We start from the raw sequence: 386,523 nt of genomic DNA on the forward strand, positions 1-386,523 counted from the left end.
TGGCTCCCCTGACTGGACTCGAACCAGTGACATACGGATTAACAGTCCGCCGTTCTACCGACTGAACTACAGGGGAATAACTTAGCTAGGATTAACCTATTGTTTTCATAAGACTTGCTTGAAGTGGCTCCCCTGACTGGACTTGAACCAGTGACATACGGATTAACAGTCCGCCGTTCTACCGACTGAACTACAGGGGAATCGCAATTTCTCGCTTGTCTCGCTGAGAACGGAGCGCATAGTAAATCGCTCTGTGGGAGGAGTCAACTCGCATCCCCAAAAAAAGTGTCATTAAGCTGTTAACTGCTTATCTAATGTTCATACTGATGGATAAAACTGCTTTATGGATATTTTTTGCTTAAAAAATAACGGTTAAACACGAATGTGTCGGAGGTTTTATGGAAAACTCGCGTTAATTGACAGCAAGACTAAGGGTTCATCTATTGAATGAGCCGAAAATGGTGTAACGAGCCATCTAGAATGAGTATGCAAGGGTATCCTGAGTCAGTATCACATTAGCTAACCTGCCGAGTCATGATCAAAAACGGAGCAACAGAAGCTCAGAGTGTTCATTTTGGTGCAGCTTGAGCTTCTCAATAAGTGCCGCACTTTCATATGTTCTTTTATTACAAAACACCTGTGCTCTAAGCGACATGAAGCCAGATGCCTCAAGCCCCCATGGCTACAGGGTTACACTGACTTATCCACTAAATCTGTGGATAAACCTGTGAGCTTCCCGACTTTTTGGGCTGCAAACCCTTGTGGCATCAGCATTGAACTTAAAATGGTCAGTTTGAATGGTTAAAAAATAAGTCAAGTAAAAACAATTAGATGTGAAAGTCAAGCCGCTTTGGTTTGCTTGTTGATTTTTGTAACAAAGCTGTAAGGAAGTATCTGCCAATCCTTGTGCATTAAATCCACCTCAGTGACTCATTTTGATTGAATTGGCACCTTTGGCCGCCACATCTGCCGTTTCGTTGCTGAGTTTCAGCACAAGCTGCTGCTGACACCAGGCTGGCAGGAGTCTCGCGGCTTTTGGCTTGGCGTTATTCGGCTCAATGAGTAGAATGAAAGGCTTAATCGAAGGAGCATTAAAGTGTCAGCTACGCCGTTTCGTTTGGAGTCTCAGTATTCCCCTGCCGGAGATCAGCCCACCGCCATTGCCAAACTGATTGATGGCCTGGAGTCCGGGCTCGCTAATCAGACCTTGTTGGGGGTTACCGGCTCAGGAAAAACTTTCACTATTGCCAATGTGATTGCCAATCAGGGGCGGCCAACTATCATTATGGCGCCCAATAAGACGTTGGCGGCGCAACTCTACGGCGAGATGAAAGAGTTTTTCCCCCATAATGCGGTGGAATACTTTGTTTCCTACTATGACTACTACCAACCGGAAGCCTATGTGCCTTCGACCAACACCTTTATTGAGAAGGACGCTTCGGTCAACGCTCATATTGAGCAGATGCGACTCTCTGCCACCAAAGCTTTGCTGGAGCGGCGTGATGTGGTGTTGGTGGCCTCGGTCTCAGCCATTTATGGTCTTGGCGATCCCGACTCTTACATGAAGATGCTGTTGCATCTGCGCCAGGGCGACATCATTGGCCAGCGGGATATACTGCAGCGGCTCAGCGAGTTGCAATACAGCCGCAACGATATTGAACTGCAGCGCGGTACCTTCAGGGTGCGCGGCGAGGTGATAGATATCTTCCCGGCCGAATCGGACCGGGACGCCATTCGGGTCGAGTTGTTTGATGATGAGATAGAGCAGCTGTCGCTGTTTGACCCTTTGACCGGCCAGGTACGTAAACGCATTGCTCGCGCCACGGTTTACCCCAAGACTCACTACGTGACCCCGAGAGAAAAAATATTGGCGGCCACAGAGCAGATAAAGGCTGAGCTCAGAGAACGGCGCCAGCAGTTGCTGGATGCCAATAAGCTGATTGAGGCACAAAGGATCAGCGAGCGGGTGCAGTACGATGTGGAGATGATGACAGAGCTGGGTTATTGCTCCGGTATCGAAAACTACTCCCGTTATCTCTCCGGGCGCGCACCGGGAGAAGGGCCGCCGACTTTGCTGGATTATCTGCCGCCGGATGGTCTGCTGATCATCGACGAGTCCCATGTGACTGTGCCGCAGATAGGTGCCATGTACAAGGGTGACCGTTCGAGGAAAACCACCCTGGTGGAGTACGGTTTCCGCCTGCCATCGGCACTGGATAACAGACCGCTCAAGTTTGAAGAGTTCGAGTCCTTGATGCCGCAGACGATTTATGTGTCGGCCACACCGGGCAGTTATGAACTCGAACGCAGCGGCGGCGATGTGGCCGAACAAGTGGTCAGGCCTACAGGTTTGTTGGATCCCGAGCTGGAAGTGCGGCCGGTGGCGATTCAGGTGGATGATCTGCTCTCCGAGGCCAATAAGCGCATTGCCGTCAATGAACGTGTGCTGGTGACCACGCTGACCAAGCGGATGGCGGAAGATCTTACCGAATATCTGGATGAACACGGGGTTAAGGTGCGTTACTTACACTCGGATGTGGATACCGTGGAGCGGGTGGAGATCATTCGCGATTTACGTAAGGGGGTCTTCGACGTGTTGGTCGGCATCAACTTGCTCAGGGAAGGGCTGGATATGCCGGAAGTGTCTCTGGTGTGTATTCTCGATGCCGATAAAGAGGGTTTCCTGCGTTCCGAGCGCTCACTTATCCAGACCATAGGCCGCGCCGCCCGTAACATTAATGGCAAGGTGATCCTCTACGCCGATAAGGTGACCCCTTCGATGGCCAAGGCCATGGATGAAACCAATCGTCGCCGCGAGAAACAGCACGCCTTCAACCTGGCCAATGGCATAGTGCCCAAAGGCTTGGTGAAGAAGATCACAGATGTTATGGATGTGGGAGATTCCCCTTCATCGGCAGCGCCGCAGCCGGGTGCCCGTAAGGTGGCAGAGCGCAAGTCGGCTTATCAGGTGGACGCTGCCAATCTGGCGCATGAAATCGACAGGCTGGAAAAACAGATGCACCAGCATGCCAGGGATCTGGAGTTTGAGCAGGCCGCTGCACTGCGTGATGAAGTGGCAAGGCTCAGAGAGGAGCTTATCAAGGCCTAAAGCATACATGGGGCTTGTTCGCACCTTCCCTAAAATTGACCCATTGACAAAGAACCCGGCAAAAGCCGGGTTCTTTGTGCTGTTCATCTATCAACGACTTTAAAGAGCTTGATTTAACAGCCTAATTTCAAAAACCTATTTAAATGCTTAGGCTTGGTATCAAAGTTTCGGTGCTTTATAGGTACTCAGTCGCCATAAGCCAAACAGTGCGATACCGCCAATCAGGCCAACAAGATGCGCTTCAACCGCGACTCTGGCACCAATCAAGGCGCTGACTTCAGCGGCCGCCCCTTGCCATTGCTCCCAGCCGACCTTGGCGATAACGCCAGCAAGCAGCAGGTAACCCGAGTTTCGACCGCTGCGAATATCGGCCAGGGCGCCGAAGGCGAACAGGCCGTGCAGTATGCCACTTAGTCCCACATAACCCATCAGCTCAGGGTAGCAAAGATAAAGCCCTACGCCTTCAAACAGACAGAGAGCCAGGGTCAATAGCAATACGCTCAGGGCGTTATAGTGTTCCTTATGCAGATAAAGGATCACCCAAAACCCGGCGAGGTTCATCAGCAGATGCCAGAAGTTGGTGTGCAGCAGATTGCCGCTGACAAGCCGCCACAGCTCACCTTGTTCTATGGCACTGCGGCGAAAGGCCAACAGCTCAGTGAGCGGCAGAGAATACAGCAGCAGCGCCAGGGCTGTTAACACAACACCTGAAAAATAAGCGGAACTCGGCTTCACGCTGTCTTGGCCGCCAGTATTGCCTGGATGCTGTCCGGTGTCGCCAGATACTCATCCAGCCCTTTTTGACGCAGTAAACAGGCGGGGCAGGTGCCACAGCCTTTGCCCAGAATGCCGTTATAGCAGGTAAGGGTTTCATCTCTTACCAGCTGCAGTTGCTGGTATTTATCTGCAAGAGCCCAGGTTTCGGCCTTGTTGAGCCACATGAGTGGCGTAACCAAACGCAGCTGTCTGTCCATGCCTTGTACCAGTGCTGACTCCATCGCTTTGATAAAGTCATTACGGCAGTCCGGGTAGCCGGAGAAGTCGGTCTCGCAGACGCCTGTGATCACGGCCTCCGCGCCTATTTGATAGGCATAGATCCCAGCCAGGGTCAGAAACAGAATATTGCGTCCGGGAACAAATGTATTGGGCAGACCATTGTCCATCAAGTCGTTTGATACCGGGATATTGTCACGGGTCAGGGCCGAGATGGCCAACTCATTGAGCAGAGTGACATCCAGCACCTTGTGACTGGCGGCGCCGAGCTTTTGTGCCAGTTGCTTGGCAACTTCAATCTCCTGGCTGTGGCGCTGGCCATAGTCGAAGGTGATGGCATGTACTTCATCATACTGGGCCAAGGCCTGAATAAGGCAGGTGGTGGAGTCCTGACCGCCGCTGAAAACGACTATCGCCTTGGAAATAGCCGGCTTAGTGCTGTGGGTCGGCTCTGCGGTTTGGGTTTGCGGTGCGTTTGATTCTGATGACATAAGCGATTGATTGGATGAAGACATAAGCGTCTATTCAAAGGGATGACTCAATCGTCACAGTTTACCCTAATTTGGCCGACTGTCAGCGCCGACTGGATAAAAAACGGAAAATTCGCTCATCCTTGCGCTTGGGGCTAAATTCCTCTATAAATGCCGCCCTGGCAAATATGAGGAACCCCGATGTACTACCCCGTCAACGAAGTCTTTGAAACCCTGCAGGGGGAAGGTGTATTTACCGGCGTTCCGGCCATTTTTGTGCGTTTGCAGGGTTGCCCTGTGGGGTGTCCTTGGTGTGATACCCGCCAGACCTGGGACAAGCTTGAGCACAATCAGGTGAAAGCTGCCGATGTGATCCGCACCGATGGCAGTATCGGTCGCTGGGCCGAGCATGATGCCAAGTCGTTACTGGAGGCGTTTAAACTGCAGGGATTCAATGCCAGGCATATAGTGATCACAGGGGGTGAGCCTTGCCTCTATCCGCTCACTGAAATGACAGAGGCATTTAATGCCGCAGGCTTTGGTACTCAAATCGAAACCAGTGGCACCTTTGAGGTGAATTGCAGCGCAGATACCTGGGTCACAGTCTCGCCCAAGGTCGGTATGAAGGGGGGGATGCCGGTACTGCGTCAGGCGCTGGAGCGGGCAAATGAGATTAAGCATCCGGTGGCGACCGAGGCTCATATTGAGGAACTGGATCAACTGCTGCAGGGATTGGATCTCAAAGACAAGACTATCTGCCTGCAGCCCATCAGCCAGAAGAGCCGGGCGACGGCGCTGGCGATGAAAGTCTGTATCGAACGCAACTGGCGTTTGTCTATCCAGACTCACAAGTATCTGGATATCGATTAATCTGTGGTGGTAATCGACAAAAAGCCGCATTGATGCGGCTTTTTGTTATCTGAAGCGCGCTCTTAGCAGCAGAGCTCCCCCGAGGTTTCAAACAGTTTCAGTTTGTTTTGATACTGGCTGATATCCCCTATGTTGGCGGCTATCCACTCGGGATTGTAATAAGTGTCCAGATAGCGCTCACCGGGATCGCAGATCAGGGTCACTATTGAGCCCTGGCGATTGTCGCGTTTCATTTCGGCCGCCAGCATCAGGGCACCATAGAGGTTGGTGCCGGTCGAGGCCCCGGTCTTGCGGCCGATGATCTGTTCCAGCCAATGGATTGTCGCCACAGAGGCGGCATCGGGGATCTTCAACATGGAGTCGACTACCCCCGGGATAAAGGAGGGTTCGACTCTGGGCCGGCCTATACCTTCAATCTTGCTGCCTTGCTCGCAGGTGATGGCCGCATCTCTTTGTTGAAAATAGTCATAGAACACTGAGTTATCCGGGTCGACCACACACAGCTTGGTGCAAAGCCGTTGATAGCGGATATAACGGCCAATGGTGGCCGAAGTGCCGCCGGTACCCGGGCTCATCACAATCCACTCGGGAATAGGGAAGGGCTCGCGCTGCATCTGATCGAAAATGGCATTGGCTATATTATTGTTGCCGCGCCAGTCGGTGGCCCGCTCGGCATAGGTGAACTGATCCATATAATGGCCATTCAGCTCCCGCGCCAGCCGCTCAGACTCGGCGTAGATTTCGCTGGAGTGATTGACAAAGTGACAACGGCCGCCATAAAACTCTATCTGCTGTATCTTCTTGCGGGCGGTGGACGCCGGCATAACGGCAATAAAAGGGAGTCCCAGCAGGCGGGCAAAGTAGGCCTCGGAGACAGCGGTACTGCCGGATGAGGATTCAATGACAGGAGTATCCTGTTTGATCCAGCCGTTACACAGGGCGTAGAGAAACAGTGATCTTGCCAAACGGTGTTTGAGGCTTCCGGTTGGATGGGTGCTTTCGTCTTTAAGATAGATATCCACTCCGGCTACCGCCGGCAGTTCCAGTTTAATCAAATGCGTGTCGGCACTGCGCTGAAAATCGGCTTCGATTTTGGCAATTGCTTCGTTTACCCAGAGATCGGCCATTGTTGTTGTTCTTTCTTATAACAGGATGGTCTTAATCATAACCAAAGGTAATGACAATGGATAGCGAAAACTCAGGCGTATTCGGATACAGCCACAGGCTAGATGATTGATTATTATGGAATTAAACGCATTGGGTGTAGATAAAACGCTTTGAAGATTGAATAAAGATAAAAAAGAAATGGTGGAGGGAGAAGGATTCGAACCTTCGAAGGCGGAGCCGTCAGATTTACAGTCTGATCCCTTTGGCCACTCGGGAACCCCTCCACATATTTGGAGCCAGACATTAGAGTGAAAGATGGTGGAGGGAGAAGGATTCGAACCTTCGAAGGCGGAGCCGTCAGATTTACAGTCTGATCCCTTTGGCCACTCGGGAACCCCTCCACATATTTGGAGCCAGACATTAGAGTGAAAGATGGTGGAGGGAGAAGGATTCGAACCTTCGAAGGCGGAGCCGTCAGATTTACAGTCTGATCCCTTTGGCCACTCGGGAACCCCTCCACATATTTGGAGCCAGACATTAGAGTGAAAGATGGTGGAGGGAGAAGGATTCGAACCTTCGAAGGCGGAGCCGTCAGATTTACAGTCTGATCCCTTTGGCCACTCGGGAACCCCTCCACATATTTGGAGCCAGACATTAGAGTGAAAGATGGTGGAGGGAGAAGGATTCGAACCTTCGAAGGCGGAGCCGTCAGATTTACAGTCTGATCCCTTTGGCCACTCGGGAACCCCTCCACATATTTGGAGCCAGACATTAGAGTGAAAGATGGTGGAGGGAGAAGGATTCGAACCTTCGAAGGCGGAGCCGTCAGATTTACAGTCTGATCCCTTTGGCCACTCGGGAACCCCTCCACATATTTGGAGCCAGACATTAGAGTGAAAGATGGTGGAGGGAGAAGGATTCGAACCTTCGAAGGCGGAGCCGTCAGATTTACAGTCTGATCCCTTTGGCCACTCGGGAACCCCTCCACGATTTCACTTTCGTGTCTTTTTAAATTGTAGGCAAATGGTGGAGGGAGAAGGATTCGAACCTTCGAAGGCGGAGCCGTCAGATTTACAGTCTGATCCCTTTGGCCACTCGGGAACCCCTCCGATAAAATTGGTGCCGGCACCAAGAGTCGAACTCGGGACCNATATTTGGAGCCAGACATTAGAGTGAAAGATGGTGGAGGGAGAAGGATTCGAACCTTCGAAGGCGGAGCCGTCAGATTTACAGTCTGATCCCTTTGGCCACTCGGGAACCCCTCCACATATTTGGAGCCAGACATTAGAGTGAAAGATGGTGGAGGGAGAAGGATTCGAACCTTCGAAGGCGGAGCCGTCAGATTTACAGTCTGATCCCTTTGGCCACTCGGGAACCCCTCCTCAATTGCGGCCGCCATAGTAGTCAGAAACCTTTTTCATGTAAAGCCTGTTTTTAAAAAAAAGCCTAAAGTTCCTGGTTATTTGGTCGATTAACTAACAACGAGTTGTTTTGCTGATGTTTTTTTATGCGCACCGATGTTTCCTTAATCAATGAACTGCAATTGGGTGGACGGTTAAATCAAGCCGTAGAGTCCCATCGCCGGGGTGAGTTTGCCCTGCTTTTGGCATTGATGTCTCAAGATGTGCGCGATTGGCCTCAGTTTCACCTGCACGACAATGTTGCAAAGGACGCTGTCCTGCGGCAGCAATTTGATCTGCCTGCGCCCCAGCCTTTAGTTGGAGACTTGAGTCAGGAGCCCCTTCCGGTCGATAACAGTTATCATTTTATCAGTGAGGGGGAGCGCAGTTTTCAGTTGGCTCAGGCCTTGGTGCCCGAACCTTTGGTTATCAGAGGAAAGAGAGATAGCGGGATGCAGGATGCGCTGGATAATTGCGACTGGCATACCAGATTGCGCACGGAAGGCGCCCTAAACCAACCCAAGGTGGCGCTAATGGAGTTTGTGGACCAACTGTCTGAGCAACGTAGGCTTGCCGGGATTTATCAAACCGCGTGAGTCCAGACTCTGCTATGGTGCCGGGCATGCGTTATAATGTCAGGAGTTTATTAGCTTTGGAGACAACAAATGAAAAGTATTCAACAGGCTCAGGCGGCCAATGTACATGACACTTGTGCTGAATGTGGCAGCTACGTGGATATAGGGACTGTAGTTGAAGAAGGGGACACCTTGCTTTCGTTGACTTTTCAAGGTGAGTCGGCAACGGTTGATGCTGAGACATTGAAAAAACTGGCTGAAGGTCGTTTCGCCGATGTTAAGGCTGAGCTCCGCCGCGTTGAGCAGACGGTTACCCTAGCGCTGACTTTTTCCTGTAGCGCCGAGAAGATGATCTTCCAGTTGGAAAACGCTTTGGCATAAGTCCTGTTTTTGGGGAAAATCGCTGAAGATAGTAACTTCTTAGGAACAAAAGACAACATAGCAGTGTAAATGTAAGAAAGTATGAGTTATCTTGCTGTATATTATGTAAAAGTGTAATCTTGCCCAGAGCCATAATAACAGGCCCACGCGTTCGGTGTGGGCTTCTTTAAGCCCGAAAGGGAGCCTGAGGACTTGAGTGAAACAACATAGGTATCAGCGATTGCTGGAGTTGTTGACCAACTCGGTTGCCAAGCAGCAAGGTGATCTTATTAAAACTGCCGAATTGGCTACTGAACTTTTGTGTCAGTATCTCAATGTGCAGCATGCCAGCGTTTGGTCCTGGTCCAAGGATCAACATGTGCAGTTCGAGGTTGCCCGCTTCGGTTCGGGGCGACCTATTCATAGTCCAAAGCCGCAACACTTGGGACAATTTCCCACTTATACTCAACAGCTTAAGCAAAAACGCTATATAGATGCCAATGATGCGGGGGCAGATTGGCGTATGAGCGAGCTTGCCGAGATCTATTACAGTGCCAACGGTATTGTCGGGGCTCTGGATATCGCTATCAGGATCAATGGTCATATTGAAGGGGTCTTGAGCCTGGAGCGAACAGTGTCCGGCGTTCTCTGGAGCGAACTGGAGATCCATCTGGCATCACAAGTTGCCGATCAGCTGGCGCTGACACTGGCAACCCATGATGCTTACCGTAAAGACGAACTACTGACTTTGTTTCAGTCTGCGATAGAACAGTCGGCTCAGGTCACTCTGTTGATCAATCTGCACACAGAAGCGATTGAATACATCAACAGCGCCCATGAACAGATCACTGGCATCCCGAAAGAAAAGATGCTCGGCGCCAGCCTGAAACAGCTGGTTTTTTTCCATCAGCAGCCCAAGTTGGCCGAGATGACCTTGGCCAAAGTGCTACGCGGTGAAGTGGCGACGGGTGAAGTCATGCTCAATCGCGAGCAAGGTCAGGAATACTGGCTCAGTTACCATGCCAGTCAATTTATTACCCAGCGCGGTAATCACTATGTGTTGGTATCTTGCGAAGATTGTACCGAGCAGCACCATCATCAGGCTGAGTTGGAACGCTTGGCTTGGCGTTGCAGTCTGACCGGGCTTTATAACCGCACCCATTTCAATCGTTTACTCGACAGAACCTATAACGGACGGCTTTTACTGATCGATTTGATAGGTTTTAAGCGCTTCAATGATACCTATGGGCATGAGCAGGGGGATGCCTTGCTGATTGAAGTGGCACGGCGGCTGAAGCATTTCGCCTCACTTTATCCAGGTTGCAATATTGCCAGAGTGGGCAGCGATGAGTTTGCCCTGTTGCTGGATGATAGAGGCGATCTCGATATCGATGCCTGCTGTCATCGCCTCTATCAACAACTGCGAAACCCCATCAATATTGGCCGTGAACAGGTGGAGCCCAAACCGGCTCTGGCCGCGGTTAATATTGCCGAAGTCGCCGAATTGGTCGCGCCGCTGACCTGCGCCGATATTGCACTGCAATACGCCAAGAAGAAGCAGGGCACGGCAATTCAGTTCTTCAACAGTGCGCTACTAAAAGCGTTCAAGGATGATGCTCAGATAGAAAGAGATCTGCATGCTGCCATTCGGGGTAGGCAGTTTGAACTTTATTATCAGCCACTCAAAGACTTACAAAACTGCAGTTATATTGGGGCGGAAGCGCTGATCCGCTGGCATCATCCCAAGCGCGGGGTTCTGTATCCCGGGGCCTTTATCGATATTGCCGAGCAGTCGGGGCTGATTAATGCCATAGGCACCTGGGTGCTGGAAGCGGCCTGCCGGCAACTGAATTTGTGGCAACATCACAATATCAATATCGCTATGCATGTGAACGTGTCTGCAAGGCAGTTTTTTGGTAGCAATCTCTATGAACAGGTGTGGCAACTGCTCAATCGTTACTATTTGAAGCCCGGCACGCTGATTTTGGAGATCACTGAAACCGAGCTGATGGAAGATATACGCTATGCCACCAATCTATGTCAGGAATTGGCGGATCTGGGAGTAGGGCTTGCCATCGATGATTTCGGTACGGGCTACAGTTCGATGCGCTACTTGAAACAGTTTCCCATCAGTAAGCTCAAGATAGACAGGTCGTTTATCTCTGATCTCAGTATCAGCCGTGAGAGTCGCGAAATTGTCAGCGCCATTATTGCGATGGCCAAGGCGCTGAATATTTCGCTGACAGCCGAAGGTGTGGAAACCGCCGAGCAGGAGCGCTTCCTCACGTCCTGTATGTGTCATCAGGCTCAGGGATTTTTATATAGCCCGGCGCTCAGAGAAGCCGAGTTCAGTGCTTTCTTGCAGCAGAGTCAATCTCTGTGTTGCACAGATTAGCCAAACCGGCCTCAAAATGTTTCCCTTAAGCCAAGGTTAAATCCGTTTCAGGCAGCAGTGCTTGAACTTGTTACCGCTGTTGCAAATACAGGGTTCATTGCGCTTGGGATAGCTAACAGCAAACTGCTTGCCCTCGGTGTAAAACCAGCATTCATCCTCAAGTAGAAATTCCGACTGTTCAAAAATGGCATCCAACTGGCCATCGGCCAGATACCATGCCTTGAAAGTAACTCTGGCCTGGGTTTGCCCGGGAGTCAAAGGTTCCCGCTCGACAATCTGCAATCCCAGCCAATGCGTCTTTGGCATCTGGGCCAGGGTTTGTGCACTCAGCCCCCGACGATAATCCGGGTGATGGGTATCGATAAGATAGTCAAACTCCTGTTTGACAAAGGCGGCATAGCGGGAGCGCATCAACTGCTCTGGAGTAGCAGCTGTGTGCTGCTTAGTGTGCAGTGGCTGACAGCATTCACTGTAGGGACGGTTAGAGCTGCAAGGGCAAAGAGTATCGGTTGGCATCGGGATTTTCTGTTTCAATCGTGAATGGTAAATAAGGTGCCGGTATCCCGGCTTGAATAGCGCCTATAATAACGCTTTGACGGCAGCCTTGCATTGAAAAGCGGCTATATTGTCAGGTCTTGGAAGGTTTGGTTAGTGGATGATGAAAATCATTACCAGATTGAGCATCAAAACACTGAACGCAAGCCCTATGGCAAATTGGATAAGGCGTTCTTTGGCCGGTAAAGCTTCTATCAGCTCCCGCGGGTAGTCAAAGAAAGTGGCCAGATAAAGCAGACTTCTTAGCGGATAGGCAGAACCTGAGAGCCGATACTCCCGGCCATTTTTCAGCTTAACTGTTAAGGCGTGAGCTCGTTTGCGCTCAAGCTGGTGGCTGTCATGATAGCCCACCCAGTGGAACACCATGCTCACGATATCCTCTTTGCCGACAGCGGTCGCTGTTCCCGTGAGATATTGAGGCAGGAAAATATGGGTTTGATTTATCCTTATCTGCCGCTCTTCTTTGGCACTTCGTTTCACGCCTAGTTGGGCCAGTATCTGGCTTTTGCGCACTTGAATGTATATCAAAAACCAGATGACACTGCAGGCCGGGAGCAGTAACAACTGAGTGGTTCCCAGCACTGGTGCCAGCAGTGTGGTTAGCACAATAACCGGGATAACGCTTAAAAGCAGCGGCAGCTCTTTTCTCCAGGGCAGAGTGAAAAAGCTCCAAGTGATAGGCAAAGTGATTTCGCTCCCCAAATCCAGATTAGCGTATTTGCCGCTAAAGGCGAGATCGAACCATTTTCTATCGTTTAATAAGCTTTTGAATGGCGTCACTTGACTCATAATTCCTTTTATTTGTGTTGGCAGCAATCATCATTGTGCTGCAGCTAAGGCGCCCGCTAGCGTCCTTTTATTCAAGGAAGCTAGCTTTCAATACGGCTACTACTCGGCGTGGCGGGTTTCGATTTCAACACTGATTGGGGCTTCTGGCGCAAATTGCTCTCCATAATAAAGGTTGGTTTGAGGTTTGGCGTTGAAGTAATGTTCAGGCTCGGCGCGGTTACTGGTGTCTAAATCCACCAACCAATTTCCCTTTTGGTCTTTATGGCTGACAATCACAATTTTACCGGCAAATTCACTCATGGGTTCTTCCGTGTCTTTCGGGGGATAAAAGCGCACCAAATAATAGCCTATGTCGGTAGCACTTTTGCCGTGGACTTGTCGCTTTTGCAGGCGAAAATCCACTTCAATTCTGGCTTGCTTATGGCGAATACGGTCAAAGAACTTTTGATATAGTTTGAGTACGTTTTCACGTCCCTGAACTATGGCAAGGCTTTGCTGTTCGGGAATATAAGTGGCATCCTCGGCGTATATATTTTCAAGGGGGCTAGTGTCGAGTTCATTAAATGCCCGGTTGAACATGACATAGACTCGATTAAGGGCTGCTTGGTCTTTATCCGGCAATTCGGCACCATTGAGTGGCTGGAGCACAGAAATCAGGCAAACGAGCAATAGGGTCGGGAATTTCATTAAAATCATCTAAGCAGGCTCATCTGACCTCACTATAATAGATGCCCCTTGGTAACAGAAGATTGATTTCTTTACAAAGTGTGTAAACCTCGTCATAAGTTGGAGGAGTCGCATCATGAAAGCAGATGATCTGACACTTTTTATGCAAGAAATGGCCGATGTGGTGCCACTCAAGCAGCAAACACAGGCCCAGACCAGAGCGAAACCTCTTTCCAGCGAGTCAAAACAGGCACGCAAAGCCGCCGCCGAGGCCCATGAGTATCTGCAGCGCCTGACCTTGGATTTAGCGTTGATCCCTAAAGTGAAACCCGATGATATGCTCAGCTACAAGCAGCAGGGGATCCAGGAGGCGGTATTCAAGAATTTACGTCTCGGCAAATACAAGATAGCCGCCGAGCTGGATATTCATGCCATGTCGGTGCGCCAAGCCAGAGATTATTTGCTCGGTTTCATTCAATCTCAGGTGGCTTTGGGCCATCGCTGCGTGCTGGTGATCCATGGCAAGGGACAGAATCGCAAGCCGTTTCCTGGGCTTATTAAATCTTGTGTCAACTTCTGGTTGTCGCAGATGGATGAAGTGCAGGCCTTTCACAGCGCCCAGCGCGAACATGGCGGCTATGGCGCCCTCTATGTGATGTTGCCTAAATCAGATGCCAAGCGGATTGAATCCCGCGAGACCAATCATAAAGGAGCGGGCTTTCGCTGAGCTGTTTGGGACGGCAGATTATCTGCCTTGACCGTAGCCGAGATTTCGTTTGACATAAGTGTAACCAGTGTTTAATTTAAACGAGTGTTTTAAATTAACTAAGGTCACGGAATGGCAAGTCGATCTGATACCAAGACAAGAATTCTCGATGCCGCGGAGAAGCTGTTTGCCGAGCGGGGGTTTTCGGAAACCTCCCTCAGGCTTATCACCAGCAAAGCAGAAGTGAATCTTGCATCTGTAAACTACCATTTTGGTTCCAAAAAAGAGCTCATTCGGGCGGTTTTGGCACGTTATCTGGACGTGTTTATGCCATCGGCGTCAAACGCCATCAATGAGCTTATCGGCCGGGATAAACAGGCGTCGTTGGATGCCATTTTCTCCTCTCTGGTGGGGCCGCTGCTTGAACTTAACAAAGTTCGCAACGAAGGAACCAGTATCTTCCTGCAGCTGCTCGGTCGCGGTTATATCGAAAGCCAGGGGCACTTGCGCTGGTTTATTACCACCCACTATGGCGAGCATCTGGATCAGTTTGTTCAGGCTGTGTCCGGCAGTGCGCCTCACATTCCGCCGGCAGAGATGTTCTGGCGCTTGCACTTCACCCTGGGAACCATAGTCTTCACCATGGCCTCGGCCGATGCGCTCAATGAGATAGCCGAAGCCGACTTTGGTGAACATAATGATATTGAAGCAGTCATCCGCAAGGTGATCCCCTACATGGCCGCCGGTGTGGCTGTGCCGCTGGTTTCTCAAGCAGAATAAAGGTCTGGTTATGAGCATTATCCTCTTAATAATAGTTGCCCTGATAGCGCTGTTCTTTGTGCGTAACATACGTCTGCAGTTTGTGACTCGGCCGGTATTGGCCTTCTTTCGTAAAGTGTTGCCGCCGCTTTCGGATACAGAGCGCGAAGCGATGGAGGCCGGTGATGTGTGGTGGGAAGCCGAGCTGTTTCGCGGGAAACCCAACTGGGAAAGCTTGCATGCTTATGGTAAACCGGCGCTGAGTGCCGATGAGAAAGACTTTATCGACCATCAGGTGATGACGGCGCTAAAAATGATTGATGACTATGACATAGTCAACAATCGCAAGGACTTACCGCCGGAGCTGTGGGAGTACTTCAAGAAAGAAGGCTTCTTCGCGCTGATCATTCCCAAAAAATACGGTGGTCGTGAGTTTTCTGCCTATGCCAACTCCACCATAGTCAGTAAGTTGGCGAGCCGCAGTGTCAGCGCCGCCGTGACTGTGATGGTACCCAACTCACTCGGCCCGGGTGAGTTGCTGACTCATTATGGTACCAAGGAGCAGAAAGAGCATTGGTTGCCGGCCTTGGCCAAAGGTGAAGAGATCCCTTGTTTTGCCCTGACCGGCCCCGAAGCCGGCTCAGATGCCGGAGCCATTCCCGATGAAGGGATAGTCTGCCGCGGTGAGTTCGAAGGCGAGGAAACTCTGGGGCTTAAGCTTAGCTGGAACAAGCGTTACATCACTCTGGCTCCAGTGGCCACTGTGCTGGGGCTGGCATTTCAGATGCGTGACCCAGACGGGCTGTTGGGGGACAAGGTTAACTTGGGGATCACCTGCGCCCTGATCCCAACCGATCATCCCGGCGTGAAAATTGGTCGCCGTCACAATCCGCTCAATATGGCCTTTATGAATGGTACCACTCAAGGGGAAGAGGTGTTTATTCCGCTGGATTGGATCATAGGTGGCCCGCAATACGCCGGTCGCGGCTGGCGTATGCTGGTGGAGTGTCTTTCTGCCGGGCGTGGTATTTCACTGCCGGCGCTGGCGACGGCGTCAGGGCATATGGCGACCAAGACGACAACCGCTTACAGCTATGTGCGTAAACAGTTCGGCATGGCCATAGGTCAGTTTGAAGGGGTTCAGGAAGCGCTGGCAAGGATCATCGCCAACACCTATCAACTGGAAGCGGCCCGCCGTCTGACAACCACAGGCATAGATCTCAAGGTTAAGCCATCTGTGGTTACCGCGATTGCCAAATATCACATGACAGAGCTTGGCCGTCAGGTAATGAACGATGCCATGGATATTCAGTCCGGCAAGGGTATTCAGATGGGGCCCAAAAACTATCTGGCTCATGGCTATATGGCCAACCCTATATCCATCACAGTGGAAGGGGCCAACATCCTGACCCGTAGTTTGATGATCTTCGGTCAGGGCGCGACCCGCTGTCATCCTTATGTGCTGGCCGAGATGGAAGCTGCCGGCATGGAAGACAACAGTGAAGCGCTGGAGCGTTTCGACTCTTTGCTAATGGGCCACATAGGTTATGCGCTGCGTAACGCCTTCGGCTCTTTGGGCAACGCCCTCAGCCGTAGCTATTTTGAGCGCTCACCGGTGAGTGGCGATACCCGCGACTATTACAAGCAGATGGCCCGTCTGTCCAAGGCGCTGGCGCTGGTGACTGACTTGTCGATGCTTATTTTGGGCGGCGATCTCAAGCGCAAGGAGATGATTTCGGCCAGACTCGGTGATGTGCTCAGTCAGCTGTATCTGGGCTCGGCCACATTGAAACTGTTTGAAGACAATGGCCGCCAGTTTGACGATCTACCGATAGTCAAACATGTGATGGATACCCGATTGCAACTGGCGGCCAAGGCGCTTGAGCAGGCGATAGCTAACTTCCCCAATCGTCCGGTTGCTTGGGTCATGCGTGTGCTGGTATTCCCGCTGGGGAACCACTTCAACGGCCCGAAAGACAGCCAGTCCATTGAACTGGTCAAGAGTATGCTTAAACCGGGTCCGGCCCGCGACAGGCTGACCTTCCTCTGTCCTGAATTTGACGGCGACACCAGTGGTATTGCCGAGGTGGAAGCGGCATTCAAGGCTCAATATCAGTGCCGTGAATTGCATAGCAAACTGAGAAAGGCACAAAAAGATGGCCGTTTGCCTGCCAAACTGGCACCGCTATCTCTGTATCAGGTGGCATTGGATGCTGAGGTTATCAGTAAAGCCGAGTATGAGCAGTTGCTTGAGGCCGATAAGCTGCGCTTGGCGGCAATCAATGTCGATGACTTTGAAACTCTGTAATTGAGGTTGATTGGTATCTGAATTTCAGTTTGGTAAGCCTGTCCCGGGCAGGCTTAGCTCTGATGTAAACAAAATCACCAAGCCTGAAACAGCAACGAAAGCAGCAGAAATTAAAAAGGTACGCCTCGGCGTACCTTTTCTGTTTTGTTACCAGCTTAGCGTTATTGGCAAGCCATTAGGCAACGATCAGCACCTTGCAGGTGTTTGTGCCGCCTACGGTTTCCATGGCATCACCCTTGGTCATGAGTACCATGTCACCACTCTCCAGGTATCCCTTGGCCTTGAGGCTTTCAAGGGCTTTTTTCGCCAGTTCATCGGCGGCATAAACGGTGGAGTCAAACTCTACCGGATAGACACCCCGATACAGTGCCATCTTGGCCAAAGTGGGTTGATGACGGGCAAGGGCGAAGATAGGCAGCGCTGAGCTTATCCGTGACATCAACTTGGGCGTTGCGCCGGATTCGGTCAGGGCGATAATCGCCTTAACACCCTGCAAATGGTTGGCGGCATACATGGTAGACAGTGCTATGGTTTCTTCTATGGAGCTGAAGCTTTCATCGAGACGGTGCTTGGATACCCGTACACTGGGATGCGCTTCGGCGCCAAGACAAACTCTGGCCATGGCCTGAACCGTTTCTTCCGGATAATCCCCGGCAGCGGTCTCGGCCGAGAGCATCACTGCGTCTGTACCGTCGAGTACGGCGTTAGCCACGTCCATGACTTCGGCGCGGGTCGGCATAGGGCTGCTGATCATAGACTCCATCATCTGGGTCGCGGTGATCACCACCTTATTGAGTTGACGCGAGCGGCTGATCAGCTTTTTCTGTACGGCAACCAGAGCCGGATCGCCGATTTCTACTCCCAGGTCACCGCGGGCTACCATGACGGCATCGGAGGCGAGGATTACATCGTCCATCGCTTCATCGGAAGCTACGGCTTCGGCGCGCTCTACCTTGGATACTATCAGGGCATTGCTGCCGGCCTTTTGCGCCAGTTCGCGGGCATAGTTAAGATCGGCGCCGCAGCGGGGGAAGGATACCGCAAGGTAGTCCACCTGGATTTGCGCTGCAGTGACAATATCTTGCTTGTCTTTATCTGTCAGCGCTGCGGCAGACAGACCACCACCTTTCTTGTTAATCCCCTTGTTGTTGGACAGTGGACCGGCAACTGTTACGCTGGTATGTACCTTACGGCCTTCAACCTTTTCGACTTTCAGTTGTACCCGGCCATCGTCCAGCATCAGTATATCGCCGACAACTACATCGTCCGGCAGTTCCTTGTAATCGATACCTACTTGAGTTTCGTCGCCTTCGCCTTTACCCAGCTCGGCATCCAGAATGAATGGTTGGCCGAGCTTAAGTTGGACTTTCTTATTGTCCTTGAAGGTGGAAACACGGATTTTCGGACCCTGGAGATCGCCGAGGATGGCAACGTGTACACCAAGCTCTTTCGCAATGCTGCGGGCTTGGCTGGCGCGTTTGAGATGATCTTCGGGGGAACCGTGGGAGAAGTTGAGGCGAACAACGTTGGCACCTGCTGCTATGATACGACGCAGGTTATCATCACGATCTGTGGCAGGGCCCAGCGTGGTAACGATCTTGGTTCTGCGGAACATAATATACTCCGTTTAAGTTTTAAAAAATCTTACGCTATATTAACAGACATCGGCTCGATATGTAGGAAACTTACAGACAAAATGATCTAACTCAAAGTTTTATTTTTGTGAGTTACGGCTAATTTTAGGCGGGGCATTGGCAGTTGCCAAGGTGACAACTGCCCGAGAGTCTCTAGGAAAATAATTAAAGTGGTTCGTTCTTTTCGATGCGGGATTCTTTCAAAACTTCCTTGACCCGCTTGAGACTTTCTCTGAAGCGAGGGCCACGGCGTAGGGTAAACCCGGTCGCCAGTACATCAATAATCACCAACTGAGCTAAACGAGAGGCCATTGGCAGGTACATATCAGTGTCCTCTGGCACTTCCATGGTCACCGGTAGGGTACATTCCTGCGACAGCGGTGAGTGACGCGCAGTAATACCAATTACGGCTGCGCCGTTTTCTCTGGCCAATCTTGCTATATCGATCAACGATTTGGTTCTGCCTGTGTGGGAAATTAGTACTACTACATCGCCTTCATCGCTGTTGATACAGCTCATGCGTTGCATCAATACATCATCGAAACACAGCACCGGAACATTGAAACGGAAGAACTTATTTTGGGCATCGTGTGCCACAGAGGCCGAGGCGCCCAGACCAAAGAAAGAGATTTTCTTCGCTTGGGTCAGTATGTCTACCGCCTTGTTGATGGCCGCGGTATCTATGCTCTGGCGCGCGGTGTCCAAAGATGCCATGGAAGATTCGAAGATCTTGGTAGTGTATGACTCGGGAGTATCATCTTCCTCAACGTGACGACTTACGTAAGGGGTACCATTAGCAAGACTTTGGGCCAGATGTAATTTAAAATCCGGGAACCCTTTGGTATCCAAACGACGACAGAAACGGTTGACTGTAGGCTCGCTGACATCCGCCATTTTGGCCAGAGTTGCTATGCTTGAATGGATAGCGGTTTGGGGGGATGCCAGGATAACTTCGGCTACTTTGCGTTCCGACTTGCTGAAGTGGGGTAGGTTTTTTTGAACCTTTTCGAGGGTGTTCATACACGTACGTCCGCTGGGTTGAAATTATGTAATTTTATTATTTCTTTGAGGCCTGAGCACTACAAAGTAGGGTGCAAACCAATCTTGACATAAGTCCTGTATATACCGGAATGAAAACAGGTTAACTTCCGAGATAAGAAGGTTTTAAGCATGAGAAGCATATCAGATTATTGCCAAACCTGCCTAGCGTTGGCTTGTGGCTTTATTTGCAAATTATAGATGCATTTAACAAACACTGTTGTTATATTACAACAAAAGTGTGGGATTCTTCATCGCATAATGGAACCACCACCGACAAAAGGAGAACATTAAGCAATGGGCAAAACAACATCAGAGGCCAAAGCTTGTGATTTTGTACTCTTTGGTACCAAGGGCGACCTGGCAAGGCGTAAATTGTTACCTTCGCTCTACCAACTAGATAAAGCCGGCCTACTCAACCAGGACACCAAGGTCATAGGTGTTGCCAAAGACGAATTCTCTGCCGAAGATTTTCGCGAACTGGTTAAAACGGCCCTGAGCACCTTTGTTAAAGAACCCCTGTGCGACACCACGCTTTCCCGCTTCCTCGAACGTTGCCATTATGTCGGCACCAATTTTACCGAATCTGAAGGCTACAAAGCCTTCCACCGACTGCTCGAGCCTGCCAAGCGGGTGATGGTCAACTATTTTGCTACGCCTCCGGCCATCTTCGGTGACATCTGTCGTTGCCTGCATGAACAGCAACTGATCCATCCCGATACCCGAGTGGTGCTGGAAAAGCCCATAGGCTCAGATCTGCAGTCTTCCAGAGTCATCAACGACCAGGTTTCTGCTTATTTTGATGAAAGTCAGGTCTATCGTATCGACCATTATCTGGGTAAAGAAACAGTACAGAACCTGATTGCGTTGCGTTTTGCCAATTCACTGTTTGCCTCCAAGTGGGATAACCGCACCATAGATCATGTACAGATCACTGTGGCCGAAGAGGTGGGCATTGAAGGGCGTTGGGGCTATTTCGATAAAGCCGGCCAGATGCGCGACATGATCCAGAACCACTTGCTACAGGTACTGACTCTGATTGCCATGGATCCGCCGGTGAATCTGGATGCTGATAGTATTCGTGATGAAAAGGTGAAGGTGCTCAAGTCGCTGCGGCCGATAAACCAAGATAATGTGTTTGAAAATACAGTGCGTGGCCAGTATTCGGCCGGGTTCCTCAAGGGATCACCGGTTCCCGGTTATCTGGAGGAAGAGGGCGCCAACGTGGACTCCAACACAGAGACCTTTGTAGCCTTGCGGGTCGATATCGACAACTGGCGCTGGGCCGGGGTGCCTTTCTATCTGCGCAGCGGTAAACGTATGCCGTTCAAGAGTTCCGAAATTGTCATCTATTTCAAGAATCCACCCCATAACCTGTATCGCTCCAGCCATCGCAATCTGCCGCCCAATAAGCTGACCATTCGTCTGCAACCTCATGAAGGGGTGGAGATCCAGATGATGAATAAGGTGCCCGGGCTTGAGCAGAAACAGCGCTTGCAAACCACCAAGCTGGATTTGAGCTTCTCCGACACCTTCAAGAACGAACGTATCGCCGACGCTTATGAACGTTTGTTGCTCGAAGCCATGCTGGGTAATCAGGCATTATTTGTGCGCCGCGACGAAGTGGAGCAGGCTTGGACTTGGGTCGATGGCATTATTCAATCCTGGGAGATGAGCAACGAAAAACCCAAACCTTATCCTGCCGGTACCTGGGGGCCAGTGGCCTCAGTGGCCTTGATCACTAAAGACGGCCGCTCCTGGGATGAATAAGGAGACAGCATGATTAGAGAAACTGTATTCAAATCGTTCGACAACCCAACTGCGCTAGAGAGCCAGTTGGCCGAGCGTATTGCCAGCGCGCTGCAAAACGCGATAGATAGCCGCGGCAAGGCCAGCCTGGTGGTTTCCGGTGGTTCGACGCCGCTGAAACTGTTTGCTGAGCTCAGTCATAAAATGATCGACTGGAGCGATGTTTATATCACGCTCGCCGATGAGCGCTGGGTGGATGCCGAAGACCAGGACTCCAACGAGCGCCTAGTGCGCGGGCATTTACTGCAAAATCGCGCCGCCAGCGCCAAGTTCCGTGGCCTGAAGAATATGTTTGCCACTCCGGAAGCGGGCTTGAGTATGGCCACAGAACAGTTGGCCAACTTCCCGCGGCCTTTCGATGTGGTCGTGTTGGGCATGGGTAATGATGGCCACACCTGTTCCTGGTTCCCCTGCGCCCCCGAAGAACAACTGACCGAGGCGCTGGAAACCGATGCGCTGCTGTGCGCCGTGCATCCGGGCAATGCGCCTCACGCTAGGATCAGCCTGAGCCGCCAAGCCGTGCTCGGCAGCCGCCAGATCTATCTGCATCTGGTTGGCGAAACCAAACTTTCCGTATATCACCAAGCTCTCGAGAGTGACGATCCCAGGGAAATGCCGATCCGCGCCGTATTGGCGCAGCATAAGACCCCGGTCGATGTGTTCTGGAGCGCTTAAGGAGGCAAGATGCACCCAAGAGTTCAAGCCGTAACAGACAGGATTATTGCCCGTAGCCAAGATCACAGGGGCAAGTACCTGGCGGCATTGGCCGAAGCCAGGGCCAAGGGCGTGCACCGCAGCAGTTTGAGCTGCGGCAATCTGGCCCATGGGTTTGCCGCTTGTCAGCCGGCCGATAAAGACAGCCTGCGCCAGCTGACCAAGGCCAACATAGGCATAGTGACTGCATTCAATGACATGCTGTCGGCGCACCAACCTTACGAACACTATCCTGAATTATTGAAGCAGGCCTGCAATGAGGTGGGCAGCGTTGCCCAAGTGGCAGCTGGCGTGCCGGCCATGTGTGACGGCGTCACCCAGGGCCAACCCGGGATGGAGCTCAGCCTGCTGAGTCGTGAAGTGATTGCCATGGCTACCGCCGTTGGCCTGTCCCACAATATGTTTGATGGTGCCTTGTTGCTGGGGATTTGTGACAAGATAGTCCCCGGGTTACTGATCGGCGCCCTGAGCTTTGGTCATCTGCCTATGCTGTTTGTGCCGGCGGGACCGATGAAGTCCGGGATCCCCAACAAGGAAAAGGCTCATATTCGCCAGCAGTTTGCCGAAGGTAAGGTCGATAGAGCCGCCTTGCTCGAAGCCGAATCCAAGTCTTACCACAGCGCGGGTACCTGTACCTTTTACGGTACGGCCAACAGCAACCAGCTGATGCTGGAAGTCATGGGGCTGCAGCTACCCGGCTCCTCATTTGTTAATCCAGACGATCCTTTGCGTGAGGCGCTCAATAAGGCGGCAGCCAAACAGGTGTGCCGTCTGACCGAACTTGGCAACCAATATAGCCCCATAGGCGAGCTGGTTTGTGAAAAGTCGATAGTCAACGGCATAGTGGCTCTGCTGGCCACCGGTGGCTCGACCAATCTCACCATGCACATAGTGGCGGCCGCTCGTGCGGCCGGCATCATAGTCAACTGGGACGATTTCTCCGAGCTGTCAGATGTGGTTCCGCTGCTAGCCAGGGTTTATCCCAACGGTCATGCCGACATTAACCATTTCCATGCCGCCGGTGGGATGGCTTATCTGGTGCGGCAGTTGCTGGATGCCGGTTTACTGCATCAAGACGTCAACACAGTAGCCGGCTTTGGTCTTGAGCGTTACACCAAAGAGCCCAAGCTGCTCAATGGTGAGCTCAACTGGGTGGATGGCCCGACAGAAAGTCTGGACAGCGAAGTGCTGACTTCAGTGGCCAAACCTTTCCAGAGTAATGGCGGCCTTAAACTGCTCAAGGGCAACCTGGGCCGGGCGGTTATTAAGGTTTCTGCGGTGCAGGAGCAACACCGAGTGGTGGAAGCACCTGCTGTGGTTATTGATGATCAGAATCAGCTCAATGAGCTCTTTACCAGTGGTCAACTGGATAAGGACTGCGTGGTGGTGGTCAAGGGGCAGGGGCCCAAAGCCAACGGCATGCCCGAACTGCATAAGCTGACCCCTATTCTCGGAACCTTGCAGGATAGAGGTTTTAAAGTTGCTCTGGTGACCGATGGCCGTATGTCAGGAGCCTCAGGTAAGGTGCCTGCAGCTATCCATCTGACGCCGGAAGCGCTCGATGGTGGTCTGATCGCCAAGGTACGTAATGGCGATATAGTGCGGGTCGATGCCGAAAAAGGTGAACTCAGCCTGCTAGTAGATGAACCGCAACTGGCCGCAAGAAGTGCCGATAAAGTGGAATTGAGAAGTGTGCGTTACGGCATGGGCCGTGAGCTGTTCAGTGCGCTGCGGGCTAATCTCAGCAGTCCTGAAACCGGTGCTCGTAGTACCAGTGCCATAGATGACTATTACTAATCATTAAGGAATAAAGTACATGCTTGAGAGTAACTGGTCCTTGCAACCCCAGGACGTATTTAAACTGAGCCCGATCATTCCGGTAATGGTTATCAACAAGATTGAACATGCGGTGCCCCTGGCCAAGGCCTTGGTTGCCGGTGGCATTCGGGTACTGGAAGTGACACTGCGTACCGATTGTGCCCTTGAGGCCATAGGGCGGATTGCGGCCGAAGTGCCGGAAGCCCTGGTCGGTGCCGGTACCATACTGAATGAAGCGCAATTGGCGCAGGCGGCAGAGGCCGGTGCTCAATTTGCCATCACTCCGGGGGCGACGGTGGAACTGCTCAAGGCGGGTAAAGCCGGTAAGATCCCACTTATTCCGGGGGTGGCCAGTATCTCCGAAGTCATGGTGGGACTGGGACTGGGCTATACCCACTTCAAGTTCTTCCCGGCTGAGGCTTCTGGTGGGGTCAATGCGCTCAAAGCCTTCGGCGGCCCGCTGGCCGATGTCCGTTTCTGCCCAACTGGCGGGATCACTCCGAGCAGCTATAAAGACTACCTGGCGCTGGGGAATGTCGATTGTATCGGTGGTAGTTGGATAGCTCCGGTAGAAGCGATGGAGCAGGGTGACTGGGACAGGATCACCCGCTTGTGTCAAGAAGCCATTGCGGCGTTGTGAGCATTTAACCAGAATGAATAAGGCTACTTAAGGTAGCCTTTTTTTTAGCTTAATGGTATTTATAAGCAGTAAAACCAATGATTTTTTAGTCCTTTAGGCTGGCTTGCACGCCTCTGTACTTTAGGGTAGCTTGAATTTGAGGTGAACGTGATTGATTGGCCTTGGCCTGTCATATAACTGCCACTAGCAAGTTTGAACAAACGGTATGACTCAGGGAGGAGCCTTTGTGAGATTCGAGCGTATCATCAGGCATTACAACGCCTGTCAATGTCCGGCATGTTCGTATCAGAGCGCAAATGGTCATATCGCTGAGGCCAGGATCGATTTTGGTTTTATTGCCAACTGGCTAACAATACCACTCGGGCTTGGTACCATGGTTTTGTTTGGATTGCAGCCCCTGCCTATAAAAATGTCTTGTCCTGCCTGTGGAAATACATTTTTCGCCAGCGGTTTTCGTCACTAATTTTTCAGGAACCGATAAAAGGAGTTTTGTCATGTGTGGCTCAGCAGTAATTCCTTCCTCTGCTCTTCCAATAAAAAACAGCAAGTTAAGAGAGTTATCTTCCAAGTTCAAATATCTGCTGGTTTTAGTTTGTGCCTGGCTCCTTGGCGGTTGTGGCCAGCCCTTGCCGCTAGATAAGGCCGAGTATGCCGGTGAGTGGCAGAGTGCTGACATGTATCTGCTTATTCAACATGATGGCACAGTAGAGTATCAGCGCTATGATGGCAACAGCCGCACCTCTATCAGTGGTGGGATCCAGAAGTTTGACGGTAACGACTTCGAAGTGGGAATAGGTTTTATCTCCAGTCGTTTCGAGGTCTCGGTTCCCCCTCATCAAGTCGGAAATGAATGGCAGATGGTGGTCGATGGAGTTAGATTGACTCGTATATCCGATATGCAGTTTTATTGAGGCCATCTCTATAAGAGATGAAAAAGGCGCCTAGGGCGCCTTTTTCATGTCAGTCTTTGTCTTGATGTTTTTCATCAGCTGGGGAGTTTGGGGTTTTATCCCTGTCACCCTGTGGCTTTATCTGTTTGTCTTTACTGTGCTGGCCAAATTGCGGCATTTTGAACTTGGCACTGTACTTGAGTATCGCCAGGTTACTGGCAATAACACCTATCACCAAAATGATGATCAACCAGACTTCCAAAGATGACATTTCCATCTATTGCTACCTGCTTCAGTCTACGGCTAAGCGCTGTTCACAGCGGCGGATATCTTCAGGTGTATCTACCTCTGGCGAGTCAAATGCGCTGATGGCGACCTTGATCTTGTGACCATATTCCAGGGCCCGCAGTTGCTCTAGTTTTTCCAGATCTTCCAGTCTGCCCAAAGGCAGCTTGGCAAAGGTCTCGACGAAACGGCGGGTGTAAGCATAAACTCCTAAATGTTTATAGACAGGGTAGTCGTTGACATCACGGCCGAATGGGATCCGGGCGCGAGAGAAGTAGAGGGCGTAGAAGTCGTTGTCAAACACCATCTTCACATGCTTGGGATCGTCCAGCTCTTCCTCTTCGGTGATTTGGTAGCCGAGAGTGGCCATTTCAAACTCACCGGGATGACGCTGGAACAGACTGATGATCTGCTCTAAGGAGATGGGATCGATCAGGGGTTGATCCCCTTGCAGATTGATCACCAGATCGTCATCCGCCAATCCCAATTGGGTGATGGCATCGTTAATCCTGTCAGTGCCGGAGGCCGCTTCGGCACCGGTCATCACAACATTGCCGCCAAAGGCTTCTACGGCATCCTTGATGCGAACATCATCGGTTGCCACATAGATGTTATCTAACCCCTTGGCCAGTCCGGCGCGCTCATAAACGTGCTGGATCATGGGTTTACCGTTAATCGGTGCCAGAGGTTTGCCGGGAAAACGGCTGGAACCATAGCGTGCAGGGATCAACAGGGTGACTTTCATTCAATTTTCCTAGTATTCAAGAAGAAAGGGCTCATAAAGAGCCCTAATCATAGCAGTCCTGTGCCGGCTTAGATACGGCGGAACAGCTTGGTCAGCATTTCATCGGTGACTTTTTCCTGCCAGCAGTCACCATAGACGTTGGCCCACAGAGGCCCCATGCTCTTGGTGACTTTAACCATGGCGGCAATGGTTTCGTCCGGCAAGTCTTTACAGATGTTCTTCGGCAACTGGATGTTGTGTTTCTTCATCATGGCACGGAACTCTTCAACCCCTTCAGGGTAGTACTCTTCCAACACGTCGAAGGCGATACAGTTACCAATACCGTGGTGATAACCCAGGATATAAGACAGACCGTAAGAAACCGCGTGACAGGCACCTACCTGGCTATAGGCGATGCTCATACCGCCCATGAAGGAGGCCATCATCAGCTTGTCGTCTTTCTCTGGGTGATCGCCCAGGAAGACTTCACGGCACATATCCAAAGATTTCTCGGCATAGGCACGGGAGAACTCATTCAGGAAGGTACCTTGCAGAGACTCTACACAGTGGATGTAGCAGTCCATACCTGTGTAGAACCACTGATCTGTAGGTACACCGGCAATCAGCTCAGAGTCCATGATGATCTGATCGAATACTGTATAGTCAGAGTTCAGACCCAGTTTACGCTCAGGGCCACACAGCACCGCAGTGCGTGACGCTTCGGCACCTGTACCGGAAATGGTAGGGATACCGATATGGTGAATGGCAGGATTCTGGATCAGATCCCAGCCCTGATACTTGGCAGAACCGCCTGGGTTGGTCAGCATCAGAGAAACGGCCTTGGCCAGATCCATGGTGGCGCCGCCACCGAGACCGACTACGCTCACAGGCAGCTTACTGTTGAATGCCTGAACCTGCTCGGTAAGGCTGTCAACCTGCTCTGTGGTTGGCTCTTCATCGACATTGACCCATAGCACCAGATCTTGTTCTTTCAACGGCAGACGGCCTTCAAGTGGCTTACCCTTGTGAACGTCATCCACGACGAAAACCACGAAGTCGTTGGCTTCTTTGCGCTCGGCGGCCAGAACTTCGTCCAGTTGGACGAAAGAACCGCGACCAAAGATCATTTTGGGGACGACTTTAAAATTCTTGAAACTCATAGCAACCAGCTCCCTTTAGGTTATTGGGCAAATGCTTTCTTGATGTTGGCAATGCGCTCGGCAATCTGTTCTTCAGTCCAGGACAGCTTGATCAGCATGGAAATGGTCCGGCTCATGATAGCGTCAGATTTGGGCACAGAAACCGCAGTATAGTCCGGGCGATCTTCGATTAATGTGATCGGCAGGGCAGCAGGGCTCTTGAGCTGCTGAATGTGATGCCAGTTCTTCAGGTAGTGCCAGTTGTTGACATACCAGTAGAAGCAACCATCGACACCGTTGGCGGCCAGCGCCTTGCTGACTTCCTGAGTACGTTGCTCGGTTGGCAGCATAAAGCTGAGGAAACCGGCGCTGTCGCCTTCAGGATCGGGAATTTCGCGGAAAGTAACTTCTTCAATATCCGCCATGGCGTCTTTGATAAGCTTTTTGTTGCGACGCTGGATCTCCACTATGGTGTCCAGTTTGCGCAGCTGAGCCAGGCCTAGGGCGGCGTTCATTTCGCTGATACGGAAGTTGAGACCCATGATAGGGTGAGACTCGGCGCCGCGGTCATTACCTATATGATCATGGCCGTGGTCAGAGAACATGTGGGCGTGGTTGTAGATGGTTTCATTATTGGTGATTACAGCGCCACCTTCACCACAAGTGATGGTTTTAACCGAGTCGAAAGAGAAACAACCTACATCGCCTATGGTACCCAGTGCCTGACCTTTGTAGCTGCCGCCAATAGCCTGACAGGCATCTTCCAGCAGTACCAGATTGTGCTTTTCACAGATGGCTTTGATTTCATCCATCTTGGCCATGGAACCGCACATGTGTACCAGGTTTACCGCCTTGGTACGTGGGGTAATGGCGGCCTCAATTCCTTCAGGGGACAGACACAGCGTCTCATCGATTTCGGCAAATACCGGAATGGCACCGGCCATGAATACTGCCTCAACAGAAGCGACAAAGGTGAAAGGAGGAACAATCACTTCATCCCCGGCACCGATACCGGCGGCGGCCAGTGCGGTTTGCAGGGCGGCAGTGCCGCTGGAGAGCAGGTGAGCATGCTTGACATTCATCTTGTCACATAAGAGCTGCTCCATATCGCGGGTTTTCCAGCGATCATTACGCATGGCATCAAAGTTGTAACGGAAGGTGAATCCGTTCTCCATGACGTCTGCTACTTCCTGTTTTTCTTCAGGACCAAACAATTCAAAACCGGGCATGGAAGGTGTCTCCTTAGATAGTATTGTGCTCTGGGAGGGTCACGCCAGAAAAGGCCTTATGCCATAAGGCTGTTACGCGAAGTGCGCCGGGTGACCGGATGACTGAGCACCCGTGTTAACTGCAGAATTATAACGGGGTGGCCAACATACTGCGATGCTTTCTTTCGGAAAAAATCCAACTGGGTAAAATTTCACCGATAAAGCAAGGGGCGCAGCTGCGCCCCTTATCCGCTTGGATCACTCCATCCTTTGATGGCCGCCATCCACTGTGACATCAAGATCGGTCAAAAGCCCATTGTCGATTCCGTAGATCCAGCCGTGTATCGACAGGTTTTGCCCCTTGGCCCAGGCTTCCTGGACTATGTTGCTGCTGGTGACATTGGCGACCTGTTCAATTACATTGAGCTCACAAAGGCGATCAAACCGTTGTTTTTCATTGAGGGCTTCCAGTTCTTGGTGGTGCAGGCGGTAGATATCCCTGAGATGCCCCAGCCAGTTGTCGATAAGCCCGAGTCTGTCGGTACCCATGGCGGCCTTGACGCCGCCGCAGCCGTAATGGCCCACTACCATGATGTGTTTCACCTTGAGGACATCGACCGCGTATTGCAAGACTGACAAACAGTTGAGATCTGTGTGGATCACCATGTTGGCGATATTGCGATGTACAAATACTTCTCCTGGCATCAGATCTATGATCTGGTTGGAGGGAACCCGGCTGTCGGAACAACCTATCCAGAGATATTCGGGGTTTTGCTGTTTGGCCAACTGCTCAAAAAACTCTGGGTTTTCAGTGCTTATTCTGGCTGCCCAGCGGCGGTTGTTTTCAAAAAGCGGTTTCAGTATTTTCATTCAGGCTCACAAAATAGCTTATGGGAACACAGTGGTCCGATTTATTTTCGGCAGTGTATCAGAAAATAAAGCCGCGCTGGTCTATCCATCGCGGCCGGATTTTAGTGATGTTTTTCAAGAAAAGTCAGCAGGGCTTGGTTGATAAAATCGCCCTGTTCCAACACAGAAATATGGCCGGCTGCCGGTATCTGCACCATCTCGGCGCCGTCTATGGCATCGACCATCAAAAAGGATTCCAGCACAGTGCGTGCCGTATCTTCTACACCTGACATGATTAAACAGGGCAGAGTCAAGTTATCGGCATCTTCCATGGCGTCGCGGCGATTAAAAATCAGTTTGCCCATGGCGACGGTATCAGGGATCCGCTCTGGTGAAATACTTTGCAGGGCGCTGGCGAAATCACTCAGCAGTTGCGGCCGTAAACTTGCTGTGGTCACGGCAAAAAACATCGGCGCTATCTGCTCGGCCATGGGCGCAGGAATTTGCCCCAATTGGCTGATGCCATCCAACATGGCCATATATTTGTTGCGGGTAACTTCGGGCTCAAAGCCGAGGAAGCTGCCCATCATCACCAACGCCTTGACTCTAGAAGGCGCCTTCAGAACCAGCTCGGCCCCCCACATGGCACCGACCGACAAGCCGATGACAGTGAATTCATCGATACTGAGTTTATCCATCAAGGTCAACATATCGGCGGCGATATCCGCCAGGCTCTCGGTATGCGCGGGAATCGCGCCTGACTGCCCATGGCCCCAGAGATCCGGCACTATGCAGCGGTAGTGTTTCGCCAGTACAGGCAGTTGCTGTTGCCACATGGTGGCGTCCCAAAGGTAGCTGTGGCCGAGCAGCAGCACAGGGCCCTGGCCCATATCCAGATAGCTGAGGGTTTCGCCCCTGAGTTCGATTTGCTGTCGATATTGATTGAAGTCAGTCATTGTTGAAAGGTATCCCGGATTTATTGTTTGGGACACAGGATACCTCAAGTTTGCCGACTTAGGATCTGAGCGCGAAATCGCATGATGTTTATTTAAACTTGCTTTTTCAAACGTACTTCAAAGGTACTCATTTGAAACCATCCGGATAGGGGGCAATGCGCCTGACATAAGTCTCGACGAGGTCCGGTAAACGCCTAAGCAAACTTTGCTTGAGTGTTATATCACTGTGGTCGAGTATTTGCCGCAGACGCTCGCTATCAAACTGCTCGAGAAACCCTTTGGCCTTTGGCAGGAAACTCAAGTGCCAGCGCTCCGGGCTGACGCCACTGAGGCCAGCCTGAAAAGGGCGGTAGAAGCCAAAATCCGGGGCGCGCTCGTCAAGCCACAGGTCCAATTTATAGCAAGGGCCCAGGGGTTGATACTCGGCGTTAACCAACTTGAGTTCATGCTTGCTGATTTGGGCGCTGTCGAAGAGATCCACGTCCGTCCCCCAGTGGTGGCGAGAGGCGCCAGGCAGCGCCGACCAAAGCAAAATAAGCGCCACTAACTCATCATCACTGAGCGCGCCGATGTCACTGACGGAACGTGAGTCTTTATCCAGTAGAGGGCGCTTCCCTGAGGCTTTGGCATTCCAAATCGTGAGTTGACGCTCAAAGCTGCGATAACCAGAGCAGATGGCCAGGGCGATGCCATCTTGCTTGGCGGCGGCCTGCATCTCAAGAAAGGCCGCCGCCGTCTCGGCTTCCAGCCAAACTTCAGCGCCTGACCCGCTTTCACTGCCGCTTAGACTAACCAGTGTCCTTCCCGGCTCTGCTTCAGTCTCCAGGCCGTAGAGAAAATCGCCCCTTGCCATCACTTACTCCAACAACAGTTTTTCCAGGATACGCTGATAACACTGGGCCAACAGCTCGAGATCTGCGACTTTCACGCACTCATTAACCTTGTGAATGGTGGCATTCACCGGGCCCAGCTCTATTACCTGAGCACCGGTAGGGGCAATAAAGCGCCCATCTGAAGTGCCACCCGAGGTTTGCGGGTCGGTATCTGAGCCTGTTACCTCTTTAATCGCTTGGCGGGTCGCTTCAAGCAGTGGGCCATCGCCGGTCAAAAATGGCAGGCCGTTGAAGATCCAGCCAAGCTCGTAATTCAGTCCATGGGCATCGAGGATATTCTCGACCCGCTTAATCAGCTCTTCGGCGGTGACTTCGGTGGAGTAACGGAAGTTGAACATCACCTTGAGCTCACCCGGGATCACGTTGGACGCCCCTGTGCCGCCGTTGATATTGGCTATCTGAAAACTGGTCGGCGGGAAAAACGCATTGCCTTTGTCCCACTGCATGGCGGCAAGTTCGGCCAACGCCGGCGCAGCCTTGTGCACTGGGTTATCCGCCAGGTGAGGGTAGGCCACATGTCCTTGAATACCCTTGACGACGAGATTGCCGGTGAGGCTGCCGCGGCGGCCATTTTTGACCACATCGCCCAGTTTGAGGGTACTGGATGGCTCACCGACCAAGGCCCAGGTGATCTTTTCATTGCGCGCTTCCAGGGTGTCTATCACCCGGGTGGTGCCATTGATAAAGGGGCCCTCTTCATCGCTGGTGATCAGAAAAGCGATAGAGCCTTGATGGTGCGGATGAGCGGTCACAAAACGCTCGGTGGCCACCACCATGGCCGCCAGCGAGCCTTTCATATCTGCGGCGCCGCGGCCGTGAAGATAGTCATCGATAACCACTGGCTCGAAGGGCGGAGTATGCCAATTGGCCAAGTCCCCCGGCGGTACCACATCGGTATGGCCGGCAAAACAAAATACCGGTCCTTCAGTACCACGGCGAGACCAGAGATTGGTGGTATCTTCAAATACCATGGACTCGTTGGCAAAGCCCAGTTTGGCGAGTCGCTCGGCCATCAATGCCTGACAGCCTTCATCCAGAGGGGTAACAGATGCCCGGGAGATTAACTCCTTGGCAAGTTCAAGCACCTGCAAACTCATAGGCCGAACCACGCTTGGTAGTCGGTTTCTTTAAAACCGGTCATCACATCTTGGCCCCGGGTCAATACAGGGCGTTTGATAAGGGTTGGATTGGCCAGCATCAGGGATATCGCCTTGGCACTATCGATATCCTGCTTATCGGCGTCATCCAGCGCACGGAAACTGGTGGAGCGTTTGTTCAGCACCGCCTCCCAGCCGATGCGCTCGACCCAGCCCTTGAGTGTGTCTTGTGAAAGTTCCTGCTCACGAAAATCCACAAATGTCACTTGCAGGCCCTTGGCCTCCAACCATTTTCGTGCTTTTTTTACCGTGTCGCAGTTTTTAATCCCATAGAGTCTATCTGTCATGACGAGTCCGTTTCTCTGTATTGCTTATAGTTCGTGATTGTCAGCGAGTATAACAAAGGCAAAACTGATTAAAAGGGCTATCTTTTCGAGGGTTGAGCGCTGTTAGTCTACCTAAAAAATAGGTCGAGTTTTGGCACAAAAACTGATGGGGAAGCGGTTAATTTTGTGAAACACGGATATTGAGGGCGCTGGAAAAAGCTTATTAAGAAGCAGTGGCGACCTATATCTTGTTACTCTCTGGCGTGCTGGCATAAGACCATCGGCGCGTATTGCGCGGTATTGAAACTAGGTAGCTTGATTTCGGAGGCATAGAAGTGAAATTGATGAGCCATTTGCTGTTTGAACGGCTAACATCTCTTGGGAGAAGCTCGGATATTTTTAGATGATTTCATTCCTATCTCAAACAGACACAAGCATTGACGCCGGCACGAGTCATGTTTTAATGCTGTTTTCGGGCGCAGGAACGCGATAAAAGGATTCTACTTATGGTTGAAAAAATCACCGCCATGCTGGCGTTGATAGGCGTCTTGTCTCTGGCGTGTCAGTGGATTGGCTGGCGGATGCGTCTACCGGCGATATTGCCGCTGTTGCTGTGTGGTTTGTTGTTGGGTCCCGGGCTGGGTTTACTGGATCCCGACGCGATTTTCGGCGACTTGCTGTTTCCCATCATCTCCTTAGGGGTTGCTGTCATTCTGTTTGAAGGGGCGTTGACGCTCAACTTCAAGGAGATCAAGGACCATGGCCGGATGGTAACGCATTTGGTGTCTGTTGGCGCGCTGATCACCTGGGGCTGCATCGCCTCGGCGGCGCATTTCCTGTTGAGTTTTGATTGGCCGCTGGCGCTGTTGTTTGGTGCCTTGGTAGTGGTTACCGGGCCGACAGTGATAGTGCCCATGCTCAGAACCGTTAAGCCTAAGTCTCAACTGGCGAGCATTCTGCGCTGGGAGGGGATAGTGATAGATCCCATAGGCGCCATGCTGGCGGTGTTGGTGTTTGAGTACATCACTGTTAGCGCCGGGCAGACGGCGCATGTACTGCTGGCACTCGGCTCTATGCTGGGTATTGGCTTGGGGCTTGGCGCGCTGGCCGGTTACCTTGTCGGGCGAGTGCTGAGAAGTAATCTCTTACCACACTATCTGACCAACACGGCGGTACTGACCATAATGCTTGGGGTCTTTGTAGGCTCAAACCTGTTGCAGGAAGAGTCCGGCCTGTTGACTGTGACCGTAATGGGGATTTGGCTCGCCAATATGCGCGGCGTGGATATTGCCGATATTCTCGAGTTTAAAGAGACGCTGACGGTACTGCTTATCTCGGCGCTGTTTATTTTGTTGGCGGCCAGGCTGGATTCGTCGGCCATGCTGGATCTTGGTCTGGGCGGCCTTGGGGTGCTGGCGGTGGTGCTTTTGGTGGCCAGGCCGCTGAGCATTTGGCTCTCGGGTATAGGTACTTCGCTCAGCAGCGCTGAAAAGTGGTTTTTGAGTTGGGTAGCACCGCGGGGGATAGTGGCGGCGGCCGTGTCATCACTTTTTGCCATCAAGCTGGAAAAGATGGAAGTGCCCGGCGCCGAGACCATAGTGCCGCTGGTGTTTTTGATCATCATAGGTACAGTCGTAATCCAGTCGCTTACCGCCAGACGCTGGGCCAATATTCTTGGGGTGCAGGCAGGCTCTGCTCGCGGCCTGCTGATCTTTGGCGCTTCCAAGTTCTCCCGAGAGCTGGCCAAGGTGCTCAAGAGCAAGGATATCAAGGTGATCCTCGCCGACAGTAACTGGGATAACATTCGTTTGGCGCGGATGGATAATATTCCGGTTTACTTTGGTAACCCGGCCTCCGAGCATGCCGACACCTATCTAGACTTGACCGGTATCGGCAAGGTGCTGATCCTCTCTCCCTATCGCCAGCTTAATCCCGTGGTCTACTTCCATTTCCAGGATATTCTCGGTCAGAATAAGGTCTATGGCCTCAGTAGTACGGAAAGCAGCAGTGCCAGTGCCCGTCATCAGTTATCTGAATCCTATTTGAAGCGTATGTGCCTGTTTGGAGAGACGGTCTCCTACGCCAAACTGGCCAGCTTGATCTCCAAGGGCGGAGTACTGAAGAGCACTAACCTGACGGAGAGCTTTGGCTACAAAGACTTTTGCCGCCGCTATGGTGAAACTGTGGTGCCCTTGATGTACTTGAAAAGCGGTAAAGTTACTATGTTGACCGGCAACACAACCGATTTGCCAAGCGGGATTGAGCTTATCAGCCTGATCCCCAAAGAGGCACTGGCGGAGGCATCGGCGCTCAAGGAAGCGGAGGAAACTCTTAGGCAGATGAGGGCTGAAGCCGAGCAAAAGGCCAAGGAGCAAGAGGCAATGGCTCAAGAAGCAGTGGCTCAAGAAACAATGGATCAGCAAGCTGAGTCCGAAGCGCAAGACAGATTGAACGCTGATGAAAAGGCTGAGGCCCGCGGCGGACAAAGCGATGGTAAAGACGTAGAGAAAGACGGCGGAAAAGCTACTGCCTGAGTAAATGGTGTGCTTTCAGGCTGAAATTCGCGGCAGAAAATACCGGGTCAATCAAACGGCCCGGTATTTTTATTTCTCAAGGTGTGGTTTTCGAGATGGCCCGCTACAGCGGGGATTGGCACTGTCACTGACATGCCTGCTATAGTCCGGGTACAGCAGGCATTAACGATCAGCCATCAAAGAATCGTCATAAAAGATTAGTCATCAAAAGAGGTGAACCATGTCCGAATTCGCTGTTTCCTCCGAAGCCGAAGCGTTTTCTTTACAGGAGAGAGAAGCCCTGTATAAGGCGATATTTGCCCGCCGCGATGTACGCAGTCAATTTTTGTCAAAGCCGGTGCCAGAAGAGAGCCTGCAAAGGATCCTCAATGCGGCGCACCATGCGCCCAGCGTCGGCTTTATGCAGCCTTGGGACTTTATTGTGGTGCGTAGCGAAGCCAAACGCCGTGCCATTAAACAAGGATTTGATGCCGCCAATGCCCGCTCGGCCGAACAGTTCAGCGGTGAGCGCCGTCGTCAATATCAAAGGTTGAAACTCGAAGGTATCCTGGAGGCGCCTTTGGGGATCTGTGTGACCTGCGATCCCCGCCGCAGCGGGCCTGTGGTACTTGGCCGCACCATCAAGCCGGAAATGGACAACTATAGCGCGGTTTGTGCGGTGCAAAATCTGTGGCTTGCCGCCAGGGCCGAAGGTTTGGGCGTTGGCTGGGTCAGTATTCTCGATGATAAGGTGTTGCGAGAGACTCTGGGGATCCCAGAGGAGATAAGAATTATCGCTTATTTGTGTCTGGGGCGGGTGAGTGCTTTCAACGATACCCCTGAGCTTGAGCGCAAAGGCTGGCTGCCGAGGCGACCACTTGCGTTAGCGGTCCATGAAGATGGCTGGCAAGCGGTGCAACAGCAACAAACCGATGAAATGCTGGCGGAGTTTATTCATCAAAGGATGCAACAGACCGACAAGTAAAATGCCGTAAGTGCTTAGCCCCAAGAGATCCGTTAGCGTGTTGGATACTCGCTCTTAAGGAAAAGGCCTCCGAAGGAGGCCTTGATTTGGACGGACACTAACTGAGCTGATGCTTAATCGCGATAGGCATCGCCGTAGAAGCTTGCCAGCAATAAAGCTTTCAGTTCACTGATCAGGGGATACCTGGGGTTGGCGCCTGTACACTGATCATCAAAAGCATCTTCAGCCAGTTCATCGAGCTTATCCAAGAAGTCGGCTTCTGTGACACCGGCTTCCTGAATCGACCCCGGGATCCCCAAAGCCAGCTTCAACTGCTCGATTTTGGCTATCAAACGCTCGACTTTTTCAGCGTCACTCAGCGAAGCGTCTGTCAGTTTGAGGTGATCGGCAATGGCGGCATAACGGCAGAGCGCCTTGGGCCTGTCATACTGACTGAAGGCGGCTTGCTTGGTCGGCAGGTCGGTGGCGTTGAAACGGATGACATTGCTTATGAGTAGTGCATTGGCCAAACCGTGGGGCAGATGGAATTCGGCGCCCAGTTTGTGGGCCATAGAGTGACATATGCCCAGGAAAGCGTTGGCAAAGGCGATACCGGCAATAGTGGCGCCGTTGTGCACTTTTTCCCGGGCAATCGGCGCCGCGGCGCCTTCTTCATAGGCTTTGGGCAGGTGCTCAACCAGAAGACTCAAGGCTTGCAATGCCTGGCCGTCACTGTACTCATTGGCCATCACGCTGACATAGGCTTCCAAGGCATGGGTAATGGCATCTATCCCGCCAAAGGCGGTTAAGGACTTGGGCATGTTCATCACCAGGTTGGGATCCACAATCGCCATGTTGGGGGTCAGTTCATAATCTGCGATGGGATACTTGGCACCTGTCTGCTCATCAGTCACCACGGCAAATGGTGTGACTTCAGAGCCTGTGCCCGACGTGGTGGGGATAGCGACCATCTTGGCCTTGCGCCCAAGTTTGGGGAACTTGTAAATACGTTTACGAATATCCATGAAACGCAGCGCCAGATCGGCAAAGTCCACCTGAGGATGTTCATACATCACCCAGATGATCTTGGCAGCGTCCATAGGGGAGCCGCCGCCAAGGGCGATGATCACATCCGGTTGGAAACTCTCGGCCACCTTGGTGCCGGCGCGAACCACAGCCAGGGTAGGATCGGCCTCCACTTCATAAAACACTTCGGTATCCAGCCCCAAGCCTTTGAGGATTTTGATGGTTTCATCGCAGTAGCCGTTATTGAACAGAAACTTGTCTGTCACTATCAAGGCGCGGCGTTTGTCGGCCAACTCTTCCAGTGCTATGGGAAGACTGCCGCGGCGGAAATAGATGGAGGATGGAAGCTTGTGCCACAGCATATTCTCGGCCCTCTTGGCGACGGTTTTCTTGTTGATAAGATGACTCGGGCCCACATTCTCCGAAATCGAGTTCCCCCCCCAGGAGCCACAGCCCAAGGTGAGGGAGGGCGCCAGTTTGAAGTTATAGAGATCGCCAATCCCGCCTTGAGATGCCGGGGTATTGATCAGAATTCGAGCGGTTTTCATCCGCTCACCGAAACGCTTGACCCGCTGCACCTGGGTATCTTGATCGGTATAGAGTCCAGAGGTATGACCGATACCACCGAGTTTCACCAAGGCATCGGCCTTATCCAGCGCCTCATCAAAGTCTTTGGCGCGGTACATACCAAGCAGCGGTGAAAGTTTTTCATGGGCAAAGGCTTCGGCTTCGGTGATTTCATCCACCTCACCGATCAGTACCTTGGTCCAGCTCGGCACGCTGAAGCCAGCCATTTCGGCAATGCGCGCCGCACTCTGGCCAACAATGGCGGCATTGAGAGCGCCATCTTTGAGGATAACCTGTTTCACCGCAAGGCATTCTTCGTCATTGAGCAGGTAACCGCCATGATGAGCAAAACGCTCCCGCACGGCTTGATAGACGCTGTCGAGCACCACCACCGCTTGTTCAGAGGCGCATACCACACCGTTATCAAAGGTTTTTGACATCAATATGGAAGCCACCGCCCGTTTGATATCCGCGGTTTCATCGATAACCACAGGAGTGTTACCTGCGCCGACACCGATAGCCGGTTTCCCGGAAGAGTAGGCGGCTTTCACCATACCCGGGCCGCCGGTGGCCAGTATGAGATTTATCTTTTCGTGGGTCATCAGATGATTGGAGAGTGCGACACTGGGTTCATCTATCCAGCCTATGATGTCCTCGGGGGCCCCAGCCTTGATGGCGGCATCCAGTACTATTCGGGCGGCCGCGACTGTGGATGCCTTGGCTCTGGGATGCGGGGAGAAGACGATGGCATTACGGGTTTTCAGGCTGATAAGCGCCTTGAAGATAGCGGTGGAGGTTGGGTTGGTTGTCGGTACTATGCCGCAGATAATCCCCACGGGTTCGGCAATGGTGATGGTGCCGAAGGTGTCGTCTTCTTCCAGAATGCCGCAGGTCTTTTCATCCTTGTATTTGTTGTAGATATACTCAGAAGCAAAGTGGTTTTTAATCACTTTGTCCTCCAGCACTCCCATGGAGGTTTCGGCGGCGGCCTGTTTCGCCAGCACTATTCTGGCATCGGCGGCTGCCAGCGCGGCGGCGCGAAATATCTTATCGACTTGCTGCTGACTGAAACCTGCGAATTTCGCCTGAGCCTGGCTGACTCTTTCCAGTAGCAGATCCAGTTCCTGAGTATTGGTGACTTTCATAATCAGTTTCCCGTAAAAAAATTTAACAAAGGCTCATCTTGGTTAAATTCTCTTACATGAAATAAAATTACAACCAAATAGGGCCGTCAACTGTGATCTTGGCCACGAACAGCGGGATTTTCTGTAATCAAAGTACGCTTGAACTGCATGATATGGCGTTTTGGGGCGTGGCTAGAGTGAATTATGGCGGCGAATTGGCTTTATTGGTATTACGAAAATTTATTCGAAGATGTGACCAGTAATAGAAAATCTCATTTCTGGGGTTTGTTAACTTAGAGTAGAGTATGCACCGTCTCAAGCTACTGTTTCCCAGTGAATTCCCAACACTGGAAGGATACTAAATTGGATTTGACCCTATACGTTAAATTTTTCCTCGGATTGGTGGCTATCATCAACCCGGTGGGCCTGTTACCGGTATTTGTCAGCCTAACCAGTCACCAGACTGAGGTTGAACGCAATCATACTGCCAAGGTGTCCAACTTTGCTGTAGTGATTATTCTGTTAGTCACCACAGTGGCGGGACAGTACATATTGAATATGTTCAGTATTTCGCTGTCGGCGTTCAGAATTGCCGGTGGTACGCTAATTGCGATTATTGCCATGTCCATGTTGCAGGGAAAGCTTGGCGAGGTGAAACGCAACCAGGAAGAAGACAGGGAAGCCTCGGCGATGGAATCTGTTGCCGTTGTTCCTTTGGCCTTGCCTTTGATGGCTGGTCCAGGTGCCATCAGTTCAGTTATTGTGTTTGCTGCCGAGCATAAAGGCTTGGCCAATTTACTAGGAATGTCGATAACCGTTGTCATTTTTGGGCTTGTGAGTTTCGCCTTGTTCAGAATGGCATCGGTGATCAATAAGCTCCTGGGTAAGACAGGGATCAACGTGATCACTCGTTTGATGGGGCTGTTAATGCTCTCTATTGGTATTGAAGTGATTGCCGATGGTTTTAAAGGTTTATTTCCGAGCTTAATCGGATAGGCTCTTGAACTTCATCCAGCCTTGAAAGTAAGCCCTGCCTTGAAAGCGGGGCTTTTTGTTAAGGTCACTTTTGGTCTTGATGGTTTGAACTCAGCTTCTCTATAGTTCAATGGTTATTGGTCAGAAAGGTTTGCGGTATTGTGAATGGGTTAGCCGTGTCTTAAGACGACGCACTGTTTCTGGTTTAAATTCACAATGACAGGATCAAAAAAAGGCCCAACGATAAGTTGGGCCTCATTGGGGCTACTCCATTACGAATCACGCGCTATTAAGCGGCTTGCTCTTCGCGATTTTCCGGCTCCAGGCTCTGGGCCTTGAGTTCGGCGGGGTCAAAGTCATCCACGTTGATGGACTTCATTCGGCCGATTTCAGCGCGCTCCAGCAGGGCCACTTCAGCATCGCTCAGAACACCCAGCGCCTTGCCTTCTGCGGCCACTTTATCCAGCCACATGAAGGGTAGACGTTTGCCGGCAGCCTTACAGACTTTGTCATACAAGGGCTCTACCGCCAGTATGTCTTTGAAGGTCTGTTCCTGAATACCTACGGCATTGTTGTCGCAGGCTTCCCAGAATTGTCCCTTACCCAGACGGTCACGGCTGGCACAAGGGGTCTGCATTATCTTGGCTACCTTGTGGTCCAACACATCACTTGGGCGCTTCAGTGGTCGACCGAAGGGGAACAACACCAGGCGCAGCACGCCGCCTAGGCCAGCAGGGAAGTTATCCAGCAGCTCATCCAGAGAAGACTGCAGCTTGTAGAGCGCGTCTTCAACCGCCCACTGTACCAGTGGCAGATCTTCACTCTGACGGCCTTCATCCTGATAACGCTTGAGGGTTGCCGATGCCAGATACAGCTGGCTGAGCAAGTCACCCAGGCGGGCAGAGATCCGCTCCTTACGTTTGAGGTTACCCCCTAAGGTCGCCATCGCCAGATCCGACAGCAAGGCCAGGTTGGCACTGAAGCGGTTCATATGCTGATAGTAACGCTTGGTCTTGTCGGCAAAAGGCGCATTGGAGAAGCGACTGCCGGTGAGGCCCATCCACAGACTGCGGATAAAATTACTTGTGGTAAAGCCGATATGGCCAAACAGCGCCGCATCAAAGTTATTCAAGCCGCGGTTTACGTCGCTATCAAAGGCCGACTCCATCTCTGCCAGCACATATGGATGGCAGCGAATGGCACCTTGACCATAGATGATCATGGAGCGGGTCAGAATGTTGGCCCCTTCAACCGTGATGGCGATAGGTGCCGCTTGATATCCGCGTCCCAGATAGTTGTTGGGGCCAAGACATACCCCTTTACCACCGTGAATATCCATGGCGTCGATAACGCATTTCTGCATTCTGTCGGTCAGGTGATATTTGACTATCGCCGAGATGACGGAAGGCTTTTCACCCAGATCAATACCTGTGGTGGTCAAGGAGGTTACAGCGTCCATCAGGTAGGCGTTACCGCCGATACGCGCCATTGGCTCTTCAATGCCTTCCAGCTTACCGATAGGCAGCTTGAACTGACGACGAATGCGGGCATAGGCACCGGTTGCCAAAGCCGCGGTTTTAACGCCACCGGCTGAGTTGGAGGGCAGGGTGATGCCGCGGCCAACCGACAGGCATTCCACCAGCATGCGCCAGCCTTGTCCCGCCATTTTCGGGCCACCTATGATAAAGCTCAGAGGGACAAACACCTCCTTGCCTCGGGTAGGACCATTTTGGAACATACAGTTGAGCGGGAAGTGGCGACGGCCGGTTTCCACACCTTCAACATCGGTCGGGATCAAGGCGCAGGTAATGCCCAGCTCTTCCTTATCGCCAAGCAGATGCTCGGGATCTTTAAGCTTGAATGCCAACCCCAAAACTGTGGCAACAGGTGCCAGGGTGATATAGCGCTTGTTCCAGGTTAGTTTCATCCCCAGTACTTCTTCACCTTGCCATTGGCCTTTGCAGACCACACCGAAATCCGGAATGGCACCGGCATCTGAACCGGCCTCAGGACTGGTCAGGGCAAAGCAGGGAACTTCCAAACCTTTGGCCAGGCGGGGCAGGTAGTGATCCTGCTGCTCCGGGGTACCATAGTGCTGCAGCAGTTCGCCCGGGCCCAGTGAGTTGGGCACACCTACGGTCGAGGCCAGTTCACTGCTGACACCGGCCAGCTTTTGCAGTACCCGGGATTGGGCGTAGGCAGAGAATTCCAGACCACCGTACTTCTTCTTGATGATCATCGCAAAGAAGCCTTTGTCTTTGAGGAACTGCCATACTTCGGCAGGCAAGTCCGCCAATTGATGGGAAACCATATGCTGGTTAACCATGCGGCAGACTTCCTCCACAGGTCCTTCCAGGAAGGCATGTTCTTCGGCGCTCAGACGGGCAACCGGATAGTTGTGCAGCTTCTTCCAGTTGGGATTACCGGCGAAGAGATCGGCTTCCCACCAGGTAGTACCGGCTTCAATCGCCTCTTTTTCGGTGGAAGACATCTCCGGCATGATGCCGCGATAGAGTTTAAGTAATGGCCGGGTTATCACACTCTGCCTGAAGGCACTCAGGTTCAGCGGCAGGGCAATAACCAGGAAAATTATCCAGCTAATCAGTCCAGTTACATCCAGCAGGCTGCCTGCTGCCATGACCACTGCGGCGGCTATGGTTGCGGTCAGCAGGGATACTCTGAGGTACGCTGCTGCTCCTAAAACCAAGAGCAATGCCAGGATCCATAGTAGGGTAGTCACTGTTTGTTCTCCTTAATAAAACGACCACTTTATTCAGTGTAGAACGCCTCACTTGAGAGCGATCAAGATCACAATTATAGTGTGTGGTCAGACCTGTGTCGCAATAAAATTAAACCTAAGCGAAATCGAATACAAGCATTTTTCAAACAATTGTTTAAATTTTTTATTGCAAGCAATAATTCCCCTGCCGACACGGCTTGGCTACAATGCCGCAGATAATGAAATAACAGATTCAGTGACAGGAAAAACAAGATGTGTGAGCTGCTGGCGATGAGTGCCAATGTGCCAACGGATATTGTCTTCAGCTTTACCGGGCTGGCGGAGCGAGGCGGGGTGACCGGCCCCCATGTGGATGGTTGGGGGATCACCTTTTATGAAGGCAAGGGCAGCCGCACCTTCAAAGATGCCAGCCCCAGCAGCCAGTCCCATGTGGCAAGCCTTATCAAGTCATACCCGATCAAGAGTGAAGTGGTGGTCAGCCATATTCGGCAGGCCAACCGCGGTGAAGTCTCGTTGGAAAATACCCACCCCTTTACCCGCGAGCTTTGGGGCCGCTACTGGACCTATGCCCACAACGGCCAGTTGTCTGACTATGAACAGAAGTTTCAAAGCGGCCGCTTTCAGGCCGTGGGTGACACAGACAGTGAGCAGGCCTTTTGCTGGATAATGAGCCGCCTGGTCGAGCGTTTCGGCGAATCCGAGCCGGACGATATTTTGCCCGTGTTTGAATATGTGGCCCAGCTTGCCGAGGAGATCCGCACTCTAGGGGTGTTTAATATGATCCTCAGCGATGGCCGTTATCTGATGAGTTATTGCAGCAATAACCTCTGTTATATCACCCGCCGGGCGCCCTTTGGCCGGGCGCAGCTGATAGACACGGATGTGGTGATTGATTTCGACACCCAGACCACCCCCAAGGATGTGGTCACTGTCATAGCCACCCGGCCGCTGACCGGCAATGAAAACTGGCAGCTATTGGCGCCGGGGGACTGGAAATTATTCCGTCTTGGCGAGCTGGTTATTGACTTCCGAGCCCAGGCTCAGCTTGGCTAACTTGATATCGAGCTGCTTGCTGCCTGACTCAAAGTGGGTCAGGCGCACCGGCAGCCAGCCGAGATCCGGTGCCACCCAAACAAAGGTCTGCCGCTTGGTGCTGTCGCGGACCACTTCCAGTTTCACCGTGTTATAAACGCCACTGTCCAGTGTCATCCGCTCCTTGCCGACTATCTTGAAACGATAGTCATCTATCTCGTTGTCCTTGACCAGCTCATAGGCCAGTGGCTCCTTGCCGGCGGCGAGATCCAGCCGAAACTGCAGTTGTACCATCAGGGCATCGTAGAGGGCGCCTGAGTAGTCCAGCTTGCTCTTTTCATCCTTGTAGCGACTGAAAATTTTGCCCTGCTCCTTGGCAAAGGCTATCTGCTCATTGAAGTTGGGGCCAGTGCCGGTTCGCTGATGGCTGAAGCGCAGCGGCGTCAACTGACCATCCTGATAGGTAAATTCACTGCGGATATGGCGTTTATCGCTCAGCACCAACAGGCTGAGATCGCTGTCCAACTTGTATTGATAGAAGTCGCCCTCTGGCGGCAACAGCATAAAACGGGCGCCACCGAGATTGATTTCGCCATAATTGACCTGATATTCGGCGGTATGGGGTGCCAGGGGGCTGGTCTGCGCCCATAGCGACAAGGGCAGTAACAGCATCAAGAGTAGAAGTGAACGGATCAAAGGCAGTCTCCTGTGGTTAAAACGGCATGGACAAGACCAGAGTGGCCATATCCGGCCGCCACTCATATTCAGACAGGGCAATTCTGCCTTGGTTCACTTGTACGCCTTCGCTGCGCAGCAGGCTCATCTGTAGCTGAAACGGATGGGTATCCTTGGCAAAGGAGATTTTCCCCTGACTGTTGATAACCCTGTGCCAGGGCAGCGCCAGGCTGTCCGGCGCCTGTTTCAGTGCCCGGGAAACATAGCGTGCCCGTCCTGGCAAGCCGGCATAGTCGGCAATCTTGCCATAGCTTGCCACCCGACCTTCGGGGATCAGTGCAACTATGTGCCAAATCTTCTGCATTGGACTCAGTGGCGGGGCGCTCGTTTCCGGGGTCATCTTGGCTCCTGATGCTATTGGCGCAAATTATAATACCATTCCATAGCGGAGGTTACTCACTTGGCAAAAGTGCCATGGCGGCTCTGTGCTGCACACGCAAGGTTTGCCTTTTGATGCTTTTTCGCCATAATGGCGCCCATTGAACGCCAAGTCGAGTAAATTGAGAATATAACCCTATGGCAATTATGGATATTTTGACGGTTCCTGATCCCAGGCTCAAGCGTAAAGCCAAGCCTGTCACCGAAATAGAAGCCGTGCAGCCTTTCATCGATGATCTGTTGCAAACCATGTATCACACAGACGATGGTATCGGCTTGGCCGCGACCCAGGTGGGCAGCGAACACGCAATAGTCGTCATTGATATCTCAGAAGAGCGCAATCAACCTTTGGTGCTGATCAATCCGCAGATCACTGAGTCCAGCGGCGAATTTATCGGTGAAGAGGGCTGTTTGTCCATTCCCGGTTATCGCTCCAAGGTAAAACGCTTCGAGTCGGTCACAGTCAATTATCTGGATCGCCAGGGCCAAGCCCAGACGCTCCACAGTGATGATTTCCTGGCCATAGTGCTGCAACATGAAATCGATCATCTGCACGGCAAGGTATTTATCGAGCATCTCTCCCGCCTTAAACAGGAGATGGCACTGAAGAAGGTGCGTAAGTTTACCGCTTAAGCGATAGACTTAAGTTGGGCTTCGCTGCAGCTTGGCAGTTGCAGCGGCAGCTCAAGCAATATGCTCAAACCGCCCTGAGGCCGGTTGACCGCTTGGGCCGAGCCGCCCAGGAGCTGCATACACTGGCGCACAATCGCCAACCCCAGCCCATAACCTCCCTGAGAGCTGTGACGCGCTTCATCCAAACGGGTGAAAGGGTTGAACAAGGCTTCCAGTTGCTCCTTGGGGATCCCGGGTCCATTATCGCTGACACTCAATTGCAGCCTGCTATCACCCAATTTGCCGTCACCCAACTGAGATACCTGGATTTCCACTCGGCAAGTTTCACCGGCATATTTGAGGGCATTGCGACAGACATTTTCCAGCGCCCGCTTCAAGTAGGCCATATCGGTATGCAAAGTTTGCTCATCAATGGGGGCCTGTGCCCAGACTATGCTTTGCTTGGGGCCAGACTCAAACTCCAGATCCTGCAGCAGTGAGCGGCGTAATTCTGTCAGGGTAAAAGGCGCTGCCGTCAGCTTCATGAAGCCGTTGCTCAGACGGCTGAAGTCTAAAATAGTGTTAATCAATTGCGCCATCTCTTCGCCCTGGCGTCTTAGCCTGGCAAGCGGTTGTTGATGTTCCTCCCCCAAGCGATTTTCCAACAGATGTAAGGCCAGCTCCTGCCGGGCAAGGGGAGTGCGCAGTTCGTGGGAGACATCCCTCAGTAACCGCTGCTGGGTCTGAATGCTCTTCTGTAGCTGCTCGGCCATATGGTCAAAGTCGGTCGCCAACTGGAAAAACTCCGGCTGCTTTATTGAAAAATGGCCGGCAATCCGGGTATCGAGTTGGCCCTGTGCCAGCTGACGGGTGGCGCTGCGCAGTAAACTCAGCGGCTGGATCAGATAGCGGCTCAGCAGACGACTGAACAATAAGAGCACCAGTAGTCCTACCAGGATACGGATAAGCCAGAGGCTTTTATCCAGTTGCTGCGCCGGGTGTAAAGAGGCGTTGAGCTGCACCACCAAGAGCAGGGGATTGTCCGGCTCCAGGCTATTGCGTAATGGCAGACCTATCAAAGGTTTTTGCACCCTGTCCCCCATAGGCTGCTGCAACTGCTTGAGGAAATTGAGTTTGTAAACAAAGTGCGGGTGCATTTCCCGCTGACTCACCGCCTGCTGCTTGCTATCCAGTACATAGAGTACAAATGCCTGACGCCCCTCCCAATCCGCCAGTCCGGCTAGATCGCCCCTGACGATATAGTCGTTGGCCTCATCGGCCAGTTGCTGTAACTGGCTTTGGGTTTGCTGGGGCAGCAGTAACAAGCGGTTTAGCAACATGGCTTCAATACCACTGGCGAGCAGCAGGATAAGCAGTAGTGACACACCAAAATAGCCAAACAGTCGCCATTGGAGTTGGGAAAACAGGCCGGAAAAGGGCAGCAAGGCAAGCTCCTGAATTATTCGCTGAAGTCGAGAATATGTTTCGATAATCATTCTCATTTATTCTATCTCGGGTTAAGGCTTTGGCGCCAGCACGACTTGTCAGTTGGCTAAAGTTCGCTATACTGTATAAAAATACAGTATTGGTGTTTTTCATGTCTCTTTCAGCCAAAACTCACTCTGTAAAATCTGATCCAGCAAAATCTCAGGCCTTGAACGGTCTGCTGGAGCGCCGGGATCTCTGGTTGGGGCCGGGCAGTCAGGGCAAAACATTGGGGTATCCCAGTGGTTTTGAAGCATTGGATGCGCAGCTCAGTGATGCAGGGTGGCCAAGGCAGGGTATTTGTGAACTCTTCAGCCAATCTCCTGGGCACGGGGAACTCAGCCTGTTGTTGCCTTTGATGCGTTATTTACTGCCGGCTCAGTGTGGCTCTCATTTCGAAAGAAATCATTCGGCAACAAGTCAGTCCGAAAAAAATCAGTCCAAAAGAAATCAATTTAGAGGGGATGAGTCCAAAGATGCCATGATAATGCTGATAGCGCCGCCATTGCAGCCGCTGGCACAGAGCTTTGCCCAGCACGGTATTGCCGCCGAGCGTATTTTGTTGCTGGAGTTAACCCAGCGTAAAGAGGTGCTCTGGGCCATGGAGCAAGGGCTGAGCAGCGGCGCCTGTCCCCTGGTGCTGAGTTGGCTGGACAAGCTGACACTGAGTGAGGCCAGAAGGTTGCAACTTGCCGCAGAGCAGGGCAAGGCGCTGGGAATTTGCCAGTTGCCTATGGCTCAGGTAGACAGTAATCATCCTGTTACCCTAAAGCTGGCTATCAGCACGGCTGGCGTTAATACCGCCAGGCTGCAAATTTTAAAGCGTCGCGGTGGTTGGCCCGTCCCTGAATTGCATCTGCGTGGCTTGCCGGCACTGGCGCTTGAACTGCCCCATGTCGAGCCGGGTGTGGTAACCCTGAGAAACGGCAAGGCGGGTCTCAATCATAGATTCAGTAACTCGACTTGCTCAAATCATTCAAACCATTCCGGCAACAAGGCCACTGTGCTTCACAACTCTGGTTTACATGGCACTGGTTTTCATAGCACTGGTCTTCACAACTCTGGTTTTCATAGCACTGTGCTTCATGGTCCTTGGGGGATGGCGCAGTCAAGGATTGCTGCATCCAATGAATGCGCGGCTAATCCCTGGACGGCACGGCAAGAGTCAAATAAACCCGCGGGGCTTTTCCCAAGCGCTAATCCGCAACCGGCCAATTCTCAAACGGCCCAGAGCCAAGCCGCTCAAAGCCATACTGCTCAGAGTCAAGAGGCTATCTGAGATGCCCCAGGTATGGATGGGAGTCTGGTTTCCACAGCTATTGCTGCAATATCAGCGTTATCGCCTGGCTATGCTGGGCAATATGGCGGGCACTATTACCGGTACTATGACCGACACTGTGACAGGTACTATGACTGGAAGTATGACAGGCAGAGGTGCGGCTCAGGTTCAAACACGCGTTCAAACTCAGCCCCAAACCCAAAATCAACCAAAAGCAGTGCCAACCGCTGCGGCGTCAGAGCCTTTTGATCCCCAAGTCCCCATGGCCTTGTATGACAGCCGGAAGCTGGTTATACATTCGGCCTGTCCCGCCGCTCAAGCAAAAGGCGTTACAGCTGGGATGAGTATCGGCAGCGCTCAGTCGCTGCTCGGAGAGTTGCAACTCTGGCCACTGCAGGAGGTGGACAGCGAGGCGTTGCGGGATTGGTTATGTCAGTGGAGCTATGATTTCAGCGCCAGAGTCTGGCCGCCGTTGTTATCCGGACTTACTGAACAAGCGGCTCAAAGTGCGGCCGATGCGCGCTGGCCTACAGATACCCTGCTGCTGGAAGTGGGGTCCATGGTTAAACTGTTTGGCAGTTTGAGCGCCATTGTCGAGGCTTATCTCAACAAAGTCGCCGCCTATGGTCTGGAATGTTCATTGGTGCTGGCACACAGACCGCTGGATGCGGCGATATTGGCGCGGCATACTCACGCCAGCATCAGCGCGGTATCAGCTGCCTTCATGAGCACGCCCACAGATGAAAAAGCCGGGCGCCTCAAGGTGCATCACGACTTACCGCCAGATTTACCACTGGATTTGCTGCCATTAACCCAAGAGGAGCGGCAACGGCTCGGCGCGCTTGGGCTGACGACTCTAGCCATGCTTGATGCCTTACCCCTTGCCGAGTTGGGGCGACGCTTTGGTCAAGGTTTGCTGCAGCTGCTGGCACAAATCCAGGGGCGTTTGCCCTGTTGCCGCAAGGGATATGAGTTACCCGAACAGTTTCAGGCCAGGTTGACCTTGCTGCATGATGTTGAGTGGGTTCAGGGATTGCTGTTTCCATTGCAAAAGCTGCTGGGGGAATTGGCAACCTATTTGCGGATCAGGCAGTTGGCGGTGCAACAGTTGGAGCTGTGGCTGAAGTTTCGCGAGCCAGAGACCCCGGCGCTGCAACTGACACTCAACTATCCCTTCGGAGAATATCAACTGCAGGGACTATCTCAGCTCTGCCGCTTACAGCTGGAAGGATTGCAACTGCCGAGCCCGGTCGTCGATATTGAGCTGCGAGCCAAGCAGTTTGGGTCGCAGCAGCAGGGCAGTCGAGAGTTGACCGAGTCCAGAGAAGGGCAGCAGCAGGATGCCAATCAATTACTCGCCAGATTACAGGCCAGGTTAGGTAACCATAAGGTGCGCTCTTTGGTGTTGGCGGCCGATCCCATGCCTGAACTGGCCAGTACGGCGGCTCCCCTGACTCGCTGGCCGCCACCGGCAAGGCCGCCCGTTCAGCCGTCGCTGGCGCTGCGGCCTCTTTGGCTGCTGCAAGAGCCGCAAGCCATTGCTCCTGAAGCCGTGGAGCTGCTTAGGGGGCCGGAAAGGTTACAGAGCCCCTGGCATTCAGGGTCTTTTCCCTGCCGGGATTATTTTCTTGCCCATCATAAGGAGAGCGGCGGTCTGTGTTGGCTGTTCCGCACCGCTAATGGGCTCTTTCTCCATGCTTGGTTCAGCTGATGTACGCCGAATTGCATGCTATTTCCAATTACAGTTTTTTGCGCGGGGCTTCCCACCCGGATGAGTTGGTGCAGCAGGCTGCCAAACTGGGCTATGAGGCCATCGCCATTACCGATGAGTGCTCTCTGGCGGGTGTGGTCAAGGCGCATGAGGCCGCCAAAAAAAGCGGTATCAAGCTGATTGTCGGCGCCGAATTCCACCTGCCGGAAGGTTGCCTGGTGCTGCTGGCAAAAAATCGCCGGGGCTATGGTCTTATCAGCACTCTGATAACTAAAGGGCGGCGCCGGGCCGATAAGGGCAAGTATCGGTTAACCCTGGATGATTTTGCGGCCATTGACCGCGGCTGCTTTTGCCTGTGGCGGCCACCATCTGTGAGCGAGTTGTTGGCGCAAGCCGACTTGCAAAGCACTGAGCACCAGAGTCTTGGTCAGCAGAATGTCGATCATCAGAACTCTACAAACCAGGGAATAGGCAACCAAAGCCCAAGTCAGCAAACCCCTTGGCTGACGCAGCTGCAGCAGCGCAGTCTGACACAGTTGAATACCCTGACGGCACGGGTTAAAGCCGCGTTTTCACTGCCGCTTTATCTCTTGATGGAGCGGCAACTGCAACCCGGAGAGGCCTGGTATCTCGAGGCCTGTGAGGCGCTGTCGAGTTGTTTTTCCCTCCCCTGTGTCGCCGCCGGTAATGTGCAGATGCATCTTGCCGAGCGGCAAAGGTTGCACGATGTGCTCAGCTGTATCCGTCATGGCTGCGCCGTGCCCATGGCCGGCGAGCTGTTATCGGGTAATGCCGAGATGGCGCTTAAGCCGATAACAGCTATGGCCAGGCGTCACCCTCAAGCCTGGTTGGCAAGGAGTTGTGAGCTGGCGTCCCGGTGTCATTTCAGTCTGGATGAACTCAAGTATGAGTACCCGGCCGAGTTGGTGCCAAGCGGCCTAAGTGCCAGTGAATATCTGGCACAAGAGGTGGAAAAGGGCGCCCGCAGGCGTTTTGGCGAGGCGGTTCCACCTGAAGTACAGACTCAGTATCGGCGCGAGCTCAAGCTGATTGCCGAGCTTAATTACGAATACTTTTTCCTGACTATTTATGATCTGGTCTGTTTTGCCGCCAGGCAAGGGATACTGCATCAGGGACGAGGTTCGGCCGCCAACTCTGTGGTCTGTTATTGCCTCGGGATCACCGAGGTGGATCCCACCAAGGTCAACATGCTGTTTGAGCGTTTTATTTCCAAGGAGCGCCATGAGCCGCCGGATATCGATGTCGATTTTGAACATGAACGCCGCGAAGAGGTGATCCAGTATATCTACCAAAAATATGGTCGTGAGCGTGCAGCCCTGGCCGCCAGTGTGATCACTTATCGTTTCAAGAGTGCCATGAAAGATGTTGGTAAGGCTCTGGGGCTCAGCGAGCAACGGCTCGATGAGCTGATAGGCGCTGTCGATCGCCGCGATCCGCAAGTGCCTTGGCAGCAGCAGTTGCAACAAGGCAAGCTGTTGCCACAACAAGGTTTGGGGCAGTGGCTGCTGCCGCTGGTGGAGACCCTGATGGGTTTTCCAAGGCACTTGTCGCAACATGTCGGCGGCTTTGTGATTTCGGCCGGGCCATTGGCCGAGCTGGTGCCGGTAGAGAATGCCGCCATGGCCAAGCGCACAGTGATCCAATGGGACAAGGATGATCTCGAGAGCCTGGGGCTGTTAAAGGTTGATGTGTTGGCGTTGGGAATGCTGACGGCGATCCGCAAATGTTTCGAGTTGATCTCCCGCCACATTCATCCCTTTGCTATGTCGGATATTCGTTGGGAAGATCCGGCTGTCTATCGTATGTTGCAGCAGGGCGACAGTATGGGGGTGTTTCAGGTGGAGTCGCGAGCCCAGACCAGCATGCTGCCCAGGCTCAAACCCGCCTGTTATTACGATCTGGTAATACAGATAGCCATAGTGCGCCCGGGTCCAATTCAAGGAGACATGGTGCATCCCTTTCTGCGTCGCCGCGATAAAATCGAGTCGGTCACTTTTCCTTCGGCCGAAGTGGAAAATGTATTGTCACGCACTCTGGGGGTGCCCATTTTTCAGGAGCAGGTGATCCAATTGGCCATGGTCGCCGCCGGTTTCAGTGGCGGGGAAGCCGATCAGCTCCGCCGCGCCATGGCTAGTTGGAAACGCAGTGGCGAGCTGGAACAATTTGAACACAAGCTGCTTCAGGGGATGACGGCCCGAGGCTACAGTGACACCTTTGCCAGGCAGATATTCAGCCAGATCCGCGGCTTCGGCGAATATGGGTTTCCCGAGTCTCATTCGGCCAGCTTTGCGCTCCTGGCCTATGTTTCGGCCTTTCTCAAACACTATTACCCGGTGGCGTTTTGCTGCGCCTTGCTCAACAGTCAACCCATGGGCTTTTACAGCCCGTCACAGCTTATTCAGGATCTTCGTCATCATGGCGGCCAGGTGTTGCCGGTTTGCATCAACCTCAGCCAGTGGCACAGCACACTGGAGCGACAAACCGATGGCTCCTTGGTACTGCGCCTCGGGTTCAGGTTGGTCAAGGGATTATCCGAGCACAGCGCCGCCAAGATAGTCGCGGGTCGGGGCGAGGGCTTTACTCACTTGTCGCAGTTGGCGGCTCTGGCACTGCCAAGGCGTGAGCAGGAGGCGCTGGCCAGCGCCAATGCCTTTGCTACCCTGGGGGGCGATCGCCATCAGATCAGGTGGCAGTTGGCCGCCCGTCAGCAGAGTTTGCCCTTGTTTGAGCTGCCGGACGAGGCCGATTTTCGCCTTGAAAGTGCCTTGCCAGAGGTCACCGAAGTTGATGCCTTGCTGGCTGACTACGCCTGTACCGGGCTAACTCTGGGGCGCCATCCTCTGGCACTGCTCAGAGAGCAGGGGTTACTCGGCAAGTGTCACAGCGCCGCCTCTTTGTGGCAGTGCCGTCATGGCCAGAATGTGACTGTGGCGGGGCTGGTGGTCGGCAGGCAAAGGCCTGGCACCGCCAGTGGAATCACCTTCATCACCCTCGAAGATGAAACCGGCAATGTTAATCTGGTGGTGTGGAGTGATACGGCCAGAGCCCAGAGACAGGCTTATTTGAGCGCCAGGATCCTCAAGGTGAGTGGGGTCGTGGAATTTTCGTCCGGCGTATTACATCTGCTGGCCGGTCGGCTGGAGGATATCTCGGGCAGTATGCACGCGCTGGTGGTACACTCGCGGGATTTCCATTAGCCGATAACCCATTTTAAGCTGCTGTTGCCTGTGAAAATAATACTGCTGACCCATGAAAGAGAGCTGAATCGAGCCAGTAATACAGCCACCCTGGCGCTTAATGCTTATCCGACTCTGTGTAAGCGGGTACTGTGGGCGCGTAAAGCCCCGGATGCTTGGTTAATGGAACATTTGTCTTTGGGGCAAACCGCCTTACTCTATCCGCAAACCGAAGAAAGTACTTCCGAAGAAAGTATTTCGCGAACTCGAGCTGCAAATGAAAGCCCAAACTTAAGCCAAAACCAAGACCCAAACCCAACTCCAGACCCAAGTTCAAAGCTAAACCCAAGCCCCGCTCAGGGCGCAACATTGCCTCAGGAAGCCGTTCAGAAAACTGCTCTGAAAGCTGCTCTGAAATTAGGGAAGCCGCTAAATTCGCTGGTCATACTCGATGCAACCTGGCAGGAGGCCGGCAAGATGTATCGCCAAAGCCCCTATCTGCAGTCGCTTGCCAGAGTTGAACTGCAAGCAGAGCAGGGCTCGGCGTTTCGCTTACGGCGCAATCAGCGCCAGGGCGGGTTATGTACCTTGGAATGTATTGCGGCTGTTTGGCAAGACTTGGGTGGAGACTATAGTATCGCCGCCAGGCGGTTACTCAGTGAATTTAATCAATGGCAGGCTGAGATAAGAGGGCCGGCCTAGCTGCGCTAGAGTTGGCACAGCAAGCCGGAAGCCGTCTCTCTAGGGCGGCGCTGAGTTAAGCCTATTCGCCTGCGTTAGATCACCGTCAGATAAACACACAGGAAATGGCAAACGGCGCCGCCCAATACAAACAGATGCCAGATGGCATGATTGAAAGGGATCGCCTTGGTGGCGTAGAAGATCACCCCCAAGCTGTAGCTCAGCCCCCCGGCCAACAGCAAGTTGAACCCGGCAGTTGACAGGTTATCGATAAGCTCAGGCAACACGGCGACGCAGAGCCAGCCCATGGCCAAATACAGCATCAGGCTCAGCGCCTTGAATCTGTGAATAAAGCAGCTCTTGAACACTATTCCCCCCAGTGCCAATAACCAGATGGCTATCAGCACCCATTCTTCCTGGGCATCGGCCAAAGTAATTAACATCAGCGGGGTATAGGTTCCGGCGATTAACAGATAGATGGCGCAGTGATCCAGCATCTTGAGGCGCCGTTTCCACACTGGCTGAGGAATGCTGTGATACAGCGTCGAGCAGAGAAACAGCAGGATAATACTGCTGCCATAGATGGTTACACCTGTTAACTGAATGGCGTCCAGCGAATGCCAGCCCTTGAGCAACATCAGCACTAATCCCAGAATGCCGGCAATCACCCCCAAACCATGGCTGACGGTATTGGCTATCTCTTCATTCAGACTGTATCCAGCGGAAAACTGGCCATTGAACTGGGCTTCGGCTGCTGGGGTTTTGCTGTTGGGCATGATTGACTCTCTGGTTCGACCTCATTGAAAGTGAGTCTAACAGCGCCGTAGCGCCATGGCCAGATAAAAGTGTACAGCTGTTCGCTGAGATTGATTTGTTCTTTAAACCGTATCGTCTGCATTTTTGCAAACGTCTAATGCTGCACCTTAACAACTCGTTGCTCGGCTTCCAAGTCGCTTTTTACAGTTATTGTGTTCAGAGGATCCCGTCAGCCTTATTCGACAAAGGTTTTACCTGTTTTGTTTGAAGCCGTCGATTTGAGTTTGTAGCGTAAATTGCTTTTCAAACAAGGGAATGAACTTTTTACCGAGGGTTTTCTCTAACACTGAGTTTACATTTGGTGAAGGATAAATCAGCGGCTTATGCCTCCACATTCAGATAAATTGATTGCCAGCCGAGACGAAAGCCCGGCGACAATGGCAAGCTTGAGCTTCAGCATTCCGGGTAGGGATGCTGCCTTTGAGCTTGATCTGGATGAAATCCTTAACACTTGCTCCTGCCAACCAAGCCATTTTCACACACATTCGATTGCCCCTCTCTTTGCCCAATCGCCTTTTAGTCAACAGCTTGGGGTTCAACCCCAATGCCTGGCGCGAGTTGGCATGACTAAAAAAGCAGAGCAGGGGGATGCTGAGGCAAAGGGCAACGCCTTCAGTAGTTGGACCGTGGCGGGAGCCGCGCACTTAGTGCTATTGCTGGGGTTATCCTGGTTTTGGCAGCAGGCCGAATGGCGAAGAGTGGTGACTGAGCCTGCCAAACCCAAGGCGTTGCAATCCTATCTTTATTTCAGTCAGCCCAGCCCCAAACCGTTAACGCCAGTGCCGGAAGCCTTGGCCGAAGAAGCAATAATCCAGTCCAAGGAAGCGATAGAGGTTAAAAAAGCTGACTCAAGCAAGCGTTCTGAGCCACAAAAAACCGAGCAACAAAACACTGAGCCACAAAAGCAGGCTGCCAAAGAGCCGCTGCAAGAGACTGAACAAGTGGCTGTGCAAGAAACTGTTCAAGAAGCTGGGCAAAACACTTGGCAAGACAGGGTTCAAGACCAGAATGAGCAAAGCATCCCCAAGACTCGGGCTCAAAGCGTTAAGTCTATTGGTAGAGTCATTGAAGAAACGAAAAATGCAGCCGTATCTGCGCCAGAGCGAACAAATGACTTTAAACCGCAGCCGGCAGAGCAAGCTCAGCTTGACTTCAGTTCAAGCGCATTAAAGTCTGCCCGAAAAGTATTGCAACACTCTCAACAGCAGGCGCTGCAGCAGCTATCACAGCAATATGCGGATAAGGCCACGGGACGCAAGAGCCTCAGTGAAATGGATGGGGAGATGGAGGAGCTTTGGGTCAATGACGCCGATGATTTCAATAAAGTGGCCAGTCTTGATCTGCCGCTCGACCCCAACCGTATCGTCAAGGATGGTGATACCTGCTATCGGGTCGTCAAGGTGCCGACTCCGCTCAATCCCTACGCCGAAAATTTGGGGTTTCCATTTAAGTGCGGTCAGACAGAGATGGAAAAAGCACTCAAGGAGGCGGTAGCCAGCCGTCTAAAGCGGCTTGGTAAGTGAGTTTTGCAATCAATTTATTTGATTGGAAATAGGTTGATTTCCAAATTGCTGTAAATATTTTTATTAACTTCAAACAATTAACTTGTGATTTTAATGGGTTTAATCCTGCGGCAAGTTTTGCCATTGGGCTTGTTTCCCGCTTCGGCTTGTGCTTATACTCGGCAGCAATCTTGTCGGAGTGCCCTCTGGGCTGAGACCGTTTATTCGGGATCCGTTGAACCTGATCAGGCTAGCACCTGCGAAGGAAACAAGCATTCAGCTGCAGCATTACCGCAGCCACTGCGAGCAAAAATCTATGCCAAAGGCTTTAAAGAGCCGAGGCGATATCTGGCTTCTCAAGCGGACATTGAACTGACCTGAAACCACGAGGTCAGTCTGCCAACACCGCCGGATGAGGACTCCAAATCAAGGAGTTTAACCAGTCAGCTCGCGCCGCTTATTATTCAACTCTCCTGACAAGCAATTTCATTTTCCAAAAGAGTGAGCTTGCTTATGTCAAATCGTCAATCCAATCGTCGTCAAACCCGTGAGGCCGCCCAGGCTTTTATCGATAACCTTAAACCCTTGTTGCATCCCAATTCACAGAAGCTGTTTGTTCAGGGTTCCCGGGCCGATATTCAGGTTGCCATGCGCCAAATCAGGCAGACAGACACCCGAATACCAACCCAAGATGGCAGCGCGCAATTTGAACCCAATCCCGCTGTACGTGTTTATGATTGTGCCGGCCCTTACTCAGATCCCAACGCGGCTATCAATGTGCGCCAGGGCCTGGATAAACTGCGCCAGGGCTGGATCTTAGAGCGTGATGATACGCAAGAGCTGACTTCGGTCAGCTCCAGTTTTACCCAGCAGCGGCTGGCGGATGAAGGGCTGGATCATTTGAGATTCGACGCTTTGCCCAAACCGCGCCGGGCCAAGCCGGGTAAGCGGGTGACCCAATTGCATTACGCCCGCGCCGGCATTATCACTCCTGAAATGGAATATATCGCCATTCGTGAAAATATGGCCCGGGCCAACGAAGCGCTTGCCAAAGATCCGCAGCTGGCCCGCAAGGCCAAAGGAGAAGCCTTTGGCGCTATAGTTGCCACGCCGATAACCCCTGAGTTTGTCCGCAGCGAAGTGGCCCGTGGCCGCGCCATCATTCCCGCCAACATCAACCACCCGGAAGCTGAGCCTATGATCATCGGCCGCAACTTTTTGGTGAAGGTTAACGCCAATATCGGTAATTCGGCGGTGACCTCTTCCATCGAGGAAGAGGTGGAAAAACTGGTGTGGGCCACCCGTTGGGGCGCCGATACGGTAATGGATCTGTCCACCGGCCGTTATATCCACGAAACCCGCGAATGGATAGTGCGCAACTCGCCGGTGCCCATAGGTACCGTGCCCATCTATCAGGCGCTGGAAAAGGTCAACGGCATTGCCGAAGATCTCAGCTGGGAAGTGTTTCGCGACACCCTGATAGAGCAGGCCGAACAAGGGGTGGATTACTTCACCATTCATGCCGGGGTCTTGCTACGCTATGTGCCCATGACGGCCAATCGGGTGACCGGCATGGTATCCCGCGGCGGCTCCATTATGGCCAAGTGGTGCCTGAGCCATCATAAGGAAAACTTCCTCTACAGCCATTTCCGCGACATCTGTGAGCTTTGCGCCGCCTATGATGTGTCACTGTCGCTCGGTGACGGCATGCGCCCCGGCTCGATTGCCGATGCCAACGACGAGGCTCAGTTTGCCGAGCTGGAAACCTTGGGTGAGCTGGTGAAAATCGCCTGGGAATACGATGTGCAGACCATAATCGAAGGGCCGGGCCATATTCCTATGCAGCTGATCAAGGAGAATATGGACAAGCAGCTTGAGTACTGTGATGAGGCGCCTTTCTACACCTTGGGGCCCCAGACCACGGATATTGCGCCCGGCTATGATCATTTCACCTCTGGCATAGGCGCGGCGATGATTGCCTGGTACGGCTGTGCCATGCTCTGTTATGTGACCCCCAAGGAGCATCTGGGGTTGCCTAACAAGGAAGACGTTAAACAAGGGCTTATTGCATACAAAATTGCGGCGCATGCCGCCGATGTCGCCAAAGGACATCCAGGTGCCCAGTTGCGCGACAATGCGTTGTCAAAGGCCAGATTCGAGTTTCGCTGGGAAGATCAATACAACCTGGGGTTGGATCCCGATACCGCCCGGGCGTTCCACGATGAATCCCTGCCTCAGGAGTTTGCCAAGGTGGCGCATTTTTGCTCCATGTGCGGCCCCAAGTTCTGCTCGATGAAAATCACCCAGGATGTACGCGACTATGCAGCGTCTCTGGCTGCGTCCTTATCTGCATCTCAGCTAGCTTCGGGGGATTCGTCAGGGCCAGACGCGGCAGAGCGCCAAACCGAGCCTGTGCAGGCAGAAGAATTGACGGCACAGCCGCTGGAAGTACTGGATGCCGAGGCAGGGATGGCGCGGATGTCGGCGCAGTTCAAGGCCGCTGGCAGCGCCCTGTATCAACCGGCAACAGTAGGCGAAAAGTCCGAGTCCAATCCCAACCCAAAGCCTAAGTCCAAGCCAGAGGCTACACGCTATGAAGAGGAAGCCTGAAATGGCGGCTGATAAAAGGCCGATAGTCTGGAGCATAGCCGGCTCAGACAGTGGCGGCGGCGCCGGTATCCAGGCCGATCTGGCCACCTTCAGTAATCTTGGCTGCCATGGCTGCTCTGTTATCACCACTTTGACCGCCCAAAGCAGTGTGGCAGTGACGCTAACCGAGGCGGTGAGCGAGGAGATGTTGCTGGCGCAGCTCAATGCTCTGCTCGGTGACTTGCCGCCCAAGGCGATAAAAATCGGCTTGCTCGCCAATCAAGCACAGTTGCAGCTGCTTTGTGACTGGTTGGCTCGGCACCTACCTGATGTTCCTTTGGTAGTCGACCCTGTCATGGTGGCCAGTTGCGGCGATGCACTCTCAAAGAGTACTGCAACGGGCGCAGCGCGGCTGGATTACCGGCCGCTGGCGGCGCTCGCCACTGTGCTGACCCCCAATATTCACGAGCTGGCGTTGCTGAGTCGCAGCGATATTCATGACTTTCCGTCCTGGCAAGATGCGGCAACTTGCCTGGCAAACGAACTGCCTTGCCATCTCTTGGCCAAGGGCGGGGATTTCGAGGCGGGGATCGCGCGCGGCCTGGCAGAAGACTTATTGCTTGTTAAAGACTTGCCTCACAGCTCCGGGTTACATCAACGGCAGGGGTTTGTGTTGGCGAGCCCAAGACAAGCATCCAGCAACAACCATGGCAGCGGTTGCACGCTATCCAGTGCCATAGCGGCATTTTTGGCCCACGACTGGATCTTGCCCGATGCCCTAATTCTGGCCAAGGCCTATATCAATGGCGCTTTGGCGCAGAGTTATCGGGTAGGCAGTGGTCCCGGGCCCTTAGGTCGCCCCGGGGCTTGTCTGGCCGCCGAGCTAATGCCTGTCATCTGGCCGCTGGAGGATTATCCCTGGGCCAACCCAACCCAGGTGCTTGGCGCCCCTTGGCTTGCAGCGCCAATCAATGCTGATGGTGTTAGTGCTAAAGGCGTTAGTGCTGAAGGCTTCAAAACACTGCCCCATAATTTGGGTATCTACCCGGTCGTGGCTGATGTCGAATTGCTGGAAGCCTTACTCAAGGCAGGTTGCCGCACTATTCAATTGCGTCTCAAGGAGGAAGTGCTGCCCGGCTCGAGCGCCGAGCAGGCGATTATTCGCGCCATCGCGCTCGGGCGCCAATACCAGGCGCGGGTCTTTATCAATGATCACTGGCAACAGGCCATTGCCCACGGTGCCTTTGGTGTGCACTTGGGCCAGGAGGATCTCAGCCAGGCATCCCTTGAGGCCATCCAAGGGGCCGGTCTGGCGCTGGGGTTATCCAGTCATGGTTATTTCGAGGCGCTGCTTGCATTGCGCCACAGGCCCAGTTATCTGGCCCTCGGGCATATCTTTGCCACCAAGACCAAAGTGATGCCATCTCAGCCCCAGGGACTGACGCGTCTTGCTGCCTACAGCGAAACTTTCGGCTCCTTGCTGCCGACAGTCGCCATTGGCGGCATTGACGAGCATAACCTCGATGCCGTCAAACATACCGGAGTGGCCAATGTCGCCGTGGTGCGGGCCATTACCGAGGCCGCCGAGCCGGTAACGGCCTTCAGGCGCCTGACACAAAGCTGGATAGGGCAAGCAGCCGCTATTGCAAGTGGGATTAGCCATGCTCAACAAAATGCCGGTCTGAGCGACCGCGACTTTATCCGTTACGGTAGCCAGTTGCTGCTGCCCAGAGTCTCAGAAGCGGGGCAGCTCGCCTTACGGGCCAAGACGGTCGCCATAGTGGGGCTCGGAGGCCTTGGCCATCATCTGGCGCGCTCTTTGGCCGCCGCCGGAGTAGGGCGTCTCATTCTTATCGATCCCGATATTGTCGAGTTGGGTAATCTGCCGAGGCAACTGCTCTACAACGAGCAGGATATCGGCCGTTTGAAGGTCGACGTGGCCAAGGAAAAGCTGGGGCGCGATTATCCAAACTGCCTGATTGAGATTGAGCCCAAGCTGTTTGGCCCCAAGAGCGCGGAGCTTATTCGTGAGGCGTCACTGGTATTGGATGCCAGCGATAATTTCCTTTGCCGTCATAACCTTAATCAAGCCTGTGTGAAGCTGGGCAAAGAGCTGATTGCGGCGGCGATCAGCGCCGATTCCGGCCTATTGTGTCATACCGCCCCTTGGCTTAACCCTGAGGCGGGCTGTTACGAATGCCTGTTCCCGCGAGACAGCACAGGCTCGGGGCGCTGCCGCGACATGGGGGTTCTGGGTCCTGCGGTGCAAACCCTGGCGGCGATGCAGTCGCTGGCCGCCATCAATACCCTGCTTGGAGAGCGCAGCACCCTGGGGCGGCTCATCAGCTTGGATTGCCGAACGTTAAGCGTACGTGAGGCTGCGCTTTGCGCCGACCCAGCTTGTCTTTGCTGTCAAACCCACACTAAGGCTGAACTTCAAACCGAAGCCAAATTTATGAAAGGGCACTCTGAGCTTAGCCGTGAGGAGAATTGCGATGCAAATTAAGATAAACAATCAAGTCAAAGAGTTGCCTGAAGCTATGACGCTGTTACAGCTGCTCGAGTGGTGTGAGATAGCGCCTGGCAGCGTGGCGCTGGTGCGCAATGGCGCCGTAGTGCCCAGATCTCAGTGGCCAGAGCTTGAATGTCAAAGCGGAGACAGCCTCGAGCTGTTTTCCGCCGTTGCCGGAGGTTGATATGTTGCAAATTGGCGAGTTTGAATTTCAATCCAGGCTGTTTGGCGGTACCGGCAAGTTTGCTTCGGCAGAGCTGATGCAACGCTCGCTCGTGGCCAGCGGCGCCGAGTTGGTTACTGTGGCGATGAAGCGGCTCGATTTTAACCAGGGCAGTGATGAATTGCTGGCACCGCTCAAAGAGCGCGGCGTGCAGCTGCTGCCCAATACTGCCGGGGCCCGCAATGCCAGGGAGGCGATTTTTGCCGCCGAGCTGGCGCGGGAGATGCTGGGCACTCAACTATTGAAGCTGGAGATCCACCCGGATCCCCGTTATCTATTGCCGGATCCGGTAGAAACACTGGAAGCGGCCCGGGTCTTGTGCAGCGATGGCTTTACCGTACTGCCTTATGTGCATGCCGATCCCGTGTTGTGCTTGCGCCTCGAAGAGGTAGGCTGCGCTGCCGTGATGCCGCTTGGTAGTCCCATAGGTTCCAATCAGGGGCTGGCCACAGAACCCTTTTTGAAGATCATCATAGAGCAGGCTAATGTGCCTGTGGTGGTGGATGCCGGGATCGGCGCGCCGTCACAGGCGATGCGGGCGATGGAGTTGGGCGCCGATGCCGTGCTGGTCAATACTGCCATCGCCTCCAGTTCGGATCCCGTGACCATGGCGGGCTGCTTCAAGGATGCGGTGCGCGCCGGGCGAGCGGCCTATCTTGCCGGACTCGGGGCCATCAGTAATCGGGCTCAAAACACCAGTCCGCTGACCGGGTTTCTCAATCTGGGAGACAACCATGGCTGATTTTCTTGAGCGTTTTACCGCTATCGACAGAGATCTACTGCGCCTTGCTATTGCCAGTGTCAGCGCCGCCGAGGTTGAGCGCTGTCTGGCGCGGCCCGAGACGATAGCGCACAATCCCTCGGCCTTGCCCATTCTCTTGTCACCGGCGGCCCGGGAGTTTCTCGAGCCTATGGCGCAGCTCTCTGCTGCACTCACCCGCAAGAAGTTCGGCGCCAACATAGGTCTCTATGCGCCGCTCTATGTTTCCAATCTGTGCGCCAATGATTGCGACTACTGCGGTTTCAGCATGAGCAATAAAATTCGCCGCAAGACCCTAAGCCAGGCTGAACTGGATGTTGAAATTGCCATTCTCAAGCAGCGCGGCTTTGATTCTGTATTGCTGGTTTCCGGCGAACATGAAACCAAGGTAGGGCTGGATTATTTTGCCAAGGCGCTTTTGAGGCTCAAGCAGGACTTCAGCTATCTGGCGATTGAAGTGCAGCCCCTCGCCGAAGCGGGCTATCGGCGCCTGGTTGATGAGGGACTGGATGCCGTGATGGTATATCAGGAAACCTATCAGCCCGCCACCTATGACCGCCATCATCTCAGAGGCAATAAAAAGGACTTTGGTTTCAGGCTTAATACACCGGACAGGGCCGCCAGGGCCGGGGTCGACAAGATAGGCCTGGGGGTTTTGCTCGGGCTGGATGATTGGCGCCTGGACTCGGCACTGATGGGATTACATCTGGACCATCTGCAGCAAAAGTACTGGCGTAGCCGCTTCAGCGTGTCGCTGCCAAGGCTCAGGCCGTGCGTTGGTGGGGTAACGCCGGCTGTGACTCTGGATGATGCCGGATTGGTGCAGCTAATCTGCGCCATGCGCTTGTTCAGCCCGGCGCTGGAGTTGAGTCTCTCTACCCGGGAGAGCGCCTCACTCAGGGACAATCTATTGCCTCTTGGGATCACCCATGTGAGTGCTGCCAGCTCAACAGAGCCAGGTGGTTACAGCAATCCCAAGTTGCAGCTGGATCAGTTCCAGATAAGTGATGAGCGCACAGTCCCTGAGGTGGTCAGCGCCATTCGAGCACAAGGCATGCAACCTGTGTGGAAAGATTGGGACGCGGGTTGGCTCGCAGGCGCCTCCTTTGCGGTAACCCATCAAGGGACATAAACCTTTCGGGCTGTACATTTGCACTGAATTGGCCAATAATTGTTCAGGGTTGTGGCTAAAGTGGTAGCAACTGATTTTAGCCACAGAACGACAATCCACAGTCCAATACAGACAAGGGGCAATCATGCAAATTCCATCGGCTTTTTCGGCGGGAGTTCAAGGGCTGCAAAGCGCCCAGTCCGGCCTGACTCAGGCAACAGTGGATATCGCTCGTCCGGCACCTGCGCAGCAGGCCGATTCGGCCCGCCCGGTTGATGAAGCAGACAAAACCTCGGCACTGGTATCGGTATTGGAATCCAAGGCCCAGGGGCAAGCTTCAGTAGAGGTGATTGAACGCGCATCTGACACCTTGGGCAGTATCATAGATATCGAGGTGTAATATATGGTTGGCGCGCTGGTCGGCGCGGGGCTGACGGCAACAGCCGTGTCCCGGCGGCCAAGCTCGTCAATTGCCAACTTAAGCAGTGGCAGCTCCATAAACCAATCGCCTATCAGCGCCCACCCTGTCGGTAAAATCTCCGCCAGTCAAAATCCCTCTCAGGTCAATGGTGTAAAGCCAAGCCCATTAAACCCGAGCTCGGGAAATCAAAGCCCAGTCAATACAAGTTCAGTTAATCCAAGCCAGGTCAATTCAAGTTTGCACCAAGGTTCAGCTGCGCAACATTCAGAGCCACAAACTGTAAAGCCGCCGCGGGAAGCACTAGTCAGTTTGACTAAAGGAGCCCTTGGGGCAGCAGCCTTGTCCAGCTCAGGCCATTGGCATGGAGAGGTTCAAGCATCGATGCCGCTCGCGGGGATATCGGCTCAAGCATCTGCCTTTTCCGGGCAAGGGGCTGACATTGCCGGCGGCCCTGCTATACCAGTAGCTTTAGCGGGAGAAGCACCTGAGGTTCCCGCTTTTAATGGCACAAATACTTCCGTCAACTCTATGGGTGGGGCAGAGCAGGCTTTTGGCAACACTTCCGGCAGCTCTTCGAGTCGCTCATCGAGCCAGGCTGGCAGCGAAGTAAAAGAAGGGGACGATGGTGCGGCTCGCCAGTCAGCCGGGGAGCCGAATAAGACAAGCGCCGCCGAACCCAAGTCGGATGAGGCGCAACAGAAACAGCAGCAGAACCGTGAGAGTCGTGAGCAACAGGCGCTTGAGCGGGAAATTGACTCCCTGATGAAGCGCGATACCCAGGTGCGCTCCCATGAACAGGCTCATGCCGCGGTAGGCGGGATCCATGCCGGACAACCGGCATTTGAATTCGAGAAAGGACCCGATGGCAAACGTTACGCGGTGGAAGGTGAAGTTCAGATTGATGTCTCTGTAGTGAACGGCGATCCGCTGGCGACCATGGCGAAAATGAAACAGGTCTATGCGGCGGCGATGGCACCTGTCGATCCCTCCATGGCCGATATCCGGGTCGCCGCCGAGGCGATGCGTAAATATAACCAGGCAAGAGAAGAGGCCGGAACCCAGAGACTTGCCGCCGCACCAAAGCCTGAGCTGAGTCAAAACCTGTTGGGAGCCGCAGAACCGGCCGCTGAAAAGTCCGCGCCTTCCTTTGATCCCAAGGCTGGCGACTCTGCAAACTTCCCCATAGGCCTGTCTCGTTTGATGGGCGCCATAGCGCAGCAGTCAACTGCCTTGAATACAAAACCGTGGCCAGTTTAACTTGACCACTACAAGCAATTGTCGATCCCATATCCTGGCTGCCCGTTTACGGGCGGTAAGTAATCGTCATATGCAAATGTCAAACGCGATGTGCCTGTTAGGGCGCTGCTAGTAAGAAAGCCTTATAGGCGCATATGAAAAACCTCCGGCTGTGCCGGAGGACATTTCTTATGGCTTTATTGCCGTTTTATGGAGGTAAGAGTTTTGAAGGTGCTTCACTAACGGGCGCTGACATTAACTTCTGTCTGCGTTTTTTCCTGCTGTGTTGGTTTGGGCTTATCTTGCTCTTTTGCCGCCAGTTGGCCTTCTGCGTGGCTGTTTGCACGGTAATCTGTCAGCCCCTGCAGCAAAAGCGTGGCAAAGGGTGCGGCTTCAAGTTCCTTACTCTGGGGGCTCAAACCATTTTCCAGTATCACAAACAGGTATCTGGGCACTTGCTTGTCACCGTCATCGGTAACATAACCGGCCAGATTCACCACACCCTGCATGCTGCCTGTTTTGGCCCAGACTCTGCCCTTAAGCGGTTTGTTTGCATAATGCTTACGGTACTTCAAGGTGCCGCTGTGGCCGGAAACCGGCAGTTTGTGCATCAACCATTGGTAATCTGGGGTATCGGCAATCAGACGCAGCAACTGCGCCAACTGCCTGGCATTGAGTAGGTTGTAACGTGATAGGCCTGAACCGTCTATCAGTTGAGCTCTTTCCAGCACTATGCCTTTTTCCGCCAGCACTTCCCTGATGGCCTTGGCACCGGCACTGAAACTGGCGCCATCACCATAATAGTGTTTACCCAGTTGTTTAAGCAGGCTGTCGGCAATCAGGTTGTCAGATTCCAGCAGCATGGTTTCCAACAGCTCGGGCAGGGTATCCGAGGCATGACTGGCCACCACCCTTGAGCTGGCCGGTAGCTGATTGGAGGTGAGTATCTTGCCTTTGATACTGAGTTTGCCCTTGATGATGCCGGCGACAGTGTCGATAGCATATTGGCCGGGGTCATTGACCGCCAGCGCCAGCGGTAATACCTGAGCGCCTGGGAAACAGCCACTGAAATGAAAGTGGTTACCGGGTAATCTAGCGAGTTGCAGTTCGCAAAAGCTCTGCTTGTAGCCCTTGTCGAAGATGGCGTTGGTGGTTAGCTTGACCGGCAGATAAACCGGCGCGGAAATTTTGGCCTTGTCCGAGGCGAGTGTGGGCTCGAGTTTGCCATGAACACAGTTTTGGTTAATCACATAGCTGGAGACGGGGGCTGCGTAACAGATCCCCAAGTCATCCCATACCCAACCGGGTGCTCTAAGCTGCTCATGGGTTTCACCTATCAAGATAAGGTTACCCTGTACTTGGTTGATACCCGCTTCGGTGACACGCTTAAACAGCTCGATTAAATCCTGGCGCTTTAAGGTGGGATCGCCACTGAACAGCAGATAGAGATCGCCTTGAAGTACGCCATTTTTGGGCGAATTGGTACTGAGAATGCTGGTGTGATAACGAAACTCTTCTCCCAGCATTTCGGTGGCTGTTACCGCGGTTAGCAGCTTTTGGGTACTGGCCGGGATCATCAGGGTTTCGCTGTTGTGGCTCAGCAGCAGCTCGCCGCTTTGCAGATCTTCTATCCAGACGGCGGTTTGTGATGAGGCCGGAGTGATCAGAGTCAAAAGATCATCAAGGGAGGTATTATCGGCCTTCAAAGGGGAAGACAGCGCTATGGCGCTCAATAACAACAGTGGACGTGCCAAGCCCTGCAGGGACAGCTGTGGCATGGAAAAGCCTCCGGTTCCGTGAATGCTTTTGAGAGTATAACCTGCAGAGTCTTAGCTGTCGTCCTTGTCCATCAGTGCATAGAGTTTCAGTGTGACTATCAATACCAAACCGATAAACAGCGGCAGTACTAAAGGGCCGAGATAGGTTTTGAAGTGAAACAGAGCCCAGGCCGCGAGCAGGGTGCCGATAAGCGTTAACCAGAATTGTTTGTTCATTGTCGTCCAGTTTGAATTCATTGAGCACTAGGCTCAGGGGCATAATAGTGTATAAGGCGAAACCTGTAATAACAGGAGTCCCATTGCAAAAGCGTGATCTGGGTAGGTTTTACTCTTGTCGCGCTGTCGTCAGTATCTATTTTGATACAAATTGCGTCGAAATCGTGAACCAATAGCGGCTGTTGGCGAGAAAAGGCTTGCCCGGGCCGGGACAAGTGGGTAATTTCTATTGCCTTATTCGCCCCGCAGCGGATCTTTGTCGATTGCGCCATCACAGGGGAAGGACATTTTGCCGGGAAACACAGGGAGCGAGTGGATTGCCGGAACATACAGTGACAGGAGGATACCTTGCTGGATAAGCTGGGTGGAATTGCCATAGCGCCGGATGCATTGCACTGGCTGCTGACCCCAAGTAACTTCAAACAGACCTTGATTGAGCGGATCCGTAACGCCAAAGAGGCTATCTATATTGCTGCACTCTATCTGGAAGACGATGAAGCCGGGCGTGAGATACTTGCCGAACTGTTGGCGGCCAAGGCTGCCAGACCCGAACTCGAAATCAAGGTGCTGGTCGATTTTCACCGCGCCCGCCGCGGCCTTATTGGCCATAAGGGCGATGGCGGCAACAACCTGATGTACCGTCAGGTGATGGCGCAAGCGCAGCAGCGCTTCAACATTTATGGTGTGCCGGTGAAATCCCGCGAGTTTATGGGAGTACTGCACCTCAAGGGCTTTATTGTCGATGATGCCGTGATATACAGCGGCGCCAGCCTCAATAATATCTATCTGCAGCAGAAAGACAGATACCGTTTCGATCGCTACCATGTGTTGGAGTCGGCCGAGCTGGCTGCCAGCATGCGAGAGATGATTGACAGTGCCATTTTGAGCGACAAAGCGGTCAGTTGCCTGAGCTGTCCGGAAGAAGAGGAAGTGCTGCCGGAAAAAATTGATGTCAGAAGCTTTAAACAGCGACTGTCGGCGGCAAGCTATCAATTCAAGGGCGTTGAAGAGGGATTGCGGGTCACGCCGCTTTTGGGCCTTGGACGCAAGCGCAATCCGCTCAACAAGGCGGTACTCGCCATGGTGGAGGAGTCCAAGGAATCGCTTTTTATTTGCACGCCCTATTTTAACCCGCCCTATGCTTTGGTGCGGGCGCTGGTTAAACACCTGCGCAACGGCAAGCGTCTGGATATTCTGGTGGGTGACAAGACGGCCAATGACTTTTATATCCCACCGGAGCAGGATTTTTCCACCATAGGTGCCTTGCCGTATCTCTATGAGCAGTCGCTGCGCAAGTTTGTCAAACGCCAGCAGTGGGCGGTGGATCAGGGGCTACTCAATATCCATCTGTGGAAGCATGACAACAACAGTTATCACCTCAAAGGGGTGAGCATGGATGGTCGCAAACACCTGCTCACCGGCAGCAATCTCAATCCGCGGGCTTGGGCCCTAGATCTGGAAAATGGTTTGCTGCTACATGATGACAAACAAGAGCTGGCCGAGTATTTTGCCAAAGAGCAGCAACATCTGCTGCTGCACAGCCAGCGTTTGTATCATTACAGCCAGATAGATACCTTGCAGAGTTACCCCAAGCCGGTAAAGAAAATCATGAACCGCATTCGCAGGCTCAAGGCCGACTTTCTGCTGCGGCGTATTCTCTGACAGCGCTTTCCCCAAGCGCTTGGCCGAATGAGAGCATGATTGCAGAACTTCATTCCGTTATGGTTTAACCTTGGCTTATTCCGTCAAGGTTAAACCCCGCCAAGGTGAAACACAGCCAGAATGAGTGATATCGTCCGCTTATCCCGCATCAATTTCCGTCATCTTCTGGTGCTCAGACAACTGCTGGAACAGCAAAGCGTCACCCAGGCGGCCACGCGTCTGTGTTTGAGCCCTTCGGCGGTCAGCAAAATACTCTCCCAGCTCAGGGATTGCCTCGACGATGAGCTCTTCTACCGTCAGGGGAATCAGCTGTTGCCGACTGCCAAGGCCAAACGACTCGGGCCGGTTATCAGCGCCATGCTCAGAGAGATGGATAACCTGTTTACCGAAGAGGGCTTTCGCCCGGAAAGATTTCAAGGGCGGATGAATTTGGCGCTGAGGGAAAGCAGCTTCGAACTGCTTGCGAGCGCTATCGCCAGCGTGCAGCAGCGGGCGCCGGGAATGACACTGGCGGTGCATGCCAAAGAGAGCACGGGGTTTCAATCCCTGTGTGAAGGACGGGTGGACTTGCTGGTTCTGCCTCACGACTTGGGGCAGCCGCCAACTGGCCGCAACGAACTGATTTGGGAGCGTTTGGCAGAGGACGAGATGTGTTGCCTGATGCGGGCCGATCACCCGCTGGCGGCAAAAGAGCTGACGCTGGATGCCTATCTGAGCTTCGCCCATGTGGGCATTTTGGATGCCGATCTGCAGCAACCCTTTTTCGAGCAGTCATTGGCACAATTGAGCCGCAGGCGGAATCTGGCGATGGAAGTCGCCGACTTCGGCGCCGCCGCCAGTATCTGTCGTCACTCGGACTTGCTGTTTACCTGCTCGGCGCTGTGGGCTTCAATGGCGGCGCAGGCAAGCGGCATGGTGGTTAAGCCATTGCCCTTTGCCTATGGCAAGGTGGGCTATAGCATGGTGCATCATCAAAGTGGCAGCCGGGATCCGGCGCTGCAATGGCTAAAAGCGACCCTGCTCAGTGGCTTTAAGCAGTTCATCAGCCAAGGTTAACCGGTGGCAGACTGATATTGGCTATGCCGGCACGGCTGAGCGCCTTGGCCAGATCATTAATCTGCTGTTGGCTCGCCTTGGGCCAGCGCAAGGCCTCGCCTTTGACACCATGATGATTGTAACCGTTTAGGCGTAGCCGCATCGGCTCACCCTTCAGCGCTTGCCGGCGTTGCAAGTCCAGCAAAAACGACGCCAGGGCGTCAAAGTGCTGCCAATAATCACTCTTTCCGGGTACTTCCAGTAGCCTGACTTCCGCCAGTTTCCCTGCTTCGGCCAGCAGTTGCAGGCTCTGCTTGACCTTGATGTTGCCACGGCCTGTCAGTCGTCGGTGAGCCGGCTCATCCCAGGCTTTCAGGTCAACCATGGCGCCATCAAGCCAAGGGAGCAGACGTTGCCAACCACTTGCTCCCAGGCTGCCATTGGTATCCAAAAGGCAAGTCAGGTGTTTGAGCTCTGGGCTTTGTTTAATGGCCTTGAACAGGTTACTGACGAACTTCAGTTGCAAGCTGGCCTCTCCACCACTCAAGGTGATACCGCGGATAAAAGCTTGCTGCCTTTTAACCAGCGCCAACGCTTTTCCGACTGACAGGCGTTGGGTCTTGGGCTGGCTGCTCGAAGGGCAAACGCCGAGACAGGTGTCGCAGCCGATGCAGCTTGTACTATCCCAGGCAAGCCTGAGAGACGCCTTGTTATTTGGAACTGTTTGAGTGTCAGCCGCAGTTGATTTAAGGCTCAAGGCGCCTGCCGGGCAGTGCGCAATACACTCCTGGCAGGCATCACACAGAGTGATGGTTTCCGGATTATGGCAACCCGGGCAGCGAAAGTTACAACCCTGAAGGAAAAACACCATGCGATTGCCCGGGCCATCTACGGTCGAGAAGGGCAGCACCCTGGCGACTTCGGCACTGGCAACCTCGAAGCCCATAGCTAATGCCGAAGCATCGGTATCGCCGCTACTTAACTCACGGCTATTCGACTGACGCCCATTCAGCTTATAGCGATTAAGCTCAGAATGATTGAACGGGCTATCAAACCCTCCCGGGGCTGCACTCTTCATAACTTGCGCCCTTACATTGGGGACTTGCCGGCGGCATGGAACTCGGCGCTCACTACCCGCGGTGCCCTTTGGGTCACGGCCGTGGTTTCACTGGCCTCTGTGCCCAGGAAGGTGGTGTTGGTACGTGAGCCTTGTTGCCGGTAACTGGCGATCTGCGACTTTTTCACCATATAACCTGTGATGCGCACCAGATCGGTATCGGCGGTATTGGCGGTAAATTCACGAAAGCCGGCATCCAGCGCGCCGATACACAGCTCAAGCAGGGCTTCAGGATTGGCCTTGATGGTTTCATCCAGAGTCAGGATCTCGCTGATCCCGGAAGGATAGAAAGCGTGTTGCGGCGCCAGCGCCAACACATGAGTGACAGGGTCCGGCTCGTGGCCGTAGGCTATTCTGACTCCCGGAGTGGTGCCTTTGTCGATGGAAAGTCCCCCCTGGGCATGAAGTAAGGCGCGGCCATTAAAGCCGAAACTGACTTGGGTCGTGGTCACTCTATCACTGAGCGCGCGGCTGATGGTTAAACCGAGCTCATTGGCCTGCTCGCTGTGACCATATTCGCCACTCATACCTGCCAGCTGCTGCAGATGATTGACGGCTTCGGCCATGGCATAGACGCCGAACATGGGCGCAAAGCGGGATTCGTCAATGAGGCCTTCTTTTACCAGGAAGGAGTCGAAGAAATGGGACCGGCGGTGTAAAAACTCACAGCGCAGCTCAATCAGTTCATACATCAGGTTGCAGTAATGGGGCAGGGTGCGCTCGAGCATTTCCTCCAGGGTACCGGCTTCTTCGGCGACGGCCTTGAGGTTAAGTCTGACCAGCGTATTGGCGCCTCCTCGGGTGGGGAGCGCGTTATAACAGCTGACAATGCCGAACGTTTGATTTGGCGCCTCACCGGGAGCACAGGCAAAGGTTTGGGCATGAATCGGCCAGTTGCCGATGTGAGGTTTACTGCAGGCAATGATGTTGTCTGTTGCCAGTCGCAGCAGCGCTTTGGGGGTGCGCTTGGGGTCATACATAAAGGTTAGATTGGGAGCCACCTGCTTGAGCTCGGCATCAATGCGCAAAATAGTGCGGCAGACACGGTTGTCCTCTGGGCCTATGTTGGCATGCATAAAGGCGTCCGGCAGAGTGCGATCCAACTGGATCCAGAAGCGTTTCAGTTTCTGATACAAGGCGTCATCACTGATATCCTGGCAGTAAGGCAACAATAAACTATCGAGATAGCCGAGAAACACCGGGATATTGGTGACTGACGGCACATGGTGATACAGCACCATCAGCTTCATCAGGGCATCATCCAGATCTTCGGCCGGTGTCAACTCCAGATACTCGGAGCCTTGCTCGAGAAAACGTTGGTAATCGGGCAAAACATATCTGGGTTTGAACGGGGCATGACCCTCAAACATATCGCAGATAATGCCTTTATCCATGGCTTGGGTCAGTGCTTCACTGCGAGGCAGATAGGGAATACTGGCATCGGCGGCACCGGCCAGCGCCAGGGTCTTTTGCTTGGGGTCAAGCAGGGGATCGGTAATAAGACTGAGAAATTGATTGTCCATAGTGAGACTCCGCTAAAGGCAAGGCGCTAACCGGCGCAATGGCCGAATTGGCTTTCAAACACAATAATTGAAACGGCTTTTAACCTGAGTCTAAGTAGGGGCTTTATTTTCCGGAAGTGAAATGTGCTTGATGGTGCTTGTCGAAAATGGAAATCCGCTGCTTTGCATCAAGTATTGCAAGGGCAATGAAGAAGCAGGGAGATATCGAGTGAAAGCAGACGGATAAAAACGGGCTATGGTCGCTTGAGAAAGACCTCTGCCTTGGCAAGACAGAGTAACTGACATAAAAAACGCCTGCACTCGGCAGGCGTTTGGCTTTGAACTCGGATTACTTGGCTGTCATCAAGGCAACGGCGTTGTCCAGCATACGGTTGCTGAAACCCCACTCGTTGTCGTACCAGGCCATGACTTTCACCAGACGTCCCTTGACGCGAGTCTGGGTGGCGTCGAAGTTGGACGAGAAGGCGTTGTGGTTGAAGTCGATGGAAACCAGAGGCTCCTTGTTTACCGCCAGCACTTCGTTCATCGGGGAAGTCTTGGCTGCCGCTTCTATGATGGCGTTAACTTCTTCCACTGTGGTGTCGCGGGAAGCGATAAAGGACAGGTCAACCAGAGACACGTTGACAGTCGGAACCCGAACCGCCAGACCGTCGAATTTGCCCTGAAGCTCAGGTACAACCAAACCAACAGCCGCCGCTGCACCTGTTTTGGTTGGGATCATCGACAGAGCCGCCGCACGGGCACGACGCATATCGCTGTGATACACATCAGACAGACGCTGGTCATTGGTGTAGGCGTGAATGGTGGTCATCAGGCCGGATTCAATGCCGATAGCATCGTTCAATGGCTTGGCCACAGGCGCCAGACAGTTAGTGGTACAGGAAGCATTGGAGATAACAGTCATCTCTTTGGTGATTTCCTGGTTGTTAACCCCGTATACCACAGTGGCATCAACATTCTTGCCGGGAGCTGAGATGATAACCTTCTTGGCGCCGGCATCCAGGTGTGGTTGTACCGCTTCTTTGGAAGTGAAGATACCGGTACATTCGAAGACTACGTCTACCTGCAGATCGGCCCAAGGCAACTTGGCAGGATCGCGCTCCTGGAAGGTCGGGATCTTGTCGCCGTTGACATAAATAGCATCGTCGTCATGTTCGACTTTGGCGTTGAAGCGGCCGTGAACAGAGTCATACTTGGTCAGGTGAGCGTTGATGGAAGCATCTCCGAGATCGTTGATGGCAACGATTTGAATTGGATAGTCTTTCTCACTCTCGTATAGAGCACGCAGAACATTGCGTCCGATACGGCCATAACCGTTAATTGCTACGCGGATAGTCATCTCATATCCCTCTGGTGAATGTAAAAACAGTAATTGGTAGTAAAATTACAAAAATGACGCAGTACGTCAAGTTAATTCATGCTGTAACCGGCTATTCTGTTAACAAATTAGGTGGTTTTATTACAGCGGTCGCGAAACAATACTTTAATTGTGTGACTGAACGGCGTAAATTACAAACTGGCGGGTATTTGCCGTCTAAATAACGGTATAGGCACATCACCGGGGCCCGGCTGTTGCGTCAGTTTGTTCGAGTGTGGTGTTGCTATCAGGGGCTTGTGTTTCTGTCGGCTCAGTCTCTGGTTGTTTTTCCTCGTCGCCTTGCAGCCGTTTAGGCCAGTCACTGTCAAGATAATCCCCGCTTTTCAGAACCTCGGCGAGGTTGCTTGCTTGTTGATCCAAATGTGTACTCAACTGGTTGTCGTTACCTATCATGGCCTTCAGTTGAACTTCATCGACCGGATTGTCGGTCAAAAGCAAATTGGCTCTCGAAAGCAGATAGGCCTGCTCCATATCCTGCAACTGCCGGAAAGCGCTTGCCAGCCCCAACAACCAATCGGGGTCGAAGTTCTCTTCGGTGCTTCTTGCCAACACTTTAAGATAGAGTTGTTTCGCTTTGGTCGCATCAAACTTGAGGTAATAGCCCGCAAGCCCGGCCAAGATCTCGGGCGAATCTAGCTGTTGTTGTTTTTCTGCCTCCAGCAATACCTTGAGTGCCGCGTCATCACCCAAATGTGCCCAGTGATAGAAGGCGATATGGATGTCATTGCTGCCCTTGGTGGAGGCTTGCAGCTCAGACAGGCTTTGCGCGCTTAAACCGAATGCTCTGGCTCTGTCATTGGTACGCTCAGGATTGAGGATGTGTTGTACTCCGGACGCCAACCCGACACAGCGATTGTAATTTTCCAAGTTAACGAGTAAGTGATAGATCTGCTCACCTGAGGGTTCAGCGGTGTTTTTGACCTGATAGCGCTGCGTAATCAGGTTGGTCTTTTCCCGCCTGCACCAGCTGTCCTTATGTAAATCGTCACAAAGTTCGGGATTATTCTTACAAATAGTGGCGGGATTAGGGCGGTTATCACAGCCGGTAACCCCGGAAAAAAGGATAAATGATGTAATTATTACTAGATTACGCGTCAAAATGCGCTCCATTAAATAAAATCTGTAATTTAATTAGAGATTTAGCGAAAATCTCCTACTAGCTTGGCGCAGCAGTTTTCATTACAATAGCGCCGACCAAAAAGGGGCAGGTTAGCTGTCGTTATTAAGATTATTGGTCTTTTCTTTTTGTTACTCAAACCTTTCCCGGCAATAAAGTGGAAAAGTGAGATAAAGGATCTGTAAATGAGCGCTGATAAACACCTACAAAGTTGGCAAGAACGCTTCGAACTGGCAGAGGCCATGCAGCCCCTGTTGGGCAAGTTGTATCGCAATCAGGGCGTAGAAGTGGTGGTTTATGGTAAACCCCTGCTGATCGCCTCCACCATCGATATTATCAAGGCCCATCGTCTGGTTCGTCGCCATGTGGGCGATAAGCTGCGCCTGCGTGAGAGCTTCCCCTTCGTAGAAGCCCTGAGCAAACTGGATGTCAAACAGTGCAAAGTGGATATAGGTAAACTGGCCGTTAAGTACTGGCGTAACCACACCGACGGTAGCGAAATCGAAGCTTATATGAGCCGCGAGCTGGCTAGTGCCATCGAAAGCAAAGATGAAGTTGAGCCACGCAACGTTGTACTCTATGGCTTTGGCCGCATCGGTCGTCTGCTGGCCCGCCTGCTGATTGAAAAAACCGGCCGCAGCAACAAGCTACGTCTGCGCGCGATTGTTCTGCGCGGTGGCCGCAAGGGGGATTTGGAAAAACGTGCCAGCCTACTGCGCCGTGATTCAGTACACGGACCTTTCAACGGTTCTGTCGAGGTGGATGAAGATAACAACGCCATCATCGCCAACGGTACTTATATTCAGGTGATTTACGCCAACTCACCCGATGAAGTGGATTACACCAAGTACGGTATTACCGATGCCCTGGTGGTCGATAACACAGGTATCTGGAAAGATGAAGACGGTTTGGGTCTGCACCTCAAGAGTCCAGGTGCTTCCAAGGTTCTGCTGACTGCCCCTGCCAAGGGCAGCATCAAGAACATAGTTTATGGTGTGAACGATAACGATATTCTGCCGGAAGATGTTATTGTGTCTGCCGCCAGCTGTACTACCAACGCCATTACGCCTGTACTGAAGGCCGTTAATGACAAGTACGGTATTGAAAATGGTCACGTGGAAACTATCCACTCTTATACCAATGATCAAAACCTGATCGACAACTATCACAAAGCCGACCGCCGTGGTCGCAGTGCACCGCTGAACATGGTGATCACTGAAACCGGTGCCGCTAAAGCGGTTGCCAAGGCGCTGCCGGTACTCTCCGGTAAGCTGACAGGTAACGCGATTCGGGTACCGACTCCGAACGTGTCCATGGCCATCATTAGCCTGAACCTGAACGCCGAAACCAGCAAAGAAGATATGAACGCTTATCTGCGTGATATCGCGCTGCACTCTGAGCTGCAAAATCAGGTGGACTTCACCGAGTCTACAGAAATCGTGTCTTGTGACCTAGTGGGTTCACGCTACGCCGGTGTGGTTGATTCTCAAGCCACTATCGCCGATGGTAAGCGCGCTATCCTCTATGTATGGTACGACAACGAGTTCGGTTACAGCTGCCAGGTAGTAGGTGTGATGCAAAAGATGTTGGGTCTTAACTACCTGACTCTGCCGCTATCTGAAGAGTAATTTCGACTCTTACTGCCAAGGCCCGGTCTGAGTACCGGGCCTTGTTGTATCCAAGTCTTAATGTTTTTGCTTAACCTGGGCGGCTATCAAACCTTTTCACAAGGGTTTTCACTGTGACTTTTATGATGGTATTCGGTAGGAGTAGCCGCTGACAAGCTACTGAATCGGATTGTATTTTAATCATGATAATGAAAATTTGACCCACTTTGAACAAATTGGCAGCATCCGAGTGGTTTTGGCATAAAAATGCTGATTTGCCGATTGACTCCCGGCCTTAAATCGGTAGAATGCCATTCCGCAGTCAGGGGATAACACTCTGGCTTCCGCTTGAATGGCGGAACAGGTATGCGACATTAGCTCAGTTGATAAAACAGAAGGTTGGTACCTTTGTTAATTGTCAACTCGGAAGATGAAGCAAACAAGTGATGCGACATTAGCTCAGTTGGTAGAGCGGTACCTTGCCAAGGTACAGGTCATCGGTTCGAACCCGATATGTCGCTCCAATCCCAGCCTCATGGCTTGGGGCGCGATGGCAGAATGGCTATGCTGCGGATTGCAAATCCGTCGATCTCGGTTCGACTCCGGGTCGCGCCTCCACTCTTTCAGTGACAATGGGTAATATCTCCTTGTTACACAGTTTGCCCGAGTGGTGGAATCGGTAGACACAAGGGATTTAAAATCCCTCGCTGGTAACAGCGTGACGGTTCAAGTCCGTCCTCGGGTACCATTATAAATGGTGCAAAAAAGGCTCCCTCGAGGAGCCTTTTTTGTTTTTGAATTTTCTTATAGCGCCCCTAAGCCTTTGTGGGACTTTCAAGGCGTTCGGTTATACACTTGCTTCTGTTGAGAATTGACCGGGAGCCAAGCATTTTGCTGACAAGCCGCCACTATTTGCGCGAAGGACCGGATTATCGTTTCGACGAGCAGGTCAGTTTTCTCGATATCAAGCAACAGTTCGGCTTTGCCAATGTGCGGGTAGGCAAGTGGGTCAGCGCTGAAGAATCACGGCTGGCTGCCAATCTGATATTTGATTCGCTGGCGGACCTGGCTTTTATACTCAAGTTGCCGCCGGACGCCATTGGACTAAGACAAACCCTGAATCTGGACTTTGGTCTCGGCGGCCAGAAAGGTGTCTAGGCGCACTACGCCCCTCATGAAAGGATATTGGCGCTGGCGAAAAATGCCGGTGCCGGCGCCTTGGCCCATGAGTTTTGGCACGCCTTTGATCATTATATTGCCAAAGTAGCCTTTAGCATTCATTCAAGTGTCGACAAGCTAGTCTGCTCCCAGGACTCAGGCTTAGCATTTAGTGTTGGTAGTGCTATTGGTTTTGGCAGTGACCTCTATCTTAAAGATGTCGAGCTTAGACCCCATCCACTCAACCGGCATTTGGCATTCCTATATCAAACTGTGCTGATAAGCCCGGATGGCCTTGAGCCGAGTGACTATGTGCGCCGGGCCATCGCCTTGGATAAACATTATGGCAGGCGCTATTTTTCGCTCCCAACGGAGTTGATGGCCCGGGCCTTTGAAGCCGCTATCGAGTCTTCTACCGACATACGGAACCAATACCTGGTGTCGGGTACGACTTTCTCACAGCTCAATGATGTCGGGGCCTATCCTGATGAGGCTCATAGACAAGCGATTCTCAACGCGCTGGCAAATTACTTTGGCATGCTTGGTGAAGCGCTTATCCGCCAGAGTCATCGCGAAAGTAACTCAGGATTTGACTCATCAACAGAAGCCAAACGGAAGTTAACAGACTTATGATAAGCTCGATCGTTAGCTTCAGGAGTGACGACAACCTAAGCCCGAAATTCTTAAGTAAAAGGAGATTCACCCTATGCCACAACTATTGATAACCGGTGCCAACCGCGGCATAGGATTGGCGTTGACCCAAGTCTATCTTGCCGCTGGTTGGGACGTATTGGCCTGTTGTCGCGATCCGGAAACGGCCGATGAACTACTGGAACTGGTCAACGAATTTCAGGGGCTGGAGGTGTTTGCTCTGGATGTGACCGACTATGAAGCGGTGGCAGACTTGGCTGAAGAGCTTGAGGGACGGGGCTTGGATCTGCTGCTCAACAATGCGGGCTATTATGGCCCCAAAGGCTTGCTGTTGGGACAATTGCCTGTGGATGAATGGCGCACAGTGTTTGAAGTAAACAGCATAGCGCCTTGTAAGCTTGCCGAAGCTTTCCTGCCTCATCTTATCCAAGCAAAAGGCATCATAGCCAATATCTCATCCAAGGTCGGTAGTATGGCCGACAACCAGAGTGGTGGTGGTTATCTGTATCGTTCATCCAAGGCCGCGCTTAACTCGATCACCAAGAGTCTTGCCATAGATTTGGCCGATGCCGGTGTCAAAGCGGTAGCCTTGCATCCAGGTTGGGTGCAGACCAGCATGGGCGGCCCCAATGCGCTTATTGATGTGCGTACCTCGGCGGTTGGCATCAAACAACTGCTGGATCACCTCAGCCAGGCGCAAAGTGGCGGCTTTTACGACTACTTGGGGAACACCATAGCTTGGTGAGCAAACTGTTTATCTATCAACAGGGCTCCTTTGACGCTGATAAACATCACTCAAGGGCAAGAAGAGTAGGGGCTTTTCGCTGAAAGCTTGAACTTAAAATCATACTTTAGATTGATGGTATTCAATGCCAGTTAGTACGATGTGGTGGTATTGACTGAGTTACCTGTTTTGCTTGTATGGTTAACATAATGATTTATTGAATTAATTTGCTGATCCGTTGCAACCGCCCCCCATTTTGTATCTATCATACTCCTGGAGGATCTCTCTACTACTTTTGCAGGGCGTATGTAATTTAAATGTTACATTTTGAGGGCGGAGTGTTTATCCGACTCAGTATGATGTTATATGTACTGGCTGAAAATTGTCCTAGGTTAAAACGGCCCTCGAGGCAAAATCATAATAACCAAGGAAATCATTATGCAAAGGAAACATTTCATTGCGATTGCAGTTGCTGCAGCCCTGAGCAGCCCGTTCGTTCTGGCACAGGACTATCAAGCCCAGTTACATGCGGTCAATCCTGCTAAAGCCATCAAAGATCAGTACATAGTGGTGTTCAATACCCCGGCAGTTATCAACCTTAATGACCCGAATGGCGTCAGCGCCTACGCCAGCAGTATGGGCGCAAGGCTTGCCAACGAACACGGCATTGAAGTCAGACAAAACTTTGGCAACAGCCTCAACGGGGTATTGGTCAAGGCCAATGCGGCTCAGATCCAGAGTCTGCTTAAAGATCCCAACATCAAATATGTTGAACAGGATCAAAGGGTGTCTATTGAACCTATGGTGGAAGCCGCCGGCGATCAAGGCGGAGCTACCTGGGGGCTTGACCGGATAGATCAGCGGGATCTGCCGCTCAACAGTAACTACCATTACGACTATGACGGCTCCGGCGTCACCGCTTTTGTCATCGATACAGGTGTACGTAACACCCATAATGAGTTTGGCGGCCGTGCCAGCAGTGGCTATGACTTTATCGATAACGATAACGACAGCAGTGACTGTAACGGTCATGGTACTCATGTTGCCGGGACTATAGGCGGCAGCACTTACGGGGTTGCCAAGAATGTCAATATTGTCGGGGTCAGGGTACTTAACTGCTCGGGCTCAGGTAGCAACTCCGGCGTGATTTCCGGGATCAACTGGGTGAAAAACAACGCCCAAGGGCCTTCTGTTGCCAACATGAGTTTGGGCGGCGGCGCCTCCCAGGCGCTGGATGATGCAGTAAATGCGGCCGTAGCGGCCGGGATAAGCTTTGTTGTGGCAGCGGGTAATGACAACAGTAATGCCTGTAACTATTCACCGGCGCGGGCCGCCAATGCGGTGACTGTGGGCTCTACCACCAGCACCGACAGTCGCTCAAGCTTCTCCAATTACGGCACCTGTCTGGACATCTATGCTCCGGGTTCGTCAATCACCTCGGCCTGGTACAACTCCAACAGCGCAACTAATACCATTAGTGGTACTTCCATGGCATCCCCCCATGTGGCCGGGGTGGCGGCACTTTATCTGGCGGAAAACCCAGCTCTGAGCCCGACTCAACTGACTAACTTGTTGGTAAGCCGCGCCTCATCCGGCAAAGTGGGCGATGCCAAGACAGGTTCACCCAACAAGCTGCTCTATTCTCTGGCAGCCGATGACGGCGGTTGTGGCAATGATTGTCCATCGGATGATACTGCATTAGATAACGGCGTGGGGATCAGTGTCAGCGGTGTCCAGGGTTCATCCAACTATTTCTATATCGATGTCCCTGCGGGCGCTGCCGACTTGAACATAGATCTGGCTGGCGGCAGTGGTGATGCCGATCTCTATGTAAGCCAAGGCAGCAAACCCACGTTAAACAGCTACCAATGCCGCCCCTATAAGAGTGGCAACAATGAGAGCTGCAGCTTCAGCTCGCCGGCAGAAGGGCGCTGGTACGTGATGCTGCAGGGTTACAGTGCTTACAGCGGCGCCACATTAACGGCAACACACAACGCCGGTGGTGGTTGTGGCAGCGATTGTTTGGAAAATGGCGTGCCGAAGAGCAACTTGAGTGGCAGTGCGGGTTCAGAGCAGCATTTCACCGTCCAGGTTCCGGCGGGTGTTAGCCTGAATATTGTTACCAGCGGTGGCAGTGGTGACGCCGATCTCTATGTTCGCGCCGGGGCTGCACCTTCTACGTCTGTGTATGATTGCCGTCCATACAAGAGTGGTAATAGTGAAAGCTGCAGCTTTCAAGTCACCCTGGCGGCGACCTATCATGTGATGATCCGCGGATACTCCGCCTTCTCGGGCATGCAACTCTTGGCAAGCTTCTGACAATAAAAGGATAAAAAGCCGCCGGGAGGCGGCTTTTTTACGGACTCGATAGTACTCATTCACAAAAGAGAACATCCACTTAAGAGACTGGATTTGCATACCAGGATTAATCGCTCGGCAGTGAAGAAGGGCTCACCTGAGTTCGCGGAAATGCAGCCGAGACACAGGGAATAACCTCAAAACGATAGCCATAAAGCTCGCCGGTGTCGGGCAAGATCTGCAACAGCTCGTAATCATTGAGTTCAACGCCGCTCGCATTGGCAGACATCTGGCAGCGACTGCGGCCATCGGCTTCCATGCCAAAAGCGAAGTCGGCCACAAGTTGCCTCACTTTGTGCCTATAGGCGGCGGTGAAACGGGCGTATACCAATGCATCATCTTCTGTTTTTGCTTCGTTATTTTCCGTTTCTTGCGCTTGTGATTTCTGTCCTGCTGGATCCTGACCTTCAGTATTCAGCTTGTTTGCTTCTTGCTGAGCGCTTAAAGCCTCGTTTCCTTGGGCGGTGTCCGGGACATGCAAAGGGGAGAGGTTTGCATTTGCTTTATCCTCGTTTGGCTTAAACTGACCATTAAAGGAGAAGCTGACACCCTTGTCATCTACCCTGAAGCGGCTCTCCATGAAACGCTCCATATCGACCAGCAACATCAGATGATGCAAGATTAAAAACGATAACATGAGCCTGAGAAAGGCTGTGCTCACAGGATAGGCGTACTTGGGCTGCCATTTGAAGCCGATAAGCCCCACCAGTTTGAGCAGCAGCAGTCCTACCAGGTAGATGGGCAGTAACATCTGCAGCAGCAACAGGGCGATACTGCTGGTGATCACCATCCAAACCGGAAGCTCCAGTAACAGGGCGAAGTTATGGGTATAGTTGAAATGCGCTGCCGACACGCCGGTGACTTCATTGACTATGGCACCGCTACTGGCCAGCGAAAAGTTGGCTATGGTGGCATAAAACAGCAAAATGACCGCCTTGCCCGCCAAAGAGTGCCACAGTTTGTTGAATAGTGGCCAAAACTCAATAACCAGCGCGCTGACTGTGAGCAGGGTTGTCAACGAAGGGTGTTGTTCATAAAACGGCAGACTGAATAGCGCCAACAGGTAAAGCTTTTGGGCCGTGCTCAGCTTGGCGAGCCATTGACTGATACCTGTGCGGAACCTTTCTGCAAAGGTCGAGATCTTATGATACAGCTGCAGGATTGTCTGGCGGATGAGTTCCGTTGTTCTCATGCAAATGTTACCCAACTAAAGGCTCGGTTCGATGCCGCATTGTTACCAAAATACAACGAGAGGACAACACTTTATAAAGGGAAATAGTCAAACCTTGGATCAAGCTTTAGCTTGAATGGCTGCACCGCGCAATTGAATCAACAAGAACACTCAAGAGTGGTGTATGGATTTTGCTCAAGATCTTTCTGTATGAATTTGCTACAATGTCTTTTCGCTCTGAATTAACTCTTGTCCGGGACATTGTATCCGGGCTGCTCTGTTTACCCAGACTCAACCGAACCGTTACCGCCAATTTGTTGCGGCAGGGAAGCTTTTTGTCGCGACTGGCATTTCATCCTAACGGTCTTCTTTAAACAGACCTCAAGCGCTTATCAGAGGGTTGAACAAAAAGCGAAGCCGTTGCCCGGGCCTACATGGGCAAGGTCGGGCCCGTCAGGACCTTGGATTCACAGTCAGAAGCGACTTACCGGAGGTAAATGCACTATGACAATCGCTGACGTATTGACAGAAAAACACTCACCACTTTATCACACAGAAGACAAGACGGTTGTTTCCCATACCCAAAGAGACGAGGGCGACTGGGTTCAACACACTCTGATGTTGGAAAATTGCGATGCACCGTTTCGCTTCAAGCGCCCCAAGAAATACCGTTCGCTTAAAGGTTCCCGCGTTTCGGTTGATTATTACCCGCAAACAACCATAGTAGCCGGTTTTGAGATGGAAACCATGAAAGTAGTCAGGATCCGTCGCTGCTGAAAAAAACTGCTGGAAATGCCTAACGAATGTTAATATTTGGTGTGTTTCCGGTGAGTGTTCTTTGAGCCCGGGCCAATAACCCGGGTCGAACCCGCCAGTCTCATGCTTTTTAAGGATATTCCGGCCACATGAAGCCTTTCTTTTTAGCTTTGGACCCCGCTCTGAGCAGGTTGTTTTCGTGGTCGCGCTCAGTCGCTGCGGCATGGATGACGCTAACGACTCTGATACTGGTTTTGATATTGTCCCCAGGTTCTCTGCAAGCGGCAGATGAAAATGGACAAACTCCGCAGCATCAAAAACGACAATTATTAATTACTAATTCCAGTTCTTGGAAACCCTTTTCCTATTTGAATGATGCCGGTGAGCCCAGCGGTATTTTGGTGGATATTTGGCGCGAGTATGCCAAGGCCAATCGGGTCGACATACGTTTTATATTGACAGATTGGCAAGGTTCACTGGATTTGGTCCGTAATGGGCAGGCCGATATTCACGCCGGGCTACTCTGGTCTCGGGAGCGAGAGCATTATCTCGATTATGCTCGCGAGTTACTGGGAATAGAAAGCCAGTTATTCTTCAATCAAAAGTTGCTCGGTGTTGAGCCCGATGGGTATCTCATGAATGGCGGTGAGGTTGGAGTCGTGCGGGGCGGTTATGAAGAATCCTTTGTGCGTCAAAAATATCCGCGAGCCAGTGTATTGACCTATGCCAGTAACGAATTGATGCTCAAGGCCGCCTTTGATGACAAGTTAAAAGTCTTTGTTGCCGATCTGCAAGTGGCTAATTTTTATCTTTATACTTCACGCGAACCCGCGCGTTTTATTCCTGTTCGTCATCTTTACAGCGCTCAAATTCGACCCGCAGTGAAAGAGGGCAATCGTGCGCTATTGGAGGAAATCCGTCAGGGACTGGCTCGCATTCCCGATTCAGAATATCAGAGGATCCTGAATCGTTGGATGTACGTGGAAACTGTCTATCCACGCTATCTGCTGCAAAGCGGACTTGCGCTACTCCTGCTCGGGATCCTGATTTATATTGTTGCTCTGCGGCGCACTGTTGCTGCTCGAACCGCTGAACTGAAAGCCGCAAATGCTGAACTGGCTTATTGGGCGACGACAGATGGTTTAACCGGTATAACCAATCGACGGGCCTTTATGGATGCGCTGGAGCGAACGTGTGACAGTCGAAGCTATGACAGTCTGACCTTACTTTTGTTTGATATCGATAATTTTAAGCGGATTAATGATAATTATGGTCATCATATCGGAGATGAAGTCATCAATCTGTTGGCGCAGACTGTGGAGAAGGTGCTGCCCGATGGGGCCGTATTTGGACGCATCGGGGGAGAGGAGTTTTGCATCATGTTGCAGGGGATGACTGAGCCCGATGCCCAAACACTGACTTCCATGATATTGAAATCGGTCAATCAGCAGCCTTTTGCCACTAAGGCCGGCAAACTAGCCGTCAGTATCAGCATAGGTGCCGTGTATGTCGGGCCCGGAAAACATGATGCCAAACTGATTCTGGCCGATGCTGATCGCTTGATGTATCAGGTCAAGAATTCCGGGCGTAACGATTTCCTGTTTCGGCATCTTTGACTGAGTCATTCAGAAGGAGCCGCACGCCTTGGTAGGTTTTATTCAAGCGCCATTAACAACCTGTATTCATCTAGGGCATATTGGTCTGTCATGCCGCTGATGTAGTCTTGCAACAAACGGCATCTATGGTAAAACTCAGGATATTGCTTGGCTTGCGTGGCGCGTTTGTAGGTCGCCAGGTGTTTGCCTGGAAGTTTATGGAATAGCCGAGTTTCAATGAGTGCAGTCTTGGGGAGGCCTTGCACCAGTTTGCTAAACTCATCTTCGCTCAATGCCAGCAGGGAGCGATAGTTATCCAGTAAACCTGTGATGATCCTGTATCCCTGCAGTTCAAGCTTTTCGACTTCTCGGTGACAAAATACTTGCTTAATGGCGACTTGCTTGAGGGTTTCTGTAATAGCGTGTTGATAACCGCCGTCTTCAAGCAGCGACTCGTTCAAGCTGCCATGGTACACGGCGTCAATATTGTCGATAAAGCGTTTGGCGGCATGATTGACCAAGGGATGGATCAGTTTAACCCTGAGAAAGGTAAAAAATTGGCTCTGCTGGTTGATTGCAAGATGTTGCGCGCTGTTGTCTGCGGCTTCAATCGCCTTACTCATAAAATCATTATAAGCGAGGGCGTATTCTTTACCGGCTATTTGTCGTAGGTACTCTTCCTGCAGACTCTGTTTTAGGGTATCTAACTCTATAATGCCTTTTTCTACCGCATCTTCAATGTCGGCCAGGCAATATGAAATATCATCGGCGGCCTCCATGATGTAACTCACCGGGTGGCGGCAACCGGGCATTATCTGCAGCGCATCCGTAAGCTCGGCAATCAACCTGGATTCACTGGCGTAATAACCCACTTTTTTCATCAGATAGCTTTGATGTGGTGGAATGCCATCTTTGAGCAATGTGCCTGGACGGGTGTACTTCATTATACCGGCAAGCTGGCTGTAGGTTAGGTTCAGTCCAAGCAAGGCGTGGATCAAGCGAATGCCTTGAGCGTTTCCTTCAAAATGGGACAGATCCTGCATTAATTCCGGATGCGCTTGGGCGAAACCTTGAGGGGCAAGCTTGGGAAGATGGCGCCCGAACCAATCGCTGATAGCCGCTTCACCGAAGTGGCCAAAGGGGGGATTGCCCACATCGTGCATCAAACAGCTCATTTCCACCAGAGTTTCCAGTTGTCGTTCCAGATATTGCAGGCCCCAGCGTTCTGTATTCTGACCCAGTTGCTTATATATCTTCTGAGCGATAAAGCGGCCCACTTGCTGAACTTCCATCGAGTGTGTCAAGCGACTGCGTACCGCGGCATTGCGCTCCAGCGGAAACACCTGGGTCTTTTGCTGAAGGCGGCGGATCGCCGCCGAGTTAATGATGCGCCCACGATCGCTTTCCAGCGCCAGTTGCAGTTTTTCCGGATTATCTACCCGGGTGTCTTCAGGCTTACCAAAGGGGCGCTGCGCCGTAATTTTACGGCGAAAATCTATCTCTGAATGCTTGTCCGACACTGAAAAACCTCCAATAAGTGTTTGCTTAAGCAAGAAAATGACGTGGTCTTGTATGTTACTCCAATGTGCCACAGTTTACCCTTAGGAACCAATTTGTCGCACTCAATGTAAATTTGCGATGAGTTCGATAGCGAAGTGGGTCATCGCGGAGTAATATCCTGATAAATTCTTTGTCAGAGATGTGTTAATGATCAAATCGTTAAGTGTGATGTTGCTGCTTATTCTGGCTGCAACGCTCGGTTTCCTGATGTTCCATGGCGATGATGCCATGCCGGATGCGCTCAAAGGGGAATGGACTACAGGTTGCCTCAGTGACGGTAAACTGGGAAAAGAGTTTGTCATGCGCTTTGATGAAAACCGCTACCACAGTATTGCCAATCTTTATGACAACAGCCAATGTACGGGAGCGCCCCTGAGCCAAATCAAGGGTAGCGCCTATATCGAGTCCGTAGGTGGAAAAATCACAACGTGTGAAGGTTTGGAAGCTGATAAGGCTATGCTCTACTGGGATGAACTGGGTGATGCCAAGGCGTTTGTCTATTTCATCAATGAACATGGTGAACTTCTTACCGGCCGACCCAATGAGGATAAGAGCGCAACGGCGCAGTGGTGTCTCGATCAAGACGCGAAGTTCCATCGTCGTTGATATCTGAACTCGTTGAAAGGGATGAGTGTTCCGGCGCATCTCAATGATTTTATCTTCTGGAAGCTTATTCTTTGGTCTTTAAGCCGAGCCTTTTTGAGTTTCGCTGATCAAGCCTATGCTGGTGGCCGAGGCATATCTGTTTTCTCAATTGCTAATCTGCACAGGATGAGCCTTGGGGTTCGCGCGTGGGTGAATATTTAAACAAGTTGTTTGTTGACGCCGATTCGCATCAGGGCAAATCATTCCTTGGTTTCTTTTGAAGGAGGTACTTCTCATGACAGCGCTTTATAAGGGGCGTCTTATTGATCATATTCAATTGGTTGTAAGTAACCTTGAGGCCAGTTATGACTTTTATAACGCCGTGTTGGCCACTCTTGATATTCCCATTGGTGGCTCGGGAGAGGGGTACTTCTGGGCTGATGAATTGCTGGTTACAGCAGTAGATGGCGCTGCCGCCTTGGGCGAGCTTACCGGGCGCCATCATATCGCCTTCCAGGCAAAAGACCCGGGTATGGTGGATAAGTTTTATCTTGCTGCCTTGGCTCATGGCGGTAAGGATAACGGTGCCCCTGGGATGCGTCACTATCATCCCGGTTATTATGCAGCCTTTGTACTTGATCCGGATGGTAATAATATCGAAGCCGTTTACCATGGTGAGGCAATCCGTAGTGCCGATGCGGTAACAGTTACTTTTTAGCGGCGTCCCCCGAAGCAGATAGATGATAGGGTTAATGTTAATGACGCCGATTTTTTGCGTTACTGTTTCGAGGATGCTTTATTCACCCTTCGCAGAAAGGAAGTTGCGCCAACTCAGCGATTAACCAAGGGGTTAAGCGAGGCCGCATTCTGTAACAAAGAATGTCTTTTTAACAACAATTGCTGAAAAGTCGTCGCGTCCATGATTTACTTGCCTACTATGCACCCAAAAACCGATAACAATTCAATTTTTAACACGCGGGTGCCGGGAAGGAAATCATATGAAAAAACTCACCCTGTGCCTGGCGGTGTCACTGGCGCTGACAGGTCTGTCTGCATGTCAAACCCAAGGCTCGCCCGAGGCGATGGCATCTAACCTCTCTGCTGTTGTTAAACAAGATCAGAACCAAGCGTTTAGTGCATTCAGTCAAAGCTTTATCGATTCGCTATGGCAAGTTGCACCGACTTGGGCGCTCTATAACGGTTTTCATCAGTATGATGCCAAACTCCTGGTACCGGATGCGACCAGCCGCACTGCGACGCTGAACTTTATTCAGCAGCAGCGAGCCAAGATGGCGAGCTTTGATTTTGCGGCGCTGACAGCGGCCAACCTGATTGACTATCGCTTGATTGAAAATGTTCTCGGCAGCATGGAGTGGGAGATCAAGCGCTTTAAGTCCTGGCAGTGGGATCCTTCCAGTTACAACGTGGCTGGAGGCTTTGCGCAAATCATCAATGAGGACTTTGCACCTCTGGATCAAAGGTTGCGCTCTGTATTGGGACGATTGGAAAATGTGCCGGCTTATTACCGGGCGGCGCAGCAAAACATAAATAATCCCACTCTGGAGCACACAGAGTTGGCCATCATGCAAAATCAGGGTGCCTTTACGGTATTGTCCGATGAACTGCTCGCCAAGGTGGACGCTTCCGGCTTGAACGCTGATGAAAAGGCGTTGTTCAAGCAAAGACTGGCTAATGCCGTGGCAGCCATCGAAGGGCATATCCAGTTTCTAAAACAGCTTGAGCAGCAACTTAAGCGCGAAGGCAGCCGTAGTTTTCGGATAGGAGAAGCACTTTATGAGGAGAAGTTTGCCTTCGATATTCAGGCTGGTATGAGCGCCAAGGCCCTCTATGAAAAAGCGCTGGCCGATAAGGCCAGGGTTCAGGGCGAAATGGCGAAAATTACCGATAAGCTCTGGAGCAAGTATTTCCAAGAGCCTAAGCCGCAAGACGAGAAGAAGGCTATCAGGCAGTTGATCGATAAGCTTTCGGCCCGGCATGTTAAGCGGGAAGATTTTGTGGCCGAGGTGAGAGCGCAGATCCCCGAGTTGGTGAAGTTTGTCAATCAACATGACTTGGTGACTCTGGATCCGAAAAAGCCTTTGGTGGTCAGGGAAACACCAGAATATATGCGAGGTTTTGCCGGAGCCTCCATCAGTGCTCCCGGACCTTATGAGAAGGGGGGCAACACCTATTACAACGTGACTCCCCTCGATGGCATGACTGACGAGCAGGCCGAAAGTTACTTGCGCGAGTATAACCACTGGATATTGCAGGTACTGAACATACATGAGGCGATCCCCGGCCATTACACTCAGCTGGTGTACTCCAATGAGTCACCGAGCCTGGTCAAGAGCCTGTTTGGCAATGGCGCCATGGTCGAAGGTTGGGCCGTTTATGCCGAGCGTATGATGCTGGAACAGGGCTATGGCAACTTTGAGCCGGAAATGTGGCTGATGTACTACAAATGGAACCTCAGGGTGATTTGCAACACCATTCTGGACTACAGCATTCAGGTCAAGGGGATGACTGAAGAGCAGGCCATCAAGCTGATGACCGAAGAAGCCTTCCAACAGCAAGCCGAGGCGGAAGGTAAGTGGCGCCGGGCAACGCTGAGCCAGGTACAGTTGACCAGCTATTACGCCGGATATCGTGAAATTTACGATCTCAGGGAGGAGCTCAAACAGCAGCAAGGCAAGGCATTTGATCTCAAGGCGTTCCACGAAAGCTTTCTCAGCTATGGCAGTGCCCCGGTCAAGTACATCAGTCAATTGATACAAGATAATTAGAGCGTTATCCAACAATAAACTGAGTTCACCCTGTGGTATGGCTCTCGGGGTTGGAGTCATTAAACAAGTCGTTCTTACCCTTAGGGACAGTTTGACCCACTGTCCCATTTTCGTTGTTCCTTGGGCGTGATCCTGCGCACCTCAATCATGACTGGCGGTGGATTTTACTGGCTCATCAGGGGCAATCATGTTAACGTAAATGGTAATGGTTCTTATTCGAGAATTATTTAACGGAAATGACGAAAATATTATTAGTGGATGATGACCTGGAGTTCAGGGACTTACTTAAAGAAACTCTGGAGAGCGAGGGACATTATGTAGTAGCCGCTACTGATGGTTTGGATGCGTTGATGAGACTGGACACCTTTACTCCGGATGTTATTTTGCTCGACTTAATGATGCCCAAACTCAATGGTTTTGAGATGTTGCTTGCCCGTAAGGACAAAACGCCTGTCATAGTAATTTCAGCCATAGACAACGAAGAGGAAAGGATTAAAGGCTATGAACTGGGGGCAGACGATTTCCTGAGTAAACCATTCAGTGTTAAAGAGCTCTTGGTCCGTATTCAAGCACTCATACGACGGATTAATATCTGCAAGGAACAGGAAACTGCCGAACTGACGTTTAACAAGCATATCCAGTTTGACGAGACTGATAACACAGTGGCCATCGCCGATCAGCAGCTGTGCTTGACTCAAACAGAATTTCGCTTGTTCAAATATCTGTTTGATCGTAAGGGACAAGTGGTTACCAAACAGGAGTTACAGCGGCGGGTATTGAAAAAAGAACTGGGTCAGTTTGATCGTAACCTCGATATGCACATCTCCAACACCCGGCGCAAACTGGAGCAGACTCAATTACCTCGAAGCCTTATCAATACTGTGCGCGGCCAAGGATACAGCTTTAACCTCTGGTGAGATTCAACATCTCACCACTCTTTTATTCCAGCATGCAATATCGCTTTGGGTCGCGTTTTCAAGCGCGGCCAATTTGGTTTATCCTATAGCCCACTTGCGCGAGCCTTCCGGCTCCACACCCTATAAAAGCAATGAAGGAAAACATCATGCGGATCAGCGCGAATTTTGATGGTGGTAATATTCAAGTCATCAGTTTGGATGACAAGGACGACATCAGACTGGCGATCCGCCCGGATCAGGGCGGAGAGTTCTACCAGTGGTTCAATTTCCGTTTTGAAGGCCAGGTAGGAAACGGTTACACCCTCAATATCATCAACGCCGGCAGCGCCTCTTATCCCAAAGGCTGGGAAAACTACCAAGCAGTTGCCAGCTATGATCGCCAGCACTGGTTCCGTCTGCCCACCAAATATGAAGACGGCAAACTGAGTATCAATGTTGAATTGGACGCCGACGCGATTCAGATAGCCTATTTTGCTCCTTATAGTTATGAGCGCCACTTGGATCTGCTCAGCGCAGTGCAGGTGCATCCTGAAGTGAGTCTGGAACACCTGGGGCTGACCCTGGATGGTCGCGATCTGACCCTGGTCAAGGTCGGTGACGGTGATAGCAGCAAGCGCAACATCTGGATCACTGCCCGTCAGCACCCGGGGGAAACCATGGCCGAATGGCTGGTGGAAGGTTTGTTGTATCGTTTGTTGGACTCGGACGATCCTGTCTCCAAACAGTTGCTGGATAAGGCCAACTTCTATGTTGTACCCAACATGAACCCAGATGGCAGCGCCCGCGGCCATTTGCGCACCAATGCTGTCGGCGTTAACCTAAACCGGGAGTGGCAAACGCCAAGCTTGGAGAAGAGTCCAGAGGTGTACCATGTGGTACAGAAGATGAAAGAAACCGGTGTCGATCTCTTCTATGATGTTCATGGTGATGAAGGTCTGCCTTATGTGTTCTTGGCCGGTTGTGAAGGCATTCCTTGTTGGGATGAGCGTTTGACTCAGTTGCAACAGGAATTTGCCTCGGCACTACTGCTGGTTAGCCCGGATTTCCAAACCGAACATGGCTATGAAAAGGACGAGCCCGGCAAGGCCAACCTGACCATAGGTTCCAACTGGGTCGGTGAAACCTTCAACTGCCTGTCAAACACCTTGGAAATGCCATTTAAAGATAATGATAATCTGGCCGATCCGCTGGTGGGCTGGTCCCCGGAGCGCTGCTTGTACCTGGGTGAAGCTTCTTTGACCGCCATGCTGGCCGTAGTGGATAAACTCAGGTAAGGAGCAGCTATGGCACTGGTTGAATGCCCTTTATGCCGCAAGCGGATCTCCAGTAAGGCACCCAGTTGCCCACACTGCAGTTCCAAGCTGGGCCCCAACACCGAGTCGCTGTCGAGGATCAGCCATATTCAGCAGTCGACCAAACTGATGAATCAGAGCTTTCTGGCTTTGACCCTGTTTATCGCCGGGGTGGTTATCTGGTTCTGGGGTGGGGAAGTCGCCGAAGGTTATCGCGCCATTGCCGGTGCCGTCTGCTTTACGCTCGGTTTCGTGGGCTATCTGATAACCCGGGTACGTATTATTTTGCACAAGCGGAAAAGTGTATGACAGATATCAATAAAGTGATTGAAGAGATGCCGGTTGAGGTCTATGAAAGACTGCGCAGCGCCGCCGAGATAGGTAAGTGGGAAGATGGCACTGTGCTGACCGAGGAGCAGCGGGAAAACACCCTGCAACTGGTGATGCTGTATCAAGCCAGGCGTATGGAACAAACCGAGCACTTCACTATAGGCGCCGGTGGGCAGATCAACGAGCTGTCCAAGGCGCAGCTGAAAAAACAGTTTCGCGGTGAGAGCATTGCTGAATTCAAAGAATCTGATCTTTAATTAATTCTCTGGATTCTAAACATAAAAAGCCCTGTATAAACAGGGCTTTTTGCTATCAATTAAATTCAATCTGCAGTGAGTTCACCACAGAGGTTTTGTTGCATCTGCCGTCTTATCTCTTCGACATCTAACCCTTGAGACAAGAGGTAATGTAACTTGGTCAAGGCGGCTTCGGTGGTCATATCGGCGCCACTGATGACGCCGGCCTTCGCCAAGGCGTTGCCGGTGGCATAACCGCCCATATTGACCTTTCCCTGTAAACACTGGGTCAAATTGATAAGTACAGTGCCCTTGTCGTTGGCTCGCTTGAGAGTTTCCAACAAGGCCGGATCCTGCGGTGCATTACCGACACCATAGGTCAGTAATATCAATGCTTTTACCGGTTGCTGCAATATGTTGTTGAACACCTCGGTGGAGATCCCTGGATACAGGGTGACCACACCTATGGGATGGGGGGTGATGGATGCAACCTTTAATGGTTTATCGCAAGCCGGGGCAATTTTACCGGCGCGCAGACGAATTTTGATCCCGGCTTCCAGCAATAGGGGGAAATTCGGCGAAGCAAAGGCATCGAAGCCATCGGCATGAGCCTTGGTGGTACGGTTACCCCGGAACAACTTATTGTTGAAAAATAGGCAAACCTCGGCAACCGGATAGTTGGCGGCGATATACAAGGCATTGAGTAGATTGGTCTGGCCATCTGAGCGCAACTGCGCCAGTGGTATTTGCGAGCCAGTGACGATAACCGGCTTACCGAGATCTTGCAGCATAAAAGACAGTGCCGAGGCGGTAAATGCCATGGTGTCCGTGCCGTGAAGAATGACAAAGCCATCATATTTGTCGTAGTTGGCTTGAATGTCGTCGGCTATCATCTGCCAGTGGCTGGGAGCCATGTTGGAAGAGTCTATCAGCGGACTGTATTCCTGGATAACGAATGTCGGCATCTCTTCATGGAAAAATTCCGGCATGGAGTTGACGCATTCGGTCAGGAAACCGGCAACAGGGGCAAAGCCGTTGCTGGTTTTTTGCATCCCTATGGTGCCGCCCGTGTATGCGACATAGATGGACTTTCTTTTGCTCATAATCTGGCTTTATTTATCTCTGGGGCAAAACAGAGGCGGGAGTATAGCAAATCAAGCTCCTCAGCATAAGGCGTAAAAAAGCCCGGCTCGCCGGGCTTACAGAGATAGGCTATCAATAACTGCAGTTATCACAGTAGAGATAGACACCGTTAGGGTCATCAAAGGCGGCAAATTCTTCCAGCACTTTGCTCCACTGAGTCAGCAATTTTTCCAGTACGCTGGACTGCTTGACACTTTGAGGCAGATAAGCGGAAACACTAGCAAACATCTCCTGAATGAAGAGTTGCTCAGGTGTCAGCTCTTGCTCTATCACTCGGCTGTCGAACTTATCCAGCCCTGCCAGTTCGGCGGCCTTGGCAATGGCGTTATCAAGATCGCCTAGTTCATCCACCAAGCCTAGCTCCAGAGCTTTCTTGCCGGACCAGACGCGGCCTTGGGCAATCTTATCCACCTGCTCGAGTGTCATATTGCGCTCGTTGGCGACCAGTGAGATAAAGTCTTTGTAGCCGCGTTCAATATGGCGCTGGATCACCGCCTTGACACCATCGGAAAGTGGCCGGGTAACCGAGAGACCGGCCCAGTCGGAGGTGGCCACTCCATCGGTATTGACACCGATTGAAGACAGGGAATCCTCGAAGGTGGTTATCATGCCGAAGATACCGATGGAGCCGGTCAGGGTAGTGGGAGTGGCATAGATATAGTCAGCGCTGGCCGAAATCCAGTAACCACCGGAGGCTGCCATGCTGCTCATGCTGACCACCACAGGCTTACCGGCTTTCTTCAATGCCAGCACTTCCTGACGAATTTGCTCGGAAGCAAAGGCGCTGCCGCCGGGGCTATCGACCCTCAGCACTACGGCCTTGATCGTGTCATCGAAGCGCGCCTTACGCAGCAGGGCGGAGGTACTTTCGCCGCCAATGTCGCCGGCCGGCTGGCTGCCGTTGAGAATATTGCCCTTGGCCACTATTACGCCAATCTCTTCTGAGGGGACCAGCTCGGGCAGCGGTGCCATCAACGTGGCGTAATCATAGTAGCTGATTTGCTTGAAGCTATCGCCTTCACTGCTTTTGCCTACCAGTTCCAACATCGCCAAGCGGAAGTCTTCGGCGCTGGCCAGTTTATCGACCCACTTAAGGTTAACCGCCATGGTGCCTGAATCGCCGTCGGCTTGTTCCAGCTCTGCCAAATAAGCCGTGGCATTAAGGCCCAGGCTGGATTTGTCTATGCCGCGATTGGCGGCGACAGTCTCTGTGTAACTGCCCCAGATGTCGTTGAGCAGGGCAGAGTTGGCCTCCTTGGCGGCTTCTGACATATCGTCACGGATAAAAGGCTCGACCGCTGACTTGAAAGTGCCGACACGGAAAATGTGCGCCTTGATTTTTAACTTATCCAGCGCCGACTTATAGTATTGACGATAACGACTCAGGCCATCTACCGCCACCATGCCCTCAGGGTTGAGGTAGACAGTATTGGCAAAACTCGCCAGGAAATACTGGTTCTGATCATAGTAGTTACCTATGGCGACCACAGGCTTACCACTGTCTTTGAATTCGTTGAGCGCCTGGCCTATGGCGCTCAGCTTACTCAGGCCGCCATATTGCAGTTCGGATAGATCCAACACCAGGGCCTTGATCCGCTTGTCATTGGTAGCGCTGTTAATGGTATAAAGCACTTCGCTCAATAAGATTTCACCGTTTGCATCAGGCCCTTTGCCTTGGCTTAACATCGCCTCGAACGGGTCAATCTGGCGCTTTTGATCCACTATGCCGCCGGCCAGGTTCAATACCAGCGCCGAGCCATCTTCAACTTGGATTTCATCACTGCTGACCATGGCGATGACCACGGCTATCAAAGCGATAAAGAACAGCGGGAAGAACACTAGGTTCAACACCAGCTTGCGAATGAAGTTGATCACATTCCAGATCAACATCAGGGTATTCTTGGTTGTCAGGGGTTTTGCGGACATAGCCACTCCATTTTTCCATGCATTCTGCTAATGCTAACTGAAAATAGCAGTGACGGGAAAATACAATTGTAAGTGATTTTATTCCCAAGCTTTCACTGTCTTAGCTAATGAGAGATTGGCAACGCATCCTTTATGTTGAGCTTGATGGCGGCTCAGGTTATGCTGATTTAAATCACTTGTTTAAAAAGGATGTTTTAATGTCGGGCTTTCCTCATTTATTAGAACCCTTGGATCTGGGGTTTACCCAGCTGAGAAACCGGGTACTCATGGGTTCCATGCATACCGGGTTGGAAGAAGAAAAGGGCGGTTTTGAGAAACTGGCACACTTCTACAAGGAGCGGGCGCTGGGTGGTGTGGGTTTGATTGTCACCGGCGGCATAGCGCCCAACTTTCGCGGCCGTTTGGCACCCAATGCCTGTCAGTTGAGCTTTCCCTGGCAAGTGGGCAAACACCAAATCGTTACCCGAGCTGTACATGAGGGCGGCGCCAAGATCTGTATGCAGATCCTTCATGCCGGCCGTTATGGCTATCATCCTTTTTCACTAGCACCGAGCAAGGTCAAGTCACCCATTACCCCATTTACGCCGAGCGCCATGTCTTTGCGGCAAATCCGCGGCACCATAAAGGACTATGCCACCTCTGCCGAATTGGCCAAACGGGCCGGTTATGATGGCGTGGAAGTGATGGGCTCTGAGGGCTATCTCATCAATCAGTTCATCTGTGAGCGGGTCAATCAGCGCAGCGATGAGTACGGCGGCAGTTTTGCCAACCGTATTCGCTTGCCACTGGAAATTGTTCGCGCCATCCGCGCCAAGGTTGGGCCCGAGTTCATCATTATCTTTCGTCTGTCTATGTTGGATCTGGTCGACAAGGGCTCAAGCCTTGAGGAGGTCATTGAGCTCGGCAAAGCGCTGGAACAAGCCGGTGTCACTATCATCAATACCGGCATAGGTTGGCATGAGGCTAGGATCCCGACCATAGCTACCAGCGTACCCAGAGGCGCCTTTGCATGGGTCACTGAACGTTTGAAAAAAGAACTCAGTGTTCCTTTGGTGGCCACCAACAGGATCAATACGCCTGAGATAGCCGAGCAGATCCTCGCCTCGGGGCAGGCGGATATGGTGTCTATGGCCAGGCCCTTCCTGGCCGATCCTGAGTTTGTCAACAAAGCTGCGGCCAATCAAAGCGAAGCCATCAATACCTGCATCGGCTGTAATCAGGCTTGTCTCGATCATACCTTCTCGCTCAAGCGTGCTACTTGCCTGGTTAATCCAAGAGCCTGCTATGAGACAGAGATTAATTTCCCCAAGACTGAGTCCCCCAAACGCCTGGCTGTGATGGGCGCGGGCCCGGCGGGGATGGCATTTGCCGTCTACGCCGCTGAGCGGGGGCACAAGGTGACCTTGTTTGAAGCCCGAGATGAAGTCGGTGGCCAGTTTAACCTGGCGCGCAAGATTCCAGGTAAAGAGGAATTCAACGAAACCATACGTTATTTTAAGAATCGCCTCGCACATTTTAAGGTGGATTTGCGTTTGAATACGCCGCTCAACGCCTCGGTGCTCAGGGATGAACCTTTTGATGAGTTGGTGGTTGCCAGTGGTGTCGTGCCAAGAGAGCTGAACTTGCCCGGGTTTGATTCTCCCAAGGTGGTCAGCTATCAACAGGTGCTGCGGGGCGAGGTGGAAGTCGGCCAGCGAGTGGCACTTATCGGCGCCGGCGGCATAGGTTTTGACTTGGCGCATTTCCTCGGCGAGCAGGAGTCCTGCACGCTGGAGCCGGAGCGCTGGTATCGTCAGTGGGGCATAGACACAAGTTACGCCGAGCGCGGCGGACTGGCCAAACAAGCCCAGGCGCATGCCCCGGCCAGAGAGCTGTATTTGTTGCAACGCAAGAAGAGCAAGCTGGGTAAAGGCTTAGGTAAGACCACGGGCTGGATCCATCGCATGGTGCTTAAGCAGCACAAGGTGACAGAGCTCAGTGGGGTCAGCTATGAGCGCTTTGATGACCAGGGATTGCACATACTGATTGATGACAAGCCGCAGCTGCTGTCTGTGGATACTGTGGTGATCTGCGCAGGTCAGGAATCCAACCGTGTGCTGTTGCCGGAACTGGAAGAGTGCGGCTTGCCAATGCACCTCATTGGCGGCGTGGATGTCGCTGCCGAGTTGGATGCCAAACGCGCCATTCGTCAGGGTGCCGAATTGGCGATGCGGATCTAGTCTTTATCCGGGTTTAAGGAAGGTGCGAATAAGTCCTCTTGGCCTTCTCTTTTGTAGAGACTGGCTTGCACGTTCAAGGCATCAGACTGAAGGCATGCCGAGGCCTGTCAAAGTCGGATTACTTAGCTTAACTCCCCGCCACGGCGGGGATTTTTTTGCTTTACTTATAACCTTATTGTCGAAAAGCGGACATACAAGGGCATCGGGTTGGGGAGATAGCAATGATGAAAACTACCATGGCGAGTTGCTGCGCGCTGGCGTTGTTGACCGGCTTGAGTTTAGTGGCAACGGCTGCTGGTTCAGATAATCCGGTATCCGTTGAAACGCCTGCTTATGATAAGGCGCTGGCCCATGCACTCGGTGCCGATAAATATGGTATGAAACCTTATGTGATGGCGTTTTTAAAGGCGGGTCCCAATCGAAGTGGCAGCAAAGAACAGCGCGCCGAGCTTCAAAGAGCGCACATGAGCCATATTCAGCGTTTGGCGCATGAGGGCAAACTCGTGTTAGCCGGGCCCTTTATCGATGGCGGCGAGTGGCGGGGGATTTATATCTTTGATGTCGCCAGTCTGGCTGAGGCTGAAGCCTTGACGGCCTGCGATCCTGCGGTTCAGGCCGGTAGCCTTATTATGGAACTTAAAGCTTGGTACGGCAGTGCAGCTTTGCTGGAGGTCAACCGTATTCACGCCCGGATAGCCGAGTCACAGCCTTAAGTGTCAAGCTTTCAACACTAAATGAGCGTTTCAAAGCCGCTTGAGGATATCTTTCGGTACTGAGCTCAACCCGGGCGGCGGTAAAAAACCACCCAAGCCGCGGTCGATACGCAGATGCTGCAGATCCAGCGCCCGGGTCAGGGGCACGAAGAGGGCGCCGGGATGAAGGATATATTCGCTCACCAGGTTGAAGCCGCCGCCACAGATAACCCTTTGATACTGCCAGCCAATATCTGAGGCCGGGTACAGTTGCAGCCGGGTTAATCCAGGTTTGTGCTCTTTGTTGTTGCAGTTGTTGAAGTCGCTCAGAGCACGCTTATCAAGGGGGTTGCTATTAAAGCCTGCATCGGCGCTTGGGCGCGGCGGCGCAATAATATCTATCGCTTCTCCCGCCTTTGTGGCGTGTTCAAGCAGTAAAGCCTGCTCGGCAAGGCTTCCCGAGTGGATCACCAGAGTCTGTTTAGGCTTTTCAAGACCCTTTGGGGTTGCATCTTGGGACTTGTCTTCGCCGAGTAACGGCAGCCAGAAGCGTTGGCCCGTTTGATTGGAGAGCGCCAGCTCTTGCTCCGGGGTCGGCCATTCACAAAACCAGATTTGCTGAAAACGGGGAATATGGGCAATACGCTGGCGATAGACATTCCAGTTGAGCAATCTGGCGATATAGACAAGTTTGCCAGGCAAGGGGATATCACCAAGCTCGCCCCAAATGCCCCCGGGAAAGGCATCTATCAGCATGAGCCGACACGCTTGTTGCTTGTTGAGCGATGCCAGTAACTGCTTGAGCCAAGCGCTGAGTTCGGCTCGGCTTTGAAGCCTGGTAGGCAGACTTATGTGTTGAATGCCCTTTGGTAGCAGCGCATCGACCGCTAACGGCAGTGGACTTGTGATCACCAACGCTTGCTGCGCCTTGATAAAGCCGAGCACTTTAAGTGCCCGGCTCAAGTGCCCGAGTCCGCCGCCGGGGGCGTAATAGATAAGCATCAGTGACTCGCCGTTTGAGCGACCAGAGACTTGATGACAGAAAAATAGCGCTCGGCTTCAGCCTCGGCGCTGCACTGACTCAGTACCGTTTGGTACAAGGCCTGGCTCTTGGCGGCGCGAATCGAAGCCGTATCGGTTTGCCAACGCACCAACGCATCCAAAAGCGATTCCGCCGAAGTTGGATGAAACAGATAACCTGAGTCCGTTTGGCCGCGGAGATTATTTGCTGCATTACTGTCAGTCAAACGGCCATCAAAGACATGCTTTTCGCGCTCATGCAGGCTGTCGAAGATAAGATCGGCCATACCGCCACAGCAGGCGCCGAGCACAGGGATGTTAAGCGCCGCCGCCTCCAGCAGCACATTGGGGGTTCCCTCATAGAAAGAGGGAATGGCGATAAGGTCGCATACCAGATAACGGCTTATCAGTTGATATCTGTCAAGAAACGGCTCCAGGGTGTAACTGCCCTCGGGCAGGGTTTGCAATAGCTCGGCTGCGCTTTCATCCAGCTCGCCAATCAACAACAGATGGCAGCTGTGTACCAAGGGGCTGCGTTTGAAGGTCTCGATAAAAAAGGCCAAACCTTTTTTCTCTTTCAAATGACCGAAAAGGCCAATCACAGGCTGACTGGGATTTTCCAGGTTATTGGAACGCCAGGCTTTGGCTTGCTCTTTATCCAGCGGCAATGGTTGCCAACGTTCGCTATCCAGGCCATTACTCATGTTGTGAACTCTGACTTGCGGCCACAGGGCTTTGACCCGTTTAGCCTTGTCGGCGCTGACGGTCAATACCAGCGCGCTGGCTTGCAGCGTATCCTGCAGCACTTGATAGCGACGATGATCGAGAATACTCAAGTCGAAGTCGTTGCCGCGCAGCAATGTGATGAGCGGTAGCCCAAGCCAGGCGGCAAACACCCGCCCGGCATGCATGGACAAGGGATAGCCATAGGCAACGACAGCATCATATTCACCTTCCAGCTTGTGCCACAGAAGATTGAGCGAGTGCGCCGGGTTTGTACCCATGGGGAAGCTGTGATCACAACCCTGCTCGGCAAAATAGCCGGTCTCCTTTTCCAAGCCGCCGGAGCGCAAATGATAAAGGGTGATATGTACCCCGAGCCGCCGCAAATGGCGCACCAGTCTATCGCAGGACAATGCCATGCCGCCTTTGGCCGGCGGGTAGTGTTGAGTCAGCCACAGTAGCCTGGGGTTAGCTGTCATAGATATCCCGATACTCGTAATCCGGCAACTGCTGATCATCTTCGTCGACAGGGAGCTCAAAAGCGGCAAAGTCTTCGGCATCAAACTCTTTATTGTAACTGCCGTGTTTGGTGTGCAGTTGGTACCAGGCACTACCGAGATACAGTTGCTTGAGGGCGAAACCGGCAAGCGGATCCTCTGGTTTAACGCCTTGTAGGCTCAATTGCTCATACTTGGTGCCTGAGTGTGGATCTTCATAGACTTCCTTGCCGACCTTTAAGGGTTTGGCGGCGCACTGAAAACACAGACAGGTTTTGGGATCCAGATGATGCTCGCAGACACTGGCTTGGCACTCACTGCAACTGCCAACGGCAGGTTGGCCGCAAGGGCTTAGGGTGAAAAAACCGACTTTTAGCTGACACTGACTCATATTATCCCCTGGCTCGAATACTGGTCTGTTGATAGGACTTGGCGATGGTTCTGAGAATATTCTCGGCATCCATCAAACGTGACTCACCGATAAATTTAAAGGTGGAGTTGGATTTCACCTTGGTGATGCCGTTTTGAGTCTGTGCCTTGCTCGTTGGTGCCAGTTTACCCTGGCGTAGATGATAATATTCAGCATTCAGCGTCAGGCAGCTGCGAATGCTGCGCCGTCCCTTGTACTTGATCTTGGTTTTGACTTTGCCTCGGGCGTTGCGACGGGTGCGTTTACGACGACAGATAACATCATCCACCCGCAGTTGCAGCTCATTGCCGTCTTTGAGTTTGGCCCTGAATTGCAACAGTGGCACTTCAAAGTAGGCCAGTTGGGTATTTTTCTCAGGCTTTTCGGTTCGGGCCGGCTTACGCTTGTGTATGGAGTCGAGATCCAGTTTCAGCTGCACGCTGTTGGTCTCCATCGCCAATACTTGCATTAACTTGATAAGGCCGGTGCGCACATTGTCGTTGACGTCCATATTGTTGCAGCTGTGAAGCAGTAATATCGAGGCCAGGGTCAACCCTACCAGGGTATACACCACCAGGTGAGGCACGGGCAGGAATATGCTGACAACAGTGAAACCTATCAACCAATTGCGGCTGCGGCGAAACTGGCGTCTCAATGGGCTGCCCATACGATCCAATCGGGTCAGGCGCTTGAGAAACAGTAACCAGTGCTGGGTCGAATGGGTCGCATCCAACTTCTTGGTGCGGATAAATTCCTGCTCCGCCGGGGTTAACTGCTTGAACACTTTGCGCATTCGCCAGTAGTGAAGCGGGGCGTTAAAAGGGTTTATGGCTGTTTCCATATCGTTTCCTTGACATTAAACAGGTGCTATTAAACGGCTAGCGATTAAGCGCTAGCTTGCATGGGGCCTTGGCTCAGCTGGTGATACAAGTCGCTGAGCTGAGCGCAGATCTGTTGCCATTGGAACTGCTCTGTCACCCTTTGTTGGCCCTTGAGTCCCAAATCTTTGGCCTTGGCCGGTTGACTGAGCAGTTCAATACAGGCTCTGGCGAGCTCGGAGGGCCTGGAGGGGGGAACCAAGAGCCCATGTACTTCATGGGTTACTAGTTCACGAATGACCGGTAGATCCGAGGCGATAACTGCGGTGCCACAAGCCATGGATTCGAGTACTTTCAAAGGGCAGCATCCCTGAAGCATGTTGCGCCTGCAGGGCGTGAGCGGCGCCAAAGACGCGCTCGCGGCCTGAATTTTTTGCCTGAGACTGGCTTGGTCCAGCCCGAAATGCAGCGAAACACAATCTTCCAGTTCCATGGACTTGAGCCAGGCCTTTACCTGCCGGGCCTGGCGATTTTCAAGAGAAAGGCAGAGATCCAGCTCGACCTCCAACTGCTGACGCACCAAGGCAAAAGCTATGAGCAGATCCTTAAGCCCCTGCCAGCGCTGGGCGGCACCAAAATAGATGAGCCTGGGCAGACTCGCATCCTGTGCTTGCCTCAATGGTTCGGCAGGCGGCAACTCGGCGCCGTTTGGCAGATAGACTACTGGAGTAGTAGTGCGTTTTTCAAGGCCCGCAGCCGTGAGCTTTGATGGGGTCACAATCAGATCGGCACCATCCAGGCAACGCTGCTCCCAGGCGCTGATTTTGGCCAGGGTTTTTCGCGGCAGCGACAGGTGAATAGGCAGCTCTATGCTGGGCAGGGCATTGACCTCATAAACGAGCTTGAGCGCTGGATTGTCCTTGCGATGATCCAGTAAAGGCACCCCCGCCCAGGGGTCGCGAAACTGCGCCAATGTCAGGGTATCGCGATTTTGCCTGAGCAGCGCCCCAAGCTGATTGGCATAGTCCAGCGCCTTGGCAAGTACGTTATTGCCCGAGCCTGGGTTTAGCTGGTGCCTGACGATACTGACCTCACTGCTTGCCTCGCTGGGATTGCTGCCGAGTGACAGGGTTTCCTGCTGCCAGGAAGGCATCTGGGGATCACCTTGTAGATAGAGCATTCCAGGGGACTGGAAGGCAAACAGGGTTGACGCCATATAACGTATATGGGTCGACGCGCCTTTGGGCAGAGGGTAGCGATCAAAAGCGCAATAAAGACTTTTGAATGAATAACTTGAGTCTGATTTCATAAGTCCGGCAGAGTACCGGAGTCAGGCAGGATTTACAACGAAAAAACGCTTGTTTGACTGTAGGAGATTTGCCATTGACGGCGTTTTTGCGCTTGTGTCAGGCCAAATGTTTAACCCGCAGCAGCGGCATGTCGGCACCTTCGCTGGAGAGGTCCAAGTCCAGATCTTCCGTAGGCACACAGCAGCAGGGCAGGCATTCATCCGCCTTTAACTCGGCCAATGGCGTGGTCAGGTAAGTGACCGAGCCACTGCGCACCCGGGTCTTGCAGGCGCCGCAAAACCCGCTGCGGCACTCGGAAAAAATGCTCACCTTACGGGCTTCGAGCGCTGCCAGGAGAGTCCTGTGTTCTGTGGTATACAGCAGCAAGGGCTCTCCGCGCAGCAGCACGATAGGGGCTTTGTTAAAGGTCAAAGTCGGAGAACTCATCGTCATCGACAGCCGAATCTATCTGGCCGACCAAATAGGATGATACTTCCACTTCCTGAGGCGCGACCTGTACGGCATCGCTCTCCAGCCAGTTTTTCATCCAGGGCAGGGGATCGCTCTGCTCACTGTATGGTGCGCCCAGGTTAACCGCCTTCATTCTCTGATTGGTAATGAACTCCACATATTGGCAGAGAATGGTTTCGTTCAGGCCTATCATGGAGCCATCCTTGAACAGGTACTTGGCCCAGGCCTTTTCCTGCTCGGCGGCGCGCAGGAACAGATCGTAAGCTTCCTGCTGGCACTCTTTGGCGATTTCACCCATCTCAGGGTCATCTTTGCCACCCTGCATCAGGTTGATAATGTGTTGGGTTGAGTTCAGGTGCAAAGCTTCATCGCGGGCGATCAGGCGAATGATCTTGGCGTTGCCTTCCATCAATTTGCGCTCGGCAAAGGCAAAGGAGCAGGCGAAGCTGACGTAAAAACGTATCGCTTCGAGCGCATTGACCGACATCATGCACAGATAGAGGGCTTTTTTGATGGTGCGGGTAGTGACTTCTAGCGTGCGACCGTTAACGTCGAACTTGCCTTCACCATGCAGGTGATACAGCTGGGTCAGCTCGATAAGGCGGTCATAATACTCTGCAATATCGCCGGCGCGCTTGAGGATCTCCTCATTGACCACTATGTCATCGAATACCACGGATGGGTCGTTGACAATATTGCGGATGATATGAGTGTAGGAACGGCTGTGAATGGTCTCGGAGAAGGACCAGGTTTCAATCCAGGTTTCCAGCTCGGGCAGGGACACCAGCGGCAGGAAAGCCACATTGGGGCTGCGGCCCTGAATCGAGTCCAACAGGGTTTGGTACTTGAGGTTGGAGAGGAAGATATGCTTTTCATGATCCGGCAGGGCGCCAAAATCGATTTTGTCGCGGCTGACATCCACTTCTTCCGGGCGCCAGAAGAAAGACAACTGCTTTTCGATCAGTTTCTCGAATACTTCGTACTTCTGTTGATCGTAACGGGCCACGTTAACCGCTTGACCGAGAAACATAGGTTCGCGGGTGGCATCGTTGGGGGTTTGACAAAAAATTGAATAAGCCATGATCTACTCTTTCCAAACAACGGGGCCACCTGGGCCCCGAACTTGTTACTTAATCCTGCTTAAATCTTGCAGGCGCCGCCGGCACAACCGTCGTCTTCCTTCTCGATGCTGGTAATGTCATCGAATTTGTCGGAAGCACCGTCCCGGGTGTTGTGGTAGTAAAGGGTTTTGACCCCGAGTTTGTAGGCGGTCAACAGATCCTTGAGCAGCAGCTTCATCGGAACCTTGTTACTTTCAAACTTGGATGGGTCATAGTTGGTGTTGGCCGAAATCGCCTGATCGACAAACTTCTGCATAATACCCACCAACTGCAGGTAACCGTCGTTGCCGGGCATCTGCCACAGCAGCTCGTACTTGTCCTTGAGCTCATCAAAATCGGGCACCACTTGCTTGAGCTGGCCATCTTTACTGGCCTTGACGCTGATAAGGCCGCGTGGAGGCTCAATACCATTGGTGGCGTTGGAGATCTGCGAAGAGGTCTCGGATGGCATCAGTGCCGACAGAGTCGAGTTACGCAGGCCATGCTGCTTGATATCGTGACGCAGGGCATCCCAATCTAGGTGCAGCGGCTCATCACAAATCTTGTCCAGATCCCGCTTGTAGGTATCTACCGGCATGATCCCCTGAGAATAAGTGGTCTCATGGAACAGCGGGCAGGCACCCAGCTCTTTGGCCAGATTCATCGAGGCCTTGAGCAGGTAGTACTGTATGGCTTCAAATGTTCTGTGGGTCAGGCCGTTGGCGCTGCCGTCAGAGTATTTCACGCCGTTCTTGGCCAGATAGTTGGCGAAGTTGATGACCCCGATCCCCAGAGTGCGGCGGTTCATCGATGCCGTTTTGGCTGCAGGAATTGGGTAGTCCTGGTAGTCCAGCAGGTTATCCAGGGCGCGCACGGCCAAATCGGCAAGGCCTTCCAGTTCGCCCAAGTCGTTTATCGCACCCAGGTTCAGCGCCGACAGAGTACAAAGGGCGATTTCGCCATTGGGATCGTCAATATTGTTCAGAGGCTTGGTTGGCAGGGCAATCTCAAGGCACAGGTTGGATTGACGCACTGGGGCCACTTCGGCGTTGAAGGGGCTGTGGGTGTTACAGTGATCCACGTTCTGTACATAGATACGGCCGGTGGAAGCACGCTCCTGCATCATCAGCGAGAAGAGCTCGACCGCTTTTAGGGTCTTCTTGCGAATGCTCGGGTCCTGTTCATATTGTTCATACAGGCGCTCGAATTCGTCCTGATCGGCAAAGAAGGCGTCATACAGGCCGGGAACGTCCGATGGGCTGAACAGAGTGATATTTTGCCCCTTGATCATCCGCTGATACATCAGCTTGTTGATCTGAACGCCATAGTCCAGGTGACGGATACGGTTGTCTTCAACACCACGGTTGTTTTTCAGTACCAGCAGCGATTCAACTTCCAGGTGCCAGATAGGGTAGAACAGGGTTGCAGCACCGCCGCGAACGCCGCCTTGGGAGCAGGATTTCACCGCAGTCTGGAAATACTTGTAAAAAGGCAAACAACCTGTGTGGAAGGCTTCGCCGCCACGAATCGGGCTGCCAAGGGCGCGAATACGGCCGGCATTCACACCGATACCGGCTCTCTGGCTGACATATTTGACGATGGATGAGGCCGTGGCATTGATAGAATCCAGGCTGTCGTCACACTCGATCAGCACGCAAGAGCTGAACTGACGGGTCGGCGTACGCACACCGGACATGATAGGCGTCGGCAAAGAGATCTTGAAGGTAGAAACCGCATCATAGAAGTCTTTGACATACTGCAGCCGGGTTTCCTTCGGATAACGGGCAAACAGGCAAGCGGCTACCAGAATGTAGAGGAACTGGGCACTTTCGTAGACTTCATGAGTCACACGGTTTTGTACCAGATACTTGCCTTCCAGCTGTTTGACGGCGGCATAGGAGAAGTTCATGTCGCGCCAGTGGTCGATATAGCTGTCGAGTACATCCAGTTCTTCACGGCTGTAGTCTTCCAACAGATGCTTGTCGTACTTGCCCATGGCAACCAACTTGCTGACATGATCAGCCAGTTTTGGCGGTTCAAACTGACCAAAGGCCTTCTTACGCAAATGAAAAATAGCAAGGCGAGCTGCCAGGAACTGATAGTCCGGAGAGTCGGGAGAGATCAGGTCGGCGGCGGCCTTGATAATGGTTTCATGGATGGCTTCTGTGGGAATACCATCATAAAACTGCAGATGAGAACGTAACTCTACCTCGGAGACCGAGACGTTGTTTAATCCTTTGGCTGCCCAGGTGATAACACGGTGGATCTTGTCGAGATCGATAATTTCTCGTGCGCCACTGCGTTTGGTAACTGTCATAGTGCTATTCATTGAAGATAGGCCTTGGTTGTAATATCAGTGACAATGGTACGCCCGCACCATTGAACCTTTCCATGTAAAGTAAAACAATCAACCGAACAGTTAACGAAGACAGCCCGAGAGGGCTCTGTTAACTGGAAGATTTCAGTGCATGACTAGTATGTTCGATTGCGACCAATACACTAGATATGGTGTTGTTTTAGATCTTGAGTAACAAGATAGTGAGGTGAGTGAACTTTTGCAAGTCTGTGTTTTGGGCATATCTTGTGGATATCTTGAGGATATCAAAAGTCAAAGTGGCACCCCTTCTGGCGCAAACCGATGGCGAGCTCAAAAAATCGGCAAACGTGAGCAAAGTGAGCGACTGCCAAAATAAACGTCAATCTGTGATCTTTGTCGGCTTGCTATCATGGTGTCGCTTGTGGTGCAAGGGCTTTTTTGAGGCCGATTATTCCAAAGGATTATGGGGAAAGTGAACGAGTGACTTACCACAATGGCAGCGACATCACTGCCTGTGGATGATTTAACTGCCAATCGGCACCCCATTCCGCCGGTTTATCCTCGGCAGCCAGATATCCCCATAGGGCGATGGCAGAGGGCATATTGACCGCCTGCGCCGCGACTATGTCGCGCTCGGCATCGCCAAGATAGAGAATACGTTCGGGAGCGCAGTTAAGTTGCTGAGCCCCCAATAACATAGGAGCAGGGTGGGGCTTACGATAGAGGGTGGTATCGGCACTGACCACAGCATCAAAGCGTTTAAGCAGCCCGATGCGCTCTAATAAGGGGCGGGTAAAACGCGCCGGTTTATTGGTGACAATCCCGAGCGGCAAGGCTCTTGATAGGGCACTGTCCAGCAAGGCTTCTATGCCTTCAAACAAACAGGCTTTTTGGCCGTTGACCTCATCATATTCCCTGAGCATCGCTTGCCGGATATGCTCCTGCTCCTCTGCTGAGGCTTGGGGCACGGCGGCTTGCACCATGGCAAGCGAGCCGTGAGAGGCCAGAGTACGCAGAAGTTTACGCTTATCCTCTATCGAGACGCCATGGGATGCCAGCGCCAAGGCCAGCGCTTCGGTCAGGTCCTCGGCGGTATCCACCAGAGTCCCATCCAAGTCGAACAGAATCCCTTGAAACGGCAGCTTAGGCGTCATGGCATCAGTCCTGGCGTTGGCAGGCAATCATGTAGTTAACTTCAACGCTCTTGGTGTAACTGAATACGCCACTCAAGGGGTTGTATTTTATGCCCAGCGCGTCACGGCACAACAGTTCGGTGTGTTCCGCCATGGCGATCAACTCGGACGGACGGATAAATTTGCTGTGATCGTGGGTACCGGCAGGTAGCATTTTTAGCACATACTCGGCACCGAGTATGGTTTGTACCCAAGACATGATGTTGCGGTTAATGGTGGAGAAGAATACCCAACCTCCGGGCTTGACCATATCGCAACAAGCCTGGATCACAGATTGCGGATCCGGTACATGCTCGAGCATCTCCATACAGGTAACTGTATCGTAATGTCCCTGATGATTCTGGGCATGCACTTCGGCGGTTTCCTGCAGGTAGTCTATGCTGACGCCTGCTTCGAGTGCATGCAGCCTGGCGACTTCCAACGGCTCAAAGCCCATATCGAGGCCGGTGACCTTAGCGCCGATGCGGGCCATGCTCTCTGACAAAATGCCACCGCCGCAGCCGACATCCAGTACCAGCTTGTCAAAGATACCGCCGGATTGGGCGTCTATATAATTAAGGCGCAGAGGGTTGAGTTCATGCAGCGGTTTGAATTCACCGGCAGGATCCCACCAACTGGCGGCCATACTTTCAAACTTGGCGATTTCCTGAGGGTCGACATTGGGTAGAGATGACATATTCGGACCTGAAACAGCAATAATAAAGTGAACCTATTATAACCATATAACTTACGCGCAAGGGCAGCATAAAATGGTGCCTCAATGTGATCGCTCTCGGCAAAGATTAGAGATCGCGCAAAATATAGGCAAGATTCGGTTTTTGATGATAAAAACAGCAGCAGAATCCACACCCAGGACAGTGATCTTTGGCCCTGCTCGCGACTTGTATCATGCCCTTGGCCTTTTTGGCTGCAAAGGCGGCTTTAAGGACTTCCGACATTAAATAACTGTGTTAGAATGCCAAATCACGTTTGTTGGGCTCGACAATGACACGGATTACAAGTTGTCAGCTAATTTAAGGGGATCGAGCAGTTTATGACTGATCTGGCTTTATCAATTTCGCCAATAAATATTGAAGACGAACTAAAGAACTCCTATCTGGATTACGCCATGAGCGTTATCGTCGGGCGGGCATTGCCAGACGTACGCGATGGCCTCAAGCCGGTACATCGCCGCGTACTCTTTGCGATGAACGAGCTGAAAAACGATTGGAACAAACCCTATAAGAAGTCGGCACGTGTTGTCGGTGACGTGATAGGTAAGTATCACCCTCATGGTGACAGCGCCGTGTACGACACCATAGTGCGTATGGCACAGCCTTTCTCGCTGCGTTACACCCTGGTGGATGGCCAAGGTAACTTCGGCTCTATCGATGGCGATGCCGCGGCGGCCATGCGTTATACCGAAATTCGTATGGAAAAGCTGGCGCATCAACTGCTGGCTGACCTTGAGAAAGAAACCGTCGATTATGTCCCCAACTACGACGGCACCGAAATGATCCCGGCCGTGTTGCCGACCCGGATCCCCAACCTGCTGGTCAACGGCTCCTCCGGTATTGCGGTGGGTATGGCCACCAATATTCCGCCGCACAACCTGACCGAAGTGGTTAAAGGCTGTTTGGCACTTATCGAAGAACCTGAGCTGTCTATCGAACAGCTGATGGATTATATCCCGGGCCCGGATTTCCCGACTGCCGCCATTATCAATGGCAAGAAGGGCATAGAGGAAGCGTACCGTACCGGCCGCGGTAAGGCGATTATGCGCGCCCGTGCCGAGGTGGAAACCGAAGACAATGGCCGCGAGCGGATCATTGTTACCGAGATTCCATACCAGGTGAACAAGGCTCGTCTGATTGAAAAGATTGCCGAGCTGGTAAAAGACAAGAAAATTGAAGGCATCAGCGGCCTGCGCGATGAGTCTGATAAGGACGGTATGCGCATCGTCGTTGAGGTTAAGCGCGGCGAAGTGGCCGAGGTGGTGCTCAACAACCTCTATGCCCAGACCCAGATGCAAACCTCTTTTGGTATCAACATGGTGGCCCTGACCAATGGTCAGCCTAAGTTGTTTAACCTTAAAGAGATGCTGGAAGCCTTTATTCTGCACCGCCGTGAAGTGGTGACCCGCAGAACCGTGTTTGAACTGCGTAAAGCCCGCGAACGCGCGCATATTCTGGAAGCCCTGGCTATCGCCCTGGCCAACATCGACCCTGTGATTGCGCTGATCAAGGCCTCGCCAACACCCGCAGAAGCCAAGGTTAAACTGGTGGAAACCGGTTGGCAGCTCGGCAACGTGCAGGGCATGTTGGAAAAAGCCGGTGATGACGCCGCCCGCCCTGAATGGTTGGAGCCGGAGTTTGGTATTCGCGATGGTCTCTACTATCTGACTGAGCAGCAAGCCCAGGCTATCCTCGAGCTGCGTCTGCACCGTCTGACCGGTCTTGAGCACGAGAAGATCCTCCAGGAATATGAAGAGCTGCTGGAGTTGATTGCTGGATTGCTGCATATCCTCAGAAGTCCAGAGCGTCTGATGGAAGTGATCAAAGAAGAGCTGGAAGAAGTGCTCGAGCAATATGGTGACGAACGTCGCACCGAGATCAATGCTTCAGCCGTGGATATCAGCCTCGAAGACCTTATTTGCGAAGAAGATGTGGTAGTAACCCTGTCGCACTTGGGTTATGCCAAGTATCAGCCTCTGAGCGATTACCAAGCGCAGCGCCGCGGCGGTAAGGGCAAAGCGGCTACCAAGGTTAAAGACGAAGATTTCGTTGAGAAACTGTTGGTCGCCAATACCCACGACACCATTTTGTGCTTCTCCGACTTCGGCAAGCTCTACTGGCTCAAGGTTTATCAGTTGCCGCTGGCCAGCCGTCAGTCGCGCGGTAAACCTATTGTGAACCTGCTGCCATTGTCTGAGGGCGAGCACATTACGGCGATTCTGCCGGTTCGTGAATACGAAGCCGACAAGTATGTCATCATGGCGACTTCCCACGGTACAGTGAAGAAGACATCGCTTATCGAGTACAGCCGCCCAAGAGCCAACGGTATTATCGCCGTTAACCTGAAAGACGGTGACCAGTTGATCGGCGTTGACCTGACCGACGGCAGCAATGAAATCATGCTGTTCTCCAACGAAGGTAAGGTGGTACGCTTTAGCGAAGATCAGGTGCGCGCCATGGGCCGTACCGCTACCGGTGTTCGTGGTATCAAACTCGAAGACGGTCAGGAAGTGGTTTCACTGATAGTGCCAAAAGAAGATGGCGCCATTCTGACAGTGACAGAGAACGGTTTTGGTAAGCGTACCGAACTGAGTGAATACCCAACCAAGAGCCGTGCTACCAAGGGCGTGGTTTCCATCAAGGTCAGCGAGCGTAACGGCGCCGTAGTCGGTGCGGTTCAGGTTGGCGACAATGATGAGATCATGCTGATCAGCGACAAGGGCACACTGGTGAGAACTCCAGCGGCCGGCGTTTCCATCATAGGCCGTAATACCCAGGGCGTGACCATTATCCGCACCGCCGGTGACGAGGCCGTGGTGGGTTTACAGCGTATCGATGAAATCCAGTCTGATGAAGACGAAGTGGAATTCGATGAAAACGGCGAACCCATAGTGGCCGAAGCTGCGGCTGAGGATACTGAAGGCCAAGCGCCCGAAGCACCTGAAGCCGAGCAGGAATAACAGCATCAAGCATATCTGAGCGTCCATCTGGACGCTCTTTTTTTCAAGGAGAACAATGAAGTGAGCACGATTTATAATTTCTGTGCCGGACCAGCCATGTTGCCGGCCGCGGTAATGCAAAAAGCCCAGCAGGAATTACTGGACTGGCAGGGGCACGGTGTCTCCGTCATGGAGATCAGTCACCGCAGTCAGGCCTTTATCGATCTCACCAAGGCAGCCGAATCCAGATTACGCTCGTTGATGAATATTCCCGAAGATTATCATGTACTGTTTATGCATGGCGGTGGTCGCGGTCAGTTCTCGGCTGTCGTGAATAATTTTTTGGGCAATAACGGCAGAGCCCTGTATTTGGAGAGCGGTCAGTGGTCAAGATCGGCCACGGCAGAGGCCAGAAAGCTGGCCGGAGATGACAGAATTGATAGCCAAAGCGTTGTTGAAAAGAGCAATGGACTCAATAAAGTAACCTTACCTAAGCTGGAAGGTGATAGTGGTAAATATCGTTATGTGCACTATTGCCCCAACGAGACGGTAGATGGCATCGAAATTTTTGAAGAGTTGGAGTCCCCCTGGCCAATAGTCGCGGATATGTCATCCACTATCATGTCCCGTGAAATCGATGTCAGTCGTTACGGGCTCATTTATGCCGGGGCGCAAAAAAATATCGGCCCTTCCGGTTTGGCCATAGTGATAGTGCGTAAAGAGATGCTGGCTTTGCCGGCCATGCCACAGTCGTCCATCATGGATTATCGCTTGGCGGCCGAAAACGATTCCATGTTTAACACTCCCCCTACTTTTGCCTGGTATCTGGCCGCCGAAGTGTTTGAGTGGCTGCACCGGGTGGGCGGTATCGAGGCGATGGCAGAGCTTAACAAGGCCAAGGCCGAACTGCTATACGCCTGTATCGATGAATTGGACTTTTACCGCAATGGTGTGGCGGTGCAAAACCGCTCGCGGATGAATGTGACTTTCCAATTGGCCGATGAGTCGCTCAATGGTGAGTTCCTGAAAGAGGCGGAGGCCGCAGGTTTGGTAGCTCTTAAGGGGCACAGAATTGTCGGCGGGATGCGCGCCAGTATTTATAACGCCATGCCTTTGGCCGGCGTTGAGGCCCTGGTTGCCTTTATGAAAGCGTTTGCGGCCAAGCACAGCAGCTGAACCCCGGCGAAAATCGCTTTATTGCAACAAATCCCATAAAAAAGCGAATGCCTCGGCATTCGCTTTTTTCATCTCACTCTCCAATTTTAACCTTGCAACACCTTGGCGATAGACTTGGCAAGGTAATCGACATTGCTATCGCTTATCCCGGCGATACTGATCCGGCTTGAATCCACCATATAGATACCGAACTCCTGCTTAAGTTGTTCAACCTGCTCTGGCGACACCCCAAGGAAGGAGAACATCCCTTTCTGGCGGGCGATAAAGCTGAAGTCCTGCTCGACGCCTATCGCCTTTAAACGCTCAACCAGGATGGCACGGTTACCGTTTATCCTGTCACGCATCACCTTGAGTTCATCCAGCCACTGCTGCTTGAGCTGATTGTCGCCGAGAATGGTTTCCACCAACGCGGCTCCATGTGCCGGCGGCATGGAGTAGAGGCAACGTACTACGTAAAGCAGTACCGACAAGGCTACATCGGCTGCAGCACTGCTGTTGGCTATGATGCTGCAGGCGCCGATACGTTCGCGATAAAGGCCAAAATTCTTTGAGCAGGAGGAGCAGAGCAACATGTTTTCCACGGCGGCCGCCATCTTGCGAACGCCGTAGGCATCTTCCTCGACACCGTCACCAAAGCCCTGGTAAGCCATATCGATTAGCGGGGTAAAGCCGCGTTTGACGGCCACTTGTACCACTTGGTCCCACTGCTCAGTGCTGAGATCCTGGCCCGATGGGTTGTGACAACAGGCATGTAGCAGCACCACATCGTTTTCACCAAGGGTGTTGAGTTTGGCGAGCATTTCATCAAACTTCAGCGCCTTGGTGGCGTAGTCATAGTAAGGGTAACGCTCAACCTTGAGACCGGTCGCTTCAAAAAGTCCGGTGTGATTGGCCCAGGTCGGATCGCTGACCCAAACGGTTGCGCCTGGGCGACAACGTTTAATAAAGTCAGCTGCGACCCGCAGCGCGCCGGTGCCGCCGGGAGTGGATACGCTGCGAATGCGTCCGGCGCTCAGGGTAGGGTGCTGCTCACCGAATGCCAGCTCGGCAATGAGCCGATTGAAATCACTGCTACCGGCGGGGCCGATATACACCTTGGTGGTTTCTGTAGCGGTGCGGCGCTGCTCGGCGGTTTTAACGCAGTCGAGGATGGGAGTATTTCCCAAGATGTCTTTATAGACACCAACGCCCAAATCAATTTTTTCACCGCGAGGATCGTCGCGATATTGGCTGAGCAGCCCAAGAATGGGATCGGCTGGCATCGCCTTGAGTGTGCTGAACATAGGGTTCCCTGGATTGAATACTTGTTGAAGAGGATTAGCATAACGGCATTTAGGCTATTTGTTAACGGCTGGTGAGGTTGCAGCAAGCGATAGCCTGAGTGGTGCAACTGGCAAGCTGGGCTTCCAGGGTGTAAAGCTCAGTTCCAGGAAAGCAGAGTCGTATCTGTGAGTCACGTCTTCGAAAGTCAATCGGACAGCAAAGAGCTTATTTAGCGCTGCTTGAATAATTTTCCGCTGAAATCGGCTTTTTTCAGCAAAAAACGGTTGAATCCCTGTGGCGCTCAGGTAACTTTAATGCCACGAACACTTAATTCAGGCCTATCAGCACTCGCTGTATCTAATCTTTTGTCTTGATTTACCGATTTTATCCCATAATCGGTGACAAGGTCTTTTAACCCGCTTTGGCGGTACGTGGCGTGACGCTGCAACTCCGTCAAACACAGATGCAAGAATCCAAAAAAGATGAAGCAATTGCGACTGGATCCCATAAGTAAAATGCATGGGGAGGTCAACATCCCCGGCTCCAAGAGTATCTCCAACCGGGCGCTGCTATTGGCAACCCTGGCCAAGGGCACCACAGAACTGACCAATCTGCTCGACTCAGATGATATTCGCCACATGTTGGCAGCGCTCAAACAGCTCGGCGTGCAATTTGAGCTTTCCGAAGACAAGCGCCGCTGCAGCGTGCAGGGCCTTGGCGGCGTAATCAACAGCAACAAGCTGCAAGAGCTGTTTCTCGGTAATGCCGGCACAGCGATGCGGCCCTTGTGCGCCGCGCTGACCCTGGGGAACGGTGAGTTTGTTCTCACGGGTGAACCCAGAATGGAGGAGCGGCCGATAGGAGATCTGGTCGACAGCCTCAAGGCGTTGGGCGCGGATATTCAATATCTGAAGCATTCCGGCTTCCCGCCATTAAAAATCAAGGCAACGGGACTCAGTGGTGGGGATGTGGAAATTGCCGGTAATCTCTCCAGCCAGTTTCTTACCGCGCTCCTGATGGTTGCGCCGCTGGCCGGTGCCGCTGTCAATATCAAGGTCAAGGGTGAACTGGTTTCCAAGCCCTATATCGATATTACTTTGGCCTTGATGGCGCAATTTGGTATCAAGGTTATCAACCACGACTATCAGCGTTTTGAGATCCCATCCGGTCAAAGCTATCTGTCACCGGGCAAGGTATTGGTGGAAGGCGATGCCTCATCGGCGTCTTATTTCCTGGCCGCAGGTGCCATCGCCGGCGGCGAGGTGAAAGTCACTGGGGTTGGCCGTCTCAGCATTCAGGGCGATGTCAAGTTTGCCGATGCGCTGGCCGCCATGGGCGCCGAGATTGAATGGGGAGATGACTTTATTATTGTCAGAGGCAGCCAGCTCAAGGGGATAGATATGGATATGAACCATATTCCCGACGCAGCAATGACCATAGCCACCGCCGCGGTTTTTGCCAAAGGGCCGACCCGCCTCAGTAATATCTACAACTGGCGTATCAAGGAGACAGATCGTCTCAGCGCCATGGCCACAGAGCTGCGGAAAATTGGTGCCGAGGTGGAAGAGGGCGAGGATTATATTTCGGTAAATCCACCAGTTACGCCCACGCATGCCGCTATCGACACCTATAACGACCACCGCATGGCCATGTGTTTTTCGCTGCTGGCGTTTGCCGATTGCGGCGTCACCATCAATGACCCGGATTGCACCTCAAAAACCTTCCCGGATTACTTCCAACGCTTTGCGGCCTTGGCCGGTTAAGCGGCTGAATTTCGGGCTGTTGACAGCAGCGGCTCGAAATTGGCCTTGAATTCAGCATACGGAAAGCATGCAGTTGATATATACTATTGGCCGCTCATTTTCGGTGAACTCATACTGTGTCCTCATGGAAGATGACAATTACTGCGGAGGAATTTATGTCTGAACGGGCGCCTGTTGTCACAATTGACGGCCCAAGCGGTGCGGGAAAAGGCACTATAAGTCAGTTGCTTGCCAACAAACTTGGATGGAAGTTACTCGATAGCGGTGCCATATATCGAGTGTTGGCACTCGCCGCTATCCACCACGATGTTGAATTGGATAACGAAGAAGCCATCACCCTGTTGGCCGCACATCTGGATGTACAGTTTCTGGCGGGAGCCGGAAGTGAAGCCATAAAAGTGGTGCTGGAAGGCGAAGATGTCAGTCAGGCCATTCGCTCGCAGGAGTGTTCCGACGCGGCCTCAAGAGTGGCGGCGTTTCCCCGGGTGAGAGAAGCCTTACTCAGAAGGCAGCGTGCTTTCAGAGTTGCTCCCGGACTTATAGCCGATGGCCGGGATATGGGAACCGTTGTTTTCCCACATGCACCGGCAAAATTGTTTTTGACTGCCTCGGCTGAAGAAAGGGCCCAGCGGCGCTATAATCAGTTGCAGGACAAGGGCTTCGATGTTAACATCGAGCGTCTTTTAACCGAGATCCAGGAAAGAGATCACCGGGATATGAATCGCGCCGTTGCGCCTTTGGTGCCCGCTGAAGATGCCTTGGTGATAGATACTACTGGTCTTGGAATTGATGCTGTGCTGGAGCTGGCGCTCAGGCACATAGTCGACAAGTTATCTGACATCAGTCTCTGAGACTGGTGGGATAGGCATTCGCCACAAGGAAGAGGCGAGTTATTTTACTGACTCCACGTTCAGGATAGATACGTGGTTTATTACTTAAAGTTAATTAACATGACTGAATCTTTTGCTGATCTGTTTGAACAATCCCTTCAACAACTGGAATTCCGCCCAGGTTCTATCGTTCGTGGTACTGTAGTTGCCATCGAAAACGGTATGGTACTGGTTGACGCCGGTCTGAAATCTGAGAGCCCAATCCCAGCTGAGCAATTCAAAAACGCTCAAGGTGAACTGGAAATCGCCGTTGGCGACCAAGTTGACGTTGCGCTGGATAGCGTTGAAGACGGTTTCGGTGAGACTCAACTGTCTCGCGAGAAGGCCAAGCGCCACGAAGCCTGGATCGTTCTGGAAAAAGCTTACGAAGATGCTGAAACTGTAATCGGTGTCATCAATGGCAAGGTTAAAGGCGGTTTCACCGTTGAGCTGAACGGTATCCGTGCGTTCCTGCCTGGTTCTCTGGTTGACGTTCGCCCAGTACGCGATACTGCTCACCTGGAAAACAAAGAACTGGAATTCAAAGTTATCAAGCTGGACCAGAAGCGCAACAACGTTGTTGTTTCTCGTCGTGCTGTTATCGAATCTGAAAGCAGCGCTGAGCGTGATGCTCTGCTGGAAAACCTGCAAGAAGGTCAAGCAGTTAAAGGTATCGTTAAGAACCTGACCGACTACGGTGCATTCGTAGATCTGGGCGGTGTTGACGGTCTGCTGCACATCACCGATATGGCTTGGAAGCGTGTTAAGCACCCATCTGAGATCGTAAATGTTGGTGACGAAATCAACGTCAAAGTACTGAAGTACGATCGCGAGCGCACTCGTGTATCTCTGGGTCTGAAGCAACTGGGTGAAGACCCATGGCTGGAAATCAGCAAGCGCTACCCAGAAAACACTCGTCTGACTGGTCGCGTAACCAACCTGACTGACTACGGCTGCTTCGTTGAAATCGAAGAAGGCGTTGAAGGTCTGGTACACGTTTCTGAAATGGATTGGACCAACAAGAACATCCACCCATCCAAGGTTGTTAACCTGGGTGACGAAGTTGAAGTTCTGGTTCTGGACATCGATGAAGAGCGTCGTCGTATTTCTCTGGGTCTCAAGCAGTGCAAGACCAACCCATGGGAAGACTTCGCTAACCGTTATGCCAAGGGCGACAAAGTTACCGGTAAGATCAAGTCTATCACTGACTTCGGTATCTTCATCGGTCTGGACGGCGGTATCGACGGTCTGGTTCACCTGTCTGACATCTCTTGGAACGGTAGCGGCGAAGATGCTGTTGGCGAGTACAAGAAAGGCGACGAAATCACTGCAGTGGTTCTGTCTGTTGATCCAGAGCGTGAGCGTATCAGCCTGGGTGTTAAGCAGACTGAAGACGATCCATTCAACGCCTACCTGGCCGACAAGAAGAAAGGTACTATCGTAGTTGGTACTGTTACTGCTGTTGACGCCAAAGGTGTGACTGTTGAGCTGGCTGACACTGTTGAAGGTTACATCCGTGTATCTGACATCAGCCGTGACCGTGTTGAAGATGCATCAAGCGTCTACAATGTAGGTGACAGCGTTGAAGCCAAGTTCATGGGCGTAGATCGCAAGAACCGTGCAATCAGCCTGTCTGTACGTGCTAAAGACGAAGCTGAAGAAAAAGAAGTGATGGCTAACCTGAACAAGCAGGACGACGCTATCATGACTAATGCAATGGCTGAAGCGTTTAAGGCAGCTCGTAAGTAAGTGCCTGTAGTACAGGGGGCTTGCCCCCTGTTAGGTGACTGTGTTTGGCTTGATAATAGGGGTAGCTAGGATGACTAAATCCGAACTGATCGAAAAACTCGCCAGTGGGCAGTCGCAACTGTCGGCGAAGGAAGTCGAAAGTGCAATCAAAGAGATGTTGGAGCAAATGGCAAAGACATTGGAAAGCGGTGATCGTATAGAGATCCGTGGCTTTGGCAGCTTTTCACTTCATTATCGTGCACCTCGCACTGGTCGTAATCCCAAGACGGGAACATCAGTGGAGTTGGATGGCAAGTACGTCCCGCACTTTAAGCCAGGCAAAGAACTGCGCGAACGCGTTGACGCATATAGCCGTTAATCGCTGTTGTATTAAAAGCCTCCGAAAGGGGGCTTTTTTATGCCTGGAGCTTGGCTAAAGCTGGTCAGCCCAGTCAAATTACTGGATAATCAGAACATTGAAACGCGTTTATGGAGTGCAACGTGAAGTCATTTGTCGCAACCGTACTGGTGGCAATGCTGTTTGTAGTGGCACTGGTATTTGGCTCCCGCAATGAACAGTTAGTCACCATCAGTTATTTTGTGGCACAGGGAGAGTTCCGCTTACCTGTGGTGCTGGCCGTGGTATTTCTGGCAGGCTTTATTCTTAGCTGGATCATCGCCTTCTACTACATTATGAAGCTGAAACTTTCATTGCGTAATGCCCGCAAGAAAATCCAGACTTTAACTCAGCAGCAGGGGCAAGACGCCTAGTATGCTCGAACTTCTCTTTCTGTTGTTGCCAATTGCTGCGGCTTACGGTTGGTACATGGGCCGTCGCAGTTTGAGGCAGAAACAGAATTCAGCACAAAAGAAACTGAGCCGAGATTACTTTACCGGGCTTAACTTTCTGCTCTCCAATGAGTCGGACAAGGCGGTTGATCTCTTTATCAGCATGCTGGATGTCGATGATGAAACCATAGACACACATCTGTCGTTGGGTTCCTTGTTTCGCAAACGGGGTGAGGTAGACAGATCCATTCGTATTCACCAAAACCTGATAGCCCGCCCCAATCTCGCCACCGAGCAAAGAGACATGGCGATGATGGAGTTGGGCAAGGACTATATGGCCGCCGGGTTCTACGATAGAGCCGAGGAGATTTTCCTTAACCTGGTCAGTCAAGACGATCACAGCGAAGAAGCTGAAACCCAACTGATCTCCATTTACCAAATTACCAAAGAGTGGCAAAAAGCGATTGATATCACCAAGCGCTTGCCACGTAAACGCCAGCAGGGTCTTAAACCCGTCATCGCCCATTTCTACTGTCAATTGGCCGAAGAGTCTGGCGACGAAGCAGGAAAACTCAAGGGCTTTCAAGCCGCGCTCAAGCAAGACTCTCAATGTGGCCGCGCCTTGTTGTCACTGGCCAACGCTTACCTGGATGCTGGGCAATTGCCTCAGGCCAAACAGATGCTCAATCAACTGATTGACGCCGATGCCGAGCTTTTCGCCGATGCGCTTGTCTGCGCGCGTCAACTCTATCGGGAACTCAATGATATTGAAGGTTATCGAGAACTGTTAACACATGCGATAGACAAGGGCGCGGGTGCGTCGGTTGTGGTGGCATTGGCGCAACGCATGATAGAAGACGGCGATATCAAAGGTGCCGAAGACATGGTGATGGAAGCTCTCTATCGTCACCCAACTATGCGTGGTTTCCAACATTTGATGCAGATGCATATAAAACAAGCTGAACAGGGCCAAGCCCGCGATAGCCTGGCGATGTTGGAAAAACTGGTAGAGCAACAAATTAGATTCCGTCCAAGCTACCGTTGCCGGGAATGTGGATTCCCGGCACATACTTTGTATTGGCACTGCCCATCTTGCAAAAACTGGGGCAGTATCAAACGGGTACGCGGCTTGGACGGAGAATAACCCTCAGATAACGGAGTAAAAATGACAGAGACACCTATTGTGGTCGCCTTGGACTTTGATAATAAATTCAAAGCATTGCAGCTTATTGATAAGTTGGATCCGTCTATGTGCCGCCTTAAGGTAGGCAAAGAGATGTTTACCCTGTTCGGGCCTCAACTGGTGAAAGAGATCCATGACCGTGGGTTTGATCTGTTTCTGGACCTGAAGTTTCACGACATTCCCAACACAGTGGCCAAGGCGGTTGCTGCCGCCGCCGAAATGGGGGTGTGGATGGTGAACGTTCACGCCAGTGGCGGTCTCGCCATGATGGAGGCTGCCCGCCGGGCACTGTTGCCTTACGGAGATAACGCCCCCTTGTTGATAGCCGTTACTGTGCTGACCTCAATGAGCGACGATGAACTCAAGCTTATTGGTGTTGAAGGCAGTGCTGAAGATCAGGTTCTCAGGCTGGCGCGCCTGACGCAAACAGCCGGTCTCGATGGTGTGGTCTGCTCGGCCCGTGAGTCCAGTATGCTCAAGGCCGAACTTGGCGCCGATTTCAAACTGGTGACTCCAGGTATTCGTCCGGCGGGCAGTGATGCCGGCGATCAAAAACGCATCATGACCCCGGCCGAAGCGATGGCGGCGGGCTCAGATTATCTGGTGATAGGTCGCCCCATTACTCAAGCGTCCGATCCTTTGGCGACACTGCAGGCGATACATCAATCGCTAGCATAAACTTGTGACATACCGGCGACTCGCAGTATGGACCGGAATAACGAATGAACAGTGGATAGGAGAGAAGCTCAATGTTCGATTATCAGGGTAAGTATGTAGTGGTCGTCGGGGGTACCAGCGGCATTAACCTCTGTATCGCCAAGGCGTTTGCAGTTGCCGGTGCCCATGTGGCGGTTGCCAGCCGTAACCCGGAAAAAGTGGCAGCCGCGGTGGCGTTATTGAATGAAGCCAATCCGCAAGGTCAACATCTGGGCCTGAGCTTCGATGTCAGGGATTTGCCGGCACTAGAGCAAGGCTTTGCCGTCTTGGCCCAGAGTTTCCCGTATATCGATGTGCTTGTCAGTGGCGCCGCCGGCAATTTCCCCGCCAGCGCTGCCAAGCTCAGTGCCAACGGTTTTAAATCTGTCATGGATATCGATTTGCTGGGCAGTTTTCAGGTGTTGAAGCAAGCCTATCCTATGCTTAAGCGCCCTGGCGCCAGCATTATTCAAATTTCGGCGCCGCAGGCGTATATTGCCATGCCGATGCAGATCCACGTTTGCGCCGCCAAGGCGGGCGTCGATATGTTGACCCGCACTCTGGCTTTGGAATGGGGGCCTGAAGGCATACGGATAAACTCCTTGGTACCCGGGCCGATTGCCGGTACCGAAGGGTTTAATCGCTTGGCGCCGTCGGCGCAGTTGCAGCAACAGGTGGCCGAGAGTGTGCCGTTAAAACGCAACGGTGAGGGCGAAGACTTGGCCAATGCTGCACTCTTTATGGCATCGCCAATGGCTTCCTATATTACCGGAACCATATTACCGGTTGACGGAGGTTGGTCGCTTGGCGGTGCCAGTGCGGCCATGAGTCAACTCGGGGCACTGGCGGCAAAGCAAGAATCAAGTAAGTAGCAAGAGAGAGATTATAAAATGGCAAACGCATTACAGGAACAGTTGCTCAAGGCGGGTCTCGCCAGCAAGCAAAAAGTTCGCGATGTCAAAACCCAAAAGAAACGTAACCGCAAGTCCAATATTGATGACGGCTCTGCTGAGCTGAAGGCGCAGATCGCTCAGCAGAAAAAGCAGCAGGCAGAAAAGGACAAGGCGCTCAATGAGCAACGCTTTGCCGAAGCCACAGAGAAAGGTCTGGTCCGTGGCTTGGTCACCGAAGTTAAGCAAAATGCGGTGGCGTTGCCGAAAGATGGCGAGATCAAGTTCAACTATACCCTGGAGAACAAGATATACCCCTTGTATATCAATGAAAAACTTCAGAGTCAGTTACTCGGTGGCCGCTTGGGGATAGTGCGAATTGAGCAAAGCAGCTATCTGGTGCCCCATAAACTCGCCGAGCGGGTCAATTTGTTGGTACCCGAATGGTGTGGTTATTTGTGGCAAGCCGAGAACAATGCCGAGCAAGTGTCGGAAGAGGATGACCCTTACGCAGATTATGTTATCCCCGATGATCTCATGTGGTAATTGCTGTTTTCGTTAACAGTATAAGGCCCGCCCAGTTTGGCGGGCTTTATTATTTTAAGATTGCAGGGCAGATATGGAGTAATAAAACCGCAATCAATAATTCTGGCTCAAGTCTATGATGGCACCGCCCTTGGGGCTGAACAGTTGTTGATGCAGCCTGGCGGCAAACTCATCTGTCATTCCCGAGATATAGTCTGCTATCACTCTGTGGCTGTTTTCCCCCTTGCAGTTGGCCTGTTGCCAGCGTGATTGGGTATTGTGGGGCAGGAGCCTCAGAGGATCCGAGGCAAAGGCTTCAAACAGCTCCATTACTATCTGCTGCCCCTTGTACTCCAGCATCTGGATCTCGGGCTTACGTACCACATGTTTAAGGACAAACTGTTTCAATAGCTCCAATAACTCGGCAAAGGCCGGCTCCAACTTGGCATTGAATCTCAGCAAGGGTTCGGCAAAGTCCGGGGTCTGGTCGATTCTGATGGCGGTGACCAGCGCATTCACCAAGGTTCCTATGGCATCCTTGCGCAAGTGATGTTTGCGGGAAAACAGCTTGAGCTCAATATTCCCGAGCTGGCTTTGGATCCATTCATCTTCAATGGCTTGCAGCGGGGCACGCATATCCTCTTGCCAATTCGCGCCAGTGACAATTCCCATCACTATGGCATCTTCGAGATCGTGCACCGCATAGGCGATATCATCGGCGAGCTCCATAATGGTGCAGTCGAATGACTTGTAGCGGGTGCGATGGTGCAGCCCTTCGCCCGGGCTATAGTGGCTGAGAAAGCCTTGCTTGTCTTTACTATCCAGCGGCTCAAGCACCCAATCGAGGATAGCTTCATCATCATCGAAAATCCCTTTGACCGGCGGCCATTGGCTCGGCCTTAACTGACGATAGTGACTCAGTTCCGGCTGGGGTCTATCGATTCTCAGCGTACGTACCGGCGCTGGGTATTTGAGTACACCGAGCAGGGTACGCCGGGTTAGGTTCATGCCAAAGTGTTCGGTATAGGGTTCGAGCCGGGTAAGAATTCTGAAGGTCTGGCCATTGCCTTCAAAGCCGCCGTGCTCACGCATCATGTAGTTGAGCGCCACCTCACCGCCATGGCCATAGGGTGGGTGGCCGATATCGTGGGCGAGACACAGGGCTTCGAGCAGACTCATGGAATCGAGCAAAAAGGCCATTTCGGGATAGCGCTGCTTCAACTGGGCGGCAATGCCCGTGCCTATTTGCGAGACTTCCAGTGAGTGAGTCAGGCGGGTGCGGTAAAAGTCGTTCATGCCCACCCCAAGTACCTGAGTCTTGGCCTGCAAGCGCCGAAAAGCGGCAGAGTGCAGAATTCTGGCTCTGTCTCTCTGATAGGGACTGCGATTATCGTCGCGGCGCTGACTGTTATTGGGCTCGCGCCTGGCTTGCCAGTGGGCTTGGCTCATAATCTCTCCTGCTAGAGCAGTTGATTGATCTCATCCAGATCCAGGGTGAAACTGGGAATAAAATGCTCGCGAAAATACGCCACTGCCGGGTCTGGGTTGGCATCCAGCATGGTTTCGAGTCGCTTGCGGGCACTATTGAACTCGTTGTTGCCTGCACGCTTTTCTTCGAGACACTTGAGATAGGCGCACAGAGTATCGGCGGACTTGACCAACTTGCGATGGCTGAGCTCGGCGCTATCACTGATAAACAGCGAGCGGTAATCGTCACGAAACTCTTCGGGCACCATCTCCAGCAGCCTGGCTTCGGCTATGGCTTCAATCTTCTTGTATTCGGCTTCTATCTCGGCATTGAAGTATTTGACCGGAGTGGGCAGATCGCCGGTAAGAATTTCGCCGGCATCGTGAAAGATGGCCAGGGTCGCGGCGCGATCCGGCGAATATTGGCCATTGAATTTACGGTTACTGATGATGGCCAGCGCATGGGCCACCATGGCGACCTGCAATGAGTGTTCCTGCACATTCTCGGTGCGGACGTTATACATCAAGGGCCAACGCTGAATTAACTTCATCCTGGCCAGGTGGGCAAAAAGGTGACTCATACAACTTCCCTAAGTTTTTTGCGCGTTTCCCTTACTTTACCTCAGTGGTTAAAGGCTGTCAGTGCCGGACGGGGATAAAAAAGCCGCCTCGATGGGCGGCTGGCATTGTGTTATTGGCGGTAGTTCTCGAGGAAGTCACCGAAGGCGAGCAGGGCCCGCTGTAAGTCTTCCTTATGAGGCAGGAACACCACTCGCAGGTGATCCGGCTCCGGCCAATTAAAGGCGGTACCCTGTACCAAGAGAATTTTCTTCTCTTTTAGTAGATCCAGCACCAGGCGCTCATCGTCCCTGAGGCCGAAACGCTTGCTGTCGAGACGGGGAAATGCATACATGGCGCCCTTGGGTTTCACCACACTCACGCCGGGAATTTGATTGAGCAGCTCATAACAGATATCCCGCTGCTGGGTCAGGCGACCATCGATGGCGGTAAGCTCATTGATACTCTGATAACCGCCCAACGCGGTTTGAATCGCATGCTGATTGGGCACATTGGCGCAAAGGCGCATAGAGGAGAGCATCTCCAGCCCCTCAATATAGCTGTGCGCTGCTTTGAGATTACCGGACAGCATCATCCAACCGACCCGGAAACCGGCGGCTCTATAGGCTTTGGAAAGGCCATTAAACGTCACGGTGAGAATATCGTCCGACAGACTACAGGCCGGGATATGCACAGCGCCATCGTAAAGAATTTTGTCATAGATCTCATCGGCAAACAGTATGATGGAGTGTTGCCGGCACAGTTCAACAATCTCCAACAACAGCTCGCGACTGTATACGGCACCGGTTGGATTGTTGGGGTTGATGATCACTATACCTCGGGTTCTTGGGCCAATCTTGCTCTTGATATCCTCAAGATCGGGAAACCAGTCGGCCGCTTCATCGCAGCGATAGTGGCGCGCCTTGCCGCCGGCCAGGTTAACCGCTGCGGTCCACAGTGGATAGTCAGGGGAGGGAACCAACACCTCATCGTCGGTATTGAGTAGCCCCTGCATGGCCATCACTATCAATTCGGAAACACCATTACCTATATAGATATCTTCAATATCGACACCGAAGATCCCTTGGGACTGGTAATGCTGAACTATCGCCTTGCGGGCAGAGAACAAACCTTTGGATTCACAATACCCTTGGGCCGATGGCAGGTTGAGGATAACGTCACGAACTATCTCTTCCGGAGCTTCAAAGCCAAAGGGAGCCGGGTTACCTATATTGAGCTTAAGAATACGATGGCCTTCATCCTCCAACCGACGGGCTTCCTTGTGCACCGGCCCTCGAATATCGTAACAAACACTGTCGAGCTTATTGGATTTGATGATTGGCCGCATTACTACCTCGAAACTGGCTGATATGAAAGAGTTTAACCATCGGCACAATACCTAATTTCAAGCGGCTTATAAAGGGGAATAAGTCCCTATTTCTATTTTTTATCAGAACTTTCATCTTTTAAATGCAAAAAAACACCTCGCAAAAAAGATGATGAAACTGAATTACGCTTCAATATTGGAGTTAAAAACTGTTTAAAGGTGTAAACGCTAGTAGTTGTCACAATACAGTTTCGGCAATATTTGAAATAAAAAGGCAGTTTAACTGAATGCTTATATGTCAGTCATGACAAACGGGCGTAAAATGTGCATATAAAAGCTATTGAATCATATGGAATTTTTTCAATAATTGCCTGCAAGGTCAAAATTTGCACTGACTGACTCAATTTATGGTTGACTCATATCCAGTTGCGCATTATTTTCTGCGCGATGTTTTTAGCAAGGCTCCAACAAAAGCGACCAGTTGTTACTGTCCGTCTGGCGGAAAGCCGTAAATAAAGCAGTTGTTTTGGCGGTGTCTCAACACCCCACATGACTTTATAAGGCCGCAAGGCCACCTTTTTGAGGACCTAAGTGCATGTCTGAGCCGACAGCGTTAAGTCTTGTTCCCCCGATTGTCGTATTGGTGCTGGCCATTTGGCTGCGTCGTCCCATCCTGGCCTTAATCATAGGTGCCGTCAGTGGTCTGTTGCTTCTTGACCCCAGTCAGGTACTGAATAACTTCGCCGATATCTCACTCAAAGTGATGGCCGATGAGACCATAGGATGGTTAATCCTGGTATGTGGCAGTTTCGGTGCCCTGATAGCCTTGTTGGTGCGCACAGGTGGCGCCTTGGCCTTTGGCCGTAAAGCGCTCAAACTTGCCAAGGGGCCACGCTCATCTCTGCTGATGACCTTTGTGCTCGGCCTGGTGATCTTTATTGATGATTACCTGAATGCACTCACGGTCGGCGAAACCATGAAGCGGGTCACCGACAGGTTCAAGATTTCCCGTGAGATGCTTGCCTATGTGGTCGACTCCACCGCAGCACCTGTGTGCGTCTTGGTACCGTTATCTACCTGGGCGGTGTTCTTTGGCGGGCTATTGGTTAACAACGGTGTGGCCGCTGAAGGCGAGGGGATCCAAATCTATATGCAAGCGATCCCTTATATGTTTTACGCCTGGTTGGCGGTTGCCATGGTGCTGCTGGTCATCCTTGGCATAGTACCGGCCATAGGGCCGATGAAAAAGGCGCAGCTCGCGGCGGCGGCCGGCAGTCCGGCCAAAGAGCAGACAGATTTTTACGAGGTTCAGACCTCGGATGAATATGCCGTACGTGCCATGGAGGAGGAGTTCGAGCAGGCGGATAAGCAAGGACAATTGCACAATTTCTTGGTACCCATTTTGCTGTTGGTTGGTTTTACCGTCTACTTCGATATCGATGTCTGGAAAGGCTTGTTGGCAACCTTGGTGATTACTTTGCCATATTACGCGGTGCAGCGTTTGATGCCCTTATCCGAGATGATGGATCAGATGATAGATGGCTTCAAAAGCATGTTGCCGGCCATAGGCACAGTTATCGCCGCCTTTGTTTTCAAAGATGTTTGCGACCAACTGTTGCTGCCTCAGTATGTGATTGAGTCCCTGAGTCCCTTTATGACGCCTAAACTCTTGCCTGCAGTGGTGTTTGTGGCCATGGCAATTCTGGCCTTCGCTACCGGGTCCAGTTGGGGAATTTTTGCGGTGACCATTCCTATTGTGATGCCGCTGGCTCAATCCGTTGGAGCCGACATTCCTCTGGTGATAGGTGCCTTGTTGTCGGCTTCATCCTTTGGTAGCCAGGCTTGCTTCTACTCAGACTCCACCGTTCTGGCGGCGCAAGGATCGGGCTGTAATCTGGTAAGCCATGCGGTGACACAGTTACCCTATGCCTTGATAGCGGCAGTACTTACCTTTATTGGCTTCATCATAGTTGCATGATTAGTCGCGTGATTAGTTGAATGACGGCTGTTTCATAAGCCTGAGCCTACCAATAAAAATCCCCAAGGTTATGCCGCGGGGATTTTTTATCAAAGGTTTGCCGCCAGAAGCCATCAATAAAAGCGGACACAAAAGGTTCAATAGCTCGACATATCAAACGCTTCCCGGCAGTATTGTGAATAACGACACAGGGAATTTGCCTTCTATGGTGTTTGTAAGTGAGTACCATAAGGCTCAAGGACGGAGCTGTATGCATATATTCTTTGCCATTACTGCGCTGCTGTTATTACTCATAACACCTCTAAGCAGTAACAAGAGCCGTTGGTTTACTCCATCTCCTCGCCAGGCTATGGCTTTTATCAGCGTTCTTTGGCTAATTGTCTGGGGCTGCTCTGCAATTTTCAAAACTATACTTCCCGATGCTTCAGGCTCAGGTGTGATAAGTGCTATTGCAGGCTTGGTACTGGTTATTTTGCTTATCTTTGCCGGTATCTTAATGATTATCCGGATGGATGGAAAACACAGTGCCAAACGAAGTGCGGCACTTAAGGTTTTTCGTGCCAAACAGCGGCAAGATTATGCTCAAACCCCTTTGATTGAACATTTTAATGTTACTCAAAACCAGGATACTGCAGGTCAGCTCATCTCCTTGAAAGCGGAGATCGTTTTTAAACGCGATCCCTTAATTGAAGGCCGCAACATTAAGATAATTGCCTTCGTGGATACCAATAGCCAGACTCAAGGGGCTTCCCTTTATGAAAATGTACTCTTCTCATCCCGCATGGCACTCCAGTGCCAGTCGGAAAGTACACTCGTCTACCAAGTGGAGATAGCGGCTGCAGAGATAAGGAACGAGCTGAACCGAATAAGAGGCAGGTTGAAAGACAGTTCAAATGAAGAGTTAATGGGGAAGGATGAGAGTGATATCAAACTCGACTACTCTGTGTATGTAATCGGTCCTGATTATATTACGGAGCTCGCTGAGAAACCCGGTATCTGCTTTACCTCTTTGTCTGATGAGGCGCTCGCTTTGCGGGACTATTATCCGGGAGGCTCCCCTTATGAAGCAGCTTACCCTGCCTTATCGAATGAAAAGTTAATGCTCAATACCCGTTTGCGACTGGCATGCTAATAACAAGCCATTAAATCAAAGCGGAAATTTAATTCGGTGTTCTTATGAATTTTTCAGCGGCACAAAAAAGCCAGCAACGATGCTGGCTTTTTACAAAGGAGGGCGATTTAATTAAACGCGCTTCTTGAATTCACCGGTGCGGGTATCGATTTCAATCTTGTCGCCTTCTTTAACGAAGTCGGCAACCATCACCTTCAGATCTGTACCTACGATAGAAGCAGGCTTCATTACCTTACCTGAGGTATCACCACGGGCGGCAGGTTCAGTGTAACCTACTTCGCGAATGATAGTAGTAGGCAGTTCTACAGAGATGGCTTTACCTTCGTAGAAGGTAACCTGACAGATCTCTTCCATTCCATCAACGATGTAGTTGATGGCATCACCCATGTTTTCGGCTTCAACGTCATACTGGTTGAAGTCTGCGTCCATAAAGACATACATAGGATCAGCAAAGTAAGAGTAGGTGCACTCCAGGCGCTCAAGCTGGATATCTTCCAGTTTGTCATCAGCCTTGAATACAGTTTCAGTGCCGGAACCTTGCAGCAGGTTCTTCAGCTTCATCTTTACCACAGCAGCGTTACGGCCGGATTTGTTGAACTCGGTCTTAAGTACAACCATAGGGTTGCCGTCAACCATGATAACGTTACCTGCGCGGACTTCCTGAGCAGTCTTCATTACGTATGTTCCTATATAAGCGGTTTTTCAATTCAGCGCAGAATCTTAGCCGTTTTTGGCCATTTGCACTAGCCTGTTTGCCAGATCTGCTTCATTTATTGCTTCAGCCGGCCACTTTTTGGCATGTTGTAGCAGGGCCGGCATGGCAGAATTCAGAGCTTGCCAGCTTTGGCAAGCTTGTTCACCCTGACCGCAGTTGAATGCCGTATTCAGCGTTCGCCAAGTTTGGGCGACAGGGGGAGGCAGATTATCGCAGTATCGTGCCATAAAAGCATCCAATTTTACCAGATGTGCTTGTTCTTCCTGTTGATAGATATGCCAAATAAAGGGTTTTGCGGCCCATTGAGCGCGTAAAAAGGAATCTTCGCCGCGAACTATGTTGAAATCGCAACTCCACAACAGGCGATCATAACCATCTTGATCTGTCATCGGCAGGACTTGCACCTTGAGTGCGCCGCGGCTGAAACTCTGACCGGCTTGCCAACTGGCGGGATCTTGCCAGTCGACTTTGGGTCCGGAGTCCTGGTTAAATTGCTCAAGCAAAGGCGCGAGGCAACCTAGGCTACGCCCCTTGGGGACTAACAGTTGTACTCGCCGCTCACTCTGTTGCCAAAGCTTAAGCAGCGCTGGCAAGGCTGGGGTCTCGTAGCTGAACAGGCTGATGAGGTAATCATCAATGGTAATATCACTAAGCCCCAGCTCGGCAAAGTGGGCCATGGCGTGCTCAGGCGTTGCTTGCCAGGCATCACGTTCGCTAAACAGAGACTGCTCGCAGATGAGCCCGCCTGATTTTGGGGTAAAGCCTGGGAAGAAAAAGGTCTTCTTGACCCCTTTGAGTGCCGGCGAACTGAGGCCATGACAGTCCTCTATCCAGCTCTCGGCGCTGAGATAATCTAGGTTTATCCACTTGGGCGCCTTGGCAAGCTCAGGCAGGCTTGTGAGCACTTCCGAGGGCAAGTCGCAGGCAAAGGCTTCTATCAAGACTTCGCCCGGTAGCCAGGCCAAGGGCAGGGGGGCGCACCAGTGGATGACTTCAACTCCACCAAAGTGTTGACTGACAAGAGCCGGGTTAAGTTCGGGCAAAATATGCGCGAAGCTGTTGAGATCATCGACCCACAAACGTACCTCAATGCCGTATTCGCTGACCAGTTGCCGCGCCAGGCGCCAGGTAACACCTATGTCACCATAGTTGTCTACCACAGTGCAGAAGATATCCCAATGACGCTGATTGTCGACTTGCATTGTGTTTCCATGTTCCAGAGTGATAGCCAATAAAAAGGCGGCCATAAAGGCCGCCGGAGAAGTATCTGGGAGCGGATATTAGTCTTCCAGCTCAGCCAGGCACATCTCTTCGTATATCTGTTTAACCCAGGCGTCGACGCGTTCTTCGGTCAACTCGGGTTGACGGTCTTCATCTATACCAAGACCGACAAAGTGCTTATCATCAACCAGTCCCTTAGAGGCTTCGAAGTTGTAGCCTTCTGTTGGCCAGTGGCCAATGACTATTGCGCCGCGCTCTTCAACGATATCGCGGATCATGCCCATGGCATCGAGGAAATACTCGGCATAGTCTTCCTGATCGCCGCAACCGAAAATGGCTACCAACTTATCGGTAAAATCTATCTGCTCCAGCTCAGGGAAGAAATCGTCCCAGTCACATTGAGCTTCACCATAGTACCAGGTGGGGATCCCGAAGATTAGCAGGTCGTATTCGGCGATCTGCTCTTTGGTGCTCTTGGCGATATCTTTCACCTCAACCATCTTCTTACCCAGTTTCTTCTGGATCATCTTGGCTACAGCTTCGGTGTTACCTGTATCGCTACCGAAAAAAAGACCTACAGTTGCCATTGTCTTTCCTTTAATGTCTAGTTCGCTATCTACTTCGATCTTTCCTGACAGGGGCTAACCTAACTGCTCCTGAAGGATCAATTCTATTAACTGGCTGCGGCTGATGTTACTGGCCAAAGCCTTCTCATTCAAGGCGTCATATAAATCTTGTGACACTTTTAACTCTATTCGTTTCAGACCCTTTGCCCGATCCCGCATGATCTGGTTACGTTTATTCACCTTGAGCTGCTGCTCGCGGGGCAAAGGATTGCTTCTAGGCCGTCCGCGGCGCTTTTCAGTGGCAAAAAGGTCTATGGTGGTTCTGTCTGTTGCTTCTTTTGCCATTTGAAATCTGATGTTTAACCTATACCTGAGCCTTCCCAGGTCATTTGAATTATTCCCTTGGCGACAAAGCCTGCACAGCCAAGGAAGAGTACTAACCAAACAATAAAGCGACCAAACTTGGGCACATTACCCTGCTTGAGCACATCCCTGATGGCCATACCGATAAAAAAGAAAATTGCCGCGAAAAACAGATCCAGACCTATGGCTTCTATCTGCTGCATATACTGATTTAACACGCTGCAACTCCTAGTGTTCCCTTACCCAAAAGAGGCGGGAATATAGCATATTGGTTCGGGGGCTGCTACCGCATTTACCCTCAGTTAGGTCCTTGTTCTTGCTCGGTACTGGTAATGAAATCGGACACAATACGGTTAAATATCGCCGGTTTCTGGGCGTGCAACCAGTGTCCGCAACCTTCCAGAGTTTTAGCTTTCACTTGCGGGAATTGAGCGATGATCTGCTCTTTGTAATCGCCTGTGACATAATTTGACTCGCCACCCCGGAGCATCAAGGTGGGTCCCTGATAGCTCAATTGGCCACCGCGGCGCTCTGGGCCATTATGCCAACCTATGATCGCCGGATAACTGTCAATCAACCCCGGCAGATTCATCTTCCACTCAAACCCGGACTCGGTTCGGCGCAGGCTTTTGAGTAGAAATTGCGCCGTCGCTTCATCGATCTCATGATTTAAAAGATGTGCCAGCGCTTGACGTCTGTCTTTAATATCCAGCGGCATACTGCTCAGGCCGGCAAACACTTTTTCATGTCTCGGCGAGTAGGCCACAGGCGCGATATCGGCGGCGGTCAGCGATTGTACTCGCTGCGGATAAGCCAGCGCGGTTGCCATGGCAATCTTGCCGCCCATGGAATGGCCCACCAGATGTACCTTGTCTATAGCCAGCTCATCGAGCAGAGCCACAAACGCTTTTGCAAGGGCTGGATAGTCCATCTGTGGCCAATGTTCACTTTGACCGTGATTGGGACAATCGACTCTTATCACTCGATGATTTTGCTCAAGCTGGGCCCCGAGCGATTTGAGATTATCCAAATCACCGAATAAGCCATGGATCAGCAATACCGGACTCCCGCTTCCGGTCGAGACAAAGTGCATACGCCCCCCTTTACTGTGAGAGTTTGTTGTCAGCATTCGGCAGGGGGCAAATTCTGCGACAAAGGTCAGTATTTGACAAGGATGGATGCGGATTTAACACTGGATTTGACCGCTTTTTCAACAAATTGGCTGCACAAGTCTTAGGTTTACAACTCAATTCTCGTATTTTGGTATGATTCAGCCTTCCACCGCTGGCGAGTTATGGCATACTTTGAGCCAAATCGCAGCTGCGCCCCAGAGGGGCTTTGACGGCACAGTCATTAAGGCTGCATAGAACAAGCAGAAATTAAAGGAATCGGGCCATGAAATATATTGAGGTGGATGAGGAACTGTATCGCTTTATTGCCGGGAAGACCGAAAGGATTGGCGAAAGCGCATCGGATATTCTTCGTCGACTGTTGGGCTTGGATGCTACCGCAGTTGAGCCCAAGGCTCCGGCTGATATCAGCCAGCCAGGAATGGAGCAGGGCTATCGTCCCAATGCATTACCCGAAGTAGAGTCCACTCTGGACTTTGACAACCTGTTTAGCAGTGCGGCTATCGAAGCCCAAAAGGGGGCCGTTGGCCGGTTTCTGTTCGCCCTCGAATGCCTGTACAACCAAGACCCCCGCGGTTTTGAACAAGTGCTGCAAGTTCAGGGGCGTGACCGCCTCTATTTTGCCACTTCGAAGGAAGCCTTGCTCAAGGCCAGTAAGTCGGCCAACCCCAAAGAAGTCGGCAGCAGTGGTTTTTGGGTGACCACTAATAACAACACTGCCAAGAAACACACTATATTGTCTGAAGTCCTTGAAAAGATGGGTTGCAACGGCAGCAAGGCTAAAGCCATTGCCGATAAGGCTTTGCCGCTTAAGGCGTAAATCTGTATTTCAACATCGCCATCAAGGAGTACTGTTTTGGCTATTCATGAGCGGGCCGGTAACAAGGCCACGCAGAACGATCTGGTTAATATTCCGCGGCTGATGAGCCACTATTATCGAATTGTCCCCAACGGCGACGATCCGGCCCAAAGAGTGAGCTTTGGCACCTCTGGGCACAGGGGCAGTTCCTTCAGCGGCAGCTTCAATCAAAACCATATCTGGGCCATAACCCAAGCTGTGGTAGATTACCGCCAATCCCATGGAATTGAGGGTTCACTCTATCTGGGCATGGACACCCATGCCTTGTCTGAGGCGGCTTATATTTCTGCCATCGAAGTCTTGCTGGCCAACAATGTGAAAGTGGTGGTGCAAGAAAACCAAGGCTTTACGCCTACGCCTGTCATCTCCCATGCCATAGTTAGCGCAAACCGAAATGCCCACGAGCTTAGCGATGGCATTATTATTACCCCGTCTCACAACCCCCCTCAGGATGGCGGAATTAAGTACAACCCGCCCCATGGTGGGCCGGCAGAAGGTGAGATTACCGCCTGGATTGAACAGCGAGCCAACGATTATCTCAAGGCGCAGCTGGAAGGGGTCATGAAACTCAACTACGGCGTAGCCGCCAGTATCGGACTCATCAAAGAAACCGATCTTATTGAGCCCTATGTTGCCGATCTTGCTTCTGTGGTGAATATGCAAGCCATCAAAGATGCCGGCATTCGCATAGGTGTCGACCCTTTGGGCGGCTCAGGTATCCATTACTGGCCACATATTGCCCGCCGTTATGGGGTGAATATCACAGTGGTCAACGACCGGGTGGATCCCAGCTTCAGCTTTATGCCACTGGATAAAGACGGCAAAATCCGCATGGACTGCTCATCGCCTTTTGCCATGGCAGGCTTGCTTAAGCACATGGATGAGTTCGATATCTGCCTTGGCAACGATCCCGACTACGACAGACATGGGATAGTCTGCCCAGAGACAGGGTTGATGGACCCCAACCACTTTTTGGCAGTGGCGATAGATTACCTGCTGGAGCACAGACCCGATTGGCCGCAGACGCTGCAGATCGGCAAGACCTTGGTTTCCAGTGGCATGATAGACAAGATAGTTGCCTCACATGGGCGCCAGCTTTGTGAAGTGCCGGTTGGTTTCAAGTGGTTTGTCGGTGGGTTGAGTGAAGCCAGCCTGGCCTTTGGCGGCGAAGAAAGCGCCGGCGCCGCCTTCCTTCGACGTGACGGCACAACCTGGTGCACGGATAAAGACGGTTTTATTCTCGGACTGCTGGCCGCTGAGATCCTCGCCGTAACCGGCAAAAATCCAGCCGAGCGTTATGCAGAACTGGCTGCTATACACGGTCATTGCTTCTACAAACGGATAGACAGTCCCATCAATGCCAAGCAAAAGGCGCGTTTTGCCACCCTCAATGCAGATACTCTGGGGGCAGAGACTTTGGCCGGAGACAAGATTAAGGCGGTACTGACCAAGGCCCCTGGCAATGATGGTGCCATTGGCGGTATTAAGGTGCTAACCGACAACGGCTGGTTTGCCGCCAGACCTTCAGGCACTGAGGCACTCTATAAAATTTACGCCGAAAGCTTTGTCAGCGAGCAGCACCTGCAGCAGATACTGGAACAGGCGAGAGCGCTGATAACCAGCGCCCTAAAAGGCAAGCCGAACTGAGCTTAAGAGATTGCCAATTCAGTAAAAAAGCGCAGCCGTGAACACAGTTGCGCTTTTTATTTCCGGGGTTCAATATTCAAGATGGCAACTGGGCAGGTTATTCTTCTGGATATAATCCTGATGATATTCTTCCGCACGATGAAACTGTTTCACTGGAACAATTTCTGTCACTATGTGCCGCTGCCCCCACTTACCACTACGAGCCAACGCCAGTTTCGAGGCCTCAGCCTGCTCCTTCTGCTCTTTGCTGTGAAAAAAAATCACGCTCCGATACTGGGTGCCGATATCACCGCCTTGGCGATTGAGACTGGTGGGGTTGTGATTGCTCCAGAAAACTTGCAGCAGCTCGTTAAATGAAACCTGGGCTTCATCGAACTCCACCTGAACCACTTCGGCATGGCCGCTGTTTCCCTGTTTGACCTCTTCATAGCGGTTGATTCTATCATCACCGCCCATATAACCACTGCTGGCGTTTAATACCCCGGGCACCTGGCGAAAGAAATACTCCACCCCCCAAAAACAACCGCCACCGAATGTTGCTACCGCCATTGAACTTATCTCTAGATGTCTGGATGGCCAAATTGTGCATGATAAGCTTTCCCGGCACAAGTGGTGTATTTGTTGGAGTAGCTTTTTTCTTCCTTAGTTAGATAAGGATTATCTGAAACCCGTTCGCGAGCCTAGCATTGGATAGCTTTAGTCACATCACCAATTTAATAAGCTGTGATACTATGAAACCTTGCTCTCCGGCGCTGGTCTCAACTAGCAAACGCACTGCGACAAATGCCCAGGAGGCAGCGTTAATGGAAACAACAGCCAAAGCGGCAATAAGAAGGAGTATTTCGTGTTACAAGCCTTGAAGGATAATCCTGACTTCCTGTCATTGACTCTAAATAACCCCAATTCACTGGAAAGCGTTAGCGGCACGCTTGGCGACCACACTCGGATAGCGATTTGGGACACAGGAGTCTTGCTGTTTGAACCTCTGGACAACCAGAGTGATAAAGATATCGTGCTGTCATCCGGGGTACACGGCAATGAAACTGCACCTATTGAACTGTGTAATGGCATTATCAAGTCGCTGTTGAAGCAAGATATACGGGTAGGGCAGCGAGTACTTTTCATGTTCGGTAACCCGGCGGCAATTAACCGTGGCACCCGTATTGTCGATGAAAACCTCAACCGGCTGTTCAGTGGTGAACATTCCAATTCCCCCGGGCTGGTGAACCCGGAGCGGATCCGCGCCAAGAAGCTGGAAAATTATGTCACACGTTTCTTCGAAGACGCACCGCAAGGGGCAAGACAGAGGATCCATTACGATCTGCACACCGCCATTCGCGGCTCCAAGCATGAAAAGTTTGCCATCTATCCCTATCGACCGGGTAAGGCTTACAGCCGTGAACAATTGATGTTCCTAGAGGCGGCCGGAGTCGATACCGTGTTGCTGCATCATGAACCCACAACCACTTTCAGCTATTTCTCGTCAAATCAGTTTGGCGCTGACGCCTTTACCATTGAGCTTGGCAAGGTTTACCCCATGGGACAAAACGATATGACACGTTTTATCGCCACCCGGGAGATGCTGAGCCGTTTGATCTGCAAGCAATCGCTCGAACTCGAGGAACAGGCGCTTGAACGGGTCAATATCTATCAGGTCTGTAGGGTCATCAATAAGCAGGCCGACGACTTTGAATTTACCTTCGCCAGCGATGTGGAAAACTTCACCGCTTTCCCCAAGGGATATGTGCTGGCGCGGGAAGCGGGCCGGGATATTAGAGTAGAGCAGGACTCGGAAGCTGTGGTGTTTCCCAACGCCAAGGTGCCCATTGGCCAACGAACGGTGATCTGCCTGGTTCAGGCCACAGAGGTGCCATTGGCCTGAATTGTAAACCAATATATACGCACCGATCCCATGCTAGTTGGCAAAGCGACCAAGGCGGGAGTTGCTTGCTAGTTTACGTTAACGTAATGTTCGGGGCGCGTACTGAAAAAATCGGTAGGGCCGGTTTCGAGCCGGACAAACCCAGAGATAACAAGAGCACACTATGAGCAACGCAACAAAGATGAATGAGACGGTGCATCGGGTGAGTTTTTTGAACAAGGACTCGCTGCATATCCCTGTACTCAAAATACTTCAGGCCGACGGCACCACCTATGAAGAGGCGGTATTGCCCGTCATAGATGAAGCCCTGTCACGCAAGATATTCGATACCTGTGTCTTTACCCGTGTCCTGGACGAACGTATGTTGGGCGCCCAGCGTCAGGGAAGGATCAGTTTTTACATGACCTGTATCGGTGAAGAAGCCGCCGTTATCGGCAGTGCCGCCGCGCTGGATGACAAGGATGTGATCCTTGCCCAGTACCGCGAACATGCCGCACTGCGTTATCGCGGCTTTACCACAGAGCAGTTTATGAACCAGATGTTCAGCAATGAGAAAGATCTGGGCAAAGGCCGGCAGATGCCTATTCACTATGGCAGCCGTGAACTCAACTACCAAACCATCTCTTCACCGCTGGCGACCCAGATCCCGCAGGCATCCGGTGTAGGTTACTCGCTGAAGATGCAGGGCAAGCGTAATGTCGCTATCTGTTACTTTGGTGAAGGTGCCGCCTCTGAAGGCGATTTCCATGCCGGTCTCAATATGGCCGCAGTTCATAAAGCGCCGGTCATCTTTTTCTGCCGCAACAACGGCTACGCCATCTCAACCCCTACGGAAGAGCAGTACGCCGGTAACGGCATAGCCAGCCGCGGCGTTGGTTATGGCATGCACACCATCAGAGTCGACGGCAACGATATGTTGGCGGTTCTGGCCGCAACGCAGCAAGCCAGAGCCTACGCGCTTGAAAACAACGCGCCAGTGCTGATTGAAGCCATGACCTACCGCCTGGGCGCCCACTCATCTTCCGACGATCCATCCGGTTATCGCTCTAAAGAGGAAGAAGCCAAGTGGCAACAGCATGACCCTGTGAAACGCTTCAAGTTGTGGCTTATCAACAAAGGCTGGCTCAAGGAAAGCGACGAGACCGAGCTGTATGAGAAGTATCGCGAGGAAGTGCTGGCCGCGGTAAAAGTGGCCGAAAAGGTTCCGGCACCAGCCATAGACGCCATCATAGAAGACGTTTTTGATCAGCCGACAGCGGCGCTCAAGCAGCAATTAACCGAGCTTAAGGCCCACGTTGCCAAGTATCCGAAAGCCTATCCTAAAACAGCAGGGAGATCATAAGCGTGGCACAGATGAATATGTTACAGGCCATCAATAATGCCCTGACCATAGCGATGGAAGCCGACGACAAGATGCTGGTTTTCGGTGAAGATGTAGGCCATTTCGGCGGTGTGTTCCGGGCAACTTCCGGTTTGCAGGAAAAGTTTGGCCGTGAGCGCTGCTTCAATACTCCACTTACCGAGCAGGGGATAGCAGGCTTTGCCAACGGCCTGGCTTCCAACGGCATGACGCCGGTAGCGGAAATCCAGTTTGCCGACTACATCTTCCCGGCGTTCGATCAAATCGTCAACGAAGCGGCTAAGTTCAGATACCGAAGCGGCAACGAGTTTGATGTCGGCGGCCTGACCTTCAGAACCCCCTATGGCGGCGGCATTGCTGGCGGTCATTACCACTCCCAGTCACCGGAAGCCTACTTTACCCAAACGCCCGGTCTTAAGGTGGTGGTTCCCCGTAACCCATACCAAGCCAAGGGTTTGCTGCTGGCCGCCATTCGCGATAACAACCCTGTGGTCTTCTTTGAGCCCAAGCGCCTGTACCGCGCCTCTGTCGGCGATGTGCCGGAAGGCGACTATCAACTGGAGCTGGGTAAAGCCGAAGTGGTTCGTGAGGGTAAAGATATTACTCTGCTTGCCTGGGGCGCGCAGATGGAAATCATCGAGAAAGCAGCCGATATGGCCAAAGAGGAAGGCATTGACTGCGAAGTCATCGACCTTCGTACTCTCGCCCCTTGGGATGTGGAAACCGTGGCCGAGTCGGTGAAAAAGACCGGCAGATTGCTCATCAACCACGAAGCGCCGCTGACCGGTGGTTTTGCCGGTGAAATTGCTGCTACCATCCAACAGGAATGCTTCCTGTACCTGGAGTCGCCCATCAGCCGGGTTTGTGGTCTGGATACGCCATATCCCTTGATCCACGAAAAAGAATATATGCCGGATGCGCTTAAAACCTTTGAAGCCATCAAGGCCTCGGTGAATTTCTAGGAGAGCCAGGATGATTAAAGATTTTATTTTGCCCGACATAGGCGAAGGTGTTGTCGAGTGTGAACTGGTGGAATGGTTGGTGGCTGAGGGGGATACCGTCGCCGAAGATCAACCCGTTTGTGATGTGATGACAGACAAGGCTCTGGTGCAAATTCCTGCGCCTTTCCCCGGTGTTATCAGTAAGCTTTATTACGCCAAAGGTGAAATTGCCAAGGTGCATGAGCCTTTGTATGCCGTGGAAGTAGACGCTGCAGACAGCGAAGTGCCTGTACCTGTAGCCAGCGCCGATACTGCTGCACAGCCGAGTACTAGTGCTGCAGGTGGTAGCAGCCAGGTGGAAGACTTTATGCTGCCGGATATCGGCGAGGGCATAGTCGAGTGCGAACTGGTGGAGTGGCTGGTCGCAGCAGGCGACACTGTGGTTGAAGATCAACCTATCTGTGATGTAATGACAGACAAGGCACTAGTGCAAATCCCGGCGATGAAGGCCGGTAAAATAGTCAAGCTGCACTACCGCAAGGGGCAGTTGGCCCAGGTGCATCAGCCTCTGTTTGCCATTGAAGTTGCCGCTGAATCCACCAGTGCAGCCGTGGCTCAACCCGCTGCAGCAAGTGCTCCATCAAGCTCAGCCTCTGCCGTCTCTCAAGCCCAGAGCAGCTCGCAAACTGCCGCCTGCAGTATGGTGCCCCAGGGCAAGGCACTTGCAAGCCCAGCGGTAAGACGTATGGCTCGCAGTCTGGATGTTGATATCGCCAAAGTGCCTGGCAGCGGCAAAAATGGCCGGGTCTACAAAGAGGATATCGAACGTTTCCTTAAGGGGGCGGCTCCTCAGGTACAAGCCCAAACCCAAACTTTGGCAGAGGGCCAAGTGCAAGCCAGCAAAACGGCAACGGCAAGCGATAGGGTAGAGCCTATCAAGGGCGTTCGCGCCGTGATGGCGCGGATGATGATGGAGTCTGTCTCCAGCATTCCGCACTTTACTTATTGCGAAGAGTTGGACTTGACCGAGCTTATCGCCCTTCGTGAAGCGATGAAGGCCAAGTACTCAAATGACGAGCTCAAGTTGACCATGATGCCTTTCTTTATGAAGGCCATGTCGTTGGCGCTGACCGAGTTTCCGGTGATCAACAGCCGAGTGAACGCCGATTGCACCGAACTCACCTATCTTGGTCGTCATAACATAGGGATGGCCGTCGACTCCAAGGTCGGTTTGTTGGTGCCCAACGTCAAGGATGTGCAGGATAAGTCGATTCTGGATATCGCCGCCGAAGTGACCCGTCTGACCCAGGCCGCGCGCTCGGGTAGAGTCGCACCTGCCGATCTGAAAGATGGTAGCATCTCCATCTCCAACATAGGCGCGCTGGGCGGCACTGTGGCAACGCCTATTATCAATAAACCCGAAGTGGCGATTGTGGCCTTGGGTAAGGTGCAAACCCTGCCGCGCTTCAATGCCAAGGGTAAGGTGGAAGCCCGTAAACTGATGCAGGTCAGTTGGTCTGGTGACCACAGAGTGATAGATGGCGGCACCATTGCCCGCTTCTGTAATCTGTGGAAGCAGTATCTCGAGCAGCCGCAGGAAATGCTGCTGGCGATGAGATAAGATAGAAGGCCCCGCAATGCGGGGCTTCGTTTTAGGTGTGCTTGAGCCGGGCGCCGTTCAATTGGCTTACAGAATGGCTTTATTTGATCTCGAGCACAAAGTGGTTACGATTTGGTGGCAGATTTCGTATAATCGCCAGCAATATTAGTCGCATTGGGTCTGTTATGAGTCAGGTAGCACCAAGCATAGAAAATATTCAATATCCTTTCCCGCCCAAACCGGTTCCCTTGTCTGAACAGGAAAAAAGCGAATACAAAGCCAGGATCAAGCAACTGCTCAAAGAGCAGAATGCGGTGCTGGTTGCCCACTACTATACGGACCCTGAAATTCAGGCTCTGGCCGAGGAAACCGGTGGTTGTGTCTCCGACTCGCTGGAAATGGCGCGTTTTGGTCGTGATCATCCCGCCAAGACGCTCATCGTTGCTGGGGTTAAGTTCATGGGGGAAACCGCTAAGATCCTGAGTCCGGAAAAAACCATTCTGATGCCGACTCTGGAAGCCACCTGTTCTCTGGATGTTGGTTGTCCTATTGAGCAGTTCAGTGCCTTCTGCGATGCCCATCCGGATCATACGGTAGTGGTCTATGCCAACACATCGGCTGCGGTCAAAGCCCGAGCCGATTGGGTGGTGACTTCCAGCATAGCACTGGAAATCGTGGAGCACCTGGACAGTGAAGGCAAGAAAATCATCTGGGGGCCAGATCGTCACTTGGGCAGTTATATTGCCAAGCAAACCGGTGCCGAGATGTTGATGTGGCAGGGCGAGTGTATTGTTCATGATGAATTCAAGGCCAGAGCTTTGCGTCAATTAAAGGCGCAGCACCCGAACGCCGCCATTTTGGTTCACCCTGAATCTCCGGCGAGTGTGGTGGAAATGGCCGATGCCGTAGGTTCAACCAGTCAGTTGATCAAAGCTGCCCAGACCATGGACAATGATACCTTTATCGTGGCCACCGACAGAGGCATCTTCTACAAGATGCAACAGGCAGCACCGGGTAAGACCCTGATTGAAGCACCAACCGGCGGTGAAGGCGCCACTTGCCGCAGCTGTGCTCACTGCCCCTGGATGGCAATGAATGGCCTCAAGGCGATAGCCAGTGCGCTGGAAAATCAGGACAACAGCCAACATGAGATCTTTGTCGATGAAGCGCTGCGTCAAGGCGCTCTGGTGCCTCTGACTCGAATGCTGGATTTTGCCAAAACCCTCAATATGCAGGTCAAAGGCAACGCCTGATCAACTCGAATTAATTTTTAATCAATGAGTCAATAAAGAGCCTACTTTTGTAGGCTCTTTACCCACTTACACGCCAATTCATCGACTATACTTGCCAACAAATACTAAAAATTGTATCTCGTAACGATAAATTAGTAAGTTAGCGCATTAAGGGTATATCGATGAAATGGCAATGGATTGAAAATCTTCCTCTGAAACACAAATTTCTCTTGGTCATCCTGCCGCCTTTCATCGCGGCAACTTTGTTTGGTATTTTACTGTTCAGCGATCGACTATCACTTGCCAATGGTCTGGAGGAAGTGCTGGATCTCAGTGAACTTGCGGTGGTCAATTCGGCGCTAGTACATGAACTGCAAAAAGAACGCGGCATGAGCGCCGGTTATCTTGGCTCCAAGGGCAAGAGTTTTGCCGACAAATTGCCAAGCCAGCGGCAACTGACCGACAAACAGTTACAACAATTTAATGAATTTCTGAATAGTCATCAGCTTCCAGCCGATTTTGCTACGGATTTAGCACAGGCCAGAAGCAGCATTGCCCGCTTGAGAGAAATTCGTAGCCAAGTGGACAGGTTAACCATCACGGTTGCCGAAGAGGTCGCTTTCTATACCGAATTGAATAAATTGTTGCTGTCGATTGTCGACCTCAGTGTTCAGAAAGGGGGCGATCAGCAAATCGCCATTAAGGCCGCCGCTTTTTCAGCATTTTTACAGATGAAGGAACGCGCTGGTATTGAACGAGCGGTACTCAGCTCCACCTTTGGCCACAGTGAATTCAAACCCGGAGTATATCGCAAATTTATCACTCTGGTTTCAGAGCAAAACGCTTACCAGGAAAGGTTTGTGGCCTTGGCGGATGAAGCCGCTCTCAAAGATTTACAGATCTTGCAGGCGCAAGCCGCAGTGGCCGAGGTTACTCGGTTGAGAGAGTTGGCTTTTGGGCAAAAAGCCGAGGACCTCAGATCCCAATCGCCGGAAACTTGGTTTAATCAGTCTACCGCCCGAATTAACCTGTTACATGAATTTGAGCAGAAGCTGTCGGATAAACTGCTGGCCGAGACCTTGCACAAACAACAAAATGCGGCCAATCAAACCTGGATAGTTCTGGGGATTATGGTGATAGGACTGATCATTGTCAGTCTTGTTTCCAGCATCATTCTTAAATATCTACACGGGAGTTTGCGGGAGTTGCATCGTGGTGTGACCCGTGCCCGGGCAGATTATGATTTGAGTGTGCGTTTACCCCATACAGGGAAAGATGAATTTGGCGAGCTGGCCGAGTCTTTCAACAGTATGATGACCGACTTTGAACAGGTAATACTGCGCGTCCGCTCCAGCAGCAAGACTCTGCTGGGAGTGGTGCAACAGATGGAACAACACTCAACCCAGATGCAGGCCGATGTAGCTGTTGGCTACAGTGAGACAGAACAGGTGGCATCGGCGATGACAGAAATGAGTTCCACCGTACAGGAAATTGCCTCGAATGCGGTAAGGGCTTCGGAAGCGTCTAATCAAGCCAGTACAGAGGCCAGGGAAGGGAGCCTGGAAGTGGGACGCACTGCATCGGCTATCAGTGAGCTGGCTGATGAGATCAGTTTTGCTGCCGATGCTATCTCAGAGCTAGATAAGGATATTCACGGTATCGTCAGTGTGCTTGAGGTTATCAGCGGGATTGCCGAGCAGACCAATCTTTTGGCCCTGAATGCAGCCATTGAAGCTGCACGCGCCGGTGAGATGGGCCGCGGCTTTGCCGTGGTGGCCGATGAGGTGCGTAATCTGGCACAGCGGGCGCAATCCTCTACCGAGGATATCCGTAACATGACAGAAAGACTCAAACAGGGCGCCGAAGTGGCGGTAGCCGCCATTACCAAAGGCAAGACGCAAGCGGGTACCAGCGTCAATGAAGCCAATCGCGCCGGAGAAGAGCTCAGACGCATAGTTGAGCACGTGGAAGTAATCGACAGTATGAATGAGCAGATAGCTGCCGCGACCCACGAGCAATCGGCCGTATCTGAAGAGGTGAACCGCAATGCGATGAAGATCAGCGATATTTATCGCAATACTCAGGATATTGCCAATGAACTGGGCAAACTCAACGAACTGCTGGTCAAAGATGCCAATAGAATGAGTGATGAAGTGAGTAAATTCAGGCTCAATGAACATTGATTGAACCATTTATGAACCGTACTGCTCAGCAAATGCGCAAACGGAGATTAAGGCGGATTTTTGCTTGACCGGAATCCTCCTTTTGCGTAAAGTACCGCTCCATCAAGGGGATAGAGATTTGTCTCTTGGTGAATGTGCTGATACGCACAGTAAATAGTATCGATGCGGTGAGGTGTCCGAGTGGCTGAAGGAGCACGCCTGGAAAGTGTGTATACGGCAACGTATCGAGGGTTCGAATCCCTCCTTCACCGCCAAATTTAGACGACGGGGTTCAGTTTAGGCTGAACCCCGTTTTCGTTTGTTTAGAAATAAACTCATGAGTTTATTTCTTGTAGAACATTGACATGTTCGGGGTAGTGGCTCCGGTTGACTTAATCGTGTAAGGCTAAAAACCCAGCGAACGGATGGTAATGCACGATAAAGCATTGACCCGGCCTTTGGAGTTCTCTATAGTACCGCCCCGTTGAGACGCAATGTCCAACGTACGGTGAGGTGTCCGAGTGGCTGAAGGAGCACGCCTGGAAAGTGTGTATACGGCAACGTATCGAGGGTTCGAATCCCTCCTTCACCGCCAAATTTAGACGACGGGGTTCAGTTTAGGCTGAACCCCGTTTTCGTTTGTTTAGAAATAAACTCATGAGTTTATTTCTTGTAGAACATTGACATGTTCGGGGTAGTGGCTCCGGTTGACTTAATCGTGTAAGGCTAAAAACCCAGCGAACGGATGGTAATGCACGATAAAGCATTGACCCGGCCTTTGGAGTTCTCTATAGTACCGCCCCGTTGAGACGCAATGTCCAACGTACGGTGAGGTGTCCGAGTGGCTGAAGGAGCACGCCTGGAAAGTGTGTATACGGCAACGTATCGAGGGTTCGAATCCCTCCTTCACCGCCAAATTTAGACGACGGGGTTCAGTTTAGGCTGAACCCCGTTTTCGTTTGTTTAGAAATAAACTCATGAGTTTATTTCTTGTAGAACATTGACATGTTCGGGGTAGTGGCTCCGGTTGACTTAATCGTGTAAGGCTAAAAACCCAGCGAACGGATGGTAATGCACGATAAAGCATTGACCCGGCCTTTGGAGTTCTCTATAGTACCGCCCCGTTGAGACGCAATGTCCAACGTACGGTGAGGTGTCCGAGTGGCTGAAGGAGCACGCCTGGAAAGTGTGTATACGGCAACGTATCGAGGGTTCGAATCCCTCCTTCACCGCCAGATTTTGATAACGGGATCCAGTCTTAACTGGGTCCCGTTTTTCGTTTCCGAACCTAGCTGACATCACAGCTAGGCGGAAGCCATCGGTAGCGCATTTCGTTGTCATATCCATGATAAATTTCCTTTCTGAGTGAATATCTTTCAATTAATAAATTAAATGACTCAGAATCTGCCAAGGAGACTATAACCAGACTGAGGACAGTGGTATAAATGGAACCAATTTGTCCCTACATGTCCAATTACAGGAAAGTTGTCATGATTTTTTCTCAGATTACCGCCGCGCCGGCCGACCCCATTCTTGGTTTAACCGAGGCTTTCAAAGCCGATCCCCGCACAGATAAAGTCAACCTGGGGGTTGGCATCTATAAGGATGAGGCAGGCCAGACTCCGGTACTCAAGTCGGTTAAGTTGGCGGAGGCCAAGTTGCTCGAAGAGGAAAAGACCAAGAGCTATCTCGGTATCGAAGGGGTTGCCCTGTATAATCAAGCGGTTCAGCAATTGCTGTTCGGTAAAGACAGCGCCATTATCGCCGATGGCCGGGCGGTAACAGCTCAAGCTCCGGGTGGTACCGGCTCGCTGCGGGTTGCTGCAGAGTTTGTCCTGAGCAACACTGACAGCAAAACCATCTGGATCAGCAACCCAACCTGGGCCAACCACAAGAATATTTTCGAAACCGCCGGGCTTGAGATCAAAGAGTACAGCTATTATCAGGCAGAAACCCATGATCTCGACTTCGATGCCATGATGACAGATCTGCAACAGGCGAGTGAAGGGGATCTTGTGCTGCTGCATGGCTGTTGCCATAACCCGACCGGCATCGATCTGAATATGAGTCAATGGCAACAAGTTGCCAAACTGTGCGCCGATAAAGGCTTGGTGCCCCTGTTTGACTTTGCTTATCAAGGCTTTGGCACTGGAATTGAAGAAGATGCCCAGGGACTTAGAGCCGTAGCCGCCATGGTGCCTGAGCTGCTGGTTGCCAACTCCTTCTCGAAAAACTTCGGTCTCTATAACGAGCGCATCGGCGCCGTGACTCTGGTGGCTAAAGACAGCGAGTGCGCTGCCCGGGCTTTCAGTCAGGTTAAGCGTACCATTCGCGCCAACTACTCCAACCCGCCGGCTCATGGTGCCATGATTGTCAGCACTATTCTCAACGACGGTGAACTCAATGCCCTGTGGCAGCAAGAGTTGACCGAAATGCGCCAGCGCATAGCCAGCATGAGAACCCTGTTCGTTGAGAGCCTCAAGGCCGAAGGCGTCGATCGCGACTTCAGTTTCATTTCTCGTCAAAACGGTATGTTCAGCTTCTCAGGCCTCAACAAAGAACAAGTTGCCAGGCTCAAAGATGAGTTCGGCGTCTACATCGTCGGCTCCGGCCGTATCAGTGTTGCCGGCATGACCAAGACCAATATGCCGGTTATCTGCAAGGCGATAGCCAAGGTGCTCTAAGCCTGCTAGGTTTTGCCTCATACGTAAAAAGGACAGCTGCGGCTGTCCTTTTTACGTATCCGGGCACAAAAGCCGGTGTTAAAAAATGTTGCTCAGGCAATGAGTTTCTTCGGCTGCAGAGCCTGCACCAGTGCGCTGATCAGGGCGTCTCTGTCGTGGCAACCACTCTGGATTGGGTCGGCAAGCGGCGAGCGATAAATCAATCCTTCCTGCGCAGGCTGACCATGACACAGCACGGCATCGATACGCCCCGGGCCTATCAGCTGCTGACACCAGTCCAGTTTGGCATTGAGGCTGAGTTCACCGGCTACGGACGATTCGGGTTTCAGATTGTCGATAAACACCACCTTGGCGGCGCTGTTTTTAATAGCGGTAGCCAATTCGGGCAACAGTAAAGGCGGCATCAAGCTGGTGAGAAAGCTTCCTGGGCTTAAGATGATCAGTTCTGCAGCGTTCAATGCAGCCACGGCTTCTTCGGTGGCCTTTACCATAGGTTCAAGATTCATTGCGACGGGCCGCTCTGCCATGCTGTCGACCTCCAGTTCGCCAAACACCTTACAGCCGGAGACATCGAGTGCAAAAAGGTGAGTCGGTTGCTCTGACATGGGGTAAAGACGGGTCTCAATTTTGAGTAAACCGCGGATGAGATTAATAGCCTCAAGCGGCCGGACGCAGAGCTGATCCAACGCAGTCAGGATAAGATTGCCCAGATTATGGCCATTGAGCTCATCCTGACTGTTGAATCTGTATTCAAACAACAGTGAGCCAACAGAGGGCTTATGGGCCAACTGGCTGAGACAGTTACGCAGATCGCCCCAGGCAATACAGTCATTGCTATTCCTTAATCTACCTGTACTGCCACCATTATCGGTTGTCGCCACTATGCCGGTGAGGTGGTTTCCCAGAAACGCTAAAGCCGACAGCACTCGTCCTAATCCATGGCCACCGCCTATGGCAACAACTTGCCGATATTGACTGAATAACTGCGCTTGCATAGCGGATCCTTGCTGCGATTTGAAACCTTTACATTCTACATTAGTGGGGGAAAGCTGCCAGCGACTGATTTTGTGAAAAGTGATATCTGACATATAATGCGCGGACATTTTTCCCTCGACCTTTGGGCAATAAGCAAAAGGAAAGACTGATTGAAAACCGGAAAACTTGGCTCATTTACCCTGGCACTGGCTTTGGTGATCCTGTCGGTATTGGCTCTGAGAGTGTATTTGATACCCAGTTTGAAAACCACCGAGCAGACTTCAGCGCCACTGATGAAGAACCAATTGGGTGTCAGTTTGATCCCCGATTTCAGCAGTATCAGTGTTGTCAGCGACAAGAAACAGGCGTTTTTTGACTTCCTGCGTCCGGCCGTGCGAAAGCAAAACAACATCATCGCCGAGGAGCGTAAATTCCTCGAGCAGGTGCAAAAACACCTGCAAAACCAGCATCAGCTTAATGAAGCCGAGCAGTATCGTATTCAGCGTCTGGCGGAAAAGTATCAATATGCCATGCGTGCCATCGACAGTGACAGCATCAATAAGTTATTACGCCGAGTCGATGTGATCCCTGAATCCATGGTACTTATTCAGGCGGCCAATGAAACTGGCTGGGGCAGCTCACGCTTTGCCCGCGAAGGACTGAACTTCTTCGGTCAGTGGTGTTTCAAGAAAGGCTGCGGCTTGGTACCACAATCGCGTACCGAAGGTATGTCCCATGAGGTTGCGGTATTCAAATCGGTCGATGATTCGGTGGCTTCCTATATGCGCAATCTTAATTCCAATGCTGCCTATTCATTATTTCGCTCCATTCGCGCCGATCTGCGTAGTCAGCATGAGCCGCTGACCGCTGAAAAGCTGGTTTATGGTCTGGTGAATTATTCCGAGCGCCAGGAAGCCTATATTGACGAATTGCTCGATATGCTGCGTCACAACGAAGAATATTTGGTGGAAAACCATGTCGAAAAAACTGCTGTTTAGTGCACTCTTATTGTTGTCTCCCTCGTTGATGGCGAGCCAGGTATCCTTGAATTACGCCGACTTTTACACGCGGATGAAAGTGATGAATAAGGGGAATTATCAACTCATCGATCTGGCGTTTAGCGTACCGGAAACCCAGAACTGTCAGCTGAAAGCCGGCAATATCAGTACGGAGACTGAACACTTTCCGCTGACTTTCGATGCCAGCCAGCGGCTATATATTCCCTTCGATGAAAAACTCAAGCATGCCAGAGCCTTGATTAATCTTGAGATTGAAGGTGAAGGGCAAGGCTGTGGCATAGGGATGCAGCTCAGGGTGCGTAATCCTAAGCAAGAGTACAGCGGCGACGAGCTGAGAAACATCAGCAGTCAAATGAATGAAGCGCTGAAGCAGATGCAGGGCTTTCCCATGAAGTATTTCGCCAAGCCTATCTCGGGTCTGAGCATAGAGTTTAGCGGCAGTGAAAATGGTGCTTGGTTCGATGGCCGCCACCAGGCGCTGGATAAGCGCTATGAACTCAGTAATGAGGAGATCGCGTTACTTGAGACGCTGAAGTTTGACGCTACCCCCAAAGTGATCAGCCCTTGGGTCGCGCCAGGCAAATGACATACGAGTAACCGCTAAACCCGCTAGTTAAAACAAACCAGAGCCCCGCATTGCGGGGCTTTTTATGTCGTATCCGGACAGGTTCAACATGAAACCCATATATCGCCACTCCTGCAACATATAGAATAATGCGGTTAGTATTTTGAGCTCGGAAGTAAGATGATTGAATTAAAGCAGGCTATCGCTACTGAGATTGGCCAATTCGTGGCAATGGAACACTTGCAAAATACGGCCGACTTTATCATGCCTTATCCGGCGGAAAAGCATCTGGCTGAAATGACGAAAGACACTGTCCACTATCTTTCGATTTATCAAAATGAGTTACTCGCGGGTTTTATGATTTTGGTCGAGGATAAGCCGAAGGAGATAGAGTTCAGAAGAATTGTTGTCGCCCATAAGGGTCAAGGTTTAGGTCAAAGGGCGATGCAATTGATGGAAGAGTATTGCCTTAATGAGTTAAACGCTTCGCGTATCTGGCTCGATGTATTTGCTACTAATCAGGTTGGCCGCCATATCTATCAAAAGCTGGGCTATTGTGAATTCGATACTACTGAGGTCAATGGCAAGCGTTTGCTGTTTATGCAAAAGTGGCTTTAGTTTTGATAGTGACTTTAGTTTTGATGAAGTAAGCGGCAGTAAACAGAGCATTTCCGAACAAGCACCAAGGGCTTGTTCGGAAATGGATTTATCAAGGCTGATAGATGCCAACCACTTCGATACGCTGGCTTTGATCTGCATGTTTGGCGGCACTGTCGAGATCGATATGACCGCTGTTGCTGACATCCATAAAGTCAAAGGCGGGTAAATCGGCTTCGGCAACTTCACCGCTGGCGGGAGCATCCGGATTGCGCTCCAGTGCCATAAAGTCAAACACAGTGCGGTCAACGCCTTGGGACGGTGCGGTATTTTGCATCGCAGTAAAGATGGTTTCGATACGGCCGGGGAACTGTTTGTCCCACAGTTTGAGCATATTCTTGACCTCGGCGCGCTTGAGGTTTTCCTGGGAGCCGCAAAGGTTACAAGGAATGATAGGGAAGGCTTTCAGTTTAGCGTATTCGGCAATGTCTTTTTCTCGGCAATAGGCGAGGGGACGGATCACCATATTGGCACCGTCATCCGATAGCAACTTGGGTGGCATGGCCTTCATCTTGCCACCGTAGAACATGTTGAGGAACAGGGTTTCTATGATGTCGTCTCTGTGGTGGCCGAGCGCTATCTTGGTGGCACCTATTCGCTGGGCAAACCCATAAAGGGTACCGCGGCGCAGCCTAGAACAAAGTGAGCAAGTGGTCTTGCCTTCGGGGATCTTATCTTTAACTATCGAATAGGTGTCTTTTTCAAGAATATGGTAGGCCACGCCTAAACTATCCAGATAGGCTGGCAGTACTTCTTCCGGGAATCCGGGCTGCTTCTGATCCAGGTTGACGGCGACAATTTCAAACTGCACAGGCGCCCGCTGTTGTAGGTTCAACAAAATGTCCAGCATGGCATAGCTGTCTTTGCCACCGGAGAGGCAGCACATCACGCGATCGCCTTCTTCAATCATGTTGTAATCGGCAATGGCGCTGCCGACTTCGCGGCGTAAACGCTTTTGCAGTTTGTTGAGACGAGTGATTTGTTTCTTATCCAGCTCTTGCATAACTTCAGACATAAAAAAATAAGCGCCCAGTAACACTATGGTTCAGGGCGCGTATTATTCCAGCTAAAGCCGGTCGGGTAAAGGGGCGACTCAGGCCAGAGGCGACTTATAACCGTCGGGTTTGACCGCCAGCAGATCGCAGTTGACCGAATCTATCACATGTTCGGCTGTATTACCGATAAGCGCGGCAGAGAATCCTGTGCGACCCACAGTGCCGAGAACGACCAGTTCGGCGTCCAGTTGCTCCGCCAGCTCAGGGATAACATCCTCAGGCAGACCTTCTTTCACGTGGCAGTGGGCGGTATCAACGCCGTAACTGTTGGCCAGATAATTGACCCGCTGCTCATGCTGCATGCGAATGGTTTCGTTATAAGTGTGGGCATCAAAGTCCGGCAGTTCAATCGCCAGATTGACCGGGGTTCCTGGATAACCGTTGACCAGGTGCACCTCGGCATCAAACTTGGTGGCAAGTTCCTGGGCATGCTCAATGATCTTGCCGTTCAGGGATTGATGTTCTTCATCTTCAGAGGCAACGTTGACGGCGCAGAGAATTTTACCTTTCACCGGCCAGTCATGCTCTTTAACCAGCAACACTGGGACTGGTGCCTTACGCAATAAGTGCCAGTCGGTTGGGGTGAAAATAACCGCCTTGAGTTTGTCGTGCTCATGGGTGCCTTTGACTATCAGGTCGTATTCACCTTGAATGGCAAAGTTGATGATGCTCTCAAAGGGGCGGTTGTGCCACAGCACTTCGCTGTCCATCTCGAGTCCGGCTTGCTGATGCGGCTTGAGCAGATCGGCAATCCAGGCTTTCCGTTGATTGATAACCCCCTGACGCATGGCCTCACGTTCCTGATTGGAAAGAATAGAGGTCATTTCATAGGAGAAATCAAAGATAGACAGAAACACAGTAATCTTGGCCTTGCTGCGAGTGGCGAGCTCCACTGCGCGGGCAAGGGCTGGTTGTTGTTCTGATGTAGGGTCGACTACGACCAATAGCTTTTGATAATCCCTCATGGCGTTTTCCTTATTCCGCATGATGTATTTATATCATGCGATATTGGCTATGATTTGTATTGCTTGAGATCAATATATTGATTCGCTTAGTTATCTTGCTATTCGGGCGGCTCCCGCCAGCCTGTCCAGCTCTTCCAGATCCAGTATAGTGATATATTTACCTTTTACTTCGATCAGCCCCGCCTTTTGGAAACGCCCCAGCAGGCGGCTGATGGTTTCCACGGTTAGGCCAAGATAGTTGCCGATATCACCGCGGGTCATAGTGAGGCGAAACTCTCTGGGGGAGAAGCCACGGCTACCAAAACGAGCCGCGAGGTTACTGATGAAGGCCGCCAGGCGTTCTTCGGCATTCTTTTTACTGAGCAGCAGGATCATCCCTTGGTCACTCATAATTTCATTACTCATCAGACGCATTATCTGCTGCCTGAGTTTGGGCATGGTGCCGGAGAGTTCATCCAGAGTATTGAAGGGAATTTCACACACCATAGAGGTTTCCAGGGCCTGAGCAAAACTCTGGTGTGACTGGGAATGGATACCGTCGAAGCCTATGACATCGCCGGCCAGATGGAAGCCAGTGATCTGCTCATCGCCCTGTTCTGTGATGGTATAGCTCTTAATGGTTCCGGAGCGAATCGCATATAGAGACTTCAGCGGATCTCCGGACTTGAACAGCTGTTCCCCCTTCTGAATGGGTTTCTTGCGCTCGATAATATTGTCAAGCTGATCCAATTCATTGGAATTGAGCGTAAAGGGGATACACAGAGTCCCCATGCTGCAATCATGACAATGAATGGTACAACCCCCGGCAGCAGGGCGACGATGCTTGTTATTGTCTATTGTCATAGTCTTTCTCAAGTAAAGCGACTCTTCCCATGTTAAACCAATTCACCGACCCCGGCTAGTCAAGCTGAGCCAGAGCAATATAGAGTGTTTGGACTCCGAAACCAACCAGTAATAGCCCGGCAAGCAAGCGTACGGCGCGCTTTTGCGCCCAGTCGGCCAACGCCTTGGCGGCCACACCTGCACTGAGCAGAGCAGGCAATGTTCCCAAACCGAAACAAAGCATGATCAGCGCACCCTGTTTGGCACTGCCACTGGCGACTGCCCAAGTAAGGGTACTGTATACCAGGCCGCAGGGCAGCCAACCCCAAACCATGCCTGCAAGCAATGCTTGGCCGGGATGAGTAACAGGTAATAATTTTTGGGACAAGGGCTTAAGCAAGCGCCACAATCCCTGACCCAGGCGTTCAATCTGAACCAATCCTACCCAGATACGGGCGATATACAACCCCATAGCGATCATCATCACACCGGCAATGAGCCTGAGCACCAAGAGGTAGATATCGATTTCAAACAGCATGCCAAGCCCTGCAGCCGAACCGCCTACCAAAGCGCCGGCCAGGCTGTAACTGAGAATGCGGCCAAGATTATAGGGAAGCAGAAACGAGAGTTGTTGCGCCAGCAGATTCTGGCCCCGACGGGCAGCGGGAAGCTGGCTGGAAAAGGCGCCCACCAAACCGCCACACATGCCAAAGCAGTGTCCGGCTCCCATCAGGCCCACCAGAAAGGCGCCGGTGAGGTTATATTCCATGAGTTTTGTCCTGAGAATGCGATTTATCCTGAACACTCTCCTGAAACTCAGCCTCTTGCGTATTAGTGGCCACTGGCTCGTCGTCAAATAGAATCGATACACTGTGGCGCTCGAGATCGTCAAATTGATCCGATTTTACCGCCCAAAAGAACACCCCCACGGCGATCAGCACAAACAACATGGCGATGGGGATTAGCACGTAGATAATACTCATAAGCGGACCTTGAGAAGTCTGAGGCTGTTGCTGACGACGATCAGCGAACTGGCCGACATGCCGATAGCGGCAATATAGGGTGCAACATGGCCGGTTACGGCCAGAGGCAGTATAAGAAGGTTATACCCCAAAGCCCAGGCAAGATTTTGGCGAATGATGCGATTGGCTTTGCGGGCAACGGCTATGGCCTGGGTGAAACGCCATAGATGATCGCCAAGCAAAATCAGATCGGCACTATTTTTTGCCAGTGCCGTGCCACTGCCCATGGCGATAGACAGATCGGCGCCAGCAAGCACTGGGGCATCATTGATACCATCACCGAACATGGCCACCTTATGTTGCTGTTGTAAACGGCGTACATAATCGAGCTTATCAGCCGGACTCATGTCTGCGTACACTTCAGTTATGCCCACTTGCCGAGCCAGAGATTCCACATGGGGGCGGGTATCACCACTGGCGATCGCCAGACGGATACTGTTGGCCTTGAGTGCCTCGACCGTATCCTTGGCATCGTCCCTCAGCCTATCCTGCAGGATAAAACTGGCCACCAAGCCTTGTTCATCGGCGAGGAACACCCGTTGCTGCTGACTTGGGGGTAGCTCAATACCGACAAACTCGGCGTTGCCTATCTTAAAATCGCGACCATTGATCTTACCGCTGATACCACGAGCCACCTGATGATGGACATTCTCAGCTTCTAGTCCTCCGGCATAAGGGCTGAATGCCAGGGCAATCGGGTGCAATGAACCGGCTTCAAGCGCTGCTGCTAATTGCTGTACCTGCAATTCACTGTACTCTGCCTCTCGGCCTTTGGTAATGTGAGTTTCCAGCAAGGTCAGATTGCCGCAGGTGAGGGTGCCTGTCTTATCAAAGACAACGGCATCAATTTGCGGCAACTTTTCAAACACCCCCGCTTTACGGGTAATCACCCCCAGGCGGGTAAACAGCGCCGTAGCGCAGGTCACAGCCGTCGGGGTTGCCAAGGCCAACGCGCATGGGCAGGTAGCTACCAATACAGATAGCGTGACCCAGAAGGCATCTTCGGGTGAGAACTGGTGCCACACCAGATAAGTGATAGCCGCTATGCTGAGTATGGTGCCTGTGAAATAACGCGACAGCTTGTCTGCCGTCATGGCGACGGCTGGCTTATTATTGGAGGCCAGTTCCTGTAAACGGATGATTTCTGCCACCAGTTGATCTTGGCCTATGGCGTTCACCCGTACTTTCAACGGTTGATCTTGGTTGATGGTACCGGCATAAACCTGGTCTCCCGGCTGTTTGCTCTGCGGCATCTGCTCCCCGGTAAGCATGGCCTCGTTGACCGCAGAATGGCCTTGCTCTACCAAGCCGTCGGCGGGGATCACTTCCCCTGGGCGCACCAGCACCAGATCGCCTATTTGTAAGCGCTTGGCGGGGATCTCTTCGCTGCTGCCATCATCCCCGATACATTGGGCGGTTAGGGGCACCAACTTATGCAGGTTACTCGAACTGACAGAGGCTTTCTGCCGCGCCGCCTGCTCAAAATAGCGCCCAAGCAGCAGGAAGAAGGTGAACATGGACACAGACTCGAAATAGACTTCGCCAGTGCCTTGCACAGTCGCGATACAACTGGCGATATAGGCACCGCAGATGGCGATGGAGACAGACACATCCATATTGAGCCTGCCGGCGAGCAGGGCCCGCAGGGCACTGAAATAGAAAGGCTGCGCCGAGTAGAACACCACTGGTGCGGCAAACATCATGCTCACCCAGCGGAAATAGTCGCGATATTCCACCTCAAGCCCGGAAAAGTAACCGGCATATAGCGCCAAGGCGAACATCATCACCTGCATGGTGGCAAAGCCCGCCAAGCCAAGCCTCAGCAGAAACTTTCGGCTGTTCTTTTTACTCTGAACTTCCTGTTCGTCCAACTGATAAGGCGCCGCTTGATAACCGATACGGCCGATTTGATTAAGTATTTCAGACAGTTTAATGTCGGCCGGACGCCAACTGATGAGGGCTCTTTGGGTTGTGGAATTGACCTGCACCGAGTCAATCCCAGGCAACTGTTTAACTTTATGCTCGATGAGCCAGGCGCAGGCGGCACAGGTAATACCGTCAATCGATAACGAGACTGAGGTTTGATTGCCCTGATCGTGCACAAAGTCCTGCTGCACTTCGGGAAGGTCGTAGGCACTGAAGGTCTTGAGCTCATCCGGCACCAGGGCGTTTTGCCTGCTGCCAGGTTCTGAGCGGAATTTGTAGTAGTTGGTCAGTCCGGCATCCATGATGGCCTGAGCCACAGCCTGACACCCCAGGCAACACATGGGCTGAGCCTGACCATCAATCACTGTACTGAACTGCATGCCCGTGGTGACGGGCTCCCCACAATGAAAACAGACTGTATGTGTCATGACAGCACTCAATTGAGCCAGTAGGTCTTATCCGCTTCTATCTGCAATCTTTGCTGCAAACGCCATTTACGGTCAAATCCTTCGACTCGTACAACCCAGGCACCATCGAGCGTCTCATTGGGAATATAGCGGTACACATTGGAGGCGTCTGCGGTCAGCATTTGGGTAAAATCCTTGTCTGCCAGCGTCGGATGGTAAAACTCCAGGTTCAGTGCCGCCAGATACTCTGGGCCGCCATGTTGGGTGATCAAAAGTTCACCATCACGCCATTCCAGGGAAAATTGCATTCCCAATTGACGAGCATATTGAATTTTGTGGATATCCTGGTTAATCGCCTTGCCGTTTTTGTAATAGTCATCGGCAACCAGAGAGTCGGAGTTGGTGAGGGCAATACGCAGAGTGGCAAAACTGGCTATAACGGCACACATGGGCAAAACGATAAGAAACCAAGGCCAGAACTGCTTATACCAGGCTTGTGGAGTGCTCATACTGTTTACCTATTATTCTATTTGGAGGGCTATTCTATCGCGAAAGCGGTATTTTAAAAACAAAGGCCCCGAAAAGTTCGAGGCCCTTGAAAAGTCAATCAAACTTACTTTTCTGCCTGATGTGACAAGCTATATACGTAAGCGGCTATGACGTGGACTTTCTCTTCACCGAGAACGTCTTTCCAAGGTGGCATGACGCCACTGCGACCATTCTTGATGGACTCCATCACCATGCCGCGGCTACCGCCATAAAGCCAGATATTGTCGGTCAGGTTAGGGGCGCCCATTAGCTTGTTACCTTTGGCATCCATACCGTGACAGGCAAAACAACCCTTCATGAATGAACCTTGGCCCTTGGCAGCCAAAGTGGCATCATGTTCGCGACCGGACAGGCTCACCACATATTCGGCCAGACCTGCAATTTCGCTATCATCGATAGGCAGACCACCTTTAGGTGGCATCATACCGTGACGGCCATTCATGATGCTGGTCTTGATGGTTTCCAGCTCACCGCCGTACAACCAGTCACTATCGGTTAGATTAGGGAAGCCTTTGCCACCACGACCGGCTGAGCCGTGACACTGGGCGCAGTTTTGCAGAAACAAACGACCACCGACTTTGAGGGCCTCTTCGTTCTTCACCAGCTCGGCCAGTGGCGTTGCTTTATAGGCTTCGAAGATAGGGCCATACTTCTCATCGGCAAGTTTCACTTCCTGATCGTACTGAACCCAGCGACCTTCCTCCGTTGCGTCGGCAATCGCCTTGGCAGAGTCGGCCTTGATGCCTTGCTCTGTACCTATGCTCTGGTTGGAGCTGCTCCAGCCGAGCAGGCCTTTGTAGTTCCCCAGGCCAGGGTAGAGCACCAAATAGAGCAGACCAAAGACGATGGTGATATAAAAGAGATAGCTCCACCACTTAGGCAGTGGGTTATTGATCTCCTGAATACCATCATAGCTATGGTCCATCAGGTCGCCTTCTTTAATCTCCGGCGTGGTGTTTTTGGAGCAGAGCCGTAGCAGAATAAAACATCCTGCGATCACCAGTAAGCTGAGCACGGTGATCCAGATACTCCAGAAGTTACTCATTAACATTATTTGTGTTCTCCTGAGTCCTTCGCATTCTGGTGTTGTTCATCTGAAAACACCAGATTAGCTGCTTCGTCGAATTGCTTTTGACGACGCGAGCTATATGCCCAAGCAAATATCCCGACAAAAACCAAGATCAAAACTAGCGTTATAATCCCTTGTATAGTGCCGTAGTCCATATTTGCCTCCTTATTTCAGTGCGTGTCCCAGCGACTGCAGATAGGCGATCAGCGCCTGCAGCTCTGTCTTGCCTTCAACGGCTTTTTGGGCGCCTTCGATATCTTTATCTTCGTATGGCACACCAAAACCACGCATCACTTCCATTTTCTTGGCTGTGTATTCACCTGTTAGGGTGTTTTCAGCAAGCCAAGGGAAGGCAGGCATGTTGGACTGAGGAACTACGGCACGGGGATCGATCAGGTGAACTTCATGCCATTTATCACTGTAACGACCACCCACACGGGCCAAGTCGGGACCGGTACGCTTGGAACCCCACAGGAAGGGGTGATCCCAAACAGATTCACCGGCAACTGAATAGTGACCGTAACGTTCAGTTTCGGCACGCAGCGGACGGATCATCTGGCTGTGGCAGTTATTACATCCTTCACGGATATAGATATCACGGCCTTCAAGCTGCAGAGCAGTGTAAGGCTTGAGACCGGCAACCGGCTCAGTGGTATCTTTTTGGAAGATGAGCGGCGTGATCTGCACCAGGCCACCAATACTGATGGCAATCACAGTGAAGATACCCAGCAGGCCGACGTTCTTCTCAACTATTTCATGATTGAATTTCATCGTTACTGCTCCTTATGCGGCTTTGGCTTCTGCGATGGCAGGCAGAGAGTCTTTAGGGGCATAAACAGTGCGCAGCACGTTGTAAGCCATGATCAGCATACCCGTTACGAAGAAACAACCACCCAGGAAGCGGACGAAGTAGAACGGATAAGAGGCTTCCAGGCTTTCAACAAAGCTGTAAGTCAGGGTGCCGTCTGCGTTCACAGCGCGCCACATCAGACCTTGCATTACACCGGAGATCCACATGGAAACGATATAAAGTACAGTACCAATTGTCGCCAACCAGAAGTGCAGGTTCACCAGCTTAGTGGAATACATGCGGCCGTGGCCGAACAGTACTGGGATAAGATGGTACAGAGAACCGATAGACACCATGGCAACCCAGCCAAGTGCACCAGAGTGAACGTGACCAATGGTCCAGTCAGTGTAATGAGACAGGGCATTTACTGTCTTGATGGCCATCATAGGACCTTCGAAGGTAGACATACCGTAGAAGGACAGTGACACCACCAGGAAGCGCAGAACCGGATCGGTACGCAGTTTATGCCAGGCACCGGACAGGGTCATGATACCGTTGATCATACCGCCCCATGAAGGTGCGAACAGGATCAGCGACATCACCATACCCAGAGACTGGGTCCAGTCGGGCAGGGCTGTATAGTGCAGATGGTGAGGACCGGCCCAGATATACAGGGCGATCAGGGCCCAGAAGTGGACGATCGACAGACGATATGAGTAAACAGGACGTCCGGCTTGCTTGGGAACGAAGTAATACATCATTCCGAGGAAACCGGCAGTCAACAGGAAGCCTACCGCATTATGACCGTACCACCATTGCACCATGGCATCGACGGCGCCACTGTACAGTGAATAAGACTTCCACAGACTGACAGGAACAGCCATGGAGTTCACTATGTGCAATACGGCGACTGTGATAATGAAGGCGCCAAAGAACCAGTTAGCCACATAGATGTGGGAAGTGGTTCGTTTAATAATGGTGCCGAAGAACACGGCCGCATAGGCGATCCAGACTACGGCGATGGCGATATCAATAGGCCATTCCAGTTCGGCGTATTCTTTACTGCTGGTGATACCCAGCGGCAGTGTGATTACGGCCGAGAGAATGATGGCTTGCCAGCCCCAGAAGGTGAATGCAGCCAGTTTAGGTGCAAACAGACGGGTCTGACAGGTGCGTTGAACGACATAATAGGATGTGGCGAAAAGGGCTGATGTGCCGAACGCAAAGATCACCGCATTGGTATGTAACGGTCTTAAACGACTGAAAGTTAACCAAGGAGTCTCAAAGTTCAGCTGTGGCCAGATTAACTGAGCCGCGATAAGTACACCTAATGACATACCAACTATGCCCCACAAAACTGTGGTTAGCGCAAATTGGCGGACAACGGTGTAATTGTAATCAGCGCCTGTTGGCTGGGAATGGTTCATCATATTGCTTCCACTGCTTATTACTTTTACTTGTTGTTCAGTAAAGTACTAGTCTTTACCTGTTATAAGTGACACTAACAAGCCCCTATTGCAGCGAGCCCGCTTTGTCAATGCCGTGATCTACATATTTGAAATAAAGTGTCAGGCGCAGCAATGATACTTGAGCTACATCAAAAAAGATACCAATCTGCCGGACACATTATTGATCCAGATCAAACTCGACAATAGAATGTTAACACCTTGCAGCATAAGGTGAAATTTTATGCGTTACGTAACTCTCTCCAAGCTCGTTGGTGGTATTTTTAGTCTGTTTTTGCTCTTTGGGTGTGATCAGGCTCAAAATCAGATAACGACCCAAGCTGGCCCAGACCTCAGTTTGTGTGATTTTTCCGTTACCGATTGTGTTAAAAAATTGGGTGAGCAGCAGATCTCCCTGATGCTAAACCCAAGCTTTGCCCCCAGCGAAAAGCCAATTCATTGGCAACTTAACTTCAGCAGCTCGGTTTCCAATCTCAAGCTTCGTCTTGAGGGGAGGGATATGTTTATGGGCGTAATTCCAGTGGCAACATCAGTTACTGACGGAAAAGCATTTGAGGGCCAGATGATGTTTGGCTCCTGCAGCAGTGGCTATATGGTATGGCGCATGTTTGTCAGTTGGCAACAGGGAACAGAGCAATACTCCACTTGGTTCGACTTTCTCGCCGACAACCACAAGCAGAAGTAAAGGCATTCGGGTATAAACCTTCATGACTGCTTAACAAGTTGCGCCTAAGGTTCTCGCATAAGCGGGTTAAGGTTCGGCATCATCGCGCCAACTGTTTTTGATTTTGATGAAAACATCTATGTTATCAACAAACAACCTTAAAAAGTCTGGGTCAAAATGGCGACCACTGCAGGACTGCATCTCACTCAGCACCTCATCGAGCGGCCAGGCAGGTTTATAACAGCGGGCATGGGATAGGGCATCAAACACGTCGGCAATGGCCACGATTCTGGCGAATGGATGGATTTCATGACCCGAGAGGCCATTGGGATAGCCACTGCCATCGTACTTTTCATGGTGTTGCAAGGCAATGGTGCCGGCGGCTTTCAAAATAGGCCTTTCAGAATTGGCCAGGATCTGATGGCCGATTATCGGGTGTTGTCGCATCACATCCCACTCCATATCGTCCAGTTTTCCCGGTTTTAGCAATACATTGTCGGGAATGGCTATTTTCCCTATGTCATGCATGGGCGCAGCGCGCTTGAGCAGATCAGCTTCGGTTTCTGGTAAGCCTGCTAACAATGCCAACTGATGGCAATACTCTGCCATACGCTTCACATGATTGGCCGCTTCCTTGGAGCGGCTCTCTACCACATCACCGAGACGCAGGATCAGCTCCGACTGAGTATCCTCTACCTCTTGGTTCAACAACAGGTTTTCAAACGCCACCCCGACATTGATCGCAAAAATGTCGATGAGTTGTTTATCCAGATCGGTCAACTGGCTGACCGAATCCATATAAAGCAGGTTGACCCAGTTATTTTTGGCCGGGAAGTAACCCACAAAACAATCATCCCGGTAAAGACAACGTCGAGCATTCAAAGCTTCTTCCATCAGTGATTGAATATGGGAAGGCAAAGGTTTTTCATGATGGTTGGTAAACTCGCCTGTAGCGGCAAGGATATGAATTTTTTTGTTATGACCTGGCTTTGCTACTGCATCCATCGCATTGCAGCCGAGTATGGTGGTGGTGTCTTTGAGCTCAAGCAAGTTGGCCACCTGAGTCAGTAAACCATCGGCAAACTTGTGCAGGGTGCGGAGTTCAAACAGGCCAGAAGTCGCTCCGAGTACTCGTTCCAGTCCGCGACGATGATTGAGCTGCATCTGCCGCGCCTGCTCAATTTCGGTAATGTCCCTGAAAGAGCGCAGGGCAGAGTAGACACTGGTTGTCAGCTTACGGGAGTCCAGCTCGGCCTTGGCTTTATAGTCATTGATGTCATAGTTGACTATCACGTCCTCTTCCGGTGCTTGCCCGGGTTGGCCGGTGCGGAGAATCAGCCTGATAGCTTTATTTTGCAGCTTTTCGCGGATCCAACGCACTAACTCAAGCCCGGCATGATCCGTCTCCATCACCACGTCAATAAAGGCGACAGCCACATCCTCTTCGTCTTGCAGTAACTCTTTGGCCTGTTCACCACTGTAGGCGTTAATGAAATGCAAGCCACGGCCATCGAGCTTGAAACGGGAGAGGGCAAGTTTGGTGACCGTATGTACGTCAGGTTCATCATCCACCACCAGTACCTTCCATGGGGGCAGGGTATCTGTGGTTGTTGAAGTTTTCTTTGAGGCAAATAGCGGGCCTTTCTTGGCCGTGTCGATCAGCATCGGTCGGACTCCAATCAATTGAATAGTTTTGATTTACCTTTCAAAAGTGTAGTCCAAGCATCGGGAAGGGCTAGCAATAGCTCACAAATTTACTGTTGTCTGGGAAAGGGGGATTTTCACCATCGTGCGGATCTACTATATTGATAATCATTCTCATTAAAAGGGCGGCAGAATGGAAACCAAAAGCAAAACAATATCGTATAAAACCGAGCAGGAAGTCTGCATGGCGATACCTATAGGTAAACTGGCTGAATTGATCCACAAGGGCGAATTATGTGCGGCGGATTTTCGTTGTCTCGATAGCCAGTCCAAAAAACAAGTTTGGCAGTTGTGCCTTTGGTGTTGTAAACAAAAGGTGCATTGCGATCGTCAATGCAGCCAATGTGAGACTGGGATTGGTGCCGATAAATAACATTATCGGCACCAGTCAAAAAAGGGTAAAATCTATAATAATCATTGCTATAGAATAGGTTTCATCTTGGAAAAAAATCAGCCGTTAAGAGCCATGCCGCTGTTTGACAGTGCAGACTTGCTTTTGCAGGGCAATCCTGTGGTCAACAGCTATATTACCCAATTAAGCTTGGGTAAAGTGGCCGATGCGGGTATCTTGCTTGAACATGCCACCGATTGGCTTTACGAACAAAGAGACAGTGAAAACAACTACAAGGCTTATCGGAGTGAACTGACGACCTTTTTTCACTGGTGTTTCGATGTTGCAGGCATATCTGCAGCCAATGTGGGCCGACGGGAAATGGGACGTTACGTGGCTTATTGCCAGGCGCCGCCGACTGATTTGGTCGGTTATTTCAACGTCCCACAATTCAAGACGGATAAGCTCAGTCAGAGCCGGGAACCCAATCCCAGCTGGCGACCGTTTATTGGCCGTAAGACGCTCGGCAAACCTTTGCCATACAGCCTGAGCGATAATGCCTTGAAGACGAAAATTGCAATACTTTCATCATTTTATACTTATCTTATGAGCGAAGAATATTGTGAGCGCAACCCGGCGCAGCTCTGGCTCAATCACAGCCGCTTTGCTAATAAGAGTAAGTTCAGGTTAGATCCTGCCGAAGAGCAACTCAAGGTGTTCAGTGAGTTGCAATGGTCTTATCTTGTGGCTTGCGTACAGCGCCTGGCTAAAGCCGAGCCAGCACAACACCAACGCAGTCTGTTCTTGATTAACCTGATGTACGGCTGTTATCTGCGGATCTCGGAAATTGCCGCTCGTGCCGGTTATGCGCCAACCATGAGTCAATTCAGGCGCCATAATCACAGCGGTATCTGGTATTTTCATATTCCCAGGAGTAAAGGCGGCAAGGCCAGAAACGTGGCGGTATCCAAGGCGTTGCTGCAATCACTGCAAAGTTACCGGCGCCATTTGGGGCTGAGCGATTATCCCGAAGCCAATGAAACCACGCCGCTGTTTATACGGCATCGAGCCGCCGGCCGTGGTCGGGAAAGTGGCGAGCTCAATGCCAACCTCGGCATACGTCAATTGCGGGATGAAATTCAGTTTTTGATCAACTGCGCCGCCGATGATGCCGAGAAGGATGGTTTTATCCGTGAAGCCAATGAAATGCGACAGCTCACTGCGCACAGCATCCGCCACACCGGGATCACCCATGACATCAATCTCAATGGCCGACCTTTATCCCATGTACAAGCTGACGCCGGTCATGAAAGCATAGACACCACGTCGCAGTATCTGCACACCAGCCAGGAAGAAAGGCACCAGAGTGCATCGGCCAAGCCATTGGATAGACTGCAAGGAATTGAGAGTTAATGCTTGGAGGTTTAAGGTGGCTTAGGGAGGAAATCGCCTTAAACCTAGGATTACCGATGATTACTCTCCAGATTTCAAATAGCTGCACATATAAATGCGCACAATGTATAGAAAGTTAAAGTAGATAAGCTACTGAGATGAAAAGGTGAAACCCCCGCAGCGAGAGGGCTGCGGGTATGTTGATGCGGTTATTTTTTAATGGCAAAAAATGCCACTTTTCACAATAAAATATCAATCAAGAATCTCGCTATTTTCGCAGTAAGCGAGAGCCTCCAACACTTTTTCAAGCGAACGCTTTATTTGAGGGTCTTTCTTTCTCCAAATAACTGAATGTAAAACCAAAACTCCAAGTTTTATATCTAAAACCTCGGCAAATCGAACTAGAACCATATCATCTGGAAAACTACGGTTTGTCCTCCAAGAGCTGATGCCAGTCTGTGAAAATCCAAATCTCTTCATTACTTGATAGTCAGAAGTTAACCCATATGCGGCTTTGATTAGATCTAGCAGGTCTGAAGGTTTCATGTTTTCTGTTCCTAGTTGTGTTCCTACATCAAGTGTATTTGTTGGTACGAAGGCTGTAAAAGGTACTTAAGCCTACGTTGCATAACTTAGACCTACGTTGTAACGTCCCTTTTGTTCCTTGTGTGGCGCGGGTCGCCGGATGCGTCCCGTTAGCCACAAACCAACCCAGGGAACCAACAAGGAGAACGAATTATGAAATACATCGAGATACCCGGAACCAATATCAGCGTCCCAAACTGGATGCCAAAGGAAGCGCGAGAAACCCTCGGCCGACCCATCAGCAATGCCAAACTGCAACGCAATGCCATGCTGGCCACCCGCCTGAAGAAGAAGTTTTTCGGGGGTGCCAGATGACCGAGTTCAATCTCAAAATAACCCCAGAAATGAGGGTGCAGCTTTCTTTTGCTGATTCGTTAACAGTCACAGTGCCGTTAGAAGAAGAAGTTGAAAATCAAATCCGCGAGTTAACCGCTGAGCTGTTCGCTGCTCGCGCTCACATCGAATTGCTACATGACGCAATCAACAAGGGTGATCTGCAAACCGCACGAATGGCCGCTTTCGAGTTTCTTGCTGAAAAAGTGCTTTTTGAGTTTGGGAAAACAGCACAACTGGCCGCTGGCGAGTTCGACAACGATGAAGCGCCATTTGGTAGTCCAGGGGGTGACGAATGATTACCGCCGCCTCTTACGATGGAATAATCCACCTGAACCCAAATCCAGCACCTGTTGCACTGCCGTTTTATAGCGGCCAGTGCTCAAAGTGGCTTGAGCTTGCCAATGACTACATCGAGCGCGGCAACCAAGCCAGCGCCAAGGGCTGTTTTGAAGTCGCGGCCGCCTATATGCGCCTGTCCATGCAAGCGCTAAGGGGGCAGTAATGCAGTTATCGGCAAAGGGGCACAGGCAATTAGCTGAGGTGTACGAAAAACTCGCTTGGCGCTGTGTTAGAGCATCTCATTGGTATACGGGAAAGGTTGAAAATATAGAAAACCCTTTCGAGACGTATCTGAATGATAATCCAGAGCAGAGAGCTCGAATTTTAGAAAAAGCAGAAACGTGGATATTAAAAGCTGAACACTTTAGCCGGTTGATACGGGTAAATATGGAAAAAGCCGGTAAAGGGGGTGAAGCATGACCCCTTACGCCCAATCGCTGGTCGATTACGTTTGCCAGCACAGTGGCCGCGACGAAGGCGCCGCAGCCTCCTTTCTGGATTCATGCCTTGATCCGCTTTGGCAAATGATGACCGAGCAGCCAAAGGCCGGAACCGTAACCGTTAACGAGGTGGCCGATGAATAGAGCCACAATCAAAGGGGCAAAAGTGGCAATAGGTACTGTTGTGATAACAGAGCCGAAACCATTATCCCCACCTGAGCCCATCAACTTAACCGCCCCAGTAGGCGGTTTCACTTTATCCGAACAACAAAGGCTTGAGTTAAATAAGCTCAATGCAGAATTGCACCGCCGCGAGGCAAATTTTCGTGCACTGAACCCAAGCCCCGCAGGGCGGCCGGAGGCCGGGACAAATAGCCTTGTCAAGGAGTGCAAAAGTCCGACACGGGAAAGAAAACATGCCGAAAAGGGCCTCAAAGAGAGCCGGATTAGCATGTTCCTGCAACATCTGCGGCTAAACAGGCCGGAGGCTTACCAGCAAACAACCGCCGCGCTGGGTGTGCCTGAGCGGCATCCGCGCCGGGTTGTTGTTGGTGAGTCGGCATTGCACTCAGATAGTATTGGCAGTTTTGGCGGGGTAGACATTGAAACCGGCGAAGTCACCGGGCCCAATTACTACCGATCCCCGGTTGCCCGTATCAGTTACCGCTCTTGGGCAGATGAATATCGGATCCGGGTCCAGGTAGACACCAACCCAAGCGAGCCACCGCCACAGCAAGGCGGCGATCGCGTAACAAAAACCCTCAGCAACCGGGGCGCGAGAAATGTACTCGAGTCCGGCGCCTATGTCGCAGCGGTTCGCGGGGGATTCACCACGTTTTTAACCCTGACCTTTGCGCCGGAGGCTCGCGCCAGAATCGTTAACGGCGAATCAACCATAGGATCCGAGGCGGCGCGCTTCTTTGATGCCATGCAAAAAATGTATCAGCGCGGTTGGTGTGCTGACCATTGCGTGATTGAAAGCCGCAACGGCTTTGATTGCGTGGCAAACAGTGAACAAGTGGTACAGGGCAAAGAAGACAAACTTGATTATATCTGGGTGGCCGAGGCGCCAAAAAACGCCGAAGGCGAAGTAAACCCGCACTGCCATGTGCTTATGCGCTGGGAAGTTGAGCCGCATCTGTTCCGCGCCTGGGCAAAACGCATTGAGGCGCTTTGGGGCCAAGGGTTCGCAAAGCTTGAGCGCATCCGTAGCGCACAAGCAGCAAGCGGATACCTGCTGAAAGCCTTGGGATATCTGACCAAGGGCAGCCAGAACAAAGACCAGGGCGAAATCAAGGGCAACCGCTACAACATCAGCAAAACCGCCAGGGCGCCGGGCTGGGAATGCCTCGGCTCATTCCATGCCGAACACATGGCAGCCATTATCGGCGAAGTAAAAGAGAAATTGCAGCGCCGGGCAGCGCCAATCAAGGGCGAGCTGGCCGCCGTTAACACCGAAATCGACAAAGCGATTAGGGATAAAGCGGTACTCAAGCGCATAGACCAAAGCAAAGCAGCCAAAGTGGCAGAGCGCCTGAATGCACTGGAAGCCAGAGCCAAAGAGCTGGCCGCGCAAATCAAAGGCACAGCAGTAAGAGCAGCAGATTATCAAATCACATTCAAAGGGCCGGAGCTGCTGGCCAAGTTTCTGAACTGGTCAGCCGGTGCCCGTTTCTGGAACGGGATCCCCAGAGAAACCCATTACATACCAAACAAATTTGAGTCAAAGCGCTGGGCGCGTGGCATTAAAGCCGCCAGGGCAAAGTATCGCTATCTGTTGCCACGGCTGGAAGAAAAGGCCGCTTTGTGGTGCCAGGTGCTGCGCGAAGAGTGGCGGGCAATGTTGCCCGAGAAACGCCCGGATCCGGGCCTATATCAGGAGTATGAGAATTGGATATTAACAACCTGCTAAACCAACATGCCGAAATCGGCAAAACCATAGAAGCAGCCGAAAAAGCGAACCCGTTTGTAGCTGTAACGCTGGCAAAAAAAGCCGCCGCTCAGAGCCATGAACTGATGGGCGAGTTTATCAAGGCCATTGGCGATCTATCAAAAACCAAAGCAGATGCGCCGTTTATTGGCTCTGGTGTGCATCCTCGGAGGGGTGAGTGATGGGGGCGCCATGCAGAGAGCTATGTTATTTCAACGGAGTAAACAGGATTAGTCTTGATACTCCTTGGTCAGAAGATCTGAGGCAAAAATATAGAAATTTAGAAAGAAGTTATATCTTGGCGCGAAAGCGAAAACCACGATTTAGATCTTGGTATATGAAACAAAAGCCAAAGCCACGGCTAAGGGTAAAAGCTTACTAGACAACAGAGGTGGAATGATGGGAAATCATGCCAACAAACGCGCCGCCGCAGCGCGTCACAATGCGGCATACGTTGCCAAGGCTGAGAAGCCGAATAAGCGTAAGTTGATCACCGAAAAAGTGAGAAGGTTATTTGATGACCTGCTCGACTTGGTTGAATCAACATGGCATAGCCGCGCAGTTATGCGGCTTGAGTGGCGTTACTTCAAAACAAAATATTTGTGGGGGTGACACCATGGCACGCAAACCAAAAAATCCAGACATAGGCGAGATCACTTGCCCAATCTGCGGCGAAGTGGCCCCAGTTCGCCGGGACTCAAACGGCAAACTGTATTACCTCAGCAGGGCCGGGATGATTAAGCCTAACTTGCAAGGTGGGCAAGATTGGATGCTCGAAAACGCCACAATTTGGAGCAAGGAACACAAGCCAAAGCCCGTAACGGAAGCGCCAAAAACTGAACCCGTAACGGAGCAAGTACCCGTTACGGAACTAGAGGTAATTCCGGCGGTAAACATCCCCAAAATACCGCAAAAAACGCCACCTGTACCCGTTAACGGGTACAAGGGACAAAAACCCGTTAATGAGGCAGACTCGAAAACTGACAAGCAGCCGCCGAAATCAACACTTTTGGAATGGCTGATAGGGTAAATAAGCAATCACGCCGGGAGGCGCTACGATGGACGAAAATCAACTGCCAGGTGATGAACTCACAGGCACCGAACAATCACACTTTGATGAATTCAGCATCGTTGAACAAATGGCCGCTGGTATCGAAGGCGAACCAATACCGCAGCAAGGCGAGGCCGGTTACCAACCGGAGCCGCCAGCCGAAATTCCAACCTCTGAAATACTGGCCCCAGTTATCAACATGGCCTGTGCCGTGTTGGCCCCAAGCTGGAATATCCAGCCAGCCGAGCAACAAGCACTGGCTGAAAACTATGCCAATGTCATAGACAAGTACTTCCCCGGCGGTGTCGGCCAGTTTGGGCCCGAGCTGTCGGCGCTGCTTGTCACCGCTGCCATTATCACCCCGCGCCTGGGTACACCGCGCAAACCAGAGCCGAAACCTGAAAAGGAGCAAAGCGACAATGAGAAAACCACGGATTGACACAAGCAGGCGCGCCGACCTGCGGTTAGTCAGTGGTGGCACAGGGTCGGGTAAGTCCAGTTACGTGAAAGCGGAAATCAAGCGGCTCAAGCCAAGCCGCTTGCTTATCTGGGATCCGGTTGACGAATACGGCGAGTTAGCCGATGTGCGCATAACCAGCCCTCGGGAACTGGCCGACCTGTTGAAGCGATACCCCCACGGAGCGTTAAGGGTTCGCTTTGTCGCCGAAGGGCGCGAGCTGTTCGAGTTCTGGAGCGCCTGCGCCTTTGCATGGTGCAATGCGTGCCTTGTTGCCGAGGAACTGGCAGACGTCACCACGGCAGGCAAAGCGCCACCACACTGGGGGCAAGTGGTGCGCCGGGGCCGTGCCCGTGGGCTGGCTCCAATCTTTGCGCTAACCCAGCGCCCGAGTGAATCGGACAAAACCACAGTGGGCAATGCAACTACTACCAGAGTAGGGCGCCTTAATCGTGCCAATGATAGGGCATACATGGCCAAAGAGCTGGACATTGCCGTTAGTGCGTTAACGGGACTCAAGCCGCTTGAGTATGTCGAGCGTGACGGATACACCGGCGAAGTATTCCAAGGCAGATTAGGGGGCCGTAAACGGGTACAAGTGCCAACTTTGAGCGGTTAAAAGCCCTCATGTACCCGTTAACGGGTACGCTTTTTTTTGGTTGCGAATGCGCGTATACCTAAAAACCGATAACGCTGTGAAGCGTCATTTAACCCGCCGTGAGGCGCAACTTTCCCAAGGGGATAACAACATGCTTAAGAAATATCTGCCAGTTCTGGCAATCGCTGTCGGTGTCGTTTACGCCGCCAATCGCGTTCCCTCTGTTCGCCGCCTTATTGGTTAAGGGGTGACGCATGGCACGTAATTCAATCAAGCTTCCCAGCTTTTCAAACGTAACCGCAGGCAATACAGCTACGCTGGAATTGCCGCTGGGCCGTACCTACGACAAGGTGCACATCAATTACTCTGGTGTGACGCTGGCGCAGATGAAAAACATCCGTGTCGAGGTGAACGGCAAGCCGATCCTTGAATTCAAGGACGGCCAAGCACTGGCTAACTACAACAAGTATTACGGCCGCAACACTGCGGTAGGCGTGCTCGATTTGTGCTTCAAGCGTGACGAAATGAAAACGCTGGCCGAGGCTCGCGCCTTTGGCTTGGGTACTGCGTCACCGGAAGGCGCCCCGGCCATTGCTAACGTAACTTTGCGAATGGATATTGACGCAGCCGCAGCCGCCCCGGCGTTGACTGCCTACGCTATCCAATCCAACCCAGGCCCAATCGGCTTTATCACCAAAGTGAAAAACTTCCCTGTATCGCTCAATGCTGGCGTTACCGAAGTTGACAAAATCCCACGCCCACAAAGCGCACGGATTGCGGCTATTCACATTGTGACAGATGCCACGCTGGAAAAACTGGAAGTGGAGCTGGACAGCATCAAGATCTTTGAGCTGCCCAAGACGCTGGCCGAAAAAATCCAAGTGGATCACGAGCGCAGCCCACAGGCTGACCGCGCCACCGCAGATTTTATTCTGGAAGGCGACATGCTCCAGGCGCTGCCAATGCAAGGCGTGCAGGATTTCCGGGTTCGCATCTTCTCGGACGCAGGCACCGCAGCCGGTACACCTGCAACAGTGCTTGTTGAGTACTTTGACGGCCTGCCGGGCATCTAAGGGGGCGTTATGTTTGGTGAAATTCAAACAGCCATTCCGGCGCCAAACCTCAACACCTCGCCCATGAACAATTCATGGTTCAGCGGTGTTAATGACATGCTGTCTATGGGTTTGGACTCATGGATGAAGTACGAGCAAATCAACGCTCTGAAAGACGCCGGTCAACTTGGGCAGAAAGAACTGCAAACCACAGTTCAAACGCCTAACCCAAACAGTGATCAAACCTATGTAAACCCCGCTCAGGCTCTCAAAGAGAAAATGGCCGGTGGTTTGCAAATTGGCGTGGGCACATTGGCGGCGGTGGTTGGCGGCGTAGCCGTTCTCTATTGGCTAACTCGCAAGTAAGGGGGCGACATGCTGAATAAAACCTTTTTCATGCAAATCGCCGCCGCTGCCACTGCGGGTTTGCTGGTTCACTACCTGACCAAGCCAAAGCCGCAAGGCGAGGGGGCATAAATGGGCGGTATGCCTTCAATGTCTAACTCCAGTGCTGCCAGTTCGGGCACTGGAGATCAGGCGAACAATGCCGCATTTCAGGGCGGGAGTGTGAATTTCGGGTTTGGCTCAGGTGGTACTAACACTTGGCTGATACTCGGTGCAGCGGCGTTAGCGGCATGGCTGATTTTGAAGAAAAAATAAGCCGGGCTTGGGAAATGCTGGCGCCTGCTCTGGGCTCAGACCTGCGCATAATTCAAAGCGAGGTGAAGGCAGGGCAGGCGCAGCTAATAGAGTGGGGAAACGGTGAGCTTTACACCGTTACCCGCGCCGAAGTCGCCGCAGACGGCCCGGAGCTGGTCATAGTGGCCGCCGCCGGGCGTCACTGCGTCAAGTACACCGAAGAAATTCACGAATTGGCACGAAAGCAGGGGTTTAAAACCGTCAGGCTCCACACCAAGCGGCCAGATGCAATGCTGCGCATGGGGCGAGGTTTGGGCTACCAGCGAGCCGAAACAATACTAAGGGCGGTTCTCTAATGGGCAGTTCATCACGTTCTAATTCTACCCAAACGACAAGCAACGAAAGCACCACGTTTGGGATAAGCGGGGCCAACAATGGCCTAATACTCAACGGCTCCGGCAATACAGTAACTGACGGCGGTGCATTCGATATTGTCGGGCGTATCGTTGACGTTTTCCCGCAACTATTCAGCCAGGGCGCTGGCATGGTGGATAGCGGCTTCAACGCTGTAACCGATGTGGCGCTGATGGGCGAGCGACAAAATGAAAACGTGCTCAATGCAATGGTTGACCTATACGGCGAAACCAGCAACGCACAATCTGAAATGCTGCGCCTGGGCGCCGATGTGCTCACCGACACCGGGGAAATTCTCAATCGGCAGCAAACAGAGGCCTATGATTTTGGCCGCGAAGCCATGGATCAAGTCGGCCAAACGGCAGACTCGGCCATTTTCGCAAATAGCCAGGTAACACAGGCCGCGCTGGATGGAAATTATGACCTTACCGCCCTGGTCGCCACAGCGCTGGAAAAGGCCAATCTCAACAACACAGATTTAGCCAGTAAGGCAATGGACAACTCCACCTATCTGGCAACCGAGCTATCAAGTAACGCCATGGCCGCCACCAATGACGCCAGCAAAGACGCATTCCGGCAGTTAGCGGATGGGTTCGATTCAATGATGGGATTTGCTGAGCAGTATTCGCGCTCTGACGGCGCCGCGCTGGCCGAGTCCAATAACAAAACCATGCTGTTTGCGCTGGGTGGCGTCACTGTAACCGCGCTGGCAGTCGCCTACGTAATGAGGGGCAAGTAATGATTTTTAGAACCAGACTAAAAGCAGGGCTGCCAAACGTATTTAACAAAGCAGGCAAGTATTTTTATCTGCTTACCGCCGCTGATGCAGTTGAAATCAGATTCAGGGACGAGAACCCGCAAACCAACTCAGTAGACTTTAAGTCAGAAATGCGTGAAGGCATGAGCGCAGACTTTGAGATTGGCGTAACAGAAGTTGAATTGCTCAGCCAGTCTGATCAATACGTAGAGTTTTGGCTGGGGAAAACCAAGCTGGACTACTCGCGCCTGGCTCTTGGCGGTGCCTCCTCGCAAATAGACAGTGGCCGGGCAGTATGTGAGCTTGGTAGTTCGCTGGCCATTCCAGCAGACTTCCGCCGCAAAGCTATCACGCTTCAAGCGCTCGCAGATGTCACAATCGGAGGTATCGGAGTAACAGCCGCAACGGGATATGCACTGAAAACGGGTGAGAGTATCAAACTAAACTCCCGTGGAGATGTGTACACGTATCTAACCCCGGCGAGAATAGACCAGATTCAAACCAGCGCTACATATATCGCAGCCCCAGCTGCATCTGATGATGCCAACGGGTTTCAGCATATAGATATAATGGAATGTTTTTTCTACGACAAAACCACAAACCGACTTTCAACCGGTTATAGCAAAATGGTTTATTCAGATGATGGCGGTGCTAACTGGATTGACTCAAATGTAAATATCGCAATCAACGGTGACCCAAGTAACTTATTTCACCAACTTGGGCAGACCCAGAAAGGGCTATTTGTAGTAAAGGGCTATTATGGTCGCATCGGCGTAAGTCGGGATGGAGGTAAAAACTGGGATTATTTTGCAAGCATACAGCAGTCATTAAACATCGAAACAGGGGAGCCGATTGTTGGTGCTGGGTTCGCGTATGGCGGCTGGATTTCTGGCGATGAAAAAAACATCGTTGTTATTTGTAACGATGGACTCTGGGAAACATTCGACGCCGGGAAAAGTTGGATTAATTATCAAGACAATGTAGGAATTGGTTTCGGTGCCGGGATAGCTATAACAAAGCGGGACAATGTGATTTACGTAGTTGATGGTGGTGGCCTCTACGTTTACGACTATCAAACAAAAAAGTTTATCAAAAAACACAACGAGGAAACCGCCGGAGGTGATGATTCAATAGCAATAATTGGTGCAAAAATTTACTGGTATAACAGTTCAACCCAAAAACTGAAATATTCAGAAAATGGCGGCGACACAATTAAATCAAATCAATCGCTTACTGCAAAAGCAAGATATATCGCACAATTTGGCGAATCTGTAATTATTGGTGGATTGGATAAGCTTGGAATCATAAAGCGATTCGGTGACGAAATAGAGTGGTTTGTACCTGACACTCTGAGCGGAAAAACATGGTCAGGCAATCGAATTGTCATCACTGAAGACTCAATTATTGTGAAACAGTCATCACCGGCAGAAGATGTAGACCCGAAGGCGGCGGTTTACCCAATGGGCGCTGTAGCTGGTGCAAGTTTACCAGTCCCGCTGCAATGGCTCGCGGAGCTGAACTAATGCGCAGCCTGATGATAGTCACTACAGCCGCAGCGGTAGGACTTGGCCTCTGGTACTGGCTCACACCACGAAAAACCAACGTGCCGGCGGCGGTGGGTTCAATACCTGCGCCGCTGCCGGAACTCGGCCAAAGCCAACCACGGGGCGGCAACCCGTTAACCGGCGGTATCGACTATCTCAACTTCGACTGGGATTCACTGCTGTTCCCTTGGGGGCAGCCCACCAAACAGCCGGAAACCCCGGCGCCAACCTACCCAATACCGGGGGACAACATGATCCAACCAAAGGGCATCCGCAACAATAACCCGCTCAACATCGAAGCCGGGCAGCCGTGGAACGGCGCAACCGGCAATGATGGCCGCTTTGCCATATTTGAAACCGCTTGGTATGGCATCCGTGCCGCCGGGCGACTGCTGAAAACCTACCGCGACCGCTACGGCTTGAACACGGTTCGCGAAATCGTCAACCGCTGGGCACCGCCAAGCGATAACAATCCTACGGATAACTATGTCTCATTTGTTTCTAAAGGCGCTGGGGTTTCGGCAGATCAACCCCTGGGAGCTGTTGACTATCCTCGCGTAGTCGCAGCAATGATTAAATTCGAGAACGGGTTCAATCCATATGAACAAAGCCTTATCAATTCCGCAGTTGCCGCAGGCATGGAGTAACGTCCTCATTGCCGGGGCCGTGGTCTATGTCGCGTACCTGCTGAGCAAGGGCTTGGGTCGTATGGACGAAGCCGCCGCGGCTATTACCGAGCCAATCGGTAATATCTGGTCAGACATAGCCGCCGGGCTCAATGGCAATGAACGGGTGCAAACCAACGAGGCCCGTTTCTACCTAAATAGCAAATGGGTAGGGCAGGACGGCAGCATAAGCGCCATTTTCCGCGACTCAATTGAAGCCGCGCATCCGGGCAATGCCGCGCTGTTCGCCGCAATCACCAGAGGGGGCCGCCTGCGGGATGAATACGCCTACCTGCTTGACGGCGAAGTATCGGCGATCACCATCAAAAACAAACCAGGGCAAACAATAGTTACCGGGAGCGTGTACTAATGGGCTGGCTATCATCATTATTCGGGTTTCTCACCAATCCCATTGCAGATCTAACCGGCGGCTACCGCGAGCGAAAAAGAATCGCGGCAGAAACCGCCGGAGCAATTGCCAGCGCAGAGGCAAAGCTCAAAATTGCCCAGTTCACAGCGCAAGCGGCGAGGGCAGAGCGGCAGGACGTCAGCGACACAGATTATGATCTCGCAGTAATGCAAAACCGCCGCTTCACGGTAATGGATGATCTGATAATCATCGTGTTCCTCGGCATGTTTATCAGTCACTTTGTCCCAAACCTACAGCCATACATGCACGGCGGGTGGGCCGCTATGGGGTACAAGGGCGCGCCGTGGTGGTTCGAGTTCGTCATTGTCGGAATAGTCGTTAGTACACTCGGGTTAATGCGGCTGTTCCGGGCGTTTTGGGGTAGGGAACGGGAGAAAAAACAATAATGGAAAACCTGATAACGGGGCTGGTTCAGGGCTGGGGCGCACCAGCCACCGGCGCGGCTGTGGTCTATATGTTAATCAAGCTCAACAACACAGTGAAAGAACAGAAAGATGCAATGTTGGCGCTGTACCACGGCCTTGATAAACGGGTAACCGTAATAGAGTCAGCGAGGCAATAATGTTCAACAACTTACCAACAGATTTTAGCGTAGACGTACGAACCCCGGATCCTGTTGTCGTCAAATTGCAACCCTCAACTGAGTTGATAGCAATATTGGCCGGGCTGGTCATAGTCGCCGCCGCCTGGGTTAAACGCCGCTAACGCCAGTGCCGACAACTCACATTATCGGCACTGACCAGAAACCGCCGCCGGGCGGTTTTTTTACTTCTTACGACTCACAGCAACGCCGGATTTATCGGCGCGCCCCTTGGCCTTGGCCACCGGCTCGTTATATTTTCCGGTTCGCGTAAGGATAGGGCTCAGCTTTAGCTTTTCAATACTGCGCACCATGTGATCCAGCTCGGCACAAATCGCCGCCGCTTCCTCCTCGCTGCGCACCGCTTCAAGTTGCCCAGCCGCTTTTTCGGTTTTAACACGATACTCACGCATTAAATCCAGGTTATCAGCGTAGAGATACAGATCACCGGCGCTAAGTTTTTTACCATTCGGCAAAACCAGCAACTCAGAGAATCCAGGTTCAGGGTGTGCCACAAATGTGCATTCGCGCCAAGGCCTTGTATCAGGTATGGCGCGCGAAGCAAGGTGTGCCAATCTGTCAATCCACGGCGGGCAACTTGTTGTCCACCAATAACGAACGGTACGGGGTTTTACACAACAAAATTGGGCGGCTTTTTCGTAGTCGATCCCGCCCCGGGCGTTACCAAACTGCTCGAGAAACCAAAAGCGAGTTGAACTTTTCATGGGTGTAAGTCCTTTATCATTAGATTTTTTACTCATAATGAAAGCCTCAAACGTAGGTTTACGTTATATGGTTATAAAAACATAAAACATCAACAAAACAGGCTTTCAATCAGTATTTTATCCATATAAGCAAAAAGACTTACTTTATACTTTCCTACTAGATGGTGGCACAATTTGCCTTATGCGCACAATGTATATTATGTTAAATTGGCTCTGAGTGAATCTAACTACATATCCTTTTCCCTGTTTGCCCTAAAATCCATCCCCCTACATCATGGAGCTGTTTCATGTAAGACATGTTCGCCGAGAATGTCCTGAATTGAGTTATGTCCACTGTCATTGCGTTGACTCAGGTTTTACATCAACTTTTTAATCTATTTCTCGCATTGCTTTGATTGCAATTACGCTCGGTTGTTACTGACAGTCAGCAAGTCTAGGCACTTACCGTTGATTGCCTCATCAGGTTGGTTAATGGTTTCCCGCTTAGCTTATGGGAGCACTCCACAAGCCTGGTATAAGCAGTTCTGGCCTTGGTTTCTTATCGTTTTGCCCATGTGTGCCCGTTATAGCCAGTTTTGCCACTCTGCGTATTGCACTCACCATTTTCCGATAACCTTGCTGCACCGCAATTGTCTGTAATCTTTTAGATGGCTGATCTGAAACACCCAGGATTTCGGACGCTTTTTGCAGGTCAAATGGCTCCGGCAATTACAGTGACTTCAACAATGTCTTGAACAGTGAACGACATTCCTGAGATCTTGTGCTTTCCATATTAGGTTTTTCTTTAACTATGTTCCCAGGAAAAGTTTACAGCGTCTTTTAAAAAACAGCCGTCAATCAAAAATGAAGTGTCTTCTCCACATAGCTGTTTAACTTTACTTGCCGAGATCACAAGGGCTGCATCCCCAGTCTTATTTCCTCAGGGTTTATATTGGGTAATACATAAACTGTTCATCGATTTGAATATTGTTAATCAATAATATCAGTGACTTGCATTTAATTCGGCACCAATTGTAAATAGGAATAAATATCATTTAATGAATTTAATTCTTGTGCTATGTTGCGATTCTTTATCAAACCAATTCTTCGGACATCGCAACTCATGTGGTACCTCCTGTTGATCCTAACGATGACCCTGGGTTCGCTGCTTATCTATTTAGGCAGTAAACATCAGGCATTGCTTGCAAAACCTTTGCCCTGGCAGGCCAAACTGCTGGGCACTTTATTATTGCTGCTCACTCTGCTCGGCTGGGGTTTACTGTTGACGGCCTCAGCCGCGTTGTTTTTTTGGCTAATGCTGCTTTCCATGCTGCTGGGCTCCCTGCCCTTTATTTCCCTGCTCAAGGGAGACAACGAATGACAACCATTAAAAAAGATAAAATCCGCCCTGACTGGCTGGGGAAAACCCTTGCCGGCGCCTTGTTGGGCTTTGCCCTGGCAGTCGCACTCAGTGGCATCTTTGCCTGGGTAGGGCCCGGTGGCATAGACGCCAAAGATAAGGTGCAATTCAATATGTGGCTGATAGCGCCACTCTGGCTTTCATTCTTCAGTTTCAGCTATTTGTTCTACAGTGCCCGCCGCGCCATTTTCTGGCTAATGGCGGCCAATGTGCTTGCATGGCTGCTGCTATGGTGGGTTAAGTAAATGCAGATCCGCAGCGATATTCTCAGAATTTATCAAACACTTCATACCTGGGTGGGCATACTCGCCGGGATTTTACTGTTTATCGGTTTTTATGCCGGCGCCCTGACCATGTTCAAGGAAGAGATTGCCGCCTGGTCATCACCGCCGCAAACCATTTTGCCACAGGTGAAACTGGAACAGATGGACCAACTACTCAGTGAAGCCAGAGCGCAACACCCTGAGTTAAATAAGGGCTTCAGCCTTCATCTTGCCAGTGACAAGCATTCGCCTTTGAGTTGGTACGCCTCCGGCTGTGAGCGGCAATGGGGGCTTGGCGATAAGCTTTGGCATGCCAGTTTAAACAATCAAGGTGAGCTCATCTCCCATAAGGAACCCAAGAGCCAACTGGCGCGCTTGATAGATGAGCTGCACCGCACCGGCGGTATTCCCGGTGATACGGGACACGAGCAGCTTGGTGCTTATCTTATGGGGGTTGCCGGTATTCTCTATTTTATGGCGTTGGTTTCCGGGGTGATTTTCCTGCTGCCAACTCTGGTGAAAACGCTGTTTGCCTTAAGGCGCAAGAAAGGCCCCAATCGTTTTTGGCTCGACAGCCACAACCTGCTAGGCATCACCGCCCTGCCATTTCATATCATTATCAGTTTGACTGTGGTGGTGTTTGTGTTTCACGATCAATTGTACGGCGCCTTGGGGCAGTTTGTTTACGGCGATAAGCCGATGTTCAACCGCGAAGCGCCCAAGGGCGAAGTGCGCTCACTGAACACCCTGCCCCCGGTAACTGAACTGGTTGCTCGGGCCGAAAGCTTTGCGCCCGGTTATCAGGCGCTCAGTTTAACCTATATGGGTATGGATACTCCGGCGCCCATGGTCCGGATGGCCATGTATAACGAAGAAGCGTTGATGCGCGGCCCCATAGGAGACTTCCTTTATATGAACCCCTACACCCTTGAGGTGGGCAACAGCACCTTTACTCCGGGGGAAGAAGGCGTTTGGGGCCGGATGGTTTCGGTATTCTTTGGACTTCACTTTGGCTCCTACGGCGGCTATCCCGGTCGCTGGCTTTATTTTTTCCTCGGAATGAGTGGTGCCATGCTGTTTTACAGCGGTAATCTGCTCTGGCTGGAAAAGCGCCGCAGTAAACAGCGTAAGGGAGAGCCCATTCCAGAGCAACCCAGAAGAGTCAGGCTCCTTGGAGCCGCTACGGTAGGAATTTGCTTGGGTTCAATGTTAGGCGTGGCGCTGGCCATGTTGCTGGGCAAATGGGGATATGCTCATGTAGAGAATATCAATCATCTCTATCTATGGAGTTACTACGCCAGTTTCCTTTTCGCCCTGGCTTATGCTTTCTGGCGTGGAGCGGCTAGAGCTGCGATAACACTGCAAGCGCTATTGGCGCTGGTTTGTCTGGCAATGCCGCTGACATCCATCCTGGCGTTGCTGGCACCCGGCCTTGGAATTTGGGCACCGGAGACCCCAGGCACCTGGGCGGTGGATCTCACCGCATTCGGTTTTGCCACCCTCTTTGCCTTGGGTGCGCTCAAAGCCTTTAAACGAGCGACCCGGGGGCCAGCTGACAGTATCTGGGCCATGCCGCAAAAACAGCCTATTGCGGCGCTGCAAACCAGCGTTCAGTCTTAAGCTGTTAGTTTGAATCATTCCACAAAGCCCCGTTCGCGGGGCTTTGCTTTGCAAGTCATGCCATCGAGTTCACAAGTTGTGCAACAAAGCCGTCATTCAACCGGGTGATTATTGCGTAATCAGTCAGCGACTTTTATAGTAGCCGCTGATTTTTAAGGAAGAAAACCAAGGAGCTGGAATGTCCACCAATACCTTGCCTCTCAATCAGATCTGGTGGTTGACCCTCACTTCGCCACAGATCAGTTTCCAAACTCAGGCCAGAGGCTATCTAAACCCGATTTCCCTGCATGCCGGACTCGAAGAGCCCAATACACTGGAAGAAGACTGGGGCATTACCGACAGATTATCCCTGCATCAGCAGATTGCCAGTCTGGTTAACGATGGCACCCATGGTCATTATTTGGCCAGTGATTATACTCGATATGCCTGTGGTTCCAGCTTGAACTGGCGATATCTTATTGATTTTGAACAGTCCCCGCGTAGGCAGGCCGAGATGCGCTATGTCGCCGCGACTTATTCCATTCTCGGGGTCGGCGGTACCCGAGCCTATGATTTTGGACGCGCCTCTTATCTCACCCGGGAAGGATTGCGCTTGGGTTGGGTCAGCCAGGAAGAGTTCGATTTTCTCCACAGTTTTATCGCAGCCAAGAGCCGCTATTTTTACCACTCTTGGGAGCAATATACCCAAGCCTGGTTTGCCGGGCGTGCGATATGGATGTTTTTAATCAACGAGCCGGATACAGAAGAGGCCGCAGAGGCATTACTCAATGGCTGGATAGCCAGACGACAACGGCTAGACTATCGCCGCGCCATCAGTGACAAGGATAACCCCATTCATCAATGCGACTGGGACATGGAATTGCCGCAACTTAGCGCCCCGCAGAGCCTGCTCGATCTTCTCAATCAAACACAGGATTAATCGCCATGGATATCTGGCAAATACTCGGTATCACCGCCACCCAAGATGAAGCGGCGATCAAGCAGGCTTATCGCACCCAACTCCGCGACTGTCACCCGGAGGATAATCCAGAAGGCTTCAGAGCACTGCGCAGCGCTTACGAGCAAGCCCTGGCTGCGGCCCGCCCGGCAACCCAGGCCAAACCGCTGGAGCTGAATACGCCCTCGCCCGCAGCGGCCAACGCACAACCATTGCCGCAACAAGAGACACAATATCAGCCACAACAAGAGTCGCTGCAGCAAGATTACAGCTACCGGGCCCAACCGCCGGAAACCCAGCAAACAGCTGCCAAAGCCCAGGTTGAAACCCCGGAGAGTCTGTTCCAGCAGCTGATGAGCATGTTGGGCAATGAGCGCCTGCGCTTTGACAATGAACACTGGTATCAGTGGGCCGAGCGTGTCGGCCAAAGCTCTCTTTCCTGCCAAGCCCAGTTGTCGCAGTGGGTTCAGGCGGAGATCCTCAATTGGCGTTGGCTGCCCGGACAAATCATCAAGCATTTATGGCATGCGCTGGAGTGGAGTTCACTTGAACGCGGCGATAAGGCGCAGCAACAAAGAGCGGCTTTTTTCGATTGGTGGCTTTCGCGGCCGAGCCCTGCGCCGCTGAACTGGTTGGCGACTCAGGATCATGCGACTCAAATTGCCATTCAAAGCTACTACCAGCCATTGCAAAATGCATTGCTTGACTGTGACTTCCCGCAGCTGCGTATGTTGTTCTTAAGCAATCATGTCTGCGGCGTGTTGCACCCATCACTTGCGATTGTTCAACTCAAGGCTATCAGGGCATTAAACCTGAATTGGCCCGTGGAGCAGTTGCTTGAGCTGTGTGACTTTGTGTTGCAGCAAGGTGATCCCTGGGGGGAAGAGCTGGTGCTGCTGGCCGAGATCAGTCGCCTTTGCGGTAAAGAATCCTTAGCACTCAAACTCGCCGATGAGCTCAAGCGGGATGAGTTACCCCAGCAACTCGCCGAACATCTGGAAAACTGGTATCTGCCAAATACGCCGCGTTTGGCACTTTGGTTTAAGGCATTGGCCTGTCAGCAAGATTGGAACTGGCGAATATCGGCAGCCTTCGAAGAGTGCTGGTTTGATGAGCCCCAAGAGACGGATTTTATTGAACAACTGTTGTACAAGGCTGCATTCAACGAAGGCGCTCTGCCCCACACCATATTACCGCTTAAGTTCTTGCCCGGTTATGAAGGCGCGTTGGCGAGATTGTTCTGGGCATGTCAGCTGGGCAGTTGGCAACAGATTGAACAGTACGCTCAATTGCCGGCTTGCGATCGCATGGAAGCCGGTTGGCATTATCTCGGCGAGTTACTGTGCGACATTGCGACAGAGATCCTCGCCAATAGACCCAAACATGCCGTATTTGAAGCGCTGGCGGCAGGTTATGGCCAGCCCAACTGGTTTACTATGTCTGCGCCCGATGCCCAAGCTTTCAGCCACCCCTCGCCCGAGGAGTGGTTGCAAGTTGGCAAGCGCTATCCCCTACTGCCGGATAGCTGGCTGCAGGCCTTGTGTCAAAGAGCCGAGGCCGAAGAATGGCTGTCACTGCTGACAGAAGATCCCAGCCTGTTTGGCATGCTGATCTGGCAACGTGAGGGGGTACGTCAGCCATTGCTGTCGGCGTTTGAGTATTCATCAGACGATGAAAACGGCGAGCAAGTCAAAGAGCAAAGTTATCAACCGGATATCGCCCTGGAGTGGGCAGAGTTCTACTATTCATTGTCATGGAGCAAAATCAGCCAGCGCTTGGCGATGCGTCAGGCACTTTCACTGACGCAGTTGCCGCCGCTACTTAAGGACACTCCCTTTGCCTTGGCTTGGCAGATGTGTGCGGAACCGCAAAACATCTCGCCGCTGATTGCCGAAGCCGTCATGCGTTGGCCCAAGCAGTTTGTGTTTTGCATAGAGCTGCGCAACCAGGTTGAGCGCTTGGCGCAATCAAGCTTAAGCGATGAAGAGCTCTGGCAACAGATTGATGCCGAGCAACTGACGGCACTGGGAGCCTTGATCAATCGCAGGGTTGAAAACAATGATGATATACACAATACCCTGATCCTTTGGGCGGCACTGAGATATCATCCCAACGCCGGTAATAGCTGGCGCTATGTCACCACGCCACAACTGGAGAAGCTTCAAGAGCAACTGAAACAGCAAAATATCAAATTCGATGAGTATTACTACGATGACAATACCCTGGCCTACGGTCTGCTAAATGATGACTGGGACCAGGGCATCCATCCGGAAGCCATTGATGCCTGTGCGGCAAAAAAAGAGGCCAAAGACTATGTCTATCCGGCCTGTTACTGCATAGCCCTGCTAGCCAATGACATCTCACGAATAGGATTTAATGGCACCTTGGTAGGAAACTTTCACAAGTCGCAACCTAAGCTTGGCGGTGATAGACAAAACACCGCCAAGCTATTGTGCCAACTGCTGGAAGACAAGCTCAACCAGGTTATCAGTGACGACCGAGATAAAGCGCCGCAACGCTTTAATCTGTACAGCAGCACGCGCCTTTTTGTCTGGGCACTACTGGTGGCACTGCACGGTTTTCTCGTATTCCCCATCTATCCCGACAGCGCAGCCTCACTGCTCGACCCCATGTCCATAGTGCAGCAACTCGAGGCTCATAAAGGAAAACTCTTGGTGTTTCTGGCCTTTAACCTGTTTATGGTATTCAGGATCTGCAGTACCCGCCAGACATCGAAAGGCGCCCGCAACTATGGGGTGTGGTGCTCCTTTGCCATCGGGTTGGCCTTGGTGGGTAACAGCTTTTGGTGGGCGCTGCCACTGCTTCTCGGTCACCTTGTGGCGGCCGCAGGCACACAAGCCGCGTCTTCAATGCGTCACGGCTGGCCGAAGAGTTTTAAAGCACCCAGAAGAATTACCCTGGAGGAAATTGTTTATTGATCCCAGTGCGCCAGTGCATTTTGAATCGCCTGGCGCACATCACGAATATAGTGTTCATCCTGGGAGGCCAGAGCCTGTTCAAAACTAAGCAACCAGTGCTCTATTTGACGCCGCTCGCCTCCCAGGCATTCCTCATACATGCGATGTAGCTTTGCCGTCAGGTTGAGGTTGGGTAATTGCTCGCGGGGATGCACTTTCAATCTGGCAAGCCTTTGCTTGCTGGCTTGTCTATCGTCTTCAGATACCCCGGTCGGGCTGCGATCAATCACTTTCTGATGTACCTCTCCAGTGCTGGTGATGGTGACATCCACTTCAAGCATACCGTTGATATCGTAGCTGAATCTGACATCCACCGACTGCAACCCTTGTCCGGTTGGAATATCGATATCGAGATCGTCAATGTGCAGATTATTGGCAACCCAAAGGCTCTCTCCCTGATAGATGGCGATACACACCTGGCTCTGCTCTTCATGACCGGCGTAATAGCGTTGCTCCAGCGATACCGGCACCACAGTGTTACGTTCTATGATGGGACTGAACACCCCGGACTGGCCATTGCTCTCTACCCGGATCCCCAGACTGAAGGGACAAACATCGGTGAGGATCAGCTCCTCTACCGCTTCATCGCGCAAACGACAGGCGGCCTGAATGGCAGCGCCCATGGCCACCACCCGGTCGGGATCCAGCTCCTGGCGGCCAAAGCGGCCCAGTAACCTGGTAGCGACCTGCTTTACATGATGCTGACGGCTGGCCCCCCCCACCAGAATGAGTTCATCTATCTCTTCGGGCTGTAATCTGGCGTCGGCAAGTGCCTGGCTCAGCGGTTTTCGCAGCCGGTTCAGTGTCTGTTGCCAAATCTTTTCCAGCTCATGGCCGTCGAACTCGAGGTTGATATCCTGCTCGCCACTCAAACAGACCCGGGTTCCCTGGCCATTACTGTGACGCTTGGCATTTTCACAGGCGTAATAGAGCTGACTGAGGTACTTGAGAGATTGGCTTTCACGCTCCAGCTGCAGCTTTTGCAACACGCCATCGAGCAGATCTTGAGTGAAGTCCTCACCACCGAGACGGTTATCACCAGCTGAAGCGCGAACTTCTATGATGCCATCTTGGAACTCGACAATGGTGACATCGAAGGTACCACCACCTATATCAAATACTAGGAAACGTCGGCTATGGGACTCGTGTAAGCTGTAAGCCATGGCGGCGGCTGTGGGTTCATTGATAAGGCGTACCGCTTCCAGCTCGGCCAGCTCCGCAGCCGTATGCACTTGTTTGCGCTGCTGATCATTGAAGTAAGCCGGTACAGAAATCACCACTTGCTTAATGGCGTGTCCGAGATAGGCTTCAGCATCGGCCTTGAGGGTACTGAGTATGATGGCGCAAAGCTCAGTGGGGCTGAACTCCTGACCTCCGAGGCGATAGCGTTTCTCACTGCCCAAAAAACGTTTGAATATGGCGGCAGTATTACGTGGATGAGTTATTAAACGTTCGGCGGCCGGACGGCCAACCAATAAATGCATATCTTCATCAATACTGACGACTGATGGGGTTAAATCCTCTCCCAAGGCATTGGGGATCATCTGCACCTTACCATCGCGCCAAAGTGCAATGGCACTGTTGGTGGTGCCCAAATCTATGCCGATTGCGGGTACTTCAGGCTTATCCATCACCTAACTCCTTCCTTTTCCTGCTTGTCCATCTTCGCCGGGGTGAATTTCCAGCGCCCACACTATGCCTAAAGTTCGACAAAGCAACAAGTTAAATACCGAAAAACCAACAAAGACGAAGGATTATTGATCTACCTGTCCCGGATGCAGATAACCAAGGGCGTCCCATAGAGTTCTCTGGGGGAAACCAAGAATAAGGCTGATAACTGCGATAAGCCTAACGATCTTTTGAATATGGCAAAGGAGCAGGGATTTGCATCCTGCATAACGGCACGATAAACCCAGCAATCCGCTAACCTATACCAGGCTAATCGCCTATCATCAAAACTCAGATACGAAAAAGCCCGCCTGTTTGCACAAGCGGGCTTCTCTGAATATGGGGGAGGAGCGGGGATTTGAACCCTGCATAACGGCGCGATAAACCCGCCATTCTCTAACCGCCTATACCTGGCTAATCGCTATCATCAAAACTGATATACGAAAAAGCCCGCCTGTTTACACAAGCGGGCTTCTCTGAATATGGCGGAGGAGCAGGGATTTGAACCCTGGATGGGCTATAAACCCATGCCGGTTTTCAAGACCGGTGCATTCAACCACTCTGCCACCCCTCCGAACGCTGCAAATACTATAGCGAGGATATGAGACTGTAAAGCAGAAAATGTCACGGCCTTATCTATTTGCTCAATCTGCACTCAATCTTTGGGCGTTTCCTCTGCATGCATTGCCAAGCGCGCTGGATCCGGCTTGGTAAAACCTGCCCTCACCTGCGACCAGTCGGCAAACTGTCGCAGTTTGTAGCCAGCAAATACCAGCACGCTGCAACCCAGGATCCCCCAGGCAATAGCGGTTTCACCGGCCTGGGCCCACACAGCCACCAGGCTTGATGCTCCAAATGCCAGTGTTATCTGTAAAAAGTTTTGCAGCCCGGCCGCTTTGGAGGCGCACTGACTGAAATGCTGCAGCGCACTGTTAACCACTATCGGATAAATGGCACCATTGGCGGCGGCCAGCACAGAAAACGCAATAAGCAGCGGATAGATGGTTTGCGCCTTGAATATCAAAGTCGCCACAGCAATCGCCAACACACACAAACCAAACAGGGCCAGCAACAGTTTAAGTGTCATCTCGCTGCCTACCCGGCGGATCAGCAACTTGCTGGCATAGCCACCGACGATAAACATGATGGTTTGCGGAATAAAACTTAAACCTATGGCGTCAGCCTGATAACCGTGCTGCTCCATCACTATCGGCCAGAGTGTCAGGTAGGCGAAGAAAGCCCCGGAACATGCACCATAGATTAGCACGTTGCCCAAATAACCTGTGTTGTTGAAAAAGGTCTTGTAAGCCACCTTGACTTCAGATTTGGTTGTACTCTTGTTTGCTGGCTTAACCAACACCATGGTCAATGCCATCAATGCCAGAGCCGTCGCCGCCAAAATGAAAAATATCGCTTCCCAACCCAGATGCCCAAGCACCTTGGCGCCGAGAATAGGCGCCAAGGCCGGTGACAAGGCCACCAAGGGCATGATGTTGGAGAAGATGCGCTGTGAGTCTTTGACATCATACTGCTCTACCACCAAAGCCTGCCAGATAACAGCAGCGCTGCAGACGCCAATCGCCTGGAAAAAACGGAAACAGTTCAGCATGATAATATTGTCACTGAAACCGATACAGACTGTCGCCAAGGCAAACAGCGCCAAACCACCGAGCAGTGAGTTGCGTTTACCGAAACGCTGCACCAGAGGGCCGTAGAGCAGTTGACCCAGGGCCAATCCGGCTAGGAAAGAGGTCAAGGACATGGCTACTTGAGAAGCGTTGGCATCAAGAGAGCTTTCAATTGCTTTGAATGCTGGAAGATACATGTCGGTCGCGATGAAAGCCAACATGCTCAGGAGCGCGAGATAGCATAAAAACATGAAATATTTAAGAGTCATATACAACCTGATTACAACTTAAGATAAAAGTAATATGAATGCCGGTGCAGTCTAAAGCCTTGCTCTATCGAGGTGAAACGTTTATTTTTGACTTATGCCTTCAAATATTCTCACAGCAAGGAATCGCCATGCTTTCTGAACAGTCGTTACAACTTATCGATATTGTTTCTCACCTTGGCAGTTTCACCGCCGCAGCCAACAAGCTGCACAAGGTGCCCTCCGCCGTGAGTTATGCCATAAAGCAGATTGAGGAAGAGCTGGGGGTTGTGCTGTTTGAGCGTCATCACCGCAGCGTCAGTTTGACGCCCGCCGGAGCTCACTTCGTCAAGGAAGCCAGGATTATGCTCAAGCAACTGGACGATCTGAAACGGGAAACCCAGCGGGTGGCCAATGGTTGGCAACCGACGCTGTCCATCGCTTTGGACAATATCGTCAGGGCAGACAGGATCAGTGTGTTAATTGCCGACTTCTATCGCCACTTCACCGATGTGGAGCTGATCATTCGCATTGAGGTGTTCAACGGTGTTTGGGAAGCCTTGTCTACCGGGCGCAGCGATGTTGCCATAGGCGCAACCACCGCCATTCCGGTCGGCGGCGCTTACCATCACAGAGACATGGGCGACATCGAGTGGGCATTTTTGGTGAGCAAGTCTCACCCATTAGCGACCATAGACCGTCCTCTGGAGGACGAAGAGCTCAGGCCCTTCCCTTCCATTTGCCTGGATGACACGTCAAGAGAGATCCCCAAGCGCCACACCTGGTTGCTGGACAATCAGCGCCGCTTGGTGGTGCCGGATTGGATCCGGGCCATCAACTGCTTCCGCGAAGGCTTGGGGATAGGTTATATGCCAGTACACCTTGCCAGCCCCTTTATTCGCGCCGGAGCCCTGGTGGAAAAACAGTTGGCAACGCCGCTACCGGCCAGTTCCTGCTGTCTGGCTTGGAATGCCAACAAGATGTCACCGGCGCTTAAATGGGTACTGGATTATCTGGGCGATACCGAAAAACTGCACAGAGAGTGGCTCGCCTGACTTTAATTCACAAAAGATTCAGTGTTTAATGGCACAATCTATAACAGGAAAACGGTAGCGGAACCATATACGGTTTAAACTGCTCTAACATGGAAACTAGCCGGGTCGTCAACCCGGGCTATGTCAGTCAACCTTCGGAGAAGCAAATGACTCAGCAAACCCTTTATTCGAGCCAAACTTCCACTATGGAAGTGAACAAAATGCTCAGAAACACCTACATGCTGCTGGCAATGACCATAGGGTTTTCAGCCGTATGTGCCGCCATCGCCATGGCGATGGGTATCGGCCCCATGATGTCACTGGGACTTTCCATCGGTGGCTTGGTGTTGCTGTTCGTTACCCTGAGAAAGGCGGAATCCGCCGCCGGGATCTTTTGGGTATTTGCCTTTACCGGTATGGAAGGCGCGTCTCTGGGTTATATCCTCAACCATTACGCCGGCATGAGTAACGGCCCTGAGCTGATTATTCAGGCCTTTGGTCTGACATCAGCCATCTTTGTCGCCCTGTCGGCCTATGCCGTGACCACCAAGAAAGATTTTTCCTTTATGCGCGGCTTCTTGATTGCCGGTCTGGTGGTCGTCATAGCCGCTGCGGTGATCAATATCTTTGTCGGTAACGGCGCAGTATTTATGGCAGTCAATGCGGGTATCGCCCTGCTGATGACAGGCTTTATCTTGTTTGATACCAGCCGTATCGTTAATGGTGGTGAGACCAACTATATTCGCGCCACCATCGCCCTGTATCTGGATTTCCTCAACCTGTTTATCAGCCTGCTGCACCTGATGGGTGTTGGTGGCGATGACTGATCCCCATGGGATGGAAAATAGGTTAAAATGGCCCTAATTCAGGGTCATTTTTTTTGGTATGAGCAAACTTATTATTATGGTGAATGGCAGTGTCTACGGCCCGGCGGCCGGCTTCCATGCACTCAAATATACCCGGGCGGCGCTGCAAGCGGGTCATGAGGTTCACTGCGTATTCTTTTATCAGGACGGCGTAAGTCAGTCCAATGCCCTATGCGCGCCAGCATCGGACGAATTGGACTTAACTGCCGCATGGCAACAGTTGGCAGAGGAGTGGCAGCTTAATCTGGTGAACTGCGTCTCTGCCGCCCTGCGCCGCGGTGTGCTTTCAGCACAGGACGCCAAGGACAACGCCAAAGCGAGTTCTAATCTGGCCGCTGGCTTTACCATGGGAGGGCTTGGCGAGTTGGTCACCGGGCTTGAAAAGAGTGATCGTCTGGTGAGTTTTTAATGAAGAAAATAGCCATTATTTTTCGCCGGGCTCCGCATGGTTCGGCTTCCGGCCGCGAAGGCCTGGATCTGGCGCTGCTGAGCGCCAGTTTCGAGCAAGAGGTGAGCCTGATCTTCACCGATGAAGGCGTGCTTACGCTGCTGAAGCAACAGCAACCTGAGCTTATCGGCTGCAAGGATTATATCGCCACCTTAGGTGCGCTGCCGCTCTATGACATAGACACTGTGCTGGTCTGCAAACAATCGTTGCAGGAGCTGGGACTTGGCCGCACTGAACTGGTTATTCCTGCCACCATTTGTGATAACGAGCAGATCCGCCAGGCCCTGCTGGATGCCGATGAGGTTATAGTCTTCTGATGATATTACACCAAATACAAACATCGGCGGCGCGCGACACTGCGCTGTCCTGCGCACTGAGATATGCTGGTAAGACAGACGTGTTTTTGCTGGCCGGCGATGCAGTAAGTGCCCTGCTGAAACGTCAATGGGCCATGGCGCTATCACCCTTTAAAGTGGTGCTGGTGGCCGATGACGTTAAGGCCCGCGGACTCGAGGACTTTCTCTCCAATTATGAACAGTTGGATTATCCGGCGCTGGTAGCGCTGACATTGGCTCATACAAAGGTTATTTCGTGGTAGATTTTATTCAATTCAATGACAAGCAGATAGCGACCGATCCTCAAGGGTACTTGAAGCAGGTTTCCGACTGGACGCCCGAGCTGGCGCCTGTCATCGCCGCAGCCGAAGAGATAGAGTTGACCGAGGCTCATTGGGAAGTGGTTAACTTTGTGCGTAACTTTTATCTTGAATACAAGACCAGCCCGGCTATTCGGGTTTTGGTCAAGGCAATCGGCCAGGCACTGGGGCCGGAAAAAGGCAACTCCAAGTACCTCTACACCCTGTTCCCGATGGGGCCGGCCAAGCAGGCAACCAAGATTGCCGGGCTGCCCAAACCTGCCAAGTGTATTTAATACGACTCGATTCCGCACACAAAAAAGCCCCGAACTTCGGGGCTTTTTACTATGCAGAATAACTATTTTAAATTCTCATATACCAGCATAGCTGCCTTGCCGAGCGTGGCTAAAAACAGGGCAGAAAAAACTGCAATGACGGCCACGTAGGCAAGCCAGCGCAGGTAGCGCTGACCTTTATCCATATGACCTCACCCATCAACCTATTTTTTCAATGCCACCCATATAGCTGCGCAGTGCTTCAGGTACTGTGACACTGCCATCGGCATTTTGGTAGTTTTCCAAAATGGCCACCAGAGTACGACCAACTGCCAGCCCTGAGCCATTCAGTGTGTGGATAAGCTTTGGTTTGTTGTCGTCTTTGGAGCGATAACGGGCCTGCATGCGCCGCGCCTGGAAGTCACGCACGTTAGAGCAGGAAGATATCTCACGGTAGGTATTTTGAGCCGGAACCCAGACTTCAACGTCGTAGGTCTTGGCGGCACCAAAGCCCATATCACCGGTACACAGGACGATAGTTCTGTGTGGCAGACCCAGCTTCTTCAGTACGTTTTCAGCGTGACCAACCAACTGTTCCAATGCGGCTTCAGAATCTTCCGGTTTCACCAACTGCACCATTTCGACCTTGTCGAACTGGTGTTGGCGGATAAGACCGCGGGTATCTTTACCGTAAGAGCCGGCTTCACTGCGGAAGCATGGCGTGTGAGCGGTCAACTTGATAGGCAACTCGGCCTCATCCAGTATGGTGTCGCGTGCCAGGTTAGTCAGCGGCACTTCGGCGGTTGGGATCAGGCTAAGCCCCTGGCCTTCCTCTGTGGCCGGCTTGGTGTGAAACAGATCTTCACCAAATTTAGGCAGTTGGCCTGTGCCCTTAAGGCTGGCTTCGTTGACCAGTAAAGGCACATAGCATTCGGTGTAGCCGTGCTCCTGAGTATGCAAATCCAGCATGAACTGCGCCAAAGCGCGGTGCATACGGGCAATTTGGCCCTGCATAAAGATAAAGCGCGAACCCGTTACCTTAACGGCACTCTTGAAATCCAGTCCTTTGAGCAGTTCACCGAGATCCACATGATCTCTTACTGGGAAGTCGAACTCCCTTGGTGTGCCCCAGCGGCGGATTTCCACGTTGTCGTTCTCGTCTGAACCCACAGGTACAGATTCATCCGGCAAATTGGGAATGCTCATGGCAATAGCATCCAGCTCTTCAAGCAGCGCACTCAGCTCCTGCTTTTTACTGTCCAGCTGGCTGCCGAGATCGCCTACCTGCGCCATGATTGGAGCAACGTCCTCACCGCGGGACTTGGCTTGACCTATGGACTTGGAGATGGCATTGCGACTGGCCTGCAGCTCTTCGGTTTCCACCTGCAGCGACTTACGCTTTTCTTCCAGCTTGGTCAGCCTGTCTACATCGAGGATAAAACCGCGGGTCGCCAGGCGCTCCGCAGTTGTTGCGAGTTCATTACGCAGATATTTTGGATCTAACATGTCTACTTGTCTTATCAGTTATACGCGTGAAAAAATCAGCAGTTGTCCCAGGTAAACCATGGCCAGGCACAGTCCCAGGTTCAACGCCACATTCAGAAATGCCTTTAGCAACTCACCTCCCTGTATCAGCAGTAAGGTTTCATTTGAGAAAGTCGAGAAGGTTGTCAGTGCACCAAGAAATCCGACACCAACCAGCGCCTTGATCTCAGGGCTGATATGACTGAGTTCTCCCAGTGCATAGATCATCCCCATCAGAAATGAGCCAAGTACATTAACAGCCAGTGTACCAAAAGGAAAACCACTGCCAAATAGCTGGAGCACAAATATCGATATCAGGTAGCGCAAAACTGCGCCGGTTGCACCGCCAAGGGCGACAACGGTCAGATTAATCATACCTTTTGTTCTCACTTTGGCGGTCGAGCTGGCAAAGCTGCGCCAACTTATCGCGGATCCGTTTCTCGAATCCCCGCTCAGTCGGATAATAAAAACGACTCTCGGCCAAGGCTTCGGGGAAATAACATTCGCCGGCGGCATAGGCATTGGCCTCATCATGAGCATAACGATAGCCTTCACCGGCACCAATGGATTTCATCAGTTCGGTCGGCGCGTTTCTCAAATGCATGGGAACAGGCTGCTGGCCGGTTTCCCGGGCCAGTTGTCTGGCCGCCTTAAAGGCTGTGTACACCGCATTACTCTTGGGCGCCGAGGCCAGATAAACAATCGCCTGCGCGATGGCACGCTCGCCCTCTGCCGGGCCGACCCGGTGGAAACAGTCCCAGGCGTTGAGAGCAACTGTCATTGCAGTAGGATCGGCATTCCCCACATCTTCAGAGGCTATCGCCAGCAGGCGTCTTGCAACATACAGAGGATCGCAGCCCCCTTCCAGCATACGACAAAACCAATAGAGCGCCGCATCCGGCGCCGAGCCGCGAATCGATTTGTGCACGGCTGAGATCAGGTCGTAATATTGATCGCCATTCTTATCAAACCCCGCCAACTGTTCACCGGCTACCTGTACCAGCATAGCCTCGGTAAAACTACCGCCGTCCGGCAGCATGTCACTCATCAGCTCCACCAGGTTGAGAACCTTGCGGGCATCACCATCGGCGAGTGTCGCCAACTTGGCCATCAGCTCCTGCGGCATCTGCAACCTGCGTTTGCCAAGACCACGCTCTTCATCAGCAAGCGCCTGGGTCACTATGGTAGCAATCTCGGCTTCATCGAGACGCTTAATCAGATATACCCGCACTCTGGAGAGCAAGGCGTTATTGATTTCAAAAGAAGGGTTTTCTGTGGTGGCGCCAATAAAAATCACTGTGCCATCTTCAATAAAAGGCAGAAAAGCGTCCTGCTGGCTCTTGTTGAATCTGTGCACCTCATCGACAAACAGCAAGGTGCGCTGGCCGCGCGATTGCGCCACGTTTTTGGCGTGTTCTATCGCCGAACGGATCTCTTTCACCCCGGATGTGACCGCAGATATTCGCTCCACATGGGCATTGGCATAATGAGCGACCAGCTCTGCCAGCGTAGTCTTGCCGGTACCCGGCGGTCCCCAGAACATCATGGAATGGGCCTTGCCGGCCTCCAGTGCCAGTCTCAGCGGTTGCCCCGGTCCCAGCAAATGCTGCTGACCGACGTACTGCTCCAGCGTCGACGGGCGCATTCTTGCAGCCAGAGGGCGAAAGTCGGGGGCGAAATCAAAGCTCAGGCTGGACAAGGTTAACCTTCCCGCCCTGGGCGCTGATCGTCAATGGAAACGCCTTCGGGAAGCTCAAATTGGAACAGTGTCTTGTCGCTATCGGTCAGCGGCTGCTGCTCGCTCAGGTTGAACTGACTGAAATTACCCTGAGTGTCTTTCAGTGCCAGTCGGGTCAAAGTGTCATCGTTGAAACAGACGCTGACCTGCTGCACTCCGGCCTCTTCAGTCTTGGGTGCTATCTGGAAACACTCTTTATCCAGAGTGATGTTATAGCGAGCCCAACTGGCCTCGTCGCGGCGCACCAAAAGCGTCATGGGCGAAGCGGCAATGGCATTTTCCAGCGCCAGTACGCTCACTTCCTCGGCGAACGGGTTATAAATCCAAACGTCTTTGCCATCTGCCACTATCACAGATTCATCCGGCTGCTGCAGATGCCAGTAAAACTGATTCGGCTGCGCCAAGGCGAGCTCGCCACTGCCTTGCTGAATAAGCTTGCCATTGATATCTGTAACCTGCTGCTGGAAATCGGCTTTCAGACCGGCAATGGCATCTAACTTCGCTTTGAGTTGTCCGGCATCATCGGCCACGGCCGGTAAGCTCATTGCCAGAGCAAGAAACATAACGCTTTTTTTCATTTGTACCTCAAATCTGTCTTATCTTGGCGGCGGTGGCGCCAATACTTCGCGGTTGCCATTATGGCCCTGGGCACTGACCACCCCTTGAAGTTCCATCTGCTCTATGATGCGAGCGGCGCGGTTATAACCTATCTTGAACTTACGCTGCACACTGGAGATAGAGCCGCGGCGGGTTTCGGTAACAAAGGCCACGGCTTCGTCGTAGAGTGCATCCAGCTCCTCCTCGCCACCTTCCGGTGCTTCACCGGGCAGCAACACCTGTTCGCCGTCACTGGCTCCCTGAAGAATTTCTTCAATATATTGAGGCTTACCGCGGGCATGCCAATCGGCAACCACCGCATGCACCTCATGGTCGTCCACAAAGGCACCGTGAACCCGGTTGGGCACGCCGGTCCCCGGGGGCAGATAAAGCATATCGCCCATCCCGAGCAGGGTTTCGGCGCCTTGCTGATCCAAAATGGTGCGCGAGTCGATGCGGGAAGAAACCTGGAAAGCGATGCGGGTGGGAATGTTGGCCTTGATAAGGCCTGTTATCACATCCACAGACGGGCGCTGGGTCGCCAGAATCAGGTGTATACCGGCAGCGCGGGCTTTCTGGGCGATACGGGCAATCAGCTCTTCCACTTTCTTACCGACTATCATCATCATGTCGGCAAATTCGTCCACGACAACCACGATAGAGGGCAACTTGTCGAGTTCAGGCGCCGTATCTTCCATGCTTTCGTTGGACTTCCACAGCGGATCACATATTGGTGTTCCAGCCGCCTTGGCCTCGGCGATTTTGGCGTTAAAGCCCTTGAGGTTACGCACCCCGAGCGCCGACATCAGTTTGTAGCGCCGCTCCATCTCACCCACACACCAGCGCAGGGCATTGGCGGCCTCTTTCATATCCGTAACCACTTCACACAAGAGATGCGGAATACCTTCATAGACAGAAAGCTCCAGCATCTTGGGATCTATCATGATAAAACGCACATCTTCCGGGCCGGACTTATACAGCAGACTGGTGATCATCACGTTGACCCCGACCGACTTACCCGAACCTGTGGTACCAGCCACCAAAAGGTGCGGCATCTTGGCCAAGTCCACCACGACCGGATCGCCGGCAATGTCTTGTCCCAGCACCATGGTGAGGTTGGATTTACTGTCCTTGAACGCCTGGCAATCGAGGACATCACGCATAAATACAGTTTCGCGGAACTTGTTGGGCAGTTCCAGCCCCACATAGGCCTTACCCGGAATAACCTCCACCACCCGCACACTTTCAGCCAGCAGAGAACGGGCTAAATCTTTGGATAAGTTGGAAATTTTTGAAGCCTTGACCCCGGGAGCCAAGTCCAGCTCAAAGCGGGTGATCACAGGTCCAGGATAGACTCCGACTACTTGCGCAGTAATATTGAAGTCAGCAAGTTTGCTTTCCACCAAGCGTGCCACCTGATCCAGTTCTTCTTCACTGATGGGGTTCTTCTTGCGATTAGGCACATCCAACAGCGAGATGCTCGGCAAGGGATCCATAGGTTGCTTACGCTCTTTGGAAGCCCCTTCTTCACCGGGTAAAATAATAATGCCGTTTTCAACCCTGGCTTTCTGGGTTTGCAATTGCCGCTCTTTATGACTGATAGCCCCTGTAGATGCACGCTTGTCGAAGTCGATTGTATCGCTTCCCTCGGTGTTATTCTGCCAAGGCGGCGTATCTTCAGCATTGCCCGAGGAAATGCCCGCAGCCTTGTCAACCGCAGTCCCGGCAACGCCAACCGAAAGCACCGGCTCTACCCTGCCCTGATGCTTGGGCTCAGTATCAGAGTTCTCATCGGCCATCTCCGCGGCTTCCCGCTCAAGAGTTTGCTGCTCCTTTTTACGGAAACGACTCAGTAGCCCGGGTTTCTTAACGGGGGCTTCAATAACCTCATCATCGTCATCTTCTTCGAACGCTTCTTCTGGTTCAAGGTCACCCCGCTCGCGGCGGAACTTGTCCACTACCGACATAAAGCCGCGGGTATCTTCAGTTTCTCTTGGGCCAGACAGGTGTGCCGGTAACTGTTTGAGCTTGCGAAAACACCAGATAGTTGCAAAACCGGTAAGCTCGACTATGGTAAGCCAGCTTATTCCAGTCAGCAGAGTGAAGCCCGCACCGACAAAGCAGAGTAGCAGCAGTGTGGTCCCCAGTTGATTAAAGTAAGGCAACATGGCCTGGGCTATTACATCTCCAGCTACACCACCGGCCGAAAATTCATAGATATCGCCGGCATTCATACTGGCCAAGGCAGCAAGGCTCAGCACCATCAACAGGAAGCCTATCAAGCGCAAGCCGACCGAGAAGTAGTCTACTTCCAGCAACTTGTGAGCACGCCTGAAGATCAACCAACCGGTTCCGGCAATGATGACGGGGATCAGATAGGCGGTATAACCAAAGAAATAAAACAGGACATCGGCCAGCCAAGCACCTACGGCACCGGTAACATTCTCAATCTTTCCTTGATAGTTAGACTGACTCCAGCCCGGATCGCCCGGATGAAAGCTGCCCAGCGCCAACAGTATATAGATGGCGATCATGCAGCACAGAATAAGCCCCCCTTCCAGCAGACGTTGCAGGCCGCTGAGGGTTCTGACGCTATTTCCCTGAGACAAATGCGATTTCCATAAGCAAACGAAAAACGGATGGATTTAAGATACCAGAATCAACCTGAATGTGCAGCGAATAAGCCCGCGAAAGCGGCGGACAAAAAGTTTTTTTATGCCGGAAAACTTATCTGGTCCAAAAAGTACACAGCAGTGATGAAAAAGGAGCCTCATAGACTCCTTATCCAAGAAACGAAACCGCTATCAAACTTCAGCAGAAATACCTATGGCCACTTTACTGGTTTGTTTCACCTCTTCCATCACCACATAGGTGCGGGTATCGGATACTGAAGGCAATTTTAAGAGGGTTTCACCGAGCAATTTGCGATAAGCAGACATATCGGACACCCGGGTCTTGAGCAGATAATCGAAGTCGCCCGATACCAGGTGACATTCTTGAATATCATCCAAAAGCTGTACGGCACGATTAAACTTATCGAAGACTTCCGGTGTATCTCTATTGAGGGTGATCTCGACAAACACTAGCAAGGATGCACCTAAAAAGTGCGGATTGACCAATGCGGTATAACCGTTAATGTAGCCTTGTTTTTCAAGACGCTTAACGCGTTCAAGACAGGGTGTTGGACTCAAACCAACACGTTTGGAAAGCTCAACGTTGGAAATGCGACCGTCAATTTGCAGTTCATTAAGAATGTTACGATCGATACGATCCAAGTCTTTTACTGGACTCTTTTTATTATTTACCATATTTTTAACCTTGTTTTATCACTAAAACAACATTTAATTTTGCGTATGTCACAAGTTTAGCAGCATAATCTGCCCGGGCAATACTATACTAGACTTTCCTGAATTGATCACGTTCAGGTCACTATAAAATAACAATTATGCCCATTAAAAGTGGGTTTTTTAGTATATTGAGGCTCGAAAATGATAATTGGTGTTCCAAAGGAAATCAAAAACCATGAATATCGTGTGGGTATGGTACCGTCCAGCGTACGCGAATTGACTATGCATGGTCATCAGGTTTTTATCGAAACGAATGCTGGTAATGGAATTGGCTTTACTGATCAGGACTATATTGATGCCGGTGCGTCTATTTTGGACACGGCCGCAGAGGTTTTCGCCAAGGCTGAGATGATAGTCAAAGTCAAAGAGCCGCAGGCCGTAGAGCGTGCCATGTTGCGCCATGATCAGATCCTCTTTACCTATCTGCACCTTGCCCCCGATCTGCCCCAGACCGAAGAATTGGTCAATAGCGGCGCTGTTTGTATTGCTTATGAAACAGTTACCGATGACCGTGGTGGCTTACCTTTATTGGCTCCCATGTCGGAAGTGGCCGGACGCATGTCTATCCAGGCCGGGGCGATGGCGCTGGAAAAATCCATGGGTGGTTTAGGCATGCTACTCGGTGGTGTTCCCGGAGTTGAACCGGCGAAAGTTGTGATTATCGGTGGTGGCATGGTAGGAACCAATGCGGCGCAAATGGCGGTGGGCATGGGCGCCGATGTGGTAGTGCTGGATCGCTCCATCGATGCACTGCGTCGTTTGAACGTACAATTTGGCTCCAAGGTTAAGGCCATCTATTCAACGGCCGATGCCATTGAAAAACATGTATTGCAAGCCGATCTGGTCATAGGAGGCGTATTGATCCCCGGCGCCGCAGCGCCCAAGCTGGTTACCCGTGAACATGTCAAGAAGATGAAGCCAGGTGCCGCCATAGTGGATGTCGCCATAGATCAAGGAGGTTGTGTGGAAACCTCTCATGCCACCACCCACCAGGATCCTACCTATATCGTTGATGATGTGGTGCACTACTGTGTGGCCAATATGCCGGGCGCTGTGGCGCGTACCTCCACCTTCGCGCTGAATAACGCCACCCTGCCCTACATTCTTAAGCTGGCCCGCTTGGGTTACCGCGACGCGCTCTTGTCTGACAAGCATCTGCTGAACGGTCTTAACGTGATGCACGGTAAGATCACTTGTAAAGAGGTCGCCGAAGCTCACAATATGGCTTATACCGCGGCCAGCGAACTGTTACAGTAAATAGATCCGCTGTCGTTTTAAAGGAGCCCGAGGGCTCCTTTTTCGATTAAGCCAATCTAAAAGATTCTATCCCAGGCGCTTTACCCCTAGGGGTAAATTACCTACAATCGCTGCAATTTGCCAAGGCAGGGAGAATAAAATGAGCCAAGCCAAACATTGTAACTTATTGATATTAGGGTCAGGCCCAGCAGGCTATACCGCAGCCGTTTATGCTGCCCGTGCCAACCTCAAGCCTGTGATGATCACTGGCATCCAACAGGGTGGCCAGTTGACCACGACAACAGAGGTCGAGAACTGGCCCGGCGATGCCGAAGGCCTCACGGGGCCGGCGCTGATGGAACGGATGCAAAAGCATGCCGAGAAGTTTGATACCGAAATCATCTTCGATCATATTAATGAAGTTGACCTGCAACAGCGTCCTTTCACCTTGAAAGGTGACAACGGTGAGTACACCTGCGATGCGCTGATCATAGCCACAGGCGCATCCGCCAAGTATCTCGGTCTGCCATCTGAAGAAGCCTTCAAGGGACGTGGTGTATCTGCTTGTGCCACCTGTGACGGTTTTTTCTATCGCAATCAGAAAGTGGCCGTCATCGGCGGTGGTAACACAGCGGTTGAAGAAGCGCTCTACCTTTCCAACATCGCAGCTGAAGTGCACCTGATCCATCGCCGTGACAGCTTCCGCTCTGAGAAAATCCTCATCGATCGTCTGATGGATAAGGTCGAAAATGGCAATATCATTTTGCACCTAGATCAGACTCTCGATGAAGTGACTGGCGATGCCATGGGCGTGACCGGACTCAAGATGAAAAGCACCAAAGACGGTAGTATTTCCGATTTGGAAGTGGCCGGAGTGTTTGTTGCCATTGGTCACAGCCCCAACACAGGTATTTTTGAAGGCCAGTTGGAAATGAATAACGGTTACATCAAGGTTGAAAGTGGCCTCAATGGCAATGCCACCCAAACCAGCATCAAGGGCGTATTTGCCGCCGGCGATGTGATGGATCAGCACTATCGTCAGGCCATCACCTCAGCCGGTACCGGGTGTATGGCGGCTCTGGACGCCGAGCGCTTCCTGGATGCTCAGAAATAAGCTCCGCCAACAAACTGAAAAGCCAGTCATTGATGACTGGCTTTTTTTGTCTGAGACATTGAAACATAAACAAATCACAAAAATGAAAAAAGGGACCCAAGGTCCCTTTTTAACAGCAACTTCAACTCATCTCCTGAGAGATTAGTTTGCCAGTGCTTCCTTCGCTTTTTCTACCAGAGTAGCAAACACTACTTTGTCGAATACAGCGATGTCTGCCAAAATCTTACGATCGATTTCGATAGACGCCTTTTTCAGACCGTTGATGAAACGGCTGTATGAAAGACCATTCTGACGAGAAGCCGCATTGATACGTGCAATCCACAGTTGACGGAATTGACGCTTCTTCTGGCGGCGGTCACGGTAAGCATATTGACCTGCTTTGGTTACAGCTTGTACCGCTACACGGAAAGTACGTGAACGGGCACCGTAGTAACCTTTGGCAAGTTTCAGAACTTTCTTGTGACGAGCACGTGCAGTTACACCACGCTTAACTCTTGGCATTTTTCAATTCCTCCTAATTAAGCGTATGGCAGTTGGCGTGCAATCATAGGCACGTCAGCTTTGGCAACTAAACACTTGGCGCGCAGATGACGCTTACGCTTGGTGCTCTTCTTGGTCAGGATGTGACGCAGATGGGCTTGCTTACGCTTGAAACCATTGGCGGTTTTCTTAAAACGCTTCGCTACACCCTTGTCGGTTTTCATTTTAGGCATTACTAAAACTCCGCATTGGGATATTAATAAAACGCAAGGCGAGCAAAGGCCCGTAGACCTTTGCTACTTTTCAGGGTTGCCCTGCTATTTCTTCTTGGGCGCCAGCACCATGATGGCTTGTCGACCTTCCATTTTCGGGAAGGATTCAACAACCGCATACTCTTCCAGATCGGCCTTGATACGGTTCAAAAGATCCATACCCAGGTTCTGGTGTGCCATTTCGCGTCCGCGGAAACGCAGCGTGACTTTCGCTTTGTCCCCATCTTCTAGAAAACGAATCAGGTTGCGTAGTTTTACCTGATAGTCGTTTTCATCAGTACCAGGGCGGAATTTAACTTCCTTCACCTGGATCTGTTTCTGCTTCTTCTTCTGTTCTTTTTGGGCTTTAGCCTTGTCGAACAGATATTTACCGTAGTCCATGATACGGCATACAGGCGGCTCAGCATTAGGACTGATCTCTACCAGATCCAGACCTGCTTCATCGGCTACTTCCTGAGCCTCTTTGATGCTGACGATACCAATGGCTTCACCATCTGCGCCATTCAAACGTACCTCAGGTACGCCGGTAATTTCTTCATTGATTCTATTCGGGGCCGCCTGACGGCCTGCTGATTTTTTGATCTTTATGACCTAATCCTCCAACAATTCAAGACTACGGAGCGAAATTTGTTGCTTGACCTTAGCGGCGAAATCATCGATTCGCATCTTACCTAAGTCTACTCCGTCTCGGGTACGCACAGCGACTTCCCGATTTTCCATCTCCTGATCACCTATGACCAGCAAATAAGGAACCCGCCTCAAAGTGTGCTCGCGTATTTTAAAGCCTATTTTTTCATTCCTCAAGTCTTTAGAGGCACGTATGCCCTGTTCCTTGAAGAATTCGACTACTTCTTCAACATAATCCGCTTGTTTATCTGTTATGTTCATAACAACAACCTGCATAGGAGCCAGCCAGGTTGGGAAGCGACCGGCGAACTCTTCAATGAGAATACCGAGGAATCGCTCCAAAGAGCCCAAAATCGCACGGTGGATCATCACTGGAGTCTGACGGCTGTTGTCTTCGGCAACATAAGTCGCGCCCAGGCGTCCAGGCAAGGCGTAGTCAAGCTGCACTGTACCACACTGCCAAGCGCGGTCCAGACAGTCATGCAGAGTGAACTCGATTTTAGGACCGTAGAAGGCACCTTCACCTGGGAGTATTTCAAATTCGATATCGTTGCTGCGCAGCGCTTGTTTCAAAGCTTCTTCTGCCCTATCCCACATGGCATCGTCACCGATACGCTTCTCTGGACGGGTAGAAAGCTTAACCACAATATTGCTAAAGCCGAAAGTGGAATAGGTGTCGTACACCATCTTGATACACTTGCTGACTTCGGCTTGCACCTGCTCTTCAGTACAGAATACGTGCGCATCATCCTGGGTAAAACCACGAACTCGCATCAAGCCGTGCAAGGCACCCGAAGGCTCATTACGGTGACAACAGCCAAACTCGGCCATCCGCAGCGGCAGATCGCGATAAGACTTGAGGCCCTGGTTGAAGATTTGCACATGGCCAGGACAGTTCATCGGCTTGACGGCGTATTCGCGGTTCTCGCTGCTGGTTGTAAACATCGCCTCGGCGTATTTATCCCAGTGACCTGAACGTTCCCACAGCACGCGGTCCATCATCAGCGGGCCTTTCACCTCCTGATAGTCGTACTGACTCAGCTTCTGGCGAATAAAACGCTCAAGCTCAAGGAATACACTCCAGCCGTCGTTGTGCCAGAACACCATACCTGGCGCTTCTTCCTGCATGTGGTACAGATCCAGCTGCTTGCCAATTTTGCGGTGATCACGCTTGGCGGCTTCTTCCAGACGAGTCAGATGAGTCTTGAGCGCTTTCTTATCGGCCCAGGCAGTACCATAGATACGCTGCAACATCTTGTTGTCTGAATTACCGCGCCAGTAGGCACCAGCAACATTCATCAGCTTAAAGAAATGGCAAAAACGCATGTTGGGCACATGGGGACCACGACACATATCTGTGTATTCTTCGTGGTGATACAGTGCCGGCGTGGCATCTCGGCTGATGTTCTCATCCAGGATCGCCATCTTGTAGGGCTCGCCGCGAGACTCGAAAGTGTCACGGGCTTCCTGCCAGCTGACCACACGCTTGACCACGTCATAGTTAGTCTTGGCCAGTTCCAGCATGCGCTTTTCAAGCTTTTCCAGATCTTCCTGGGTCAGTTTATGTTCCAGGTCGATGTCATAGTAGAAGCCGTTATCGATAACAGGACCAATCGCCATCTTGGTTTCAGGCCACAGCTGTTTGATCGCATGACCCAACAAGTGTGCGCAAGAGTGACGAAGGATTTCCAGCCCTTCTTCATCTTTGGCCGTGATGATCGACAGTTCTGCATCTGTTTCGATCAGATCACAGGCATCTTTTAACTCGCCGTTGACTCGTCCGGCAATACAGGCTTTCGCCAGACCAGGACCAATATCAGCAGCAACATCGAGTGTAGAGACTGGGTTGGCAAACTCGCGCTTGCTCCCATCGGGAAGTGTAATTACAGGCATGAAAATTCCTTGTCCAGTGGTGACCCACACGTAGGGCCACTTGGTTATCAATGAAAAAGAGGGTTTTAGCCCTTGAGTTAAGGCAGTACAGGAGCCTTAAGGTCTCCGCCGGGCAGGCTGGCAATTTTACGGGATAAGCCCTTGCCAGCGCAACCCAAAAACACTCAAGGGATAAGCTTTTGCTCACAGCCTGGGGCTATACTTGAACTGTGTTGTGATATGAAGTTCTATCGTCCAAAGGGCATAGCGCTACCGGACAAAGGAGGAAGCCATGCAACTCAAGAGTCAAACTATTTGCTGCCCCCATTGTGGCCACCATCAAAAAGTGGAGCTCGACGCCAGCGGCGGCGATCAGGAGTTTTATAATGATTGCCGGGTATGTTGCAACCCTATTCATATGCGGATGCACATCAATGACCAGAGGCACATGATAGAGCTGTACGTCGATGGCGATGACGAACAGCTCTACTGAAAAAAAACGTTTCAAGCTGCTTATATAGGACGAGTGCGGCCGCGAATGAAGTGTATCAGCGACAATTAAGCCTGGTGTCGTTGAGCTAATACGCGCTCGACCGTATCTACTATCGTTTGGGTCTGAGTATCGATTTCAATATTCAACCAATCCCCTTCCCGATAATCCTCTAGATTGGTCAGCCTGAGAGTCTCAGGAATAAGATGCAGCATAAAGCGATTGCCTTTGACTTCACCAATAGTAAGACTGCAACCATTGATACCGATGAAGCCCTTGTAGAAAATGTACTTCAACCATTCTTCGGCTATTTCCAGTTGCATATTGTAATGGCTGTCACTGACATCTAGCCGTACCAACTGCGCCTGTGTATGCACATGGCCGGAGAGAATGTGCCCCCCAAGCTCGGCACCAAACTTGAGTGACCTCTCTATGTTAACCTTGTCGCCTACCTTAAGTCCGACCAGGTTAGTCACCGCCAGAGTCTCTTCCATTACATCAAAAAACGCCCTATCATCAGCAAGCTGGGTTACCGTCAGGCAAACGCCGTTGTTGGCGACACTCGCTCCAATTTCCAACCCTTCGCACAAGGCGGGGGGCAGAGCGACTTCGAGGGTATTTAGCCCGGGCTTTTTCTCGATCGCCAGGATTTCACACTTGGCTTGAACAATACCTGTAAACATTTTCTCACTCGCTTAGTTGTTAGGGCTGCTTTCATGAATCACACCGGCTTTCAGGCCAAACGCTTAATTCAATTGGCTCTGCCTGTGCTTATTGCACAGCTTACCCAGACCATGATGGGGTTTATCGACACCCTGATGGCCGGCAGAGTCAGTGCTGTCGACATGGCAGCCGTTGCTGTCGGAACCAGTCTCTGGCTACCGGCCATACTGTTCGTTCAAGGCCTGTTGCTGGCATTTACGCCTATGTTTGCTCACCATCATGGCGCAAACAACCAAAAGGCAATTCAACCACTTGCCTTTCAAGCTGCCTATATTGCCATAATCGGGGCCCTGGGTGTGATGCTGTTTCTGGCATCTGCGCCACATATTTTGGATTGGATGGAACTGGAACCTGAGCTCAAGCGATTGAGCATAGGTTATCTTGACGGTATTCTCTGGGGTGCACCGGCCTTTGTACTCTATCAAGTACTCAGGGGCTGCAGTGAAGGAATATCCTATACCCTGCCGACCATGATTATCGGCTTTGTCGGTCTGGCGGTGAATATCCCGGCCAACTATATCTTTATCAATGGTCACTTCGGCATGCCCGCCATGGGCGGCGCCGGCTGTGGTGTGGCTACTGCCCTGGTATTCTGGGCTATGCTGCTGGCCATGGTCATCTATATGCAGTGGCATAAACGCTTTGCCGAACTGGCGCCGTTCAAGGCATTTCATAAACCTCATTTACGCACCATTGTTGAGATGACAAAACTGGGTATGCCTATTGCCATGGCGCTATTCTTTGAAGTCAGCCTCTTTGCGGTGATAGCCCTCTTACTGGCGCCTCTCGGTGCCACTGTCGTGGCCGGTCACCAAATCGCGCTGAACTTCTCCTCGATAGTGTTTATGTTGCCACTCTCCATCGGCATAGCCGTTTCTATTCGGGTCGGTTATTACCTGGGGCGCGGCCAGAGTGATGTATCGGCCTTGGTGACTAAAGTGGGATTATCCATCGCCTTCTCTCTGGCCATGCTCACGGCCATATTAACCGTGCTATTCAGGTATGAGATTGCCCTGCTCTATAACGACAACCCCGAAGTGGTTACTCTGGCCGGCAGTCTGATGCTAATGGCTGCTCTATATCAGTTGTCCGATTCAGTGCAGGTGGTGGCAGCCGGAGCATTGCGTGGCTACAAGGATACCCGCAGCGCCTTTTTCATCACCCTGTTTGCCTATTGGGCCGTGGGGATGACCCTAGGTTATGTATTGGCGTATACCGACTTATTGGCACCCGCCATGGGGGCTCATGGATTCTGGATTGGGCTTATCGCCGGTTTGACTGTTGCTGCGATACTCTTTGCTATCCGCCTGAGATATATCCAGAAAAGCGGTAAACAGTTTGAAGTTATCTCAGATGAGGCTACACATTGAACCAAAAGCGATCAAAGCTGCAGCAAGTTGTGCAGCAATTCGCCACTCAATGAAAATTTGTGTTTTTTTACTTGCAACTAGCGGCTGCTCGCCCTTAATATAGCGCTCGTTCGAGGGCGACAGCCTGAAAAACACAGTACACCCGTAGCTCAGTTGGTTAGAGCACTACCTTGACATGGTAGGGGTCGGTGGTTCGAGTCCACTCGGGTGTACCAATATCTTCAGATTTTCAAAAATGAAAATCATGCGATACACCCGTAGCTCAGTTGGTTAGAGCACTACCTTGACATGGTAGGGGTCGGTGGTTCGAGTCCACTCGGGTGTACCAAGCAACCTGCTTCAAGCAGGTTTTTTTATGCCTAAAATTTCCCTCTTATTCTATTCGAGCTGCCATTTTCTGCTGTAACCATCTCTGTATACCCCAGTATGAGTAAGCCCCTCTACTGAATAATATTTTTGTAATTCAAGCCCGACTTTTTGTATATTGCTTACTTTCTCCGGCCGTGGAATCATGGGACATAAACCAAAGTCCTTTGCCGACAGGGAAATCCATGAGCCAACGTACTCTGCACACGCTGTTCAAACCCGGATCCATCGCCGTCATTGGCGCGTCCAATCAGGATAAACGCGCAGGCAATGTGGTAATGAAGAACTTGCTCTCGGGCGGCTTTGCCGGCCCTATTATGCCGGTCACCCCCAAATATAACGCGGTTATGGGCGTGCTGGCTTATCCCAATATTGAGTCTTTGCCGATCAAACCAGACTTGGCCATCATCTGTACCCGTGCCGCCAGTGTACCGGCCATTGTTGAAACCCTGGCACAATTTGGCTGCAAAGTGGCGATTATCATGGCCTCCGGCATGGCCGATGAACTCAATGAACAAGGCGAAAACCTGCTTGAACTGACTCAAGCCAACGCCAGACGTTACGGCATGCGGATCCTCGGTCCCAACAGTTTGGGGATGATGTTGCCACCCCAAGGACTCAATGCCAGCCTGGCCCATGCCGGTGCCCTGCCCGGCAAAATCGCCTTTGTATCCCAATCGGCGGCCATCTGCACCACAGTACTCGACTGGGCCAACAACAAAGGGATCGGTTTCTCTTCCTTTATTTCTCTCGGCGATGCCACAGACATAGACTTCGATGAATTGCTGGATTTTCTCGGCCGCGATTCCCGCACCAGCGCCATCATGCTTTATATAGATTCGGTCAATGAGAAGCGCCACTTCCTGTCGGCAGCCAGAGCCGCAGCCCGCCATAAACCTATTTTGGTGATCAAATCCGGCCGCAGCGCCGAGGGTGGCAATGCCGCCAAACTACACACAGGTGGCATTGCCGGTAATGACGCCGTCTACGAGGCCGCCTTTCGCCGCGCCGGTATGCTCCGAGTCACCGACTTGGTTGAATTGTTTGCAGCACTCGAGAGTCTGGCTCACCTCAACCCACTGAATGGCGAGCGCCTGTGTATTCTTTCCAACGGTGGCGGCCCGGCCGTGCTGGCGGTGGATGAACTGGTACTCAAGGGTGGCAAGTTAGCACAATTGTCCGAAGCCACCCTGGAGAAACTCTCTCAGCTGTTGCCCTCTACCTGGTCCGGGCAAAACCCGGTGGACATCATAGGTGATGCCGATGCCGAGCGTTACAGCCAGGCGCTGTCTGTGTTGATGGATAGCGATGAGCTGGACGCCATCTTGGTATTGCACTCCCCCTCGGCCCTCGGTGAAAGCGTTACCATCGCCGATGCCTTGATTGAAACCATCAAGCAACACCCGAAACGTAATCGGGTAAGCATACTTACCAACTGGAGCGGCGAAGATGCCGCTTACCGGGCTCGAAAACACTTTTCCAAGGCGAGTATCCCCACTTATCGTACTCCCGAGGGCGCCGTGCGCGCTTTTATGCATATGGTGGAATATCGCCGTAACCAAAAACTGCTGCAGGAGGTACCGCAATCTATACCTGACACTATCCCAACAGACAGTGCGACCGCCAGAAGCCTGTTGCAGCAAGCCATTGCCAAAGGGAAACGAGTGCTGGAAACCCATGATGCCAGCAATATTCTCAACGCCTATGGCTTGGATACCATAGATACCTGGTTCGCTAAAGACGCTGCCGAGGCCGTGGCCATTGCCGATAAGGCGGGTTATCCGGTCGCCTTGAAAGTGCAGTCGCCGGATATTTTGCATAAATCTGACGTTCACGGAGTGATGCTGAATCTCACATCGGCTTCTGAGGTCAATCAAGCCGCAGCGGCCATTGTCGAGCGGGTCCACACAGCTAACCCCGTCGCTTCGGTCGAGGGCATGATAGTGCAAAAAATGGCGCTTACCGCCGGCGCACAGGAGCTCAGAGTTGCGGTGATAAACGATCCCGTATTTGGCCCAGCCATCATGCTGGGTGAAGGCGGATCAGAATGGGAACCGACCCGAGACGCCGCCGTCGCCTTGCCACCGCTGAATATGGCGCTGGCACGTTATATGGTTATCCAGGCACTTAAGACCCAAAAGATCCGCGACCGTCACTTGCCCCAAGGCTTGGATATGCGTGCCCTGTGCCTGATGTTGACCCAGATTTCGCAGCTCATCATAGATTGCCCCGAAATCGAGAGTCTGGATCTTAATCCTGTATTGGCGGCGGGCGAGAAAATTACTCTCTTGGATGTCAATCTGCGTCTGAACCCGGAAGTCACGGATAACGCCGGACGACTGGCGATTCAACCCTACCCCAAAGAGCTGGAAGAGAAAGCCAAACTGCGTAACGGCCTTGAGGTGATGTTGCGGCCGATACTACCGGAAGATGAACCCAAGCATCTGGACTTTGACAACTCGCTGACTGATGAAGACAGATACAAGCGCTATTTCGGGGTGCGCTCGCGTATGACCCACGAAGAGATGGCGGTACTGACCCAGATAGATTACGCCCGTGAGATGGCGTTTATCGCCACCATAAGAGATGAAAATGGTGAAGAGGAAACCTTGGGCGCGGTGCGAGCCTCAATCGATCCGGACAACACAGAAGCGGAATTTGCCATGGCAGTTCGCAGTTCTCATCAGGGGATCGGCATAGGCAAATTGTTGTTGGAAAAGCTGATTAACTACTACCGCACTACGGGCACTCAGGTGTTAACCGGCTTCACCATGTTTGAAAACCGCAATATGGCGAGCCTTGCCAAGAGTCTTGGTTTTACAGTTACTTTTGATATGGAAGAACATCTGATCAAGATGCACATGGAACTGCCCGGCAAGGAAACGTAGGACTCCGCTTATTTTACACCTAAAAAACCAATAACCCGGCCAGTGCCGGGTTATTGAACATTTGAGTTGACTGTCTCAGCGACGACAAAGGGCAATCAAGTCCAACTCAGGCTGATAAACCTTGCTACTGACATCGAAGAGTCCCAACAGCGTATCAAACAGGTTGTCGTGGGAAACACGCTTGGCGGCGGCTTCCTTCGCCAGACAATCCTCATTCAGCCCCAGTTGCTGCTTGAACGGCTGAGAAAACCAGGCCATCCAAGGGATCTGAGTCTGCTCTCTGGGGGCTATGGCATAAGGAGAACCATGCAGGTACATACCCTTTTCGCCCAGAGACTCACCGTGATCGGACAGATACATCATCGCCGTATCATAATCACTCCTGCTGCCCTTAAGCTGTTCGACCACCTGAGAGACGATATAGTCGGTATACAGAATCGTGTTGTCGTAAGTGTTGGTGAGCTGCTCGCGGCTGCAGTTCTGAATGTCGCTGCGCTGGCAATCCGGGGTAAAGCGACGAAATTGCTCGGGGTAGCGCAGATAATAGGTCGGTCCGTGACTGCCGATGATATGCAACACTATCAAGCGATCCTGACCATTGTTCGGCTGCAACAAGGCTTGTTTGAGTTCATCAAGCAGTACCTGATCCTGACAAAACTGACCATCGCATAGCTTGGGGTCGGCATTCAGTGCTATCAGCTTGTTTTCTACCCTGTCACACACACCTTTACAGCCGCTGTCGTTATCAAACCACTGCACTTTCACACCGGCATAGTTGAGTACATCCACAACAGTATCCTGAGCCTTGGCAATTCGGGAGTCATAATCTTCCCGGTTCATACGGGAAAACATACAGGGTAAAGACACTGCCGTGGCCGTGCCACAGGAGCTGACATCGCCGAAGATCAGCGGTGAAATCGCCTTGGTGTAGACATTGGTTGACCTATCGTAGCCATAGTATTGGTAATTTTGTGCCCGGGCGGTTTCACCGACCACCAGCACCATCAGTCTGGGTTTAGTTTCACCGGTTGCTTTTACCTGCTTGGCATCTGTCCCCAACTTTTGATATTCGAGCGGCTGTTGCAGGTAATGTTGATTGATGTATTTAGCCGCCGAGCCAACAAAATAGGTGGGCACAATGTAACGTTTAATCTCATCATTATTGCGACCAAAAGCCAGATAATTCTGCATATAGAAAAAGGCGATCACCACTATGATGATGACATTCGCTATGATGTACAGCGCCTTATATGCCAGCTCCTTGCCTATGGGTTTATAGTCTATTTGGATGCGATATAAGAGCAACGCTGGCAGCACGCCGGTCAGACACAGGTTAAGCGCCGATGCCCAGTTAACATAAGTCAGCGCTTCGGCGCTGTTGGTCTGAAAGGTGTTTTCGATCATGCCGGTATCGAATACCACACCATACTTGAATGCGGCAAAAAATACCCCCGATGAACACAGCAACAACACCATAAAGAAAGGCTTGAGAATATATTTAAAACTGAACAGGGAAAACAAGATCCCCAAGGCCGAGATCAAGAAGATAGGGATGGTCGCCACAAACAGAGGGTCGACATGTGCTTGATTCTCAAGCCCCTGCTTGACTATGGTAAAAAAAGGCACATTGAATACGGCCACAAAAAACAGTGCCAGAACAAAGGTCAGGCGATTAACAGAGATGGGATTCAGCACACTCATTCCTAAATGACGGTTAAAACCACGCTGGTTACAAAATGTTAACCAAATAATCAAAATATTAATATAGCCACTCTATCTTAAGGTTCCCTTACCAATCAGAGGAGGTTCCTGGGCGAAATTTTTTTATACCTGGCGACATACCGAATAATCTCGGCGTTGCGCTAAACAGGCATAGCTAAAGAGAGAGCAAGATACTTAGTGGGTGCATTAGGAGAGGTTCTACAAAAAACTGACACAAATGTAAATTAGTCAAATGCAATCTTTATAATAATGTGATCTTCATAAAAAAGCTTACTCCTGCCAACTGGTCAAAACGCATCCTTAAGACGGTTAAAGAAAGCCAAGAGTTGGGCCTGTTCGGCTTCGGTAAATTTCGCCGTCATCTCACGGGTTAATTGCAGATGTAAGGCATCATGTTCTTGAAACATTTTCACCCCCTCTTCGGTTAAAGAAACCTGAATGGCGCGCCGGTCATTTTCCAGCGGCTGACGCTCAGCCAGGCCCGCCTTGACTAGACGCTCGACCTGAACAGTCAAGGTACCTGTGGTAATGCCGAGTTTTTCCGCCAGTTCCTTCATCTTCATCGGCCCATGAGCGCCCAGGATCTCCACGGTATGGATCTGTGCCAGCGAAGCGCCTTGCCCCCTGACAACACTCTGTTCCCAGGAGGACAAGCGCTCATAAAACTCTATGATGGCGTGGTTAATTGACTGTTGCAGCGAATCCTGCCGCTGTTGCTTTTTCATCTATTTTGGCACCTCAATGATGATGGTGGTGATGTCCTGTCTCTTGATGGCCCGCTTGTTCACGCTTGTTGGCCCTCGGTGTTGTCGCCTTATCGCAGTCGGCACATTGATTGACTTCAATAGTCAGATGGTCTACGTGAGTGAAATCCGCCAGCAACTCATGATAATAGTCTGTGCTGTGAGGTGCGTGGCTTACCAAAGAGATCATGGCGGCATGATGATCAGCGCTGACCGGCCACACATGGATATCGGTGACCTTGTGATCTTTTTCGGCTTCAATCCGTTCCACCAGCTTGCGACTGAACTCGGCTTCAACACCGGCATCAAGCAAAATGGGACTGGTCTGACAGATAAGTCCCCAAGCCCAGCGACTGATGATAACAGCTCCGACAATTCCCATCACGGGATCGAGCCAATTCAATCCAAAATATTTGCCGGCCAACAACGCACCAATTGCCAACACTGAGGTCAAGGCATCGGCCAGTACATGGAAATAGGCTGCGCGCAGATTATGATCTTTATGTCCGTGGGAATCTCCATGGTCGTGGACATGCTGGTGTCCGTGGTCGATGTCATGACTGTGGTCATGTTCGTGTTTATGGTTATGTTCGTGCTTATGACTATGTCCATGGTTATGGCCATGATCGTGACCGTGGTGATCCTTGAGCAGCAAAACACTCAGAACATTGACAGTTAAACCAATAATGGCCACCAAAATCGCTTGGTCAAAATGAATATCTTCCGGGTACAGAAGTCTGGAGCCAGACTCGACCAGCATCAACAGCGCCACCAATCCCAGAGCTATAGCGCTGGTAAAACCACCGAGCACACTGACCTTGCCAGTACCGAAGGCAAAGCTGGGGTTGTTGGCATGTTTCCTGGCGTAAGAGTATGCAAACAGTGTCAGCATGAATGCAGCAGCATGCGTTCCCATATGCCAGCCATCGGCCAGCAACGCCATGGAGCCATATATAGTACCGGCAACAATCTCGGCCACCATGGTCACCACAGTCAACAAGAGTACCCACTTGGTACTCTTCTCTCCCTGCTCATTATGATGAGTAAAGTCATGCTTATGCTGCCAGCGCGTAGTGGCGTGAAATTGTGAACTCATGGTTAGCCTACTATTATATTTTGATAATCAAACTATTTGACATGCAAAGCATCTCTCTTTCCAGAGGCAATTTCAAGCATAAAACTGAAAAAAGTGACCAATCACATAAATTGTTGTTAACGAATATTTTATCCAAACCCGTGGAACGTCTTATTTGTGTCACCTTTCAGTTATCTGGCTGTCATATGGCGTCATTAGTCTTTGCGTCGCATTTGCAAATCCTATAACGAGATAGAAGATCACGGAGTGAAATCTTATGAGCAAGGCGACTTTCGATCCGACGTGTTATAACCAGAGTCAGAACGAACCTTTTGCCCAGGTACTGGATAAGCACCTTTCCCGGCGCAATTTTGTAAAAAGTGGCTTGGGCGTCAGTGCCCTGACTGCATTTGGCGGCTTCGGCCTCGCCGGTTGCGGTTCCGACAACAATAACACCTCTAGCACAGTGGATCCTGTGCCGCCGACTCAGGTTCCTCCCAGCCAATCCAACGTCACACTAGGATTTGAGTCAGTAGCCGGTTCTCGCCTTGATGCAGTGGTTATCCCTGAAGGTTACCGCGCTCAGGTCCTAGCTCCCTGGGGGACGCCGCTGAACAGTAAAGCTGCCGAATGGCAGGCTGATGGCAGCAATACCGCCCAGGATCAGGCCAACTCTGTGGGTCAAAACCACGACGGCATGCATTTCTTTCCGCTCAATGAAGCCGGAACCGATGGCCTCTTGTGTATCAACCATGAATACATTGAGCCAGATGCCCTGCACCCCAACGGCCCGACTATAGATGCCGATACCGGCCTGAGAACCCTGGTCGATGAAGTCCGCAAAGAGATCAATGCTCACGGCATGACTGTGGTGCGTATCAAACTTAACGGCGGCAACTGGGAAGTGGTCAAGGATGACAAGCACAATCGCCGTTTCACCGGTGCTTCCACCATGGATCTCAGCGGCCCGGTAGCCTATACCGACAAAGTCGTAACCGCCTTCTCGCCTGATGGCAGCCAGACCCGCGGCACCCTGAACAACTGTGGTAACGGTTATACCCCTTGGGGAACCTACCTCACCTGTGAAGAGAACTGGCCCGGCTACTTCGTCAATAAGGGCGAGATGACTCAAGCGCAACGCCGTATCGGTGTCAGCGTCAGTTCTACCCGCTATGGCTGGGCCGATCTGGCCGGTGATGCTGAAGAGCGCCTGGATGAATTTGCCCGTTTCGATGTCACCCCCAAGGCCAGCGATGCCATGTATGACTATCGCAATGAAGACAACGGCTATGGGTATATCGTCGAAGTCGACCCTTACAACCCCAACTCCCGCGCAGTCAAACGCACTGCTTTGGGGCGTTTCCGTCATGAAGGCTGCGCTTTTGGCAAGCTGACCGAAGATAAACCACTGGTATTCTACTCAGGCCATGACTCGCGCTTTGAATATATGTACAAGTTTGTTTCAGCGGCGCTCTGGGACCCCAAGGATGCCGACAGCAGTAACCGTCTAGCAACCGGCGCCAAATACATGGATGAAGGTACTCTATATGTGGCCAAGTTCAACGAAGGAGGCGTAGGTGAATGGTTGCCGCTGACCCTGGATGCCATGACAAAGGACGGCAAGACCCTGGCCGATACATTTGCCAGCCAGGCCGATATCATCATCAACACCGCCGGTGCCGCCGATTTGGTTGGCGCGACGCCAATGGACAGACCCGAGTGGTGTGTAGTGGACCCTTTCACCGGCAGTGTCTATCTGACCCTGACCAACAACTCCAAGCGGACTGAAGCCAACGCCGCCAACCCTAGGTTGAAAAACAACTTTGGCCATATCATCCGCTGGGATGAAGGTAGCAGTGATACCGAGTTTAGCTGGGATATCTTCCTGTTCGGTTCTCCGGCGGACGGTGACGACGCCACCAACCTCTCCGGCCTGACGGAGCTTAACCAACTGGCCAGCCCGGACGGCCTGGCGTTCGATGCCCGCGGTATTCTGTGGATCCAGACAGATAATGGCGCCAAAGAGGTGACTGAGCACACCAACGACCAGATGCTGGCAATAGTGCCATCCAAGATGATCGATGGCGACGGCAAGCCTCTGACAGTTACCGCCGATAATCAAACCGAGCTGAAGCGCTTCTTCGTCGGCCCCAATGGCTGTGAAGTCACAGGCTTTGCCATCTCGCCGGACTACACTTCGGTGTTTGCCAATATCCAGCACCCGGGGAATTGGCCGGTATCGGCCAATGCCGCCGAGGAAACTCCCATCGGCACCAGCATACGCCCAAGAGCAGCGACCGTGGTGCTGCGCAAAGTCGATGGTGGTGAAGTCGGCATTTAAATAAACAGCTGCGTTTAAACGAACAGCCCTAAACTGACAACGCCCGCCAGGCTGAACCTGGTGGGCGTTTTTCCTCTCGATAACTTGAATTAAGAGCAAGCACATAGCTGGTACTATTTTGATTTGTATGGCAAAAAAAGTTATTTATGATTTTTTGAAAATAAATAACCCTTTCTCAGCAGCTGGCCGTTTAACTCTACAGAAGCGCAATCATACACAGCGCCAATCCAATAGTTGATTTCCGCCCATAGCGGGCCCATAAGGAGAAAACCTATGCTTAAATCCGGTAAACTAAAACTGGCACTTATCGCTTCCGCTTTGTTATCTGCCCAGGTTTTGGCAGTCAGCCCGCCGCATCCACAGGGGTACAACCAGAACATGATTACCGCAAACCAATTTGATGCCGACAACTATCAGCCACAGGATAGCAGCAAGATGTTCCCCGCCCCCAAAGAAGGCATGGTGCAACACATACTGACCCTACCCCAATTGGAAAACGAAGATGACTACATGGTTGAAATTCAGGTGGGCCAAACCCAGATGGTTGACTGCAACAAGCACGGCCTGATGGGCGAGCTGAAGCAGATGGATCTCAAAGGTTGGGGTTACACCTATTGGGAGCTAGATGAAATTGGCCCGGGGCGCTCGACCATGATGGCCTGTTTCGATAAGGCCAAGCATCAGGAGTTTGTTCGCATTCCGGGGGAATACAAGCTGAGATATAACAGCAAGTTGCCTATGGTTATCTATCTGCCTGAAAATGCCGAGCTGCGCTACCGGGTGTGGCGGGCCGACACTGTGTTCAGCTATTCCAAGTAACACAGCGACTTACCCCCTCTAACTGAACCAATAAAGCTGCAACAGACCTTTTCCCGGCCGGTTGCAGCTTTTTTGCTTTATTCTCGATTGCAGAACCTTATAATCGCTGCAGTTTTCCTTTAGGGCCTTTTTTCGGATGAAACTCAGCTTTGTACTCGTCTCCCCTGCTCGCGCCGCCAATGTTGGCGCCGCTGCCCGTGCCATCAAAACCCAAGGGTTCAGTGAACTCATTGTGGTGAGTTCACAAGCTCACCGGGAAGAGGAAGCGGCCTGGGTCGCCTGCGGCGCCGAGGACATACTGGCCAACATCCGTGAAGTGGCCAGCCTAGAGGAGCTCAGAGAAGAGTTTGAGCTTATGGTGGCCACCACGGCAAGAGAGCGCGGCAGCCCAAGACACTATTTAAGCCCGGCAGAACTCGGCGAGCAACTGAGTAGCCAGCAGGAACAGGTGCAACACGTAGCCATCGTCTTTGGCTGTGAGGCCAGTGGCCTGAGTAACGCCGACTTGGCGATTTGTGACTTACTCAGCTACGTACCACTTGCCACCGAATACCCGTCCCTCAATCTGGCGCAAGCCGTGATGGTCTACTCCTACGCTCTGGGTCAGGCTTTGACCTGTGCCGATGGCCGCCTGGGGCTAAAAGATGCTCAATCGCCGTTGCCGCAACTCAGTGCCCTCAAACAAAAGGCCGCCACTTTGCTGGAGAGGGTCGATGCCGCCGATGATGCCAAGTTAAGCCTGTGGCTGAATGAGAGCCTCTCTCGCTTAAGTGACAGAGACGCCAAAATGGCCCACCAACTGCTGGGCGATATCCTCAAGAAACTCGACTGAGGTTAATGTGTTCCCTGGGTTAACTCTTCGCCGGCGCGCCGCCACGCAGGGCGCGGTAGAGGGCTATCATAGCCAGCAACTTATCGCGTTTTGACTCGCTCAATGACAGCTCGGCGCTGAAGTGTTGGCGCTGAGCATCCATCAAATCGAGTGAAGTGGCAACACCGTTCTTGTATCTGAGCCGCGCCAGGCGCACGTATTCAGAGGAAGCATCGAGCAAGCGTTGCTGCTCTATCAGAGCTTGTTGCGTTCTCTGATAATCATTCATCGCATTGCGCACTTCCATATAGGCGTTCAATACCGTGCTGCGATAAGCAAGCATGGCCTGCAGTTGCGCCTCGTTGGCTATCTCATATTCGGCGCTTATCTTGCCGGCATTGAAAATCGGCGCCGTGATCCCACCGAGCAGCGACCAGGTGAGTCCCTTGGAACTGAAAAGGTTATCCAAGCTATCGGATCCGCGGCCATATTCGGCGGTAATGGTAAACCCCGGGAAAAACGCACTCTTAGCTACCCCGACCTCCGCCGTGGCCGCTACCAAAGCCAACTCGCTGGCGCGAACATCCGGGCGGCGCGACAGTAACTGCGAAGGCACCCCAACCGCCAGAGATTCGGGAAATTCACGGCTCACCAATTTAGGAAGCTCTGGCAGGGGGTGATCGTAAGCCCCCAGTAAGATAAGCAGCTGATTGCGCTTGGCCTTGCTGTCATATTCGAGCTGAGGCAAGGTCACCATGGCGGTTTGATATTCCACTTCCGCCTGGCGTACATCAAGACCCGAAATCATCCCGTTGGCTCGCCTGAGTTTAGCCAGTTGCAGTTCCTTGGCGCGGATCTCAGCCGTTTCCCGAGAGATCTTAAGTCTTTGCTCTATATCGGTCAGCTGATAAAAGGCAGTAGCGATATCACTGATAAGGCTGATTTTGGATGCCTCAAGCAGCTCTGCCTGCGACAGAGTATTGGCCAGTGCCGCCTCACTGGCCCGGCGGTTGGCGCCCCAAACATCCAGCTCCCATGACGCAACCCCGTTAAGGCCCAAGGCCGTCTTGGCACTGGGATCTTTATTGGTAATGGCGCTGCTGAGTGACCGTTCGGCTGCAAACTCAAGTCCAAGCTCGGGCCACAGAGCCGCATCAACCACCCGCCCTTCGGCTCTGGCGGCTCGCAGCCTGCTTTGCATCATCGCCAGGTCGATATTGTTATTCAGCGCCTGACGAATAAGTTCCTGCAGCTCGGGATTAAGGAAAAACGTCTGCCACTCATCTGCAACGGCTTCATCGGCCTTTACTTGCGGCAGCGCCTTATCAAACTGCGCCGGCATGTTGAGCTCGGGGCGCTGATAATCCGGCCCCAGAGTGCAGCCCCAAAGGCCCAAGGAAAGTGTCAGGGCGAGCAGTTCCGGTCTAGTGCATTTACTAAGGACCTGTACCTTAGTCGGTTTCACCCGGCTCATGGTTAATACCCCTGTCTTCATACGCCTTCCTCCGTGGCCGACTTTTGGCTTGCCGAGTCACCCTTAACCTTGGTGCGAACCCAAGCGGCTGTGGTCACAAAGAACAATGGCACCAGTACAATCCCTATGCTGGTGGCCAGCACCATGCCACCAAGGATGGGAATAGATACCGAGTGACGACTGACAGAGCCGGGTCCGGCGGACAAAACCAGCGGCAAGACACCGAGAATAAAGGCCATGGAGGTCATCAAAATCGGCCTGAAGCGCATCGCGGCAGCTTCCATTGCCGCCTCCAGTCGTGAACGGCCCTCTCGGTGCAGTTGGTTGGCGAACTCGACAATCAAAATCGAGTTTTTGGCCGCCATCCCGATAAGGGCGATAAAGGCGATTTGGAAGAACAAATTACTCTGCATACCACTGAGCAGTGTTGCCAAAGAGGCTCCCAGCATGGCGATGGGCGCAATAAGCAGCACGGCCACAGGAATGGTCCAACTCTCATACAACGCCGCCAAAAACAGGAACACGAACACCAAGGCCAGCGTAATGGCGATACTGGTCTGGTTGGCCGAGCGCACTTCCTGGAAGGTGAGCCCGGTCCATTCATACTTGAACTCGGGCGGTAACATGGGCTTGGCCACCCTATTGATGGCTTTTATCACATCGCCGGTCGCATATCCGGGCGCCGGAGTGACATTGATGGACGCACTGGAGAACAGATTGTAATGGGTCACAGCCGCCGGCCCCACAGTATATTCATAGTCGGCCAGAACTCCGATGGGCACCATGGCACCATTGGATGACCGGACATAATAATCTTTAATCTGCTGGGGAAACTGACGATAACTGTCTTCGGCCTGTACCCTGACCCGATACACCCGGCCAAACAGATTAAAATCATTGACCGTGGCCGAATCGGTAAAGGTCTTAATAGTGCTGTAGAGATCGGCCACATCCACCCCGATAGCCATCGCCTTGGCTTCATTGACCGAGAGGTACAGCTGTGGAATAGAACCCTGCAACGACATGGCCGCTGCCGCAACCTCAGGTTGCTGCTTGAGCTGCTCCACCAACTCGTTGCTGGTTTCCATCAGCCCCTTGAAGTTGGTTCCCGAAGTATCCTGCAACACCATCTCCACACCGGAGCCGTTACCCAGACCGGGCACAGCCGATGGCAGGTAGAGGTTGAACTCGGCCTGCAACACTTGGTTGAGCTGATATTTAAGCTCTTTCATCACCTTCTGCACTGTGGCCTGATTTGGTTCTCGCTCGGCCCAGGGTTTGAGGATCACTTCAAACTGACCGTTGGCCTGATTCGACCCAGAGCGGCGGTTTTCCCCGGCCAGGGTAAAAGACCAGGCGACGGCCGGATGGGCCAGCACATGGCGCTCGGCAATCTTGAGCACCTCTTGGGTGCGGTTGACCGTCGCTCCGGCCGGCAGCGTCATATCGATAAAGAAACGGCCCTGATCCTCATCCGGCATAAAGCTCGATGGCAAATGGCTCATGATGTACCAAACCGCCACCACCATGGCGCCAAACACCAGGTAACTGCGCCGCGCATGCTTGTTGGCTAAGCCTACCAGGGACACATATTTATCGGTCAATTTGGAGAGACGGTTATTGAGCCAGAAGAAGAAACCGCTGTTGGCCACATCGCCCGGACGCAGCAACAAGGCGCAAAGTGCCGGGCTCAGGGTCAATGCCACCACAGTGGAGATCAGCACCGCCACGGCAATGGCGACAGCAAATTCGCGGTACATAATGCCGGTGATCCCGGCAAGAAAAGACACAGGTACAAACACGGCGCACAGCACTAAACTGGTTGCTATCAAGGCACCGGATAACTCTTTCATGGCGCTGCGGGTGGCCGCCATCGGGCTCATGCCCTTTTCATTGATAAGTCGTTCGACGTTTTCCACCACCACAATCGCATCATCGACCACAATGCCAATGGCCAAAACCAGTGCCAGCAGGCTGACGGTATTGATGGTAAAACCGAAGGCCAGCATGGCGGCCAATGTCCCAATCAGGGAAACAGGCACCGCAATCGCCGGGATCAGGGTCGCCCGCCAATTCTGCAAGAACAGGTATACCACCAGTACCACCAACACCAGGGCTTCGATCAGGGTTTGCACCACCTCATCGATGGATTCTTCAATAAACACAGAAGCATCGTAAAACACCTGCCATTCCATACCGCTGGGAAACTTGGTCGCCAGCTCAGCCATGGTTTCCTTGACCTTACGGGTCACCTCAAGCGCGTTGGCACCGGGCAACAGATACACCTGTAAGATGGTGGCATTCTGGCCATTGAGTTGGGATTGCAAGGTATAAGCCGAGGAGCCGAGCTCCACCCTGGCAATATCACGCAGGCGAATGATGGATCCGTCCGGATTGGCGCGAACTATGATCTCTTCAAATTCCCTGACACTGGACAGCCGTCCACTGGCTGTTATCGGTAAGGTCTGGCTCAAGGCATCACTATTGGGTTGGGTACCCACAGTACCGGCCGGGGTTTCCTTGTTTTGTGCCTTGATGGCGTCAGTAACATCTGTCGTGGTTAGGCTATGACCCGCCATGGAATCCGGGCGCAGCCACACCCGCATGGCATAACTGCGGGAGCCGGTATTCCGGGTACGACCAACGCCGGGGATCCGTCTCAGTGCCGATTCGATATTAATGGAGGCGTAGTTGGAGAGGTAAATTTCATCGAAACGAGGATCTTTGGAGGTCAATGCCAGCTTGAGCAGCTCCACCGAGGAATCCTTGGAGACAGAAACACCTTCGGTTTGCACATTGATTGGCAAATTACCCAGAGCCTGCTGAGTCGCGTTCTGCACATCCACTGCCGCCAGATCCGGGCTTGTGCCTACATCAAAAGTGATGGTGACATTGGTGCCGCCAGAATTGGTGCTCTTGGAGCTCATATAGATCATATTGGGCACACCATTGACCTCCTGCTCCAGCGGTGTTGCCACGGACTCGGCGGCGGTTGTGGAGGCGGCTCCCGGATAGGAAGCCGAGATACTTACCTGCGGCGGCGTGATATAGGGATATTGATCCACCGGCAGCTGGAACATGGCTATCAAGCCCAAGAGCACAATAACAATACTGATAACGGCCGAGAACACGGGTCGGCCAATAAAGAACTGAGCCATCTAGTTACGCTCCTGTTCTTTTGATTGCTGTTCCAGCGCCTCCTGCTTTTCCTGCTCGTCGAGCCGCTTTTGATACTCTTTGGCATCAAGCGGCTCGGCCAGTTGGCCATGACGCACACGGTGCATGCCTTCGACTATCACACGTTCACCGGCGTTGAGACCGCTTTTGACCACCACGCCCTCCGGCCCCTGGTGCTCAATCACGATAAAGCGCCGCTCAACCTTATTGTCCGGCATCACCACCATCACATAAACGCCGCCCTGATCCACTTGGGTCGAACGCTGCGGTATCACTATGGCATTGTCTATCTCACTGAGTTTGATCCTGACATTGGTGTATTGACCCGGCAGCAACTCTTTGTCCGGATTGGGCAAAACCGCCCTCACCTCGAAAGTACCTGTACTGGGGTTAACCTGAGGATCGGTGAAACTGACGTTACCCAGATAGCGATATTCACTGTTGTCCGGCAAGGTGATACGTACAAATCCCTCTACCGCCTTGCCTTCAGTCTCGGCTTCCTGTTGCTGGTTGTAACTGGTCATGCGACGTCTGGCATTGAGGTAATCCAGCGCCGACATATTGAAATTGACATAAATGGGGTTCACCTGCTTCACCCGTGTCAGCAAGGATTGCCCCTGGCTACCGACCAAGGCGCCGATATCCACCTCGGAGCGACTGACTAAACCTGCGATCGGCGCTCTTATCTCGGTGTAACTAAGCTCCAGCAGCGCTTCTTCCAACTCGGCGTGGCCGGCGGCCAGAGCCGACTTGGCCTGAGCCAACGCCGACAGCGCATTGTCATAATCCAACTGACTGGCGGCATCCTGTTCATAGAGAGGTTTCAGACGCTTCACATCCCGCTGCGCCTTTTCCAGTATCGCCTGCTGCGACTCAACATTGGCCTTGAGTCGGTTAACCACTGCGTTATACGGCTTGTTATCTATCTTGTATAAGATATCGCCGGCATTGACAGCGCTGCCCTCGGTAAAGAGTCGCTCCTCGACAAAGCCATCGACTCGGGCCCTGACCTCCACATCCAACGAAGCCTTGGTGATACCGACATAATTACCGTAAACAGGCACAGTCGCCTGCTCAACCTCTTCCACCACCACCAGTTTGGGGGTGATGGTCACGGGTTCAGGTTCACAACCGAGCAATAAAAAACCACTGACAATGAGCAGTGGCAATAGTGGAGCAATCGAGTGATTGAAATAACCCTTACGGGCAAACACGGGTTTTAGTGCAGTAACAACTAAGGACATGGCAGCTTCCAACATTCAATGGGCGGTCCTGATGGCTCAACAACCCAGCGTTTGGCGCCAGATTGTTTTATTTCCCAGTGTAAGTGCTTGAAGCTACTTGTCAATTATCATCCCTGGTTAGGGACGATAAGTTATCTGTTCGGAATACAAATCGGCGACCTGGCGGGTAAACTGCTGTTTGAGTATTTGAATTTGTTCTGGCTTATTTTTTACCAAGCGACTGCGGGTTGCCAAACTGCTGCTGATAAAGAGCTTAAACCAGGTATCCAAGGCTTCGGCGCAGCCTTGTTCCCCTAAAGATTGCAGAGTTAATATCGCCACTTCGGCGGTGCCCATCTGAAAGTCGCGGCTGCCCTTTCTAAGCTGATAGCGAGCCAAGGTTTCAGCGCTGAATGACAGCATAGGTAATTGATGCAGATAACTACTCTTGCGAAACATCTTCACCGCCTCACGCCAACTGCCATCGAGCACAATAAACAGCGGCAGCTTGGCTTGCTCGGGCTCTCCCTGATTAGCGAGCACCTCACTCAAAGCCTCAGTCACCACCTCTTGCCCAGGTAAGGCATATTCCCCAGGAAACACCAGGTAGGGTTGATAATCCGGGTTTTCCAGCAAGGCCAAGAGTTGAGGGTCCGGCTGAGTTCGCGACCAGAGAAAGGCATGGGTATCCGGAATGAGGTCGGCTATCAAACGCCCACTGTTGCTGGGTTTCAATACCTCGGCATCATACATAACCAGCGCAAACGCCGCTTTGGAAGGCAACAGTCGCCTGTGCTCACAGGTACAAAAGCTCTGCTCCAACAGACAACGACCGCAGCGAACAAGATTCTTGCCCCTTGATGCATAAGGTTTGGTCGACAGCGACTGACGGTGTTCATACAGGCGGTGAACCGCGTGAGGTTGAATTGACATGAATATCCCGAATGACAATGACTTAATAGCTAGTTTGTGCCACTGGATTAGGAGTGGTGTTGAGGCAGTGACAGCCGAACCTAATGGCCGGCGCAGTTTACTGCCGCATCCTGGTTGCAGCAAGCGCTTTAAGCTCACTCTTTCCCGGGGGGAATGCTGGCGGCTTGCCGATAACACGAGTAACAGGCTTGGGGATCCAAAAATTAATTTACCAAAGCAGACTGTAAACATCTTATTCCACATCAATATTCAACTGCTGACTTCAAAACCAATAAAAGCGAAGGTGCGCGGGTTACAGAGGTGACTTTCTGTTGGCCTTGCCCAAGAATCAAGCTAACAACTGTAAACTAATAATTACACGCTATTGTGCCGAATGAAAAGTTATCAACATCCCTAGTTTTTTCTTGTTTAACAGCGACTTCTGTCATTGAAATTGCAAAATAGCCGAGTATTATAGCGCCCGTCTCGGGGAGACCCCGAGCAGGAAGATGCGCCTCCCTATCCGGCACTCGTCTTTGCGTATCTTCCCAAACGATCTTTTAGTTCTGTATCAAGGTTGTGGAGTATTGACTGTGGTACCTGATGAGAATGTTTCCGGCGTATCCTTGAGCCCCCTGTTAATCATGCTGGTGATGATGGTCGCCTGCGGCCAGATAGCCCAAACCATTTTTGTGCCCGCTCTGCCTATGATGGGTGAGCAATTTAGTGTCAGCGCCGGTCAGTTGCAGGCGATTATGGGCACTTATCTGTTGGCCTATGGCCTGCTGCAATTTGTTTATGGCCCGGTATCGGACAGGTTCGGCCGCAAGCCACTGCTGCTTATCGGTCTCAGTCTGTTCGTCGTAGGCGCCTTCATTGCTGCCTGCGCCGAGAACTTTAACACCCTGTTGCTCGCCAGTGCCATTCAAGGCTGCGGCACCGCCAGTGCCGGCGCCCTTTGCCGCTCTATTCCAAGAGATTTCTTCTTCGGTGAAAAACTGGTGCGCTTCAACAGTTATGTGTCCATGGCCGTGGTGTTCTCGCCGCTGCTGGCTCCCTTTATTGGCGGGGTGTTGAGTGTGCATTATGGCTGGCATGCCGTGTATTGGTTCCTGGCGTTGTTCGGGATCTTTGTGATAATCACTCTGGCGTTGAAATTCAAGGAATCTCTGCCCAAAGAAAAACGCCAGCCACAATCTGTGTTCAAGTCTTATGCCTTGGTACTCAAACACAGAGCCTTTCGCGGTTATCTGCTGTCATTGGTGGCTACCTTCGCCGGGATTGCCGCCTTTGAGGCCATTGCCGGTATTCTCTATGGCCAGGTGTTAGCCATGAGTCCCATGATGGTCAGTTGCTATTTCGTGGCCCCTATTCCGGGTTATCTTTTGGGCGCCTGGTATGCCGGCAGACAAGCCTCACTGCATAAACTGTTTCACCACGGTGTGGCTCTGCTGGGCGCCGGGGCGTTATTTTTACTGCTGCCCGGCCTGTCGACTCTGGTGATAGGCTGGTGCCTACTGATTGGCTCAGTGCTCTTCTTTACCGGGGCAGGCATATTGTTTCCGGCACTGACATCGGCAGCGCTTGAACCTTTCCCGCGCCAAGCCGGAGTTGCCGGCGCCCTGCTCGGTGGCCTGCAGAACTTTGCCGCCGGTCTTGCGGCCATGTTGATGTCGCTGGTGCCTATGATGGGGCAACTCAGCATAGGGCTTTTGACTTCGTCCATGGTGGTGCTGGTGGTGTTGGCCCTCAACTATGCCAGAACCCATCCGGATATCGATGTCCATACCGCCGGGGACCCGCTCTGATTTCCCTGTCAAACCATTAAACAAGACCGGCCAACGACCGGTCTTGCTGTTTCTATCCCTTACACTTCATTCTCTTCTTTTCGGTTCAGACTTCGTTGGCGTTTTAGTCGACTGACGCATTCGCTTTTGGACGCTATCCTTATGCGCCTTGTCAAACGGCGATCATGACAACAAAGCCAAAACAACCGAATAGATCAGGCATAAAAAGCGCCCCTAAAGGAGCGCTGGTTTCTAGATCTGAAGTTAAGCCGATAGCCTAACCAACAGCCAAACCAATTTAACCGGTTTGGCGACTGATTAGGCCGATTATTCGGCCAGCTCTTTCTCCAGTTGCTGCGCCACCGCTTCGGGCGAACTGGAATGGCGGGCAAACAGTGAGTAAGCCACAGGGATCACCAACAGGGTAAACACTGTAGCCAGCAAGATGCCAGAGAGCACCACTACACCGATAACAAAACGGGTCTCGGCGCCTGCCCCCTCGGCAAGCACCAGAGGCACGGCGCCGGCGGCCGTGGTTATACCTGTCATCAGTATCGGTCTGAGCCTTTGGTTGGCCGCCTGCAATATAGCGGCGTCGAACTCAAGTCCCTTATCCCTGAGCTGGTTGGCAAACTCGACGATAAGAATACCGTTTTTGGCCGCCAGCCCCACCAACATGATGATGCCTATCTGGCTGTAGATATTCAAACTTTGGCCGGTCAGCAGTAGGCCCACCAAGGCGCCCACGGTTGCCAGCGGCACAGTCAGCATGATCACCATGGGGTGGATATAGCTTTCAAACTGCGCCGCCAATACCAGGAACACAATTCCCAGCGCCAACAGAAACACGAAGTACATGGAGCTGCCGGACTCCTGATAGTCGAGCGACTGGCCTTTGTAGCTTATCAAGGCTTCTGCCGGTAGATAGGTGTGGGCCAAATCATTGAGATAATCGAGTGCCTCACCCAGGCTGTAACCTTCCGCCAGACTGGCCTCCAGGGTTATCGCCCGCATCCGGTTGTAGCGATTGAGCTGACTGGCGTCGGCAAACTCCTCTATGTTCACCAGATTCGAGAGTGGGATCAGCTGCTTGCTGCGATCTGAGCGCACATAGATATTCTGCATATCCGAGGCGGTGTTCTGGCTGTCGCGGTTCCCCTCAATGATCACGTCATACTCTTCACCGTCGCGCATAAAGGTAGTCACCAGGCGTGAACCCAACATGGATTCCAGTGTACGCCCTATATGAGCGATGGAAACCCCGAGATCGGCCGCCCTGTCTTTGTCGATAACGACTCTGAGCTGAGGCTTGGTTTCCTTGTAGTCATGATCCAAACCGACCAGATTGGGATTTTCCGCCGCTTTTTCCAGCATGATGTCGCGCCATCTGGCGAGCTCCTCATAACTGGGGCCGCCAATGACAAACTGTACAGGTTTACCGACACCGCGGCCAAAGGCCTGGCGCATCACGGGAAATGCCCTGACACCGGCGAGATCGGCAAGCCTTGCGCGGATATCATTGATGATCTCCTTGGCGGGACGGCGCTGGCCCCAATCATTGAGTACTATGATCGCCATACCGTTGGAGAAGTTGGCCGAGCCGCCCCAACCGCGAGGCGCACGGATCAACAAACGTTTGACTTCGCCGCTGTCGACCAAAGGCATCAAACGCTGTTCCACCTCGTTCATATAGGCTTCAATATATTCATAGCTGGCGCCCTCCGGGCCATTGACCATCAGGAACATTGAACCTCTGTCTTCCTGAGGAGCAAACTCCTGCGGGATCTGTTTAACCATGTAGGCACTGGCCCCAAGAGCCGCCACCACCAACAGGGAAACCAGCAAGGGGTGCTTCATGGCGCCGGTGAGGCTGCGGCTGTAAAAGCTTGCCAGAGCGTTCATTCCCTTGTCGACCTGGCGCATCAGCCAGGTATCCTGGCTCGCGGGTTTAAGTAGTTTGGAGCACATCATGGGGCTGAGTGTCAGTGCCACTATCGAGGAGAACAACACGGCAGCACTCATGGTGACGGCAAACTCTTTAAACAACTTGCCGAGATCGCCATCGAGGAAGGTGATCGGCATAAATACCGCCACCAATACCGCCGTAGTGGCGATAACCGCAAAGGCCACCTCTCGGGCGCCGAGGAAAGCGGCTTTCAGTGGACTGTCGCCCTCTTCGATGCGGCGGTGAATGTTTTCCAGCATCACGATGGCATCATCCACCACCATGCCGATGGCTAGGATCATCGCCAGCAGGGTCAAGAGGTTAATTGTGTATCCCAAGGCGTAAAGCACAATAAAAGTGGCCAGTAGGGATACGGGCACAGTCAGCGCCGGGATCAACATGGCGCGCACGCTGCCAAGGAACAGGTAGATGACGATGATCACCAGAATAATGGCGATAAACAGCGTCTGATAAACCTCGTCTATAGAGGCTTCGATAAACACCGAGCTGTCGTAGGAGCGTTTGATCTCCATCCCCTGGGGCAGAGTCGGGTTGATCTCATCCACCAGTTTATTCACTGCCCGCGCCACTTCCAAAGTATTGGCGGTAGACTGTTTAGAGACCCCCAAGCCTATCATGGCCTCGCCGTTACCGCGGAACATGATCCGTTCTTCTTCCGAGCCGATTTCGACCTGAGCCACATCTCCAAGTTTAACCAGGTAGCCATCGCCCCCTTGGGCCAGCACCAGGTTGGCAAAGTCTTCGGCGGTGCGAAAGCTACGCTCAAGCCTTACCGTAAAGTGGCGCTCCTTGGATTCGATGGAGCCGGCCGGCAGTTCGACGTTTTCCGATCGCAGCGCCGCTTCGATATCGGCCACCGTCAGGTTGCGGGCCGCCAGCGCCTGGCGGTCAATCCAGACCCGCATGGCGTAGACCTTGCCACCGCCGACACGCATATTGGCTACCCCATCAATGACGGAGAATCTGTCGGTGAGGTAACGACGGGCATAATCGGTGAGCTGCAAAGTGGTCATCTGATCCGACACCAGATTGAGCCACATGATCACTTCATCGCCGCCATTGGCCTTTTGCACTTCCGGTGGGTCGGCCTCTTCCGGCAAATTATCGAGTAAACCTGAAATACGGTCGCGAACATCGTTGGCCGCCGCTTCAATATCCCGGTCAATATCAAACTCAAGCACCACGGAAGAGCGGCCGTCTGTACTGGATGAATTGATATGGCGTATGCCTTCAACGCCACTGATCCTGTCTTCAATCAGTTGAGTGATCCGGCTTTCCACCACGGAGGCACTGGCGCCGCGATAGCTGGTATCTATCGAGACTATCGGCGGGTCAATATCCGGGTATTCGCGCAGCGGCAACTTATCGAAGGACACCAGACCGAAAGCGATCAACAAAAGGCTGATGACCGAGGCGAAAACCGGCCGTTTAACGGAAATGTCTGTCAGTATCATGCTGTGGTCTTCGCCTCTTCAGCCGTCAGGAAGCTGAAATGTTCCTTGAACTCCACCTTGACCTTGTCACCGGGACGGACTTTGAGGATCCCGCGAATGATCACCTGCTCACCCAGCTCGACGCCTTCGAGAATTTCCACCCAGCCACGGCTGCGCAGCCCAATGGTGACCTGTCGCTGTTCTACCACACCTTCGCTGTTGGCCAGATAGAGGTAGTGGCGGTTTTGAATAGGAATAATAGCCGACTCTGGCAGCAGTAACGCCTCACGGTTTTGCTTGATGAGCTTGACCTTCATCAACATTCCAGGCAGCAGTTGACCATCGGGATTGGGAATTTCGGCGCGCACCACGACTGCCCGTGTGGTTGGGTTAACCCGGCTGTCGATGGAAACAACCTTGCCGCGAAACAGCTTATCCGGGTAAGCGACCGCGCTGGCTTCCACGATTTTGCCCGGCAACAAGTCCTGAATAAAACGTTCGGGAACCGAGAAGTCCAGCTTGATCACCGAGATATCATCCAAGGTGGTGATCACCACCCCCGGGGTCACCAGGCTACCGACCGAGACTTGGCGTAAACCCAGGCGACCATTGAAGGGGGCGGTGATCTGCCTGTCCCGCAGCGCCGCCTGTGCCTGCTCGACTTCGGCCTTGGCACTTTCTATCAGGGTTTGCAGTCGGTCGCGTTCGGTTTCAGCAACTGTCTTGCTGGTGACCAGCGAGCTAATGCGGTCGAACTCGCGGGTATTCTCCCGCACCTTGATCCTGGCCAGTTCCACCCTAGCCTGCTGTTCGGCGTCCTGCAGTTTGGCTAGCAACTGTCCTTGCTTGACTATCTGACCATCATCGAAACGAATCGAGGTCAGCACATCGCTGACCTTGGGGGTGATGGTGACTGACTCATAGGCTTTGGAAGTGCCAAGGGCCTCCACTTCATCCCGCACGGCCTGAATGGCGGCCTTATACACCACAACATTGGGTACCGGGCGGGCCTTTTTCTCCGCTGGGGCTTGCTGCTGATGCCATTGCTGATAACCAATGGCTGCGGCCGCCAGTAGTACCACTAGGAGTATTATTTTTTTCATTGATTGTCCGAAGGTACAGAGTTTTATGGGTAAAACAGTTTACCCTGCGACTTATCGGCTTCAATACGTTTTACTTTTACTTACAAATTACATTTATTTGACACATACGTACACACAGTTAAAACAACTGCATCAACGCCGTCAGAGCAAAGATACAGGCTATAGATTGACCCAAAAACCAATGACTATTCTGCAAATGGCTTTATATACAGAGAGGCGTTGAATTCATCGCGCGTGCGGTAACTATGAGGAGGCAGGGTAAATATCAAACAAAAACATTATAAATTAAATGGTTATAAATGGTTACAAATGGTTTAGCGCTGAAAAAGCTGTAGAACTTGGGTACCGAGTTTTGGCACCCAAGGGCAGCTAGGCTTTTGAGGAGACCAAAAAAGGCGCCGAAATCGGCGCCTTTTCAATCACACTCTCTGGTATAAACCCGAAGAGCTTAACGCACTTTACGATCTTCGCGCATCAACTCCGCCAGGTTCTGATAGACGGCTTCAATGGTTTCATTCGCTAGCGGTTGGTCGGCCACATCGTGCAGGCGGATCTCTGTCTGCTCTTTGTTGGCAGCATTTTCCTGCAGCAATAAACGATAGCTGCCCTCTTTAAGCGCCAACTTGTTATCGCCCCACAGGGAACTCCAGAAACCAGAGTTGTCATTCAAGTTAACGTAGAACAAACCTTTGCTTGAGTCCATGTCCACCACTTCCAAGCCAAGCTCAGGCAGTACTAACCGTAGACGATCCCAGGTACGCTTGAATGGTGCATCGGCCACCCAGTAGCTCTCGCTGTCGCCGCCCTGATGCAATGACATATCAATGCCCAGACTCTGCTTGATGCGGTTGGCCTTGATCATCTGCTCCCGCTTGAGGCTCATATAGGCCACGGCACTGTTGAGCATGTCTATGGTGTAACGGCGCTTATCTTCACCGCTGAGCAATACCGGCAGCTCTGAGCCGTCATAATGCTCTTCGTGGTCGATAAGTGTGATCAGCAAATTACCGGTACGGCCATGAGGACGAACTTCGACATCGAAACGGAAACGCTGGCGCAGCTGGTAGACTTTATCGCTGCCAAACCAGGAAGAATCGAGCACCTGCTCAGTTTCAATCCAATCTGTTTCGATAGAGCCTTTATCATAATCTTCAGAGACTATGCCGTAGCCTTGCTTTTGCAGGTAACCCTTAACCGTGCTGAAGATCTCCTGCTTAAGATCAACGCTGTTGTCGATGGACTCAACCACAACCTTGATGTTGTCACTGCCCTCTTCCACATGGGTGCCTTCAGCCATGGGCAGCACTTGCAAAGGGGGACGAATATCGAGTTTTTCACCGACAAACTCAGGATTGCTCTTGGCGCCCGCTTGCGGGATCTCAAACTCTTTACTGAACCTTGGGGTGTCCAAACCTTCCGGGATCACCAAAAGAGCTGAAGTGCTGGCTTCAACATACTCGAAGTTGCCATTGGCCTGACGACGGTCAATCGGCGTGCTGCAGGCTGAAACTGCGACAACCAGCACTAAGGGGGAAACTTGCTTTAGCATTAAATTATTTAACCTCTATCCCGGCTTTTTGCATTGCGTTAAGCAACAGACCATGAAACTCCTTGGAAAGTTCAGTCAAAGGCAAACGAATTGTGCCTTCGCTGATGAGTCCCATGCGATGGGCTGCCCACTTAACCGGTATTGGGTTAGCCTCACAAAAGAGTGCGCTGTACAGGCCACTCAGGGGTTCATCCACGGCTTTTGCCTCTGCCGCTCTTCCTTGCAGCGCCGCCTCACACATGGCCTTAAACGCCTTAGGGACGATATTGTTGGCAACCGAGATCACCCCATTACCGCCAAGGGCCAGAAATTCACGCGCCGTGGCATCATCACCACTGAACAGCAGAAAATCATCGCCGCAAAGCTCACGCAGCTGTTTAACCCGTACGAGATCGCCTGTGGCTTCCTTCACCCCTATGATGTTGGGCACATCACAAAGCTGAGCAACGGTTTCCGGCTTCATGTCGACCGAAGTACGACCGGGAACGTTATATAGAATTTGGGGAACATCCGTGCTGGCGGCAACCGCCTTATAATGGGCAACCAACCCCTTGGGAGTGGGTTTGTTGTAGTAGGGTGTCACTCCCAGCATGGCGGCCACATCGAGTTTCGACAATCCCCGGGTCAGCTCTATGGCTTCAGCGGTGGCATTGGCGCCATTACCACCAATGACGGGAATACGACCTGCGGCAAAAGAAAGGGTTTGTGACACCACTTCGAGGTGTTCGCGAATGGGTAGAGTGGCAGATTCGCCTGTGGTACCGACTGCGACTATGGCATCGGTTCCCTGCTCGATATGAAATTCCACCAAACGCTCGAGACTTGCAAAATCCACTGAGCCATCGCCTTTCATGGGCGTAATTAAGGCTACGATGCTTCCGTTTATCATCTTATGTCCCCAAGATTTCAGGATTCGCTATGGTACTGGTGCAGCCAGCCAATGACAAGCACTGTCAGGGCTAACAAATCGAATAAGTTGTGGTAGCATGGTCGACTGCACAAAAAACTCAGCTCAAAGGGGCTGAGTTTTCGCTCTATGATACCGGAAATATGAGGAAAATTCATGACCAACTACCTGGTCGTTACCGCTATGGGGGCCGACCGTCCCGGCCTAGTCAGCAAACTGGCAAGATTGGCCAGTGATTGCGACTGTGACATAGTCGACAGCCGCATGGCGCTATTCGGCAACGAGTTTACTCTAATTATGATGTTGTCCGGCTCCTGGGCATCCATTACCAAGATAGAAACCAGCCTTCCCAGTCTCAGTGTCGAGCTTGAGCTGATGACGGTGATGAAGCGCACCTCCAAGCACACGCCACAAAACTATATCTCGCGTATTGAAGTGACCTTCAACGGTCAGGATCAGCGCGGCACCATGAAGCGCATCTCCCAGTTTTTGGCAGACAGGTCTTTGGATCTCGGTGCGGTGCGCTCCTACTCGGAAGAACTGCCGGACGGCAGCCAGACTCAGCACGTTTTCCTGGCCATCAATATCCCGGAAAAGGTCGAACTGGATAAACTGGAAACCAGCATCCAGGCCTTGGCCGAAGAGATGTCCCTGACCTGCAATATCAAACGTATGCAGGGTATTGCGGTTCCCAAGGCCGATTGAATCCCACATCATCTAGATAGAGATCAAAAGGATTGAACGCATGAACACCTTAAAAGCGGGCGATAAAGCGCCACTCTTCACCCTTAAAAACCAAAACGATGAAAATGTTTCACTGCAAGATTGTCTACAAAAAGGTCGGGTACTGGTGTACTTCTACCCCAAGGCGATGACACCGGGCTGTACAGTGCAAGCCTGCGGCCTGAGAGACAGCAAGGCGGAACTGGACGAATTCAATGTGACCGTACTTGGAATAAGCATTGATCCCGTGGCAAGACTGGGCAAGTTTATCGATAAGCATCAGCTCAACTTCACCCTGCTCAGCGATGAAGACCACGCAGTAGCCGATGCCTTCGGTGTCTGGGGCGAGAAAAAATTTATGGGCAACGTTTATGATGGCCTGCACCGCCTGAGTTTTCTGATTGACCAGGACGGCACCATCAGCCACAGGTTCGACAAGTTCAAGACCAAAGATCATCATCAAGTGGTGCTGGACTATCTCAAGGTATAAATCCCACGGCTATTTGTCGGCTTCTTTACCGGCATTCACTGCATAAAGCCTAAGCCCTGTAGCTTCAAACCAAAGACACTAAAAAGCCCGCAATGCGGGCTTTTGTTGTTCTGCAGATACCTAATGCCTCAGAAACCCTTTCCCTGAAAATAGGGCCACAGGATAGCCAGAGCGATTGACCACATGGTCAACCAGATAAATCTGTCCAGATAACGCCAGGCCGCTGGACGGCTGAATACGGGAGCCAACAGGCGCGCACCAAAGCTCAGACTAAAGAACCAGATAAAGGAAGCCAGTACGGCCCCGGCACCAAACCAGCCCCTGACCTCGGTATCAAACTTTGTGCTTATGCTACCGAGCAAAACTACGGTATCCAGATACAGATGTGGGTTCAAAAAGCTGATGGCCAAAGTAGTGATCATCGCCTTGCGAAACGAATCCGCGGCTTCGGTATCCCCGGTCTCCAATCCCTGACTCTTGAACGAGGAACGCAGCGCATTAAAACCGTACCACAATAAGAAGGCGGCACCGCCAAAGCTCGCCAGATGTTTTATGGCCGGCACCGCCAAGATCAACTGCCCTAGCCCGGCAACTCCCGCGGTGATCATCAGGGCGTCTATCAAAGAGCAAGTCAAGGCGATAGGAAACGGATAGGCACGTTTGATGCCCTGCTTCAATACAAAGGCGTTCTGAGCTCCCACGGCAATGATCAGACTGGCACCTATCCCCATGCCCTGAATGAAAGCGGTTTGCATAATCTCTCCAACAGCAGGTCGTCGCAATAATCGGCGACCAATAAAGGTTTTCAATGGCGGCAGTTTACTCCCGGCAAGAAAATTAATATAACTAATGTTTTTTATCGGTCATTAGCAAAACTTATAATTGAGCAAAGATTAACCCAAGGAGTCGTTATGCTGGACTACAGTCATCTCAAGGCTTTGTCCGTGGTGGTCGCCGAAGGCGGCTTTGAGCGGGCCGCCAAACGGCTGCATGTAACCCAATCGGCGGTATCACAACGGATAAAGCAGCTTGAAGAAAGAATGGGTCAAGCGCTGCTCGTCAGGAGTAATCCCGTGGTGCCGACACCAACAGGCAAGCGGCTCTTGCGCCACTATGCTCAAGTCGAACTGCTGGAGACTGAGCTCAGAGTCGAAATGGACGCCGACGATCCGGCCATGCCCACTGTAGTGAGAATTGCGGTGAACGCCGACAGTCTGGCAACCTGGTTTCTGCCGGCTATTAGTGCCATGTTCGCCCGCCGCGGTTGGTTGTTGGAGCTGATCGTGGATGATGAGTCTTACACTCATCACCTACTGAAAAACGGTGAAGCGGTTGGCTGCGTGACCACCTTGGGGCAAGCGATGAACGGCTGCTCCAGCGAGTTTCTCGGGGTGATGGAGTATGCCTGTGTGGCCACGCCTGAGTTTGCCGAACGCTATTTCGACGGTCTGCCGAATACCGATTCACTGGCTTCGGCACCGGCAGTGGTGTTCTCCACCCGCGACAAGCTGCATGAAAAGTACTTGAAGCGCTACTTCGAGATGTTGCCGGGACAATGGTGGCAACACACAGTACCTTCATCGGAAGGCTTTCTGGAAGCGATTTTACAGGGATTGGGTTATGGACTGGTTGGCCATCTGCAAGCCCAGCCGCTGCTGGCATCCGGACGCCTGATAGAGCTGACACCCATGATGCGGATGCGGGTACCACTCTATTGGCAGCACTGGAACCTCAAGGCCAAGCAGACCACGCTGGTATTCAGGGCATTGGCGGCGAGTGCCAGAAACCACTTGTTGCCCGAATGAATAGCGATTGAAAAAACACAGGCGACCTTAGGCCGCCTGTGTCGGTTAACTTGAAATTGACCGCCTTATTCGGCTTGCGCCTCTAAAGCGGCTTTGGCCGCATCGGCTTCGGCGTTGGGCCAGGCGTTCAGTACAGCCTTGACCAGCGAGGCCAGCGGGATCGCGAAAAACACGCCCCAAACGCCCCAAAGACCGCCGAAGACCAACACTGCGGCTATGATGATCACCGGGTGCAAGTCCACCGCATCGGAGAACAACAAAGGCACCAGCAGGTTACCATCCAGCGCCTGAATTATACCGTAACCCAGCATCAGATAACCGAACTCGGGGCTGACGCCCCACTGGAAGAAGGCAACCAGAGCAATCGGTAAGGTCACCAAGGTGGCACCAACGTATGGGATCAACACTGAAAGCCCGGTCAACACCCCGAGCAGCGCCGCATAACGCAGATCCATCAGGGCAAAGAACACGTAACTCACGACCCCGACAATCACAATTTCAATCACTTTGCCGCGAATGTAATTGAAGATCTGTTGATTCATCTCGAACCAAACCTTACGGGCCAGGTCACGATTGCTGGGGAAGAAACGCTTGCTGCCGCGGATCAGTTCATCTTTATCCTTGAGGAAAAAGAATACCAACAGCGGCACCAGGATGGCGTAAACCATCAAGACCAGCAAAGAGGCCGAATAGCCGAGGAGCTGAGTGGCAATATCCAAGAGATGCTGGGTATCGAGCAATTTTTTGAGTTCGGACACCATGGTATCGAGCTGATCTGTTGAGATAAACTGCGGATACTGCTGCGCCTGCTCCTGTAGCAGGATTATCCCCTTATCGAGCATGTTGGGCAGATCGCTAAGCAGCGCGGCCCCCTGGCGCCAGATGCTGGGGATCAGGCCGAATGACAACAAGATCATTAAGCCGATAAAGAGGACCAGTACCAAAGAGGCGGCCGCAGTTCGACTTATCCCTATTCTCGCCATCTGTGCCACCGGCCACTCCAGCAAAAAGGCCAGTACCAGAGCGACCAATAGTGGCATCAGCAAGCCACCGGCAAAATAGATGGTTAACGCAATGCCAAGCAGAATAAACAATAGTGTCAGAGCCTGAGGATCACTGAAGCGGGCCTGGTACCAACGACTCAAATAACTAAACATCCGGGATTCCTGTGCTGATGATGGCTGCGCCATCTTGATTATCGCTTCTTCAAGAAGCTGTCTAGTATAGATACTGCGCTGCTATTCAGTTATGGCAACTGAGACATGTAAGCGCAAAACGGCCGGCTCGTCGGACGCTATCCGACAATCATAACCTTGTTTTTTTGCAAAGCGGGGAACATCCTGCCGCGATCCTGGGTCTGAAAGCAAGAGACACAGAGTTTCACCGGGCCGCAAACGTTTCATCGCCATCTTGGCCTTGACCAGGGCTTCGGGACAACGACTCTGAGTTAAATCAATTAAAACCATGATGAGCTTGCTAAACATAAACCTCGGCTATTATCCTAAGTTGCAACTCAAACCACAAGCCAGGCAGTTATGCATTAGTGGCATACAGGAAATCTAATCAGCTTGAGTACTTTGACTTTTTCCAAGTTCCGACAATCCATTCTGGCCGGTGCCACCTCTCTCCTGCTCGCCACCGCCAGCCAGAGTTTCGCCAATAACGACCTGCCGGATCTCGGTACCGCCGCAGTCAACACTTTCAGTCTCGAAAAAGAGATGGTCTATGGTGACGCCTATATGCGGGTTATTCGTTCCCAGGCGCCTGTGTTATCCGATCCTGTGTTGAGCCAATATGCCACTGAGCTGGGTAACAAATTGGTGGCCCATGCCACCGGGGTTAAGACCCCCTTCTATTTCTTCCTGCTGCGAAACGATGAAATCAACGCCTTTGCCTTTTTCGGCGGCCATGTGGCAATCCATACAGGCCTGTTTCTCAACGCCGACAATGAAAGTGAATTAGCCTCGGTACTGGCGCACGAAATTACCCACGTAACCCAGAGGCACTTGGCGCGCTCACTCGAAGCCCAGGAGAAAGCCAGCCCGGCCACCATTGCCGGGCTGCTCGGTGCCATCTTGTTGACCATAGCGGCGCCTCAGGCCGGGATGGCGGCGCTGGCCACCACTCAGGCATTATCGACCCAGTCCAAAATAAACTATACCCGCTTGCATGAAAAAGAAGCCGACAGGATAGGCATGCAAATTCTGGTGGAATCCGGTTTCGATCCCAACGCCTCGGCAAACTTCTTCGGCAAACTGGCGGCCCGTTACCGTTTTACCTCCAAGCCGCCGCAAATGCTGCTGACTCACCCCCTGCCCGAATCGCGGATCACCGATGCCCGTAACCGCGCGGCTCAGTATCCCCACAGATATGTGGCAGACAACCTTAACTTCCATCTGGCCAAAGCCAGGATCCAGGTGCGCTTTTCCAGCTATAGCGATGATGCGGCACTGTCGTTGTTTGAAACCCAATTAACCAAGCACAACTACGCCTTTAAAGATGCGGCCCTCTATGGCAAGGCATTGGCACTGTTTCGCCTCAAGGACTTCAAACAATCCGAGCAGCTGATAGATCAATTGCTGGAAAAAGATCAGGACAACCTCTTCTATCTTGATACCAAAACCGATCTACTGGTGGAGCGTAAAGATTATCAGGGTGCGATAAAGATGTTGGAAGCCCAGAGACGCCTCAAACCCACTTCCCAGGTGATAAATGCCAACCTGGCCAGTGTTTATCTCGAAAGTAAACAGCCACAGCGGGCAATCCCTATTCTCGAGGATATGGCGTTTCTGGATAAGCAAAACCCCTTGCCCTATCAATTACTGACCGAAGCCTATAAGCAAACCGGCAACAAGACGCTGGAACACTTCTCCAATGCCGAGTCCATGGCCCTCAGAGCCGACTACAAGGGGGCTATCGATCAGCTCAACTTTGCTTACAAAGCCGCCGATGGCCAGCCTCTGCAGATTGCCAGAATCGAGGCCAAAATACGCCAGTTCCGTGTCGCCGACCGAGCGCTGGACGAATTGAAGAAATAGTCGGCTTACACTTTGATTATGCTGGCTTTCACTGGCCCGTTAGTCGGGCCACTTTCCCCTGACGTCAGCGTAGATTTTTGTTATCATCGTCGCACTTTTCAGCCAAGGTAAAGAGAAAACCTATGACCCAGGTCACTATTTTCCATAATCCTCGCTGCTCCAAGAGCCGCGAAACACTGGCACTGCTGGAGTCCAAAGGCGTCGAGATCCAGATTGTCGAGTATCTGAAACAAGTGCCCGATGCAACCACTATCAGTGAACTGCTGACCAAATTGGGGATCAGTGCCCGCGAACTGATGCGCACCAAGGAAGAGGAATACAAGGCTCAGGGGCTGAATAATCCCGAACTGACCGAAGTCCAGTTGATTGCCGCCATGGTCGCCACTCCCAAGTTGATCGAACGTCCCATAGTGCTGGCCAACGGTAAGGCCGCCATCGGCCGCCCACCGGAAAACGTATTGGCGATACTATAAATGAGCAGTCAGGCGTTATTGCAAGTCTCACGACTAGGCTATCTGCTACTGGCAGCTTTGTTGGCCTATGCCTTTATCGATAAGGGGCTCAATGGCGAATACTCGCTGCTGTTCACCAGTCTTTGGCTGGTGCCCTTGCTGCTGCCGCTGCCGGGTATCCTCAAAGGCAATCCCTATACCTTTGCCTGGGCCAGCTTTATTCTCTGTCTCTATCTTTTGCACGGCTTAACCTTGCTCTATATAGCCCAGGGCTATGAATGGTGGTTTGCGCTGATTGAGAGTCTGTTTATATCATGCTTACTGATCAGCATGCCCTTCTACGCCCGCAAGCGCGGCCGCGAGTTGGGTCTGGGACTCAAGAAACGCGCCAAAGACAAAGAGTAAACTGGAATAATAAATTAGGAGCCGATGATGGCTCCTTTTTTGTGTTTTGTTCAGCTCTTGCTCTACCGTCCTCACATACTGGCATAATTTGCAACAATTTTTCCCATCTTAAGGACTATTGGTCACCCTGCTGGCCCGTGCTATAGTGCCCAAGTCTTGCAACTATTTTCATACAAAAACAACAAATAACAACAAACAACAACAAGCAGTCAACCAAGTGGAGCCGTGCCATGAAGATACTGCCTTACCTCCCCTTCACCTGTACTCTATTGCTCACCGCCTGTGGCGGTGGTGGCAACGATGATGGCAGCGACCTTATCCCACCTGTCGTTACCCCACCTCCGGCCTTGTCGCGCTGTGAACAGCCAAGTGAATTCGACAACCAAACCACAGCTTCTGGTCTGGTTTTTAAGCTACAAAGCCACTATTTAGCCGGTCAGCAAAGCAGTGTTCTGACCACACTGGGTACGCTCAACAGCCGTAATATACAGTTCCAGTGGCAGCAGTTGTCCGGGCCCAGTGTCGATATGGACATCAATGACAGCCCTGTGTTGGCCTTTGTGCCGATACAAAGCGGTGATTACCGCTTTCAGTTGAATATCAGCGGCAGTGATCTCAGCCTGCAGGAAACGGTAACCGTGACAGTAATGGACGGAAATGGCCTGAATATCCGCCAGGATCACCAAGTGGTAGAGGGCAACAATGTCAGCGTGCGACTGGATAGAGTCAATGGCGCAGTGGCAAACAACATCAGCTGGTGTATTGCCGCCGGACCTGAGCTCAACCTGGATCTGACCAACCCTGAACGCCCCTTGTTTGTTGCACCCGAGGTCAATCAAGACACAGGAGTGATCTTAAGAGCCAGCGCCAGTGTCAATGGCGAGACCTTAAGCGATGAAGTCAGCATACTGATAACAGATGAAGCGCAAATCACCTCAGAGTATTTTGATACGCCCATCGCCCGCACCCATGCCTACAAACGCAACTCGCCTTATGCCGAAGTGTTAAAGCGCTGCACTTATTCCAATCAGTTGAGCGCTTGCCAGCTCAGTACCCTGCCCTTGATAGGCCAAGGCGCCGGCGGCATCAGTGATAAAGAAGCGATAATGAATCGGGTACTGGTATCTCACGACTGGATGGGACGTAATTTTGAAGCCTTCCTCGATCAAATGGACACTCATGGTGACTTTGCCACCTTGCTGCAGTCTGTCACCGCCGTGGTGATAAGTTACGATGTCCGCCCGTCCTTTTACTGGGTGGTTACAGGTGCTATCTATCTGGATCCGGAAGATCTTTGGTTGACGGCAACTGAGCGCGACAGTATCAATGAAGCGCCGGATTACCGTGCCGGTTTCGGTAATGAACTGCAGTTCCTGATCCCCTGGCGTTATGTCAAAGACAACGATTATGCTTCTGTCTATCGTGATCGCAGCCAGCGCAGCAACCGCCCTATCAGCGAGTTGACAACCGATCTCTCCTCGCTGCTTTATCACGAGTTGGCCCATGCCAATGACTTTTTCCCGCGCAGTGTTCACCAAAGCCTTGAGGGGCCGACTTTGCTGGATGACTATTACCGACGCACGGCGCAAAAAGCCTTGATATCGGATCAGCTCAGCAGCGCCTATCCGCTGGGCAGTACAGAGATGAGCGCCCTGGCCGGCGTGAGCTTTATGGGTGAAACGGCTACCGCCACCCAAAAGGCATATACGCCCGGGGATGTCAGTGGCTTCTTCTCCGCAGACAGAGCCAATGACTTTTACAACTACAGCACCCCCAGGGAAGATGCCGCCATGCTGTTTGAAGAAGCCATGATGAGCTACCGTCTTGGCGTGCAGCGTGATGTGGCGATTACAGACAAACCCGAAACTGTGACCGCAAACAGCATCAGGGTCGACTGGGGCCAGCGGGGACGGATCGGTGCCAGCGAACTCAGAAACCGTACAAGCTTGGTGCTGAGCGAAATGATGCCTGAGCTCAATGCTCAGCTGCTGCTGGATAGTTTGCCGGCGCCGCTGCAGATGCAACCAGGCCTGAGCTGGGCGGCCAACCTCGGCATATCACCCACACTTGTGGCGCCGAAGAGCAATGTCCAGCGTCAGCAAGGGCCTGAGCAGCCCCAAGTGCCGCTGCGTTTAAGTGGCGATCGCCACAAAACTCCCGTAGGAGTAAACAGACCCTGACACGCTTTTCGGTTTATTCGAGCATCAAAAAAGCGCAGCTCCGGCTGCGCTTTTTGAATGCGTTTAAAGTAACTGGCTTAAATTCGGCAGTCAGAGGCGCAACATCTCTTTGATAAAGGGGATGGTCAACTTACGCTGATGAACCATGGAGGCCTTGTCCAACCTGTCCAACACATCGAACAAGGTGCGCAGATCACGGGCCAAACGATTGAGCAGAAAACGGCCCACATCTTCCGGTAACTGCAAGCCACGCATCGCAGCGCGGCGCTGCAATGCCACCAGTTTTTCCTCATCGGCCATGGGTTGCAACTGATAGTTGAGCCCCCATTGCATCCTTGAGATCAGATCCGGTAAGGCAAAACCGGCATCTATGGGGGCCGCACTGCCGCTGACCACCAGTGCACAATGCTTCTGCTCGGCCACCCGGTTATAGAGATCGAATATCGCTTCTTCCCATAAAGGGTGACCGGCAATGGCATCGACATCATCGATACAAACCAGATCGAGCTGCTCCAAGCCTTCGAGTAAAGCGGTAGAGATACTGGCGTGAATGCCCAGAGGAATGTAAAAGCTACTGCGTTCCAGTTCATTGGCATGAGCACAGGCGGCGTGCATCAAGTGAGTTCGTCCCGACTTCACCGGCCCCCATAAGTAGACGGCCCCCTGGCTACGGCCTTCGGCACAAGCCCTCAAGGTCTGGATGAGTTCATCGTTTCCTGCCGCGGGATAATAACTGTTAAAAGTCTCATCGTCCGGCAAGTGAACGGGCAGTGAAAGTTGCAATGGTGAGTTTTGTGTCACTCAGGATCGTTCCAAATCGCAGTAAATCAAGTAATGCGGGCGCCAAGTCTAGCATGACTGGCGCCGCTGTTAAAACCTCAACGGCTGTGCCATTGGTAAGGACCTAAGGGCTGGTTCACATTATCGCTGAATTCTGTGCTATTCGATGGCTGCGGCAATAGAATGGTACTTTCATTGCTTTGCACTGGGTTCAAGCCTTGAAACCCACCCTCGGCCAACGATAAACGAGGCTCTAGACGCAGCAGATTTTTTAAGTCCTCTACCGAGCCAAAGAGTTGCACGCTAAAGGTAGCACTGTCCCCCTGCAGAGTACTGAGACTGGCACCTCGCACCGCGCTGAGTTGATTGAGAAATGCCTCTATCTCAACCAATTGTTTCATTTGGTTGATACCGGTAAAACGCACCTTGCTCTGTAGAACATCGCCTGAGTCGGCAATCGCATACCGAGACACAAAATAATCAGACAGTGACAGTATCATCTCCGCCACGGCATCATCCTTACTGGCGGCCTGACCACGACGACTGAGCAGAGGTTGACCCAAAGACTGGCTGACATCTGTCTTTGGGTAGAGCTGCAACTGATAATTGAACTCACTGCCATTTTGTTCCAGTGAACCCATGGCAAAAAAGTCAGCCTGATAGCGACCTGAAGCACCCGCGACGGTATCGGCAAACAAACCACGCACATCGTTGACATTAACGCGCATCAGATCGTCCAGATCCATCAAAGGAAACATCAAGGGCACACCACGTTCCATCGAGGCATTGGCAAACGCCTTACGCTCTGCAGCGCTCGAGTCATCACTGAGGATGACCTTCTCATTATTGATATCCGTGCTGAGCCAAACCAGGGTCAATGGACGTTGTTTGCCCCACACAGGCAAACCGGCTTCACGCAGCATGTTGATAATCTTGCCATGATCAAAACTGGCCTTTAGCTTCAGCCCCTCCTCAGTATCGAGATAACCAAATTGGCTGACCAGGGTGTCAACGTTTGCAAGCTTGGCCTGGATTTCCGGGTTTTCGAGCGCACTGCGGGAGCCGGAGTTTTTCAAAACAACATCTTCCAATGCTTTCTTGAGCCCCTTGCTCTTCTCGGCACTGGTTCTGGATTCCACGGCAACTGTGGCTTCATCCAAACGTTTGACTTCCACCGCCTGGGCCAAGGTTGTGGCACAGAACAGGGAGAGAAAAACAACTGGCTTTATAAATGAATTCAGCATCTTTGCGACGGTAAAAGTGGTCGGAATGGCAAAAGTGTATCATATATGCCTCACTTGGCGAGCCGCAGAAATGGAAAAACCTTGGAGTTTGTGAACCCGGGGGAACAACAACACAAACTGTAAAAGTTTGATCTGGACCGCTAAAAAAGGAGTCCACTCTTGGCGTCAAACTGGTAACATTAACCGGTTTAACCACAATACGGATAAAAAAATGAAATACCTTGCCCGTCCTCTGCAAGGCGCACAGATGCTATTTGTCGCTTTCGGAGCCCTGGTGCTGATGCCGCTGCTCACCGGCTTGGATACCAGCGTAGCCCTGTTCACCGCCGGATTCGGCACCCTGTTGTTCCAGTTAGTCACCAAACGCCAAGTTCCTGTTTTCCTCGCTTCCTCTTTTGCCTTTATTCCTCCCGTCATGTATGGCGTTCAAACTTGGGGGATTCCTGCCACTATGGGCGGTTTGATGGCTGCAGGCTGCGTCTACCTAGTGCTGGCTACTGTAGTGAAGCTGCGCGGCAGCGGCATCATCATGAAACTTCTGCCTCCCGTGGTGGTGGGTCCTGTGATCATTATCATAGGCCTAGGCCTGGCACCGGTTGCCGTGAATATGGCGCTTGGCAAAAGCGGTGACGGCAGCCAAGTGCTTGTGTCTCCGGATACCGCCCTTATTGTGTCTCTGGCGTCACTCTTGACTACCATAGCCGTGGCCATTTTTGCCAAGGGACTGCTGAAACTGATGCCAATCTTGGCTGGCATTATTGTCGGTTACGGCCTGAGCCTATTTTACGGCATAGTGGATTTCAATGTCGTGCATGAGGCCGCCTGGTTGGCGATGCCCAACTTCGTTGCCCCAGAGTTTAACTGGCATGCCATCCTCTTTATGATCCCAGTTGCCATTGCTCCGGCAGTAGAACACATAGGAGATATCCTGGCGATTTCCAATGTTACCGGTAAAGACTATTTGAAGAAGCCCGGTCTGCATCGCACTCTTGCCGGAGACGGGGTTGCCACCATAGCGGCCACCGCTTTTGGCGGTCCGCCAAACACCACTTACTCTGAAGTGACAGGTGCGGTGACCCTGACCCGCAACTTCGATCCTAAAATCATGACTTGGACAGCCATTACCGCTATCTTGCTGGCCTTTGTCGGCAAGCTTGGCGCCCTGATGCAAACCATCCCAGTGCCTGTAATGGGCGGTATCATGTGTTTACTGTTCGGTTCTATCGCCGCCGTGGGCCTCAACTCTTTGATCAAGCATCAGGTGGATCTCAGCGAGCCTCGCAACTTGTCTATTGTTGGGGTGACTCTAGTATTTGGTATCGGCGGTATGGCTTTTGGTATTGGCTCCTTCAGCCTCACCGGCATCAGCCTCTGCGGTATTGTGGCGATACTGATGAACCTGCTGCTGCCAGATAGTAAGCCTCATCAAAACCATACAAACAGTTCTGTCGCTGACGAAGCCTGATTTTTCTTGCGCGACCTGGGAGCGCCCTTCATGGGCGCTTTTTCATGTTCAATACCGCTTGAACCCTCAATGACCGGGCGGCATGTTCTGTCGTTGCCCGCTACCAGCGGCTGCAACAGTTGAATTTAAGGTAAATTTGCCTGCATTGCCCTTGTCCAGGCATCTCTTTCTGGCCACATATCAGCGTTGCCTGGCCAGCCCCTGACCTGCAGCATCTTCGCCAACCACCAGATGATACAGATGGCGATTTCCCTCATGCCAATCAACTCCCCAAAGCTCACCGCTACCATCGACCGCCAAGTGATAACGGTAATCACCGCCAAGATAAATACTGACTCTGGCTGGCGAAATGGAGTCAAGCAGCAAGGTATGAACCTCGCTTCCACAGGATGACAATACGAATTTGCGGGTTTGGGGAATGATTAAGTCACTGATCAACTTGGCATCAGCAGGGGTGGCAATATGGACCTTGACAAGTAAAAGATAACATCTTGTTTTTATGCTGAAATAACTAAGGCGAAATAGCTAAAACGAACTATTTATAACAAGGGCCTGACGCTACCCGCCATGTGTCCAAACACAAAAATGTTGACCAATAAGCTTAGTTCAAACCCGTATCAGCTTGTCGCCAGCTCAGCTTCTTCTTTCGATGATTTGAGCTCAATTTGTTCCAACGGCAAAAGTAAGATCATTGAGGTCCCAATACCATTGATGCCAGACGAAATCCGCACACTTCCTCCCAACACTTCAGTAGTCAGGTGATGCACGATATGCAAACCTAACCCTGTGCCACCGCTACTACGTTTAGTGGTATAAAAGGGATCAAATACCCGTTGATGATCCTGTTCTTTAATCCCGATACCATTGTCCACGACACAGACTTCGACCTGGTTTTGCAGCTTACGGGCACAGATATGTACCTCTCCCCGATCTGCCTCTTCAAAGGCATGGATCAACGCATTGTGTACCAGATTCTGGATCACCTGCCCCAAGGGACCGGGATAACTGAGCATATGGATATCGGAAGGAATATCTGTGATTAGCTTATGATGATAATGTTTCCACTGGCCATGATTCAGCGCCAGAATATCTGCGATCAATTCGTGGAGCCAGAAGGCTTGTCTATCAGCATTAGCTCTATCGGCCGCGACCTGGCGGAATTGTTGGATAAGCAAGGCTGAACGTTTGAGATTGCGCTCGGCCAACGTCAATCCTTCCTCTTGGTATTCAATAAACTCCTCCAATTGCGAACGTTTGATATTACCGTTGTGATAGTCTCGCTTGAGCTCATCCACTCTGTCATTCAGGGCTGTGACACACAACATGGCGGCCCCAATCGGCGTGTTAAGCTCATGAGCAACTCCCGCCACCATCAAACCCAGGGATGATAATTTCTCAGTACGGATCAGTTCTTGCTGTGACGCCCTCAGCTGAGCCAATGTCATTGCCAATGCCGCATTGCTCTGTTGCAATTCATGAGCCTTGGCCGCCAGGCTTAAATTGGATCGCGCCAGAAAAGCCCCCAATAACGTCATACATAAGAGCACCGCAGCCCCCACTCCAGAGTAGAGTTGTTTCAACCTGGCCTGGATAAATAGCGGCTGCTCATCATGGGACAGGGTATACAGCACTGGTACCTGACTGTTGCCATTCAGTTTGGGGCCGACACGAGAAAAGGTCCACATTCCGGAGTCATCGATAAACTGCCCCTGTTGCTCCTGTTGCATTCGCCGCCAAACCTCTGGATGAACCACGGCAAGTCTCTGCTCCGGGTCGTCGAACATAAAGCCCCACTCCCTGTGGCCATCAGTTGACAGCAGCCAATAACCTTCAGCATCCAACAACATGGTCTTGCCAGACTGGCGTAGTCGCTCGAGTAAACCACTGCCATCCAAATTCAATAGCGCCAGTCCTAGTTCCCCGCCATCGGCATTCATCACCTTGGTCGCCACCCGTAAAGTGGGCCGATAGGGTTTCTCTATCTCACCGCCTTCGATATTGAGATCAAAAGGAGAATAATAAACTGCCCCAGGAGCCAGGCGGTTGGCTTCAATCACGTAATAGCGTGACGATTTATCCTGCAATGCCTCAGAGGCGACGACCCGCCTTAAGTTATCCGTATGATCCACCCTGACCCGCTCAACTCCTGAAGTGCCTATCCAGCGCACTTGCATATAGCTGGGATAGGCCGTGCTAAAATCAACAAACAGGCGTTGCAACAAGCTCAGCTGTTCATTCTCATCAAGCTGTGGGTCGGCCAATACCGATGCGGTCATCTGTGCCAGTAAATTCACATCCTGTTTTACCCGAGCCAAGCGCGCATCGAGCACCAGGGTGTCTCTGTCAACCAATTCTTGTTGGGCATAGCGCAACTGATCTATCTGCCATTGGGATGCATAGTGATACATCATCCAACTTCCCAGCGGTACCAGCAGCCACCAAGGTAAAAGATAACTCATCCATGTCAGCCACTTAATGCGCTTTTGCTTCCCGGTTGAGGCTTCCTCTGAACTCAACAGGGCCATCACAGGCTGTTGGGGCAATTCTATCGACATAAGTAAGCTCCCATTCAGCGTTTGTTGAGCCACACCAGCAACTCATCCAATGGCATGGCCTTACCATACAACCAACCCTGACCTATGTGACAACCATTATCCCTGAGCCAGTTGGCCTGACTCTGAGTTTCTACGCCCTCGGCAACTACAGAGATGTTCAGCCGCCGCCCCAACTCAATGATCATCGATGCCAGAAAACGACTGCGCTCATCCTCATCCAATCTGGAAACAAAGGTCATATCTATCTTCAAGTGATCGGCCGGTAACTGCAGCAGGTATTCGAGCGATGAAAGCCCGGTACCGAAATCGTCTATCGCGACTGTACCTCCCGAAGTACGGTGTCGCTGGAGAATATTAGCTACCTGTTGGAACGATTGCATCATGGCGGTTTCGGTGACTTCCAAACACAGCCGACTCGGCTCCACCCCGGCCAAACGACATTGCTGTTTAAGCCTGTCGAGTACATCCGGCTTATCCAACTGGCGAGCCGAATAATTGAGGCTGATCAGAATATCAGCAAATCCTGCCTGATCCAGCGCATGCACCGCCTGACAGGACAAGGCAACGACTATGTCACCAATGCCATGAATATAAGACGATTGCTCTGCCAACGGAATAAAGGTGCCCGGTGGCACCATGCCGTCTTCCGTCTGCCAACGCAGCAAGGCCTCAACTCCCACAACATCACCGCTGTTCAGATCTATTTGGGGTTGATAATGCAGTACGAATTCCTGGCGTTGAATCGCGGTATGCAGCTGTTGCATCAGCTTGAATCTGTGTGCCGCCTGATGTTCAAATTCGGGATCAAACGCTTGTATGCTGCCGGGGCCTCGAGACTTGGCATTTCTGAGCCCGGTACCTGCAGTACGCAGTAAATCGGTGGGATCCTGACCATCGATTGCCAGGGAAACTTCCGTCATACAGGCGGTGAGAATATGACGGCTACTATCCATTTCAAAAGGCGCACTGAACACCCGCTGCGCCCTGTCGATATTCACCTGCTCCTTATGGCCAACAACGGCAAATAGGTCGGAATGCAGCCGCCCGATGACAGCTGGGCGCGGAAAAAACGCCTCCAACCTTTGAGCAACCGCCTGCAACACCTGATTACCGAACGCAGAACCAAACAGATTATTGAGACCGGAAAAATTATCGAGATCCAATAACAACAAGTTGTACGCATCGACGCCGGACATCGCCTGTAACCTGGAGAGCTCCCGCAGCAAGGCACTACGATTGGGAATGCCGAGTAACTCGTCCTGATAGGCTATCTTATCGAGTCGGCTTATCAGGGCAACATTGCCAAAACCTTTGGAAACATTGGCGGCAAACACCTTGAGCAGCTCCATTTCGGTGTCATCTAAGTTGCGGCCTGTGGCCACATAGATGGCAAACTCGGCCAATGCTGCCGATTTTGGGAAAAACAGCACTTGGCTTTCATCGGTACTGACAAAATGTTTTTCCCTGAGCGCCTGCTCTACCATGGATTGAATGTTAGGATCCGGCAACTCCCTGAGGGAGCGATTAATATACTGACGAAAACGACCACTGCAGGCTATGGTGACAGGTTCGAAGACTTCTCTGCCGGTACTATCCAAAGCATTAGGCCCCCGATTAACACAAACCAGCCCTTCATCTGCGACATTGATAAGATTGGCAATTTCACTCAAAGTCACCGAGGCAATCTGCGCCAGTGTTCGCAGTCCAAGCAAACGGTTGCTGGACTCGACAATAAGCTGTAAACCGCGGCGGGCAGAGGAAATGGTCTTGAGCTGATGATAATTACGCACAGCACCCGTAAGTATGTTGCGAATGCCGCGGCTGGCGAGATCCGATTTGAGCACATAATCAGACAAGTCATAATCTTGCATCACGGACTCGGCCGGTGCCATTCCAGGCTGACCGGTCAAGAGTACGAAGCGGGTTTCAGATATTCCCAGCAGATCCCGCACCGCCTTGACGAGCCTGAGGCCGGCATCTTCGGTTTCCATTACCACATCGACCAGCACTACGGCAAAGTCGGCGTCTTTCCCCAATAAACTGGATGCCTCGGCCATGCTATAGGCTTGTATGAGTTCGAGGGGACGCCCCATCAGGGTCATTTTATTGATGGCAAAACTCAAGGAGTTCTGGAATTTGACATCATCATCCACCGCCAGAATACGCCACTTGTTGTCGCGCTGATGGGCTTCTTCCGGTAATGTTTCGGACGAAAACAGAAAGTCATCGATCATAGTTACTAATCCCTCAGTCACTTTGCCCGCATCATTGTCTGGACAAAACCTGCAGGAGACCGTTTCCCCTGCCCGGTACTCAGTACTGTTTATCCTGGGCTGTATCCACCCACAGCTAACAACGGACAGCCATTGGTTAGCTGTAACTACTGCGGCAACTTAACCCGGCATCAAGTACTTTCATTACAGTACGCTATGTCTGATTTAAAGTGTAATCCACTTTTGGCTTAGTGCCGGTTAACTGCCAGAATAACAGTGTAAATTTTTTACCAAGCCTTTATTGCCACGGTTAAATGCCCCAACGGCCGACAAAACACCGGCAATGCTGGCCGGATTGAAACGATAAAAAGTAACACTTTGAGCCATTTATCATTTTTTTAGCCGATCCGCTTTGTTATCCTGCCCTGGTATCGGTACTTGCCGAGCCCTTGAATCCATCAGGGTGGCAATCGCCTTAAGATCCATATTCGATGTAAATAATCCACAGGGAAGTCATATGATCCGTTCATTCGCCAAGGAAGACATGTATCCGCTATTGGAAATCTGGTTGACCGCCTCCATAGACGCACACGATTTTATCGCCGAAGATTTTTGGCAGTCCCAACTGGATAATATGCGCCGAGTCTATATTCCTGCAGCTGAGAACTATGTCTACCAGCATGGCGCCGAAGTACTGGGGTTTTATTCTCTCTACGAGAACAGCCTGGCGGCTTTGTTTGTCAAACCTGCTATGCAGGGATTAGGAATTGGCAGTCGCTTACTCGAGCACGCCAGACAGCAAAGAGAACAACTTACCTTAAGTGTTTATTGCGACAACCAGGCCAGTGTCGATTTTTACCAACGCAAGGGGGCTGTGATTATTGGCGAACAAACCTGCGCCAACACAGGCCACAGAGAATATAGCATGCAGCTGATAGGCCTATGACACTGAAAGTGGCTCAGAAAACGCTGTTGCCGACAAAAGTTAGCGCCCTGAAGAGAAGGAACACCTGTTATGAGTGAGCAGCGAGGCAGAGTATTGATCTTGGTTGACGTGCAAAACGTCTACTACACCACCAGGCAAGCGCTCGGGCGCAATCTTGACTATAACCGGCTCTGGTCCAGAGTCACCCAGAACCGGCAGTTGGTTAAAGCCTTCGCCTACGCCATAGACAGGGGCGATAAGAAGCAACGGGAATTTCAAAATATCCTGCGGGCCATCGGCTTTGAGGTGAAACTCAAACCCTTTATCCAACGCGCCGATGGCTCAGCCAAAGGCGACTGGGATGTGGGAATTACCATAGATGCGCTGGAATATGCCGATGCAGCGGACACCATAGTGCTGCTGTCCGGTGACGGCGATTTTGCCCTGTTGGCCGAAAAGCTAGGTCAAAAAGGCAAGCGGGTTGAGGTTTACGCCGTTCCCGAATTAACTTCGCTGGCTCTGATCAATGCTGCCAGCGAATTCTTCCCCATAGAGGGAGAGTTATTGCTTGGTCAGTGAGCAGACCTCAAGCCTAGTTGAGAGTGCCTGGCTAAGAGTGGTGAAAGACGCTACCCATATGTTGCCTTTCGAAGCGCCCGAGCACCTGGCCGAGCTTATCAAGAAAAGTTTGCAGTCCTAGCCTCGGCATTTTCCCTAAATCATAAAAAAGCGGCCACCTTTCAGGCTGCCGCTTTTCGTCTTATTCCCATTCTGCCTTACGACTTTGGCCAGTGCGTTATTCGGGCTTTATCATCTCAAAATGGCTGTAGGCCCTGGCAGTGGCTATCCTGCCCCTGGGAGTACGCTGGATAAAACCTTGCTGGATAAGAAATGGCTCCAGCACATCCTCTATGGTTTCCCGCTCTTCGCCTATGGCCGCCGCCAGGTTGTCGAGCCCCACTGGCCCCCCCATAAACTTGTCGATGATCGCCAGCAGCAACTTGCGGTCCATGTAATCGAAGCCTTCGCCGTCCACATCCAGCATATCCAGCGCTTGCTCGGCCACCGACTTGGTGATCCGGCCATCGTGTTTCACCTCGGCAAAATCACGCACCCGTCTGAGCAGGCGGTTGGCGATCCGCGGGGTTCCGCGGGCACGGCGGGCGATTTCCCTAGCGCCGTCAGAGTCCATCTGCAGTTCCAACATCTTGGCAGAGCGGGCAACTATCGTGCTGAGGTCATCGACATTGTAAAACTCAAGTCGCAGCGGGATCCCGAAACGAGCCCTTAACGGCGAAGTGAGCGCACCGGCGCGGGTGGTGGCGCCCACCAGGGTAAATGGCGGCAAGTCCAGTTTGATGGAGCGGGCCGCCGGGCCCTCGCCTATCATGATATCCAGCTGATAGTCTTCCATCGCCGGATAGAGAATTTCTTCCACCACAGGGCTGAGACGGTGAATTTCATCGATAAACAGGACATCGCCCGGTTCGAGATTGGTCAGCAATGCCGCCAGATCGCCGGCTTTTTCCAGCACTGGCCCAGAGGTGGACTTGATATTCACCCCCATCTCATTGGCCACTATCATTGCCAAGGTAGTCTTGCCAAGCCCCGGCGGGCCGTAGATCAACATGTGATCCAAGGCTTCCTGGCGGTTTTTGGCGGCTTGAATAAACACCTTGAGCTGAGCGCGTGCCTCATTTTGACCTGTATACTCGTCCAGCAACTTGGGACGCATCGCCCGATCGATAAGCTCCTCCTGAGGAGAGCCTTGGGGTTGGATCAGTCTGTCGGCCTCTATCATGCCTTTACCTTCATTCCTCAGTTATCCGCTCCATGTTACAGCATGGATTTGAGTGCGGCCTTGATCAGGGTTTCAGAATCTATGCCTTCAACAAAGGCGCTGGAAACCGCTTTGCTGGCCTGGGCGGGTTTATAGCCCAAAGAGAGCAAGGCTGCAATGGCATCTTCTTCGGCGCTGTTGGGCGCTTCTACCGGGGTAAAGTTGGACTTGAGTACAAACTCACGCTCATTGCCGCTGGAGGCTTCCATCAGGCTCTTGAGCTTGTCGCGCATCTCAACCAATAAACGCTCGGCGGTCTTCTTGCCCACCCCAGGCAGCTTGACCAAGGTGGCGATATCGTCGCGCTCGACACAGCTGACAAATTCCTGCGCCGTCAGTCCCGACAGTATGGTCAGCGCCAACTTGGGGCCGACACCATTGGCCTTGATAAGTAATCTGAACAGGGCTCTTTCCTGCTTGGTAATGAAGCCATACAGCAGCTGAGCATCTTCACGCACCACAAAGTGGGTATAGAGAGTGGCGCTCTGTTGCAGTTCCGGCAGCTCATAAAAGCTGGTCAGCGGCATCTGCAGTTCATAGCCCACGCCATGCACATCCAACAACACTTCCGGAGCTTGCTTTTCCAGCAATATCCCCTGTAAACGCCCTATCATCTGTATCTTCCATAGCTGCGAGCCGTTGCCCGGCCGCCGAGGGCAACCAGACTCTGGCAAGTATGATAATGACACACGGCCACGGCGAGCGCATCTGCCGCATCCGCCTGCGGGGCGGCCGGCAGTTTGAGCAGCTGCTGGATCATGTGTTGTACCTGGGTTTTCTGGGCCCTGCCCGTCCCGACCACGGCGCTTTTGATCTGGGTTGCCGTGTATTCAGCCACCGGCAAATTCGCCGCAGTGGCGGCCACTATGGCCGCACCTCTGGCCTGGCCCAATTTCAGCGCCGAATCGGCATTTTTGGCCAGAAACACTTTCTCAATGGCAAACTGCTCCGGCTGATATTGGCGGATAATCTCCGACAGGCCGTCGAATATCTGTTTGAGACGGGAGGGAAGGTCCTCGCAGCTGGTGCGAATGCAACCGCTGCCGAGGTAAATCTGGTGTCTTCCCTGACACTGGATCACGCCGTAGCCAGTGATCCGCGAGCCAGGGTCAACACCCAAAATAATCGCCATAGTCCGCCTTATCAGCCGAGGCGTTCCATCACATCATCGGCAATTTCCGCGTTGTGATAAACTTCCTGAACGTCGTCGTGATCTTCCAGTGTGTCGATAAGACGCAGGAACTTGGCGGCGGTATCTTCATCCAGATCGGCCTTGGTCGATGGCACCATGGTCACTTCAGCATTCACCGCTTCAACCCCAATGGCATCCAGCGCATCTTTTACCGCACCGAAATCGGCAGGTGCAGTGTATACATCCACAGAGCCGTCATCATTGCTGACCACATCCTCGGCGCCGGCTTCCAGCGCGGCTTCCATGATGGCATCCTCATCAACGCCCTCTTCGTAGCTGATAACGCCCTGCTTGGTGAACAGATACGCCACTGAGCCGTCTGTCCCCAGGTTGCCACCGGACTTATTGAAGGCATTACGTACGCCGGTCACAGTGCGGTTGCGGTTGTCTGTCATGCACTCGACCATAACGGCGGTGCCGCCTGGGCCATAACCTTCATAAACTACGGTTTCCAGCGCCTGGCCGTCGAGCTCACCAGCACCGCGCTTAACCGCACGATCGACTGTGTCACGGGTCATGTTGTTGGACAGCGCTTTGTCGATAGCGGCACGTAAACGGGGGTTAGAGTCCGGATCTGAGCCACCTTCGCGGGCTGATACTGTCAGCTCGCGGATAAGTTTGGTGAACAGTTTACCGCGCTTGGCATCCTGAGCGGCCTTGCGGTGTTTGATGTTGGCCCATTTACTATGACCTGCCATAGGTATATCTCCTCTCAATACCGGTTTAAATTCAAACCGGTAAAAAAACAGACCGAGGCTTATGCCCCGGTTTGATTCACACTTTTATGACTTCAAGCTCAGTCCTTCAGACTTCAGCTTTGTCGGCCGCCTTTTCAGCAACCTTGATACCCAATTCCACCAGTTGTTGTGGATTGGCCTCACCCGGTGCATTCGTCAGCGGGCAGGCTGCGGTAGTGGTTTTCGGGAACGCCATCACGTCACGAATCGAGCTGGCGCCTGTCATCAGCATTACCAGACGGTCGAGACCGAAGGCCAAACCTGCGTGCGGTGGTGTGCCGTAGCGCAGCGCTTCCAGCAGGAAGCCGAATTTTTCTTTGGCTTCTTCATCTGTGATCCCGAGAATACGGAATACTGTGGCCTGCATCTCCTGATTATGGATACGTACAGAGCCGCCACCGAGTTCGGTACCGTTGAGTACCATATCATAAGCGTCGGATACCGTCTCGGCCGGGTTGGCTTCCAGCTCGGCCGGAGTCACGCCCCGCGGCGCGGTAAACGGATGGTGCACTGCGTACAAACGGCCGTCGGCCTTCTCGAACATAGGGAAGTCCACCACCCACAGCGGCGCCCACTCACCCTGGAGCAGGTTGAAATCTTCACCCAGCTTCAGACGCAGCGCGCCCATGGCTTCGGCAACCACGTTGGCCTTGTCGGCACCAAACAGAATGATATCGCCGCTTTGCGCGCCGGTGCGTTCCAGCAGCGCCTTGACGATATCTTCATTGAGGAACTTGAGCACAGGTGACTGAATGCCTTCCATGCCGGCAGCCAGGTCGTTGACCTTCATCCAGGCCAGACCGCGGGCGCCATAGATACCGACATACTTGGTGTAGTCGTCTATCTGCTTACGGGACAGCTCAGCGCCGCCCGGCACCCGGATAACCGCCACTCGGCCTTCAACATCGTTGGCCGGGCCGTTGAATACCGCAAACTCAACATCCTTGACCAAATCAGCCACGTCCACCAGTTCCAGTGGGTTACGCAGATCCGGCTTGTCGGAACCGAAACGGCGCATGGCTTCGGCATAGGTCATGGTCGGGAATTCACCCAGGTCCACGTTGAGCAATTCGAGGAACAGACCGCGCACCATCTCCTCGGTCTTTTGCATCACCTGCTCAGAGCTCATGAAAGAGGTTTCGATATCAATCTGGGTAAATTCAGGCTGACGGTCGGCGCGCAAGTCTTCATCGCGGAAGCACTTGACGATTTGGTAGTAACGGTCGAAACCTGACATCATCAACAGCTGTTTGAACAGCTGAGGCGACTGAGGCAAGGCGAAAAACTGCCCCTTGTAAGTGCGGCTTGGCACCAGATAGTCACGGGCGCCTTCCGGCGTGGCCTTGGTCAGAATGGGGGTTTCGATATCCAAAAAACCATTGCTGTCCATAAAACGACGCACGGCACTGGTGACCTTGGCACGGAAAATCAGTCGCTGGGCCATTTCCGGACGACGCAGATCCAGATAGCGATACTTAAGACGCTGCTCTTCGCTGTTGTTCTGGAAGTTATCCATACTCAGCGGCAGAGGGTCAGCGGCGTTGATTATGGTCAGTTCCTTACCCAGCACCTCGATTTCGCCGGTACGCATATGAGCGTTGACCTGGCTGTCGGGACGGGCTCTGACCACACCTTTCACCTGGACACAGAATTCGCTGCGCAGTGTGCTGGCGACATCGAAAACCTCAGGCAAGTCCGGGTCATATACTACCTGGATCAATCCTTCACGATCCCGGAGATCCAAAAACACCACACCACCCAAGTCGCGGCTACGGTTTACCCAACCCACCAGGGTCACTTCTTGTCCAACGTGGGACTTGTTTACGTCCCCACAATAATGACTGCGCATCTGCTTTATATCCTTTATTCCGGCCTGCTGAGCTCTGGAACGATTCAACACGATAAGAGCGGCATTATAGAGAAAATCTGCCGCTTACCAAAGTACTTCACTTTCAGACGGTGAAGTATCAAACAGTTTGCTCCCTTTGACCAGTGGCTGAAACCAGGTCAAGGCACGAGCGTTCAAAATAACAACAATCAGGCACTACGATAACAACTGCCGCCACTCTCTTTGGCGCGATACATGAGTTGATCGGCCCGTTTGAGCAGTTCGATGGCGTTGTCGCCATCCACCGGATACACGCTGATCCCGACACTGAGCGACAGCTGTACACTGATGTTTTGCCACTTGAGTGGCCCGGCAAGCGATTGGATCAAATTATCCGCCACCTGACAGACGGCATCGAAATCCTGAATTCTATTGAGGATCACCACAAACTCGTCACCGCCAAAGCGCACCAGTGTATCAGATTTGCGGATCACGGCGGCCAGGCGCTGGGTGACCAGCACCAACATTCTGTCACCCACCTCATGACCATAGGTATCGTTAATGGCTTTGAAGCCATCGACATCCAAAAACAGCACCGCAAAACGCTCCTGCTCCCTGGCATGTTGCAAAAATGCCTGCTCCAGCCTGTCATCGAGCAGTGCCCTGTTGGGTAAGCCGGTGAGCGGATCGTGATTGGCAAGGTGTGCCATCTTGAGCTCTGCCTCACGCCTTAGGGTAATTTCCCGACTGAGACGTCGATTGAGTTGTAATACCAGCAGCACAATAAACAGTGCAATCAAGAGTGCCAGCAGAAAATAGCCCAGCCATGTCTTATATTGTTGACTCTTATCGGTGATCACAGTGCCAACCCATTTTTCATGGATCCTTTGCCGTTGGCTGTTATCTATACCGCTTATTACCCGATTAATCAAAGGCACCAAGGGCTTATAGCCGGGTGTGACACCAATATGGCTCTTTTGATCGGCCATGTCGGTTATCAGGTTCATCTTCAGCGCCGGATATTGCCCGGTAGAAAGTGCCGAGGCCAGTGACACCACTTTATCGATAAAGAGATCCGCCCTTCCCTGATTGACCGCCTCCAATCCTTCACGCATACCGGGCACCAACACTGGGCTTATGCCCTGGCTCTTGGCCATGAGTTCACCGGCGAGCTGATAGCCTTCGACAATCGCCACCCGCTGGCCATTGAGTTGCCCCAAGCTATAAAGATTCAAATGTTCGGCAGTAGACACCATGGCCCAGGGCGATGGCCAATAACCATCAGAAAAAGCCAGCGTGACATTTTGTTCATCTCTCGCCGCCAGACTGGCCGCCATCGCCACTTCGCCGCTGCCAAGCGCCTTGAGAAGATCGCGCCACTCATCGAAAGCCACGGGCAGCAGTTTTAGCCCCAACTGCTGCGCCACCCTAGTCATCACATCGGCGTTAATTCCAGCAAACTGCCCCTGCTCATCCTTGAATTCAAAGGGTGGCCAATCCTTGAGATAGCCCACTTTAAGCTCGGGCAAACTATCAAGATAGCCTAGCTCGGCCTGAGTCAATGGCAGCCGACTCTGCTCCCTGCTGTAAACATGATCGTCACTATTGAGCATCCATTTGTTTTCCAGCGCCGCCAACTCATTGCGGGTCAGCAGGTTAAAGCCGGCGATGAGCCTTTGGGTCAGGCCCTCATCCTGCCTGCGGGTCAACACATAGATATCTGAGCTGAACTGCAAGGCTTGTGCTTGTTGGTAACCGGCCCAGAGTCCATGAGTCAACAGATAGTGCTGCGTCCAGGCCGAGGGCGAGACAAAGCCTGAGATATCGCCACGGTCGGCGGCGTTGATCATGGCATCGAGAGAGTCAAAATACTTGAGCTGTACCTTGGGCAAGGCCTGTTTCAGCTCTGTGATATAGGGCGATGATGGGAAAATGCCTAAGCGTTTGCCATCCAAAAGTGCCAACGAATCCACCACCTGGCCTTTGAGAAACAGACGGCTGCTTTGGGTGTGTAAGTGCCAGGCACGTTTGAGTCCGGAGCTGAGGTCATCACTTTCCGGGTAGCCTATATGGGCGTCGACAATACCCTGTTTGACCTGCTCCAGAGTACTGTTCATGCTACCGGCAACAAACTCCACCGGTACCCCGGTTTTGGCAGACCATTTGTGCCAGATATCCACATACAGGCCATGGGGTAAACCATCCGGGCCAAGATCGGAAAACGGCTCCATATTCAGTGGCATGGCAACCGTGATCCCATGCTGTTCGGCATGATAGCCCAGCCAGCGCCTCTGGGTCTGGATGATAAACTCAGGAGTGATCTGGGCAAAGCCACTATCGATTTCGGCCACTAAGGCCTGCTTGCCCTTGGCAACAGCCGGTGCCACTTGTGAATGCTTGATCAGCATCCGATTGGCGGTGGGATATTGCTGGGCAATACTGCGCGCCAACTGCCGGTCACGAAGATAACCATCCATGCCGGCAAACGCTTTGATTTCTCCTGCGGATACGGCGTTGAGCAACGCATTACGTCCGGGATAGAAGGTAAATGCCAGTCCGGGTTCCAACGCCTTAAGATCCGACTCGTGGGATGAGCCTTTGACTATCCCTATCCGGTACGGCAGCAGTTTATCAAAGCTATCCTTGTGCCTCAGTTCAGAGTGCAGATAGAGGTAGGTATCAATACGACTGATGGGCTTGGCAAATTCAAACTCTGCTTCGCGCTCCGGGGTCAGCGCCAACGCCAGATGCACATCCGCCTTGCCTTCTTTAAGCTGCTTCAGGGAATCGTCCCAATGCCGCGCCACCAGTGTGATGGGCCTTTGATTGACCCGGCTCCATTCCTGCCAAAGGTCCACCAATATCCCCTGAGGCTGGCCGGTATCATCAACAAATTGGTAGGGATAACTGTCCTCCCCCATCACGATAACGAGTGGCTTGGCGGGAGAAACCGTTTGATTGGCCGCGTCCAGCGGCAGACATACGAGCACACACAATAGACTCAAAAGAGAGGTCAGCGATTTCAAGTGCTTATTTCCTGGTAAGGCAATGTAATTATTTTGTTATTCCCGAGCTATTAGACAAAAAATTTGCGTCAATTACCAGAGCACACTTGCTGCTTTCAGGCGGGATTAGCTAAAATGCGCCACTGATTTTCCCGCACAAGATTTCAGATGAACACTTCTCAAGACACCATATATGCGACTGACTGCGGTCAGGTCTCAGACTTTGCTTTTGATGACAGGGTAGCCGGCGTATTCAGCGATATGATCCGCCGCTCTGTGCCGGGTTACGGCCAGATCATCAACACCATTGGCGACTTCGCCGAACGCTTTGTGACACAAGACAGTAAAGTCTATGATTTAGGGTGTTCTCTTGGCGCGGCAACTTTGAGTATTCGTCGGCGCATTGAAGGTAAGGGCTGCGAGATTATCGCCGTCGACAACTCACCGGCGATGACCGAGCGCTGCCAAGAGTATCTCAATGCTTATGTCAGCGATACCCAAGTGCAGCTTATTTGTGGTGATATTCGTGATATCGCCATCGAAGACGCCTCCTTGGTGGTACTCAATTTTACTTTGCAGTTTCTGCCGCCCGAGGATCGCGATACCCTGATCCAGAAAATATATGCCGGCTTAAGACCCGGTGGCGCCTTGGTGCTGTCGGAGAAAATCCGCTTCGGCGATGAAGTTATCCAGCAAGTACTGGATGAACATCATCTGGATTTCAAACGCGCCAATGGCTATAGCGAGTTGGAGATCAGCCAAAAGCGCAGCGCACTGGAAAACGTGATGAAACCCGATCAACTCGACAATCACTACAACAGATTATCCCAGGCCGGTTTTGCCCATTACGGTGTCTGGTTTCAGTGCTTCAATTTCACATCCATGGTAGCTATCAAGTGATCAGTTTCAGTAACTTCTATCAACAGATTGCCGACTCTAATCTGCAGCATTGGCTGGAAACACTGCCAGCCAAACTCGGCGATTGGCAAAGAGAGCACAAGCACGGCGCCTTGCCCAAGTGGGAGAAAGTGCTCGCCAAGCTCAACTACCCCGCCCCCGACCGGCTGGATTTCAAAGACAGTGTCACCATTGGCTCAGGTGAGCAACTGGCTGCTGGTCAACGGGAAAAACTGGAAAACCTGCTGCAGTTGCTGCACCCCTGGCGCAAGGGACCGTTTCATATTCACGGCATTCATATCGATACCGAGTGGCGCTCCGATTGGAAGTGGGAGCGGGTCGCGCCTCATATCAGCCCTTTGGCAGGCAGGACTGTGCTGGACGTGGGTTGCGGCAGCGGTTATCACATGTGGCGCATGTATGGTGAAGGCGCCAAAATGGTGGTCGGTGTCGACCCCTCTTCACTATTTTTATGCCAGTTCGAAGCGGTCAAACGCCTCGCCGGCGGCACTCCGCCGGTGCACCTGCTGCCTTTGGGTATAGAAGAACTGCCACCACTGGATGCCTTCGATACTGTGTTCTCCATGGGGGTGCTGTACCACAGGCGCTCTCCCATTGACCACTTGTTACAATTGCGTGATCAATTGCGAACCGGAGGTGAACTCATTTTGGAGACTTTGGTCATAGATGGTGATGAAAATGCCGTACTCGTGCCCCAGGATAGATATGGCAAGATGAATAATGTATGGTTTATTCCGTCCGTTGCCGCGTTGCAACTTTGGCTTGAGAAGTGCGATTTTCGTGAGGTTCGCTGTGTCGATGTCGATGTCACTTCACTGGCCGAGCAACGCTCCACGCCCTGGATGCGCAACGAATCTCTGGTGGATTACCTCGATCCGACCGACATCAATTTAACAGTGGAAGGTTACCCCGCCCCCAAACGGGCCACCTTTATCGCAATTAAGTAAGTCGAGTTCACCGAACCCAATATAAGTGACGCAATCTGGAAAACAGAATACAGGAAGCAACATGTTGAAACAGATGATTTCAATCGCCGTCATGGCCTCCATGGCAACACTTGCCGGCGGCTGCGCCAGCACTCAGGAAGTGGCAAATGCCCCAGTGCCGGTCGACGCCCAGACCTTGCAGTCCAACCTCGCCTCTCAGGAAGCCAGCATAGTCAATGTGATTGCCCAGGCTCAGAATCAACAACAGCAGCATCTGGATGCCTTGAATACTCAACTTGAAGGCCTGCAACAGCAGGTGAAGAAACTGCAGCAGCCCCCCAAGGAAATTATCAAGGAAGTTGAAGTCCCTGCGCCCTGTGAAGCTTCGCCCATTGGCGACAAATATGTTCTCGGCGAAGTTGAGAGCGTCTTTATCGATGAGTTAAATGCCAGCTTCGATACCCGTATCGATACCGGCGCCGAATCCTCTTCACTCGATGCCCGCAACATTATTCTGTTTGAGCGTGATGGCGCTCAGTGGGTGAGATTCGATGTGATGATCAATGGCGCGGATGCACCGGGAAAAACCTTCGAATCCAAGGTGGTGCGTTTTGTCCGTATCAAGCAAGAGGCCGATGAAAAAGACGATCGCCGTCCGGTGATCCATGCCCACCTCAAAATAGGCAAATATGCTGCCGAAACCGACCTTAACCTTACCGACCGCAGTCACCTCGAATACCCTTTACTGCTCGGCCGCAAGTTTATGAAAGACATAGCCGTTGTCGATGTAGGCCAAGCTTACCTGCACGGTAAAGCCAAAGACTTAGTGATTTCGAGCCATAAATAGGAGCGGTAATGCATTCACGGAAACCTTTCTACCTGGTGGTAGCTCTGCTGTTTATTGTTGGGCTCAGCGCCAGTATTTATCGCGGTATTGAGCACAATGTCCCCTTCCTGCCCGGTGAGCAGGTACAGAGTTGGGCAATCGATGCCAAGGTAAGCTTTCAGGGTACAGGAGGCCCGGCAGAAGTCTCTTTTTCTCTGCCACAGGATCCGGCATTTGAAGTCTTGATGGAAAACGCCACCTCCCCGGGTTATGGCCTGACCATCAGCAACAATGAACAGGGCCGCCGCGCGCTCTGGTCTATTCGCCAAGCCAATGGCCAGCAGGATCTCTATTACAAGGTCACCCTGATCCCCACAGGCCGTGAGGAACTCAAGGCTCAGGAAGAACCCCTGCCCCCGGCACCTTATATCTGGTCTGCGACCGAGGAAGCCGCCGCCGAACAGGTCATGAACGAAGCCTGGTCCCGCAGTGCCGGTAACCTCTCTTTTGCCCGCGAGCTCATGCGCGCCATTGCTGGCCGTGATCGCAGTCAAAATATAGAACTGCTGCTCTCGGCTAACTCACCCACCAAGCTGTTTGTCCATATGCTCAACAGCCGCGGTATCCCGACTCAGGAAGTCAATGGGCTGTATCTGGAAGATCAGCGCCGTCGGCAACAGTTGTCTCCCTTTGTCGAAGTCTATCAGGACGGTAAATGGCACCTGTTCGATCTGGTCAAAGGCACAGAGGGCCGTCCGGAAAACATGGTGCTGTGGGAGCGTAGTGGTAAATCGGTATTGGACGTACTGGGTGGCAGCAACTCCCAGGTCAACTTCTCCATGCTGAAAGACACACGTTCAGCCCTGGCGACCTCCATTGATATGATGGCCAAAAACAGCGCCTTCGACTTTTCCCTCTATCAACTTCCGCTGGAAGAGCAGAGCCTGTTCAAGGGTATTTTGCTGATCCCCATCGGAGTGCTGATGGTGGTATTCCTTAGAGTTATCATAGGCATCAAGACTTCAGGTACCTTCATGCCTGTGCTTATCGCCCTGGCCTTTATCCAGACCACACTGCTGACCGGCCTGATAGGTTTCCTGCTGATTGTGGCCTTTGGCTTGATGATCCGCTCCTATCTATCGCATCTGAACCTGTTGCTGATTTCGCGAATATCGGCGGTTATCATAGTGGTGATAGGTATCATAGGCCTGTTTACCCTGCTGTCGTACAAGTTTGGCCTCAGTGAAGGACTGACTATCACCTTCTTCCCAATGATCATTCTCGCCTGGACCATTGAACGTATGTCTATCCTCTGGGAAGAGGAAGGCGCCAAAGAGGTGATGGTGCAAGGTGGCGGTTCACTCCTGGTAGCCACTCTGGCTTATCTGGCCATGAGCGCCACTTGGGTACAGCACTGGGTGTTCAACTTCCTGGGTATTCATTTGGTGATCCTGGCACTGGTGCTGCTGATGGGGCAGTACACGGGTTATCGACTGCTGGAGCTCAAGCGCTTCAAGCCACTGGCAGGAGAATAAAATGAATTTTGCCTGGCCATGGCAGCTACGCCGCGCTGGCGTGCTGAATATGAACAAGCGCAATATCGACTATATTGGCCGCTACAATCCGCGCAAGTTTTACAAACGGGTGGACGACAAGCTCACCACCAAGCAACTGGCGCTTGCCAATGATATTGCCGTACCCGATCTGATAGGCGTGGTGCGCGAGCAACACGGTATCAATAGCATTCCCGAGCAGGTAAAAGATCGTAGCGGCTTTGTGATCAAACCCTCCAAAGGCTCGGGCGGCAAAGGGATCTTGGTGATCACCCATGTGGAAAATGGTCGCTTCTATAAGCCCAACGGCAATGAAGTCACCCCGAGCGAGGTCGATCGCCACGTTTCCAATATCCTCAGCGGCCTGTTCTCCCTCGGTGGCAAGCCGGATGTGGCCATTATTGAGGGCTTGATTGAGTTCGATCCCGTATTCGATGGCTTCAGCTATGAAGGGGTTCCGGATATCCGCCTGATAGTGTTCAAGGGTTTTCCTGTGATGGGAATGCTCAGGTTGTCCACCGCCGCTTCCGATGGCAAGGCCAACCTGCACCAGGGTGCGGTTGGTGTCGGCTTGGATATCGCCACCGGCCGTGGCCTGCATGCGGTGCAGTTTGACCGCCCGGTCGATTTGCATCCGGATACGGGGCGTAACCTGATTGAAATCGAGGTGCCCCATTGGGACACCTTGCTGCACACGGCCTCAAGTGCCTATGAGATGTGCGAACTGGGGTATCTGGGAACCGATATGGTACTGGATCAAAACAAGGGACCACTGCTGCTGGAGCTCAACGCCCGACCCGGGCTTGCCATCCAGATAGCCAATGGCATGGGGATATTGCCAAGGTTGCAGCATGTGGAAAGAATGACGGGCAAACCCATGTCAGTGGAAGAACGGGTCGCTTATGCCAAGAAGCACTTTGCCAGCCGCTAACTCCGGCCTGAGTCCGTCTCGCCTCAAGTCCAGGCTGCCACTGTCGGTGTTGGCTTCGCTGCTGGCATCGACAATGGCCTCGGGCATTTTCCCCGCCCTGGCCGCGCCTAATGCCGTCCCCTTGCTGACGGCTCAATGTGTCGAATACAGCAGCAATTTTCAACCTGAATTTCAGGATCTGCAGCTGCTGGAGCGGCAAACCCTCGGGCTGCACAATATCAATGACCGCCTCGGTTATTATCGGAGTTTTCCCCTGTCAGCGGCGCAGCATGAGCTGTTGTTGCAGTGTCAGTTGAAACTGGCCGACACCATGGATAGATTCCTGAGCGAACCGGCGCTGATAAGCCTGACATCCGAACTGAACCAGGATGATGAGCCACAGCTTCAGGCATTGGCCCAGAGGTTGGACTGGTTGATGCAACAACATCTGGGCATAGAGGAAAAGGCACGTCTTCATGGCGCCCAGGCCAGCATTCGCCAGGGAATGCGCAGTGACGATCTCAAGCTGGAGTTAGGACAATGTGCCCTGCCCGGCATGCAACAGGCTCTCAATCCCGAAGAGGATTCAGCGGAGCAGGAAGCCGCTCAATCAGCCCAAAAGCCCGGCTTTTTTGCAGTCAATATTGCCTCTTACTTGATGCAACAGGCAGATAGTGATTGTCGCGCCAAGGTTTGGCGCACTTATCAGGGCCGCGCCAGACTACGCAATCAACTGCCGCTGTCATCTGTGTTTGCCCTGAGACAAGAGCAAGCCAAGGCGCACGGTTACCCGAGCTACAGTGATTTTATCCTCAGTTCTCAGTTGCTGAGCACGCCAAGCGATGTGGCCAAGTTTCTCGATGCCAGCACTCAAAAACTGGATTACGCCCCTTGGGATCTGGGTCGCAAGTTACAACAGGCCCACTCGACCCAAATGGTCGCACTCAAAGGCTCTGAAGTACTAAAAGCCCTGTTTGACCATCTCAAACCGCTGGGATTAACCGCAGAGCGGATTAACGACGACTGGCTCAGGGTGTATCACCATGGTCGGCTGCTGGGTGAACTGCTTATCAGCGAAGGTAAACACAACCGCCATAAAATGCTGCGCCGCGCCGTTGTCGGCCAACAAACCGGCCAGAGCGAGCTGGTGCTTAAGCCTCAGCAAGTGAAGCTCAAGGACTATCAGACCGCAGTTTCTTCCCTGAGCGCCGCCATAGCCCAACTCAGTGGTGGCGGCCGTTATTATCTCAACAACAGTCTGGAGTTACCTCAGGATGGCGCCGGAGTGGGCAAAGCCTGGCTGGAACGTTATCTGAGCGGCGCCCTTACGTTCTCACTCAAGCCGGCTCCCGGCTCGCGCGAACAACTGGCCGAAGAATACCAGCAGCAGCTCAAGGTGTTTCGCGCCAAAGTGGCCCTCGCCAGCTTTGAATCCCTTGGCAACAACCAATACCCACAGCTACACAAGGCGTTTGAAGCCAGTTTTAATGGCTCCTGGCCCGAAGTCAGTGACTATAGCTACAGCTTTGGCGCCATCAGCGATCAGGGGCCGCTCTATTATCTCGGACTCTGGCAACAGCAACTTGCCAAAGCGATAGATGTTCACACCCGGGGCTGCAACCCGGCGCAACTATTTGATCTCTTGCTGGTCAACGAATCAGCCCAACCTATGGCCGCCCGTTTGCAAAGCCTGTTTGGCGCTGCCGATGCGGCCACACTCATCCGGAGGATACGCGATGCCAATACTCAAGAGAACCGGTCAACTGACACTTGCCCTCTGCCTGGGAGTGATGAGCAGTACCCTGGCCGCCAAGAGCCAGCCCAGCGCTGACGAGGTTTATCAACGCATTCAGCAGAATCTGGAGCAGCATCTCTACCAGCTGCCCCCTAGGGTGCAGGGTCATTACGGGATCCGCCTCTATCGGATGACAGGTGACGAGCAGTACGCCAACGCCGCCTTGGTGGATCTGTTTGCGGTCACTGAAGCGCAAAGCTTCTATGCCTGCCAGCTGGACGACCCTGAATTTGTCAAAAGTGAATCGCTCAATGCGATATCCCAACTAGGCAATGGCCCCCGGGCCAAGGCACGCAAAAAAGCGCTCAAACCCTTCCCCGAATTTCTGTTTTATACCGATGTGCTGCTGCGCTACGCCAGCCGAATAAATGAGTTTGGTTTTACCGGCCCCTGCCACGACAAGTTGCTCAAAGGGCTCAAGAGTACAGATCTACAGCACGGTCTGACCGACGAAGCCATGATTGAAGCCTGGGCGGCGCAGCTGGTCAACTACGTCTACTGGGCCAAGCAACTTGGCGTTGGCGATTACCTGGAAGACTACAAAGCCGCCTTCAAACGTGTCTACCCCGATGCCGAAGATGGCAAGCTCAGTAAGGCACAATATCGCAATAAGCTCTATGGCATGACTCACTTTATCTTCGCCGCCAGCGAATACTATCAGCACCCGGTTGATGCCAAGGAGTTCGCCTGGATCCTCGATTACTTCGAAGCCAACCGCCAGCGAATCCTCAGTGATGCCACCGACGATATTATTGCCGAAGTAGGAATAAGCTATCTGCTCGCCGGCAAGGGCAAAGATCATCCCATGGTGAAAGCCACCCAGGCGCACATCATCAAATCCTTCGATCCTGAGGTGGACTTTATTCGCTCCCCCAAAGGCAACCCGGCGCTGGCCCTGGGTGAACACCGTAATGTGCTGGCGATGATGCTGCTCAAATGGCCGGAAAAACTGCATAAAGGCCCCTATTTGAGTGAGCTCAAGGCGACCCGGAAATACCTACCGATGCAGGTGACGCCACTCGAGTCGGTCAAACAGGCGACCGAGTCGACGAAAAAGGCTAAATAGTTTGAAAAACTGGCAGTTTCCACCCATGATAGGCCGAAATCTGACGAGTTTTTAGAAAATGAACAGACCCAAGTCCACATTGGAACAGTGGCGGATCCTGCAGGCCGTCGTCGACTTCGGTGGTTACGCCCAGGCCGCCGAGCAGCTCAACAAGAGCCAATCATCCCTCAACCATGCTGTGGCCAAGCTGCAGCATCAGTTGGGGATCCAACTCCTCGAAGTGCGTGGTCGCAAGGCCTATCTGACCGAATGCGGCGAAGTACTGCTGCGCCGCTCTCGTCACGTCACTCAGGCTGTGGGGGAATTGGAGCAGCTCGCCAGCAATCTGGAACAGGGCTGGGAGCCGAGTCTGAGCATCGCCAGGGAGCTGGTCTACCCCATGGAAACCCTGACCGAGGCGCTGGCCGCCTTTCTGCCCGAGAGTCGCGGAACCCGGGTCACAGTGCGGGACACTGTGATCAGCGGCACCCAGGAGATGATCAAAAACCATCAGGTGGATATTGCGATTTGCGGTACCCCGCCCATGGGTTATATCTCTGAGCCCCTTTGCGACTTGGACTTCTACCTGCTCTGCCACCCTTCCCATCCGCTGGCGGCTCAAGTGGAAATTGAAGATGACAGAGTGCTGGCCCAGCATCTGCAAATTGTGATCAAAGATACCGGCGTCAATAGTCAGCAGGAAATCGGCTGGCTCAAGGCCGAGCAGCGCTGGACCGTCAGCAACTTCCACGAAGCCAAGGTGATCCTGGCCAAAGGCATAGGTTTTTGCTGGATCCCGGCGCATCTGGTCAAGCAGGAGTTGGAAAATGGAGAGTTGGTACGCCTCAGCCTCAAAGGCTCCAGCAGCCGCAAGATACTGCTCAGTCTGGTAGTGCCACAGAGAGACAAACAGGGCCCGGCCTGTAAGCTGCTGGAATCACTGATCCTGGCTCAACATAAATCGGGCCCAGTATAAATCTGGCTCATTATAAATAGTGAAAAACGGAGCAACTTCATATTTACCCTGTGTCCCTATGGTATGACTTCATGAATATCAGTTAGAAGATGACTCGAACAGTCCCGGGAGAGAGCGATAACGCCGGTTTTTCACACCGCATTATTGAGGTTTTGACAAAAGCCCCGGAAATTTGAAAATAATCTTGCGCGTTATTTCTGTAACTGTAGTGGTCAAGTTAAATTGACCACGTTTTTGTATTCAAGCCAGTATCTTCGCTCTGACTCGTTTGGTGTCAGCCCACCGTTATATTGATGCGGTCTAAGCTGACTGTAATACCCCGTCACGTATCTGGTGAGCCTTTGGGGGAATCGCCTTGTAGTTCCTGTTGGAGCTGTTTTACTCACTTTCGCATGGCTGAATTGCTGACTCCCATTGCGGTTGCAGCCTCTGCCACGCTGTAGCCTTGCTTTGTTACTAGCCGAGCAGCCTCTAGCTTAAACTCAGCGCTGAATGTCGGTCTTGTGTTCTTCATATCTGCCACCCATTTGCGAGAAGTGAGTCTATCACTTCGTCTATTTAGATGGCCAAATTCACTATGCCATTACATAGCTGAAAGCTTTACGGAACCACCAGCCTAGCTGGTGGGGGGCTCTATACAAGAAAAGAGCCGCTTTTAGCGGCTCTTTCGATTCAGCTTGAATACTTCTATGTTATCAGAACAGCTCGGGCGCAAGGGCCATCACACTGTCATCACCACCGGCCAGCTGACTCAAGTGGAAATCGGCCTTGGCCAGCAACTTGGCAAAGTAGAACTCCTTCAGTTGGCTCTTGACCTCGGCAAAGCCTGGCTCAAGGGTATCGGTTGCAGTGAGAGCCTTATCTGCCATCAACAGCCACAGGTAACCGTAGAGTATGTAACCAAAGGCATCCAAGGCTTCAACCGCCAAGGCGTTAATGAGCGCAGGCTTATCGCCCTTTTGCTCGTTAATAGCGGCAATCGCGCTGGCAAACTGGTCAAACAGGCTTTCAACGCGCTGTTTCTGCTCATTTGATACTTGTTCGAAGCTCGCCATATCAACCTTGATATCGGCGATAAACTCATTCAAGGTCGCCAGACGGTCACCTGTGAGCTTACGTCCCAAAAAGTCGATGGCTTGAATACCATTGGTGCCCTCATAAATCTGGGCGATACGGGTATCACGCACTAACTGCTCTATGCCGGTCTCACGAATATAGCCGTGGCCACCGAATACCTGCTGCGCCAATATGGTAGCGTCCAGACCGCGATCGGTCAGGAACGCCTTAGCGACCGGAGTCAAGAGACCCACGTAACGACTAGCCTTGGCTTTAACCGCTTCATCTTCGGCAAACTTGGCCAGATCCAGCTGTTTACCTGTGAGCATGGCCAAGGCCCTACCCGCTTCTGTCATGGCGCGAATATTCAGCAGCATGCGCCGCACATCGCCGTGTACCAAAATAGGATCTGAATCGCTGCCGGTGGGTGAGCCGCCGGCAGCGACGCCCTGGAGGCGCTCTTTGGCATAGTCGGCCGCCATTTGATAAGCGCCCTGAGCACTGCCAAGCCCCTGAATACCTATGGACAGACGTTCATAGTTCATCATGGTGAACATGCACACCAGGCCACGGTTAGGCTCGCCGATAAGGTAACCCTCGGCACCATCAAAATTCATCACACAAGTCGCCGAGCCCTTGAGACCCATCTTGTGCTCTATGGCGCCGACGGTTACACCATTGGCTTCGCCCAAACTGCCGTCATCGGCCACTTTGAACTTAGGAACTAGGAACAGCGAGATGCCTTTGCTGCCGGTGATCTTGGCCAGCACCAGGTGAACCAGGTTCTCGGTCAAGTCCTGATCGCCACCTGTGATGAAAATTTTTGAACCACTGATAAGGAAACTGCCACTGTCGGTCGGTTCGGCGCGGGTGCGGATATTGCGCAAGTCCGAACCAGCCTGAGGCTCTGTCATATCCATGGCCCCGGCCCATTCACCGGAGTAGAGTTTAGGCAGATATTTGGCCTTGAGCTCCTCACTGCCGTGGGCGTGAATACACAACGCCGCCCCGGCTGTCAGTGCACTGTAAAGTGTAAAGGCGTTACAGGCGCTATAGCCCATTTCATCGACCATAACACCGAGCATTTTCGGCATCCCCATACCGCCCAACTCAGGATCGCCGCACAACCCTACCCAACCACCTGCAGCAAACTCGGCATAGGCCTCTTTATAACCATCGGGTGTGATCACCTTAGCAGCCTCGAAACTGACTCCTTGTTCATCACCATTGCGGTTTATAGGATGGATAAGATCGCGGCACAGTTTAGCGCCTTCTTCGAGAATGGCTGCGGCAGTATCCATATCGACCGCATCGGCCATTGCCGGTAATGAAGACCAGGTTTGTTCAGCATCAAAGACATGCTCAAGCAAGAAGCGCATGTCGGTTAACGGGGCTTGATAGGGATTCATCTACAGACTCTTTAAACGTTGGATTTAAACACTTGTTTCAATCTAACTCAGTTGCCGCCGCAATACAATCCGCCAAAGGTAGAATGGGCAAAACTACAGCCATCCAACACCAATTACCAAAATAGCCTTCAATCTTAGTCGTGATCATACCCATAAAAAACCAAACCGGCCAAATGGCCGGTTTGTTCCAATTAAAGAGACTCTTGTCCTTTACTTGGTCCAGCGGTCCATCCAACCCAGTACCTTGGCATACCACTGCTCAAGGTTATTGGGGTTGAGGATCCAGTGGTTTTCATCCGGATAGATCAGCAGCTCAGAAGGGATATTGTTGCGCTGCATATAGCTGAACGCCGCCAAGCCTTGACCGTAAGGTACCCGGAAGTCTTTCTCACCGTGGATCACCAGCATAGGAGTCTTCCAGTTTTCCACATAGTTGGCCGGATTGAACTTCTCATAAAGATCCTTGGCCTGCTCATAGCTGCCGCCAAACTCATGTTCTGGGAACCAGAGTTCCTCTGTCACATGGTACATAGAGCGCATATCGAACAAGCCCGCGTGGTTAACCAGGCACTTGAAACCGTCATTCCAGTTACCCTGGATCCAGTTCATCATGTAACCGCCGTAGGAGCCGCCGAGGGCGCAGGCGTTATCGGCATCGATCCACTTCTGCTGTTTGGCAACCGCAGCCAGACCTTTTTGCAGATCTTCCAGAGGCTTACCGCCCCAATCCAGGCTGATGGAATCGGTAAAAGCCTGACCATAGCCGGTAGAGCCGTGGAAATCCACCATCACCACGGCATATCCGGCACCGGCCCACAACTGTGGATTCCAGCGGAAGCTGAAACTGTTGCCGAATGAACCTTGTGGGCCGCCGTGTACCAGGAAGGCCACCGGATACTGCTTGCCTTTCTGGAAGTTCGCCGGCTTGAGCCAGTAACCATAAACCTCTTCGTTGTTCCAGCCCTTGAAGCTGAACTGCTCGAACTCACCGAACTGGACCTTGTCCAGCTTGGCCTTATTGACTTCAGTCAAACGGGTCAGATCTTGTCCATCCATATTGATGGAGTAGAGATCGCCCGGCTCTATCAGCGACTTACGGTTGATGATCAAACGATCGCCCGCCAGCCCCACTAGGCTATTGCTGCCATCGTTATAAATAGTGCGTACATCACCAAACTGAGTGTTGATGGCGAAGACAGATACCTGGCCCAGATCCTGAGCGGTCACATACAGGGTGTTGTTGTCTTTACCAAAGCTCAGTGAGGCTGGGCTTCTGTCCCACATAGGCGCCACTTCCTTGCTCTGACCCGTGACTGTGTCTTTGAGCATGATGCGGTATCTGTCGGCCTCGAATCCGGGCTTTTTCATCGCCAGATAGGCCAGATAGCGGCCATCGGCGGAAAACACCGGCTGAGCATCCCAGGCCTGGTTATCTTCGGTGAGATTCTTGGCCTTGCCACCTGTGACTGGCACCTGCCAGAGATCGTAGTTGGTGGTCCAGGCCTGATCTTTGCTCGGTGCCTTGGCGCTATAGACTATGTATTTGCCATCCGGGCTAAATGTCACCTCTTCCATGCCGGAAAATGGCTTTGGCGGGGTTTCGGTATCCAGGCCTTGGGTCACATCCAACGGCTTACCCAGCTTGCCGTTTTCAAGCTGCGCTACAAACAGGTGATTGCGGGCATGATCAGACCAGGTATCCCAGTGACGCACCATCAGCTGATCGTATTCACGACCAGTACTCTTGCGCTCGGCTTCTTTATCAAACTTGGCTTTTGAACATTCCAGGGTGTCGCACTCGGGAAAAACACGAATGCTCATCACCACCTGTTTGCCATCGGCCGATAATTTGTAGCCGTCAATACCCAGAGGTAGATCAGATACGGCCTGGGCTTCGCCACCATCCAGCGGCAAGCGATACAGTTGGCTGCTGCCATCACGGGCAGCGATAAAATAGACTTGCTTGTCGTCGCTGCTAAAGGCCACATCGTGTTCGGTGCCCGGTGCCGACGTCAGCTGCTTGGGAGCCGCATTCTTGTCACTGAGATCCAACAGATAGAGATCTGAGCTGCTGCCATCATCGGTAACCTTTTTCAGGCCGTAGATAAGCTTGGTGCCGTCATTGGATACAGCGGCAGAATGAAGTTTATTAAGCTTGACCAGATCCTGGACAGTAAAAGGGGCTTTATCGGCAGCCAGCGCCGGCAGAGCCAGTCCTGCGGCGAGCAGCGCCATCAACAATGGGTTGGTTTTCATTATAAATCTTCTTATTGGTTGTAGATTGCAATGCAAAAGGGGCCAATTGGCCCCTCAAGGTTCAGCTTAAGCCTTGGCGTTCTGGATATTCACCTTCCAGATTGCCGGGCCGGTTTCATGGGCATTCACCCCGTTGGAGTCAACCGCTACAGTAACAGGCATATCCTTGACGTCAAACTCATAGATGGCTTCCATCCCGAGATCTTCAAACGCCACTACGCGAGATTGCTTAATCGCCTTGGACACCAGATAAGCGGCGCCGCCGACGGCCATCAAGTATACCGCCTTGTGCTTGCGGATAGATTCAACTGTGGCCGGACCACGTTCGGCCTTGCCTATCATGCCCATCAACCCTGTCTTATCCAGCATAAGATCGGTGAACTTATCCATACGGGTAGCGGTTGTCGGACCGGCCGGGCCAACCACTTCATCACCAACTGGATCGACTGGACCTACGTAATAGATGAATTTACCAGTGAAATCAACCCCTTCAGGCAAGCCTTCACCACTTTCGATCAGGCTCTGGATCCGTTTGTGAGCCGCGTCACGACCTGTGAGCATCTTACCCGAGAGCAGCAGAGTATCGCCGCTGTTCCAGCTTTCAATCTCTTCCTGGGTAACAGTATCGAGATTGACCCGGCGCACGCTCTCACCCACCTCCCAGGTGATTTCCGGCCAGTCATCAAGGCTTGGCGGAGTCAGCTCGGCAGGGCCGCTGCCGTCAAGATGGAAATGCACATGGCGGGTGGCGGCGCAGTTAGGGATCATCACCACAGGCTTGGAGGCGGCGTGGGTTGGTGCTGTTTTGATTTTAACGTCCAGTACAGTCGTCAAACCACCCAGGCCCTGGGCACCAATGCCTAAGTTATTGGCGCGCTCGAAGATATCCAAACGCAGCTTATCTTCCGTAGTTTCGGCGCCGCGTTCCATCAGTTCATGAATATCCACGCTCTCCATCAAGGCTTCCTTGGCAAGCACGGCGGCTTTCTCGGCGGTGCCGCCAATACCTATTCCCAGCATACCCGGAGGACACCAGCCGGCGCCCATGGTTGGCAGTGTCTTCTCCACCCAAGCGGCGATATCGTCAGACGGATTGAGCATCACCATCTTGGCCTTGTTTTCACTGCCACCGCCTTTGGCGGCAATGGCCACTTCGATATGATCGCCGGGAACCATCTGAATATGCACCACAGAAGGTGTGTTATCGCGGGTGTTTTTACGGCTGCCGGCCGGGTCGGCCACAATTGAAGCACGCAGCGGGTTATCAGGATTGGTGTAAGCGCGGCGCACACCTTCATCCACCATCTGCTGTACTGTCATATCTGTCTTGTCCCACTGCACGCCCATCCCCAGATAGACATAACAGGTCACAATGCCGGTATCCTGACACAAGGGTCTGTGCCCTTCGGCGGACATGCGCGAGTTTATCAAAATCTGGGCAATCGCATCCTTGGCGGCCTGGCTCTGCTCGCGCTCATAGGCGGCAGCCATGGCATCGATAAAATCTTTCGGATGGTAATAGGAGATATATTGCAGGGCATCAGTGATGCTGTCGATAAAGTCAGCTTGCTTGATTACAGACATGTTTGGCGCTCCATTAGCCTAAGGGCCCGCCCCTTCAGCTCAGGCTCAACACGCAACAAGTTTCGGGCCAAAGCCTTGAACTTCAAGCTCCGTTTGCCAGTTTTGCGACACAAAAATGCTCAAAACGACAGCAAAGCCGTGATACAACGCGTTTTCACCAAGGGCCAGGGGTGGTTTTATTAGTTTTTTGTGGCCGATATGATACTCTTTCGTTCCTTTTTGGGCTACATCACATTTTCAGATAGGGTCGTTCGATGTACCAGCAGGCTATTTGCCCTCCCGCCATTCGCCTTCTTGACTGGCAATTATCAACCTTAGAGCTGTTTTCTTATTTCAGCGATGAGCCTTGGGCCATGCTGCTGGATTCGGCCGATGCCAAGCACAGTGACGCCAGATACGACATCATAGTTGCCGAGCCAATAGCCACGCTAGTCACCACAGGTGAAACCACCCAAATCACTGAGGCGAGCGGCGGACGCCACTCAAATGACGATCCTTTTGCCTTGTTGCAACAACTGCTGCAACAGTATTTTCCCAACGCTATGCAGGTCAATCTGCCTTTCAGCGGCGGCGCTGTGGGCGCCTTCAGTTACGATCTTGGCCGCAGACTGGAAAAACTGCCAAAACTGGCCGCAGCCGATATCGCTCTGCCGGAGATGAATGTCGGCCTCTATAACTGGGCCCTTATTCGCGATAAGGAATTAAGGTGCTGGCAACTGGTGCACTACCGCGGTGAAAGGGCGCTGACTGAAACCCTGTCGCGGCTGACGGCCAAAGTCACAAACAGCCCCAATAAGCACCTTGACCAAAAAGCGTTCCGACTCAGTGGTGAGTGGCGCTCGCAGCTCAGCCGCGAGCAATATGGCGACAAGTTTGCCCAAGTGCAGCAATATCTTCACAGCGGCGATTGCTATCAAATCAATCTGACCCAAAGATTCCAGGCCGACTATCAAGGTGATGAATGGCAAGCCTATCGTAAGCTTAGACAAGCCAACGGCGCGCCCTTTTCTGCCTTTATTCGCCTGGAGCACAACTGCATCCTGTCCATCTCACCCGAGCGTTTTATTGCCCTGGATCCCAACCGCCATATTGAAACCAAGCCCATCAAGGGCACCCTGCCCCGAAGCGCCGATGAACAGCAAGACAGGCAGCTTGCCAAACAGCTGGCAAGTTCAGAAAAGGACAGAGCCGAAAACCTGATGATAGTGGACTTGCTGCGCAACGATATTGGCAAGGTAGCCAGCCCCGGTAGTGTGGCCGTGCCGCATCTGTTTGCCATAGAAAGCTTTCCGGCGGTGCACCATCTGGTCAGCACAGTAACCGCCGAACTGGCACCGGGTTATCAGGCCACAGACTTACTGCGGGCCGCCTTCCCCGGCGGCTCTATCACAGGCGCGCCCAAGATCCGCGCCATGGAAATTATCGAAGAGCTGGAACCCAGTCGCCGCTCACTCTATTGCGGTTCCATCGGGTATCTGAGCCAGGATGGCAAAATGGACAGCAGCATCACCATTCGAACCCTGGTTGCCGATTCCGGGCAACTCTATTGCTGGGCCGGTGGTGGTATAGTAGCCGACTCAGACGTGGATGCCGAATACCAGGAAACCTATGATAAAGTGAGTCGAATACTGCCGCTATTAGCCCCTGAGCCAGACCAGCCTTAGCCTGATACTTGTTATTTAAGCTGGTTGAGAGTGCTTTGCGAAGACTGGACAGTAATGGCTTGGGTTATTGATTAGTTCAATCGACTTCAAGGACACTATGGATAAAGACGAGCTGTTGACCCGTTTTCAACTCAGAGCCCTGAGTCGATACCATTCGAGCCCTTTGACACCGGCCAAACTCAGAGCCGCCGCGGTACTTATCGCGCTGGAGCCAGGTGTACAGGGACCGGAGCTTATCTTGACCCAGAGGCCGAAGCATCTCAAAGCTCATCCCGGTCAGGTGAGCTTTCCCGGCGGCAAACCGGAAGCCGAAGATCAGAACCTTATCATGACAGCCCTCAGAGAAGCGGAAGAAGAGATAGGCTTGGCGCCGGATAATGTCGAAATCATAGGTCAACTGCCCAATCATCCCACCTTTACCGGCTTTGAGATCACCCCAGTGCTTGGCTGGGTAAAGTCACCCTTTGAGGCCCAAATTGACCCGGCCGAAGTGCAGGAGCTATTTCGAGTGCCGCTGGCGTTTTTACTGGAAGAGGAAAATCGTCACACGGCGATGTTCGAGCGCCGCGGCCATTTCTACCCTGTCACCTTTATTCCCTATCGCAGGCACTTTATCTGGGGCGCCACTGCGGCGATTATCGATATGCTCTGTCGACAACTACGCTGACAGCACAGCATAAAGGCAGTTAGATAAAGAAACGCAGATACAAGCCGGCGGCGGTGGATGATAGCAGCAACAGTGGAATATTGAACCAGTAACCCAACCGGCTGTGATGAGCCACATACCAGTTAAAGCCCAGACTGAGGAAGCTGATGGCGGCGCAAGCCCAGATGATATATTCCAGTAGCATGGTTTGCTGAGGGTCCCAGTACAAACGCACTGGCGCTCCCTTGCTGAAGAAGTAACCTACGGCCCTGTCCGGCCTCGCCTTATCGAATATCAACAGGGCATAAATCGCCAGTGACCAACCTATAATCGACAGGCTCGCCAACAGATATTGAAAGATTTTGACCTTCTTCATCCGAACTCCTTCCGTCTGAAGGGGGATATTGTCCCCAGAATACCTTTTTCAGCTTGAGAAAAGCCACCAGCAAGGTAATATTAACCTCCAAATTTTTTCCTGTGTCATCAATATAGTCAGGGATTTGCCTGATTTCTGCTCTCGAACTATTTTCGGAGCCGAATTGAAGCATAAAAACGTTTCATTGGAGAACTAAGCAATAATGAGCATTGCATCTGTCGCATCTGTATTTAAAGGTGAGCATGCGGTCGGTTCACAGGTCACTGTACGTGGCTGGGTAAGAACCCGTCGTGATTCCAAGGCCGGCATCTCGTTTCTTGCCGTCTATGATGGTTCCTGTTTCGATCCTATCCAGGGCGTGGTGCCAAATAGCTTACCCAATTACAATGACGAAGTGCTGAAGCTCACTGCCGGCTGCTCCGTGATTGTCACAGGTGAAGTGGTTGAAAGCCCAGGCGCAGGCCAGGACTTTGAACTGCAGGTCACCCAAGTGGAAGTCACAGGTTGGGTGGAAGATCCTGATACCTACCCTATGGCGGCCAAGCGCCACTCGGTTGAACACCTGAGGGAACTGGCGCACCTGCGTCCACGTACCAACATCATTGGCGCAGTGGCCCGAGTACGTAACTGCCTGTCACAGGCGATTCACCGTTTCTATCACGAAAACGGCTTTATCTGGGTCTCTACCCCACTTATCACCGCCTCAGACTGTGAAGGCGCCGGTGAAATGTTCCGTGTATCGACGCTGGACATGGAAAACCTGCCTCGTACGGCCGATGGCAAGGTGAATTACGAAGAAGACTTCTTCGGCAAAGAGGCATTTTTGACCGTATCGGGCCAGCTCAACGGTGAAACCTACGCCTGTGCCCTGTCAAAGATTTACACCTTTGGCCCTACTTTCCGCGCCGAAAACTCCAACACCAGTCGTCACCTGGCCGAGTTTTGGATGGTTGAGCCGGAAGTAGCCTTTGCCGATCTGAACGATATTGCCGGTCTGGCGGAAGCCATGCTCAAGTACGCCTTCAAGGCGGTGCTGGAAGAGCGGATGGACGACCTGCAGTTCTTTGCCCAGCGCGTCGATAAAGGCGTGATTGAGCGTCTGGAAAACTTTGTCAGCAGTGACTTTGCCCAGGTGGACTACACAGATGCCGTTGAGATCCTCAAAAACTGCGGCAAGCAGTTTGAGTATGATGTCGAATGGGGCATAGATCTGCAATCCGAGCACGAGCGTTATCTAGCCGAAGTGCACTTCAAGGCTCCTGTGGTCGTGAAGAACTATCCAAAAGATATCAAGGCCTTCTATATGCGTCTCAACGAAGATGGCAAGACAGTGGCGGCGATGGACGTATTGGCCCCCGGCATTGGTGAAATTATCGGTGGTTCACAGCGTGAAGAACGTCTGGACGTACTGGATATGCGCCTGGCCGAGATGAATCTCAACAAGGAAGATTACTGGTGGTATAGAGATCTGCGCCGTTACGGCACCGTGCCTCACTCAGGTTTCGGTCTGGGCTTCGAGCGTCTGGTGTCTTACGTTACCGGTGTTTCCAACATCCGCGATGTGATCCCCTTCCCTCGCGCCCCAAGAAGCGCCAACTTCTAACGAGTTCTTATCCAAAAAAACGCGCTTCCGGGCGCGTTTTTTATTGGCTGGAGATCAAGTTTAGCTACGTATTTTACACCGGCTTAAAGGGTTGCACTCTGTCGCAAACCGCGCCGAGCAGAGGTTTGTCGTGAGAGATCACCAGCAGGGTCAACTGCCTGTCACGGGCTATCTGCAACAGTTGCTGCCAAAGCCTTTGCTGACTCAGCATATCCAGCTGGGCCGTGATTTCATCACAGATAAGCAGCCGGGTTTCCGGCGCCACAGCCCTTAAAATATTGAGCCTTTGCAGCTCACCGCCGGAAAGGCTGCCGGGGCGAGATGCCAACCAACGCCTGAGTTCAGACTCGGCCACGCCGAGCATAGGCAAAAGATGAGCATAATCACGCCCCTGCCAACTCTCATTCAATGATTGCGCCAGGGTCAATCTGGGGTTGAACGCCTGCTCCGGCTGCTGGATAACCCATTGAATGGGTGAAGGACGGCCGCCAACCTGCTTGAGCACCTGACTGCATTCAAGCTTTCCCGCCGCAAGCGGCATCAAGCCTGTGAGTATCGCCGCCATGGTAGACTTGCCGCAGCCACTGTCACCCCAGATCCCGAGAATTTCGGCGCGATTAATAACGATATCAGGCACCTCAATCACCTTGCTGCCCCGGTAAGCCAAGCCACCACTGAGTGAAAGCAGCGGCGATAAGGATTCAGAAGGCAAAGGCACGCTTTCAAGCGCCAAAGCAGAGCCGGATTGAGCCGGTTTTATTTGCATAGAATTTAGACTCATGCACGCCTCCGACAAGGCGAGTTGCTGAAACTCTCCAGACTGTCACCATGGGGCTTTTGTTGACTAACGGGTTGACTAGCAGATTGACTAGCGGATTCGCCAACGGATTGACTAGCAGCTTGGTTATCGAGTCGGCTATTGAGTTGACTCTTGGGCTCGTCAGTAGATTCAGCATCAGCCAGGCGACAGCTGCCGGCAGGCCAGTTTTCCGGCAACGCCGCCAGCAAGGTGTGGCTATAGCAGCCGTCACTCTCACATTCATCTCCCGGCTTATGCCCGGCAATACTCCCCCGCAGACTGGCGCTATCCGTCACCTCGGTGAGCCGGCCGCGGCGCAGCAGATACAGCTCGGCATCCAAGGCCAGCACGGCCCTGAGGTTATGACTGATAACCAGTACCGCCTTTGGGCTGGCGTCTAAACCCAGCCGCAGCTGCAAGGCGCCGCTGGCAAAGTCGTTAAGTAAGGCGTAAAGCTCAGTGGCAGCAAGCTCATCCAGACCGCAACAAGGCTCATCGGCCAGCAATAGATCCGGCGCTTGCAATAGGGCCTGGGCCAATAATACCCGCCGGGCCATACCGCCGGAGAGCATGGGGGGATAAGCCGCCAAGATCTCCGCTGTAATACCCAGTTCGTCATACAAAGCCTGCCGGTAAGGGCGCATGGCGTCATCACAGTACCAGTCAAGCAATTCGCTTATCTTAATGTTGGCGTCCAGCACCTGGGTACTCTGAGCGCAGAGCGCCGTCTTCTGTGGCCGCATCAAACCAGCGCATTGCATGACTATGCCCTTTGGCAAACTGCCCATGATAGCCAGCGCCAGCAAGCTCTTACCGGCGCCGCTCTCCCCCAGCACTGCAGTAACCTGTCCTGGTGTCACCTCAATATTGAGCCCATCCAGCAAGGTTCTGCCACAGTTATCCTTAAGCGTTAAATCTGTCACTTGGGTATGAATGGAAACGACGGGTTTAACATCGCTTGAGGAAAGTAAATCACCCTTAGATCTCAAGGCATTGGTGCCCGGTAACTTAGGCGCCGCCATACCATCTCTGGCAAACTTGATCAGGTTTTCGGCAAGCTTTGACAGCAACAGAACAAAACTCAGCAGCAAGAGCCCGGGGAACAGCGCCAGCCACCATTGACCAAGCAACAGATAACGATTGGCCTCAGCCAGCAGTTCGCCCATGGAGGGCGCGTTGCTGTCGAGGCCAAAGCCAAGAAAGCTCAGCGCCGCGACATGGAGCAAGGCATGCGGAAACAAGTTGAGCCCGCCAATTAGCCACTGCGGCATGATATGAGGCCATAAGTGGCGCATGCGAGAGCTGAGCCTGGAGCCGCCAAACCCCAGCGCCAAACTGACATAGGGCTGGGCCAGGATTTCATCCATTTCCAGTAAGAGTAAGCGGGTCAGTCTCGGCCAGTGGCTCAAAGCCAGGGCCGCAATCACCCCATATTCCTGGCCGCCAAAGGCCAGCGCCAGCAAGATCAGCAGCAACAGATGTGGCAGCGACATACAGAGATCGCAACCTAGTAATACAGCGTGGCGCCATCTGGATCCGGTTTGTGCCAACAAGGCCAGCAGCAGTGCCAGCGAGCTGCTGAGCAGTACCGCCAGCGCGCCTATCCACAGACTTTTGAGCATCGCGGCGCCGCTACGCTCGGCCATATCACGCCCAAGCCAATCCGTCCCCATGGGATGAGCCCAGGATGGCCCCTGACTCTTGGCCAGCAGGTTAAGCTCACTGGCATGATTGCCAAATAGCAGGCATAGTGTCGTCAGCAAGAAAAGTCCGCAAACCGGCCAAAACCAGATGGCGACGCGACTGCCATCCTTGGCCTGAAGGCTTTTCAAGCAAAGCCTTAATCCGCCCATCATGCCTGTACTCCAGTGGCATGAGCCGAAAGTCCACTGAGCCTGCCACGCTGTAATCTGGCGCTGATAAGCTCGGCGGCCAGGTTACCGCAAAACACAAACAACGCCGAAAACAGGGTGATCCCCATCAGTAATGGCGCATCGTTACCAAGCCCGGCCTTGACCAAGGCGCTACCAAGTCCGGGGAAGTTAAACACGGTTTCGGCGAGAATAGAACCGCCGAAAAGCTCGGCAAAAGAAGCAAAGTGCAGCACTATCGCGGGCTTTAGACTATTGGCAAAGATATGCTTCTTGAATACCGCCAGACGACCTTTGCCGTGACTTTGGGCATATCCCACATATTCGCTGTGGTAGAGATCCAGCACCTTTTCCCGGGTGTGCAGCACCAAGGGTGAGAGTTGGCTCAGCGTCAGGACAGTCAAGGGCAAAGCGAGGTGCAACAACATACTGCCAAGGCTCTGCTCGGTAAAACTCAGCCCCAGCGGCGCGGCGCAGCACACGGGTGTCCAGGCCAGAGTGACAGAAAACAGGCTTATCATTATCATTGCCAACCAAAATGACGGAATGCTCGAAAGCAGCCAGGCAAAGCGTCTCAGCCAGCGATCGCAGAAACTCCCTTCGGTGATGGCACACAGCAGTCCCAGGCCATAACCGAGCAGCAGAGCCAGTCCCCAGGAGAGCGCCATCAACAGCAGGGACAGTGGCAAGCGCTCGGCAATCACCTCGGAAACGCTCTGGCGAAACACCAGGCTCTGCCCCATATCGCCACTCAGTAGCGCGGAAAAGTAACTGCTGATCTGCTGCCAGAGTCCGGTGTCCAACCCCAGCTCGCGGATCATCTGGGTGCGCTGGGCATCGGATACCGCCAGCAGGTTACCGCCAAGGTAGTGGATTAAGGGATCGAGCGGCGATAATGACAAGAGCACAAAGGCCAGCAAACAAGCAAACAGCAATAGCAGCGCAAGCCGCAGAGACCGCAACAAAGCTCCCCGCCAGCAGACTGACGACCACTTTTTAGGTGCTACCGGCTTGATAGCAGACAACATTGGTTTCATGGACATTGCCAGCGCCACTGGTTGATATTATTGGTGATCGGCCAGCCATGACCGTGAGGTTCCACCAAGGGTTGCCCCAAGTCGAGACAAGGGTTGGCGGCATACAGATGCTGCAGATTCACCAGCCAACTCCAAGGCACATCCCGGCTTATCTGTTGCTGTGCCTGTTGCCAGAATGCAATCGCAGTTTCGACAGAGTCGGCCTCGCGAGCCTTTTCCAGCGCCTTATCGACCAACGGATTTTGATAGTAGCCGGAGTTGAAATAGCCTTTGCCGGCATTGCGGCTGTCGTAGACAAGCGCCATCTCATTGGCCGAAAGGCTGCCAAAGCCAAAGAGCACTGGCGCCTGATGCATCACCCGATAGATATTTTCCCAGCTGTCCGCCTTGGGCTCCACCTGGAATCCGGCCATTCTGGCCATCTGGGCACTGGCCAGCGCCAACTGCTCACGTATGCTGTCACCGGCCAGATAGTAGAGCGGGAATGTCAGCCGTTGCCCATCCTTTTCGCGAATGCCGTCTGCACCCGGTAACCAACCGGCGTTGGCCAAGAGTTCTGACGCTTTGAGTAAACGCTGCTTCATCTGCCAGTCGGCCCAATCGGGAACCGCACCGCCCCATGGCAAGTCATCGGCAATTGACCAGGCCGGTCTTGCGTAGCCCCCCAGCAGATTATCGACCAGTTGCTGGCGGTCGATCACCATATCGAAGGCTTGGCGCACCGCCAATTCACTGGTGACCGGATTATCTTCCGCCCGCATCGGCCAGGCAATGCCGCGATTGTCGACACTGGTTTGTGACCACAGGCGATAATTGCCCTGCGCCATCAGGGCATCGGCATATCTGGGCGCCAGCGCCGAGAGTTGCAACTGCCCGGTTCTGAGCATGGCAAAGCGGCTGTCTTCGTCGGCAAAGACGATGACCAATTTGTCGAAAAAGGGCTTTTTCAGCAGCGGGTTGTCGGGATCGGCACTCTGATATTTAGGATTAGCTTCCAGGATCAACTGCTGCCCCTTATCCCAGCGGCGCATTTTATAGGGCCCCGAACCTATGGGATGCTGACCATAATCCGGGCCGTAACTGTCGCTTGGCACTATCGCCAGCTCGGCCAAGGTATCGATAAAACCGATATCTGCCTGCTTGAGGGTGAATTCGACTTGCAGCTCAGACTCTTGTTCCACCTTGACCAAATTGGACAAGTCCTGCATACCGGCCGCTTTTCTGGCTTGCTCAAAGGTAAAGGCGACATCCTCTGCATTGAGCGGACTGCCGTCACTGAACACCAGATTAGGCCTCAGGGTTACTGTCCATTTGAGCCTGTCGGGGCTCAAGGTCCAATCGCTGGCAATATCACCGATAAACTCGCCGCCACCTGAGCGGCGCAGCAAGGCAGATTGAATAAGTGGATTATTGTAGCGCCCCCAGCCAAGGATGGGGTCAAAGCCACCATCGGGCTCGGCGCCCAGCACCATGACCAAGGGTTTAGGGCTATCAGCGGCATCCACAGAAGAGGGCAAGAGCGCAAACCATGAAGCGCACAACAAGACGCCCAGGCCGAGTAAACGGCGATGCTTGATTAAAGTGGTTGCCTGCTGCGATGACAGCGTGTCAGGCGCCGGATTGGATTTGTTAGAAAAAGATAGAAACAACACCCGAGACTCCCCAAAAATGGTGAAACCTTATCAGTGACGCTTATGGTTATCTGAAGCCTTGGCCGGTAGTTGTTGCTCCAATGGCTCAAGGAGCTTATCTTTCTTCAAGCCCCGGAGGGCAACAAAGGATCAGATAGATTATCCGGACCAAAGACCAAGCCGAGTTTGCTAGACCGTAAGTTGAATGAGCCGAGAGTGACTTTACTCAACGGTTCCTTGATTAAAAGTTCCTTGATTAAAGCGGCGTTACTCAAATATCTTAACCAATGCTACTTTGTATTGGCTGCGCGCGGCTTTAACTCCAGTTACTGGGATCCTTGCCAACCAAGATGAGCCGACAAGATTAGGGAAAACGGTCAGGAAACGGCAAAATATTACTAATATTTTTTTTGTAACACTACCCTCATTACCCATGGCACAACAGCATAAAAAAACGCCAAAAGCCAAAAGTTTGCACCAGATCACATCGGCTAAAAGCAAAAGCGACATTTTGTGGCATAGCTTGTGTAAGCTCTATCATTCCAAGACTTTTTAAAGGGAAAATCATGACAGATGAAACCCAACGTTTTACCGTCTCTCTCCCACAATCCCTGTTTGAAGAGATTGAAAATGATAGCCATCAGCGTGGTTATCAATCCCGCTCCGAGTATATTCGCGATCTGTTCCGCGACAGGATAGTCGATAAACAGTGGAATAACAGTGTTGAAGATGTGGTCGGTGTGCTCACCTTGGTGTTTGACCATCACCAAAGAGGCCTGACTGAAAAACTGATTGAGATCCAGCATCACCACCTGGTGCATGTACTCTGTAGCACCCATGTCCATATCGATCATCACAGGTGTTTGGAAACCATTATCCTCAAAGGGCAAGCCTCTGAGGTAAATAAGCTGGTCAACCAAATCGCCGCCCTGAAAGGCGTTAACCTTGCCCGTTTGAGCCGCGCCGGTATCATCTAATTTTCAGCTCTTAGGCCTTCTTCAGACACTTTCCCAAACGCCGGGCAAACCTTCATGCCCGGCAGAAACGTCAGCGACGATGAAAATCCCCCCCTTTCCACCCGCTAAACCATAAGCCTGACATGGCAGCTACTTGCAACTGGATCTTGCAACGTTAATGGCAAGACCTGAGTGTTACGAATATAAAATTTTTCACACCCATCACCAATAATTTGATCTACTTCAACAAATCCCTTGGCTGAGTTTTTATAATCGTCACCGTATTTATAAGTGATGTAACTCAGCGCACTCATACAAATCACACTTTTTGAATGCGCGGCAACAGTTAAGCCATTTAGCTGTTGCCAATTTTTCACACAGTCTTTTTTAAGGACGATTGAGATGTGTATAAGTTACTCTTTTAAACAGGTCCTGCCTTGGTTGCCCTTTGGTGTCATGGCCGCCAGTACACTGCTGGTGCCGGTTGGCCAGGCCGACGAAGCCATGGAGATCATCGCCGTCAACGGCACTCGCTATCAGGATGATTCTGTGTTGGCCCTCAGTCATACTGGCCAGAGTCTGACGGTTATCAGTCGCGACATGATAGTGTCGGCCGGTGCGGTGGACATCAACGAAATCCTCAACCAGTTTGTGCCCGGACTCTTTGCCAACGGTCGCAATGGCCGCCACACCGATACAGACTACTCGCTTCAGGGCAGTCGCCCTGTGGATATACTCTGGTTATTGGACGGCAATAGCCTCAATAACCGCCTCTATGGCTCCACCTATACCGACAGCATCAACCCCATGATGATAGAACGCATTGAGGTGATCAAAGGCGCTCAAGGTTTGATCTACGGCTCGGATGCCATTGCCGGAGTGGTCAACATCATCACCCGCGACAGTCATGGCGAGCAAGGCGGCGAAGTCAACTTAAGCGCCGATACTCTCACCAGTTATGATCTCGGCGCTTATGTCAGTGGCGGCAGCGATACCCTAAGCTACAGCCTCAGCGGCAGCTCCAGTCAATCGGACGGTTACGCATTCTGGGAAGATGACGAGTACTCACCGGTAGCCGCAGAAGATAAAGACCGGGGCTATCGCATGATGAATATAGGTGGCAAACTCAATTGGCAACCTTCTGCCGAGCACAAAATCACCCTGTTCGGCCAATACAATAATGGCGTACTGGAAAGGCCTCTGGCCTACAGCGCCATAGTATCGGAAAACGAGCGCAAACAGACTCTTGCCTGGCTCGGCTGGCAATATCAAGCAACGGATAAGCTGAGCCTGGAAACCCGGCTTCACTATCAAAACTGGGACTCCTATTACTCTGAAATCACCCTGGAGCCGGATGGCAGCATGACCATCCCTTACCGGGATTCCTACTGGGGTTTTACCGACAAGGGCGCCAAGGTCAGCGGTCGTTACCGGGCCGATTCGGGTGACAACTGGCTCGGCGGCGTAGAGTGGCAAAGCTATTATGGCGCCGATGAAGTGATGGAGCTGCAAGCGCCCACCGACGATACCAAGGCCGCCTTTTTGCAATACAAGCCGCATTTTTCTGCCCTGCCAGGCACAGTGCTGGCGTTGGGGATGAGGTATAACCGCCTGGCCAACAATGAAGACAAATGGGTGGCGTCACTGGGACTTGAACAAGAGCTTGGACAAAACTGGCAACTGAAAGCCGCCGTGGGCAATGGTTTTCGGCAACCCACGTCATCTGAGCTGTGGGCCAAGGTCGGCACCCTGGGCAACCCTGAGCTTGAGAGTGAAGAGAGTATCAATACCAATCTGACACTGGTCTATCAAGGCGACTTTACTTTCAGTGTCGAGGCCTACTGGCGTGAAACCGACAACCTGGTGGACAAACGGGAAATTGCTACCAATGTTTGGCAGTACGCCAACCTGGATGGCAAGGTTCGGGCTCAGGGGCTGGATATTCAATACATCATGAACCCCGCCCAGGGCTGGCAACTTGAGTTATCCGGCAGTTATAACCGTGCCCGCGAGCGCGGCAAAGATCAGCAGATAGAGCGGATCCCGCAATACATGGGCTTTGCCCGCCTCAGTTGGGATGCCACTGATTCACTGAATCTTTATCTGCAGGGACGTTATGTCGGTGAGTTTACCGATTATGGCCTCAAGGCCGGCGACTATCTGCTGACAGGCATAGGCGCCGACTGGTGGTTGACCGCCAGCCAAAACCAGCAGTTAACGCTGCGGATAGATAACCTGTTTGATGAGGACAACACCAGCGCCATCTTCAAACATGGGCACAAGGCCGAGTACCCGATTCCCACCTTGGGTGCACCGCGTACGGCGCAGCTAATCTACCGTTACCTGTTCTGATAGTTAGTTGCCTTCTTTAAAAGTGAGCCGCAGCCCCGAGGAAGGCTGCGGCTTTTTATTTCTACTCGGCTTATGACTTGTTTTTGCTCGGCTAACTCAAACCGGCAAGATGATCCTTACATCCAAGCCACGTTCGATGCCCGGTTGAATACTCAACTTACCCTTATGCAACTCGACGATTTGAGCACTGATAGACAGACCCAGACCGGCGCCGGGAACTGACTCATCGGCGATCCGGAAAAAGCGCTCAGTCAACTGCCGACACTGCTCCAATGGCAGCCCTGGCCCTGAATCCAATACCTGAATTACCACTTGTTTACTCTCTTGGCGCCCCTCTTGCCAGCAACTGACTTTGATTGGCTGATCTTTGCCCGAATACTTACAGGCGTTTTCCAGCAGGTTTTTCAGCACCAGTTTCATATAGAAGGGATCGACCCTGACACACACCTCTTCCGGCAATTCCAACTGCCAACTGTAATCGGCAATCAGCGGCAGCAGTTGATCCAGCACTTCCTGCACCATTACCGCCACCGGCGTTTGCGCCACTTCCAGCTCGGACAGGGATTCCACCCGAGACAGCAACAACAACTGCTCTACCGTATGGGTCATCTGGCCAATGCCTGTGTCTATGGCATTGAGATGCAGCTGCTGCTCGGCCTCTGTCTTGGCCTGTTGCCAGCCCTGACGGTGCAGTTTAATGACCGCCAGCGGGGTCTTTAGCTCATGCGCCGCATCGGCGCTGAAACGCCGCTCCCGCGCCAGATTATCGCTGATGCGGGTGATATAGGTATTGAGCGCGTCCTGCACAGGTACTAACTCTTTCGGCAACTGCAGGGACAGCGGGCGCATATCCGCAGGGCTGCGGAGTTTGAGCCGGGCCGCCAGGCTCTCCAGCGGTTGCAACAACCAATAGGAGAGAAACACCATCAGCAATGCCACTGCCGGCACCACCAACGCCGGGCCGATAAAGCTGTTGCCCATGATCTGCTCCACCAGCTCACCGCGCACATCATCTCTTTGGCCGGTAATGAGCCATACGCCCAGATCATCGGAGAAATAACTGAGCAGATGCCAAAGCTCACCCTGGTAATAACGCTTGTGGTAACCGCGTTCGAATGGCGCCATGGGCTCAATGTCGCTGTTATCCGACCTTGCCATCAGTTGTTTGGCCGGGGTCCACATCTGATAGGCGAGTTTCAGCTCATAACTCAGCTCAGTGGCATCGGCCTGCTCGGTAAAGGTGTTAACCTTGCCCGGGTTGACGCTCAAAATCAGTGGGTTTTCCAACATATCCAGGCGATGATCCCGCCCCTGGGCACCATAGAACATCTCCAGCATCTTGGCACTTTGCAGCATCTGGGCATCGAACAGCTCCTCTATCTGGCGGCGAGAGTCCTGGGTGTTGAGGTAACTGCTGATGCCGACCGAGAGACAGATGCCAAGCAGCATCAATACCATCATCACCAGACGCAGGGATACCCGGCTCATTCTACTGCCACCAAGGTATAGCCTATGCCGCGCACTGTCTTGATAAGCTCATTGGCGGTTTTTTTACGCAGGTGATGAATATGCACCTCGATGGAATTACTGCCAACCTCGTCCCAACCATAGGTCAGCTGCTCAAGCTGATTGCGACTGAGCACCCTGCCACTGGACTGGGCCAGTTCAAGCAATAATTGATATTCGCGCCGCGACACCTGGATATGATGACCGCGAAACAGCACCTGATGCGCATCCATATCGATAACCAGTGCCCCTACTTCCAAACGATTTTGATTCAGACCGTGTTGCCGCCTGACGATCGCCTTAATTCTGGCCACCAGCTCGCGTACATCGAAGGGTTTGGCCAGGTAATCATCGGCGCCGAGATCCAAGCAGGCAAGCTTGGTATCAAAGTCGGTGTTGGCGGTCAACACTATGGTCGGGGTATCTATGCCGCGGCGGCGCCATTGAGTCAGCAGTTGGCGGCCATTGCCATCAGGTAAGCCCAAATCCAGCACTATGGCACTGAAGGTTTCATTAATCACAGCCGCCTCGGCTTGTTTGATACTGGTGACGTGATCCACCTGCATATCCAACTTGGCAAGGCTAAGCAATATCCCCTGAGCCAACAACTCATTGTCTTCTATCAGCAATATTCTCATGGGTATAACATCCGGTTTAGGTTGCCCCTATTTCGCAGCAGTGGCGTCTGACTGTCAAGCTGAACACAGTCTCTACCAGCCTCTTATTGCTGCACCGAATGTAAAATAACATCGCACTTGTGAATTGCGCGGCCAATCGCCCGAAATCTGACAAAGGGCATCATAGCAATCAATGCGGAAGCTCAACCGGCGTTCTCAAACAGCCATCTTGCGAATTTTTAAACGTTTTTGGACGCAAAATAGGACAATTTGTCCACATTTTAAAAGCGTGTTTTGATCCCGATCATGCTATGAAAAAGTAAACTCGTTAAAAATCACACCCCAGCTGAAATCTTGATGCACATCAACTTTAATCACTCTATTGCGGCCTAAACTCACAGTCGTGATTTGTGTGAGTTAAAAAGTTATTACATTCTTATAAACAAAAGGTTCACCCATGGACACACATGCAGCCCTTTACGAGCAAGGACGGCAACGGCTGGAAAAATTGCGTCAGCTGCCCGCCCGTCAGGACAAGTCTTTACAGGAACGTATGCTGGAATACGGCTTGACCCGCCGTGATTTCATGAAGTGGAGTGCATCGGTTACCGCCATGCTGGCGCTGCCCTTGCCCTTCTCCAACCTAGTGGCCGAGGCCGCTGAACTGGCCGATCGGGTTCCCTTAATCTGGTTACATCTGGCCGAGTGCACAGGTTGCTCCGAATCTTTGGTGCGTGCCGACACGCCTAATCTGGATTCGTTGATCTTCGATCATATCTCGCTGGAATATCACGAGACTCTAATGGCTGCCGCTGGCTGGCAAGCAGAAGAGAATCTGGAACACGCCTTGGAAGCTTATAAGGGCAACTACCTATTGGCGGTTGAAGGGGCCGTGCCAACGGCCAATAACGGCGCCTTCTTAACAGTCGGCTGTAAGGGCCATACCGGGCTCGAAATTGTCAAGCATGCCGCCGAAGGCGCTGCCGCGATAATTTCCGTGGGTACTTGCGCCGCCTTCGGTGGAGTTCAAGCCGCCGCGCCCAACCCAACGGGTGCCAAGGGTGTCCATGAAGTGGTCAACAAGACGGTCATCAACCTGGGTGGCTGCCCACCGAGTGAAAAGAATATTGTCGGCACCCTGATGTACTTCATCATGTTCGGCAAGCTCCCTGCCCTGGACATGTTCAATCGGCCCAAGTGGGCCTATGGTGCCAGGGTGCACGACAATTGCGAACGCCGCGGCCGTTTCGACGCCGGTGAATTTGTTGAGGAATTCGGCGATACCGGCGCCAAAGAAGGTTACTGCCTCTACAAGGTAGGTTGTAAGGGGCCTTACACCTACAACAACTGCCCGACCGAGCGCTTTAATCACCATACCAGTTGGCCTGTGCTGGCCGGTCATGGCTGCATGGGTTGCTCTGAGCCCAACTTCTGGGATGATATGGCTGACTTTGAAAAACCTCTTGGTAGACAACTACTGCATGGCCTGGATGCCACCGCCGATACCATAGGCGCTGTTATTCTCGGTGCCACTGTGGTGGGTATCGGCGCCCATGCGGTTGCCAGTCTGTTTGCCGGTTCGAAGGAGGATTAATCAATGAACCAACGTGTAGTCATAGATCCCATTACCCGTATCGAAGGCCACCTGCGTGTTGAGGTGGAAGTCGATGAAAACAATGTGGTGCAAAAAGCCTGGTCCTCCTCCACCCTCTGGCGCGGTATTGAGGTGATCCTCAAGGGCCGTACGCCTATGGATGTGGGTCTTATCGTGCAGCGGATCTGCGGGGTGTGTACCTATTCCCACTATCGCTGCGGCACCGAAGCGGTGGAAAACGCTCTGGGGATGAAAATTCCGCTCAACGCCCGCTATCTGCGCTCCTTGATGCACACTTCGCTGTTTATGCACGACCATATAGTGCATTTCTATCATCTGCATGGTCTGGACTGGGTGGATGTGGTTTCCGCTCTCAGTGCCGATCCCGCCAAGGCGGCCCAGGTGGCGCTCAAGTACACAGACAAGCCGATTGCCGCCGGTGAAGGTGAACTCAGGGCCGTTCAGGAAAGAGTCAAAGGCTTTGTCGAAACCGGCAAGCTTGGGCCTTTCGCCAACGCCTACTGGGGTAACGGTACCTATAAATTTACCCCAGAGCAGAACCTGATTGCCCTGTCGCACTATCTCAAGGCGCTGGAAGTACAGCGGGTTGCGGCAGAGATGATGGCGATTTTCGGCGGCAAGCAGCCTCACCCTCAATCTCTGGTGGTCGGCGGTGTGACCTCGGTGCGCGATATGTTGAGCCCGGCAAGATTGCAGGAGTGGAAACAAAAACATGCCATTGTGGCCGACTTTATTGAACGTGCATACAAGGCCGATATCATAATGGCGGCCGAAGCCTTCGGCGGCGAAGCCTCGGTACTGGGCGGCGTTAACATCAAGAGCTTTATGGCCACCAATGACTTTGTCACAGCCGATGGTGAATATCTGTTTGAACAAGGGGTTATCCTCAAGGGCGACCTGGCCGGTGTCAGTGACATCAACCCGGATCTGATTGCCGAAGATGTCACCCACGCCTGGTACAAGGCCGACAAGCCGCAACACCCTTACGATGGCACCACAATTCCGGATTACACCGGCTTTGTAGAGCGCGACACGGTTTACGGCAAACTGCCGACCCTGGATGGTGACAACAAATACAGCTGGGTGAAATCGCCCCGTTATCAAGGTGAACCCGTGGAAGTGGGCCCACTCGCCTGCCTGCTGGTGAACTATGCCAGAGGCAATCAAGTGGTGGTCGATGCCGTCAATGGTTTGCTGCAACGCACCGGCTTGCCGATTGAAGCCCTGTTCACCACCCTTGGCCGCACCGCGGCGCGCATGTTGCAAACCTCGATTGTGGCCAAAGAGGGATTGCGCACCTTCGATGCCCTGCTGACCAATATCCAGAGTGACGACAGCACTTATATCAAGCCTGAGCTCGATAGCAACAAGGAGTATGTCGGCCACGCCATGACTGAAGCGCCCCGCGGTATGCTCAGTCACTGGATCCGCATCAAAGGGGGACTGGTGGAAAACTATCAGGCCGTAGTACCCACCACCTGGAACGCAGGCCCCGTGGACGCCAACGGACAGATGGGGCCTTATGAAGCATCACTGATAGGCTTGAAACTTGAAGATCCCGCCAAGCCACTGGAAGTGATCCGCATTATTCACTCTTTCGATCCCTGTATGGCCTGCGCCGTACACGTGATGGATTATAAGGGGCAATCTTTGGGCGAATTCCGTATCGATCCCAATGCCCGCTAAGGAGGAAGCGTCATGGCTACATCGAGTGTTTCCTATAAACAGGAGATAGTATTCAGCGCCGCGATCCGGATATTTCACTGGCTCAGAGCGCTGGCCATTTTGGTACTGGTAGTGACAGGCTTTTATATCGCCTGGCCGTTTCTGGTGGCGCCCGAGTCCAGTGATGTGTTGGTGCAAGGCTGGATCCGCTTTGCCCACCTGATCTTCGGCTTTATCCTCTGTGCCATTACCCTGGCCCGCGCTTATCTGTTCTTCTTCAGTAAGAGCGATATCGAGCGGCGCTCGTTTCGGGATGTGATGAGCTTGAAGAGTTGGATAGTTCAGCTCAAGTCCTATCTGTGGATGGGTAAGCTGAACAAGGCCGGTGTCTATGGCCCACTGCAGTTTATGACCTATCTGGCAGTGTCTGTAATGGCTGCGGTGATCTGTATTACCGGTCTGGTACTCTATGCTAACGTCTACCATCAAGGTATGGGCGGCTGGCTGTGGGATATCTCCGGCTGGATCACGGCGCAGATGGGTGGCCTGGCCATGGTCAGGATCTGGCACCACTATCTGACCTGGGCCTTTGTCATCTTCGTGGTTATCCACGTTTATATGGCAGTCTGGACAGGTATCCGCTTCAAACATAACTCAGTGGACTCTATTGTCTCGGGTTATGACTATCACCCGGACAAGCACTAGAGGTCAGATGAAGATATTGCTGCTGGGTATTGGCAATGTCCTGTACGCCGATGAAGGTATCGGCGTACATTTTGTCAATTACCTCAATGAAAACTATCAATTTACTCACCCAAGCGACCAGCTCGATCTCCTCGACGGCGGCACCCTGGCACAGGGGCTCACCCCCATCATCGCCAAGTACGACGCTTTGCTCTTGGTCGATACCGTCAATGCCGCAGGCGCCAAACCCGGCGAAGTCTATTTCTTCGACTTCGATAAGGCTCCGCCTGAAATCGACTGGCAAGGCAGCGCTCACGAAGTGGAAATGCTGCAAACCCTGATCATGATGGAGATGCTTGGCGACAGGCCCCACACCATGGTGCTTGGGATCACCCCAACCGTGATTGAACCCATGACCCTTGGGCTCACACCGCAAATTGCCGCCGCCGTGCCCTTGATGGAAACCACGCTTATCAACTATCTGCAGCACCTTGGCTGGCAATGCCAAAAAACCGGTAACACTGACATAGAAGCCCTTATTCCCCACTCCTATCGCCCAAAGCTATCTGTAGCAGCAAAGGTCGATGAAGAAGACAAACTGCCGGAAACATCCCATGAAACTCGTTAGATTCGAATTTGACTGCGCCTCGCAGCAGCCTTGGTATGGGCATTTATGTAACCAATATCTTAATTACGATAAGCTGAATATCACTATCGCCCTGTTGCCGCTGAAATCGGCGGCCAAGCAAAGCACTGCTGCCCTTGAGCACAATCATCAGGCGCCCAGGATCCTCTGGCGATATATTCTCGAAGCCGAGGGGAGCCAGAGTGAGCTTGAGCAGCTCGCCGATGAGATTGCAGGTGATTTTCTCTTGAGCACCAGCTTACTGGACTCACGTATTTTACTGGCAGAGGAACGACTCGGCGCCGCCACACCACTGGCTTTAGCCGACGTTCTTCCCAATGCAGCCACTCGGCCGAGCCTGGCGTTTTGTCAGCACTGCCAGCCACGTTTGGGCGATAACCAACACCCTGATTTTGCCAATATCCGTTTGCCCTGCCCCCACTGTCATGGTGAAGAGGCGGTATTGGCCGAGCCGGAGCTCTGCGCCCTGCAACCAAGCGATATCCGTGCCATGGCCGAGCAACTGCTTGAGGACAAATCGCTCACGCTCACCGACAGCGGCAATCGGCGCCTAAAACTGAGTCTCAAACAAGATGATATGCCTCAGGGCATACCCAACGGCCAAACACTTATCTGCTGCAATCCCAATAGCCTCAACGCCCACTTCCTGCTGACCGATGCCGAAGTGCTGGCGCTTTCTTCGATGGAAAAACCTGCGCTGCGGTTAAGGCCCTGCTCGCAGCACCCCAGGCTCACACAGCCCTTGTACTCAGTGGCGTTTGCCGATAGCAGACTGCTGCTGATCATCTGCGAGTATTTGCGTATCAAGGGCTGCGATTATCTGTTTGCGGTCGAGTTATCCCAGCCTTCCCGTGTAGAGCTAAGCTGGATAGCCGGTCACTATCTGCCGCTCTATGCTCACCAGGCGCAGCTGAGTAAGGTAAGCTCAGGCCATGCCTTGCCGGAAACCCTGCACGATGAGGCAAGGTTCGGCAATTCAGTGGCAACCGTCCAAAACCTGGGCAACAAAAAAGAGCCGCAAATTGTATTGAGAGCGACCACGGAGAATGACGCGAATATCTGGCAAGTGGCCACAGAGCACGGCGCCGAATGCGCTTTCAACGCGCTTAAGGCCGAATTCTGCGGTATAAAAAAAGCTGCACTGCTCTATTTCAGCGGCTCGAATCCCTCACAAATACGCTATCTGGATAAGGACGGCAAACAAGAATGCTTCTTTGAGCTGACTCAACTGCCCGCCAGCGGCTATGAAATAGTACACGCACTGGAGCAAAGTCCGCAGCGCACTGCGGTGCAAAAATTCAAAAACCAATTCCCCGAGTGTTATAACCGCCTGCTGGATATTGGCAGTCGCGAGCTATCTGTCTTCCCCGGGTTGGATGCACTGTGGGCCGTTATCGCCATCATCAGTGGGCTCGGGCAACAGGGCCAGTCGGCCACAGAGCTTAAAGATGCCTTTATTGCCGCCGCCATGAGTTACAAGGGCGCCAACGCACCGCGAATCGATTACCCCTTGGCCAAAGGCGAAGCGGTGCGCGGCCTTAACTGGTGCAAAACGCTGGGCACTGTCATGAGTTTCCGCCTCGCCGGCGACACAGATGCCGCCAAGCTCTGCTTCGCCGCCCAGGATTCACTGGCCGACTATCTGGCCAACTGGGTCGAGCATCTGGATCTCAGCGTTGGCATAGATTGTGTGTTTCTGGCCGGCAGCGCCATGGCCAACCCGGTTCTGAGCAAGAGAATCGCCATCCGCATCGGCAAAAACTTCCCGCTGGCGGCCAGTCAGCTGCTCGATCTCGACGGCGCCCTGCTCGCCGCCGGCGCACTTTGGCTCAGGCAAAGGAGGCGCTGATGACAGCGCTTGTTGCCCAAAGCTTCAATATCAAAGGCATAGTCCAGGGGGTGGGTTTTCGCCCCTGGATTTTCCAGTTGGCCAAACGCTTTCAGCTCACGGGCCATGTGCTCAACGATGGCCAGGGCGTCAGCATATTGGTGCAAGGTCCGGAGATGGCACTGGCAGGCTTTCGAGCCGCGCTCGATACCGAGCGCCCGCCGCTGTGCCGCATTGATGAACTCACCGTCAGCCATGCCCAAGTGCAGGACTTACAGGATTTCACCATAGCGCACAGCAGTGCGGGGCAAGCGGCGGCCATAGTCACTGTGGGCAGCGACAAGAGCAGCTGCGATGCCTGCCTGGCCGAGATACGCGATCCCGATAATCGCCACTTCGGTTACCCCTTCACCAACTGCACCCACTGTGGCCCCAGATACACCATTATCCGCAACCTGCCCTACGACAGACACAATACCGCCATGGCGGGCTTTGCGCTCTGTGATGCCTGTCGCCAAGCCTATGAAGACCCTATGGACAGGCGCTATCACGCCCAGCCGGTCAGTTGCCCAAAATGTGGCCCCGAGCTGACACTGCGTGGCGCAGGCGGCGAAATCCTCGCCAAGAGAGAGCAAGCGCTGGCGCAAACCATTGCCCTTATCGAACAGGGCAAAATCCTCGCTATCAAGGGCCTAGGGGGCTTTCATCTGATCTGTGATGCCGGTAATCATGACGCAGTCACTGAACTTAGGCGCCGCAAGTGCCGCCCGGCCAAGCCGCTGGCACTGATGATGCCCTCAGTCGAGTTCGCCAAACAGTATGCCGAAGGCTCAAGCGCCGAATGGCAACTGCTCAGTAGTCAAGAGCGGCCAATAGTGCTTATGGGCAAGAAGCAACACCAGGCTGACGCTCCGGCACTCAGCAGCGCCATAGCCCCGGATATCGACCGGCTGGGTTTGTTCCTGCCCTATACGCCGCTGCACACCCTGCTGCTCGATGGTCTGCAGCGGCCGCTGGTGGCCACCAGTGCCAACCGCTCCGGTGAGCCGATTATCACAGACGGCGACGAGGTGCTGCAGCAACTCGGCAAGCCGCCTCTGGCTGTGGTCGATGCAGTATTGGATCATAACCGCCCCATCATCAACGGTTGTGACGACTCTGTGGTGCAGATGCTGGATGATGAACTGCAAATACTGCGTCTCGCCCGCGGTTATGCACCGCTGAGCCTGCCAAGCAAGAGCTTGGCGAGCATGAACATAGTAAGCAAAAGCTTGGCGAACATGAACATAGTAAGCAAGAGCTTGGCGAGTAAGGACTCTGGAGACAACTGCTCCAACAAGCTGCCGTCACTGCTGGCCGTGGGCCCACAACAGAAAAACACCCTGGCGCTCAATATCGGTAATCAGCTCTATCTCAGCCCCCATATCGGCGATCTTTTCAGTGTTGAGGCTGAAGGCTATTTCGAGCGCACTTTGCAGAGTTTCCAGCGCCTGTACCGCTTTGAACCCGAGGCCATCATCCGCGATAAACACCCCGACTACGCCTCCAGCCGCTGGGCCGAGCGGCAAAGTGCTCGGCAGCTTGAGGTGCAACATCACTTCGCCCATCTGCTGGCGGTGATGGCTGCCAATGATTACAGCGGCAAGGTGCTGGGCTTCAGCTTTGATGGCACAGGGCTTGGAGATGACAACCAGCTCTGGGGCGGCGAACTGCTGCTGGCAGATTGTCAGGGCTTTCAGCGCCTGGCAACCCTGAGCCCGATGACACTGCTCGGTGGCGAGCAGGCCATTCGCGAGCCTTGGCGCCTACTCTATAGCCTGCTGTTGCAAAACCATGGTATTGAAGAGTTGCAGCAATTGGCGGTCTTTGCCGCCGAGCCTGCAGCCAAGCTGGCCAACCTTGGCAAGCTCGCCAGCGGTGGCATAGGTCCCAAGAGCCACTCCATCGGCCGTTTATTCGATGCCGCCGCCGCTATGCTGGCGAACTTAAGACTCAGCCAATATGAAGGCCAAGCCGGGATTATCCTGGAAACCCTTGCCCGCAGAGCCATTGCCGCCGGGAAACAGCAAAGGGTTGAGAAGCTTGGCTTAGAGCTGAAGCTTGAACTTAAGCTCGAACCGACAAACACTCGCGCCGAGCTGGTGCTTGGGCAGTGGCAAAGCGCGCCGTTATTTTCGGCGCTGCTGCAAGCCTGGCGCACCGAGCCGGACAGTGAACTGCTGGCGCTGGCCTTTATTCAGGCCATAGGCAAAGGGATTATCGCCGCGGCGCTCAAGGCCCGTGATTGGCTCAAGGCCGAAGGAATAGAAGATCTGCCGCTGGTACTGAGCGGCGGCGTGTTTCAAAGCAGGCTTCTCAGTGAATACTGCCACCGGGAACTCGCCCGGCTTGAATTTCACCGCTTGAAACCCGGCCTGGTGCCGGTCAATGATGGCGGTATCGCCCTCGGGCAGCTCTGGTATGGATTACATCAACCCGGGCTCACACAGAGCCTGGTCGAACGTTGAAATTACTGATTGATATCAAGGCATCTGCCGCCAAAGCGGCGCATGCTCAGATTAAGGAACCAAAGGGAGTTCATTATGTGTAAAGATTGCGGATGTTCACTGCCCAGGGGCAACGGCGGGCATCATTCTCACGAGCATGGTCATTCTCACAGTCACGATCACAAGCACGGTCACAGTCACTCTCATGGCCATTCCCATGAGCACTCTCACAGCCATTCTCATAGCCAGGGCACAGTACACACCAACCCACAGCTGAACGACAGCAAGACACTGTCGGTGATCCACAAGATCCTCGACAAAAACGACATCGAAGCTCAGCACAACCGGGAACACTTCGAATCCCACGGGGTGATGGCCTTCAATATCATGAGTAGCCCCGGCAGCGGCAAAACCAGCCTGCTGGAGCATCTCGGTGCCTATACAGACAAAAAATACTGCGTCATTGAAGGCGATCTGGAAACCTCGCGGGATGCCGACCGCCTCAAGGCCAAGGGCATAGAAGCAATTCAGATCCAAACCGGCAGCGCCTGCCACCTGGATGCCTTTATGGTGCACGGTGCCCTGCACCAGCAAGCGCTCGACAACATGGATATCTGCTTTGTCGAGAACGTCGGCAACCTGGTGTGTCCGGCCAGCTATGATGTTGGCACCCACATGAATATTGTGCTGGTTTCCATCCCCGAGGGCGACGACAAGATAGAAAAATATCCTGTAATGTTCCACCGCGCCGATCTGGTACTGCTGACCAAGTGCGATCTGCTGCCCTACTTTGACTTTAATGTCTCCGAGGCCCGTGCCCAGGTGAGTAAGCTCAACCCCAAGGCCGAGGTATTGGAAGTCTCGACCAAAGATCCCGCCAGTTTGACCCGGGTCGCCCAGTGGCTGGATAAGCAGCTCGCCGCCTTTGCCGAGCGCACCAAGGAGGCCCGCTGATGTGTTTGTCTATCCCATCCCAGGTAGTGGAGCTGCACCCCGAAAGCCAGAGCGTTACCGTGGAAACTCTGGGGGTTAAACGCACAGTGAGCTGTCATCTGTTAGATGAACCGCTTGCCATTGGCGACTATGTGCTTATCCATATCGGCTTTGTGATGAACAAGATAGATGCCGAATCTGCCGCCGAGAGCCTGGCGCTGTACCGTGAGATAGCGGCCAAACTGGAGGCGGAAGATGGCAGAGCTTGAACTCAAGCAGCTGTACGACGGCTTTCGCTGCCCGGCCACTATCCGTAATCTGGCCGAGGAAATCGCCGCGCTGGCTCCCAAGCTGGCTGAGCCGCTCAATATCATGGAGGTCTGCGGCGGCCACACCCACACCATAATGAAATATGGCCTGCTGCAGCTGCTGCCGGAAAATATCCATTTCATTCATGGCCCGGGTTGCCCTGTGTGTGTCATGCCCAAAGAGCGGATAGATCAGGCCGCCGCCCTCGCCCGCCTCGATGATGTGATACTGGTGACCCTGGGCGATATGATCCGGGTTCCCGGCTCCAAGGGTTCGCTCGCGTCGGTGCGCGCCGAAGGCCATGATATCCGCGCCGTCTATGCTCCGCTCGATGCGCTGAAAATCGCCGCCGATAACCCGGACAAGACCATAGTCTACTTTGCCATCGGTTTTGAAACCTCCACGCCGATGACGGCGGTACTGCTGGAGCAAGCCGAAGCCAAGGGCCTTAGTAACCTCTTGTTTCATATCAACCATGTGCTGGTACCACCGGCAATAGATGCGGTAATGAGCCACCCCGAGACCAAGGTCAACGCCTTTATCGGCCCGGCCCACGTCAGCGTTATCAGCGGCGCCCGCATCTATCGCCCGGCGGTGGAACGTTATCACACCCCTGTGGTGGTCTCGGGCTTCGAGCCTGTGGATGTCATGCAATCCATCCTCGCGCTGGTCAAACAGAAAGTCAGCGGTCGCTGTGAACTGGAAAACCAGTATCAACGCGCCGTCAGCGAACAGGGCAATCTCTTGGCGCAGCAAAAGGTAGCGCAATTTTTTAAGGTACGCCCCAGTTTTCGTTGGCGCGGCCTTGGCCCCATTGCCGACTCGGCACTGATGCTGAAACCCGAATACAGTCACAGGGATGCCGAACAACGCTTTGCCGAGCGCTTGCCGGTGAAACAGATAGACGATCACAAGGCCTGCCAATGCGGCGATATTCTGCGTGGCATGGCCAATCCCAAGGATTGCAAAGTATTTGGCCGCGGCTGCACCCCGCAAACACCGCTCGGCAGTTGCATGGTCAGCTCTGAAGGCGCCTGCAATGCCTACTACAGATATGCCGGAGTAAACTGATGTCCGATAAACGAGTACAACTGAGCCATGGCGGCGGTGGCCGGGAAATGGCTGAGCTTATCAACAAGCTGTTTTTCGATGCCTTCGACAACCCCATTCTCAGACGCGAAGAAGACGCCGCCTGTTTGCATCTTGGCGGCGATTGCGCCTTTACCACAGACTCATTTACCGTAGCGCCGCTGTTCTTCAAAGGTGGCGACATCGGCAAGCTGGCCATTGCTGGCACAGTCAACGACTTAGCTATGATGGGCGCCGAGCCGCAATATTTAAGCTGTGGTTTTATCATAGAGGAAGGCTTTGAAATCAGCCGCCTGAAACAGATAGTCGCCAGCATGGCCGATGCCCTGTCTCAATGCGGAGCCCGCATCGTCTGCGGCGATACCAAGGTAGTGCCCAAAGGCTGCGCCGACGGCATTTTCATCAACACCTCAGGGGTGGGCCGTATTCTCAAGCCGGGCATTTCGGCTCATGCACTAAGAAGCGGCGATGCCATCTTGCTTTCGCGGGACATAGGCCGTCACGGCGCCGCCATCCTGAGTGCCCGAGAAGGGCTGGAGCTGGAGTCTGAACTCAGCTCAGACTGCGCCGTGCTCTGGAATGTGGTGGAACAACTGATCGCCGCCAATCTGGAGATCCACGCCATGCGTGACGCCACCCGCGGCGGCTTGTCGGCTGTGCTCAACGAGTGGGCCAAGGCCTCTAACAAGGGCATTACCCTCAGAGAAACCGCCATTCCCGTCTGTGATGAGGTACGCGGCGTCTGTGAACTCTACGGTTTTGAGCCCTGGGATCTCGCCAACGAAGGCAGCTTTGTCGTCGCCCTGCCCCGCGAACTCGCCGACGGCGCGGTCGAAATCATGCGCCGCTTCGGTCATTGCGATCAGGCCTGCATCATAGGCGAAGTAGGCGAACAACATCCGGGTAAAGTGGTACTGGAATCGGCCTGGGGCAGTCGCCGTTATTTGGATCTGCCACAGGGCGAGCTATTGCCGAGGATCTGTTGATGCACGAGTACTCTATCGTCAGTGCCCTGATGGAGCAGTGCCAGCAACTCGCCGCCGAGCACGGCGCCAAGGGCATTGCCCGGGTCGCCATCAAGATAGGCGCCATGAGCGGCGTTGAGCCTGAGTTGGTTCGCACCGCCTTCAACACCTTTCGTGAGCACAGTGTCTGCCACGATGCCGTGCTCGATATCGACATAGCGCCGCTGACGCTATCCTGCAACCAATGCCGGCAGCAAAGCACACCAGAGGAGCGCACCGTCATCTGTCCCCACTGCCACAGCCAGGATACCCGGATCATAGACGGTGAAGATATGCTATTGATGCAACTCGAGTTAATCACAGATTAAACCTGCCCAAGCAAAGCGGCGCCGCTATCTGTGTTGAACTGCACTTGTAAAACTTAAGGCCAAGGGCTATCGCTTCAATAATGCCTTTGGCCCTTTCCTCTATCCTTTCTTACTACTGCTATTTCGCCAATAAAACCTGTGCCGGCTTACTGCTAAACTATCCAGGCAGATAACACCTCTTGTTTTGTTAAGATGACTTGGTTACTTTAAAGGCGATTCAACCAGTTATAACATGCGGCTACCACAAGGACGGCTGGCATGCCAGTTCCCAAAAAAATCAATACAAAAATAATTTAAAAGGAGAACACCATGACTGAAAACAAGCAGTCTAAAATGGATATAAATTTACATGAGATCAAGTGCCCAGAATGCGGCGAAATAATGCCAAAGATTCGTATCCCCCAAAATATAAATCAACTGATGTGGGGTGGTTGGACTTGTCCTAAATGCAATTGCAAAATGGATAAGTTTGGTAAAAAGATCATCTAATTAAAAGGACTATAATCGAAATACTTATGGTTTCATCAAGTCTACACATGAGCTAATACAGCTAAGGAAGGTACGAGTAAGTCCTCGGGCCTTAAAGAAACTGCAGGCACACGTTAAGCTGATCTGTAGAAATAAGTAACCAGCCCTGCGAATACCCTCGGACGGTTGGGCTGAAAAGTGGTGGCAAGTATCTGTTTGAAGTCCTAAGCCGCGCGTTAACACCCTCTTGCGACTAATACAACTTACGCTACCTTCTGCGCCTCACTATAAGACACTTGCCACCATTTGACTGACTATTGCTTCGTCATACTGGCTTGTTTCAAGCCGATACGCTTGCCCAACCAAACACCCAAGCCCAGTGGCGCAAAGAACACTACCAGCAAGAACAGCACAATATAGAGGATCAGGCTTTTAATCACGCCAGTGAGCTCTTCAAACACCTGAGTCACAGTACGTTGCACCAGCGCGTCGGCTTCTTTGGTCACGGCCTGGCGCTCTCTATCCACCATCTGTTCCAGCGCAATGCGCTCACGTTCCACCATTTTTTCCAATGCCAGACGTTCAACGGACAGTTGCGCCAGATTGCGCTCGGCACTGGCATCCAATTGTGCCAACAGCGGCGTCAGCTCGCGGCGCAGATCCACTGCCAGCTCAGACATTAACTGCGGGCTTTCATTCATCAGCTTCTGAAATTTAGCCGAGGTTTCGCTGATGTCTTTTAGGGTTTGCTGGACCTCTTTTGAGTTGATGTTAGAGTGAAGGGCAAACAGTTCTGCCTTCCAGCCAAGCAGTTTTGGCGTTTGGCTCGCCAGCATGGCCATACGGTCGGACATATCGCTCATCACCTCAGGCACACTGCCGAAGGTAGTCACAGCATCAAACTCGCCAATCTTACGGAAGCTCAACCAGTCGTTAAACGCGGAGACCCGCGGAAAACTAACATCAAACAACGGATGGGCCATTGCATATTCGCGGATAAACTGCTGATTGGCAGTAAAATCGGCTTTACTCATCAGCCCCTGCATGCGGCGTTCATAATCAGCCAACAGCTGCTGACTGGTGTTGGCTGCCAGTTGCGTTTGCTCGCCAAACAATGCCTTGCCATTACCGGACTCAAAAAACTGCGCCATCTGAGCAGTAAATGCCCAAGTGTCTATCATGGCAGCAACCGGCGACACCTGAAAAATGGTTTGTCCCAGAGTTTGTTCGGCATTAATTTTCCACATCAGGGCATTGGATTTGATCTGCAGATCATCAGAGCGCTGCAGTATCAGATCGGCGCTCTGTTCTACTCCAGCAAAAAAGCTGCTGGCATATTCCCGGGTAAACACCCGCATGCTCAACTGCTCCTGCGGCAGCGGCTCAATACCGCTTTCCAATTTCACCTCAAGCAATGAACAACCCGAAGCCAGTAACGACAGACAAAGAACCAAACTCCAAGAGGATAAACTACGCATGGCACTCCACAAATACAGACCAATAATAAGGAAAAGAGGATCTTACCATTTTGCCGACTATTGCCGCCGAAGATAACCCAAAACGTGAGTAGACTCACAGCCCGCAAACAATTAAAAAACAATATGATTAAGGATATTTTAAGCGGGTGTTAACGGTCCACTCGATGACTAAGCTTACCCTTGGCGGATACAGAAAACTAATGCAATAACGCAAACAACAGCAACATTCCAGTGGCAATAGACAAGTTGGTCTTCCAAAAGGCATTTTGGGTTACCGTTTGCCGAATCAATACCCCGCTCCCCCTCAACCAACCGGCCCAACATCCGGCGATCAATGCTTGTAGCATCAAAATAGACCCCACCAACATATAGGTCAGATCCAACCAACCCTTGGATGGAAACATGGAAGGCAACAGGAATAATCCAACAATGCCCGCCAAGGCCGCCCAACTGCAACCCACCAGCAATGCCAACAGAGAAGACAACAAAAATCCCTTTAATCCTTGCATCACACTCTCCTTGTTCTCAATGAAATGGCTTCCCTTTAGCCTATGCTATTTTTTATCTACCCCGATTAAGAGAGTCAAGGTGAGTCACGAGGTTAAATCCCAGCACAATTTGCTCGCCTATGAAAAGTCGGCCAGACCATTACCTGGCCAATGTTTGACAAAGCATCGAATAAATTGCTTTATAAACAAAATTACTTCACTTCCGATGAATTTAATCTCGACTATTTTAATCCCAGTTGCTGATGCCCTGTTTGATTGATATAAGGCTTCAGGTCAGATAAAGGTAAAAAGAATTCATGCTCGCAGCCGTTACCGCGAGGAAACTCCCAGAACTTAAGACCACCTTGTCCATTTTGGGTTTCCAAGGTTAAGTGATAATAGCCCTTTGCACCATATTCTGTGCTATCGCAGTCAAATTCGGGATCGGCCTCCGTGCCCTTTGGGAACCACTTGGCCTGCAGTAAAGACGGTAGCTGATTTGTCTGCTGATCTGGATCAACATCATAAAACCACTGCCAAGGATGAAACCGCTCCCCCGTATTAAGATCAAAATTGGTAAAGTTAATTGATATTCCGCTGGCGCCATACCCTGCTGCCCAGCGATAGAATCTGACACTAAGCCAGTTATCGTTAGCAAAGCTGACCTCTACACCCGTTTCATCGCTAAATGCCGTGCCCATGCGCCCAAGAAAGTCTCTGCGGGTTTGATAATAATGCTCGAGTAACTCAGGGCTGGTGAGACGCTGCTTAAGCCAGTGATTGATTTTGTTCAGCCCGAGCTGTTGACCGCGAAATTCAAGCCCCACTTCGCCACCATAGGTGAGTTCCCGAAACTCCAAGGCATGGTTAAAACTCTGCCAGGCACCACGCTTAAGCTTGGGTTGGGTTTCCAACGCCAGATTATAGGCTTCGCTGCTACAGTCTGTAGCGTTATCAAAGGCTGAGACTCTCCTGAGGTTGATAGGCAAGGTCTTATCTCCTTGCGCCAAATACCAAAGTCCTTCGAGCTGTCCATCTTGAAGTGTGATTTGCCAGCGACCGGTGTCGTCACGCTCCTGGAAATGGTCATCCTTAAATTTCAGGCTGATAGGCTTCAGATACTTGATATAGTAATAACTGCCGGAATCACCATATTCGTTGAAACAGGCGCGGACTTGCGTTTTTCCCAAGGTTCCTTGCCACACACCTGCCAACTGTTTGGCATCGTCCTCTGTCATACTGCCTTGAATAGCGCAGGCACTCGAGCTCATCAATAACAAGGCCGAAGCGTAAAAGATGGTTTTGACTGCCATCCCTGTATCCTTAATCTTGGAGGTCAAAAGCTGGCAGCCTAGGGGAAGTATCCGTTAAAAGCAATGAGAGCAACTGAACTTCCAAGCGAAATGCGACCCCAAGCAAAACTGACTCGAAATAACACTGAGGTTTTGAAAGGTTTTGCCCATCAAACAGTGTCTCACCAGCACGTTAAGCAAAGATCCCCGGTGGCCAACCGCCCTGGAACCAGACGGCCTTGAAACACAGAACAACCCGAACCGAGTTCACAGCCCCACGGTTTAAGGTGACCAACTGACATGGCAAACCTGCGCTCCCACCAAGTCATTCAAGAAGTGGAGCCAGTATATTTGGTGATCGGCCAGCTTATCGCCCGGGCCTTTGACTTCCAGCCAGCTGATACGACCTTGGGGGTCAAACAATACCAGATCCGGGTGACCACTGCGGTAATGTTTGAGATCGCCAAGCATACGCTGAAACACGCGAACGAGTTTCGGCCCGGAAAGTGCCGCCAGTGTCAGCTCTAGTACCTGTTGCGGCAGGTTTTCCCAATAAACCCAATCGTTTGCCAGCCCCTGCTTTTGCTGAAAATGGCGCCAAATAACCGCAGCGGGCTCCCGAGCGATTTCATCGAGACGCGCCGTTATGGCCTCTTGCCGGCGACTGACAAACGCCTCGGTGAACATGTCCCGCGGACTGCGTTGAAACGGGTTATCGAATACCGCCTTGATGGGCGCAAAAATAATGTCCCAAAAGGCCAAGCCAAAGAGGCCACAGAGCAGAGTATTCTCGAGAAAAAATACTTGATAGCCGTGAGCTTCAAAATGCGCTGCCACCAATGATTCGACCCGCTCACCATTGGGAGAGAGTTGCAGAGCTATCGCCGGTGGCACACTCAGTCTACCCGGCACATTTTCTTTCAGCGCTTGCAGCCTTAACATCAAAGAATCAAGCGCCAAAGAATCAGGCGTTTCACTATGGCCTGATGGTGAGGCAAATTTGCTGTCTTTGCCATTTGGCAATTTTTTAAGCAGGCGTTTGCCCATGCGCTCAATGATTTGCCAGTGGCTTTCATTAGCGGCCAGCTCACAAAGGTGCAGCAGCGCATGCGTCAACGGCTGCCATTGAGCCTGTTTTTCCAAGCAGCGGCATAGGCGCTCCCTCGCCAGCCAATCTTCACACTGCGAATAGACACTGATGGCCAGGGAAGTTTGCCCCTGTCTTTCGGCTTCGCGGCCTATCAGAGTCAGTAGTTTTTGTCGGCGCCGCTCAAGCAAGGGATTAGCCTCGGGCATAGGGGAAACGGCATTGATTTGCTCAAGCAGTAACGGAATATCCAGCGGTTGTCTACCTAGCAGCGACTCATCTAACTGTTGACTCAAAAGACGTAATGCCAATGCTGTGCCCAGCTGCTCCGGGCTATCATAGGCACGGTGAGCCTTGTCCAACACAGTAACTTCAAAGCGCTGTAAACCCAGACCGCTAAGCACAAACTGGCTCAGATCCTGATAGCGATTGCCAAAGTAGAGTAGCAACAAGGCGTCGAGCAGTGGTTGGCATTTAAGCGCTAACCAATCGATGTCAAGGCTTGCATTCAATCGGCTTAACAGCGGCGGTAAGTAATGAGGTTCGAGAGCCAATATGGCCTGTTTCAGAGTCTCTTTGGAGCTGCGGGCGATATTCAACTGGCCAAGTGCAGCCATATCATCCTGGCACTGCTGAAATGTAAGCAGCGCCGAGCGCAGCTCGGTGAGAGTGACTCCTTTGAGCCAGGTTTCAGGCTCCGGCACTGAAGCGGTATCGATAAGCCCGGCTAGCTTGAGGCCTCTTATCGCGGGGGTAAGCTCTCCTATTTCCGGGTAGTTAAGCTTATCGGCGCGAAACCACTCGCCCTTGCGGGACAAGAGCCGCACCAATAACATCCGTGAGACCTTGGAACAGCCAAGGTATGCCGAACGTAACTTGGTCAGTTCGTCTGGCAAAATATCCAGGTAGCGGGAGCAACCCTCCAACAAGAGCTCAAAATTGCCAAGGTAATAATCGCTGGCCAGTTCGGGGGCTGCGGGCTTCACAACGCTCCTTATTCGCTACACAATGACGGGACGATATAACTTCTGAACAAGTAAAACATCTTTATCTGCCATTGTTCAAATGACGTTTTTCAATTCTTCAACCGGCATAGGGCAAGCAAAGTAGTACCCCTGAACCAGATAGACCCCCCGACTCTTGAGGTAAGCCAACTGCTGCGCCGTCTCCACACCTTCCACTATGGTTTCAAGTCCCGACTCCAGGCCAAAAGCTATGATGGCATTGAGCACATCCAGTTTAAGATCGTTGGTGCCTATGGTGTCGGTAAACATCTTGTCTACCTTGATACTGCCAATCCCCAAGGTCTGAATATACTTGAATCCGCCATATCCGGTACCAAAGTCGTCAATCGTAAAGCCATAGCCACGTGCGCTCAGCTTCGCGATTTCCTGTTTGGCCGTTTCTATGTCGGCAATGGGTAAACGCTCGGTGACTTCAAATTTCAAGCGTCCGGGTTCGGGCCAGTTGTTTTGCTCCAATAAGCGACTGAGATGCCCTCGCTCCAGATGGGCCGCAACCAGATTGATACTGACCCAAGCATTGGACTCCAATTCGGGCAAATGCTGCAACACTTGCTGCAACAATGATTCGGTAATGGGAATGATCAAACCACAGTTTTCGGCATGTTCGATAAAGGCGGCCGGGGAAATAAACTCCTTGTCTTTTTTCCAGCGCACCAACACTTCATAACCGACCAACTTTCCCTGACGAACATCCATTATCGGCTGATAGAAAGGAACAAACTCCTGATTAACGACTCCTTTCCGGAGCATACTTTCCAGGGAACAATGCCGATTGAGATAAAATGAATAGCCTGCAACCAAAAGCAGCCCAAGCAACAGGCTTGAAGGCACCCCGTAAGCAAATATCTGTTTCCAGGCATATTGATGTAGCTTTTGCCCAAACCACAGTCTTAACTCAACCTGTTGTTTTAAATTTTTGACGTACAGATAGTGAACATGATGCTCTCTGGGAACCTCCCGATTTCCCCTTTCAAAACTGACTTGTTCAAGCCCGGGAGCGAGATGTTGCAACTCCAGATAATAACAATCGGAACAGGGCAGGCTGATAAGCTCCCGGATCCAACTGCTATCCAAGACCCAATAAGCGAGATTGTTGTCGCGTCTGAAATAAAGCAAAAGCTCTTGATCTGTCCCATACATAGCCTTGGTTTGACTCAAACCAAATTGCTGCCCAGTGAGAGGTTCTTTAGGTAAGTCTGGCAGTTCGAAATCGATACCCAGTGAACTGCAGCCTACCCCGGCAGAATTCTTGACCCCTATGATCCGAAAATAACGGTTGTAGTATTCCGGAGCTCTCAAGAGTTGTGCATCGGTTGGACCGCAATCAAAATGGAACTGGGACACTTGATGTTCAATGATGCTGTTTATCGCCTGTGCTCTCTTGGTCAAATACTTCATCATGATGGCTGACTGATTTTGAACTATGACATTGGTAACGGGCCGAAGCAACAGCTCCGAGGACAACAATAACAACAATAATGGCAACAAAAACAACAGCAAATACCGTTTAGCCTCGGAGATAGCTTTCATCGTTGCTTTCCTGAACAAGAGTATCCCCTTATAACCTCCTCTAGTGGCCAATACCTTGAGCTAAACAACAAAACCGTCCCCTTGACGTTAACCGGCTAAAAAATAAGCTCGACTTGTTTCCCGATCCAAGTTTGGCTAGCCTGTGGCGCCTTGTTGACTTAATCACGCCATGGCCCGCATTTTCGAGCCAGACCTGATATACAAAGAAAAAAGTTGTTATTCGGAGCAAAAAATGAATGAAAATGTCATCCAGGCAATCCTGGTGTTTGCCGTATTTGTGGTGGTCAGTCTGGTTATCGACCGTTTCCTGAAACAAGTGGCGACCCGCTTTGACTCGGCGGCCAGCGAATCGTTTCGCTTGATCTCCAACTCCCAGCGCGTGGTACTGATATTTATCGGTGCCGTCTTGGCCTTATCCAAGTTGGGCTTTGATGTTGGCGCCCTGGTTGCCGGACTCGGGCTCACCGGCTTTGCGCTGGGTTTTGCCCTCAAAGACGCCATATCCAACCTGATTGCCGGCATTATGATAGTGCTCTATAAACCGATAAAGCTGGGCAATAAAATCGATATTACCGGCTCCAAGGGGACTGTGGTGGATCTCAACCTGCGTTATATTACGGTAAAGGATGAAGGCGTGACGCATCTGGTGCCCAACTCTTTGTTCCTCAACAATAAAGTTTCCATTATTGATGAAGATAAGCAATGACGGCGCCGCTTTGGGATAAGGTTGCCAACCAGGTCAATTTCAATCTGGAAATCGATGTGCAGCGCTTCCGCCTGTTGGTGAAACCCGATGCCAGAATACTGGACTTTGGATGCGGTTATGGCTGGATAGCCAAGCAGCTGAAACAGTTAGGCTATACTGATGTGCTGAGGGTCGCTCCCTCAGCCGCCATGATAAAGCGCGGCCTCAGTCTGTACCCGGACATCAATTTAATTCAGCTGCCGCCCACGCAGTTGCAGAAGCTGCTGGAAGACTTTGTCGACCTGAAAGATGAAGTCACGGCCTGTAAAACTTTGGCCGGCGATCCGGCTCAGCGCTATCGAGCCTTTGCCAGAAACCGCAGCAGGCTTTAGCTTAATTACGATAAATCGTCTGGATCAGATGAAAACCAAACTGGGTTTTGACCGGGCCATGTACTTCCAGTACAGGCTTTTTGAACACCACTTGATCGAACGCCTTGACCATCTGCCCTGGGCCAAACTCTCCGAGATCGCCGCCGCGTTTTTTTGAAGGACACTGAGAGTATTGTTTCGCCAGCTTGCCAAAATCTTCCCCTTTGGCGATACGGGCCTTGAGTTTTTCCGCCTCTTCACGGGTTTTAACCAAAATGTGTCTGGCGCAAGCTCTGGCCATGGGGTGTTTCTCCTGGGTCTAAAGGGTAAATTTGCGGCCGGCATTTTAGCAAACAATCTGTGTTTTATCTGCAATCACTCTCTCTAATCTCCCTCTTTCATCACTCTCATTAATGAGATGGTCATGGCGCGATACAGGCTTTATCATCAAACTTGATAATTGAATCGCCCACTATCTCTTCAGCTAATGATGGGCTGTCCGCTGGGTAAATACCGCCTTGCATCTTGGGGCGCCCCCATAAAGACGATAGAATGTTTCGCTGGGCGCTGACCTAAAATCAGAGGCCCGCTTTTAAATTCGCAGTGATCTAATGGCAAGCTTTCAGATGACGGCCAGTCTCACCCGCATTAAGGAATATCTATGTGGCATCAGCAACAACTGACCTTAAACGCCAAGCGGCGCGGTTTTCATTTAATAAGCGATGATATTGCCAAGGCTCTCGATGATATGCCTTACGTCAGTTGCGGCCTATTGCACCTGCAACTGCTGCATACCTCTGCCTCGCTGACGCTCAACGAAAACGCCGATCCCACAGTGCGGCAGGATTTTGAGGCTTGGTTCAATCACGCCGTGGCCGAAGATACCCCTTACTTTCGCCACACCTATGAGGGCGCCGATGATATGCCGGCCCATATTAAATCCAGCCTGCTGGGCACCAGTTTGCTGCTGCCTGTCAGCGCCGGACAGCTGGCACTGGGCACATGGCAAGGGATCTATCTTGGCGAGCACAGAGACAATGGCGGTCGGCGCCGCCTGCTGTTAACCCTGCAGGGGGAATAAAGTGGCAAGACTTGGCAAACCGATAAGAGTGAGCGGCGCGGCTTTTGTTGAGATGCTTTTGTTGAGATGCTTTTTGAGGCGGGTGTGAAACCGCCTGTTTAAGTCAATATGACTCAAACAGGCCTGATTGTTACTCGGCTATCCGCTCAATTCTTGCCAGATAGAAGCCATCGAAACCGGTTTTGGCCGGGCTGATGGTTTCCTCATCAAGTAAGCGGAAATGGCTTTGCTGCTTCAGAAAACGCGCTACCTGCTGCTCGTTTTCCTGCGGCATGATCGAGCAAGTGGCGTAAACCAGGATCCCGCCCACCTTCACCATGCGGCTGTAACTGCCGAGAATATGTTCCTGCAGTTCCATCAGCACCGGCAAGCGCTCAGGGGTATCACGCCATTTGGTGTCCGGGTTGCGTTTCAGCACCCCAAGCCCTGAGCAAGGCACATCTAAAAGTACCCTGTCGGCGCTGAGTTTCAAACGTTTGATGGTCTTGCTGGATGCAATCAGCCGGGTTTCCACATTGTGGGCGCCGGCGCGGCGAGCCCGCTGTTTGAGGTTATCCAGCTTCCACTGCTCAACATCCATCGCCAGCAGTCGTCCCTTGCCCTGCATTTTGGCGGCCAGGTGCAGCGTCTTGCCGCCGGCACCGGCGCAGGCATCAATGACCCGCATCCCGGGTTCTACCCCAAGGGCTTCGGCGACATGTTGCGAGCCGGCATCCTGCTGCTCGAACCAGCCCGACTTGAAGCATTCGGTGCGAAACAGCGCTGAATCGGAAACCACTTCAAGAGCGCTGGCAACCTCGGGGACTTCACAAGTCTCAACCCCTTCCTTGGCAAGGCGAGCCTTGAGTTCTTCCCGGCTGCACTTAAGTAAATTGGTGCGCAGATAACGTTTTGGGGCCTGAGTCAAGGCATGGCGCTCAGCCGGCCAGTTGTCCCCCAGTTGTTCACTCCCTAGCGCTTCGAGCCACTGCGGGCAACCATCGAGCAGCGCAGGCTGTGCTTGGGCCTCCGCCATCCGCTGCTCAAGCAGTTCACTGTCCATCTGCAGCGCGTAGCGCATTTTCGGCGGCTCAAGGCCATTGGCCATATGCCAGGCATTGATGAGCCGGGTGCCTTCACGCTCAATTTGCTCCGCTGCAACATCGGCCAGAAAGCTGTAATAACTTAAACGGCGCAAAATATCCCCGGTGACCAGAGCAATTCTGGCTTGCTCCCAAGGCTTGAGGCGCTCAGGTGCAAACTGCTTTGAGTAGGCGCGGTCCAGCGGCGCACCTTGAGTCAGTACCTGATTGAGAATCGCAATGACCAGCTCACTGGCATGTTCGCTAAGCGGGGAGTTAAGCATATTTGGGCCTCGGGATGGAAAACCGCTGGATCATAGGAGTTCGCCCCCGGCTCTGCAAGGGGCTTGAGTGGCTTTGGCGGGATTAATCCCTTTTTAAGACACTATTTGTCCGATTTGAGCTTTGGCATGCTTTGGCTCAGGGGCGATATGTCATCTCAAAAGAAACCCGGCAATCGCCGGGTTGGTTGAGTTAGCTCAAGTAACCTTGAATGCCGCCTTATTAGCGGGCCACATACTCGCGGGCAATCTCAGCCGCCAGCTTGGCATTGTTGTATACCAGCTCTATGTTGGCTGTCAGGCTGTGACCTTCGGTAATTTCGGCTACTTTGGCCAACAGGAACGGCGTTGAAGCCTTACCGCCTATGCCTTTCTCATCCATTTCAGCCACTGCGCGGGCGATGGCGCCATCGATCAGTGCTTTATCCAACGCATGCTCGTGAGGAATTGGGTTGGCAATCACCATACCGCCCTTGAGCCCCATGTCCCACTTGGCCTTCATGGCGGCCGCCACTTCTACCGGCTGATCCAAGCGATAGTCGACACCGAAGTCACTCTCGCGGGTGTAGAAAGCCGGCAGTTTATCAGTTTGAAAACCAACGACAGGCACGCCTTGCGTTTCCAGATATTCACGGGTCAGGCCCAGATCCAGAATAGACTTGGCACCGGCGCAAACCACAGCTACATCTGTGTTGGCCAGCTCCTGCAAATCGGCAGAGATATCGAAAGTTTGCTGAGCGCCGCGGTGCACACCGCCGATACCACCGGTAGCAAACACCTTAATACCGGCCATTGCCGCCAGGATCATGGTAGAAGCTACTGTGGTGGCACCGTCTGCCCCTTTGGCAACAATAAAGGGAATGTCACGGCGACTGGTTTTGATAACGGCTTCACCGGCCTTGCCCAGGTAATTGATCTCTTCCTGGCTCATGCCCACTTTGAGGCGGCCCTTGAGAATGGCGATGGTTGCGGGTACAGCGCCATTATCACGGATGATCTGCTCCACCTTGAGCGCTGTCTCAACGTTCTGCGGATACGGCATACCATGAGAAATAATGGTCGATTCCAACGCGACCACCGGTTTGCCTTGTTCCAGGGCTGCTTGAACTTCAGGATGAATATCCAGATACTGCTTCAGCATAACGACTCCTTGATAATACGGTTTACAGAGATTTCAGACATATTGGGGTTGATAGTTGCGATATGAGACAGCGCCAACCGGGCCGCGGCCATCGCAAATTCTGTGGTTTCCAGCAATGGCCACTGCTTGAGCCAACCGTGAGCCAATCCGGCCAGGAAGGCATCTCCGGCACCATTGGCGTTAACCATTTCCACCTGCTTGGTGGGCACCATCTGCGACTCGCCGCCATCACTGACAAATACCCCTTCACTGCCCATACTGAGGAAGATCCGTTTAACGCCCTGCTCATGGAACCAGTTAGCGATGGCGCTTAAATCTTCTTTGCTGCGCATTTCGATGCCGGAGAGGTGTTCGGCTTCCTTGAGGTTGGGTTTGAGGGTGTGGATGGCGTTAAGGTAAGGCTTGATTTTCATCGCCTTGACACAGGAAACCGTGTCAATAAATACCGGAACTTGAGGGAAGTTGCTCAAAAGATAGGATAAGGCGGCTTCAGAAAGGTTGGTATCCAACACCAGCAGTTCGGCGCGGCGCAGCATATCTTCCAGCCCCTTGAGCACATCGGGGCCCAATCTTTCCAAAATGGCCATGTCGTTGATGGCTACATGCATATCGGCGTCGCCATCCAGTACCGAAAGATAGGTGGAGGTCACCGCATCTTCGAACTGCAAGCTGTTACCCATATCGACTCCGGCCTGACGACACTGGGCGGTGATCATTTCACCATAAGCGTCTTTGCCTATCGCCGTTACCAGCCGGGTATCTGAACCCAGGCGAGCCAGGTTTTCGGCAATGTTACGCCCAACACCGCCGGGTGAGCAACTGACGCTGCCAGGGTTGGAATCCCCCACCCGTAGCTTGGAAGCCGGCCGACCAAGAATATCCATATTGGCGCCGCCTATCACTACCGCATAGGGGTTCTCCACCAGGATATAACCCTTACCACGGATCACACCTTTATGAGTCAGGTTCATGATATGACCTGCGACGGCAGAGCGGGTTATGCCCAATTGATCAGCAATTTTTTGCTGTGGGATCAATGGGTCAGCTTTAATCAGGGCCAGAATTTCGAGTTCACGTTCTGTCATTGGCGCGCTCCTGCACAAACATTTGTTTACGTGACAAACTTTTGTTTGCACAATAAACATTGTACCGACGCCTAGCAAGCGGAATTTAACGCCAAATGATGACTTTGTGATCGGAAAAACATTTTTTAACAAACCAGAGTTTTTTAAAAAACCATTAAAATCAGAAATATAAAATAAAAATGGCGAGACATTTGTCGTTAAAGAAACAATGGGAATATCTGAAATTAACTGCGGAAAATTCGAGCGCAACAGCTGTTGTATTAAAGTGAGCGAGGTTTAACTGTTAGCGGCGCTCACCTTGCCGACCAAGAACCAGAGGCAAGATGACCTTGGCCAGTCACGTAAGGACCTAGTTTAAACACGATGAACAATCTATTTGGCGTCTATAATCGACCGGAACATGCATTCGCCACTATCGCTTGGACACCAGTGAATAAACTGAAAATCGTTAGTTGAATGCTGTAGGGAAATCAAACAAAGAAAAGTCACAGAAGAGAAGACTCAGAGGGAAAGAAAAGGCTCGATAACAAACTCAAATCCCCTTCAAGTTCCACTGACTCATGGCACGGATGGAAAATATGATAGCTTGCGGTCGGTCCATTGCCGCCCGCAAGCGCTAAGACTTAGTGATTTGCGCCTGAACGTCAGATCCCAAGTTCTTTAAATAGATCGTCGGTATCATCATCGGTATTGGCAGCTTTCACCCAAGGTGATTCAGGCGTTTTACCCTGCGCCTGTTGATTACCGTGGCGAGCCAACAGAAGATCCGGGTCAAATTCCTCATCGGTTTCAAATTCGGCCAGGCGGATAAACTCTGTCTTGTCCATGGCGAATTCCAGATAGAAGATGTGGTTGTTTTCTGTTTTGAACGACACTCTGCGGGCAATGGGCTCATCTAGGTTGGCATCGATGGAAATAGTCAGCTCTTTGTTGATAGTCAACATTTTAGGCTGGCTCTGACTGATGGAGGTTTGCAGCTCCTTGGACACCTTGCCAATAAAATCCCCCAACATCTGGTTCATCAACTCGCCCATGACATTGCCCACCTCATCCGAAGTATGAGAGAAAGCCAACTCCTCCTCCGGCATGCCCATATGCAACATATAACGGCGATAGATTTCCAAGGCAGCCGCCGCCGAAAAGTTGATCACCACCAAGCCTGAGAAACCGCCATCAAAGATAGAAAAACAACCTAGGTCCGGCTTGAGTCGGGTGCGAGTTATTTTTTGCACTATACCGGCATGAGACAGCGTGCTGGCAGTGGTGGCCGACAAGACATGGGTCACAGAGTGACAGAGTTTAAGCAAAATATCGTCTGAACTAATGACTTGAGGTGTATTCATGGAATGAGACCAATAATAGAGATATGAGGTTAATTTTGAGCCGTTTTACCGCAAAAATCAAATGAAAACAAATAATTAGAAATACGCCACCAAATGTAACCCTATGTATCTTAAGCTTTTGATATTAAGGCGAATATAGACACAAGCTTAGCTTGAAACTATCGGCCGCTTCCACCTTGGTTTGAACAGAAAAAACCAGAACAATGAAGCAGATCAACAAAGCGAGACACTCAATGTAAAAAGGTTTCACTTGGTTTTTCCTGCGGGTTATAGTCGCTGCAACTACCTAAAAAGAAATAACAAAGGAGCACAACATGGCATTACTCAGGAAGCTCACCATCCTTCAGCGGCTCATTCTTATGCTGGTTCTGGCTGCGATAGGCACCCTGTGTTTCGCCAGTTTCTCCATTAAAGAACAATACGACAACCTGCTCACTCAAAAATGGCTGCAAAATGACGCCCAGTTGAATACCGCGCTCTCGGTAGTCGCTGCTCACCGCGAACAAGCCAAAGCAGGAACACTGACACTCGAACAGGCTCAGCAAGAATCGGCCACTCTGGTGAGCCAGATGCGTTATGGCCGTGAAGGCTACTTCATTTTGCTGTCGGATAATGGCCAAATCATTGCCCACGGTGCCGAGCCCGCAAAGATAGGTCAATCCATCGCATCATACAGCATCAAGGATGGCACCAATCCCCTCGCCATACTGCAACAGCAAGCCAAGGCCCAAGGTAGCGCCAAACTCAGTTATGCTATGTACAATCCCGCCAACGGTAATATCGAAGAAAAACTCACAGAGGCCAGATACGATAAAGACTGGGGCTGGACTCTGCTGACCGGTACCTATATCAGTGATATCAATGCCACCATGATGTCAGTTTCCATGGACTATGTAGTGATTATGGTACTGATTGCCACGCCTATTTTTCTGTTTTTCCTGGTACTCAATCAATCGATTACCGCACCACTCAAGACGGCGATCGCCGCCATGGAAGATATCGCCCAAGGCGAAGGGGATCTCAGCAAGCGCCTCGATGGTCAAAGCCGTGACGAAGTGGCGGCTCTAGCCCGCGCCTTCAATAATTTTGTCGAAAAGATAGGTAGAACCGTCAGCGAATTGCAGCCACTTGGTGCATCACTTGGGGAGGATGCCGAGCATTTAACGGTCGCGGTTCAAGAGTCGAACCACAGCGCAGATAACATTCACAGAGAAACCGCCAGTGTGGCCACTGCGGTCAACCAAATGTTGGCCACCACTCAGGAGATGGCCAACAACACCCAGTTGGCTGCCGATGCTGCTTCCAGCGTCAAACAACAAGCCCTCAGCGGCAAAGAAACCATGGACACAACCTTGGCAAACTGTCAGGAACTGGTGCGCGAATTGCAGGCGGCAGAGAACCTCACAGAGACCCTGGGTCAGGCTTCCAGCAGAATTGGCGGCATTCTCGACGTTATCCGCACCATTGCCGAACAGACCAACCTCCTGGCACTCAATGCCGCCATCGAAGCCGCCCGCGCCGGTACTCACGGCCGCGGCTTTGCGGTTGTGGCCGATGAAGTGCGCGCCCTGGCCAACCGTACTCAGGACTCCACCAATGAAATTCATAAGCTGATCAGTGAGATCCAGTCTGGCGTCAGTGCTGTCATGGACAGTAATGCACAAACCCAGCATCAATCTTCTGAACTGCAAAAGCAGGCTGAGGCGGCAGGTTCGGCCATGGATCAAATCCTGTCATTGGTAGCACAGATAAGCGATATGAACACTCAACTGGCCAGCGCCACCGAAGAGCAATCATTGGTAACCGAAGAGATCAACCGCAACGTCAGTACCATTTCCGAACTGACCCAAGTATCGGTTCAGGCCAATGCCAATAATCAAAATGCCGCCATGTCGCTGCAGCAGATCAGTGAAAACATGCGCCGTACCTTGGGACAGTTCAAAATCTGATTAACCAAGCCCCAAAAAGCCAACTATCATCCTCATAAGGGGGCGGAATTTGTTCCGCCCCCTTATGCTTGTGATATGCTGAACCGTGTGGTTTGCACATCAATCAAACGGCTAAACCACTCCGGGCCAAGCGTAAAAGATTGAGAGGTATTTGGGCTTTGCGTATGACACTGGCGGTCCATCCGCAGCTATTTACTATTCACAGTTTCAGCTCAGATACCCAGGTTCCCGCCGAAGTACTGAGCCAGCCGCTATTTTTTATTGCCAAAACCCGGGAAGAACTCTCAATTGTTGTCGATTGCCAACTGACACTCGACAGCCTCGAGCAAGAGGAAAACTGGCGCTGTCTCGAACTCATGGGGCCGCTGGGTTTTTCCATGACAGGGATCATGGCCAGGATCTCTGCCACCCTTGCCGATGTGCATGTGAGTATCTTTACCGTTTCAACCTTCGACACCGACTATATACTGCTTAAAAAAGATAAACTGGAAACCGCCATTCGCGCGCTTAAAAAGCAGCAATACCAGGTGATTGAATATGATGAGTGATGATACAACTGCCTGAAGTCTTGCAAAAAATTGGCCGTTACTGGATATTATTCAATTAATTACGTGAGTCAAAGAAGTCTATGTACGAAAAAATCGTCACTATTACCGCTAAACACGGGATCCATACTCGCCCTGCCGCCCTGCTGGTAAAAGAGGCAAAGCAGTATGATTGTGATGTGATGGTTGAATGTCAGGGCAAGCAAGCCAGTGCCAAGAGCCTGTTCAAATTGCAAACATTGGGACTCTATCACGGTGTGTCCGTCAGAGTTTTTGCCGAAGGTGAACAGGCTCACCAAGCCGTTGAACGGGTATCAGAGTTACTGATCACCTTAAGCTAAGAGGAATGCAGATGCGCCTGGATGGAATCGCAGTCTCATCGGGTATCGCCTTTGGAGAGGCGGTTGTCTATAACCCTTTTGACAACAGTATGGATTACCGTCTGTTGCCACTTGCCAGGGTTGCTGACGAACTGAATAAACTGGATCAGGCGCTGCAACGACTGTGTCACCAACTCCATACAACTCTCGATAAGCTGACCGAAGATTCAGACAACTTTCAATTAGTGGAGGCCGATCTGCTACTGTTGGAAGATGCTGAACTTGTTCAGCAAATTCGTGAATCCGTCAGTAAATTACAATTCTCGGCTACCGCGGCAGTGGAACGGGTCTTTGCCCATCATGCCAGTGAACTTGAATCTCTGGATGACCCCTATCTGGCCAACCGTGCCTTGGATGTTCGCTGTCTGGGCAGACGGCTTATCAGCAGCATCAACGGTGCCGATGCGGCCAGTTTGGGGGAACTCGAGCAGGATACTATCTTGCTGGCCCAAGATCTGACACCGGCAGAATTTGCCCTGCTGCCACTCGAGCATATCAAAGGCCTGGTGCTGAAAACCGGCGGACTCACCAGTCATACCGCAATTTTGGCAAGAGCGGCCGGATTGCCGGCACTGCTTTCTTGTGACTATCAAAAGGCCCACATTCACCCGGGTGATCCGCTCATTTTGGACGCCAATCAGGGTGCGCTCTATGTTCGACCATTGACTACTGAAATCACTGAACTCAATCAAAGATTTGAAAAGGAACAGGTCAGGCGCAGTGCGCTGGAAAAATACCGGGAACGACCGGCCCAAACCTTGGATGGCCAACGGTTATCGATACTGGCCAACGTGGGCAACCTCAATGAAATTTCCCGCTTACCTCAGGTAGGCGCCGAGGGAATAGGACTATTTCGAACCGAATTCATGTTGATGAATGTCAGCAGCATTCCCGATGAAAAATCACAGTACAACCTCTATTGCGATGCCTTGCAACTGCTCGCGGGTCAACCCTTTACCATCAGAACCCTAGATATAGGCGCCGATAAAGAACTTCCTTGCCTTGAACAGGAAGTTGAAGATAATCCAGCGCTGGGAATGCGCGGCGTGCGCTACACTCTCAAGCATTCAGAGCTCCTTAAAACTCAGCTAAAAGCGGTATTAAGAGCCGCAAATCATGGCCATGTTCGTCTTATGCTTCCCATGGTCAATCAGGTCGAAGAGCTGGATGCTGTATTGGAACTACTGGCAATCTGTAAGCGACAGCTTAAAAACGCCAACAAAGACTATGGCCATATTCAACTGGGCATAGTGGTGGAAACGCCGGCCGCCGTGATGAATCTCCCCAGTTTGCTACCCAAGTTAGACTTTATCAGTATCGGTACCAACGACTTAACCCAATATGCCATGGCAGCCGACAGGACCAACCCAGAGTTGACCCGAAGTTTTCCCTCATTTTCGCCGCCAATACTCAAACTGATCGCCATCGCAGTGGCAGAAGCCAAAGCCGCTGGCATTCCTGTCTCCCTGTGTGGCGAACTGGCAGCGGATCCCAGAATTGCTCCAATATTAATGGGGATGGGGTTGGATGAACTGTCTGTCACTCCCGGGGCCTTGCTGGAGGTGAAGGCAGCACTGTGCGAAGGCGACTTCAGTCAATTCACACAACTGGCCCAAAAAGCCCTAGCATGCACTCGAATTACAGAGTTGGAATCCCTGCTCTCCCACTGTCATTAAAGTTGTTAATTCAGTATGCTAAGCAAAAATCCCCTTCCCCAACCTCAGGTTGTCGAGGGACAGTTCAACCGGAAACCCCTAAGTCAGCCGGAAACCAAGAATAAAAGGACCAAAAACCCATGGGATTTTTAAGCCGCATCCGCCGTATGGTATCGGGGCAGCCCAGTATAGAAGGCGGTATTCAAGTTTATGCCCCCATCAGTGGTGATATTGTTGCCATTGAAAAAGTCCCGGATGTTGTTTTCGCCGAAAAAATTGTCGGTGATGGCATAGCTATTGAACCCAAAGGCCAGTTTATGCTGGCTCCCATTGACGGCACCATAGGCAAAATCTTTGAGACCAACCACGCCTTTAGCATAGAGTCACCTCAAGGGCTGGAACTGTTTGTGCATTTTGGCGTTGGCACGATAGAACTCAGAGGCAAAGGTTTTAAACGCCTCGCCCAAGAAGGTCAGGATGTAAAAGCCGGTGAGCCGATATTGGAATTTGACCTCGAGTTTCTCAAGGATCAAGTCAACAGCCTTCTTACTCCCGTAGTACTGGCCAATATGGAAGATGTGAAATATCTGGAAAAACGCCAGGGCAGCGTTAGCGCCGGTAAAGATGTCATTTTCACCGTGCAAATTTAAAGATTTGCCGGCAAGCCGATTGCGACTCCAAGTTACATTTGGCTTGCCTGTTCAATAGTAAAACTTGCCAAACCGCCCTTTCCCCAAAGACGTTTATAGCGAAAAAACCTTTCTACCCCAGATCATTCGATAGTTCCGAACAGGTTGAAAGTCAGTCATCAGATAACTGGGGCCAAGAACACTGAAGATGAAAATTCAAAGACGATAAATTAAAAAGCCCGAGCTATTACTAGCTCGGGCTTTTTAATTTTGGCGGAGCGGACGGGACTCGAACCCGCGACCCCCGGCGTGACAGGCCGGTATTCTAACCAACTGAACTACCGCTCCAAAATCTTGCTTTATCGCCTGGGCAATAAAACTCAAATTCGTTAACTTGACTGGCGGAGCGGACGGGACTCGAACCCGCGACCCCCGGCGTGACAGGCCGGTATTCTAACCAACTGAACTACCGCTCCACTCAAGTTGCCGGGAATAATACGTAGCGCCCATGCCAGCGTCAACAGTTTTTTCCTTAAAAGTCTCTCAAGCAGCTAAAAAATCAGCAATCCACTAATAATCAAGATGTTCAGTTGGATTTGCGCTCATCTTCATCAGGCAAAGTCAGATCGATTTCCGGCATGTCATTCTCTTTTGGGGCCGCCTGTTGCTTTGCTAACAATTGTTCTTCGGCCGCCGCCAACGCCTGCTTCAAACTTTGACGCTTTCGCCAGAACAGAATGGCACCGACCCCAAGCAACAACAACAAGACATTGCCGCCAATGATCAGGTACAGGGCATTCTGTTTGGCTGCCGCCTCCTCTTTAGCCGCAATGGCGGCAGCCCTGGCGGCCAACTCTTCGGCGCTCGGTGGTGGCTTGGGAGGTTCGACAAAATTGAAAAAGCGCTCCGGCAGGCTCAATACCAACTCCCTTCCCTGCTTGTCTGTGCTGAATACACTGCCCTTGATACGGTAGCTGCCAAAATCGCTCACCTGGGGCAGCACGAGTTGCGTGGTCCCCTCTGTGGGCTGACGCAGCGTCACAGGCAGCTGCAATCCGGCGGGGCCCAAGAGTTCAATATCGAAATAGGTTTCGTCAAGGCGCAGAATCTCGGGGTTCGCAGTGAGCGCCAGCCCCCAGGGTTGAGTCAGAGGATCCTCCGGCTCTACCACCTTGATATCTACAGGCGAAGGCTCCAGCCGAAATGACTGCTTAAACTCACGTTCAAACACGTCGTTTTGTACACTCACTTGCAGGGTGTAATCGCCCCAGGGTTGATTGAGGTTAATGTTGGAGGTAAAGGTACCGTCATCGGGCCGCTCGTCTAATGCCTCGCCGTTGTCTTGATAACTACCGACAATAAGGGTACCGGCGGCAAAGTTTTCATCGCCCGGCTTGTGGGAGGAAACAAAACGCGCCGTCCATTGCAACAAGTATTCAAGCCCGGGGAGGCGCATTCTCAGCGAGTCACCGGTAAGATGAGCAGTCAGTTTTAGGCGCTCGCCCTGATAAAGAGGTTGAGGCAGTTCATCCACATCGACCCCCAAATCAGACACCCGAGTGATTTGCGAACCGGGCACCACTTTACCAATGAGCTGCCAAGGGCCGGGCACCGGGTTTTCCACCGAGATCATGTCGCCTGCCACGCCATCGGTCCACTTGACATTCTCTGGGTGGCGCGAAGCATACCATTTACTGCCATCGGGTAAGACTACAACGACAGGAGCCGAGCCATATTCCCGCTGTACAAGCAGCACAATTCTGTCGACCATATGGTCGACCCGAAAGCGGTTCTTAAGCTCCGAGGCTTGTTCTTTGGGTATCACCTCTGCTACCGCTGGGGCACCCAGGCCAAGCAGTAGACACATCATGAGGCTCAGCGCTGGTCTCAATCCCATTATCTGTTTCAATCCAAAAGTTGTGGTTCTTCACGCCAGAGGCACTTGCCTGATTTTGCGACTAAATCGAGCCTTTGCTCATGCTTATTCAATTCATCGGCCGAAGCGGTGATCACTTTAAGTTTTGCGCGATTGGCATCGAGACGAACGATGCCGCCGGCTTCCTGGCCGGCTTGATCGCTGGAGAGGTTGAACTTGGTTTGACCACCTGTCATCGCCAGATATACATCGGCGAGGATCTCGGCATCGAGCAAAGCGCCGTGATACTCGCGGCGGGAGTTGTCTATATGGTAGCGCTTACACAGGGCATCCAGATTGTTCTTTTGCCCTGGGTGCAAAAACTTGGCGATGGCCAGGGAGTCGAGGATCTGACAAATATCCGCCGTCACCGGTCCCCGGGGATTGGTCATGGAAAACTCATGATCCATAAAGCTCACGTCAAACGAGGCGTTGTGAGCCACAATCTCCGCCCCTTGAATAAAGGCGATAAAATCGGCGGCAATCTCTTGGAACCTGGGCTCGTTGGCCACCCTCTCATTGGTAATACCGTGAACCGCGATCGCCTCTTCATCAATGGGCTGGCCCGGATTGATGTATTGGTGGAAAGTGCGGCCGGTCAGGCGGCGGTTAATGACTTCCACGCAACCGATCTCAATGATCCTGTGGCCTTGATAGACGGGGCCTGCGCCCTGGTTCATACCTGTGGTTTCGGTATCCAGAATGATCTGCCGACTGGCATTCGATATGATATTCATCTATTTTTTGCAGCTTCCTGAGTGAATTTACGGGTATACTCGCCCGCATTTGCCGGATATGGTAACAACTTGATGAGCGAACTGAAACAGATCCAGATATACACCGATGGCTCTTGCCTGGGCAATCCCGGCCCCGGCGGCTATGGTGTCGTCATGCGCTATAAACAACATACCAAAGAACTCTCCGGTGGCTTTGCCCTGACAACCAACAACCGCATGGAGCTGCTGGCCCCCATTATCGCGCTGGAAAGCCTGAAAGAGCCTTGCAAAATCGTGCTAACCAGCGACAGCCAATATATGCGCCAGGGGATCACCCAATGGATCCACGGCTGGAAGAAAAAAGGCTGGGTCACTTCCAACAAGACGCCGGTGAAAAATGTCGATCTCTGGCAGCGGCTGGATAAGGCCACGCAACAACATCAAATAGACTGGCGCTGGGTCAAGGGCCACGCCGGACACCCGGAGAACGAGCGTTGCGACGCCCTGGCAAGAGAAGCCGCCGAAGCCAATCCTGCCACTGTCGATCAGGGTTATCAGGCCAGTCTCTAAACACCTTTGTCCGCGACAGTCTTGAGTTTCAAAAATTTGCCGCAAAAGTCGATAAAGGCCTGCGCCAATGGCGTCAGGCTGTGGCTCTTGTGGCGAATAAGGTAAAACGGCCGCTCAAGCGCCAGCCCCTCCACCTCCACCAACGCCAACTCTCTACGGGCCAGCTCTTTATCCAGTGTCAGTTCAGACAAAACTCCGAGCCCAGCGCCCTGTTTCACCGCCTGTTTGATGGCATCGGGAGTAGGGAAGCAAAAACGGGCCTCGGGTTGCAGATCCAAACGGTTGGCGGCATCGACAAAATACTCCCGGGTGCCAGAGCCCTCTTCTCTCAATACCCAGGAGAGTCCTTTGAGCTCGCTTGGCGAGACTTTGCTTCCCGCCAGCGGATGTGCCGGATGGCAGAACACCTTGAGACAGTCCTGATGCCAGGGCAACACGGCGATACGACTGTCGAGACAGTAACCTTCAATAAAGCCCAACTCGGCGCGAAACTCGGCCACATCGCGAATAACCTTGCGGGTATTGTCTATCGCCAAGTCGACCTGAGTCTGAGGGTGTTGTTGGCTGAATGCCACCGCAGCTTTGGCCAGCAGAAAATTACCTATGGTAGAGCTGGCACTGACATTCAACATACCGGCCAATTCGTGATTATTCGGGGTAAACGCCTGCTCTATACGCTCGATGCGCTGCAGCACATCGCTGGCCAGAGGCAGCAGCAGGCTGCCTTGAGAGTTGAGCTGCAAGCGGTTGCCTATACGCTCAAACAAACGGGTATCGAGCTGTTTTTCAAGCTCCGACAACGCCATAGAAGTGGCCGGCGCGGAGAGATTAACCCTCTCGGCCGCTTTAGCCACCTGGCCACTGCGAGCCACGGCCTCAAAAATCATCAACTGTTTCAGGGTAATACGCATTAAAATTATTGCTCTTTTTTAGTGTAGCGCTCCAGTTGCCTGCCGGAGAATCCCGGTGTTGGCGTAGGCTGCCAGCCGGGGATCCGCTGACGACGTTTATCCCCCAAGGGGGTCAACGGCGAATCCAGCTTGCGAGCCACTAATAGATACAGAGAGCCGGTACCCGGCAGCCATTTTTGCTGCCAATGATGCCATATCTTCAAGGGCGCGGCTTCACTGAGCAGCGAATGGTATAAGAGCCGCTCGTCATGCACCACCTGATACCCCAGGAGCCCCAGCCAATCTTTAACCCTAGCCGGCATAAAGAAATGGCCGCTCCAGGGTAAGGCCTGCTGAAATCTGGGCAACAACTTGCCGAAAAAGGCGCAGCTGAAGGGGTTAATCCCGACGATGAACAAATACCCGCCGCTGACCAGTACCCGATCAGCCTCGCGTAAAATCCGGTAAGGGTCGGCCTCAAACTCCAGCACCAGATTCATCACCACCGCATCTATGCTGGCCGGCGCCAGCGGCAGCTCGGCAAAATCCGCGACTATGGAAGCGCCTTTAGCAGGAAAGAGGGAAAACTGGTGCCCGACCGGGCAGCGCCTAATCTCGAGTTCATGGCTTAAGGCTCCCAGGCGCAACAGGTGGTAACCAAACACTCTTGGCCACCAATAGGTCAATTTGCTTTCCAGTTCACGTTTGATAGTCTCACCGGCAGGCAAACTGTCCCAAGAGCTGGGTCTGGACTCAGACGAGAGCGGCATAGATACTCCGGTAAAGCGGTTCTAAGCTCAGCTTAATAACGAAACACCTATACAAGCAAGTATGAGGCTCAGTAAAATTGAAACTGATCCCGCCGATTTAAAGGAGTCCCGAGCTTATGTCCAACGCCAACGCCCCCCTCTCCAAGCCCCAGATAACGCCGATAGCGGCTTTCGATGACAACTATATCTGGGCCATAGTGGCGCCTCAAGGTGATTGTTGTTGGGTGGTAGACCCGGGGGATGCCGCGCCGGTGTTGGCATTTTTGGCGCAAAATAACCTGACTTTGGCCGGGGTATTGATAACTCACCACCACGGCGACCATACCGGTGGCATCCTGGCTTTAAAGGAAACTTTCGGCTCGCTCCCGGTTTACGGGCCGGCCAATCCGGCCATCAAAGGCATTACCCAGCCACTAGCAGAGGAAGGCGAATATCGGCTTGAGCCAGGGCAAGGCCGGTTTGCTCTCGAGTGCCGACTGTTCAAGGTTCCTGGGCACACGCTGGATCATATCGCGTACTTGATTGGCGATGCCCTCTTTTGCGGCGATACCCTGTTCTGCGCCGGCTGCGGCCGCCTGTTTGAAGGCAGCGCCGAGCAGATGTACCATTCCTTGAGTCAGTTTGCTGCCCTCGCTGACAACACTAAGGTGTATTGCACCCATGAGTATACCCTGGCCAATCTGCGTTTTGCCCAAGCCGTAGAGCCGGACAATCAAGCGCTTACAGCCTACAGGCTTGAAGCCGAAGCACTACGCAAGCAGCAACACCCCACACTCCCCTCCACTATTGGTCGTGAAAAGGCCATCAACCCCTTTATGCGCTGTCAAAAAGACACACTGCAGAGCGTACTGGAGGCCCACAGCAGTAAGCCCTGCGATGATCCCGTGAGCCGCTTTGCAGTTCTCAGGCAATGGAAAGACAATTTCTGAAAACCGGGTTACAATAAGCCGCTTTTTTGCGTCGCCATTATGGCCTGGTGTTGAAACAACCAAGTTATAATCGACTTATCTTATTGTTGCAGAAGATATTTTATCTGCGACAACAGTATCTATTTCCACCACGGAAACCCAACCTGAGAAAGAGTACCGCCCAAGGTGCTATCCCGGGCCAAGGGACCAGGCCTATCCCGGGTTTCCGTTTGATGTGCGTTTGCCTGTCTGTTCAGGCCATCATTCGAGGGTTGCTGTTTTTGAAGCAAATCAGATTTTTTATGTTGGCAGGGAGCCTTTCCCTGCTTGGCGGCTGTCAGCTGCTGTCTCAGGCGCCGGAGTCCACGACCGAAGCACAGGTGAAAGTCACCCCGCCACCGGCCGTCACCCGGGCGCCACAAGTACTCAGGGAGCCAGAAGTGGCTGTCACTGATGTGTGGCAGCGGATCCGCAACCAGCTCAATATGCCAATACCCGATGAGAAACTGGTGCGCCAATACCGCCAGTGGTACATCAATAATCCAAGGCACCTAGAGCAGATCTCCGAGCGGGCCGCCCCTTTCATGTATTTGATTGTCGAGCAGATAGAAGAGCGTAAACTGCCGATGGAACTGGCGCTGCTGCCGATAGTAGAAAGCGCCTTCGACCCTTTTGCCTACTCCCATGGCGCCGCCTCCGGGCTGTGGCAGTTTACCGCGCCCATGGCGCTGCATTTTGGCCTGAATATCAACTGGTGGTATGACGGACGTCGCGACGTGCCGGCGGCCACAACAGCCGCGCTGAGTATGATGGAATACCTCTACGACAAGACGGGCGAAAACTGGCTCTATGCCATTGCCGCATATAACACGGGCGAAGGTCGGGTGTTGAATGCGGTTAAGCGCAACCGCCAAAAGGGGCAGCCTACCGACTTCTGGTCGCTGTCCCTGCCTAAGGAAACTGAGCGTTATGTACCACAGTTGCTGGCACTGGCCGATGTGGTCAAGAACGCCGACAAATATGGTATTAAGCTCACGCCGATCGCCAACGAGCAGAAGCTGGAAGTAGTCGATGTCGGTAGTCAGATAGACTTGGCCCTGGCAGCCCGCCTTGCCGGTATGGAAGTCAATGAACTGCAGCAGTTCAATCCAGGGTTCAATCGCTGGGCCACCGCGCCAGATGGCCCACACAAGCTGGTATTACCTTTGGAAAAGGCCAAAGAATTTGAGATCGCCTTGGCCAGCACAGAGCCGAGCGAGCGCCTCAACTGGCTTAGATACCAGATCCGCAAGGGTGACTCTCTTGGAGTAATAGCCCAAAAGCATCATACCAGCATCGATGTGATCCGTTCTGTCAACGGCATCAGCGGTAACAATATTGTCGCCGGCAAGCACTTGTTGATCCCGGTCGCCCTCAAGGACGCCTCGGCTTACCCGCTCTCCAAAGAGCAGCGTCTGGGTCAGAATAGATCCGGCAAGAGCAAACGTAGCTATCAGGTCAAGGCCGGTGACTCCCTGTGGCAGATTGCCAAAGATCATGATGTCAGTGTCAATGAATTGGTGAAATGGAACGGGATCTCAGCCAAAACACCTTTGCGTCCAGGCAAACAGTTGACTATCTGGAGTCGCACCCAAGGCAAATCACCAAATGCCAATGCTGTCATGCGCACCGTGAAATACAAGGTGCGCTCGGGTGACTCTCTGGCCCGAATAGCCAGTAAATTCAGTGTCACAGTCAATGACCTGCTGGAATGGAACCAACTCAAGGCCAATAAATACTTACAACCCGGGCAAATGTTGACCCTGTTTGTAGATGTGACCAGAGTCAAAAGCTAATCCCAATCGAGCGGCATCCTAGATGCCGCTATTGATCCAGATCTAAATTTTGCAAGCTGCTTTATTACAATCCTGATCCCTCTGTGCGTTATCACAAATTTAATGTTCATCTTTGTCGATAATCATCCGCTGTATTAATTCAACCTAAACAAAACCAAGATGAGCAGAGATTTGTCCATTACCGGCATCGAAACCCCTGTTAAAAAAGATGCCCGAATTCTATCGACTACAGATCTCAAAGGACGAATCACCCATATCAACCAAGAATTCATTGATCTTTGTGGTTATTCCAGAGAAGAGTTGCTGGGCCACGGCCACAACATAGTGCGTCATCCTCAAATGCCCAAGGCGGCCTTTGCCGATCTCTGGCAACAGGTCAAGAATGGCAACAGTTGGATGGGACTGGTGAAAAATCGCCGCAAGGACGGTGGTCACTACTGGGTCAACGCCTATGTCACTCCGATCCGCCGCAAAGGTAAAATCGTTGAATATCAATCGGTGCGTACCCAGGCAAGCCCTGAGCTTATCGCCCGAGCCGAGGAATGTTATCAGGCCATCAACCAAGGGCGTTCGGTACTCCCACGCGTCCAACTCGGCCTGACGACCAAGTTGGCCCTGGGTTGGGGGGCATCGCTGCTATGCTTACTCCCCCTACCCTGGTTAACGGGTCTATGGCAAGTCGCCTCCATTGCCATGGCGACAGGCATCATGGGCTGGAACCTTTTCAGACTCAAGCACAGGTTAGGCAAACTCACTGAACTGAGCCAAGGGGTACAAAATAATCCTCTGATGCAGGCCATTTATTGCAACAGCACAGATGAACTCGCCGCACTGGAATTGAGCCTGAGAATGCAGCAGGCCGAGATCTTTGCCATCACAGGGCGGATAAGAGACAGTGGTGAGATCCTCGATAACAGTTTGAGTGCCCATCAAGCGGCCGTCGACGCCAACTATCGCGAACTGGCACAACAAACCGGTGCCCTGAAACAGCAAGGCGATGCCATTAACGAACTCAAAGGTGCTGTGGCCGAAATTGCCAACACCTCAGCTGAAACTGCCAACGAAGTAACTGAACTGGAACAAAGCAACCAGCAGACTCTGGAAGCCCTAGCCGCCAGCCGCGCCGCCAGCGGCGAAATCGCGGCATTGTTGAGCAAAGTAGAAAACCAGTTGCTGGAATTGGATAAATGCTGCACCAGCATCAACACTGTGCTGGAAGTGATTGAGCAGCTGTCGGATCAAACCAATCTGTTGGCACTGAACGCCGCCATCGAAGCAGCCAGAGCCGGTGAAGCCGGACGCGGATTTGCCGTGGTAGCCGATGAAGTACGCAATCTGGCCATGCGCTCCAGTGAATCTGCCGGAGAAATCCATCAAATCATTGCCGAACTCAGTCAGCAGAGCCAGCAGACGGTGGCTGAAATGGCCCACAGTCAACAACTGACTCAAGAGAGTCTGCAATTGGAACAAAGATTGGCACAGCGATTGGACGAGGCTACCCAGGCACTTGGGCGGATTGCCGCCCATAGCCAACAGATAGCCGTTGCCACCGAGCAGCAGGCCTGTGTGGTTGAACAGTTGCACCATCACTCCGAACAGCTACAGCAAGGGGTTGGCAGCCTGACGAGTAATAGTGAAGCTGCGAGTCATCACGGCGAAGAGCTCACTCGCCAAAGCGAACGGCAAAAGGAATTGATTGCTCAGTTCTGATGCGTTTTACCATTCACAAAACTGAATAACATTCTAATTTATAAAAGAAAAAGTCAGGCAGTGCCTGACTTTTTTCCTTGTTTACATCATGAATATAGAGTTAGCGTCTCGCCACCGGCACTTCCAGCATAGCCATGGCCGCCAGCTTGGACTCCAAAGGTTTACCCATAAAGCGGGCCTGGAAGCTGTATCCCTCTGAGCCGATACGTTCCAGTGTCTTGGCCGACACCTTGAACATCACTTTCAATGCCTGTCCAGGCTCAAGGCGAGTATCTCGGAGCGCCTGGGTAAACATCATGTCATCAGACCAGGCCCAGACTCGTTGTTCCTTATCATCCAGCAACCAGAGATCCGCCGTCATTCCCGAGTTGAAACGGATCCCAACCGCATATTCGTTTAAATTACGGATCTCCAGCATCGCCTGCAACGGCTGCTTGTCGACCAGTTCACTAAACGTTAGCCGCCCCTCAAGCAACGCCGGTGTCGGCGCTTTTTTGATGGTACCAAAGTGCAGTGTTGGCATTCGGCTTTCCTCCATCCCGATTGGATTCTGCTGGGTAACAGATGCTGCGGCGGCATTGGATCCGCTACAGCCTGTTAGTACCAGCACTGCCATCATAGGCAAAACAGTACGCATCATAGACCTCCGAGTTTCTTGAAGATGCTGTCTTTAAGCTTGTCTTTCACCTTCTCGGTTTCTTCCTTAAGCTTGGAATCAAACAGCGCCTGAGTGTCGAGCGCAAACTTGGGTTCTTGGAATGAACCGGAGATCACCAGCGGAATTTCAACACCGGCCAGCTCATTCTTGCCTTCACCGCCTTGGCCCTTGAGGCTGCCGACCACTGAGGTTTTCAGCTTATAGTCCAGTTGCTCACTGATAAGGTTGGCACTACCGGCACCCGCCAAGCGAATGAGTGGTGATGCCATCGCCAGATCCGGATTATTGGCCACACCATTTTTCAGACTGAAACTGCCGGTCAGGCTGGAGAAGTCTGTCTTGCGTTCGCCCTCTTCCTGAGCCGACAAATCACCTTTTAGCTTGGCCTGGGCGCTGCGGATCATATGAGGGATATTCACGCCATAAAGGGCACCGTCGCTGATTTCAAACTTGCCGTTAGCATCCAAATTTTGCTTGATGTTATCTGGAATTAGGCTCTTGCCTTTACCTTTGACATTAAAAGCGGTAGCACCGGCGAGAATTTTCAGATCGGCCGCATCCTTGAGCAGAGGTTGAATTTTGACGCCACTTAACTGAGTATCAAAGCTGTAGCTGGCGACCTTATTGCGGCCGTCGAGCTGTGCCTTGCTCATCAGTTTGCCCTGATACAAGTCGGCACTGAGCTGCTTCATATCCAGCACGCCATTGTTCAATGCCAGATCCATCTGCCAGTTTTCAGTAGTCAAACCGGCAACCTTAATGGCCTTAACCGTTAGATCCATGGCGAAGTTGACCTGCTTCATCGCACTCAGGTCAGGTTCACTGCTGGCCTTGGCGGCTGTCGCCGATTCAGTGGTTTTGGCTGCGGCTTTATCTTCCTCACCGGCAGGCAGTAACTTGTCGAGATCAATTTCCCCCAGCGCCAGTTTGGCTTTCACATCCGGCACCTTGCCGCCGAAAGCCACTTTGAGGTTACCCTTACCTTCAATGTCGGCCACCTTGAGGCTGCTCAATACCAGCTCGGCGTTTTGACGGTTGAGATCCAGTTTTACATCGGCATTCAGATCGGCACTCAGCTTACCGCCGGGCATACTCTTGCCTTCGACACGATTTTCAATGGCAAAGCCGGTGATCTCCAACTGCTTCATGTCCGGTGAAATCTTAAGTTGCCCTTTGCCCTCGCTGGCAATTTTCATCTCCGGCATGCTGCCGCTGAACTTATAAGCCAAAGGCGCAAACTTGCCGAGCGAAAACTCGCCCAGGGTCAGCGACTCAAGTACAAAGGTTTGGTCACTGCTACTGCGCTTGTCGAGCAGATGGATTTGAGTATTGGTGATATTGATACCACCGATATTGAGACTGGCCAGTCCCTGAGCATTGCCTGCGGTACTCTGGGGTTGCTCCTTGGCCGTACCGGCATCACCGCTGAGGCCATCGAGACTGTTGCGACCGTCCTTCTGGGTAATGAGCTCCAATTTCAAGCCATCGAGGTTTAACTGGGCAATTTCCACCTCTTTACGAAACAGCGGCATCAAGGCGACTTCTGCAACCACCTGGTTGACCGCCAACATCTGTTTCTCATCGAAACCATCCGGATTACTCAGGCTAATACCGCCCAATTCAATCCCCAGAGTCGGAAAAAAAGTCCAGTCGAGATCCTGACTGATGACCAACTCACGCCCCGTCTGTTTTTTTACCGCATCGACTATTTGGGGTTTAAAGTCGTTGGGATCAAAAAGTAGGGTCAAATATAGGATTAGACCGAGAAACAATACCGCGACAATACCCAGTATCCACTTAACAACTTTCATAATGGTTTCCTTGTTCAACAATAAGGACAAAGGCACTTGTTTAACTGATACAGGCCATATTCAAGGGAGTTTGACTGACGGCGATGCCATTATCATCGGCATAAAGCATCATGCCGGGCGTGATCTGCACATCACCGATAGTAAGAGTGCAATTTATGTCTCCCACACCCTTGCGCTCAGTTTTGATTGGAACCGCCGCCAGCGCCTTAACTCCCAGAGGCATAGTCGCCAACGTGGCAACATCGCGCACGGCGCCATAAATCACCACCCCTTGCCAACCATGGTCAACCGCACTCTGAGCAATAAGATCGCCCATCAGGGCCTTGGCTGTAGAGGCGCCACCATCCACCAACAGCACCTTGCCCGTACCATCGGTCGCCAACAGCTGTTTCACCATGGAATTATCCTCAAAACACCTGACGGTAACGATTTCGCCCCAAAATATAGACTTACCACCAAACTGACGAAAAACAGATGGCAGCAACATGAGATCATTCTCATAGTGATCAAAGAGATCCGGTAACAAATCCAGCATATAGGCCTCCGTGCAAATAGGACTTTCTAGGTTAACGCCCTTGCCCGAGCACCACAAGTTTCATAATAGCAGAAGGAGCATCATTGGCGTTATGTAGGGAAATGCTTGAGTAAGTTCAGAAATGTACTATAAACTATTGCAGGTGACAGCTTGGCGATCCCTTTATCCTGTCCACCCTTTCGGGCAAAACTTCGTTTTTAAGTGAACATACATGACAAAAGATCTCGATTTGCAGAGTGCTATAGCGGCGCTCGATGCATATGGATATGAAAAAAAACACTCAACGGATCTTGAGCAAGCCAGAAACAAACAACAGATGACCCGTTATTTGAAGTCTTTGGATTACAGCCTTAGGCGCCTCAAATTGCTGCAACAAGCGGTCAATGAACTAGTTGAAGAAACACAGAATAACTTGCATAAACAAGAACAAGTTCAAACCTTTAAGACCAAGGTCATTAACTTATCCCGTGAACTCAATATGTCCTATGACGAAGTGCTAAATTATATGGCCAGCCATACCGATAAATAATAGCACTCGTTCGCTAGGCTAAGAGCGCACAGAGTATTACTGATAATAAGCCTCTGTGCGTTTTTATTTCCATCGACTGATGTCTTTCTCTTCATATAAAGTACATCCTCCTATTTGCCTCGAGCAAATCATTATTATCACCCGGCAGTTTCGACTCATTCGCCACTATGAATAGGTCCAATCGCTGCGGATCAAACCACACAAGAAACACGCTCCCCACGGCAGCAAAGCGTCTTGCTGACTGGTGAGTTTTATTCCCTTCCTTGTTGTTTGCACTACACTTTAGGGAGTTCTCCGGCTGGAGAAAGCAATAATTCTTATGTGATCGGAGGACAGCAGAACAATGGGGAAAATATTATTACCTTTGGCTCTGTTACTTATTTTATTTGTTTGGTTCTACGGGGAAAAACAAACGGATTATCCCGTCAGACTCAATCAAACTCCGGTCCGTATCGCGGTGTCCACCTCGCTACTTTCAGCCCCGGTTATCATTGCCGACAAGCTGGAGTTTTTTGCCCGAGAAGGCATCTATGTGGTGTTGCACCCCCTTCAAGGCGGAGATATCTGTTTCGAGGCACTGGTCAACCACAGAGCCGATCTAGCCACCAGCTCAGAATCTGTGGTGATGTTCAACAGTTTCAAACGAACAGACTTCACTGTGCTCGCCAGCTTTGCGGAGTCGGACAATGACATCAAACTGTTAACCCTACATAAGAGCGGTATCACCACTCCGGCACAATTGGATGGCAAACGCGTAGGCATAGTCACCGGCAGTGCCAGCGAGTATTTTCTGGATACGATTTTGAACATCGCCGGCCCCCCTGCAATAACCCCTATTCGTGTCAATATTCGACCCTCTGATTTGGCACCGGCGCTACTGGCGGGCGATGTGGATGCCATCTCAGTTTGGGAACCCTACAGCTTTCAGCTGCTGAAGCAACATCCAGGGGAAGTCAATGAATTTTCCAGTAGAGGATTACATAGTCTCTCCTTCAATCTGATTAGCCGCAAAGCCGATAATCAGGTGTTTTACGAGCATCATGTGCGAATACTGAAAGCCTTGAAGCGCGCCAGTGAATTTATTGTTTTGCATCCAGAGGAGGCCAACCGGATAGTGGCCGACTTCCTGCAAGTTCCTACTGAGGAGATAGCCGCGCTTTGGCCCGACTATCTCTTTCGCCTATCGTTGGGTAACAGCCTGCTCAGCAACTTGCAATCCCAAGGGCGTTGGGCGATGTCGAGCGGCACCATAACGGCCAAGCAGTTACCGGATTTCAGAAGTGTTATCGACCCGGTCCCGCTGGATCAGGTACAGCACATGTCATTGGTGGAGCACAGATGAAACTTTCCAGCCGTCTCATGATTCTGGTAAGCCTTTGCATTGTCCTGACTCTGGTGTTGGCACTGTCACTATTGCAGCAACGCCATTTTTCCCAACAAACCTTCGACCAAATGCATAAACTGGTGCGCCTGCAATTACATCTGGATCAGTTGCGTTCCAACTTATGGCTGCTGCAGCAGTACGGAGATATCCAGGCCGTTGAAAATACCCAACGGGATCTGCAGCGCCTCAATGCGCTGTTAAATGTGACTCAAGTCGATGACAAACATCAGCAACAACTGTTGGCAAATCTCAAACGTCAGAGCGAACACATCAACACTCTACTTGACCACTCTTTGCCAAAACTGCCTCGGATAGCAGAAACCCCTTTGGTCAGCAGTATGTTACAGTCCAGATACAATATGAGCATTCAATCCATGAGCGAAGATCTGTTTCGCTTTCAACATTACACCATGGATAAGGCGCGGCAATTGCAACTTAGCCATCTTTATCTCAATGGTGCCCTGCTGCTGGCTATCGCCCTGTTGGTGACAGGCTTTACGCTGCACACGCTTAGGCGCTTTCGTCTCCATTTGGCCAGTTTGAAACGTGGTATTCGCGATCTAGCCAGAGGCGATCTTCACAGCCGCATTCAGTTGGAACAACAGGATGAACTCTCAGAGCTGGCCAATGAATTCAACAACATGAAACAGGCATTGATGGAAACGACTGAACGAAAGGAGCAGTTACAGCTGGAAGTGGAAGCACAAACCCGGCAGTTACAACTGCAACAGGATAGATTGCGCTACCTAGCAGATCATGACGATCTCACCGGCGCACTCAATCGCGGCGCCGCCACCACCGAGCTGGAACACGCCATAGTGCGCTGCCAACGTCAGCAACTGAAAGCGGCGCTACTGTTTATCGATCTGGATAAATTCAAACCCATCAACGACAGCTTTGGTCACAGCGCCGGTGATGCAGTACTGGTGGAAATAGCCAAAAGGATGAGAAATACATTAAGACGCTCGGATCTGGTGGCCCGCATCGGCGGCGACGAGTTTATCATCTGGCTAGAGCCGATAAATAGCCGAGAAGAAGTCTGTGCCGTGTTGGAAAAAATTCACGCCTTGGGTACGGATATCTCTTGGCAGGGACAAAGGTTGGAGGTTGGCCTGAGTACCGGCATCAGCCTCTATCCCGAGCATGGCGATACCCTGGCCGAACTCATCAGCGCCGCCGACAATGCCATGTATCAGGCCAAAGAGTCTCAGGCCGCCACCGGCCCCCAGGCAAAACAGCGCTACAGCTTTGCCAAGCCCAGTTCTCAATCCTGATTATCCTGGCTACCTGCAAAAGCTTAATCATAACCAGCACTCAAACAACCGGCCATAAACGCCTAAACCAGCTGAACCTCGGCAGCCTTATCGCCAACAACAGCAACATGGCCGCAAGATAAAGACTAGGCTCAATGATTTCAGACTTCACCGACCAGTAATAATGCACAGGCACCAACAGGGCTATGGCATAAATACTGTAATGCAGTTGTTGCCAACGTCGCCCCATCCGGCGCTGCAACGCCTTAAACGAGGTCAGCGCCAGCGCAGCAAGCAACAACCAAGCGCTGGCCCCCACCAAAATATAGGGACGCTTGATAATTTCACTGAACAGCAACTCCCAGGCAAACAGCAGATCCAGGCTGAAATAGCTGAGAATGTGTAAACAGGCCCAGGCAAATACCCAGAGTCCAAGCAAACGCCGGGTTTGCATCAACAACCCCAATTTGAATTTTCTGGCAACAGGCGATACCAGCAGGGTGGCCACCAAGACATTGAGCGCCCCTTTGCCGGTAAAATGGATAATATATTGCACAGGATCGCCACCGGCCCTGTCTGTCACCACTTGCAGGACCAAATAAAGCAGGGGCAAACCGGCGGCCAAATGCAGCAACGCCTTTAACCAAGGCAGTTGCTTGGGAGCTAGACGCATCAATAGTATTTCCTTAAATCCAGATCCCGGTACAGATGCGCGACCTGCTCACCATAGCCGTTGAACATCTGGGTCGGGATCCGTTTGGCAGAGAAGATCCCACCTTCGGCAATCCGCCGCTCTGTCGCCTGTGACCAACGAGGATGATCCACTCCTGGGTTCACGTTGGCATAAAAACCATATTCATGGGCTGCCAGCTGATTCCAACTGGTCGGCGGCTGTTTGTCCAAAAGCCTAATTTTCACGATAGATTTAATGCTCTTGAAACCATATTTCCAGGGCACCACCAAACGCACAGGAGCCCCATTTTGCGGCGGCAGCGTCTTGCCATAGAGGCCGACCGACAGGAAGCTCAACTCGTTCATCGCCTCATCGAGTCTTAATCCCTCCACATAGGGATAATGAATGCCGCCGCCCATCAAGCGATTGCGTTGCCCCGGCATCTGCTCGGGATCAAACAGGGTTTCAAAGGCCACATGAGTCGCAGAGGATTTAACACCGGCCCTGGCCAGCAAAGCCGCCAGCGGAAAGCCGACCCAGGGGATCACCATGGACCAGGCCTCGACACAACGCAATCTATAGTGGCGCTCCTCCAGGGGAAGCAATTTGAGCAGATCGTCATAGTCCAGCGTTAAGGGGCGCTCGACCTCGCCTTCGATTTTAAGCATCCAGGGATCGACCTTGAGACCCTGACTATTTTCGAAGGGATCTTGTTTTCCGGTGCCGAACTCGTAAAAGTTGTTATGGCGGATCACCTTGTCAAGGGGTGTCAGGCTCCCCGGTAATTGAAACTCAGGGTTGCTGCGATAGTTGAGATTTGAGGTGACAAATGCCTCGCTCTCGCGCTTTTCACCAAAAAGGTCAAACAGGCCTGCCTGAACATGGCCGGGAATACTGGCGCCTATGGCACCGAGCCCCAACGCCTTGACTATGTTGCGCCGATCGCGAAACACGGCCTCCGGCGTCACTTCAGCTGTCGGCAACTCCCAGGGCATTTGCCTGCCAATACCCGGTTTAAATTTTTTATTGCTCACAGTGACCTCTCAATAGCTGCAGTCAATTCAGTTTATTAGACCCAGGTAGATAAAGAAAAATTTCCCGCCTGGAAAAATCCTTGCCCCGTTGACTGAACCTTGGCTGACAAGGGGGACAAAATGGGCAACTCTTGGCCATTTATCCAGAGCTTGGATACTCAAGCCCTTGAAGGAGAGTGCTCATTCTGCGACTCTATCCGAGTTTTTCGCTCCTCTTTTTTTTGCACTCAAGGGACATGATATGGACTTGGCCACCACAATTTCCACGCCTCAACTCATTGCCGCCGCAGCCGTATTATTTTTGGGGATCTTGCTTGGCGCCCTCTTTAACCAACGGATGACCCGCAGCCGCTGGCAACAGCTCAGAGAACAGTTAGTGCTGCAACACGAGCAAAGATGCGGCGAACTCAGTGAACAACTCAGCAGCAGCCAAGAAAAAGCCGAATGGCTGGTGTCTCAACTCGGCAAGGCAGAGGCCATCGCCGAACGAGTACCCGAGCTTGAACAGCAACTCAAGGATGCTCAGCGCAAGCAATTGGAAACCCAGCTTAACCTGTCAAAATCCAATGCGATGCAACAAACGCTCAGCGCTCGCTTCGATGCCGAGCAACGGGCGCTCAACGATAAGATAGAACTGCTTGAACGCAGTGAAACCCGTCTGAAAGAGCAGTTTGAAAATCTCGCCAACAAAATTTTTGAAGACAGAAGCGAAAGACTAAAATCCCAGAATCTATCGCAACTCGATGGCGTGCTCGGCCCACTGAAGCAACAGCTAGAAGGCTTCAGAAGACAAATTCATGAATCCTACTCACAAGAACAGAGTGAACGTTCCTCACTGAAACACCAGTTGGAAGATCTCAAGCAGCTCAACCTGCGCATGAGCCAGGATGCGGTCAATCTCACCAAAGCGCTCAAGGGCGACAACAAACAGCAAGGCAACTGGGGCGAAGTGATCCTGGAGCGGGTACTGCAGGAAAGTGGTCTCAGACAAGGACACGAGTATGATGTGCAACAGGATCTGAAAAATGATGCCGGCAAGCGCTTTAAACCCGATGTCATCGTCCACCTGCCAGCCAACAAGGATGTGGTAATAGATGCCAAGATGTCACTGCTCGCCTATGAGCGCTACTACAACGCCGACACCGATGAAGAGCGAGCACTGGCGTTGCGTGAACATATCAACTCTATCCGCGGTCATATCAAAGGCCTGAGTCAGAAGGACTACCAACAACTGCACGGTATCAAGAGCCTAGACTATGTGTTGATGTTTATTCCGGTGGAACCCGCCTTCCTACTAGCACTGGAACAAGAGCCGCAGCTGGTAAATTTCGCGCTCGAAAACAACATCATGCTCGTCAGCCCGACCAATCTTTTGGTGGCACTGCGCACCATCAATAACATCTGGCGCTACGAATACCAAAACCAACACGCACAAAGGATAGCCAGGCAAGCCGGAAAAATTTACGATAAACTCTGTGGTTATCTGGAAGATATGGACAAGCTCGGGCGCGCGCTGGACAATGCAGAGAAGTGTTTCAACGGCGCCATGAATAAGCTGGCTACCGGCAGGGGCAACCTTGTTCGCCAGGCGCACCAGATGCAACAGTTGGGCGTTGAAACCAGTAAACAACTGGACAAACAGCTACTTGAAAAGGCGATGACAGACGTATCCTTGCCGATAGACAAGGATGTCGAAGCCATGGAAGATACTGAGACGAACGGCGAACTGGCATCCTAAGTTCAGCCCGTCTTTCGAGCAAACCCGGCCATCAAAAAGGAGTTATCGATGCGCAGAGCCTTGACCCGAATCGCCCTCGCCGGCAGTGTTGCCTTGAGTGCATTGACAGTCTCCACTCCCTGGATGCTGTTTCCCGGGATAGGCCATGCGGCCAAGGCGCCTGCCGCTTTGGAGCAACAACGCCAAAGCTACCTAAAGGCCAGAGAAGCACTGGATAAAGGCCAACTTGAGGAGTATCGCAAGCTCAGGGCCCAACTCAAGGATTACCCACTCAATATCTATCTGGATTTTCACGCCGAGCTGGATGACATAATGGCGCTTTCTGGCTCAAAGGCGCTAAAAGCACTGGACAAGTTTGAGCATTCACCCTTGCATGGCAGCGCCCGCCACAGGTACCTGGTGCAAGCCGGCGCCGACAAACGCTGGCAAGACTTTCTGGCCATTTCCCCGCAACTTCCCCGAGCCACAGAGCTGCAATGCTATTTTTACCGAGCCAAGCTTGGCCAGGGTGAGACTCAGGTCGCCTGGGATGGCGCTCGCCAACTCTGGCTCTATGGTCGCTCCCGTCCAAAGGAGTGCGATCCCCTATTCAATGCCTGGAGCAAGGCCGGGCACCGCACTCAAGAATTGATCTGGTCGCGGATGATGCTGGCCTTTGATGCAGGCCAAAGCGGTCTGCTGCAGTATCTGGGACGTAAAGTGACTCAGCATCAGAGCCAGGCCAAGTTGCTGCAGGCGGTATACAAAGATCCCAACCGCCTCAGGCACATGAATCAGTTTGATGGCGATGCCCCCATCTACAGCGACATAGTGTCCGCTGGCCTCAAACGCCTAGCCCGCAAAGATCTGCGTCAGGCAGTTCGCCTGTACGTCAAGTATGAAAAGGCCGGCAGATTCAGCGACTTCCAAGGGCGACAACTCAACCGTTATCTGGTCAGGCGAGCGCTTATCGTCGAGGACGAGGGGCTTAGAGATCATATCGATACCATGCTGCCACTGCTCAAGGCCGATGATCTGACCGAGCGCCGCCTGCGCTGGGCGATTGCCGAGCAAAACGATGCCGATATCCGCCGTTTTCTGCCGCTGCTCAGCGATGAAGGCCGTAACGATGCGCGCTGGCGCTACTGGCACCTGAGGGTCAATGGCCGGGACGATGCCATGCTCGAAGCACTCAGCAAGGAGCGTAATTTCTATGGTTTCTGGGCCGCCGCCGAACTCGGTGTCGCCCCCAACCTGGCGCATGTGCCAACTCCTCCCCAGGCGCAAATGCAACCAAGACTCGCCGATGACAAGGCGCTGGCGCGGGTATCTGAACTGCTGGCGCTTGATAAGCTGGTCGATGCCCGCATCGAATGGAGCCAGATGCTCGGCCGTCACAACAAGCAGATGCGCGCCCAATATGGTGTCTACGCTCAGCAGCAAGGGTGGGATGCATTGGCGGTTGAAGCCAGTATTCAGGCTAGGCTCTGGAATGATATGGAGATGCGCTTTCCCTATGCTGCAGACCCTTTCTTTGCCCAGGCAGGCAAAGACTTCAAAGTCAATGTCAACGAAATTCGCGCAATCTCCCGCCGCGAAAGCGCCTTCTACCCCTATGCGACTTCGTCAGTGGGCGCCAGAGGCCTGATGCAGCTGATGCCGGCCACTGCCAAGCAAACGGCAAAAGAGTTTAAATTGGCATTCAACGGCAATCGCAGTCTGTACGATCCGGCCATCAATGTGCCGCTCGGCAGTGCCTACTACACCAAGCTGCTGGAACAGTTCGACAACAACCGGGTACTGGCCGTTGCCGCCTATAATGCCGGTCCCCATAGGGTCAAACAGTGGTTGAAACAGAGCGATGGCAAACTGGATGTGATGAGCTTTATCGAGACCATCCCCTTCAGTGAAACCCGCGCCTATGTGCAGGCCGTATTCACCTACCGACAGATTTATGAATTGCGTCAGCAACAGGTACTACCACAGTTCAGCGAAACAGAGCTTGGCCGCCGCTATTGATGCGGCGGTGAATTGGCACTGAGTCAATTTCCCAACGCTTTGATATTAAAGAGCTTGTTGTCAGTTGCATTTTTGGGCGGTCAGTACTTTCGAGGGGGAAAGAGCTTGTTATCCCTTGGGCATAATGTGAATAATTAGCATTCATTTCGCCAACTCTGTTAATGATTGCATGGATCTTTCCCCTCCGCGGCACATTGCCTGCGAATATCAACCATTTGTTTGTCCCCGAACCCTGACCATTCAGGGCTATGAAGCCCTGGCCCGCTTTTACAATCAACAGGGAAAGGCGCTGGCGCCCAATCTGGTATTCGACTGGCTGCACAGAGACAGCCGCGCCCTGGCAGCGGTAGAGCTGCAAGCCAAGCTGTTGCAACTCAATCAGGCGCCCCAAACGCCAAGGCTGCACCTGAACCTGGATCCTCACGCGCTGGACAGCGCCAATTGTCAATGCATGATGCAGGCGCTGGACAAATATCAGCAGCAAACCGGAGGCTTGACGGTAGAGCTGATAGAAAACACCTGTGTCAACGACGCCGATAAGGCCCAGGCATTACTCAAGGAACTGCACCGCCGCGGAATGACAGCGGCGCTCGATGATGTCGGTGCTCCCCATGCCATGGTGTCGCTGCAACTGTTGACTGCCGTAGATTGCATCAAGCTCGACCGCCACTGGCTGAGTGCCATCCAAGCACCACTCATGGCTAAGCTTCTGGAAAACTTGCTTAATTTTGCCAAGTCCAGTCAAAAAATAACTATACTCGAAGGAGTTGAAACCGAGCAGCACCTGTCTCAGGCTCTGGCTTTAGGCGTGGATTTAGTGCAAGGTTTCTATTTCAGACCTCAGTTCATCCAGACAGAGCCGGAACTGATTTCAGTGGCCATCTAACAAGGAAGCCAATGTGTCCAAGAGCCAGATAACCCAGGTACTGCAGCAGCTCGAGCAAGTATTGATAGGCAAGCCCAGGGTAATACGGTTGGCACTGGCTTGCATTTTGGCTCGCGGTCACCTGCTGATAGAAGATCTGCCGGGCATGGGCAAAACCAGTTTATCCCACGCACTGGCACAAACCTTAGGCCTGAGTTATCAGCGGGTTCAGTTTACCAGCGACATGCTGCCGGCAGATATTCTCGGGGTTTCCATCTTCGATAAGCAGCAATCTGAGTTTGTATTCCACCCTGGCCCCATCTTCAAACAGATGGTGCTGGCCGATGAAATCAACCGCGCCAGCCCCAAGACCCAGAGTGCCTTACTCGAGGCGATGGCAGAGCGGCAGATCACTGTCGACGGTGTGACCCACAGGCTGCCGCATCCCTTTTTCGTGGTCGCCACCCAGAACCCCACCGACCAATCAGGCACCTTTCCACTGCCGGAATCCCAGCTGGACCGCTTTATGATGCGCCTCTCCATCGGTTATCCCAGCCAGGACGCCGAGTTGGCCATGCTCAAAGGACAGGAGCGCAACCAGCCCCTGCCCCAGTGTCTAAGTGCACTCGAGCTAGATCAACTGCAGCAGGAGTGCGAGCAGGTGGCCGCTTCCGATGCCCTGCTTAACTATATTCTGGCGCTGGTGGAAGCTTCCCGCAGCCAAAACGAAGGCTATGGCCTTTCCCCCAGAGCCACCAAGGCGCTGCTGGCGGCGGCCAAGGCCTGGGCCTATATCCAGGGGCGTCAATATCTGGTGCCCGAAGATGTGCAAGCTGTGTTTGGCGCCGTTGCCGAGCACCGCCTGCGACATTCGAGCCAACTTCAGGGCGAGCAGTTATCGGCCAAGTTACTCGGCACCATTAATCCCATTCGGTGACGGCGAGATGGCCTCTGTGATCGCCCTGTTCTCTGCCCGGCTCAACCGCTGGTTGTCACGGCGTATTCCCGCTGCCAAAGAGCAACGTTTGAGCCACAGAAGCATCTTTATTCTTCCCAGCGGCTTTGGCGTTATCTGGCTGGCGCTGGTGCTACTGCTGTTTCTGTTCGGCACCAACTATCAAAACAACCTGGTGATAGGCCTGGCCATAGTATTGGCCAGCGTGTTTCACACCTGCATTATTCACAGTTACCGCAACTTAGCGGGACTGAGACTCAGTGCCCGTAAGCCTCCCCAAGCCTATGCCGGCGACAGCCTCTCCTTCCCTGTGACCGTCAGCGCCGACAGAAGCCTGTTTCGGCTCGGTTTCAGCTACCCGGGAGAGCGGCAAGTCTTTGTCTCCCGTGTCGATACCCAGGAGCAGACGGCTTTGGTGCCCATGCAGCCAAGGCCCAGAGGGCTTTGGCATCCAGGTAGACTCAAGGTGGAGTCATGCTACCCACTGGGGCTCTGCCGCGCCTGGTCTCATCTGGATCTCGACACCCGTCAATGGGTGTTTCCGGCGCCTGTGGTCAGCACGCCAAAACTGGGGCGCAGTGAACACACCCCAGAATCCCAAGACAGTGGCGAGTGGCTCAGCGGCGTCGATGAATACGCCGGGCTTAAGAGCTATGTCCCGGGTGAATCGCTCAAACAGGTGGCCTGGAAACAGTGGGCTCAGGGCCGAGGCATGCTCAGCAAGGAGTTTGCCGAGCCTCAGGGGCCGCCTTTGTGGCTGGAGCTGGATAGTAAGTTAACCGGCGATGAGTTGGAAAAGCGCCTGGGTGAGCTGAGTTATCAGATCAATCAACTGGCCCATTCCGGCCAAACCTGGGGGCTTAAATTAGCGGGCAGAATCATAGCGCCTTCTCAAGGCGAAGCCCAGCGTCAGGAATGCCTCAAAGCCCTGGCGCTCTATCCGGGTAAAACCGAAGGTGCAGGCCAATGAAAGCCGCTCGCTTGAAAGCCGCACTCAAGGAGACCTCGGAGGAGACCTCGGAGGAGATAATCGCCCGCCGCACCTTACTTTGGCTGCTGATCACCAATCTGGCAGTGCTGGCGCCGCTGGCAGGCAAAATCACCCTGGGAACCCTGGGGATCTGCGCCATCTGTTTTGTCTGGCGCTTGGGGATCTATCTTGGCAAGGTCGCCAGGCCCCCCAGAGTGCTGGTGACTGTGCTGGCCATTGCTGCGGCGCTGACGCTGGCGCTGGTGAGTCGCGAACTTGGCCTGCTCAATGCCTTGGTCAACTTGTTGATCCTCGGCTATTCCCTCAAATATATCGAAATGCGCAGTCGCCGCGATGTCAAAGCCGTGGTACTGGTGGGCTACTTTCTTATCGCCCTCACCTTTATCGACCATCAGCAGATGCTCGACACCCTGCAACTCTCGCTGGTGGCGGCGCTCAACACCTGTGTGTTGGTAAGCCTCTACCACGAACAGGCCTCGTTCAATCGCCAGATCAAGCTAACCCTGGCGCTGCTGGCACAAAGTCTGCCGCTGGCGCTGCTGCTTTTTGTGGTGCTGCCGCGTTTCAGTCCGCTTTGGATGGTGCCGCAGATGAAAAGCAGTACCACAGGTCTGTCCGATGAGCTGAGCTTTGGTGATATCTCGCGCCTGACCAAATCCAACGAGCTGGCATTTCGCGCCAGTTTCAAGGGCCAGATACCGGCTCCGGAAGACAGATATTGGCGCGCACTGGTATTGGAGGAATATGACGGCAAACGCTGGCAGCAGTCGCGGGGAATAAAGGCGCTGCAGCAAGACAGCTTTATCATGAATCGCCGCCCCGAACCCGGCGCCCCAAAAGGACCTTTTATCGATTACAGCATCATAGCCGAGCCGAGCGGCCAGCATTGGCTGTTCGGCTTGGATCTCGCCTACAGCATGGATCCGCGCCTGGTGAATCTGCCGGACTTTCGCCTCTATGCCATAAGGCCGGTAGAACAAAGGTTGCAATACCGGGTGATGAGCTATCCTGATGCCCCCCTGGATAACCGCTTAAGAGCGCCGCTACGGCAGCTTAATCTGAGCCTCCCCGATGAAATCAACCCCCGCAGCCGCAAACTTGCCGCCGAATTTGCCCGCCGTTACCCGCAAGCCGAGCAGCGCTTGACGGCCATGATGCAGTATTTCAACAGCCAGCCCTTTTTCTACACCCTGACGCCCCCGCCGGTGGGGCCGCAGCAACTGGACGACTTTTTGTTTGAAAATCGCGCCGGGTTCTGCGTTCACTACGCCTCGGCATTCACCTTCATGGCCAGAGCCACCGGCTTGCCCGCCCGCATTGTCACCGGTTATCAGGGCGGCGAATACAACCCGCAGGCCGGTTATCTCAGCGTGTATCAATATATGGCCCACGCCTGGAGTGAAGTCTATCTCGAAGGCAAAGGTTGGGTACGTTACGACCCCACCGCCATGATAGCGCCCGAACGAATTGAGCAGGGTTTCGACTCCCTGTTCAGCCCGGAAGAAAGCTATCTTTCCGAACTGCCGTTTGCCGGGGTGCGGGCCAGCGACTGGTACAACAGCCTGAGACTCAGGCTCGCCAGCCTGGATTACTACTGGAGCGTCTGGGTGCTGGGTTTTGACAACGCGCGCCAACAAGAAGTGCTCTCCAAACTGCTGGGGGAAGTGAGTATCGGCCGTCTGGCAGCCTTGGTCCTCGGGGTGATGGCCCTTACCTTTATCGTCATTTTGTTCACCACTGGTCTGCTGCGGCTTAAAAGAGGCCCGGACAGCATCAACCGTCACTATCTCAAGGTATGCCGCCAGGCTGCCAGGCTAGGGCTGCCAAGGCAGACTTCCCTGGGGCCTGTGGATTACGCCGCGGCGCTTGCCGCGCGCTGGCCAGCGCTGACAGAGGAGATAGAAAGCTGGACCTCACTCTATATTCAGCTCAAGTATCAAGGCGCTTCCAAGGAGTCGGCGATATATAAACGCCGCTTTATCCGTCAGTCCCGCGCTTTGTGGTTCAAACTGCTGAAACAAGATTTGCAACCCGATAAATCAAGCACCTAGAATAGAGCACCAAAGCAATAAACGGCCCAAAGCCAGGTAACCCTGCTGCCTATGTTTACTCTTATCCAGTCCAACAAGATGGAATTGCTGTCGGCCACCCTGGCAGACCGGCTTCGCGATGGCGTGCCCGGCATGTCGCCGCTGAGCTGTGAGCAAATTCTGGTGCAAAGCCCCGGCATGTCCACCTGGCTCCGCCTGGAGCTGGCGCGCCACAACGGCGTGGCGGCGGCGCAAGAGTTTCCGCTGCCGTCCAGCTTTATCTGGCAGCTCTGTTATCTGCTGCTCGATGATGTGCCGAAGGAAAACCCCTTTACCAAGGCGGCGATGACCTGGAAACTGATGGCGCTGTTGCCCTCCCTTCTGGATAGAGACAATTTTGCACCGCTCAGACATTATCTGGGCGACGATGTCGAGCTCAAACTGTTTCAACTCAGCGGCCGTATCGCCGATATTTTCGATCAATATCTGGTATACCGTCCGGAATGGATCCTCGGCTGGGAGCAAAATGAATCCCCGCTGGAGATAGCGCCGCAGCACGCCTGGCAACCCGAGCTTTGGCGCGAGTTGGTGCGTTACAACAATCAGGAATTGCAGCAGAGCCATTACCACAGGGCCAATCTGCACCAGGCGCTGATAGAAACGCTGACAGGTGGCAGCGATCATGCCTTGGAAGGCCTGCCGCCCAGGTTGTTCGTGTTCGGGATCTCCTCGATGGCGCCGCAAACCCTGGATGTACTCTATGCGCTCGCCAGTCGCATCGAGGTAGTGATGCTGAGCCTCAGCCCCTGTCGTCACTACTGGGGCGATATCATAGAGCCCAGGGCGCGAGCGCGAATGGCGCTGGCTTTTGAGGGTAAGAAACAGTTGCCCGAGCTCTGGGAAGACAAGCTGGAAGTGGGCAATCCCATTTTGGCCAATAACGGCCGTCTCGGCCGGGAGCTGCTGGATATGGTGCTGGAGCTGCCACCCGAGCGGCTGGAACTGGAAGAGCTGTTTCACCCCGGCAACACAAATACCCTGCTCGGCGGCATTCAAAATGACATTCTGGAGATGGAAACCTTAGGCGAGCCTCTGGGGCCGGATGTCAGCAAATACCTGAATATCGCCCGGCGCAGGCCCTTGGCCGCCACCGACGACTCCATCACCCTGCGAAGCTGTCACAGCCCGCTGCGGGAGGTGGAAACCTTGCACGATCATCTGCTGCATCGGCTGCGCAGCGATCCGTCGCTGGCCGCCAAGGACATCATGGTGATGCTGCCCGATGTGGCCGCCTACGCCCCCTATATCGATGCGGTGTTTTCCGCGAAGAGCGGCGATCATTTCATCCCCTATGCCATAGCCGATCGCGGCGCGGCCCAGGAATCCCCCTTAATTGCCGGTTTTCTCAACCTGCTGGCGCTGGACAAGAGCCGCTTTGGACTGACAGACATCATCAGTATTCTCGAAGTACCTGCTGTGCTGGCCCGCTTCGGTATAGCCCAGGAGGAACTGGAGCAGCTCAAGGGTTGGCTCAAGGCCGCCGGTATTCGCTGGGGCCGCGACAGTCACAACCGCGAAGAGCTGGGCTTGCCCGGGTTTGACAAACACTCCTGGGCCTTTGGGATCCGCCGCATGCTGCTGGGTTATGCCCTGGGCGATGATGCCGAACTGTATCAGGGCGATCTGCCGCTGGCCGGTATTGAAGGCCAGTCGGCGCAGGCGCTCGGCAAGTTGTTGAATTTTATTGAAGCGCTCGATGACTTCAGGGAAGAACTCAAGCAGCAAACCCCGCCGGAAGAGCGGGTGGCGCAGCTTAACGCCCTGCTCGATGCCTTTTATTTGGCCCAGGAAGACGATGCCAGGGAAGAGATCAACGACATTCGCCAGGCTATAGACAGATTCGCCGAAGAGCTGCGACTGTCGGGCTTTAGCGGGGTATTGCCGCTGACAGTGGTTTGGCAATGGTTCAACTCAACCTTGAGTGAGTCCAGGGTCGGTCAGCGTTATCTCGCCGGCAGCGTCAACTTCTGTACCCTGATGCCGATGCGATCCATCCCCTTCCGCCAGGTGTGTTTGCTGGGAATGAATGATGGCGTCTACCCCAGGGTGCAACATCCTGTGGGGTTCGATCTCACCGCCCATGAAAAACCAAGACGTGGCGACCGCTCAAGACGCCTGGATGACAGATACCTGTTTCTCGAAGCCTTGCTGTCGGCCCGGGATCAGCTCTATATCAGTTACATAGGCCACAGCGAGCGCGATAACAGTGAACGTATTCCCTCCATGCTGGTATCGGAATTGCTGGAATACATTCAGCTGTGTTACCGCCCGGACGAGGCGCAATTTACGCCGCCCGCAGTGCCCACAGATGCCGATGAGATAGCCGCCCTTGGCGATCTGGCGGCCGATGCGCTGATGCAGCGCCTCATCATTCAGCAACCGCTGCAGCCCTTCGATGCCCGGCTCTACAAAGACAGCGAGCTGCCCGGCAGTTTTGCAACCCAGTGGTGCCCCCGGGAGATGTTTGCCGCCCAAAGCCCGGCGCCTTTTATTGAACATGAGCTGGGCGAGGAAACCGGCCTCAAGGAGCCGGAGCTGGAACTCTCGGCGCTGATCCGCTTTTTCCGCAACCCGGCGCAGTATTTCTGCCAGCGGGTGCTGCAGCTGGACTTGAGGCTGGATATCGACAGTCAGGACAATGATGAGCCCTTTGAGCTCAGCGCCCTGCAACGCTATCAGCTGCAGCTGCTGATGATGCAGGATGCGCTGGAAGACGAGCGCGGAGAGCTGGATGAAACCCTGCTCGACAAGCTCAAGGCCGAAGGTTTGCTGCCGATGGCGCCGTTTGACGATCTGCTGCTGGATCAATACCGCCGCGATATCGCCCCGGCGGTGGAGCGTACCCGTTTTCTTCGCGCCGAATTGCCCAAGCCGGATGCCGTTGAAATAGCGCTCAAGCTTGAGGTCAATGGCCGCGAGCTATTGCTCTGTGGCCGCATCGAAGACTGCTACCCCAAGGGGCTGGTCAACTTAAGGCCGGGTACCACCAAGCCCAAGGATCTGTTGAGCCTCTATATTCGCCATCTGTGCCTCAATGCCAGCGGCATTCACAGGTACAGCTATCTACTGGATGCCGGTCACTTCCACGCCATGGCGCCGCTCAAGGCCGAGTCCGCCAAGGCCTTGCTGGGTCAGTTGGCGACCTTGTTTGAGCTGGGGCAGCACAGGCCACTGCCCTTTATGGCGCAAACCTCCCTGGCGTACTTCAGCGCCGAGGTAGAAGATGGCTTAAGCGTTGACACTGAACATCAGCTGCGGCTTGTTGAGGCCGAAAGCGCCTGGTTGGATGATGCCGGGTTCGGTGACGGCCAGGATCCCCATAACGCCCGCCTGTTCCGCTTTCCGGAAGACTTTGGTTTAACCCTTGATGACAGCGCCTATGCTGGCTCGGCGACGGATTTTGGGCGCAAAGCCTGTGAAGATGAGTTGAGTGAAAATGAGTTTACCCTGAGCAACATGAGTGCGGGGTTGCCAGGCGGTTGGCAACTCAGACTCCAGCAGAGCCTGAGTTTCCCGGCGTTGGCCGAGGGGATTTTGGCGCCGCTCATCAGCCTTTACCACAAAGACAAACTGGCCGCCCTGGCCGATTTTACCCAGATGGGGCAGGAATAATATGCAAGCACTGGAGCCATTGAGTTTACCGCTGAGCGGCCGGCGCCTGATTGAGGCCAGTGCCGGAACCGGTAAGACTTACACCATTTCCGGCCTCTATCTGCGCTTATTGCTGGGTGATTTTGAGCGCCCGGGCCTTAGCTGTGAGCAGATCCTGGTGGTCACCTTTACCAACGCCGCCACCGAAGAGCTACGCGACAGAATACGCAAAAGGATCCGCAGCTGTTATCAGCGCTTTATTGGCCTAAGCGTCAAAGACGATTTTATCGAGCAGCTTTATCAGCGCTGCCCGCCAACGCAGCGCGCAACCGCCCTCAAGCAGCTGGATCTGGCGCTCAAGAGCCTGGATGAAGCCGCCATTTTTACCATTCACGGCTTTTGCCAGCGGATCCTCTCGGATATGGCCTTTGAGTCGGCGCTGCTGTTCGAGTCGGAATTTACCCTGGATGACAGTGAATATCTGCGCCAGAGTGTGCGCGATTTCTGGCGCCATGTCTGTTATCGGCTGCCGACAGCGCTGGCGACCGCGATAGCCGCCCATTACGCCACTCCGGATGCGCTGGGGCGCGAATTGAGACCGCTGCTCGGCGCCAGTCAAGCGAGCGCCAACCGCGACCCGGGGAAATTCGACCAATATGCAGAGCAGTTGCAGACTCAGCTCGCAAGGCTGCGACTGAGCTGGCCAAGAGAAAGGGACGCCACCGAGGCCCTGCTCCACAGCCTGCCGCTCAACGGCACCAGCTATGGCAAGCAAGCCGATGGCTACCCCAAGCTCACGGCCATGCTGGAGCAGATGGACAACTGGGCCAAGTATCATCAGGGACTGCCGACACCCAAGCTGCTGGACAGCCTGGCTCTCGGGTCACTGAAACTGAGAAAAGGCGGCGAAATCCCCACAGCGCAACAGGCGCCCCTGCTGGCGCAGATAGAAGCGCTCAGAGACAGCGTAGACTCGCTTATTCCGGCATTCCTCTATCAGGCAAGAGCCCAGATAGCCGAGCGTTTTGCCGAGCTCAAGGCCGAGCGCAACCTGCTGAGCCCGGACGATCTGCTGCTGACCCTGGCCAAGGCCATAGGCGGCCTGACCCAGACGGCGCCGGATAGCGGCCTTGCCATCGGCGAGCAGCTCAAGCAGGAGATAGGCAAACGCTTCCCCGTGGCGCTTATCGACGAATTTCAGGATACGGATCCGCTGCAGTTTGCAATTTTCTCCGGCATCTACCCGGCGCAATTGCCACAGCAGGATGCCGGCGCCGAGCCTGAACCCAAGCCCGAGCCTGAGCCAAGTCGAACTCTGTTGATGATAGGCGATCCCAAGCAGGCGATTTACGCCTTTCGCGGCGCCGATATCTATACCTATATCGAGGCCAGGCGCAATACCGCCGATCACTATAATCTGGACACCAACTACCGCTCGGCCAGCAACATGATTGCAGCGGTCAACCGCCTGTTTGCCAACCACAGCGACCCTTTTATCAGCGACGCCATCCCGTTCGAGCCGGTCAAGGCCAAGGACGCCGGCAGCAAACAGCTGCTCGCGCCCGGCACAGACTCGGCGGCGCTGCAGCTCAGGCTGCTCAAGGAAGATCCAGACAAGGGCCTCAACAAGACCCAGGCCCGTAAACTGCTGGCCGAAGATGCCGCCGCCGAAATTGTGCGCCTGCTCAATGCCGCCAACCGCGGCGAGTGTCGCCTCAGTGGCAATGAGCAGCCGCTGCGCGCCCGGGATATCGCCATTTTGGTGCGCGACAGAAACGAAGCCGCCGTCATGCAACAAGCGCTCAATAGTCGCCAGATTGGCGCCGTATTCCTCAGCCGCGACTCGGTAATGGTCACTGAGGAAGCGCGGGAAATCGCCCTTATCCTCAAGGCGCTCGCCAGCCCCAGGGATGAACGGGCGATTCGCTCGGCACTGGCCTGCCGCTTGCTGGGCTTCAGCGCCAATAAGATCCATGAGTTCAACCAATCTGAGACACTGCGCGCCGAGGTGCTCGATACCTTCATGTCACTGCATGAGCTCTGGAGCCGCCGCGGCATCATGCCGGCGCTGCTCAATCTCGCTGATCACTGGCAGCTGCTGGAACGGCTCGGCCGAGAGGCCAACGCCGAGCGGCGTCTCACCGATTTTCGTCATCTGGCGGAACTGCTGCAGCAAAAATCCACCGAGCTCGAAGGCATGAGCGCCCTGGTCAACTGGTTTGAGCAGGAACTGCTCTCCGGCCAGAGCCGTGAAGAGCAGCAACTGAGGCTCGCCAGTGAGCAAAACCTGGTGCAGATAGTCACCATCCACAAGAGTAAGGGGCTGGAATATCCTGTGTGCTTCATCCCCTTTGTCAGCCTGGCCCGCGACGGCAGTCGCCGCCCCTCGCCCATGCTGTACCACAAAGACAATCAATTAGTCTGGGATCTGGACGCCAGTGACGAAGGCTGGGAAGCCTGTAAACGCGAGACGCTGGCCGAAGATCTGCGCCTCTTGTATGTGGCGCTGACCCGGCCCATATATCGCTGTTATCTGGGGCTGGCCAATCACTGCCGCATGAACAAGACGGGCATCAACAGCTTTTTGAAAGACACAGCCATAGGCTATCTGCTCGGCATTGAAGACAAGGACTGTGACGGCGATAGGTTGCAAAGCGCCGCCGCATCCCTTGTTTGCGAGGCCATCTCCTTGACCGAGATGGGTGATGCAGACCCAAGTCGCCTTCAAGGCACTGAAAACCACTCCCAAAGCCCACTTTGTGCCCAGGTGCCGGCGGCGCGTCAAGGCGCGCCCTGGCGGGTTGGCAGCTATTCCGGCTTGGTCAAACATCTGCCCCACGAGCGGGTGTTGCCGGGCGCCGGTGATGAGGAGTTTGAAATCGAGCCTGCCTCTGTCTATGAACCGCAGGATGTCTTGCAGGCCAACCGCTTCAGCTTCGCGCGCGGCGCCAATGCCGGTTCTTTTATGCACCTGGTACTGGAGAAAATCGACTTTACCCAGGCCGAAGAGGAACTCTTGCTGCATCTGCCCCAGGCGATGCAGCAGTATGGCATCGACAGCGATTGGCAAGATGTGCTTTATAACTGGTATCGGGATCTGCTTAACGCCGACATCGCTCTGCCCCAGGGGCAGAGTCTGCGCCTGGTTGATCTCAGCAAGCGCCAAAAGCTGGTGGAGATGGAGTTTTATCTGCCCCTTGGCGGCGATACCCAGCTTATCGATACCGAGCTCAGCCGCTTGCTGGCCAAACACGGCTATGGCGGTGAGCTGCGCTTCGATGCCTTCAAGGGCATGCTCAAGGGGTTTATCGATCTCACCTTTGAATATCAGGGCCGTTTCTATATTGCCGATTATAAATCCAACCATTTGGGGGACGATTTCAGCGATTACAGCCAGGACAAGATGGCCGCCGCCATCAGCGAGCACAGATACGATCTCCAGTACCTGCTCTACAGCCTGGCGCTGCACAGATATCTGAGCCTCAAACTGCCGGACTATTGTTATCAAAGTCATTTCGGCGGCTGCTGTTATCTGTTTTTACGGGGCATGTCCGCGGCCCATCCCGGCGCCGGGGTGTTTGTGGACAGGCCGGATGAAGCGGTGATCCTGGCCCTGGATGCCTTACTCAAGGGCGAGTCGCCCTCGAGCGCCCCTCAGTTGGAGTTGAGTCTATGACAGATAGCCCATCAATACTGCAAAGCAGCCAAGCTGTTACTGCGCTGCTCAAGCAATGGGAAGAGCAGCGACTGCTGACAGCGCTCGACCGCCACTTTGCACTGCAGATGGCCGCCATTCACCGGGAACCATCGCCGCTGTTTCTGTTGCTGTGCGCCCTGCTGAGCCGCCAGTTATCATCGCAGCACGCCTGCCTGCCACTGGGGAGCATAGCGTTTGATAATCCGCTGGCAGAGTCCCACCCCAGTGTGCGCCTCAATACCGACCCGGCAAGCCTTGAGCTGGCGGTGGCCAATTTTGCCGCCGTCGGCTCCCCGGGTGAAGACAAACCCTTGATCCTCGACGCTGGCCGTCTCTACCTCAAACGCTACTATGATTTTGAGTGCCGGGTCGCCCGGCGCCTCACCGCCATGGCCGCCACTGAATACCCCGCCACCGATGAGGTGCGACGCTCGCTGGATTGCCTGTTTTTGCCGCCCGCCAGCCATACAGGCCAAGCGACTAATGATGCAGCTCAAACTAATAATGAAAAGTCCGGTAAACGTGATTGGCAAAAAGTCGCCACCGCCACCGCCTATTGTCGCCAGTTGGCGGTGATCACCGGCGGCCCGGGTACAGGCAAGACCACCACAGTCACCAAGCTACTGATGCTCCTGTGTCTCGGCAGTGAAATGAACATACGTCTGGTGGCCCCCACGGGTAAGGCGGCGGCGCGCCTGACCGAATCGATAAAGGCCTCCAAACAGCGCCTGGTAAAAGAGCTTATGCCCTTTGCCGCCGAGCTTGACCTTGGTGCCATAGACAAGATCCCGGAAGAAGCTGCCACTGTGCATCGCCTGCTGGGGGTGATCCCCGGCTCGCACAAATTCCGTCATCACCAAGACAACCCGCTGCATCTGGATCTTTTAATAGTCGATGAAGCCTCCATGGTGGACTTGCCTATGATGGACCGGCTGCTCGATGCCCTGCCCGCCAATGCCAGATTGATACTGCTCGGGGATCAGGATCAGCTGGCCTCGGTGGAAGCCGGCGCCGTGCTCGCCGATATCTGCGCCGGTCTGCGCCACCAGCAGGACTGGCGCATGCGTTACAGCGCCGAGTTTGCCGCAACACTGACAAGGCTCACCGGCTTTGACCTCAGTGATTGCGTCAATCTCGCCCCCGGCATAGGCAATAATCTTTGTATGCTGCGTCACAGCCACAGATTCCGCGGCGATGCCGGGATAGGCGTGCTGGCCAAGGCGGTCAACCTCAGTGATGGCGCCGCGATAACTGAGGCCTGGAATGGTGGTTATCAAGAGCTTGAGTGGCTGGAAATCGGTAAACAGCAGCAAGGGCTGGCTCAGCTTCTCAGCCAGGCCTGTGAGCACTACCGCGACTATTTGGAAGTGGTGCACAGGCCGGACATCAGCGCGGAGGAGATCATCGCCCGTTACAACCGCTTTCGACTGCTGTGCGCCACCCGTGGCGGCGATTTCGGTGTCGAGGGGATCAATCGGCAACTGACGCAAGTGCTGAAACAGGCCGGATTGATCGCCCCACAGCAGGAGTTTTATCCGGGCCGACCGCTGATCATCCAAAGCAACGATTACAACCTGGGGCTGTTTAACGGCGATATCGGCGTTATTCTGCCCGATCGTGACAGCAACAGGCTGCTGGCGCACTTTATTCAGGCCGATGGCAGTGTGCTCAAGGTGTTGCCGGCGCGTCTTCCCGGCCACGAGACCTGTTTTGCCATGACAGTGCACAAGTCCCAGGGCAGTGAATTTGATTCTGTGGCCTTGGTGTTGCCGCCGAGCCCGAGTCCGGCGCAGCTGCAACTGCTCACCAAGGAGCTGATCTACACCGCCATTACCCGCGCCAAACAGCATTTTTGCTGCCTGGGCAACAGCTCAGTATTTGACGGCGCCTGTCGTCGCCTCACTCGCCGGGCCTCGGGGCTGGCCGATAGGCTATGGCAGTGATTGTGGCAGAGATTATGGCTATCGCGGCTTTGGCCGCGACTGGCTGGGACGATAGCGAGAACAGCAACCGGGCCAGATGCCATACGGCCCGCTTCGCTCTGGCGGCAAAATAACCAGATGAGAGCCTGCGTCAGCTGCCGTTATACTCAAGGCCTGTCTAAGCAGGCATAATATCGGCCAAGGTTATTTATCAGGCCGCTCAGTCAGGAGAATTCATGAGCAAAACCCATATCTTGTTACTCTGTGGCGGCGGGGCCGCCGAGCACAGTATCTCTTTGATGTCGGCTGACTATATCGAAAGCTGCCTGGCAAATATTCCCGACATGGAAGTGCTCAGGTTGGAGCTGGACGCCGCCGGCCACTACCACACCAAGCAGGGCCAGGTTTGCGAGCTGACCAATCGCCGTGAAGTGCGCTTCGATGAGGCCGAGCCCAGCTGGCCGGTGGACTATGTGATCCCCTGTATTCACGGCTATCCGGGCGAGACCGGCGATATTCAGTCCTATTTCAATCTGATCAACCTGCCCTATTTCGGCTGCGGCTCTGAACCCAGCAGCAACTGCTTCAACAAGGTCACGGCCAAGATGTGGTTCAGTGCGCTCGGGATCCCCAATACCCCTTATCTATTTCTCAGTGAAGCCGGTGAAGCGGCCAACAGCCGCTGCCGTGAGGCCTTGAATGAATGGGGCTCACTGTTTATCAAGGCGGCATCCCAGGGGTCATCCGTCGGCTGTTACCGGGTGGACAACGGCGATGATATCCCTTCGGTGTTGGAGCAGGCCTTCAGTTACTCCCCCTACGTGGTGGTGGAAAAGACCATCAAAGCCAGGGAGCTGGAAGTGGCCGTATATGAATACCAGGGTGAAGTGATTGCCACAGTGCCGGGTGAAATCATCTGTGCCAACAACACCTTCTACAGCTTCGATGAGAAGTATGATGCCAAGAGCAAGGCGGTGACCAAGGTCGAGGCCGAATTGAGCCAAGCGCAAATCGATACCATACGCGATTATGCCATTCGCGCCTTTAAGGGCATGAAGCTGTCCCACCTGTCGCGTATCGACTTCTTCCTTACCGATGAAGGCGAGATACTGCTCAATGAGATCAATACCTTCCCGGGCATGACACCCATCTCCATGTTCCCCAAGATGCTCAGCAACAATGGCCATGATGTCAGCGAGTGGCTGGTGAGTAACATAAGACGCCAGCTGAGCGTTCCGCTCAAGTAAAGCACCCGTCCTGAGCCAAGCACCAACCGGACCGAAGCTCCAACCGGACTGAAGCAAAACCACACCCGCCACTCGCGCGGGTGTTCTTTATCCTGCTAAGCTGAAAATAGGTGTGAAGGCATGCAGGAGAGCTTATGTTCAGTGCGATAGATATAGATCATCTGGTGTTGATCTGCAGCAGTCTGGAAACCAGCGAAGCATTCTATACCCAAGTACTGGGGGCTCGTTTCGAGCGGCGGCTCGACTCCCCTAGCCTGCTGCAACTGAGATTCGGCAACGCCCTTATCGATCTGGTGCCAAGAAGCGATCAACCTTTAGGCCTCAATATGGCGCACTTCTGCCTTAATATTGCCGCCAAGGATGAAGCCTCAGTACTGCAACACCTGGAGCAACACGGCGTGCACCATGAAGGCTTTTCGGAAAAATATGGCGCCCGGGGATACAGCCGCTCTATCTATATTTACGATCCCGACGGCAATCAAGTGGAGCTTAAACTCCTGAGTCGGCAACAGGAAAACTGCCAATAAGGCGTTGCTTAATCGTGGATTTTTACTGGTGATTTAACAGATAAAAAAGCGCGCCGGGAAAGTTCGGCGCGCTTTTTTCATGAAGCAACAGGCTATGCCCAAAGCTTTGGGCTTAGAAGCCTTCCACTCCCTGCATATCCGGCAGGTGGTGGGCTATCCCCTTGTGGCAGTCGATACAGGTCTTCTCACCGCTTGCCAGCGAGGTGGAGTGCATATTGGCCGCCCGCTGTGACTGACGGGTGAAGTCCATATACTGGAAGTTATGGCAGTTTCGACACTCCAGCGAGTCGTTGGCCTTGAGTCTGGCCCACTCATGCTCGGCCAGTTCACGCCGCTTGGACTCGAACTTCTCCCGGGTATTGATGGTGCCGAACACCTTGCCCCACACCTCCTTGGAAGCCTGCATCTTACGGGCTATCTTGTCGGTCCAATTATGGGGAACGTGACAGTCCGGACAGGTCGCCCGCACCCCGCTGCGGTTCGTGAAATGTATGGTGGTCTTCAGCTCCTGATAGACGTTGTTTTCCATCTCGTGGCAACCGATACAAAAAGCCTCCTGGTTGGTGGCTTCCAGGGCAGTGTTGAAACCACCCCAGAAGATGATCCCGGCGACAAAGCCACCCAGGGTCAGAAAACCCAGACTGAAGTGAACACTGGGCCGGTTCAGCACCCGCCATATCTGTTTCAGTTTCTCAAACATAGCGACTCCTAATGGCTGGATGGGTTCTCAGCCCCGGACTTGAGCAAGTGATCCATATCGACAAAGTCATTCTCCACCATCAATCTGGCGTCCAGTTGCGGCACATGGCACTGGGTACAGAAATAACGTCTGGGTGACAGCTCGGCCAGGAAGTTGTTGTCTCTGTCCATATAGTGAGTCACGCTCACCATAGGCGCCTGCGATTCGCCGGTGCGACTGCGGGCATGACAGGACATGCACTTGTTGACCTTAAGATCCAGCTGGTAGCCGTCTATCTTGTGCGGTATGACCGGCGGCTGCATCGGGTAGTTACGGGTCTGTTTGATATCCGTATTTCTCACCTTCTGCATCACAGGTGGCGTCGGTTGGCTATTGAGCGGCGCCTGGCGCAAGGTCGCCACCTTATCTTCGGGAATGCCGGCAGCATTGACAGACAGCGCGGTCATCAGTGCAGCAAAGGCCAACAGGGTATGATTCGATTTCATCTTCTTATCCTCCTCAGGCCTTCATCACTTTCACGGCACACTTCTTGAAATCGGTCTGCTTGGACAGCGGATCCGTGGCATCCAGAGTCACCTTGTTGATCAACTGACTGGCGTCGAACCAGGGGACAAACACCAAACCCACCGGCGGCTTGTTGCGGCCGCGGGTTTCCACCCGGGTCAGTATCTCGCCGCGGCGGGACACCACCTTGACCTCATCACCTCGGCGCAGGCCGCGTTTCTTGGCATCATCCGGGTGCATAAAGCACACGGCATCCGGGAAGGCGCGATAGAGCTCGGGTACCCTCTGGGTCATGGAGCCTGAGTGCCAATGCTCCAGCACCCGCCCGGTGGAGAGCCAAAGATCATATTCGGCATCCGGGGATTCTGCCGCCGGCTCGTATGGCAGCGCGAAGATAACCGCCTTGCCGTCTTTTTTGCCGTAAAACTCAAAGCCTTTGCCGGGTTTAACGTAAGGATCCGAGCCCTCGCGGTAGCGCCAGAGGGTTTCTTTGCCGTCAACCACAGGCCAGCGCAAACCATGAGCCTGGTGGTACATTTCAAAGGGAGCCAAGTCATGACCGTGACCACGGCCAAAGGTGGCGTATTCTTCAAAAAGCCCTTTTTGCACATAGAAACCAAAGTGCTTGGCTTCGTCGTTCAGATACTTGTTATCGCTTTCACTGAGAGGGAACTTGTCAACATTGCCGTTCTGATACAGCACTTCATACAAGGTCTTGCCCTTGTATTCGGGATTGGCCGCCAATACAGCCTCGGACCAGACTTCGTCTGTGGTAAAGCGCTTGGAGAACTCCAGCAACTGCCAGAGATCCGAGCGCGACTGTCCGGGCGCTGTCACCAACTGGTGCCAGAACTGGGTGCGGCGCTCGGCGTTACCATAAGCGCCCTCTTTCTCCACCCACATGGCGGTGGGAAGAATGAGATCCGCGGCCTGGGTGGTAACCGTTGGGTAAGCATCGGACACCACAATAAAGTTTTCCGGGTTACGGTATCCGGGCAAGCCCTCTTCGTTGATATTGGGGCCGGCCTGCATATTGTTGTTTACCTGCACCCAGTAGCAGTTGAGATCGCCATCTTTCAGGCGCCGGTTTTGCTCTACCGCGTGGTAGCCGGGCTTGGGCGGAATGATCCCGGAAGGGATTTTCCAGATGGTCTCGGCAATCTTGCGGTGCTCTGGATTGTTCACCACCAGATCCGCCGGCAAGCGATGGGAGAAGGTGCCCACTTCCCGCGCAGTACCGCAGGCTGAAGGTTGACCTGTGAGTGAAAACGGACTGTTGCCCGGGGTGGCTATTTTGCCGGTCAGCAAATGGATATTGTAAATAAGGTTGTTACACCAAACCCCGCGGGTATGCTGGTTAAAGCCCATGGTCCAGAAGGAGGTCACCTTCACCTCGGGATCGGCGTAGAGTTTCGCCAACTCCAGCAGTTTATGCTCGGGTACGCCCGAGAGCTTGCTGACCTTCTCCAGGCTGTAATCGGCGACAAATGCCTTGAACTGCTCAAAGTCCATCGGGGTGGATTCACCGGCGGTGGCCACGTTCTTGGCTTTTTGCTGCAACGGATGTGAGGGCCGCAGGCCATAGCCGATATCGGTTGTGCCTCTGCGGAAGTTCACATGCTTGTTGACGAAGTCCCAATTAACCTTGTCATTGCTGATGATGTAGTTGGCGACATAGTTGAGTATGGCCAGGTCGGTTTGCGGCGTGAAGACAATCGGCAAGTCGGCCAAATCAAAGCTTCTGTGCTCGAAGGTAGACATCACAGAGACTTTTACATGGGGCGCGCTGAGGCGTCTGTCTGTGACCCGGCTCCAGAGGATTGGGTGCATCTCGGCCATGTTGGAGCCCCAAAGAACAAAAGCATCGGCAGCTTCAATATCGTTGTAGCAACCCATAGGCTCGTCCATGCCAAAGGTACGCATAAAGCCGCCCACGGCTGAAGCCATACAATGACGGGCGTTGGGATCGATATTGTTGGAGCCGAAACCCGCCTTCATCAGCTTGGAAGCGGCATAACCTTCCCAAACCGTCCACTGACCTGAACCAAACATGCCCACCGCCGTCGGCCCTTTGGTCTTGATGGTGTGCTTCCACTTCTCGGCCATGATGTCAAAGGCCTGATCCCAACTGATAGGGGTAAATTCACCGTGCTTGTCGTATTTGCCGTCTGTCATCCGCAGCATGGGAGTCTGCAGCCGGTCATGGCCATACATGATCTTCGACAGGAAGTAGCCTTTAATGCAGTTGAGGCCGCGGTTGACCTCACTGTTGGCATCGCCATGGGTCGCCACAACCCGGCCTTCGCGGGTGGCCACCATCACAGAGCAGCCTGTACCGCAAAAGCGGCACGGCGCCTTGTTCCAATCAAGTTGGGTGTGTTCTGAACTGGTGATCAGGTTGCTGGCTGTGGCAGGTAAAGCCAATCCGGCAACCCCGGCTGCCGCCATGGCGGCATTGGCCTTCATGAATTCGCGTCTGTTCATTTTCATTGCTCTTCCTCTTCGAGCTGTTCACACTGGTGATACACCATAGCGGTGGAGATCACGCCCTTGAGGGCATTGATTCTGTCCATGGTGGCGAGGATCGCCTGTTCGGTCGGGCCTTCCAGCACCACAACCAACTTGCTTTCATCGTTAACCGACAACTCGGCATTGCCGAATGACAGAATTTGCTGACGAACGCTGGCCATCTTGGGTGGCATCACCTGAAGGATCAGGCTGCTGACATGCAATTCCCTACTCATCTCGTTCCCCTGTTTTAAGGACTCTCGTTATGCTGGCGTTAACCGGCCCCCGGTGGGCCGGTTAAAATTTGGCTGAACCAGATGGCAAAGCCCAGACCGCTGACCAGTAAAACCGACAACAGCGGCGCCAAAAAAACCGTCAGGAAGATAAATATCTTCAGCTCCAGACGTTTTTCATCAGTACTCGGTGTCTCGCTCATGGCTCCTCCCTAGGCGCTATGAAGATGGCTTGCTGCTGTGCTGTTCCTGGGCAACGGCCGCCAAGCCCGGCGGATTAAAGTTGCATTTTAAATGCGATTTATTTTTCAGTTTCAATCATAAAGCCAAAGTGTTAACAAACTGTATACCCCCAAGTTGGTAAACACCTGATACTGTTGATCTGGATCATGAAAAGAGCCCATAAACGACAGGCATCACCTTTCTCAACCGCCAAAACCGATTGTAATTCAGACATTTTCTCTTTTTGGCTATTCATATCTTTATGAAATACAGCAAAGAAGTGGCCATTTCGCCAATAAAGAACGGTCAAAAAAACAACGAAATAAGCAAAATATCTCTTAGGGAGTAGTGCCCAGGCTGGGCGGGCTTTAAAGCGATAAAACGCGTATAAAAGGAGAAAATGAATCCTGTTTCAGGTCACAGAATTCAGTAAAAACAATATCTTGCGGTTGCAACGACTAACAGAGCTCCTTAGCATTATCATGCATTTTAGTTATATCTTTTTGTTTTCAGGGACCAAACTTCAAACGCCTGTTTGTGCGTCGTCCCAATCTAGGAGAGCCTTTAGTGAACCCCTTTACCCACCCTACTACACTACCCATTGTGCTAGGTCTGAGTCTGTCATTTTCCGTTGTCGCAGCAGGCAAAACATCAAGCTTGCAATATCAAACCTGGGCGCAAACCGCCGAAGAACTGCAGCGGGAAGATATGCTTGAGAAAAACCCCGCCAGCATCATCCTCTGGGCAGGCTCGGCTTATGCCAAGGAGTACCATAGCCCCAGAGGGCATCACTTTGCCGTCGCCGATGTCAGCCACAGTCTACGCAGTGGTGTTAGCCCCAAGGCTGGTGAAAGAGGACTGTCGGCCAGCTGTTGGACCTGCAAGACACCGGATGCACCCAGGCTGATGAAAGAGCTGGGCGTCGAAGGCTTCTCGGCCAAGAACTTTGCCGAGCTGGGTCCGGAAATCCAGAACCCTGTGTACTGCTCCGATTGCCATACCCAGGGCTCAGCTGAACTGGCACTGCCAAGACCTCATGCCCAGGACGCGATGGCAAAAGTGCACAAACCCTTTGGTGAACAAAATCATTCGATGCAGCAATCACAGATTTGCGGCCAGTGCCATGTCACTTACTACTTCCAGCCTGAGCGTCAGGACAAGGTCAATATCCCCTGGATCTTCGGCAACAGCGCCGATGAAATAGAAAAGTATTATGATGCCCGGCAGTTTTTCGAGTGGGTGCACCCGGTATCGAGAACGCCGCTGGTGAAGGCGCGCCATCCCGAGTTTGAGCACTGGAATCGCAGCGTCCACGCCGAGGCTGGTATCAGTTGTGTCACCTGTCATATGACCCAGGAAACCAGCGCCGACGGCAAATCTTTCACCAACCACAAGATAACCAACCATCTGCCGGACTTTGAAGCGGCCAATTGCAGCAGTTGTCACCAGAGCCAACAGCAAATTACCCAGCTGATTGCCGACAATAAAGCGCTACTGGAGACCAAGGCGCAGCTGTTACAGGAATTACTTATCAAGGCCCACTATGAAGCCGGCGCCGCTTGGAAGGCAGGGGCCCAATGGCAACAGATAGGGTATGCCATCATGGGGATACGCCATGCACAGTGGCGCTGGGACTTTGCCATGTCATCCCACGGTATTCACGCTCACAACGCCAAAGAGGGTGAAGCCCTGCTGGACAAAGGCTTAGAGCAGATCCGCGCTGCCAGAGAAATATTGAGCAAGCTGAATGCCGACCTTGGCGTCACCCGAGTCGATTATCCGGACTACAGCACCAAGGCCAAGGCGCAGGCAGCCATAGGCGTGGAGCTGGAGAAACTGACCGAGGAGAAGCAAGCCTTTATCGAGACCGAAGTGAAAAAACATTGGTCCAAGGCTGCAAACTTCGGCTATTGAGCGGCAAAGTGAACAACAGCCGGAATAAGAGCCAAGCCTTAATCAAAACATGCAATTTTGATTGGGGAAAAAACATGCAATTTTGATTGGGGAATAAGCGGCGTTCGACAATAGCCACCGTGAGAAAAATGGCCGCGTACTAGGCGGGCACCGGCAGGCACTGTATGTGTTCTTGCTGTGCTCTGGGCCCGCCTGGTTTTTATCGCGTCCACTTTAGGAGCCAGCTGCAGCTGTCCAGTTAAAACTGCTGCAACTGGTTAAGGATGCGCTTTTCCGATATCGGATAAGCAGTGCCCAGACTCTGGGCAAAACAGCTGACCCTGTACTCTTCCAGCATCCAGCGCACCTCGGCCAGCGCCTCCGGTACCGCCTGGCTGCGTGGCACCTTGGCAAGCGCGGCCTTGAACTCTTTTTCGGCGTTGTGAATGCTGTGCAGGTGCAAACGGTCACGGTTGGGATCCACCGGCAACTTGTCCAGGCGCAGCTCAATCGCCTTGAGATAGCGGATCAGATCGCCAAGGCGGCGCCAACCGGAAGCTTCAACAAATCCCTTGAACACCAGGGCATCCAATTGGCTTTGAATATCACTCATGGCAAAAGCGATATCCAGGCTGATTTTGCCCTTGAGACGCTTACGGATATTCTGATGCAAGGTCAAAATCTGCTCCACCTTGAGGGCGATGGCCGCTGCGGTTTCATTGAGCTCGGCCCTGACAATCTCCTTGGCTTTGGCAAAATCATCGGCGCTGCGGACATCCAACTGCTGCTCATCCAAAAGCTGCTGAATTGCCGCGGCAATAATGTCATCTATCAGTATCTGTACCTGGCCGAACGGATTGAAATACATCGCCAGTTTGGCCTTGTTGGGCAAGGCTTGCTGCAGATGTTTCACCGGCGATGGAATATTGATAAGCAGCAGCTTTCTCAGCCCTTGTCTGTGGTGGGAAAGCGCCTGCTGTTCGTCATCAAATAATTTGATAGAAACCGTATCGCCGGCATCCACCAAGGCGGGGAACGCCTTCACCTCATAGCTGCCTTTGCGGCTTTGATATTCTTTCGGCAGGTCGCCAAAGCTCCATTCGGTCAGGGCGTTTTGCTCTATGCCCTTGTCGGCAACCTTGCGTATCGCTTGGTTCACCTGTCCCTGCAATGATGCCTTGAGGCTGTCGAGATCCCGGCTCTGAGCCAGGAGTTTGCCCTTATCGTCTTCCACCTTGAAGTTCATCTTCAGATGGTCGGCAATGGCGTTGAGATCGAAATCCTCCGGATTGACACGGGTGCCACTCATTCTCAGCAGCTGTTTGCACAGGGAGGGCAACAAAGGCTGGGCAAAAGGTTCCATCGCCTGCACACAGGCGCGGGCATAGTCCGGCGCCGGCACAAAATTGCGCCGCAGTGGTTTGGGCAAGGACTTAATCAGGGCAACACACTTCTCTTCCCTGAGCCCCGGCACCTGCCAGTCAAAATCGGTTTCATCCAACTGATTGAGCAGCGCCACCGGAATAAGCACAGAGACGCCGTCATCCTCGGCCGTCGGTTCAAAATGGTAACTCAGCTTAAGGCTGAGATTGCCCCGCTGCCAGCTGTCGGGGAAGTCCAATGCCGATACATGGGTGTCATCCCTTTGCATCAAGAGTTCGCGGCTGAAATTGAGCAGCTCAGGGGTCTCTCTCCTGGCCTGTTTCCACCAGGTGTTGAATTTGGGCTGGTTGTATATCCCTTGTGGAATGCGCTCATCGTAGAAGGCGAACAAGGCATCTGTATCCACCAGAATGTCGCGCCGCCGCGACTTATGTTCGAGATCTTCCACCTCTTCGAGCAGCGCCTGGTTGGCCTTGAAGAAGGCTTCATTGCAGCGCAGCTCACCCTCGGCCAGAGCCGAGCGAATAAAGATTTCCCGAGCCTTAACCGGCTCCAGCGGGCCAAACTGTACCCGGCGGCGGTTGACTATGGTGAGGCCATAGAGCACCTGATTTTCCAGGGCGATCACACTGCCCTGTTTGGCTTCGAAATGGGGCTCGTTGTGCTGCTTCTTGACCAGATGCGCCGCCAGAGACTCGAGCCATACAGGATCTATGCGGGCGCAGGTACGGGCGAACAGGCGTGATGTTTCGGTCAACTCGGCCGCCATAATCCACTTGGGGCCCTTCTTGGCCAGTGGCGATCCGGGAAACACAAAGAAGCGCCGGTTGCGGGCCCCCAGATACTCGTTGTCTTTATCCTTGAAACCGATATGGCTCAGCAAGCCCGAGAGCAGCGCCTGGTGCAGCGGCTCATAGTCGGCGGCCTGACTGTTGAGGCGCCACTTGAGGTCGTGCACACTCTGACGCAGCTGGGCATAGAGATCCTGCCATTCGCGAATACGCAAATAGGCCAGATACTCGGCCTTCACCTGCTTGCGGAACTGACTGGATGACAGGCTCTTCTGTTGCTCTTTGAGGTACTGCCACAGATTGAGCCAGGCGACAAAGTCGGAATCTTTATCGGCAAAACGGCGATGGGCCTCATCGGCGGCCTGTTTCTTCTCATGGGGCCGCTCGCGGGGATCCTGAATCGATAATCCGGCAACAATCACCATCACCTCATGCAGACAGCCAAGCTTATTGGCCTCAAGCACCATGCGGGCCAAGCGGGGATCGACAGGGATCTTCGCCAGATCGCGCCCGAGCGGGGTCAGTTTCAGCGCCCCTTTGTGCTTGCTCACCGCCTGCAACTCTTCGAGCAGCAGGAAGCCGTCGCGGATATGGCGCGGATCCGGTGGCTGAATGAAGGGGAAGCCCTCAATGTCACCCAGGCCTATGGCCAGCATCTGCAGGATCACGGATGCCAGGTTGGTGCGCAGAATTTCAGGATCGGTAAACTCCGGCCGATTGATAAAGTCCTGTTCGTCATAGAGGCGAATACAGATCCCCGGTCCAACCCGGCCGCAACGTCCCTGGCGTTGATTGGCACTGGCCTGAGAGATGGGCTCAATCGGCAAACGCTGCACCTTGGTGCGATAGCTGTAGCGACTTATCCTGGCAGTACCAGGGTCGATAACATAGCGGATCCCTGGCACTGTCAGCGAGGTTTCGGCCACGTTGGTGGCCAATACAATGCGCCGCCCTGGATGCGGCTTGAATACCTTGGACTGCTCGCCGTATGACAAACGGGCATAAAGCGGCAAGATCTCGGTATCGCGCAGGTTGCGTTTTTTCAGCTGCTCGGCGGTATCGCGGATTTCGCGCTCACCGTTCATGAAAATCAGAATGTCCCCCGGGCCTTCGCGACAGAGTTCATCGACGGCGGCAAAGATGCCGTCCATCAGATCCAAGTCGGCGTCGTCATCCTGCAACAGGGGGCGGTAGCGGGTTTCCACCGGATAGGTGCGGCCGGACACTTCCACCACGGGCGCATTGTCAAAATGCTTGGAAAAGCGCTCCACATCTATGGTGGCCGAGGTGATGATCAACTTGAGATCCGAGCGCTTTTGCAAAATTTGCTTCAGATAACCCAGAATAAAGTCGATGTTGAGACTGCGCTCATGGGCCTCGTCTATGATGAGGCAATCATACTGACTGAGCCATTTATCCGATGCCAGTTCTGCCAACAGGATACCGTCTGTCATCAGCTTGATATAGGAGTCCTGGGAAACCGCATCGGCGAAACGAACCTTAAAACCCACCGCCTGACCCAGCTCTGTCTTGAGTTCATCGGCAACCCGGCTGGCCACGCTGCGGGCCGCCAGGCGCCTGGGCTGAGTGTGGCCAATCAGACCCCGGCTGCCAAGCCCCAAGTCGAGACAGATTTTGGGCAACTGAGTGGTCTTGCCCGAGCCGGTTTCACCTGCCACTATCACCACCTGATGATTGATGATGGCCGAGGCGATTTCATCGCGCTTTTGTGACACCGGCAACTCATCCGGATATTCGATGACAGGTCTGTCTGCCAGCCTTTGCTGCGCCCTTTCATAAGCCTGCACCGCGGCTTCACTGAGTTCGGCGAGTTTTTGCTGTTTATCTTCTGAGTCGGGGCTTTTTTTCAAGCGGAACAAGCTGCGGCGAATGCGCGCCGCATCTGCCTGAAAGCAGAGATCCAGATATTCGCGGGAGAGAGGGTGCAGCTTAGCGTTCAAAACCTGTGTCCATTGGGGATCAAAAACGGCGATCCTAACAAGGATACGCCGTCTTGGGTATGCTTACTGACTGATAACGCCCAAATTTCAGTCAAATCAAGCGCAGTTGTCAGGCCGGGGTCAAATAACACTGCTGCATATAGCTATTCATGGCCTTGAGCACATTGGTACGGTTGATAGTGCCCACCACCTTACCATCTTCCACCACAGGGTATATTTTCGGCTTCTGCCCCAGCATCTGTTCGGCCAGCTGCAACATGCTGTCATCCGGTCTGACCCAGAGGACATCGGCGCGCATGCAGTCGCGCACCACGGCGGTCAGATCGCAGTGATAACTGCTCTTGAGCATGGCGGCCATGCAGTCTTGCTGTGACAAAAAACCCACCAGGCTTCCTGCTGCATCCACCACTGGCGCCCCACCCTTATTGGCCTCAAGCAGTTTTTCCACCGCAGTGGCTATCGACATATCCGCCTTCAACAGCACTGGCTGACGGTCCATATGATCACGTATTTTTATCGAATCCATAGCTTTCCCCAAGTTCAAAACGGCTTCATTGTTCAGTGTAGCCAATATTTTGCCCTTGGGGTTCAAGCCAATAGCGATTGCCTCAATCCAAAATTTTAGTTATCCCGCCAGATCATCACTTCCGCCGCTTGATTGCTCTTGCGCCAGGCACGGTACATGCCTTCGGTATTGAACGGCGTTGCCACATTGCCTCTTTGGTCTATGGCTATCACCCCGCCACTGCCGCCGGCAGAGATCAGCCGCTGATTGATCACTTCATCGGCGGCCTGCAGAATCGACTTTTGTTGATACTTGGCCCTGGCACAGATATCACCGGCCACATGGAAACGGATAAAGTACTCACCGTGACCGGTCGCCGAAACGGCGCAGACCCCATTCTCGGCATAAGTGCCGGCACCTATCACAGGTGAATCACCGATACGGCCATAACGTTTGGCTGTCATGCCGCCGGTCGAAGTCCCGGCTGCCAGGTTGCCCTGCTTATCCAATGCCACTGCGCCAACGGTACCGAACTTGTAATCGAGATCCAGAGGACTCAGGCGCGCCTGAAAGTCTTTATTGGCTTCGGCGGCGTTGATTTTGGCCTTGGCATCGAGAAGCTGTTGATAGCGCGCTTCGCTGTCAAAGCGATTGCCGGGCACCAACTCCATTCCCAACGTCAGAGCGAACTCCTCGGCGCCCGCCCCCGAGAGCATCACATGCTCTGATTTGTCCATCACGGCTCTGGCGAGATCGATTGGATGACGTATATGTTTAACCCCGGCCACAGCACCGGCATTCATACTCTTGCCATCCATGATGGAGGCATCCAGTTCATGAGCACCATCAAAGGTATACACGGCGCCGACTCCGGCATTGAATAAAGGGCTGTCTTCAAGCACTCTGATGGCAGCCTGCACCGCCTCCATACTGGCGCCGCCCTTATCCAGCACCTTATAACCGGCATTGACGGCTTCAGTCAGCTTGTCGCGGTAGGCTTTTTGCTGCTCTTCAGTCAAGTCCGCCTTGGAAATAGTACCGGCGCCGCCGTGAATGGCAATCGCAAAAGGCGCCTCGGCCGCCCAGGCCGGCAGCACTCCGGGTAACAAGAGTCCCAGGCTTAGGGCAAGAGTTTTTATTTTTGTTTTCATTGTATTGCTTCCATATTAACGACTGCAGTCTTTGTAACTATTTTATGCGTGGATGGCAATCTGTTACTTGCCTGAGCCAAGATCAGAGGCGACAATAGCAATAATGTTACGCCAAGAAAAAGTTCCGGTTTCCTTGACCAAATACAGTCGCTTTCCCGCGTATATCCTGAGTTTTGCAACGATCATGCTGACAAGCCTTCAGGTTTTTGCCGCCGATGATCCTCTGCTTAATCTCCGCATCGAAGGGGTTTCGGGTGAACTTGAGAAAAATATCCGCGCACACTTGGGCAACTTTCCTGACTCCAAGGTGCAGCGTCGTGCCTATCTATTTAATGTCAGCGACAGTGTTGAGGCCGCGCTGGAATCCATGGGTTATTACCATGGCAAGCTGGAACAGGAGCTCAAGGAAAACGAACAAGGGCCGTGGGAACTCAAGCTCACTATCACTCCGGGAGAAGTTACCCGCCTGCAGTGGGTCGATATCCGCATGGAAGGCGAAGTGCTCAATGACCCTGTGATCAATCGCTGGCTCAGCCAGGTCAAGGTCAAGCCCGGCGATCCCCTCAACCACGGCGATTACGAACAGATAAAGTCGCAACTGATTTCACTGGCGCTGGCCCGGGGTTATTTCGATAGCCATTATCAAAAATCGGAGATCCGCATTAATCGCGATCTCAACCTGGCGCAGTTCAACCTGTATTTTGACTCGGGCAAGCGATACCAATTTGGCGAAGTAAGCTTCGAAGGCCACAGCCTTCAGCCGCAATTGCTCGATGACTTACTGCCATTTAAACCCGGCGCGCCCTACAGTACCCGCAAGCTCACGCGGCTCAATCAAGAACTGCTGGATACCGGCTATTTTGCCAATATCAAGGTATTGCCCCAAATCGATAAGTTGACAGAAGACAGCATCCCAGTGCGGGTCGAGCTAAGCCCAAGGCCGGATCACTCTATAGAGCTGGGTCTGGGTGCCGATATCGGCTCCAGCACAGACAGCAGCCTGGATCCCAGAGTCCGGGTGACTTGGCGTACTCCGCAGATCAACAGTTACGGCCACTCTCAGGAAACCAGCATAGAATGGTCGAGAGACAGACCCAAGTTCCTCTCTACCTATACTATTCCCCTGACGCATCCTTTGGATGATCAGCTCAAGATCCGTGTCGGCCTGCTGAGGGACAAATACGGTGTGACTCAAGACTATATCCCTGAAGACAGGGACTTTAGCAATACGGGGCAACTGGAATCAAACAAGAAGCTTTTCGGGGTGGGCCGCAGCAAACGCCTGCATAACGGCTGGCTGCTGAGCTACTCGCTGGAGGCAATTCAGGAAAGCTACACCCAGTCGGGTATTGATTATGACCCACAATTCCTGTTGCTTGGTACCACGCTATCGAAGACCAGCCGCGGCGATAACAGTCTGGATCCCAAGTCGGGTTTCCGGCAACTTTACAGCCTTGAATATGCCGATCCTTCGCTGGGTTCAGATGTTCGCCTGACCCGAGTGCAGGCCAAGTTCAAATGGATTGAGACTTTCTTTGAAAAGCACAGATTTGTCTCCCGGCTCGATCTCGGCGTCAACCTCGCGGCCGAAGGCGATCTTGCCATCATCCCTCCGTCATTGCGTTATTTTGCCGGTGGCGATCAGAGTATTCGCGGTTACAGCTATCAGGAACTCGGCCCCCACCTGGATTACACCAATGACAAGGGCGGCCTGTCTCGGGAAGTGGTCGGTGGCCGCTATCTGGCAGTCGGCAGCCTGGAGTATCAATATTATCTGACCCCAAGCTGGCGTGTGGCCACCTTTGTCGATGCCGGTAATGCCTTCGATGTCAATCAATTCGAGCCTGTGGTGTCGGTCGGCGGTGGTATTCACTGGATATCTCCCATAGGCCCCATCAAACTGGATGTGGGCTTCGGCCTGCATGAATCCGATGCCGAAGACAGACCCTGGCGTATTCACCTGACTATGGGGACAGAATTATGAGCCAACCCCCTATGCCGCAGGAATCCAATCCAAGCCGCAAGCAGGTGGCGAAAAAAACGCGCCCCCTGTGGCTCAAGTCCTTGAGGTGGTCTGCCCGCACTCTCTTATATATTCCGCTCGGGTTGCTGGTGCTGTTGGCACTCTTGCTGGGCACGGCACCCGGCAGCCATTTGGCGGTGTTTCTCACCAGTGCTCTGGTGCCGGATCTGGAGCTGGAATATGTTTCCGGCACCCTGAACAGAGAGCTGCAACTCAAACAGGTTCATTGGCAGATGGACGGCATCAGTGTCGGTGCGGATGCCTTGACCCTTGCCTGGCAGCCTGCCTGCCTTTTGCAAAAGCAGTTATGCGTCGACGCCCTGGAATTGACAACAACTCGGGTCGACATAGACACCCAGGCCTTCGCCTCAGATCCGGCCGCAGAGGAAGAAGCATCAAGCACGGGAGAGCTGATACTGCCCTTTGGCATCAGCCTGAAGCAGGCAAACCTCACAGATATTCAAGTGCGGGTCGATGAGATGCACTTTGATGCTGCGGCATTGAATACCGCAGCCAACTGGCAGGAAACGGGGTTGCAGGTCATCCAGCTTGAAAGTCGCGGGCTCAGCGTGCTGCTCCCAGAGTCAAATTCGGCCCAAACGCAGGTGGCAGATAAAGACGAGCAGGTCGCAACGGCCAAGCAGCCAAAAGCGGCACCAAAGAGTGAGACAGATGAATGGGCGCTGGCGCAGATGCCAAGGGTTGTGATGCCCTTCCCCATCTATTTAAAACATGCCGAGCTAAAGGACTCACGCCTGCAGATTCTGGGCCGGGATGACAGGTTTGAGGAACTGCGCCTCAGCGCCAATTATCTCGGCGCCGAGCTGCGAGTCAACGAGCTTTATGCCAAACACACAGATGCCAGTCTGTCGCTGGAAGGTGAACTGACTCTGGATAAGCATTGGCCCATGGCACTGACGGTACAACTGGAGTTACAGCGTTTACCTGAACTACCGGGACTCGAGCAGCAACTGCTGGATCTCACCCTCAAGGGAGATTTCAGCGACTTAACGCTCAAGGCTAAGCTCAGTGGTGAGCAGAGCCTGGCGCTCAATGCCAGTGTCAACCTCACCAAACAGGAACTGCCCTATTCAGTGAACATCTCAGAAGGGGAACTGCACTGGCCCTTTGATCTTGCCCAGTACAGTGTCAGCAGACTAGAGCTGGAAAGCCGCGGCGACCTCAAGCAGCAAACGGCCAACCTCGCGGCACAATTAAGTACCCCTTTCTACCCTGAGCTCAGCCTCAATACCCACCTGGCGCATCGAGGCCAAAGGCTCGAGGTTGCAGAGTTCAACGGCGACAGCAGCGCCGGTAAAGTCGTGCTTAAAGGCGCGTTGGATTATGCCGATGGCATCGCCTGGGATGCCAATCTTGTGCTTTCTCACTTCAATAGCGGCGCGATAACCCTGCCTTCTACCGAAGAAGCGGCCAAAGAAAAAGACACTAATAGCCAAGTCGTCCAAAACAAAACTAACAACGAGGCCGCAAGCGCACAAAACCAGACTGACGAGGACAAATCTGAAATAAGTCTGGCTGAAGATACGCTGGTGATCCCGTCCAGCGATATCAGCGGACAACTGGCTACCAGTGGTCACTGGCAGGATAGCAAGTGGCGAGTGAGTCTCAAACAGACCCGACTTCAGGGCTTATTGGACCGCCTGCCCTTTGAACTGACTGGCGATCTGGAGATAGATGATTCGCTGCAGCTCAGCAGCCAGGGATTATCGCTGCGGGCGCTCAATACCCGCCTGGATCTGTCAGGCAGCGCCAAAGAGCAATGGGATCTCAGTGCCACGCTGGACGTACCCGACTTCAATCTCTGGCATCCCGAGGCTTTCGGGGCTTTAACAGCCGATATCCAGGTGGTGGGCGATGCCAAACACCCACAAGTACAGCTTAAGGCGGAAACCCAAAGCATCAGATTTGGCGATCTCAGACTCAGTGGCAGCCAACTCAAGGCGCTCTATGCACCGCTGGATCTGCATGAGTTTGCCCTGTCACTAAAGACGGGTGAGTTTGACGGCGCAGGCATTCATCTCGATGGCATCACTCTCAGGGCCAAAGGCAATGAACAGCAACAGAAACTGGGGCTGGAAACCCAAGGCGATCTGCAGCTGGACACCGCCGTCTACAGCAAACTGGATCTCGCCAAACAAACGGCTCGACTGGAGCTCAGCAAGTTCAACTTGGGATCCGTTCTCGGGCAGTGGCAACTTGAACAAACCGTGTCTTTGGACTGGGATCTCAAGCAAAACCGGGGCGAACTCAGCGCCTTTTGTTTGAGTCACCCATTCAGCAGACTCTGCCTTGTCGATAATGTCAGCCTCACCGACAAGGGTGAAGCCAAGTTGCACTATCAGGGACAACCCGGGCAACTGCTCGCCAAGCTGTTACCCGAGCAGCTCAGCTGGCAGGGTGATGCCTCGATGGATGCCGCCCTCGCCTGGCAACCCGGCACGCGCCCACAGGGCAAGCTCGACTTCCAGTTGGCTCCCGGGAAAGTGAGCCTTAAACGCAAACAACAAGCCAGCGCCAGTGTCGACTATCAGGCGCTGACACTCAAGGCCACCTTGGACGATGATGCGTTGAGAAGCCATATTCTGTTCAATTCCGATGCCCTCGCCCGCTGGGAAAGCCAACTGGATATCAATATCACTCCGGATCGCAGCCTCAGTGGCTACGTCAATATTGAAAAAATCAATCTACAACTGCTTGGTCAGTTTATGCCGCAGCTTGAAACCATTGAGGGCTTACTCGGGGCCAACTTAAAGTTGGCTGGCAGCCTCAACAACCCCGAACTCAGTGGCCAGCTCAGTCTGCGCGAAGGTGCTCTGGCTAGCACAGCCAACCCGACTAAACTAGAGCAAATCTCATTGGATATGGCTTTTGTCGGCCAAACGGCCGAGCTCCAGGGCCAGTGGATGATGGGTAGCGGCCAAGCCAATCTCAGCGGTCAGTTGCGCTGGCCACAGGGACAGTTCAGTGGCGATATCCAGCTAAAGGGCCAAGAGCTCGGCGTCATTCAGCCGCCACTGGCGATTGTCAATGTCAGCCCGGATATTCAACTGCATTTCAGCCCGGACGCGCTCGATATCAAGGGGGAGGTCAAGGTGCCTTCCGGCAATATCAAGGTGGTGCAACTGCCTGCCGGCGGGGTAAGCGTATCATCCGATGTGGTGTTCAGCGACTCGATTTCTGAGCAGGAGGCCAAATCATCTCCTATGGCGTTGAGTGCCGATCTGAACATAGATGTCGGTGATAAGCTGGCTATCGATGGCATGGGCCTCAAAGGGATGTTGGTGGGAACTTTACGGATGCAGCAATCCCCCCAAAAGCCGCCGCAACTCTTTGGCGATATCAAGGTGGTTAACGGCAGTTATAAATTCATGGGTCAGACACTGAAAATTGCTACTGGCGAGGTACAGTTCGTTGGGCCTATGCAGATCCCCAACCTCAATATCGAGGCCATCCGGGAGATCCGCGATGAGGATGTTACCGCCGGGGTACGGATCACCGGCAACCCCAACAAGCCGATAGTGACCCTATTCTCCAATCCGGCCAAGGAGCAGGCCGAGATCCTTTCTTATATTGTTCAGGGAAAAGGCTTTGGCTCGGGGAATGAACAGAACAACTCACTGATGATGGGGGCTGCATTGTCGTTGAGCTCCCAGGTCGATGGTGGCGCCATTTCCACCTTGGGCGACACCGCGGCCGGCCTGGTGGAGATGTTTGGCTTCTCCAATGTGCAGTTGGATACCAATGATGATGGTAAAGTCGCCATCAGCGGCTATATAGGCAAAGATCTGATGATCAAATACGGTGTTGGTGTATTCAATCCGGGTTACGAAATGACGGTACGCTACTATCTGTTGTCGCAGCTCTACCTAGAAAGTGTATCCGGTACTCTGGGCCAGTCTCTGGATATCTACTACAGCTTTGATCTTTAAGCGGTAAGCACTTCTCGGCAGCAGATACCAACCTTGCTGGCCGCGGCGACTTACCGGACATAAAAAGCGACTCTGACTTAAAGGTCAGAATACAGACATAAAAAAAGCGCCCTCAGGGCGCTTTTTCAACATCCAATTATCGATTAAGCGTAAACGAAGTCTACGTGCTCGATCATTGGCTTGAATGCGTGACGCTGCATAGCCTGGGCACGTACTTTAACTTCTTTACCGTCCAGAACGATGGTCAGATCGCTGGTGTAGAAGTCTTCGTTGGTTTGGATGTTGATGATATCTTTGTGTTCAAACACGATAGAAACGGCTTCTTTGCCGGCACCGTAGATAACGGCTGGAACTTTCCCGTCACGACGCAGGCGGCGGCTCGAACCTTTCCCAATCTCAGTGCGGGTTTGTGCTGGAATAGTGTAAGACATAGTCATTCTCATTAAATAGTCAGTAATTGGCTGTCATTTTCGACCAATAACAGCCTCGTATAAAGCGGGCGAATACTAGCACAGCTCTCTTGGGCAAACAAGCCAACTTATTGTTTGAGAGCAAGATGATAACCCTGCCCGCCATTTTAGCTGTTGCTTATCTGTAATATCTGTAACCATTAGGAAAAGCCCTTGCTTAGTAGAAGTTTTACCCCGATCAAGATCACAATTTTTCGCTTAAGCTGCTGCTACTCTGCTTGAAGTGGTCTGGTTTTATGACTTGAAGAGAGCCGATGAACGCCAATCTGCAGCAACTGATCCGGGATGATAGCCTGTGTTATAAACTGGCAGCGGAACTGCATTACCTGATCGAACATGCTCCCTTTAGACAAGAGAAACTCGATCTTATCCTTCTGGAATTCCTCGCCTGTAATCAGCAAAAAAGCAGCCATCTATTGCATCTGATGCGAGCCTGCAACTACCCGGATCTTATCGAACAATTGAGCTCAGACGCCCTTTTTTACGACAGGCTCAACACCCTAGTAGCCGACTGGCAGCAAACTCGCGAGCTGTTGCGCCTCAGATTACAATTCAGCGAATTGATGGCACTGCTTGAAGATAGAAAGCCCCGCGAACAGGGCTTTATCCGCCGAGCGGAAAACAAGCTTTCAATGGCAGAAAAAACTACCAGCTGCGCACCGGCCCGCAGTCAACGTGGACAAATCCCGACGCCGGATAATAGCCGACTCCCCCTAGTTTTAATGACAGGGCAGCCTCACGCAAAGTCTCAAGCTTAACTCCGGGTATCGCAATATCCATTGCCATGCCCCGCATATGGTAACTCTTCTTGGCGACACCATTGCTCTTGCCCGCCAACATGGCGTTGGTTTTAGGTGAGCGATAACCTGAAATCACATGGATCTCTTCAGAAACAGACAGCGTCTGCTGCAAGTTAAACAGGAGATCGAACAAACGTTTATCCATGGGCGCCGCCAGATTTTGCCGATGATCCCTCAAAAGATGGCTGAATTGCGACAGAGTATTACTCTGATAATGACCGTCTTTCCAATAAGTCCCGTCACCACGCTCGCCTGTATGGCGGTTATAAAAACTCAGATATCGGCTACCTTTGGTAGACCGACTCGCCATCGCTTTTGAAGGAAGCATAGAAACCATTGCCGCGCCACCAAGCCCCATCAACAACTGCCTACGGGCAGGACATACTACTGACACTTATTCACCTTGCACAAAAAACAACCACAAGGCGGCAAATTATACGGGATTAACGCCAAGGTCAAGCGCCGATTTATACCCAGCACCAACGCCCCTTTCCCGAGAAGTCGGCTAGAAATAAGATAATTCCTTGTGCCACATTAAGTTAGTCCAACAAGCTTAACCTTTGACCCATGCGGCAAAGGTGCGCCCTCAATCTCAAGGACCGAACAAATGCGCTTCACTCCGCAAACGTTGTCCTGATTTATTGGCTAGCTCCGCATCCTGTCGTACCCTGGCCTCGACAGCGACCTTAACCCCAGGGCTCAACTGGTAGATATCACTGCGAAATTGCGCCACTTCACTTTCATCCATCCAAGCGGTCCAATACACCAGATGAACAGGCAGACGCTGCTCAAAGGCAAACCACTGAGTGGTTTGATAGTCACTTTGCATCCTTTGCCAGGTTCTCTTGTCCCGCACCAGATTATTGGCCATCCAGGACGCCAACTCTTCCACCTTGTCGACCCGGATACAACCGGATGACAAGGCACGATTAGCCTTGGCAAACAGATGCTTGTCCGGTGTGTCATGCAGATAAACATTAAAGCCATTGCTGAAATGGAACTTGTAGCGTCCCAAGGCATTATCGGCGCCAGGTTGCTGCACTAAACGATAAGGAAAACGGCCACTCGCCTCTTTTTGCCAGGCTTCGGCGCTCTCTTCGACTCTATTGCCCTGATAGTCATAGACATTGAAATGCCGCTGTTGCAAGTATTCGCCATCCTTGCGGATCTGCGGCAGTAAGTCGCGCCTCAGAATCCCCCTTGGCACTGTCCAAGTAGGATTCAAAACAATATTGGATACCTCGCTACTGAGCAGCGGCGTCTGCCTATAGGGCTTACCGACTATGACCCGGGAGCGCAACTGTACCTGATTGTCATCCACCAGAGTCAATTCAAACGCCGGGATATTGACCAACAGGTAACGCGGCCCCAACTGCTGTTGGTAGACGGTGCGGGCAACGAAATTGCTGGCCAGCAGGCGAGCTCGCGCCAACGGTTCGGTATTGAGCCAGCGCAGCGTATCTGGGCCAATAATTGCATCGGTTTTAAGCCCATGACGGGATTGAAACGCTTCTACCGCCGAGGCCAGCTGCGGTGAATAAACCTTGTTATCCCCAGGCTCGCTATTGAGATCGCCAAGCCAATATAAACGCCTGGCAATCGTTGGGATCAATAGATGACTGTCGCCAGGGCGCAGCCAACCGCCGGGGTCCAACCTAGGCCATTGATGCTGCTCAGCGAGCCAAATCAGATAGCGGATCCGGCTGCTGGTTGCCAGATAGTCATCTTGTTGAGGTTCCAGCGCCAATGCCCGACTGAGAGGGTCAGCATCGTTGGACAATTGATTAAATGCCAAGGATACGCCACGACGTTTCCAAAAGTCGGCGATGCCCTGTTCAATCCCATCGCGGCGTTCCAGCTGCAAGTTGAGATCACCACCACGTATAGTGCGTAAATCATCGGCAAATTCTCGCCCTTCCGGCAACAGTGCCAGTAACTGCAGTTGATCATTCAGGATCCTGAGAGCGGCATCATCGGCTTTCACTGAAAATGCCGCACTACTGAGGAATAGAATGATCAGTAGAGACATTAACGCGCGCTGGGTCATATCGGCCTCCCTGGGCATAAGCTCAATTATGGCAAATTTACACCGTGATTCGATGATATTTTGCTGACAAATGGCCTAGCAACCGTCAGAGAACCTGGGAGATCAGCAAACAAATGATTATTAGCGATTGATAATTAATCAGTTATCAGTACAAGCCTGTGATTATCGAGACTATTCTGATATAAAATCCTGCCAAAGCAGTAACAGGCAATATAATGAATAGACAAATGCTCATTCGGCAGATGGCCGAAAGACAACAGATACCCCAAGCAGAAGCCAAAGTGCAACTGCAGCATATTCTGGCCAGCCTTACCCAGGCGCTAACTGAAGGTGAAAAGGTCTATCTGCCACAGTTTGGCACTTTTGAGCTCAGATACCACCTTCCTCGCAACGGTCGGAACCCGCAAACCGGCGAGCCGCTGGAGATCGCAGGCTGTAACCAACCAAGCTTTAAGCCTTCCCCTTCATTGAGACAGATGCTGCAACAAGATTAGTCCGCGCTCGGGGCACCCTCTGCCCCGCTATCAGCACCTATTAACAATAGCTATCGATATAAAAGCCAACATTTAAGAAAAAACATTAGACGGTTATTTTAATGCGATGAAATTCGCCAGCGATTGTAGATAAAGCAACAGATGCAAACGGTAACCAGAACAGTAACCAGAGTTACTTTGCATTAGCGGGAAAAACTTAATCAAGGAGTTTTTTAAATTGGAGGCGCGACCCGGAGTCGAACCGAGATCGACGGATTTGCAATCCGCAGCATAGCCATTCTGCCATCGCGCCTTTTTGAATCACAACACAGAGCGTGGTGTGATATTGGAGCGACATATCGGGTTCGAACCGATGACCTGTACCTTGGCAAGGTACCGCTCTACCAACTGAGCTAATGTCGCATCACTTCTTTACGAGGTTTAGTATTCAGAGCCAGCCCTGACTACGGATTGGCATTCTACGCTTTTAACCTTGGCTGNCTTTACGAGGTTTAGTATTCAGAGCCAGCCCTGACTACGGATTGGCATTCTACGCTTTTAACCTTGGCTGTCAACGAAGAATTTACCCTTAACTGTTTGCTTGAACACTAAATAATCTTATCGAAACTTTATTGTGCAACCGGGTGTAAAATAGCAGCAATCACCCGGCAATCAGATCCTTCCAGGCCGCCTTGATATAACAAATCATCGACCAGAAGGTCAGGAAAGCCGCCACATATAACAAGGCATAGGCGGCATAAACCATCCAATCACCCTGCTTCCAAATAAGACCGATAATTGCCACCATCTGTGCCGCTGTCTTGTACTTGCCAATCCAGGATACCGCCACAGCGCCGCGTTTACCGATCTCGGCCATCCACTCGCGCAGTGCCGATATCACCAGCTCACGCCCAATCATAAACAGCGCCGGCAAGGTCAACCAGATAGTATTGTAGTCTTCGACCAACAGCACCAGAGCCGTGGTCACCATCAGCTTATCGGCCACAGGATCCAGGAAGGCACCGAAACGAGTAGACTGTTCCAACTTTCGAGCCGCATACCCATCCAAAGCATCTGTGATCGCTGCAAGCCAGAAAACAAACGCAGCCACAAACGGCGCCCAACTGTATGGCAAGTAAAATATCAGAACAAAAACAGGCAGTAAGAACAACCTAAACCAAGTAAGGGCGATGGGTATATTAAACGGCATGATAGAACCAAATAGTCAAAAGCAGCGCCAATCTTGCCTGATTTTTGCTACCCTCGCAATGCATCATGTATCGTTTGAGCCATTTCTGGACTGATCCCAGGCACTTTTGCCAATTCCGCGACACTTGCCCCCTTCACTTGCTGTAAGCCCCCCAGATATTGCAACAGGGCCTTACGTCTTTTCGGGCCAATCCCCGGGATAGACTCCAGGCTTGAGGTGTTGCGGGTCTTTTGACGTTTATTTCTATGACCGGTAATCGCAAACCTGTGGGATTCATCGCGAATATGTTGAATAAGATGTAGCGCCGGTGAGTCATCCGGCAGTGAAAAGCTCTCTTCGGTATCACCGAAGATCAGGGTTTCCAATCCGGGTTTGCGGCTCTCACCTTTGGCGACCCCGATAAGTGTAGGTACCGCCTCTATGCCGACAAACTTTTCGTTGACCACTTCCTGAGCCATTCTCAGTTGTCCAAGACCACCATCGATAAAGACGATATCCGGGATCTTGCCTTGAGCATTGACCTTATCAAACCGGCGAGTCAAGGCTTGCTTCATCGCCGCATAGTCATCGCCAGGGGTAATGCCCTTGATGTTGTAACGCCGATATTCGCTCTTGTCCGGCCCTTCGCGATTGAATACCACGCAGGAGGCCACAGTGCTCTCCCCCATGGTATGACTGATATCGAAGCACTCCATACGCTTGATCGGGGTGCTTTGTTCAAGCGCCTCTTCAAGCAGCAGGAATCTCTGCTCCACCGTATTACGGTGGGCCAACTTAGTATTGACTGCATTGGTCGCATTAGTCTTGGCCAAGCGCAAATAACCGGCCCTATCCCCTCGTACTCGAGTGCGGATGGCCACTTTCTTGTTCAGCGCCTCCATCAACACCTGCTCCAGCTCCTCCAGTTCCTCATAGCTGTCACTCAGGAGAATTTCCCGCGGGATAGTACGCTGAATATCGACATTGAGATAAAACTGCAGCATAAAGGCTCTGAGTACCTCAGCCATTTCGGTCTGTGCCGGCACGCTGGGGTAGTAGCTGCGGCTACCGAAAATCTTGCCCTCGCGAATAAACAACAGGTGGAAACAGGCCACCCCTGAGGCGTAGTGCACCCCAATCACATCGAGATCACCGTGGCTGGATGACACTTCTTGCTGCTCGGCCACCCGCCTGAGCGCCATGATCTGATCCCGATAGCGCGCTGCCTGCTCGTAAGCCATGGACTCGGCCGCCTGCTCCATTTTCTTGACCAAGGCGCTGAGCACCTGCTGATCCTTGCCCTTGAGAAACAGGGTCGCCAGCTTGACCTGCTCCTGATATTCCTCGTCTGAGACCTTGCCGACACAAGGAGCGCTGCAACGCTTGAGCTGATACTGCAAACAGGGACGCGAGCGCGCCTTGTAGTAGAGATCGTCACATTGACGAATAGGAAACAGTTTCTGCATCAAATGCAGGCTTTCACGCACCGCACCGCCATTGGGATAAGGTCCGAAATACTGCCCCTTCTCCCGTTGCGGCCCTCTGTGGTAGGCGAGCCTGGGGTGCCTGTGCTGGCTCAGCAAAATAAAGGGGTAAGACTTATCATCCCTGAGCAGCACATTGTATTTCGGCAAGTACTGCTTGATGTAATCGTTTTCCAGGATCAGCGCTTCGGTTTCACTGTGAGTCAGTGTCACATCGATATTGGCGATATGAGACACCAGCGCCTGAGTCTTCACATTGGGCAGATTCTTGCGAAAATAAGACGATAGCCGTTTCTTGAGATCTTTGGCCTTGCCCACGTAAATCACGCTACCGGCGCTGTCGTACATACGATAGACGCCCGGTGCCGAGGTCAGATTTTTAAGAAAAAGCTTGGGATTGAATTCCTGCGGCATGAACCCACTCTATGAATAACGGCTGAGGAGATAAAGATTTCAGGGACAGAAAACAACAAGGAAAGAGGGAGCCATGGCTCCCTCTGTAAATCAGAACTGCCCGGTATCGAGCATTTTATAACGAATCGCCAACCGGGTCAGCTCCACATCACCGCTGATCCCCAGTTTGGCAAACAAGCGATAACGGTAGCTGTTTACCGTTTTGGGGCTGAGGTTCAGCTGTTCGGAGATATCATTGACCTTCTCACCATTGGTGATCATCATCATGATCTGCAGTTCTCGCTCAGACAATGACTTGAAGGGGTTTTCATCTGTCTGATCAAATTGACTCAAGGCCATCTGCTGGGCAATTTCCGGTGAAAGATATCGCTGCCCGTGAGCCACCTGTCGAATGGCCTGGATCACCTCAGGCGGCTTGGCTCCCTTGGTGAGATAACCGGAAGCACCGGCCTGCATCACCTTGGTCGGGAAAGGATCCTCTGAGTGGATAGTCAATACTATGATTCTGGCATGAGGTTGGTAACGCAGAATTTTACGGGTGGCCTCAAGCCCCCCTATTCCGGGCATATTCATATCCATCAAAATCACATCGGCTTCATTCTGCCTGCTCCACTGCACAGCAGCTTCACCATCACCGGCTTCCCCTACAACTTTAATGCCTTTCTCATCTTCGAGGATCCGGCGGATCCCGGTCCTGACCAACTCATGGTCATCCACCAAATATACGGATATCAACTTCAACCCACCTTATTATTGTCGGCCTTTTCGTGTAGCCCTGATTCTTCGAAGCCTTTGGGATAATTTAGCCCATCTGCCGACAATAGAAAAGCTCAAGTTAACTTTATGATTATAAAAGAAACTCATTCTTATGTTGACTTGGATAAGGGATAAAGTGCAACAATCTTCCCTTTTGTTGCATAAAAATTCTCTTGCCAAGGCAATAAAATGCCAAAGTCAGTGCAACAATGCCTTGGTCGAAAGACAAATGGGTTCGGGTCGACATTAATCCGGTTAGGATTCAACCAACATATGCAAGTTCCGGCCAACCCGTTTCAGATCTCTCAGGGCAGCCGCTTCTGTAGCCATACGCAGCGGCCTTTGCGGAATTTTAATGGTATTGTGCAAAATATCCATGTCATCGCGCTGGGTATGGGTAAATTCGATAGTGCCATAGGGTGTCTTGAAAACTCCCTTTCGACCTGTGGTCATCACGGTAATGTAGCTGATAGGGATCTGCGAAATCGCACCGTATTCAGACAGGGCCGATTCCAGCGAGACATAGTTATACTCACCGCGCCGCAGAGCACAGGCGATATGCTCTACCGCGTAACTATCTCGCCGGCTCAGCGCAAACAGGTATACGCCGCGGCAGGGCCTTTCCAGGATCCCCTGCTTTATCAACCTAGGCAGGCTCTGCTTAAACGCTTCTGCCGTATCATCAAAAAATAACCGCCTGAGATTCCCCTTGGTATACACATAGATGCCTTTACGATCAAAACTGTGCAGCCGTTGCAAAGCAGTACTGATATCCATAACCCAACCAAGTAGACATAAAAGTGCTTAATAGCATACCTAAATGTCCACTTAAAGCCTATTGGAATGAGATTGCCTCTCTGTCTGAATTAAGGACTTGAAACTGTGTAGGTGAGCTCTAACACAGAACTGATTTTCCAGTAGCAATCATTAAAACCGGAACACGAAAAGCCCGCCTGTTTGCACAAGTGGGCTTTTCTGATTATGGCGAAGGAGCAGGGATTGGTACCCTGCATAACGGCGCGATAAACCCTGTTACGCTTCAGTCAGAATGACAACTAGCTTGGATAGATATGGAAATCAGCCATGAAAAAGCCCGCCTGTTTACACAAGCGGGCTTCTCTGAATATGGCAAAGGAGCAGGGATTTGAACCCTGCATGACGGCGCTATAAACCCGCCATTTTCTAACCGCCTATACCTGGCTAATCGCTATCATCAAAACTGAGATACGAAAAAGCCCGCCTGTTTGCACAAGCGGGCCTTTCTGAATATGGCGGAGGAGCAGGGATTTGAACCCTGGATGGGC

331 protein-coding genes, 26 tRNA genes, 4 pseudogenes and 1 riboswitch are annotated in these 386,523 nt (G+C 52.5%); of the genes and pseudogenes, 189 read left to right on the forward strand and 172 right to left on the reverse strand.

The annotated features are described in order from the left end of the window. Window positions 1–76 (reverse strand) — tRNA-Asn (locus CBE72_RS10895). Window positions 77–124: 48 nt separating this feature from the next. Then, a tRNA-Asn gene (locus tag CBE72_RS10900) sits at window positions 125–200 on the reverse strand. Between the two features lie 896 nt (window positions 201–1,096). Between CBE72_RS10900 and uvrB the strand changes: the two genes are divergently transcribed. Continuing rightward, entirely contained in the window at window positions 1,097–3,109 is a 2,013-nt protein-coding gene (uvrB, locus tag CBE72_RS10905; protein ID WP_100143550.1) for an excinuclease ABC subunit UvrB, read from the forward strand. Window positions 3,110–3,268: 159 nt separating this feature from the next. Here the strand turns inward: uvrB and rrtA are convergent, their stop codons facing one another. Together rrtA and queC are read right to left on the reverse strand one after the other, a co-directional pair. Then, complete coding sequence (gene rrtA, locus CBE72_RS10910) at window positions 3,269–3,811, reverse strand: rhombosortase (protein ID WP_229671792.1); 543 nt, start codon at window positions 3,809–3,811, stop codon at window positions 3,269–3,271. A 29-nt stretch (window positions 3,812–3,840) separates the two neighbouring features. Then, window positions 3,841–4,593 (reverse strand): 7-cyano-7-deazaguanine synthase QueC, encoded by a 753-nt coding sequence (gene queC, locus CBE72_RS10915; RefSeq protein WP_100143552.1) that lies wholly within the window; start codon window positions 4,591–4,593, stop codon window positions 3,841–3,843. Between the two features lie 180 nt (window positions 4,594–4,773). On the opposite strand from queC, the gene queE reads away from it, so the two are divergent. Next, entirely contained in the window at window positions 4,774–5,442 is a 669-nt protein-coding gene (gene queE, locus CBE72_RS10920; RefSeq protein WP_100143553.1) for a 7-carboxy-7-deazaguanine synthase QueE, read from the forward strand. Window positions 5,443–5,504: 62 nt separating this feature from the next. Here queE and CBE72_RS10925 read toward each other — a convergent pair whose 3' ends face one another. The 11 genes from CBE72_RS10925 to CBE72_RS10975 all read right to left on the reverse strand — a co-directional run bounded on the left by CBE72_RS10925 (window position 5,505) and on the right by CBE72_RS10975 (window position 7,931). Then, complete coding sequence (locus CBE72_RS10925) at window positions 5,505–6,569, reverse strand: PLP-dependent cysteine synthase family protein (protein ID WP_100143554.1); 1,065 nt, start codon at window positions 6,567–6,569, stop codon at window positions 5,505–5,507. A gap of 179 nt (window positions 6,570–6,748) precedes the next feature. Then, a tRNA-Tyr gene (locus CBE72_RS10930) sits at window positions 6,749–6,833 on the reverse strand. 32 nt (window positions 6,834–6,865) lie between these two features. Beyond that, a tRNA-Tyr gene (locus CBE72_RS10935) sits at window positions 6,866–6,950 on the reverse strand. A gap of 32 nt (window positions 6,951–6,982) precedes the next feature. Then, window positions 6,983–7,067 (reverse strand) — tRNA-Tyr (locus CBE72_RS10940). Between the two features lie 32 nt (window positions 7,068–7,099). Next, window positions 7,100–7,184, reverse strand: a tRNA-Tyr gene (locus CBE72_RS10945). A 32-nt stretch (window positions 7,185–7,216) separates the two neighbouring features. Then, window positions 7,217–7,301, reverse strand: a tRNA-Tyr gene (locus CBE72_RS10950). A gap of 32 nt (window positions 7,302–7,333) precedes the next feature. Next, window positions 7,334–7,418 (reverse strand) — tRNA-Tyr (locus CBE72_RS10955). A 32-nt stretch (window positions 7,419–7,450) separates the two neighbouring features. Continuing rightward, a tRNA-Tyr gene (locus CBE72_RS10960) sits at window positions 7,451–7,535 on the reverse strand. A gap of 38 nt (window positions 7,536–7,573) precedes the next feature. After that, window positions 7,574–7,658 (reverse strand) — tRNA-Tyr (locus tag CBE72_RS10965). Between the two features lie 71 nt (window positions 7,659–7,729). Then, a tRNA-Tyr gene (locus CBE72_RS10970) sits at window positions 7,730–7,814 on the reverse strand. Window positions 7,815–7,846: 32 nt separating this feature from the next. After that, window positions 7,847–7,931 (reverse strand) — tRNA-Tyr (locus CBE72_RS10975). A 125-nt stretch (window positions 7,932–8,056) separates the two neighbouring features. Between CBE72_RS10975 and CBE72_RS10980 the strand changes: the two genes are divergently transcribed. From CBE72_RS10980 to CBE72_RS10990, 3 genes are all read left to right on the forward strand, one after another. Then, complete coding sequence (locus CBE72_RS10980; protein ID WP_100143555.1) at window positions 8,057–8,545, forward strand: VC2046/SO_2500 family protein; 489 nt, start codon at window positions 8,057–8,059, stop codon at window positions 8,543–8,545. A gap of 69 nt (window positions 8,546–8,614) precedes the next feature. Beyond that, window positions 8,615–8,905, forward strand: a complete 291-nt coding sequence (locus CBE72_RS10985) for a DUF406 family protein (protein ID WP_100143556.1) — start codon at window positions 8,615–8,617, stop codon at window positions 8,903–8,905. 196 nt (window positions 8,906–9,101) lie between these two features. Further along, window positions 9,102–11,279, forward strand: coding sequence for a putative bifunctional diguanylate cyclase/phosphodiesterase (locus CBE72_RS10990; RefSeq protein ID WP_100143557.1), 2,178 nt, complete (start codon window positions 9,102–9,104; stop codon window positions 11,277–11,279). Between the two features lie 36 nt (window positions 11,280–11,315). Here the strand turns inward: CBE72_RS10990 and CBE72_RS10995 are convergent, their stop codons facing one another. From CBE72_RS10995 to CBE72_RS11005, 3 genes are all read right to left on the reverse strand, one after another. Further along, a complete protein-coding gene (locus tag CBE72_RS10995) occupies window positions 11,316–11,795 on the reverse strand; it encodes a YchJ family protein (RefSeq protein ID WP_100143558.1) in 480 nt (159 codons plus the stop codon). A gap of 132 nt (window positions 11,796–11,927) precedes the next feature. After that, on the reverse strand, window positions 11,928–12,650 hold the full coding sequence (locus CBE72_RS11000) for a hypothetical protein (protein ID WP_157929069.1): 723 nt from the start codon (window positions 12,648–12,650) through the stop codon (window positions 11,928–11,930). 72 nt (window positions 12,651–12,722) lie between these two features. Then, window positions 12,723–13,310, reverse strand: a complete 588-nt coding sequence (locus tag CBE72_RS11005; protein WP_100143560.1) for a YybH family protein — start codon at window positions 13,308–13,310, stop codon at window positions 12,723–12,725. Window positions 13,311–13,425: 115 nt separating this feature from the next. Here CBE72_RS11005 and smrA point away from each other — a divergent pair, with 115 nt between their 5' ends. The 3 genes from smrA to CBE72_RS11020 all read left to right on the forward strand — a co-directional run bounded on the left by smrA (window position 13,426) and on the right by CBE72_RS11020 (window position 17,062). Further along, window positions 13,426–14,016 (forward strand): DNA endonuclease SmrA, encoded by a 591-nt coding sequence (smrA, locus tag CBE72_RS11010; RefSeq protein WP_100143561.1) that lies wholly within the window; start codon window positions 13,426–13,428, stop codon window positions 14,014–14,016. A gap of 111 nt (window positions 14,017–14,127) precedes the next feature. Next, on the forward strand, window positions 14,128–14,775 hold the full coding sequence (psrA, locus tag CBE72_RS11015) for a TetR family transcriptional repressor PsrA (RefSeq protein WP_025010244.1): 648 nt from the start codon (window positions 14,128–14,130) through the stop codon (window positions 14,773–14,775). A gap of 10 nt (window positions 14,776–14,785) precedes the next feature. After that, window positions 14,786–17,062, forward strand: a complete 2,277-nt coding sequence (locus CBE72_RS11020) for an acyl-CoA dehydrogenase (RefSeq protein WP_100143874.1) — start codon at window positions 14,786–14,788, stop codon at window positions 17,060–17,062. Window positions 17,063–17,237: 175 nt separating this feature from the next. Here CBE72_RS11020 and pyk read toward each other — a convergent pair whose 3' ends face one another. Beyond that, on the reverse strand, window positions 17,238–18,677 hold the full coding sequence (gene pyk, locus CBE72_RS11025; protein ID WP_100143562.1) for a pyruvate kinase: 1,440 nt from the start codon (window positions 18,675–18,677) through the stop codon (window positions 17,238–17,240). 184 nt (window positions 18,678–18,861) lie between these two features. Further along, entirely contained in the window at window positions 18,862–19,716 is an 855-nt protein-coding gene (locus tag CBE72_RS11030) for a MurR/RpiR family transcriptional regulator (protein WP_100143563.1), read from the reverse strand. 315 nt (window positions 19,717–20,031) lie between these two features. Between CBE72_RS11030 and zwf the strand changes: the two genes are divergently transcribed. The 5 genes from zwf (at window position 20,032) to CBE72_RS11055 (ending at window position 25,626) form a co-directional block, all read left to right on the forward strand. Beyond that, the gene (zwf, locus tag CBE72_RS11035) at window positions 20,032–21,504 is read left to right on the forward strand and encodes a glucose-6-phosphate dehydrogenase (protein WP_100143564.1); all 1,473 of its coding nucleotides are present in this window, start codon (window positions 20,032–20,034) and stop codon (window positions 21,502–21,504) included. A 9-nt stretch (window positions 21,505–21,513) separates the two neighbouring features. Next, window positions 21,514–22,218, forward strand: a complete 705-nt coding sequence (gene pgl / locus CBE72_RS11040; protein WP_100143565.1) for a 6-phosphogluconolactonase — start codon at window positions 21,514–21,516, stop codon at window positions 22,216–22,218. 9 nt (window positions 22,219–22,227) lie between these two features. Further along, window positions 22,228–24,054 carry a phosphogluconate dehydratase gene (gene edd / locus CBE72_RS11045; protein WP_100143566.1) on the forward strand — a complete coding sequence of 609 codons (1,827 nt, stop codon included), beginning with the start codon at window positions 22,228–22,230 and terminating at the stop codon, window positions 24,052–24,054. A gap of 19 nt (window positions 24,055–24,073) precedes the next feature. Next, entirely contained in the window at window positions 24,074–24,715 is a 642-nt protein-coding gene (locus CBE72_RS11050; RefSeq protein WP_100143567.1) for a bifunctional 4-hydroxy-2-oxoglutarate aldolase/2-dehydro-3-deoxy-phosphogluconate aldolase, read from the forward strand. A gap of 626 nt (window positions 24,716–25,341) precedes the next feature. Continuing rightward, window positions 25,342–25,626, forward strand: coding sequence for a hypothetical protein (locus CBE72_RS11055; RefSeq protein ID WP_229671790.1), 285 nt, complete (start codon window positions 25,342–25,344; stop codon window positions 25,624–25,626). Window positions 25,627–25,675: 49 nt separating this feature from the next. Here CBE72_RS11055 and CBE72_RS11060 read toward each other — a convergent pair whose 3' ends face one another. The 9 genes from CBE72_RS11060 to CBE72_RS11100 form a co-directional block, all read right to left on the reverse strand. Continuing rightward, window positions 25,676–25,876 carry a DUF2897 family protein gene (locus tag CBE72_RS11060; RefSeq protein ID WP_100143878.1) on the reverse strand — a complete coding sequence of 67 codons (201 nt, stop codon included), beginning with the start codon at window positions 25,874–25,876 and terminating at the stop codon, window positions 25,676–25,678. A 21-nt stretch (window positions 25,877–25,897) separates the two neighbouring features. Next, a complete protein-coding gene (gene kdsB, locus CBE72_RS11065) occupies window positions 25,898–26,635 on the reverse strand; it encodes an 8-amino-3,8-dideoxy-manno-octulosonate cytidylyltransferase KdsB (protein ID WP_100143568.1) in 738 nt (245 codons plus the stop codon). Between the two features lie 68 nt (window positions 26,636–26,703). Next, window positions 26,704–27,774 carry a 3-deoxy-alpha-D-manno-octulosonate 8-oxidase KdnB gene (kdnB, locus tag CBE72_RS11070; protein ID WP_100143569.1) on the reverse strand — a complete coding sequence of 357 codons (1,071 nt, stop codon included), beginning with the start codon at window positions 27,772–27,774 and terminating at the stop codon, window positions 26,704–26,706. A gap of 20 nt (window positions 27,775–27,794) precedes the next feature. Then, window positions 27,795–28,982 carry an 8-amino-3,8-dideoxy-alpha-D-manno-octulosonate transaminase KdnA gene (gene kdnA / locus CBE72_RS11075; RefSeq protein ID WP_100143570.1) on the reverse strand — a complete coding sequence of 396 codons (1,188 nt, stop codon included), beginning with the start codon at window positions 28,980–28,982 and terminating at the stop codon, window positions 27,795–27,797. Window positions 28,983–29,219: 237 nt separating this feature from the next. Next, window positions 29,220–29,831, reverse strand: a complete 612-nt coding sequence (can, locus tag CBE72_RS11080) for a carbonate dehydratase (RefSeq protein ID WP_100143571.1) — start codon at window positions 29,829–29,831, stop codon at window positions 29,220–29,222. A gap of 101 nt (window positions 29,832–29,932) precedes the next feature. Continuing rightward, window positions 29,933–30,766, reverse strand: a complete 834-nt coding sequence (locus CBE72_RS11085; RefSeq protein WP_100143572.1) for an alpha/beta fold hydrolase — start codon at window positions 30,764–30,766, stop codon at window positions 29,933–29,935. Window positions 30,767–30,893: 127 nt separating this feature from the next. Further along, a complete protein-coding gene (locus CBE72_RS11090; protein ID WP_100143573.1) occupies window positions 30,894–31,619 on the reverse strand; it encodes a M15 family metallopeptidase in 726 nt (241 codons plus the stop codon). A gap of 3 nt (window positions 31,620–31,622) precedes the next feature. Then, entirely contained in the window at window positions 31,623–32,756 is a 1,134-nt protein-coding gene (gene dapE / locus CBE72_RS11095; RefSeq protein WP_100143574.1) for a succinyl-diaminopimelate desuccinylase, read from the reverse strand. Beyond that, a complete protein-coding gene (locus CBE72_RS11100; RefSeq protein ID WP_100143575.1) occupies window positions 32,753–33,103 on the reverse strand; it encodes an ArsC family reductase in 351 nt (116 codons plus the stop codon). The genes dapE and CBE72_RS11100 overlap by 4 nt, the downstream gene beginning before the upstream one ends. A 485-nt stretch (window positions 33,104–33,588) precedes the next feature. On the opposite strand from CBE72_RS11100, the gene CBE72_RS11105 reads away from it, so the two are divergent. Together CBE72_RS11105 and bluB are read left to right on the forward strand one after the other, a co-directional pair. Continuing rightward, a complete protein-coding gene (locus CBE72_RS11105) occupies window positions 33,589–35,616 on the forward strand; it encodes a cation:proton antiporter domain-containing protein (protein WP_100143576.1) in 2,028 nt (675 codons plus the stop codon). A gap of 220 nt (window positions 35,617–35,836) precedes the next feature. Beyond that, window positions 35,837–36,580: a 5,6-dimethylbenzimidazole synthase gene (bluB, locus tag CBE72_RS11110; RefSeq protein ID WP_100143577.1), complete on the forward strand. Its 744-nt coding sequence runs from the start codon at window positions 35,837–35,839 to the stop codon at window positions 36,578–36,580. Between the two features lie 113 nt (window positions 36,581–36,693). Here the strand turns inward: bluB and adhE are convergent, their stop codons facing one another. Beyond that, complete coding sequence (gene adhE, locus CBE72_RS11115; protein WP_100143578.1) at window positions 36,694–39,297, reverse strand: bifunctional acetaldehyde-CoA/alcohol dehydrogenase; 2,604 nt, start codon at window positions 39,295–39,297, stop codon at window positions 36,694–36,696. A 342-nt stretch (window positions 39,298–39,639) separates the two neighbouring features. Here adhE and CBE72_RS11120 point away from each other — a divergent pair, with 342 nt between their 5' ends. Further along, window positions 39,640–40,272, forward strand: coding sequence for a YchE family NAAT transporter (locus CBE72_RS11120; RefSeq protein ID WP_100143579.1), 633 nt, complete (start codon window positions 39,640–39,642; stop codon window positions 40,270–40,272). A gap of 268 nt (window positions 40,273–40,540) precedes the next feature. Here CBE72_RS11120 and fadE read toward each other — a convergent pair whose 3' ends face one another. Continuing rightward, complete coding sequence (fadE, locus tag CBE72_RS11125; RefSeq protein WP_100143580.1) at window positions 40,541–42,991, reverse strand: acyl-CoA dehydrogenase FadE; 2,451 nt, start codon at window positions 42,989–42,991, stop codon at window positions 40,541–40,543. A gap of 252 nt (window positions 42,992–43,243) precedes the next feature. Here fadE and CBE72_RS11130 point away from each other — a divergent pair, with 252 nt between their 5' ends. Next, window positions 43,244–44,044 (forward strand): class II glutamine amidotransferase, encoded by an 801-nt coding sequence (locus CBE72_RS11130; RefSeq protein ID WP_025009668.1) that lies wholly within the window; start codon window positions 43,244–43,246, stop codon window positions 44,042–44,044. Here CBE72_RS11130 and CBE72_RS11135 read toward each other — a convergent pair. Next, a complete protein-coding gene (locus CBE72_RS11135; RefSeq protein WP_373289222.1) occupies window positions 43,988–44,716 on the reverse strand; it encodes a DUF3108 domain-containing protein in 729 nt (242 codons plus the stop codon). The two genes, CBE72_RS11130 and CBE72_RS11135, sit on opposite strands and share 57 nt — an antisense overlap. A 19-nt stretch (window positions 44,717–44,735) precedes the next feature. After that, window positions 44,736–45,098, reverse strand: a complete 363-nt coding sequence (locus CBE72_RS11140; RefSeq protein WP_037436559.1) for an MGMT family protein — start codon at window positions 45,096–45,098, stop codon at window positions 44,736–44,738. 176 nt (window positions 45,099–45,274) lie between these two features. On the opposite strand from CBE72_RS11140, the gene def reads away from it, so the two are divergent. Then, on the forward strand, window positions 45,275–45,769 hold the full coding sequence (gene def, locus CBE72_RS11145; RefSeq protein ID WP_100143582.1) for a peptide deformylase: 495 nt from the start codon (window positions 45,275–45,277) through the stop codon (window positions 45,767–45,769). On the opposite strand, the gene CBE72_RS11150 is transcribed toward def, so the two are convergent. Next, a complete protein-coding gene (locus CBE72_RS11150) occupies window positions 45,766–47,193 on the reverse strand; it encodes a HAMP domain-containing sensor histidine kinase (RefSeq protein WP_229671788.1) in 1,428 nt (475 codons plus the stop codon). The genes def and CBE72_RS11150 overlap by 4 nt on opposite strands. 152 nt (window positions 47,194–47,345) lie before the next feature. On the opposite strand from CBE72_RS11150, the gene CBE72_RS11155 reads away from it, so the two are divergent. Genes CBE72_RS11155 through CBE72_RS11170 form a run of 4 tightly spaced genes read left to right on the forward strand, consistent with a single transcriptional unit; the run spans window position 47,346 to window position 54,122 of the window. Further along, window positions 47,346–48,512: an ImuA family protein gene (locus CBE72_RS11155; protein ID WP_157929070.1), complete on the forward strand. Its 1,167-nt coding sequence runs from the start codon at window positions 47,346–47,348 to the stop codon at window positions 48,510–48,512. A gap of 1 nt (window position 48,513) precedes the next feature. Beyond that, on the forward strand, window positions 48,514–50,223 hold the full coding sequence (locus CBE72_RS11160; protein WP_100143585.1) for a Y-family DNA polymerase: 1,710 nt from the start codon (window positions 48,514–48,516) through the stop codon (window positions 50,221–50,223). Beyond that, the gene (locus CBE72_RS11165; RefSeq protein WP_100143586.1) at window positions 50,223–53,441 is read left to right on the forward strand and encodes an error-prone DNA polymerase; all 3,219 of its coding nucleotides are present in this window, start codon (window positions 50,223–50,225) and stop codon (window positions 53,439–53,441) included. The genes CBE72_RS11160 and CBE72_RS11165 overlap by 1 nt, the downstream gene beginning before the upstream one ends. Window positions 53,442–53,471: 30 nt before the next feature. Then, entirely contained in the window at window positions 53,472–54,122 is a 651-nt protein-coding gene (locus CBE72_RS11170; protein WP_157929071.1) for a tRNA-uridine aminocarboxypropyltransferase, read from the forward strand. Window positions 54,123–54,196: 74 nt separating this feature from the next. Here CBE72_RS11170 and trhA read toward each other — a convergent pair whose 3' ends face one another. Continuing rightward, on the reverse strand, window positions 54,197–54,877 hold the full coding sequence (gene trhA / locus CBE72_RS11175; protein WP_100143587.1) for a PAQR family membrane homeostasis protein TrhA: 681 nt from the start codon (window positions 54,875–54,877) through the stop codon (window positions 54,197–54,199). Window positions 54,878–55,480: 603 nt separating this feature from the next. Between trhA and CBE72_RS11180 the strand changes: the two genes are divergently transcribed. From CBE72_RS11180 to CBE72_RS11215, 8 genes are all read left to right on the forward strand, one after another. Beyond that, window positions 55,481–56,440: a hypothetical protein gene (locus CBE72_RS11180; protein ID WP_100143588.1), complete on the forward strand. Its 960-nt coding sequence runs from the start codon at window positions 55,481–55,483 to the stop codon at window positions 56,438–56,440. A 164-nt stretch (window positions 56,441–56,604) separates the two neighbouring features. After that, window positions 56,605–56,704: riboswitch (TPP riboswitch) on the forward strand. A gap of 228 nt (window positions 56,705–56,932) precedes the next feature. After that, on the forward strand, window positions 56,933–59,029 hold the full coding sequence (thiC, locus tag CBE72_RS11185; RefSeq protein WP_100143589.1) for a phosphomethylpyrimidine synthase ThiC: 2,097 nt from the start codon (window positions 56,933–56,935) through the stop codon (window positions 59,027–59,029). Between the two features lies 1 nt (window position 59,030). Then, window positions 59,031–61,514 (forward strand): thiamine phosphate synthase, encoded by a 2,484-nt coding sequence (thiE, locus tag CBE72_RS20095; protein ID WP_229671786.1) that lies wholly within the window; start codon window positions 59,031–59,033, stop codon window positions 61,512–61,514. Next, the gene (gene thiS, locus CBE72_RS11195; protein WP_100143590.1) at window positions 61,504–61,704 is read left to right on the forward strand and encodes a sulfur carrier protein ThiS; all 201 of its coding nucleotides are present in this window, start codon (window positions 61,504–61,506) and stop codon (window positions 61,702–61,704) included. Before thiE ends, thiS begins: the two co-directional genes overlap by 11 nt. A 1-nt stretch (window position 61,705) precedes the next feature. Beyond that, the gene (locus CBE72_RS11200) at window positions 61,706–62,485 is read left to right on the forward strand and encodes a thiazole synthase (RefSeq protein WP_100143591.1); all 780 of its coding nucleotides are present in this window, start codon (window positions 61,706–61,708) and stop codon (window positions 62,483–62,485) included. After that, on the forward strand, window positions 62,478–63,635 hold the full coding sequence (thiH, locus tag CBE72_RS11205) for a 2-iminoacetate synthase ThiH (RefSeq protein WP_100143592.1): 1,158 nt from the start codon (window positions 62,478–62,480) through the stop codon (window positions 63,633–63,635). The genes CBE72_RS11200 and thiH overlap by 8 nt, the downstream gene beginning before the upstream one ends. A gap of 124 nt (window positions 63,636–63,759) precedes the next feature. Further along, complete coding sequence (locus tag CBE72_RS11210; RefSeq protein WP_100143593.1) at window positions 63,760–64,014, forward strand: chemotaxis protein; 255 nt, start codon at window positions 63,760–63,762, stop codon at window positions 64,012–64,014. 3 nt (window positions 64,015–64,017) lie between these two features. Continuing rightward, window positions 64,018–65,292, forward strand: a complete 1,275-nt coding sequence (locus CBE72_RS11215; protein ID WP_100143594.1) for a putative metalloprotease CJM1_0395 family protein — start codon at window positions 64,018–64,020, stop codon at window positions 65,290–65,292. Between the two features lie 218 nt (window positions 65,293–65,510). Here the strand turns inward: CBE72_RS11215 and dacB are convergent, their stop codons facing one another. Together dacB and CBE72_RS20235 are read right to left on the reverse strand one after the other, a co-directional pair. After that, window positions 65,511–67,049, reverse strand: a complete 1,539-nt coding sequence (dacB, locus tag CBE72_RS11220) for a D-alanyl-D-alanine carboxypeptidase/D-alanyl-D-alanine endopeptidase (protein ID WP_100143595.1) — start codon at window positions 67,047–67,049, stop codon at window positions 65,511–65,513. 51 nt (window positions 67,050–67,100) lie between these two features. Continuing rightward, a complete protein-coding gene (locus CBE72_RS20235; RefSeq protein WP_100143596.1) occupies window positions 67,101–67,265 on the reverse strand; it encodes a hypothetical protein in 165 nt (54 codons plus the stop codon). Between the two features lie 348 nt (window positions 67,266–67,613). On the opposite strand from CBE72_RS20235, the gene pssA reads away from it, so the two are divergent. Both pssA and CBE72_RS11235 read left to right on the forward strand, forming a co-directional pair. After that, a complete protein-coding gene (gene pssA / locus CBE72_RS11230; RefSeq protein WP_100143597.1) occupies window positions 67,614–68,927 on the forward strand; it encodes a CDP-diacylglycerol--serine O-phosphatidyltransferase in 1,314 nt (437 codons plus the stop codon). Window positions 68,928–69,047: 120 nt separating this feature from the next. After that, window positions 69,048–69,983 (forward strand): LysR family transcriptional regulator, encoded by a 936-nt coding sequence (locus tag CBE72_RS11235; protein ID WP_100143598.1) that lies wholly within the window; start codon window positions 69,048–69,050, stop codon window positions 69,981–69,983. On the opposite strand, the gene CBE72_RS11240 is transcribed toward CBE72_RS11235, so the two are convergent. The 4 genes from CBE72_RS11240 to CBE72_RS11255 form a co-directional block, all read right to left on the reverse strand. Continuing rightward, the gene (locus tag CBE72_RS11240) at window positions 69,970–71,040 is read right to left on the reverse strand and encodes a YjjW family glycine radical enzyme activase (RefSeq protein WP_308419589.1); all 1,071 of its coding nucleotides are present in this window, start codon (window positions 71,038–71,040) and stop codon (window positions 69,970–69,972) included. The two genes, CBE72_RS11235 and CBE72_RS11240, sit on opposite strands and share 14 nt — an antisense overlap. 11 nt (window positions 71,041–71,051) lie before the next feature. Beyond that, window positions 71,052–72,602, reverse strand: coding sequence for a YjjI family glycine radical enzyme (locus CBE72_RS11245; RefSeq protein WP_100143599.1), 1,551 nt, complete (start codon window positions 72,600–72,602; stop codon window positions 71,052–71,054). A 328-nt stretch (window positions 72,603–72,930) separates the two neighbouring features. Next, window positions 72,931–73,941 (reverse strand): type I glyceraldehyde-3-phosphate dehydrogenase, encoded by a 1,011-nt coding sequence (gene gap / locus CBE72_RS11250; protein ID WP_100143600.1) that lies wholly within the window; start codon window positions 73,939–73,941, stop codon window positions 72,931–72,933. Between the two features lie 216 nt (window positions 73,942–74,157). After that, window positions 74,158–75,090: a DUF2989 domain-containing protein gene (locus CBE72_RS11255; protein ID WP_100143601.1), complete on the reverse strand. Its 933-nt coding sequence runs from the start codon at window positions 75,088–75,090 to the stop codon at window positions 74,158–74,160. Between the two features lie 192 nt (window positions 75,091–75,282). On the opposite strand from CBE72_RS11255, the gene CBE72_RS11260 reads away from it, so the two are divergent. From CBE72_RS11260 to CBE72_RS11290, 7 genes and pseudogenes are all read left to right on the forward strand, one after another. Further along, window positions 75,283–76,725: a glyceraldehyde-3-phosphate dehydrogenase gene (locus CBE72_RS11260; protein WP_100143602.1), complete on the forward strand. Its 1,443-nt coding sequence runs from the start codon at window positions 75,283–75,285 to the stop codon at window positions 76,723–76,725. A 427-nt stretch (window positions 76,726–77,152) separates the two neighbouring features. Next, window positions 77,153–77,228 (forward strand) — tRNA-Gly (locus CBE72_RS11265). 20 nt (window positions 77,229–77,248) lie between these two features. Beyond that, a tRNA-Cys gene (locus CBE72_RS11270) sits at window positions 77,249–77,322 on the forward strand. A 43-nt stretch (window positions 77,323–77,365) separates the two neighbouring features. Continuing rightward, window positions 77,366–77,452: transfer RNA gene (locus tag CBE72_RS11275), tRNA-Leu, on the forward strand. Between the two features lie 143 nt (window positions 77,453–77,595). After that, window positions 77,596–78,495: pseudogene (locus CBE72_RS11280) on the forward strand (CLCA_X family protein). Window positions 78,496–78,568: 73 nt separating this feature from the next. Then, complete coding sequence (locus CBE72_RS11285) at window positions 78,569–79,258, forward strand: SDR family oxidoreductase (protein ID WP_100143603.1); 690 nt, start codon at window positions 78,569–78,571, stop codon at window positions 79,256–79,258. 417 nt (window positions 79,259–79,675) lie between these two features. Then, window positions 79,676–81,556, forward strand: coding sequence for a S8 family peptidase (locus CBE72_RS11290; RefSeq protein WP_100143604.1), 1,881 nt, complete (start codon window positions 79,676–79,678; stop codon window positions 81,554–81,556). A gap of 106 nt (window positions 81,557–81,662) precedes the next feature. Here CBE72_RS11290 and CBE72_RS11295 read toward each other — a convergent pair whose 3' ends face one another. Further along, window positions 81,663–82,787 carry a hypothetical protein gene (locus tag CBE72_RS11295; RefSeq protein WP_100143605.1) on the reverse strand — a complete coding sequence of 375 codons (1,125 nt, stop codon included), beginning with the start codon at window positions 82,785–82,787 and terminating at the stop codon, window positions 81,663–81,665. A gap of 483 nt (window positions 82,788–83,270) precedes the next feature. On the opposite strand from CBE72_RS11295, the gene CBE72_RS11300 reads away from it, so the two are divergent. Both CBE72_RS11300 and CBE72_RS11305 read left to right on the forward strand, forming a co-directional pair. Beyond that, window positions 83,271–83,543: a hypothetical protein gene (locus tag CBE72_RS11300; RefSeq protein WP_100143606.1), complete on the forward strand. Its 273-nt coding sequence runs from the start codon at window positions 83,271–83,273 to the stop codon at window positions 83,541–83,543. Between the two features lie 128 nt (window positions 83,544–83,671). Then, window positions 83,672–85,138 (forward strand): transporter substrate-binding domain-containing diguanylate cyclase, encoded by a 1,467-nt coding sequence (locus CBE72_RS11305; protein ID WP_206191796.1) that lies wholly within the window; start codon window positions 83,672–83,674, stop codon window positions 85,136–85,138. A 38-nt stretch (window positions 85,139–85,176) separates the two neighbouring features. Here the strand turns inward: CBE72_RS11305 and dgt are convergent, their stop codons facing one another. Further along, complete coding sequence (gene dgt, locus CBE72_RS11310) at window positions 85,177–86,637, reverse strand: dGTPase (RefSeq protein WP_268239833.1); 1,461 nt, start codon at window positions 86,635–86,637, stop codon at window positions 85,177–85,179. Between the two features lie 187 nt (window positions 86,638–86,824). Between dgt and CBE72_RS11315 the strand changes: the two genes are divergently transcribed. From CBE72_RS11315 to CBE72_RS11345, 7 genes are all read left to right on the forward strand, one after another. Then, the gene (locus CBE72_RS11315) at window positions 86,825–87,283 is read left to right on the forward strand and encodes a hypothetical protein (RefSeq protein ID WP_100143607.1); all 459 of its coding nucleotides are present in this window, start codon (window positions 86,825–86,827) and stop codon (window positions 87,281–87,283) included. A gap of 274 nt (window positions 87,284–87,557) precedes the next feature. Then, on the forward strand, window positions 87,558–87,980 hold the full coding sequence (locus CBE72_RS11320; protein ID WP_100143608.1) for a VOC family protein: 423 nt from the start codon (window positions 87,558–87,560) through the stop codon (window positions 87,978–87,980). A 280-nt stretch (window positions 87,981–88,260) separates the two neighbouring features. Beyond that, complete coding sequence (locus tag CBE72_RS11325) at window positions 88,261–90,048, forward strand: DUF885 domain-containing protein (protein WP_100143609.1); 1,788 nt, start codon at window positions 88,261–88,263, stop codon at window positions 90,046–90,048. A gap of 236 nt (window positions 90,049–90,284) precedes the next feature. Continuing rightward, complete coding sequence (locus CBE72_RS11330) at window positions 90,285–90,965, forward strand: response regulator transcription factor (protein ID WP_100143610.1); 681 nt, start codon at window positions 90,285–90,287, stop codon at window positions 90,963–90,965. Window positions 90,966–91,111: 146 nt separating this feature from the next. Continuing rightward, a complete protein-coding gene (locus CBE72_RS11335) occupies window positions 91,112–92,239 on the forward strand; it encodes a M14 family metallopeptidase (protein ID WP_100143611.1) in 1,128 nt (375 codons plus the stop codon). A gap of 9 nt (window positions 92,240–92,248) precedes the next feature. Next, the gene (locus CBE72_RS11340; RefSeq protein WP_100143612.1) at window positions 92,249–92,566 is read left to right on the forward strand and encodes a zinc ribbon domain-containing protein; all 318 of its coding nucleotides are present in this window, start codon (window positions 92,249–92,251) and stop codon (window positions 92,564–92,566) included. Then, window positions 92,563–92,844: a YeaC family protein gene (locus CBE72_RS11345; protein WP_100143613.1), complete on the forward strand. Its 282-nt coding sequence runs from the start codon at window positions 92,563–92,565 to the stop codon at window positions 92,842–92,844. Before CBE72_RS11340 ends, CBE72_RS11345 begins: the two co-directional genes overlap by 4 nt. A 65-nt stretch (window positions 92,845–92,909) precedes the next feature. On the opposite strand, the gene ansA is transcribed toward CBE72_RS11345, so the two are convergent. Together ansA and sppA are read right to left on the reverse strand one after the other, a co-directional pair. Next, window positions 92,910–93,926 carry an asparaginase gene (gene ansA, locus CBE72_RS11350; protein ID WP_100143614.1) on the reverse strand — a complete coding sequence of 339 codons (1,017 nt, stop codon included), beginning with the start codon at window positions 93,924–93,926 and terminating at the stop codon, window positions 92,910–92,912. A gap of 112 nt (window positions 93,927–94,038) precedes the next feature. Beyond that, on the reverse strand, window positions 94,039–95,892 hold the full coding sequence (gene sppA / locus CBE72_RS11355; RefSeq protein WP_100143615.1) for a signal peptide peptidase SppA: 1,854 nt from the start codon (window positions 95,890–95,892) through the stop codon (window positions 94,039–94,041). A 197-nt stretch (window positions 95,893–96,089) separates the two neighbouring features. Here sppA and CBE72_RS11360 point away from each other — a divergent pair, with 197 nt between their 5' ends. Both CBE72_RS11360 and CBE72_RS11365 read left to right on the forward strand, forming a co-directional pair. Then, window positions 96,090–98,111: an oxidoreductase gene (locus CBE72_RS11360; protein WP_100143616.1), complete on the forward strand. Its 2,022-nt coding sequence runs from the start codon at window positions 96,090–96,092 to the stop codon at window positions 98,109–98,111. Window positions 98,112–98,332: 221 nt separating this feature from the next. Further along, window positions 98,333–98,824: a YciI family protein gene (locus CBE72_RS11365; RefSeq protein ID WP_229671782.1), complete on the forward strand. Its 492-nt coding sequence runs from the start codon at window positions 98,333–98,335 to the stop codon at window positions 98,822–98,824. A gap of 30 nt (window positions 98,825–98,854) precedes the next feature. Here CBE72_RS11365 and CBE72_RS11370 read toward each other — a convergent pair whose 3' ends face one another. The 10 genes from CBE72_RS11370 to ubiG all read right to left on the reverse strand — a co-directional run bounded on the left by CBE72_RS11370 (window position 98,855) and on the right by ubiG (window position 109,316). Continuing rightward, the gene (locus CBE72_RS11370) at window positions 98,855–99,805 is read right to left on the reverse strand and encodes a hypothetical protein (protein ID WP_100143617.1); all 951 of its coding nucleotides are present in this window, start codon (window positions 99,803–99,805) and stop codon (window positions 98,855–98,857) included. Then, window positions 99,805–101,025 carry a glycosyltransferase family 4 protein gene (locus CBE72_RS11375; protein ID WP_167387667.1) on the reverse strand — a complete coding sequence of 407 codons (1,221 nt, stop codon included), beginning with the start codon at window positions 101,023–101,025 and terminating at the stop codon, window positions 99,805–99,807. Before CBE72_RS11375 ends, CBE72_RS11370 begins: the two co-directional genes overlap by 1 nt. Further along, window positions 101,015–101,434, reverse strand: a complete 420-nt coding sequence (locus tag CBE72_RS11380) for a hypothetical protein (RefSeq protein WP_052247922.1) — start codon at window positions 101,432–101,434, stop codon at window positions 101,015–101,017. The genes CBE72_RS11375 and CBE72_RS11380 overlap by 11 nt, the downstream gene beginning before the upstream one ends. Window position 101,435: 1 nt before the next feature. Then, window positions 101,436–102,293, reverse strand: a complete 858-nt coding sequence (locus tag CBE72_RS11385) for a hypothetical protein (protein WP_100143619.1) — start codon at window positions 102,291–102,293, stop codon at window positions 101,436–101,438. Between the two features lie 44 nt (window positions 102,294–102,337). Continuing rightward, window positions 102,338–103,579, reverse strand: a complete 1,242-nt coding sequence (locus CBE72_RS11390) for a glycosyltransferase family 4 protein (protein ID WP_100143620.1) — start codon at window positions 103,577–103,579, stop codon at window positions 102,338–102,340. Window positions 103,580–103,676: 97 nt separating this feature from the next. Then, window positions 103,677–104,012 carry a class I ribonucleotide reductase maintenance protein YfaE gene (gene yfaE / locus CBE72_RS11395; protein ID WP_071475569.1) on the reverse strand — a complete coding sequence of 112 codons (336 nt, stop codon included), beginning with the start codon at window positions 104,010–104,012 and terminating at the stop codon, window positions 103,677–103,679. After that, window positions 103,981–105,111, reverse strand: coding sequence for a class Ia ribonucleoside-diphosphate reductase subunit beta (nrdB, locus tag CBE72_RS11400; protein ID WP_025010421.1), 1,131 nt, complete (start codon window positions 105,109–105,111; stop codon window positions 103,981–103,983). The genes yfaE and nrdB overlap by 32 nt, the downstream gene beginning before the upstream one ends. Window positions 105,112–105,170: 59 nt before the next feature. After that, a complete protein-coding gene (gene nrdA / locus CBE72_RS11405; RefSeq protein ID WP_100143622.1) occupies window positions 105,171–107,459 on the reverse strand; it encodes a class 1a ribonucleoside-diphosphate reductase subunit alpha in 2,289 nt (762 codons plus the stop codon). Window positions 107,460–107,932: 473 nt separating this feature from the next. Further along, entirely contained in the window at window positions 107,933–108,601 is a 669-nt protein-coding gene (locus tag CBE72_RS11415; protein WP_100143890.1) for an HAD family hydrolase, read from the reverse strand. Between the two features lie 4 nt (window positions 108,602–108,605). Beyond that, window positions 108,606–109,316, reverse strand: coding sequence for a bifunctional 2-polyprenyl-6-hydroxyphenol methylase/3-demethylubiquinol 3-O-methyltransferase UbiG (ubiG, locus tag CBE72_RS11420; protein ID WP_100143624.1), 711 nt, complete (start codon window positions 109,314–109,316; stop codon window positions 108,606–108,608). Between the two features lie 357 nt (window positions 109,317–109,673). On the opposite strand from ubiG, the gene gyrA reads away from it, so the two are divergent. Next, entirely contained in the window at window positions 109,674–112,313 is a 2,640-nt protein-coding gene (gyrA, locus tag CBE72_RS11425; protein ID WP_044734507.1) for a DNA topoisomerase (ATP-hydrolyzing) subunit A, read from the forward strand. A 60-nt stretch (window positions 112,314–112,373) separates the two neighbouring features. Then, a complete protein-coding gene (gene serC, locus CBE72_RS11430; protein WP_100143625.1) occupies window positions 112,374–113,468 on the forward strand; it encodes a 3-phosphoserine/phosphohydroxythreonine transaminase in 1,095 nt (364 codons plus the stop codon). Window positions 113,469–113,554: 86 nt separating this feature from the next. On the opposite strand, the gene CBE72_RS11435 is transcribed toward serC, so the two are convergent. Continuing rightward, window positions 113,555–114,751, reverse strand: coding sequence for an amino acid aminotransferase (locus CBE72_RS11435; protein ID WP_100143626.1), 1,197 nt, complete (start codon window positions 114,749–114,751; stop codon window positions 113,555–113,557). Between the two features lie 462 nt (window positions 114,752–115,213). Between CBE72_RS11435 and aroA the strand changes: the two genes are divergently transcribed. The 9 genes from aroA to CBE72_RS11480 all read left to right on the forward strand — a co-directional run bounded on the left by aroA (window position 115,214) and on the right by CBE72_RS11480 (window position 123,195). Then, window positions 115,214–116,494, forward strand: a complete 1,281-nt coding sequence (gene aroA / locus CBE72_RS11440; protein WP_100143627.1) for a 3-phosphoshikimate 1-carboxyvinyltransferase — start codon at window positions 115,214–115,216, stop codon at window positions 116,492–116,494. 155 nt (window positions 116,495–116,649) lie between these two features. Further along, a complete protein-coding gene (gene cmk / locus CBE72_RS11445) occupies window positions 116,650–117,345 on the forward strand; it encodes a (d)CMP kinase (RefSeq protein ID WP_100143892.1) in 696 nt (231 codons plus the stop codon). A 99-nt stretch (window positions 117,346–117,444) separates the two neighbouring features. Beyond that, window positions 117,445–119,112 (forward strand): 30S ribosomal protein S1, encoded by a 1,668-nt coding sequence (rpsA, locus tag CBE72_RS11450; RefSeq protein WP_025010414.1) that lies wholly within the window; start codon window positions 117,445–117,447, stop codon window positions 119,110–119,112. 70 nt (window positions 119,113–119,182) lie between these two features. Further along, window positions 119,183–119,470 carry an integration host factor subunit beta gene (gene ihfB, locus CBE72_RS11455; protein ID WP_100143628.1) on the forward strand — a complete coding sequence of 96 codons (288 nt, stop codon included), beginning with the start codon at window positions 119,183–119,185 and terminating at the stop codon, window positions 119,468–119,470. A gap of 122 nt (window positions 119,471–119,592) precedes the next feature. Further along, window positions 119,593–119,862, forward strand: coding sequence for a LapA family protein (locus CBE72_RS11460; RefSeq protein ID WP_025010412.1), 270 nt, complete (start codon window positions 119,593–119,595; stop codon window positions 119,860–119,862). A gap of 1 nt (window position 119,863) precedes the next feature. Further along, window positions 119,864–121,024, forward strand: a complete 1,161-nt coding sequence (gene lapB / locus CBE72_RS11465) for a lipopolysaccharide assembly protein LapB (RefSeq protein ID WP_100143629.1) — start codon at window positions 119,864–119,866, stop codon at window positions 121,022–121,024. Window positions 121,025–121,045: 21 nt separating this feature from the next. Then, window positions 121,046–121,741, forward strand: a complete 696-nt coding sequence (gene pyrF / locus CBE72_RS11470; RefSeq protein ID WP_100143630.1) for an orotidine-5'-phosphate decarboxylase — start codon at window positions 121,046–121,048, stop codon at window positions 121,739–121,741. Between the two features lie 71 nt (window positions 121,742–121,812). Continuing rightward, complete coding sequence (locus tag CBE72_RS11475; protein WP_100143631.1) at window positions 121,813–122,631, forward strand: SDR family oxidoreductase; 819 nt, start codon at window positions 121,813–121,815, stop codon at window positions 122,629–122,631. Window positions 122,632–122,649: 18 nt separating this feature from the next. Then, window positions 122,650–123,195 (forward strand): DUF2058 domain-containing protein, encoded by a 546-nt coding sequence (locus CBE72_RS11480; RefSeq protein WP_100143632.1) that lies wholly within the window; start codon window positions 122,650–122,652, stop codon window positions 123,193–123,195. Window positions 123,196–123,288: 93 nt separating this feature from the next. On the opposite strand, the gene CBE72_RS11485 is transcribed toward CBE72_RS11480, so the two are convergent. The 3 genes from CBE72_RS11485 to CBE72_RS11495 form a co-directional block, all read right to left on the reverse strand. Further along, window positions 123,289–124,623: an anti-phage deoxyguanosine triphosphatase gene (locus CBE72_RS11485; protein ID WP_100143633.1), complete on the reverse strand. Its 1,335-nt coding sequence runs from the start codon at window positions 124,621–124,623 to the stop codon at window positions 123,289–123,291. 11 nt (window positions 124,624–124,634) lie between these two features. Beyond that, the gene (yfbR, locus tag CBE72_RS11490) at window positions 124,635–125,222 is read right to left on the reverse strand and encodes a 5'-deoxynucleotidase (protein WP_096141777.1); all 588 of its coding nucleotides are present in this window, start codon (window positions 125,220–125,222) and stop codon (window positions 124,635–124,637) included. Between the two features lie 110 nt (window positions 125,223–125,332). Further along, window positions 125,333–126,547 carry a pyridoxal phosphate-dependent aminotransferase gene (locus CBE72_RS11495; protein ID WP_100143634.1) on the reverse strand — a complete coding sequence of 405 codons (1,215 nt, stop codon included), beginning with the start codon at window positions 126,545–126,547 and terminating at the stop codon, window positions 125,333–125,335. A 574-nt stretch (window positions 126,548–127,121) separates the two neighbouring features. Between CBE72_RS11495 and CBE72_RS11500 the strand changes: the two genes are divergently transcribed. Then, entirely contained in the window at window positions 127,122–128,504 is a 1,383-nt protein-coding gene (locus CBE72_RS11500) for a Na+/H+ antiporter NhaC family protein (RefSeq protein WP_100143635.1), read from the forward strand. 250 nt (window positions 128,505–128,754) lie between these two features. Further along, on the forward strand, window positions 128,755–129,636 hold the full coding sequence (locus CBE72_RS11505) for a hypothetical protein (protein ID WP_100143636.1): 882 nt from the start codon (window positions 128,755–128,757) through the stop codon (window positions 129,634–129,636). 111 nt (window positions 129,637–129,747) lie between these two features. On the opposite strand, the gene efp is transcribed toward CBE72_RS11505, so the two are convergent. From efp to CBE72_RS11535, 6 genes are all read right to left on the reverse strand, one after another. Next, on the reverse strand, window positions 129,748–130,311 hold the full coding sequence (gene efp / locus CBE72_RS11510; protein ID WP_100143637.1) for an elongation factor P: 564 nt from the start codon (window positions 130,309–130,311) through the stop codon (window positions 129,748–129,750). Between the two features lie 45 nt (window positions 130,312–130,356). Continuing rightward, on the reverse strand, window positions 130,357–131,553 hold the full coding sequence (gene earP / locus CBE72_RS11515) for an elongation factor P maturation arginine rhamnosyltransferase EarP (protein ID WP_100143894.1): 1,197 nt from the start codon (window positions 131,551–131,553) through the stop codon (window positions 130,357–130,359). 78 nt (window positions 131,554–131,631) lie between these two features. Continuing rightward, complete coding sequence (gene fldA, locus CBE72_RS11520) at window positions 131,632–132,159, reverse strand: flavodoxin FldA (protein WP_100143638.1); 528 nt, start codon at window positions 132,157–132,159, stop codon at window positions 131,632–131,634. Window positions 132,160–132,213: 54 nt separating this feature from the next. Then, window positions 132,214–132,483, reverse strand: a complete 270-nt coding sequence (gene ybfE / locus CBE72_RS11525; RefSeq protein ID WP_025010403.1) for a LexA regulated protein — start codon at window positions 132,481–132,483, stop codon at window positions 132,214–132,216. A gap of 14 nt (window positions 132,484–132,497) precedes the next feature. Next, window positions 132,498–132,719 carry a DUF2788 domain-containing protein gene (locus tag CBE72_RS11530; RefSeq protein ID WP_100143639.1) on the reverse strand — a complete coding sequence of 74 codons (222 nt, stop codon included), beginning with the start codon at window positions 132,717–132,719 and terminating at the stop codon, window positions 132,498–132,500. Between the two features lie 80 nt (window positions 132,720–132,799). Next, window positions 132,800–133,594: an alpha/beta fold hydrolase gene (locus CBE72_RS11535; RefSeq protein WP_100143640.1), complete on the reverse strand. Its 795-nt coding sequence runs from the start codon at window positions 133,592–133,594 to the stop codon at window positions 132,800–132,802. A gap of 302 nt (window positions 133,595–133,896) precedes the next feature. Between CBE72_RS11535 and seqA the strand changes: the two genes are divergently transcribed. Next, complete coding sequence (gene seqA, locus CBE72_RS11540) at window positions 133,897–134,451, forward strand: replication initiation negative regulator SeqA (protein ID WP_100143641.1); 555 nt, start codon at window positions 133,897–133,899, stop codon at window positions 134,449–134,451. A gap of 36 nt (window positions 134,452–134,487) precedes the next feature. Then, window positions 134,488–136,137, forward strand: a complete 1,650-nt coding sequence (gene pgm / locus CBE72_RS11545; protein WP_100143642.1) for a phosphoglucomutase (alpha-D-glucose-1,6-bisphosphate-dependent) — start codon at window positions 134,488–134,490, stop codon at window positions 136,135–136,137. Between the two features lie 69 nt (window positions 136,138–136,206). Here pgm and msrA read toward each other — a convergent pair whose 3' ends face one another. After that, the gene (gene msrA, locus CBE72_RS11550; RefSeq protein ID WP_100143643.1) at window positions 136,207–136,686 is read right to left on the reverse strand and encodes a peptide-methionine (S)-S-oxide reductase MsrA; all 480 of its coding nucleotides are present in this window, start codon (window positions 136,684–136,686) and stop codon (window positions 136,207–136,209) included. Between the two features lie 295 nt (window positions 136,687–136,981). Between msrA and astE the strand changes: the two genes are divergently transcribed. From astE to CBE72_RS11605, 11 genes are all read left to right on the forward strand, one after another. Then, the gene (gene astE / locus CBE72_RS11555) at window positions 136,982–138,019 is read left to right on the forward strand and encodes a succinylglutamate desuccinylase (protein ID WP_100143644.1); all 1,038 of its coding nucleotides are present in this window, start codon (window positions 136,982–136,984) and stop codon (window positions 138,017–138,019) included. Window positions 138,020–138,182: 163 nt separating this feature from the next. Next, complete coding sequence (locus CBE72_RS11560) at window positions 138,183–139,361, forward strand: thiamine pyrophosphate-dependent dehydrogenase E1 component subunit alpha (RefSeq protein WP_028779909.1); 1,179 nt, start codon at window positions 138,183–138,185, stop codon at window positions 139,359–139,361. A 2-nt stretch (window positions 139,362–139,363) separates the two neighbouring features. Then, complete coding sequence (locus tag CBE72_RS11565; protein WP_071476039.1) at window positions 139,364–140,341, forward strand: alpha-ketoacid dehydrogenase subunit beta; 978 nt, start codon at window positions 139,364–139,366, stop codon at window positions 140,339–140,341. Window positions 140,342–140,351: 10 nt separating this feature from the next. Next, complete coding sequence (locus tag CBE72_RS11570; protein WP_100143645.1) at window positions 140,352–141,941, forward strand: dihydrolipoyllysine-residue acetyltransferase; 1,590 nt, start codon at window positions 140,352–140,354, stop codon at window positions 141,939–141,941. Between the two features lie 164 nt (window positions 141,942–142,105). After that, window positions 142,106–143,173, forward strand: a complete 1,068-nt coding sequence (gene nadA / locus CBE72_RS11575; RefSeq protein ID WP_100143646.1) for a quinolinate synthase NadA — start codon at window positions 142,106–142,108, stop codon at window positions 143,171–143,173. A 161-nt stretch (window positions 143,174–143,334) separates the two neighbouring features. Next, window positions 143,335–145,335, forward strand: coding sequence for a methyl-accepting chemotaxis protein (locus CBE72_RS11580; RefSeq protein WP_100143647.1), 2,001 nt, complete (start codon window positions 143,335–143,337; stop codon window positions 145,333–145,335). A gap of 166 nt (window positions 145,336–145,501) precedes the next feature. After that, window positions 145,502–145,589 (forward strand) — tRNA-Ser (locus tag CBE72_RS11585). Window positions 145,590–145,821: 232 nt separating this feature from the next. Next, a tRNA-Ser gene (locus CBE72_RS11590) sits at window positions 145,822–145,909 on the forward strand. Window positions 145,910–146,141: 232 nt separating this feature from the next. Beyond that, window positions 146,142–146,229 (forward strand) — tRNA-Ser (locus CBE72_RS11595). A gap of 232 nt (window positions 146,230–146,461) precedes the next feature. Next, window positions 146,462–146,549: transfer RNA gene (locus CBE72_RS11600), tRNA-Ser, on the forward strand. Between the two features lie 255 nt (window positions 146,550–146,804). Then, a complete protein-coding gene (locus tag CBE72_RS11605) occupies window positions 146,805–147,998 on the forward strand; it encodes an amino acid aminotransferase (protein ID WP_100143648.1) in 1,194 nt (397 codons plus the stop codon). Between the two features lie 92 nt (window positions 147,999–148,090). On the opposite strand, the gene yvcK is transcribed toward CBE72_RS11605, so the two are convergent. Continuing rightward, window positions 148,091–148,993, reverse strand: coding sequence for a uridine diphosphate-N-acetylglucosamine-binding protein YvcK (gene yvcK, locus CBE72_RS11610; RefSeq protein WP_100143649.1), 903 nt, complete (start codon window positions 148,991–148,993; stop codon window positions 148,091–148,093). A gap of 150 nt (window positions 148,994–149,143) precedes the next feature. Here yvcK and CBE72_RS11615 point away from each other — a divergent pair, with 150 nt between their 5' ends. The 3 genes from CBE72_RS11615 (at window position 149,144) to CBE72_RS11625 (ending at window position 151,175) form a co-directional block, all read left to right on the forward strand. After that, window positions 149,144–149,971 (forward strand): glucosaminidase domain-containing protein, encoded by an 828-nt coding sequence (locus CBE72_RS11615; RefSeq protein WP_100143650.1) that lies wholly within the window; start codon window positions 149,144–149,146, stop codon window positions 149,969–149,971. Beyond that, complete coding sequence (locus CBE72_RS11620; protein ID WP_100143651.1) at window positions 149,949–150,578, forward strand: DUF2987 domain-containing protein; 630 nt, start codon at window positions 149,949–149,951, stop codon at window positions 150,576–150,578. Before CBE72_RS11615 ends, CBE72_RS11620 begins: the two co-directional genes overlap by 23 nt. Before the next feature lie 159 nt (window positions 150,579–150,737). Beyond that, complete coding sequence (locus CBE72_RS11625) at window positions 150,738–151,175, forward strand: GNAT family N-acetyltransferase (RefSeq protein ID WP_100143652.1); 438 nt, start codon at window positions 150,738–150,740, stop codon at window positions 151,173–151,175. Between the two features lie 91 nt (window positions 151,176–151,266). Here the strand turns inward: CBE72_RS11625 and ttcA are convergent, their stop codons facing one another. The 11 genes from ttcA to ccoN form a co-directional block, all read right to left on the reverse strand. Then, window positions 151,267–152,229 (reverse strand): tRNA 2-thiocytidine(32) synthetase TtcA, encoded by a 963-nt coding sequence (gene ttcA, locus CBE72_RS11630; protein WP_045282778.1) that lies wholly within the window; start codon window positions 152,227–152,229, stop codon window positions 151,267–151,269. A 78-nt stretch (window positions 152,230–152,307) separates the two neighbouring features. Continuing rightward, complete coding sequence (uspE, locus tag CBE72_RS11635) at window positions 152,308–153,234, reverse strand: universal stress protein UspE (protein WP_100143653.1); 927 nt, start codon at window positions 153,232–153,234, stop codon at window positions 152,308–152,310. 90 nt (window positions 153,235–153,324) lie between these two features. Next, window positions 153,325–154,077, reverse strand: coding sequence for an electron transport transcriptional regulator EtrA (gene etrA, locus CBE72_RS11640; protein ID WP_100143654.1), 753 nt, complete (start codon window positions 154,075–154,077; stop codon window positions 153,325–153,327). 55 nt (window positions 154,078–154,132) lie between these two features. Next, window positions 154,133–154,825: a sulfite exporter TauE/SafE family protein gene (locus CBE72_RS11645; protein ID WP_100143655.1), complete on the reverse strand. Its 693-nt coding sequence runs from the start codon at window positions 154,823–154,825 to the stop codon at window positions 154,133–154,135. Beyond that, the gene (ccoS, locus tag CBE72_RS11650; RefSeq protein WP_100143656.1) at window positions 154,815–155,039 is read right to left on the reverse strand and encodes a cbb3-type cytochrome oxidase assembly protein CcoS; all 225 of its coding nucleotides are present in this window, start codon (window positions 155,037–155,039) and stop codon (window positions 154,815–154,817) included. Before ccoS ends, CBE72_RS11645 begins: the two co-directional genes overlap by 11 nt. Then, window positions 155,036–157,432, reverse strand: a complete 2,397-nt coding sequence (locus tag CBE72_RS11655; RefSeq protein WP_100143657.1) for a heavy metal translocating P-type ATPase — start codon at window positions 157,430–157,432, stop codon at window positions 155,036–155,038. The genes ccoS and CBE72_RS11655 overlap by 4 nt, the downstream gene beginning before the upstream one ends. A gap of 8 nt (window positions 157,433–157,440) precedes the next feature. After that, entirely contained in the window at window positions 157,441–157,920 is a 480-nt protein-coding gene (locus CBE72_RS11660; RefSeq protein WP_100143658.1) for a FixH family protein, read from the reverse strand. A 104-nt stretch (window positions 157,921–158,024) separates the two neighbouring features. Beyond that, window positions 158,025–159,005, reverse strand: a complete 981-nt coding sequence (gene ccoP, locus CBE72_RS11665) for a cytochrome-c oxidase, cbb3-type subunit III (RefSeq protein ID WP_100143896.1) — start codon at window positions 159,003–159,005, stop codon at window positions 158,025–158,027. A gap of 5 nt (window positions 159,006–159,010) precedes the next feature. Beyond that, the gene (locus tag CBE72_RS11670) at window positions 159,011–159,184 is read right to left on the reverse strand and encodes a cbb3-type cytochrome oxidase subunit 3 (RefSeq protein WP_100143659.1); all 174 of its coding nucleotides are present in this window, start codon (window positions 159,182–159,184) and stop codon (window positions 159,011–159,013) included. Window positions 159,185–159,194: 10 nt separating this feature from the next. Beyond that, the gene (gene ccoO, locus CBE72_RS11675) at window positions 159,195–159,800 is read right to left on the reverse strand and encodes a cytochrome-c oxidase, cbb3-type subunit II (RefSeq protein WP_025010382.1); all 606 of its coding nucleotides are present in this window, start codon (window positions 159,798–159,800) and stop codon (window positions 159,195–159,197) included. Between the two features lie 12 nt (window positions 159,801–159,812). Further along, window positions 159,813–161,249, reverse strand: a complete 1,437-nt coding sequence (ccoN, locus tag CBE72_RS11680) for a cytochrome-c oxidase, cbb3-type subunit I (protein WP_100143660.1) — start codon at window positions 161,247–161,249, stop codon at window positions 159,813–159,815. A 259-nt stretch (window positions 161,250–161,508) separates the two neighbouring features. Here ccoN and CBE72_RS11685 point away from each other — a divergent pair, with 259 nt between their 5' ends. Continuing rightward, complete coding sequence (locus CBE72_RS11685) at window positions 161,509–161,970, forward strand: hypothetical protein (protein ID WP_100143661.1); 462 nt, start codon at window positions 161,509–161,511, stop codon at window positions 161,968–161,970. Between the two features lie 66 nt (window positions 161,971–162,036). Here CBE72_RS11685 and CBE72_RS11690 read toward each other — a convergent pair whose 3' ends face one another. Then, window positions 162,037–163,614 (reverse strand): DUF3369 domain-containing protein, encoded by a 1,578-nt coding sequence (locus CBE72_RS11690; protein WP_100143662.1) that lies wholly within the window; start codon window positions 163,612–163,614, stop codon window positions 162,037–162,039. 505 nt (window positions 163,615–164,119) lie between these two features. On the opposite strand from CBE72_RS11690, the gene CBE72_RS11700 reads away from it, so the two are divergent. Further along, complete coding sequence (locus CBE72_RS11700) at window positions 164,120–165,397, forward strand: tyrosine-type recombinase/integrase (protein WP_100143664.1); 1,278 nt, start codon at window positions 164,120–164,122, stop codon at window positions 165,395–165,397. Window positions 165,398–165,628: 231 nt separating this feature from the next. On the opposite strand, the gene CBE72_RS11705 is transcribed toward CBE72_RS11700, so the two are convergent. Continuing rightward, window positions 165,629–165,922, reverse strand: coding sequence for a helix-turn-helix domain-containing protein (locus CBE72_RS11705; protein ID WP_100143665.1), 294 nt, complete (start codon window positions 165,920–165,922; stop codon window positions 165,629–165,631). A 192-nt stretch (window positions 165,923–166,114) separates the two neighbouring features. On the opposite strand from CBE72_RS11705, the gene CBE72_RS20100 reads away from it, so the two are divergent. From CBE72_RS20100 to CBE72_RS20120, 21 genes are all read left to right on the forward strand, one after another. Continuing rightward, entirely contained in the window at window positions 166,115–166,276 is a 162-nt protein-coding gene (locus tag CBE72_RS20100) for a hypothetical protein (RefSeq protein ID WP_157929074.1), read from the forward strand. Beyond that, entirely contained in the window at window positions 166,273–166,593 is a 321-nt protein-coding gene (locus CBE72_RS11710) for a hypothetical protein (RefSeq protein WP_100143666.1), read from the forward strand. Before CBE72_RS20100 ends, CBE72_RS11710 begins: the two co-directional genes overlap by 4 nt. Next, a complete protein-coding gene (locus tag CBE72_RS11715) occupies window positions 166,590–166,799 on the forward strand; it encodes a hypothetical protein (protein WP_100143667.1) in 210 nt (69 codons plus the stop codon). The genes CBE72_RS11710 and CBE72_RS11715 overlap by 4 nt, the downstream gene beginning before the upstream one ends. Further along, window positions 166,799–167,056 (forward strand): hypothetical protein, encoded by a 258-nt coding sequence (locus CBE72_RS11720; RefSeq protein ID WP_100143668.1) that lies wholly within the window; start codon window positions 166,799–166,801, stop codon window positions 167,054–167,056. The genes CBE72_RS11715 and CBE72_RS11720 overlap by 1 nt, the downstream gene beginning before the upstream one ends. Next, window positions 167,053–167,220: a hypothetical protein gene (locus CBE72_RS20105; protein WP_157929075.1), complete on the forward strand. Its 168-nt coding sequence runs from the start codon at window positions 167,053–167,055 to the stop codon at window positions 167,218–167,220. Before CBE72_RS11720 ends, CBE72_RS20105 begins: the two co-directional genes overlap by 4 nt. A 307-nt stretch (window positions 167,221–167,527) precedes the next feature. After that, window positions 167,528–168,988 (forward strand): rolling circle replication-associated protein, encoded by a 1,461-nt coding sequence (locus CBE72_RS11725; RefSeq protein WP_100143669.1) that lies wholly within the window; start codon window positions 167,528–167,530, stop codon window positions 168,986–168,988. Next, entirely contained in the window at window positions 168,967–169,188 is a 222-nt protein-coding gene (locus tag CBE72_RS20110) for a hypothetical protein (RefSeq protein WP_157929076.1), read from the forward strand. Before CBE72_RS11725 ends, CBE72_RS20110 begins: the two co-directional genes overlap by 22 nt. A 214-nt stretch (window positions 169,189–169,402) precedes the next feature. After that, window positions 169,403–169,618 (forward strand): hypothetical protein, encoded by a 216-nt coding sequence (locus CBE72_RS11730; RefSeq protein ID WP_100143670.1) that lies wholly within the window; start codon window positions 169,403–169,405, stop codon window positions 169,616–169,618. Window positions 169,619–169,622: 4 nt separating this feature from the next. Further along, window positions 169,623–170,036 (forward strand): hypothetical protein, encoded by a 414-nt coding sequence (locus CBE72_RS11735; protein ID WP_157929077.1) that lies wholly within the window; start codon window positions 169,623–169,625, stop codon window positions 170,034–170,036. 28 nt (window positions 170,037–170,064) lie between these two features. Continuing rightward, window positions 170,065–170,496 carry a hypothetical protein gene (locus CBE72_RS11740; RefSeq protein WP_100143672.1) on the forward strand — a complete coding sequence of 144 codons (432 nt, stop codon included), beginning with the start codon at window positions 170,065–170,067 and terminating at the stop codon, window positions 170,494–170,496. Continuing rightward, window positions 170,477–171,133 carry a hypothetical protein gene (locus CBE72_RS11745; protein ID WP_100143673.1) on the forward strand — a complete coding sequence of 219 codons (657 nt, stop codon included), beginning with the start codon at window positions 170,477–170,479 and terminating at the stop codon, window positions 171,131–171,133. Before CBE72_RS11740 ends, CBE72_RS11745 begins: the two co-directional genes overlap by 20 nt. Window positions 171,134–171,366: 233 nt before the next feature. Then, window positions 171,367–172,185, forward strand: a complete 819-nt coding sequence (locus CBE72_RS11750) for a major capsid protein P2 (protein WP_100143674.1) — start codon at window positions 171,367–171,369, stop codon at window positions 172,183–172,185. A gap of 9 nt (window positions 172,186–172,194) precedes the next feature. Further along, a complete protein-coding gene (locus tag CBE72_RS11755) occupies window positions 172,195–172,530 on the forward strand; it encodes a hypothetical protein (protein WP_100143675.1) in 336 nt (111 codons plus the stop codon). Between the two features lie 269 nt (window positions 172,531–172,799). Further along, window positions 172,800–173,159 carry a hypothetical protein gene (locus CBE72_RS11765; RefSeq protein WP_100143677.1) on the forward strand — a complete coding sequence of 120 codons (360 nt, stop codon included), beginning with the start codon at window positions 172,800–172,802 and terminating at the stop codon, window positions 173,157–173,159. Then, on the forward strand, window positions 173,159–173,956 hold the full coding sequence (locus CBE72_RS11770; RefSeq protein ID WP_100143678.1) for a hypothetical protein: 798 nt from the start codon (window positions 173,159–173,161) through the stop codon (window positions 173,954–173,956). Before CBE72_RS11765 ends, CBE72_RS11770 begins: the two co-directional genes overlap by 1 nt. Further along, on the forward strand, window positions 173,956–175,497 hold the full coding sequence (locus CBE72_RS11775; protein ID WP_100143679.1) for a WD40/YVTN/BNR-like repeat-containing protein: 1,542 nt from the start codon (window positions 173,956–173,958) through the stop codon (window positions 175,495–175,497). The genes CBE72_RS11770 and CBE72_RS11775 overlap by 1 nt, the downstream gene beginning before the upstream one ends. Then, entirely contained in the window at window positions 175,497–176,165 is a 669-nt protein-coding gene (locus CBE72_RS11780) for a hypothetical protein (protein WP_100143680.1), read from the forward strand. Before CBE72_RS11775 ends, CBE72_RS11780 begins: the two co-directional genes overlap by 1 nt. Then, window positions 176,119–176,553, forward strand: coding sequence for a hypothetical protein (locus tag CBE72_RS11785; protein WP_157929078.1), 435 nt, complete (start codon window positions 176,119–176,121; stop codon window positions 176,551–176,553). Before CBE72_RS11780 ends, CBE72_RS11785 begins: the two co-directional genes overlap by 47 nt. After that, complete coding sequence (locus CBE72_RS11790; RefSeq protein WP_100143682.1) at window positions 176,553–176,999, forward strand: hypothetical protein; 447 nt, start codon at window positions 176,553–176,555, stop codon at window positions 176,997–176,999. The genes CBE72_RS11785 and CBE72_RS11790 overlap by 1 nt, the downstream gene beginning before the upstream one ends. Continuing rightward, complete coding sequence (locus CBE72_RS20115) at window positions 176,999–177,175, forward strand: hypothetical protein (protein WP_157929079.1); 177 nt, start codon at window positions 176,999–177,001, stop codon at window positions 177,173–177,175. Before CBE72_RS11790 ends, CBE72_RS20115 begins: the two co-directional genes overlap by 1 nt. Further along, window positions 177,175–177,318 (forward strand): hypothetical protein, encoded by a 144-nt coding sequence (locus tag CBE72_RS20120; protein WP_157929080.1) that lies wholly within the window; start codon window positions 177,175–177,177, stop codon window positions 177,316–177,318. The genes CBE72_RS20115 and CBE72_RS20120 overlap by 1 nt, the downstream gene beginning before the upstream one ends. A 60-nt stretch (window positions 177,319–177,378) precedes the next feature. Here CBE72_RS20120 and CBE72_RS11795 read toward each other — a convergent pair whose 3' ends face one another. Then, entirely contained in the window at window positions 177,379–177,954 is a 576-nt protein-coding gene (locus tag CBE72_RS11795) for a hypothetical protein (RefSeq protein ID WP_188726008.1), read from the reverse strand. A 1,066-nt stretch (window positions 177,955–179,020) separates the two neighbouring features. On the opposite strand from CBE72_RS11795, the gene CBE72_RS11800 reads away from it, so the two are divergent. The 5 genes from CBE72_RS11800 (at window position 179,021) to CBE72_RS11820 (ending at window position 185,076) form a co-directional block, all read left to right on the forward strand. Further along, a complete protein-coding gene (locus tag CBE72_RS11800) occupies window positions 179,021–179,278 on the forward strand; it encodes a hypothetical protein (protein ID WP_107110403.1) in 258 nt (85 codons plus the stop codon). Further along, entirely contained in the window at window positions 179,275–179,562 is a 288-nt protein-coding gene (locus CBE72_RS11805) for a hypothetical protein (RefSeq protein ID WP_028779881.1), read from the forward strand. Before CBE72_RS11800 ends, CBE72_RS11805 begins: the two co-directional genes overlap by 4 nt. Next, the gene (locus CBE72_RS11810; RefSeq protein ID WP_100143684.1) at window positions 179,563–181,200 is read left to right on the forward strand and encodes a PepSY-associated TM helix domain-containing protein; all 1,638 of its coding nucleotides are present in this window, start codon (window positions 179,563–179,565) and stop codon (window positions 181,198–181,200) included. A 178-nt stretch (window positions 181,201–181,378) separates the two neighbouring features. Then, the gene (locus CBE72_RS11815) at window positions 181,379–182,119 is read left to right on the forward strand and encodes a DUF1266 domain-containing protein (RefSeq protein WP_100143685.1); all 741 of its coding nucleotides are present in this window, start codon (window positions 181,379–181,381) and stop codon (window positions 182,117–182,119) included. A gap of 5 nt (window positions 182,120–182,124) precedes the next feature. Beyond that, complete coding sequence (locus CBE72_RS11820; RefSeq protein WP_100143686.1) at window positions 182,125–185,076, forward strand: J domain-containing protein; 2,952 nt, start codon at window positions 182,125–182,127, stop codon at window positions 185,074–185,076. Here CBE72_RS11820 and CBE72_RS11825 read toward each other — a convergent pair. From CBE72_RS11825 to punC, 3 genes are all read right to left on the reverse strand, one after another. Next, window positions 185,070–186,746 (reverse strand): Hsp70 family protein, encoded by a 1,677-nt coding sequence (locus CBE72_RS11825; protein ID WP_100143687.1) that lies wholly within the window; start codon window positions 186,744–186,746, stop codon window positions 185,070–185,072. The two genes, CBE72_RS11820 and CBE72_RS11825, sit on opposite strands and share 7 nt — an antisense overlap. Before the next feature lie 520 nt (window positions 186,747–187,266). Then, a tRNA-Ser gene (locus tag CBE72_RS11830) sits at window positions 187,267–187,357 on the reverse strand. A gap of 81 nt (window positions 187,358–187,438) precedes the next feature. Next, a complete protein-coding gene (gene punC, locus CBE72_RS11835; protein ID WP_229671780.1) occupies window positions 187,439–188,680 on the reverse strand; it encodes a purine nucleoside transporter PunC in 1,242 nt (413 codons plus the stop codon). 128 nt (window positions 188,681–188,808) lie between these two features. Between punC and punR the strand changes: the two genes are divergently transcribed. The 6 genes from punR to CBE72_RS11865 all read left to right on the forward strand — a co-directional run bounded on the left by punR (window position 188,809) and on the right by CBE72_RS11865 (window position 191,934). Then, complete coding sequence (punR, locus tag CBE72_RS11840; RefSeq protein ID WP_100143688.1) at window positions 188,809–189,711, forward strand: DNA-binding transcriptional activator PunR; 903 nt, start codon at window positions 188,809–188,811, stop codon at window positions 189,709–189,711. Window positions 189,712–189,857: 146 nt separating this feature from the next. Next, on the forward strand, window positions 189,858–190,517 hold the full coding sequence (locus CBE72_RS11845) for a Bax inhibitor-1/YccA family protein (RefSeq protein WP_100143689.1): 660 nt from the start codon (window positions 189,858–189,860) through the stop codon (window positions 190,515–190,517). A 58-nt stretch (window positions 190,518–190,575) separates the two neighbouring features. Next, a complete protein-coding gene (gene tusD, locus CBE72_RS11850; protein ID WP_100143690.1) occupies window positions 190,576–190,965 on the forward strand; it encodes a sulfurtransferase complex subunit TusD in 390 nt (129 codons plus the stop codon). Beyond that, window positions 190,965–191,321, forward strand: coding sequence for a sulfurtransferase complex subunit TusC (tusC, locus tag CBE72_RS11855; RefSeq protein WP_100143691.1), 357 nt, complete (start codon window positions 190,965–190,967; stop codon window positions 191,319–191,321). The genes tusD and tusC overlap by 1 nt, the downstream gene beginning before the upstream one ends. Beyond that, complete coding sequence (gene tusB, locus CBE72_RS11860; RefSeq protein WP_044734474.1) at window positions 191,321–191,602, forward strand: sulfurtransferase complex subunit TusB; 282 nt, start codon at window positions 191,321–191,323, stop codon at window positions 191,600–191,602. The genes tusC and tusB overlap by 1 nt, the downstream gene beginning before the upstream one ends. Next, window positions 191,596–191,934, forward strand: a complete 339-nt coding sequence (locus CBE72_RS11865; protein WP_100143692.1) for a TusE/DsrC/DsvC family sulfur relay protein — start codon at window positions 191,596–191,598, stop codon at window positions 191,932–191,934. The genes tusB and CBE72_RS11865 overlap by 7 nt, the downstream gene beginning before the upstream one ends. A gap of 62 nt (window positions 191,935–191,996) precedes the next feature. Here CBE72_RS11865 and CBE72_RS20565 read toward each other — a convergent pair whose 3' ends face one another. The 7 genes from CBE72_RS20565 to lrp all read right to left on the reverse strand — a co-directional run bounded on the left by CBE72_RS20565 (window position 191,997) and on the right by lrp (window position 199,080). Continuing rightward, the gene (locus CBE72_RS20565) at window positions 191,997–192,119 is read right to left on the reverse strand and encodes a hypothetical protein (protein ID WP_025009737.1); all 123 of its coding nucleotides are present in this window, start codon (window positions 192,117–192,119) and stop codon (window positions 191,997–191,999) included. Between the two features lie 13 nt (window positions 192,120–192,132). Then, window positions 192,133–193,419 (reverse strand): serine--tRNA ligase, encoded by a 1,287-nt coding sequence (gene serS, locus CBE72_RS11875; protein WP_100143693.1) that lies wholly within the window; start codon window positions 193,417–193,419, stop codon window positions 192,133–192,135. Window positions 193,420–193,437: 18 nt separating this feature from the next. Then, window positions 193,438–193,812: a fluoride efflux transporter CrcB gene (gene crcB / locus CBE72_RS11880; RefSeq protein ID WP_100143694.1), complete on the reverse strand. Its 375-nt coding sequence runs from the start codon at window positions 193,810–193,812 to the stop codon at window positions 193,438–193,440. Then, complete coding sequence (locus tag CBE72_RS11885; RefSeq protein WP_100143695.1) at window positions 193,805–195,136, reverse strand: replication-associated recombination protein A; 1,332 nt, start codon at window positions 195,134–195,136, stop codon at window positions 193,805–193,807. Before CBE72_RS11885 ends, crcB begins: the two co-directional genes overlap by 8 nt. 2 nt (window positions 195,137–195,138) lie before the next feature. Next, entirely contained in the window at window positions 195,139–195,753 is a 615-nt protein-coding gene (lolA, locus tag CBE72_RS11890) for an outer membrane lipoprotein periplasmic chaperone LolA (RefSeq protein ID WP_100143696.1), read from the reverse strand. 18 nt (window positions 195,754–195,771) lie between these two features. Continuing rightward, window positions 195,772–198,381 carry a DNA translocase FtsK gene (locus CBE72_RS11895; protein WP_100143697.1) on the reverse strand — a complete coding sequence of 870 codons (2,610 nt, stop codon included), beginning with the start codon at window positions 198,379–198,381 and terminating at the stop codon, window positions 195,772–195,774. A 195-nt stretch (window positions 198,382–198,576) separates the two neighbouring features. Beyond that, window positions 198,577–199,080 (reverse strand): leucine-responsive transcriptional regulator Lrp, encoded by a 504-nt coding sequence (gene lrp / locus CBE72_RS11900; RefSeq protein ID WP_100143698.1) that lies wholly within the window; start codon window positions 199,078–199,080, stop codon window positions 198,577–198,579. 180 nt (window positions 199,081–199,260) lie between these two features. Here lrp and ald point away from each other — a divergent pair, with 180 nt between their 5' ends. Then, the gene (ald, locus tag CBE72_RS11905; RefSeq protein WP_100143699.1) at window positions 199,261–200,376 is read left to right on the forward strand and encodes an alanine dehydrogenase; all 1,116 of its coding nucleotides are present in this window, start codon (window positions 199,261–199,263) and stop codon (window positions 200,374–200,376) included. 139 nt (window positions 200,377–200,515) lie between these two features. Beyond that, the gene (gene trxB, locus CBE72_RS11910; RefSeq protein ID WP_100143700.1) at window positions 200,516–201,469 is read left to right on the forward strand and encodes a thioredoxin-disulfide reductase; all 954 of its coding nucleotides are present in this window, start codon (window positions 200,516–200,518) and stop codon (window positions 201,467–201,469) included. A gap of 141 nt (window positions 201,470–201,610) precedes the next feature. Here trxB and rplT read toward each other — a convergent pair whose 3' ends face one another. The 4 genes from rplT to thrS form a co-directional block, all read right to left on the reverse strand. Further along, a complete protein-coding gene (gene rplT, locus CBE72_RS11915; RefSeq protein WP_025009729.1) occupies window positions 201,611–201,970 on the reverse strand; it encodes a 50S ribosomal protein L20 in 360 nt (119 codons plus the stop codon). Window positions 201,971–201,987: 17 nt separating this feature from the next. After that, window positions 201,988–202,182: a 50S ribosomal protein L35 gene (rpmI, locus tag CBE72_RS11920; protein ID WP_025009728.1), complete on the reverse strand. Its 195-nt coding sequence runs from the start codon at window positions 202,180–202,182 to the stop codon at window positions 201,988–201,990. A gap of 84 nt (window positions 202,183–202,266) precedes the next feature. Beyond that, on the reverse strand, window positions 202,267–202,809 hold the full coding sequence (gene infC / locus CBE72_RS11925; RefSeq protein WP_100143701.1) for a translation initiation factor IF-3: 543 nt from the start codon (window positions 202,807–202,809) through the stop codon (window positions 202,267–202,269). Between the two features lie 3 nt (window positions 202,810–202,812). After that, window positions 202,813–204,741: a threonine--tRNA ligase gene (gene thrS / locus CBE72_RS11930; RefSeq protein ID WP_100143702.1), complete on the reverse strand. Its 1,929-nt coding sequence runs from the start codon at window positions 204,739–204,741 to the stop codon at window positions 202,813–202,815. Window positions 204,742–205,012: 271 nt separating this feature from the next. Between thrS and CBE72_RS11935 the strand changes: the two genes are divergently transcribed. Further along, complete coding sequence (locus tag CBE72_RS11935) at window positions 205,013–205,213, forward strand: CPXCG motif-containing cysteine-rich protein (RefSeq protein ID WP_025009725.1); 201 nt, start codon at window positions 205,013–205,015, stop codon at window positions 205,211–205,213. 65 nt (window positions 205,214–205,278) lie between these two features. Here CBE72_RS11935 and CBE72_RS11940 read toward each other — a convergent pair whose 3' ends face one another. Beyond that, entirely contained in the window at window positions 205,279–205,893 is a 615-nt protein-coding gene (locus tag CBE72_RS11940; RefSeq protein WP_100143703.1) for a riboflavin synthase subunit alpha, read from the reverse strand. A 33-nt stretch (window positions 205,894–205,926) separates the two neighbouring features. Here CBE72_RS11940 and CBE72_RS11945 point away from each other — a divergent pair, with 33 nt between their 5' ends. The 4 genes from CBE72_RS11945 (at window position 205,927) to CBE72_RS11960 (ending at window position 210,557) form a co-directional block, all read left to right on the forward strand. Beyond that, window positions 205,927–207,303, forward strand: coding sequence for an MATE family efflux transporter (locus CBE72_RS11945; protein ID WP_100143704.1), 1,377 nt, complete (start codon window positions 205,927–205,929; stop codon window positions 207,301–207,303). Between the two features lie 138 nt (window positions 207,304–207,441). Further along, window positions 207,442–207,518 (forward strand) — tRNA-Val (locus tag CBE72_RS11950). A 36-nt stretch (window positions 207,519–207,554) separates the two neighbouring features. Continuing rightward, window positions 207,555–207,631 (forward strand) — tRNA-Val (locus CBE72_RS11955). A gap of 223 nt (window positions 207,632–207,854) precedes the next feature. After that, window positions 207,855–210,557, forward strand: a complete 2,703-nt coding sequence (locus CBE72_RS11960; RefSeq protein WP_100143705.1) for a bifunctional acetate--CoA ligase family protein/GNAT family N-acetyltransferase — start codon at window positions 207,855–207,857, stop codon at window positions 210,555–210,557. Window positions 210,558–210,632: 75 nt separating this feature from the next. On the opposite strand, the gene CBE72_RS11965 is transcribed toward CBE72_RS11960, so the two are convergent. The 3 genes from CBE72_RS11965 to dmeF form a co-directional block, all read right to left on the reverse strand. Next, window positions 210,633–212,258, reverse strand: a complete 1,626-nt coding sequence (locus tag CBE72_RS11965) for a phosphoethanolamine transferase (RefSeq protein ID WP_100143706.1) — start codon at window positions 212,256–212,258, stop codon at window positions 210,633–210,635. Window positions 212,259–212,566: 308 nt separating this feature from the next. After that, window positions 212,567–213,004, reverse strand: a complete 438-nt coding sequence (locus CBE72_RS11970) for a MarR family winged helix-turn-helix transcriptional regulator (RefSeq protein ID WP_100143707.1) — start codon at window positions 213,002–213,004, stop codon at window positions 212,567–212,569. Window positions 213,005–213,017: 13 nt separating this feature from the next. After that, window positions 213,018–214,118, reverse strand: a complete 1,101-nt coding sequence (dmeF, locus tag CBE72_RS11975) for a CDF family Co(II)/Ni(II) efflux transporter DmeF (RefSeq protein WP_100143708.1) — start codon at window positions 214,116–214,118, stop codon at window positions 213,018–213,020. Between the two features lie 256 nt (window positions 214,119–214,374). Between dmeF and CBE72_RS11980 the strand changes: the two genes are divergently transcribed. The 3 genes from CBE72_RS11980 (at window position 214,375) to CBE72_RS11990 (ending at window position 218,089) form a co-directional block, all read left to right on the forward strand. Continuing rightward, window positions 214,375–216,438 (forward strand): PhoX family protein, encoded by a 2,064-nt coding sequence (locus CBE72_RS11980; protein WP_100143709.1) that lies wholly within the window; start codon window positions 214,375–214,377, stop codon window positions 216,436–216,438. A 273-nt stretch (window positions 216,439–216,711) separates the two neighbouring features. Then, window positions 216,712–217,257: a serine protease inhibitor ecotin gene (eco, locus tag CBE72_RS11985; RefSeq protein ID WP_100143710.1), complete on the forward strand. Its 546-nt coding sequence runs from the start codon at window positions 216,712–216,714 to the stop codon at window positions 217,255–217,257. Between the two features lie 136 nt (window positions 217,258–217,393). Beyond that, complete coding sequence (locus CBE72_RS11990) at window positions 217,394–218,089, forward strand: tRNA/rRNA methyltransferase (protein WP_100143711.1); 696 nt, start codon at window positions 217,394–217,396, stop codon at window positions 218,087–218,089. 19 nt (window positions 218,090–218,108) lie between these two features. On the opposite strand, the gene CBE72_RS11995 is transcribed toward CBE72_RS11990, so the two are convergent. The 4 genes from CBE72_RS11995 to CBE72_RS12010 all read right to left on the reverse strand — a co-directional run bounded on the left by CBE72_RS11995 (window position 218,109) and on the right by CBE72_RS12010 (window position 224,875). Next, complete coding sequence (locus CBE72_RS11995) at window positions 218,109–219,563, reverse strand: efflux transporter outer membrane subunit (protein WP_229671778.1); 1,455 nt, start codon at window positions 219,561–219,563, stop codon at window positions 218,109–218,111. Next, on the reverse strand, window positions 219,560–222,700 hold the full coding sequence (locus CBE72_RS12000; protein WP_100143712.1) for an efflux RND transporter permease subunit: 3,141 nt from the start codon (window positions 222,698–222,700) through the stop codon (window positions 219,560–219,562). Before CBE72_RS12000 ends, CBE72_RS11995 begins: the two co-directional genes overlap by 4 nt. Beyond that, window positions 222,701–223,963 (reverse strand): efflux RND transporter periplasmic adaptor subunit, encoded by a 1,263-nt coding sequence (locus CBE72_RS12005; RefSeq protein WP_100143902.1) that lies wholly within the window; start codon window positions 223,961–223,963, stop codon window positions 222,701–222,703. It lies immediately after the preceding gene. A gap of 117 nt (window positions 223,964–224,080) precedes the next feature. Continuing rightward, entirely contained in the window at window positions 224,081–224,875 is a 795-nt protein-coding gene (locus CBE72_RS12010; RefSeq protein ID WP_100143713.1) for a tRNA-uridine aminocarboxypropyltransferase, read from the reverse strand. Between the two features lie 566 nt (window positions 224,876–225,441). Here CBE72_RS12010 and emrD point away from each other — a divergent pair. Beyond that, window positions 225,442–226,662: a multidrug efflux MFS transporter EmrD gene (gene emrD / locus CBE72_RS12015; protein ID WP_268239832.1), complete on the forward strand. Its 1,221-nt coding sequence runs from the start codon at window positions 225,442–225,444 to the stop codon at window positions 226,660–226,662. A 306-nt stretch (window positions 226,663–226,968) separates the two neighbouring features. On the opposite strand, the gene CBE72_RS12020 is transcribed toward emrD, so the two are convergent. The 4 genes from CBE72_RS12020 to dapA form a co-directional block, all read right to left on the reverse strand. After that, complete coding sequence (locus CBE72_RS12020; RefSeq protein WP_100143715.1) at window positions 226,969–230,061, reverse strand: efflux RND transporter permease subunit; 3,093 nt, start codon at window positions 230,059–230,061, stop codon at window positions 226,969–226,971. Then, complete coding sequence (locus CBE72_RS12025) at window positions 230,058–231,143, reverse strand: efflux RND transporter periplasmic adaptor subunit (protein WP_100143716.1); 1,086 nt, start codon at window positions 231,141–231,143, stop codon at window positions 230,058–230,060. The genes CBE72_RS12020 and CBE72_RS12025 overlap by 4 nt, the downstream gene beginning before the upstream one ends. A gap of 448 nt (window positions 231,144–231,591) precedes the next feature. Continuing rightward, window positions 231,592–232,692 (reverse strand): outer membrane protein assembly factor BamC, encoded by a 1,101-nt coding sequence (gene bamC / locus CBE72_RS12030; RefSeq protein WP_100143717.1) that lies wholly within the window; start codon window positions 232,690–232,692, stop codon window positions 231,592–231,594. A 4-nt stretch (window positions 232,693–232,696) separates the two neighbouring features. Further along, window positions 232,697–233,581: a 4-hydroxy-tetrahydrodipicolinate synthase gene (gene dapA / locus CBE72_RS12035; protein ID WP_100143718.1), complete on the reverse strand. Its 885-nt coding sequence runs from the start codon at window positions 233,579–233,581 to the stop codon at window positions 232,697–232,699. Window positions 233,582–233,755: 174 nt separating this feature from the next. Between dapA and CBE72_RS12040 the strand changes: the two genes are divergently transcribed. Beyond that, window positions 233,756–234,304 carry a glycine cleavage system transcriptional repressor gene (locus CBE72_RS12040; protein WP_025009712.1) on the forward strand — a complete coding sequence of 183 codons (549 nt, stop codon included), beginning with the start codon at window positions 233,756–233,758 and terminating at the stop codon, window positions 234,302–234,304. A gap of 40 nt (window positions 234,305–234,344) precedes the next feature. Beyond that, entirely contained in the window at window positions 234,345–234,812 is a 468-nt protein-coding gene (gene bcp, locus CBE72_RS12045) for a thioredoxin-dependent thiol peroxidase (RefSeq protein ID WP_100143719.1), read from the forward strand. Between the two features lie 128 nt (window positions 234,813–234,940). Here the strand turns inward: bcp and CBE72_RS12050 are convergent, their stop codons facing one another. Next, window positions 234,941–235,567: a LysE/ArgO family amino acid transporter gene (locus CBE72_RS12050; protein ID WP_100143720.1), complete on the reverse strand. Its 627-nt coding sequence runs from the start codon at window positions 235,565–235,567 to the stop codon at window positions 234,941–234,943. A 156-nt stretch (window positions 235,568–235,723) separates the two neighbouring features. Here CBE72_RS12050 and CBE72_RS12055 point away from each other — a divergent pair, with 156 nt between their 5' ends. Next, window positions 235,724–236,617: a LysR family transcriptional regulator ArgP gene (locus CBE72_RS12055; protein WP_100143721.1), complete on the forward strand. Its 894-nt coding sequence runs from the start codon at window positions 235,724–235,726 to the stop codon at window positions 236,615–236,617. 65 nt (window positions 236,618–236,682) lie between these two features. Here the strand turns inward: CBE72_RS12055 and CBE72_RS12060 are convergent, their stop codons facing one another. Further along, entirely contained in the window at window positions 236,683–237,774 is a 1,092-nt protein-coding gene (locus CBE72_RS12060; RefSeq protein WP_100143722.1) for an AI-2E family transporter, read from the reverse strand. Window positions 237,775–237,855: 81 nt separating this feature from the next. Beyond that, the gene (locus CBE72_RS12065) at window positions 237,856–238,101 is read right to left on the reverse strand and encodes a sulfurtransferase TusA family protein (protein ID WP_371873717.1); all 246 of its coding nucleotides are present in this window, start codon (window positions 238,099–238,101) and stop codon (window positions 237,856–237,858) included. An 84-nt stretch (window positions 238,102–238,185) separates the two neighbouring features. Here CBE72_RS12065 and bepA point away from each other — a divergent pair, with 84 nt between their 5' ends. From bepA to CBE72_RS12085, 4 genes are all read left to right on the forward strand, one after another. Further along, window positions 238,186–239,655, forward strand: coding sequence for a beta-barrel assembly-enhancing protease (bepA, locus tag CBE72_RS12070; RefSeq protein WP_100143723.1), 1,470 nt, complete (start codon window positions 238,186–238,188; stop codon window positions 239,653–239,655). A 122-nt stretch (window positions 239,656–239,777) separates the two neighbouring features. Continuing rightward, complete coding sequence (gene arsC / locus CBE72_RS12075) at window positions 239,778–240,128, forward strand: arsenate reductase (glutaredoxin) (RefSeq protein WP_100143724.1); 351 nt, start codon at window positions 239,778–239,780, stop codon at window positions 240,126–240,128. Further along, window positions 240,129–240,512 (forward strand): DUF2069 domain-containing protein, encoded by a 384-nt coding sequence (locus CBE72_RS12080; protein WP_100143725.1) that lies wholly within the window; start codon window positions 240,129–240,131, stop codon window positions 240,510–240,512. 230 nt (window positions 240,513–240,742) lie between these two features. After that, window positions 240,743–242,692 (forward strand): hypothetical protein, encoded by a 1,950-nt coding sequence (locus tag CBE72_RS12085; RefSeq protein ID WP_100143726.1) that lies wholly within the window; start codon window positions 240,743–240,745, stop codon window positions 242,690–242,692. A 90-nt stretch (window positions 242,693–242,782) separates the two neighbouring features. Here the strand turns inward: CBE72_RS12085 and hda are convergent, their stop codons facing one another. After that, window positions 242,783–243,493, reverse strand: coding sequence for a DnaA inactivator Hda (gene hda, locus CBE72_RS12090; protein WP_100143727.1), 711 nt, complete (start codon window positions 243,491–243,493; stop codon window positions 242,783–242,785). Between the two features lie 77 nt (window positions 243,494–243,570). Then, window positions 243,571–244,716 (reverse strand): DUF2066 domain-containing protein, encoded by a 1,146-nt coding sequence (locus CBE72_RS12095; protein WP_100143728.1) that lies wholly within the window; start codon window positions 244,714–244,716, stop codon window positions 243,571–243,573. A 211-nt stretch (window positions 244,717–244,927) separates the two neighbouring features. Here CBE72_RS12095 and CBE72_RS12100 point away from each other — a divergent pair, with 211 nt between their 5' ends. Then, window positions 244,928–246,181: a uracil-xanthine permease family protein gene (locus tag CBE72_RS12100; protein WP_100143729.1), complete on the forward strand. Its 1,254-nt coding sequence runs from the start codon at window positions 244,928–244,930 to the stop codon at window positions 246,179–246,181. Window positions 246,182–246,361: 180 nt separating this feature from the next. Here CBE72_RS12100 and CBE72_RS12105 read toward each other — a convergent pair whose 3' ends face one another. The 3 genes from CBE72_RS12105 to CBE72_RS12115 all read right to left on the reverse strand — a co-directional run bounded on the left by CBE72_RS12105 (window position 246,362) and on the right by CBE72_RS12115 (window position 250,970). Continuing rightward, window positions 246,362–246,547, reverse strand: a complete 186-nt coding sequence (locus CBE72_RS12105; protein WP_100143730.1) for a GNAT family protein — start codon at window positions 246,545–246,547, stop codon at window positions 246,362–246,364. A 251-nt stretch (window positions 246,548–246,798) separates the two neighbouring features. Further along, on the reverse strand, window positions 246,799–248,736 hold the full coding sequence (locus tag CBE72_RS12110) for a sensor histidine kinase (RefSeq protein ID WP_100143731.1): 1,938 nt from the start codon (window positions 248,734–248,736) through the stop codon (window positions 246,799–246,801). 14 nt (window positions 248,737–248,750) lie between these two features. Further along, entirely contained in the window at window positions 248,751–250,970 is a 2,220-nt protein-coding gene (locus CBE72_RS12115; protein ID WP_100143732.1) for a GGDEF/EAL domain-containing response regulator, read from the reverse strand. Window positions 250,971–251,466: 496 nt separating this feature from the next. Between CBE72_RS12115 and CBE72_RS12120 the strand changes: the two genes are divergently transcribed. After that, window positions 251,467–251,895 (forward strand): GNAT family N-acetyltransferase, encoded by a 429-nt coding sequence (locus CBE72_RS12120; protein ID WP_100143733.1) that lies wholly within the window; start codon window positions 251,467–251,469, stop codon window positions 251,893–251,895. A gap of 69 nt (window positions 251,896–251,964) precedes the next feature. Beyond that, the gene (locus CBE72_RS12125; RefSeq protein ID WP_100143734.1) at window positions 251,965–252,453 is read left to right on the forward strand and encodes a LabA-like NYN domain-containing protein; all 489 of its coding nucleotides are present in this window, start codon (window positions 251,965–251,967) and stop codon (window positions 252,451–252,453) included. Window positions 252,454–252,670: 217 nt separating this feature from the next. Here the strand turns inward: CBE72_RS12125 and ruvB are convergent, their stop codons facing one another. The 6 genes from ruvB to CBE72_RS12155 all read right to left on the reverse strand — a co-directional run bounded on the left by ruvB (window position 252,671) and on the right by CBE72_RS12155 (window position 260,497). Continuing rightward, window positions 252,671–253,675 (reverse strand): Holliday junction branch migration DNA helicase RuvB, encoded by a 1,005-nt coding sequence (ruvB, locus tag CBE72_RS12130; RefSeq protein WP_100143735.1) that lies wholly within the window; start codon window positions 253,673–253,675, stop codon window positions 252,671–252,673. A gap of 35 nt (window positions 253,676–253,710) precedes the next feature. Further along, window positions 253,711–254,328, reverse strand: coding sequence for a Holliday junction branch migration protein RuvA (ruvA, locus tag CBE72_RS12135; RefSeq protein ID WP_100143736.1), 618 nt, complete (start codon window positions 254,326–254,328; stop codon window positions 253,711–253,713). Continuing rightward, entirely contained in the window at window positions 254,325–254,846 is a 522-nt protein-coding gene (gene ruvC / locus CBE72_RS12140) for a crossover junction endodeoxyribonuclease RuvC (RefSeq protein ID WP_100143737.1), read from the reverse strand. Before ruvC ends, ruvA begins: the two co-directional genes overlap by 4 nt. Before the next feature lie 11 nt (window positions 254,847–254,857). Further along, the gene (locus tag CBE72_RS12145) at window positions 254,858–255,604 is read right to left on the reverse strand and encodes a YebC/PmpR family DNA-binding transcriptional regulator (protein WP_039032909.1); all 747 of its coding nucleotides are present in this window, start codon (window positions 255,602–255,604) and stop codon (window positions 254,858–254,860) included. A gap of 106 nt (window positions 255,605–255,710) precedes the next feature. Beyond that, the gene (gene aspS, locus CBE72_RS12150; RefSeq protein ID WP_100143738.1) at window positions 255,711–257,492 is read right to left on the reverse strand and encodes an aspartate--tRNA ligase; all 1,782 of its coding nucleotides are present in this window, start codon (window positions 257,490–257,492) and stop codon (window positions 255,711–255,713) included. Window positions 257,493–257,680: 188 nt separating this feature from the next. After that, entirely contained in the window at window positions 257,681–260,497 is a 2,817-nt protein-coding gene (locus CBE72_RS12155) for a diguanylate cyclase domain-containing protein (protein ID WP_229671776.1), read from the reverse strand. Between the two features lie 147 nt (window positions 260,498–260,644). Between CBE72_RS12155 and cmoA the strand changes: the two genes are divergently transcribed. From cmoA to CBE72_RS12190, 8 genes are all read left to right on the forward strand, one after another. Beyond that, window positions 260,645–261,376, forward strand: a complete 732-nt coding sequence (cmoA, locus tag CBE72_RS12160; RefSeq protein ID WP_071237650.1) for a carboxy-S-adenosyl-L-methionine synthase CmoA — start codon at window positions 260,645–260,647, stop codon at window positions 261,374–261,376. Then, complete coding sequence (gene cmoB, locus CBE72_RS12165; protein WP_100143739.1) at window positions 261,373–262,341, forward strand: tRNA 5-methoxyuridine(34)/uridine 5-oxyacetic acid(34) synthase CmoB; 969 nt, start codon at window positions 261,373–261,375, stop codon at window positions 262,339–262,341. Before cmoA ends, cmoB begins: the two co-directional genes overlap by 4 nt. Window positions 262,342–262,402: 61 nt before the next feature. Beyond that, entirely contained in the window at window positions 262,403–263,167 is a 765-nt protein-coding gene (locus tag CBE72_RS12170) for an ATP-dependent zinc protease family protein (RefSeq protein ID WP_100143740.1), read from the forward strand. A gap of 8 nt (window positions 263,168–263,175) precedes the next feature. After that, on the forward strand, window positions 263,176–264,681 hold the full coding sequence (locus CBE72_RS12175) for an inactive transglutaminase family protein (protein ID WP_100143741.1): 1,506 nt from the start codon (window positions 263,176–263,178) through the stop codon (window positions 264,679–264,681). A gap of 1 nt (window position 264,682) precedes the next feature. Continuing rightward, on the forward strand, window positions 264,683–265,630 hold the full coding sequence (locus CBE72_RS12180; protein WP_039032903.1) for an alpha-L-glutamate ligase-like protein: 948 nt from the start codon (window positions 264,683–264,685) through the stop codon (window positions 265,628–265,630). Further along, window positions 265,602–267,440, forward strand: coding sequence for a M3 family metallopeptidase (locus tag CBE72_RS20325; protein ID WP_157929081.1), 1,839 nt, complete (start codon window positions 265,602–265,604; stop codon window positions 267,438–267,440). Before CBE72_RS12180 ends, CBE72_RS20325 begins: the two co-directional genes overlap by 29 nt. Next, window positions 267,400–268,470: a DUF3541 domain-containing protein gene (locus CBE72_RS12185; protein WP_229671823.1), complete on the forward strand. Its 1,071-nt coding sequence runs from the start codon at window positions 267,400–267,402 to the stop codon at window positions 268,468–268,470. The genes CBE72_RS20325 and CBE72_RS12185 overlap by 41 nt, the downstream gene beginning before the upstream one ends. Window positions 268,471–268,528: 58 nt before the next feature. Then, a complete protein-coding gene (locus tag CBE72_RS12190; RefSeq protein WP_100143743.1) occupies window positions 268,529–269,425 on the forward strand; it encodes a LysR family transcriptional regulator in 897 nt (298 codons plus the stop codon). 212 nt (window positions 269,426–269,637) lie between these two features. Here the strand turns inward: CBE72_RS12190 and CBE72_RS12195 are convergent. From CBE72_RS12195 to CBE72_RS12215, 5 genes and pseudogenes are all read right to left on the reverse strand, one after another. After that, window positions 269,638–269,763, reverse strand: a pseudogene (locus tag CBE72_RS12195) (IS3 family transposase); the annotation flags it as partial. A gap of 47 nt (window positions 269,764–269,810) precedes the next feature. Further along, window positions 269,811–269,939, reverse strand: a pseudogene (locus CBE72_RS12200) (transposase); the annotation flags it as partial. A 181-nt stretch (window positions 269,940–270,120) separates the two neighbouring features. Then, window positions 270,121–271,890 carry an acyl-CoA dehydrogenase family protein gene (locus tag CBE72_RS12205; protein ID WP_100143745.1) on the reverse strand — a complete coding sequence of 590 codons (1,770 nt, stop codon included), beginning with the start codon at window positions 271,888–271,890 and terminating at the stop codon, window positions 270,121–270,123. Window positions 271,891–272,100: 210 nt separating this feature from the next. Beyond that, window positions 272,101–274,146, reverse strand: coding sequence for a dipeptidyl-peptidase 5 (locus CBE72_RS12210; protein WP_100143746.1), 2,046 nt, complete (start codon window positions 274,144–274,146; stop codon window positions 272,101–272,103). Between the two features lie 66 nt (window positions 274,147–274,212). After that, window positions 274,213–275,730 (reverse strand): fumarate hydratase, encoded by a 1,518-nt coding sequence (locus tag CBE72_RS12215; RefSeq protein ID WP_100143747.1) that lies wholly within the window; start codon window positions 275,728–275,730, stop codon window positions 274,213–274,215. A gap of 254 nt (window positions 275,731–275,984) precedes the next feature. Here CBE72_RS12215 and pabB point away from each other — a divergent pair, with 254 nt between their 5' ends. Continuing rightward, window positions 275,985–277,394 carry an aminodeoxychorismate synthase component 1 gene (pabB, locus tag CBE72_RS12220; RefSeq protein ID WP_100143748.1) on the forward strand — a complete coding sequence of 470 codons (1,410 nt, stop codon included), beginning with the start codon at window positions 275,985–275,987 and terminating at the stop codon, window positions 277,392–277,394. A gap of 97 nt (window positions 277,395–277,491) precedes the next feature. Then, window positions 277,492–278,061, forward strand: a complete 570-nt coding sequence (locus CBE72_RS12225; protein WP_100143750.1) for a CoA pyrophosphatase — start codon at window positions 277,492–277,494, stop codon at window positions 278,059–278,061. Window positions 278,062–278,080: 19 nt separating this feature from the next. On the opposite strand, the gene CBE72_RS12230 is transcribed toward CBE72_RS12225, so the two are convergent. After that, window positions 278,081–278,416, reverse strand: a complete 336-nt coding sequence (locus CBE72_RS12230) for a hypothetical protein (protein ID WP_100143752.1) — start codon at window positions 278,414–278,416, stop codon at window positions 278,081–278,083. 202 nt (window positions 278,417–278,618) lie between these two features. Between CBE72_RS12230 and asnS the strand changes: the two genes are divergently transcribed. Beyond that, a complete protein-coding gene (gene asnS, locus CBE72_RS12235; RefSeq protein WP_100143754.1) occupies window positions 278,619–280,019 on the forward strand; it encodes an asparagine--tRNA ligase in 1,401 nt (466 codons plus the stop codon). A 73-nt stretch (window positions 280,020–280,092) separates the two neighbouring features. Here the strand turns inward: asnS and CBE72_RS12240 are convergent, their stop codons facing one another. The 4 genes from CBE72_RS12240 to CBE72_RS12255 all read right to left on the reverse strand — a co-directional run bounded on the left by CBE72_RS12240 (window position 280,093) and on the right by CBE72_RS12255 (window position 285,378). Further along, complete coding sequence (locus CBE72_RS12240) at window positions 280,093–280,800, reverse strand: ATP-binding cassette domain-containing protein (RefSeq protein ID WP_229671774.1); 708 nt, start codon at window positions 280,798–280,800, stop codon at window positions 280,093–280,095. Further along, window positions 280,797–282,650 carry an ATP-binding cassette domain-containing protein gene (locus CBE72_RS12245; protein WP_229671772.1) on the reverse strand — a complete coding sequence of 618 codons (1,854 nt, stop codon included), beginning with the start codon at window positions 282,648–282,650 and terminating at the stop codon, window positions 280,797–280,799. The genes CBE72_RS12240 and CBE72_RS12245 overlap by 4 nt, the downstream gene beginning before the upstream one ends. A 20-nt stretch (window positions 282,651–282,670) precedes the next feature. Further along, window positions 282,671–283,651, reverse strand: a complete 981-nt coding sequence (locus CBE72_RS12250) for an ABC transporter permease (RefSeq protein ID WP_229671770.1) — start codon at window positions 283,649–283,651, stop codon at window positions 282,671–282,673. Window positions 283,652–283,722: 71 nt separating this feature from the next. Further along, window positions 283,723–285,378: an ABC transporter substrate-binding protein gene (locus CBE72_RS12255; protein WP_229671769.1), complete on the reverse strand. Its 1,656-nt coding sequence runs from the start codon at window positions 285,376–285,378 to the stop codon at window positions 283,723–283,725. 545 nt (window positions 285,379–285,923) lie between these two features. On the opposite strand from CBE72_RS12255, the gene nikR reads away from it, so the two are divergent. Continuing rightward, complete coding sequence (gene nikR, locus CBE72_RS12260; protein ID WP_100143757.1) at window positions 285,924–286,334, forward strand: nickel-responsive transcriptional regulator NikR; 411 nt, start codon at window positions 285,924–285,926, stop codon at window positions 286,332–286,334. A gap of 104 nt (window positions 286,335–286,438) precedes the next feature. Here the strand turns inward: nikR and CBE72_RS20130 are convergent, their stop codons facing one another. Next, entirely contained in the window at window positions 286,439–286,690 is a 252-nt protein-coding gene (locus CBE72_RS20130) for a hypothetical protein (RefSeq protein WP_157929082.1), read from the reverse strand. A gap of 25 nt (window positions 286,691–286,715) precedes the next feature. Between CBE72_RS20130 and CBE72_RS12265 the strand changes: the two genes are divergently transcribed. After that, entirely contained in the window at window positions 286,716–288,665 is a 1,950-nt protein-coding gene (locus CBE72_RS12265) for a TonB-dependent receptor plug domain-containing protein (protein ID WP_229671767.1), read from the forward strand. 96 nt (window positions 288,666–288,761) lie between these two features. Here CBE72_RS12265 and CBE72_RS12270 read toward each other — a convergent pair whose 3' ends face one another. After that, the gene (locus CBE72_RS12270) at window positions 288,762–290,153 is read right to left on the reverse strand and encodes an ATP-binding protein (protein WP_100143759.1); all 1,392 of its coding nucleotides are present in this window, start codon (window positions 290,151–290,153) and stop codon (window positions 288,762–288,764) included. After that, entirely contained in the window at window positions 290,150–290,809 is a 660-nt protein-coding gene (locus CBE72_RS12275) for a response regulator (protein WP_025887320.1), read from the reverse strand. The genes CBE72_RS12270 and CBE72_RS12275 overlap by 4 nt, the downstream gene beginning before the upstream one ends. A gap of 436 nt (window positions 290,810–291,245) precedes the next feature. On the opposite strand from CBE72_RS12275, the gene hyaA reads away from it, so the two are divergent. The 12 genes from hyaA to CBE72_RS12335 all read left to right on the forward strand — a co-directional run bounded on the left by hyaA (window position 291,246) and on the right by CBE72_RS12335 (window position 303,865). Beyond that, window positions 291,246–292,382, forward strand: coding sequence for a nickel-dependent hydrogenase small subunit (gene hyaA / locus CBE72_RS12280; RefSeq protein ID WP_100143761.1), 1,137 nt, complete (start codon window positions 291,246–291,248; stop codon window positions 292,380–292,382). A 3-nt stretch (window positions 292,383–292,385) separates the two neighbouring features. Next, a complete protein-coding gene (gene hyaB, locus CBE72_RS12285; protein WP_100143763.1) occupies window positions 292,386–294,089 on the forward strand; it encodes a nickel-dependent hydrogenase large subunit in 1,704 nt (567 codons plus the stop codon). Window positions 294,090–294,101: 12 nt separating this feature from the next. Beyond that, entirely contained in the window at window positions 294,102–294,773 is a 672-nt protein-coding gene (cybH, locus tag CBE72_RS12290) for a Ni/Fe-hydrogenase, b-type cytochrome subunit (RefSeq protein WP_100143765.1), read from the forward strand. Between the two features lie 7 nt (window positions 294,774–294,780). Continuing rightward, on the forward strand, window positions 294,781–295,380 hold the full coding sequence (locus CBE72_RS12295) for a HyaD/HybD family hydrogenase maturation endopeptidase (protein WP_025887315.1): 600 nt from the start codon (window positions 294,781–294,783) through the stop codon (window positions 295,378–295,380). Next, the gene (locus tag CBE72_RS12300) at window positions 295,367–297,247 is read left to right on the forward strand and encodes a NiFe hydrogenase (RefSeq protein ID WP_100143767.1); all 1,881 of its coding nucleotides are present in this window, start codon (window positions 295,367–295,369) and stop codon (window positions 297,245–297,247) included. The genes CBE72_RS12295 and CBE72_RS12300 overlap by 14 nt, the downstream gene beginning before the upstream one ends. Next, window positions 297,247–299,733, forward strand: a complete 2,487-nt coding sequence (hypF, locus tag CBE72_RS12305) for a carbamoyltransferase HypF (protein ID WP_100143768.1) — start codon at window positions 297,247–297,249, stop codon at window positions 299,731–299,733. The genes CBE72_RS12300 and hypF overlap by 1 nt, the downstream gene beginning before the upstream one ends. Window positions 299,734–299,808: 75 nt before the next feature. Next, window positions 299,809–300,666, forward strand: a complete 858-nt coding sequence (hypB, locus tag CBE72_RS12310) for a hydrogenase nickel incorporation protein HypB (RefSeq protein WP_071477386.1) — start codon at window positions 299,809–299,811, stop codon at window positions 300,664–300,666. Next, the gene (locus tag CBE72_RS12315) at window positions 300,666–300,914 is read left to right on the forward strand and encodes a HypC/HybG/HupF family hydrogenase formation chaperone (protein WP_025010286.1); all 249 of its coding nucleotides are present in this window, start codon (window positions 300,666–300,668) and stop codon (window positions 300,912–300,914) included. Before hypB ends, CBE72_RS12315 begins: the two co-directional genes overlap by 1 nt. Next, window positions 300,901–302,025: a hydrogenase formation protein HypD gene (gene hypD, locus CBE72_RS12320; RefSeq protein WP_100143770.1), complete on the forward strand. Its 1,125-nt coding sequence runs from the start codon at window positions 300,901–300,903 to the stop codon at window positions 302,023–302,025. Before CBE72_RS12315 ends, hypD begins: the two co-directional genes overlap by 14 nt. Next, window positions 302,025–303,029: a hydrogenase expression/formation protein HypE gene (hypE, locus tag CBE72_RS12325; RefSeq protein WP_100143772.1), complete on the forward strand. Its 1,005-nt coding sequence runs from the start codon at window positions 302,025–302,027 to the stop codon at window positions 303,027–303,029. The genes hypD and hypE overlap by 1 nt, the downstream gene beginning before the upstream one ends. Beyond that, window positions 303,029–303,376: a hydrogenase/urease nickel incorporation protein HypA gene (gene hypA / locus CBE72_RS12330; RefSeq protein ID WP_071477383.1), complete on the forward strand. Its 348-nt coding sequence runs from the start codon at window positions 303,029–303,031 to the stop codon at window positions 303,374–303,376. Before hypE ends, hypA begins: the two co-directional genes overlap by 1 nt. A 309-nt stretch (window positions 303,377–303,685) precedes the next feature. After that, window positions 303,686–303,865 carry a hypothetical protein gene (locus CBE72_RS12335; RefSeq protein ID WP_100143774.1) on the forward strand — a complete coding sequence of 60 codons (180 nt, stop codon included), beginning with the start codon at window positions 303,686–303,688 and terminating at the stop codon, window positions 303,863–303,865. A gap of 293 nt (window positions 303,866–304,158) precedes the next feature. Here CBE72_RS12335 and CBE72_RS12340 read toward each other — a convergent pair whose 3' ends face one another. The 5 genes from CBE72_RS12340 to CBE72_RS12360 all read right to left on the reverse strand — a co-directional run bounded on the left by CBE72_RS12340 (window position 304,159) and on the right by CBE72_RS12360 (window position 310,744). Continuing rightward, on the reverse strand, window positions 304,159–305,322 hold the full coding sequence (locus CBE72_RS12340) for a chemotaxis protein (protein WP_100143776.1): 1,164 nt from the start codon (window positions 305,320–305,322) through the stop codon (window positions 304,159–304,161). Between the two features lie 197 nt (window positions 305,323–305,519). Then, complete coding sequence (locus CBE72_RS12345) at window positions 305,520–305,831, reverse strand: hypothetical protein (RefSeq protein ID WP_100143778.1); 312 nt, start codon at window positions 305,829–305,831, stop codon at window positions 305,520–305,522. Window positions 305,832–306,052: 221 nt separating this feature from the next. After that, window positions 306,053–307,123, reverse strand: a complete 1,071-nt coding sequence (locus tag CBE72_RS12350; protein ID WP_100143780.1) for a hypothetical protein — start codon at window positions 307,121–307,123, stop codon at window positions 306,053–306,055. A gap of 261 nt (window positions 307,124–307,384) precedes the next feature. Further along, a complete protein-coding gene (locus CBE72_RS12355; RefSeq protein WP_100143782.1) occupies window positions 307,385–309,175 on the reverse strand; it encodes a VRR-NUC domain-containing protein in 1,791 nt (596 codons plus the stop codon). Window positions 309,176–309,250: 75 nt separating this feature from the next. Beyond that, the gene (locus tag CBE72_RS12360) at window positions 309,251–310,744 is read right to left on the reverse strand and encodes an EAL domain-containing protein (protein WP_100143784.1); all 1,494 of its coding nucleotides are present in this window, start codon (window positions 310,742–310,744) and stop codon (window positions 309,251–309,253) included. 232 nt (window positions 310,745–310,976) lie between these two features. On the opposite strand from CBE72_RS12360, the gene CBE72_RS12365 reads away from it, so the two are divergent. Further along, window positions 310,977–311,450, forward strand: coding sequence for a mechanosensitive ion channel family protein (locus tag CBE72_RS12365; RefSeq protein WP_157929083.1), 474 nt, complete (start codon window positions 310,977–310,979; stop codon window positions 311,448–311,450). Continuing rightward, a complete protein-coding gene (locus tag CBE72_RS12370) occupies window positions 311,447–311,821 on the forward strand; it encodes a methyltransferase domain-containing protein (protein WP_100143788.1) in 375 nt (124 codons plus the stop codon). The genes CBE72_RS12365 and CBE72_RS12370 overlap by 4 nt, the downstream gene beginning before the upstream one ends. A gap of 1 nt (window position 311,822) precedes the next feature. On the opposite strand, the gene CBE72_RS12375 is transcribed toward CBE72_RS12370, so the two are convergent. Then, complete coding sequence (locus CBE72_RS12375) at window positions 311,823–312,101, reverse strand: peptidylprolyl isomerase (RefSeq protein ID WP_025010268.1); 279 nt, start codon at window positions 312,099–312,101, stop codon at window positions 311,823–311,825. A gap of 360 nt (window positions 312,102–312,461) precedes the next feature. Here CBE72_RS12375 and CBE72_RS12380 point away from each other — a divergent pair, with 360 nt between their 5' ends. Beyond that, window positions 312,462–312,881: a secondary thiamine-phosphate synthase enzyme YjbQ gene (locus CBE72_RS12380; RefSeq protein WP_025010267.1), complete on the forward strand. Its 420-nt coding sequence runs from the start codon at window positions 312,462–312,464 to the stop codon at window positions 312,879–312,881. Between the two features lie 130 nt (window positions 312,882–313,011). Here the strand turns inward: CBE72_RS12380 and CBE72_RS12385 are convergent, their stop codons facing one another. The 4 genes from CBE72_RS12385 to CBE72_RS12400 all read right to left on the reverse strand — a co-directional run bounded on the left by CBE72_RS12385 (window position 313,012) and on the right by CBE72_RS12400 (window position 317,792). Further along, the gene (locus CBE72_RS12385; RefSeq protein ID WP_100143790.1) at window positions 313,012–314,226 is read right to left on the reverse strand and encodes an RsmB/NOP family class I SAM-dependent RNA methyltransferase; all 1,215 of its coding nucleotides are present in this window, start codon (window positions 314,224–314,226) and stop codon (window positions 313,012–313,014) included. A gap of 220 nt (window positions 314,227–314,446) precedes the next feature. Beyond that, window positions 314,447–315,364 (reverse strand): pseudouridine-5'-phosphate glycosidase, encoded by a 918-nt coding sequence (locus tag CBE72_RS12390; RefSeq protein ID WP_100143792.1) that lies wholly within the window; start codon window positions 315,362–315,364, stop codon window positions 314,447–314,449. Continuing rightward, window positions 315,358–316,449: a PfkB family carbohydrate kinase gene (locus tag CBE72_RS12395; RefSeq protein WP_100143794.1), complete on the reverse strand. Its 1,092-nt coding sequence runs from the start codon at window positions 316,447–316,449 to the stop codon at window positions 315,358–315,360. Before CBE72_RS12395 ends, CBE72_RS12390 begins: the two co-directional genes overlap by 7 nt. Before the next feature lie 644 nt (window positions 316,450–317,093). After that, window positions 317,094–317,792 (reverse strand): DUF3334 family protein, encoded by a 699-nt coding sequence (locus CBE72_RS12400; protein WP_100143796.1) that lies wholly within the window; start codon window positions 317,790–317,792, stop codon window positions 317,094–317,096. A gap of 314 nt (window positions 317,793–318,106) precedes the next feature. On the opposite strand from CBE72_RS12400, the gene CBE72_RS12405 reads away from it, so the two are divergent. The 5 genes from CBE72_RS12405 to crr all read left to right on the forward strand — a co-directional run bounded on the left by CBE72_RS12405 (window position 318,107) and on the right by crr (window position 322,971). Further along, window positions 318,107–319,741: a methyl-accepting chemotaxis protein gene (locus CBE72_RS12405; protein WP_100143798.1), complete on the forward strand. Its 1,635-nt coding sequence runs from the start codon at window positions 318,107–318,109 to the stop codon at window positions 319,739–319,741. Between the two features lie 158 nt (window positions 319,742–319,899). After that, the gene (locus CBE72_RS12410; protein ID WP_100143916.1) at window positions 319,900–320,289 is read left to right on the forward strand and encodes an ACT domain-containing protein; all 390 of its coding nucleotides are present in this window, start codon (window positions 319,900–319,902) and stop codon (window positions 320,287–320,289) included. Window positions 320,290–320,369: 80 nt separating this feature from the next. Beyond that, window positions 320,370–320,627: an HPr family phosphocarrier protein gene (locus tag CBE72_RS12415; protein ID WP_100143800.1), complete on the forward strand. Its 258-nt coding sequence runs from the start codon at window positions 320,370–320,372 to the stop codon at window positions 320,625–320,627. An 11-nt stretch (window positions 320,628–320,638) separates the two neighbouring features. Next, the gene (gene ptsP / locus CBE72_RS12420) at window positions 320,639–322,342 is read left to right on the forward strand and encodes a phosphoenolpyruvate--protein phosphotransferase (RefSeq protein WP_100143802.1); all 1,704 of its coding nucleotides are present in this window, start codon (window positions 320,639–320,641) and stop codon (window positions 322,340–322,342) included. Between the two features lie 119 nt (window positions 322,343–322,461). Then, window positions 322,462–322,971, forward strand: coding sequence for a PTS glucose transporter subunit IIA (gene crr / locus CBE72_RS12425; RefSeq protein WP_100143804.1), 510 nt, complete (start codon window positions 322,462–322,464; stop codon window positions 322,969–322,971). 250 nt (window positions 322,972–323,221) lie between these two features. On the opposite strand, the gene CBE72_RS12430 is transcribed toward crr, so the two are convergent. The 4 genes from CBE72_RS12430 to dnaQ all read right to left on the reverse strand — a co-directional run bounded on the left by CBE72_RS12430 (window position 323,222) and on the right by dnaQ (window position 325,602). Beyond that, window positions 323,222–323,298: transfer RNA gene (locus CBE72_RS12430), tRNA-Asp, on the reverse strand. Window positions 323,299–323,349: 51 nt separating this feature from the next. Then, window positions 323,350–323,426 (reverse strand) — tRNA-Asp (locus CBE72_RS12435). Between the two features lie 110 nt (window positions 323,427–323,536). Next, window positions 323,537–324,847: a TIGR03503 family protein gene (locus CBE72_RS12440; RefSeq protein WP_100143806.1), complete on the reverse strand. Its 1,311-nt coding sequence runs from the start codon at window positions 324,845–324,847 to the stop codon at window positions 323,537–323,539. 8 nt (window positions 324,848–324,855) lie between these two features. Beyond that, the gene (gene dnaQ, locus CBE72_RS12445; protein ID WP_100143807.1) at window positions 324,856–325,602 is read right to left on the reverse strand and encodes a DNA polymerase III subunit epsilon; all 747 of its coding nucleotides are present in this window, start codon (window positions 325,600–325,602) and stop codon (window positions 324,856–324,858) included. 72 nt (window positions 325,603–325,674) lie between these two features. On the opposite strand from dnaQ, the gene rnhA reads away from it, so the two are divergent. Next, complete coding sequence (rnhA, locus tag CBE72_RS12450; protein ID WP_100143809.1) at window positions 325,675–326,151, forward strand: ribonuclease HI; 477 nt, start codon at window positions 325,675–325,677, stop codon at window positions 326,149–326,151. Here the strand turns inward: rnhA and CBE72_RS12455 are convergent. Next, complete coding sequence (locus CBE72_RS12455; protein WP_100143811.1) at window positions 326,148–327,062, reverse strand: LysR substrate-binding domain-containing protein; 915 nt, start codon at window positions 327,060–327,062, stop codon at window positions 326,148–326,150. The genes rnhA and CBE72_RS12455 overlap by 4 nt on opposite strands. A gap of 5 nt (window positions 327,063–327,067) precedes the next feature. After that, window positions 327,068–327,811 carry a class I SAM-dependent methyltransferase gene (locus CBE72_RS12460; RefSeq protein WP_100143813.1) on the reverse strand — a complete coding sequence of 248 codons (744 nt, stop codon included), beginning with the start codon at window positions 327,809–327,811 and terminating at the stop codon, window positions 327,068–327,070. Between the two features lie 116 nt (window positions 327,812–327,927). On the opposite strand from CBE72_RS12460, the gene gloB reads away from it, so the two are divergent. From gloB to CBE72_RS12475, 3 genes are all read left to right on the forward strand, one after another. Beyond that, the gene (gloB, locus tag CBE72_RS12465) at window positions 327,928–328,740 is read left to right on the forward strand and encodes a hydroxyacylglutathione hydrolase (protein WP_100143814.1); all 813 of its coding nucleotides are present in this window, start codon (window positions 327,928–327,930) and stop codon (window positions 328,738–328,740) included. A 281-nt stretch (window positions 328,741–329,021) separates the two neighbouring features. Further along, window positions 329,022–330,554, forward strand: a complete 1,533-nt coding sequence (locus CBE72_RS12470; RefSeq protein ID WP_229671764.1) for a lytic transglycosylase — start codon at window positions 329,022–329,024, stop codon at window positions 330,552–330,554. A 159-nt stretch (window positions 330,555–330,713) separates the two neighbouring features. After that, the gene (locus tag CBE72_RS12475) at window positions 330,714–332,264 is read left to right on the forward strand and encodes a methyl-accepting chemotaxis protein (protein WP_100143818.1); all 1,551 of its coding nucleotides are present in this window, start codon (window positions 330,714–330,716) and stop codon (window positions 332,262–332,264) included. Window positions 332,265–332,364: 100 nt separating this feature from the next. Here CBE72_RS12475 and CBE72_RS12480 read toward each other — a convergent pair whose 3' ends face one another. The 3 genes from CBE72_RS12480 to CBE72_RS12490 form a co-directional block, all read right to left on the reverse strand. Further along, a complete protein-coding gene (locus tag CBE72_RS12480) occupies window positions 332,365–332,787 on the reverse strand; it encodes a BsuPI-related putative proteinase inhibitor (RefSeq protein ID WP_229671762.1) in 423 nt (140 codons plus the stop codon). Window positions 332,788–332,900: 113 nt separating this feature from the next. Then, the gene (locus tag CBE72_RS12485; protein WP_100143822.1) at window positions 332,901–334,733 is read right to left on the reverse strand and encodes an AsmA family protein; all 1,833 of its coding nucleotides are present in this window, start codon (window positions 334,731–334,733) and stop codon (window positions 332,901–332,903) included. 40 nt (window positions 334,734–334,773) lie between these two features. Beyond that, window positions 334,774–335,268, reverse strand: a complete 495-nt coding sequence (locus CBE72_RS12490) for a putative 4-hydroxy-4-methyl-2-oxoglutarate aldolase (protein ID WP_100143824.1) — start codon at window positions 335,266–335,268, stop codon at window positions 334,774–334,776. 211 nt (window positions 335,269–335,479) lie between these two features. Between CBE72_RS12490 and CBE72_RS12495 the strand changes: the two genes are divergently transcribed. The 3 genes from CBE72_RS12495 (at window position 335,480) to CBE72_RS12505 (ending at window position 338,455) form a co-directional block, all read left to right on the forward strand. Further along, the gene (locus CBE72_RS12495; RefSeq protein WP_100143826.1) at window positions 335,480–335,797 is read left to right on the forward strand and encodes a hypothetical protein; all 318 of its coding nucleotides are present in this window, start codon (window positions 335,480–335,482) and stop codon (window positions 335,795–335,797) included. Between the two features lie 343 nt (window positions 335,798–336,140). Beyond that, window positions 336,141–337,139, forward strand: coding sequence for an ABC transporter substrate-binding protein (locus CBE72_RS12500; protein WP_100143828.1), 999 nt, complete (start codon window positions 336,141–336,143; stop codon window positions 337,137–337,139). Next, window positions 337,136–338,455 carry a GGDEF domain-containing protein gene (locus tag CBE72_RS12505; protein ID WP_100143830.1) on the forward strand — a complete coding sequence of 440 codons (1,320 nt, stop codon included), beginning with the start codon at window positions 337,136–337,138 and terminating at the stop codon, window positions 338,453–338,455. Before CBE72_RS12500 ends, CBE72_RS12505 begins: the two co-directional genes overlap by 4 nt. 40 nt (window positions 338,456–338,495) lie before the next feature. On the opposite strand, the gene msrQ is transcribed toward CBE72_RS12505, so the two are convergent. Beyond that, window positions 338,496–339,110 carry a protein-methionine-sulfoxide reductase heme-binding subunit MsrQ gene (gene msrQ, locus CBE72_RS12510; protein WP_100143832.1) on the reverse strand — a complete coding sequence of 205 codons (615 nt, stop codon included), beginning with the start codon at window positions 339,108–339,110 and terminating at the stop codon, window positions 338,496–338,498. Beyond that, window positions 339,107–340,102: a protein-methionine-sulfoxide reductase catalytic subunit MsrP gene (gene msrP / locus CBE72_RS12515; RefSeq protein WP_100143918.1), complete on the reverse strand. Its 996-nt coding sequence runs from the start codon at window positions 340,100–340,102 to the stop codon at window positions 339,107–339,109. Before msrP ends, msrQ begins: the two co-directional genes overlap by 4 nt. A gap of 280 nt (window positions 340,103–340,382) precedes the next feature. Between msrP and rmuC the strand changes: the two genes are divergently transcribed. The 11 genes from rmuC (at window position 340,383) to CBE72_RS12570 (ending at window position 359,762) form a co-directional block, all read left to right on the forward strand. Then, window positions 340,383–341,879, forward strand: coding sequence for a DNA recombination protein RmuC (gene rmuC, locus CBE72_RS12520; protein WP_100143834.1), 1,497 nt, complete (start codon window positions 340,383–340,385; stop codon window positions 341,877–341,879). A 123-nt stretch (window positions 341,880–342,002) separates the two neighbouring features. Then, window positions 342,003–343,877, forward strand: a complete 1,875-nt coding sequence (locus tag CBE72_RS12525; protein ID WP_100143920.1) for a transglycosylase SLT domain-containing protein — start codon at window positions 342,003–342,005, stop codon at window positions 343,875–343,877. A gap of 169 nt (window positions 343,878–344,046) precedes the next feature. Continuing rightward, a complete protein-coding gene (locus tag CBE72_RS12530) occupies window positions 344,047–344,763 on the forward strand; it encodes an EAL domain-containing protein (protein WP_100143836.1) in 717 nt (238 codons plus the stop codon). 13 nt (window positions 344,764–344,776) lie between these two features. Then, window positions 344,777–345,679: an AAA family ATPase gene (locus tag CBE72_RS12535; protein WP_100143838.1), complete on the forward strand. Its 903-nt coding sequence runs from the start codon at window positions 344,777–344,779 to the stop codon at window positions 345,677–345,679. Then, window positions 345,567–346,667 carry a DUF58 domain-containing protein gene (locus CBE72_RS12540; protein ID WP_229671757.1) on the forward strand — a complete coding sequence of 367 codons (1,101 nt, stop codon included), beginning with the start codon at window positions 345,567–345,569 and terminating at the stop codon, window positions 346,665–346,667. The genes CBE72_RS12535 and CBE72_RS12540 overlap by 113 nt, the downstream gene beginning before the upstream one ends. Next, complete coding sequence (locus CBE72_RS12545; protein WP_100143841.1) at window positions 346,664–348,739, forward strand: transglutaminase TgpA family protein; 2,076 nt, start codon at window positions 346,664–346,666, stop codon at window positions 348,737–348,739. The genes CBE72_RS12540 and CBE72_RS12545 overlap by 4 nt, the downstream gene beginning before the upstream one ends. 51 nt (window positions 348,740–348,790) lie before the next feature. Next, the gene (recC, locus tag CBE72_RS12550) at window positions 348,791–352,390 is read left to right on the forward strand and encodes an exodeoxyribonuclease V subunit gamma (protein WP_100143843.1); all 3,600 of its coding nucleotides are present in this window, start codon (window positions 348,791–348,793) and stop codon (window positions 352,388–352,390) included. Window position 352,391: 1 nt separating this feature from the next. After that, entirely contained in the window at window positions 352,392–356,045 is a 3,654-nt protein-coding gene (gene recB, locus CBE72_RS12555) for an exodeoxyribonuclease V subunit beta (RefSeq protein WP_100143845.1), read from the forward strand. After that, window positions 356,042–358,009, forward strand: coding sequence for an exodeoxyribonuclease V subunit alpha (gene recD, locus CBE72_RS12560; protein WP_100143847.1), 1,968 nt, complete (start codon window positions 356,042–356,044; stop codon window positions 358,007–358,009). Before recB ends, recD begins: the two co-directional genes overlap by 4 nt. A gap of 215 nt (window positions 358,010–358,224) precedes the next feature. Then, entirely contained in the window at window positions 358,225–359,235 is a 1,011-nt protein-coding gene (locus CBE72_RS12565) for a D-alanine--D-alanine ligase (protein WP_071476070.1), read from the forward strand. A gap of 134 nt (window positions 359,236–359,369) precedes the next feature. Beyond that, the gene (locus tag CBE72_RS12570) at window positions 359,370–359,762 is read left to right on the forward strand and encodes a VOC family protein (RefSeq protein WP_100143849.1); all 393 of its coding nucleotides are present in this window, start codon (window positions 359,370–359,372) and stop codon (window positions 359,760–359,762) included. Between the two features lie 112 nt (window positions 359,763–359,874). Here CBE72_RS12570 and CBE72_RS12575 read toward each other — a convergent pair whose 3' ends face one another. The 5 genes from CBE72_RS12575 to CBE72_RS12595 are packed head-to-tail and all read right to left on the reverse strand — an operon-like array spanning window position 359,875 to window position 363,910. Beyond that, window positions 359,875–360,462 (reverse strand): cytochrome c3 family protein, encoded by a 588-nt coding sequence (locus CBE72_RS12575; protein ID WP_025009645.1) that lies wholly within the window; start codon window positions 360,460–360,462, stop codon window positions 359,875–359,877. Window positions 360,463–360,470: 8 nt separating this feature from the next. Further along, window positions 360,471–360,947, reverse strand: coding sequence for a nitrate reductase cytochrome c-type subunit (locus CBE72_RS12580; RefSeq protein ID WP_025888064.1), 477 nt, complete (start codon window positions 360,945–360,947; stop codon window positions 360,471–360,473). Window positions 360,948–360,960: 13 nt separating this feature from the next. After that, complete coding sequence (gene napA / locus CBE72_RS12585; protein WP_100143922.1) at window positions 360,961–363,450, reverse strand: nitrate reductase catalytic subunit NapA; 2,490 nt, start codon at window positions 363,448–363,450, stop codon at window positions 360,961–360,963. A gap of 2 nt (window positions 363,451–363,452) precedes the next feature. After that, window positions 363,453–363,710 (reverse strand): chaperone NapD, encoded by a 258-nt coding sequence (locus CBE72_RS12590; protein ID WP_100143850.1) that lies wholly within the window; start codon window positions 363,708–363,710, stop codon window positions 363,453–363,455. A 38-nt stretch (window positions 363,711–363,748) separates the two neighbouring features. After that, the gene (locus CBE72_RS12595; protein ID WP_025009643.1) at window positions 363,749–363,910 is read right to left on the reverse strand and encodes a nitrate reductase; all 162 of its coding nucleotides are present in this window, start codon (window positions 363,908–363,910) and stop codon (window positions 363,749–363,751) included. A gap of 619 nt (window positions 363,911–364,529) precedes the next feature. Here CBE72_RS12595 and CBE72_RS12600 point away from each other — a divergent pair. Continuing rightward, on the forward strand, window positions 364,530–365,843 hold the full coding sequence (locus CBE72_RS12600) for an ammonia-forming cytochrome c nitrite reductase subunit c552 (RefSeq protein ID WP_229671820.1): 1,314 nt from the start codon (window positions 364,530–364,532) through the stop codon (window positions 365,841–365,843). 238 nt (window positions 365,844–366,081) lie between these two features. On the opposite strand, the gene hrpA is transcribed toward CBE72_RS12600, so the two are convergent. The 3 genes from hrpA to CBE72_RS12615 all read right to left on the reverse strand — a co-directional run bounded on the left by hrpA (window position 366,082) and on the right by CBE72_RS12615 (window position 371,613). Then, window positions 366,082–369,957 (reverse strand): ATP-dependent RNA helicase HrpA, encoded by a 3,876-nt coding sequence (gene hrpA, locus CBE72_RS12605; RefSeq protein WP_100143854.1) that lies wholly within the window; start codon window positions 369,955–369,957, stop codon window positions 366,082–366,084. Window positions 369,958–370,066: 109 nt separating this feature from the next. Beyond that, on the reverse strand, window positions 370,067–370,483 hold the full coding sequence (locus CBE72_RS12610; protein WP_100143924.1) for a CBS domain-containing protein: 417 nt from the start codon (window positions 370,481–370,483) through the stop codon (window positions 370,067–370,069). 95 nt (window positions 370,484–370,578) lie between these two features. Then, window positions 370,579–371,613 (reverse strand): isoaspartyl peptidase/L-asparaginase family protein, encoded by a 1,035-nt coding sequence (locus tag CBE72_RS12615; RefSeq protein WP_100143856.1) that lies wholly within the window; start codon window positions 371,611–371,613, stop codon window positions 370,579–370,581. Between the two features lie 184 nt (window positions 371,614–371,797). Between CBE72_RS12615 and CBE72_RS12620 the strand changes: the two genes are divergently transcribed. After that, window positions 371,798–373,597: an autotransporter assembly complex protein TamA gene (locus CBE72_RS12620; protein ID WP_229671755.1), complete on the forward strand. Its 1,800-nt coding sequence runs from the start codon at window positions 371,798–371,800 to the stop codon at window positions 373,595–373,597. After that, entirely contained in the window at window positions 373,594–377,586 is a 3,993-nt protein-coding gene (gene tamB, locus CBE72_RS12625; RefSeq protein ID WP_100143860.1) for an autotransporter assembly complex protein TamB, read from the forward strand. The genes CBE72_RS12620 and tamB overlap by 4 nt, the downstream gene beginning before the upstream one ends. A gap of 143 nt (window positions 377,587–377,729) precedes the next feature. Here tamB and rplY read toward each other — a convergent pair whose 3' ends face one another. The 3 genes from rplY to CBE72_RS12645 form a co-directional block, all read right to left on the reverse strand. Beyond that, window positions 377,730–378,017 carry a 50S ribosomal protein L25 gene (gene rplY / locus CBE72_RS12630; RefSeq protein WP_100143862.1) on the reverse strand — a complete coding sequence of 96 codons (288 nt, stop codon included), beginning with the start codon at window positions 378,015–378,017 and terminating at the stop codon, window positions 377,730–377,732. 684 nt (window positions 378,018–378,701) lie between these two features. Continuing rightward, window positions 378,702–379,250 (reverse strand): peptidoglycan L,D-endopeptidase MepK, encoded by a 549-nt coding sequence (gene mepK, locus CBE72_RS12640; RefSeq protein WP_100143866.1) that lies wholly within the window; start codon window positions 379,248–379,250, stop codon window positions 378,702–378,704. A 198-nt stretch (window positions 379,251–379,448) separates the two neighbouring features. After that, window positions 379,449–380,903, reverse strand: coding sequence for a L,D-transpeptidase family protein (locus CBE72_RS12645; protein ID WP_229671753.1), 1,455 nt, complete (start codon window positions 380,901–380,903; stop codon window positions 379,449–379,451). A gap of 203 nt (window positions 380,904–381,106) precedes the next feature. Between CBE72_RS12645 and CBE72_RS12650 the strand changes: the two are divergent. Further along, window positions 381,107–381,397 (forward strand): annotated as a pseudogene (locus CBE72_RS12650) (HU family DNA-binding protein); the annotation flags it as partial. Window positions 381,398–381,615: 218 nt separating this feature from the next. On the opposite strand, the gene CBE72_RS12655 reads toward CBE72_RS12650, so the two are convergent. From CBE72_RS12655 to abiEi, 6 genes are all read right to left on the reverse strand, one after another. Next, a tRNA-Cys gene (locus CBE72_RS12655) sits at window positions 381,616–381,689 on the reverse strand. Window positions 381,690–381,723: 34 nt separating this feature from the next. Continuing rightward, window positions 381,724–381,799 (reverse strand) — tRNA-Gly (locus CBE72_RS12660). Between the two features lie 238 nt (window positions 381,800–382,037). Next, window positions 382,038–382,586, reverse strand: a complete 549-nt coding sequence (gene pgsA, locus CBE72_RS12665) for a CDP-diacylglycerol--glycerol-3-phosphate 3-phosphatidyltransferase (RefSeq protein WP_100143870.1) — start codon at window positions 382,584–382,586, stop codon at window positions 382,038–382,040. A 47-nt stretch (window positions 382,587–382,633) separates the two neighbouring features. Continuing rightward, the gene (gene uvrC, locus CBE72_RS12670; RefSeq protein ID WP_100143872.1) at window positions 382,634–384,463 is read right to left on the reverse strand and encodes an excinuclease ABC subunit UvrC; all 1,830 of its coding nucleotides are present in this window, start codon (window positions 384,461–384,463) and stop codon (window positions 382,634–382,636) included. Window positions 384,464–384,553: 90 nt separating this feature from the next. Beyond that, window positions 384,554–385,198 carry a UvrY/SirA/GacA family response regulator transcription factor gene (gene uvrY, locus CBE72_RS12675; protein ID WP_025009635.1) on the reverse strand — a complete coding sequence of 215 codons (645 nt, stop codon included), beginning with the start codon at window positions 385,196–385,198 and terminating at the stop codon, window positions 384,554–384,556. 276 nt (window positions 385,199–385,474) lie between these two features. Beyond that, window positions 385,475–385,996: a type IV toxin-antitoxin system AbiEi family antitoxin gene (abiEi, locus tag CBE72_RS12680; protein WP_025009634.1), complete on the reverse strand. Its 522-nt coding sequence runs from the start codon at window positions 385,994–385,996 to the stop codon at window positions 385,475–385,477. Between the last annotated feature and the right edge of the window lie 527 nt (window positions 385,997–386,523).

Source organism: Shewanella carassii, from assembly GCF_002777975.1.
Classification (GTDB): Bacteria; Pseudomonadota; Gammaproteobacteria; order Enterobacterales; family Shewanellaceae; genus Shewanella; species Shewanella carassii.

Bases quoted from the DNA above. Each gene is read 5' to 3' on its own strand.
- CBE72_RS12120 (WP_100143733.1), top strand. From the start codon at position 251,467: ATGATCCGTTCATTCGCCAAGGAAGACATGTATCCGCTATTGGAAATC.
- CBE72_RS11105 (WP_100143576.1), top strand. From the start codon at position 33,589: ATGGTTGAAAAAATCACCGCCATGCTGGCGTTGATAGGCGTCTTGTCT.
- CBE72_RS12580 (WP_025888064.1), bottom strand. From the start codon at position 360,947: ATGAAATCGAATCATACCCTGTTGGCCTTTGCTGCACTGATGACCGCG.
- CBE72_RS12005 (WP_100143902.1), bottom strand. From the start codon at position 223,963: ATGTCCTTAGTTGTTACTGCACTAAAACCCGTGTTTGCCCGTAAGGGT.
- arsC (WP_100143724.1), top strand. From the start codon at position 239,778: ATGACCCAGGTCACTATTTTCCATAATCCTCGCTGCTCCAAGAGCCGC.
- CBE72_RS11480 (WP_100143632.1), top strand. From the start codon at position 122,650: ATGGCAAACGCATTACAGGAACAGTTGCTCAAGGCGGGTCTCGCCAGC.
- CBE72_RS11415 (WP_100143890.1), bottom strand. From the start codon at position 108,601: ATGACGCCTAAGCTGCCGTTTCAAGGGATTCTGTTCGACTTGGATGGG.
- ptsP (WP_100143802.1), top strand. From the start codon at position 320,639: ATGCGCCTGGATGGAATCGCAGTCTCATCGGGTATCGCCTTTGGAGAG.
- CBE72_RS11685 (WP_100143661.1), top strand. From the start codon at position 161,509: ATGCGTTACGTAACTCTCTCCAAGCTCGTTGGTGGTATTTTTAGTCTG.
- ruvB (WP_100143735.1), bottom strand. From the start codon at position 253,675: ATGATAGAGGCCGACAGACTGATCCAACCCCAAGGCTCTCCTCAGGAG.
- CBE72_RS12495 (WP_100143826.1), top strand. From the start codon at position 335,480: ATGACAAAAGATCTCGATTTGCAGAGTGCTATAGCGGCGCTCGATGCA.
- edd (WP_100143566.1), top strand. From the start codon at position 22,228: ATGCACCCAAGAGTTCAAGCCGTAACAGACAGGATTATTGCCCGTAGC.
- CBE72_RS11725 (WP_100143669.1), top strand. From the start codon at position 167,528: ATGTTCCTGCAACATCTGCGGCTAAACAGGCCGGAGGCTTACCAGCAA.
- CBE72_RS12620 (WP_229671755.1), top strand. From the start codon at position 371,798: ATGCTGACAAGCCTTCAGGTTTTTGCCGCCGATGATCCTCTGCTTAAT.
- hypE (WP_100143772.1), top strand. From the start codon at position 302,025: ATGTCCGATAAACGAGTACAACTGAGCCATGGCGGCGGTGGCCGGGAA.
- CBE72_RS12440 (WP_100143806.1), bottom strand. From the start codon at position 324,847: ATGGGATTGAGACCAGCGCTGAGCCTCATGATGTGTCTACTGCTTGGC.
- ccoO (WP_025010382.1), bottom strand. From the start codon at position 159,800: ATGAAATTCAATCATGAAATAGTTGAGAAGAACGTCGGCCTGCTGGGT.
- CBE72_RS11645 (WP_100143655.1), bottom strand. From the start codon at position 154,825: ATGGAATATAACCTCACCGGCGCCTTTCTGGTGGGCCTGATGGGAGCC.
- CBE72_RS11740 (WP_100143672.1), top strand. From the start codon at position 170,065: ATGGACGAAAATCAACTGCCAGGTGATGAACTCACAGGCACCGAACAA.
- queC (WP_100143552.1), bottom strand. From the start codon at position 4,593: ATGTCATCAGAATCAAACGCACCGCAAACCCAAACCGCAGAGCCGACC.
- CBE72_RS11385 (WP_100143619.1), bottom strand. From the start codon at position 102,293: ATGGAAACAGCCATAAACCCTTTTAACGCCCCGCTTCACTACTGGCGA.
- CBE72_RS12315 (WP_025010286.1), top strand. From the start codon at position 300,666: ATGTGTTTGTCTATCCCATCCCAGGTAGTGGAGCTGCACCCCGAAAGC.
- CBE72_RS11005 (WP_100143560.1), bottom strand. From the start codon at position 13,310: ATGAAATTCCCGACCCTATTGCTCGTTTGCCTGATTTCTGTGCTCCAG.
- CBE72_RS12095 (WP_100143728.1), bottom strand. From the start codon at position 244,716: ATGCTGAATTCATTTATAAAGCCAGTTGTTTTTCTCTCCCTGTTCTGT.
- lrp (WP_100143698.1), bottom strand. From the start codon at position 199,080: ATGGTAAATAATAAAAAGAGTCCAGTAAAAGACTTGGATCGTATCGAT.
- CBE72_RS12490 (WP_100143824.1), bottom strand. From the start codon at position 335,268: ATGCTGGATTTGTTACCGGATCTCTTTGATCACTATGAGAATGATCTC.
- CBE72_RS12380 (WP_025010267.1), top strand. From the start codon at position 312,462: ATGTGGCATCAGCAACAACTGACCTTAAACGCCAAGCGGCGCGGTTTT.
- CBE72_RS12385 (WP_100143790.1), bottom strand. From the start codon at position 314,226: ATGCTTAACTCCCCGCTTAGCGAACATGCCAGTGAGCTGGTCATTGCG.
- adhE (WP_100143578.1), bottom strand. From the start codon at position 39,297: ATGAAAGTCACCAATACTCAGGAACTGGATCTGCTACTGGAAAGAGTC.
- hypA (WP_071477383.1), top strand. From the start codon at position 303,029: ATGCACGAGTACTCTATCGTCAGTGCCCTGATGGAGCAGTGCCAGCAA.
- CBE72_RS11715 (WP_100143667.1), top strand. From the start codon at position 166,590: ATGATTACCGCCGCCTCTTACGATGGAATAATCCACCTGAACCCAAAT.
- thrS (WP_100143702.1), bottom strand. From the start codon at position 204,741: ATGCCTGTAATTACACTTCCCGATGGGAGCAAGCGCGAGTTTGCCAAC.
- hyaB (WP_100143763.1), top strand. From the start codon at position 292,386: ATGAACCAACGTGTAGTCATAGATCCCATTACCCGTATCGAAGGCCAC.
- ald (WP_100143699.1), top strand. From the start codon at position 199,261: ATGATAATTGGTGTTCCAAAGGAAATCAAAAACCATGAATATCGTGTG.
- CBE72_RS11770 (WP_100143678.1), top strand. From the start codon at position 173,159: ATGGGCAGTTCATCACGTTCTAATTCTACCCAAACGACAAGCAACGAA.
- crr (WP_100143804.1), top strand. From the start codon at position 322,462: ATGGGATTTTTAAGCCGCATCCGCCGTATGGTATCGGGGCAGCCCAGT.
- kdsB (WP_100143568.1), bottom strand. From the start codon at position 26,635: ATGAAAGTCACCCTGTTGATCCCTGCACGCTATGGTTCCAGCCGTTTT.
- CBE72_RS12010 (WP_100143713.1), bottom strand. From the start codon at position 224,875: ATGTCAATTCAACCTCACGCGGTTCACCGCCTGTATGAACACCGTCAG.
- CBE72_RS11745 (WP_100143673.1), top strand. From the start codon at position 170,477: ATGAGAAAACCACGGATTGACACAAGCAGGCGCGCCGACCTGCGGTTA.
- CBE72_RS20325 (WP_157929081.1), top strand. From the start codon at position 265,602: ATGCCAAGAAGCACTTTGCCAGCCGCTAACTCCGGCCTGAGTCCGTCT.
- CBE72_RS12360 (WP_100143784.1), bottom strand. From the start codon at position 310,744: ATGAAAGCTATCTCCGAGGCTAAACGGTATTTGCTGTTGTTTTTGTTG.
- bcp (WP_100143719.1), top strand. From the start codon at position 234,345: ATGAACACCTTAAAAGCGGGCGATAAAGCGCCACTCTTCACCCTTAAA.
- earP (WP_100143894.1), bottom strand. From the start codon at position 131,553: ATGCAAGTCGACAATCAGCGTCATTGGGATATCTTCTGCACTGTGGTA.
- CBE72_RS11765 (WP_100143677.1), top strand. From the start codon at position 172,800: ATGGCTGATTTTGAAGAAAAAATAAGCCGGGCTTGGGAAATGCTGGCG.
- cybH (WP_100143765.1), top strand. From the start codon at position 294,102: ATGGCTACATCGAGTGTTTCCTATAAACAGGAGATAGTATTCAGCGCC.
- recC (WP_100143843.1), top strand. From the start codon at position 348,791: ATGTTTACTCTTATCCAGTCCAACAAGATGGAATTGCTGTCGGCCACC.
- crcB (WP_100143694.1), bottom strand. From the start codon at position 193,812: ATGATTAATCTGACCGTTGTCGCCCTTGGCGGTGCAACCGGCGCAGTT.
- CBE72_RS12115 (WP_100143732.1), bottom strand. From the start codon at position 250,970: ATGATCGATGACTTTCTGTTTTCGTCCGAAACATTACCGGAAGAAGCC.
- CBE72_RS11345 (WP_100143613.1), top strand. From the start codon at position 92,563: ATGACAGATATCAATAAAGTGATTGAAGAGATGCCGGTTGAGGTCTAT.
- CBE72_RS11960 (WP_100143705.1), top strand. From the start codon at position 207,855: ATGAGCCAACGTACTCTGCACACGCTGTTCAAACCCGGATCCATCGCC.
- CBE72_RS12100 (WP_100143729.1), top strand. From the start codon at position 244,928: ATGAAATACCTTGCCCGTCCTCTGCAAGGCGCACAGATGCTATTTGTC.
- ccoS (WP_100143656.1), bottom strand. From the start codon at position 155,039: ATGAGTATTATCTACGTGCTAATCCCCATCGCCATGTTGTTTGTGCTG.
- CBE72_RS11990 (WP_100143711.1), top strand. From the start codon at position 217,394: ATGAAACTCAGCTTTGTACTCGTCTCCCCTGCTCGCGCCGCCAATGTT.
- rpsA (WP_025010414.1), top strand. From the start codon at position 117,445: ATGACTGAATCTTTTGCTGATCTGTTTGAACAATCCCTTCAACAACTG.
- CBE72_RS11390 (WP_100143620.1), bottom strand. From the start codon at position 103,579: ATGAAATCAGACTCAAGTTATTCATTCAAAAGTCTTTATTGCGCTTTT.
- nadA (WP_100143646.1), top strand. From the start codon at position 142,106: ATGAGTCAGGTAGCACCAAGCATAGAAAATATTCAATATCCTTTCCCG.
- CBE72_RS12110 (WP_100143731.1), bottom strand. From the start codon at position 248,736: ATGTCGATAGAATTGCCCCAACAGCCTGTGATGGCCCTGTTGAGTTCA.
- msrA (WP_100143643.1), bottom strand. From the start codon at position 136,686: ATGGCGGTAGCAACATTCGGTGGCGGTTGTTTTTGGGGGGTGGAGTAT.
- CBE72_RS20565 (WP_025009737.1), bottom strand. From the start codon at position 192,119: ATGGATAAAGGTCAGCGCTACCTGCGCTGGCTTGCCTACGTGGCCGTC.
- hyaA (WP_100143761.1), top strand. From the start codon at position 291,246: ATGGACACACATGCAGCCCTTTACGAGCAAGGACGGCAACGGCTGGAA.
- smrA (WP_100143561.1), top strand. From the start codon at position 13,426: ATGAAAGCAGATGATCTGACACTTTTTATGCAAGAAATGGCCGATGTG.
- CBE72_RS11235 (WP_100143598.1), top strand. From the start codon at position 69,048: ATGAGTGATATCGTCCGCTTATCCCGCATCAATTTCCGTCATCTTCTG.
- CBE72_RS12180 (WP_039032903.1), top strand. From the start codon at position 264,683: ATGAATTTTGCCTGGCCATGGCAGCTACGCCGCGCTGGCGTGCTGAAT.
- CBE72_RS11505 (WP_100143636.1), top strand. From the start codon at position 128,755: ATGCATATATTCTTTGCCATTACTGCGCTGCTGTTATTACTCATAACA.
- CBE72_RS12265 (WP_229671767.1), top strand. From the start codon at position 286,716: ATGTGTATAAGTTACTCTTTTAAACAGGTCCTGCCTTGGTTGCCCTTT.
- cmk (WP_100143892.1), top strand. From the start codon at position 116,650: ATGTCTGAACGGGCGCCTGTTGTCACAATTGACGGCCCAAGCGGTGCG.
- CBE72_RS11605 (WP_100143648.1), top strand. From the start codon at position 146,805: ATGATTTTTTCTCAGATTACCGCCGCGCCGGCCGACCCCATTCTTGGT.
- CBE72_RS12055 (WP_100143721.1), top strand. From the start codon at position 235,724: ATGCTGGACTACAGTCATCTCAAGGCTTTGTCCGTGGTGGTCGCCGAA.
- CBE72_RS11240 (WP_308419589.1), bottom strand. From the start codon at position 71,040: ATGAAGAGTGCAGCCCCGGGAGGGTTTGATAGCCCGTTCAATCATTCT.
- CBE72_RS12375 (WP_025010268.1), bottom strand. From the start codon at position 312,101: ATGGCCAGAGCTTGCGCCAGACACATTTTGGTTAAAACCCGTGAAGAG.
- CBE72_RS12060 (WP_100143722.1), bottom strand. From the start codon at position 237,774: ATGTTTAGTTATTTGAGTCGTTGGTACCAGGCCCGCTTCAGTGATCCT.
- CBE72_RS12295 (WP_025887315.1), top strand. From the start codon at position 294,781: ATGAAGATATTGCTGCTGGGTATTGGCAATGTCCTGTACGCCGATGAA.
- CBE72_RS12175 (WP_100143741.1), top strand. From the start codon at position 263,176: ATGCATTCACGGAAACCTTTCTACCTGGTGGTAGCTCTGCTGTTTATT.
- gyrA (WP_044734507.1), top strand. From the start codon at position 109,674: ATGACTGATCTGGCTTTATCAATTTCGCCAATAAATATTGAAGACGAA.
- CBE72_RS11750 (WP_100143674.1), top strand. From the start codon at position 171,367: ATGGCACGTAATTCAATCAAGCTTCCCAGCTTTTCAAACGTAACCGCA.
- CBE72_RS12020 (WP_100143715.1), bottom strand. From the start codon at position 230,061: ATGATACTGACAGACATTTCCGTTAAACGGCCGGTTTTCGCCTCGGTC.
- trhA (WP_100143587.1), bottom strand. From the start codon at position 54,877: ATGCCCAACAGCAAAACCCCAGCAGCCGAAGCCCAGTTCAATGGCCAG.
- pabB (WP_100143748.1), top strand. From the start codon at position 275,985: ATGTACCAGCAGGCTATTTGCCCTCCCGCCATTCGCCTTCTTGACTGG.
- CBE72_RS12275 (WP_025887320.1), bottom strand. From the start codon at position 290,809: ATGAGAATATTGCTGATAGAAGACAATGAGTTGTTGGCTCAGGGGATA.
- CBE72_RS12645 (WP_229671753.1), bottom strand. From the start codon at position 380,903: ATGACCCAGCGCGCGTTAATGTCTCTACTGATCATTCTATTCCTCAGT.
- CBE72_RS12365 (WP_157929083.1), top strand. From the start codon at position 310,977: ATGAATGAAAATGTCATCCAGGCAATCCTGGTGTTTGCCGTATTTGTG.
- CBE72_RS11215 (WP_100143594.1), top strand. From the start codon at position 64,018: ATGGTTGGCGCGCTGGTCGGCGCGGGGCTGACGGCAACAGCCGTGTCC.
- CBE72_RS11050 (WP_100143567.1), top strand. From the start codon at position 24,074: ATGCTTGAGAGTAACTGGTCCTTGCAACCCCAGGACGTATTTAAACTG.
- CBE72_RS11935 (WP_025009725.1), top strand. From the start codon at position 205,013: ATGCAACTCAAGAGTCAAACTATTTGCTGCCCCCATTGTGGCCACCAT.
- CBE72_RS12530 (WP_100143836.1), top strand. From the start codon at position 344,047: ATGGATCTTTCCCCTCCGCGGCACATTGCCTGCGAATATCAACCATTT.
- CBE72_RS11060 (WP_100143878.1), bottom strand. From the start codon at position 25,876: ATGTCATCTTTGGAAGTCTGGTTGATCATCATTTTGGTGATAGGTGTT.
- CBE72_RS12415 (WP_100143800.1), top strand. From the start codon at position 320,370: ATGTACGAAAAAATCGTCACTATTACCGCTAAACACGGGATCCATACT.
- msrP (WP_100143918.1), bottom strand. From the start codon at position 340,102: ATGCCCTGGGAGTTGCCGACAGCTGAAGTGACGCCGGAGGCCGTGTTT.
- CBE72_RS12575 (WP_025009645.1), bottom strand. From the start codon at position 360,462: ATGTTTGAGAAACTGAAACAGATATGGCGGGTGCTGAACCGGCCCAGT.
- CBE72_RS12300 (WP_100143767.1), top strand. From the start codon at position 295,367: ATGAAACTCGTTAGATTCGAATTTGACTGCGCCTCGCAGCAGCCTTGG.
- CBE72_RS12125 (WP_100143734.1), top strand. From the start codon at position 251,965: ATGAGTGAGCAGCGAGGCAGAGTATTGATCTTGGTTGACGTGCAAAAC.
- CBE72_RS11260 (WP_100143602.1), top strand. From the start codon at position 75,283: ATGAGCGCTGATAAACACCTACAAAGTTGGCAAGAACGCTTCGAACTG.
- abiEi (WP_025009634.1), bottom strand. From the start codon at position 385,996: ATGGATATCAGTACTGCTTTGCAACGGCTGCACAGTTTTGATCGTAAA.
- CBE72_RS11580 (WP_100143647.1), top strand. From the start codon at position 143,335: ATGAAATGGCAATGGATTGAAAATCTTCCTCTGAAACACAAATTTCTC.
- CBE72_RS12590 (WP_100143850.1), bottom strand. From the start codon at position 363,710: ATGAGTAGGGAATTGCATGTCAGCAGCCTGATCCTTCAGGTGATGCCA.
- CBE72_RS11300 (WP_100143606.1), top strand. From the start codon at position 83,271: ATGACAATCGCTGACGTATTGACAGAAAAACACTCACCACTTTATCAC.
- CBE72_RS11495 (WP_100143634.1), bottom strand. From the start codon at position 126,547: ATGCGGCCAATCATCAAATCCAATAAGCTCGACAGTGTTTGTTACGAT.
- aspS (WP_100143738.1), bottom strand. From the start codon at position 257,492: ATGCGCAGTCATTATTGTGGGGACGTAAACAAGTCCCACGTTGGACAA.
- CBE72_RS11325 (WP_100143609.1), top strand. From the start codon at position 88,261: ATGAAAAAACTCACCCTGTGCCTGGCGGTGTCACTGGCGCTGACAGGT.
- CBE72_RS11795 (WP_188726008.1), bottom strand. From the start codon at position 177,954: ATGAGTAAAAAATCTAATGATAAAGGACTTACACCCATGAAAAGTTCA.
- CBE72_RS11340 (WP_100143612.1), top strand. From the start codon at position 92,249: ATGGCACTGGTTGAATGCCCTTTATGCCGCAAGCGGATCTCCAGTAAG.
- CBE72_RS20235 (WP_100143596.1), bottom strand. From the start codon at position 67,265: ATGAACAAACAATTCTGGTTAACGCTTATCGGCACCCTGCTCGCGGCC.
- punC (WP_229671780.1), bottom strand. From the start codon at position 188,680: ATGACTCTTAAATATTTCATGTTTTTATGCTATCTCGCGCTCCTGAGC.
- CBE72_RS20120 (WP_157929080.1), top strand. From the start codon at position 177,175: ATGTTCAACAACTTACCAACAGATTTTAGCGTAGACGTACGAACCCCG.
- pyrF (WP_100143630.1), top strand. From the start codon at position 121,046: ATGACAGAGACACCTATTGTGGTCGCCTTGGACTTTGATAATAAATTC.
- kdnB (WP_100143569.1), bottom strand. From the start codon at position 27,774: ATGAGTTTCAAGAATTTTAAAGTCGTCCCCAAAATGATCTTTGGTCGC.
- CBE72_RS11535 (WP_100143640.1), bottom strand. From the start codon at position 133,594: ATGCACTTTGTCTCGACCGGAAGCGGGAGTCCGGTATTGCTGATCCAT.
- CBE72_RS11285 (WP_100143603.1), top strand. From the start codon at position 78,569: ATGCCACAACTATTGATAACCGGTGCCAACCGCGGCATAGGATTGGCG.
- recD (WP_100143847.1), top strand. From the start codon at position 356,042: ATGACAGATAGCCCATCAATACTGCAAAGCAGCCAAGCTGTTACTGCG.
- yvcK (WP_100143649.1), bottom strand. From the start codon at position 148,993: ATGCAAGCGCAGTTATTCAGTCAATATCGGCAAGTTGTTGCCATAGGC.
- CBE72_RS12485 (WP_100143822.1), bottom strand. From the start codon at position 334,733: ATGAAAGTTGTTAAGTGGATACTGGGTATTGTCGCGGTATTGTTTCTC.
- CBE72_RS11815 (WP_100143685.1), top strand. From the start codon at position 181,379: ATGTCCACCAATACCTTGCCTCTCAATCAGATCTGGTGGTTGACCCTC.
- gloB (WP_100143814.1), top strand. From the start codon at position 327,928: ATGTCCAACGCCAACGCCCCCCTCTCCAAGCCCCAGATAACGCCGATA.
- CBE72_RS12615 (WP_100143856.1), bottom strand. From the start codon at position 371,613: ATGAAAACAAAAATAAAAACTCTTGCCCTAAGCCTGGGACTCTTGTTA.
- CBE72_RS11670 (WP_100143659.1), bottom strand. From the start codon at position 159,184: ATGGACTACGGCACTATACAAGGGATTATAACGCTAGTTTTGATCTTG.
- CBE72_RS11810 (WP_100143684.1), top strand. From the start codon at position 179,563: ATGCAGATCCGCAGCGATATTCTCAGAATTTATCAAACACTTCATACC.
- ruvA (WP_100143736.1), bottom strand. From the start codon at position 254,328: ATGATAGGGCGTTTACAGGGGATATTGCTGGAAAAGCAAGCTCCGGAA.
- CBE72_RS12240 (WP_229671774.1), bottom strand. From the start codon at position 280,800: ATGAGTCTAAATTCTATGCAAATAAAACCGGCTCAATCCGGCTCTGCT.
- CBE72_RS11755 (WP_100143675.1), top strand. From the start codon at position 172,195: ATGTTTGGTGAAATTCAAACAGCCATTCCGGCGCCAAACCTCAACACC.
- efp (WP_100143637.1), bottom strand. From the start codon at position 130,311: ATGAAGACTGCTCAGGAAGTCCGCGCAGGTAACGTTATCATGGTTGAC.
- CBE72_RS11165 (WP_100143586.1), top strand. From the start codon at position 50,223: ATGTACGCCGAATTGCATGCTATTTCCAATTACAGTTTTTTGCGCGGG.
- CBE72_RS11090 (WP_100143573.1), bottom strand. From the start codon at position 31,619: ATGGCAAGGGGCGATTTTCTCTACGGCCTGGAGACTGAAGCAGAGCCG.
- dacB (WP_100143595.1), bottom strand. From the start codon at position 67,049: ATGCCACAGCTGTCCCTGCAGGGCTTGGCACGTCCACTGTTGTTATTG.
- CBE72_RS11940 (WP_100143703.1), bottom strand. From the start codon at position 205,893: ATGTTTACAGGTATTGTTCAAGCCAAGTGTGAAATCCTGGCGATCGAG.
- CBE72_RS12190 (WP_100143743.1), top strand. From the start codon at position 268,529: ATGAACAGACCCAAGTCCACATTGGAACAGTGGCGGATCCTGCAGGCC.
- CBE72_RS20115 (WP_157929079.1), top strand. From the start codon at position 176,999: ATGGAAAACCTGATAACGGGGCTGGTTCAGGGCTGGGGCGCACCAGCC.
- CBE72_RS12210 (WP_100143746.1), bottom strand. From the start codon at position 274,146: ATGAAAACCAACCCATTGTTGATGGCGCTGCTCGCCGCAGGACTGGCT.
- rplT (WP_025009729.1), bottom strand. From the start codon at position 201,970: ATGCCAAGAGTTAAGCGTGGTGTAACTGCACGTGCTCGTCACAAGAAA.
- CBE72_RS11820 (WP_100143686.1), top strand. From the start codon at position 182,125: ATGGATATCTGGCAAATACTCGGTATCACCGCCACCCAAGATGAAGCG.
- hypF (WP_100143768.1), top strand. From the start codon at position 297,247: ATGACAGCGCTTGTTGCCCAAAGCTTCAATATCAAAGGCATAGTCCAG.
- pgsA (WP_100143870.1), bottom strand. From the start codon at position 382,586: ATGCCGTTTAATATACCCATCGCCCTTACTTGGTTTAGGTTGTTCTTA.
- CBE72_RS11330 (WP_100143610.1), top strand. From the start codon at position 90,285: ATGACGAAAATATTATTAGTGGATGATGACCTGGAGTTCAGGGACTTA.
- CBE72_RS11945 (WP_100143704.1), top strand. From the start codon at position 205,927: ATGAATCACACCGGCTTTCAGGCCAAACGCTTAATTCAATTGGCTCTG.
- CBE72_RS12475 (WP_100143818.1), top strand. From the start codon at position 330,714: ATGAGCAGAGATTTGTCCATTACCGGCATCGAAACCCCTGTTAAAAAA.
- CBE72_RS12230 (WP_100143752.1), bottom strand. From the start codon at position 278,416: ATGAAGAAGGTCAAAATCTTTCAATATCTGTTGGCGAGCCTGTCGATT.
- psrA (WP_025010244.1), top strand. From the start codon at position 14,128: ATGGCAAGTCGATCTGATACCAAGACAAGAATTCTCGATGCCGCGGAG.
- CBE72_RS12225 (WP_100143750.1), top strand. From the start codon at position 277,492: ATGGATAAAGACGAGCTGTTGACCCGTTTTCAACTCAGAGCCCTGAGT.
- seqA (WP_100143641.1), top strand. From the start codon at position 133,897: ATGAAATATATTGAGGTGGATGAGGAACTGTATCGCTTTATTGCCGGG.
- CBE72_RS12565 (WP_071476070.1), top strand. From the start codon at position 358,225: ATGAGCAAAACCCATATCTTGTTACTCTGTGGCGGCGGGGCCGCCGAG.
- CBE72_RS11805 (WP_028779881.1), top strand. From the start codon at position 179,275: ATGACAACCATTAAAAAAGATAAAATCCGCCCTGACTGGCTGGGGAAA.
- CBE72_RS12205 (WP_100143745.1), bottom strand. From the start codon at position 271,890: ATGAATCCCTATCAAGCCCCGTTAACCGACATGCGCTTCTTGCTTGAG.
- tamB (WP_100143860.1), top strand. From the start codon at position 373,594: ATGAGCCAACCCCCTATGCCGCAGGAATCCAATCCAAGCCGCAAGCAG.
- CBE72_RS12335 (WP_100143774.1), top strand. From the start codon at position 303,686: ATGACTGAAAACAAGCAGTCTAAAATGGATATAAATTTACATGAGATC.
- CBE72_RS11370 (WP_100143617.1), bottom strand. From the start codon at position 99,805: ATGCTTATCTATTACGCCCCCGGCGGCGGACTCGGGCACTTGAGCCGG.
- CBE72_RS11435 (WP_100143626.1), bottom strand. From the start codon at position 114,751: ATGTTCAGCACACTCAAGGCGATGCCAGCCGATCCCATTCTTGGGCTG.
- CBE72_RS11360 (WP_100143616.1), top strand. From the start codon at position 96,090: ATGTCGGGCTTTCCTCATTTATTAGAACCCTTGGATCTGGGGTTTACC.
- thiS (WP_100143590.1), top strand. From the start codon at position 61,504: ATGCAAATTAAGATAAACAATCAAGTCAAAGAGTTGCCTGAAGCTATG.
- CBE72_RS12345 (WP_100143778.1), bottom strand. From the start codon at position 305,831: ATGCAAGGATTAAAGGGATTTTTGTTGTCTTCTCTGTTGGCATTGCTG.
- CBE72_RS12170 (WP_100143740.1), top strand. From the start codon at position 262,403: ATGTTGAAACAGATGATTTCAATCGCCGTCATGGCCTCCATGGCAACA.
- CBE72_RS12545 (WP_100143841.1), top strand. From the start codon at position 346,664: ATGAAAGCCGCTCGCTTGAAAGCCGCACTCAAGGAGACCTCGGAGGAG.
- CBE72_RS10980 (WP_100143555.1), top strand. From the start codon at position 8,057: ATGCGCACCGATGTTTCCTTAATCAATGAACTGCAATTGGGTGGACGG.
- bluB (WP_100143577.1), top strand. From the start codon at position 35,837: ATGTCCGAATTCGCTGTTTCCTCCGAAGCCGAAGCGTTTTCTTTACAG.
- CBE72_RS12610 (WP_100143924.1), bottom strand. From the start codon at position 370,483: ATGGATTCGATAAAAATACGTGATCATATGGACCGTCAGCCAGTGCTG.
- CBE72_RS11030 (WP_100143563.1), bottom strand. From the start codon at position 19,716: ATGAACACCCTCGAAAAGGTTCAAAAAAACCTACCCCACTTCAGCAAG.
- CBE72_RS11965 (WP_100143706.1), bottom strand. From the start codon at position 212,258: ATGAGTGTGCTGAATCCCATCTCTGTTAATCGCCTGACCTTTGTTCTG.
- CBE72_RS11570 (WP_100143645.1), top strand. From the start codon at position 140,352: ATGATTAAAGATTTTATTTTGCCCGACATAGGCGAAGGTGTTGTCGAG.
- CBE72_RS10925 (WP_100143554.1), bottom strand. From the start codon at position 6,569: ATGGCCGATCTCTGGGTAAACGAAGCAATTGCCAAAATCGAAGCCGAT.
- CBE72_RS11800 (WP_107110403.1), top strand. From the start codon at position 179,021: ATGTGGTACCTCCTGTTGATCCTAACGATGACCCTGGGTTCGCTGCTT.
- CBE72_RS12500 (WP_100143828.1), top strand. From the start codon at position 336,141: ATGGGGAAAATATTATTACCTTTGGCTCTGTTACTTATTTTATTTGTT.
- CBE72_RS11690 (WP_100143662.1), bottom strand. From the start codon at position 163,614: ATGCTGATCGACACGGCCAAGAAAGGCCCGCTATTTGCCTCAAAGAAA.
- CBE72_RS11475 (WP_100143631.1), top strand. From the start codon at position 121,813: ATGTTCGATTATCAGGGTAAGTATGTAGTGGTCGTCGGGGGTACCAGC.
- yfbR (WP_096141777.1), bottom strand. From the start codon at position 125,222: ATGAGTCACCTTTTTGCCCACCTGGCCAGGATGAAGTTAATTCAGCGT.
- yfaE (WP_071475569.1), bottom strand. From the start codon at position 104,012: ATGACGATGAGTTCTCCGACTTTGACCTTTAACAAAGCCCCTATCGTG.
- CBE72_RS11315 (WP_100143607.1), top strand. From the start codon at position 86,825: ATGATCAAATCGTTAAGTGTGATGTTGCTGCTTATTCTGGCTGCAACG.
- CBE72_RS12405 (WP_100143798.1), top strand. From the start codon at position 318,107: ATGGCATTACTCAGGAAGCTCACCATCCTTCAGCGGCTCATTCTTATG.
- CBE72_RS12215 (WP_100143747.1), bottom strand. From the start codon at position 275,730: ATGTCTGTAATCAAGCAAGCTGACTTTATCGACAGCATCACTGATGCC.
- thiE (WP_229671786.1), top strand. From the start codon at position 59,031: ATGGCGGCTGATAAAAGGCCGATAGTCTGGAGCATAGCCGGCTCAGAC.
- dapE (WP_100143574.1), bottom strand. From the start codon at position 32,756: ATGAGTTTGCAGGTGCTTGAACTTGCCAAGGAGTTAATCTCCCGGGCA.
- CBE72_RS12480 (WP_229671762.1), bottom strand. From the start codon at position 332,787: ATGCCAACACTGCACTTTGGTACCATCAAAAAAGCGCCGACACCGGCG.
- CBE72_RS11730 (WP_100143670.1), top strand. From the start codon at position 169,403: ATGATGGGAAATCATGCCAACAAACGCGCCGCCGCAGCGCGTCACAAT.
- CBE72_RS11100 (WP_100143575.1), bottom strand. From the start codon at position 33,103: ATGACAGATAGACTCTATGGGATTAAAAACTGCGACACGGTAAAAAAA.
- hypD (WP_100143770.1), top strand. From the start codon at position 300,901: ATGGCAGAGCTTGAACTCAAGCAGCTGTACGACGGCTTTCGCTGCCCG.
- CBE72_RS10985 (WP_100143556.1), top strand. From the start codon at position 8,615: ATGAAAAGTATTCAACAGGCTCAGGCGGCCAATGTACATGACACTTGT.
- CBE72_RS12145 (WP_039032909.1), bottom strand. From the start codon at position 255,604: ATGGCAGGTCATAGTAAATGGGCCAACATCAAACACCGCAAGGCCGCT.
- def (WP_100143582.1), top strand. From the start codon at position 45,275: ATGGCAATTATGGATATTTTGACGGTTCCTGATCCCAGGCTCAAGCGT.
- rpmI (WP_025009728.1), bottom strand. From the start codon at position 202,182: ATGCCTAAAATGAAAACCGACAAGGGTGTAGCGAAGCGTTTTAAGAAA.
- CBE72_RS11735 (WP_157929077.1), top strand. From the start codon at position 169,623: ATGGCACGCAAACCAAAAAATCCAGACATAGGCGAGATCACTTGCCCA.
- bamC (WP_100143717.1), bottom strand. From the start codon at position 232,692: ATGCTAAAGCAAGTTTCCCCCTTAGTGCTGGTTGTCGCAGTTTCAGCC.
- uvrC (WP_100143872.1), bottom strand. From the start codon at position 384,463: ATGCCGCAGGAATTCAATCCCAAGCTTTTTCTTAAAAATCTGACCTCG.
- thiH (WP_100143592.1), top strand. From the start codon at position 62,478: ATGGCTGATTTTCTTGAGCGTTTTACCGCTATCGACAGAGATCTACTG.
- pgl (WP_100143565.1), top strand. From the start codon at position 21,514: ATGATTAGAGAAACTGTATTCAAATCGTTCGACAACCCAACTGCGCTA.
- CBE72_RS12400 (WP_100143796.1), bottom strand. From the start codon at position 317,792: ATGAATACACCTCAAGTCATTAGTTCAGACGATATTTTGCTTAAACTC.
- CBE72_RS11380 (WP_052247922.1), bottom strand. From the start codon at position 101,434: ATGAGTCAGTGTCAGCTAAAAGTCGGTTTTTTCACCCTAAGCCCTTGC.
- CBE72_RS12390 (WP_100143792.1), bottom strand. From the start codon at position 315,364: ATGCTGAAGCAGTATCTGGATATTCATCCTGAAGTTCAAGCAGCCCTG.
- CBE72_RS12540 (WP_229671757.1), top strand. From the start codon at position 345,567: ATGTGCAAGCTGTGTTTGGCGCCGTTGCCGAGCACCGCCTGCGACATT.
- CBE72_RS11320 (WP_100143608.1), top strand. From the start codon at position 87,558: ATGACAGCGCTTTATAAGGGGCGTCTTATTGATCATATTCAATTGGTT.
- can (WP_100143571.1), bottom strand. From the start codon at position 29,831: ATGAAAATACTGAAACCGCTTTTTGAAAACAACCGCCGCTGGGCAGCC.
- CBE72_RS11560 (WP_028779909.1), top strand. From the start codon at position 138,183: ATGAGCAACGCAACAAAGATGAATGAGACGGTGCATCGGGTGAGTTTT.
- CBE72_RS11290 (WP_100143604.1), top strand. From the start codon at position 79,676: ATGCAAAGGAAACATTTCATTGCGATTGCAGTTGCTGCAGCCCTGAGC.
- CBE72_RS11780 (WP_100143680.1), top strand. From the start codon at position 175,497: ATGCGCAGCCTGATGATAGTCACTACAGCCGCAGCGGTAGGACTTGGC.
- CBE72_RS12040 (WP_025009712.1), top strand. From the start codon at position 233,756: ATGACCAACTACCTGGTCGTTACCGCTATGGGGGCCGACCGTCCCGGC.
- CBE72_RS12050 (WP_100143720.1), bottom strand. From the start codon at position 235,567: ATGCAAACCGCTTTCATTCAGGGCATGGGGATAGGTGCCAGTCTGATC.
- pyk (WP_100143562.1), bottom strand. From the start codon at position 18,677: ATGTTCCGCAGAACCAAGATCGTTACCACGCTGGGCCCTGCCACAGAT.
- ttcA (WP_045282778.1), bottom strand. From the start codon at position 152,229: ATGTCTGAAGTTATGCAAGAGCTGGATAAGAAACAAATCACTCGTCTC.
- ccoP (WP_100143896.1), bottom strand. From the start codon at position 159,005: ATGAGTAACTTCTGGAGTATCTGGATCACCGTGCTCAGCTTACTGGTG.
- CBE72_RS12370 (WP_100143788.1), top strand. From the start codon at position 311,447: ATGACGGCGCCGCTTTGGGATAAGGTTGCCAACCAGGTCAATTTCAAT.
- CBE72_RS11655 (WP_100143657.1), bottom strand. From the start codon at position 157,432: ATGACACATACAGTCTGTTTTCATTGTGGGGAGCCCGTCACCACGGGC.
- CBE72_RS12395 (WP_100143794.1), bottom strand. From the start codon at position 316,449: ATGACAGAACGTGAACTCGAAATTCTGGCCCTGATTAAAGCTGACCCA.
- tusB (WP_044734474.1), top strand. From the start codon at position 191,321: ATGATATTACACCAAATACAAACATCGGCGGCGCGCGACACTGCGCTG.
- nrdB (WP_025010421.1), bottom strand. From the start codon at position 105,111: ATGGCTTATTCAATTTTTTGTCAAACCCCCAACGATGCCACCCGCGAA.
- CBE72_RS11200 (WP_100143591.1), top strand. From the start codon at position 61,706: ATGTTGCAAATTGGCGAGTTTGAATTTCAATCCAGGCTGTTTGGCGGT.
- CBE72_RS11255 (WP_100143601.1), bottom strand. From the start codon at position 75,090: ATGGAGCGCATTTTGACGCGTAATCTAGTAATAATTACATCATTTATC.
- thiC (WP_100143589.1), top strand. From the start codon at position 56,933: ATGTCAAATCGTCAATCCAATCGTCGTCAAACCCGTGAGGCCGCCCAG.
- CBE72_RS12525 (WP_100143920.1), top strand. From the start codon at position 342,003: ATGCTGTTTCCCGGGATAGGCCATGCGGCCAAGGCGCCTGCCGCTTTG.
- serS (WP_100143693.1), bottom strand. From the start codon at position 193,419: ATGTTAGATCCAAAATATCTGCGTAATGAACTCGCAACAACTGCGGAG.
- CBE72_RS12270 (WP_100143759.1), bottom strand. From the start codon at position 290,153: ATGAGCCGGGTATCCCTGCGTCTGGTGATGATGGTATTGATGCTGCTT.
- CBE72_RS11335 (WP_100143611.1), top strand. From the start codon at position 91,112: ATGCGGATCAGCGCGAATTTTGATGGTGGTAATATTCAAGTCATCAGT.
- CBE72_RS11375 (WP_167387667.1), bottom strand. From the start codon at position 101,025: ATGACAGCTAACCCCAGGCTACTGTGGCTGACTCAACACTACCCGCCG.
- nikR (WP_100143757.1), top strand. From the start codon at position 285,924: ATGACAGATGAAACCCAACGTTTTACCGTCTCTCTCCCACAATCCCTG.
- rnhA (WP_100143809.1), top strand. From the start codon at position 325,675: ATGAGCGAACTGAAACAGATCCAGATATACACCGATGGCTCTTGCCTG.
- CBE72_RS11485 (WP_100143633.1), bottom strand. From the start codon at position 124,623: ATGAGCCAAGCCCACTGGCAAGCCAGGCGCGAGCCCAATAACAGTCAG.
- eco (WP_100143710.1), top strand. From the start codon at position 216,712: ATGCTTAAATCCGGTAAACTAAAACTGGCACTTATCGCTTCCGCTTTG.
- CBE72_RS11020 (WP_100143874.1), top strand. From the start codon at position 14,786: ATGAGCATTATCCTCTTAATAATAGTTGCCCTGATAGCGCTGTTCTTT.
- CBE72_RS11500 (WP_100143635.1), top strand. From the start codon at position 127,122: ATGTCTGAGCCGACAGCGTTAAGTCTTGTTCCCCCGATTGTCGTATTG.
- CBE72_RS11825 (WP_100143687.1), bottom strand. From the start codon at position 186,746: ATGGATAAGCCTGAAGTACCCGCAATCGGCATAGATTTGGGCACCACC.
- kdnA (WP_100143570.1), bottom strand. From the start codon at position 28,982: ATGCCCGGTTTTGAATTGTTTGGTCCTGAAGAAAAACAGGAAGTAGCA.
- CBE72_RS11980 (WP_100143709.1), top strand. From the start codon at position 214,375: ATGAGCAAGGCGACTTTCGATCCGACGTGTTATAACCAGAGTCAGAAC.
- CBE72_RS11625 (WP_100143652.1), top strand. From the start codon at position 150,738: ATGATTGAATTAAAGCAGGCTATCGCTACTGAGATTGGCCAATTCGTG.
- CBE72_RS11180 (WP_100143588.1), top strand. From the start codon at position 55,481: ATGACTAAAAAAGCAGAGCAGGGGGATGCTGAGGCAAAGGGCAACGCC.
- hypB (WP_071477386.1), top strand. From the start codon at position 299,809: ATGTGTAAAGATTGCGGATGTTCACTGCCCAGGGGCAACGGCGGGCAT.
- recB (WP_100143845.1), top strand. From the start codon at position 352,392: ATGCAAGCACTGGAGCCATTGAGTTTACCGCTGAGCGGCCGGCGCCTG.
- CBE72_RS12185 (WP_229671823.1), top strand. From the start codon at position 267,400: ATGAGCAGTACCCTGGCCGCCAAGAGCCAGCCCAGCGCTGACGAGGTT.
- CBE72_RS10995 (WP_100143558.1), bottom strand. From the start codon at position 11,795: ATGCCAACCGATACTCTTTGCCCTTGCAGCTCTAACCGTCCCTACAGT.
- CBE72_RS11845 (WP_100143689.1), top strand. From the start codon at position 189,858: ATGACTCAGCAAACCCTTTATTCGAGCCAAACTTCCACTATGGAAGTG.
- CBE72_RS12455 (WP_100143811.1), bottom strand. From the start codon at position 327,062: ATGCGTATTACCCTGAAACAGTTGATGATTTTTGAGGCCGTGGCTCGC.
- CBE72_RS12350 (WP_100143780.1), bottom strand. From the start codon at position 307,123: ATGGCAGTCAAAACCATCTTTTACGCTTCGGCCTTGTTATTGATGAGC.
- dapA (WP_100143718.1), bottom strand. From the start codon at position 233,581: ATGATAAACGGAAGCATCGTAGCCTTAATTACGCCCATGAAAGGCGAT.
- dmeF (WP_100143708.1), bottom strand. From the start codon at position 214,118: ATGAGTTCACAATTTCACGCCACTACGCGCTGGCAGCATAAGCATGAC.
- CBE72_RS11245 (WP_100143599.1), bottom strand. From the start codon at position 72,602: ATGGACAATCAATTTCTCAGTCTTATTACCGATCCCCTGCTTGACCCC.
- asnS (WP_100143754.1), top strand. From the start codon at position 278,619: ATGAGCATTGCATCTGTCGCATCTGTATTTAAAGGTGAGCATGCGGTC.
- CBE72_RS11295 (WP_100143605.1), bottom strand. From the start codon at position 82,787: ATGAGAACAACGGAACTCATCCGCCAGACAATCCTGCAGCTGTATCAT.
- ihfB (WP_100143628.1), top strand. From the start codon at position 119,183: ATGACTAAATCCGAACTGATCGAAAAACTCGCCAGTGGGCAGTCGCAA.
- uspE (WP_100143653.1), bottom strand. From the start codon at position 153,234: ATGAGGGATTATCAAAAGCTATTGGTCGTAGTCGACCCTACATCAGAA.
- CBE72_RS12025 (WP_100143716.1), bottom strand. From the start codon at position 231,143: ATGAAAAAAATAATACTCCTAGTGGTACTACTGGCGGCCGCAGCCATT.
- CBE72_RS11210 (WP_100143593.1), top strand. From the start codon at position 63,760: ATGCAAATTCCATCGGCTTTTTCGGCGGGAGTTCAAGGGCTGCAAAGC.
- ubiG (WP_100143624.1), bottom strand. From the start codon at position 109,316: ATGTCATCTCTACCCAATGTCGACCCTCAGGAAATCGCCAAGTTTGAA.
- CBE72_RS11620 (WP_100143651.1), top strand. From the start codon at position 149,949: ATGTCGAAAAAACTGCTGTTTAGTGCACTCTTATTGTTGTCTCCCTCG.
- queE (WP_100143553.1), top strand. From the start codon at position 4,774: ATGTACTACCCCGTCAACGAAGTCTTTGAAACCCTGCAGGGGGAAGGT.
- CBE72_RS12080 (WP_100143725.1), top strand. From the start codon at position 240,129: ATGAGCAGTCAGGCGTTATTGCAAGTCTCACGACTAGGCTATCTGCTA.
- dnaQ (WP_100143807.1), bottom strand. From the start codon at position 325,602: ATGAATATCATATCGAATGCCAGTCGGCAGATCATTCTGGATACCGAA.
- CBE72_RS12505 (WP_100143830.1), top strand. From the start codon at position 337,136: ATGAAACTTTCCAGCCGTCTCATGATTCTGGTAAGCCTTTGCATTGTC.
- CBE72_RS11710 (WP_100143666.1), top strand. From the start codon at position 166,273: ATGACCGAGTTCAATCTCAAAATAACCCCAGAAATGAGGGTGCAGCTT.
- CBE72_RS11785 (WP_157929078.1), top strand. From the start codon at position 176,119: ATGAACAAAGCCTTATCAATTCCGCAGTTGCCGCAGGCATGGAGTAAC.
- CBE72_RS12065 (WP_371873717.1), bottom strand. From the start codon at position 238,101: ATGTTTAGCAAGCTCATCATGGTTTTAATTGATTTAACTCAGAGTCGT.
- CBE72_RS11700 (WP_100143664.1), top strand. From the start codon at position 164,120: ATGCCGCTGTTTGACAGTGCAGACTTGCTTTTGCAGGGCAATCCTGTG.
- CBE72_RS11790 (WP_100143682.1), top strand. From the start codon at position 176,553: ATGGGCTGGCTATCATCATTATTCGGGTTTCTCACCAATCCCATTGCA.
- CBE72_RS11775 (WP_100143679.1), top strand. From the start codon at position 173,956: ATGATTTTTAGAACCAGACTAAAAGCAGGGCTGCCAAACGTATTTAAC.
- zwf (WP_100143564.1), top strand. From the start codon at position 20,032: ATGGGCAAAACAACATCAGAGGCCAAAGCTTGTGATTTTGTACTCTTT.
- rmuC (WP_100143834.1), top strand. From the start codon at position 340,383: ATGGACTTGGCCACCACAATTTCCACGCCTCAACTCATTGCCGCCGCA.
- tusD (WP_100143690.1), top strand. From the start codon at position 190,576: ATGAGCAAACTTATTATTATGGTGAATGGCAGTGTCTACGGCCCGGCG.
- CBE72_RS12470 (WP_229671764.1), top strand. From the start codon at position 329,022: ATGTTGGCAGGGAGCCTTTCCCTGCTTGGCGGCTGTCAGCTGCTGTCT.
- ansA (WP_100143614.1), bottom strand. From the start codon at position 93,926: ATGAGCAAAAGAAAGTCCATCTATGTCGCATACACGGGCGGCACCATA.
- CBE72_RS11305 (WP_206191796.1), top strand. From the start codon at position 83,672: ATGAAGCCTTTCTTTTTAGCTTTGGACCCCGCTCTGAGCAGGTTGTTT.
- CBE72_RS11085 (WP_100143572.1), bottom strand. From the start codon at position 30,766: ATGACTGACTTCAATCAATATCGACAGCAAATCGAACTCAGGGGCGAA.
- CBE72_RS11705 (WP_100143665.1), bottom strand. From the start codon at position 165,922: ATGAAACCTTCAGACCTGCTAGATCTAATCAAAGCCGCATATGGGTTA.
- CBE72_RS12595 (WP_025009643.1), bottom strand. From the start codon at position 363,910: ATGAGCGAGACACCGAGTACTGATGAAAAACGTCTGGAGCTGAAGATA.
- CBE72_RS11140 (WP_037436559.1), bottom strand. From the start codon at position 45,098: ATGACCCCGGAAACGAGCGCCCCGCCACTGAGTCCAATGCAGAAGATT.
- CBE72_RS12000 (WP_100143712.1), bottom strand. From the start codon at position 222,700: ATGGCTCAGTTCTTTATTGGCCGACCCGTGTTCTCGGCCGTTATCAGT.
- CBE72_RS11970 (WP_100143707.1), bottom strand. From the start codon at position 213,004: ATGAAAAAGCAACAGCGGCAGGATTCGCTGCAACAGTCAATTAACCAC.
- napA (WP_100143922.1), bottom strand. From the start codon at position 363,450: ATGAACAGACGCGAATTCATGAAGGCCAATGCCGCCATGGCGGCAGCC.
- lapB (WP_100143629.1), top strand. From the start codon at position 119,864: ATGCTCGAACTTCTCTTTCTGTTGTTGCCAATTGCTGCGGCTTACGGT.
- CBE72_RS20105 (WP_157929075.1), top strand. From the start codon at position 167,053: ATGACCCCTTACGCCCAATCGCTGGTCGATTACGTTTGCCAGCACAGT.
- punR (WP_100143688.1), top strand. From the start codon at position 188,809: ATGCTTTCTGAACAGTCGTTACAACTTATCGATATTGTTTCTCACCTT.
- rplY (WP_100143862.1), bottom strand. From the start codon at position 378,017: ATGTCTTACACTATTCCAGCACAAACCCGCACTGAGATTGGGAAAGGT.
- trxB (WP_100143700.1), top strand. From the start codon at position 200,516: ATGAGCCAAGCCAAACATTGTAACTTATTGATATTAGGGTCAGGCCCA.
- CBE72_RS12460 (WP_100143813.1), bottom strand. From the start codon at position 327,811: ATGCCGCTCTCGTCTGAGTCCAGACCCAGCTCTTGGGACAGTTTGCCT.
- CBE72_RS12570 (WP_100143849.1), top strand. From the start codon at position 359,370: ATGTTCAGTGCGATAGATATAGATCATCTGGTGTTGATCTGCAGCAGT.
- CBE72_RS11660 (WP_100143658.1), bottom strand. From the start codon at position 157,920: ATGAGCACTCCACAAGCCTGGTATAAGCAGTTCTGGCCTTGGTTTCTT.
- lolA (WP_100143696.1), bottom strand. From the start codon at position 195,753: ATGAAAAAAAGCGTTATGTTTCTTGCTCTGGCAATGAGCTTACCGGCC.
- CBE72_RS11160 (WP_100143585.1), top strand. From the start codon at position 48,514: ATGCCCCAGGTATGGATGGGAGTCTGGTTTCCACAGCTATTGCTGCAA.
- etrA (WP_100143654.1), bottom strand. From the start codon at position 154,077: ATGACAATAGACAATAACAAGCATCGTCGCCCTGCTGCCGGGGGTTGT.
- aroA (WP_100143627.1), top strand. From the start codon at position 115,214: ATGAAGCAATTGCGACTGGATCCCATAAGTAAAATGCATGGGGAGGTC.
- CBE72_RS12340 (WP_100143776.1), bottom strand. From the start codon at position 305,322: ATGCGTAGTTTATCCTCTTGGAGTTTGGTTCTTTGTCTGTCGTTACTG.
- CBE72_RS12085 (WP_100143726.1), top strand. From the start codon at position 240,743: ATGAAGATACTGCCTTACCTCCCCTTCACCTGTACTCTATTGCTCACC.
- CBE72_RS11720 (WP_100143668.1), top strand. From the start codon at position 166,799: ATGCAGTTATCGGCAAAGGGGCACAGGCAATTAGCTGAGGTGTACGAA.
- CBE72_RS11155 (WP_157929070.1), top strand. From the start codon at position 47,346: ATGTCTCTTTCAGCCAAAACTCACTCTGTAAAATCTGATCCAGCAAAA.
- ybfE (WP_025010403.1), bottom strand. From the start codon at position 132,483: ATGGCAAAAGAAGCAACAGACAGAACCACCATAGACCTTTTTGCCACT.
- CBE72_RS11365 (WP_229671782.1), top strand. From the start codon at position 98,333: ATGATGAAAACTACCATGGCGAGTTGCTGCGCGCTGGCGTTGTTGACC.
- sppA (WP_100143615.1), bottom strand. From the start codon at position 95,892: ATGTCCGCAAAACCCCTGACAACCAAGAATACCCTGATGTTGATCTGG.
- CBE72_RS20100 (WP_157929074.1), top strand. From the start codon at position 166,115: ATGAAATACATCGAGATACCCGGAACCAATATCAGCGTCCCAAACTGG.
- tusC (WP_100143691.1), top strand. From the start codon at position 190,965: ATGAAGAAAATAGCCATTATTTTTCGCCGGGCTCCGCATGGTTCGGCT.
- fldA (WP_100143638.1), bottom strand. From the start codon at position 132,159: ATGGCAACTGTAGGTCTTTTTTTCGGTAGCGATACAGGTAACACCGAA.
- ruvC (WP_100143737.1), bottom strand. From the start codon at position 254,846: ATGGCGATTATTTTGGGTGTTGACCCTGGCTCGCGGATCACTGGCTAC.
- CBE72_RS11130 (WP_025009668.1), top strand. From the start codon at position 43,244: ATGTGTGAGCTGCTGGCGATGAGTGCCAATGTGCCAACGGATATTGTC.
- nrdA (WP_100143622.1), bottom strand. From the start codon at position 107,459: ATGAATAGCACTATGACAGTTACCAAACGCAGTGGCGCACGAGAAATT.
- gap (WP_100143600.1), bottom strand. From the start codon at position 73,941: ATGACTATCCGCGTAGCAATTAACGGTTATGGCCGTATCGGACGCAAT.
- cmoA (WP_071237650.1), top strand. From the start codon at position 260,645: ATGAACACTTCTCAAGACACCATATATGCGACTGACTGCGGTCAGGTC.
- ccoN (WP_100143660.1), bottom strand. From the start codon at position 161,249: ATGATGAACCATTCCCAGCCAACAGGCGCTGATTACAATTACACCGTT.
- CBE72_RS11995 (WP_229671778.1), bottom strand. From the start codon at position 219,563: ATGAAGACAGGGGTATTAACCATGAGCCGGGTGAAACCGACTAAGGTA.